461 protein-coding genes, 9 tRNA genes and 1 pseudogene are annotated in these 446722 nt (G+C 61.9%); 190 read left to right on the plus strand and 281 right to left on the minus strand.

Going from position 1 to position 446722, the window contains the following annotated elements; all coding sequences use genetic code 11:
* Positions 1-86: 86 nt before the first annotated feature.
* Positions 87-176: transfer RNA gene (locus LB547_RS03695), tRNA-Ser, on the minus strand.
* A 328-nt stretch (positions 177-504) separates the two neighbouring features.
* Between LB547_RS03695 and LB547_RS03700 the strand changes: the two genes are divergently transcribed.
* The 8 genes from LB547_RS03700 to LB547_RS03735 all read left to right on the plus strand — a co-directional run bounded on the left by LB547_RS03700 (position 505) and on the right by LB547_RS03735 (position 8903).
* Positions 505-1722, plus strand: a complete 1218-nt coding sequence (locus tag LB547_RS03700) for a septal ring lytic transglycosylase RlpA family protein (protein ID WP_140761998.1) — start codon at positions 505-507, stop codon at positions 1720-1722.
* A gap of 82 nt (positions 1723-1804) precedes the next feature.
* Complete coding sequence (locus LB547_RS03705) at positions 1805-2971, plus strand: D-alanyl-D-alanine carboxypeptidase family protein (RefSeq protein WP_140761996.1); 1167 nt, start codon at positions 1805-1807, stop codon at positions 2969-2971.
* 183 nt (positions 2972-3154) lie between these two features.
* Complete coding sequence (gene tmk, locus LB547_RS03710; RefSeq protein ID WP_140498585.1) at positions 3155-3829, plus strand: dTMP kinase; 675 nt, start codon at positions 3155-3157, stop codon at positions 3827-3829.
* A complete protein-coding gene (locus tag LB547_RS03715; protein ID WP_140761994.1) occupies positions 3826-4881 on the plus strand; it encodes a DNA polymerase III subunit delta' in 1056 nt (351 codons plus the stop codon). Before tmk ends, LB547_RS03715 begins: the two co-directional genes overlap by 4 nt.
* An 83-nt stretch (positions 4882-4964) precedes the next feature.
* Entirely contained in the window at positions 4965-6518 is a 1554-nt protein-coding gene (metG, locus tag LB547_RS03720) for a methionine--tRNA ligase (RefSeq protein ID WP_140761992.1), read from the plus strand.
* Positions 6518-7312 carry a TatD family hydrolase gene (locus LB547_RS03725; RefSeq protein WP_140761989.1) on the plus strand — a complete coding sequence of 265 codons (795 nt, stop codon included), beginning with the start codon at positions 6518-6520 and terminating at the stop codon, positions 7310-7312. The genes metG and LB547_RS03725 overlap by 1 nt, the downstream gene beginning before the upstream one ends.
* A 3-nt stretch (positions 7313-7315) precedes the next feature.
* On the plus strand, positions 7316-8137 hold the full coding sequence (locus LB547_RS03730) for an MBL fold metallo-hydrolase (RefSeq protein WP_140761986.1): 822 nt from the start codon (positions 7316-7318) through the stop codon (positions 8135-8137).
* Between the two features lie 280 nt (positions 8138-8417).
* Positions 8418-8903: a GlcG/HbpS family heme-binding protein gene (locus LB547_RS03735; RefSeq protein WP_140761983.1), complete on the plus strand. Its 486-nt coding sequence runs from the start codon at positions 8418-8420 to the stop codon at positions 8901-8903.
* Positions 8904-9280: 377 nt separating this feature from the next.
* On the opposite strand, the gene LB547_RS03740 is transcribed toward LB547_RS03735, so the two are convergent.
* A complete protein-coding gene (locus LB547_RS03740) occupies positions 9281-10048 on the minus strand; it encodes a putative nucleotide-diphospho-sugar transferase (RefSeq protein ID WP_210239466.1) in 768 nt (255 codons plus the stop codon).
* Between the two features lie 358 nt (positions 10049-10406).
* Entirely contained in the window at positions 10407-10667 is a 261-nt protein-coding gene (locus LB547_RS03745; protein WP_318013601.1) for a DUF1127 domain-containing protein, read from the minus strand.
* Positions 10668-10802: 135 nt separating this feature from the next.
* On the opposite strand from LB547_RS03745, the gene LB547_RS03750 reads away from it, so the two are divergent.
* A complete protein-coding gene (locus LB547_RS03750; protein ID WP_181177999.1) occupies positions 10803-12320 on the plus strand; it encodes a winged helix-turn-helix domain-containing tetratricopeptide repeat protein in 1518 nt (505 codons plus the stop codon).
* Positions 12321-12368: 48 nt separating this feature from the next.
* Here the strand turns inward: LB547_RS03750 and LB547_RS03755 are convergent, their stop codons facing one another.
* From LB547_RS03755 to LB547_RS03775, 5 genes are all read right to left on the minus strand, one after another.
* Positions 12369-12761 carry a GFA family protein gene (locus LB547_RS03755; RefSeq protein WP_140669888.1) on the minus strand — a complete coding sequence of 131 codons (393 nt, stop codon included), beginning with the start codon at positions 12759-12761 and terminating at the stop codon, positions 12369-12371.
* 78 nt (positions 12762-12839) lie between these two features.
* Positions 12840-13724, minus strand: coding sequence for an aldose 1-epimerase family protein (locus LB547_RS03760; RefSeq protein ID WP_140547595.1), 885 nt, complete (start codon positions 13722-13724; stop codon positions 12840-12842).
* Positions 13725-13929: 205 nt separating this feature from the next.
* Positions 13930-14646 carry a Bax inhibitor-1/YccA family protein gene (locus LB547_RS03765; protein WP_140498577.1) on the minus strand — a complete coding sequence of 239 codons (717 nt, stop codon included), beginning with the start codon at positions 14644-14646 and terminating at the stop codon, positions 13930-13932.
* Positions 14647-14669: 23 nt separating this feature from the next.
* Positions 14670-15440: an anti-sigma factor family protein gene (locus tag LB547_RS03770; protein WP_140498576.1), complete on the minus strand. Its 771-nt coding sequence runs from the start codon at positions 15438-15440 to the stop codon at positions 14670-14672.
* On the minus strand, positions 15437-15970 hold the full coding sequence (locus LB547_RS03775) for a sigma-70 family RNA polymerase sigma factor (protein ID WP_411969497.1): 534 nt from the start codon (positions 15968-15970) through the stop codon (positions 15437-15439). The genes LB547_RS03770 and LB547_RS03775 overlap by 4 nt, the downstream gene beginning before the upstream one ends.
* 192 nt (positions 15971-16162) lie before the next feature.
* Between LB547_RS03775 and LB547_RS03780 the strand changes: the two genes are divergently transcribed.
* Together LB547_RS03780 and mazG are read left to right on the plus strand one after the other, a co-directional pair.
* Positions 16163-17347 carry an aromatic amino acid transaminase gene (locus LB547_RS03780; protein ID WP_140761980.1) on the plus strand — a complete coding sequence of 395 codons (1185 nt, stop codon included), beginning with the start codon at positions 16163-16165 and terminating at the stop codon, positions 17345-17347.
* Positions 17348-17436: 89 nt separating this feature from the next.
* Positions 17437-18261 (plus strand): nucleoside triphosphate pyrophosphohydrolase, encoded by an 825-nt coding sequence (gene mazG, locus LB547_RS03785; protein WP_140761977.1) that lies wholly within the window; start codon positions 17437-17439, stop codon positions 18259-18261.
* Between the two features lie 6 nt (positions 18262-18267).
* On the opposite strand, the gene hflX is transcribed toward mazG, so the two are convergent.
* The 8 genes from hflX to dusB form a co-directional block, all read right to left on the minus strand.
* Positions 18268-19656: a GTPase HflX gene (hflX, locus tag LB547_RS03790; protein WP_140498572.1), complete on the minus strand. Its 1389-nt coding sequence runs from the start codon at positions 19654-19656 to the stop codon at positions 18268-18270.
* Positions 19657-19902: an RNA chaperone Hfq gene (hfq, locus tag LB547_RS03795; protein WP_006202172.1), complete on the minus strand. Its 246-nt coding sequence runs from the start codon at positions 19900-19902 to the stop codon at positions 19657-19659.
* 145 nt (positions 19903-20047) lie between these two features.
* Positions 20048-20911 carry a D-amino-acid transaminase gene (locus LB547_RS03800; RefSeq protein WP_140498570.1) on the minus strand — a complete coding sequence of 288 codons (864 nt, stop codon included), beginning with the start codon at positions 20909-20911 and terminating at the stop codon, positions 20048-20050.
* 184 nt (positions 20912-21095) lie between these two features.
* A complete protein-coding gene (locus LB547_RS03805) occupies positions 21096-22457 on the minus strand; it encodes a sigma-54-dependent transcriptional regulator (protein ID WP_140557244.1) in 1362 nt (453 codons plus the stop codon).
* Complete coding sequence (locus tag LB547_RS03810) at positions 22447-24732, minus strand: sensor histidine kinase NtrY-like (protein ID WP_181169983.1); 2286 nt, start codon at positions 24730-24732, stop codon at positions 22447-22449. Before LB547_RS03810 ends, LB547_RS03805 begins: the two co-directional genes overlap by 11 nt.
* A gap of 129 nt (positions 24733-24861) precedes the next feature.
* A complete protein-coding gene (ntrC, locus tag LB547_RS03815; RefSeq protein WP_140498568.1) occupies positions 24862-26322 on the minus strand; it encodes a nitrogen regulation protein NR(I) in 1461 nt (486 codons plus the stop codon).
* Positions 26319-27461, minus strand: a complete 1143-nt coding sequence (locus LB547_RS03820; protein ID WP_140525173.1) for a two-component system sensor histidine kinase NtrB — start codon at positions 27459-27461, stop codon at positions 26319-26321. The genes ntrC and LB547_RS03820 overlap by 4 nt, the downstream gene beginning before the upstream one ends.
* Positions 27458-28480: a tRNA dihydrouridine synthase DusB gene (dusB, locus tag LB547_RS03825; protein WP_140761974.1), complete on the minus strand. Its 1023-nt coding sequence runs from the start codon at positions 28478-28480 to the stop codon at positions 27458-27460. Before dusB ends, LB547_RS03820 begins: the two co-directional genes overlap by 4 nt.
* A 239-nt stretch (positions 28481-28719) precedes the next feature.
* Between dusB and LB547_RS03830 the strand changes: the two genes are divergently transcribed.
* Positions 28720-29949 carry a bifunctional 2-C-methyl-D-erythritol 4-phosphate cytidylyltransferase/2-C-methyl-D-erythritol 2,4-cyclodiphosphate synthase gene (locus tag LB547_RS03830; protein WP_140557250.1) on the plus strand — a complete coding sequence of 410 codons (1230 nt, stop codon included), beginning with the start codon at positions 28720-28722 and terminating at the stop codon, positions 29947-29949.
* Positions 29946-30452: a CinA family protein gene (locus LB547_RS03835; RefSeq protein ID WP_140557251.1), complete on the plus strand. Its 507-nt coding sequence runs from the start codon at positions 29946-29948 to the stop codon at positions 30450-30452. Before LB547_RS03830 ends, LB547_RS03835 begins: the two co-directional genes overlap by 4 nt.
* On the opposite strand, the gene LB547_RS03840 is transcribed toward LB547_RS03835, so the two are convergent.
* From LB547_RS03840 to eno, 10 genes are all read right to left on the minus strand, one after another.
* A complete protein-coding gene (locus tag LB547_RS03840; protein WP_140515423.1) occupies positions 30431-30886 on the minus strand; it encodes a type II toxin-antitoxin system RatA family toxin in 456 nt (151 codons plus the stop codon). The two genes, LB547_RS03835 and LB547_RS03840, sit on opposite strands and share 22 nt — an antisense overlap.
* 115 nt (positions 30887-31001) lie before the next feature.
* On the minus strand, positions 31002-31967 hold the full coding sequence (lipA, locus tag LB547_RS03845) for a lipoyl synthase (RefSeq protein WP_140761971.1): 966 nt from the start codon (positions 31965-31967) through the stop codon (positions 31002-31004).
* Positions 31968-32102: 135 nt separating this feature from the next.
* Positions 32103-32360, minus strand: coding sequence for a GlsB/YeaQ/YmgE family stress response membrane protein (locus LB547_RS03850; RefSeq protein ID WP_140498561.1), 258 nt, complete (start codon positions 32358-32360; stop codon positions 32103-32105).
* 99 nt (positions 32361-32459) lie between these two features.
* Positions 32460-33905 (minus strand): dihydrolipoyl dehydrogenase, encoded by a 1446-nt coding sequence (gene lpdA / locus LB547_RS03855; protein ID WP_140761968.1) that lies wholly within the window; start codon positions 33903-33905, stop codon positions 32460-32462.
* 15 nt (positions 33906-33920) lie between these two features.
* Positions 33921-34556 carry an SGNH/GDSL hydrolase family protein gene (locus LB547_RS03860; RefSeq protein ID WP_140515426.1) on the minus strand — a complete coding sequence of 212 codons (636 nt, stop codon included), beginning with the start codon at positions 34554-34556 and terminating at the stop codon, positions 33921-33923.
* A 123-nt stretch (positions 34557-34679) separates the two neighbouring features.
* Complete coding sequence (locus LB547_RS03865) at positions 34680-36074, minus strand: pyruvate dehydrogenase complex dihydrolipoamide acetyltransferase (RefSeq protein ID WP_140761964.1); 1395 nt, start codon at positions 36072-36074, stop codon at positions 34680-34682.
* Positions 36075-36092: 18 nt separating this feature from the next.
* Positions 36093-37484 carry a pyruvate dehydrogenase complex E1 component subunit beta gene (locus LB547_RS03870; RefSeq protein ID WP_140515428.1) on the minus strand — a complete coding sequence of 464 codons (1392 nt, stop codon included), beginning with the start codon at positions 37482-37484 and terminating at the stop codon, positions 36093-36095.
* Between the two features lie 15 nt (positions 37485-37499).
* Entirely contained in the window at positions 37500-38537 is a 1038-nt protein-coding gene (gene pdhA / locus LB547_RS03875) for a pyruvate dehydrogenase (acetyl-transferring) E1 component subunit alpha (protein ID WP_140501346.1), read from the minus strand.
* Between the two features lie 214 nt (positions 38538-38751).
* Positions 38752-39075 (minus strand): FtsB family cell division protein, encoded by a 324-nt coding sequence (locus LB547_RS03880; protein ID WP_140501344.1) that lies wholly within the window; start codon positions 39073-39075, stop codon positions 38752-38754.
* A gap of 157 nt (positions 39076-39232) precedes the next feature.
* Complete coding sequence (gene eno / locus LB547_RS03885; RefSeq protein ID WP_140761961.1) at positions 39233-40507, minus strand: phosphopyruvate hydratase; 1275 nt, start codon at positions 40505-40507, stop codon at positions 39233-39235.
* A 199-nt stretch (positions 40508-40706) separates the two neighbouring features.
* On the opposite strand from eno, the gene LB547_RS32275 reads away from it, so the two are divergent.
* Positions 40707-40829 carry a hypothetical protein gene (locus LB547_RS32275; RefSeq protein WP_263483006.1) on the plus strand — a complete coding sequence of 41 codons (123 nt, stop codon included), beginning with the start codon at positions 40707-40709 and terminating at the stop codon, positions 40827-40829.
* Positions 40830-40897: 68 nt separating this feature from the next.
* Here LB547_RS32275 and LB547_RS03890 read toward each other — a convergent pair whose 3' ends face one another.
* The 7 genes from LB547_RS03890 to LB547_RS03915 all read right to left on the minus strand — a co-directional run bounded on the left by LB547_RS03890 (position 40898) and on the right by LB547_RS03915 (position 47354).
* Positions 40898-41263, minus strand: coding sequence for a PRC-barrel domain-containing protein (locus LB547_RS03890; protein ID WP_140501340.1), 366 nt, complete (start codon positions 41261-41263; stop codon positions 40898-40900).
* A 172-nt stretch (positions 41264-41435) separates the two neighbouring features.
* The gene (gene kdsA, locus LB547_RS03895) at positions 41436-42281 is read right to left on the minus strand and encodes a 3-deoxy-8-phosphooctulonate synthase (protein WP_140525506.1); all 846 of its coding nucleotides are present in this window, start codon (positions 42279-42281) and stop codon (positions 41436-41438) included.
* Positions 42278-43168, minus strand: coding sequence for a VOC family protein (locus LB547_RS03900; RefSeq protein WP_140501350.1), 891 nt, complete (start codon positions 43166-43168; stop codon positions 42278-42280). The genes kdsA and LB547_RS03900 overlap by 4 nt, the downstream gene beginning before the upstream one ends.
* 48 nt (positions 43169-43216) lie before the next feature.
* On the minus strand, positions 43217-43507 hold the full coding sequence (locus LB547_RS03905) for a Dabb family protein (RefSeq protein WP_140501335.1): 291 nt from the start codon (positions 43505-43507) through the stop codon (positions 43217-43219).
* Between the two features lie 117 nt (positions 43508-43624).
* The gene (locus LB547_RS32280; protein WP_263483007.1) at positions 43625-43759 is read right to left on the minus strand and encodes a hypothetical protein; all 135 of its coding nucleotides are present in this window, start codon (positions 43757-43759) and stop codon (positions 43625-43627) included.
* 199 nt (positions 43760-43958) lie between these two features.
* Complete coding sequence (locus LB547_RS03910) at positions 43959-45935, minus strand: bifunctional 2',3'-cyclic-nucleotide 2'-phosphodiesterase/3'-nucleotidase (RefSeq protein WP_140761957.1); 1977 nt, start codon at positions 45933-45935, stop codon at positions 43959-43961.
* Between the two features lie 153 nt (positions 45936-46088).
* Positions 46089-47354, minus strand: coding sequence for an NAD(P)/FAD-dependent oxidoreductase (locus LB547_RS03915; protein WP_140525508.1), 1266 nt, complete (start codon positions 47352-47354; stop codon positions 46089-46091).
* 165 nt (positions 47355-47519) lie between these two features.
* On the opposite strand from LB547_RS03915, the gene LB547_RS03920 reads away from it, so the two are divergent.
* The 3 genes from LB547_RS03920 (at position 47520) to LB547_RS03930 (ending at position 49727) form a co-directional block, all read left to right on the plus strand.
* Entirely contained in the window at positions 47520-48170 is a 651-nt protein-coding gene (locus LB547_RS03920) for a 5-formyltetrahydrofolate cyclo-ligase (RefSeq protein WP_140761954.1), read from the plus strand.
* Between the two features lie 100 nt (positions 48171-48270).
* Entirely contained in the window at positions 48271-48900 is a 630-nt protein-coding gene (locus LB547_RS03925) for a hypothetical protein (protein WP_140761951.1), read from the plus strand.
* Positions 48900-49727, plus strand: a complete 828-nt coding sequence (locus LB547_RS03930) for a peptidoglycan-binding domain-containing protein (protein ID WP_140761948.1) — start codon at positions 48900-48902, stop codon at positions 49725-49727. The genes LB547_RS03925 and LB547_RS03930 overlap by 1 nt, the downstream gene beginning before the upstream one ends.
* A 79-nt stretch (positions 49728-49806) precedes the next feature.
* Here LB547_RS03930 and LB547_RS03935 read toward each other — a convergent pair whose 3' ends face one another.
* Positions 49807-50280: an Lrp/AsnC family transcriptional regulator gene (locus LB547_RS03935; RefSeq protein WP_140501327.1), complete on the minus strand. Its 474-nt coding sequence runs from the start codon at positions 50278-50280 to the stop codon at positions 49807-49809.
* 158 nt (positions 50281-50438) lie between these two features.
* Here LB547_RS03935 and ald point away from each other — a divergent pair, with 158 nt between their 5' ends.
* Entirely contained in the window at positions 50439-51554 is a 1116-nt protein-coding gene (ald, locus tag LB547_RS03940) for an alanine dehydrogenase (protein WP_140501325.1), read from the plus strand.
* Between the two features lie 376 nt (positions 51555-51930).
* Here ald and LB547_RS03945 read toward each other — a convergent pair whose 3' ends face one another.
* From LB547_RS03945 to LB547_RS03970, 6 genes are all read right to left on the minus strand, one after another.
* Complete coding sequence (locus LB547_RS03945) at positions 51931-52398, minus strand: DUF1203 domain-containing protein (RefSeq protein ID WP_140557270.1); 468 nt, start codon at positions 52396-52398, stop codon at positions 51931-51933.
* Positions 52399-52541: 143 nt separating this feature from the next.
* Positions 52542-53099 (minus strand): OmpA family protein, encoded by a 558-nt coding sequence (locus tag LB547_RS03950; RefSeq protein ID WP_140501321.1) that lies wholly within the window; start codon positions 53097-53099, stop codon positions 52542-52544.
* Positions 53100-53195: 96 nt separating this feature from the next.
* On the minus strand, positions 53196-53759 hold the full coding sequence (locus LB547_RS03955; protein ID WP_140761945.1) for a GNAT family N-acetyltransferase: 564 nt from the start codon (positions 53757-53759) through the stop codon (positions 53196-53198).
* A 2-nt stretch (positions 53760-53761) separates the two neighbouring features.
* Positions 53762-54613 (minus strand): 3-mercaptopyruvate sulfurtransferase, encoded by an 852-nt coding sequence (sseA, locus tag LB547_RS03960; RefSeq protein ID WP_140501318.1) that lies wholly within the window; start codon positions 54611-54613, stop codon positions 53762-53764.
* Between the two features lie 81 nt (positions 54614-54694).
* On the minus strand, positions 54695-55438 hold the full coding sequence (locus tag LB547_RS03965; protein ID WP_140515436.1) for an alanyl-tRNA editing protein: 744 nt from the start codon (positions 55436-55438) through the stop codon (positions 54695-54697).
* Positions 55438-56472, minus strand: coding sequence for a cysteine synthase A (locus LB547_RS03970; protein ID WP_140501314.1), 1035 nt, complete (start codon positions 56470-56472; stop codon positions 55438-55440). Before LB547_RS03970 ends, LB547_RS03965 begins: the two co-directional genes overlap by 1 nt.
* Positions 56473-56702: 230 nt before the next feature.
* Between LB547_RS03970 and LB547_RS03975 the strand changes: the two genes are divergently transcribed.
* A complete protein-coding gene (locus tag LB547_RS03975; RefSeq protein ID WP_140501312.1) occupies positions 56703-57524 on the plus strand; it encodes an SDR family oxidoreductase in 822 nt (273 codons plus the stop codon).
* A 93-nt stretch (positions 57525-57617) separates the two neighbouring features.
* The gene (locus LB547_RS03980; RefSeq protein WP_140761942.1) at positions 57618-58592 is read left to right on the plus strand and encodes an alpha/beta hydrolase; all 975 of its coding nucleotides are present in this window, start codon (positions 57618-57620) and stop codon (positions 58590-58592) included.
* A 108-nt stretch (positions 58593-58700) separates the two neighbouring features.
* Here the strand turns inward: LB547_RS03980 and LB547_RS03985 are convergent, their stop codons facing one another.
* A complete protein-coding gene (locus LB547_RS03985) occupies positions 58701-60116 on the minus strand; it encodes a DEAD/DEAH box helicase (RefSeq protein WP_140501308.1) in 1416 nt (471 codons plus the stop codon).
* 398 nt (positions 60117-60514) lie between these two features.
* On the opposite strand from LB547_RS03985, the gene LB547_RS03990 reads away from it, so the two are divergent.
* On the plus strand, positions 60515-62047 hold the full coding sequence (locus LB547_RS03990) for an acyl-CoA carboxylase subunit beta (protein ID WP_140761939.1): 1533 nt from the start codon (positions 60515-60517) through the stop codon (positions 62045-62047).
* Positions 62048-62064: 17 nt separating this feature from the next.
* Here the strand turns inward: LB547_RS03990 and LB547_RS03995 are convergent, their stop codons facing one another.
* Complete coding sequence (locus tag LB547_RS03995) at positions 62065-63594, minus strand: NAD(P)H-hydrate dehydratase (RefSeq protein WP_140761936.1); 1530 nt, start codon at positions 63592-63594, stop codon at positions 62065-62067.
* A 331-nt stretch (positions 63595-63925) separates the two neighbouring features.
* On the opposite strand from LB547_RS03995, the gene LB547_RS04000 reads away from it, so the two are divergent.
* Together LB547_RS04000 and glnA are read left to right on the plus strand one after the other, a co-directional pair.
* On the plus strand, positions 63926-64264 hold the full coding sequence (locus tag LB547_RS04000; RefSeq protein ID WP_006205430.1) for a P-II family nitrogen regulator: 339 nt from the start codon (positions 63926-63928) through the stop codon (positions 64262-64264).
* Positions 64265-64322: 58 nt separating this feature from the next.
* Complete coding sequence (glnA, locus tag LB547_RS04005; protein WP_140527990.1) at positions 64323-65732, plus strand: type I glutamate--ammonia ligase; 1410 nt, start codon at positions 64323-64325, stop codon at positions 65730-65732.
* An 851-nt stretch (positions 65733-66583) separates the two neighbouring features.
* On the opposite strand, the gene LB547_RS04010 is transcribed toward glnA, so the two are convergent.
* Positions 66584-67624, minus strand: a complete 1041-nt coding sequence (locus LB547_RS04010; protein WP_140501300.1) for a glutamine synthetase beta-grasp domain-containing protein — start codon at positions 67622-67624, stop codon at positions 66584-66586.
* A gap of 311 nt (positions 67625-67935) precedes the next feature.
* Here LB547_RS04010 and LB547_RS04015 point away from each other — a divergent pair, with 311 nt between their 5' ends.
* Positions 67936-68130 (plus strand): DUF2735 domain-containing protein, encoded by a 195-nt coding sequence (locus tag LB547_RS04015; RefSeq protein WP_140501298.1) that lies wholly within the window; start codon positions 67936-67938, stop codon positions 68128-68130.
* 77 nt (positions 68131-68207) lie between these two features.
* On the opposite strand, the gene LB547_RS04020 is transcribed toward LB547_RS04015, so the two are convergent.
* The 39 genes from LB547_RS04020 to rpsL form a co-directional block, all read right to left on the minus strand.
* Positions 68208-70097, minus strand: coding sequence for an MFS transporter (locus tag LB547_RS04020; protein ID WP_140525514.1), 1890 nt, complete (start codon positions 70095-70097; stop codon positions 68208-68210).
* Positions 70098-70269: 172 nt separating this feature from the next.
* A complete protein-coding gene (locus LB547_RS04025) occupies positions 70270-71061 on the minus strand; it encodes an ATP12 family chaperone protein (RefSeq protein ID WP_140564591.1) in 792 nt (263 codons plus the stop codon).
* A gap of 1 nt (position 71062) precedes the next feature.
* Positions 71063-71986, minus strand: coding sequence for a DMT family transporter (locus tag LB547_RS04030; RefSeq protein ID WP_140650858.1), 924 nt, complete (start codon positions 71984-71986; stop codon positions 71063-71065).
* Between the two features lie 2 nt (positions 71987-71988).
* A complete protein-coding gene (locus tag LB547_RS04035; protein WP_140515445.1) occupies positions 71989-72969 on the minus strand; it encodes an RluA family pseudouridine synthase in 981 nt (326 codons plus the stop codon).
* A 60-nt stretch (positions 72970-73029) separates the two neighbouring features.
* Positions 73030-73404, minus strand: a complete 375-nt coding sequence (gene crcB / locus LB547_RS04040) for a fluoride efflux transporter CrcB (RefSeq protein ID WP_140561136.1) — start codon at positions 73402-73404, stop codon at positions 73030-73032.
* Between the two features lie 67 nt (positions 73405-73471).
* Positions 73472-74302, minus strand: coding sequence for an aspartyl/asparaginyl beta-hydroxylase domain-containing protein (locus tag LB547_RS04045; RefSeq protein WP_140501286.1), 831 nt, complete (start codon positions 74300-74302; stop codon positions 73472-73474).
* 333 nt (positions 74303-74635) lie between these two features.
* Complete coding sequence (locus LB547_RS04050; protein WP_140632698.1) at positions 74636-75943, minus strand: replication-associated recombination protein A; 1308 nt, start codon at positions 75941-75943, stop codon at positions 74636-74638.
* Between the two features lie 45 nt (positions 75944-75988).
* Complete coding sequence (locus LB547_RS04055) at positions 75989-77479, minus strand: DegQ family serine endoprotease (RefSeq protein ID WP_140525519.1); 1491 nt, start codon at positions 77477-77479, stop codon at positions 75989-75991.
* A gap of 162 nt (positions 77480-77641) precedes the next feature.
* Positions 77642-78073, minus strand: coding sequence for a 50S ribosomal protein L17 (gene rplQ, locus LB547_RS04060; protein WP_140501279.1), 432 nt, complete (start codon positions 78071-78073; stop codon positions 77642-77644).
* Between the two features lie 43 nt (positions 78074-78116).
* The gene (locus LB547_RS04065) at positions 78117-79127 is read right to left on the minus strand and encodes a DNA-directed RNA polymerase subunit alpha (RefSeq protein ID WP_023682599.1); all 1011 of its coding nucleotides are present in this window, start codon (positions 79125-79127) and stop codon (positions 78117-78119) included.
* 101 nt (positions 79128-79228) lie between these two features.
* Positions 79229-79618: a 30S ribosomal protein S11 gene (gene rpsK / locus LB547_RS04070; protein ID WP_006205444.1), complete on the minus strand. Its 390-nt coding sequence runs from the start codon at positions 79616-79618 to the stop codon at positions 79229-79231.
* A 156-nt stretch (positions 79619-79774) separates the two neighbouring features.
* Positions 79775-80143: a 30S ribosomal protein S13 gene (gene rpsM / locus LB547_RS04075; RefSeq protein WP_006205445.1), complete on the minus strand. Its 369-nt coding sequence runs from the start codon at positions 80141-80143 to the stop codon at positions 79775-79777.
* A 191-nt stretch (positions 80144-80334) separates the two neighbouring features.
* Complete coding sequence (locus LB547_RS04080; protein WP_140501277.1) at positions 80335-80943, minus strand: adenylate kinase; 609 nt, start codon at positions 80941-80943, stop codon at positions 80335-80337.
* Positions 80940-82280, minus strand: a complete 1341-nt coding sequence (secY, locus tag LB547_RS04085; RefSeq protein ID WP_140501275.1) for a preprotein translocase subunit SecY — start codon at positions 82278-82280, stop codon at positions 80940-80942. Before secY ends, LB547_RS04080 begins: the two co-directional genes overlap by 4 nt.
* A gap of 190 nt (positions 82281-82470) precedes the next feature.
* The gene (gene rplO, locus LB547_RS04090; protein WP_140501273.1) at positions 82471-82944 is read right to left on the minus strand and encodes a 50S ribosomal protein L15; all 474 of its coding nucleotides are present in this window, start codon (positions 82942-82944) and stop codon (positions 82471-82473) included.
* A 22-nt stretch (positions 82945-82966) separates the two neighbouring features.
* Positions 82967-83164, minus strand: coding sequence for a 50S ribosomal protein L30 (gene rpmD, locus LB547_RS04095; RefSeq protein WP_006205449.1), 198 nt, complete (start codon positions 83162-83164; stop codon positions 82967-82969).
* A gap of 24 nt (positions 83165-83188) precedes the next feature.
* On the minus strand, positions 83189-83752 hold the full coding sequence (gene rpsE / locus LB547_RS04100) for a 30S ribosomal protein S5 (RefSeq protein WP_006333394.1): 564 nt from the start codon (positions 83750-83752) through the stop codon (positions 83189-83191).
* 147 nt (positions 83753-83899) lie between these two features.
* Positions 83900-84259 (minus strand): 50S ribosomal protein L18, encoded by a 360-nt coding sequence (gene rplR, locus LB547_RS04105; RefSeq protein ID WP_140501271.1) that lies wholly within the window; start codon positions 84257-84259, stop codon positions 83900-83902.
* Between the two features lie 139 nt (positions 84260-84398).
* Positions 84399-84932 (minus strand): 50S ribosomal protein L6, encoded by a 534-nt coding sequence (gene rplF, locus LB547_RS04110; RefSeq protein WP_140501269.1) that lies wholly within the window; start codon positions 84930-84932, stop codon positions 84399-84401.
* A 91-nt stretch (positions 84933-85023) separates the two neighbouring features.
* Complete coding sequence (gene rpsH / locus LB547_RS04115; RefSeq protein ID WP_006205453.1) at positions 85024-85422, minus strand: 30S ribosomal protein S8; 399 nt, start codon at positions 85420-85422, stop codon at positions 85024-85026.
* Between the two features lie 12 nt (positions 85423-85434).
* The gene (gene rpsN, locus LB547_RS04120; protein WP_013895695.1) at positions 85435-85740 is read right to left on the minus strand and encodes a 30S ribosomal protein S14; all 306 of its coding nucleotides are present in this window, start codon (positions 85738-85740) and stop codon (positions 85435-85437) included.
* A 27-nt stretch (positions 85741-85767) separates the two neighbouring features.
* Positions 85768-86346 carry a 50S ribosomal protein L5 gene (rplE, locus tag LB547_RS04125; protein ID WP_023717521.1) on the minus strand — a complete coding sequence of 193 codons (579 nt, stop codon included), beginning with the start codon at positions 86344-86346 and terminating at the stop codon, positions 85768-85770.
* Positions 86339-86653 carry a 50S ribosomal protein L24 gene (gene rplX / locus LB547_RS04130; RefSeq protein WP_006205456.1) on the minus strand — a complete coding sequence of 105 codons (315 nt, stop codon included), beginning with the start codon at positions 86651-86653 and terminating at the stop codon, positions 86339-86341. Before rplX ends, rplE begins: the two co-directional genes overlap by 8 nt.
* Positions 86654-86665: 12 nt before the next feature.
* Positions 86666-87034, minus strand: coding sequence for a 50S ribosomal protein L14 (rplN, locus tag LB547_RS04135; RefSeq protein WP_006205457.1), 369 nt, complete (start codon positions 87032-87034; stop codon positions 86666-86668).
* Positions 87035-87119: 85 nt separating this feature from the next.
* Positions 87120-87359, minus strand: a complete 240-nt coding sequence (gene rpsQ, locus LB547_RS04140) for a 30S ribosomal protein S17 (RefSeq protein ID WP_010909280.1) — start codon at positions 87357-87359, stop codon at positions 87120-87122.
* An 11-nt stretch (positions 87360-87370) separates the two neighbouring features.
* Positions 87371-87571, minus strand: a complete 201-nt coding sequence (rpmC, locus tag LB547_RS04145) for a 50S ribosomal protein L29 (protein WP_006205459.1) — start codon at positions 87569-87571, stop codon at positions 87371-87373.
* 13 nt (positions 87572-87584) lie between these two features.
* Entirely contained in the window at positions 87585-87998 is a 414-nt protein-coding gene (rplP, locus tag LB547_RS04150; RefSeq protein ID WP_027026963.1) for a 50S ribosomal protein L16, read from the minus strand.
* Positions 87999-88025: 27 nt separating this feature from the next.
* Positions 88026-88754, minus strand: a complete 729-nt coding sequence (rpsC, locus tag LB547_RS04155) for a 30S ribosomal protein S3 (protein ID WP_140501263.1) — start codon at positions 88752-88754, stop codon at positions 88026-88028.
* Positions 88754-89143, minus strand: coding sequence for a 50S ribosomal protein L22 (gene rplV, locus LB547_RS04160; protein ID WP_006205462.1), 390 nt, complete (start codon positions 89141-89143; stop codon positions 88754-88756). The genes rpsC and rplV overlap by 1 nt, the downstream gene beginning before the upstream one ends.
* Before the next feature lie 2 nt (positions 89144-89145).
* A complete protein-coding gene (rpsS, locus tag LB547_RS04165; RefSeq protein WP_006205463.1) occupies positions 89146-89424 on the minus strand; it encodes a 30S ribosomal protein S19 in 279 nt (92 codons plus the stop codon).
* A gap of 16 nt (positions 89425-89440) precedes the next feature.
* A complete protein-coding gene (rplB, locus tag LB547_RS04170) occupies positions 89441-90274 on the minus strand; it encodes a 50S ribosomal protein L2 (RefSeq protein ID WP_140501261.1) in 834 nt (277 codons plus the stop codon).
* Between the two features lie 22 nt (positions 90275-90296).
* A complete protein-coding gene (locus LB547_RS04175; RefSeq protein ID WP_006205465.1) occupies positions 90297-90590 on the minus strand; it encodes a 50S ribosomal protein L23 in 294 nt (97 codons plus the stop codon).
* Complete coding sequence (gene rplD / locus LB547_RS04180; RefSeq protein WP_140501259.1) at positions 90587-91207, minus strand: 50S ribosomal protein L4; 621 nt, start codon at positions 91205-91207, stop codon at positions 90587-90589. The genes LB547_RS04175 and rplD overlap by 4 nt, the downstream gene beginning before the upstream one ends.
* Complete coding sequence (rplC, locus tag LB547_RS04185) at positions 91207-91935, minus strand: 50S ribosomal protein L3 (RefSeq protein ID WP_140501257.1); 729 nt, start codon at positions 91933-91935, stop codon at positions 91207-91209. Before rplC ends, rplD begins: the two co-directional genes overlap by 1 nt.
* Before the next feature lie 61 nt (positions 91936-91996).
* Positions 91997-92305 (minus strand): 30S ribosomal protein S10, encoded by a 309-nt coding sequence (gene rpsJ, locus LB547_RS04190; protein WP_006205468.1) that lies wholly within the window; start codon positions 92303-92305, stop codon positions 91997-91999.
* A 66-nt stretch (positions 92306-92371) separates the two neighbouring features.
* Positions 92372-93547 carry an elongation factor Tu gene (gene tuf, locus LB547_RS04195; RefSeq protein ID WP_140515452.1) on the minus strand — a complete coding sequence of 392 codons (1176 nt, stop codon included), beginning with the start codon at positions 93545-93547 and terminating at the stop codon, positions 92372-92374.
* Between the two features lie 65 nt (positions 93548-93612).
* Complete coding sequence (gene fusA / locus LB547_RS04200; RefSeq protein ID WP_140764431.1) at positions 93613-95703, minus strand: elongation factor G; 2091 nt, start codon at positions 95701-95703, stop codon at positions 93613-93615.
* 29 nt (positions 95704-95732) lie between these two features.
* A complete protein-coding gene (gene rpsG, locus LB547_RS04205) occupies positions 95733-96203 on the minus strand; it encodes a 30S ribosomal protein S7 (RefSeq protein ID WP_008875664.1) in 471 nt (156 codons plus the stop codon).
* 63 nt (positions 96204-96266) lie between these two features.
* Positions 96267-96638, minus strand: coding sequence for a 30S ribosomal protein S12 (gene rpsL / locus LB547_RS04210; protein WP_006333356.1), 372 nt, complete (start codon positions 96636-96638; stop codon positions 96267-96269).
* A gap of 464 nt (positions 96639-97102) precedes the next feature.
* Between rpsL and LB547_RS04215 the strand changes: the two genes are divergently transcribed.
* Both LB547_RS04215 and LB547_RS04220 read left to right on the plus strand, forming a co-directional pair.
* Positions 97103-97384, plus strand: coding sequence for a transcriptional regulator (locus tag LB547_RS04215; RefSeq protein WP_140501636.1), 282 nt, complete (start codon positions 97103-97105; stop codon positions 97382-97384).
* A gap of 165 nt (positions 97385-97549) precedes the next feature.
* Complete coding sequence (locus LB547_RS04220; protein ID WP_140764434.1) at positions 97550-98476, plus strand: Gfo/Idh/MocA family protein; 927 nt, start codon at positions 97550-97552, stop codon at positions 98474-98476.
* Between the two features lie 49 nt (positions 98477-98525).
* On the opposite strand, the gene LB547_RS04225 is transcribed toward LB547_RS04220, so the two are convergent.
* The 12 genes from LB547_RS04225 to tuf (LB547_RS04280) form a co-directional block, all read right to left on the minus strand.
* A complete protein-coding gene (locus tag LB547_RS04225; RefSeq protein ID WP_140671687.1) occupies positions 98526-99191 on the minus strand; it encodes an O-methyltransferase in 666 nt (221 codons plus the stop codon).
* A gap of 85 nt (positions 99192-99276) precedes the next feature.
* Positions 99277-103473 (minus strand): DNA-directed RNA polymerase subunit beta', encoded by a 4197-nt coding sequence (gene rpoC / locus LB547_RS04230; RefSeq protein ID WP_140501630.1) that lies wholly within the window; start codon positions 103471-103473, stop codon positions 99277-99279.
* A gap of 135 nt (positions 103474-103608) precedes the next feature.
* Positions 103609-107745, minus strand: a complete 4137-nt coding sequence (gene rpoB / locus LB547_RS04235; RefSeq protein ID WP_140501628.1) for a DNA-directed RNA polymerase subunit beta — start codon at positions 107743-107745, stop codon at positions 103609-103611.
* A 266-nt stretch (positions 107746-108011) separates the two neighbouring features.
* Positions 108012-108389 (minus strand): 50S ribosomal protein L7/L12, encoded by a 378-nt coding sequence (gene rplL / locus LB547_RS04240; RefSeq protein ID WP_027146630.1) that lies wholly within the window; start codon positions 108387-108389, stop codon positions 108012-108014.
* A gap of 54 nt (positions 108390-108443) precedes the next feature.
* Positions 108444-108962, minus strand: a complete 519-nt coding sequence (gene rplJ, locus LB547_RS04245; RefSeq protein WP_140515456.1) for a 50S ribosomal protein L10 — start codon at positions 108960-108962, stop codon at positions 108444-108446.
* A 407-nt stretch (positions 108963-109369) separates the two neighbouring features.
* Positions 109370-110068, minus strand: a complete 699-nt coding sequence (gene rplA, locus LB547_RS04250; RefSeq protein ID WP_140501624.1) for a 50S ribosomal protein L1 — start codon at positions 110066-110068, stop codon at positions 109370-109372.
* Positions 110069-110072: 4 nt separating this feature from the next.
* Complete coding sequence (gene rplK / locus LB547_RS04255; RefSeq protein ID WP_140501622.1) at positions 110073-110501, minus strand: 50S ribosomal protein L11; 429 nt, start codon at positions 110499-110501, stop codon at positions 110073-110075.
* Positions 110502-110676: 175 nt separating this feature from the next.
* Positions 110677-111204 carry a transcription termination/antitermination protein NusG gene (gene nusG, locus LB547_RS04260; RefSeq protein ID WP_140501620.1) on the minus strand — a complete coding sequence of 176 codons (528 nt, stop codon included), beginning with the start codon at positions 111202-111204 and terminating at the stop codon, positions 110677-110679.
* Positions 111205-111231: 27 nt separating this feature from the next.
* A complete protein-coding gene (gene secE / locus LB547_RS04265) occupies positions 111232-111435 on the minus strand; it encodes a preprotein translocase subunit SecE (RefSeq protein WP_140764437.1) in 204 nt (67 codons plus the stop codon).
* Positions 111436-111835: 400 nt separating this feature from the next.
* Positions 111836-111911, minus strand: a tRNA-Trp gene (locus LB547_RS04270).
* Between the two features lie 211 nt (positions 111912-112122).
* Positions 112123-112605 carry a group II truncated hemoglobin gene (locus LB547_RS04275; protein ID WP_140558706.1) on the minus strand — a complete coding sequence of 161 codons (483 nt, stop codon included), beginning with the start codon at positions 112603-112605 and terminating at the stop codon, positions 112123-112125.
* 205 nt (positions 112606-112810) lie between these two features.
* A complete protein-coding gene (gene tuf, locus LB547_RS04280; RefSeq protein WP_140515452.1) occupies positions 112811-113986 on the minus strand; it encodes an elongation factor Tu in 1176 nt (391 codons plus the stop codon).
* A 293-nt stretch (positions 113987-114279) separates the two neighbouring features.
* Between tuf (LB547_RS04280) and LB547_RS04285 the strand changes: the two genes are divergently transcribed.
* Positions 114280-115167, plus strand: coding sequence for a DMT family transporter (locus tag LB547_RS04285; protein ID WP_140493546.1), 888 nt, complete (start codon positions 114280-114282; stop codon positions 115165-115167).
* A gap of 238 nt (positions 115168-115405) precedes the next feature.
* On the opposite strand, the gene LB547_RS04290 is transcribed toward LB547_RS04285, so the two are convergent.
* A complete protein-coding gene (locus tag LB547_RS04290) occupies positions 115406-115663 on the minus strand; it encodes a GlsB/YeaQ/YmgE family stress response membrane protein (RefSeq protein ID WP_140493554.1) in 258 nt (85 codons plus the stop codon).
* A gap of 129 nt (positions 115664-115792) precedes the next feature.
* Here LB547_RS04290 and LB547_RS04295 point away from each other — a divergent pair, with 129 nt between their 5' ends.
* On the plus strand, positions 115793-116251 hold the full coding sequence (locus LB547_RS04295; protein WP_140762152.1) for a YidB family protein: 459 nt from the start codon (positions 115793-115795) through the stop codon (positions 116249-116251).
* An 83-nt stretch (positions 116252-116334) separates the two neighbouring features.
* Here LB547_RS04295 and LB547_RS04300 read toward each other — a convergent pair.
* Positions 116335-116408, minus strand: a tRNA-Gly gene (locus LB547_RS04300).
* Positions 116409-116498: 90 nt separating this feature from the next.
* Positions 116499-116583, minus strand: a tRNA-Tyr gene (locus LB547_RS04305).
* Positions 116584-116780: 197 nt separating this feature from the next.
* Here LB547_RS04305 and LB547_RS04310 point away from each other — a divergent pair.
* Positions 116781-117626 carry a TrmH family RNA methyltransferase gene (locus tag LB547_RS04310; RefSeq protein ID WP_140517619.1) on the plus strand — a complete coding sequence of 282 codons (846 nt, stop codon included), beginning with the start codon at positions 116781-116783 and terminating at the stop codon, positions 117624-117626.
* 54 nt (positions 117627-117680) lie between these two features.
* Here the strand turns inward: LB547_RS04310 and LB547_RS04315 are convergent, their stop codons facing one another.
* The 3 genes from LB547_RS04315 to gcl all read right to left on the minus strand — a co-directional run bounded on the left by LB547_RS04315 (position 117681) and on the right by gcl (position 121365).
* Positions 117681-118568: a 2-hydroxy-3-oxopropionate reductase gene (locus tag LB547_RS04315; protein ID WP_140762156.1), complete on the minus strand. Its 888-nt coding sequence runs from the start codon at positions 118566-118568 to the stop codon at positions 117681-117683.
* Between the two features lie 196 nt (positions 118569-118764).
* Positions 118765-119562, minus strand: a complete 798-nt coding sequence (gene hyi / locus LB547_RS04320) for a hydroxypyruvate isomerase (RefSeq protein ID WP_140762160.1) — start codon at positions 119560-119562, stop codon at positions 118765-118767.
* 21 nt (positions 119563-119583) lie between these two features.
* Positions 119584-121365, minus strand: coding sequence for a glyoxylate carboligase (gcl, locus tag LB547_RS04325; RefSeq protein WP_140564609.1), 1782 nt, complete (start codon positions 121363-121365; stop codon positions 119584-119586).
* A gap of 214 nt (positions 121366-121579) precedes the next feature.
* On the opposite strand from gcl, the gene bhcR reads away from it, so the two are divergent.
* Positions 121580-122401, plus strand: a complete 822-nt coding sequence (bhcR, locus tag LB547_RS04330) for an HTH-type transcriptional regulator BhcR (RefSeq protein ID WP_140517623.1) — start codon at positions 121580-121582, stop codon at positions 122399-122401.
* Here the strand turns inward: bhcR and LB547_RS04335 are convergent, their stop codons facing one another.
* From LB547_RS04335 to LB547_RS04350, 4 genes are all read right to left on the minus strand, one after another.
* On the minus strand, positions 122402-122608 hold the full coding sequence (locus LB547_RS04335; protein ID WP_224655736.1) for a hypothetical protein: 207 nt from the start codon (positions 122606-122608) through the stop codon (positions 122402-122404).
* Positions 122609-122976: 368 nt separating this feature from the next.
* Positions 122977-123282 carry a BA14K family protein gene (locus LB547_RS04340; RefSeq protein ID WP_140525532.1) on the minus strand — a complete coding sequence of 102 codons (306 nt, stop codon included), beginning with the start codon at positions 123280-123282 and terminating at the stop codon, positions 122977-122979.
* A 218-nt stretch (positions 123283-123500) separates the two neighbouring features.
* A complete protein-coding gene (locus LB547_RS04345) occupies positions 123501-123710 on the minus strand; it encodes a hypothetical protein (RefSeq protein WP_140525533.1) in 210 nt (69 codons plus the stop codon).
* Between the two features lie 204 nt (positions 123711-123914).
* Entirely contained in the window at positions 123915-124085 is a 171-nt protein-coding gene (locus tag LB547_RS04350; protein WP_140493589.1) for a hypothetical protein, read from the minus strand.
* Between the two features lie 158 nt (positions 124086-124243).
* Here LB547_RS04350 and LB547_RS04355 point away from each other — a divergent pair.
* The 5 genes from LB547_RS04355 (at position 124244) to LB547_RS04375 (ending at position 128765) form a co-directional block, all read left to right on the plus strand.
* Positions 124244-124319, plus strand: a tRNA-Thr gene (locus tag LB547_RS04355).
* Positions 124320-124387: 68 nt separating this feature from the next.
* On the plus strand, positions 124388-125314 hold the full coding sequence (locus LB547_RS04360) for a hypothetical protein (RefSeq protein WP_140762167.1): 927 nt from the start codon (positions 124388-124390) through the stop codon (positions 125312-125314).
* Between the two features lie 416 nt (positions 125315-125730).
* Positions 125731-125988: a hypothetical protein gene (locus tag LB547_RS04365; RefSeq protein ID WP_140762170.1), complete on the plus strand. Its 258-nt coding sequence runs from the start codon at positions 125731-125733 to the stop codon at positions 125986-125988.
* Between the two features lie 101 nt (positions 125989-126089).
* Positions 126090-126884 (plus strand): hypothetical protein, encoded by a 795-nt coding sequence (locus LB547_RS04370; RefSeq protein WP_140762173.1) that lies wholly within the window; start codon positions 126090-126092, stop codon positions 126882-126884.
* A gap of 327 nt (positions 126885-127211) precedes the next feature.
* Positions 127212-128765 carry a DUF927 domain-containing protein gene (locus LB547_RS04375; RefSeq protein ID WP_181178005.1) on the plus strand — a complete coding sequence of 518 codons (1554 nt, stop codon included), beginning with the start codon at positions 127212-127214 and terminating at the stop codon, positions 128763-128765.
* Positions 128766-129024: 259 nt separating this feature from the next.
* On the opposite strand, the gene LB547_RS04380 is transcribed toward LB547_RS04375, so the two are convergent.
* A complete protein-coding gene (locus tag LB547_RS04380) occupies positions 129025-133125 on the minus strand; it encodes a hypothetical protein (RefSeq protein WP_140762180.1) in 4101 nt (1366 codons plus the stop codon).
* A 597-nt stretch (positions 133126-133722) separates the two neighbouring features.
* Here LB547_RS04380 and LB547_RS04385 point away from each other — a divergent pair.
* Positions 133723-134145 carry a hypothetical protein gene (locus LB547_RS04385; protein WP_224655738.1) on the plus strand — a complete coding sequence of 141 codons (423 nt, stop codon included), beginning with the start codon at positions 133723-133725 and terminating at the stop codon, positions 134143-134145.
* A 536-nt stretch (positions 134146-134681) separates the two neighbouring features.
* On the opposite strand, the gene LB547_RS04390 is transcribed toward LB547_RS04385, so the two are convergent.
* Together LB547_RS04390 and LB547_RS04400 are read right to left on the minus strand one after the other, a co-directional pair.
* A complete protein-coding gene (locus LB547_RS04390) occupies positions 134682-135161 on the minus strand; it encodes a hypothetical protein (protein WP_140762186.1) in 480 nt (159 codons plus the stop codon).
* A 1140-nt stretch (positions 135162-136301) separates the two neighbouring features.
* Complete coding sequence (locus LB547_RS04400) at positions 136302-136586, minus strand: hypothetical protein (RefSeq protein ID WP_140762190.1); 285 nt, start codon at positions 136584-136586, stop codon at positions 136302-136304.
* A gap of 336 nt (positions 136587-136922) precedes the next feature.
* On the opposite strand from LB547_RS04400, the gene LB547_RS04405 reads away from it, so the two are divergent.
* The 4 genes from LB547_RS04405 to LB547_RS04420 are packed head-to-tail and all read left to right on the plus strand — an operon-like array spanning position 136923 to position 142057.
* A complete protein-coding gene (locus tag LB547_RS04405; RefSeq protein WP_140762193.1) occupies positions 136923-138260 on the plus strand; it encodes a DNA cytosine methyltransferase in 1338 nt (445 codons plus the stop codon).
* Positions 138261-138308: 48 nt separating this feature from the next.
* Positions 138309-140300 carry an McrB family protein gene (locus tag LB547_RS04410; RefSeq protein ID WP_140762198.1) on the plus strand — a complete coding sequence of 664 codons (1992 nt, stop codon included), beginning with the start codon at positions 138309-138311 and terminating at the stop codon, positions 140298-140300.
* Entirely contained in the window at positions 140300-141622 is a 1323-nt protein-coding gene (locus LB547_RS04415) for an McrC family protein (protein ID WP_140762201.1), read from the plus strand. The genes LB547_RS04410 and LB547_RS04415 overlap by 1 nt, the downstream gene beginning before the upstream one ends.
* Positions 141623-141625: 3 nt before the next feature.
* The gene (locus LB547_RS04420; protein ID WP_140762205.1) at positions 141626-142057 is read left to right on the plus strand and encodes a very short patch repair endonuclease; all 432 of its coding nucleotides are present in this window, start codon (positions 141626-141628) and stop codon (positions 142055-142057) included.
* Between the two features lie 78 nt (positions 142058-142135).
* Here LB547_RS04420 and LB547_RS04425 read toward each other — a convergent pair whose 3' ends face one another.
* The 6 genes from LB547_RS04425 to LB547_RS04450 form a co-directional block, all read right to left on the minus strand.
* Positions 142136-144754 carry an AAA family ATPase gene (locus tag LB547_RS04425; protein WP_140762208.1) on the minus strand — a complete coding sequence of 873 codons (2619 nt, stop codon included), beginning with the start codon at positions 144752-144754 and terminating at the stop codon, positions 142136-142138.
* Positions 144755-145191: 437 nt separating this feature from the next.
* Positions 145192-146670, minus strand: a complete 1479-nt coding sequence (gene tnpC, locus LB547_RS04430) for an IS66 family transposase (RefSeq protein WP_140762402.1) — start codon at positions 146668-146670, stop codon at positions 145192-145194.
* A 109-nt stretch (positions 146671-146779) separates the two neighbouring features.
* Positions 146780-147106: an IS66 family insertion sequence element accessory protein TnpB gene (tnpB, locus tag LB547_RS04435; RefSeq protein WP_263483015.1), complete on the minus strand. Its 327-nt coding sequence runs from the start codon at positions 147104-147106 to the stop codon at positions 146780-146782.
* A 26-nt stretch (positions 147107-147132) separates the two neighbouring features.
* Positions 147133-147579, minus strand: coding sequence for an IS66-like element accessory protein TnpA (gene tnpA / locus LB547_RS04440; protein WP_140762215.1), 447 nt, complete (start codon positions 147577-147579; stop codon positions 147133-147135).
* Between the two features lie 198 nt (positions 147580-147777).
* Entirely contained in the window at positions 147778-150048 is a 2271-nt protein-coding gene (locus tag LB547_RS04445; protein WP_140762218.1) for a DUF262 domain-containing protein, read from the minus strand.
* Positions 150045-151832 carry a DUF262 domain-containing protein gene (locus tag LB547_RS04450; protein WP_140762222.1) on the minus strand — a complete coding sequence of 596 codons (1788 nt, stop codon included), beginning with the start codon at positions 151830-151832 and terminating at the stop codon, positions 150045-150047. Before LB547_RS04450 ends, LB547_RS04445 begins: the two co-directional genes overlap by 4 nt.
* A 521-nt stretch (positions 151833-152353) precedes the next feature.
* Between LB547_RS04450 and LB547_RS04455 the strand changes: the two genes are divergently transcribed.
* From LB547_RS04455 to LB547_RS04465, 3 genes are all read left to right on the plus strand, one after another.
* Positions 152354-153574, plus strand: a complete 1221-nt coding sequence (locus LB547_RS04455) for a phospholipase D family protein (RefSeq protein ID WP_140762226.1) — start codon at positions 152354-152356, stop codon at positions 153572-153574.
* Positions 153575-154650: 1076 nt separating this feature from the next.
* Positions 154651-155133, plus strand: a complete 483-nt coding sequence (locus LB547_RS04460; protein WP_140762230.1) for a hypothetical protein — start codon at positions 154651-154653, stop codon at positions 155131-155133.
* A gap of 832 nt (positions 155134-155965) precedes the next feature.
* Complete coding sequence (locus LB547_RS04465; protein WP_140762233.1) at positions 155966-156412, plus strand: MucR family transcriptional regulator; 447 nt, start codon at positions 155966-155968, stop codon at positions 156410-156412.
* Positions 156413-156481: 69 nt separating this feature from the next.
* Here the strand turns inward: LB547_RS04465 and LB547_RS04470 are convergent, their stop codons facing one another.
* The 3 genes from LB547_RS04470 to LB547_RS04480 all read right to left on the minus strand — a co-directional run bounded on the left by LB547_RS04470 (position 156482) and on the right by LB547_RS04480 (position 157916).
* A complete protein-coding gene (locus LB547_RS04470; protein ID WP_140762236.1) occupies positions 156482-156850 on the minus strand; it encodes a YybH family protein in 369 nt (122 codons plus the stop codon).
* Positions 156851-156852: 2 nt separating this feature from the next.
* A complete protein-coding gene (locus LB547_RS32610; protein ID WP_181178006.1) occupies positions 156853-157344 on the minus strand; it encodes a GFA family protein in 492 nt (163 codons plus the stop codon).
* A 278-nt stretch (positions 157345-157622) separates the two neighbouring features.
* Positions 157623-157916, minus strand: coding sequence for a hypothetical protein (locus tag LB547_RS04480; protein WP_140762239.1), 294 nt, complete (start codon positions 157914-157916; stop codon positions 157623-157625).
* An 8-nt stretch (positions 157917-157924) separates the two neighbouring features.
* Here LB547_RS04480 and LB547_RS04485 point away from each other — a divergent pair, with 8 nt between their 5' ends.
* From LB547_RS04485 to LB547_RS04495, 3 genes are all read left to right on the plus strand, one after another.
* Entirely contained in the window at positions 157925-158524 is a 600-nt protein-coding gene (locus LB547_RS04485) for a hypothetical protein (protein WP_140762243.1), read from the plus strand.
* Between the two features lie 104 nt (positions 158525-158628).
* The gene (locus tag LB547_RS04490; RefSeq protein WP_140762246.1) at positions 158629-158904 is read left to right on the plus strand and encodes a hypothetical protein; all 276 of its coding nucleotides are present in this window, start codon (positions 158629-158631) and stop codon (positions 158902-158904) included.
* Between the two features lie 991 nt (positions 158905-159895).
* Complete coding sequence (locus LB547_RS04495) at positions 159896-160078, plus strand: hypothetical protein (protein WP_181178007.1); 183 nt, start codon at positions 159896-159898, stop codon at positions 160076-160078.
* A 734-nt stretch (positions 160079-160812) separates the two neighbouring features.
* Here LB547_RS04495 and LB547_RS04500 read toward each other — a convergent pair.
* The gene (locus tag LB547_RS04500; RefSeq protein ID WP_347439602.1) at positions 160813-161124 is read right to left on the minus strand and encodes a hypothetical protein; all 312 of its coding nucleotides are present in this window, start codon (positions 161122-161124) and stop codon (positions 160813-160815) included.
* On the minus strand, positions 161121-161375 hold the full coding sequence (locus tag LB547_RS32615) for a hypothetical protein (protein ID WP_347439603.1): 255 nt from the start codon (positions 161373-161375) through the stop codon (positions 161121-161123). Before LB547_RS32615 ends, LB547_RS04500 begins: the two co-directional genes overlap by 4 nt.
* A gap of 196 nt (positions 161376-161571) precedes the next feature.
* Here LB547_RS32615 and LB547_RS04510 point away from each other — a divergent pair, with 196 nt between their 5' ends.
* Complete coding sequence (locus tag LB547_RS04510; protein ID WP_140762254.1) at positions 161572-161760, plus strand: DUF3606 domain-containing protein; 189 nt, start codon at positions 161572-161574, stop codon at positions 161758-161760.
* 2 nt (positions 161761-161762) lie between these two features.
* On the opposite strand, the gene LB547_RS32290 is transcribed toward LB547_RS04510, so the two are convergent.
* Complete coding sequence (locus tag LB547_RS32290) at positions 161763-161891, minus strand: hypothetical protein (protein ID WP_263483009.1); 129 nt, start codon at positions 161889-161891, stop codon at positions 161763-161765.
* A gap of 689 nt (positions 161892-162580) precedes the next feature.
* On the opposite strand from LB547_RS32290, the gene LB547_RS04515 reads away from it, so the two are divergent.
* The 4 genes from LB547_RS04515 (at position 162581) to LB547_RS04530 (ending at position 165414) form a co-directional block, all read left to right on the plus strand.
* Positions 162581-162802: a hypothetical protein gene (locus LB547_RS04515; RefSeq protein WP_140762258.1), complete on the plus strand. Its 222-nt coding sequence runs from the start codon at positions 162581-162583 to the stop codon at positions 162800-162802.
* Positions 162803-163044: 242 nt separating this feature from the next.
* Positions 163045-163692, plus strand: coding sequence for a thermonuclease family protein (locus LB547_RS04520; protein ID WP_224655740.1), 648 nt, complete (start codon positions 163045-163047; stop codon positions 163690-163692).
* A 107-nt stretch (positions 163693-163799) separates the two neighbouring features.
* The gene (locus LB547_RS04525) at positions 163800-164249 is read left to right on the plus strand and encodes a hypothetical protein (protein WP_140762262.1); all 450 of its coding nucleotides are present in this window, start codon (positions 163800-163802) and stop codon (positions 164247-164249) included.
* 472 nt (positions 164250-164721) lie between these two features.
* Complete coding sequence (locus LB547_RS04530) at positions 164722-165414, plus strand: hypothetical protein (protein WP_181178008.1); 693 nt, start codon at positions 164722-164724, stop codon at positions 165412-165414.
* 804 nt (positions 165415-166218) lie between these two features.
* On the opposite strand, the gene LB547_RS04535 is transcribed toward LB547_RS04530, so the two are convergent.
* Positions 166219-166605 (minus strand): DUF3768 domain-containing protein, encoded by a 387-nt coding sequence (locus LB547_RS04535; protein WP_224655741.1) that lies wholly within the window; start codon positions 166603-166605, stop codon positions 166219-166221.
* A 414-nt stretch (positions 166606-167019) separates the two neighbouring features.
* Positions 167020-167571, minus strand: coding sequence for a DUF805 domain-containing protein (locus tag LB547_RS04540; protein ID WP_181171723.1), 552 nt, complete (start codon positions 167569-167571; stop codon positions 167020-167022).
* Between the two features lie 187 nt (positions 167572-167758).
* On the opposite strand from LB547_RS04540, the gene LB547_RS04545 reads away from it, so the two are divergent.
* The gene (locus LB547_RS04545; RefSeq protein WP_140762268.1) at positions 167759-168025 is read left to right on the plus strand and encodes a helix-turn-helix domain-containing protein; all 267 of its coding nucleotides are present in this window, start codon (positions 167759-167761) and stop codon (positions 168023-168025) included.
* 86 nt (positions 168026-168111) lie between these two features.
* Here the strand turns inward: LB547_RS04545 and LB547_RS04550 are convergent, their stop codons facing one another.
* The 4 genes from LB547_RS04550 to LB547_RS04565 form a co-directional block, all read right to left on the minus strand.
* On the minus strand, positions 168112-168675 hold the full coding sequence (locus tag LB547_RS04550; RefSeq protein ID WP_140762271.1) for a hypothetical protein: 564 nt from the start codon (positions 168673-168675) through the stop codon (positions 168112-168114).
* A gap of 118 nt (positions 168676-168793) precedes the next feature.
* Complete coding sequence (locus LB547_RS04555; RefSeq protein WP_224655743.1) at positions 168794-169396, minus strand: hypothetical protein; 603 nt, start codon at positions 169394-169396, stop codon at positions 168794-168796.
* A gap of 10 nt (positions 169397-169406) precedes the next feature.
* Positions 169407-169982, minus strand: a complete 576-nt coding sequence (locus LB547_RS04560; protein WP_140762276.1) for a tyrosine-type recombinase/integrase — start codon at positions 169980-169982, stop codon at positions 169407-169409.
* A 973-nt stretch (positions 169983-170955) separates the two neighbouring features.
* Positions 170956-172911: a hypothetical protein gene (locus LB547_RS04565; protein WP_140762283.1), complete on the minus strand. Its 1956-nt coding sequence runs from the start codon at positions 172909-172911 to the stop codon at positions 170956-170958.
* 989 nt (positions 172912-173900) lie between these two features.
* On the opposite strand from LB547_RS04565, the gene LB547_RS04570 reads away from it, so the two are divergent.
* From LB547_RS04570 to LB547_RS04585, 3 genes and pseudogenes are all read left to right on the plus strand, one after another.
* Positions 173901-174791 carry a hypothetical protein gene (locus tag LB547_RS04570; RefSeq protein WP_140762286.1) on the plus strand — a complete coding sequence of 297 codons (891 nt, stop codon included), beginning with the start codon at positions 173901-173903 and terminating at the stop codon, positions 174789-174791.
* 11 nt (positions 174792-174802) lie between these two features.
* Entirely contained in the window at positions 174803-176239 is a 1437-nt protein-coding gene (locus LB547_RS04575) for a DUF2272 domain-containing protein (protein ID WP_140762289.1), read from the plus strand.
* 435 nt (positions 176240-176674) lie between these two features.
* Positions 176675-177083 (plus strand): annotated as a pseudogene (locus LB547_RS04585) (ISAs1 family transposase); the annotation flags it as partial.
* A gap of 322 nt (positions 177084-177405) precedes the next feature.
* On the opposite strand, the gene LB547_RS04590 reads toward LB547_RS04585, so the two are convergent.
* The 4 genes from LB547_RS04590 to LB547_RS04605 form a co-directional block, all read right to left on the minus strand.
* Entirely contained in the window at positions 177406-178686 is a 1281-nt protein-coding gene (locus LB547_RS04590; protein WP_140762302.1) for a tyrosine-type recombinase/integrase, read from the minus strand.
* A 351-nt stretch (positions 178687-179037) separates the two neighbouring features.
* Positions 179038-179607 carry a DUF2569 family protein gene (locus tag LB547_RS04595; RefSeq protein ID WP_140686220.1) on the minus strand — a complete coding sequence of 190 codons (570 nt, stop codon included), beginning with the start codon at positions 179605-179607 and terminating at the stop codon, positions 179038-179040.
* A gap of 56 nt (positions 179608-179663) precedes the next feature.
* Positions 179664-180014: a hypothetical protein gene (locus LB547_RS04600; RefSeq protein WP_181178009.1), complete on the minus strand. Its 351-nt coding sequence runs from the start codon at positions 180012-180014 to the stop codon at positions 179664-179666.
* A 214-nt stretch (positions 180015-180228) separates the two neighbouring features.
* Positions 180229-180843 carry a TetR/AcrR family transcriptional regulator gene (locus LB547_RS04605; RefSeq protein WP_140493601.1) on the minus strand — a complete coding sequence of 205 codons (615 nt, stop codon included), beginning with the start codon at positions 180841-180843 and terminating at the stop codon, positions 180229-180231.
* Positions 180844-180934: 91 nt separating this feature from the next.
* Between LB547_RS04605 and LB547_RS04610 the strand changes: the two genes are divergently transcribed.
* From LB547_RS04610 to LB547_RS04630, 5 genes are read left to right on the plus strand one after another with little or no spacing between them, the layout of a single operon-like run.
* On the plus strand, positions 180935-182026 hold the full coding sequence (locus LB547_RS04610; RefSeq protein ID WP_140762305.1) for a spermidine/putrescine ABC transporter substrate-binding protein: 1092 nt from the start codon (positions 180935-180937) through the stop codon (positions 182024-182026).
* Positions 182027-182035: 9 nt separating this feature from the next.
* On the plus strand, positions 182036-182875 hold the full coding sequence (locus tag LB547_RS04615) for an ABC transporter permease (RefSeq protein WP_140671700.1): 840 nt from the start codon (positions 182036-182038) through the stop codon (positions 182873-182875).
* A gap of 1 nt (position 182876) precedes the next feature.
* Positions 182877-183659 (plus strand): ABC transporter permease, encoded by a 783-nt coding sequence (locus LB547_RS04620; RefSeq protein ID WP_140762308.1) that lies wholly within the window; start codon positions 182877-182879, stop codon positions 183657-183659.
* Complete coding sequence (locus tag LB547_RS04625) at positions 183656-184720, plus strand: ABC transporter ATP-binding protein (RefSeq protein WP_140762311.1); 1065 nt, start codon at positions 183656-183658, stop codon at positions 184718-184720. The genes LB547_RS04620 and LB547_RS04625 overlap by 4 nt, the downstream gene beginning before the upstream one ends.
* Before the next feature lie 2 nt (positions 184721-184722).
* Positions 184723-185484 carry an MBL fold metallo-hydrolase gene (locus LB547_RS04630; protein WP_140762314.1) on the plus strand — a complete coding sequence of 254 codons (762 nt, stop codon included), beginning with the start codon at positions 184723-184725 and terminating at the stop codon, positions 185482-185484.
* 18 nt (positions 185485-185502) lie between these two features.
* Here the strand turns inward: LB547_RS04630 and LB547_RS04635 are convergent, their stop codons facing one another.
* On the minus strand, positions 185503-185667 hold the full coding sequence (locus LB547_RS04635) for a hypothetical protein (RefSeq protein WP_181168343.1): 165 nt from the start codon (positions 185665-185667) through the stop codon (positions 185503-185505).
* A gap of 318 nt (positions 185668-185985) precedes the next feature.
* Between LB547_RS04635 and LB547_RS04640 the strand changes: the two genes are divergently transcribed.
* Together LB547_RS04640 and LB547_RS04645 are read left to right on the plus strand one after the other, a co-directional pair.
* Complete coding sequence (locus LB547_RS04640; protein WP_140493621.1) at positions 185986-186759, plus strand: NAD kinase; 774 nt, start codon at positions 185986-185988, stop codon at positions 186757-186759.
* Between the two features lie 203 nt (positions 186760-186962).
* Complete coding sequence (locus LB547_RS04645; RefSeq protein ID WP_181165113.1) at positions 186963-188546, plus strand: DEAD/DEAH box helicase; 1584 nt, start codon at positions 186963-186965, stop codon at positions 188544-188546.
* A gap of 71 nt (positions 188547-188617) precedes the next feature.
* On the opposite strand, the gene LB547_RS04650 is transcribed toward LB547_RS04645, so the two are convergent.
* A complete protein-coding gene (locus LB547_RS04650) occupies positions 188618-189223 on the minus strand; it encodes a hypothetical protein (protein ID WP_140564732.1) in 606 nt (201 codons plus the stop codon).
* Between the two features lie 148 nt (positions 189224-189371).
* A complete protein-coding gene (locus tag LB547_RS32295; RefSeq protein WP_263483010.1) occupies positions 189372-189503 on the minus strand; it encodes a hypothetical protein in 132 nt (43 codons plus the stop codon).
* Positions 189504-189557: 54 nt separating this feature from the next.
* On the opposite strand from LB547_RS32295, the gene LB547_RS04655 reads away from it, so the two are divergent.
* Positions 189558-190142, plus strand: coding sequence for an HXXEE domain-containing protein (locus tag LB547_RS04655; protein WP_210241350.1), 585 nt, complete (start codon positions 189558-189560; stop codon positions 190140-190142).
* Positions 190143-190245: 103 nt separating this feature from the next.
* On the opposite strand, the gene LB547_RS04660 is transcribed toward LB547_RS04655, so the two are convergent.
* The 7 genes from LB547_RS04660 to LB547_RS04690 form a co-directional block, all read right to left on the minus strand.
* Positions 190246-190896, minus strand: a complete 651-nt coding sequence (locus LB547_RS04660; RefSeq protein WP_140493627.1) for an OmpA family protein — start codon at positions 190894-190896, stop codon at positions 190246-190248.
* 152 nt (positions 190897-191048) lie between these two features.
* Positions 191049-191417, minus strand: a complete 369-nt coding sequence (locus LB547_RS04665; protein ID WP_140584175.1) for a GFA family protein — start codon at positions 191415-191417, stop codon at positions 191049-191051.
* A 126-nt stretch (positions 191418-191543) separates the two neighbouring features.
* Positions 191544-191915, minus strand: a complete 372-nt coding sequence (locus LB547_RS04670; protein ID WP_140493631.1) for a hypothetical protein — start codon at positions 191913-191915, stop codon at positions 191544-191546.
* Positions 191916-192223: 308 nt separating this feature from the next.
* A complete protein-coding gene (locus LB547_RS04675) occupies positions 192224-192643 on the minus strand; it encodes a GFA family protein (protein WP_140584174.1) in 420 nt (139 codons plus the stop codon).
* Positions 192644-192680: 37 nt separating this feature from the next.
* Positions 192681-193812 (minus strand): peptide chain release factor 2 gene (prfB, locus tag LB547_RS04680; RefSeq protein ID WP_140493636.1). Its coding sequence is split into 2 segments (ribosomal slippage): positions 192681-193745 and positions 193747-193812, totalling 1131 coding nucleotides; the frame shifts between segments, so codons are not numbered across the junction.
* A gap of 124 nt (positions 193813-193936) precedes the next feature.
* A complete protein-coding gene (locus tag LB547_RS04685; RefSeq protein ID WP_140493638.1) occupies positions 193937-196393 on the minus strand; it encodes a penicillin-binding protein 1A in 2457 nt (818 codons plus the stop codon).
* Between the two features lie 213 nt (positions 196394-196606).
* Complete coding sequence (locus LB547_RS04690; protein WP_140762320.1) at positions 196607-197857, minus strand: N-acetylmuramoyl-L-alanine amidase; 1251 nt, start codon at positions 197855-197857, stop codon at positions 196607-196609.
* Between the two features lie 650 nt (positions 197858-198507).
* Here LB547_RS04690 and LB547_RS04695 point away from each other — a divergent pair.
* On the plus strand, positions 198508-201456 hold the full coding sequence (locus LB547_RS04695) for an Rne/Rng family ribonuclease (RefSeq protein WP_140584172.1): 2949 nt from the start codon (positions 198508-198510) through the stop codon (positions 201454-201456).
* 93 nt (positions 201457-201549) lie between these two features.
* Here LB547_RS04695 and LB547_RS04700 read toward each other — a convergent pair whose 3' ends face one another.
* On the minus strand, positions 201550-202479 hold the full coding sequence (locus LB547_RS04700) for a glutaminase (protein WP_140517635.1): 930 nt from the start codon (positions 202477-202479) through the stop codon (positions 201550-201552).
* 4 nt (positions 202480-202483) lie between these two features.
* A complete protein-coding gene (locus LB547_RS04705; protein ID WP_140631712.1) occupies positions 202484-203632 on the minus strand; it encodes a pyridoxal phosphate-dependent aminotransferase in 1149 nt (382 codons plus the stop codon).
* A gap of 146 nt (positions 203633-203778) precedes the next feature.
* On the opposite strand from LB547_RS04705, the gene LB547_RS04710 reads away from it, so the two are divergent.
* The 6 genes from LB547_RS04710 to aat all read left to right on the plus strand — a co-directional run bounded on the left by LB547_RS04710 (position 203779) and on the right by aat (position 209103).
* Positions 203779-205170, plus strand: a complete 1392-nt coding sequence (locus LB547_RS04710) for a M48 family metalloprotease (RefSeq protein ID WP_140493655.1) — start codon at positions 203779-203781, stop codon at positions 205168-205170.
* Positions 205171-205232: 62 nt separating this feature from the next.
* Positions 205233-206036 carry a DsbA family protein gene (locus tag LB547_RS04715; protein ID WP_140517637.1) on the plus strand — a complete coding sequence of 268 codons (804 nt, stop codon included), beginning with the start codon at positions 205233-205235 and terminating at the stop codon, positions 206034-206036.
* A 145-nt stretch (positions 206037-206181) separates the two neighbouring features.
* A complete protein-coding gene (gene aroQ, locus LB547_RS04720) occupies positions 206182-206616 on the plus strand; it encodes a type II 3-dehydroquinate dehydratase (protein ID WP_140517638.1) in 435 nt (144 codons plus the stop codon).
* Between the two features lie 26 nt (positions 206617-206642).
* On the plus strand, positions 206643-207104 hold the full coding sequence (accB, locus tag LB547_RS04725) for an acetyl-CoA carboxylase biotin carboxyl carrier protein (RefSeq protein ID WP_140493661.1): 462 nt from the start codon (positions 206643-206645) through the stop codon (positions 207102-207104).
* 10 nt (positions 207105-207114) lie between these two features.
* A complete protein-coding gene (gene accC / locus LB547_RS04730) occupies positions 207115-208458 on the plus strand; it encodes an acetyl-CoA carboxylase biotin carboxylase subunit (protein ID WP_140493663.1) in 1344 nt (447 codons plus the stop codon).
* A 27-nt stretch (positions 208459-208485) separates the two neighbouring features.
* Positions 208486-209103, plus strand: coding sequence for a leucyl/phenylalanyl-tRNA--protein transferase (aat, locus tag LB547_RS04735; protein ID WP_140517639.1), 618 nt, complete (start codon positions 208486-208488; stop codon positions 209101-209103).
* A gap of 12 nt (positions 209104-209115) precedes the next feature.
* On the opposite strand, the gene LB547_RS04740 is transcribed toward aat, so the two are convergent.
* The 3 genes from LB547_RS04740 to LB547_RS04750 all read right to left on the minus strand — a co-directional run bounded on the left by LB547_RS04740 (position 209116) and on the right by LB547_RS04750 (position 210644).
* Entirely contained in the window at positions 209116-209499 is a 384-nt protein-coding gene (locus tag LB547_RS04740) for a hypothetical protein (RefSeq protein WP_140762323.1), read from the minus strand.
* A gap of 74 nt (positions 209500-209573) precedes the next feature.
* Positions 209574-210131 carry a DUF2155 domain-containing protein gene (locus LB547_RS04745; protein ID WP_140762326.1) on the minus strand — a complete coding sequence of 186 codons (558 nt, stop codon included), beginning with the start codon at positions 210129-210131 and terminating at the stop codon, positions 209574-209576.
* Between the two features lie 114 nt (positions 210132-210245).
* The gene (locus tag LB547_RS04750; protein WP_140493670.1) at positions 210246-210644 is read right to left on the minus strand and encodes an NADH:ubiquinone oxidoreductase subunit NDUFA12; all 399 of its coding nucleotides are present in this window, start codon (positions 210642-210644) and stop codon (positions 210246-210248) included.
* A gap of 230 nt (positions 210645-210874) precedes the next feature.
* Here LB547_RS04750 and panB point away from each other — a divergent pair, with 230 nt between their 5' ends.
* Together panB and panC are read left to right on the plus strand one after the other, a co-directional pair.
* A complete protein-coding gene (gene panB / locus LB547_RS04755) occupies positions 210875-211717 on the plus strand; it encodes a 3-methyl-2-oxobutanoate hydroxymethyltransferase (RefSeq protein ID WP_140517641.1) in 843 nt (280 codons plus the stop codon).
* Positions 211714-212565: a pantoate--beta-alanine ligase gene (gene panC / locus LB547_RS04760; RefSeq protein ID WP_140762329.1), complete on the plus strand. Its 852-nt coding sequence runs from the start codon at positions 211714-211716 to the stop codon at positions 212563-212565. The genes panB and panC overlap by 4 nt, the downstream gene beginning before the upstream one ends.
* Before the next feature lie 57 nt (positions 212566-212622).
* On the opposite strand, the gene LB547_RS04765 is transcribed toward panC, so the two are convergent.
* Together LB547_RS04765 and gatB are read right to left on the minus strand one after the other, a co-directional pair.
* A complete protein-coding gene (locus tag LB547_RS04765; protein WP_140762332.1) occupies positions 212623-213117 on the minus strand; it encodes a GNAT family N-acetyltransferase in 495 nt (164 codons plus the stop codon).
* Between the two features lie 3 nt (positions 213118-213120).
* Complete coding sequence (gene gatB, locus LB547_RS04770; protein ID WP_140762335.1) at positions 213121-214620, minus strand: Asp-tRNA(Asn)/Glu-tRNA(Gln) amidotransferase subunit GatB; 1500 nt, start codon at positions 214618-214620, stop codon at positions 213121-213123.
* Positions 214621-214898: 278 nt separating this feature from the next.
* Between gatB and LB547_RS04775 the strand changes: the two genes are divergently transcribed.
* Positions 214899-215156 carry a YjhX family toxin gene (locus tag LB547_RS04775; RefSeq protein WP_140493680.1) on the plus strand — a complete coding sequence of 86 codons (258 nt, stop codon included), beginning with the start codon at positions 214899-214901 and terminating at the stop codon, positions 215154-215156.
* 45 nt (positions 215157-215201) lie between these two features.
* Here the strand turns inward: LB547_RS04775 and LB547_RS04780 are convergent, their stop codons facing one another.
* Together LB547_RS04780 and LB547_RS04785 are read right to left on the minus strand one after the other, a co-directional pair.
* Complete coding sequence (locus tag LB547_RS04780) at positions 215202-215633, minus strand: CBS domain-containing protein (RefSeq protein ID WP_140493682.1); 432 nt, start codon at positions 215631-215633, stop codon at positions 215202-215204.
* An 87-nt stretch (positions 215634-215720) separates the two neighbouring features.
* A complete protein-coding gene (locus LB547_RS04785) occupies positions 215721-216479 on the minus strand; it encodes a rhomboid family intramembrane serine protease (RefSeq protein ID WP_140522115.1) in 759 nt (252 codons plus the stop codon).
* A 401-nt stretch (positions 216480-216880) separates the two neighbouring features.
* Between LB547_RS04785 and LB547_RS04790 the strand changes: the two genes are divergently transcribed.
* From LB547_RS04790 to LB547_RS04800, 3 genes are all read left to right on the plus strand, one after another.
* Positions 216881-217513 carry a PAS domain-containing protein gene (locus LB547_RS04790; RefSeq protein ID WP_140493687.1) on the plus strand — a complete coding sequence of 211 codons (633 nt, stop codon included), beginning with the start codon at positions 216881-216883 and terminating at the stop codon, positions 217511-217513.
* A gap of 119 nt (positions 217514-217632) precedes the next feature.
* A complete protein-coding gene (locus LB547_RS04795; RefSeq protein ID WP_140762339.1) occupies positions 217633-218250 on the plus strand; it encodes a PilZ domain-containing protein in 618 nt (205 codons plus the stop codon).
* Between the two features lie 229 nt (positions 218251-218479).
* The gene (locus LB547_RS04800) at positions 218480-219088 is read left to right on the plus strand and encodes a transglutaminase-like cysteine peptidase (protein WP_140493691.1); all 609 of its coding nucleotides are present in this window, start codon (positions 218480-218482) and stop codon (positions 219086-219088) included.
* Between the two features lie 185 nt (positions 219089-219273).
* On the opposite strand, the gene LB547_RS04805 is transcribed toward LB547_RS04800, so the two are convergent.
* Both LB547_RS04805 and LB547_RS04810 read right to left on the minus strand, forming a co-directional pair.
* Positions 219274-219801: a gamma carbonic anhydrase family protein gene (locus LB547_RS04805; RefSeq protein ID WP_140493693.1), complete on the minus strand. Its 528-nt coding sequence runs from the start codon at positions 219799-219801 to the stop codon at positions 219274-219276.
* Positions 219802-219843: 42 nt separating this feature from the next.
* Positions 219844-220164 (minus strand): DUF6949 family protein, encoded by a 321-nt coding sequence (locus LB547_RS04810; protein ID WP_140493695.1) that lies wholly within the window; start codon positions 220162-220164, stop codon positions 219844-219846.
* A 102-nt stretch (positions 220165-220266) separates the two neighbouring features.
* Between LB547_RS04810 and LB547_RS04815 the strand changes: the two genes are divergently transcribed.
* Entirely contained in the window at positions 220267-220998 is a 732-nt protein-coding gene (locus tag LB547_RS04815; RefSeq protein ID WP_140493697.1) for a hypothetical protein, read from the plus strand.
* Between the two features lie 50 nt (positions 220999-221048).
* Here LB547_RS04815 and LB547_RS04820 read toward each other — a convergent pair whose 3' ends face one another.
* Together LB547_RS04820 and cysE are read right to left on the minus strand one after the other, a co-directional pair.
* Entirely contained in the window at positions 221049-221252 is a 204-nt protein-coding gene (locus LB547_RS04820; protein WP_019857879.1) for a DUF3126 family protein, read from the minus strand.
* A 148-nt stretch (positions 221253-221400) separates the two neighbouring features.
* A complete protein-coding gene (gene cysE, locus LB547_RS04825) occupies positions 221401-222249 on the minus strand; it encodes a serine O-acetyltransferase (RefSeq protein ID WP_140493699.1) in 849 nt (282 codons plus the stop codon).
* Between the two features lie 124 nt (positions 222250-222373).
* Here cysE and LB547_RS04830 point away from each other — a divergent pair, with 124 nt between their 5' ends.
* The gene (locus LB547_RS04830; protein ID WP_140762343.1) at positions 222374-222979 is read left to right on the plus strand and encodes a hypothetical protein; all 606 of its coding nucleotides are present in this window, start codon (positions 222374-222376) and stop codon (positions 222977-222979) included.
* A gap of 43 nt (positions 222980-223022) precedes the next feature.
* Here the strand turns inward: LB547_RS04830 and LB547_RS04835 are convergent, their stop codons facing one another.
* The 3 genes from LB547_RS04835 to LB547_RS04845 are packed head-to-tail and all read right to left on the minus strand — an operon-like array spanning position 223023 to position 224942.
* Positions 223023-223790, minus strand: coding sequence for an alpha/beta fold hydrolase (locus LB547_RS04835; protein WP_140558495.1), 768 nt, complete (start codon positions 223788-223790; stop codon positions 223023-223025).
* Positions 223791-223810: 20 nt separating this feature from the next.
* Positions 223811-224374, minus strand: a complete 564-nt coding sequence (locus LB547_RS04840; RefSeq protein ID WP_140522103.1) for a DUF192 domain-containing protein — start codon at positions 224372-224374, stop codon at positions 223811-223813.
* A gap of 22 nt (positions 224375-224396) precedes the next feature.
* Positions 224397-224942: a cold-shock protein gene (locus tag LB547_RS04845; RefSeq protein ID WP_181165163.1), complete on the minus strand. Its 546-nt coding sequence runs from the start codon at positions 224940-224942 to the stop codon at positions 224397-224399.
* A 268-nt stretch (positions 224943-225210) separates the two neighbouring features.
* Here LB547_RS04845 and gloA point away from each other — a divergent pair, with 268 nt between their 5' ends.
* Complete coding sequence (gloA, locus tag LB547_RS04850) at positions 225211-225651, plus strand: lactoylglutathione lyase (RefSeq protein ID WP_140762346.1); 441 nt, start codon at positions 225211-225213, stop codon at positions 225649-225651.
* A gap of 128 nt (positions 225652-225779) precedes the next feature.
* Positions 225780-226073 (plus strand): DUF2218 domain-containing protein, encoded by a 294-nt coding sequence (locus tag LB547_RS04855; RefSeq protein WP_140762349.1) that lies wholly within the window; start codon positions 225780-225782, stop codon positions 226071-226073.
* A gap of 31 nt (positions 226074-226104) precedes the next feature.
* Here the strand turns inward: LB547_RS04855 and LB547_RS04860 are convergent, their stop codons facing one another.
* Both LB547_RS04860 and ilvA read right to left on the minus strand, forming a co-directional pair.
* A complete protein-coding gene (locus LB547_RS04860) occupies positions 226105-226659 on the minus strand; it encodes a DUF1697 domain-containing protein (protein WP_140762352.1) in 555 nt (184 codons plus the stop codon).
* Positions 226656-227912 carry a threonine ammonia-lyase IlvA gene (gene ilvA, locus LB547_RS04865; RefSeq protein WP_140493713.1) on the minus strand — a complete coding sequence of 419 codons (1257 nt, stop codon included), beginning with the start codon at positions 227910-227912 and terminating at the stop codon, positions 226656-226658. Before ilvA ends, LB547_RS04860 begins: the two co-directional genes overlap by 4 nt.
* Positions 227913-228318: 406 nt before the next feature.
* Here ilvA and LB547_RS04870 point away from each other — a divergent pair, with 406 nt between their 5' ends.
* Together LB547_RS04870 and LB547_RS04875 are read left to right on the plus strand one after the other, a co-directional pair.
* A complete protein-coding gene (locus LB547_RS04870) occupies positions 228319-229392 on the plus strand; it encodes an alpha/beta hydrolase (RefSeq protein ID WP_140493715.1) in 1074 nt (357 codons plus the stop codon).
* A gap of 142 nt (positions 229393-229534) precedes the next feature.
* Complete coding sequence (locus LB547_RS04875; RefSeq protein ID WP_140584166.1) at positions 229535-230695, plus strand: alpha/beta hydrolase; 1161 nt, start codon at positions 229535-229537, stop codon at positions 230693-230695.
* 21 nt (positions 230696-230716) lie between these two features.
* On the opposite strand, the gene ade is transcribed toward LB547_RS04875, so the two are convergent.
* Positions 230717-232528, minus strand: a complete 1812-nt coding sequence (gene ade, locus LB547_RS04880; protein ID WP_140493720.1) for an adenine deaminase — start codon at positions 232526-232528, stop codon at positions 230717-230719.
* Positions 232529-232713: 185 nt separating this feature from the next.
* Between ade and LB547_RS04885 the strand changes: the two genes are divergently transcribed.
* Both LB547_RS04885 and LB547_RS04890 read left to right on the plus strand, forming a co-directional pair.
* Complete coding sequence (locus tag LB547_RS04885) at positions 232714-233379, plus strand: outer membrane protein (protein WP_140564643.1); 666 nt, start codon at positions 232714-232716, stop codon at positions 233377-233379.
* A gap of 659 nt (positions 233380-234038) precedes the next feature.
* Entirely contained in the window at positions 234039-234329 is a 291-nt protein-coding gene (locus LB547_RS04890; protein ID WP_140671726.1) for a hypothetical protein, read from the plus strand.
* Between the two features lie 183 nt (positions 234330-234512).
* Here LB547_RS04890 and LB547_RS04895 read toward each other — a convergent pair whose 3' ends face one another.
* Positions 234513-234749: a hypothetical protein gene (locus tag LB547_RS04895; protein WP_140517659.1), complete on the minus strand. Its 237-nt coding sequence runs from the start codon at positions 234747-234749 to the stop codon at positions 234513-234515.
* Positions 234750-235229: 480 nt separating this feature from the next.
* Between LB547_RS04895 and LB547_RS04900 the strand changes: the two genes are divergently transcribed.
* Positions 235230-235529 carry a DUF1236 domain-containing protein gene (locus LB547_RS04900; protein WP_140493726.1) on the plus strand — a complete coding sequence of 100 codons (300 nt, stop codon included), beginning with the start codon at positions 235230-235232 and terminating at the stop codon, positions 235527-235529.
* 173 nt (positions 235530-235702) lie between these two features.
* Here LB547_RS04900 and LB547_RS04905 read toward each other — a convergent pair.
* Both LB547_RS04905 and LB547_RS04910 read right to left on the minus strand, forming a co-directional pair.
* Positions 235703-235788, minus strand: a tRNA-Leu gene (locus LB547_RS04905).
* 134 nt (positions 235789-235922) lie between these two features.
* Complete coding sequence (locus LB547_RS04910) at positions 235923-236501, minus strand: NUDIX domain-containing protein (RefSeq protein ID WP_140522089.1); 579 nt, start codon at positions 236499-236501, stop codon at positions 235923-235925.
* Positions 236502-236654: 153 nt separating this feature from the next.
* Here LB547_RS04910 and LB547_RS04915 point away from each other — a divergent pair, with 153 nt between their 5' ends.
* The 3 genes from LB547_RS04915 to LB547_RS04925 all read left to right on the plus strand — a co-directional run bounded on the left by LB547_RS04915 (position 236655) and on the right by LB547_RS04925 (position 238438).
* Positions 236655-237758 (plus strand): NADH:flavin oxidoreductase/NADH oxidase, encoded by a 1104-nt coding sequence (locus LB547_RS04915; protein ID WP_140517661.1) that lies wholly within the window; start codon positions 236655-236657, stop codon positions 237756-237758.
* Positions 237759-237889: 131 nt separating this feature from the next.
* Positions 237890-238168, plus strand: coding sequence for a DUF982 domain-containing protein (locus LB547_RS04920; protein WP_140517662.1), 279 nt, complete (start codon positions 237890-237892; stop codon positions 238166-238168).
* A 30-nt stretch (positions 238169-238198) separates the two neighbouring features.
* Positions 238199-238438: a DUF2188 domain-containing protein gene (locus LB547_RS04925; RefSeq protein WP_140493732.1), complete on the plus strand. Its 240-nt coding sequence runs from the start codon at positions 238199-238201 to the stop codon at positions 238436-238438.
* Positions 238439-238546: 108 nt separating this feature from the next.
* Here LB547_RS04925 and LB547_RS04930 read toward each other — a convergent pair whose 3' ends face one another.
* Together LB547_RS04930 and wrbA are read right to left on the minus strand one after the other, a co-directional pair.
* Entirely contained in the window at positions 238547-238843 is a 297-nt protein-coding gene (locus tag LB547_RS04930; protein WP_140494988.1) for a hypothetical protein, read from the minus strand.
* Positions 238844-239014: 171 nt separating this feature from the next.
* On the minus strand, positions 239015-239614 hold the full coding sequence (gene wrbA / locus LB547_RS04935) for an NAD(P)H:quinone oxidoreductase type IV (protein ID WP_140517663.1): 600 nt from the start codon (positions 239612-239614) through the stop codon (positions 239015-239017).
* 174 nt (positions 239615-239788) lie between these two features.
* Between wrbA and LB547_RS04940 the strand changes: the two genes are divergently transcribed.
* The 8 genes from LB547_RS04940 (at position 239789) to LB547_RS04975 (ending at position 248034) form a co-directional block, all read left to right on the plus strand.
* The gene (locus LB547_RS04940; protein WP_140517664.1) at positions 239789-240532 is read left to right on the plus strand and encodes a competence/damage-inducible protein A; all 744 of its coding nucleotides are present in this window, start codon (positions 239789-239791) and stop codon (positions 240530-240532) included.
* A gap of 81 nt (positions 240533-240613) precedes the next feature.
* Complete coding sequence (locus LB547_RS04945; RefSeq protein ID WP_140493736.1) at positions 240614-241447, plus strand: universal stress protein; 834 nt, start codon at positions 240614-240616, stop codon at positions 241445-241447.
* 113 nt (positions 241448-241560) lie between these two features.
* Positions 241561-242061 (plus strand): xanthine phosphoribosyltransferase, encoded by a 501-nt coding sequence (gene gpt / locus LB547_RS04950; RefSeq protein WP_140493737.1) that lies wholly within the window; start codon positions 241561-241563, stop codon positions 242059-242061.
* Between the two features lie 209 nt (positions 242062-242270).
* Positions 242271-242759, plus strand: coding sequence for an NUDIX hydrolase (locus tag LB547_RS04955; protein ID WP_140517665.1), 489 nt, complete (start codon positions 242271-242273; stop codon positions 242757-242759).
* 107 nt (positions 242760-242866) lie between these two features.
* Entirely contained in the window at positions 242867-243178 is a 312-nt protein-coding gene (locus tag LB547_RS04960) for a PilZ domain-containing protein (protein ID WP_140493741.1), read from the plus strand.
* 666 nt (positions 243179-243844) lie between these two features.
* The gene (locus tag LB547_RS04965; RefSeq protein ID WP_140517666.1) at positions 243845-247612 is read left to right on the plus strand and encodes a vitamin B12-dependent ribonucleotide reductase; all 3768 of its coding nucleotides are present in this window, start codon (positions 243845-243847) and stop codon (positions 247610-247612) included.
* A 40-nt stretch (positions 247613-247652) separates the two neighbouring features.
* Complete coding sequence (locus LB547_RS04970; protein WP_140762355.1) at positions 247653-247823, plus strand: type II toxin-antitoxin system HicA family toxin; 171 nt, start codon at positions 247653-247655, stop codon at positions 247821-247823.
* 4 nt (positions 247824-247827) lie between these two features.
* Positions 247828-248034: a type II toxin-antitoxin system HicB family antitoxin gene (locus LB547_RS04975; RefSeq protein WP_140517668.1), complete on the plus strand. Its 207-nt coding sequence runs from the start codon at positions 247828-247830 to the stop codon at positions 248032-248034.
* A gap of 50 nt (positions 248035-248084) precedes the next feature.
* On the opposite strand, the gene LB547_RS04980 is transcribed toward LB547_RS04975, so the two are convergent.
* On the minus strand, positions 248085-248711 hold the full coding sequence (locus LB547_RS04980; RefSeq protein WP_140517669.1) for a hypothetical protein: 627 nt from the start codon (positions 248709-248711) through the stop codon (positions 248085-248087).
* Positions 248704-249225, minus strand: coding sequence for a hypothetical protein (locus tag LB547_RS04985; RefSeq protein ID WP_140517670.1), 522 nt, complete (start codon positions 249223-249225; stop codon positions 248704-248706). The genes LB547_RS04980 and LB547_RS04985 overlap by 8 nt, the downstream gene beginning before the upstream one ends.
* 206 nt (positions 249226-249431) lie before the next feature.
* Here LB547_RS04985 and LB547_RS04990 point away from each other — a divergent pair, with 206 nt between their 5' ends.
* Positions 249432-249770 (plus strand): hypothetical protein, encoded by a 339-nt coding sequence (locus tag LB547_RS04990; protein ID WP_224519152.1) that lies wholly within the window; start codon positions 249432-249434, stop codon positions 249768-249770.
* A 10-nt stretch (positions 249771-249780) separates the two neighbouring features.
* On the opposite strand, the gene LB547_RS04995 is transcribed toward LB547_RS04990, so the two are convergent.
* The 10 genes from LB547_RS04995 to LB547_RS05040 form a co-directional block, all read right to left on the minus strand.
* Positions 249781-250755 carry a DUF3592 domain-containing protein gene (locus LB547_RS04995; RefSeq protein ID WP_224655758.1) on the minus strand — a complete coding sequence of 325 codons (975 nt, stop codon included), beginning with the start codon at positions 250753-250755 and terminating at the stop codon, positions 249781-249783.
* A 173-nt stretch (positions 250756-250928) separates the two neighbouring features.
* Positions 250929-252011 (minus strand): GH25 family lysozyme, encoded by a 1083-nt coding sequence (locus LB547_RS05000; protein ID WP_140656016.1) that lies wholly within the window; start codon positions 252009-252011, stop codon positions 250929-250931.
* Between the two features lie 172 nt (positions 252012-252183).
* The gene (locus tag LB547_RS05005) at positions 252184-252966 is read right to left on the minus strand and encodes a phosphodiester glycosidase family protein (protein ID WP_140656018.1); all 783 of its coding nucleotides are present in this window, start codon (positions 252964-252966) and stop codon (positions 252184-252186) included.
* A 132-nt stretch (positions 252967-253098) separates the two neighbouring features.
* Positions 253099-253725: a transglutaminase-like cysteine peptidase gene (locus tag LB547_RS05010; RefSeq protein ID WP_140517673.1), complete on the minus strand. Its 627-nt coding sequence runs from the start codon at positions 253723-253725 to the stop codon at positions 253099-253101.
* 209 nt (positions 253726-253934) lie between these two features.
* Positions 253935-254807: an undecaprenyl-diphosphate phosphatase gene (locus LB547_RS05015; protein ID WP_140762358.1), complete on the minus strand. Its 873-nt coding sequence runs from the start codon at positions 254805-254807 to the stop codon at positions 253935-253937.
* A gap of 257 nt (positions 254808-255064) precedes the next feature.
* On the minus strand, positions 255065-255262 hold the full coding sequence (locus tag LB547_RS05020; RefSeq protein ID WP_140762361.1) for a hypothetical protein: 198 nt from the start codon (positions 255260-255262) through the stop codon (positions 255065-255067).
* A 268-nt stretch (positions 255263-255530) separates the two neighbouring features.
* Positions 255531-255926: a GFA family protein gene (locus LB547_RS05025; protein ID WP_140517705.1), complete on the minus strand. Its 396-nt coding sequence runs from the start codon at positions 255924-255926 to the stop codon at positions 255531-255533.
* A gap of 148 nt (positions 255927-256074) precedes the next feature.
* Positions 256075-257031 carry an alpha/beta fold hydrolase gene (locus LB547_RS05030; RefSeq protein WP_140561001.1) on the minus strand — a complete coding sequence of 319 codons (957 nt, stop codon included), beginning with the start codon at positions 257029-257031 and terminating at the stop codon, positions 256075-256077.
* Between the two features lie 206 nt (positions 257032-257237).
* Positions 257238-257486, minus strand: coding sequence for a ParB N-terminal domain-containing protein (locus LB547_RS05035; RefSeq protein ID WP_006206067.1), 249 nt, complete (start codon positions 257484-257486; stop codon positions 257238-257240).
* A 128-nt stretch (positions 257487-257614) separates the two neighbouring features.
* Positions 257615-258574, minus strand: a complete 960-nt coding sequence (locus tag LB547_RS05040; protein WP_140493763.1) for a LysR family transcriptional regulator — start codon at positions 258572-258574, stop codon at positions 257615-257617.
* Between the two features lie 135 nt (positions 258575-258709).
* Between LB547_RS05040 and LB547_RS05045 the strand changes: the two genes are divergently transcribed.
* The 9 genes from LB547_RS05045 (at position 258710) to LB547_RS05085 (ending at position 267335) form a co-directional block, all read left to right on the plus strand.
* Complete coding sequence (locus LB547_RS05045) at positions 258710-259492, plus strand: ABC transporter substrate-binding protein (RefSeq protein ID WP_140650685.1); 783 nt, start codon at positions 258710-258712, stop codon at positions 259490-259492.
* Between the two features lie 62 nt (positions 259493-259554).
* Positions 259555-260202 carry an amino acid ABC transporter permease gene (locus tag LB547_RS05050; protein WP_140517677.1) on the plus strand — a complete coding sequence of 216 codons (648 nt, stop codon included), beginning with the start codon at positions 259555-259557 and terminating at the stop codon, positions 260200-260202.
* 13 nt (positions 260203-260215) lie between these two features.
* Positions 260216-260875, plus strand: a complete 660-nt coding sequence (locus tag LB547_RS05055; protein ID WP_140650691.1) for an amino acid ABC transporter permease — start codon at positions 260216-260218, stop codon at positions 260873-260875.
* Positions 260872-261636 (plus strand): amino acid ABC transporter ATP-binding protein, encoded by a 765-nt coding sequence (locus LB547_RS05060; protein ID WP_140493771.1) that lies wholly within the window; start codon positions 260872-260874, stop codon positions 261634-261636. The genes LB547_RS05055 and LB547_RS05060 overlap by 4 nt, the downstream gene beginning before the upstream one ends.
* Positions 261637-261644: 8 nt before the next feature.
* The gene (locus LB547_RS05065; RefSeq protein WP_140493773.1) at positions 261645-263285 is read left to right on the plus strand and encodes a N,N-dimethylformamidase beta subunit family domain-containing protein; all 1641 of its coding nucleotides are present in this window, start codon (positions 261645-261647) and stop codon (positions 263283-263285) included.
* Position 263286: 1 nt separating this feature from the next.
* Positions 263287-264672 (plus strand): aspartate aminotransferase family protein, encoded by a 1386-nt coding sequence (locus tag LB547_RS05070; RefSeq protein WP_140517680.1) that lies wholly within the window; start codon positions 263287-263289, stop codon positions 264670-264672.
* Between the two features lie 4 nt (positions 264673-264676).
* Entirely contained in the window at positions 264677-265606 is a 930-nt protein-coding gene (locus tag LB547_RS05075) for a 3-keto-5-aminohexanoate cleavage protein (protein WP_140762364.1), read from the plus strand.
* 197 nt (positions 265607-265803) lie between these two features.
* Positions 265804-266310, plus strand: coding sequence for a GNAT family N-acetyltransferase (locus tag LB547_RS05080; protein WP_140762367.1), 507 nt, complete (start codon positions 265804-265806; stop codon positions 266308-266310).
* Positions 266307-267335, plus strand: a complete 1029-nt coding sequence (locus LB547_RS05085) for a histone deacetylase family protein (RefSeq protein ID WP_140560994.1) — start codon at positions 266307-266309, stop codon at positions 267333-267335. Before LB547_RS05080 ends, LB547_RS05085 begins: the two co-directional genes overlap by 4 nt.
* A 133-nt stretch (positions 267336-267468) precedes the next feature.
* Here the strand turns inward: LB547_RS05085 and LB547_RS05090 are convergent, their stop codons facing one another.
* Both LB547_RS05090 and LB547_RS05095 read right to left on the minus strand, forming a co-directional pair.
* Positions 267469-268536 carry an aldo/keto reductase gene (locus LB547_RS05090; protein ID WP_140517684.1) on the minus strand — a complete coding sequence of 356 codons (1068 nt, stop codon included), beginning with the start codon at positions 268534-268536 and terminating at the stop codon, positions 267469-267471.
* Positions 268537-268657: 121 nt separating this feature from the next.
* Positions 268658-269125: a hypothetical protein gene (locus LB547_RS05095; RefSeq protein ID WP_140494990.1), complete on the minus strand. Its 468-nt coding sequence runs from the start codon at positions 269123-269125 to the stop codon at positions 268658-268660.
* A gap of 385 nt (positions 269126-269510) precedes the next feature.
* Between LB547_RS05095 and LB547_RS05100 the strand changes: the two genes are divergently transcribed.
* Positions 269511-269675 (plus strand): hypothetical protein, encoded by a 165-nt coding sequence (locus LB547_RS05100; protein ID WP_140564678.1) that lies wholly within the window; start codon positions 269511-269513, stop codon positions 269673-269675.
* 58 nt (positions 269676-269733) lie between these two features.
* Here LB547_RS05100 and LB547_RS05105 read toward each other — a convergent pair whose 3' ends face one another.
* Complete coding sequence (locus LB547_RS05105; RefSeq protein ID WP_140656037.1) at positions 269734-270240, minus strand: DUF1993 family protein; 507 nt, start codon at positions 270238-270240, stop codon at positions 269734-269736.
* 142 nt (positions 270241-270382) lie between these two features.
* Here LB547_RS05105 and LB547_RS05110 point away from each other — a divergent pair, with 142 nt between their 5' ends.
* Positions 270383-271420, plus strand: coding sequence for a DUF1176 domain-containing protein (locus tag LB547_RS05110; protein ID WP_140656039.1), 1038 nt, complete (start codon positions 270383-270385; stop codon positions 271418-271420).
* Between the two features lie 16 nt (positions 271421-271436).
* Here the strand turns inward: LB547_RS05110 and LB547_RS05115 are convergent, their stop codons facing one another.
* From LB547_RS05115 to LB547_RS05145, 7 genes are all read right to left on the minus strand, one after another.
* Positions 271437-272279, minus strand: a complete 843-nt coding sequence (locus tag LB547_RS05115) for an alpha/beta hydrolase family protein (RefSeq protein ID WP_140564733.1) — start codon at positions 272277-272279, stop codon at positions 271437-271439.
* A gap of 254 nt (positions 272280-272533) precedes the next feature.
* Positions 272534-274144 carry an NTP transferase domain-containing protein gene (locus LB547_RS05120; protein ID WP_140762370.1) on the minus strand — a complete coding sequence of 537 codons (1611 nt, stop codon included), beginning with the start codon at positions 274142-274144 and terminating at the stop codon, positions 272534-272536.
* Positions 274141-274845: an XdhC family protein gene (locus tag LB547_RS05125; RefSeq protein WP_140560992.1), complete on the minus strand. Its 705-nt coding sequence runs from the start codon at positions 274843-274845 to the stop codon at positions 274141-274143. Before LB547_RS05125 ends, LB547_RS05120 begins: the two co-directional genes overlap by 4 nt.
* 6 nt (positions 274846-274851) lie before the next feature.
* The gene (locus LB547_RS05130; RefSeq protein ID WP_140548880.1) at positions 274852-275190 is read right to left on the minus strand and encodes an XdhC family protein; all 339 of its coding nucleotides are present in this window, start codon (positions 275188-275190) and stop codon (positions 274852-274854) included.
* Positions 275191-275247: 57 nt separating this feature from the next.
* Positions 275248-276492 carry a vWA domain-containing protein gene (locus tag LB547_RS05135; RefSeq protein WP_140762417.1) on the minus strand — a complete coding sequence of 415 codons (1245 nt, stop codon included), beginning with the start codon at positions 276490-276492 and terminating at the stop codon, positions 275248-275250.
* 11 nt (positions 276493-276503) lie between these two features.
* Positions 276504-277433, minus strand: a complete 930-nt coding sequence (locus tag LB547_RS05140; RefSeq protein ID WP_140493800.1) for an AAA family ATPase — start codon at positions 277431-277433, stop codon at positions 276504-276506.
* A complete protein-coding gene (locus LB547_RS05145; RefSeq protein ID WP_140762373.1) occupies positions 277430-277957 on the minus strand; it encodes a flavin reductase in 528 nt (175 codons plus the stop codon). Before LB547_RS05145 ends, LB547_RS05140 begins: the two co-directional genes overlap by 4 nt.
* A 180-nt stretch (positions 277958-278137) precedes the next feature.
* On the opposite strand from LB547_RS05145, the gene LB547_RS05150 reads away from it, so the two are divergent.
* Positions 278138-279211: a branched-chain amino acid ABC transporter substrate-binding protein gene (locus LB547_RS05150; RefSeq protein WP_140762376.1), complete on the plus strand. Its 1074-nt coding sequence runs from the start codon at positions 278138-278140 to the stop codon at positions 279209-279211.
* Positions 279211-280230 carry a P1 family peptidase gene (locus LB547_RS05155; RefSeq protein WP_140762379.1) on the plus strand — a complete coding sequence of 340 codons (1020 nt, stop codon included), beginning with the start codon at positions 279211-279213 and terminating at the stop codon, positions 280228-280230. Before LB547_RS05150 ends, LB547_RS05155 begins: the two co-directional genes overlap by 1 nt.
* An 11-nt stretch (positions 280231-280241) precedes the next feature.
* Here LB547_RS05155 and LB547_RS05160 read toward each other — a convergent pair whose 3' ends face one another.
* Positions 280242-280496: a DUF2171 domain-containing protein gene (locus LB547_RS05160; protein ID WP_140493808.1), complete on the minus strand. Its 255-nt coding sequence runs from the start codon at positions 280494-280496 to the stop codon at positions 280242-280244.
* 138 nt (positions 280497-280634) lie between these two features.
* On the opposite strand from LB547_RS05160, the gene LB547_RS05165 reads away from it, so the two are divergent.
* The 3 genes from LB547_RS05165 to purB are packed head-to-tail and all read left to right on the plus strand — an operon-like array spanning position 280635 to position 283248.
* A complete protein-coding gene (locus LB547_RS05165) occupies positions 280635-281360 on the plus strand; it encodes a DUF2259 domain-containing protein (protein ID WP_140493810.1) in 726 nt (241 codons plus the stop codon).
* The gene (locus LB547_RS05170) at positions 281357-281881 is read left to right on the plus strand and encodes a hypothetical protein (protein ID WP_224519150.1); all 525 of its coding nucleotides are present in this window, start codon (positions 281357-281359) and stop codon (positions 281879-281881) included. Before LB547_RS05165 ends, LB547_RS05170 begins: the two co-directional genes overlap by 4 nt.
* 59 nt (positions 281882-281940) lie before the next feature.
* Positions 281941-283248, plus strand: a complete 1308-nt coding sequence (gene purB, locus LB547_RS05175) for an adenylosuccinate lyase (RefSeq protein WP_140762381.1) — start codon at positions 281941-281943, stop codon at positions 283246-283248.
* Positions 283249-283306: 58 nt separating this feature from the next.
* Here purB and LB547_RS05180 read toward each other — a convergent pair whose 3' ends face one another.
* On the minus strand, positions 283307-284119 hold the full coding sequence (locus LB547_RS05180) for a VOC family protein (RefSeq protein ID WP_140493814.1): 813 nt from the start codon (positions 284117-284119) through the stop codon (positions 283307-283309).
* 244 nt (positions 284120-284363) lie between these two features.
* Between LB547_RS05180 and LB547_RS05185 the strand changes: the two genes are divergently transcribed.
* Positions 284364-284918, plus strand: coding sequence for an RBBP9/YdeN family alpha/beta hydrolase (locus LB547_RS05185; protein ID WP_140517696.1), 555 nt, complete (start codon positions 284364-284366; stop codon positions 284916-284918).
* Positions 284919-284941: 23 nt separating this feature from the next.
* On the opposite strand, the gene LB547_RS05190 is transcribed toward LB547_RS05185, so the two are convergent.
* Entirely contained in the window at positions 284942-285715 is a 774-nt protein-coding gene (locus LB547_RS05190; RefSeq protein WP_140671743.1) for an HpcH/HpaI aldolase family protein, read from the minus strand.
* A 163-nt stretch (positions 285716-285878) separates the two neighbouring features.
* On the minus strand, positions 285879-286199 hold the full coding sequence (locus LB547_RS05195) for a DUF1476 domain-containing protein (protein WP_140493820.1): 321 nt from the start codon (positions 286197-286199) through the stop codon (positions 285879-285881).
* A 275-nt stretch (positions 286200-286474) separates the two neighbouring features.
* Between LB547_RS05195 and purC the strand changes: the two genes are divergently transcribed.
* The 6 genes from purC (at position 286475) to LB547_RS05225 (ending at position 289730) form a co-directional block, all read left to right on the plus strand.
* Entirely contained in the window at positions 286475-287269 is a 795-nt protein-coding gene (gene purC / locus LB547_RS05200) for a phosphoribosylaminoimidazolesuccinocarboxamide synthase (protein WP_127282327.1), read from the plus strand.
* Positions 287270-287338: 69 nt separating this feature from the next.
* Complete coding sequence (gene purS, locus LB547_RS05205) at positions 287339-287578, plus strand: phosphoribosylformylglycinamidine synthase subunit PurS (protein WP_140625559.1); 240 nt, start codon at positions 287339-287341, stop codon at positions 287576-287578.
* A 19-nt stretch (positions 287579-287597) separates the two neighbouring features.
* Positions 287598-287858, plus strand: coding sequence for a hypothetical protein (locus LB547_RS05210; protein WP_140762384.1), 261 nt, complete (start codon positions 287598-287600; stop codon positions 287856-287858).
* A gap of 93 nt (positions 287859-287951) precedes the next feature.
* On the plus strand, positions 287952-288620 hold the full coding sequence (gene purQ / locus LB547_RS05215; RefSeq protein ID WP_140493824.1) for a phosphoribosylformylglycinamidine synthase subunit PurQ: 669 nt from the start codon (positions 287952-287954) through the stop codon (positions 288618-288620).
* Positions 288621-288661: 41 nt separating this feature from the next.
* The gene (locus tag LB547_RS05220) at positions 288662-289072 is read left to right on the plus strand and encodes a hypothetical protein (protein WP_140517698.1); all 411 of its coding nucleotides are present in this window, start codon (positions 288662-288664) and stop codon (positions 289070-289072) included.
* A 1-nt stretch (position 289073) separates the two neighbouring features.
* The gene (locus LB547_RS05225; RefSeq protein ID WP_140762387.1) at positions 289074-289730 is read left to right on the plus strand and encodes a Pr6Pr family membrane protein; all 657 of its coding nucleotides are present in this window, start codon (positions 289074-289076) and stop codon (positions 289728-289730) included.
* A gap of 18 nt (positions 289731-289748) precedes the next feature.
* On the opposite strand, the gene LB547_RS05230 is transcribed toward LB547_RS05225, so the two are convergent.
* Positions 289749-289994: a DUF1127 domain-containing protein gene (locus LB547_RS05230; protein WP_140762390.1), complete on the minus strand. Its 246-nt coding sequence runs from the start codon at positions 289992-289994 to the stop codon at positions 289749-289751.
* A 94-nt stretch (positions 289995-290088) separates the two neighbouring features.
* Here LB547_RS05230 and LB547_RS05235 point away from each other — a divergent pair, with 94 nt between their 5' ends.
* From LB547_RS05235 to LB547_RS05260, 6 genes are all read left to right on the plus strand, one after another.
* A complete protein-coding gene (locus LB547_RS05235) occupies positions 290089-291495 on the plus strand; it encodes a PLP-dependent aminotransferase family protein (protein WP_140762393.1) in 1407 nt (468 codons plus the stop codon).
* A 220-nt stretch (positions 291496-291715) separates the two neighbouring features.
* The gene (gene purL / locus LB547_RS05240; protein ID WP_140522054.1) at positions 291716-293947 is read left to right on the plus strand and encodes a phosphoribosylformylglycinamidine synthase subunit PurL; all 2232 of its coding nucleotides are present in this window, start codon (positions 291716-291718) and stop codon (positions 293945-293947) included.
* Positions 293948-293994: 47 nt separating this feature from the next.
* Complete coding sequence (locus LB547_RS05245) at positions 293995-294528, plus strand: hypothetical protein (protein ID WP_140666361.1); 534 nt, start codon at positions 293995-293997, stop codon at positions 294526-294528.
* A gap of 123 nt (positions 294529-294651) precedes the next feature.
* Positions 294652-294885, plus strand: coding sequence for a BolA/IbaG family iron-sulfur metabolism protein (locus tag LB547_RS05250; protein WP_140493839.1), 234 nt, complete (start codon positions 294652-294654; stop codon positions 294883-294885).
* Between the two features lie 153 nt (positions 294886-295038).
* Positions 295039-295374, plus strand: a complete 336-nt coding sequence (gene grxD, locus LB547_RS05255; RefSeq protein ID WP_013532137.1) for a Grx4 family monothiol glutaredoxin — start codon at positions 295039-295041, stop codon at positions 295372-295374.
* Positions 295375-295515: 141 nt separating this feature from the next.
* The gene (locus LB547_RS05260; protein WP_140631631.1) at positions 295516-296784 is read left to right on the plus strand and encodes a multidrug effflux MFS transporter; all 1269 of its coding nucleotides are present in this window, start codon (positions 295516-295518) and stop codon (positions 296782-296784) included.
* 46 nt (positions 296785-296830) lie between these two features.
* On the opposite strand, the gene LB547_RS05265 is transcribed toward LB547_RS05260, so the two are convergent.
* The 3 genes from LB547_RS05265 to rpsD all read right to left on the minus strand — a co-directional run bounded on the left by LB547_RS05265 (position 296831) and on the right by rpsD (position 299287).
* A complete protein-coding gene (locus LB547_RS05265) occupies positions 296831-297658 on the minus strand; it encodes an inositol monophosphatase family protein (RefSeq protein WP_140625563.1) in 828 nt (275 codons plus the stop codon).
* Positions 297648-298541 carry a tRNA 2-thiocytidine(32) synthetase TtcA gene (gene ttcA / locus LB547_RS05270; protein ID WP_140625564.1) on the minus strand — a complete coding sequence of 298 codons (894 nt, stop codon included), beginning with the start codon at positions 298539-298541 and terminating at the stop codon, positions 297648-297650. Before ttcA ends, LB547_RS05265 begins: the two co-directional genes overlap by 11 nt.
* A gap of 128 nt (positions 298542-298669) precedes the next feature.
* On the minus strand, positions 298670-299287 hold the full coding sequence (gene rpsD, locus LB547_RS05275) for a 30S ribosomal protein S4 (RefSeq protein ID WP_140493847.1): 618 nt from the start codon (positions 299285-299287) through the stop codon (positions 298670-298672).
* Positions 299288-299769: 482 nt separating this feature from the next.
* Here rpsD and LB547_RS05280 point away from each other — a divergent pair, with 482 nt between their 5' ends.
* Positions 299770-299976 (plus strand): hypothetical protein, encoded by a 207-nt coding sequence (locus LB547_RS05280; RefSeq protein ID WP_140522046.1) that lies wholly within the window; start codon positions 299770-299772, stop codon positions 299974-299976.
* Positions 299977-300145: 169 nt separating this feature from the next.
* Here the strand turns inward: LB547_RS05280 and LB547_RS05285 are convergent, their stop codons facing one another.
* Genes LB547_RS05285 through LB547_RS05295 form a run of 3 tightly spaced genes read right to left on the minus strand, consistent with a single transcriptional unit; the run spans position 300146 to position 302095 of the window.
* A complete protein-coding gene (locus LB547_RS05285; RefSeq protein ID WP_140493851.1) occupies positions 300146-300331 on the minus strand; it encodes a DUF3008 family protein in 186 nt (61 codons plus the stop codon).
* A gap of 59 nt (positions 300332-300390) precedes the next feature.
* A complete protein-coding gene (gene murI / locus LB547_RS05290; RefSeq protein WP_140762396.1) occupies positions 300391-301179 on the minus strand; it encodes a glutamate racemase in 789 nt (262 codons plus the stop codon).
* Complete coding sequence (locus LB547_RS05295) at positions 301172-302095, minus strand: RNA methyltransferase (protein ID WP_140493855.1); 924 nt, start codon at positions 302093-302095, stop codon at positions 301172-301174. Before LB547_RS05295 ends, murI begins: the two co-directional genes overlap by 8 nt.
* A 213-nt stretch (positions 302096-302308) precedes the next feature.
* Here LB547_RS05295 and LB547_RS05300 point away from each other — a divergent pair, with 213 nt between their 5' ends.
* Together LB547_RS05300 and LB547_RS05305 are read left to right on the plus strand one after the other, a co-directional pair.
* Positions 302309-303520 (plus strand): NADP-dependent isocitrate dehydrogenase, encoded by a 1212-nt coding sequence (locus tag LB547_RS05300; protein WP_140493857.1) that lies wholly within the window; start codon positions 302309-302311, stop codon positions 303518-303520.
* Positions 303521-303607: 87 nt separating this feature from the next.
* Positions 303608-304234, plus strand: a complete 627-nt coding sequence (locus tag LB547_RS05305; protein WP_140762399.1) for a glutathione S-transferase family protein — start codon at positions 303608-303610, stop codon at positions 304232-304234.
* Positions 304235-304384: 150 nt separating this feature from the next.
* Here LB547_RS05305 and alaS read toward each other — a convergent pair whose 3' ends face one another.
* Together alaS and recA are read right to left on the minus strand one after the other, a co-directional pair.
* Positions 304385-307051 carry an alanine--tRNA ligase gene (alaS, locus tag LB547_RS05310; protein WP_140666933.1) on the minus strand — a complete coding sequence of 889 codons (2667 nt, stop codon included), beginning with the start codon at positions 307049-307051 and terminating at the stop codon, positions 304385-304387.
* 303 nt (positions 307052-307354) lie between these two features.
* Positions 307355-308452: a recombinase RecA gene (recA, locus tag LB547_RS05315; protein ID WP_010909075.1), complete on the minus strand. Its 1098-nt coding sequence runs from the start codon at positions 308450-308452 to the stop codon at positions 307355-307357.
* A 282-nt stretch (positions 308453-308734) separates the two neighbouring features.
* On the opposite strand from recA, the gene LB547_RS05320 reads away from it, so the two are divergent.
* Both LB547_RS05320 and LB547_RS05325 read left to right on the plus strand, forming a co-directional pair.
* Positions 308735-309679 carry a carbohydrate kinase family protein gene (locus LB547_RS05320; RefSeq protein WP_140518330.1) on the plus strand — a complete coding sequence of 315 codons (945 nt, stop codon included), beginning with the start codon at positions 308735-308737 and terminating at the stop codon, positions 309677-309679.
* A 46-nt stretch (positions 309680-309725) separates the two neighbouring features.
* Positions 309726-310643, plus strand: coding sequence for a pseudouridine-5'-phosphate glycosidase (locus LB547_RS05325; RefSeq protein WP_140518331.1), 918 nt, complete (start codon positions 309726-309728; stop codon positions 310641-310643).
* A gap of 126 nt (positions 310644-310769) precedes the next feature.
* Here the strand turns inward: LB547_RS05325 and LB547_RS05330 are convergent, their stop codons facing one another.
* Positions 310770-311093, minus strand: a complete 324-nt coding sequence (locus LB547_RS05330) for a TfoX/Sxy family protein (protein WP_140560978.1) — start codon at positions 311091-311093, stop codon at positions 310770-310772.
* Between the two features lie 91 nt (positions 311094-311184).
* Here LB547_RS05330 and LB547_RS05335 point away from each other — a divergent pair, with 91 nt between their 5' ends.
* Entirely contained in the window at positions 311185-311682 is a 498-nt protein-coding gene (locus LB547_RS05335) for a GFA family protein (RefSeq protein ID WP_140560977.1), read from the plus strand.
* Between the two features lie 161 nt (positions 311683-311843).
* Here the strand turns inward: LB547_RS05335 and sufA are convergent, their stop codons facing one another.
* From sufA to LB547_RS05370, 7 genes are all read right to left on the minus strand, one after another.
* Positions 311844-312224, minus strand: coding sequence for a Fe-S cluster assembly scaffold SufA (gene sufA, locus LB547_RS05340; RefSeq protein ID WP_006206001.1), 381 nt, complete (start codon positions 312222-312224; stop codon positions 311844-311846).
* 101 nt (positions 312225-312325) lie between these two features.
* On the minus strand, positions 312326-312718 hold the full coding sequence (locus tag LB547_RS05345; protein ID WP_140493873.1) for an SUF system Fe-S cluster assembly protein: 393 nt from the start codon (positions 312716-312718) through the stop codon (positions 312326-312328).
* 5 nt (positions 312719-312723) lie between these two features.
* Positions 312724-313959: a cysteine desulfurase gene (locus LB547_RS05350; RefSeq protein ID WP_140494998.1), complete on the minus strand. Its 1236-nt coding sequence runs from the start codon at positions 313957-313959 to the stop codon at positions 312724-312726.
* Positions 313960-314142: 183 nt separating this feature from the next.
* On the minus strand, positions 314143-315411 hold the full coding sequence (gene sufD / locus LB547_RS05355; RefSeq protein WP_140671758.1) for a Fe-S cluster assembly protein SufD: 1269 nt from the start codon (positions 315409-315411) through the stop codon (positions 314143-314145).
* Between the two features lie 25 nt (positions 315412-315436).
* Positions 315437-316192, minus strand: coding sequence for a Fe-S cluster assembly ATPase SufC (gene sufC, locus LB547_RS05360; RefSeq protein ID WP_140556929.1), 756 nt, complete (start codon positions 316190-316192; stop codon positions 315437-315439).
* A 27-nt stretch (positions 316193-316219) separates the two neighbouring features.
* Positions 316220-317737, minus strand: a complete 1518-nt coding sequence (gene sufB / locus LB547_RS05365) for a Fe-S cluster assembly protein SufB (protein ID WP_140493879.1) — start codon at positions 317735-317737, stop codon at positions 316220-316222.
* 185 nt (positions 317738-317922) lie between these two features.
* Positions 317923-319086, minus strand: a complete 1164-nt coding sequence (locus LB547_RS05370) for a cysteine desulfurase family protein (protein WP_140564711.1) — start codon at positions 319084-319086, stop codon at positions 317923-317925.
* A gap of 241 nt (positions 319087-319327) precedes the next feature.
* Here LB547_RS05370 and LB547_RS05375 point away from each other — a divergent pair, with 241 nt between their 5' ends.
* Positions 319328-320002 carry an alpha/beta hydrolase gene (locus LB547_RS05375; protein ID WP_140493883.1) on the plus strand — a complete coding sequence of 225 codons (675 nt, stop codon included), beginning with the start codon at positions 319328-319330 and terminating at the stop codon, positions 320000-320002.
* Positions 320003-320018: 16 nt separating this feature from the next.
* Positions 320019-320669 (plus strand): FMN-binding negative transcriptional regulator, encoded by a 651-nt coding sequence (locus LB547_RS05380; protein ID WP_140764416.1) that lies wholly within the window; start codon positions 320019-320021, stop codon positions 320667-320669.
* 17 nt (positions 320670-320686) lie between these two features.
* On the opposite strand, the gene LB547_RS05385 is transcribed toward LB547_RS05380, so the two are convergent.
* From LB547_RS05385 to LB547_RS05400, 4 genes are read right to left on the minus strand one after another with little or no spacing between them, the layout of a single operon-like run.
* Positions 320687-321520: a phosphatase PAP2 family protein gene (locus LB547_RS05385; protein WP_140764419.1), complete on the minus strand. Its 834-nt coding sequence runs from the start codon at positions 321518-321520 to the stop codon at positions 320687-320689.
* Between the two features lie 25 nt (positions 321521-321545).
* Complete coding sequence (locus LB547_RS05390) at positions 321546-323195, minus strand: ArnT family glycosyltransferase (RefSeq protein WP_181178059.1); 1650 nt, start codon at positions 323193-323195, stop codon at positions 321546-321548.
* A 43-nt stretch (positions 323196-323238) separates the two neighbouring features.
* Entirely contained in the window at positions 323239-323571 is a 333-nt protein-coding gene (locus LB547_RS05395) for a lipid-A-disaccharide synthase N-terminal domain-containing protein (protein WP_140493889.1), read from the minus strand.
* On the minus strand, positions 323564-324298 hold the full coding sequence (locus LB547_RS05400; RefSeq protein WP_140515786.1) for a glycosyltransferase family 2 protein: 735 nt from the start codon (positions 324296-324298) through the stop codon (positions 323564-323566). Before LB547_RS05400 ends, LB547_RS05395 begins: the two co-directional genes overlap by 8 nt.
* Positions 324299-324598: 300 nt before the next feature.
* On the opposite strand from LB547_RS05400, the gene tyrS reads away from it, so the two are divergent.
* A complete protein-coding gene (gene tyrS / locus LB547_RS05405) occupies positions 324599-325852 on the plus strand; it encodes a tyrosine--tRNA ligase (RefSeq protein WP_140515784.1) in 1254 nt (417 codons plus the stop codon).
* Positions 325853-325859: 7 nt separating this feature from the next.
* On the opposite strand, the gene LB547_RS05410 is transcribed toward tyrS, so the two are convergent.
* Positions 325860-329249: a DUF3971 domain-containing protein gene (locus tag LB547_RS05410; protein ID WP_140764422.1), complete on the minus strand. Its 3390-nt coding sequence runs from the start codon at positions 329247-329249 to the stop codon at positions 325860-325862.
* 95 nt (positions 329250-329344) lie between these two features.
* Here LB547_RS05410 and LB547_RS05415 point away from each other — a divergent pair, with 95 nt between their 5' ends.
* Both LB547_RS05415 and LB547_RS05420 read left to right on the plus strand, forming a co-directional pair.
* Complete coding sequence (locus LB547_RS05415; RefSeq protein WP_140631601.1) at positions 329345-329812, plus strand: peroxiredoxin; 468 nt, start codon at positions 329345-329347, stop codon at positions 329810-329812.
* A gap of 159 nt (positions 329813-329971) precedes the next feature.
* On the plus strand, positions 329972-331276 hold the full coding sequence (locus LB547_RS05420; RefSeq protein ID WP_140631598.1) for a M23 family metallopeptidase: 1305 nt from the start codon (positions 329972-329974) through the stop codon (positions 331274-331276).
* Between the two features lie 36 nt (positions 331277-331312).
* Here LB547_RS05420 and LB547_RS05425 read toward each other — a convergent pair whose 3' ends face one another.
* Positions 331313-331462: a hypothetical protein gene (locus tag LB547_RS05425; RefSeq protein WP_181165117.1), complete on the minus strand. Its 150-nt coding sequence runs from the start codon at positions 331460-331462 to the stop codon at positions 331313-331315.
* A 167-nt stretch (positions 331463-331629) separates the two neighbouring features.
* Here LB547_RS05425 and LB547_RS05430 point away from each other — a divergent pair, with 167 nt between their 5' ends.
* From LB547_RS05430 to LB547_RS05475, 10 genes are all read left to right on the plus strand, one after another.
* Positions 331630-332793, plus strand: coding sequence for an ROK family transcriptional regulator (locus LB547_RS05430; RefSeq protein WP_140764425.1), 1164 nt, complete (start codon positions 331630-331632; stop codon positions 332791-332793).
* Entirely contained in the window at positions 332793-333557 is a 765-nt protein-coding gene (locus LB547_RS05435) for an ATP-binding cassette domain-containing protein (protein WP_140493903.1), read from the plus strand. Before LB547_RS05430 ends, LB547_RS05435 begins: the two co-directional genes overlap by 1 nt.
* Before the next feature lie 39 nt (positions 333558-333596).
* The gene (locus tag LB547_RS05440; protein ID WP_140515774.1) at positions 333597-334637 is read left to right on the plus strand and encodes a sugar ABC transporter substrate-binding protein; all 1041 of its coding nucleotides are present in this window, start codon (positions 333597-333599) and stop codon (positions 334635-334637) included.
* 105 nt (positions 334638-334742) lie between these two features.
* Complete coding sequence (locus LB547_RS05445; RefSeq protein ID WP_140556947.1) at positions 334743-335738, plus strand: ABC transporter permease; 996 nt, start codon at positions 334743-334745, stop codon at positions 335736-335738.
* The gene (locus LB547_RS05450) at positions 335735-336520 is read left to right on the plus strand and encodes an SDR family NAD(P)-dependent oxidoreductase (protein WP_140761511.1); all 786 of its coding nucleotides are present in this window, start codon (positions 335735-335737) and stop codon (positions 336518-336520) included. The genes LB547_RS05445 and LB547_RS05450 overlap by 4 nt, the downstream gene beginning before the upstream one ends.
* A gap of 156 nt (positions 336521-336676) precedes the next feature.
* Positions 336677-336880, plus strand: a complete 204-nt coding sequence (locus tag LB547_RS05455; RefSeq protein WP_140761514.1) for a CsbD family protein — start codon at positions 336677-336679, stop codon at positions 336878-336880.
* Positions 336881-337719: 839 nt separating this feature from the next.
* Positions 337720-337938: a hypothetical protein gene (locus LB547_RS05460; RefSeq protein ID WP_404927179.1), complete on the plus strand. Its 219-nt coding sequence runs from the start codon at positions 337720-337722 to the stop codon at positions 337936-337938.
* The gene (locus tag LB547_RS05465) at positions 337935-339341 is read left to right on the plus strand and encodes a 50S ribosomal protein L11 methyltransferase (RefSeq protein WP_140631590.1); all 1407 of its coding nucleotides are present in this window, start codon (positions 337935-337937) and stop codon (positions 339339-339341) included. Before LB547_RS05460 ends, LB547_RS05465 begins: the two co-directional genes overlap by 4 nt.
* 72 nt (positions 339342-339413) lie before the next feature.
* On the plus strand, positions 339414-341129 hold the full coding sequence (locus tag LB547_RS05470) for a sulfatase-like hydrolase/transferase (RefSeq protein ID WP_181177989.1): 1716 nt from the start codon (positions 339414-339416) through the stop codon (positions 341127-341129).
* A 24-nt stretch (positions 341130-341153) separates the two neighbouring features.
* Positions 341154-341339, plus strand: coding sequence for a hypothetical protein (locus tag LB547_RS05475; protein WP_140583413.1), 186 nt, complete (start codon positions 341154-341156; stop codon positions 341337-341339).
* A 115-nt stretch (positions 341340-341454) separates the two neighbouring features.
* Here LB547_RS05475 and LB547_RS05480 read toward each other — a convergent pair.
* Positions 341455-341531, minus strand: a tRNA-Asp gene (locus LB547_RS05480).
* Positions 341532-341747: 216 nt separating this feature from the next.
* Between LB547_RS05480 and LB547_RS05485 the strand changes: the two genes are divergently transcribed.
* Positions 341748-341823: transfer RNA gene (locus LB547_RS05485), tRNA-Val, on the plus strand.
* 25 nt (positions 341824-341848) lie between these two features.
* On the opposite strand, the gene rbsK is transcribed toward LB547_RS05485, so the two are convergent.
* From rbsK to LB547_RS05500, 3 genes are read right to left on the minus strand one after another with little or no spacing between them, the layout of a single operon-like run.
* Entirely contained in the window at positions 341849-342778 is a 930-nt protein-coding gene (rbsK, locus tag LB547_RS05490; protein ID WP_140761519.1) for a ribokinase, read from the minus strand.
* Between the two features lie 4 nt (positions 342779-342782).
* On the minus strand, positions 342783-343235 hold the full coding sequence (locus tag LB547_RS05495) for an RbsD/FucU family protein (RefSeq protein WP_140493920.1): 453 nt from the start codon (positions 343233-343235) through the stop codon (positions 342783-342785).
* Between the two features lie 27 nt (positions 343236-343262).
* Positions 343263-344312 carry an ABC transporter ATP-binding protein gene (locus LB547_RS05500; protein WP_140515762.1) on the minus strand — a complete coding sequence of 350 codons (1050 nt, stop codon included), beginning with the start codon at positions 344310-344312 and terminating at the stop codon, positions 343263-343265.
* Between the two features lie 289 nt (positions 344313-344601).
* On the opposite strand from LB547_RS05500, the gene LB547_RS05505 reads away from it, so the two are divergent.
* The 3 genes from LB547_RS05505 to LB547_RS05515 all read left to right on the plus strand — a co-directional run bounded on the left by LB547_RS05505 (position 344602) and on the right by LB547_RS05515 (position 348416).
* The gene (locus tag LB547_RS05505; RefSeq protein WP_140761521.1) at positions 344602-346266 is read left to right on the plus strand and encodes an ABC transporter substrate-binding protein; all 1665 of its coding nucleotides are present in this window, start codon (positions 344602-344604) and stop codon (positions 346264-346266) included.
* Between the two features lie 97 nt (positions 346267-346363).
* Positions 346364-347485 (plus strand): carbohydrate ABC transporter permease, encoded by a 1122-nt coding sequence (locus tag LB547_RS05510; protein ID WP_140521848.1) that lies wholly within the window; start codon positions 346364-346366, stop codon positions 347483-347485.
* Positions 347486-347498: 13 nt separating this feature from the next.
* Positions 347499-348416: a carbohydrate ABC transporter permease gene (locus LB547_RS05515; protein WP_140515758.1), complete on the plus strand. Its 918-nt coding sequence runs from the start codon at positions 347499-347501 to the stop codon at positions 348414-348416.
* Positions 348417-348461: 45 nt separating this feature from the next.
* Here LB547_RS05515 and LB547_RS05520 read toward each other — a convergent pair whose 3' ends face one another.
* Positions 348462-349205 (minus strand): creatininase family protein, encoded by a 744-nt coding sequence (locus LB547_RS05520; RefSeq protein ID WP_140761529.1) that lies wholly within the window; start codon positions 349203-349205, stop codon positions 348462-348464.
* A 4-nt stretch (positions 349206-349209) separates the two neighbouring features.
* Positions 349210-349755: an SIS domain-containing protein gene (locus LB547_RS05525; RefSeq protein WP_140761735.1), complete on the minus strand. Its 546-nt coding sequence runs from the start codon at positions 349753-349755 to the stop codon at positions 349210-349212.
* 208 nt (positions 349756-349963) lie between these two features.
* Here LB547_RS05525 and LB547_RS05530 point away from each other — a divergent pair, with 208 nt between their 5' ends.
* Positions 349964-350986, plus strand: coding sequence for an aldo/keto reductase (locus tag LB547_RS05530; RefSeq protein WP_140515754.1), 1023 nt, complete (start codon positions 349964-349966; stop codon positions 350984-350986).
* Between the two features lie 93 nt (positions 350987-351079).
* Here LB547_RS05530 and LB547_RS05535 read toward each other — a convergent pair whose 3' ends face one another.
* The 4 genes from LB547_RS05535 to clpP all read right to left on the minus strand — a co-directional run bounded on the left by LB547_RS05535 (position 351080) and on the right by clpP (position 356432).
* Positions 351080-351352 carry an HU family DNA-binding protein gene (locus LB547_RS05535; protein ID WP_006201846.1) on the minus strand — a complete coding sequence of 91 codons (273 nt, stop codon included), beginning with the start codon at positions 351350-351352 and terminating at the stop codon, positions 351080-351082.
* Between the two features lie 196 nt (positions 351353-351548).
* Positions 351549-353960 carry an endopeptidase La gene (gene lon / locus LB547_RS05540; protein WP_140493937.1) on the minus strand — a complete coding sequence of 804 codons (2412 nt, stop codon included), beginning with the start codon at positions 353958-353960 and terminating at the stop codon, positions 351549-351551.
* A gap of 272 nt (positions 353961-354232) precedes the next feature.
* Positions 354233-355507, minus strand: a complete 1275-nt coding sequence (gene clpX / locus LB547_RS05545) for an ATP-dependent Clp protease ATP-binding subunit ClpX (protein WP_140493939.1) — start codon at positions 355505-355507, stop codon at positions 354233-354235.
* A gap of 295 nt (positions 355508-355802) precedes the next feature.
* A complete protein-coding gene (clpP, locus tag LB547_RS05550) occupies positions 355803-356432 on the minus strand; it encodes an ATP-dependent Clp endopeptidase proteolytic subunit ClpP (RefSeq protein ID WP_027028064.1) in 630 nt (209 codons plus the stop codon).
* A gap of 337 nt (positions 356433-356769) precedes the next feature.
* On the opposite strand from clpP, the gene LB547_RS05555 reads away from it, so the two are divergent.
* Positions 356770-357360: a hypothetical protein gene (locus tag LB547_RS05555; RefSeq protein ID WP_140670015.1), complete on the plus strand. Its 591-nt coding sequence runs from the start codon at positions 356770-356772 to the stop codon at positions 357358-357360.
* A gap of 2 nt (positions 357361-357362) precedes the next feature.
* Here the strand turns inward: LB547_RS05555 and LB547_RS05560 are convergent, their stop codons facing one another.
* The gene (locus tag LB547_RS05560; protein WP_140624742.1) at positions 357363-358466 is read right to left on the minus strand and encodes an NAD(P)/FAD-dependent oxidoreductase; all 1104 of its coding nucleotides are present in this window, start codon (positions 358464-358466) and stop codon (positions 357363-357365) included.
* Positions 358467-358570: 104 nt separating this feature from the next.
* Between LB547_RS05560 and LB547_RS05565 the strand changes: the two genes are divergently transcribed.
* On the plus strand, positions 358571-359821 hold the full coding sequence (locus LB547_RS05565) for a cytochrome P450 (RefSeq protein WP_140761532.1): 1251 nt from the start codon (positions 358571-358573) through the stop codon (positions 359819-359821).
* A 35-nt stretch (positions 359822-359856) separates the two neighbouring features.
* Here LB547_RS05565 and LB547_RS05570 read toward each other — a convergent pair whose 3' ends face one another.
* The 6 genes from LB547_RS05570 to LB547_RS05595 all read right to left on the minus strand — a co-directional run bounded on the left by LB547_RS05570 (position 359857) and on the right by LB547_RS05595 (position 364284).
* Complete coding sequence (locus LB547_RS05570) at positions 359857-360204, minus strand: cupin domain-containing protein (protein WP_140761536.1); 348 nt, start codon at positions 360202-360204, stop codon at positions 359857-359859.
* Positions 360205-360289: 85 nt separating this feature from the next.
* On the minus strand, positions 360290-361570 hold the full coding sequence (locus LB547_RS05575) for an O-acetylhomoserine aminocarboxypropyltransferase (RefSeq protein ID WP_140493947.1): 1281 nt from the start codon (positions 361568-361570) through the stop codon (positions 360290-360292).
* Between the two features lie 158 nt (positions 361571-361728).
* A complete protein-coding gene (locus LB547_RS05580) occupies positions 361729-362250 on the minus strand; it encodes a CoA-binding protein (RefSeq protein ID WP_140761539.1) in 522 nt (173 codons plus the stop codon).
* Positions 362247-363029 (minus strand): AAA family ATPase, encoded by a 783-nt coding sequence (locus LB547_RS05585; RefSeq protein WP_140521833.1) that lies wholly within the window; start codon positions 363027-363029, stop codon positions 362247-362249. Before LB547_RS05585 ends, LB547_RS05580 begins: the two co-directional genes overlap by 4 nt.
* The gene (locus LB547_RS05590) at positions 363029-363451 is read right to left on the minus strand and encodes a VOC family protein (RefSeq protein ID WP_140761544.1); all 423 of its coding nucleotides are present in this window, start codon (positions 363449-363451) and stop codon (positions 363029-363031) included. The genes LB547_RS05585 and LB547_RS05590 overlap by 1 nt, the downstream gene beginning before the upstream one ends.
* An 11-nt stretch (positions 363452-363462) precedes the next feature.
* A complete protein-coding gene (locus tag LB547_RS05595; RefSeq protein WP_140761550.1) occupies positions 363463-364284 on the minus strand; it encodes an enoyl-CoA hydratase in 822 nt (273 codons plus the stop codon).
* Between the two features lie 152 nt (positions 364285-364436).
* Between LB547_RS05595 and LB547_RS05600 the strand changes: the two genes are divergently transcribed.
* The 4 genes from LB547_RS05600 (at position 364437) to rpsI (ending at position 366816) form a co-directional block, all read left to right on the plus strand.
* The gene (locus LB547_RS05600) at positions 364437-364883 is read left to right on the plus strand and encodes a PaaI family thioesterase (protein ID WP_140583446.1); all 447 of its coding nucleotides are present in this window, start codon (positions 364437-364439) and stop codon (positions 364881-364883) included.
* A 62-nt stretch (positions 364884-364945) separates the two neighbouring features.
* Positions 364946-365593: a LysE family translocator gene (locus LB547_RS05605; protein ID WP_140521827.1), complete on the plus strand. Its 648-nt coding sequence runs from the start codon at positions 364946-364948 to the stop codon at positions 365591-365593.
* 274 nt (positions 365594-365867) lie between these two features.
* Positions 365868-366332 (plus strand): 50S ribosomal protein L13, encoded by a 465-nt coding sequence (gene rplM, locus LB547_RS05610; protein WP_010915638.1) that lies wholly within the window; start codon positions 365868-365870, stop codon positions 366330-366332.
* A 1-nt stretch (position 366333) separates the two neighbouring features.
* Positions 366334-366816: a 30S ribosomal protein S9 gene (rpsI, locus tag LB547_RS05615; protein ID WP_140493960.1), complete on the plus strand. Its 483-nt coding sequence runs from the start codon at positions 366334-366336 to the stop codon at positions 366814-366816.
* Positions 366817-366876: 60 nt separating this feature from the next.
* Here the strand turns inward: rpsI and LB547_RS05620 are convergent, their stop codons facing one another.
* The 3 genes from LB547_RS05620 to LB547_RS05630 all read right to left on the minus strand — a co-directional run bounded on the left by LB547_RS05620 (position 366877) and on the right by LB547_RS05630 (position 370710).
* Positions 366877-368265, minus strand: coding sequence for an MFS transporter (locus tag LB547_RS05620; protein WP_224655769.1), 1389 nt, complete (start codon positions 368263-368265; stop codon positions 366877-366879).
* 81 nt (positions 368266-368346) lie between these two features.
* Complete coding sequence (locus tag LB547_RS05625) at positions 368347-369405, minus strand: glycerophosphodiester phosphodiesterase family protein (protein ID WP_140761559.1); 1059 nt, start codon at positions 369403-369405, stop codon at positions 368347-368349.
* A 96-nt stretch (positions 369406-369501) separates the two neighbouring features.
* Positions 369502-370710 carry an acyltransferase family protein gene (locus LB547_RS05630; protein WP_140761570.1) on the minus strand — a complete coding sequence of 403 codons (1209 nt, stop codon included), beginning with the start codon at positions 370708-370710 and terminating at the stop codon, positions 369502-369504.
* Between the two features lie 123 nt (positions 370711-370833).
* On the opposite strand from LB547_RS05630, the gene speB reads away from it, so the two are divergent.
* Genes speB through LB547_RS05645 form a run of 3 tightly spaced genes read left to right on the plus strand, consistent with a single transcriptional unit; the run spans position 370834 to position 373636 of the window.
* On the plus strand, positions 370834-371841 hold the full coding sequence (speB, locus tag LB547_RS05635; protein WP_140761583.1) for an agmatinase: 1008 nt from the start codon (positions 370834-370836) through the stop codon (positions 371839-371841).
* A gap of 29 nt (positions 371842-371870) precedes the next feature.
* The gene (argC, locus tag LB547_RS05640; protein WP_140761588.1) at positions 371871-372797 is read left to right on the plus strand and encodes an N-acetyl-gamma-glutamyl-phosphate reductase; all 927 of its coding nucleotides are present in this window, start codon (positions 371871-371873) and stop codon (positions 372795-372797) included.
* On the plus strand, positions 372794-373636 hold the full coding sequence (locus LB547_RS05645) for an aminoglycoside phosphotransferase family protein (protein WP_210241348.1): 843 nt from the start codon (positions 372794-372796) through the stop codon (positions 373634-373636). Before argC ends, LB547_RS05645 begins: the two co-directional genes overlap by 4 nt.
* Positions 373637-373718: 82 nt before the next feature.
* Here LB547_RS05645 and LB547_RS05650 read toward each other — a convergent pair whose 3' ends face one another.
* A complete protein-coding gene (locus LB547_RS05650) occupies positions 373719-374807 on the minus strand; it encodes a COX15/CtaA family protein (RefSeq protein ID WP_140673320.1) in 1089 nt (362 codons plus the stop codon).
* Between the two features lie 183 nt (positions 374808-374990).
* Here LB547_RS05650 and LB547_RS05655 point away from each other — a divergent pair, with 183 nt between their 5' ends.
* Entirely contained in the window at positions 374991-375206 is a 216-nt protein-coding gene (locus LB547_RS05655) for a DUF2842 domain-containing protein (RefSeq protein ID WP_140522178.1), read from the plus strand.
* 17 nt (positions 375207-375223) lie between these two features.
* On the opposite strand, the gene LB547_RS05660 is transcribed toward LB547_RS05655, so the two are convergent.
* Positions 375224-376282 (minus strand): polysaccharide deacetylase family protein, encoded by a 1059-nt coding sequence (locus LB547_RS05660; protein ID WP_224655780.1) that lies wholly within the window; start codon positions 376280-376282, stop codon positions 375224-375226.
* An 88-nt stretch (positions 376283-376370) separates the two neighbouring features.
* On the opposite strand from LB547_RS05660, the gene LB547_RS05665 reads away from it, so the two are divergent.
* Positions 376371-377597 (plus strand): GNAT family N-acetyltransferase, encoded by a 1227-nt coding sequence (locus tag LB547_RS05665; protein WP_140761594.1) that lies wholly within the window; start codon positions 376371-376373, stop codon positions 377595-377597.
* Between the two features lie 46 nt (positions 377598-377643).
* Here the strand turns inward: LB547_RS05665 and LB547_RS05670 are convergent, their stop codons facing one another.
* Positions 377644-379893, minus strand: coding sequence for a GumC family protein (locus LB547_RS05670; RefSeq protein WP_140761600.1), 2250 nt, complete (start codon positions 379891-379893; stop codon positions 377644-377646).
* 253 nt (positions 379894-380146) lie between these two features.
* Between LB547_RS05670 and LB547_RS05675 the strand changes: the two genes are divergently transcribed.
* From LB547_RS05675 to LB547_RS05695, 5 genes are all read left to right on the plus strand, one after another.
* Positions 380147-380710: a polysaccharide biosynthesis/export family protein gene (locus LB547_RS05675; RefSeq protein ID WP_140493982.1), complete on the plus strand. Its 564-nt coding sequence runs from the start codon at positions 380147-380149 to the stop codon at positions 380708-380710.
* Between the two features lie 9 nt (positions 380711-380719).
* Positions 380720-381850, plus strand: a complete 1131-nt coding sequence (locus tag LB547_RS05680; protein WP_140521809.1) for a glycosyltransferase family 4 protein — start codon at positions 380720-380722, stop codon at positions 381848-381850.
* 93 nt (positions 381851-381943) lie between these two features.
* On the plus strand, positions 381944-383479 hold the full coding sequence (locus tag LB547_RS05685) for an undecaprenyl-phosphate glucose phosphotransferase (protein WP_140493986.1): 1536 nt from the start codon (positions 381944-381946) through the stop codon (positions 383477-383479).
* Positions 383476-384765 carry an O-antigen ligase family protein gene (locus LB547_RS05690; protein ID WP_140583467.1) on the plus strand — a complete coding sequence of 430 codons (1290 nt, stop codon included), beginning with the start codon at positions 383476-383478 and terminating at the stop codon, positions 384763-384765. The genes LB547_RS05685 and LB547_RS05690 overlap by 4 nt, the downstream gene beginning before the upstream one ends.
* Positions 384766-384801: 36 nt before the next feature.
* Positions 384802-384878 (plus strand) — tRNA-Pro (locus tag LB547_RS05695).
* 46 nt (positions 384879-384924) lie between these two features.
* Here LB547_RS05695 and LB547_RS05700 read toward each other — a convergent pair.
* Positions 384925-385386, minus strand: a complete 462-nt coding sequence (locus LB547_RS05700; RefSeq protein WP_140761604.1) for a YbaK/EbsC family protein — start codon at positions 385384-385386, stop codon at positions 384925-384927.
* A 151-nt stretch (positions 385387-385537) separates the two neighbouring features.
* Positions 385538-385822 (minus strand): helix-turn-helix domain-containing protein, encoded by a 285-nt coding sequence (locus LB547_RS05705; protein WP_140493999.1) that lies wholly within the window; start codon positions 385820-385822, stop codon positions 385538-385540.
* Between the two features lie 285 nt (positions 385823-386107).
* Here LB547_RS05705 and LB547_RS05710 point away from each other — a divergent pair, with 285 nt between their 5' ends.
* Both LB547_RS05710 and LB547_RS05715 read left to right on the plus strand, forming a co-directional pair.
* A complete protein-coding gene (locus LB547_RS05710) occupies positions 386108-386719 on the plus strand; it encodes a hypothetical protein (RefSeq protein ID WP_140761611.1) in 612 nt (203 codons plus the stop codon).
* Positions 386720-386939: 220 nt separating this feature from the next.
* Entirely contained in the window at positions 386940-387125 is a 186-nt protein-coding gene (locus LB547_RS05715; RefSeq protein WP_140494001.1) for a hypothetical protein, read from the plus strand.
* A 283-nt stretch (positions 387126-387408) separates the two neighbouring features.
* Here the strand turns inward: LB547_RS05715 and LB547_RS05720 are convergent, their stop codons facing one another.
* From LB547_RS05720 to LB547_RS05750, 7 genes are all read right to left on the minus strand, one after another.
* A complete protein-coding gene (locus LB547_RS05720) occupies positions 387409-387711 on the minus strand; it encodes a hypothetical protein (RefSeq protein WP_140515713.1) in 303 nt (100 codons plus the stop codon).
* 100 nt (positions 387712-387811) lie between these two features.
* A complete protein-coding gene (locus tag LB547_RS05725; RefSeq protein ID WP_140494005.1) occupies positions 387812-388351 on the minus strand; it encodes a MerR family transcriptional regulator in 540 nt (179 codons plus the stop codon).
* 224 nt (positions 388352-388575) lie between these two features.
* Positions 388576-388899: an integration host factor subunit alpha gene (locus tag LB547_RS05730; RefSeq protein WP_140494007.1), complete on the minus strand. Its 324-nt coding sequence runs from the start codon at positions 388897-388899 to the stop codon at positions 388576-388578.
* Positions 388900-388999: 100 nt separating this feature from the next.
* Positions 389000-389971 carry a beta-ketoacyl-ACP synthase III gene (locus tag LB547_RS05735; RefSeq protein ID WP_140494008.1) on the minus strand — a complete coding sequence of 324 codons (972 nt, stop codon included), beginning with the start codon at positions 389969-389971 and terminating at the stop codon, positions 389000-389002.
* Between the two features lie 9 nt (positions 389972-389980).
* Positions 389981-391051, minus strand: a complete 1071-nt coding sequence (gene plsX, locus LB547_RS05740) for a phosphate acyltransferase PlsX (protein WP_140494009.1) — start codon at positions 391049-391051, stop codon at positions 389981-389983.
* A 119-nt stretch (positions 391052-391170) separates the two neighbouring features.
* Positions 391171-391719 carry a YceD family protein gene (locus tag LB547_RS05745; protein WP_140515709.1) on the minus strand — a complete coding sequence of 183 codons (549 nt, stop codon included), beginning with the start codon at positions 391717-391719 and terminating at the stop codon, positions 391171-391173.
* The gene (locus LB547_RS05750) at positions 391716-392264 is read right to left on the minus strand and encodes a ubiquinol-cytochrome C chaperone family protein (protein ID WP_140624653.1); all 549 of its coding nucleotides are present in this window, start codon (positions 392262-392264) and stop codon (positions 391716-391718) included. The genes LB547_RS05745 and LB547_RS05750 overlap by 4 nt, the downstream gene beginning before the upstream one ends.
* Before the next feature lie 114 nt (positions 392265-392378).
* Here LB547_RS05750 and LB547_RS05755 point away from each other — a divergent pair, with 114 nt between their 5' ends.
* Positions 392379-392894, plus strand: coding sequence for an outer membrane protein assembly factor BamE (locus LB547_RS05755; RefSeq protein WP_140494015.1), 516 nt, complete (start codon positions 392379-392381; stop codon positions 392892-392894).
* 243 nt (positions 392895-393137) lie between these two features.
* Here the strand turns inward: LB547_RS05755 and LB547_RS05760 are convergent, their stop codons facing one another.
* Together LB547_RS05760 and LB547_RS05765 are read right to left on the minus strand one after the other, a co-directional pair.
* Positions 393138-395279, minus strand: a complete 2142-nt coding sequence (locus LB547_RS05760; RefSeq protein WP_140521791.1) for a sodium-translocating pyrophosphatase — start codon at positions 395277-395279, stop codon at positions 393138-393140.
* 230 nt (positions 395280-395509) lie between these two features.
* On the minus strand, positions 395510-396010 hold the full coding sequence (locus tag LB547_RS05765; protein WP_140494019.1) for a DUF2165 family protein: 501 nt from the start codon (positions 396008-396010) through the stop codon (positions 395510-395512).
* Between LB547_RS05765 and LB547_RS05770 the strand changes: the two genes are divergently transcribed.
* Complete coding sequence (locus LB547_RS05770; protein ID WP_224655782.1) at positions 396009-396323, plus strand: hypothetical protein; 315 nt, start codon at positions 396009-396011, stop codon at positions 396321-396323. The two genes, LB547_RS05765 and LB547_RS05770, sit on opposite strands and share 2 nt — an antisense overlap.
* 25 nt (positions 396324-396348) lie before the next feature.
* Here LB547_RS05770 and LB547_RS05775 read toward each other — a convergent pair whose 3' ends face one another.
* From LB547_RS05775 to LB547_RS05795, 5 genes are all read right to left on the minus strand, one after another.
* Complete coding sequence (locus LB547_RS05775; protein ID WP_140494023.1) at positions 396349-397098, minus strand: ABC transporter permease; 750 nt, start codon at positions 397096-397098, stop codon at positions 396349-396351.
* Positions 397095-398033, minus strand: coding sequence for an ABC transporter ATP-binding protein (locus LB547_RS05780; RefSeq protein ID WP_140583723.1), 939 nt, complete (start codon positions 398031-398033; stop codon positions 397095-397097). The genes LB547_RS05775 and LB547_RS05780 overlap by 4 nt, the downstream gene beginning before the upstream one ends.
* Positions 398030-399193, minus strand: coding sequence for an ABC transporter permease (locus LB547_RS05785; protein ID WP_140556991.1), 1164 nt, complete (start codon positions 399191-399193; stop codon positions 398030-398032). The genes LB547_RS05780 and LB547_RS05785 overlap by 4 nt, the downstream gene beginning before the upstream one ends.
* Before the next feature lie 97 nt (positions 399194-399290).
* The gene (locus LB547_RS05790) at positions 399291-400202 is read right to left on the minus strand and encodes an ABC transporter substrate-binding protein (protein WP_140515701.1); all 912 of its coding nucleotides are present in this window, start codon (positions 400200-400202) and stop codon (positions 399291-399293) included.
* 79 nt (positions 400203-400281) lie between these two features.
* A complete protein-coding gene (locus LB547_RS05795; RefSeq protein ID WP_181169666.1) occupies positions 400282-400491 on the minus strand; it encodes a hypothetical protein in 210 nt (69 codons plus the stop codon).
* On the opposite strand from LB547_RS05795, the gene LB547_RS05800 reads away from it, so the two are divergent.
* Entirely contained in the window at positions 400408-400980 is a 573-nt protein-coding gene (locus LB547_RS05800; RefSeq protein WP_140494031.1) for an NADPH-dependent FMN reductase, read from the plus strand. The two genes, LB547_RS05795 and LB547_RS05800, sit on opposite strands and share 84 nt — an antisense overlap.
* A 14-nt stretch (positions 400981-400994) precedes the next feature.
* Here the strand turns inward: LB547_RS05800 and LB547_RS05805 are convergent, their stop codons facing one another.
* The 13 genes from LB547_RS05805 to LB547_RS05865 all read right to left on the minus strand — a co-directional run bounded on the left by LB547_RS05805 (position 400995) and on the right by LB547_RS05865 (position 413594).
* Positions 400995-402209, minus strand: coding sequence for an MFS transporter (locus LB547_RS05805; RefSeq protein ID WP_140494033.1), 1215 nt, complete (start codon positions 402207-402209; stop codon positions 400995-400997).
* The gene (gene nusB / locus LB547_RS05810; RefSeq protein ID WP_140494035.1) at positions 402206-402706 is read right to left on the minus strand and encodes a transcription antitermination factor NusB; all 501 of its coding nucleotides are present in this window, start codon (positions 402704-402706) and stop codon (positions 402206-402208) included. Before nusB ends, LB547_RS05805 begins: the two co-directional genes overlap by 4 nt.
* Positions 402703-403197, minus strand: coding sequence for a 6,7-dimethyl-8-ribityllumazine synthase (gene ribH, locus LB547_RS05815; RefSeq protein WP_140494037.1), 495 nt, complete (start codon positions 403195-403197; stop codon positions 402703-402705). Before ribH ends, nusB begins: the two co-directional genes overlap by 4 nt.
* 237 nt (positions 403198-403434) lie before the next feature.
* Positions 403435-404052: a riboflavin synthase gene (locus tag LB547_RS05820; protein WP_140515697.1), complete on the minus strand. Its 618-nt coding sequence runs from the start codon at positions 404050-404052 to the stop codon at positions 403435-403437.
* 11 nt (positions 404053-404063) lie between these two features.
* On the minus strand, positions 404064-405188 hold the full coding sequence (ribD, locus tag LB547_RS05825; RefSeq protein WP_140761618.1) for a bifunctional diaminohydroxyphosphoribosylaminopyrimidine deaminase/5-amino-6-(5-phosphoribosylamino)uracil reductase RibD: 1125 nt from the start codon (positions 405186-405188) through the stop codon (positions 404064-404066).
* Between the two features lie 2 nt (positions 405189-405190).
* Positions 405191-405670 carry a transcriptional regulator NrdR gene (gene nrdR, locus LB547_RS05830; RefSeq protein ID WP_010915593.1) on the minus strand — a complete coding sequence of 160 codons (480 nt, stop codon included), beginning with the start codon at positions 405668-405670 and terminating at the stop codon, positions 405191-405193.
* Positions 405671-405809: 139 nt separating this feature from the next.
* Entirely contained in the window at positions 405810-406394 is a 585-nt protein-coding gene (locus tag LB547_RS05835; RefSeq protein ID WP_140761621.1) for a hypothetical protein, read from the minus strand.
* An 81-nt stretch (positions 406395-406475) separates the two neighbouring features.
* Positions 406476-407789: a serine hydroxymethyltransferase gene (gene glyA / locus LB547_RS05840; protein WP_140494046.1), complete on the minus strand. Its 1314-nt coding sequence runs from the start codon at positions 407787-407789 to the stop codon at positions 406476-406478.
* Between the two features lie 181 nt (positions 407790-407970).
* Positions 407971-409611 (minus strand): Na+/H+ antiporter, encoded by a 1641-nt coding sequence (locus LB547_RS05845; protein WP_140515693.1) that lies wholly within the window; start codon positions 409609-409611, stop codon positions 407971-407973.
* A 163-nt stretch (positions 409612-409774) separates the two neighbouring features.
* Positions 409775-411028, minus strand: coding sequence for a L,D-transpeptidase family protein (locus LB547_RS05850; protein WP_140761624.1), 1254 nt, complete (start codon positions 411026-411028; stop codon positions 409775-409777).
* A gap of 350 nt (positions 411029-411378) precedes the next feature.
* Complete coding sequence (gene ldtR, locus LB547_RS05855; protein ID WP_013896002.1) at positions 411379-411894, minus strand: transcriptional regulator LdtR; 516 nt, start codon at positions 411892-411894, stop codon at positions 411379-411381.
* Between the two features lie 237 nt (positions 411895-412131).
* Positions 412132-412554 (minus strand): DUF6163 family protein, encoded by a 423-nt coding sequence (locus tag LB547_RS05860; protein WP_140515691.1) that lies wholly within the window; start codon positions 412552-412554, stop codon positions 412132-412134.
* Complete coding sequence (locus LB547_RS05865; protein WP_140761628.1) at positions 412551-413594, minus strand: enoyl-CoA hydratase/isomerase family protein; 1044 nt, start codon at positions 413592-413594, stop codon at positions 412551-412553. The genes LB547_RS05860 and LB547_RS05865 overlap by 4 nt, the downstream gene beginning before the upstream one ends.
* A gap of 220 nt (positions 413595-413814) precedes the next feature.
* Between LB547_RS05865 and LB547_RS05870 the strand changes: the two genes are divergently transcribed.
* The 3 genes from LB547_RS05870 to LB547_RS05880 all read left to right on the plus strand — a co-directional run bounded on the left by LB547_RS05870 (position 413815) and on the right by LB547_RS05880 (position 416634).
* Complete coding sequence (locus LB547_RS05870) at positions 413815-414645, plus strand: DUF2066 domain-containing protein (protein WP_140761631.1); 831 nt, start codon at positions 413815-413817, stop codon at positions 414643-414645.
* Between the two features lie 88 nt (positions 414646-414733).
* The gene (hemB, locus tag LB547_RS05875) at positions 414734-415765 is read left to right on the plus strand and encodes a porphobilinogen synthase (RefSeq protein WP_140631536.1); all 1032 of its coding nucleotides are present in this window, start codon (positions 414734-414736) and stop codon (positions 415763-415765) included.
* A gap of 221 nt (positions 415766-415986) precedes the next feature.
* Positions 415987-416634, plus strand: coding sequence for a dihydrofolate reductase family protein (locus LB547_RS05880; protein WP_140557014.1), 648 nt, complete (start codon positions 415987-415989; stop codon positions 416632-416634).
* 90 nt (positions 416635-416724) lie between these two features.
* Here the strand turns inward: LB547_RS05880 and ppk2 are convergent, their stop codons facing one another.
* Positions 416725-417645 (minus strand): polyphosphate kinase 2, encoded by a 921-nt coding sequence (gene ppk2 / locus LB547_RS05885; RefSeq protein WP_140560569.1) that lies wholly within the window; start codon positions 417643-417645, stop codon positions 416725-416727.
* Between the two features lie 239 nt (positions 417646-417884).
* Here ppk2 and LB547_RS05890 point away from each other — a divergent pair, with 239 nt between their 5' ends.
* Together LB547_RS05890 and LB547_RS05895 are read left to right on the plus strand one after the other, a co-directional pair.
* On the plus strand, positions 417885-418928 hold the full coding sequence (locus LB547_RS05890; protein WP_140515679.1) for an aldo/keto reductase: 1044 nt from the start codon (positions 417885-417887) through the stop codon (positions 418926-418928).
* Positions 418929-419008: 80 nt separating this feature from the next.
* Positions 419009-419155 carry a hypothetical protein gene (locus LB547_RS05895; protein ID WP_140494066.1) on the plus strand — a complete coding sequence of 49 codons (147 nt, stop codon included), beginning with the start codon at positions 419009-419011 and terminating at the stop codon, positions 419153-419155.
* A 27-nt stretch (positions 419156-419182) separates the two neighbouring features.
* On the opposite strand, the gene LB547_RS05900 is transcribed toward LB547_RS05895, so the two are convergent.
* Positions 419183-419416, minus strand: coding sequence for a DUF982 domain-containing protein (locus LB547_RS05900; protein ID WP_246670991.1), 234 nt, complete (start codon positions 419414-419416; stop codon positions 419183-419185).
* A 130-nt stretch (positions 419417-419546) separates the two neighbouring features.
* Positions 419547-420212 (minus strand): GntR family transcriptional regulator, encoded by a 666-nt coding sequence (locus LB547_RS05905; RefSeq protein ID WP_140494070.1) that lies wholly within the window; start codon positions 420210-420212, stop codon positions 419547-419549.
* Positions 420213-420330: 118 nt separating this feature from the next.
* Between LB547_RS05905 and LB547_RS05910 the strand changes: the two genes are divergently transcribed.
* Both LB547_RS05910 and LB547_RS05915 read left to right on the plus strand, forming a co-directional pair.
* Complete coding sequence (locus LB547_RS05910) at positions 420331-421584, plus strand: multidrug efflux MFS transporter (RefSeq protein WP_140521761.1); 1254 nt, start codon at positions 420331-420333, stop codon at positions 421582-421584.
* Positions 421585-421620: 36 nt separating this feature from the next.
* Positions 421621-421986, plus strand: a complete 366-nt coding sequence (locus tag LB547_RS05915; RefSeq protein ID WP_140521759.1) for a DUF423 domain-containing protein — start codon at positions 421621-421623, stop codon at positions 421984-421986.
* Between the two features lie 15 nt (positions 421987-422001).
* On the opposite strand, the gene LB547_RS05920 is transcribed toward LB547_RS05915, so the two are convergent.
* Positions 422002-422142, minus strand: coding sequence for a hypothetical protein (locus LB547_RS05920; protein WP_181167406.1), 141 nt, complete (start codon positions 422140-422142; stop codon positions 422002-422004).
* 73 nt (positions 422143-422215) lie between these two features.
* Entirely contained in the window at positions 422216-422359 is a 144-nt protein-coding gene (locus tag LB547_RS05925; protein WP_140761635.1) for a hypothetical protein, read from the minus strand.
* Positions 422360-422523: 164 nt separating this feature from the next.
* On the opposite strand from LB547_RS05925, the gene LB547_RS05930 reads away from it, so the two are divergent.
* Entirely contained in the window at positions 422524-423600 is a 1077-nt protein-coding gene (locus LB547_RS05930) for a substrate-binding domain-containing protein (RefSeq protein WP_140515671.1), read from the plus strand.
* An 18-nt stretch (positions 423601-423618) separates the two neighbouring features.
* Here the strand turns inward: LB547_RS05930 and LB547_RS05935 are convergent, their stop codons facing one another.
* Positions 423619-424797 (minus strand): OpgC family protein, encoded by a 1179-nt coding sequence (locus LB547_RS05935; RefSeq protein WP_140521757.1) that lies wholly within the window; start codon positions 424795-424797, stop codon positions 423619-423621.
* A gap of 201 nt (positions 424798-424998) precedes the next feature.
* On the opposite strand from LB547_RS05935, the gene LB547_RS05940 reads away from it, so the two are divergent.
* Positions 424999-425658 (plus strand): alpha/beta hydrolase, encoded by a 660-nt coding sequence (locus LB547_RS05940; protein WP_140515667.1) that lies wholly within the window; start codon positions 424999-425001, stop codon positions 425656-425658.
* A gap of 24 nt (positions 425659-425682) precedes the next feature.
* Here LB547_RS05940 and LB547_RS05945 read toward each other — a convergent pair whose 3' ends face one another.
* On the minus strand, positions 425683-426303 hold the full coding sequence (locus LB547_RS05945) for a TetR/AcrR family transcriptional regulator C-terminal domain-containing protein (protein WP_140494084.1): 621 nt from the start codon (positions 426301-426303) through the stop codon (positions 425683-425685).
* An 80-nt stretch (positions 426304-426383) separates the two neighbouring features.
* Between LB547_RS05945 and LB547_RS05950 the strand changes: the two genes are divergently transcribed.
* Entirely contained in the window at positions 426384-427574 is a 1191-nt protein-coding gene (locus LB547_RS05950; protein WP_140494086.1) for a TCR/Tet family MFS transporter, read from the plus strand.
* Between the two features lie 24 nt (positions 427575-427598).
* Here LB547_RS05950 and sthA read toward each other — a convergent pair whose 3' ends face one another.
* Complete coding sequence (sthA, locus tag LB547_RS05955) at positions 427599-428987, minus strand: Si-specific NAD(P)(+) transhydrogenase (RefSeq protein ID WP_140494088.1); 1389 nt, start codon at positions 428985-428987, stop codon at positions 427599-427601.
* A 201-nt stretch (positions 428988-429188) separates the two neighbouring features.
* Between sthA and LB547_RS05960 the strand changes: the two genes are divergently transcribed.
* From LB547_RS05960 to LB547_RS05970, 3 genes are all read left to right on the plus strand, one after another.
* Entirely contained in the window at positions 429189-429659 is a 471-nt protein-coding gene (locus tag LB547_RS05960) for an RDD family protein (RefSeq protein WP_140494090.1), read from the plus strand.
* A gap of 138 nt (positions 429660-429797) precedes the next feature.
* A complete protein-coding gene (locus LB547_RS05965) occupies positions 429798-430562 on the plus strand; it encodes an arginyltransferase (protein WP_140494092.1) in 765 nt (254 codons plus the stop codon).
* Between the two features lie 126 nt (positions 430563-430688).
* Positions 430689-431585, plus strand: a complete 897-nt coding sequence (locus tag LB547_RS05970) for a DMT family transporter (protein WP_140565175.1) — start codon at positions 430689-430691, stop codon at positions 431583-431585.
* On the opposite strand, the gene LB547_RS05975 is transcribed toward LB547_RS05970, so the two are convergent.
* A complete protein-coding gene (locus LB547_RS05975; protein WP_140515657.1) occupies positions 431573-432772 on the minus strand; it encodes an AI-2E family transporter in 1200 nt (399 codons plus the stop codon). The genes LB547_RS05970 and LB547_RS05975 overlap by 13 nt on opposite strands.
* A 243-nt stretch (positions 432773-433015) precedes the next feature.
* Positions 433016-435268 (minus strand): DNA topoisomerase IV subunit A, encoded by a 2253-nt coding sequence (gene parC / locus LB547_RS05980; RefSeq protein WP_140515655.1) that lies wholly within the window; start codon positions 435266-435268, stop codon positions 433016-433018.
* Positions 435269-435580: 312 nt separating this feature from the next.
* Between parC and LB547_RS05985 the strand changes: the two genes are divergently transcribed.
* On the plus strand, positions 435581-436771 hold the full coding sequence (locus LB547_RS05985; protein ID WP_140521751.1) for a hypothetical protein: 1191 nt from the start codon (positions 435581-435583) through the stop codon (positions 436769-436771).
* Positions 436772-436894: 123 nt separating this feature from the next.
* Here the strand turns inward: LB547_RS05985 and aspS are convergent, their stop codons facing one another.
* Positions 436895-438685, minus strand: coding sequence for an aspartate--tRNA ligase (gene aspS, locus LB547_RS05990; RefSeq protein WP_181165169.1), 1791 nt, complete (start codon positions 438683-438685; stop codon positions 436895-436897).
* A 179-nt stretch (positions 438686-438864) separates the two neighbouring features.
* Positions 438865-439731 (minus strand): LysR family transcriptional regulator, encoded by an 867-nt coding sequence (locus LB547_RS05995; protein ID WP_140624643.1) that lies wholly within the window; start codon positions 439729-439731, stop codon positions 438865-438867.
* Here LB547_RS05995 and LB547_RS06000 point away from each other — a divergent pair.
* The 3 genes from LB547_RS06000 to rnd all read left to right on the plus strand — a co-directional run bounded on the left by LB547_RS06000 (position 439731) and on the right by rnd (position 443306).
* Positions 439731-440735, plus strand: coding sequence for a DMT family transporter (locus LB547_RS06000; RefSeq protein ID WP_318012625.1), 1005 nt, complete (start codon positions 439731-439733; stop codon positions 440733-440735). The genes LB547_RS05995 and LB547_RS06000 overlap by 1 nt on opposite strands.
* Positions 440736-440834: 99 nt before the next feature.
* Complete coding sequence (locus LB547_RS06005) at positions 440835-442079, plus strand: MFS transporter (RefSeq protein ID WP_140494106.1); 1245 nt, start codon at positions 440835-440837, stop codon at positions 442077-442079.
* Between the two features lie 75 nt (positions 442080-442154).
* Complete coding sequence (gene rnd / locus LB547_RS06010) at positions 442155-443306, plus strand: ribonuclease D (protein WP_140631518.1); 1152 nt, start codon at positions 442155-442157, stop codon at positions 443304-443306.
* A gap of 30 nt (positions 443307-443336) precedes the next feature.
* On the opposite strand, the gene LB547_RS06015 is transcribed toward rnd, so the two are convergent.
* The 5 genes from LB547_RS06015 to LB547_RS06035 all read right to left on the minus strand — a co-directional run bounded on the left by LB547_RS06015 (position 443337) and on the right by LB547_RS06035 (position 446697).
* A complete protein-coding gene (locus LB547_RS06015; protein ID WP_140557035.1) occupies positions 443337-443756 on the minus strand; it encodes an MAPEG family protein in 420 nt (139 codons plus the stop codon).
* Between the two features lie 29 nt (positions 443757-443785).
* A complete protein-coding gene (locus tag LB547_RS06020; RefSeq protein WP_140494112.1) occupies positions 443786-444415 on the minus strand; it encodes a hypothetical protein in 630 nt (209 codons plus the stop codon).
* The gene (gene guaB, locus LB547_RS06025; RefSeq protein ID WP_140761638.1) at positions 444366-445868 is read right to left on the minus strand and encodes an IMP dehydrogenase; all 1503 of its coding nucleotides are present in this window, start codon (positions 445866-445868) and stop codon (positions 444366-444368) included. The genes LB547_RS06020 and guaB overlap by 50 nt, the downstream gene beginning before the upstream one ends.
* A gap of 137 nt (positions 445869-446005) precedes the next feature.
* Entirely contained in the window at positions 446006-446455 is a 450-nt protein-coding gene (locus LB547_RS06030) for a PIN domain-containing protein (protein WP_140521747.1), read from the minus strand.
* Positions 446452-446697: a type II toxin-antitoxin system Phd/YefM family antitoxin gene (locus tag LB547_RS06035; protein WP_140521745.1), complete on the minus strand. Its 246-nt coding sequence runs from the start codon at positions 446695-446697 to the stop codon at positions 446452-446454. Before LB547_RS06035 ends, LB547_RS06030 begins: the two co-directional genes overlap by 4 nt.
* Positions 446698-446722: the final 25 nt, after the last annotated feature.

Consider the following 446722-nt stretch of genomic DNA (forward strand, 5'->3'; position numbering starts at 1 on the left):
CTCCAAAACCCCTTCGGGCCAAAAGTGTTACCCATGTCTCCGGTATAAACCGTAACCTATGTGTCCGGAACGGACCCGGCGGTGTTTGGCGGAGGGAGTGGGATTCGAACCCACGGTGAACTTGCGCCCACGCCGGTTTTCAAGACCGGTGCCTTAAACCGCTCGGCCATCCCTCCAGCGACATCTCTTCGCCCAGCGTCACTCGATCAGATATTCGAGCCTGGCGGCGAATGAAGAGAGCCATCTTGCTGATGCTCTAGTGTGCCCGGCAAAGATCTGTCAACCGGCATGCGCGGACCGCATGTTTCCCGGCAGCCGACGCCGGGCAGGGTGGCGTCACAATCTTGCCCGGTTCCGGCCACAATCGATTAATAGCGTGATAAACAATTCCTGCGCACAAAGGACAGGGGTTCGAGGCGTCGTTGGTCTTAGTCAGGTAAGCTTTGGCTCCTGCGACGTTCAAGCCGCGGCGTTTTTGGTCGAGACTGTAGGGGACATCAGGAAATGCAAACTACGGCGCGCCCGCGTCTACGCCGTGCTTGCGCTTTCGCGCTATTCACCATGTCGGCAGCCTTGCTTGCCGCCTGCGCGTCGCAGCCTGAACCAAAAGGGATGGTCCACAAGAAGACCCGTTCCAAGGAATATTTCGCCGAAACCGAATATGGCGTGAAGGCCAGCCCTCGCGTCGCCTTCATGCGGCGTGGCGGCGGCCGCGACCAGCTTGGTAAACCCTACCAGGTTCGCGGCAAGTGGTACTATCCGAAGGAAGACAAGCACTATGCCAAGGTCGGCCTGGCGTCGTGGTACGGCGATGCCTTTCATGGACGGCTGACCGCCAACGGCGAAGTCTACGACATGAGCCATCTGACGGCGGCGCACCCGACCATGCCCCTGCCGAGCTACGCCCGCGTCACCAATCTCAAGACCGGCAGTTCGGTCATTGTGCGCGTCAATGATCGCGGTCCCTACCACCAGGGCCGCATCATCGATGTCTCGGAACGCGCCGCCCAGATGCTCGACTATGCCAATGTCGGCACGGCCGAGGTGAAGGTGGAATATGTTGGCCGCGCACCGCTCGACGGCAATGACGACCAGTATCTGATGGCCTCCTACCATCCAGGCAACAGGATACCGGATCCATCGGACGGCCTGCCGACCGGCGTCATGGTGGCCATGAACGGACCGTCGCCCAGCCTGCCGGTGGGTGCTGCCGCCGTGCCATTTCCGGGTCAGCTGACGAATTCCGATATGGTTCAGCAAGGGCAGGTGCCGGCACAATCGCCGGCGTTGGGTGACCTGGCGCTGCCCGACTTCGGTCCGATCGTGCCGGAGCGTCCGGATATCGGCCTGCCGCCGCAATCGCCGTTTTCGGTGGCCTCGCTCTCCTATGCCGACGAGCGCGTGCGGAGCGGCGATGTCTTTGCCGCACTTGACGACGACGGCATGTCGCCCGCCGACATCCTGCGCTCATGGAAGAGCGCCAATCCCCAGGCGCCATCGCCGGCCTATGTCGCGGCCGGCACCTTTGATGACGCCACGGAGGCAAAACGCGTGGCCGCGGCGCTCGAGCCCTTCGGCAGGATCGAGATCCAGCGGTCCGAATTCGACGGCAAGGACTGGTATGCGGTGAACCTCTATCCGGACGGCCATGGCGGCGTCGACGATCTGCTGCAGGCGGCCTGGTCGCACGGTGCGCCGGACGCTCTGGCCGTGCGCAACTGATCTATTTTCCGGCACGGTTGATCCTGCGGAAAAAACCCTGATAGCCTAGCCGCGCCAGAACCGGCAAACGGGTCGAGATTTCATGCAGTTGCGCGTCTTTCCGCCTTTGGCCGGATTTCTGGGATTGGCCCTGCTGCTGTTTTGTATCGCACCCGCCAGCGCGCAGCTTTTCGAGACCAAGGCAGCCCAGGCCTTCATGATCGACGCCGAGACTGGAACGGTGTTGTTTTCCAAGGACGCCGACAAGCCGATACAGCCGGCCTCGATGGCCAAGCTGATGACGATGGAAGTGGTGTTCAACGCCGTCAAGTCTGGACGCCTGACCCTCGACGACACGTTCGTGGTGAGTGAAAACGCCTGGCGCAAGGGCGGCGCCCCTTCGGGAACGTCGACGATGTTTGCCAAGCTCAAATCGGCGGTCCGGGTCGAGGACCTGATCCAGGGCGTGACGGTGCAGGCGGCCAATGACGGCTGTATCGTGCTGGCCGAAGGCATCGCCGGGTCCGAGGACAATTTTGCCGCGCAGATGACCGAACGCGCCCGCCAGATCGGCCTGGCCAAATCGACTTTCGTCAATTCGACCGGGCTGCCGGCGGAGGGCCAGCAGACGAGCGTGCGCGAACTGGCAATGCTGGCTTTGCATCTGTGGCGCGACTATCCGGATCTTTATCGCTACTACGGCCTGAAGGACTTTACCTGGAACAAGATTTCACAGAGGAATCGCAACCCGCTGCTGGCGATGGACATCGGCGCCGACGGCCTGGCGGTCGGCAGCAGTGAGGTGTCCGGTTTCGGCATAGTCGGCTCGGTCAGCCACAATGGCGCGCGGGTGATCGCGGCGATGAGCGGGCTCGCCAGCGACAAGGAACGCGCCGAGGAGGCGCGCAAGCTGCTCGAATGGGGTGCCCGTTCCTTCGAGAAGACGCAAATCTTCGCCAAGGACGAGGTGGTGGGCCAAGCTCAGGTTTTCGGCGGCATTAAAGCCGGCGTGACGCTGAAGGCGAAAGGGCCGATCGCCATCTTCCTGCCGGTAGCCAACCGCGACAAACTGACGGCGAGCATCGTCTATGACGGACCGGTTGCCGCACCTGTGGAGGAGGGGCAGCCGGTAGGCGTGCTGCGGGTCTGGATCGGCGATACGCTGAGCCAGGAGACGCCGCTGTTCGCCGCCGAATCGATCGGCATCGGCACGCTGCCGCAACGCGCCCTCGACGCCGTCAAGGAACTGGCCGTCGGCTGGCTCCGCTAAAGCTCGTCGCGCTGAACCGGATTCACGCGATGCGCTTTAGCGTCTTTGTTTATGCATGTCGTTCTCTCAAAGCCGAGCTCACTTTTGAGCGACTGCGATAACTCCGGCGGCATGGACGTTTCCCCGAACGCGGACTATCTAGAGCGCTAGAATCCATTCAAATAAGGGATAAAGGCCTTTCGATTGGCACGCGGATTTTTCATCACCTTCGAAGGCGGCGAAGGAGCAGGCAAGTCGACGCAGATCGAGCGGCTGGCGGGAAAGATGCGCGCCAAGAAATACGACGTCCTCGTCACCCGCGAGCCCGGCGGCTCGCCGGGCGCGGAAGCGGTCCGGCATGTGCTGCTTTCGGGCGCCGCCGAGCCGTTCGGGCCGAAGATGGAAGCGCTGCTTTTCGCCGCGGCGCGCTCCGACCATGTCGAGCAGGTCATCCGCCCGGCGGTCGAGCGCGGCTCCATTGTCCTATGCGACCGCTTCCTGGATTCCTCGCGCGTCTACCAGGGCGTCACCGGCGGCCTCGACCCGGTGTTCATGGAGACGCTGGAGCAGGTGGCCATCAATGGCATGATGCCCGACATGACGCTGATCTTCGACATCGATCCCACCGAAGGCCTGAGACGCGCAACAGTACGTCGCGGCGCCGGCGCCGGCCCCGACCGCTTCGAAAAGGAAACACTTGCCATTCACGAGGCGCGCCGCGAGGCATTCCTGGCGATCGCGGCGGCCGAGCCGGAGCGCTGCGTCGTGATCGACGCATCCGCCGCTCCCGATGCGGTAGAAAATGTCGTCACCGCCACGGTGTTCGCGGCACTGGAGGCGAGGGCGCCCATGCGCAACAGACAGACCGCACCCGCATGATCTTCGAACGCATCGCGCCGGAACAGCATGACACGCTGGACGGCGTCCCCGAACCGTCCGAAACGCCACGCCTAGTCGGGCACGGGCAGGCCGCCGCCATGCTCGCCGCCGCCTATCGCGCTGGAAAGCTGCCGCACGCGCTGATCTTCGCCGGAGCGCTCGGCATCGGCAAGGCGACGCTCGCCTTCCATCTGGCGCATCACCTCCTGAAGCATCCGGCCTTCGAGCAGGCGCCGGAGACGCTCGCCGTTCCCGATCCGGCGTCCTCGCTGTTTCGCCAGATCGCCACCGGCGCGCATCCCGGCGTGCTGCACCTGACGCGGCCGCTGAACGACAAGACCAAGAACTTCAAGACGGTCGTCACCGTCGACGAGATCCGCAAGGTCAATCGCTTCCTGTCGATGACTTCGCATGACGGCAGCTACCGGGTGGTGATCGTGGACCCGGCCGACGACATGAACACCAATGCAGCCAATGCCTTGCTGAAGAATCTTGAGGAGCCGCCGGCGCGAACGCTGTTCATCCTCATCGTCCATGCACCGGGCAGCCTGTTGCCGACGATCCGCTCGCGCTGCCAATTGGTGCGGCTGTCGCCGCTCGATATCGACGAACTGATGGCGGTGCTGGAAACCGCCGAGCCGCCGCCGCCGGGCGATCCGGCCGCGCGGACAGCCCTTGCCGCGCGGGCAGGGGGCAGCGCCCGCAATGCGATCCTCCTGACGCAGTATGGCGGGTTGGAGATCGCCGAAACGCTGGACGCCCTGGTGAGCGCCGGCAAGAGCGACATCGCCGGCGCCTATCGCCTTGCCGAAGTCGTGGCCGGGCGCGACCAGGCGATCCAGTTCGATATCTTCAACCGCCGCGCGCTCGATCTGTTGTCCGATGCGGCGAGCCGGGCGGCGCTGGCCGGCGATCTCGCACGAGCCAAAACGCTGTCGGACACTTGGCATGAGGCGCTGGACGCTATATCTGAGACTAATACCTACAATCTCGACAAGAAGCAGCACGCCTTGACCATGATCGACCGCCTGAAGTCTGCAATGCGAATGTGATGGTTCCCTCGGGATGGCAATCGCCACCCCGATGCGATATCCACCGCCACGCCTTCCATTCAGACATTCATGACGGTTCATTCATGTCACGCGATACATTCTACATCACGACCGCGATCTCTTACCCCAATGGCAAGCCGCATATCGGCCATGCCTACGAATTGATCGCCACCGATGCGCTGGCCCGCTTTCAGCGGCTCGACGGCAAGCAGGTCTTCTTTCTCACCGGCACCGACGAACACGGCATCAAGATGCTGCAGACGGCGAAGAAGGAAGACATTTCTGCGCGCGAACTGGCCGACCGCAATTCGGCTGAGTTCAAGCGCATGGCGACCGTGCTCAACGCCTCCAACGACGATTTCATCCGCACCACCGAAGAGCGGCACTACGCGGCCTCTCAGGCGATCTGGAAGGCGATGGCTGCCAATGGAGACATCTACAAGGGCGGCTATGCCGGCTGGTACTCGGTGCGTGACGAAGCTTATTACGGCGAGGAGGAAACCGAGGTTCGTCCCGACAATATCCGCTATGGCCCGCAAGGAACGCCGGTCGAATGGGTCGAGGAGGAAAGCTATTTCTTCCGGCTTTCGGCCTATCAGGACAAACTGCTGGCGCTCTACGAGGGCCAGCCGGATTTCATCGGCCCGGCCGAGCGGCGCAACGAAGTGATGAGCTTCGTCAGATCGGGACTGAAAGACCTGTCGATCTCGCGCACGACGTTCGACTGGGGCGTGCCGGTGCCCGGCGACGAAAAGCACGTGATGTATGTCTGGGTCGACGCGCTGACAAACTACATTACCGGCGTCGGCTATCCCGATGAAAACGCAGACAATTGGAAATTCTGGCCGGCCGATGCGCACATCATCGGCAAGGACATCGTGCGTTTCCACGCCGTCTACTGGCCGGCCTTCCTGATGTCGGCAGGCATTCCGCTGCCGAAGCGCGTCTTTGGCCACGGCTTCCTGTTCAACCGCGGCGAGAAGATGTCGAAATCGGTCGGCAACGTCATCGACCCCTTCACCATGATAGAGCATTACGGGCTCGACCAGGTGCGCTATTTCTTCCTGCGCGAGGTGCCGTTCGGCCAGGACGGCAGCTACAGCCACGAAGCGATCGTCAACCGCACCAATGCCGACCTTGCCAACGGCGTCGGCAATCTGGCGCAGCGCTCGCTGTCGATGATCGCCAAGAACTGCGGCGGCGTGGTGCCGACGCGCGGCGAGCTAACGGATGCCGACAAGGCAATCCTCGATCAGGCGGCGGCCGCTCTTGCCGCCGCGCGCAAGGCAATGGCCGAGCAGGGCATCCATCTGGCGCTGGCGTCGATCTTCGGCGTGGTGGCCGAAGCCGACCGGTATTTCGCCGGACAGGAACCCTGGGCACTGAAGAAGACCAACCCCGAGCGCATGCAAACGGTGCTGTGGACAACGGCCGAGGTGGTCCGGCGCGTGGCGATTCTGTGCCAACCCTTTATTCCAGGATCGGCCGCGAAGCTGCTTGACCTGCTGGCGGTGCCGGCAGACGAGCGCAATTTCGTGCATCTCCACGCCGACCATGCGCTTGTGCCGGGCAGAGCGTTGCCTGTGCCAGAAGGCGTGTTTCCGCGTTATGTCGATCAGCCGGAAGCGAACGGCTGATGCTCGTCGACAGCCACTGCCATCTGGATTTTCCGGACTTCGCCGAGGAACGGGCGGCCGTCGTCGCCCGTGCCCTGGCCGCCGGGATCGGCCGCATGGTAACCATTTCGACGCGCGTGAAGCGATTTCAGCAAATACTTGAAATCGCAGATGCTTTCGACGAAGTGTACTGCTCCGTCGGAACCCATCCGCACAATGCGGCCGAAGAGCTTGACGTGACGACGGCGGATCTCGTGCGCCTGTCCGCTCATCCAAAGGCGGTGGCGATCGGCGAGGCCGGGCTCGACTATTTCTATGACAAGGCGCCCCGCGATGCGCAGGCGCAGGGTTTGCGCAACCACATCGCCGCTGCTCGCGAGACGGGCCTGCCGCTGGTCATCCATTCGCGCGACGCCGACGACGACATGGCTCATATTCTTGAGGAAGAAACGGGGAAGGGCGCCTTCCCATTCGTCCTGCACTGTTTTTCGTCGGGACGCAGGCTGGCCGAGGTCGGCGTCTCGCTGGGCGGCTATGTTTCGTTTTCCGGCATCCTGACCTTCAAGAATTCGCCCGAAATACGCGCCATAGCCGCCGACCTGCCGCACGACCGGCTGCTGGTGGAGACCGATGCGCCATATCTCGCGCCGATCCCATTTCGCGGCAAGCGCAATGAACCCGCCTATGTCGCGCACACGGCCAGGGTTCTGGCCGAGACGATCGGCGTCAGCGAAGGTGAAATCGCAGCTTTGACGACCGATAATTTCTTCCGGCTGTTCGGCAAGATGTCGCGCCCCGCCGAGCAAAGCGCCTGAACGATGACAGACCGGCTGCGCCTCACCATTCTCGGCTGCGGCTCGTCACCGGGCACGCCGCGCATCACCGGCGACTGGGGCAATTGCGATCCGCAAAATCCGAAAAATCGGCGCATGCGCACGGCAGCCCTTGTGGAGCGGATTGCCGAGAGCGGCGCCCGCACCACCGTCGTCATCGACACAGGACCGGATTTCCGCCAGCAGATGCTGATGGCCTCGGTCAAGCGCATCGATGCCGTCGTCTACACCCATCCACATGCCGACCACATCCACGGCATCGACGACCTGCGCGGCTTCGTGCTCGACCAGCGGCAGCGGATCGATATCCATGCCGACCAGCCAACGATGCTGCGGCTGCGCCAGGCCTTCGGCTACTGTTTCGAGACGCCGCCAGGCAGTTCCTATCCGCCGATCGTCGACGCCCATATCATCGATCACGCAAAGCCCGTCGTGATCGAAGGCGAGGGCGGTGCCCTCACCCTCGAGCCGCTGCCGCAGGTCCATGGCGACATCATATCGCTCGGCTTCCGCATCGGCGGACTAGCCTATTGCCCCGACATCAGCGATTTTCCGGCTGCCACCGCCGAACGGCTGCGTAATCTCGATGTCCTGATCATCGACGCGCTGCAGTACAGGACGCACCCGAGCCATCTGTCGCTTGGCCAGGCGCTTGAGTGGATCGAGCGGCTGGCCCCGAAACAGGCTGTGCTGACCCATATGCATGGGCCGCTGGACTACGCTACCGTGATGGCTGAGACTCCGGCAAATGTCGAGCCGGCATTTGATGGCATGGCGCTTGAAATTCGTTATAGATCAGACAGATAGAATATTCTCTTCATAGCTGATGGCACTGATCGCCTGGCAGCGAGCCGCCGATACAGGTCCGATGTCGAGATCTTGCACCTGGGATCGCCACACGGCCGCCGCCAGTTCGCTGTCGCTTCAAGATTGCAAAATGCCAAAAGAGGATTGCATTGTCAGGCCGGTGGATGCTTGTCGATCTGCATTGCAGGCCTGACAGGCAGTCTATGTGATGGCTTCCTAAAATATACATTGAGAGCAAGAGGCGCTAACCTTTGCCCGTTAGTTGGAAAGGAGAGGCCCGATGATTCGCAAACTCATACTTACAGTGACGCTTCTTGCTCCTATCGCTGCCACAGCGCAGGAATTGCCAACCGCCCCTTACTTGCCGCTTGAGCGGGCAACCAAGGCAGCACAAGCCGCGCTGGAGGCCTGCGCTGCCGAAGGCAGCAATGTCAGCGTCGCCATCGTGGCGCGGAGCGGCGCGACGCAAGTGCTGCTCAAGGCCGATAATTCCTGCGCACACACCGCATCCAGCGCCGAAGGCAAGGCCTTCACCGCGGCAGCCTTGGGTCGCGACACTGCGGGGCTCGCCGAATTCATAGCCTCCAAGCCGGCAAATGACGGCATGCGTGACATGGATCCTCGCATGGTGATCCAGGCTGGCGGCTTGCCGGTCAAGTTCGGCGATGCCTTGGTGGCCGGCATTGGCGTCGGCGGTGCTCCTTCGGGCGATATCGACGCCAAATGCGCCGCCGCCGGGCTCAAGGCGATCGGCGCCGCCGAGTAAACTTGCCTAGGATGTGCCAACGCAGCCCGCCCAAGGCGGGCTGCTCCGTTGAACGGGGTTCAGTCTGTGAACCCTGTCTCCACACCGGAACCGGCGGACGTAAGATCGCATTCGACCGGCAACCGACGGCCGATCCTGAGACCCGAGCTGGAAGCTTAGTTCCATAATCTATCTTATGCGACTTTCGGCAAGGTAGGAATGTCGCTCCTGCTTGTGCGCAGCCAATCTCCCCACCTCAACTCTCCTGACACGGTTTTTGGTGCCCGTTCTGCTAAACTGGTGAATTGGAATGAACGCTTTGCAGATCACGGGCCACATGGCAGCCGCTTCGTCGCCGCCCGCGAGGGCATCGAAGCTGCAGCAATGGCTGTCGTCGGCTACCTGCGTAGCCGCTCTCTGTGTTCGTCAAGAATGCGCTCAATGGTCCGGACTCGGTCCTGCCGACGGTTGAGACCTCTGCGTGCTTTGCCGCGAGCGTGCCGCTCATAGATTTCCCGGCTCGCCTGGAGCTGCTCGATATACACCTTATCGGGCTTCCCATTCTCAAGGCGGTCGAACACCCAGCAGAACGGCGCCGGGAGCTGGCCTTCGCGATAGCGCGGGCTTGCCGAGGCCTGATCTTCGTCGAGGATTTCCTGCAGCACGACCTGATCCCAGACTTCCGGGTTTTCATCGCTGCGCTTCTTCCACAAGGCGAGGATCTCGCGAGCAGCCGGCGTATCGTTGATGAGGATGGTTCCAGCCATCAGCCGGCCACTTTCGCGATAGACCGCGATGTCGCAATCAAAACCGGCGAGCTCCGGCCAGGGATCATGATGGAAGACCGTGTCGACGTCCACATACAGCAGTGGTCCCTGAAGCCTCCTACGCATATTGACAAGGAATGTCGGCTTCAGGCTCGCGTTGCGCACCCAGGATCCAGCGTCGGCGAATGGCCGGGCTTGGACAGAAAGGCCAAGACGCCACGCTGACGCGGTCATGCGAGCGGCTTCTGTCTCATAGAAGGAGTTGATCGTAAAGAACGCCACGATTTCACCGGCCTTGTCCGGGTTGCCGGACGGCTGTGGGTTTATCGGGAAGGGAGCGAGCATTTCCCGGTGCCTGTGTTTGGTGGCCCGGAACAAATCAAGAATGTGGGTGAGCAACGCGAAGCCTAATTAGGATATGAATATTTAGACGCCAAGCATATAGCAATAAGTCCGAATAGCCTCGCAATGCGATAAAGTCATCGGTAGCGGCGCAGAAAACATTGGGCCACAACCATTTTGTTGACGAGGGGCGCCAGCTGGGCCGAGGCCGCGGTCTGGAACTCCTGTCCTTGCGCTCAACCAGATCATTTCGCCGGCCATGATGCAGCCGTAAGGATCCACCTGGTCGATGACCTCGGCGAGTTCGTGCTTTGGATCTGGCGACGCGCTGCTGGTTTGCCCCCGGCTTCTCGAGGCAACCTCCCTACCCCAGAACTTTCAATGAGCTCCGCTCGCTCTGGTTGCAGCATTCGGCCTACCGTTGCCAGAAGGGCTTTGCTAGCTCTGCCTCGACCTGTCGTCTCGTCAATCCGATGTCGTCGATCAGATGGGGATTGTCCTTCGACATTCGCTCAAGCTCCCAGCGAAAGCGTATCCGCTCGCGCCAGGTCCGATCGTCCCAGGCCGCGACAATGCTTCGCAGGGTCGCCAAGTACCGACGCGACGCTTCCGCCAGCACTACAGGCATTCTCGGCCGCACCGTCGGACACCGCGTCCATGCAAGAGTATCGTTCATGGCAACCTCCTATGGTTTGAGGGTGGGTCCTCGACTTGGGACCTCGACCTGAAAGAGGTTGAATTGTGCCGGATGCGAACAGTGCCGTAATTAAGCTCTCCCAAATAGTTCTCAAAATTTCCAAACGGGCTATAGATGCGCCTTATGCAGGGATCGCGCTTTGCCTTCGGTCCGTTCGTGCTTGATCCGGATGCGGGAACGCTGCTTCGGAACGATGATCCTGTTGCCGTCGGCTACCGCGGGCTGAAGCTGTTGGCGGCGCTCGTCGGGCGGCCTGGCGAAATCCTCGACAAGGCCAAGCTGATGGATGCGGCGTGGCCGGGTACGGCCGTCGAGGAAGGCAATCTCACCGTCCAGATCGCGCAGCTGCGCAAGCTGCTTGGTCCGTCCGCCGACGGCGGTGAATGGATCACCACTGTTCCGCGCGTCGGCTACCGCTTCACGGGGATCGTCGAACCCCTCGATGGCGCGAACCGAAAAGCTTTGCCGCTGCCCGACAAACCGTCGATAGCCGTGCTCCCCTTCGTCAATCTCAGCAACGACCCCGAACAGGAGCCCTTCGCCGACGGATTGACCGAAGACCTGATCACCGACCTGTCCAGGGCCTCGGGTCTGTTCGTCATCGCGCGCAATTCGACCTTCGCCTACAAGGGAAAGGCGGCGGACGTGCGCGAGATCGCCCGGGAGCTTGGCGTGCGCTACCTCCTGGAGGGCAGCGCAAGACGTGCCGCGGGGCGCGTGCGCATCAACGCCCAGCTGGTCGACGCGGCGAGCGGCGATCACCTGTGGGCGGAACGCTTCGATCGCGGCCTGGACGATATCTTTGCCGTTCAGGACGAGGTGACGGCCAAGATCGTGGAGGCGCTGCTTGGCCGGCTGCGCGCGCCGCCGCCGCGCAATCGGCCCAAGACTCTCGAGGCCTACGATCTGTGCGTGCGGGCGCGCAAGCTGATCGACGATTCGCCGCAGACCGCGCGGGAGGCGCATCTGATGCTGACGCGCGCGGTCGCGCTCGATCCGGACTATGCCGAGGCCTATCGCTGGCTTGCCATGAACCACTGGATGGGATGGGTGCATTGGGGCGAGCCGGTGGAACCCAACCGCCGTATTGCCCTGGAGCTGGCGCGCAAGGCGGTGGCGATCGATCCCAACGAGGCCGGCTGCCGATGGGTGCTCGGCAACCTGCTTGCCTATGAACGCAACTTCGCCGAGGCGGATGCCGAGTTCGCCAGAACGTTCGAGCTCGACCCCAACGAGGCCGATGCCTGGGCGACTTTGTCTGACATCTCCGTGCTGGCCGGGCGGGTCGAGGAAGGACTCGAACAGATCCGCAAGGCGTTCCGGCTCAACCCGTTTCCGGCAAGCTGGTACTATCTGACGCTCGGCGCGGCGCAATATGCGGCGCGCGACTACGAAGCCGCCGTCAAGACACTGCGCCGGGACGAGACTTACCGCACCAGCTCACGCCGCTTCCTGGCGGCCAGCCTCGCGCAGCTCGGCCGGCTCGACGAGGCGCGCGCGGAAGTCGAACTGTTCCTCGTCGGCAATCCGCATTTCACCACCAGCCATTGGGTCTGGACGGAGCCCTTCCGCGATCCGGCGATGCTCGACCATTTCGTCGATGGCTTCCGCAAGGCCGGCCTTCCGGATTGAAGCGCCGCCGGTCCCTTGGTCATGGCGCCTTCCCGCCGTTCGTGCCGCCTACTCTTCGAACCGACCCGTGGCGTCACGATCGCGCTCATATCGTCTCGTGAGCGGAAACGGCGGCAACCAGGTTTCGCGACGGACGATCCAGCTTTCGTATGTTGGCGTCAGTTGGTCCGGGGCATCCAGGGATCCCAGGTTCACTTCGATTTCGTCGGCGGTGCGACCAAAAATGGTCGAGCCGCAACGGGGACAGAAGAACCGCCCGGCGTAGTCACGGGTTTCGCCATCGATCGTCACCGCATCCTGAGGGAAAATCGCGGAAGCATGAAAAAGCGCCCCGTGATGCTTGCGGCAGTCGAGACAGTGACAAAGGCCCACCCGGTATGGGCGTCCAGTCGCCACAATTCGGACGTTGCCGCACAGGCAACCGCCGGTGAATTGGTCCATGCTGCATTCCTCCAAATCAAGCGAGCTGGATGTTTACGAACAACTCCACCATCCATGAACGCGACGCCAGCCTTTCAGCTAATGCGTCTGCGGTTGAAGTTCGATCCGATAGCCGAGCACGCGCCTTCCGGCCGGCTCGATCAGCATCACTCCTGGCTTGTCGGCGAATTCGCCATCGAAATCCACCGGGCTGGCGAGGCCGTGCCAGGGTTCGATGCAGAGGAATGGCGCGCCGCCCGGCTTTGACCAGACGCCCAATTCCCGGAATCCGTTCCAATGCATCTCGATCGCCGGACCACGATCGGCACCGTAACGCACAGCGGTGCTGGAAGGCTGGTCCAGGATCAAGGCATCCTCGTCAAACAGCCGATCCGACAAAGCGAGAATGTTGCCCTCGATGGGCGTCGGCTGCCTTGCCGCCAGCAGTAACCCGTCCTTGAGACGGCGGATCGGCGCATGCTCGGGCTTTGCAAAGGTCAGGCGGTAGGCCTCCTTGGGCAGGTCCGGCAGCAGCGGCCAGTTGAATGCCGGGTGCGCCCCGATCGACGCCGGTAGCGGCTCGTCGCCGGTGTTGGTGATCTCGAACGTGACGCCAAGCTGCCGGCCGTCGAGAGTGTAGGTTACCGCCAGACGGAAGGCGAAGGGGTAGTGCGTTCGGGTCTCCGCGTCGTCGGTGAGCACCAGCATGCAGGACCGAGAACCCCTCTCCGCCCAGGCAAACGACTTATCGCGGGCGAAGCCGTGCTGCGTCATCGGATACGTCTGGCCGCGATGGCGCAGTTGGTCGCCCTTCAGCCGGCCGACGATCGGAAACAACACCGGGGAATGACGGCGCCAGGCCGGTCCGGCCTGCCACACAAGCTCCAGCCCATCCGCATCCCGCAGCGAGACCAGTTCGGCCCCCTGCCCGACTATAACGGCCGAGATGTCGTCGCCATGAAGTGTCTGGCTGTCCTGTGCCATATGTTCTCGCGGTTTGTCTTTGCTTGGCCGGCAGGCTAGCAAATGGCCAGGCGTGAACTCAAGGCGGCGGTTTGCATTGCGTTTCACACAGTCACGATGAACGTGCGATGGCACAAGTGGGCCAGGCGCCGTCTCAAATGAAGAGTGGCCGGAGATTTCCCTCCGGCCAAGGCAAGATGCAAGGTGTTGCCTGCTACGGTTCGGACTATTCCCGCTCGCCGGTGAAGTTCAGCAACAGCTGGAAGATGTTGACGAAGTTGAGGTAGAGCGAGAAGGCGCCGAAAACGGCCAGCTTCTGCCGCGACTCCGCGTCGAAGTTCTCCGCATACTGTTCCTTGATCGACTGCGTGTCCCAGGCGGTCAGGCCGATGAACACGGCGATGCCGATCACCGAGATGGCGAACTGCAAAGCGGTCGAGCCGAGAAAGATGTTGACGATGCTGGCAATCACCACGCCGATCAGGCCCATGATCAGAAAGGACGAGAACTGGGTCAGGTCACGCCGGGTCGTGTAGCCGTAGAGGCTGGTGGCGCCGAACATGGTGGCGGCGATGAAGAAGGTGCGCGCGATGCTGGTTCCGGTGAAAACCAGGAAGACGGAGGCCAACGACAGACCCATGACCGCACAGAAGGCCCAGAACATCGCCTGCGCGCTTGCCGCCGACATCGTCTGCATCTTGAACGAGAACAGCAGGACGAAGGCGAGCGGCGCCAGCATCACCACCCATTTCAGCGGGCTGGAAAAGATTGGCACGTAGAGCGCGGGCGTCGACGACACCATGAACGCGACGAGGCCGGTGACCACGAGGCCGAGGCCCATATAGTTGTAGACGCGCAGCATGTGCTGGCGCAGGCCCTCGTCGTAGAGGGCGCCGCTTTGGGCGCCGGCGCCGACGCGGTATCCCAGATTGGGCGTGTTCATTTGCATTCTCCTTTGTGAACGGATCAGTAAAGCGTTCTGGCAAGCGTCTCGGCGGCGCGGTCGAGGTCCCGCACCTCGCCCTGCGCGACCACCGCATAAGCGACCTCGCCGATCTGGAAATAGGCCGAGGAAATGTCGCCCGAGGGCGCGACGGTCGGCTTGACCACGTCGAAGGTTCCCGGCCGTATCGCGAACAGCGACACCAGGCCCATCTCCTTGGTCTCGACCGCCATCTCGACGCTGGGGCCGAAGCGCGATGGATAGACCTGCACGTCGCGGACCTTCCAGTCCTTGGGCAAGGACGGCATGACGATGGCCGTCGCCGCGCGGATTTCGCCGGCATTGTAGTTTGGCGCCTCGGCCTGCGAAGACATGCTTTCGCGCACAAGGGTCGTCCTGTGCGCGCGCACCGCCTCGTCGACATAGGCGGGCGGCTGCGGCGAGGCGACGACCCTGGTCACAGACATCGGCCCGACGATGCCGTTAGCCAGCCAGCCGGCAGCGACGAAAGCGGCCACCGCCGCGGCACGTTGCAAGACGCCGAAGATGCGGCCCCGGGCAAGTCCCCTCTCCAGGCGCCGCGCGGCATCGGTCGTCACCGGCCTCGCCATGCCTGATCCGGCCAGCGCCACGCGCAGTTCGTCCCGCATCCTGAGATCCGACATCACACGCGCGGCCTCTTCCGGCCGGGCGGAGAGGAAGGCCTCGACTTCGATACGGCGCGAGACGTCGAGCTGATCATCGACATAGGCGTCGAGATCAGCGTCCGTCACGGGGTCGATAGTTCCTGTCATGACGGGCCTCCAACAATCCTGAGGTGATTTTTCGCCTTCGTCGGAGCCCCCTCCTCCATCTTCCGAAGCGCGGCGCGCGCCCTACCGATGCGCGACATCAGTGTTCCGAGTGGCACGCCGCTGGCATCGGCCGCCTGGCTGTAGGAAAGGCCCTCAATGGCGACGAGATGCAGGGCCGAGCGCTGTTCTTCGGGCAGGCTGAAAAAAGCATCGCGCACCTGGCCCAGGCGCACCGAATGCTCCTGCGGCGCCGGCGCGCTGCCATCCGCAAGGTATCCAGCCTGTTCGATGCGCGCTGCTTCAGAGCGTCGCGAGCGCATGCGGTCGACGAACGTGTTGTGGACGATGGACAGCAGCCAGGCGCGCAAATTTCCGCCCGAGCGGAAGGTGCCGCGCCGCTCATAGGCGCGCACAAGAGCGTCATGCACGAGATCCTCGGCATCGGCACCGTCGCGCGTCAGCGAGCGCGCGTAACGCCTGAGCGAACCGAGTTGTCCGACGATATCGAAGCGTGGCATCGACCGTTTCATGCCCTGTTTACGGAACATGTGGGGTTTTAATCCCGGCCCTGCAGATTTTTTCGCGAAACGCCGCAGATATGCAGCCGCGGAGGTGGCTCGCAGCGATGCCAGGCTATGCGATTCAGGCTGGCGCGAGTTAAAACCGCTGGTGCAAGGGGTTCGATTTGCGTATCACTCCGCCGCGCCAACGGAACCATGCAGATGTTTGAAAACCTTCAGCCGGCTGCCGCCGACAAGATCCTTGCCCTAATCGGCCTCTATCGTGCCGATCCTCGACCCGACAAGGTCGACCTCGGTGTCGGCGTCTACAAGGATCGCGACGGCAAGACGCCGGTCATGCGGGCCGTGCGCGAGGCGGAGAAGCGGTTGCTGCAGGGTCAGGACACCAAGACTTATCTCGGCCTCGCCGGCGACACCGGGTTCAATACCGTGATGGCCAGGCTCGCCTTCGGTGCGGACGCAGACATGACGCGGATCCGTGCCGCGCAGGCGCCGGGCGGCTCCGGCGCGTTGCGGCTGGTGGCCGAGCTTTTGAAGCGAATCCGCGCCGATGCGACGGTCTGGTTGTCCGATCCCACCTGGCCGAACCACATGCCAGTGATGCGCGCCGCCGGGCTGCAAATCCGTGAATATCCCTATTTCGACGCGACATCGGGCGCCGTTCGCTTCGACGACATGCTGGCAGCACTGCGCACGGCGAAGGGCGGCGACGTGGTGCTGCTGCATGGCTGCTGCCACAACCCGACCGGCGCCAATCTGGACATCGCGCAGTGGGCCGCTGTCACCGATCTCGTCGTCGAGCGCGGCCTGCTGCCGTTTGTCGACATTGCCTATCAGGGCTTTGGCGATGGCCTCGAGGCCGATGCCGGCGGACTGCGGCTGCTGGCCGAAAAAGTTCCGGAAATGGTCGTCGCGTCCAGCTGCTCGAAGAACTTCGCCGTCTACCGCGACCGTGTCGGCGCGGCGATGATCCTGGCCAGGGACAGCGCGCAGGCCGACGTGGCGCTGGGCCAGATGCTGTCGGCGGCTCGTGCCATGTATTCGATGCCGCCGGACCACGGCGCAGCGGCAGTGCGCATCGTGCTCGAGGACGCGGTCTTGCGCGCGGACTGGGAAGCCGAGCTCGAGGAGATGCGCCTGCGCATGCTCAGGCTTCGGGTGCAATTCGCCGAGGCGCTGCGCCGGCAGTCCAATTCCGACCGCTTCGATTTCGTCGCCAGCCATCGCGGCATGTTTTCCCGGCTTGGGCTCACGGAAGCGCAGGTCGAACGGCTGCGCGCGGAATATGGCGTCTACATGGTCGGCGACAGCCGCATCAATGTCGCCGGCCTGCCGGAAGACGGCATGGACAAGCTCGCCAAGGCGATCGTTTCCGTGCTCGACTGACCGGACTTGTTCGGCGCAACTGTGGACAAGCCCGCTTCGCTCGCCGACAGCATTGGCCGCGCGGCGGACCGCGCGATAGCATCCGCCGCATGAAGCCATCGAAAGACATTTCGCGCCTGATCGAAATCATGGCGGCGCTGCGTGCGCCAAAGACCGGCTGTCCCTGGGATATCGAACAGGATTTCTCGACCATCGCGCCTTACACGATCGAGGAGGCCTATGAGGTGGCCGACGCCATCGCGCGCGGCGATCTCGACGATCTGCGCGACGAACTCGGCGATCTCCTTTTGCAGGTCGTGTACCACGCGCGGATGGCTGAGGAAGCCGGCGAGTTCGCTTTCGGCGACGTGGTCCAGGCCATCACCACGAAGATGATCCGCCGCCATCCACACGTCTTCGGCGACGAACAGGCCCGCAGTGCCGGCATGGCCAAGGGCATGTGGGAGAAGATCAAGGCACAAGAGAAGGCCGAGAAGCGTAGCGCCCGTCTCGCGCGCGGACTCGACCCGGAAGACAACGGCAAGGGGTTTCTGGACAGCGTGCCGGTCGCCCTGCCCGCACTGACGCGGGCATTGAAGCTTCAGGAGAAGGCCGCCCGCGTCGGTTTCGACTGGAGCGAGGCAGCCCCCATCCTCGACAAGATCGAGGAAGAGATCCGCGAATTGCGCGAGGCGCTGGCCAAAGGCCAAACCGCGGAGATCAAGGATGAATTCGGCGATATGCTGTTTGCCGTCGTGAATCTCGGCCGTCACCTGAGGCTCGATTCGGAAGCAGCGCTAAGCGGCACCAACGAGAAATTCCGTTCGCGCTTCCACTATGTCGAGCAGGCCCTGGAGAATTCCGGCAGCTCGCTGGAAAAGGCTGATCTGGACGAAATGGAAGCGCTCTGGCAGGAAGCGAAGAGCGCGAAATAACTGGCGTTAGCCGTTATTCTTGCGACGCAATCTGCTTTCGATCTCTTCGCGGGCACTTTGCGTGGCCTTGAGGGAGATGGTGGCGCTGCCGTCGTCATTGTCGGTTCGCGAAACGACATCGCCATTGCGGTAAAGCCAGTCGACAAGGCCGAACTGCGCCGGCCCGATCGTCACCGTCAGATCTTCAAGCTCGCCGGACATGCGTGTCTCGATGATCGCGTTCAGCGCGTCGATGCCTTCGCCCGTGACAGCCGATATGGCGACGGGAGGCGCCTTGGCATCCGTACTCTCGGCAAGCAGCCGTGCGCGATTGCCTTCATCGAGCAGGTCGACCTTGTTCCAGACCTCGATGACCCGCTTGGTATCGCCGGCGTCGACGCCGAGATCGGCCAGGATGCGCTCGACGTCCTCGGCCTGGGCGGATGTGTCAGGATCGGAGATGTCGCGCAAATGGATGATGAGATCCGCCTCGACCACCTCTTCAAGCGTGGCGCGGAAAGCCGCGATGAGATGCGTCGGCAGGTCCGAGATGAAGCCGACCGTGTCCGAGAGGATGATCGGCGTGCCGTGCGGCAGCCGCACGCGGCGCAGCGTCGGATCGAGCGTGGCGAACAGCATGTCCTGCGCCAGCACCCCTGCCCCGGTCAGCTTGTTGAACAGCGTCGATTTTCCGGCATTGGTGTAGCCGACGATGGCCACCACCGGAAACGGCACCTTCTTGCGCTTGGCACGATGCAGGTCGCGGGTGCGGCGCACCGTCTCCAACTCATGCTTCAGCTTGACGATCTTGTCCTGCAGGACGCGCCGGTCCGATTCGATCTGGGTTTCGCCGGGGCCGCCGAGGAAGCCGGCGCCGCCGCGCTGGCGCTCGAGGTGGGTCCAGCTGCGCACCAGCCGGCCCTTCTGGTAGTTGAGATGGGCAAGCTCGACCTGCAGCGTGCCTTCCTTGGTGCGGGCGCGCTCGCCGAAGATCTCGAGGATCAGCCCGGTGCGGTCCAGCACCTTGGCGTTGAATTCCTTCTCGAGGTTGCGCTGCTGCACCGGCGTCAGCGGATGATCGACGATGACCACCTCCGCGTGCCCTTCCTTGACGATCTCCGCCAACTCCTCGACCTTGCCGCTGCCGAGCAAGGTCGCCGGACGTGGATCGTTGACGGTAACCACGGCCGTGTGGATCAGATCGAGATCGATGGCGCGGGCAAGACCGACCGCCTCGTCGTGACGGGCCTCGGCCGAGCGCGTCAGCCGCGGACGGTTGGTGTCGTCCTCGCCGCGCGGCTGGCGGGTAAGCACCGGCACGATGACAACTGCCCGGGTCGGACCCTCGGCCTCCGTCCCCGGCTGATGTGCTGATTTTCCGCGAACGCTGCGGTCCGGGTCCTTCTCACGTGCCAATCAGGCGCCCTGGCTTTCCTCGCCATCGAACATCTGAACCGGCTGGCTCGGCATGATCGTGGAAATGGCGTGCTTGTAGACGAGCTGGGAGTGGCCGTCGCGGCGCAGCAGGACGCAGAAATTGTCGAATGAAGTGACGACGCCGGTCAGCTTCACGCCGTTGATGAGAAAGATGGTGAGCGGGTTCTTGCTCTTGCGAACAGAGTTCAGGAACAGGTCCTGAAGGTTTTGCGATCGTTCCGCCATTGTTCTTGTCTTTCGCCGATCCCCTTCGGTTTGCAGGCCAATGCGCCAAATTAACCAGCACATGTCAAGCGCGCAAACACCGTCTTGTCGTCAGTAACGACAAGCAGAACGAGATATATTGATGTTCATTCCACCTGTGCGGTTATCAGGCTGGACTTTTTTCCGCAATGTCAAAAAAGGCTTGCCGCAACGAAAGTGTTATCGAGCCGGGGTGGCCGTTGGCGATCGGGTCGCCGTCTATGGCCACGACCGGCATGGCGATCGTGGTCGCGGAACTGATGAAAGCCTCCCTCGCCGCCTTGGCCTCGGCGACGGAAAAACCGCGTTCCTCGATCTTGAGTCCGAGCTTGGCCGCCACTTCAAACATGGTGGTGCGGGTTATGCCGCGCAGAATACCATGCTCGGCGGGCCTGGTGACCAGAACGCCGTCCCTGGTGACGATCCAGGCATTCGACGACCCGCCTTCCTTGACGTTGCCGTCCGTATCCACGAACCAGGCTTCCTGCGCGCCAGCTTCCTTGGCCTTCTGCTTGGCTAACACATTGGCTAGCAGGCCGGTGCTCTTGATGTCGACGCGATCCCAGCGATTCTCGGGCACGGTGATGACGGCGATACCGGTCTCGGCCCGCTTGGCTCCAGCAGCGGGATCCAGCTTCCTGGCGGTGATCACCAGCGACGGCCTGGTATCAGCCGAGGGGAAGGCGAAGTCGCGGCTGGCGACGCCGCGTGTGACCTGGACGTAAACCAGGCCGTTGACGACATGGTTGCGATTGACCACTTCGCGCATGATGAGCGGCAGGACGCCTGGGGTGACCGGCCAGCCGATCGACAGCTCGCTCAGCGAACGGTTCAGCCGGGCAAGGTGACGCGGCATGTCCACGATGAAGCCGCGCGCCACTTCGCAGACCTCGTAAACGCCGTCGGCGAACTGGTAGCCACGGTCTTCGATATGCACAGCGGCATCGGCATGAGCGGTGTAGCGCCCGTTCACATAGGCAATACGCGGCATTTGTCACCTCGGGGGATCTGCTTCGGCTTGTTTAGGCGATTCCGCCTCAACAGTGATGGATAATCGCGTGGGCCACTGAAGCAATTCCAGAAAGCGTGTAACGGTTTTCCGGCCGGAACTGCTTGAGCAAGGTATCGAACCGGGCCGGCAATGCATAAAACGCCGAACCGCTCAACCTCTCAGGTCAGACGCCGAGCGACTTCAGCTTGCGGTGCAGCGCGGAACGCTCCATGCCGATGAACTCGGCCGTTTTCGAAATGTTGCCGCCGAACCGGTTAATCTGGGCGATCAGATAGTCCTTCTCAAATTGTTCGCGCGCCTCGCGCAGCGGCAGCGCCATGATGTGCTGGTCCGACTGGTTCGGCGTGCGGGGCATGACATCGCCGATTTCGGATGGCAACAGGTCGGCGGTGATCGGCGCATCGACATCCTCGCCGCGCGCCAGGATCATCAGCCGTTCGACATTGTTGCGCAATTGGCGAACATTGCCTGGCCAATTGTGCGCCTGCAGCACCGCCATGGCGTCATCGCCGATGCGGCGCGGCTTGATGCCGGCCTGACGGGCGATCTGCTTCATGAAATTGTCAACGAGATAAGGAATGTCCTCGCGCCGCTCGGCAAGTCCCGGCACCGTCACCGGTACCACCGCAAGGCGATGGTAAAGATCCTCGCGGAAACGGCCATCGGCGATCATCGCCTCCAGGTTCTGCGACGTCGAGGAGATGATGCGGACATCGACCTTGACCCGTTTGGTGCCGCCGACGCGCTCGAACTGCTGTTCGACCAGCACACGCAGGATCTTGTTCTGCGTCTCGCGCGGCATGTCGGCCACCTCATCGATGTAGAGGATGCCGCGATGGGCTTCCTCCAGGGCGCCGACCTTGCGCTCGACGCCGTTCGATTCGGTGCCGAACAGTTCGATCTCCATGCGTTCGGGCGTGATGTTGGCGGCGCTCAGCGTCACGAAAGGCGCGCTCTTGCGTGCCGACAGCGTGTGGATGGCGCGCGCGGCCAGCTCCTTGCCAGATCCGGAGGGCCCAATGATCATGACGCGGCTGTTGGTCGGCGCGACGCGCTCGATGGTCTGGCGCAACTGGCTCATCGCCGACGACATGCCGATCAGGTCGAAGGTCTCGCCGCTGCGCAGCTTGAGATCGGAAACCTCGCGCCTCAGCTTGGAGGTTTCCAGCGCACGCTCGGCAATCAGAATCAGCCTGTCCGCCTTGAAGGGCTTCTCGATGAAGTCATAGGCGCCGCGTCTGATGGCGGAGACCGCGGTCTCGATGTTGCCATGGCCCGAAATCATTACCACCGGCAGGTTGGGGTGCATGGTCTTGATCTCGTCCAGCAAAGCCAGGCCGTCCAGGCGCGAACCCTGCAACCAGATGTCGAGGAAAATCAGCCGCGGCGCTCGGTCGGCGATGGCCGCCAGCGCGGTGTCGGCATCGGATGCCGTGCGGGTTTCGTGACCTTCGTCGCTCAGTATGCCTGCGACGAGTTCACGGATGTCTTCCTCGTCATCGACGATCAGAATATCAGACGCCATTACCGACCTTTTCAGTTTCTCTTTCGTGTTCCGTCCTGCTTTCGCCGCGCGCTGGCGCCACGGCCGCAGGTGGCAGGATGATGCTGATCATCGCGCCGCGCCCGCCATGGAAATCCGCAGGCGCATCGTGGAGCTCCAGCCTGCCGCCATGGTCCTCCACGATCTTCTTGACGATGGCGAGACCAAGGCCCGTGCCCTTCTCACGCGTGGTCATGTAGGGCTCCAGCAGCCGCTGACGATTCTCCCGCGGCAGGCCTTTGCCATTGTCGATGACGTCGATGCGAATCGCGCCATTCTGACGTCCGGCTTGAATCCGGATTATGCCGTGCGAACCGTCCTTCTGTTCCAGCCCGTCGATCGCTTCGGCAGCGTTCTTGATCACGTTGCCGAAAGCCTGCGCCAACAGGCGGCTGTCGAAAGTACCCTTGAGCGGTTCGTTGCCGAATATGCGCTCGAACGTGATATCGGAACGGCTCACCTCGACCAGGAAGGAGGCCTCGCGCAGGGATTCACGCAGGTCTATGGACTTCATCTCGGGCTTCGGCATGCGCGCGAAAGCGGAGAATTCGTCGACCATGCGACCGATATCCTCGACCTGCCGGATGATCGTGTCGGTGCACTGGTCGAACACCTCGCGGTCCTCGGTGATGACCTTGCCGTAGCGGCGCTTGATGCGCTCGGCTGAAAGCTGGATCGGCGTCAGCGGGTTCTTGATCTCATGGGCGATGCGGCGCGCCACGTCGGCCCAGGCAGAGGAGCGCTGCGCCTGGACCAGATCGGTGATGTCGTCAACCGTCACGACGTAGGATTTCTCCTCAGTGCCGTTATCGCCGGCCTCGATGGTGATCTGCACGTTGAAAGTCCGCTCCGTGCCGGCGCGGAAAAACGTCACCTGCTCGCGATAGACGGGCTTGCCCGACTGGCGGCCGATCTCGAAGACGCGGCCGACATGCGGCAGAATGGCGGAAAGGTTCTGCCCGAGTGCCGCACTGGCCGAAATGGCCAGCATGGACTCGGCCGAGCGGTTCACGATAGTAACGATGCCATAGGGATCGACGCCGATGACGCCGGCGGTGACACCGGCCAGCACCGCTTCCGAAAAGCGCCGTCGCTCGTCGATCAGATCCTTGGCCGACAGGATCTCGTTGCGCTGCGATTTCAATTCCTGCAGCATCTTGTTGAAAGTATTGCCGAGCGAGGCAACGTCGCCGTCGGACGGGCGCACCGGCACGGCGACGTCGAGATTGCCGGTCGCGACCTCGTCGGCAGCGCCGATGAGCTGACGAATCGGCCGCACCAGCCGGTCGGCCACGGCAATGCCGGTCCAGATTGCCGACAGGATGATAATCAAAGTCAACGACAGATAAGGCAACGCGAAAGCCACCTGCGAAGTGCGCCTGTTGTCTTCGAGATTGCGATATTCGTCGGTGTTCGATCTGACGATCTGGCGCGCCTTTATCACCTCGGGATCGACCAGCCGGATCGTGTAGAGGTAGAGCCCCTCGATCTCACGCAGCTTGACGATGGCGCCCATGATGTTGCGCGTGCGCGGCTCGATCAGAACCGGCTTGCCGTCGGTGGCGCTGGCGACCGCTCCCTCCGGCGGTTCCGGCATGGCGAAGTCGGCATCGGTCTTGGCGCTCATCACGAAGGAGCCGTCGGGCTTGATCAGCGCGGCATGCGCCAGCGAGCGGCCCACCGCCTCCTTGCTCATCAGATCGAGGAAGCCAGTTCGGTCGAGGCCGTAAAGCGTGCGCGACGCGTCGAGGTCATAGGCCATCGACAGCGTCGTGCCCTGCAGGTTGCGCGCGTTTTCCTGCACATAGGCATCGGCGATGGAAAGCGACGAATTGACGATCGTCTTGGTGCGAATCTCGAACCAGCGGTCGAGGCCGATATCGAGCGTGATCGATGCGATGATGGCCACCATGATGGCGGGGATGGCGGCGACGAGCGCGAACATGGCCACGATGCGCACATGCAGCCGCGAGGCTGCCTTGCCATGCCGGCGCGCCATGACGATGCGATGCACCTCCCGGCCGATCAGTGCGATCAGCAACAGGACGAAGATGGCGTTGAGCGCGATCAGCGCCCAGGTTGTCCTGGCATCGGGCGCAATCGGCGTCGCGCCGACCAGGATCGCGAACGAAATGGCCGCCATGACCAGCGCACCGACGACCGCCACCACGCCGGGCAGCGCCAGCAGCCGGCGCCCGTCACGCGTGCCGGGGTCGTTGAAAAGCGGTTCGTTCGGTGTCGGAGCCTGCGAAGCCATGTCGCCGTCTAGAGCCAGTGATTGCGTCGGATCTATGCAACGCATTGTGGCGATTATGCAACAAGTGTGGCCTGGACGGAAATCTTTCGCGGACAGTCCCCCGGAAAAGCGCTTCGGCTCTATCCCGGCTCAGGCTTGGCGCGACGATTTGTAGACGTTGACGCCGAGTTCGCGAATCTTCTTGCGCAGCGTGTTGCGGTTGAGCCCCAGCAGTTCCGCGGCTTTGATCTGGTTGCCGCGCGTCGCGGTCATCGAGGCCAGCACCAGCGGATACTCGACCTCCGAGAGAATGCGCTGGTAGAGGCCGGCAGGCGGCAATTCGCCGGCAAACGAGGTGAAATAGCGCTGCAGGAAATGCTCGACCGCCTGGCCGATGGACAGGTCGTCGGGAATGAGGTTGCCGCCGCCCGGCACCACGGGACGCTCGCCGGTCTTGAGTTCCGCCTCGATGATCTCGGAGGAAATCTCGTCCTGTGAATAGAGCGCGGCGAGCCTGCGGACCAGGTTTTCCAGTTCGCGCACATTCCCCGGCCAGGGATAGCGCTTCATCAATTCGATGCCGCCCGACGAGATACGCTTGGTCTGGAGACCCTCCATCTCGCCGAGCTTGAAGAAGTGCCGGACGAGGTCCGGCACGTCCTCGGAGCGCTCGCGCAGTGCCGGCAGCCTGAGGGGCACGACATTGAGGCGATAGAAAAGATCCTCGCGGAAGAGCCCCTGGTTGATCAGCGTGCGCAAATCCTTGTTGGTGGCGGCGACGATGCGCACGTCGGTCTTGATCGGCGTGCGGCCGCCGACCGTCGTGTATTCGCCTTGCTGGAGGACGCGCAGCAGGCGCGTCTGCGCTTCCATCGGCATGTCGCCGATCTCGTCAAGGAACAGCGTACCACCTTCGGCCTGTTCGAAGCGGCCGGTTGAGCGGTTCTGCGCACCGGTGAAGGCGCCCTTCTCATGGCCGAACAGTTCCGATTCGATCAGGTCGCGCGGGATGGCCGCCATGTTGATGGCAACGAAAGGGCCGCCACGGCGGCGTCCATATTCGTGCAGCGCACGCGCCACCAGCTCCTTGCCGGTGCCCGATTCGCCCGAAATCATCACCGTCAGGTCGGTCTGCATCATGCGCGCCAGCATGCGGTAGATGTCCTGCATGGCGGCCGAGCGGCCGACCAGCGGCATCGTCTCGGGCTGCTCTTCCGGCCGCGCGTCGATCTTCGGCCGCCGCGGCTCCGACAGCGCCCGGTTGACGATGTTGAGAAGCTCGGTGAGGTCGAACGGCTTCGGCAGATATTCGTAGGCGCCGGTCTCGGAGGCACGAATCGCCGTCATGAAGGTATTCTGGGCGCTCATGACGATGACGGGCAGCTCCGGCCGAGCTTTCTTGATGCGCGGCAGCATGTCGAATGCGTTCTCGTCCGGCATCACCACGTCGGTGATGACGAGATCGCCCTCGCCCGCCGCCACCCAGCGCCACAGCGTCGAGGCATTGGAGGTCACGCGCACCTCATGGCCGACACGCGAAAGGGCCTGGTTGAGGACCGTACGGATCGCCGCATCGTCGTCGGCGACGAGAATATTGCCGCGAACGGTCATTTGCGGTCTCCTTCAGCGTCTTCATCGGTGCCGAGCGCCGTTTCCTTCCAGGCCGGCATCAGGATGCGGAACATTGTCGCGCGCGGCGTCGATTCGCATTCGATGATGCCGCCATGCTCGCCGACGATCTTGGCCACCAGCGCGAGGCCCAGTCCCGAGCCGTTCGGCTTGGTGGTGATGAAGGGATCGAACAGGATCGGCAGGATATCCTCCGAGACGCCGGAACCGTTGTCTCGCACGCAGAACTCGAGCGGCAGCGACACGCGATCCTGAGTGCCTGGAACCGAAACGCGAATGCCCGGCCGGAAGGCCGTCGACAGGACGATTTCACCTTGGGGGTCGCCGCCGATCGCCTCGGCGGCGTTCTTGACCAGGTTTAGGAACACCTGGATGAGTTGGTCGCGGTTGGCGAAGACCGGAGGCAATGAAGGATCATAGTCCTCCAATATCTTGATTTTTTTCGCAAAACCGTTCTTGGCGATCGCCTTCACATGGTCGAGCACGACATGGATGTTGACGGGATAGCGGTCGATCGGCCGCTCGTCGGAAAACACCTCCATGCGATCGACCAGCGACACGATGCGATCGGTCTCGTCGGTGATCAGCCGCGTCAGCGCGCGATCTTCGTCTGAAGCGGACAGTTCAAGCAGCTGGGCAGCGCCCCTGATGCCGGAGAGCGGGTTCTTGATCTCGTGAGCCAGCATCGCCGCCAGACCGGTCACCGAGCGCGCCGCGCCGCGATGCGTCATCTGCCGGTCGATCTTGTCGGCCATCGACCGTTCCTGGAACATCACCACGACGGAGCCTGGAAACTCCGGCACCGGGGCAACATAGAGATCGACCACCTTCTCGATGCCGAGACGCGGAGACGACACGTCGACCCGGTACTCGTTGACGGGGGCCCGGCGCTCGCGCACCTGGTCGACCAGCGTCAGCAGCGGGCTGCCGAAGGGAATGAGCTTTGACAGCGTGTTGCGGGCGAGCATCGTCGCGCTCGAGCGGAAGAAGTCCTCCGCATCGGCGTTGGCGAAGGTGATGAACCCCTCCGAACTGATCATGATGACCGGACGGCGGATGGTGTTGAGCACGATCTGGGCAGCATCCGCCATTTCCGGGCCCTGGCTGACGGAGGCGTTCATGCGGCGCTCCGCATGGGTGTTTGCTCGGCGGCGGAAAACACCTCGCGAAGCAAGGTAATCGTCCGCGCGGGGTCGAAAGACGTGAGAATGGCCTTGCGCTTTTCGTCGGCAACGGCGCCGGCATGGCGGTCCAGATACCAGCCGAGGTGCTTGCGCGCCTGGCGCAGGCCGCTCTCGACGCCGTAGAGCGCAAGCATGTCCTCGTAATGGGCAATGATGTAGTCGGTCAGTTCCGCAGCGCTTTCCGGTAGCCGGGCAAGCTCGCCTGCCGCCGCGGCCGCGATGGTTCCGGCGGTCCAGGGCGCGCCGTAGTGGGCGCGGCCCACCATCACCGCATCGGCGCCGGATTGCTCCAGAACAGCGGCTGCTTGCGCAGGCGAAGACACATCGCCATTGGCGACGACCGGGATCGACACGGCAGCCTTGACGCAGGCTATTGCGCGCCAATCAGCCTTGCCCTGATAGAACTGGCAGCGCGTGCGGCCGTGCACTGTCACCATCTTGACGCCCGCCTGCTCGGCACGGCGCGCCAGGTCAGGCGCGTTGAGCGCCGTTTCGTCCCAGCCGAGCCGCATCTTCAGCGTCACCGGCACACCGACCGCGCCGACCACGGCGTCGACCAGCGACAGTGCATGATCGAGATCTTGCATCAGTGCCGAGCCGGCATAGCCGCCGGTCACCTTCTTGGCGGGGCAACCCATATTGATGTCGATGACGTCGGCGCCCTCGCCGACGGCGATGCGTGCGCCTTCCGCCATGTGTGCCGCCTCGCGGCCGGCAAGCTGCACCATATGGACGGGCAGGCCCGAATGACGTATGCGCAGGTCGCATCCGGCCCTGCCTTTGGCGAGCTCGCCGCTTGCCACCATTTCGGATACGACCAGGCCGGCGCCATGCGCATGGGCGCGTTGGCGGAACGGCTCGTCGGTAATTCCCGACATCGGCGCGAGGAACACGCGATTGCGGATACTCACGCCGCCGACGTCGAGAGGTGCGGCCAATTTGATCAGGTCAGGCATGCACAAAAACCAAGCATGTTCATTTGCTGCACATTCTCTAGCCATATCGGCCGCAATGTGCAACGCGGAATGACGCCACATTACGGCGCAATTGGGAAATGCCGAGCTCGGCTGCAGTCCCGAGCAAAGCGCCGCGCCCTGCACGAACACGCAATGGACCTTTTAGGGCTTCCTGTTCGGCCTACAATCTCTCCGAAAACCGATTACACTTTTGGGGATCGTGCGCTAAGCCAATCGGCATGACTGACGCGAGCGAAAATCAGGCTTTGGAGGCGAACGGCAAGGTCGCGGTGGTTATTGTTGCGGCCGGCCGCGGCGCGCGTGCCGGACAGGCCGATGGCCCGAAGCAATATCAGCAGATCGGCGGTCGCGCCGTAATCGCCCACGTCATCGATATTTTCCTGGCGCATCCGCGTATCGGCCCGCTCGTCGTGGCAATACACGCCGAGGATCACGAACTTTTTCGACATGCCGTCGGCGCACACTCCAATCGCGTCACGGCAATTGCGGGTGGCCCCACCAGGCAAGACTCGGTTCGACTCGGACTGCAGGCGTTGAGAAGCCACGCACCGGACAAGGTTCTCATCCACGACGCGGCGCGCCCCTTCGTCGACGCGGACCTGATCGACCGCACGATCGCAGCCATCGGCGAGCGCGAGGGTGCGCTCCCGGCGCTGCCCGTCGCCGATACGCTGAAACGCGAATCCGCCGCCGGGATGGTCGCCGAAACGGTTTCCCGGAGCGGGCTTCACGCGGCGCAAACGCCGCAGGGTTTCCCATTCCTGGCGATTATGGCCATGCATGAGGAAGCCTATAACAGCGGCAAAACCGACTTTACCGACGACGCCGCGATCGCCGAGTGGATGCAGATGCCGGTCAAACTCGTTCCCGGCTCACCGGACAACGTCAAACTCACCTGGGCACGGGACATCGCCATGGCGGACCAACGACTTTCCAGCGAGCGCATGCGCTTTCCCGATATTAGAACCGGCAATGGCTACGACGTCCACGCGTTCGAGCCCGGCGACCACGTCACGCTATGCGGCATCGCCATTCCGCATGACAAGAAACTGTCCGGCCATTCCGATGCCGATGTCGGGCTCCATGCCCTTACCGATGCGCTGCTGGCGACCTGCGGCGCCGGCGACATCGGCACGCATTTCCCACCCTCCGACCCGCAGTGGAAGGGTACTGCCTCCCGGATATTCGTAGAACATGCGGCAAAGCTGGTGCGCGCGCGCGGCGGCCGCATCGCCAATGCCGACATCACGCTGATCTGCGAGGCACCACGCGTCGGCCCACATCGCGAGGCGATGACGGCTGCCCTGTCGCAGATGCTGGCCATCTCTGCCGACCGCATCTCCATCAAGGCGACAACCAACGAGAAGCTCGGTTTCGTCGGCCGCGAGGAAGGCATTGCGGCGATCGCCACGGCGAGCGTGGTGTTTCCCGGCGAGGTGCCGGAATGAGCAACAGCGAACTGGCAAATGCATTGCTGCAAGCCTGCCAGAAGCGCGGCATCATGCTTGCGACGGCGGAAAGCTGCACCGGCGGCATGATCATCGCCGCGCTGACCGATATCGCCGGCTCTTCCGCCGTGGTCGATCGCGGCTTCATCACCTATTCCAATGAAGCCAAGATGGACATGCTCGGGGTTTCCGCCGCCACGCTGGAGGCTCATGGCGCGGTTTCACGCGTGACAGCGATCGAAATGGCAACCGGCGCGCTGGCGCGCTCCCGTGCCGGGCTCAGCCTCGCCGTTACCGGCATTGCCGGACCGGGCGGCGGCTCGCCGGAAAAACCGGTCGGCCTGGTCTGGTTCGGGATTGGCCTAAGCGGCCGGCCGGTGACGGCCGAGCGCGTGCTGTTCGCCGATGAAGGCCGTGATTTCATTCGCCAGGAGACCGTCAGCCATGCACTCAAGCTGGGATTGCACGCGCTTGGGCATGCTCACGCCGGTCTTGCACCGTAGATGACATCAGCACGCTTTTCGAAGGCTTCGGAGAACATGCGGAAGGCACGGTCGAACATCGTGCCCATCAGGGCGCCCAGAATGCGGCTCTTGAACTCGTAGTCGATGAAGAAGCAGACCGCGCAGCCGCCGTCGGCAGGGTCGAATCGCCAGACATTGGTCAGATATTTGAACGGACCGTCGATGTACTTGACGTCGATCGCACGCTCGTCGGGCTTTAGCAGCACCTGCGTCGTGAAGGTCTCGCGGATCGCCTTGTAGCCGATGCTCATATCGGCGACGAGGATAGTGCGCCCGTCACGCTCCTTGCGCGAGCGCACCGTCAGTGCCTCGCAAAGCGGCAGGAATTGCGGATAGGCTTCGATGTCGGCGACCAAGGCGAACATCTGTTCCGGCGTGTGGGAAACGCGGCGGGTGGCTTCGAATTTCGGCATGAACCCGGCTCTAAAGCGCGTCGCGTCGACACAGACTCATGCGACGCGCTTTAGAGTCTTTGTTTTCGTGCATGTCGTTCTCCCAAAACCCGAGGTCACTTTTGGGCGACATGCATCAGAGCGATTTCTGGAGCTGCGCTTCGCGCGCGGCGCGCAGCCTGGCGAAGTCGTCGCCGGCATGGTGCGAGGAGCGGGTCAGCGGGCTCGACGCCACCAGCAGGAAGCCCTTGGTCTTCCCGATCGTCTCGAAGGACTTGAACTCCTCCGGGGTGACGAAGCGGATCACCGGGTGGTGCTTTTTCGATGGCTGCAGATACTGGCCTATGGTCATGAAATCGACATTGGCTGAACGCAGATCGTCCATCAGCTGCAGGATTTCGTTTCGCTCCTCGCCCAGCCCAACCATGATGCCGGACTTGGTAAAGATCGAAGGGTCGAGCTCCTTGACCCGCTGCAAAAGCCTGATCGAATGGAAATAGCGGGCGCCTGGCCGGACCGTCAAGTGGTTCGACGGCACCGTTTCGAGATTGTGGTTGAAGACATCGGGCTTTGCCGCAACCACGACCTCCAGTGCGCCGTCCTTGCGCAGGAAGTCGGGCGTCAGGATCTCGATCGTGGTTGAAGGCGTCGCCGCCCGGATCGCACGGATGACCTCGGCGAAATGCTGCGCGCCGCCATCGGCGAGATCGTCGCGGTCGACAGAGGTGATGACGACGTGGCTGAGGCCCATCTGCTTGACCGCGTGGGCGACCCGTGCCGGCTCCTCCGGGTCGAGCGCGGTCGGGATGCCGGTGGCGACGTTGCAGAAGGCGCAGGCACGTGTGCAGATCTCGCCCATGATCATGAAGGTGGCGTGCTTCTTGTCCCAGCACTCGCCGATGTTCGGGCAGCCGGCCTCCTCGCAGACCGTCACCAGCTTGTGCGATTTCACGATCTCGCGGGTTTCGGCATAGCCTTTCGACACAGGCGCCTTGACGCGGATCCAGTCAGGCTTGCGCAGCACGTCCTGGTCGGGCTTGTGCGCCTTCTCCGGATGCCGCAGCCGCGGCGCATTGGCGATCGTGTCGAGGACGGTGACCATCGGAACCCTGGTTTTCTTTGCGATCGCCGCCGGCGATCGTCACTTACACGTCATCTAGGACTTTTCAGCACAAAGAAAAAGGCTGCGGCGGTACATGCCGCCACAACCGTTTTCGCATGGCGGAAACGATACCGACTAACGGCGCACCAGACGTCCGGCCCAGATCAGCAGGCAGGCGCCGATGAAACCGGTGATCAGGTAGGCGGTCCAACCGACGCCAAACACGCCGATGTTCAAGGCACGCAAGATCGCGTTCAGCACCACTGCGCCGGCAATGCCCAAGATGATGTTCATCAAGACGCCGGTATTGCTCTTCATGACCATTTCGGCAAACCAGCCCGCCAGGCCGCCGATGATGATGGCTGCGATCCAGCCCACGCCATTCACGTCCATATGCCTTCTCCTTGCTTGAGAAAAAACGCATCCGGAACCGAACTAACTTGCCGTCGAGCTCCTGCGGCTTTCGCATCTGAGTCTCGTGCGGCCAATCTATCATGCGTTCAGCGCACGGCCATAGGCGTCGAGTACGCTTTCCTTCATCATCTCCGACAGCGTCGGGTGCGGGAAGATCGTGTGCATCAGTTCTTCCTCGGTCGTCTCGAGGTTCATCGCAACGACAAAACCCTGGATCAGTTCGGTCACTTCGGCGCCCACCATGTGGGCGCCAAGCAGTTGGCCGGTGTTCTTGTCGAAGATGGTCTTGATGAAGCCCTGGTCCTCGCCGAGCGCGATGGCCTTGCCATTGGCGGCGAACTGGAAGCGGCCGACCCTGACGTCCTTGCACTCGGCCTTGGCTTTCGCTTCCGTCAGGCCGACCGAAGCGACCTGCGGATTGCAATAGGTGCAGCCAGGGATCTTCAGCTTGTCGGTGGCGTGCACGCCGGGGAAATTGGCGATCTTCTCGACGCAGACGACGCCTTCATGCTCGGCCTTGTGGGCGAGCATCGGCGGGCCGGCGACATCGCCGATGGCGTAGATGCCGGACACATTGGTCTTACCGTAGCCGTCGACGACGACGCAGCCGCGCTCCGTCTTCACGCCAAGCGTCTCCAGGCCGAGGCCCTCGATATTGCCTTGCACGCCGACGGCCGAGATCATGCGATCGGCCGTGATCTTCTCCACCTTGCCGTCCTTCATCTCGACATGCGCGGTGATCGAATTGGCGCCTTTCTCGACCTTGGTTACCTTGGCTTCGAGAATGATTTTCATGCCCTGCTTCTCGAACTGCTTCTGGGCGAATTTCGACACCTCGGCGTCCTCGACCGGCATCACGGCCGGCAGCAGTTCGACGACGGTCACGTCGGCGCCCATGGTGCGGTAGAACGAGGCGAATTCGATGCCGATGGCGCCCGAACCCATCACCAGCAGCGACTTCGGCATTTCCTTGGGCACCATGGCCTCGAAATAGGTCCAGATCAGCTTGCCGTCCGGCTCGATGCCCGGCAGCGCCCGCGGCCGGGCGCCGGTCGCCAGTATGATGTGCTTGGCGGTGTAGGTGCCCTCGCCCTTGACGCCTTTCGGCACAGGCGGCTGCGGCTCCATCGGCTTCTTGGCCGTCTTGGAGACGACGATCTCGCCCGGTTTTGTCAGCTTGGCCTCGCCCCAGATGACGTCGACCTTGTTCTTCTTCATCAGGAAGGCGACGCCGCCATTGAGCCGCAGCGAAACCTTGCGCGAGCGGTCGACGACGGCCGACGTGTCGACGCTGACCTTGCCGTCGAGCTTCAGTCCATAGTCCTTCAGATGATCCGAATAATGCATGATCTCGGCCGAACGCAGCAACGCCTTGGTCGGAATGCAGCCCCAGTTCAGGCAAATGCCGCCGAGATGCTCGCGCTCGACGATCGCCGTCTTGAAACCGAGCTGCGCGGAACGCACTGCCGTGACATAGCCGCCGGGACCGGAGCCGATGATGATGACGTCGTAGTTCTCAGCCACGGTTTTCTCCTTCAATCACAATTCCAGCATGACGCGCACGAGCGGCGTCAACGCCTCGCCGATGTTTCGCGTATTTTCGGCATCGAGATGGACGCCGTCGAGCGGCGTGGTCTTGGCCACAGTGCCGGCATCGAAGAAGCCGCAGCCAGCCTCATCGGCGAGCGCGGAATATTGCGGCGCAAGCTCTTTGGACGCATCGTCGCCGCCGGCAAACATCGCCTTGAACTCGGCATCTTCGGTGCGACTGACGAGAGGCGGCGAGACGATGAGGATCTGCGGCGGCGGCCAGTCGAACGGATAGTCGTGGCCGCGCACGATGTCGATCAGGCGCTGGATGCCTTGTTTGGCCGCAACGGGATTGCCGTGGATCCAGGGCTTCATGTCGTTGGCGCCGAGCATGATGACGATGACGTCGATCGGCGCATGCGTGGTCAGCACCGTCGGCAGCGTTCTTGCGCCATTGCGGTCGGCGCCTGCCAGGTGATCGTCGAACGCCGTTGTGCGGCCATTCAGCCCCTCGGCAATGACATGCACGCCGTCACCTAGTCCGGTCTGCAGCACGCTTGGCCAGCGATCCTCGAGCGCATGACGGCCACCCTCGGCATTGTAGCCCCAGGTCAGTGAGTCGCCGTAGCAAAGAACCGTCTTCATCTTGCTCAACCCGCCCTTGCGAGGGAGTATTCTTCCTCGGCGTTGGTGACGACGGCGAATTCCTGCGCCTCCAAGCCGCCGGCGAAGAGGCCGGTGAAGAATTTCCGCACCGCCTTGTTCTTCCTACACCAGCATGCCCATCGGGTTCTCGATCAGCTTCTTGAAGGCGACCAGCAGTTCGGCACCGAGTGCTCCGTCCACGGCGCGATGGTCGGTCGACAGCGTCACCGACATCACCGTGGCGATTTTGATCTCGCCGTTCTTGACCACCGCCCGCTCCTCGCCGGCACCCACCGCCAGGATCGTCGCATGCGGCGGGTTGATGACGGCGGCGAAATCCTTGATGCCGAACATGCCAAGGTTCGACACCGCCGTGGTGCCGCCTTGATATTCCTCCGGCTTCAGCTTGCGACTGCGCGCGCGGCTGGCCAGGTCCTTCATCTCGTTGGAGATCACCGACAGCGTCTTTTCGTCCGCCTTGCGGATAATCGGCGTGATCAGGCCGCCGGGGATCGAGACGGCGACGCCGACATCGGCATGCCTGTGCTTGACCATGGCGCTTTCGGTCCACGAGGCATTGGCATCCGGCACCGCCTTCAAGGCCATGGCCATCGCCTTGATCACCATGTCGTTGACCGACAGCTTGTAGGCGGGCGCCTCGCCCTTGTCGGTCTTCTTTACCGGTGCGGCCGCATTGAGCTGCGTGCGCAGCGAAAGCAGCGCATCGAGCTCGCAGTCGAGCGTCAGGTAGAAATGCGGGATGGTGGTCTTGGCCTCGACCAGCCGCCGCGCGATGGTCTTGCGCATGTTGTCGTGCGGGACGAGTTCATAGGAGCCTTCCTCGAACAGCTTCAGCACCTGATCGTCCGACATCGCCTTTACCGGCGCGGGAGCAGCGGCCGGCGCGCCAGCCGGAGCTTTGGCAGCGGGTGCCGCCTTGGCGCCGCCGCCGGCTATGGCGGCATCGACATCGGCCCTCACCACCCGGCCATGCGGGCCGGTGCCGGTCACGGCAGACACATCGACGCCCGCCTCTTTGGCAATACGGCGCGCGAGCGGCGAAGCAAAGGTGCGCCCTTCACCCTCCCCCTTGTGGGGAGGGTCGGCGGGCCTTCCGGCCGGGGTGGGGGTCGCGGCGGTGGGTTCACCCGCGGCGCGACCTCCCCCATCGGACGGAGAGGTGGGAGTCTCGGTCTTCGATGTCTCAGCCTTGGGAGGCTCCGCTTTCGCCGGTGCGGCATCGCCACCGCTTTTCGCGGCGGCACTTGCGTCCTCACCCTCGGCGGCAAGCACGGCGATCAGCGCATTGACCTTGACACCTTCGGTGCCGGCGGGAACGACCAGTTTCGCCACCGTGCCCTCATCGACGGCTTCGACTTCCATCGTCGCCTTGTCGGTCTCGATCTCGGCAATGACATCGCCGGGCGAAACCTTGTCGCCCTCCTTCACGAGCCACTTCGACAGATTGCCCTCTTCCATGGTGGGCGAGAGGGCCGGCATGGTGATGTTGATTGGCATTGTGTCCTCCCGCCCGGTTCAGCGATATGAGACGGCTTTGACGGCCTCGATGACTTCGCCGACATTCGGCAAAGCCAGCTTTTCGAGATTGGCCGCATAGGGCATCGGCACGTCCTTGCCGGCGATGGTGATGACCGGCGCGTCGAGGAAATCGAAGGCTCGCTGCGACACCTGGTTGGCGATATGGTCGCCAACCGAGTTCTGCGGGAAGCCTTCTTCCACCACGACCAGCCGGTTGGTCTTCTTCACCGAGGCGATGATGGTGTCGAAGTCGAGCGGACGGATGGTCCTGAGATCGATAATCTCCGCGTCGATGCCCATGCCGCGCAGTTCCGCTTCGGCCTTGACCGCATAGGTCATGCCAATGCCGAAGGAGACGATGGTGACGTCCTTGCCTGATTTGTGGATGCGCGCCTTGCCGATCGGCAGCACGAAGTCGTCCAGCTTCGGCACGTCGAAGGACTGGCCGTAGAGGATTTCGTTTTCGAGGAAGATGACCGGGTTCGGATCGCGGATCGCCGCCTTGAGCAGTCCCTTGGCGTCGGCGGCGGTATAAGGCATCACCACCTTCAGGCCTGGTATGTGGCTGTACCAGGCGGCGTAGCACTGAGAATGCTGGGCGGCGACGCGAGCCGCCGCGCCGTTCGGCCCGCGGAAGACGATCGGCGCGCCCATCTGTCCGCCGGACATGTAGAGCGTCTTGGCGGCCGAGTTGACGATCTGGTCGATCGCCTGCATGGCGAAGTTGAAGGTCATGAATTCGACGATCGGCTTCAGCCCAGCCATCGCCGCACCGACCCCGACGCCGGCAAAGCCGTGCTCGGTGATCGGCGTGTCGACGACGCGACGCGGTCCGAACTCCTGCAGCAGGCCTTGGGTGATCTTGTAGGCGCCCTGGTACTCGGCAACTTCCTCGCCCATGACGAAGACATCGCCGTCGCGGCGCATTTCCTCCGCCATCGCATCGCGCAGCGCTTCGCGCACCGTGGTCGAGACCATCTCGGTCCCGGCGGGTATGTCAGGATCGGCGGCGACTTCCGTCTTCGGCGCGGCCGCCACAGGCGCCGCTGCCTCGCTCTTGGCCGCAGCGGGTGCCGGTGTCGGCGCCTTTGCCTCAGTCTTGGCGGGCTCTTCACCGATGCCTTCGCCGGCCTTGTCGACGTCTTCGCCATCGACAGCCAGCACGGCGATCACCGCGTTGACCTTGACGCCTTCGGTGCCTGCGGGAACCACGATCTTGGCAAGCGTGCCCTCATCGACAGCTTCGACTTCCATCGTCGCCTTGTCGGTTTCGATCTCGGCGATGACGTCGCCGGCGACGACCTTGTCGCCCTCGTTCTTCAACCACTTGGAAAGATTGCCCTCTTCCATGGTCGGCGAAAGGGCGGGCATGAGAATTTCGATCGGCATGTCCTTGCCCTCCCGTTACAATACGATGTCGGTCCAGAGCTCGGACGGATCCGGCTCGGCGTCGTGCTGGGCAAACTCGGCGGCATCGGCGACGACGTCGCGAACCTCCTTGTCGATGGTCTTCAATTCGTCCTCGCTTGCCCACTTCTTCTGGATCAGCCGCGCTTTGACCTGCTCGATCGGGTCATGCTCGGAGCGCATCTTCTGCACTTCTTCCTTGGAGCGGTATTTCGCCGGGTCGGACATCGAATGGCCCCGATAGCGGTAGGTCTGCATTTCGAGGATCAGCGGCCCATTGCCGGCACGGCACCATTCGGTGGCGAGATCGCCGGCGGCCTTGACAGCACGCACGTCCATGCCGTCGACCTGGATGCCGGGAATCTTGAACGAGGCGCCGCGATTCGAGAAGTCGGTCTCCGCCGAGGAGCGCGATACCGAGGTGCCCATGGCATAGCGGTTGTTCTCGATGATGTAGATCACCGGCAGCTTCCACAGCGAAGCCATGTTGAAGCTTTCGTAGACCTGGCCCTGGTTGGCGGCCCCGTCGCCGAAATAGGTCAGCGTGACATTGTTGTTGCTGCGATAGCGGTTGGCAAAGGCCAGGCCCGTGCCGAGCGACACCTGGGCGCCGACGATGCCGTGGCCACCGTAGAAATGCTTCTCCTTGGAGAACATGTGCATGGAGCCGCCCTTGCCCTTCGACAGGCCGCCTCGGCGGCCGGTCAGTTCGGCCATGACGCCACGCGGCGACAGTTCCATCGCCAACATATGACCGTGGTCGCGGTAGGCCGTGATCATCTGGTCACCGTCGATCAGCGCCATCTTCATACCGGTGACGACCGCTTCCTGGCCGATGTAGAGATGGCAGAAGCCGCCGATGAAGCCCATCCCGTAAAGCTGGCCGGCCTTTTCCTCGAAACGGCGAATAAGCAGCATGTGCCGGTAGGCGGCAAGCTCCTCGTCCTTGGTGAATTCCACTGGTTTGGGCGCGGAAAGGCCCGATTTGCCGTCGGATTTCGATTTGGCAGGCGCTTTCCTGGCTGCGGTTGCCATGCATCACTCCCTGTTGGCGTCTCTTCGCGGACATTTCGAGCAAGATGAAATCTGCTCGAGCAAGATGAAATCTGCTCAGGGGAGATCAGCTCTCCCCACTGATTTTGGGGAGGCTAACACGTGAGAACGTGTTCCGCCATGTCGAAATTGCATAGCTGGCATGCGACTAAGCAATTAGAATCATTGAAAATATTGGTGATTAACCTGATATTGGTTACTTTGCCGAGACCGGCAACATGATGGTGATTTCGTCGGCCTGGGACAAATTCAGCGCCTTACGCGCCTGCTCGTCGAGCATGTCCTTCTCCAGCGTGCCGTCGTGCATCAGCTTGACGCGCCGTTCCAGCTCCATCCTGCGCGCCTTGATCGCATCGAGCTGGGCCTGCAGGGCAACAGTCTCGGCCTCCAGCTGGTATTTCGAATTGATGCCGAACTCGCCGTGATAGGCATGAAAGCCGAAATAGGCCAGGAACACCGCGCAGAGCGAGGGGATAATCAGCCGGCCGGTGTTTCTCTGTTTGTGCTGACGCGTCCACATCGTCCGTTCCCTCGCAGTCGCGAACTCGGGCGACCACGGTCTTTTTCGCTCCATTGTGCTTAACGGACGGTTACGGATGACGCGTCCACAGGCGCTCCAACGAAAAAGGGCGGGAATTCCCGCCCCTCACCGCCATCCCTGTGTCAGATGCTCCGGCTCAGCCCTTCAACATCGACTTGCCGGCGTAGCGCGCCTGCTTGCCGAGTTCTTCCTCGATGCGGATGAGCTGGTTGTATTTGGCCATGCGGTCGGAACGCGACAGCGATCCGGTCTTGATCTGCCCGCAATTGGTGGCGACGGCGAGGTCGGCGATGGTCGAATCCTCGGTCTCGCCCGAGCGATGCGACATGACGGCGGTGTAGCCGGCCTTGTGCGCGGTCTCGACGGCATCGAGCGTCTCGGTCAGCGATCCGATCTGGTTGACCTTGACCAGGATCGAATTGGCGACCCCCATGCGGATGCCATCGCGCAGGCGCGCCGTGTTGGTGACGAAGAGATCATCGCCGACGAGCTGCGTCTTCTTGCCGATCAGGTCGGTCAGATATTTCCAGCCTTCCCAGTCATCCTCGGCAAGGCCGTCCTCGATCGAAATGATCGGATAATCGGCGGCGAGCTTGGCCAGGTATTTCGCCTGCGCCTTCGGATCGCGTGTCTTCTTCTCGCCTTCATAGACGTAGTTGCCGTCCTTGAAGAATTCCGTCGCAGCGCAATCGAGGCCGAGCGCAATCTCCTCGCCCGGCTTGAAGCCGGCCCGCTCGATCGACTCCATGATGAAATCGAGCGCCACCGGCGCGCTCTTCAGGTTCGGGGCAAAGCCGCCTTCGTCGCCGACATTGGTGTTGTGGCCGGCGTCCTTCAGCTTCTTCCTCAGCGTGTGGAAGACCTCAGAACCCCAGCGCACGCCTTCGCGCAGCGTTGGCGCACCGACCGGCAGGATCATGAATTCCTGGAAATCGATCGGGTTGTCGGCATGGGCGCCGCCATTGATGATGTTCATCATGGGTACCGGCAGCAGATGCGCCTTGGTGCCGCCGACATAACGATAGAGCGGCAGGCCGGCGGCTTCGGCCGCGGCCTTGGCCACCGCCAGCGACACACCGAGAATAGCGTTGGCGCCGAGCCGGCTCTTGTTGGGCGTGCCGTCGAGTTCGATCATGGTCTGGTCGATGTGGATCTGGTTTTCGGCTTCCATGCCGCCGATTGCCTCGAACAGTTCGCCGTTGACCGCCTCGACGGCCCGCAGCACGCCCTTGCCGAGATAGCGGGCGCCGCCGTCGCGCAGTTCGACGGCTTCATGCGCGCCGGTGGAAGCTCCAGACGGCACGGCCGCCCGGCCCATCGAACCGTCTTCGAGCACGACATCGACCTCGACGGTCGGATTTCCACGGCTGTCCAGGATTTCACGCCCGACAATGTCGATGATGGCGGTCATTGCGATGTCCCCGATTGATCTGACGAAACGTCGCGCCCGTCTTAGCCAAAGCGGCGCAAAAGGCAATCGGGCCACCGCCAATTATTGCCGCCGGCGCGATTCACGAAGCGCAAATTCCTGTCATCATAAGTCATGCGCCATAGGATGGCCGCCGGTCTATGATGGCGGCTGCGCGGGGCGAAACAGGAGGAGTTTCGCCATGTCCGAGTTAAGCGGTATCGTGAGTTTGTTCCTGATCGCGGCGGCGTTCCTGACGTCCTGCGACAACCAGCAGCCTCCACAGGGCGCGGTGCAACTGTCGACCCTCCGCAGCGCGGAGTAAGCACGGCAGGCGATCATGTAAAAGGCCCCCGCTGGTTTGCGGGGGCCTTTTCACGTCAGGCTGGCCGGTCAATGCCAGTAAGGCTCGACCTTGTAGTAATTGTAGGAGGCGTCACGTGCGGCCTCGCCATCGGCGCCCGTCAGCTCGTTGATCGAATAGGCGGGAGCGGCTTTCAGCTGGTCCTTCGAGAATGGCACGACATAGCCGCCCCTATCCTCATCGTAATCCAAACTCGCCCACGGGATGGCGTGATATTTTTCACCCATGCCGAGAAAGCCGCCAAAACCGATCACAGCGAACATGATGCCGTTGGACAGCTTGTCGAGCATGACGTCCTCGATGCTGCCGATCTTCGTGCCTTCGGTGTTATAGACGGATGTGCCGATGACCCGCGAAGCAGCGATAGCCTCTGTGTGTCCTGCCTGGGTTGTCATGATGTGCTCCTCATTGTCGTTGCTCTGGACTTTCACAATGAGGGGCGAGATCGAAGGTTCCCGACTTTTCCGCCGGTCTGTTCGACTTTTTCCACCTGTATAAAGGTGACTTCTCACTGACGTGGCAGGCCGATATATGCCCTCCGCGGCGACGACCTTCAGCTGCGCCGGGTCAGCGGGCCTTCGCTACCCGATCGAACGCCATCAACCTTTCCAGAAGTGCCGGCATGTCCTTCAGCGGCACCATGTTCGGTCCGTCGGACGAGGTCGAATTATCCGGATCCTGGTGGGTCTCGATGAAGACGCCGGCAACGCCGACAGCGACAGCCGCGCGGGCCAAGGTCTCGACAAAGCGGCGTTCGCCGCCGGAGGAACCACCCTGCCCGCCCGGCTGCTGGACCGAATGGGTGGCGTCGAAAATCACAGGCGCGCCGATGTCGGCCATAATGGGCAGGGCCCGCATGTCCGAGACAAGCGTGTTGTAGCCGAACGAGGCGCCGCGCTCGGTGGTCAAGACATTGGGGTTGCCGGAGCCGGTGATCTTGGCCACCACGTTCTTCATGTCCCAGGGCGCGAGGAACTGTCCCTTCTTGACGTTGATCACCTTGCCCGTCCTTGCGGCGGCAACCAGCATGTCGGTCTGGCGCGACAGGAAGGCCGGGATCTGCAGCACGTCGACATGCGGCGCAACGATGGCGCACTGTTCCTCGGTGTGGACGTCGGTCAGTACCGGCAAGGAGAATTCCTTGCGCAACTCGTCGAAGACCGGGAGCGCCGCTTCCATGCCGGCACCGCGTGTAGCCGACAGGGAGGTGCGGTTGGCCTTGTCGTAGCTGGTCTTGTAGACGAGGCCGATGCCCAACCTGCCTGTCAATTCCTTCAGCGCGCCGGCCATGTCGAAGGCATGCTGGCGTGATTCGAACTGGCAGGGGCCGGCAATCAGCGACAGCGGTGCTGCGTTGTCGAAGACGACATTGCCGACGGTTACCGATGAATTGGGCGCCAAGGCGTTGCTCATTGTATCTCCCGAAAGATGAAGGCCGCGCCCTGCCCGGATGTCGGCTGCACGACGATATCACTGCCCGACATATCGTATCTGATGGAATTGGCTGCAAGCAGACCTGCCGCCACAGCGGCACGCCGAACCGAAAAGACGACTGCCGCGAAGCGGAGTTGCGTCGGCTTACCGGCGGGCACGCCAAAGCGTGCCGTGAAAGAGGCCGGGTCGAGTACAGCCAAGATAGCGTTAGGTAGACGAAAAATGGAGGCGCGCGCGTCAGCCGTCGGATCGTTTACTGCCACGGAAATCAGCCGGCGCTGCTCGGCGGGCTCGTCGCTGATCGCCACGATCTCGACAATTCCCGTGGCACCGTTGGCATGAGCCTGCAGCGCTGTGCGGTCCACTTCCGGCGCGTTGACGCGCTGGCAGGCGAACAGGAACGCATCGGTTGAACCCCCGGTCGACGCGAAGGCCAGTTTGAATGACGCCATGTCGCTTTTGCCGGCAGCGTCGGTGAACGCCCGCGAAAAGCCCAGCATGTCCCCGCCCGACAGGCTCGCATCGACAAAGCGTGCATGGTCCGCATCGGCGTCGTCCGTGGTCAGGACCACGGCGGAAAAACCTTCATTGCCATTGCGGTCACGATAGAGCCGGTCGCGCGCGACGAAGACATTGCCCTGGCCGGCGGCCTTCATCGCGGCCTGATCATCGCCTACAGCCAGCGGTTCCAGATAGGTGCCGTCCGCGAGGAAGACGCAGCAATTTTCCGTGCCGAATGGATGGATGCCTGTCGGCGCGACGATGAAGCCGAGGGCCGTTAGCCGCGCCCGCGCCACATCCAGGCTCGAGGTCGGCAGCACGAGGTGATCGAGCGGATGAGTGCCTGTGGGTGGTGTTTGGATCATGCCAGCGCGGTGTGCATCATTGCGCAAAAGGGTTCAAGGGCGCCCGAATCAGCTTCCGGCCACCACATCGGCGGAATAACGCAGTTCGCGCAATGGCTTGACCCTGCTGGTGGTCTGCGCATAGAGCGGATGCGCCTTGTAGGCGGCCAATGCGGCGGCATCCGTGAATTCGGCATAGACGACCACGTCGATCTCATCCGACAGCGGATCGACCTTGGTGTTCAGCGTCACCTCGAACAGGCTGGAATGGGGAATGCCGCCGAGCGCCAGCAGCCCAGAGCGCACTGCCTCCACATCCTCGCCACGCCGCGCGCTGAAGAAAACGATATGCCGGATCAACCCCGCCTCCTCGATCAAAAATCCGGGGTCTTTTGTGACGACGAAACCGTCAGGTCAACCGTTCAGGGTGCCGCGCGTCCTTGCGACGCGCCCGGGATGCATGAGACCTGAACGGGACTAGACCTTGCCGGTGACGTAACGCACCACGTGAGAGACATTCCTCACCGTCATATCGAGGTACCGGCCCTGGTTGTAGAGACCGTCCCAGATCAGGAAAAACGCAACGGCGGCGATGACGATGACATAACGCATGGCTAATCTATCGCATAAGCCCGGCTGTGCTCATAGACGTTCCGCCAGGCAAAGATGGGATCCGTGTCGACCCTCGTACGGTATGTGAGCTCTCGGCACCTGGAACTGCCAAATCAATGCCGGCGCGCCTTCGATCTCGTCGCCGGCGACTGGCCGGACATGATCCAGAAATGGCCCGCGTCCCAATTGCGAATGGCGGTCAGAGAAGGATGCGGTATTTCGCAAATCCTGCCTCGCCGGCGCCCGCCGGCTCGATTTTCAATGACTTCACTTCGGCGATGAGGTCCTTCGCCTTGGGCCCTGTCTCGAACACGACGCTGGTTCCGGGCAGTGGCGCGAACGACCAGTTGCCGTCCGCCGACGGGTTGATGGTGCCCTGCTTGACGATGTAGCGAACGATGACGTCGCGGTTGGTGTCTGGCGCTTCGTAGATAATTTTGGAAGCGTCGATGTCAGGAAAATTGCCGCCGCCTCCGGCCCGGTAGTTGTTCGTTGCAACGACAAATTTCTGATTGGGATCAATCGGTTTGCCGTCGAACATCAGGCCGACGATGCGATTGGCACTAGCATTGGCCAGCCCACCCTTGGGATCGTATTTCGGCGGCTGCGACAGATCTATTCTGTAGGTGACGCCGTCGATAACGTCGAAATTGTAGGACGGAAAGTCGGTGTTGATGAGCGCCTGGTCGGCCTTGCCAGGTTCGATCCGGTTGAAGATGCCGGCCGACATTTCCAGCCATTCCTTGACCTGCGCTCCGGTGATCTCAACGGCCCGCACGGTGTTGGGATAAAGGTAGAGGTCGGCGACGTTCTTGATGGCGATGTCGCCTGCCGGCACATCGGTGTAGTAGTCGGCGCCGTTGCGCCCGCCGGCCTTGAAGGGGGCTGCCGCCGACAGCAGCGGCACGTCCTTCCATTGTGTGTTTTTCAGGATGTCCTGGAGGTACCAGGTCTGCGCCTGGCTGACGACCTGAACCGACGGATCGTCGGCGACCAGCGCGAAATAGGAATAGAGCGGCGCTGCGGTCTTGCCGACGGGACGACGCACATAGGCGAGCGTTGCCTGGTGGTCCTGCTCAAGCGCGGCGATGATGCGGTTGTCGTCCGCGACAGTCGGCTTGTTCTCGTTGTCGACACGTTCGAAGATCGGCCGCGCTTCCGAGGTGGCGGAAACGATCTTCCATTTCGATCCGTCGCGCTCCAGCATCAGGTCGATCAGGCCCATATGCGAGCCCCAGAAGCCGCCCATGACGGCCGGCTTGCCCTGCAGCGTACCCTTTTGCGCATCGACGCCTTCGAGCGCCTGAAAATCCTTCTTGCCGGGGAACACCAGATGCTGGTGACCCGTGAACACCGCGTCGATGCCTTCAACGCCGGCGACAAAGAACGATGCGTTCTCCATCATATCGCCCTGCTTGATGTCGATGCCAGAATGCGAGAGCGCGATGATAATGTCGGCGCCCTCTTCCTTCATCTGCGGCACCCAGGCCTTGGCAGCCTCGACAATGTCGCGCGTTCTGACATTACCTTCGAGGTTCTTGAGATCCCAGACCATGATCTGCGGCGGCACGAAGCCGATGATGCCAATCCTGATCGGTTGCTCGGTGCGTGAACCGTCCCTGATCTTCTTGTCGAGGATGACGTAGGGCTTGAGGTAGAGCTTGTCGTCGCGCGGGTTCGCGGCAAGCTCGGTGCCGCGGATCAGGTTGGCGCAGACGAAGGGGAAATTGGCGCCGGCCAGAACCTTGTCCATGAAGGACAGGCCGTAGTTGAATTCGTGGTTGCCCAACGTCGAGCACTCGTAGCCGAGCAGGTTCATGCCTTTCATGATCGGATGCAGGTCACCGTCCTTCATGCCCTTTTCATAGGCGATGTAGTCGCCCATCGGATTGCCCTGCAGCAGGTCGCCATTGTCGATCAGCATCGAATTAACGGCTTGCTTGCGCACCGCGTCGATCAGGGAGGCCGTGCGCGACAGTCCCATCGTGTCATTCGCTTTGTCGGCGTAATAGTCATAGGGCAGCACATTCACATGGATGTCGGTGGTCTCCATGATCCGGAGATGCGCCTGGTTGGCCTGGGCGCGGGCGGAGAAAGGGTGAAGCGCAATCAGCGCGCCTGTGGCGGCGGCGCCCGCGAGGAGACCGCGGCGGGAGACGGAATGGACCGGCGACATGTTTTCTCCTTTTCGACGACACGAAAGACCCTGGCCGAAAGCGAACTTCGCGCTGAAACCTATTCGAGTCCATTTCAAGAAGTTGCGCGCATCGGAGTTGTCAGTCGATCAGCAACAGATGACGCGCGGATGAACGGGCGCAAGCGCGGAAGATCAGCCCTTGTCGTCGTCGCCCTGCGTGATCAGGCGGGCGCTGCGTTGGCCCGTGACGTAGATCCATAGCCAGCTCAGCGACACCGCGAGCCGGTTGCGGAAGCCGATCAGGAAATAGATGTGCGCCAGTCCCCACAGCCACCAGGCCGGCCAGCCGGTCAGCCTGATCCAGCCGAAATCGATCGCCGCGGCGCGCTTGCCGATCGTGGCCAGGTCCCCGGCATGCTTGTAGTGGAACGGCCTTACGCTCGTATCGCCGGCAAGCCTGGCCTTGATGGTCGCGGCAACATGGCGGCCCTCCTGCTTGGCGGAAGGCGCCACGCCGGGAACGGGCCGTCCATCGGGCCGCAGCACGAGAGCGGCGTCGCCGATGACGAAAATCTCGGGGCTGCCCGGCACGGTGAGATCGGGTTCAACCAGCACCCTTCCCGCCCGGTCGGCGGCGGCGCCCAGCCATTCGGCTGCCGGCGAAGCGGCAACGCCCGCCGCCCACAATATGGTCCTCGCCGGCAGATGCGTGTCGCCGAAGACGACGCCCTCGGCGTCGCAGCGCGTGACCGCCCGGCCGAGTTCGATCGTCACGCCGAGCCGCTTCAACGCCTTTCCGGCATAATCGGACAGTTTCGGTGCGAAATTGGCCAATATGCGGTCGCCAGCCTCGATCAGCACCACACGCGTCTCGCGCGTGTCGATGTTGCGGAATTCGCCGCGCAGTGTGTCGTGCGCCAGTTCGGCAATGGTGCCGGCAAGTTCGACACCGGTCGGACCGCCGCCGACGATCGCGATCGTCAGCAGCGCCTGGCGCCTGGCAGGATCGGTTTCCCGTTCGGCCTGCTCGAAGGCGAGCAGAATACGCCGTCGGATGGTGGTGGCGTCCTCCAGCGTCTTCAACCCTGGCGCGAACGGCTCCCATTCGTCGTGGCCGAAATAGGCATGTCGGGCGCCGGTGGCGAGCACCAGCGTGTCGTAGGCGACGGTGCTGCCGTCATCGAGCAGCACGCGCTTTCCGGCTCGGTCGATGCCGGTGACATTGGCGAGCAGCGTCGTCACGTCCTTGCGCTTGCGCAGCAGGTGGCGGATCGGCCAGGCGACCTCCGAGGTCGCCAGCGCCGTCGTTGCGACCTGGTAGAGCAGCGGCTGGAAAAGATGGTGATTGCGTTTGTCGATCATGGTGATGCGCACGGGCGCACCGGCGAGAGCGCGGGTGAATTCGAGGCCGCCGAACCCCGCCCCTACGACGACGACATGGTGATTGGCTTGATCCATCGCATTCACCCTGACCAGCAATATCGCATGCCTTTGATGTAGGAGCTTTTGTGCAATGCAACAACACGAAGGCCGTGCCCGAGACTCGTCGTTCCATGTCGTGAATGCACATGTCGCATCCCCCCGCCGGGTATAGCGTTATGGAAAACAGCGATGAGGTGAAGCATGGCCAACGATCACGACGACCAGGGTCCGGCGCAATATTCCTCGCCGCCATGCTTCATGCACGAACTCGATCCCGCGTTTCACGCGCCGATATCCGATTGGACCGACGTCAGACGATGGCGCAAGGCCGAACGGGAACGCCTGATCGCGGCGCGTCTCGCGGTTTCCGCCGATGCGCGAACGGCGATGTCGCAGAGCATCGCCGGAGCCCTCGACGCGGCGATCGGCGATATCGCCGGCCGCATGGTCAGCCTCTATTGGCCGTTTCGCGGCGAGCCGGACCTGCGGCCATGGATGGCCGCCATCAATGAACGAGGCGGGCGCACCGCGCTGCCCGTCGTCATCGAAAAGGCACAGCCGCTGATCTTCCGGGCCTATGTTCCGGGCGACCGGCTGGAGAAGGGCGTGTGGAACATTCCGATTCCGGCCGAGGGCGAACCGGTCTTGCCCGACATCGTCATCTCGCCGATCGTCGGCATCGATTCCGGCAATTATCGCCTGGGCTATGGCGGCGGGTTCTACGACCGAACGCTGGCGGCGATGCCGTTCAAGCCGCTGGTCATCGGCGTCGGCTACGAATTGCAGCGAATCCCGACCATCTATCCGCAGCCGCACGATATCCCGATGGGCGAGGTGGTGACGGAGATTTAGGCCGAGAGCTACTGGCTGGCTCTTGTGCCTTTTGATCGGCGAAGATTTGTTTTGCGCCCAGTCTCCGATCTTGATAGATTTGGACGTTGGGGAATATAAGATGTTTGGTACATCGGCGCCTTACGTCATTACGGTTTTGATGTCGGTAATTACGTGGGTTCTGTCTACGTATTACGAACACATAAGCACCACGCCGTATCTGCGCTATGAGACAAGTGAAAATGGTCGCGATGCTTCGCCGCCATACATAGTGTATCGTTTCACGAATGTGTCTCCAAAGACTAGAATATCTAATGTCACTTTGGGACTGGACTGTCCTGGCGACGATGAATGCTTTGGCACTCCGGGATCCGACATAAATACCTATGCGCAGATGTTGAAAGTGCCGCCGTGGGCTATGACCGAGGGTATCTTGCCAAATTCGCTCAGCATAGCTCAAAAGATCGACCTGCCAGCCGGTACAGCATTTGAAATACGAGCTGTGCTTAGGTCGAAAGATGTGGAACCAGTCCTCTATTTCCAAAACAAGAAGGAAGATCAAAAAATTGATTTAAAGCTGGTAAGAAGCTGGTCGCTGGACACGATTCTTGCCAACAATTTTTTGGAGGTCGTATCCGCTTTATGGATACTTTTCTGCGTTATGCTATTTATATCATACAAGAACGCAAGCACATCTGGAAGTAAAAAGGCGGCGCAGGATATCAACCTTAAAATAACTAGGGGGCGATAATGATTTTGCGGTTTGCTTTACTAACGCCTCTTTTGTTGGTGATTTTAAGTGACGTCGCATCGGCAAAAACGATTACTGTTTCGATTGCTGTGATGACGAATGGCAAACCGCCCGTTGGAGTGCCAGCTCACATATACAGGAAGACTGCCTCGACCTCGGAGGAGTTGATTACCGATACGGACGACGAGGGAAAGGTTGCCATACCGGAGACTGTTTGTTCCGCCGATGTACAATATCGAGTGGAAGCTTTGCTCCCCATACGCTTTCCACAAGGTCGTCTGCGTTGGGAATCTTGTCGGATAACCGGACAGATCGTGTTTCTGCTAACGCCCTCCGGAATTTCGAAGAACACAGAACGTTTTCTCAGTGGACAGATTCCCGATGGATGGGTTGTTCCCCAAGGCTACGAACCTGTTTTCGTAGAACTGAGAGAGGCGGTCGCTAGTGAGCAGTGGGGGGCTGCCGCGAAGCTCAGTTCGCAGCTCGCCAACCAATATCGATCGGCAGGCCGCAAGGACGAGGCGAACACTTTCGCCGAGATAGCGCTTGCAGGAACGGTGAGCTATGCCACCTCTCAGCTCCCCGACAGCGATGCCATTGATACGTTTTTGAAACCCAAGAACCCCGACGCAACATTTGACAGCGAAATCCGGTTGTCACCGTTTGCCAAGAAGGCAGTCGCCGAGTTTCAAAAGTCTCGTGGGCTACCTACCGACGGCATTGTCGGATGGCAAACGATGGGTCGCCTGCCCGGAGGCGCAGGCTACACATTACCTGACGTTGCGGTTGTTCCATTCGAGAATCTGGTCGTCAAGCCGAATACTTGAGGGATATGGATTGCTATTGAGGTGCGCCTCGCCTCTATCCTTTTGCTTCGGCATTGGAGTTGCTCAAGGTTCTACGCATTCAGGCCATTTCGGGCTTCAGGCCCATCGCCGTCCGGTCGACGATTTCGCGCAGGGCAAAAGACGAATTGATCTTCGTCACATGCGGCATCGCCGACAGCCACTCCTTGTGGATGCGTTCGTAGTCGGCAAGGTCCTTGGCCGCGATCCTGAGGATGTAGTCGTACTCGCCCGACATCAGGTGGCAGGACAGCACGTTCGGGCAGCGCTTGATCGCAGCCTCGAAATCCGACAGCGTCTTCTCGAACTGGCCCGACAGCGATATGTGCACGATCGCCGTCATCTGGTGACCAAGTGCTGCATTGGAAAGCCGGGCATGATAGCCGCGGATGGTTCCGGATTTCTCCAGATTGTCGAGCCGGCGCGAACAGGCCGACTGCGACAGGCCGACCCTTTCGGCAAGGGCGGCGTTCGGCATTCTGCCATCCTTCTGCAAGGTCTCCAGAATGGCGATATCAATCCTGTCGAGTGGCATTCTTCGTGATTCCTGCGAATTTTTGCGCATTCTACGCAACAATTATCGAATAGCGAGCCCTCCTGCAAGTGCATTCGCAAACACTTACGCAACGATTCGTGGTTGACTGCGTCAATACAGGGAACGAGCCCCGAAGGGCCGTGTCAGGAGAAAAGAAAATGCGCGTCGGCTGCCCCCGGGAAATCAAGAATCATGAATATCGCGTCGGACTTACGCCCGGCTCGGTCCGCGAATATGTCGCCCACGGACATGAGGTGCTGGTCGAGACCGGCGCCGGGGCCGGCATCGGAGCCGACGACAACGCCTATCGCGCTGCCGGCGCCACCATCGCCAAGACGGCGGCCGATGTGTTCGCCAAGTCGGATATGATCGTCAAGGTCAAGGAGCCGCAGCCTAACGAATGGGCCCAACTGCGCGATGGCCAGATCCTCTACACCTATCTTCACCTTGCTCCGGATCCGGAACAGACCAAGGGCCTGCTCGCTTCGGGCGTTACCGCCATCGCCTATGAAACGGTGACCGACGACCGGGGCGGCCTGCCGTTGCTGGCGCCGATGTCGGAAGTCGCCGGCCGCCTGTCGATCCAGGCCGGCGCCACGGCGCTGCAGAAGGCCAATGGCGGCCGCGGCGTGCTGCTCGGCGGCGTGCCCGGCGTGCTGCCCGGCAAGGTCACCGTGCTCGGCGGCGGCGTCGTCGGCCTGCACGCGGCCAGGATGGCGGCTGGCCTGGGCGCCGACGTCACCATCATCGACCGCTCGATCCCGCGCCTGCGCCAGCTCGACGACCTCTTTGCCGGCCGCGTCCACACCCGCTATTCGACCGTGGAGGCTCTGGAAGAAGAGTGCTTTTCCGCCGACATCGTCGTGGGCGCCGTGCTGATCCCGGGTGCTGCGGCGCCGAAGCTGGTCTCGCGCGAAATGCTTTCGGGCATGAAGAAGGGGTCGGTGCTGGTCGACGTCGCCATCGACCAGGGCGGCTGCTTCGAGACCTCGCACGCGACCACGCATGCCGAGCCGACCTACGAGGTCGACGGCGTCATCCACTACTGCGTCGCCAACATGCCGGGCGCCGTGCCGGTCACCTCAGCACATGCACTCAACAACGCGACTCTGCACTATGGCCTTCAGCTCGCTGACAAGGGCCTGAAGGCGCTGGTCGACGACCATCATCTGCGCAATGGACTCAACGTCCACAGAGGCAAGATCACCAACCGTGCGGTCGCCGAAGCGCTCGGCTACGAACTGGTCGAACCGAAGGCGGTTCTCGCGGCCTGATTCTCCTGAGAGGATACCTGCCTCCCGTCAGCCCGCCGGTCATTCCCGGCGGGTTTTTTCTTTCCGGATTGGCGGCTGTCAGGCCTGCACCCGGCTCGGACTTAAAACATGTGCCGCAACCTGCGTCTCGGCGCCAATTGCAAGTTTAACTGAGCCCTCCAGGCAAATAGTCGAAGCCCATATGCTTCTTTGCGCAGAAAATTTCTGTGGAAGGTTCAGGCAAACAAAAAAGCGGAGCCAAGGCCCCGCTTCCTCGATGTCGAGATTTGCCGCCGGTTCATCCGCGGTCGACAAATCGATCGACGGCTACCCGTGTACCGCAATGGTATGACAGGAGTACGACAGCGCTCCGCTATCGCACCGCCACATGCGCCCGTCAGACACGTTCGATCCGGCACTGGAAGCAATTGTTGCGCGCCGAGCGGACATGCACGTAGGCAATCTCGTCGCGTTCCAAGAGAGCCTCGGCGCGCGCGGCGATCGCATCGGTCGCAATGACGCCACCGCTGCCATAGACGATGCGGTCATCCCTGCCGTAGCCGCGCACGATATAGTCCGGGCTTTCGAGAATTTCGGGAAGTGCCTGAGATTCCGCGGCGCGCTCGCATTCCTGCGCGTGAAGGAAGATCGGTCCGGTCTCGGCATAGGGCTGAAGTTTGGGGAATGGCCGGTAGGCCAGGATGAGATAGTCGTCTCCGTCGGCGATGTTCTTCAGGCAATGCCGGCATGGCATGCCGTCGCCGTCGGAGACCTTACGCTCGGGCGTGTTTCCATAGGCATCGGGCCCGCCGCGCTGAAGCGCTCGTACATCTTGTGTCGGCAAGGCTTTGAACTGGATGGTCATGGCGAAAATCTCCGATGTCATTGATCGGAAATTATGCGCATCAGCCCCCGCCTCCCACCCGATTCCTGACAATCATTGGCCCTTGGTCGGCTTGTTCCAGCCGACCAAGGCAAGGCGAACTTCACCGGATTGTCGGAACTCCCTCAGCGAATGAAGTCGTCAAAGCGACGGAGGGTGACCCGCCGGTTCCGCCAGTTTTCGTTCTGCGTCTGCACCAGCAGGAATTCCTCGCCATAACCGACCGTCTCCAAAGCATAGGCCGGCACGCCGAACTCGCGCACCAGCGTGCGCTTCAGCGAGGCGGCGCGCTGTTCCGACAGGATCCGGTTCGATTGGAAGGAGCCGACGGCGTCGGTATGGCCCTCGATGAGGACGCGCGCCCCGGGGTTGCGGCGCAGGATACGCTGCAACGCATCGGCGATAGTGTCGATCTTGTCGTATTGCGAGCTGGAGATCGCGGCCGAGCCGAAAGCGAAATTGATCGACTGGATATCGATCGACCGGGCCATGCGGCGCAGGTCCGGCCGGCGCTTGAACTCACGGATGGTGACGCGCTCGTTCGGGCGCAGCTTCACGCGGGGTGCCGCCTCGAGCTTTCGTTCGATGGTTGCGGCCGAAGGCGTTGTCGCCTGCGCGGCGGCGAGACCGGGCATTGCGATTGCCGCGATCAGCGCGGCGGCGAGGGTACGGCGGGTCAGCATGTCTTTTCTCCTTCGGCCCGTATTATGTGCGGGCAAGATGGCAGAGACAGGCTGAAGCGCGGATGAACGAGAGGTTCAGCTTTTGTGAGGGCGTCGCTATGGCCGCATGACGCTGGCCGAGCGCTCGGCGAAGGGCAGAGGGTGAACGGTCTCCTTCTTCTGCGCCACCGGCGCGAAGCCGAGCTTCTGGTAGAGCGGCAAGGCAGCAGGATGGTCGAGCGTGCAGGTCTGCACCATCACCCGCTTCGGTCCATACGACCAAGCCGCGGCGATCGCCGATCCCAGGAACCAGCGGCCGATGCCTTGCCCGGTGGCGTGTTCCATCATGCCGAAATAGGCAAGCTCGACTTCTTCCGGCAGATGCGGCTTGAGGTCGAAAAAACCGGCGGGCGCGCCATCGAGATAGAGCACCCTGATGTCGCGATCCTCGCGGTGGATGCCGGCCGAAAGCTCGTCGTCATCCAGCCTCAGCACATTGACCCAGTGCCATTTACGCCCCACCCGATCCATCAGGTACCGGTAGAAATGCAGCGGAATGTCCTTAGTTTTCAGGAGTGCGACCTGGCGGTTGTAGGGCATGGGCGGCGACACGGCCGGTGGCGCATGCATCTCGAGGAACGTCACCGTGACTTCGATGTCCTTCAGCTCGCCGTTTTCCATCGTCATTCCTTGCCTGTCACGACTGGTGTGTCGGAGAGACCGCCCCATTCGGTCCATGAGCCGTCGTAAAGCCTGTTGTCGGTATGGCCAAGCGTTTCCAACGCAAGCGTGATCACCGCCGCCGTAACGCCGGAGCCGCAGGAAGTGACGATAGGCTTCGACAGATCGAGGCCGGCGTCCTCGACCACCTTGCGCAACCGCTCCTTCGGCAGAAGCACGCCGTTTTCCGACAGCGCCGAATAAGGCAAGTTGCGCGCGCCCGGCATATGGCCGGAACGGACGCCCGCGCGCGGCTCCGGCTCCGCGCCGGTGAAGCGCCCTGCCCCGCGCGCATCGGCAATCTGGCTTTCCCGGGTTCCGACGATGCGGCGCATATCGGCAAGGCTGGCGACCCGGCCGGCGTCGAAATCGGCGTGGAACACGCTGGGCGCGATTTTGGTCGGTTCGGCCGTCACCGGCCGGCCGGCCGCTTTCCAGCCATCGAAACCACCGTCAAGGATATACGTCTGGAAGACGCCCATCACCCGGAACATCCACCATGCCCGAGGTGCCGAGAAAAAGCCCGGGCCGTCATAGACGATGATCGTGTCATCTGCCGAAACGCCCATCGCGCCGACATACTGCGCGAAATGCTGCGGCGACGGCAGCGTATGCGGCAGCGCGGCGTCCGGATCGGAGACCGCGTCCTGATCCAGGAAGCGGGCGCCCGGAATGTGCCCAGCGTCATACTCGGCGCGCGCGTCGCGGTTTTGCGCCGGAAGATACCAGGATGCATCGACAATCGTCAGGCCAGGCTGGCCCAAACGCTCCTGCAACCAGTCAGCGTCGACGGTGAAAGGACTGTCTTCAGCCATTGTGGTTCTCCTGCCGCCATTGACCAGACGTTGTCTTGCCTTGCCGCATGATCTTGTCCGAAAACATCGTAGCTTTCGAGATCATGTTTGGGGCATCGGTCCAAACCGGATGCGGAAGCGCCGGTTTTCACGCCCCTTCTTCTCGATCTTGCCGATATGGATTTCGCCGATCTCGCCGGTGCTTTTGACATGGGTGCCACCACAGGGCTGACTGTCCACCGAAGCATTCTCGCCGATGCAGACCAGCCGGATTTTGCCGGTACCTAGCGGCGGACGGACATTCTTGGACTTCACCAGACCCGGATTGGCGGCCAGTTCCTCGTCGCTGATCAGCCTGGTAAAGATCGGATGATCGGCCCGCACCAGGCCCATCAGGCCAGCCGTCACGTCTTCCTTGCTGAAGCTGGCGTCGGGAATGTCGAAATCGACACGGCTGTCGTCTTCCGAAACCGCCGCGCCGGTGATCGGAAACGGGCAGACGACGGTGAGCAAATGGCAAGCGGCATGCATGCGCATCAAGAGATGACGTCGCTCCCAGTCGATTGCGAGCTTCAGGCGCTCGCCGACCGCAGGCGCGGCTTGTTCCGGCGCCGGCACGTGGATGATCTCGTCCTTTGTTTCCCCGGTGATGGTAGCGGCCAGGACGATGCGGCTGCCATCGGCGCGCTGGAGATGGCCGCTATCGCCCGGCTGCCCGCCCGAGGTGGCATAGAAGATGGTGCGGTCCAGAACGATGCCGCCGCGCTCGTTGACGGCGACCACCACGGCATCGGCCGTCCTGAGATAGGCGTCGTCGCGAAACAGCGCTTCGGTCTTGTGCGCCATCACACGACCTTTTCAAACGGCACGGAAATATCTGATTTCTCTTCCATCCAGCCGGGCACCGGCAGCTTCTTTTCGCGCAGGAATTCGGGATTGAACAGTTTCGATTGGTAGCGTGTGCCGTAGTCGCAAAGAATGGTCACGATGGTATGGCCGGGGCCGAGTTCACGCGCCAGTCGGATCGCGCCCGCTATGTTGATGCCGGTCGAACCGCCGACGCAAAGGCCTTCCTCCTGGACCAGGTCGAAGACGATCGGCAACGCATCCTCATCACGAATTTGGAACGAGAAGTCGGGCGTGAACCCATCGAGGTTGGCGGTGATGCGTCCCTGCCCGATGCCTTCGGTGATCGAACTGCCCTCGGATTTCAGCTCACCGCTGGTATAGAAACTGTAGAGCGCAGCGCCCAGCGGATCGGCGAGAGCGATCTTTACGTCCTTGCTTTTCGCCTTCAGTCCGAAAGCGACGCCGGCCAGCGTTCCGCCCGAGCCGACCGCCGAGACGAAGCCGTCGACCTTGCCGCCGGTCTGGCTCCAGATCTCCTGCGCCGTGGTGCGGATGTGCCCGTCGCGGTTGGCGACATTGTCGAACTGGTTGGCCCAGATAGCGCCGTTCGGCTCCGAACGCGCCATTTGCTCAGCCAGCCGCCCCGACAATTTCACGTAATTGTTGGGGTTCTTGTACGGCACGGCCGGAACCTCGATCAGCTCGGCGCCGAGCAGCTTGATCGTGTCCTTCTTCTCCTGGCTCTGCGTTTCGGGAATGACGATGACGGTGCGGTAGCCGAGCGCCTTGGCGACCAGCGTCAGCCCGATGCCCGTATTGCCGGCCGTGCCCTCGACAATGACGCCGCCCGGCCTGAGCAGCCCACGCTCTTCGGCATCGCGGATGATGAACAGGCCGGCGCGGTCCTTGACCGACTGTCCTGGATTCATGAATTCGGCCTTGCCCAGGATCTCGCAGCCGGTTTCTTCCGAAGCCCTGTTGAGGCGGATCAATGGCGTGTTGCCGATAGCGTCGATCACGGAGCGGGGCATTCGGGAGTCCTTGTGTAGCTGCGGCGAAACCCTAGAAACCCGAAGCTTTGGATTCAAGGCAAGAATTTGCCTGGTCCAGTCGCATTTTCTGCACTGCATTTGCGCCGGCCTCTCCCTGGTGCCGGGCGTATCCGCGCCGTTCATTTGGGACCGGCATCGAAAACCGCTCTTTTCATTCGATTTCTTCGCGGTTAGAGCAAAAGCCAAGAACAATTCGACGGGGGCGCAGCATGACACTTTATCGGGCCGACCCGAAGCATGGCGTCGCCTGGGTCACGGGAGGCAGCAGCGGCATCGGCCGTTCGCTGGCCAGGGATCTTGCGTCCCAGGGCTATGCGGTGGCCGTAACCGCACCCGATGGCGATCCGATCGACACGCTCATTGTCGAGACCGCGCAGATGCCGGGCAAGGTGAAGGCTTTTCCCTGCGATGTGACCGACGAGCCGCGCATGGCGAGAACCGTCGCTGCGATCGAAAACGAGCTTGGCCCCATCGTGCTCGCCGTCTTAAACGCGGGCAATTACATTTCCACGCCTGGCGAGGCTCTCGTCGTCAGCGATTTTCGCCGGTCTTTCGAGGTCAACTATTTCGGCATCATCAACGGGCTGGTGCCGGTCGTCGAACGCATGCGGGTGCGGGCGCGCGGCCATATCGTGCTGGTCGGCTCGGTCACCGCTTATTTCGGCTGGCCGACGACGGCCGCTTATGGCGGCACCAAAGCGGCGATCAACATCCTGGCCGAATCGCTGAAATACGATTTCGACAAGATGAACGTGCGCGTCCAGGTCATGAATCCGGGCTTCATAGACACACCGCTGACCGAGAAGAACATGCTGCCCATGCCGGGGCTGATGCCGGTCAGCCGAGCGACGCGGCGCATGGTGCGGGGTATCAAATCCGGCGGCTTCGAGGTCACATTCCCGCGCCGGACGAGCTGGCCCCTGAAGCTGCTCAGCCTGTTGCCGAGACCGGTGTACCGAGGCGTGATCAGCCTCATGACGAGCTGGAAGGCACGGCCGCTGAATTACGACCGCAAGCCGCCGAGCGAATAGAAGCCAGCGGATCGGCGGCTTCATCGCCGGGCCGGTCGTTGCCTGTTCCCCGCCACCGCCGTAGGTTTGTTGTTGTTGCGTTTGGAGTCTGCGATGGGGCGACGAATCGTGCTTGCTGTGCTGGGGTTAGTCGCCATTCTCGCACTGGCCTTCGTGCTCGGCCCGCGGGTTCCCGTCGACACCACGATCCGCTTCGATCCATCCGCAATCGGCGACGATCCGCAGGCCTACGTGGCCAGGACGGAAGCGGCGATATCCGGCATCCGTGACGGGCTGGAGAAAGAGATCATCTGGGCCAATCCGATGGTGCATGCCAGGACACGGCTGTCCATCGTCTATATCCACGGCTTTTCGGCGTCGAAGGGCGAGCTCCGCCCGCTGCCCGACGAGGTTGCCGACCAACTCGACGCCAATCTGTTCTTCACCCGCCTCACCGGCCACGGGCAGGATGGCGCGGCCATGATGCAAGGCAGCCTCAATGCCTGGATCAACGACTATGAGGAGGCGCTCGCGATCGGCCGGGCCATCGGCGACAAGGTGATCGTCATCTCTACCTCGACCGGCGGCTCGCTGGCGGCCTGGGCGGCAACACAGCCGGGCGCTTCGGACGGCGTGGCGGCGATCGCGTTCATCTCGCCGAATTTCGGCGTCAAGGCGTCGGGCGCCGGGATCCTGACCATGCGATGGGGCAAACAAATAGCCGAACTCGTCGCCGGCAAGGAGCGCAGCTTCATGCCGCGCAACGCGCTGCACGAGAAATTCTGGACCACCAGATATCCCCTTGCCGCGACGCTGCCGATGCAGGCGCTGACGGAACTTGCCTATGGCGCGCCGGTGGAGAAAGCGGTGGTCCCTGCCCTCTTCATCTTTTCGGATTCGGACAGCGTGGTGCGGCCTGACCGCACGCGTGAAATCGCCGGGCGTTGGGGCGCGCCGCACGAGCTGGTTCCGGTCGACGATACCGGCGATCCCGACAACCACGTCATCGCCGGCGACGCCCTGTCGCCATCGACCACGACCTTCCTTGCACAAAGAATTGCCGTCTGGATCGAGGCGGTCGCGAAGTAGCCCGAGCTTCCATACGGAAAGGGCGACCGCAGCCTCACCGCGGTCGCCCTTTATCTCACTGGTGACCAGCCGGGCACGCAAATGCCCGGCCAATACGAAGCGGCCTGCCTAAGCGGCCCGCGCCGCGGGCCGCTTGCCGCCGAAGCGGCGTTTATTGTTGCCCTTGAAGGGCTTGGCGCCTTCCGGTTTGCGGTCGCCAGCGAAGGCCGGCTTGTCACCGAAGCGCTTCTTGCCGGAGCCGTTGTTCTGGCCGCCCGGCCGCCTGCCGTCGCGACGGCCATTGCGCTCGTTGCGGTCATTGGCAGGCTCGAAGCGCTCGTTCTTCTCAGCCGGGTTGCGCTGCGGATCGGGGCTGCCGAGATGGTCGGCGACAACAGGCAGCTTGGCGCGGATGATGCGTTCGACCTGGCGCAGCTTGCTGTTCTCGGACGGATCGCAGAGCGTAATCGCAATGCCGTCCCGGCCGTTGCGGCCGGTGCGGCCGATGCGGTGGACATAGCTCTCCGCCTCATCAGGCAGGTCGAAATTCACGACATGACTGATGCCGGGCACGTCGATGCCGCGCGCGGCGATGTCGGTGGCCACCAGAATGCGCACCGAACCCTCGCGGAAATCGTTCAGTGCCTTCTGCCGCGCATTCTGCGACTTGTTGCCGTGGATGACAGCGGCCTTGAAGCCGTCGCGCTCGAGGTCCTTGGTTACCCGGTCGGCGCCGTGCTTGGTACGCGAAAAGATGATGACGGACTTCATCGCCTCGTCGGCGAGCATCGTCGACAGCACTTGGCGCTTCTGCTTGGTGCGGGCAAGGACGACGCTCTGCGCGATCTCGGCCGCCGCCGTGCTTTGCGGCGCGACTTCGACACGGATTGGGTTCTTCAGCAGGCCTTTCGCCAGTTCGGCGATTTCATTGGGCATAGTCGCGGAGAACAGCACCGTCTGACGGTCCGGCGCGGTCGCCTTGGCGATGCGCTTGACGTCATTGATGAAGCCCATGTCGAGCATGCGGTCGCCCTCGTCGAGCACCAGCCATTTGGTGTCGGCAAGCATGAGGTCGCCTTCGCGCACCAGATCGGTCAACCGGCCAGGCGTGGCGATCAGGATGTCGACACCAGGCGCAACCTTCTTCACCTGGCTGAAGCGCGAGACGCCGCCCAGCACGAGCGCGGTCGAGACATGCGCGCCCTTGGCGAGGATCTTGATGGTGTCCTCGATCTGCACGGCGAGCTCACGAGTCGGCGCCAGGATCAGCGCGCGTGCCGTCTTCGGCCGGCGCTTGGTGCCGAGCGCAATGATCTTCGACAGGATCGGCAGCGCGAAGGCCGCAGTTTTGCCGGAGCCAGTCTGGGCGATGCCGAAAATGTCACGGCCTTCCATCTGCGGCGGGATCGCCTGAGCCTGGATCGGCTTCGGATCGGTGAAGCCGGCGGCATGGGTGGCCTTGAGCAGCGCACCCGTGATTCCCAGTGCTGCGAAACCGGAGAGTTCTCCAGTGTCGTTGCCGGGCAAAGTGTTTTCGTTGGTCAAAATATTCTTCTTTCACGCGGCCTCTGGCCGCAAACATCAATGGCGGCAGGGCGCAACCTGCCGTCGAATCAATTGTCATGGAACGACAAGGCGGCGGACGTGTTCGTCCGCGCGGCTGCGCTGTCGTGCCCGCAGGCATCATGCCACGGGGCTTTTTCGCCACCTTGCTAACCAATCGGGGCCGATCAGCAGGAAAGAGGGAAAACAGACGCAACCAGTCTCATTCGAGGAGAAGGCCGGATCAGTCCGGCCCAAGCGCCTATGCCGTGCATATGGCTGAGTTCGCTCTGAAATGCAAGGGCATCATGTTGCAGCGCAACAAAACGCCTCGAAAAAGCGACGCTTGCGCTCGCCTGCGGGCATCATTACCACAAAGCAGTCCGCGCAGGAGATCGAGAATGAAGGACGTGCTGAAGGAACTCGAGCGTCGTCGCGAGATCGCCCGCATGGGCGGCGGTCAGGCTCGCATCGACGCGCAGCACAAGAAGGGCAAGCTCACCGCCCGCGAACGTATCGAGGTGTTTCTCGACGAGGGTTCGTTCGAGGAGTTCGACATGTATGTCGAGCACCGTTCGACCGACTTCGGCATGGAAAAGACCAAGATCGCCGGCGATGGCGTTGTCACCGGCTGGGGCACCGTCAACGGCCGTCCCGTCTACCTTTTCGCCAAGGATTTTACCGTGTTCGGTGGCTCGCTGTCGGAAGCGCATGCCGAAAAGGTCATCAAGGTGCAGGAGATGGCGCTGCGCAACCGCGCGCCGATCATCGGCCTCTACGATGCTGGCGGTGCCCGCATCCAGGAAGGCGTGGCTGCACTCGGCGGCTACGCCGAGATCTTTCAGCGCAATGTGCTGGCGTCGGGCGTCATTCCGCAGATTTCCGTGATCATGGGGCCTTGCGCTGGCGGCGACGTCTATTCGCCGGCCATGACCGACTTCATCTTCATGGTGCGCGACACCTCCTACATGTTCGTCACTGGACCGGACGTGGTGAAGACCGTCACCAACGAGACGGTGACCTCCGAGAGCCTCGGCGGCGCTTCCGTTCACACGACGAAATCCTCGATCGCCGACGGCGCCTATGACAACGACGTCGAAGCACTGCTGCAGATGCGCCGGCTGGTCGATTTGCTGCCGGCCTCGAACACATCGGAGATTCCCGAGATTGAATGCTACCAGTCGGTCACCGATCACGATCTGTCGCTCGACCGGCTGATCCCCGACAACGCCAACAAGCCTTACGATATCAAGGAGCTGATCCTGAAAGTCGCCGACGAGGGTGATTTCTTCGAGATCCAGCAAAGTTTCGCCAAGAACATCGTCACCGGCTTCGGACGTATTGAAGGCCGCACGGTCGGCTTCGTCGCCAACCAGCCCATGGTGCTGGCCGGCGTGCTCGATTCCGACGCCAGCCGCAAGGCGGCGCGCTTCGTGCGCTTCTGCGACTGTTTTTCGATTCCGATCGTCACCTTCGTCGACGTTCCGGGCTTCCTGCCGGGCACGGCGCAGGAATATGGCGGGCTGATCAAGCACGGCGCCAAACTGCTCTTCGCCTATGCCGAGGCGACCGTGCCGAAGATCACCGTCATCACCAGGAAGGCCTATGGCGGCGCCTATGACGTGATGGCTTCGAAACACCTGCGTGGCGATATGAACTATGCCTGGCCGACGGCGCAGATCGCCGTGATGGGCGCCAGGGGCGCGGTCGAGATCATCTATCGCAAGGACATCGGAGACGCCGAAAAGATCGCTGCCCATACAAAGACTTACGAAGACCGCTTCCTGTCACCCTTCGTCGCCGCCGAGCGCGGCTATGTCGACGAGGTGATCATGCCGCATTCGACCCGCCGCCGCATTGCCCGCGCGCTGCGGATGCTGCGCAACAAGGACATGCAGAACCCCTGGAAAAAGCACGACAACATTCCGCTGTGAGCTGAATGTCGAGCCGGTCAGCGCGCGCCGCGAGCCGCCACCAGTTCGTGCAACGCCGGCACCAGCGCCAGCGGCAAGTCCTCGGCGATCAGCCCCGGCCCGAACCGGCTGCCGGACTCGGCATGGATCCATACCGCCGCGCATGCCGCCTCGAAGGCCGGCATGCCTTGCGCCAGGAAGCCGGCCACGAGCCCCGAGAGCACGTCGCCCGAACCAGCGGTTGCCAACCATGGCGCGCCATTGGAGTTGATCGCAGCCCTGCCATCGGGAGCAGCGATTACGGTGTCGGCGCCCTTGTAGACGATCACGGCGTTGGCACGGGTGGCGGCCATACGGGCCCTGGTCAGTTTGGACGAAACGGCGCCGCCCGCAATGTCAGCAAACAGCCTGGCAAATTCCCCCTCATGCGGCGTCATCACCAGCGGCGGTGCGCCCGGCTTGCGCACGGCCTCGAACAGGACGTCCGGCGCCTCGCGAAACGAAGTGATCGCGTCGGCGTCGAACACCAGGCCGTCAACCCGGGCCGCAACGTTCCGCTGCTGGCCGGCGGCAAGCAGCGTAAGCGCAAAATTCCGCGTTCTTTCACCGACACCGAAGCCAGGCCCCAGCACAAAGGCGGAGGGCCGGCGTTCGCCGATGAAGGCGTCGATGTCGCCGCTGTCATTGGCCTTGCGCAGCATGATCGAGGTCAGATGCGCGGCATTGACCTGCATCGCGTTCGCCGGGGACAGGACGGTGACCGCCCCTGCCCCGCTTCGCGCCGCGGCAAGCGCCGCAAGCCGCGCCGCGCCGGTGGCGCTCGGGCCGCCGGAAAAGACGCCGACATGGCCGCGCTTGTACTTGTGCGTATCGACACCCGGAATCGGAAAAACGTCGAGCCAAAGCGCCGGCGTGTTCTCGAACGCCTGGGGTCGAATCCGCGCAATGACACCGTCGGTGATGCCGATATCGGCCAGCACGACCTCCCCGCACAGCTTGCGCCCGGGGAGCAGAAGATGGCCAGGCTTTTTGCGTGCGAAGGTGACGGTGACCCCAGCGCGAAAAGCCTGGCCGAGCACTTGGCCGCTGCCTCCGGAAACGCCTGATGGCAGATCGACCGCGACGACCGGCAAGGCCAGGCTTGCCACAATGCCAACCGTTCCCGCCGCTTCACCGGACAGCGGTTTGGACAGCCCTGCTCCGTAAAGAGCGTCGACGACGACAGCGCCGGCTTCGGCCGCGAAATTCGCCAGCGGCCGAGGTTTGACCGGGCATTCGCCGGCGGCGAGCGCGGCATCGCTGCCCGGCTTCGGCGTGCCCGACGCCCACACCATCGTGTCGACGCCAGCGGCTGCCAGGCAGCGGGCCACGACATAGCCATCGCCGCCATTGTTGCCGGGACCGCAAAGCACATGGACCCGCTTCGCCGCCGGATGGCGGCTGAAAATTTCAGCCGCGACGGCTTCGCCTGCACGGCGCATCAGGCCGATGCCGTCGATTGCGCCGGCGGCAATCGTCAACCGATCCGCCTCGCTCATCTCCTCGGGAGAAAGAAGTTCGTTGCTCATGGATTGCCGATCCGCATTCGATAAAGCATTGTCCAGTTTTCGGCTCGACGCAAACGCAGAGGAGTTGGCGCGGTCCCAGCCAAGCTGAGCAATGCCTACCAAATAAGCAATACGCCTAAATATCGGGCAGACATAAACACCGACGCCGCGTAGGCTGCAGCCATCCGTCGCGCGCTGGATGCAGTGAACGATGCGAATTTGCATCTTCGTGCGGCATGTTCTGGAATCGAATGACACCGCTTGAAATCCCGCCAATTGGCACAATTCGTGCTTGATGGAGGCGCAAGCGGGGCTAACAACCCGTTTTTTGGCAGTGGAGGCCACTTTTTACATGAAAAAGATCGAAGCGATCATCAAGCCATTCAAGCTGGACGAAGTGAAGGAAGCGCTTCAGGAGGCCGGACTGCAAGGCATCACCGTGACCGAGGCCAAGGGTTTTGGACGACAGAAGGGCCACACCGAGCTTTATCGCGGCGCTGAATATGTCGTCGACTTCCTGCCCAAGGTGAAGATCGAGGTCGTGCTCGGCGACGATGCCGTCGAAGGCGCCATCGAAGCCATCCGCAAGGCGGCCCAGACCGGGCGCATCGGCGACGGCAAGATCTTCGTCTCCAACATCGAGGAAGTCGTGCGCATCCGCACCGGCGAAACCGGCATGGATGCCGTCTGATACCTCGCCCATCTTCCGAAACGTCATTATTAAAAAACGTCACACAGGGATACATGACATGACGACAGCCAAAGACATCATGAAGCAGATCAAGGACAACGATGTGAAGTTCGTTGACCTGCGCTTCACCGACCCGAAGGGCAAGCTGCAGCACGTGACGATGGATGTCATCGAGGTCGAGGAAGACATGTTCGCCGATGGCGTGATGTTCGATGGTTCTTCGATCGCCGGCTGGAAGGCGATCAACGAGTCCGACATGGTGCTGATGCCCGATCCTGAAACGGTCCATATGGATCCGTTTTTCGCTCAGTCGACCATGGTCATCCTGTGCGACATCCTCGATCCGGTTTCGGGCGAATCCTATAACCGCGACCCGCGCGGCACTGCCAAGAAGGCCGAGGCCTACATGAAGTCGGAAGGCATCGGCGACACCATCTATGTCGGCCCGGAAGCCGAGTTCTTCGTCTTCGACGACGTCAAGTACAAAGCCGATCCCTATAACACCGGCTTCAGGCTCGATTCCACCGAACTGCCGTCCAATGACGACACCGACTACGAAACCGGCAATCTCGGCCACCGTCCGCGCGTCAAAGGCGGTTATTTCCCGGTGCCGCCGATCGATTCGGCGCAGGACATGCGCTCCGAGATGCTGACCGTGCTCGCCGAGATGGGCGTGCGGGTCGAGAAGCATCACCACGAGGTGGCTGCGGCCCAGCACGAACTCGGCATCAAGTTCGACACGCTGGTCCGCAACGCCGACAAGATGCTGATCTACAAATATGTCGTGCATCAGGTCGCCAATGCCTATGGCAAGACCGCCACCTTCATGCCGAAGCCGATCTTCGGCGACAACGGCTCGGGCATGCATGTCCACCAGTCGATCTGGAAAGGAGGCAAGCCGACCTTCGCCGGCAACGAGTATGCCGGCCTCTCGGAAAGCTGCCTGTTCTATATCGGCGGCATCATCAAGCACGCCAAGGCCATCAACGCCTTCACCAACCCGCTGACCAATTCCTACAAGCGCCTGGTGCCGGGCTACGAGGCGCCGGTGCTGCTCGCCTATTCGGCGCGCAACCGCTCGGCATCCTGCCGTATCCCGTTCGGCTCGTCGCCAAAGTCGAAGCGCGTCGAGGTCCGCTTCCCCGATCCGGGCGCGAACCCCTATCTCGCCTTTGCCGCCATGCTGATGGCCGGCCTCGACGGGATCAAGAACAAGATTCATCCCGGCCAGCCGATGGACAAGGATCTCTACGATTTGCCGCCGAAGGAGCTGAAGAAGATCCCGACCGTCTGCGGCTCGCTGCGTGAGGCGCTCCAGAGCCTCGACAAGGACCGCGGATTCCTGAAGGCCGGCGGCGTCTTCGACGACGACCAGATCGACAGCTACATCGAGTTGAAGATGGCCGAGGTGATGCGCTTCGAAATGACACCGCATCCCGTCGAATACGACATGTACTATTCGGTCTGATTTTTGATCTCCCTGGACCCGGCATAACCCGGATCCAGCGGCTTCAATTCAGCCTGCAAATGCGAGGCCGGAAGATGAACCTCTTCCGGCCTCTTTGTTTGCTCATATCGAGGCTTCCATTCAGCCAAATCCGCGGACACCGACGCGTTCGATCGGATGCTGCCCGATCCAGCGACTGGAAAGGCGCACCGGCTGCTGAGGTTCCGTCGGCTGGTCACGTCACACGTGTCGATTGCGCTGAGGCACAGACCGGCTTGAGCCAGCCAAGCTGTGCTGCCACGCGATCCGGCATGCGCTTTTTGCAAGTAAAGGGATAAGCCAGGAGCGAGCGGCACACTGCCTCAGGCTGCAATGCCCGCTCGTCCGGCGCCCCCGCCAATGCTGTCGTTCAAGAAACCCCGCCCCGTTCGAACAGCACCGCTTGGCGTATCCCCCAATGCCTGCGAATACGCATGTTGCGCCGCAGCCTGTCAATGTCGCCGGCCGGGCGTCGAGACGGTCGATTTTGGTGTATGAACAGGGGCTTATGAAAGGATCGGTCGACAGGCATTCTTGCCGGAATGGCCGGATTTCCGGGCTTTTTCGAGGATTTCGAAGCCTGCGGCCCGGCGCCAAGGTATGCTTTCGTCAGCCCAAAGCCGCCTTGTCGGGATGGGTTTGAGCCGCCCTTTTTAACCTGACTTTTTTTGGGGGAATTTGCTTTGCCAGGCCAGGAGCCAGGAAGACGAGGAGCGGCGAACGGAAACAGCGGCATGCGATAGTGCCCGCCATCGTCACACGAAAAAGCCCCGGCAACTCCCGCCGGGGCTCGCGTCATGGTTGTCGGGGATCTTGAGGCCCGACGTGAAATATCAAGCAGCGGCCGAAACCGATGCGCCGGTCGAAACCTGCGAGATCGTCTTCAGGACCTGGGAAGCGATCTGGTAGGGGTCGCCCTGCGAGTTCGGGCGGCGGTCTTCCAGATAACCCTTGTAGTCATTCTTGACGAACGAATGCGGCACGCGGATCGAGGCGCCGCGGTCGGCGATACCATAGCTGAACTTGTTCCAGGGGGCCGTCTCGTGCTTGCCGGTCAGACGCTTGTCGTTGTCCGGGCCGTACACGGCGATATGGTCCATCAGGTTCTTTTCGAACTGCGCCATCAGGGCCTCGAAATAACCCTTGCCGCCGACTTCGCGCATATATTTGGTCGAGAAGTTGCAATGCATGCCCGAGCCGTTCCAATCGGTGTCGCCGAGCGGCTTGCAGTGGAACTCAATATCTATGCCGTACTTTTCGGTGAGGCGCTGGAGCAGGTAGCGGGCCATCCACATCTGATCGGCGGCCTTCTTGGAGCCCTTGCCGAAAATCTGGAATTCCCACTGGCCTTTGGCCACTTCGGCGTTGATGCCTTCATGGTTGATACCCGCGGCAAGGCAGAGGTCGAGATGCTCTTCGACGATCTGGCGCGCGATGCTGCCGACGTTCGAATAGCCGACGCCGGTGTAGTACGGGCCCTGCGGGGCGGGATAACCGCTCTCGGGGAAACCGAGCGGACGGCCATCCTTGTAGAAGAAGTACTCCTGCTCGAAACCGAACCAGGCATCCTCGTCGTCGAGAATGGTCGCGCGGCTGTTGGACACGTGCGGCGTGACGCCATCGGGCATCATGACTTCGCACATGACGAGAACGCCGTTGGTGCGGGCCGGATCGGGATAAAGCGCGACCGGCTTCAACACGCAATCGGAGCTTCGGCCCTCGGCCTGCATGGTGGACGAGCCGTCGAAGCCCCACAGCGGCAGCTGGTCGAGCTTCGGGAACTCGGCATAATCCTTGATCTGGGTCTTGCCGCGAAGATTGGGGGCCGGGGTGTATCCGTCGAGCCAGATATACTCGAGCTTGTATTTGGTCATTCTAGAGCCTCTCGTTGTGCTTGACCACCGCACGCGGTGTCGACGCATGGCCGGAGCAAGCCGACCTGCCGACTGGTAAAAAGCAATTCATATGCCACTCTGGCATCGACCGGTGCGACAAAATGGTCGTAAGATTCCCGTGAATTCACTGCACCGCCCCAGCAATGCGCCGGGATCGATCAGACGCAGAGATTGCGCAAATAATAGGCAATAACTGATCTTTTCATAAGCATATTGCCTAAATGAATCGCAGAACCTATTTTGAGGAAAAGCTGAATCAACTGACTCTCGGAGAAGAAAGGAGACCGCCAATGGAAGTCACCCTCGCCCGTCCGTCGGCAAAGATCCTGATGTTCCCGCTTGCAGGCCGCGTATCTGCCTCAAATTTAGGCGCGAAGGCCAAGTTCGCGGCAGAGCTTGCCTCGCTGCGTAACACGCATGCCGATTTCGATGGCTGGTATCACGAGGCCGCTGTCGAGGAAGAAAACCAGCAGCCGAAGAGCTGAACGCATCTTCAGCCTCGATATGAAAACCCGGCGCGATCGCTCGCGCCGGGTTTTCTCATGCATGTGGATCCGACCCGTTACTGCTTGGTCTCCAGGTTCGTGCCCAGCGTATCCTTGACGAAGATCATGCCGATGACGAGCGACATCGCCGCGATTATCACGGGATACCAGAGGCCATAATAGATGTCGCCCCTGTAGGCACTGAGCGCGAACACCGTCGCCGGCAGCAACCCGCCGAACCAGCCATTGCCGATATGGTAGGGCAGCGACATGCCGGTGTAGCGGATGCGGGTCGGGAACATCTCGACCAGGATGGCCGCGATCGGACCGTAGACCATGGTCACGAACAGGACGAGGACGAACAGGATGGCGATCGTCATAGGCCAGTTCACGGCCGCAGGGTCGGCGAACATGGCGAAGGCACCGCCGCCGGGTATGTTGTAGACGGTGACCTCAGGCGCACCGGCAGCCTCGTCGGCGGTCAAAAGCTTGTCCTTGATAGCCTGATCGGTAGGAACCGTCGCCTTCTCGCCGGCGCGGATGGCGGCGGCGTCGAGCTTCAGTTCGGGATTGGCAGCGACAAACGCGTCGAGCTTCTGGTCCGGTATCTTGATCGCAGCACGCTTCAGCGGATATCCGCCGTCCTGCAGCGACATGTTGACGGCCTTGACGAAGGCGGCCTCCTTGGCCTTGGCCTGGTCGCCCGCGGCGACAGCATCGTAGGATGCCACCGTTTCATTGCCGATCTTGACCGAAGCAGCCGTACCGGGTGCCGCCGTGGAAACGACGTCATAGGGCACCGAGTTCTTGGTCAGGAACGAGGTCGCGATGTCGCAAGACGTCGTGAACTTGGCGGTGCCCACCGGATTGAACTGGAACCTGCAGTCGCCGGGTGCCGCGGTCACCGTCGCGCGGGTGCTCTGCTGTGCCTCGGCAAGGGCCGGATTGGCGGCCCAGGTCAATGCCTTGAACAGCGGGAAGGTGCAGACGATCGCCAGTGCGAGCCCGGCCATGATGATCGGTTTGCGGCCGATCTTGTCGGAGAGCCAGCCGAACACGACGAAGAAGATGGAGCCCAGCGCAAGCGCGATGGCGATCATGATGTTGACCGACTGTGCGTCCAGCTTCAACACGTTCTGGAGGAAGAACAGGGCGTAGAACTGGCCGTTATACCAGACCACGGCCTGGCCAGCCGTAAGGCCGAGCAGTGCCAGCAGCGCGATCTTGGCGTTCTTCCACTGGCCGAAGGCTTCCGAGAGCGGTGCCTTGGAACCCTTGCCCTCTTCCTTCATGCGCTGGAAGGTGGGGGATTCGGAAAGCGACAGCCGGATCCAGATGGAAATGCCGAGCAACAGGAACGACACGATGAAAGGAACGCGCCAGCCCCAGGCGGCATAGGTTTCCTTGCTCATGGAGCCCTGGACGATCAGGATGACGATCAGCGACAGGAACAGGCCGAGTGTGGCGGTCGTCTGGATCCACGACGTATAGTAGCCGCGCCGGTCGTCCGGCGCATGCTCGGCGACATAGGTGGCCGCGCCGCCATATTCGCCGCCCAGTGCCAAGCCCTGGAGCATGCGCAGGATGATCAGGATCACCGGAGCCGCGATGCCGAGGCTCGCATAACCAGGCAGCAAGCCCACCAGGAAGGTCGACAGGCCCATGATCGTCATGGTGACGAGGAAGGTATATTTGCGGCCGACAAGGTCGCCGATGCGGCCGAACAGCAAAGCGCCGAACGGACGGACGAGGAAGCCGGCGGCGAAAGCCAGCAGCGCGAAAATATTGCGCGTCGCTTCCGGAATGGTCGGGCTGAAAAAGGTCGAACCAATAAAAGCCGCCAGCGACCCGTAGAGATAAAAATCGTACCACTCGAAAACGGTGCCGAGCGAAGAAGCGAAGATGACCTTCTTCTCCTCTCGCGTCATGCCGCGGCTCTTTCCGCTGGCGGTCGATGCGATAGCCATTGAGATGCTCCTCCCGTGAGACCCTTGTGCTCGATGCAGCGCCCTTGCGTTCGCATTCTCTTCCGAACGCAGACTCGCGGCAGCAATCACGGGAAAAATGACAGAAAGCGCCTGCCAACGGCAGATGACTTTGGGATTATGACTTTGGTATTAGGTGCGGTGCGGTGGCCGGTCAGCCTTCGAGCGCCTCGATCAGACCGACGGCAGCCATCATGTCGCGCTTGCGGGCGGAGCGGCGCGCGACAGCTTCCGCATCCTGTCCCCAATGCTCGATCTGCCAATCCTCGTCGACATGGCCGGCAGTCCAGGCCGCCTCACCGCCGAGTTCGCCGAACTCCACGGCCAACGCCAGCAGCGCCGAACCGGTCAGCGAGGTCATGACGTGGATCGCTGCCAGGCGCAGCGGCTCGGTGCGCTGGGCAAGATGCACACCCAGCACAGCAATAGTTTCGCGCGGTTGCTCGACGTGAATGATGCCCTCGGCAAGGTTGAAGCGAGCGCCGAGTGCTGCCTGCGCCCAGTCGAGGACAGGATCCCACAGCTCGTTCTGCCGCTCGACCAAGCCTTGTGGTGCGTCGGCGCGATAACAGAGCAGATCCGACGAGGCAAAGCGCAGTATGTCCTCCACCACCGCCTGCGGATCGCTGGCGACGCCGTCGAGCGCGGTGTTGACGAGACGCATCACCGGCATCGACACCGGATCGATGGTCTCGCCCTGGGCGGCGAATTCATCGGCGACCAGCGATGCCGCCTTCTCGGTCGGCAGCGTCAGCAGCGCCTTGCCCGGCGTGCGCACCGGCTTGCCGTCGAGATGGACGGCAAAGCCAGCATCGACGCGCGCGACCGAAACGGTCTTGTAAAAACGCTTCGGCAGCGGCTTCTTCATCTGGATTTGGGCGCGGCGCACCGGATCGGGGTCGGAGAGCAGTTTCCCCGCCTCGAGATCGCTGAGGATATCGCGCATGTCAGCCTCCTTCGGCCGTCTGCTGGCGCGGCGGCCTGTTGACGATGACCAGACCGGCGGCAATGAGACCAAGTGCCAGAAAAATGCGTATGGTCAGCGGCTCGTTCAAGAACAGGGCGCCGCACAGCACGCCGAAGACCGGCGACAGGAACGTGAAACTCGACAGGCTGGAGGCGGGATAGCGCCGCAGCAGCCAGAACCACAACACATAGGTGAAGGCGACGATATAGAGCGCCTGGAAAAGCAGGGCCAACGTCGGCAACAGCGCGGGATCGCGCACGGAGGGGCCGGCCAGAGGCAACACCAGGACGCCGACGATCGCAGCGCCGGAGAGTTGATAGAGCAGCAGCTTTTCGGCGCTCGTGTTACCCAGCTTCGAGCGCTTGATCAGGATATTGGTCAAGGCCCAGACGAATCCGGAGCCAAGGCTCAGCAGATCGCCGAACAGCATGTCCCCGCCGCCGCCGAGCTTGTCGGAAAAGACCGCGGCGAGGCCGGCAAAGGCAAGCAGAAGGCCAAGGGATTTGCGCAGGCTGATCGGCTCGCCGAGCAGGAAATGCCCTCCCAGCAGCATCCAGAACGGCATGGTGTTGACCAGCAGCGTGTTGCGGGCGACCGTGGTGTGCTCCAGCCCGACATAAAGGCAGAGGAACTCGATGCCGAAGAGCACGCCCACTGCAATGCCCGCGAGCAATGTCCCGTCCCTCTTGAAAAGCGCAATGCCGCGCCAGCGGCACCAGAGGAAGACGCAGAGCCCGCCGATAACCGAGCGCGCGATCGACAGGAAAACCGGATCATAGCCGGCATAGGAGATCTTGGCGGCGACGTAATTCAGGCCCCAGGAGAACGTCAGGCCGACCATTATGGCGGCGGCCGCCATGTCGACCGTATCGCGACGGTCGAGCGCATCGGCAGCGCCGCTCATGGTCAATCCTCCGCACTGGCGTCGTCGAAGCCGATCAGGTTCCAGCTCTGGCGCATATGCGGCGGCATAGGTGCGGTGACGTCGATGAAACCCTGGTCCGGATGCGGGATGACGATGCGGCGCGCGTGCAGATGCAGGCGGTTCTGCATCCCGCCCGGAAAATCCCAATTGGTGTCGGCCTCGAAATATTTGGGATCGCCGATGATGGGACAACCGATATGGGCGGCATGAACGCGCAACTGATGGGTGCGGCCGGTATAGGGCTCCATCTCCAGCCAGGTCAGCGCCTGCGCCGCCTGCTCGATGATGCGATAGTAGGATACGGCATGGTCGGCGCCCTTTTCGCCGTGCTTGGCAATGCGCACCCGATCGCCATCCGGCGTGGCTTCCTTGATCAGCCAGGTCGATATCTTATCCTCGCGCTTGGGCGGCACGCCCTTGACCAAAGCCCAGTAGGTCTTCTTGGTCTCGCGGGCGCGAAACGCCTCGGAGAGCTTCATCGCCGCCAGCCTGGTGCGGGCGACGACCAGCACGCCAGACGTGTCGCGATCGAGCCGGTGCACCAGCCGCGGCTTCTCGCCCTTCTGGTTGCGCCAGGCTTCCAACATGTCGTCGACGTTACGGGTGACGCCCGAGCCGCCCTGCACCGCAAGGCCAGCCGGCTTGTTGAAGACGAAAACCTTCGGATCCTCATGGATCAGCATCTTTGCCAGGACTTCGGCATCGCCCTGGTTGCGGATCGAATGGCCGGTCAGCGGGCTGTCGCCCTTCTTGTCCACTTCCAGCGGTGGAATGCGCACCGTCTGGCCAGGCTCGACACGGGTGTCGGCCTTGACGCGGCCGCCGTCGACGCGGATCTGCCCGGACCGAAGCAGCTTCTGCAGATGACCAAAGCCAAGGCCCGGGAAATGGGTCTTGAACCAGCGGTCGAGCCGCATGCCCGCCTCGCCGGCCTCCACCGTGATCTGTTCAACGCCTGCCATATTGTTTTCGCTTACCCGTTTCCTGGCAGGCCCAGGCCTGCTCTCGGCGCGGCAATAGCATTAAGGCAGGCTTCTTGCGAGCCAAAGACCCAAAAACAGGGCAATGATGGCGCCAATCACGCTGGCCAGCGCATATCCAAACGCCGGCAAGGTGGCTCCCCGCTCCCACAAGGTCGCGAAATCGAGCGAAAAGGCGGAAAAGGTCGTGAAGCCGCCTAAGATGCCGGTGGCAACAAACAGCCTGACTTCGTTAGACCCGCCGCGGCGCGCCAGGGCGGCGATGAACAGGCCCATCGCGAACGAACCGACGATGTTGATCGCCATCGTGCCCCAGGGATAGTTGGGGCCGACAAGGCGCAGCGAGCCCATATTGGTCAGATGGCGAACGCCGGCGCCAATGCCGCCGCCGGCGGCCACGAGAAGCAGATTGAACATCGCCGTATACTGTCCCCGACTATTCATACCTATCCGGCGCGCCGGCTACGTTCGAAAACTTGCCAGCTCAGGTCGTTTCTGCTTTTTTCGGCTTGGTCGAGCCGATCATCTTCCAGTTCTTGTAGAACATCGAATTGATCCTCTCGACGCTCACCGAGACGATGGCGAGAAGGCCGGCGATGAGCCTGGGGACCGGGGACGGCCTGATAATGTCCATGAATACGCAGTAGCGACGACCGTCATACTCGTTGACCGAGCGATGCAGCAGCGTGTCGTCGAAAATGAACAGCGGATTGTCGTACCAGTAGTTCTTGACGTTGCCGCACTCGACGAAGATCTCTGACTTCATCGGAATGAGGTTGTAGAGGATGCGGAGGCTGAGCCGCAACGGTCCGAAGTGCCAGGAGGTCGATTCGCGCTTGCTGAAGACCGAGACGGCAATCGTCTTGATGTATTTGAAATCCTTGTTGAACTCGGCGACGTTGTCTATCCTGTGCTTGCCATACCATTGGTAGACATACATGCCGCGCCGGCCGGCGCCGAAATTGGCGTCGATGTCGGCGATGATTTCGGCCTTGCGCGCCTTGAAGACATCCAAGACCTCGTTGACTTCGCGCTGATAATCCTGAGGGAACTGCTCCAGCTTCCACACGCCCGGATTTCTGTAGCACAGGAGGTCGACCAGCAGGTTGAATGGCGAAAGCAGCCAGGTGAAGAGGCCATTGCCCAGGAAATAGCCGCTGAACAGGGACAGATTCTTGCGGTCGTTGCGCAGCACGTCGATCAGGCCGCAAACGACGAAAATCGTCGTTAGGATCGGAATGAAATAGAAGCCAAGGGCAAGGAGCGGGATGGCAATGGCGAATTTGCGAAGGGTCTTGCGAAGGGTTTTTGTCATTTTTCCACGCGCCGAGCGCGATCCTGTTGCGAATGAATAGTGCCAAAATCACGACAACGACCACCGCCCGGCCGTGCGCCTTGATAAGGTCTTTTGGGTTGCCGCACAACGGCCACGGCATCGTGGCCGGCTGACTGCCTTGCCGAGACCTCGAACTGTCGCGGGGTCAGGATGTCGACCGTTACCTGCTCTTCCTCCGGCCGGCTCGGAAGCTGCGGCATTGGCATCGATATAATCGTGGCCGCGAGCAGCGCGTGCAGAAGAACCGACGTGGAAATACCCCAGGTGAAACCTCGTTTCGGACCGCAACCGCCACCGGCCGTCGCAAGCCTGCTATTCCCGCTCTTTGCGCAGCTTTGCCCAGTAGTCGAGCCGTTTCCTGATATCGCGCTCGAAACCGCGTTCGGGTGGGTCGTAGAAGGTCTGGCGGCCCATCTTTTCCGGAAAATAGTCCTGGCCGGAAAACGCGTCCGGTTCGTCATGATCGTAGCGATAGCCGGCCCCGTAATCTTCGTCCTTCATCAACTTTGTCGGCGCGTTGAGGATGTGCTTGGGCGGTAGCAGCGAACCGTGCTCCTTGGCGGCGCGCGTGGCGGCTTTGAATGCGGTGTAGACCGCGTTGGATTTGGGCGCCGTGGCGAGATAGACGGTGGCCTCGGCGAAGGCGAGTTCGCCTTCGGGCGAACCCAGATAATCGTAGGCGTCCTTGGCCGCGTTGGCGATGACCAATGCCTGCGGATCGGCCAGCCCGATGTCCTCCATCGCCATGCGCACCAGCCGGCGGCCGAGATAGAGCGGATCCTCGCCGGCGTCGAACATGCGCGCGAGGTAGTAGAGCGCGGCATCGGGATCGGAGCCGCGCACGGATTTGTGCAGCGCCGAGATCAAATTGTAATGACCGTCCTGGCCCTTGTCGTAGATCGGCGCCCGACGCTGGATGATGCGCTGCAAGCCTTCGGGACCGAACACTTCGCCTGGTTTGGCGGCGCGCCAAACTTCTTCCGCCAGCGTCAGCGAGGCCCGGCCATCGCCGTCGCTCATGCGGATGAGCATCGCTCGCGCCTCATCATCGAGCGGCAGCGCCCTGCCCTCCGTCTCTTCGGCCCTGGCCAGAAGCTTTGCGATGCTTTCCTCGCCAAGCGAATGGAAAACCAGCACGCGCGCACGCGACAGCAGAGCTGCATTGAGCTCGAAGGACGGATTTTCGGTGGTAGCGCCGACGAGCACGACGGTGCCGTCTTCCATGACTGGAAGGAAGCCGTCCTGCTGGGCGCGGTTGAAGCGGTGGATCTCGTCGACGAACAGCAGGGTCTGGCGGCCATTGGCGCGGCGCAGCTTGGCCGCCTCGAACACTTTCTTCAGGTCGGCTACGCCGGAGAAAACCGCCGAAATCTGCTCGAAGGCAAGGCTGGTTTCACCGGCAAGCAGGCGCGCCACCGTGGTCTTGCCGGTGCCGGGCGGCCCCCAGAAAATCATGGAGCCGAGCGAACCGGAATTAATCAGCCGGGTCAGCGCACCATCGGGGCCGGTCAGATGCTCCTGGCCGACGACCTCGCCAAGGTTTTTCGGGCGCAGCCTGTCTGCCAGCGGCCGGCCTGGCGGCGCCTTTTCCGGTTCATCGACACTGAACAGATCGGCCATGCACTTCTTTTTGGGTTTGGAGCGCGATCTCTTCAGCGATCGAGCTCAGTAACGCAACACCTGGCGCAGTATCTGCCCGCCGCGCTCGACGGTAAAGCGCCACCAGCGCGTATCCTGCTGGGAAGCCTGCGCCAGCGTCGCCGCCGTATCGATTGTCGTGCCGTTGACCTCGCGCACGATGTCGCCCGGCTGGAAGCCGAAATCGGCGGCCGGCGAATCGCGATTGATGTCGACCACGGTGACGCCCTTGATGTCGGTGCGCAGGCCGAGCTTCTGAGCCAGCCGCGGCGATAATTCCGCAACCTTGGCGCCCGAGAAGGGGCTGCGGCCATGCAGCGTCACCTCCGAGGGTTTTGCACCCTCGGGCGCGCGTTCCAGCGCGATGTCCATCGCTGCCTGCTGGCCTTTGGTCAGCACCGCGAAATTGGCCTTTGTACCGATCGACAGCGTCGCCATGCGATAGTCCAGTGCCTCGATGCTCTCGACCGGCTTGCCGTTGATCTGCAGGACGACATCGCCAGGCTTCAATCCGGCCTTGCCGGCCGGTCCGGACGCGTCAACGGACGAGACCAGCGCGCCGGCAGGCTTTTCCATGCCGAGCGATTCAGCGATCTGCGGCGTCACCGCTTCGAACTCGGCCCCGATGTAAGGCCGCTCGAAGAAATCGAGACCGGCCTTGGCGGCATCGGCGAAAGCGCGCACCATATTGGCAGGAATGGCAAAGCCGATGCCGATCGAGCCGCCGCTGCGGCTGAAGATGGCGGTGTTGATGCCGACCAGCTGGCCGCCCATGTTGATCAGCGCGCCGCCGGAATTGCCGGGATTGATGGCAGCGTCCGTCTGGATGAAATAACCCGAATCCGAAACGCCTATATGGCTGCGGGCAAGTGCGGAAACGATGCCGCTGGTGGTGGTCTGCCCGACGCCGAAAGGATTGCCGATGGCCAGCACCAGGTCACCGACTTCGAGCGCATCGGAATCGCCGATGGCGATGACCGGGAATGGCTTGTCGGATTCGATCTTGAGCACGGCAAGATCGAGCGTCTCGTCCTTGAGCATCACCTTGCTGGTGAATTCGCGCCCGTCGGCGGTCGCGACCTTCACCTCGTCGGCATTCTTGATGACGTGGAAATTGGTGACGATGACGCCACTCGGATCGACAAGCACGCCCGAGCCCAGCGAGGACTGCGCGCGCGGCTGCGCGCGACCGAAGAATTCTTCGAAGAACGGATCGCCTTCGAAGGGCGAAACGACCTTGGCCGTTTGCGAGGCATAGACATTGACCACGGCCGGCGCCGTCTGCTTGACCAATGGCGCGAACGACAACTGCACTTCCTCACGGCCGAACGGCACGCGCTTGTCGGGGCCCGAGGTGGCGTTTTCGCCCTCGACGCCGTGCAGCAGGTCGGTGAGCACGTCGGAGAGGCCCGGATCGGCTTTGGGGGCATCCTCGGCCAATGCCTGCCGGACTGTCGGCGTGGTTGCGAACGCCATAAAGGCGCAGAGCAGAACCAGGGACAGTCTTTTAGCGCGCATTGCGAATCCTCCGTGCGAGTTGGGGCGCATTGTCCCGACGAATGTGCAAAATGAAAGGCTAAGGCGATTAAATCGAATTATTTTGACGCAGGAGCAGCCGAGGCGGCCAGAATATGAAAAAGGGGCCCGCAGGCCCCTTTAAATCATTTGAAAAGCGAAGCCTTAAGCGGCTGCGGCTTCCGCATCGGTGCCTTCGGCTTCGAGGCGGGCGCGGTCGCCGGCGCCCTTGGCCTCCGTGTCGCGGTCTACGAATTCGATGACCGCCATCGCGGCATTGTCACCGTGGCGGAAGCCCGCCTTCATGATGCGCAGATAGCCGCCGTTGCGGGTGGCGTAGCGCGGCGCGATGGTGTCGAACAGGCGCTTGACGACGCCTTCATTGCCGATCTGCGCGATCACCTGGCGGCGGGCGTGCAGGTCGCCGCGCTTGCCGAGCGTCACCAGCTTCTCGACGATCGGACGCAGGTCCTTCGCCTTGGGCAAGGTGGTGACGATCTGCTCGTGTTCGAGCAGCGACACGGCAAGGTTGGCAAACATCGACTTGCGATGGCTTATGCTGCGGGCGAACCGGCGGCCTTTAAATCCATGGCGCATGGCTCTTCTCCTTCATTCCGGGTTCGAGAAGCTCCTCGGAGCCTCAATATTGATCTTCGTAACGCTTGGCGAGGTCTTCGATGTTTTCCGGCGGCCAGTCCGGCACTTCCATACCGAGGTGCAGGCCCATCGCCGCCAGGACTTCCTTGATCTCGTTCAGCGACTTGCGGCCGAAGTTCGGGGTACGCAGCATCTCGGCTTCGGTCTTCTGGATGAGATCGCCGATGTAGACGATGTTGTCGTTCTTCAGGCAGTTGGCCGAACGCACCGAAAGCTCGAGTTCGTCGACCTTCTTGAGCAGCGCCGGGTTGAAGGCAAGCTCGGTGACGGCTTCGGTGGCGACTTCCTTCTGCGGCTCGTCGAAATTGACGAACAGGCCAAGCTGGTCCTGCAGGATGCGGGCGGCGAAAGCCACCGCGTCCTCGCCCGAGATCGAACCGTCGGTCTCGATGGTCATGGTCAGCTTGTCGTAGTCGAGAACCTGGCCCTCACGGGTGTTCTCGACCTTGTAGGAGACCTTCTTGACCGGCGAATAGAGGCTGTCGACCGGGATCAGGCCGATCGGCGCATCCTCGGCGCGGTTGCGGTCGGCCGGCACGTAACCCTTGCCGGTATCGACAGTGAATTCCATACGGATTTCAGCGCCCTCGTCCAGCGTGCAGATGACGTGATCCGGATTGAGGATCTCGACGTCGCCCACCGTCTGGATGTCGCCGGCGAGAACCGCACCCGGGCCCTGCTTGCGCACAACCATGCGCTTGGGGCCGTCGCCTTCCATGCGGATGGCGATTTCCTTGATGTTGAGGACGATGTCGGTCACGTCCTCGCGCACGCCGGCGATGGACGAGAATTCATGCAGGACGCCGTCGATCTGTACGGCGGTGACGGCCGCCCCGCGCAGCGAAGACAGAAGCACGCGGCGCAACGCATTGCCGAGGGTGAGGCCGAAGCCGCGTTCGAGCGGCTCGGCCACCAGCGTGGTCAGCGTCTTCTTCTTCGACGAGAACTCGATCTTGTTCGGCTTGATCAGTTCCTGCCAATTTTTCTGGATCATGATGCTTTCCTTCCGTTGACCCGCCACCATCCAATCGTGGCGGGCGACCTGGAAAACCGCGGAGGAACGCTTCTGGCGTTCACGCGGCGTTCGGTAATTCCTTAGACGCGACGCTTCTTGCGCGGACGGCAGCCATTGTGCGGGATCGGGGTCACATCACGGATCGAGGTGATGGTGAAACCAGCCGCCTGCAGGGCGCGCAGCGCCGATTCACGGCCGGAGCCGGGTCCGCAGACCTCGACCTCGAGCATGCGCATGCCGTGTTCCTGGGCCTTCTTGGCAACATCCTCGGCAGCCATCTGGGCGGCGAAGGGGGTCGACTTGCGCGAACCCTTGAAGCCCTGGGCTCCGGCCGACGACCAGGCGATCGAATTGCCCTGCGCGTCGGTAATGGTGATCATGGTGTTGTTGAAGGTCGAATTGACGTGGGCAACGCCCGACGAGATGTTCTTGCGTTCGCGACGGCGAACACGAGCGGCTTCCTTGGCCATGGTATTCCTTTCAGTTGATCTCTACACCGCCGTAATGCCAGCGGCTCCACCTTGGTAAGGGAGTGGGGAATAGGGCAGTAAGGGAGTAGGGAAAGTGCGACCCGATTGCCGGGCATTCCCTACTGCCTTACTCCCCTACTCCCTTACTGCCCTAAATTACTTCTTCTTGCCGGCGATCGACTTGGCCGGGCCCTTGCGGGTGCGTGCATTGGTGTGCGTGCGCTGGCCGCGAACCGGCAGCGAGCGACGGTGACGCAGGCCGCGGTAGCAGCCGAGGTCCATGAGCCGCTTGATGTTCATCGACACTTCGCGGCGCAGGTCGCCCTCGACCTGATAGTCGCGGTCGATCGTCTCGCGGATCTGCAGCACTTCCGCGTCGGTCAGTTGGTTGACGCGGCGCTCGGCCGGGATGCCGACCTTGTCGACGATTTCCTGGGCGAACTTCTTGCCGATGCCGTGAATGTACTGAAGCGCGATGACAACGCGCTTGTTGGTCGGAATGTTGACGCCGGCTATACGAGCCATGTTCTTCTCATCTCCATATAGGCCGGACGAGCCGGCGCTGTCTGCGTTGCCCCGCGTCCGGTGGAGGCCGGCCCTTGCGGGAGTTTCCTGGTCAAAAACGGCTGCCCTGCCCTTGCGGGCAAGCAAACTCCATGCCTGACAGGAAGACGGGCCGCCATACCCCAGCGGACCGCTTCAGTCAAGCACAATCGCTATTTGGCCGAGGCGGCCTCTTTCACCGTCGCCGCGAGCACGGCTTCGATCTCCGACGTCACGGCATCAATACCAGCCATGCCGTCCACGCTCTTCAGCCGGCGCTTGGCATAATAATAGCCGATCAGCGGAGCGGTCTTCTTGTAATATTCCCGCAGCCGCTCCTCGAACACCGCCGGATTGTCGTCCTTGCGCACCGGCTGACCGGCTGCCTTGGCCTCATCGGCTCGCTTGACGATGCGGCCGACCAGCGCCTTGTCGTCGACGACAAGCTCGATGACGGTGTCGAGCGCAATGCCACGTTCGTCAAGCATCGATTCAACCGCATCAGCCTGCACCAGCGTACGCGGGTAGCCGTCGAGGATGAAACCATTGGCGCAATCGGGCTGGTCAATGCGCTCGGCCACGATGGCGTTGACGATGGCATCCGAGACCAGCTCGCCGGCATCCATGACCGCCTTGGCGCGCTTGCCGACCTCGGTGCCGGCCTGGACCGCGGCGCGCAGCATGTCGCCCGTGGAAAGCTGGGGGATGCCGTGCCTCTCTACCAGTCTTTGTGCTTGTGTCCCCTTGCCCGCTCCTGGCGGCCCAAGCAAAATCAACCTCATCTGGCTTTCTTCCCCCCGCGCAGCTTCGACTTCTTGATCAGGCCTTCATACTGGTGCGCGATCAGGTGGCCCTGAATCTGCGCAACCGTGTCGAGCGTGACACTGACCACGATCAGAAGCGATGTGCCACCAAGGTAGAATGGTACGCCAGTCGCCGAGATCAGGAACTCCGGCAGCAGACAGACCAGCACCAGATAGATGGCACCGACGACAGTGATGCGGGTAAGAACGTAGTCGATATAGTCGGCGGTGCGCTCGCCCGGACGATAGCCGGGGATGAAGCCGGAGTGCTTCTTGAGCTGGTCGGCGGTGTCCTTCGGGTTAAAGACGATCGCGGTGTAGAAGAAGGCGAAGAACACGATCATCGCCGCGTAGAACAACATGTAGAGCGGCTGGCCATGGCCGAGCGAGGCCAGGATGGTGCTGGCCCAGGCCGGCATGTTCGTGGTCTGCGAGAAGCCGGCGACGGTGGCCGGCAGCAAGAGCAGCGACGAGGCGAAGATCGGCGGGATGACGCCCGACGTGTTGAGCTTGAGCGGCAGGTGGGAAGTGTCGCCCTGGAACATGCGATTGCCGACCTGACGCTTCGGATACTGGATCAGCAGACGCCGCTGGGCGCGCTCGAAGAAGACGATGAGCGCGATGACGACGATGGCCAGCACGATGATCGCCAGGATCAGGCCGGTCGACAGCGCTCCGGTGCGGCCGAGTTCCAGCGTGCCGGAAATGGCATGCGGCAGGCCGGCGACGATGCCGGAGAAGATGATCAGCGAAATGCCGTTGCCGATGCCGCGCGCGGTGATCTGCTCGCCGAGCCACATCAGGAACATGGTGCCGCCGACCAGCGTGACGACGGTCGAGATGCGGAAGAACATGCCGGGATCGCTGACGATGCCGTTGCCGCCTTCAAGCCCGACCGAAATACCATAGGCCTGCACCAGCGCCAGGAGCACCGTGCCGTAGCGCGTGTACTGGTTGATGACCTTGCGGCCCTGCTCGCCTTCCTTCTTCAGCGCTTCCAGCGACGGGATGACCGAGGTCATCAGCTGCATGATGATGGAAGCGGAAATGTAAGGCATGATGCCGAGCGCGAAGATCGCCATGCGTTGCACGGCGCCGCCGGCGAACATGTTGAACATGCCCAGCACGCCCTTGCTCTGCGAAGAGAAGGCCTGCGCGAAGGCATCGGGATTGATGCCGGGAAGCGGGATGTAGGTGCCGAGGCGGTAGACGAGCAGCGCGCCGACGGTGAACCAGATTCGTTTCTTCAGGTCCTCCGCTTTGGCGAAGGCTGAGAAATTCAGATTCGAGGCTAGTTGTTCAGCAGCCGAAGCCATGCCCGATTCTCCGCTTGGTCACGCTTGATGGCCCTAAGGTCAGGCGGCGCGTGTCACCGAAGCTCACGAGATAAGCTCCGGACTGTAAACATGCAAGCGGCCGCGTTGACGCGGCCGCCATATTGAACAGGTCGAAGCGTGATCGAAAGCAAAACCGGATCGGCCTTGCCGACCGCGCTTCAAATTGCTGTTACTCGGCGGCCGCCTCTTGCGGCAGCTTGACCGAACCGCCGGCCTTTTCGATCTTCTCGATCGCGGCCTTGGAGGCCCCGGCGACGTCAAAGGCGAGCTTCGCCTTGAGATCGCCGTCCGACAGCACGCGCACGCCGTCCTTCACGCGACGGATGACGCCGGCGGCTACCAGCGCCTCGGCCGTCACGGTCGCCTTCGCGTCGAGCTTCTTGGCGTCTACAGCGGCCTGGATACGGGCCAGCGAGACGACGGTGAAGCTCTTGGCGAAGATGTTGTTGAAGCCACGCTTCGGCAGGCGCCGATAGAGCGGCATCTGGCCACCCTCGAAACCGTTGACGGCGACGCCGGAGCGCGCCTTCTGGCCCTTGACGCCGCGACCGGCAGTCTTGCCGGAACCGGAGCCGATGCCGCGGCCGAGACGCTTCTTCGAATGCGTCGCGCCGTCCTTGTCACGCAGATCGTTGAGTTTCATCTTGCTTCTCCTGCGCCTGTGCTCAGCCCTCGTCCACGACGCGGACGAGATGCTGGACGGCAGCGATCATGCCGCGCACGGAAGGCGTATCTTCCAGCGTGCGCTGCTTGTGCATCTTGTTGAGGCCGAGGCCGACCAGCGTCGCGCGCTGTTCCTTCGGGCGGCGGATCGGCGAACCGATCTGCTCAACGGTGATGGTCTTGGTTGCTTTCTTGGCCATGGTCAAAATCCCTGGTCAGATCGACTATTCTTCAGCCGCGACGGCGGTGCCGCGGCGGGCCTGAAGGGTCGAATACTTGATGCCGCGCGCGGCAGCCACATCCTTGGGATGCATCTGGCTCTTCAGCGCGTCGAAAGTGGCGCGAACCATGTTGTAAGGGTTCGACGAACCCATCGACTTGGCGACCACGTCATGCATGCCGAGCGTCTCGAAGACGGCACGCATCGGGCCGCCGGCGATGATGCCGGTACCTTGCTTGGCGGCGCGCAGGAGAACACGGCCGGCGCCCCAGCGTCCCTCGACATCGTGGTGCAGCGTGCGGCCCGAGCGCAGCGGCACGAAGATCATGTCGCGCTTGGCCGATTCGGTTGCCTTGCGGATGGCTTCCGGCACTTCGCGCGCCTTGCCGTGACCGAAGCCGACGCGGCCCTTCTGGTCGCCGACGACGACGAGTGCTGCAAAACCGAAGCGGCGGCCGCCCTTGACGACCTTGGCGACACGGTTGATGTGGACGAGCTTGTCGACCATGCCGTCATCGCGTTCTTCACGATCGCGGCCGCGGCCGCCATCCCTACGTTCCTGTGCCATATCCTGTTCCTTGTTCTTTTCCGGAAGCACGGGTTGCTGAATGCCGACGCCTCATTGCGGGTCGCCGACGGTGAAAATCATCACTCCCTTGCATGATCCGTTTCGAAAAGTCTGCAACTTTCTGCCGACTTTCGGTCCGGATCAGGCTTAGAAGCTCAAGCCGCCTTCACGAGCCGCCTCGGCCAGCGCCTTGACGCGGCCGTGATAGATGTACGGGCCGCGGTCGAAGACGACTTCCTTGACTCCCGCCTTGGCGGCACGCTCGGCGATCAGCTTGCCAATCGCGGCAGCGGCAGCGGTATCTGCACCGGTCTTGAGCGAACCCTTGAGGTCCTTCTCGAGGGTCGAGGCGGCAGCGATGGTGTGGCCCTTGGCGTCGTCGATGACCTGGACGTAGATGTTCTTCGACGTGCGGTGAACCGACAGGCGCGGACGCTCGCCGGCGACCTTCTTGATCTGGCGGCGGACGCGCTGCGCGCGGCGCTGAGTGGCTTCCTTGGTACCCATGATGGTCTTCCTTGCCTTCAGAAAACGGGGGCCGCCCTGTGCGGTAGGCGAAAGCGCCTCCCGCGACCGCTCCCCGCGGCGTTACACTTCCTGGCTTGGCCCCTTCCGAAAAGTCTGCACCTTCCCGGGGCCAAACCCACTACTTCTTCTTGCCTTCCTTGCGGACGATCTTCTCGCCTGCGTAGCGGACGCCCTTGCCCTTGTAGGGCTCGGGACCACGGTATTCGCGGATTTCCGCAGCCACCTGGCCTACCTGCTGCTTGTCGATGCCGGCCACGGTGATTTCGGTCGGCTTCGGCACGGTGATGGTGATGCCTTGCGGCGTCTCGTAGACGACGTCGTGGCTGAAGCCGAGCGCCAGCTGCAGGTTCTTGCCCTGCAAGGCGGCGCGATAGCCGACGCCGGTGATCTCGAGCTTCTTCTCGAAGCCGTCCTTGACGCCCTGCAGGATGTTGACGATCTGCGTGCGCGACATGCCCCACTTGGAGCGGGCGGTCTTGGACTGGTCGCGCGGCTCGACAGCTATCTCGCTGCCTTCCATCTTGACCAGCACTTCGTCGTTGACCACGAACTTCAGCTCGCCCTTGGGGCCCTTCGCCGTCACGGTCTGGCCGTTGACGGTCGCGGTCACGCCCTGCGGCAGCGAAACGGGTTTCTTTCCAATACGAGACATTTTGTTGTCCTCGTCACTTCTCTTGTTTCAGGTCTCTGTCTTCGGAACGATCCGAAGACCGGATTCCATTTTTCGGGATCACGCTGCCGGATCAGAAGATCTGGCAGAGGATCTCGCCACCGACGTTCTGTTCGCGCGCTTCGTGGTCGGCCATCACGCCCTTCGGCGTCGAAAGGATGGCGATACCGAGGCCGTTGGCGACATGCGGGATCGACTTGGCCGAAACGTAAACGCGGCGGCCCGGCTTCGAGACGCGGGCGATTTCGCGCACGACCGGCGCTCCATCGAAATACTTCAGCTCGATCTCGATTTCGGACTTGCCGTTGTCGAAGTCGGTCTGGCTGTAGTCGCGGATATAGCCTTCAGCCTTCAGCACGTCGAGGACGCGGGTGCGCAGACGCGAGGCCGGCGTCGACACGCTCGACTTCTTGCGGCCATAGGCGTTGCGGATGCGGGTCAGCATATCGCCGAGAGGATCGCTCAATGACATGTTATGTCCTCCTTACCAGCTCGACTTGACCAGGCCCGGGATCTGGCCGTTATTGCCGAGATCACGAAGCGCGATGCGCGATACTTTGAGCTTGCGATAATAGGCACGCGGGCGGCCGGTGACTTCGCAGCGGTTGCGGATGCGGATCTTGGCCGAGTTGCGCGGCATGGCGGCAAGCTTGAGCTGAGCGCGGAAGCGCTCTTCCATCGGCTTGGACTGGTCCATGATGATCGCCTTCAGGGCAGCGCGCTTGGGACCGTACTGGTCGGCAAGCTTGCGGCGCCTGTTGTTCTTCTCGACTGAGCTGGTCTTTGCCATTTCAGATTTTTCCTTTTCTCGCTGCCGTTACTGGCGGAAGGGGAAGTTGAAGGCCTTGAGCAGTGCCCTGGCTTCGTCGTCCGTCTTCGCAGTCGTACAAACGATGACGTCCATGCCCCAGATCTGATCAACCTTGTCGTAGTTGATCTCCGGGAACACGATGTGTTCCTTGATGCCCATGGCGTAGTTGCCACGGCCATCGAAGCTCTTCGGATTCAGTCCGCGGAAGTCGCGGACGCGCGGCAGCGCGATGTTCACGAGGCGGTCGAGGAACTCGTACATGCGTTCCTTGCGCAGCGTGACCTTGGCGCCGATCGGCATCTTCTCGCGGACCTTGAAGCCTGCGATCGAATTGCGGGCGCGGGTGACGACGGCCTTCTGGCCGGCGATCATCGCCAGATCCTCGGCCGCGATCGAAGGCTTCTTCGAATCGCCGGTCGCTTCGCCAACGCCCATGTTCAGCACGATCTTGTCGATGCGCGGAACCTGCATCTCGTTGTCGTAGCCGAACTGCTCCTGCAAGGCCTTGCGGATGGTCTCGTTGTAGACCTGCTTGAGGCGCGGCGTGTTCTGGGCAGTCGCCTGCTTGGTTTGAGCCTTAGCCATTGATGACTTCTCCCGAGCGCTTGGCGACGCGCACCTTCTTGCCGTCCTTCTGGAAGATGAAGCCGACGCGGGTCGGCTTGCCATCCTTGGGGTCGGCCAGCGCGATGTTCGACAGCTGGATCGGCGCTTCCTTGGTGATGATCCCGCCCTCTTGGGACTGGGACTGCTTCTGGTGACGACGGATCATGTTGACGCCGCGCACCAGCGCGGTGTCGTCCTTCGGCTGAACCGACAGGACTTCGCCCGAACGGCCCTTGTCCTTGCCAGCCAGCACGACGACCTTGTCGCCTTTTCTAATCTTCTGCATTGGTCCGGCTCCTTACAGCACTTCAGGCGCGAGCGAGATGATCTTCATGTGGTTCTTGGCGCGGAGTTCGCGCGGAACCGGTCCGAAGATACGCGTGCCGATCGGCTCTTTCTTGTTGTCGACGAGAACGGCCGCGTTCTTGTCGAAACGGATCACGCTGCCGTCCGGGCGGCGGATGTCCTTGGCCGTGCGAACCACGACCGCTTTCATCACATCGCCCTTCTTCACGCGGCCGCGCGGGATGGCTTCCTTGATCGACACCACGATGATGTCGCCTACGGAAGCGTATTTCCGCTTCGAGCCGCCCAGCACCTTGATGCACATGACACGACGGGCGCCGGAATTATCCGCGACGTCGAGGTTTGTTTGCATCTGAATCATGACTGGCCGCCTTCTTCTTTTCTAACGGGACGGGTTCTTCACCCCTCCCCGGTCTGTCCAAAATTCGTTTGTTTACGCCCAGAGATCAGGCTTGGTCCGAAGACACGACGATCCAGCGCTTGTCCTTGGAAATCGGCTTCGATTCCTGGATGAACACCTGATCGCCAACCTTGTGGGCGTTGTTCTCGTCGTGCGCCTTGTACTTCTTGGTCATGCGCACGGTCTTCTTCATCACGGGATGCGTGAAGCGCCGTTCGACCTTGACGACAACCGTCTTCTCGTTCTTGTCGCTGACGACGGTGCCCTGCAGAATGCGCTTTGGCATGGTTTTCGTCCTTAAGCCTTCTTAGCCGCGGACTTTTCCGCAGCGATGGTCTTGATACGCGCAATGTCCTTGCGGACCTGCCTCACGCGCGCGGTCTTTTCGAGCTGGCCGGTCGCCTTCTGGAAGCGCAGGTTGAACTGCTCTTTCTTCAGGCTGGCCAGGTCGTCGGTCAGCTGGTCCTGGGTCTTGGTCCGGATGTCTTCGGCTTTCATGATCAGCCCGTCCTTATTCTGCGATGCGCTGTACGAAGCGCGTCCTGACCGAGAGCTTGGCCGCGCCGAGACGCAGTGCCTCACGGGCGGTTTCTTCGTTGACGCCGTCGATCTCGAACATGATCCGGCCCGGCTTGACGCGCGCCGCCCAGTAGTCGACCGCGCCCTTGCCCTTGCCCATGCGGACTTCGGTCGGCTTCGAGGTGACCGGCAGATCCGGGAAAATACGGATCCAGACACGGCCGGCGCGCTTCATCTCGCGGGTGATCGCGCGGCGGGCCGCTTCGATCTCGCGCGCGGTGACGCGGTTCGGCTCAAGCGCCTTCAGCCCGAAACCACCGAAATCCAGGTTGGTCCCGCCCTTGGCGGTACCGTGGATACGGCCCTTGAACTGCTTGCGGAACTTTGTGCGCTTTGGCTGCAGCATCGTTCTAACTCCAAATTCCTAAATGTCTCAGGCGTTTTCGCGACGACGACCGCGTTCGCGATCACCACCACCACCGCCATGCGCATGATCGCCCTCGGTCGCGCGGCGCTCCGAAGCCATCGGGTCGTGCTCGAGGATCTCGCCCTTGAACACCCACACCTTGACGCCGCAGATGCCGTACGCCGTATTCGCCTCGGCCGTGCCGTAGTCGACATCGGCGCGCAGCGTGTGCAGCGGCACGCGGCCTTCGCGGTACCATTCCATGCGCGCGATTTCGGCGCCGCCGAGACGGCCCGAGCAGTTGATGCGGATGCCTTCGGCACCGAGGCGCATCGCCGACTGCACGGCACGCTTCATGGCGCGGCGGAACGCGATGCGGCGCTCGAGCTGCTGGGCGATCGACTGGGCGACCAGGGTCGCGTCGATTTCCGGCTTGCGCACTTCCACGATGTTGAGGTGCGTCTCGGACTTGGTCATCTCCATCAGCTTCTTGCGAAGCTTCTCGATGTCGGCGCCCTTCTTGCCGATGATCAGACCCGGGCGCGCGGCATGGATGGTGACGCGGCACTTTTTGTGCGGACGCTCGATCACGACCTTCGAGATGGCAGCCTGCTTGAGCTCCTTCTCGAGGTACTTGCGGATCTTGATGTCCTCATGCAGCAGCTTGCCGTACTCGCCGGTGTTCGCGAACCAGCGCGAATCCCAGGTGCGGTTGATGCCGAGGCGAAGACCGATCGGATTGACTTTCTGGCCCATTATGCGGCCTCCCCTTTTTCTTCGACTTCACGAACGACGATCGTGAGGTGCGAGAACGGCTTCTCGATACGGCTGGCGCGACCACGGCCCCGGGCATGGAACCGCTTCATGACGATCGACTTGCCGACATAGGCTTCCGCCACGATCAGCGCATCGACGTCGAGGTCGTGGTTGTTTTCCGCGTTGGCGATCGCCGATTCCAGCGTCTTCTTGACCGTGCCGGAAATCCGCTTGGCCGAGAATTCCAGGTCGGAAAGCGCTGTCGCGACCTTCTTGCCGCGGATCAGCGCGGCAACCAGGTTCAGCTTCTGCGGGCTGATACGGATCGTGCGCAGTACGGCGCGCGCTTCGTTGTCAGCAAGCCTGCGCGGAGCTTTGGCCTTGCCCATGATTATTTCCTCTTCGCCTTCTTATCCGCGCCGTGACCGTAATAGGTCCGCGTCGGAGCGAATTCACCGAACTTGTGACCGACCATGTCCTCGTTCACCGAGACGGGAACATGCTTCTGGCCGTTGTAGACACCGAAGGTGAAGCCGACGAACTGCGGCAGGATGGTGGAGCGACGGCTCCACATCTTGATCACCTCATTGCGACCACCTTCACGAACCTTGTCCACCTTCTTGAGAAGGTAGCCGTCGATGAAGGGGCCTTTCCAAATAGAACGAGTCACTTGGCGTTACCTCTTCTTAGCTCTTGCGCTGATGGCGCGAGCGCAGGATGAACTTGTCGGTCGCCTTGTTGGACCGCGTCTTCTTGCCCTTGGTCGGCTTGCCCCACGGCGAGACCGGATGGCGGCCACCGGAGGTGCGGCCTTCACCACCGCCATGCGGGTGGTCGACCGGGTTCATGGTCACGCCGCGATTGTGCGGGCGCTTGCCACGCCAAACCGTGCGGCCGGCCTTGCCGTCGTTGATGTTGCCGTGGTCCGGGTTGGACACGGCACCGACGGTAGCCATGCAGGAGCCGTGAACGACACGCTGCTCGCCCGAGTTGAGGCGCAGGATCGCCATGCCCTGGTCGCGGCCGACGAGCTGGGCGTAACCGCCAGCCGAACGGGCGACCTGGGCGCCCTTGCCCGGCTTCAGCTCGATGTTGTGGACGATCGTGCCGACCGGCATCGAGGCCAGCGGCATCGCATTGCCCGGCTTCACGTCGACCGCTTCGCCAGCCACGATCTTGTCGCCTGCGGCAAGGCGCTGCGGAGCGATGATGTAGGACAGCTCGCCATCGTCATACTTGATCAGCGCGATGAAGGCGGTGCGGTTCGGATCGTATTCAATGCGCTCGACCGTGCCGACGACGTCGAACTTGCGGCGCTTGAAATCGATGATGCGGTACGAACGCTTGTGACCGCCGCCGATGAAGCGTGCAGTGATGCGGCCGTAATTGTTACGGCCGCCCGACTTGGTCAGGCCCTCGGTCAGACCCTTGACGGGCTTGCCCTTGTAGAGGCCCGAGCGGTCGACGATGACTAGCTGACGGGTGCTCGGCGTTATCGGGTTGAATTTTTTAAGTGCCATTGTCCTGTCCTCGCGGCCTTGCTCAGAGACCCGTCGCGACGTCGATCGACTGGCCGTCGGCCAGCGTCACTACCGCCTTCTTGACGTCGCTCTGGCGGCCGATCGTGCCGCGGAAGCGCTTGATCTTGCCCTTGCGGACAAGCGTGTTCACGGCCATCACCTTGACGCCGAACAGCGCTTCGACGGCGGCCTTGATTTCCGGCTTCGACGCCTTCTTGGCGACGTTGAAGACGACCTGGTTCTGCTCGGAAGCCATGGTCGACTTTTCGGTGATCGCCGGGCTGACGATTACGTCGTAGTGACGAAGGTCGGTCATTTAAAGCGCTCCTCGAGAGCCTCGACGGCGGCCTTCGAAAGGACCAGCGTGCCGCGGCGCAGAATGTCGTAGACGTTGATGCCCTGGATGGGCAGCACGTCGATGTTCGGGATGTTGGTCGCGGCCAGCTTGAAGTTCCGGTCGAGCTCGGCGCCACCGATCACCAGGGCGTTCGTCAGGCCCAGCGTCGCGAAATTCGCGATCAGCGCCTTGGTCTTCGCCTCGGTCAGCTTCAGCTCGTCGATGACGATGATCGACGCGCTCTTGGCCTTGGCCGAGAGAGCATGCTTGAGGCCGAGCGCGCGGACCTTCTTCGGCAGTTCGTGCTCGTGGCTGCGAACGACCGGGCCGTGAGCCTTGCCGCCGCCGCGGAACTGCGGAGCGCGTGCCGAATGGTGACGGGCGCGGCCCGTACCCTTCTGCTTGTACATCTTGGCGCCGGTGCGCGCGATCTCGGCGCGGCCCTTGGCCTTGTGCGTGCCCTGCTGCTTCTTGGCGAGTTGCCAGCGCACGACGCGCTGCAAAATGTCCTCGCGCGGATCAAGGCCGAAAATCTCCTCGGAGAGTTTCACCTTGCCGGCGTCCTTGCCGCCCAGCGTTGTGATCTTGAGATCCATTATTCCGCTCCCTCTGTGGCCGGAGCCTCATTCTTCGTGCCCATACCGGCAGCAACTGGGCGGATCGCGGCGGGCTTCGGCGCATTGGCCGGAAGCGCCACCTTGGCGGCGTCGCGAACCAGGATCCAGGCACCCTTCGACCCGGGAACCGCGCCGCGGATCAGGATCAGGCCGCGGTCGGCATCGGTCGAGACGATCTCGACGTTCTGCGTGGTGACGCGCGTGTCGCCCATGTGGCCGGCCATCTTCTTGCCCTTGAACACCTTGCCGGGGTCCTGGCGCTGGCCGGTCGAGCCGTGCGTCCGGTGCGAGACCGAGTTACCGTGGGTCGCGCGGCCACCACCCATATGGTGGCGCTTGATGACGCCCTGAAAACCCTTGCCGATCGTCGTGCCGGTGACGTCGACCTTCTGGCCGGCGACGAAATGCTCGACGGTGATCTCGGCGCCGACATCGATCATGTTGTCGGCAGAGACGCGGAACTCGGCAAGCTTGGCCTTCGGCTCGACGGAAGCGGTCGCGAAATGGCCGCGCATGGCCTTCGACGTGTTCTTCACCTTGGCAAGGCCAACGCCGAGCTGAACGGCGGTGTAGCCATTCTTCTCCTGCGTGCGCTGCGCCACGACCTGGCAGTTCTCCATCTGGAGAACGGTGACGGGAACATGTTCCCCGGCATCGTTGTAGATGCGGGTCATTCCCACCTTCTTTGCAATCACACCTGAACGCATCGGTTCAATTCCTTTAGAGTTCCGGGCCAGGGGCACCGCCCCTTACCGCGCTCTCATTCCCTTAGAGCTTGATCTCGACGTCGACACCGGCGGCCAGATCGAGCTTCATCAAAGCATCGACGGTCTGCGGGGTCGGATCGACGATATCGAGCAGACGCTTGTGCGTGCGCATCTCGAACTGCTCGCGGCTCTTCTTGTCGACGTGAGGCGACCGGTTGACCGTGAACTTTTCGATCCGCGTCGGCAGCGGAATGGGGCCGCGGACGTTGGCACCGGTGCGCTTGGCCGTCGACACGATTTCGCGCGTCGAGGCGTCGAGCACCCGGTGATCAAACGCCTTCAGGCGGATGCGGATATTCTGTCCGTTCATGCGTCACTTCCTTGTTCTGGCGCGGCGCGGGCCCCCGCGCCCGCGACAGATCGGTTTAAGTCCAAATTACTCTTTGATGGTGACGACGATGCCGGCACCGACGGTGCGGCCGCCTTCACGGATGGCGAAGCGCAGCTTCTCTTCCATGGCGATCGGCACGATCAGCTCGACGTCGACCGTGATGTTGTCGCCAGGCATCACCATCTCGGTGCCGGCCGGCAGCGACACGATGCCGGTCACGTCGGTGGTGCGGAAGTAGAACTGCGGACGGTAGTTGGTGAAGAACGGCGTGTGACGGCCACCCTCGTCCTTGGTCAGGATGTAGGCTTCGGCCACGAACTTCTTGTGCGGCTTCACCGAACCGGGCTTGGCCAGAACCTGGCCGCGCTCGACACCTTCACGGTCGACACCGCGCAGCAGCGCGCCGATGTTGTCGCCGGCCTGGCCCTGGTCGAGCAGCTTGCGGAACATCTCGACGCCCGTGCAGGTCGTCTTGGTGGTCGGACGAATGCCGATGATCTCCAGCTCCTCGCCGACCTTGACCACGCCGCGCTCGACGCGACCGGTCACGACCGTGCCGCGGCCCGAGATCGAGAACACGTCCTCGATCGGCATCAGGAACGGCTTGTCCAGCGGACGAACAGGCGTCGGGATGTAGGCGTCGACCTGAGCCATCAGCTCGCGGATCGCGTCCTCGCCGATCTTCTTGTCCGAATCTTCAAGAGCCGCCAGCGCCGAACCCTTGACGATCGGAATGTCGTCGCCGGGGAACTCGTTCTTGGTCAGCAATTCGCGAACCTCGAGCTCGACCAGCTCAAGCAGCTCGGCATCGTCGACCTGGTCGACCTTGTTCAAAAACACCACGATCGACGGCACGCCGACCTGGCGAGCCAAAAGGATGTGCTCGCGGGTCTGCGGCATCGGGCCGTCGGCGGCCGACACAACCAGGATCGCGCCGTCCATCTGCGCGGCACCCGTGATCATGTTCTTCACATAGTCGGCGTGGCCGGGGCAGTCGACATGGGCGTAGTGGCGGTTCTCCGTCTCGTACTCAACGTGAGCCGTCGAAATCGTGATGCCGCGCGCCTTCTCTTCCGGCGCCGCGTCAATCTGGTCATAGCGCTTGTATTCGCCAAAATACTTGGTGATCGCTGCCGTCAAAGACGTCTTGCCATGATCAACGTGGCCAATCGTGCCGATGTTCACATGCGGCTTGGTGCGCTCGAATTTACCTTTTGCCATGTGATGTCTCCATTCCTGCTCGCCCGTACGGGCTCTTAATTAAGTTGCCGCAGCACCCTGCCGGGTTACGCGTATTTCTTCTGGACTTCCTGGGCGACCGCGGTCGGGACCGGCTCGTAATGGTCGAACTGCATCGTGTATGCCGCACGGCCCTGGCTCATCGAGCGCAGATTGTCGACGTACTTGAACATGTTGGCGAGCGGCACCATCGCGTTGATGACGACTGCCACGCCGCGGGCTTCCTGGCCCTGGATCTGGCCACGACGGCCGTTGAGGTCGCCGATGACACCGCCGACATAATCTTCCGGCGTCACGACCTCGACCTTCATGATCGGCTCGAGCAGCTGCACGCCGAGCTTCGGCGAAGCTTCCATAAAGCAAGCGCGGGAAGCGATTTCGAATGCGAGCACCGAAGAGTCGACGTCGTGGAAAGCGCCGTCGATCAAGGTAGCCTTGACGCCGATCATCGGGAACCCGGCAAACGGGCCGGAACCCATCTTGCTCAGCAGGCCCTTCTCGACACCCGGGATGTATTCCTTCGGCACAGCGCCGCCGACGATCTTGGACTCGAACACGAAATCCTCGCCCTCGGGGTTCGGCTCGAAGACGATCTTCACGCGAGCGAACTGCCCGGTACCACCGGTCTGCTTCTTGTGCGTGTAGTCCTGCTCGTGCCTGCGGGTGATCGTCTCGCGATAAGCCACCTGCGGTGCACCGACATTGGCCTCGACCTTGAACTCGCGGCGCATGCGGTCGACGATGATGTCGAGGTGCAGCTCGCCCATGCCGGAAATGATGGTCTGGCCGCTTTCCTCGTCGGTCTTGACGCGGAAGGACGGATCCTCGGCAGCCAGGCGATGCAGAGCGAGGCCCATCTTTTCCTGGTCGTTCTTGGTCTTCGGCTCGATGGCGATCTGGATGACCGGATCGGGGAATTCCATACGCTCGAGGATGACCGGATGAAGCGGATCGCACAGCGTGTCGCCGGTGGTCGTGTCCTTGAGACCTGCGAGAGCGACGATGTCGCCGGCATAGGCCTCTTCAACGTCGGCACGGGAATTCGCATGCATCTGCAGCATGCGGCCGATGCGTTCTTTCTTGCCCTTCACGGTGTTGTCGACCGAGATGCCCTTGGTGAGCTTGCCCGAATAGATGCGGGCAAAGGTCAGCGAACCGACGAACGGGTCGTTCATGATCTTGAACGCCAGCATCGACAGCGGCTCGTCGTCGACGGCGTGACGCTCGATCTCGGCGTCGGTCTTGGCATCGACACCCTTGATCGCGGGCACATCGGCCGGCGACGGCAGGTATTCCACGACGGCGTCGAGCAGAGGCTGCACGCCCTTGTTCTTGAATGCCGAGCCGCAGAACATCGGGAAGAACTTGACCGCGATGGTGCCCTTGCGGATCAGCGCGCGGATCTCGTCATTCGACGGCATCTTGCCTTCGAGGTAGTTCTCAAGAGCCGTCTCGTCCATCTCGACGGCGGCCTCGATCATCTTCTCGCGGTATTCCTCGGCGCGGGCCTTGAGGTCGGCCGGGATCTCGACGACGTCCCAGGCAGCGCCCAGCGTCTCGTCGCGCCAGACCAGCGCGTTCATCTCGACCAGGTCGACGACGCCCTTGAATTCGGTCTCGGCGCCGATCGGCAGCTGCATGACGACAGCCTGCGCACCGAGGCGCGAGCCGATCATCTCGACCGAGCGGTAGAAGTCGGCGCCGGTCTTGTCCATCTTGTTGCAGAAGATCATGCGCGGCACGCGGTACTTGTCGGCCTGGCGCCAGACGGTTTCCGTCTGCGGCTCCACACCGGCATTGGCGTCGAGCAGCGCGATGGCGCCGTCAAGCACGCGCAGCGAACGCTCGACCTCGATGGTGAAGTCGACGTGTCCGGGCGTGTCGATGATGTTGAAGCGGTGCATCTTGCCGTCACGACCCTTCCAGAAGGTCGTGGTCGCGGCCGACGTAATCGTGATGCCGCGCTCCTGCTCCTGCTCCATCCAGTCCATGGTCGCGGCGCCGTCGTGCACTTCGCCGATCTTGTGCGACTTGCCCGTGTAATAGAGGACGCGCTCGGTGGTCGTCGTCTTGCCGGCGTCGATATGCGCCATGATACCGAAATTGCGGTAGTCTTCGATTTTATATTCGCGGGCCATCGTAACTGCCTCTCAGTCTCTTTCGCGCTTTACCAGCGGTAGTGCGCGAAGGCGCGGTTGGCTTCAGCCATCTTGTGGGTGTCTTCACGCTTCTTCACGGCGGTGCCGCGGTTGTTGGCCGCGTCCATCAGCTCGCCGGAGAGGCGGTCGACCATGGTGGTCTCGTTGCGGTTGCGGGCCGCGGCGATCAGCCAGCGGATGGCCAGCGCCTGACGGCGCTCGGGGCGCACGTCGACCGGAACCTGGTAGGTGGCGCCGCCGACGCGACGCGAACGCACTTCCACATGCGGCGCGACATTGTCGAGCGCCTGATGGAAGACGGTGACCGGCTCCTGCTTGGTCTTCGACTGGACCTGGTCGAGCGCGCCGTAGACGATGGTCTCGGCAACCGACTTCTTGCCGTCATACATGACGGCGTTCATGAACTTGGTGACGATCAGATCGCCGAACTTGGGGTCCGGATTGATCTCACGCTTTTCTGCACTGTGACGACGGGACATGGCTTTTGTCTCTCAATCTCTCATAGCCCGGCGCAGTCAAAAAAGCGCCGAAGCCGGAAAACCTTACTTCGGACGCTTGGCACCGTATTTCGAACGGCGCTGCTTGCGGTTCTTCACACCCTGCGTGTCGAGCACGCCGCGGATGATGTGGTAACGGACACCCGGAAGGTCCTTGACGCGGCCGCCGCGGATCATCACCACGGAGTGCTCCTGAAGGTTGTGACCTTCGCCGGGGATGTAACCGATCACCTCGAAACCATTGGTCAGGCGGATCTTGGCCACCTTGCGCAGCGCCGAGTTCGGCTTCTTCGGCGTCGTTGTGTAGACGCGCGTGCAGACGCCCCGCTTCTGCGGGTTCTGCTGCATGGCCGGGACCTTGTTGCGCTTCACCGGCGCAATGCGCGGCTTGCGGATCAGCTGGTTGACGGTAGGCATTAAACCCTCTTGTCTCTCAATTCCGTGTCTCGTGCCGGTCAAGGCTCGCTCAAAGCGTCATTTCCATACGCAAATTCGGGCCACAAACCGCGCCTTGCGGTCTTGCCCGAACAAATCGCAGAGGAAGCGGATACCGCTTCGTGCACGCCGGAAATGTCTTTTCGCTCGTAAAACGAACCCTGTTTGAGGCAAACTCCAAAGCGTGTCGCTTCGGAAGGGAGAGCCTCACATCGGTTCTGACTGGGCGGCTTCTACTCGCAAGCCCGCGTACCGTCAACCCCGGAGCGGCAAATATTGCATTGAAGCCGGGGCTTGGCAGCCATGCGTAAACCGCATGTAATTTTCTTTCGTCATTTTGCAGGGGCGAGGAAGAAAGTGACCGGGTTTTGGCTGTTGCGCGGCGCGGCTTCATGCGAAAAAGCCGCATGAACAGTCAAAGCCCCTCGCCGCGAAGGAATCGGCCCGTGAACGACAACGAGGAACGCCCGGTCACCATCATCACCGGCCGGGTGTGGAAGAGAAAAGGCGGCAAGCCGGAAGGCGTGCACGTCATGCTGGTTGCGCCCGATGACGATTCGGCGGTGCGCCGTGCGCTCGAATCGCTGGCGGCGGAGGGTTACGCCGAAGCCGAGCTCGACCAGATCGGCGACATGGAGGGCGAGCCCGACGAGGAGCCGCATCTTTCGGCCTTCCAGGGGGCGCTCGAAGGCGAAGTGTCGATCGTGACCTTCGATGTGCCGATCTGAAAGCGTGCCGGCCCTCGCCGTTCGAATCGGCGCTGGAGCCTTCCAACGAGTGAAAGGCCGGCGCTGCAGCTCCGGCAAAGACGGAGTTGACCTTTCGGCTTCGGCTTGCCCGGGGCAAGTGTTCTGATAAGAAGCGCTCACCATTATCCAACAGACGGAGCGGCCGTGTCCCAGCCCATCAAGATAGGCATTGTCGGCGTCGGCAAGATCGTCCGCGACCAGCACCTTCCGGCGCTCGCCAAGGACCGGGACTACCGGCTGATCGCCGCTGCCAGCCGGCATGGCAAGGTTGAAGACATCCATAATTTTCCCGATATCGAGACGATGCTTGGCGCCGTTCCCGAACTCGACGCCGTCTCACTCTGCATGCCGCCGCAATTCCGCTACGCTGCGGCGCGCACCGCGCTCGAGGCGAAGAAGCACGTGTTCCTGGAAAAGCCGCCCGGCGCCACGGTCAGCGAGGTCGAGGACCTGAAGGCGCTGGCGGCGAAACAGGCCGTGTCGCTGTTCGCCAGTTGGCATTCGCGCTATGCCCCGGCGGTGGAAGCGGCACGGACATTCTTGGCCTCGACGAAGATCAGATCAGCGGCGATCGTCTGGAAGGAAGACGTGCGCCGCTGGCACCCGAACCAGGACTGGATCTGGCAGCCTGGCGGCTTCGGCGTCTTCGATCCAGGCATCAACGCGCTGTCGATCGCGACCTACATCCTGCCCGCCATGTACATCACCTCGGCCGCGCTCGACTTCCCGGAGAACCGCGACGCGCCGATCGCCGCCCAGGTCGCCTTCCGCGCGGCGAACGGGTCGGCGGTGACGATGGATCTGGATTGGCTCCAGACCGGGCCGCAGAGCTGGGACATTCTCGCCGATACCGATGCCGGCAAGATGGTGCTCTCGGGCGGTGGCTCGAAACTCTCCATCGACGGCCGCGTCGTCCATGAAGAACCGGAATCGGAATATCCTGAACTCTACAGGCGTTTCGCCGAAATCGTGCGCGCCGGCACTTCCGATGTCGATCTCGCGCCCCTCCAGCATGTCGCCGACGCCTTCATGCTCGGCAAGCGCAATGTGGTCGAGGCGTTCTTCGACTGAATAGCGACTGTCGCCCGGATCGCGGATCCGGTCCGCCTATCGCAACAACTCAATCGACAATCGCTATGGCGAACCCGTCATAGCCCTTGGCGCCGACAGTCTGGATCGCGGTGCCGTCCAGGCGCTTGTCGCCGCCGATGAAGGAGAACGCCGCGCGTGCACCTTCGACGTTGGCGTCGCGACCATCCTCGTCGAGCACCGTGCCGTCGCGAATGACGTTGTCGCAGACGATGACCGTTCCCGAGCGCGACAGCCGCATGGCCCAGGAGAGATAGTTGGGGTTGTTAGGCTTGTCGGCGTCGATGAAAACGAGGTCGAACGGCCCGGCGTCTTCGGCCCCCAGCGCAGCGAGCGACTGCAGCGCCGGCCCGACCCGCAGATCGACCTGTTCGGAAACCCCTGCCCGCTCGAAATTCGAACGCGCGACCTTGGCGTGGTGCGGATCGAGTTCGAGCGTCACGATTTTTCCGCCGGCCGGCAATCCCCGCGCCATCCAGATGGTGGAATAACCGCCCAGCGTACCAATCTCGAGCACCTTTTTCGCGCCGCGAATGCGCACCAGCAGCGAGAGCAGCTTTCCTTGCGTCGCCGAGACGTCGATCGCCGGCAAGCCACCGTCGCGGTTGGCCGCCAGGACCGCGTCGAGAACGGGATCCGCCTCGAAGAGCGAGGAAACGATGTAGTTATCGACAGCCGTCCAGGTTTTCATGCTCATCTGCCTTCCTCGATTGTTCGTTGAAACGAAAAAGCCGCCGGGTTGCCCCGGCGGCCTTGTTGCCTGAGATTTCGTGCCGTCGCGCTTATTGCGCGGCGGTTGTCATGTCGGCCAGCATCGGCTCGGCGACTTCGACACCGGAGGCCTTGCGGCGCTCGTCGATGATCAGTTCGTCGCGCGAGGTGGCGATGCGGCGGATCTGGCTCATCGTGCCGCCGGTACCGGCCGGGATCAGCCGGCCGACGATGACGTTTTCCTTCAAGCCCTGCAGCATGTCGGTCTTGCCGGCAACCGCGGCTTCCGTCAGCACTCTGGTCGTCTCCTGGAAGGAGGCGGCCGAGATGAAGGACGGCGTCTGCAGCGAGGCCTTGGTGATGCCGAGCAGCACCGGCTGACCTTCGGCCGGCTTCTTGCCGTCCTCGATCAGGCGCTCGTTGACCTCTTCCAGTTCGATCACGTCGACGTGGTCGCCCGGAATATAGGTCGAGTCGCCCTGCGTGGTGATCTCGACCTTCTGCAGCATCTGGCGAACGATCACCTCGATGTGCTTGTCGTTGATCGACACGCCCTGCAGACGGTAGACCTCCTGGATCTCGTTGACGAGGTAGGACGCAAGCGCCTCCACGCCCTTGATCGCCAGGATGTCGTGCGGCGCCGGATTGCCGTCGAGGATGTAGTCGCCCTTCTCGATGACGTCGCCGTCCTGGAGATGGAACGGCTTGCCCTTCGGGATCAGGTATTCGACAGGCTCAAGCGTCGAGTCATGCGGCTCGATGATGATGCGGCGCTTGTTCTTGTAGTCGCGGCCGAAGCGGATCGTACCATCGATCTCTGCGATGATGGCGTGATCCTTCGGACGACGGGCCTCGAACAGCTCGGCAACACGCGGCAGACCGCCGGTGATGTCCTTGGTCTTGGCGCTTTCCATCGGGATACGCGCCAGGACGTCGCCGGGACGAACCTGAGCACCCGGCTCGACCGAGAGAATGGCCTCGACCGAGAGCAGGAAGCGGGCATCGCCGCCCTTCGACAGCTTGCCGACCTTGCCCTTGGCGTCCTGAACGACGATCGCCGGCTTCAGGTCGTTGCCGCGCGGCGTCGAACGCCAGTCGATGACCTCGCGCTTGGTGATGCCGGTCGACTCGTCCGCCGTTTCCTGGACGGAAATGCCGTCGACCAGATCCTCGAACGCCACCTTGCCCTCGATTTCGGTGAGGATGGGGCGGGTGTAAGGATCCCATTCGGCGATGCGCTGGCCGCGCTTCACCTTGTCGCCATCGTCCACGAAGATGCGCGAACCATAGGTGACGCGGTGCGTGGCGCGCTCCTTGCCGGCCTCGTCGAGGATCAGCACCGCCATGTTGCGGCCCATGACCATCTGCTGGCCGTCCGAGTTGCGCACCACGTTGCGGTTGCGGATCTCGACCTTGCCCTCATAGGAGGCTTCAAGGAACGAGCTATCCACCACCTGCGCCGTACCGCCCATGTGAAAGGTACGCATGGTGAGCTGGGTGCCCGGCTCGCCGATCGACTGCGCCGCGATGACGCCGACGGCCTCGCCCTGGTTGACCGGGGTGCCCCGGGCCAGATCGCGTCCGTAGCAGACTGCGCAGACGCCGACCCTGACTTCGCAAGTCAGCGCCGAGCGGATGCGGACCGACTGCACGCCGGCCTTCTCGATCTGCTCCACGTCGCGCTCGTCCATCAGCGTTCCGGCCTTGACCAACAATTCGCCGGTCACCGGATGGTTGATGTCGTCGAGCGCGGTGCGACCCAGCACGCGCTGGCCGACCGAAGCGACGACCTGACCGGCATCGACGATCGGCTGCATGGTGAGGCCCTTGTCGGTGCCGCAGTCCACGGAGTTGACGATGCAGTCCTGCGCCACGTCGACCAGACGACGGGTGAGATAGCCCGAGTTCGCCGTCTTCAGGGCGGTGTCCGCCAGACCCTTGCGGGCGCCGTGGGTCGAGTTGAAGTACTCGAGCACGGTCAGGCCTTCCTTGAAGTTCGAGATGATCGGCGTCTCGATGATTTCACCCGACGGCTTGGCCATCAGGCCGCGCATGCCGGCGAGCTGGCGCATCTGGGTGGGCGAGCCGCGCGCACCGGAGTGCGACATCATGTAGATCGAGTTCATCGGCTTCTGACGACCATTGTCCTCGAACTCGACCGCCTTGATGCGGGCCATCATTTCGTCGGCGACCTTTTCCGAGCACTTGGCCCAGGCGTCGACGACCTTGTTGTACTTCTCGCCCTGCGTGATCAGGCCGTCATTGTACTGCTGCTCGTATTCCTTGGCCAAGGCCTCGGTGTCCGACACCAGCTTGATCTTGGTATCCGGGATCAGCATGTCGTCCTTGCCGAACGAAATGCCGGCGCGGCAGGCATGGGCGAAACCGAGCGCCATGATGCGATCGCAGAAAATGACCGTCTCCTTCTGACCGCAATGGCGGTAGACGGTGTCGATCATCTTGGAGATGTTCTTCTTGGTCATCTCCTGGTTGGCGGTCTCGTAAGGCACGTTGACGTTCTTCGGCAGAAGCTCGCCGATGATCATGCGGCCAGGCGTGGTGTCGTAGATCTTCGACACGACCTTGCCCTCGGCGTCGACCGAACGGAAGCGGCCCTTGATCTTGGCGTGCAGGGTCACCGCCTTGGTCTCGAGCGCGTGCTGGAGTTCGCCCATGTCGGCAAACACCATGCCCTCGCCCGGCTCGTTCTGGTTGACGATCGAGAGGTAGTAGAGACCCAGAACCATGTCCTGCGACGGCACGATGATCGGCGCGCCGGAAGCCGGGTGCAGGATGTTGTTGGTCGACATCATCAGCACGCGGGCTTCCAACTGCGCTTCCAGCGACAGCGGCACGTGGACCGCCATCTGGTCGCCGTCGAAGTCGGCGTTGAAGGCCGTGCAGACCAGCGGATGCAGCTGGATCGCCTTGCCTTCGATCAGGATCGGCTCGAACGCCTGGATGCCGAGGCGGTGCAGCGTCGGCGCGCGGTTCAAGAGCACCGGATGCTCGCGGATGACCTCGTCGAGGATATCCCAGACTTCCGGACGCTCCTTCTCGACCAGCTTCTTCGCCTGCTTGACGGTCGAGGAGTAACCCTTCGCGTCGAGGCGGGCGTAGATGAAGGGCTTGAACAGTTCGAGCGCCATCTTCTTGGGCAGGCCGCACTGGTGCAGCTTGAGCTCCGGACCGGTGACGATGACCGAACGGCCGGAATAGTCGACGCGCTTGCCGAGCAGGTTCTGGCGGAACCGGCCCTGCTTGCCCTTGAGCATATCCGACAGCGACTTCAGCGGACGCTTGTTGGCGCCGGTGATGACGCGGCCACGGCGGCCGTTGTCGAACAGCGCGTCGACGGCTTCCTGCAGCATGCGCTTTTCATTGCGCACGATGATGCCGGGGGCACGCAACTCGATCAGCCGCTTCAGACGGTTGTTGCGGTTGATGACGCGTCGATAGAGATCGTTGAGGTCCGACGTCGCGAAACGTCCGCCGTCCAGCGGGACGAGCGGGCGCAGGTCCGGCGGAATCACCGGAACCACCTTCATGATCATCCATTCCGGACGGTTGCCGGACTCCATGAAGTTCTCGACGACCTTGAGCCGCTTCAGATACTTCTTCTGCTTCAGCTCGGACGTGGTCGAAGCCAGCTCCGAACGCAGGTCGCCGGCGATCTTCTCCAGGTCCATGCCGGCCAGAAGGTCATGAATGGCCTCGGCGCCGATCATGGCGGTGAAGCTATCCTCGCCATATTCGTCGACGGCGATCATGTACTCTTCCTCGCTGAGCAGCTGGTGCTCCTTCAGCGCGGTGAGGCCGGGTTCGGTGACGATGTAGTTCTCGAAGTAGAGGACGCGCTCGATGTCCTTCAGGGTCATGTCGAGCAGCGTGCCGATGCGCGAGGGCAGCGACTTCAGGAACCAGATATGGGCGACGGGTGCCGCCAGCTCGATATGGCCCATGCGCTCGCGGCGAACGCGCGACAGCGTGACTTCGACACCGCACTTTTCGCAGATGACGCCCTTGTACTTCATGCGCTTGTACTTGCCGCACAGGCACTCGTAGTCCTTGATCGGGCCAAAAATGCGCGCGCAGAACAGACCGTCACGCTCCGGCTTGAAGGTGCGGTAGTTGATGGTCTCCGGCTTCTTGATCTCGCCGAACGACCAGGACAGAATCTTCTCAGGGCTGGCGAGCGATATCCGGATGGAATCGAACACCTGCGCCGGCGCCTGGGGATTGAAGAGATTCATGACCTCTTGGTTCATGCCGTTCTCCTTTCGGGGTCCTCGAAACCCCCTTGCATCTGATGCGGGGCAAATGCCCGCTGAGTGGTCGGCCCACCGGCCGAAGAATTTGGTGCACCCGGTCGCGGGAGAGGCTCCCGCGACCGGGTGTCTTGTTTATTCCGCTGCGTCGGGCAGCCGAACCGGGGCTTCGTCGAGCTTGGTGTTCTCCAATTCGACGTTGAGGCCGAGCGACCGCATCTCCTTGACGAGAACGTTGAAGCTCTCGGGAATGCCGGCCTCGAAGGTGTCGTCACCGCGGACGATCGCCTCGTAGACCTTGGTGCGGCCAGCGACGTCGTCCGACTTCACCGTCAGCATTTCCTGCAGCGTATAGGCGGCGCCGTAGGCTTCCAGCGCCCAGACCTCCATTTCGCCGAAGCGCTGGCCGCCGAACTGCGCCTTGCCGCCCAGCGGCTGCTGGGTGACGAGCGAGTACGGACCTATCGAACGCGCGTGGATCTTGTCATCCACGAGGTGGTGAAGCTTGAGCATGTAGATGTAGCCCATCGTCACCTTGCGATCGAACGGCTCGCCGGTGCGTCCGTCATAGAGCTGCGACTGACCGCTGGTGTGCAGGCCCGCCTGCTCCAGCATGACGTTGATGTCGGCCTCGTGCGCGCCGTCGAACACCGGGGTTGCGATCGAGACGCCGCGGCGCATCTGCTCGCTCAGGCGAACGATGCTCTCGTCGTCATACTCGCGGACCGGCTCGTTGCGGTCGTTGGCGGGCATGAAGCTCTCCAGCGTCTTGCGCAGCGGCTTGATGTCGCCGGCAGACTTGTAGGCGTCGATCATCTCGCCGATCTTCCTGCCCATTCCGGCGCAAGCCCAGCCCAGATGCGTTTCCAGGATCTGGCCGACATTCATGCGGCTCGGCACACCCAGCGGGTTGAGCACGATATCGGCATGCGTGCCGTCCTCGAGGAAAGGCATGTCCTCGACCGGAACGATGCGCGACACGACACCCTTGTTGCCGTGACGGCCGGCCATCTTGTCACCCGGCTGCATCTTGCGCTTCACCGCCACGAAGACCTTGACCATCTTCATGACGCCCGGAGGCATTTCGTCGCCGCGCTGCACCTTCTCGACCTTGTCCATGAAGCGCTGTTCGAGTGCCTTCTTGGAATCGTCGTACTGGCCGCGCAGGGCTTCCAGTTCGCTCTGGAGCTTTTCGTTCTCCACGGCGAACTGCCACCACTGCGAACGCGGATACTCGTCGAGCGTGTCCTTCGACAGCGTCGAGCCCTTCTTGAAGCCCTTCGGTCCGGCGATCGCTTCCTTGCCGACGAGCACGTCGGAAAGGCGCGCGTAGACGTTGCGATCCAGGATCGCCTGCTCGTCGTCACGGTCCTTGGCGAGGCGTTCGATCTCCTCGCGCTCGATCGCCATGGCGCGCTCGTCCTTCTCCACACCGTGGCGATTGAACACGCGCACCTCGACGACGGTGCCGAAGGTGCCCGGAGGCATGCGCATCGAGGTGTCGCGCACATCGGATGCCTTTTCGCCGAAGATGGCGCGCAGAAGCTTTTCTTCCGGCGTCATCGGGCTTTCGCCCTTCGGCGTGATCTTGCCGACCAGGATATCGCCCGGCTGAACTTCGGCACCGATATAGACGATGCCGGCTTCATCGAGGTTCTTCAGCGCTTCTTCCGAGACGTTCGGAATGTCGCGCGTGATTTCCTCCGGTCCGAGCTTGGTGTCGCGCGCCATGACCTCGAACTCCTCGATGTGGATCGAGGTGAAGACGTCGTCGGCGACGATGCGCTCGGACAGGAGGATCGAGTCCTCGTAGTTGTAGCCGTTCCACGGCATGAACGCGACCAGCACGTTGCGGCCGAGAGCCAGATCGCCGAGCTCGGTCGAAGGACCGTCCGCGATGATGTCGCCCTTGTTGACCCGGTCGCCCATGCGCACCAGCGGACGCTGGTTGATGCAGGTGTTCTGGTTCGAACGCTGGAACTTCATCAGCCGGTAGATGTCGACGCCGGACTTGCCCGGATCGAGGTCTTCCGTGGCGCGGATGACGATACGCGTCGCGTCCACCTGGTCGACGATGCCGCCGCGGCGGGCGCCGATGGCGGCGCCCGAATCACGGGCGACAATCGGCTCCATGCCGGTGCCGACGAACGGCGCTTCGGCGCGCACCAGCGGCACGGCCTGGCGCTGCATGTTCGAGCCCATCAGCGCGCGGTTGGCGTCGTCGTTCTCAAGGAACGGGATCAGGGCCGCGGCCACCGACACCATCTGCTTGGGCGAAACGTCCATCAGGTCGACGTTTTCGCGCGGCGCCATCATCACTTCGCCGGCACTGCGGCAAATGACGAATTCGTCGACAAAGCGACCATCCTTGTCGAGCTCGGCATTGGCCTGCGCGACATGGTGCTTGGCCTCTTCCATCGCCGACAGATAGACGACGTCATTGGTCAGCTTGCCGTCGACGATCTTGCGGTACGGGCTCTCGATGAAGCCGTACTTGTTGACGCGCGCGAAGGTGGCGAGCGAGTTGATCAGGCCGATATTCGGGCCTTCCGGCGTCTCGATCGGGCAGATGCGGCCGTAATGCGTCGGGTGCACGTCGCGCACCTCGAAGCCGGCGCGCTCGCGGGTCAGACCACCCGGTCCAAGCGCGGAGAGACGGCGCTTGTGGGTGATCTCCGACAGCGGATTGGTCTGGTCCATGAACTGCGACAGCTGCGAGGAACCGAAGAACTCGCGCACGGCGGCAGCCGCCGGCTTGGCGTTGATCAGGTCCTGCGGCATGACCGTGTCGATCTCGATCGAGGACATACGCTCCTTGATCGCGCGCTCCATGCGCAGCAGGCCGACGCGGTACTGGTTTTCCATCAGCTCGCCGACCGAACGCACGCGGCGGTTGCCGAGATTGTCGATGTCGTCGATCTCGCCCTTGCCGTCACGCAGTTCGACCAGCGTCTTGACCACGGCCAGGATGTCGTCCTTGCGCAATACACGCACGGTGTCCTCGGCCTTGAGTTCGAGGCGCATGTTCATCTTGACGCGGCCAACGGCGGACAGGTCGTAGCGCTCGCTGTCGAAGAACAGCGAGTTGAACATGGCTTCAGCGGTTTCGAGCGTCGGCGGCTCGCCGGGGCGCATGACACGATAGATGTCGAACAGCGCGTCCTGGCGGCTCTCGTTCTTGTCGACGGCGAGCGTGTTGCGGATGTAGGCGCCGACATTGACGTGATCGATGTCGAGTATCTGGATCTCGTCCTCGCCGGTGCCAAGCAGCACCTTCAGCGTCTTGTCATCGATCTCGTCGCCGGCCTCGAGGAAGATCTCGCCGGTGGCGTAATTGACGATGTCCTCGGCGAGATAGTTGCCGAGCAGGTCCTCGTCGGTCGCCTTGATCGCCTTCAGGCCCTTTTCGCCGAGCTGGCGGGCCTGGCGGGCGGTGATCTTCTTGCCGGCCTCGACAACGACCTCACCCGTGTCGGCGTCGACCAGGTCGCCGACGGCCTTCAGGCCGCGGAAACGATCGACGTTGAACGGAATGCGCCAGTGATCGCCGGCGCGCTTGTAGGTGATCTTGTTGTAGAAGGTCGACAGGATCTCTTCGCCGTCCATTCCGAGCGCCATCAGCAGCGACGTCACCGGAATCTTGCGGCGACGGTCGATGCGGGCGTGCACGACGTCCTTGGAATCGAACTCGATGTCGAGCCACGAACCGCGATAGGGGATGACGCGCGCGGCAAACAGGAGCTTGCCCGACGAGTGCGACTTGCCCTTGTCATGGTCGAAGAAGACGCCCGGCGAGCGGTGCATCTGCGAGACGATGACGCGCTCGGTGCCGTTGACGATGAAGGTGCCGTTCGAGGTCATGAGCGGCATGTCGCCCATGTAGACGTCCTGCTCCTTGATGTCCTTGATCGACTTCGCGCCGGTATCCTCGTCGATATCGAACACGATCAGGCGCAGCGTCACCTTCAGCGGTGCGGCATAGGTGAGGTCGCGCTGACGGCATTCGTCAACGTCGAATTTCGGTCCTTCGAACTCGTACTTCACGAACTCCAGCATCGAGGAGCCGGAAAAATCGGAGATCGGGAAGACCGACTTGAAAACAGCCTGCAGTCCCTCGTCCGGACGTCCGCCCTTGGGCTCGTCCACCATCAGGAACTGGTCATAGGACGCCTTCTGAACCTCGATGAGGTTCGGCATCTCCGCAACTTCCGGGATCTTTCCGAAGAACTTGCGTACGCGTCTGCGGCCATTGAAAGTCTGGGTCTGGGCCATCGTCGCTCCTTAGCTCTAAACTCGGGGCGAGCCTCGCCGCGGCTCGCCTTGCATCCGAACCGCCTGGGCAGCGGCTCTCTGTCTGTTCTCCGGCCCCATTACCAAACTACTTGGCGGCGGCCGGCTAAAACGGGAGAAAACCCGTTTCCTGAGAGCCGGTTTTCGGCCCTCAGGAAAGAGGTTTTCGTGCATCTCGCGCTACGCAGCCTCCCCAGGTCACCCGAGGGAGTGGCGGACGGCGCGAGGCCGTCCGCCGATTGTTACGCTTACTTCAGCTCGACCTTGGCGCCGGCTGCTTCCAGCTGGGCCTTGAACTTGTCGGCGTCGGCCTTGGAAACGGCTTCCTTGACCGGCTTCGGAGCCGCTTCGACCAGGTCCTTGGCTTCCTTGAGGCCAAGGCCGGTGATGGCGCGGACTTCCTTGATGACGTTGATCTTCTGAGCGCCGGCATCGGTGAGGACGACGTCGAATTCCGTCTTTTCCTCGACCGGAGCAGCGGCAGCGGCAGCGCCGCCGGCAGCGGCAACAGCCACGGGAGCAGCAGCCGAAACGCCCCACTTTTCTTCCAGAAGCTTCGACAGCTCAGCCGCCTCAAGGACGGTCAGCTTCGAAAGGTCGTCTACGATCTTTGCGAGATCAGCCATTGTTGTATTCCTTCATAAGGTTCGAACGTGTGTTTGTGATAGCGAGGAACGGCCTCATGCCGCCTCGTCCTTCCGGGCGTAAGCGCCGATGACACGCGCGACCGAAGCCGCGGGCGCATTGACGATCTGGGCGATCCGGGTTGCCGGCGTGGCGATCATGCCAACCAGCCTGGCGCGCAGCTCGTCGAGCGACGGAAGTGTGGCGAGTGCCTTCACACCGTCGGCGTTGAGCGAGGTGGTGCCCATTGCGCCGCCGAGAATGACGAGCTTGTCATTCCCCTTGGCGAAATCGGACGCGACCTTCGGCGCCGCAATCGGATCCTCCGAATAGGCGACCAGCGTCTGTCCCTTGAACAGATCGATGATCGATGCGGAGTCCGTGCCCTGAAGAGCGATTTTGGCGAGACGGTTCTTCGCGACTTTAACGGTGCCACCGGCAGCGCGCATTTTCGACCGGAGGTCGTTCATTTGCGCGACGGTGATACCGGCATAGTGGGCCACGACCACTGAACCCGCGTTCGAGAACGCATCGTTCAGGCCCGTGACGAGTTCGCGTTTTTCCGCTCTGTCCACTGCCTATCTCCAGTTGACCCCCATCCTGCTAACGGGAACATTCCCATTCACGAGGACAGGCGTCGGGTTGCCTTTTGCCGGCCGGGCCATCCAGTAACGGATCTCCCGAACAGCGCTCGAGGATCCTGCCCCCTTTCGCCACATCGCCGGCAAGCCGGACGATGCGCAGACAAAAGGCAAACACGGTTCGAACCTTTCATTGGAGCGCTTGCTCCGTTGTCAGGTCTTCACCCGTCTCATGCAGGCCCACATGAATTAAGGCCCCCCTTTTCAATCAAGGCCGGGCCGCCTGCAATCTCGGACAGGATGTCCGGAAACCTTTCGGCTCCCGGTACCGGGCCCAGAACGATCCAGGCCCGGAATTCACTTACGGATCGGCCCGTTCAGCGGCCGATCCAAACGGTTAATCAGGACGCCGCGAGCGTCGAGACGTCGAGCTTGAGGCCCGGGCCCATCGTCGAGGTGACGGACACCTTCTTGACGTAGTTGCCCTTGGCACCAGCCGGCTTTGCCTTGGTCACCGCATCGGCGAAGGCGCGGACGTTTTCTTCCAGCGCCTTGACGTCGAACGAGACCTTGCCGACGCCGGCGTGAACGATGCCGGCCTTCTCGACGCGGAACTCCACAGCGCCGCCCTTCGATGCCTTGACGGCGGCCGCGACGTCGGTGGTGACCGTACCGACCTTCGGGTTCGGCATCATGCCGCGCGGGCCGAGCACTTTGCCCAGACGGCCGACGAGCGGCATCATGTCCGGCGTGGCGATGCAGCGATCGAAATCGATCGTGCCCTTCTGGACGATGTCGACCAGGTCCTCCGCGCCGACGATGTCGGCGCCGGCGGCCTTGGCTTCCTCGGCCTTGTCGCCACGGGCGAACACGGCGACGCGGACCGAGCGGCCGGTGCCGTTCGGCAGGTTGACCACGCCGCGGACCATCTGGTCGGCATGGCGAGGATCAACGCCGAGATTCATCGCGACTTCGATCGTCTCGTCAAACTTAACCGTCGAGCGATCCTTGAGCAGCTTCAGCGCGTCACCCAAGGTATAAGCCTTGTTGGGATCGATGCCTTCGCGGGTCTTCGATACACGCTTTGCAATCTTTGCCATGATCTCAGCCCACCACTTCCAGACCCATCGAGCGGGCGGAGCCCTCGACCATGCGCATGGCCGCCTCGACGTCGTTTGCGTTCAGATCCTTCATCTTCTGCTCGGCGATGGCGCGGACCTTGTCGCGGCCGATCGTGCCGGCCTTGACCTTGCCCGGCTCCTTGGAGCCCGACTTCAGGTTAGCGGCCTTCTTCAGGAAGTAGCTCACCGGCGGCGTCTTCATGACGAAGGTGAACGACTTGTCCTGGTAGTAGGTGATGACGACCGGAATCGGCGATCCCTTTTCCATTTCCTGGGTCTGCGCGTTGAACGCCTTGCAGAACTCCATGATGTTGATGCCGCGCTGACCAAGCGCCGGGCCGATCGGGGGCGACGGCGTAGCCGAGCCCGCGGCAACCTGGAGCTTGAGCTGGCCTGCAATTTTCTTAGCCATCTCTATTCCTGCCTTTGTCTATGCCGGCCCCTCGATCTGGGAAAACACCGGCTGTTGCAGTCTGGTGGTGCGGTTCCTGCGGCCGGCTAAAGCCGCATTTGCCTCCCACCGTTCTCAGGCCGCGCGTTGCCGCGCCGCCTCCCCTGACCACCGGAACGGCGCCAGGGATTTCGGATCAGCCTTTTTCGACTTGTCCGAATTCCAGATCGACAGGCACGGCGCGCCCGAAGATCGAAACTTCCACCTTGAGCCGCGCCCGCTCCTCGTCCACTTCCTGGACGAAGCCGTTGAAGGACGCGAAGGGGCCATCCGAGACGCGGATCGCCTCGCCGATCTCGAAAGTAACCGAGGGCTTCGGGCGCTCGACGCCTTCCTGCACCTGGTTCAGGATGCGCTGCGCCTCGGCCTCGGTGATCGGCACCGGCTTGGAGTCGCCCAAAAACCCGGTGACCTTCGGCGTGTTCTTGACCAGCGAGAACACGGCGTCGGTCAAGTTGGCCTTCAGGAGCACATAGCCCGGAAAGAACTTGCGCTCGGCGTCGACCTTGCGGCCGCGACGAACCTCGACGACCTTCTCGGTCGGCACGACGATCTGCTCGATATCGGCGGACAGGCCCTTCTGCTTGGCCTTGTTCTCGATGTCCTCGGCGACCTTCTTCTCAAAGTTCGAATAGGCGTGGACGATGTACCAGCGCGTAGTCATTTCACGACTTCTCCGTAATCGCCGGACTTAGCGTCCAATGCCCAGAATCTGTTCGACCGCGAGGCCCATGAGCTGATCGGCGGTGAAGAAAAAGATCATCGCGATCACAGCGAAAGCCAGAACCATCACCGTCGAGATCATCGTTTCGCGTCGCGACGGCCAAGTCACCTTGGCGGCCTCCGCGCGAACCTGCTGGAGAAAGACGAAAGGATTTGTGGTTTTCGAAGCCATATGCCGCTCTGTCTTCAAGACCCGTTGGCCGGGTCTCCTGGATGATCCCGCTGGCCGGGACGTGCCGCCTGGGTCCACTTTCGCGCCGAATCAGCGCAATCATTTCGCCCATGCAAATCAGACGCGTAAAGCCGGCTTCCCAGCTCCACGCGTCGCGTGTCTGTTTCGTCTACATAAAACCGATTCTTGATCCACGCAAGTGGCAAGTGTCCGCTTTATGACCAAACGCCGCCTCGGAACCATCCAGTCGTTCCGTCCCGGCTATGGCGCCCTTATGCCTCAATCAGCCTAATATGGCAAGCCGGTCGCCGATTTTCAAAGGGCAGCCCGCAGAAATATCGTTTCTGATCGCCATTTAGGAAATGGCTGAGTTTTTGTTTTGGCGTGCCATTTCTCGAAATGGCACGGGCAGCAGGGCTCGAACCTACGACCTGCGGTTTTGGAGACCGCCGCTCTACCAACTGAGCTATGCCCGTACACGTGCGCCTCGGCGCAGCAGGGGCTTCCTAAAAGCTTCCGCGCGCTCTGTAAAGAGCGGTTTGCAAGCAAACGCGCCTTCATCCCCTTTCCCGGAAATCGGGATGGTCGACGGCCAGCCCGCCGCCATCGATCTCCGGTTTCACGCTCGAGTGCGCCGGCATGCTGTTCGCGGAGATCTTGCCTGCCGGCCCGTGTATCCGTTGGACGCTATTTGGTGTCCGGGACCCGGTAAGGCCCGCCGGGCACGCCCCAGCCCCAGGCCGGCATCGGCTCGGTCTCCGGGTCGCACGTTTCGCCGAGATTGGAATTCATCCTGGCGAGCCGCGATCCCCACTCGACATAGCCCATGAAGGCGGAACGGAACTCCGGATCGTCAGGCAGCCCGACGGCATCCGCGGCATCGGCCAGCAGGTTGATCCAGCGGCGGCGCTGCTCCTCCGTCAAATGCTTGCCCAGGTGATGCATCACCATCTCGCGGTGGCCGCCGAATTTTTCGCTGTAGGTTTTCGGCCCGCCGAAAACCTCGCCGATAAAGGCCGCGACATGGGCGGGATGGTCGGGCGACATATGCTTGAACACCGGCCCGACGACCGGATCCCGCGCCACCTTGTCATAAAACGTCTGCGTCAGCCGGTTGAGCGCTTCGCTGCCGCCGGCCCATTCGTACAGTGTCGGAACATCCTGGCTCATACTTCACCTCCGCCCAGCGCCGCAGGCACCGACGATAGCGGAAAAATCGAGCAAGCCTCAACCTGGCTCGATGGCCAGTTCGATGACACGGCTACCGTTCGACCGCGTGTCGGCCCCGCCATGCCAGCGCTGATCTTCGGTCGCCGACAAAAAGGGCGGCCCGAGGACCGCCCTTCCTTCTCGATCCGGCTGATGCCGGTGTCGATTACTCTTTGATGGTGACGACGATGCCGGCACCGACGGTGCGGCCGCCTTCACGGATGGCGAAGCGCAGCTTCTCTTCCATGGCGATCGGCACGATCAGCTCGACGTCGACCGTGATGTTGTCGCCAGGCATCACCATCTCGGTGCCGGCCGGCAGCGACACGATGCCGGTCACGTCGGTGGTGCGGAAGTAGAACTGCGGACGGTAGTTGGTGAAGAACGGCGTGTGACGGCCACCCTCGTCCTTGGTCAGGATGTAGGCTTCGGCCACGAACTTCTTGTGCGGCTTCACCGAACCGGGCTTGGCCAGAACCTGGCCGCGCTCGACACCTTCACGGTCGACGCCGCGCAGCAGCGCGCCGATGTTGTCGCCCGCCTGGCCCTGGTCGAGCAGCTTGCGGAACATCTCGACGCCCGTGCAGGTCGTCTTGGTGGTCGGACGAATGCCGATGATCTCCAGCTCCTCGCCGACCTTGACCACGCCGCGCTCGACGCGACCGGTCACGACCGTGCCGCGGCCCGAGATCGAGAACACGTCCTCGATCGGCATCAGGAACGGCTTGTCGAGCGGACGAACCGGCGTCGGGATGTAGGCGTCGACCTGAGCCATCAGCTCGCGGATCGCGTCCTCGCCGATCTTCTTGTCCGAATCTTCCAGAGCCGCCAGCGCCGAACCCTTGACGATCGGAATGTCGTCGCCGGGGAACTCGTTCTTGGTCAGCAATTCGCGAACCTCGAGCTCGACCAGCTCAAGCAGCTCGGCGTCGTCGACCTGGTCGACCTTGTTCAAGAACACCACGATCGACGGCACGCCGACCTGGCGAGCCAAAAGGATGTGCTCGCGGGTCTGCGGCATCGGGCCGTCGGCGGCCGACACAACCAGGATCGCGCCGTCCATCTGCGCGGCACCGGTGATCATGTTCTTCACATAGTCGGCGTGGCCGGGGCAGTCGACGTGGGCGTAGTGGCGGTTCTCCGTCTCGTACTCGACGTGAGCCGTCGAAATCGTGATGCCGCGCGCCTTCTCTTCCGGCGCCGCGTCAATCTGGTCATAGCGCTTGTATTCGCCAAAATACTTGGTGATCGCTGCCGTCAAAGACGTCTTGCCATGATCAACGTGGCCAATCGTGCCGATGTTCACATGCGGCTTGGTGCGCTCGAATTTACCTTTTGCCATAGTCTCTTTCCTTGGACGGCCTGGACCTTCAGTTCAGTCGAATGCGGGGCGATTAGCGACAAAGGCCAAAAAACACAAGCGTCTTTTGCCCGGGCGCCTTCTCACTCGGCCCGAACCCGTGATCCGATTGCGGGGATATGGCGCTGATATAGGAACGTGTCGCGTGAAATGGAATGGCCTAAACCCCTGCGCAATCGCGCCGGCCTCCCGCGCCCCGCTCGTCGGTCGCTGTCGGATTTGTCGGCGCTTCATGGCCCATTGCGGCGGTGTTCCCGCTCTGATTTCCTGCACCGATGCATTTCATCCCGACAGCCGTTCGCGGCCCCCTGTTCATGATCGTCTCGACCGGGTCGTATCTCGTCAACGATACGATGATGAAGCTCGCTACGGCGGGCCTGCCGTCCTATGAAGTGCTGTTCCTGCGCGGCGCGGCGGCAGCGCTCTGGGGCTTTCCGCTGCTGTTTGCGCTTGGTTATGGCAAACAGATCCCGCTGATCTTCGACAAGCGCGTGCTGCACCGCAACCTGCTCGAACTGGCCGCCATCCTTTGTTACGTCGTGGCGCTCGCCAACATGCAGATTGCCGATTCCACCGCGCTCGGACAGGTCACGCCGCTGTTGATGCTGGTCGGCTCCTCTATCCTGTTCGGCGAGCGCATCGGCGGCCAGCGCATGGCGCTGATCGGTCTCGGCTTCATCGGCGCGCTGATGGTGGCGCAACCGACCATGCAGGGCATCTCGGTCTACGCCTTGCTGGCGCTCGGCAACGCGGCATTGTCGGCCGCGCGCGATCTCACCGGCAGGCGGGTTCCGGCCGAGGTGCCGGGAATGATCGTGGCGATTTCCGCCGTCGTCGTGGTGCTTATCGGCGCCGGTGCGGCACACCTGGTTTCAGAGCGCTGGATCATGCCCGGAGCACATCATTTGCTGCTCATGGCCGGAGCCGGGTTCTTCTTGATCTTCGGCCATTTCTTCATCTTCATGGCCTATCGCGTCGGGCCGACCAGCGCGGTGGCGCCGTTCTACTACTGCTTCACCGTCTGGGCGATGATTTCGGGCCTGCTGGTGTTCGGACAATTCCCCAACGCACTGGCGATCTGCGGCATCCTTCTGGTTGTGGGCAGCGGACTGGCCATCGTCTCGCTCGACCAGCGCAGGCGCCGGCTGACTGTCGTGGCCTAAGTCGGCTCCAGTTGCGGCCGATCATCGCCGGGGTCTCGCCGCAAAGCTCAACACGCTGCCCGCGAGATCCTCAAGAGGGTCGGATAGGACGCGCCAGACGGCGCTCCGCGGTGGCAAACACCGCCGATGATGGACAGACGACGGCGCATGACCCGAAAGGCGGGATCCGGTTTCGGGAAAGGTCATGGACAAGCGAACGGATAAAATCCCATCCCGAACCTTCGGAATGGGACTGGTGCTAAATAGTCCGCTTGCCGGCGAACTGGTGGTAAGCCCACAACACGACCACGGCGCCCACCACCGCGACGATCAGGCTGTAGATGTTGAGACCGGTCACGCCCGACGCGCCGAAAGCGCTGAAGATCAGGCCGCCGACAATGGCGCCGACAATGCCGAGCACGATATCCATGATCATGCCCTGGCCGCTCTTGTTGACGATCTTGCTGCCAAGAAAGCCGGCGATGACTCCCAGAATAATCCAGCTGATGATTGACATTTTTCCTCTCCAATCCCCTGCCGCGTCCATCATTTTCATATGATTGTCAAAAGCTCAAGCCAGCTTGAAATTCCGCCCGATTGCGTCATTGTGACGATGGGACGGGCTTGGTTGACAAGGAGATCCACGATGGGACTGTTTGACAATGCCGTTCCGGGCGGCAACATCACCAAACCCCTGATGATCGCGCTCGGCGCGCTGCTGGTCGGAAAGATGCTGAGCGGCAGGAGTGCCGAACAGCCGGAGCAACCCCAAGCTCCCGTACCGGCCGAGCCCAGTGAAACCACGGCCGGCGATGGCGGCCTGCTTGGCGGACTGGGCGGCCTGCTCGACAAATTGAAGAACTCCGGCCACGGCAACGTCGCTGATTCCTGGGTCGGCACCGGCCAGAACCAGCCGATCAACGCCAACGACCTGGGCAACGCGATCGGACCGCAGGTCATCCGCGAGATCGCGCAACGGACGGGACTCGACGAGCAGGAACTGCTCAAGCAATTGTCCGCAGCCCTGCCTGGCATCGTCGACAAGCTGACGCCGAACGGCCAGGTGCCGCAGCAACACCAGGTCGCGTCGGCCTTCAACAGCTGAAGCCAGTGGACAGCCATCCTCTGGAGCGCTGCGCGACTTGGCCGCGCAGTGTTTCAGCTGGCCGATGGCTGGGGTTGGAACTCTGGAGCGGGTAGCGGGAATCGAACCCGCATATTCAGCTTGGAAGGCTGCTGCTCTACCACTGAGCTATACCCGCGCCGTGCACTGAAGTATCGGATTCCGCGGAAAAGCGCCATGCGCTTTTCGCCTCCGATGCTTTCACGTTTCAGGGCTTCCGGGCCGGCAGTGGTGGAGAGGGTTGGATTCGAACCAACGTAGGCTAAGCCAACGGATTTACAGTCCGTCCCCTTTAACCACTCGGGCACCTCTCCAGTCTGCCGCCGGAGCCATGCAACGAGGCATTCTTGCCGATCCGGACCCGAGTATCACTTCTCCGAAATCAGCGAAGCGCCTTATGGCGGCAAGGCCAGTGGGTGTCAACCGCGTGGGAAGGGTTTTTCGATGTTGTTCGCCGGCTGCGGCGACGGGCCGTATCCCTGGCCGCCGGAGACCGCTATAGAAGCCGGCCATGAGCAACAAGACCGGCACCCCGAAAGACACCCACTACGCCAAGCTGCGTCGTGCACACCGCGACGAAAAGAGCGGCGGCGCGCCGGCGTTCCGGCCGCGCCAGCCCATGCCGCCGGGCGAGAACGCAGCCCACGGGCTGGTGCGACTCTATGGCCTGCATACGGTGCGCGCGGCACTCGACAATCCGCGCCGCAAGATCCGGAAAATGCTGGTGACGCGCAATGCCGCCGAGCGGCTGGGACTGGCCGACCTCGCGGCTCTGCCCTTCAAGGCGGAGCTGGTCGAACCCAGGGACATCGACAAGATCACGGGTTCGGATGCCGTGCACCAAGGCGCGTTGATCGAGGCCGAGCCGCTGAAGCCCAAGCGCCTCGACGCTCTCGGCAATACAAAGCTGGTGCTGGTGCTCGACCAGATCACCGATCCGCACAATGTCGGCGCCATCCTGCGCTCGGCGGTCGCCTTCGATGCCGGCGCGCTGATCACCACGGCGCGCCACAGCCCGCAGGAATCGGGCGTGCTGGCGAAATCCGCCTCGGGCGCGCTCGAACATATCGACCAGATCGAGGTCAAGAACCTGGCCGACGCGCTCGCGCAACTGCATGAGGCCGGCTTCCAGACAATCGGTCTCGATTCGGACGGCCCGGCCGAACTCGAAACGAGCTTTGCCGGCGACAAGCTTGCCCTGGTGCTGGGCGCGGAAGGCAAGGGCTTGCGCCAGAAGACGCGCGAGACGGTGACGACACTGGCCCGCCTCGACATGCCCGGCGCCATCCGCTCGCTCAACGTGTCGAACGCGGCGGCGGTAAGCCTTTATGCGGCACGGAAATTCCTGAGGCAGTAGGGCAGTACGGCAGTAGGGTTTCCAAATCGGCCGGAACGGGCGGCTCCTACTGCCCTACTGCCCTACCTCATGCCCGGCCATCCGCTCCAGCGCCCTGACCAGGGCCGAGTGATCCTCCCTGGCGCCGCCATTGGCGGTGCAGGAATTGAACAGTTGCTGGGTGGTCGACGTGTTGGGCAGGGAGACGCCGAGCGCCCTTGCGCCTTCCAGGGCGAGGTTGAGATCCTTCTGGTGCAGTTCGATGCGGAAACCCGGCGCGAAGGTGCGCCTGACCATGCGCTCACCATGGACTTCGAGGATGCGCGAGGCGGCCAACCCGCCCATCAGCGCCTGCCTGACCTTGGCGGGGTCGGCGCCGGCTTTTGAAGCAAAAACAAGCGCTTCGGCGACGGCTTCAATGGTCAGCGCGACGACGATCTGGTTGGCGACCTTGGTGGTCTGGCCGACGCCGTTCGGTCCGACCAGGGTGATGTTCTTGCCCATCTTCTCGAAAACGGGCCTGGCGCGCTCGAACGCCCTCTCCTCGCCGCCGACCATGATGGTGAGCGATGCGGCCTTGGCTCCCACCTCGCCGCCCGAGACCGGCGCATCGAGATAGTCGCAGCCCAGTTCGTTGATTTTTTTGCCGAAGACCTTGGTCTCGATCGGTGAGATCGAGCTCATGTCGATGGCCAATTTGCCTTTGGAAAGACCTGATGCGACGCCGTTGTCGCCGAACAGCACCTCGGCCACCTGCGGTGTGTCAGGCACCATGGTGATGATGATATCGGCGGCCTTCGCCACGGCGGCATGGCCGGTGACAGTTCTCAGTCCCTTGGCCACCAGTTCGGCCTGTGGCCTGGAGCGGTGGTCGCTGGCGATCACCGTGTAGCCGGCGTCCAGCAAATGTCCCGCCATCGGCGCGCCCATGATGCCAAGGCCGATGAAGCCGATGGTTTCCATTGTGGTTCTCCGTCTTGTTGAGGTTGCGTTCCTTCACGCCCCCTCTGGCCTGCCGGCCATCTCCCCCACAGGTGGGGAGATTGGCAGTTTCGGCGCTGGCCCCAACTTTCCCGGTTCAAAATTTAGCGAAGCCGCCGGTGACATCCGACCTCCGCCCAGAGGAGGGCGTGAAGGAACGCGAGTTCGATTTCGACGGCTAAGCCGCGGCACTTCCCTGCCCGGCCAGATCCCTTAACCAACCCAGCCCTTGCTCGGTCCCCGCCTTCGGCTTGTATTCCGCCCCGACCCAGCCGGAATAACCAATGCGGTCGATGTGCTCGTAGAGGAAGGGATAGTTGATCTCGCCCGTCCCCGGCTCGTGACGGCCGGGATTGTCCGCAAGCTGGATATGCGCGATGCGGCCGAGGTTTGCCTCGATGGTACGGGCGAGATCCCCCTCCATGATCTGCATGTGGTAGATGTCGTATTGCAGGAACAGGTTCTTCGAGCCGACGCGGTCGATCAGCGCCAGCGCCTGGTCGGAATAATTGAGGAAAAAGCCTGGAATGTCGCGCGTGTTGATCGGCTCGATCAGCAATTTGATACCGGCCTGCTCCAGTTTCTCCGCCGCGAAGGCGAGGTTCTCGGCAAAGACATCCTCGAGCACCTTGCGGTCGACACCGGCGGGCGCGATGCCGGCCAGGCAATTGACCTGTGAGCAGCCGAGCGCCTGCGCGTAGGTGATCGCCTTGGCGATGCCCTGGCGGAATTCCGGCACTCGGTCCGGCAAAACGGCGATACCGCGCTCGCCCTTGCCCCAATCGCCCGCCGGCAGGTTGAACAGCACCTGTGTCAGGCCGTTCTTCTTCAGCCGCGCGGCCACCACCTCGGGGGCATGGTCGTAGGGGCCTATATATTCGACGCCCTTGAAGCCGGCGCGGGCAGCGGCATCGAAGCGATCGAGGAAATCGTGCTCGCCAAAGAGCATCGAAAGATTGGCTGAAAAACGCGGCATTCTTTTTGTCCTTCTTCCGTCCTAGTCGAGCATGACGATCGCTGTCGGGGCATCTTCTTGATGTTCGGCAAGGTCTTCGAATTCGGTGATCTTGTCGATCTCGGTGCCCATCGAAATATTGGTGACGCGTTCGAGGATGAATTCGAGCACTACGGGAACCTGATGCTCCTTCATCAGCCGCTGCGCCTCCATGAAGGCACCGGCGAATTCTTCCGGTTTGCGCACCCTGACCGCCTTGCAGCCCATCGCCTCGGCAACAGCGACGTGGTCGACGCCGTAGCCGGCCTCGGGATCGTCCGATCGGTTGATGTTCTCGAAAGCAAGGCTGACCTCGTAATCCATCGAGAAGCCGCGCTGCGCCTGGCGGATCAGGCCGAGATAGGCATTGTTCACGACGACGTGGATGTAGGGCAGTTTGTGCTGCGCGCCGACCGCCAGTTCCTCGATCATGAACTGGAAGTCATAGTCGCCCGACAGCGCCACGATGGTGCGGTCGGGATCGGCGGCGCGCACGCCAAGGGCTGCCGGCAGTGTCCAGCCGAGCGGGCCGGCCTGGCCGCAATTGATCCAGTTGCGGGGCTTGTAGACATGCAGGAACTGCGCGCCGGCGATCTGCGACAGGCCGATCGTGGTGACGTAGGTGACGTCGCGCCCGAACGCCTTGTTCATCTCCTCATAGACGCGCTGCGGCTTGAGCGGCACCTGGTCGAAATGCGTCTTGCGCTTCATGGTCTTCTTGCGGTCCTGGCATTCCTTCGCCCAGCCCGACCAGTCGCGCAGTATTCCGGCCGTTTTCCACTCGGTGGCGACGTCGAGCAGCATCTTCAGCGCAGCCCCCGCATCCGAGACGACGCCGAGATCCGGGGCGAACACACGGCCGATCTGCGTCGGCTCGATGTCGACATGGATGAACTTTTTTCCCTTGGTGTAGACATCGACCGAACCGGTGTGGCGGTTGGCCCAGCGGTTGCCGATGCCGAAGACGAAGTCGGCTTCCAGCATCGTCGCGTTGCCATAGCGGTGCGAGGTCTGCAGGCCGCACATGCCGGCCATCAGCCGATGGTCGTCGGGGATCGCGCCCCAGCCCATCAGCGTCGGGATGACGGGCACGCCGGTAATCTCGGCGAATTCTATCAGCAGGTCCGACGCATCGGCATTGATGATGCCGCCGCCGGCGACGATCAGCGGCTTTTCGGCGGCGTTGAGCATCGCCAGAGCCTTTTCGGCCTGGGCGCGCGTCATCGCCGGCTTGAACGGCGCCAGCGGCTCGTAGGCGTCGATGTCGAACTCGATCTCGGCCAATTGGACGTCGACCGGCAGGTCGATCAGCACCGGTCCCGGGCGCGAAGACCTCATCAGGTGGAATGCCTTCTGCAGCGCCATCGGCACGAGATAAGGCTCCATGACGGTGACCGCCCATTTGGCGACGGGCGACGCGATAGCGGCGATGTCGACGGCCTGGAAATCCTCCTTGTTCAGCCGCGCCCGCGGCGCCTGGCCGGTGATGCAGAGGATCGGGATGGAATCGGCTGCGGCCGAGTAGAGCCCGGTGATCATGTCGGTGCCGGCTGGGCCAGACGTGCCGATGCAGAGCCCGATATTGCCTGCCTTGGCCCTGGTAAAACCTTCGGCCATGTGCGACGCGCCCTCGACATGACGGGCCAGCACATGGCGGATCGTGCCCCTCGCCTTCAGGGCCGAGTAGAGCGGATTGATCGCCGCGCCCGGCACACCGAAGGCGCAGGCGATGCCTTCCTTTTCGAGAACGAGAACCGCAGCATCGACAGCGCGCATCCTGGCCATTGTTCCGACCCTCCACAGGGTTGTGATTGTTGGATGACCGAGAATGTCAGCAAGCCGGCTATTTTTCAATTTTTTCAGAATATTTTTTCATTTCTAGGAAGCTGCCGTTGCCAATTGATTTCCTTTCTCTTTTTGTTTTCCAAAAAGTGGCAATGCAGAACGCGTGAAAAACTTTTTCATTGTCCGTTCGGGAAAATCGTGCATGATGGCGTAAATGGAAACCGCTGAAAAACGCCAGCGCGGCCGGCCGCGCGCCTTCAACGGCCCCTCGGAAGCGGCTTCGGTGCAGTCGTTGGACCGGGCCTTGCGCATCCTGGCCATCGTTGCCGAAGGAAGCGGCCTATCGCTGAGCGAGATATCCGCGCAAAGCGGTCTGGCCGCCTCTACCGCCTACCGCATGCTGACGACGCTCGAAAACCACGGCATGGTCGAGTTCGACAGTTCGGACCAGCTTTGGTCGATCGGCGTCGAGACCTATCGGATGGGCGCGGCGTTCCTGCGCCGCCGCAAGCTGGTCGACCGCGCGCGCATCGTCATGCAGGAGCTGATGGAGAAAACCGGCGAGACCGCCAATCTCGGCGTCGCCGAGGACGATTGCGTGGTGTTCGTCAGCCAGGTCGAGACGCACCAGGCAATTCGCGCCTTCTTCCGACCGGGGACGCGCAGCCCTTTTCATGCCTCCGGCATCGGCAAGGCGGTGCTGGCCCATCTCGAGCCGGAGCGCGTCGGAGCCATCCTGCGCAAGGCCGGCCTGCAGCGCTTTACCGACAGGACGCTGTCCGACATCCCTGCCCTCGCGCATGATCTCGCGACGATCAAGCTGCGCGGCTGGTCGGTCGATGACGAGGAACGGCATCCAGGCATGCGCTGCGTGGCATCAGCCATCTTCAACGAATTCGGCGAGCCGATCGGCGGAGTCTCGGTGTCGGGCCCGACGGTTCGGGTGACGCCTGAACGGCTGGCCGAGATCGGCCCGCTGGTGCACAGCGCCGCGGCCGAGGTCACAAAGATGATCGGCGGCGTGCAAACCGGATGATCAACCTGCTCCGGGCAGCGCGCTTCTGCTCGCAAGATCGAAGAAATCGAGCAGGATCGCCATGCCGACACCGCAGGCGGTGAAGACGAGGCCGGTGATGAAGATGCGGTTGGCGCGTTCATAGGCGCTCAGCCGCAGGCACTTTGTGTCGAGCAGAAGCGACAATGCCCGCATCTGCAAGGCGATGCCGGCCAGGATCGGCAGCACGGCGACGAGATGATAGGTCTGCCACGGGATCGGATTGGCGGCCCAATGCGTGATGAAGCCCAGGGAAAACGCCAGCAGGATGCCAACGGCCGTGACCGTGCCGTTGCGGAAAATGATTTCGACCTGTTCCTCTTTCGGGTCCTGCTCGTCCTAGGATCACCCTCCCCCATATCGCCCGCAGATTATCGCCCAGCAGATTAGGCCTTCGGGAAATGCCTGTACATTGCCGATCGCATCGACAAAAGCCGATGACCGAGGGTTCAGGCGTCTCCGTGAAAGTCGGCTAATCCAACAGGTGTGCCGCCATCCAAGCGTAGAAAAGGGGCTCGCCTGAGCCCCTCTTCTGGTGCTGAACGGTGCTCCTCCTCTCAGAGACGGCAGTAATGGCGATAGCCGTCGTAACCGATGTAGGTGTCGGAGTCCGGATCGTAGCTCGAATAGCGATCGAAGCAGCGGCGGACGTGCCACGAGCCGCCGCCCTCGTCGACGTAGACGGTGCGGGGCTGGGCAAGCAGGCTGCCCAGGACAAAACCGCCGACGCCGGCGGCAATGCCGATGCCGATGCCATGGTGGTGGTGATGCGAATGAGCCGCCGAGGGCTGGACGGTGCCGACCAGTGCGGTGGCGGCGACAGCGGTGGCGATGAGGCCGGAAACGAGTGCGCGCTTGAACATGACGATCTCCTTGCTTCGTTTGGAGAGGCGACTCATCCGCCTCTTGATCATCTGTCGTTCGGCACAAGAAAAAGGTTCAAATCTTTTTTGAACGTGAACCAAGGAGGTCATGCTGACGGCGGCCTGCAAGGGCCTGGCTAGACATTGATGACCGTCCCATTTCGCCCAACGAAAAAGGGCGGCCGAAGCCGCCCTTTCGGGAGAATTGGGTCCCTCCATCAAAGAAAGATGATCACCTTGCCGTGCTTGTGGTGATGATGGTTGTGGTGCTTCCACCAGAACTTCTTGAAGTGCTTCTTGTGATGGTTGTGGTGGTGATGATGATGGCCGTGCATGCCGTGGGCTGACGACGTGCCGACGGTGCCGACGAGCGCGCCGGTGGCGACGAAGATGGCAACGAGGCCTGAGACGAGAGTGCGCTTGAACATGATGATCTCCTGGATCTTTTGATCGAGGCGACCCATTCGCCTCTGACCATCAGTCGGGGCGGCGCGGGAAAAGGTTCGAAAGGTGGAGGAGATTTTTTTCGGCAAGGCCGGAGACGGGATGAATCGTGAGTAGTGAGCTATGAGCAGCAGGCTGACTACCCACTAATGACTACTGACTACTGACTACTGACTACTGACTACTATTCACCACCCCATGCCCGTGACATGGCGCAGCCAGAAGGCGAGCGCGATGAAGCCGATGATGGTGGTGACACCGGTCCAGTCGATGTTGGCGTTCTTGACGCTCCTGATAAGCTTCACCAGAAGCATCCAGGCTATGACGACGATCGGCAGGATGATGACAAATCTGATCATGCGGCAGCCTCGCCCAAGCGATTGCACCTGCCGTAGATATAGGAAGCGAATTGGCCGTTTTCAGGATGCCGTGCCTGTTGCCCGGCAGCGTTCATGAGCGCCTCAAAACCGACATTTGTCTTTACTGGCGCCGCAAATATGGCTAACCGGTGCCGCATGCCCTTGTAGCTCAGCTGGTAGAGCAGCGGTTTTGTAAACCGAAGGTCGGCGGTTCGATTCCGTCCGGGGGCACCAATAAAATCAATCACTTAGCTTATTTTATTGCCTGAGAAACCCTAATTCTTACTGCGCCGGGTAACGCTGTGGGTAAAGCCGGCTGGGCTTTTCATAATCGAGTATTGCCCACCGTCCCCGCCTTTGCGAAGGGTATTCGAGTCCGGCTCACGGGAGGCAGCAAATTGATTGATGGAGAATGGATTAGCCTCGGAACGGCGTTTCGGCAAATCTCCAAGGCGCTCAAAGATGTGGACGTGGCCGAATGTCGACTGCTTGAGGCTTTGGCCGATTCTAAAATTAACGCCGTCGCAGAGCTCTTTCGGGTCTTCTGGCTGGAAGGCGGCGACGACGATCGAAGTGATTTTGCTATTGTGGCTTCCGTTTGGAGAAAAGCGAAACTCGGATTCGGCAAGAATGACGTCGAGTTCGATGTAGGCCACGAACCTCCCGGCTACTACTACCTTTTTGATGGAGAGCTCAAATGGCACACCCCATCTACAACAGACGAATTGTGGCTGGAGCCGGGCGCGGACGCGCAAGGTTCGACTAAGGGATCGGACTTTGATGGTGAAATCGACCAACTCGATGATGAACCCAGGTCATACAAAGCGTTTGGGGTGCGTTTAAACGCTGATCAAGTCTTTAAGGAATTTCCGACGGCTCGCCCGAGACCCGTCAAAACGCACCAACCTGCTCTCGAACCTCCGGTCACGGTCAACACCAACCAGACCGAAGCAAAAATCGCTCCGGGTGCAGGCGACGCCCTGGCAAAAGACTCTCAGCATTCTTCCAAGATCGGAGCCCGTGTTGGAGCTCCCATGATACACGATTGGGTAGCTGCAGCGGCTTATGTGGCCGCCTACCATGTTGCTGAAGGATCCTGTCCGTCGACAATCGAATTGGAGATGTTCTTCAAGCTGGAAACGAAAAGCGTTCCTGATCGGAAGGATCTGAGAAAATTTATCACAACATTCGACAAGATGTATGAAAAACGAATGACGACGAAGAGCTAACGCGCGCATTTCCCCCCTCGCGTTTACCCTATTTCCCCCGTTTCCCCCCTCTCACGATCCTGCCGCTGGTCTACACCTCGTCGCAATCAACAACGAGGTGCACCATGACATCACCGGAGATCAGATATTTGAACGCAAGAGCGGTTTGCGCGCGGTATGGCGTGAGCCCGATGACCCTATGGCGATGGGCCCGAGACAAAGACCTCGCTTTCCCGTCCCCGATGTACATCCAAAGTCGCCGCTACTGGAAAGAGACTGCCCTCTCCGAATGGGACGTTCAACCTCATGCGCGACCAAGAAACGTGGCCGGGAGGGAAAGCGCCCCACCGTAAAGGTACTGAGGGTGAGCGATTTGATCGACGGATGAACCATCAGGAGCTCCCGGTGCACGCAATCAATCCCTAAGAGAGGACAACATGTTCAAACTGCAAGAAATAACCGCGACTTCATGCAGACCGCTCGAAACCACCCTTACGGCCGAGATGGTCTGCGTCCGCTTCGAGATCAGCGAAAAGACCCTATGGCGCTGGCAAAAAGATGCAGCGCTTGCCTTTCCCGAGCCGACGTACATGCAGGGCCACCGCTTCTGGCTCGAAAGCGACGTTGCCAATTGGGACACCAAACTTTGGGGCCAAACATTCTCGGTCAGTGAAGAGTACTCGTCGAAACGATAGCCACTCCATCTATCGGCTCAGCTTTTCGTCAAATCCGACGGCCGGCTCGCTGTAGCTTGTCCTGGGCGGTTCCCAGCTTCAATTAACATCAAGGTGAACACATGCAATCCCTCAACCAGTGGGAGGAGGACGCGCGATCTTTCGAAACGCGGTCATTCTCCAAGAACGAGGACCAAATACGCCTCGAACTGCTCCAGGCCTGCGCGAAATTTCGATCGCGAACCAAAGAACTTCAAAGGCTTCTGCGCCTCGGTCTGATCAGCCCGGAACCACGATCCACCTTGGCTTCCTCTCTGCACATGAGGGAGCTCCGCGCCGAAATTATCGGGGCTTTGATCGAGGCGGTTGAGAACATCCCTGACGATGACCTCAACGTCGTTACCGTCATCAACCGCCACTGGCTCTACAGCCCAGCAGCCCTCGACAAAACCAGCGCAGCAGCAATCAAGCGCGAGTTCCGAACCCATCTCGAAAGAGCCGGCATACTTGCCCAGAAAGGCCTCCTAGTCGGATTCCTCCACGGTGAGTTCGAGCCGACCAGCCGGAGATATCAACTCCACTACCACCTCGTGACGACACGCCAAAAGGCTCAGGCGATCCGACCCGCACTTAAGGGTCGCTGGGGTTACGAGCGCACGTTCACGGGAGCAGCTCCTATCGTGGCGCAACCAGTGAACGATAGGAGAAAGCAGCTGTCCTACCTCTTCAAAGCTTTCTGGCCGCAGAAAGCCGTCGTTGAAGTTAACGGCAAGAAAAAAAGAAGGCGAGACGGAAATAGAATCGTCCTCCCCTACCACAACCAAGCTCTTGCCTGGCTGCACAAACAAGAGCTGGCAGATGTCATGATCGCCAACAAGTGCACGTATCGATCAGGGGATTTCCTTCTCTCGCGATAGCTTGTGTATTTCTCGATCGGTCGAAAACGAGCGTGAATCATACAAACACATACTCAGGAGGTACATCGCACAGCATACTTATAGCCTTTTAACGACAACACTGCGTCAGCCTAAACGTCAATCAACAACCCCCTTCCGAATTTTATGCTTATCACCCCGTCGAGGTGGGAAGGTGGGAATTATACGAAAAATGAAAGGGAAGTCATGACTTTAGAATCGAACGGATCGGGTCCCACAAGCGAAAGAGCTGGCACTGCCAAACACAGCAGCGCGATGGAAGCGCCTTGCATTCTCGACCTAGTCGAGGACCAGAACAGAACCCATTGGGTGAACTACGGCACCGCCTCGCGCTCGACTTGGTTCTCGCTGGAGGAGCTTCTTGTCAACGAGAAGGCAGTTTTTGCCAAGCTGAGTGGCCCGGGTAGCACGCTGTTGATGACCAAATCCAAGAACAGTTTCAAGAAACTCATCGAGGATGCGTCGGATTACAGGCCGGCTAATGTCGCTGAGCATCCGGGCTGGTGCGGTAAGTCATTCGTCTTCGGTGACGGGACGATAGCTTCTCCGAAGGACCACGATGAGAAGATTATTGTCGCCTTCGAGATCAATCCGAAATTCGCTATGGCAGGCACCCTGGACGCTTGGTTGACAGGAGTCGGACGGGTGGTTGCAAACCAGCCGCTACCATTGGTCATGCTTGCCTACGCGTTCGTGCCTGCCCTTCTTCGCTTCATTCCAGCTGGGATTTTCAATCCGCAGATTGAGTTGGTTGGGGAGCCCGAGACTGGAAAGTCAACGCTCGCAGTTCTGGCGGCATCGGTTTGGGCTGGGGATCCGGACAGCGACACAGGTGGTGGTGAGACCTGGAACCGCACCTTAGGCAGTCTGGATCCATTGAAGGTCTCGCATTCCGACATGCTCTTGATGCTGGATGAGGTCAACATGGCTGGCGGCAACGCCCGCGAACAAGCCGATCTAATCCGAGCGGCCAGCTTTCGGTTCGCTTCCACTGGGACCAGGGAGCGGCTGGCTGGCCCCGTGATGTCTTCCGACGTCCGCATGGCCCTGCTGAGCACCAGCAATGAGGCGCTCAGTCAGTTGATCAAGGCGTCGAAGACGGTCCTAGGGGCCGTGAGCTCTCGGGTGGTGACGATCAACGTCAGCAAAGCGAGCGGAGTACTGGATACAGTTCCCGACCGCTACGAAGATGCGAGCGAAGCTGCAGCGGAACTTCGCAAAGATTGCGCTCGAAACTACGCCCATCCTGGGAGGATCTTTGCCGCCCGGCTGGTCGAAGCTGCAGCGGAGGACGAGGATAAGCTTCGAAGGCAAATTGCGAAATGGATGGCTGCATTCTTCGAGCAGCTCAGACAGCGTCGTGGAACTGACGGTACATCCGAGCGCGTCAAAACGGTCTTCGCGATGATCTTTGCGGCTGGCACGCTCGCCCGGAGATGGGGGCTGTTGCCTGAGGAATGGGGGGGCCTGACGAAAAGCCTGCTCAATGTGTTTGACCGGATGGAGGGGCGATCGGTGAAAACCGGAGGCACCGCATCCTCCGCCCTGGAGCGCGTGAAGAAATACGCTCGGGAGCAGGGCGACGCCATCGTACGGGTCAAGACCATGTCAGGTCCCGTGAGCTTCAAGAAATTTAGTGGATCGCCAGGGTACTTACTCCGCCGGGACGGAAAAAAGGCGGTGCTCATCCCGTCAGAACGGTTTCAGTTGGAGTTCGTGGACCACAAGGCCATGTTGCAGGAGTTGCGCAGGCTCGGCTTGGCCAAGACTGAAGGCGGCAAAAAGCCTAAGCTGACGGTCAAGACGCCTTCAGCAATCTGCGCAGAAGGGCGAGTCTACTGGATACTACTCGGCTCCGACTGAGAACGTTACCCTGCACATGGGCCTCGCAATCTTCTCAAGGGTGCGACGCTCCTCATCTGCCTTCCGACAGAAGTGGCTGCTCTGTCGGAAGGCGCTGCCGCAAATTGGCCGGCCTTCTATTCTCGCGGGGCCCGACATTTTGTCGGCTTTGCGCCTTGGTCGTTCGATTTGGTCTTGATCGATTGAGATCTAGAAGGTGAGCAGAACGGTACACCTATGGAAGGGTCGTAGCTTCGACCGGCATTCGCAACAGCTCTCCTCAAGTCGGCGCCATCTTCAACCAATAGTCTCGATGCCAGTTTGTGAAGAAGATGGGAATGGTCTCGCCCGATACCCGATCGACGGCCCGCGCGATCCCGCCATCGAGCCAGGTCGATCCATCGGATTGCGCTATACGGTGCGGCGTCCACCGGTCGCGAAGTGCTTTCGTAACGTCGGCGCGGCTCAACCGCGTACCAATCCCGTCGTGGTTGACCTTTGAGAGGATAAGAAGGTTGCCGGCATGGCGAGCGCCACTAGCCGACGTCTTGTCGGGGTGATGACCTTCGAGCATACGGATGCGATTTTCTGCATGTTGCGCATAAGATCCGACCGGCGCCAGTTCCTCGGGCGATCGGCGGGCAAGCTCGATTTGACAATGCGACGCATAATGATCCGTCTTCAGCTGCACGCGTTGGATATCCTCGGCGACCACTGGTTGTCGATTGCTTCCGTTGCTCCGTGACGTGTTGCGGATGCCGCCGCCGGAATATAGCTCGCCCGGGTTTGGATTGTTACGATTCGGATCGGGCTCCGATCCTGGATGCGGCCGCGAAGATTCGCCGGCTTTTTCCTCGGCGGATTTCTCGTCATAGCCGTCCTGCTCATCGCTGTCTGATTCCTGTGTCGCCCGAAAATCGCGGGTGCGGTGGCGAAGCGCGTCCTTCAGGACCGAACTCAGCCATCGGAGCCGGGGCGTCAGGAATACGATGTCTGCGATGGCCTTCATCAGCAGGTCGTCGAGATCGCCGTCGCGATCGAGCCAGATTTCGTTCGGCAGTACTACCCATTCGCGTGCCGCTCGATATTGGCGGCCACGCACCTTGAACTGGACGGTCAGACCGCTCGCGATCACTACCCGCTTGATTGCTAGCAACCGGCGTTGGAACTGCGGTTCGATTAGGCTCTGAGAAACGTCGAATTCCTGCAGCTGCTTCCGGAACAACTTGCCGGCGTTCGCGCCTGCCATTGCATAAACGGTCTTGAGATAACTCTCAGAAGCAAGTTCCTGGTCACGGCCAGCAGGGTTGACTGGCTCCGTTGCGAGCGACGAAAGCACCGGGATCTGCCAGTGCCGTAATTCATCGGCGATCGGATTTCGAACGTTAGGGACGCTGTGGATCGCCAGCCGCAATTTTGGATTGAGAGTGTCGCCCCGGATTGCCTCGGCGAGCTCGGGCAGGTCATCGACAACCGCGACACGACGTGCAATCGTGACGGTGAGCAGTTCGACCCCGCCATTATCTTCGACCGGGATGCAGCCCAATTCGGGCGGCCGAGTCAGCCATGTGTCGACGCCTTTCGGGTGATGAAGGTGCCGCATGATACAGCCGATCTGGGCGGTTTGAGTCTCCTGGGGCTGCGCATTGAGCCATTCGAAATAGGCGCGCGAAGTCTCCGGAGTCGGAATGCCGCGGATGACGCCGGCCCTGCGATAAAGCTCTTGGACGTTGTCGGCCAGGCCTTCACCGCTAATCTGGAGCTTCCATCCGCCCCAGAGTTCGCCGAGATTGCCCTTGAACGCAAGACGATCTGGAGCGACCAGGCCGTTCCCAAAGGGCAAGCACGGTATCTGGGAGACGTCCGATACGATCTCGGGATCATCGGCCTCGGTGATGACCGCCAGTCGCGGCAGAAGCGCACGCTCGTTGCCGGGGTCATTGCGCAACGCGTCGAGGACCATCTGCGCATTCGGGCTGCGCGCTGGCGGTATGACGGCATCAAGGTCGAGCGTCGGGCGATCAAGCACATCCTTCGGCTGAAGCACTAGCCGGGCGGTCTCACCGCTGTCTCGAACGAGCACTTTGACCGGCTTCACCTCGCCCGCGAGGCTGAGCCCGACCGCGCTCACGCGTACCGAGCGCAGCACTCCTGCTCTCCGCTTCGAACTGACCAGAACTGCGAGCGCAGATTCGAACTCGTGAAAAGCGGAGCGCTCACCCGCCTCCAGTGGGCGATTGGTCGGAAACGCCGCAAGCCGATCCGAATAGAAGGCCATAACCTCGGCTGAACTTGGTTCGTCGCGCAAGGTCAGCCGGGCGCTGCTGCCCTTGAGCTTCTTACAGAGCAAGCGCACCTCGCGTGTCGGTCTGGCGATATGGTCGCCGAACAATCTCGTGACCTTGGCTTCCGGCAAGCACAGGTCATCGAAGGCGCGCACCGTACCGTCGACCGCGGGCCAGATCGGCAGGTTCTTGACCGCGGGCCAGTCGTCACGGGCAAGCTCGTCTGGATTGGCGGCAAGCCAATTGAAGAAGCGCTTGCGGACCGCAGCCGATTTGTCCGCGAGATCGCCATCGCGCAGCAGGTTGCGTAGTACATAGCTTTCAAGATGCCAGCCTTCGAGCTTGAAGACCGGATGCCCGCGGAGATTAGGATGGATAGTGGGAGGAACATCGAGCTGAAGGGTGGATGGAATTGACGCGCCACGCTTCAGCCTCGTCAGAGGATGAACTATTCCCTCGCCGTCCGGTAGGTACGCGGTGGCGCCGCTGGGGCGAACGGCGACGGCGAAGCCACTCAAAAAAGGATGCAGCGCGTCGAGATGCGCTTTCGCGAAGGTCGGATCGCCCAGCGATCGAAGCCGTTCCGCCTCGCTGCGCCATGGGAAATGTTCGGCGTCAGAGGCCGCCAGGCGATCCAGCACATCTTGTCCGTCGTATCTTAGGTGATCGTTGCCCCATCCGGCACAGCTTCCGGCTGCAAGCAGCTGGACCAGCGCTGCAGGGGTCTTCGGATCGAGGATAGGCAATGAGGCGGGGGCGGCTTTAGCCAGTGCAGCTGACCATTCGCCCAATCTCCCTTTATAAACTGGAACGGCGAGCAGCGACCCTTTCTTGTGGCGGACAGGCTTCCCCTGCGCGTCGATTGCTGGGAATGCGCGAGCAGCCAACAGGCGGTTGGCAAAGGACAGCAGCCGTTCGCCGGAAAGGGTGCCAAGCAGTTCGAGTGCCTTGGCGCCGTGGCGCGGGATGAGCAGCTTGGCGAGGACGTCGGCAAAGAGCGCATCGGATCCCAAAATGATCGCATCGTTCCATGTTCCCGATTGCGCCGCGAGTTCGTGCCGTTCGGTGTCAGAGACAAACGCCCCTGAGTAGTGCACGGCGGTTCCGCTCGCTGAGGCGGTTTCATCTCCCGGATACGCAACGGGATAACGCAATCGTCCCGTACCCAGTCTGAGCTTGCCGGCCGCGTCCACGTCCCAGGCCACTTCGATCACGAGACCGCTGCGGGGAAACAGCCGCTTGCCTGCCGATCGGTATTCCGTCGACTGGAAAAACCGAGCTTTGCCGGGTGACCGTCCGGTCGATAGCGTGAGGCAAGCCTGCTCGCGTTCGAGCAGCCGCTCGCTATCTGCGAGAATCTCGCTGCACTCCCGAAAGTAGGTGACGAGCCCTGACTCCCGGCGCAGACGGCCGGCCCTGAACACGAAAGTATGCGAACCCAATTTGTGGTGCGAGAGGACCACCTCGTATCGCTCGAGCATCCCTGGCCGCATGACGCCCAGGAGCCGTTTGGGCAGCGTAGCCACGGCCTGATTGAACACCTGCTCGATCTGCGGGTCGGTCACAGCCGCGAATTCGATGGCCTCGCCGTGCGGCACCGAGAAGCGACGGCGGCGATAGGGAACTTCGATTTGGGTGCCGCGAGCTGGCGCGCCCGGATCATCGCGCGGTGGGACGCGTACACCGGGGTAAGGAGGTTTGTTGTCTCCGTCCTTGAACAGTGTTTGCAGGATCTGCTGGCCATCGGACCGCAGCGTAATCCTATTGCCGAGTGTGAAGCACGCCTTGAGCCCATGGTTCTTCACCCCGAACATGCCAACTTTGGCCGCGACTTCGTGGCCTGCGCCCTTGATGTAGCTCAACCGCTCCCATCCAGCCGCGTCGATTGGATCCCCGTTTCCGAGACAGACCAGTTGGTCGGTTTGGAACCGGATTTCGGTTCGCGATGACCGCGCGTCGAGTTCATTAACGATCAGCTCTACGAGGAGGTCATCGCCGCGTAACCCATTCAGGAACTGCCAGAACTCGGGCGCCTGGTCAGTCTTCAGAACGAACTCTTCCGCCTGGTCAGAATCAAGAAGGGGCTCGGGCGGCATCAGTTTGCTCCGAAGGTTTGAGAGAGCGAGCTTGAGTCCGCAACGGGTCGCGAATAACAGTTTCGGCACAGGCGTCCGAGGTCGTCGAACGTCGCGAAGGCTCTGCCGCGCTTAGTAAATGCTCGCCAGTGACGAAGGCGCGAGCGCTTTCTATTTCCGGTCCCACTGATTCCCCCCTGTAGAACGCCGGCGGGTCTGTACATAGCCTACTTTGAGGCCGCATGCAGCTACCAGTATCTCGTCATGGGTCAGTCTTCTTCGGCGAAAGACTGCTTTTGCCAAACTTTCTCTCGAAAGCGGAAGAGCAGCGAGCGGCCCATCTCACTAGGGGCAGCGATCACTTGAACCTGATAGTGTAAAATGGGTATTTCACACTGAAAGGGAGAGCCGACTGGCAGGGAAGTCCGCGTCTGTCACATTTCTTGTCATCCCAAGATCGAGATGACAAGCCAAATCAGCATGTTGCGCTCGCCTCACAGTAAGCTGCTGGTTAGGTGGTGCCTGGATTACACCGTTGGCCGCTGGACCCCTTTGTTCCCGGTGTAGTATGTATGGCGGATGGGGCCTCCGCCTGAACGATCTTTCACTAGCAAGCAAATGGGTGATGCGGCGGAAATGATCGTCGCGGCGGAACTCACCTTGGCGGGCGTTCCCGCGCTGAAGGTGCCTGATAACTGGCCGTCGTACGATGTGATCGCACAACCAGTCGACGATGCTCCCCAAAGGATATCCGTCAAAGCGCGAACCTTCAAGGCAGGCGCGGCCTACGTCCAATACCTCGCAACCGATGTGTTCGATTGGCTGGCAATTGTGATCTTGGCGAATGACGGCACTAACATGAGGTGGATTTACCTGGTTCCCCGTTCGGTCGTGGACAACGAGGCGCAACGAAACGCTCCGGAGACAAAGACAGCAAACATCCGCTATATTCCGATTAACCAGGTCGAACGAAGGTTTGGACAATACCGCGACAATTTCAAACTCAACTCGACTCCTTCCCTGGCGAGCGTTTCACTTTGAGCTTGGCTTGTCGGGACGCCTCATTTCGTACCTCCTAGTAGGCGATACGCAAGAGAGGGCGCCTTTGTGGCTGGCAACGAACTTGTCCGCGAACTTTGGCTAGCTAAATTGGGTCCAAAACGGGGTTTTCCGGAGTTCCAACGTCGACTTCCCCGTCTGATCTACGCGCATTGAGGCATCTGGCTCTATAGGATCGTGCATCCGACAGTTCTCGCTCCAAGTATGAAACACGTTGTCGGCGGTAATGACACTCGCCGCGATCTTGTTCTAGAGTTCCTTGACTTCGTTGACCAGTCTTCTCAATTGCTTCGCTTTTTTTCCAGGAGCCGATCGCTGGGCTGTCGACTTTGAGCTCGATCCTACCGCATTTTTCGCTTTGCGGCCGGTCTAAGATATACTGAGCCGACGCCGCACCCCGACGGCCAAACATCAAATTGGCGTGCAAAAGTCAGAAAATTTGCCCGATCTCGATGCGGGCGCCCTGATCCAGCTTCGAAGCAACTATCACAGGCCGCGCATGCAGGAGGAAGCAACTCCTAGCTACCCAACTCGTCTTTGAGGCGAACCCATTCGGATTTTAGGAGACGCCTAGCGATAACTACCATCTTTTGATCGTTAGAGGCGCGACTCTTTTCATCCGGGCTTCGCCAAATATCTTCCATTGCCTTCAGGAGGGCAGCCGTGTCGGGCTCATCGGGATTTAATAGCAATTCGATTTTGGTTGCTAGTGCAGCCAGCCTTCTTTCGTCTCCGGCAGAGCGGCCTTCGCCATTCGCAGTGGTCATAAGAATCGAGTGATGCTCGCACAGCGCGTCGACCACTTTGTCGATCCATTCTTGTCTAAAACGCGCAATACCATGCCGGCCGGCGTTTTTGGCGTTCATCAGCGCGGCATTCGCAGCGGTCAATGCGGCCGCTGCTTGTTTCTGACCTATAAAGAACTGGATCCCGGCCACGACAGCGGCAACAGATGCAGCGCCCCAAGCTGCAAGGGCCGATAGCGTTTCTGGGAGCATTGGTTTCCTCCACGTTCCAACTGCCCTGACTGCCGCAGCGGCGGCTAGGCGGATTGCTATGTGATAGACCGCGAGCCCTGGCTCGGCAACGTGCGAGTGCCGCTCTAAGAAGCCCGACCTCTCGGAGAGGAATTATTTAATTGTTTCCTATTTTTGCCGTGCCAGAACAGCCCGGAATAACGCTGAAAACTGCGGTTACAAAGTAGGTCTCGGGCGAATACTTCACAGCGCAAGCACCGGCTTTTTCCCGGAAAACATCTCAGTGTGAAACTGAAATTTCACGCTGAGAACCCCCTCTACAGTGGCTGCTGATATTCAAACTTGGTCTTTGAGGTGGAATCTGCAACATGAGGGTCAGTCAGGCTCCTAGTTCGCTTTCCGCTGAGGCGAATTCTCAATCATGAGCAGATCGAGTCCTCCATTGACGTGCAGTTCACCCCCGCAATGTCCTGAAGGTCGCCATACATCCCTGCCGTAGCCCCAACCACACAGCGAATTTGCTGCTCGCGCTTCGCCCACAACCTTGTCATATAGTCTTGCGCCGTTCTCGAGGTCCTTCAGCATATCAGTGAACTTCTCGAATGTTCATGTTTGGGCGGCTACGTCTTGGCGGCGCTCATAACTGCCGCTAAGAGATGCGTAGGCTCCGAGCGCTAAGCGAGAAAGCACGCCTGCCAGCGGAAAGACGTTGGATGGAACGCAAGTGAACGAAGAAACGCCTGTAGATGCCGCTGAGGATCCCATGTTCGAAATCTACTGTCAGGATACGTCTGCGTAAAATCGCGAGCGGCGACAACTGGGCCCCTGACGGTTACTAACCCAGGATCAGATCCACCCTTGGCAGAGTCGTCTCAGTGTGAAAATGGTGATTCACCCTGAGTCCCTCCACCTAATGCCGATTATGGTGTCCACAGCAGACGTTCGCACATTGTAGCAGCACGTTATTTGCACCGCCTTTCGTGATGATGCAGAAATGCAACCTCACCGCCATGCTCTCCGACCTGGCTTTCATCGCCTAGCTGCTGCTGGGCAGTCCGACGCTACGACCCCTGCTTGACATCTCCGAGAGAGGCACCCAACATCCCGGCTTCCAAGCTGGCTATGAGGGTTCGATTCCCCTCACCCGCCCCACCTTTTAGATCAACGGCTTAGAAGGTGTTTCTGCGATTCGAAGTCGAAAAACGCGGTTTTTGCCACAAAAAAATGCTGTCCCCTGTAACCCGCAGAAATCCGCCATTCTCCGAAGCGGTCTTTTTCTGCATGTGGCGAGTTTGTGGCGAGTTTTGCGAAAACCTTAAAGGGGCGAATCAGGCCGTCGTGTTTGCGGCGGGAGCGAGCGGCGACAATGACCGGGACATAAGCGGGAGCGGCGACAATGACCGGGACATAAGCGGGAGCGGTGACAATGTTGACCTCGGCGGCCATTTTGTTCTATGTTTGTTCACCAAGTGGCTACGCTTCGCAGTGACACCAGGGAGGCCTCCACACCGCAAAAGTGCGCACTCTTACTCATTTATTATCTTTAGTGATGACTGGTGCGTACCTTTGCGCTACCCTGTGGCAGAGCCGCTGGGATGACGCCTATGACAACTGTGAAGATTTCCGTCCTCCTTCCAAAGGATGAGTCGGAGAGGTTTGACGAGTACTGCCGGCAGGAAGGGTACAAGAAAAGTACGCTCGTAGCCCGGTTGATAAGGGAGCATCTGGATAAGCACGCTTTCCATTTGCAAATGGACTTTTTGAAGAACGGGGAGCGCGACCATGCCGGCAAAAAATAATAATCATAGGAAGCCGGCAGTTACAGCACCTATTTCGATCGAATTGTTCGCGGGGTGCGGTGGCTTGACTCTTGGCCTGCACAACGCCGGGTGGAAAGGGTTGTTCGCGGTCGAACGGGACCCGATGGCGGCTGAAACGCTCTTTAAAAATACCCTCGGCCCTGACGCTCTGTACCCGGCATTTGCAGACTGGCCGGAATGGCTGCCAACTCAGCACCTTGACCTTGTCACATTGCTCGATGACAAAGCGATGCGCAAGCGGTTAGCCTCTTTGAGAGGAAGCGTAAATCTCGTGGCAGGCGGGCCGCCTTGCCAGGGGTTCTCAGTGGGCGGGCGCCGTGACGGGCAGGACGAACGAAATTACCTGGTTTACCGCATGCTGGATTTTATCGAGATCGTTCAGCCCGACGCCGTATTGATCGAAAATGTGGAAGGCATGGGGCGCAGGTTTGTTTCCAAGCCGGGTCAAGCCAAGGCTTCCGTAGCCGACGACGCTATCGCGCGCCTGGAGAAAATGGGCTATGTGGCGGCATTCCGTGTTTTGGACGCAACCGCTTTCGGGGTGCCGCAAACGCGCAAGCGAATTGTGATTTTCGGCTTCCGCCAAGAAAGCTCCAGTATTACGGCAGCGAGCTTGGGAGAATTGATGACAGCCGAGCTGAGAACGGCTGCGGCTGCTATCAAATCCAAATACGGGCTGCCCTTGAATCGCCCCGTGACCGTTGCGGAGGCCATCCACGACCTTTCTGGTGACGATAGGGTAGAGTGCCCTGATTCGCTCAAGTTCGAGGCGGCCCCGTATGTTCCCGCCAAATCCCAATATGCGAAGCTGATGCGAAAGGGCGCACGCAGCGGGACGGTTCCCGATTCACATCGCTTTTCCAAGCACGGCCTAGGTATTCAGCGCTTGTACAAGCTCGCGCATAAAACCCAGCCCCCCGGCAGGCTTTCAAAGCAATTCCTGCTCGACAATGGCACGAAGAAAGACAAAAAGGTGTTGCTTGATCCCGATGCGCCGGTCTCGACCATTACAACTCATCCTGATGAATATATTCACTACCTGGAAGCGCGTAACATAACGGTGCGCGAGATGGCGCGCCTGCAATCGTTCCCTGACGATTTCAAATTTTATGGCCGCTACACTATCAATGGGCCACGCCGCCGTTTCGACGTTGCGCGTTGCTCACAGGTAGGCAACGCAGTTCCCCCGCTGATGGCCGAAGGCGTTGGCTTGGCCCTGAAAAGCATCTTGAGCATCCTGCGCTTCAGCGCGCCTGTTCCGGCAAGGCGCGAAACGCGCCGCGAACTGAGTGCAGCATAGCTTGGCTACAGTCGGAGGGGCACTGCGTTTGCCGGCTTTGGGGGAAATATGGGACTTTTGAATTTACTACGGTCGAAGACTCTTGCCGACTTTGAAAGCAGGAAAGCCGCTGCCCAGGCGCTGCTGCAAGACATTTTCTCGGAAGCGTTGTGGGGCATAGACCTGGAGTGCAGCGAGTACACCGCTGACAACAAGAACAACCTTTGGAACAACGAGCTGCGCAAGCCGATTCGACACCGGCTCGAGAGCAGCGGCCTCGGCATGGCGGATTACGCAAGCTGGCTTGGCGACATCCATTTCATCAACATCGGAATTTATAGGAAGAGTGTATTTCCTGCGCACAAAAGCAATATCGGGTGGCGCGTCGCCATTCTCGCCATGCCTGCTGCGCAGGTTGTTGCGACGGGTATTGCCTCTCATTACCAGGGTGGCCAGAAACATGGCCAGCTGGGGCTGGCCTCGAACCTGCTGTTCGATGCCGCCCGCGAGGGGCTGGCGGCGAGCGAGACGGGCGTATCATTGCCTGGCAGGAAGGTTAAGCCGGACGATTGGGACCGTGACGGCTTGATTGAAGACCCCGTCCTGAAGGTCGCCGGCATTGACCTCGCCACGATTCAAGGTGTGGACAACCTGATCCTGAAAGACGTGCGGACGACGACGGCCAAGAAGATCATCGCATCGTATATTGACATCGAGCCTCATGCTGCCGGTGTTACGGAACAAGCTTTGCTTGATAATTTGCGGGCACTCGAAAAGTCCGCTTCCGCCCTGGCAACAGGTGTTTACCCCTTCCGCTCTACCGACGAATTCGAGCCGGTCCGCTCACTAGCGCTCCAGGACCTTGCCGCCGCCAGCCTGCGCCTCCAACTGCGCCGGAAATCGTCAACGCGGTCTGTCGTTCGCATCTATCATGGCCCGCCCGGCACTGGAAAAACCTTGGCTGCTGTCCAGGAGGCCGTCAAACTTGCAGACGCTGCATTCAACGAAAAGGACGGGCCCGAGGCAGCGTTCGCGCGGTTCAACGAATTGGGAGGGCAAGTCGCCTTCATCACCTTCCATCCCGCGCTTCAATACGAGGACGTGATCGAGTCAATACGCCCGGTAGTGGGCGGCGCCGCGGCTGCTGGCGACAGCGATGCCGCTGACGAGGAAGACTCCACCGGCGATGAGGCCGGACCGGAGAAAGAGCCGGATGAAGGTGATCTCGCCTACCGGATTCATGAGGGCCTGTTCCTGCGCATGATCCGAAAGGCAGCCCAGGACCCGGGCAAGGAATTCGTCATCGTCATAGATGAAATCAACCGGGGCGACGTGAGCCGCATTTTGGGGCCGCTGCTTTCCGCGCTTGAAGCCGATAAGCGTGTCGGCGCTGAATTCCCGATCGGCGTTGAGTTGCAATACCCGAGGGCTGAGCAGCTGGAGAGCCGCCTGTATCTCCCGCCAAACATACACTTCCTGGGGACAATGAATTCTGCCGACCGCAATATCGCGCTGGTTGATCACGCCCTGAGGCGCAGGTTTGACTTCATCGCATGCCCGCCTGAGCCCGCGCTGCTTGGCAGCACGACAGGTTCTGAGCCTATCGATATGTCACGCCTGCTGACCACGCTCAACGCGCGCATCGAGCACTTGCTTGATGCCGATCACTGCATTGGCCACGGCTATTTCATGGGCTGTAAAAGCACTGCCGACCTTATCGAGGTCTTTGCGAGAAAGATTATCCCGCTGCTGACCGAATATTTCTACGGCAGTGCCGGCCTCATGCTGCTGGTATTGGGTGATGCCCCCGGCGAGCCGTACAACATTTTGCAGGTGATAGAGCCCGAAACTTCATTCGATAAGGTCTTCAATATCGACCGTGATGTCGCGTCAAAACTGGGCTATCGCGCACATGAAGTTGCGATTGGTTTCCGGCTGGATCCCCGCTTTTGGGACCCGGGCCGCGCGATATCCGGCCCGCAGGATGAGGCCTACGCCGCAAGAGCCATCACAAAGATTTACGAAGTTGCTGCGGCGGCTCCGCTTGCGGAAAATGGATAATGTCGGACGGGAAAAGCCGGCGCACCATCAAATGTGAAGAATGGGAACCCGTGCGCATAGGTGTTCCTGGCGCTCCACTGTCCTTTGTCGAGCTGGAACAGATATTCAAGAACTGGAAAGCTCGCACCGGCACCGACCCCGCCAGTTATTTTGACCTGCGTGGCAACACCCTTGTTCCGAAGAACTGGTCCGGGGTAGCGCCCGGTGATGATGTCCAGCTTGAGGTCGCGCCTATCGGGTCTTCCAGCCTTGGCTCGGAAGAGCGAGTCGCCCTGGACCGCAACATCTCATTGATGCTTCAGGCGAATCTCACCGGGGGTTCCATGGAACTCGCCGAAGGCGACGTAACACAGGCAGGTGAGCGCCTGCATGCGCTTCTGCTGGCCTTTTGCCGCCTTCTTGCCAAAGCCCGCCGCCGGCAGGTTATCCGCAAATACGCCCCCACCCGAATGACAACCCGGTGCCTCCGTGGCAGGACAGTCTTTCCAGCCCAGGCATTCGAGTCCATACGACGCCCGGGCCATTTCGTTTCCGAGTGGGTAGCCCTTGACGAAGACACACCGGAAAACCGGTTCATCAAGGCTGTGCTTGCTAAATTCCGCCCGCGTGTCTCAGGATCGGTTCGCTATAAGCTCGATGAACTGCTATGCGACTTTGACAATGTCTCACTCGTGTCGTCACCGGAGAGTGAATGGCGCCGCATTCGAGCTGACCGGCTTCCGCGCGAATATGTAGTGCTGCTGAAACTGGGCAAGGCTCTTCTTGACGGTGAAGCACCCGGACTTTTTTCCGGGCTGGCGAATGCTGCCACCGAGATTGTGTTTACAGCACGGGTCTATGAAGCTTTCCTTGCCTCAGTAATCACCCGCGTCGCCGAGTCACACGGGTACCGCGCCCAACGCCAGCCCAGGGGGCAGTATTTTGGCAAGTGGAGCGACGGTGCGCATTCCGGGCGCCGGGCTTTTGAACTGATACCGGATATCCAGCTTTGCCGCGACGGGGCGAACCCGGTTTCGGTTGTCATCGACACAAAGTGGAAACGCCTTGTCCCGACTTCGGCCCAGTATGGCATTAGCCTTGATGATATTTACCAGGTTGTCACATACGCTGCCCGCTTCGGCCATACTCACGCGATATTGGCGTATCCCTGGATAGGCACTGGCAACCCCTTAGGGGGCAGCGCCCACTACATTTCCCTTCCCATGACGGCTTCTTCAGGTCAGGTGCAGGTAATGATTATCTTTGTACCGATGCTGGAGGATCGCTTTGCTACTTGGCAAAGCCGGATCGGTTCGCTGCTGGATGGCTTTGAGGCAGCGTAAGCTATGCCAGACCCGCTTGCTCCCGAAAAGCGAAGCAAGATCATGCGCGCAATACGCGCGAAGAACACCAAGCCGGAGCGCGCGGTGAGAAAGCTCTTGAATGCGCTCGGATACAGGTTTCGCATTCATCCCCGCCATCTTCCGGGAAAACCCGATATCGCCTTCACCAAGCGCAAGAAGGCCATTTTCATTCACGGTTGCTTCTGGCACCAGCATCCCGACCCGGCATGCAGAGACGCCCAGGTGCCATCGTCGAACACGGGCTATTGGGTCCCGAAACTTTCGCGCACCAAAGAGCGAGACGCTGAGAATGAACACGCGCTTCGGCAGGAGGGGTGGGACCTGCTGATCCTTTGGGAATGCGAATTGCACGAGGGCGAGACTCTTGAGAAACGGCTTTTACAGTTCCTTGGCCCCCTGCGCTGGCCTGCGTGAGCATCAGTAAGAATGCGGCGCAACCGGGTCACGATCCCTGGCCCAGCATCAAAGCGAACGTCTATTTTTTCGGGCGGGTCAGGTCACGGCATTCTGCCTTGCCCTGATTGAGTCCGCCCAGTCGGCGAGGATTTTGATGTCGGCAAGGATATCGTCCGGTGGAGGAACGGCACCGTCTCGCGCGCGCGACGGGTCATGGGCCTCCACCAGGTCGCTGCATTTCTTGAAGTTCTTGCGGAAAGTTTCGACATCTGCGCCTTCAACGATCGTCACCTTCTTCAGATTCTTGGTGTCGATATAGTCCCTGTGCCGGTGGATGACCCCGGCAAATGCTACATCTTCCAGCCCCCGTTCCCACGTTGCCCGGAGCCGGTCGTAAATCTTCACTGCGGCGTCTCGATATCCTTCTTCATCGTTCGCGTCATAGAGCTTGCGCGCTTCCCTTGCCGCTTTTTCCAGCTTGTCGACCCGGTCGCCGATTCTGGCATGCTGCCAAGGCAACCCTTCGTTGACCATGCCTGTGCCCGCAGGCCCGCGCGACAGGCTGACAAGCTTCATGGGAAGGTGCTCGCGGGCGCCCTTGTCGTGCAGGTCGTTCACAAACACCATGTCGTGAGTGAAGACGACGATCTGGCGCGCCTTGGATTCCTCGACCAGCCGTTCCGCCACTTTCTCGCGCCAGCGATGATCGAGCGATGTCACGGGGTCATCAAATACGAGCGCGGATTTATGCGACGCCGTTGCCAGCTCGGTGAGGAAGGCAGCCAAGGCCACGCATGTTTGCTCACCCTCACTAAGGACCATGTGGACCTTGGCTTTCGGGTTGGCAAAAAGGCGCACCTGATAGTTAGGGGAGCCATACTGTCCGCCTGACCGCACAATTTCCACGCGTACTTTTTCCGCAGCGAGACGGACGATTTCCGACTGAAACTGGTCGCGCATCTTCGGGGTGATGACGTTATCGGCGATGTCATTCCCGAGCTTGGTGATGGCGTTGGTCGCCGTGTCCGCGATGCAGGCGCGCAGTATCCGCAGATCGTCCAGGCGCTTAATTTCTTTCTTGGCGGTTTCAAGCAGGTCAGGAACTGCCGCCCGGTCCTTCAGGGCGTCGCGTTCCAAGATCAGTTTGTTGCGGCCTTCCATGTCGGCAGCTTCGTCAAGCTCCACGGTATAGGCTTCAAGCGTGCCCGCCAGCGTCTCCAGTTCGGCTTTTGGCGAAGGCGCGAGCGCCGGCAGCACAAGCGCATCAGGAGAGGAAAGCGCGCGGAGGCATTTAAGGCGACGCAAATCCGCACTGGCGACGAAGCGCAGGACGCTGCGGGCGAGGCTCGCATGTTGAATCGCTATGCGCTGCCGTGCCTGCGCCATCACGCGCACATCCAGCTTGCGCGCCCTGAACGCGGCAAGAGCATCGGAGAATTCCTGCTCGGCGCTTGCCGCCTGCGACTCGGCATCAGCCTGGATGAATGCCTCGAAACCTCCCATGCGACTCTTGGCTTCGGCGCTGAGTGCCTGATGGCAAAGGACGCAGGCTTCGTCGCCCACTGGCGGGAAGGGCGAGCCGGGATATGCCGTTTGTTCAGAGTAGCGGCGCGCCGCCTCCCACAAGGTGCGCCACATTCCTGCGCCGACGCCGGGAATGGCAAGGCCGTCGAAGGCATCGCGCGCGGCGAGACTGGCCGCTGCCCGCTTAGCTCTGGCCGCGTCGGCCAGTGCCTTCAGCCTGATCAGCGGTTCGTCATCATAGGTGGTGGCGATCCTGTCGAGGGTCGCTATTAGTTGCCGCACGTTCCCGGCAAAGAGCCGCTGTTCGGCGGCGGCGTCCGCCGGGTTCTTCAGAAGGTCCTCATCGAGGCGCGCAAGCCTTGCGCTTTCGTCGGCATTCATCTCGCCGAGCTTCTCGAACGCCGCCAGGTTGGTGTTATGGCTGAGGATCGACATGATCGCCCCCACCGGCGTGGCGGTATTCCATGTCGGCTTATCAAACACCGGGTCACGCACAGCGGTGAGCTGCGTTTCTTCAGCGCTCAATTTCTGTTTGAGTGCCTGGCAAACACCCGCAAGGTCGTCGGGAATGTCCAGCCCGAAGGGCCTGAAAGCCACTTCATTCTTTTCTTGCACATGGACTGATCCGCAGTCTCGGTCAAAGACGCTGACTGCCGACAGCACCGCGTCCGGCTTGCCGTCATCCGTCCAACTGACAGGCGGCTCGGCCGATCCGTCCTTGAGGATCGTGAAGGTGCCTGTTGCCTTGCCGGCCGGCGGCGGGTTGTAGGCGTCGGGAATGATTTCGCCCGCCTTGCGGGCGCGGCAGGCCCGCTTGAGGACACGCCCGTAGCCGGATTTGCCGGACCCGTTCGGCCCGTAAACGATCGTCAGTCCCGTGGCCTCAAACGGCAAGGTCTGGCCCGGTGCAAGCTGGTTCACACCGGCAATGTCGCCGACGCTGGACAGAGCTATGGATTCGCCGCCGACCGGGGTTGCCGGCAGATGTGCCGCCTCGAGCACCGCCGCTTCCAACGTAACGCCTTCGGCCCCATGCTCCCTTTTGCACAACGCCAGTATGTCGGTAACAGTCGCCTCATCGGGTGTCCCGCCGGTCACGATCCGGCGCAGCGCATCCCTTTGCCAGAGGGGACGGTCCGCCGACCAGTCCAGTATGGCTTGGAGTACTGTCTTGTTTGCTTTCTTATTCATTCCGTTGCCCCCGGCGCGACTCTTTCCTCGTGTAGTTGATAGCGCCGAAAGCCCGCCAATATTGTTCAGTAACAGGCCGAATCCACGCCTCCGCAGGATAGCATGTAACCTGCGGCAATGCCCGGACAGGGGCCAGGGCGGGCGCTGCCCTCCCTCTCTGGGGCACGCCTTCTTTGATCGGGCAGTTGACGGCGGCTATTTGTGACAGTGTAGCCTCCGGCCTAGGCCTTGAGGTAACACCCTATTAGCCAGGTAGGCTTCACGCCGAGGATCCTTGTCCACGTCGCATCCGTCGCCTGCTGCCTCCGTGTGCGCCGATATGCTGGCCGCTGTCCGGTCGTTCCACGGAAACTGCGTGCGTTCCCGACAGCGGTCTTAGTGTAAAGTTGGGTTTGCACACTGAACGTCCCCCCGCAGCACCTGTGTAACCGCTGTTCTCAGGCCACGGCCTTGAGTGGTGCGGGGGTGTAGGCCCAGGGCAGCAGGTCGTCGATCTGGCTTTGCGGATGGCCGGCGACGATGCGGGTGATGAGGTCGGTGAGGTAGGCGTACGGGTCGAGGCCGTTGAGTTTCGCAGTTTCTACGAGCGAGGCGATCGTCGCCCAGTGCTCTCCACCGCCGTCGGAACCGGCGAAGAGCGCATTCTTCCGATTGAGGGCGATTGGCCTGATCGAGCGTTCGACGACGTTGGAGTCGATCTCGACGCGGCCGTCGTCGAGGAAGCGACCAAGCCCAGCCCAGCGCGACAGCGGGTAGCGGATTGCTTCGGCGAGCTTGCTCTTCTGGCTGACCAGCGCGAGTTTCCCGCGCAGCCACGGCTCGAGGGCGTCGATGATGGGTCGGCTTCTCTGCTGGCGAGCAGCGCAGCGCTCCTCCGCCGGGCGGCCTCGGATCTCGCTCTCGATCTTGTAGAGCTCGCCGATGCGCTGGAGCGCCTCTGTCGCGATCGGCGCGGGTCCGGACTGGGCCAGTTCGTAGAAGCGGCGACGGACATGGGCCCAGCAGAAGGCCAGACTGACGGCATTACGCTCGGCCAGCGCCCGGTATCCGGCGTAGCCGTCGACTTGGAGGATTCCGACGAAGTCGCGCAGATGCCGCAGTGGCTGCTCGGCCTTTCGGTCGGGCGCATAGAGATAGGCGACGCCGGGCGGATCGATCCCGCCCCAGGGGCGATCGTCGCGTGCATAGGCGAACAGTTGGCCCGTCTTGGTGCGGCCGCGCCCGGGATCGAGCACCGGCGCCGTGGTCTCGTCGGCGAAGAGCTTGCCGGACGCCTTCAGCCGCTCAAACAGCCGCTCGTGGATCGGCCGGAGCAGGAAGGCCGCCTTGCCAACCCAGTCGGCGAGCGTGGACCGATCCAGATTGATGCCCTGGCGCGCGTAGATCTGGGACTGGCGATACAGGGGAAGATGGTCGGCGTACTTGGCCACCAGCACATGAGCGACAGTCGCTTCGGTTGGGATGCCGCCCTCGACGAGCCGCGACGGAGCCGGCGCCTGCACTACAATCTCCTCGCAGCTCCGACAGGCATACTTCGGCCGGCGCGTGACGATCACGCGGAACTGCGCCGGCACGATGTCGAGGCGCTCGGAACGATCCTCGCCCATGACGTGCAGCATCCCCTTGCAGCACGGGCAGATATTGTCGGGGATGTCGATGACCTGCTCGATACGCGGCAGGTGCGCGGGCAGTGAACCGCGGTTGGCGCGGCGCTTCCTGGCGTGAGCCTCGCGCTTGGCAGGATCGGCGGCGTCCTGCGCCGCGAAGCCCTCGGCCTCGACCTGCTCGGCCTCTTCAAGACCCAGCAGCAGCTGGTCAACGGGCAGGCTCTCTGCCCTGCGGCCGAAGCGGTGACGTTGCAGCTCCTTGATGATCTGACGCAGCCGCTCGTTCTCGGCGCGCTCCACCGCGAGCATCGCCTGAAGCGCGATCGGATCGTTGGTCTGAGGCTCGGCCGGGTTGCTCACAAAGCCGATTCAATCATGTATTCCAATGCTTTGCCAGCGCCTCTAGCCGCCCATGGAATCAACTTGCCGCGACCGGCGCGCGCGTCTCGCGGGCGTCATGCACGCGCCGCCAATCCAACCCTTCCAGGAGCGCCTGCAATTGCGCCTCCGATAACCTCACCACGCCATCGGTGATGGCAGGCCAGCAGAACTTCCCGTCCTCCAGACGCTTCGCCAGCAGGCAAACGCCGGTGCCGTCGAAGTACACCAGCTTGACCCGGTCGGCGCGCTTGGCCCTGAAGACGTAGACCGCGCCAGAGAACGGATCGGCGCCCATCGTCTCGCGCACCAGCGCCGCCAGGCCCTCGGCCCCCTTGCGGAAGTCTACCGGCTTCGTCGCGACCATCACCTTGACCGCACCCGTCGGCCCGATCACGACGGCGCCTTCAGCGCACGGATCACCGCCGCCACCGTCCTGGTGTCGGCGCCACGACCGACCCGCATGGCGACACCGTCAATCTCCAGTTCGATCACGCCGGCTTCTCGCGCGGCCTTCCGCTTCCGCGTCGATCTCGCACGCTTCCCCGCCGGTTCGGGCTCCGGTGCCGCGACCACTGCTGGAACAAACAACGGCTCAGGTCCCGGCGCATTCGCCAACGGCACCCGCGCGGACCGGCGCCAGGCGAACAACTGCTGCGGGGACAATGCATATCGCCGGGCCACTGCGCTCACGGTCTCGCCGGCATCGTAGCTTTCCGCCACGATCCGCGCCTTCTCCTCCGGCAACCATTCGCGCCGTCGGCCGGCACCCGTGAACACCTCGAAACGTCGCGCCGGCTCAGAATCCTTGGACTTAAGCGTAAGCTCTGAAATCGTCATGTGTCGAAGCCCTCAAAGGCTCCGAACATCGCTGCTCACGACCACGCGCGAAAGGTGGTGCCGGAACAGCGCTCACGCACCTGTGGTCCCTTACGTCGGAAGAATCATCTCGATCACGCGCCCCACGTGATGAAACCGTATCGCCACCGCCTTCTCTTGGCGGCAACGAGTGAAAAGGAAGCAAGTGGCAGGCGCCGTCTAGAAACCAGCCTCAACAAGACCGCGTAGCAGTGCCGCGCCGAGCTCAACTCGATCACAAGCATCGAGGTTGACCCCTTCGCTTTCTATTTGAGGCACCTGCAACACACCGTCGGCGCCGACTCCATGCTGAGCGCAAATCCGGGAAAATGCCTCGACGTGTGACGTTAAGGGTGGAGGACGAAGAACCAAACCTTCGGCGACGCATCTAAGTTCGGTACCACTCTTAGTCAGACGCATCCACCGTGACTCCGTTTCATGGCCGGTGAACCAAGGATCTTCGATGCTATTTTCTACTCCACTCTCGCGATAAATTGCATAGAGATATGGGTCACGGTACCAACTGTTCAGTTGGCTCTTGTTCAGCATACAGACGCTGTAACCAAGAAGACCGTTCGAGCCGACGTAGATTCCCGAGCGACTTTCGCGCATAGCTGGATACTTCACGAAGTACCACCGCCACCCCAAACCAGGCGCGCCGGCCGCAGCATCGAGCCAGTCCTGCTGAATCTTGCCTAGGATGCTTCCCACATCAACTTCGGTGCTGGCGACCACGTCAAGCAGGTGCCCTAGAACGACCCGCGGAGCGGAGAGGTTCGGTCTGTTTGCCGCAGTCAACAATTCACGCCACGGAGCGAGATTTGAGCTCGAACCGAATTGAAACAGGCGGGTATTTATCTGTCGCGAGTAATCGCCAATCGCGAGCAGCGCGCCTGTGAGGGAAGGCAGACATTCAGTTGCGGCAAACAGCTTGTGGAACGCGCCGGCACGTTTGTCAAAGACCGCCTCGTCGAGCTCGAAAGCAGCAACACATCCGCGAAGCAGCTGATGGTCCTCAAGATGGAATAAGTTTAGTTCGAGACTTGGATTTTTTGACAGCAGTTCGTGTTTTAGCTTCTCGTCCGCGACTTGCGCCTGGTTGAAACCAGAGACGCCTTCCAGGGCACCGTCAATCACAATGGAATGAACATCGGCCAGAAGCTCGGGCATTTTCTCCAATCGAAGCTCGTTGCTCGAAGCCTCGATCAAATTTCTAAGGACCCGCAGGCGACGAGTGAAATCAGCCGTCCTGTGAATCCGGTGGAGAAGTACGGCGTAAAGTAAAATGGTCTGCGGCCAGCCGAACACGCGATTGCGACCGCGCGCCTGCCCATAAGTTTGGCAACACGCTGAAAAGAGGTCAACGTCAGTACCGCCCTGTGGACCGTATAACACGACTTTGCTCGGGGTGCCTGAGTCAAGTGTCGCCGGAGTAGTCGAGAAAAGGCCAGCAAAAATCGACTGGATTTCCACGCCCACCCAAGTGTCGAGGGCTTGGAACAAAAACTCGAGATTGGCTGCGGCCTTCGAGTTGCGCCTTCCATAGACATCTTCGGCGAGTGATGCGCTGTCGCCCTTTGCGAAGCGCCCCTCTCGCCACTCGGATACTTCCGCTATGAAGTGAAAATACCGCAAAAAACCATCGTCAATCGAAAAGTCGCGGCTCCGGTATCGCCACAGTAGATCGGACCAAACGCCGTCGATCTTGGACGCGAATTCATGGACCCGATCAGGGCACGATGTTTCCAGTATCTTCTCGAACAACGCTTTGAAATTTTCGAAGGGCGTCAGCGGCTTCCCGCGAGAATTCATCTTAATGTACAGATCGTCGCTCAAGCCTACCTGCTCGATCGGCAGCAAGTGAAAGGAGATTGCAGGTGCCTCACCATCGATGAGGCTCTCCCATGCCGCCAAGCAATCTTCATCTCGAAATCGCTCATGCATCGCATCCAGCATCACCAGCATCGACTGGATGGTCGGGTCGTGACGCCAAGTATGCAGGTACCAGAACTGATCGGCGATCCACGCGGACAAAACCTCTACTGTTGCTGGAGGCTCGCTCTCGACAAGCCGCTCACAGAACAGGCGTGCGCTGGCTCGTGTGACATATGAAAAGTTCTTCCAACCCTGCTCCTGGTTCAGGCGTTCCGCGCGAAACGCGAGATACCAGTGCAGAAGAAATAATGTTGTGAGCCGTTGCTGCCCATCAAGCGGTCGAAGCGTCCCATTCTCCACATCGCCGTACACGAAATCGAGGCATACGCTCTCGCCACATTTGACAGCACGATACAAAACATCAAGAAAGCTCGTGCGTATTCGCTCGACCGCAGTTCCTTCGCGCCCCTGCGCATAGTCGCGTTGGATGAGCGGAATTTCGATAGACTTGACGGCGGGTGAATCGGGCACGCTGTGGGTAAACAGCGAATTGTAGGAAGTTAGATAACTTCTCATGATTGCCGATCCTCCAATTTCAAATAGGGGAAAAGAATCCCCTGTTCGGGAGAAATCATTGCCCGGAGATAGCTCTCGCGATCTTGGACACTCCAAAAATGAATCTGTTGAGCATCAGCATCCGTATAGTATTTTAGGAATACCTGTCGGGTGCAGAGCGGAATGTATGCGCCATTTCTGTCGAGGTCCAGGATTTGCCGCCGTTTCACCTCGAACACGGAATTGCCAATAGCGCTGTTGTCGCCGCCTGACAGTAGTGCAAGATTGGTCACCGAATGAACCGAGTGAACCGACGGTTGAGCGTTGGTATCAGAGGGCGAAAAAATTGCCGTTACGTCTCGAACCAGTTCTTGAAAGCTGTTGCGGTCGAGCTGGTCGCCGGCGGCGTCAATCCTGCCAATAATTACTCTGCGTCGTTCCGGATCGACTGATGGTAGATCAGTGAGTGCGTCGCGGTGCAATCGCAGCCATTCCTTCCACTGCTCTGCCTTGGTAAGGCTCTCGGCATTCTGAGCGTGGATATGCTCCAGTGACCAAGCCGAATCCCGATGCTCTCGGAATGAATAGCGTTCAGTCGAATGCTTTAAGCGGCGTACAGTTTCAACGTTCATCAAAAGCAGGAGGCGTGCGCATTTTTCCTTGTGTGTGTCCGTTTCGTAGCTCAGGGCCGTCACGTCTGATGGGCTGAGGTCCAGTGTATCGCAAATACGGCTGTCGAGGATCGCAACAAAGTTGCCCTTACTTTGGTTGGCCGCAAGCGTTACAAGCTCTCCGAAAGATTGCCCAACAGCAACCAGGAAACCAATTTTGTGGTAATAATTGCGGTCTTCAAACCATCCGAGAATCGTCGCATGCAGGTCAACTACCTGATTCCATACCGCCTGGGGCGAGGTCGCTTCGATTTTCTCCCGAAGGTTGTCGAACGTGTAAAAGCGCGGCCGCTTCGGTCCAAGAGCGCCACCAGCAAGTGTATCGAGTAGAAGGCTGATACGTGTTGGGTATTCGTCTTCATCGGCGTCGGTGATGAATGCCCACACATCTGGTTGGCGCAAATCGCGCTCTATGCCGTCCCATTGCGCCGCTAATTCACGGGTGCGATCTGCATGTCCTGGCCCACCGCGGCTGCGTGAGAGCAACAGGGCTTTGACCAGTTCAGCGTCAGTGAGCGGGATGCGACCGACGTTCAGACGTGTAAACAGACTCGGTGAGTCCAGATCGAATGGCGCATCATACCAGATTACGCGAACGCTATCGAACAGATACCCGTAGAACTTGTTTGCAACGTGCTGGCGACGCGCGCCGTGTGCATCGAACCATTCTCGAATGCACTGGAATGCCGCATGAAGGTGGAAGAAATCGATATTGCTTTCGCTGCGAGCCTGATCCAACTCCTGCAAGTAGGTTTGGCTACCAGGGCGCGTTTCATATGCAATGGAGTACGCTGGTCCGGCATTCTGCAAGCCCTCGCGCTGCATAAAATGGAAGATCAGATAGAGCGTCGTAAGTCGCTGTTGACCGTCGACAAGTTCCCATTCCTCATTGCCGATTCGCTTCACCACAATGGGCTGCAGGTTGTACGCAACGCCATTGCTTTCCCAGATATCGTTGAGGAGCCGCCCAACTTCCTGTTTCCCCCAGCGGTAGCCACGCTGGTACTTGGCAACAAGAAACCGCCCGCAGATATCGCCGACCAGCTTCAGTTCGAGAATAGCTCCATTTTTGGAGTGGGTTCCGCTTTCCTCGAAAGCTGTTCGCGATGTTTGCTTCGTTTCAAGTACGGCCATTCAGTCCCCTCTCCGCCCTCGACAAAAATCTAGCGATAGCAAATCTCAAGGTCGGGAAAGTCGGACTCCTGGGCGTCCACAATTCCCCGTTGCATATCTTGAAAATCACGATCCACCGTGACGCGAACGGCGCTCGGCAAATGCCACCTATTCCGAGCGCAAGCGCCTCTACCGCGTCGATGCAGTCGCTGTCTGCCGATAAGATCAAGAGAGTTGATTGCCGCCCACTCATTGGTAGGTCGTGCGTGCTTGTCAGTCCAGTCCTTTTATTTCGAGTGGAAGGATTTGCAATCTGCGCGGCTGCGTACTCGTTGCGGACCCGACCACATCCGTCGGCTATCCGTGTGACCTTAAAGGAAGCGACGTTCGCAAGGATGGTGACGATGCTGCAACCCACAGGAACCGACCCCTTCCGCCTGTCGAGCCAGTAGATCTCTCCCTATGAGCATGTCGGAAACGGCCCCGGTTCATGACCTCTAAGCAAGAGCAGGCGCTTGTCAAAAGCCTAGGAGGGCGCGTCGGTGAAAGTCGAGTTTCTGACCGGAAATGCCATCGAACGAGCTATCGGGCGGCTCATCACAGAGCACAACGAGTTTCATTGGGCAATCGCCTGGGGCACCTCCACTTCGCTGACCAAGAAACTTCTGTCTCATTCATCCAAAATCAGTGCCGTGACCTTCGGCCTTGCGTTCGCTCAAACTGATCCCGACCTCGTCGATTCTCTCGTCGGGCTCGACGGATGCTACGTCGTCACAGAATTTCCGGGAGGGACCTACCACCCGAAAGTCTATGGCTTCCGCTCTCGAAGGCAGGCGGCAGCAATCGTCGGCAGCGCGAACTTTACCCGCGGCGGGCTCGGCCAGAACCATGAGGCGTCAGTGTTGATCACCGGTTCGGTTGACGACAAGGTTCTTGCTGACGTTTTCTCGTTCACGGAGCGTAGCGCTAAACTCGGAAAAAGCGTTACGAGAGAACTTGCGCTGCGGTATCGCGCCGGTTGGAAGCTCACAGCACGAAAACCTCGCCTCCCCCGCAACCCCATCAACGAGGTATCTCTTCCAAACCTCAAGGGCCTTACATCGCCCTTGGTCGAGTTGGACTGGGCGGGTTACGTCAGTGCCGTGAGGCGTTCCAGTTACCATGACATGGACGGGAGCCTGGAGCTGCTTCGGATTGCGCAGACCTGGCTATCGGCTGCCCGCTCATTTCACGAACTAAGTCTTTTAAAACGAAAGGCGTTAGGGGGTGTAATCGGGCAGTGGGAGAAGGCCGGCGATAGCGAACTCAATCGAGACTGGGGCTGGTTTGGTTCGATGAGTGGTGCAGGAGATTTTAAGAATCGACTCTCGGAAAACGATCGATCTCTGGCTCGAGCAATCGACAGCATCCCTCAAAAGGGAGATGTCACGAAAGAACAATTCAAGCGTTTTGTGCGTCTATTCATCAAGGCGTTTGCCAACTCGCATCGGGTCGGAGGGGTATCAACGGCGACGCGACTGTTGGCTATGAAACGACCTGATGTCTTCCTGTGCATCTCGAACCCGAACATCGACGCCGCTGCCACCGAAATGGGCTTCGCCAAATCGACCCTGACCCTGGACAATTACTGGGACCGTGTTGTGGAGGTGATCCGGGCATCGGATTGGTATAACACCGACAAACCGGAAACCGACGAGGGGCAACTCTGGGAGTGCCGCGCCGCAATGCTCGATGCCATCTTCTATCGACCCAAGATTCCATAGGGAGTGTCCTGAATTCTCTGATCAGCTGGGGATTTGAGAAGTTTGAAAACCGGGATTTCACTAAGCGCATGTCGCCCAAGGGGCTTTGCAAAGCGTTCATCAACTAGCGCTGTTCCGTCTTACCGACCACCGGGTTCCGAATTCGTCAAGCCCGACGAGCCAGGTGTTTAAGTTAAGGTTCCCTCGCCGGGATCGGGAATGATCTCTATATCTCCTGGCCCCCAGGCCATGTGACTGCGTCTGTCCACGGCGGGAGTTCGAATCACGGCCTTTTCTTGTCCCCAGTTCTCCCGGCACACAACACGGAAAGGCCCGTCCACGACATAGGAAAATATCTTACGAGACTGATCCTGTGCTGGTCGCCAAGCAATGATCCTCCCTCCGTGCCAGGCGCGCTCGGCTTGGGTCTCGTGCAAAAATATTCGGCCGCCAACAGCTTCGTTGGCGACTTGGTCGCTGACGACCCAATTTCCGGATTCGTACCTGGTCTCTTCCTTTAAATGTCGGTGGTTCAATCCGTGCGGACAGACAAAATGCAGTTCCAGGGGCACAGACTGGTCCTCCAAACTAACGTTCGAAATGTGCTACGCACCTTATACGGTGTCAAGGAATCCGCGGGAAAGCCAGGAAAACTCGTAGCCTCGGCTTTCCTAAGTTCGTCCGGCGACCTCGCATTGGGTCTTTAGGAGAATAGAGCGCGGGGGCGCCTGGCGCCGTGCTAGCCACCAACAATGATTTATCGGATCCTTGGAATCGATTGCGAACTCAACCCAGTGCATGACGAGACGTTGGCGTACGCTGCACAGCCCAGAAGGAGATGTCACTGTTCCAGCCGGACATCTCCACATCTTCGAAGCCGAAGAATGAAGTCGACCACCCACCCGCTGGAGAAATGATGTACGTCGATCTAGAGGTAAGCTTCGAAATGCGGCCGGATCCTAGAGTTTTCCCGATCCACAACAGCATTACCTGCCACACAGGACTCGGATATGGTTCATCTGCGAGATCATTGCTGATCAAAACAGACTGCGATCGTGTCGATGATTTGGCGCAACGCCATGTGTGGGAGAAGAAAGATGGTTGGCATCGTCAAAGGTGTAAAGGGCGACATTTTCGACGAATGGCGCAATGGCTACGACCTCCTCGTCCTGTTCTCGCACAACGGCTTCACTGGTCTGAATGGGCGCCTTCGGATCGATCACCCGTTCGCGCCAAGCGATCCGCAGCTACCATCACTTGGCGCTCACGATTCTTGGCACGGAACACTTCAGCCGCTCAATGATGGAAAGTGGTTCATCGCTTTCCGCGACGCTACCGAGGGGGAGTTCGGGCTTAGTGACGAAGATGTCGCTGCCTCCTTCGATGAAGTCTACCGGATCTGTAGGCGTCGAAATTTAAACCGGGTGCTCACTAACGGAGTGCGCGGGCCAAGCTGCCCACCCGTGCAAGCGGACGATGATGATCGCGTTCGCTTTCTTTACGATCTAGCGCGCAACCGCCGAGAGGTTGATACAACCTTCATAGATCTTGGGGACACATTCAACCGACATCGACCCTAGCAGGTTCGTGCACAAACATCTAAGCTTCCGCGGGAAATAGGCAAACCAGTAGCGGAATCACTTGGCGGCATTCCTGAGGATTCGAAAATACCTGGCTGACGCGCCAAATCGCGTTGTAATCGCCAGAGATTGATCGTCTCCGCATTGTTGCCTCGCTCAAATGAGGACAGCACTCGTCCCCTACACTCGTCACAACCCGCTACGTTACATTTCGGTCCAACGGTAACGACCGATGAGATCGTAGTAGTCGATCTTCCAGATGTTCTTAATCTCGCTGGCCGTATGACCGCGCAATCACACCTACCGTTCCGGCGTAGGGATAATCTGCACCAACCGCTCCACGTAGACTCCGTGCGTTCCCAACAACGGTCTCTTAGTGTGAAATTAGTCTTTCACACTGAGACGTTCTCGTGATTGCGGCTTCCTCGATCCTCGGATTGACGGCGCACGCTGGAAGCAAAATACCGGCGCAATACAAAGGCCGGGCTTGTCGGCCTTATCGTCCGTCCCAACTCTAGGGTGTCAAAGCTTCTCTTCTCATACTATCGGCGACAGAAGCGTTGAACGTCGGAAGGGCTAGCTTTCCCGAAAGAGTGTTCATCAGCAGAATTACTTGCACACATCCAGGGTTTTCCAATGTCAGTCGGGACTTGGCGCGTCTGCGGCATCGATTGACGACGCTACCAGGGTCGCCGAGCATAGAGGGACGGGCCGCAGCGGCCGTATACGGTCGGACCAATCTAGAAGCCGCAGAATGTTTTTGCCCTTGCACGAATTGCGAAGAGGAAAGATCCAAAGTAGATATACCGAAAAGCAATAGGAGTTCCAAACCTTGCCAGAGCAGATCAATGGCGCCACCGAGATTGTCGAATTGGCAGCTGATGTTGTTGCCGCATATGTCAGCAACAACCCGGTGCCAGTCGGCGAATTACCAAGCCTCATCGTGTCGGTTCACAGATCACTGTCTAACCTCGGCGTGCCTGCGACTACCGCTACCGAAGAGATCGTGCCCGCCGTCAATCCAAAGAAGTCCATCAGCCGGGACTTCATCATCTGCCTTGACGACGGCAAGAAATTCAAGTCACTGAAACGCCATCTCGCCGTGCTTGGCATGACGGCCGATGAATATCGCGCCAAGTGGAAGCTACCGGCCGACTATCCGATGGTGGCTCCGAACTATGCGGAGCAGCGGTCCGCTTTGGCGAAGGCCTCTGGTCTTGGGCGAAAGCCGGCACCTCAGAAGAAGGCTCCTGCGAAACGGAAGGCCAAAGCGGCCTGACGCGAACTAAATACTATTACCGGAAGGGTACAGCCGGCGTCACGATGTAGGTGGTCACCGGTTTGTCGCTCACTCGCCAACAGCGCTGCTATTGAGGCTGCACATACGGACCAACCAGCCTCCATCAGCCTGACGCTCAAAGACGCTGAGTGATGTTCCGTTTCCCATCGCTTCACCTTCTGAGTAGGCCGCAAGACACCAGGCGAGGTCGCCAGAGCTCCCCGCCTCCGTTACGGCAAGCGTCTTGTTGGTGCCTGCGGCTTGTGTCCATACGGCGTGCAGCGACTCTATCGCCGCGCGGCCGCGAGCCCGGGGCGCATAAGGCGAATGGACTTCCCCGTCAGGTGCGAATATGGCTGCGCAACCGGCGGCGTCCTTCGATCGGTATGCAGCGACATAGATGTCCAAAAATTCCTGCAATTCATCGCGGATCGACATCTCTAGAGTTCTCCTTCGTTGCCAAGCCTACGCGGCAGTTCCGGCCGTAACTCATCTCTGAGAAGTTCGATTAGCCTTCCAGCATCACTCTCAGTTAGCTTCGGCAACTCCTCACACACACGATACCAAGACAACTGAGTGTCCGTGTAGATATGCCTGGTGACCCTGGCCTCGTCCGGCCTGTCCAAGGTCCCCACCGTGATATTCGTCAACCAGTCATCCTTCCACCTGGATGCCTGCCATACGATCCGAGACCCGCAATGCCCACAAAACCCACGTTTCCCGTCATCTGACGAAGCATAGTATTTCGGTTCGTCCTTCAAATATCTGAGAGTGCCGGCCTTAACTAAGACCGTAATCTCGGCCGGTTGGCCTGTGCTGCGCTGGCAAATGGTGCAGTGGCAGATATAACCGTTGTGAAGATAGACCTCTGCCTCATATCGAACGCTGCCACAAAGGCATCCTCCAGTGACTTTCGTTGATTCGTGCCTCACCTGTTGCCTCCTGTGAATGGGTCCCTGTGTTTGGCCGCAAAAGTCAGAGTGGCGGTCGCGTTCTTAGAACATTAGCACTTCTTGATGAGCGGGCACCCACCTCAGAAACCTTGGATGTGGCAGGATCGGCGGTCGCCGAAAGCCCGCGCCTCGGCGGAGGACACGGGCCCGATCGGGGGGCCGATCTTCGGCAGGCGATGGGGGGCACCACCTGCCGCCCACATCAACTATTAGCAATAGCTAATGTTCCGTCCGGGCTGGATCAGGGCTGGTCTTTGTCATCCCCGGAACCGCTCGGTGTGCCAGGTGATCTTGCCATCGACCTTCATCGGCTTATGGATCATCAGCCGCTTCGGCAGGTGCTCGGGATGCACTTCAAGCAGGGTGATCGTCACCTGCGGGTTGCAGCGGCTGCAATCGAACTTCAGCGACAGCGGGTCGACGCCGCCGCCATAGACCATCATCAAGTCGGCTGAGCGGCAGTAGCGGACATTGCCGCAACTGCATTCTGCCTTGATGAGCATATTGTGCCGGGTCGCCTTGCCCAGCGTGTCGATCGGATCGTGCGCCATGCTGACAAATGAGGAACATATTCCTCACTCGTCAAGAGCCTCTTGACTCCGATGTTCTCTTTTCGTTCACTATCGGCAGGATAGCCACAAAAGCACTCGCGCGCGCTGGCTTCACTGCTGAGGAAGCAGCTTACGGTGCCTTCATTGTTGAAGGTCGGGACATCAACGGTCCGCCCGAAGATGGTTCTGACCATTCGGCGTCACGCGCCGCAAGTGCCTGGGGGCAAGCCCATGCGGCAGCATTGGAGGCCTGTTGTGAGGGCTGGCCGGAGAGCCGCATGCCCACATCGGTAGGGCTGGAGTTGCTGACCGACCCCGAAACGCAACTCGCCGATCGTTCGACAGCGCTGGCAATGCTTCGCGAACATCTCGAGCAAGATGGCAAGGATACGTTAAACGGGGATGACGCAATTTTGGCTTGGCGGGTTGCCGCCGAGGTCGTCGACCAGCTTTCGATGCGCGAGCTGATTTGTGACCTGTCAGTGGCTTTTACCGTCCTAGCCCTTGCGCATCGTCGCCCGGATGAACCGATCGAACCGAAGCGCCGAGCTGTGCGCGACGCCATCAATGCGCTAGAGGCAGCTACCGACAAGCCGTCCTTACACTGATGCCGAAACGCAATCGCGTCACGCCGGCGCCATCGGTTATCGACCGGGATTGGCCGCACCAGGTTGCCTTACCGGATGACATCTGCACTGACCGGAACCTGACCATGATCACGAAGTTCTGCCAGGACATCGGCGTCAAGCCACAGATAAGGCATGTGCAAGCGATATGGCCGAGCGGCAAATATGAAGACTATCGCATCCACTGCTTCGCCAATGCCGCCGCGGCGAAGGCGTTCCTTGACCATTTTGGCGGCGGCGTGTTCGATCCGAAAAGCGATCGAGAGGGTAAGAAGATCCGGGGTGTTTGGCGCCGCACTGGCGAATACAAGCGCATCCTCGATCTTGGGCCGCTGAGCGTTCCCGAGATCCTGCGCAACTAGGGCAAGACATGTGCAACCTCTAAATCCCACCACCATCCAAGAGGCCATACGCCAGTGGACGCATGGCCCTTCGGGCATAGATCCAGGCACCGTCCACTCAAGACGCGTATTTATTCAGCATCTCGATTAATGGATGGGGCAGCGCATCCAAAATGGGCCGCCAGGAAGGCCGCAGCTGGATGGAAAAGCAGTCACAGGCCACGCATCAGCAGGAAAGAAGCGACAAAGCCTCCCCCGATGCTAAATGTTGCAAGAAGCCAGGAACAAGAAGCCAACACGAGAGACCAACCTGCGTAGACGGCCATTCCGCTCTGGCGCTGGTCACGCCTTTTAAGCCGTGCCCGGTGTGCAGCCCCCATAATCCAAATGCCGACCGCCCCTCCTACCAAGAAAGGCAGTAGAGCCAGTACGATGAGCGGCGTTGGCGGATTGTGGTAAAGCCCGATGAACGCTTTGCCGACACGGTAAAGTTGGATTGGCAAGATGCCAAATCCAAGTCCAACAAACGCTCCAGCGGCTATGACGAGGACAAACCTTTCCGGCCACCTTTCCGCCAGCCATTGTCTGCCGCTACATTTCAGCCCGCGATACTCGAGCGCCAACGCCAAGACGATTCCGGTAATGCCGCAGAGTCCAATCCACCAATCCATTCGCTGGTTATAGCGGCTTGCCTATTACGCGGGCGTTAAGGCTCTTAAACTAGGCAGTTGAGTCCGCTCCGGGTCGGAATCTGCCGTGAGGTCATGGCCACTGCCGCCGCGCTCCCGGCCGAAACGCGTTAGGCCGGACACTTACACTACCGCCCGCCGAATGTGCTTTTCTCCAGCGGCGAAGTGCCTGACATGGAGTGAAGATGATCAACCCGCCTAAGCGTCAGGACGAATACCCAGACAGATCGATCGATTGCCAGGAGGTCTGCCCTTATCGGGGGTTCCCATCTATGATTGGATAACGGCCGCAATCAGTCAGCCAAGCAACGGTTGGCCAATTAATGAAGAGCGAGATCATGACCGAAGAGGGACAAAAGCCAACTCCTAGCGAAAATGTCGGAAAGAATCAGGGGAATCTGATCGCGTGGGCTGTGGTGTTCTGCCTGGGCTTGATTGTGGCGTGGCAATTGTTCGGATCTGCTGTTTTCTTTCTCTCAGTCATGACCGGCAACTTCGCTCCGTAAACTGTTCTAGATGATCAGTCGCACGGGCCGTAGGTGACGCGCTTCTTGTCCTTTTTGGCTACGGCCAAGCGATCAATTCCTCCAAATCGAACATTGAGCTGTTCGGCCTGTAGCTCTGTCGCGGGTCTTTTTGGAGAACACGCGATGAAGGCCCATTCCACGCGCCGCAACTTCGCTTGATGCTACATAGTCGGGAGCTCCAACATACCATCTCCAGGTAGTGTTCACCGGTGCTCGCCTGCATGTAAATTTCGACAAGTTCACCGGACCGTTGCTGCTATACTGGCAGTCAATGGTTGCCGGCATCATACCTTTCCGCGCCATTTCACTGGTTTGGGCGGTTACAGCACGCTCATTGAGCCAGCCATCGTTTCCGCCTGCTGAAGCTGTTAGGCAACCCGCCAGATACAGGCTCAAAAGCGAGATACCGAATGTCGCCTTCGTTGTGCAAGCCATGTTTTCGCTCCCTACCCTGGAGTGCTCAATGCTATCTGTGAAGTGGATCCGAAACAACGGCGCGCGCCCATACCCAATCATCCTCCCCGGTAATAGAGCAGCTTCGCATGCCGCAGCTTTTCCTCACCGTTGAGGAATTTGACCCGGCCGACAAGACCAGGCTTCAGCCATTCGGGCTTTTCCTTTTCAGGCCCTTCGGCACCGGCCCGCCGACCTTGCCCTGGACGCGATCCCGCAGGCGCTGGCGCTTGTCGGTCTGTACTGGCCCTTGTCGGCCATCAGCACCATAGCCGGCTTGCCGGCTTCACGCGCACGCGGATGATGTCCATCTCCTTTTCGTCGAAGCATTTGATCTTACGACAGTTCATCGTCGGGCCGCTGCGGTAGACGCTGGTCTTGCGCTTCGAGACGACTCCCTCAAGGTTCATCTCGCAGGCAAGGTGGTAAACGGCATCGCCGGCCCCTGGCGGCGCCTCGCTGAACTGGATGCGGCCGCCGGTCGGGATCATCGCATGCAGAATCTCGCGGCGATCCTCCACCGGCATGTCGCGCAGGTCGTGGCCGTCGAGATGGAGCAGATCGAAGGTCACGAGATAGAGGTCGCGTGACGGCGTGCGCTTGCTACGGCCGCTTGCAAGGCATGGAAGTCGGACAGGCCGGCCTCGTTGATGATGATGGTCTCGCCATTGAGGATAAAGGTCTCGGCCTCGATCGCGGCTGCGTCTTCGGCGAGGTAGCAATATCGGGCCGTCCAGTCGTGCCCTCTCTTGGTGAGCAGGCGGATGCCGCCGGCGTCCTTGATCACCTGTGTGCGGTAGCCGTCGAATTTGACCTCGTGCAACCAGCCGTCACCCTCGGGTGGGGTGTCGACAAGCTCCGGCTCATTGGCGGGATGAACTTCAAACGCATGAACTGACTCGCGAAGCCGCGATTCAATTAGTTTAGCTAAAATCGTTCCAAACCTGGAAACCGGCACTGGGGTGCAACAAAGATGCCAGCAGCACGTTGCCCATCGGCAGGAGCCAGGAGGAACCGCAATGGCAGACGATAAAAGCAAACGCGATTTCCGCGATCGAAACCGCGTTTCAGCCGATGAGAACTATGAAGTCCAGTACTTCGCCGAGCAGGCAGGCATCAGCGCCGAACAGGTGCGCGAATTGATCAGGTGTCACGGTAACGAGCGCGCCACGCTGGAAGTCGAAGCGAAAAAGCTACGCGGACAATGAAACTATCCGACCTCGGCCCGCCCAAGCCCGGGCACCTGCACGGTGGCGATCCGGTCCGCGAAAAAGACATCTTCTACACCTGCAAAATCTGCGGCCAGAAGGTCGATATGCGCGACCTGCGCCCAGGTCATGTGGCACGAGCAGCCAGACCACGAGCCGCTAGAGATCGACTAGATCAGGGCCACCATCTCTCGCGCAGATGTTCCGCTATCGCGGAACATCGAAGCTCAATTTCATGATATTCTATTTGTTGGCGGACCCCAACCGCCAGGCCGGCGTCTCACCAAGGCAGGTTACCCCACCCGCCCCCAGAGTAAAGCGCCGGCCACCTTGGCTCAGCACGACCCCAAGTACATCGTTGCACAAGCGGCAGCGCTATATCGAGCCTCTGTACTGGGTAGCCTCAACCCATAGTGCAATCGCGATCGCCGGCGAGCGCCCCTTTACTTCCATATCGCGGCCTCTATGACCGCCAGCCGCGATCCATACCGTCTTTGAACGCTGATAGATTTTAACGCCCCGTGCGCTTGCCCAAGCGCCCAATGCTGCGCCATTTCGACCGAAGAGATGGGTCGATGCTGTTCCTGTGTAAGAACGCTGCATGTCCATAGTCCCCTGCTCATACTGTCCCACGGAATGAATAATCAGGTTACTCCGTTACAGCTATGTGTCGGCGGAAGCGCGGTCAGGTATCTGTCATTAGAAGACCCGCCACTAAGAAGCAGTGACGGGCTTTGGCCGCGAGCGACTGTCGGTAGACGACGACCTGAGGTCGCCGCCATTGTTTGCCCTGCTGGCGAAATCGGTGCACGATGCTTGAATGGACGTCGAAAAGCTCGATCTGTTTCCCGGCGGCGAAGGTGAGTTGACGCTATGGGAACTTGCCGACACCAGACGCATGGCGCAGGCGGCCGTTGAGCTGTATGGGTCGAGCGCGGCGACTGCGGCAGCACACTGTGCGCTACATGCACTTTTTGACGGTCGCGAAAGTGACTACCGCTTCTGGTGCAAAGTATTCCACGGACTAGCAGCGAATGCTTAGGCCGCGACAGGCGCTTCTGGACTCCAAGCCAAAATAGCCGCATCCTCTCATCGGGGAGAGGGGTTTGGACAAATATCGACACGACAATCGGTCTGCGCAATGGCGCAAGGGGACCGGCGTCATGCTGCGGCGTGCGCGCGAATTGGCGGGCATTCCGAAGCGGCTGATCTTCGTGACCGTGGCTGCAACGGCAGGCTTCGTGGCGCAGTTCGTCATTCACCACAGCAACATGCCCGACCAATTTGCCGAACTGGTCGGGCTCGAGTCCGGCGCCGATCGCCGGCGTCGCTTCGGTCATCGATGGCGACACGATAGAGATCCACGGACGGCGCATACGCTTTAGCGGCATTGACGCGCCTGAGTCCGCACAACGATGCGACGATGCCAACGGCTTTCGCTACCAGTGCGGCGCGATCGCCGCGGCAGCACTCGACGGATTCCTGGCCGCATCGAGGCCGGTCACCTGCATTTTCGTGGCGTGGGACCGCTACAACCGCTTTGTAGCCAACTGCCGGCGTGCGGATGGCGCCGACGTCGCCGCATGGTTGGTCGAACAAGGCCAGGCTCTCGACTGGCCAAAATACAGCCATGGCGCGTATGCAGGGCAGCAAACAAAGGCTGAGGCGGCGAAGGTCGGTCTGTGGGCCGGATCGTTTCAGGCGCCATGGGACTGGCGCGCTGGCCATGGAGACAATGTTCGGCGGGCTGTGACCCAACCGCTAGGCATCATTAGTCATCAACAAGTAGCGCAAAGCTATTCCTGTCAGCCGCGGCGGAAATGCTCTCAAATCAGCTCGTGCGACGAGGCTCAATGGTATCTCGGCAATTGTCCGTGGGGCGGCAAGCTGGATCGCGATGGGGATGGCCTGGCGTGTGAGACGCTTTGTTAGTGAATAACAGTCGGCCGCGGAGATCCAGCGGACCGGACTATTTTTGGGTGTGAGGGGCTACTACGATGGGATTGGGTCAACGAGCCGCAGTTTCGGCTGCGGCAGTCTTGGCGCTTGCAAGCGCCTCATGTACGACCTCGCAACAAGCGCTCAGTAAGAATCCGAGTGCTGTCAGCGCTTCAGCTCTTTGCAGGACATTGGCATCAACAAAAGATGCCAGATTTCAGCAGGATCTCTACGCTGAACTGACGCGCCGATCGATGACCGTTAGCCAGTGCGCCGACATGATCAGGAAGCAAAACCAAGCTATAGCTGCGGGTATTGCTATCGTGGCGGTGGGTGCCGCCGTGGCCGTCTGTGCGAACAACGATTGCGGCGAAGGCGGGTACTCTAGGCCAAACTACTACCAGGGCGCGGATTGGGACGAATTCTACAACCCGTACCCCCAACTCGTTTGGGCGTGCCGCAGTATCTCCACTGGCCAGTTTGTCGACTACAGCAACTGCTACGGCAAAGCCCAGACAGATTGGCGTTGGCCTGCAAAATACGCGTACTGAAACGGATCCGCCGTCACGAGCTTGGAGGGAAGGAGGGATGGATTACTACATCTATGAGAATTGGACCCACGATCGAGGGCGCATCCATCGATCCGATTGTGGTTTCTGCAACGAGGGTCATGGCACACAGGCAGGGGCAGGCGATAGAAATGGCCGATGGCACGGACCATTTGACCGAGGCGCAGCATTCGCAAAAGCTACCCAACTCAATCGCGCTGATATGCGCGCATGCTCAATATGTGATCCGTAAGCAGTCGGCGGGCGGAGCCCCGAGCCATCAGTGTGGCGCCCGCCGGTGAGAAAATACTTTCGGCCGCGGGGTCGAGCAGGCGGATGTTCCAAACTGACGAACGGGGTAGTCTTCGACCGCCGGTTGATCTTCCGCACGAGATACTCAAACACGATGTCTGATATCCACATTGCCGAGACGCCAATTAGGAAGGCCGCGGCCAACGCACAGCGGAGGGGCGAAATGCCAGAAAACAACTCGTCTTTAAATAATAGGAAAGTCCCCCCTCTCCCTCGTAATTCAAGCATTTGGCAGTGGCTAGCAAAAAACTGGGAACCCATCACAGCAATCTGCGCGTTGCTTGTTGGTGTCGCTTCGGGCTGGCAGTCGTATCAAGGCATCAAGCTGGCTCGAGAGGGCATCGCAGTAGCCCATCAAGCGCAAATAGACCAAAGCATTTCGTCCAGAATCTCGCGGGCGCCATTCGTTATCTTTAAGTATGATGCAATTGCCGGAGAGCTCTCTATCGCTAACTTGGGTGAAGGAACCGCATATATCTATCAGTTCGACGCCTCGTTTGGCGGGAGAACAGCCACTCTGACAGCAGGACAAAACGCAATGGGAATGTCTAGCGATCTGTTCTCAATATTCACGGCTGCGGCTACCGCTTCCACTTTCAGTTTGACAATGGACTCGTCATCTCTACTCTCAACTCCAATAGGATTACTATCTAGTGGCGAACAGAGAGTAATCTTTAAAGCCAGATTCCACGGATCCCCCACAGGATCAACAAGCGAGTTTCCAAAGTTTGTTGCCAGCATTGATATGCGCATTTGCTCAACCGATTTAATTGGGGAGAAGCGATACAAAAATTTCAATGGGACAACGCCCCTTGCAACGGACTGCGCTCCTGCGCCAAATCTGCTCAACATGTAGGGCACGGGAGTGAGTACCTGGCTTGAGCTAGTGCCGCGAGATTTATCCACCAGCCTGTCACGAAGGCGGCGAATAGCTCTATTGCGAGAAGTCACGATCAATTCTGCACCTAGTGCCATGGCAGCCGAGACGGGAAATAAGGGCACCGGCCATGCCGGACTGGCCTTCTCCCACTGGGCGAAATTGCAGGTTAGAAACATACGCTGATAAGAGCAACGAATGTGGGCATGTAAGAATGACAACTTTCCCTTCCAACTGCCATAATGACCGTAAAGCTGTCACTCGCTGTAGGAGCCGATGTGCCCGATAGGCCGAACAGTTTTTTTTGCGAAGCCGTCTATCCGATGGCCTACGAAACCTTCGCCGACGTCGCTGAGGACCTTTCCCGCTTGTTGATGAGGTTTACAACAGCCGCCGATTGCACTCAGCGCTCGGCTATCTCAGCCCGCAACAGTTGAGGACCAACACGCCCGGCAGATGGTCAAAACTGCGGCTTGATCCTGTCCGGTCCCAAGGGCGCACTCCAGTCCTGGGAAAAGGTTTGATTGCACTACTCTTCAACCTCGGCCCATATGTAGCTATCGCACCCATCGAGCCTCACGACGTCGAAACGAGAGCTGATTAGCGGAAGCACGTTCCGCCGGTTTCGTTGATGTTCACACGCTTTCGACGCGACTAGCCGAACGGCCACCACTCATTAATGAGAGTTGCGCTCATGGGAAAACCTCTCGGCACTGTGCTAGCTTCAGCGATGCTTATCCAACTCTACTATCTGCGATTTATATTTTTCACTGCGAGGATGGGTCAGTACTCGTCGGCGCGCATGATCGTCATCACCCGGGAAGTGACGTTTCGGTCCGACGGGTCGGAGGAATGGTAACGGCGGCTTAGGTCATAGTAGTCGATCTTCCAGATGATCTTGATCTCACTGATTGTCATGACGGCGCAATCGTGCTCGCCATACGGATCGTTCTCTGGTGCGAAACCCTCGAACGCGGTGATGGCCGAAATGATGTTCCTGATCGCAGAGGGACCGAGGGCAGCTATTCCCGCGGTAATGACGATAGTCCCGCCGAGTCGCCGAATCCTAAGGTCGTCATTCAATAACCTGGTCTTGAGTACGCTCTCGTCGAACGCCCCGCGGATGTCGCTGGGTTCCCCGAACGGCATGTCTGGTTTCGGCTTCGTCATGGTCTTTCTCCTTTTGGATGCGAGTGATCCCTTTCTGGCCGGCCCCATTGCCGGTCAGTTCTGAATTCAAGTCATGTTTGGCGTCGGTAGTCGGCTCGGTGCGAGGCCTTCAGCCAGCGGCTCGTGTCGGTCGTGTATGCCCCAATGCGCTTTCACACACCTGGCGTCTGCGGTCCCCTCCGGTCCAGGATACAGGAAAATATTCCTAAATCCCAGCCAGAAATGCACTAAAGGTCGAGGAACCGGCGGTTCCGGAATGTGACGATCCCGCCGTGATGATCCTATTTGTGTTCGAGAGGAGAGCTTCGACCAGATCAACGGTGCACTGTCGATTCGGCTCGTTCAGTCCGGCAAATCGCAGTGTGAGAATCGGGATCTCACCCTAGGTCCCCCGCCCTATCCGCGAGCGATCCGTTACAAGGTCCCGGTCCCCTGGACGGGCTCGCCCAGCAGTTGGCGTTTTATCTTCTCAAACTGCGCGTCGGTTATTGCACCCTTGTCTCGCAGAGCTGCAAGCCGCTCAAGTTTTTCGATCGGTGGTTCGCCACCATTGTAATCGCTAGGCTTCACATCTTTGGCCCGGCGCGGCTTAGCGGTTAAATTTTGGTCCACGTCACTGGAATAGGGGACAGGCTCAGGCCCGAACCTGTTGGGTCCTTTCTGCGAAACAGCCGAGCCATAGAGTATTGCGATTAACGGGACCACGCACGGTATGACCATCCATGAAGCATAGCCGGCGTCATGGAGTCGTCTAACAAGCGCAGAAAAGTAAGGAATGACATGAAGCAGCGCGACCAGATTGACAATCAAGCCACCCGCTTTCAATTTCGAGTCCACAGAAAGAGCTAGGATCAAAATTATATTTACGGCGAGATAGAAAAACCAAAATCCTCGCCTGCTAAGACGTCCCGAGAATGTAAAGTATTTTTGAATCGCGTCTTGATAGAAAAAGACCATCTCTTCCATTGGTATGCCTCTCAAAGACGCCGCTACCGGCATCATCCACACTGTTGCGCTAAACGGGACCGAGTCCATGTTCATCCCGCCAAGATTCTGGACCCCACGATCGCCAGCGGCCTAAGCAATCTGTCAGTGGAATACGAGACTGCCAGTCCGTCGATTGTCAAGCCGTTTGTATTGCCTTCTTGCCACAATGAATGTGCGCAAGATCATTGGTTGGAATCTCCGCAAACTCCGGGCAGAGCAGGGTTTGTCCCAAGAGCGGTTGGCTTTGGCGGCAGAGATCGATCGATCGTATGTAGGCCGCATCGAGCGAGGCTCAGAGAACGTCACCATTGATACATTGGACGCGTTGGCCAGCGTCCTTGGTGTACCTGCTGCGGCTCTTCTGATTGAGCCTACCAAGGGGGCTCGGCAGCCTATGCCTCTCTCGGCGGGTCGAAAGCCGAAGAAGGGTTAGAGAAGCGGCCGGCGTACCTTCCGAGGAGGCTTGCTATCGGAACAACACTCCCCGCCCGCCTATTTCTTTTCCTCGTCCTGAGCGTCCTAATCCTTCTGCCGCCATCCTTGCTGGCACGCTTTCCAGATCACATAGTCGACCGTCGAGACACTGTCTCCAGACTGTTTCGACAACCGTCCGCACAATTCGTGGACCGTCTCGCCCGACTTTGCCGCGACCCGTTCCAACCAGACGTCGGGTTTCGCGACGTCGACACCCAGGTTTTTGGCCAGGTGATATTTCGTAATCCCACCGATATGCGGAAGGGTTTCACAGAATTCGATCACCGCGCCCGGTCCATTTTCCCATGCTGACTGAAACTCCTCGAAAAATTCCGATCGGTTCGACACCACCTGGTTGATGGACTTTTTCTTTCCAGGGTGACCAAACGTGTCCCCAACCTCCCCCGTCTCGATCAGAGCCGGTTTCAATCGTGACCAGATGTCTTGGGCAACCGTCCACCTCATTCCACTGTTGAGGATGACGTATGAGACCCTTAGGACGAAATCGGCAGCGTCGATCGGAGGTGATTTCGTCTCGACCTTTTTCATCGCGTCCGGATCGAGTTCGACCACCCGCTGCCGATAACCGAGATACTCATCAAGGGTCACCTACTGAGTTCCGTTCCCGGTCGGTGCGAACCGATCGTTGGTGATGACCTCTCAGTGTAAAAGTGACATTTCACACCGATGGAATGGCCATAGGATTTCTACTAGATTCTACTATCAACTACCCTCCCCTTTGAACGAGAATGATCTCGTCCGGATCAATCTGGTAAGGAACTCTCGGATCGCGAAGCGAGCACTGCGCTCGATGCAAAACCTTCATCGAGTCCGAGTCGAACAACCGGATCGTTCTCGCGGTCAATCGGTAGGCAACTGTCCAATGATCGTGACGACCAGAGAGACCGATAATGGCGACCTGGTTGCCACGCAAGCCGTTGCGCAATGCGGCCCAAAGATCATCGAACCGTCGGATTTTCGACGTTAGCATGGCCATGCTGATCGGAGCCTCAAGTACCTCTTGAAGGTAGTCGCACGCGGCCTCGACAAGAGCGTAGACCGTGGGAATCTCGATCCCCAACCCAACCGTCTCATGCGCCGTAACTCTATTTGTCGTCAGGTTTTCTGAAAGGACTTGGAAAAGGCCAATCGACTTTTCGCGTCCAAGCTCCGGGAACAGAAATCGGACGGCGTTCATCACGCAGTAGACGCCACACAGGCTATCCAGATCCCCTTGATTGAACGGCGCCAGGATCTTCACGGCGACCGGGATCCTGAAACTCCGCGCGCGCGAAATCGATCCACTAATCACTTCGTTTCGGTCAGACATCGTCGCTATCTCAAATCATGGATACGATGCGGCGTTGCGCATCGGTATCGCCGTCAATGTAGCTTTGGGTCATCGACAGAGATCGGTGGCCAGCGAGGAGCTGAACGTCGCGAAGACAGCCTCCCGCGCGGTGCGCCGATCGTGCCGCCGTCGTGATGAAGGTCCGCCGCCCGGAGTGGGATGAACACCCGTCGAAGTTCAGTTCGCGATAAAGTTCGACAAACCAATTGACGATGCTGTTGGGCTTCATCGCGCCACCGCGGCTTGAACGGATCACCGAGCCGTCGCAACCGCCCTCTTTTCTCAACAGTGTGAGTGCACCCTTCAGACCGGGATGAAGTGGAATTCGGCGTCCGGATTGGCGTTTCGCGATGCGGTCCTCGATCACCACCAGCTTACCGATCTTCCCCTGAGGGTCGAGGAGCATGGACCATTCAAGCCCGGCAATTTCGCAGGCCCTCAACCCGGCCTTACAGGAGAGGAGGATAATCACCCGATCGCGCATCGGGTGTGACGATTTCCGTGAATGCGCAAGCATCTTGCGCAACATTGAATCAGTAACGACCTTGGCTTGATGGCCCGACATTCGGGTTGTACTCCATGGATTAGACAACCCCAGATTATAGGACTTTACTCCTGTCATCAAGCCGAAAGGCGGTCTCGGGAGCCTTGTTTTCGGCCACCTATCTCTGAATTTCTTGAGAAATTGGTTGCCAGGTTTGGCGAATTCGACATGCTCACCCCGACCACCTCGGTTAAATCCAACAGGGCCCCGCCGTCGGAATTCTTTTCGCATTTTCGAGCTCATTGGCGTATTGCAGGCTCAAAATCGCGCGCTCAGTAATGGCCTATGGGGACCCGCAATCAATGGCTTGACCGTTCGCTGGGTTTGCAAGGTGTCGGCATACGCTCTGTCTACCCGGCTTCGTTTTCCTTGATATGTTATCCAATCCAAGGCGCCAAAAGGCGATCGGACTTCAAAAAAAGGACCTGGAAACCGATGCGCTCCGCGCCAATTCGAAGGGGCGCACATCTTAGGATGCGCGACTGTGCACTGTTTCATTCGTGTCCACCGACGGGAACGGCTACCGGCCACTGAATGCCGTTGTGTGCGCTACACTAGCAGTCTAAGATATGACTCTGGGCGTATGTCACAGGAAAGTAACAGAGGTTGCTCCACTTGCGTGGCATGTGGTTATTTGAGAGGCAGTAACGTGATGCCGTTCCTCAGGACCTCTTTTTGCAGGCAGGCTGTTGTAGCAGCTTTGATTAGTTTGCTCCCGACCGCACTTCACGCGCAATTCGATCCTCCACCGAGGCCACCTCCCATCCTTCCTTATCCTCAGCAACAGTATGTTCCTCAACCGTACCCGCAGCCGTACCCGCAGACACAGTACCCTCGACCTTATCCTCAGTCCTCACCGCAGCCGCAGTTCGGCTACAGGTGTATTACAAACTTCCTTTTCTGCGGGATGAGCCAACCGGGTCCTGTAGGCGGGCCCTGTTTTTGCAACACTTACCAAGGGCCAATTTCTGGATGGATTTCTCAATGAGGCTCCTTACGAAGGAGGCTGGTCCGTGAAAAGTAGTCGCGGTGACACACCAAGCACAAGAGATAGGTCTCGCTGCTGTTGATATGAGACCTCCTGTAGATCATCCATCCAGTCTTGAATAACTTTGGGTTCTACGCGCAGCCGCGCGGCGGCCTCATCCACACTCATCCCCTTGCGCACCAGAGCGTCTTTGAGTCCGACCGCCCAACGATCAACTTCGGATGGTTCCGATGCGCCTAATAACGTCGCGCTTGACCGCTCCAATAATGCAACCGCTCGATCCGATAGCAACCCCGCCGTTAGCGAGACGAACACAATTACGAAAGGACTTAAATTTGCCGAACCGGCTTGCTCGGCATGATCAGTAATCGCGATGAAACCAGCACGCAACAATATATATAGCACCAATGCACATATGAGACCAAGAATTGGACGGACAATTAAATCCCTGAAATCCGGATCTCTGCTAGAGATGCTAGTTGAGAATATTATCTTTAAAAATGCACCTAGAACTCCGCCAAAACACACCAGCAAAAGGGCCAAAAATTCTCCAGGACTTATAATTACGCTCTTAACTACACCCGGAGCAATGCTATCATAAAATCTATAGCTGGAAACCAAATCGAATACGCGCTGTCTCTCTGCCAAAATTGTATCATCTTGGGAAACGAAGAGAGGCGCGCCTGAAGGAAGATCTGCGCTGCCATCGGTCGGCCTCCCCGCTAGCGCCGGCGGCGCGGGCACAGTGGATTGTTGACTTTGCAACTCCCCAGGCTTGCTGTCCGCCGCGAACTGCCGCACCGGGGGCGCGGCCACGCTGGCTGGCTGGTCGGAGCTAGCACCTTCTGCTGCCGGTCGCGACATTGGCCGGACGCCAGTCTTTTGCGGGGGCTCGTCAATAGGCTGCCGCGGCGCCGCCTGAGTGTCGCCCGCTGGACGAGCGGCGGCCCCTTGCGGAGGGATGCTGACAGGCGGTTGCGATACTGCACGGTCGCCAGCGTTGCCCGATTGGTTTTGTGCGACTACATCTTCCACCGACGGACCGCCAAGGCAATGCAATTCCTCGACATCCCTATAACTTCTCACTCCATCAACCAAGGTCAGGCTATATCGACAATCCTCAAGATAGTTGCCCTGCGCTATAGCATAGAGGGGCTGGAGTCGAAGTGCCGACACCTGATTCAGGAAAGCGATAGCGGAGATATCCGAGGCGTACAGGTATTCAAACTCCGAGAATTTTTGCCCCCCAATGGTTGGATTATCCATGTAGCGCGCGAATTTATCCTCGATCTTTTTCAGCGAATCTCCGTCCAAACTCATTGCTACCGGGCTATAGCCGACACCTTCAGCCGAATTATCGTCATAGCTCAATTCCTTTTGCATTGCCTCAAATTTTTGTGGTATAAAGTCAAACGGAATTCTAGACAAAAACCATTCGCACCGCGGTACATACTGTCGATCTGGTGGCAACGTGGCAAATGCCGCGCACAATCTATTTATCCTGAAATTCAATTCCGTTTGGCCTTTGGTCAGATTAAGACCGGCCCTTGCGAGTATCTTGCGGTTGCTCGCCATTGAGTTAGTAACATTTTCTAAGCTCTTTTCCAAATTCGCGAGATATACCAATCGACCGGCCGTTATCTTCGGCTGCGCCAATGTCAAACGTCCTTGGAACTGCATCAAAGCAATTAATAATGCAACTACGCAAACTAGAACAAAGCTCATCATGCAGGACAATATCAGGCAAATCGCCGACTCCACTTTCGCATTAGCTTTTATCGGTACAGGGTATTCTTCCGCATGTTCGGCGCCTTCACCAATTGATCTAGCATTGGTGTCTTGCTTATCCGGAGTGCTGACCTTGTTTTTCTTGGCGCCTTCGTCCAACTCGGGCGCATTTCCGGAAGGCGAAGCGGCCGAGCTCACCTGGTTGCCGGAATCTTCTGAAACGAAAGTCGGCATCGTAGTTCCTGACCGAGATTGAGCGAGTCCGAACCAATGGCTTTCTGCAAGTCCTCACTACCGGCGTTTTCCATCACTATAGCATCATTTTCGAAAACCAAGATACTGCTCGTGCGCAGATTCTCTAACTCGATGGCAGAAGCTTCTCCTTCGCGGCAATGTTTCGTCGCGAATTTGGGGCGTCCGGTACCGTGCTCTTCACGCCGCTAATCTGCATGGCTCACCGAGAGCCGATCCAGCTTGGCTCTCTTTGCGAAGTAATTGCCGAACTTCGGCCCCGCCGATACCACAACGAAGAGCCGCGAAGATTTGCAGGTGACTGGGTGGGACTCACTTGAGCTCGCATGAGAAATTGCCGATGTCCCGATGTTCATAGCGGCGGCATGTCAAAGGCTTGCTGACCAAATTGAGGATCATCGCAAAGTACAGCCAGGGCGAACATATCCCTTGCAATTTCTGAAGCGCCGCTGCCGGCTATCAAAATCTTAGACCTGATCGTAGGGCCCACGTTGCAAATCCGATATGACTAACTTCCAATGGCAAGATGTTGCGTCAATCGTTGATCGAACTCCCAACCACTTGTCTGCCCATGAGCCGAGCACATGCTGATTTACGAGGGTCCATGGTCAAGTTCTCCGATATTGAACGAGGACCCCGCCCCTCAGCGCAAGGCCGGCCACTCGGCTGCGGGCTTGACTAGCGGCGGATCCCTGCGGATCGCTCCGAGCCTGTTGCACCAACAATGGGTCAGGCAATAGAAGAGCCTTTCCAGCCCGACTACGACTTATGCCAAACGGTACAAAACAGGCAGTCGCCGGGAGGCGACTTTAGCCAACAGGAACTATACCTTCCGGCGAATTATTAGCTTGGAACATCAGCATTCAAATGTCAGCTGCATAAGCAGCGCTTAAATCATTTTCACACCACACCGGCGATGCCACTTGACAACAGGAGGCTTATTGGTCGAATCATATCGCTGAGGGCCCAAAATGTTGGTGTTTGAGCAGTTATTTTGGTGTTCGTTGCGGCGCGTGTTGTGGCTGACACTTCTTGCCGCGAGCCAAACATCTTGTACACCGTCACTTGATCAAGGCCCTCACCGGCTCTTCACTTCGGCGGAAGAAGATGCCAATCTGCGTTCCCAGCTAGGCTTGCCCAATTTCAACAGATATTCTCGTCTTCTTCCCGGGGAACGAGTTTCATACCGTAACAATTACATTACCGCTCGAAAGTATGCAATCGACATAGCTTACTCCAATTACGAAGCGTCATTGACCAGGGAGCAACAGTCGGTCGGCGTTCTGGCCGCAGATGCCAACATCGTACTGAACTCGGCCGCGTCTTTAGCAGCGCCTGTGGGCACAAAGAATATTCTATCGGCGGCTGCGGCGGGTCTAACCGGTGCCAAGTCCGCCTACAGCGACGAGGTCCTCCAAAGAAGTACCATACAATTGCTGCAGACGCAGATGAGAGCGAACAGAGCCGTCGTTTGGTCTAACATTATCCGACGCCTAGGCGACAGTGACGCCGCATATCCCATGGCGCTGGCGCTTTCGGACCTTGAGGAATACTACCGGGCGGGAACTTTGCCCGGAGCATTGCTCAAGGCTCAAGCGACGATCAGTGCAGCAGAGCAGATCGCTCAAGATGACCAACAAGAGGCAATCGTCTTCAATCTGTCAACATCGACTGCCCAAGTCCTACTGAGAAATGCACTAACCCAAGGGGGAAAATACAATTTCGAGCTCGATCATAAACTGCAATCTGCTCTGAGAGCGTCGCATCCAGAGATTAAGGTGAAATTGGCGGTCATCGTCGGCGACGCTCGTTACAGCGCGCTGGCCGCAGAGTTGGCACGTGATGTTGGATTGATGCCTTAAAGGAATGTGATATGGCTCCTCCAGTCGTTGTTACCAATTTGAGCGAGGCTGACGCTCAGCAGATGAAAATCATACTCGAGGGCGGCGGAGCTTCTGTCTCCATTGTCCCCGGCGCGTCAGGGAAGTTTACGCTCGTTGCTACCTATGCAGACCCACAGCCGAAGACCTTCGACGGGTCGCAGCCACTCCCACCCCCCACGACCTCACAACCTTCCGATTCAGCTTCTGCAAGGAATGACTTCATAAGTCGAGTACTGCAGGTTTGCACGGGCGAATGGGATTTCTTTGGCCGGCAAGAATACGATGTAACTGGCAACGCCGTCGTTGTGGGGCACAAGGAGCTTGAGCCCATTTTTGCCAAACGGATAGGAAGGTACTTTTCCGAAGGGACAGGCACGACCGGTGTCGACGGCACGAACACTGATATGGCTTGGTCAGCCGCATTTATCTCCTGGGTGATGAAAACGTCTGGGGCGGCCGGCCGCTTCAGGTATTCGACCTTGCACTCAGTTTATATTTATCAAGCGATACGCGACAGGTTGAGGAGCACGGACGCAGGGTTCTGGGCTTATAGGCTCAATGAGTACAAACCAATCGTTGGAGATCTTTTATGCTGGGCTCGTCAATCCGGTATTGACTACGATAGCCAAGCTTCAGGCAATTACCATGGCCATTGCGATATTGTGGTCGCTGTTGAGGTTGATAAGGTCTGGGTAATTGGAGGTAATGTTGGCAACTCAGTAACAAAGAGATCTGTCGCGCTCGGACCCAATGGGTTCATGCCTTCAACGTCGATGGGCGGCGAGACCCTCTTTGCCATCATGCAATGCCGGATAGGAGTTGCGATCTTTCAATCCGCGCCTGCGGCAACGGTGACTACCGACGGTCAAGCCGCGTCGACTATTGCTGCCGGAAACACAAACGGCTCAATACCTTCCTCGACAGATCACATCGCTTGGGGCCGGGTCGTTACATCAGAGTTCAAACAAGCCATCATTGTGCTTTCAAAGCGCATTGGATGCGATCCCAGTCACTTGATGGCAGCGATGGCATTTGAATCAGGGGAGACGTTCGCGCCCGACAAACGAAACCCCTCAAGCGGTGCCACAGGCCTCATCCAATTCATGAGATCAACAGCTGAGGGACTGGGCACATCGCTGGAAGCTCTGGCGCAAATGTCTCAGGTTCAACAACTGGTGTATGTCGAGAAATATCTCGCCCCGTATGCAGGCCGGTTTGGCAGCCTGTCAGACATGTACATGGCAATCCTATATCCAGCGGCGATTGGAAAACCAGAGGCGAGTGTCTTATTTTCTTCTGGCACGAAGGCTTACTCGCAGAACTCCGGGTTGGACGTGAACGGCGATGGCTTTGTCACCAAAGGAGAGGCCGCCTCAAAGGTACAAGCGGAACTGGACAAAGGTTTGACGGCAGGACTTGTCGGGTGACCGTTGCTAGAGAGGACCAATAGCGCCGACGTTTGAGCCTGAAAGTAGCATTGAGCAAAAAATATCGTGCCGACACAGTCAGCCACTACCGGCGCCTTGCCCCCGCTTGTGGAGATGCAGCAACAAATAGTACACGGGCGGCGACGACATTGGCCGGCTGAGGAGAGAGTGCATGTTGTGGTGGAGAGCTATGAGCCGGGCGAGAGCGTGAGCGCGGCGGCGCGCCGCTAAATTTTGTGCCCGCAACAACTGTTTGCCTTAGCATCGGGCGGCAAGCCGGTCTTTGGCGGATGCGGGATCATCAAGACCCCATGTTTGTGTCGGCAGTCGTACATGCGGCGACGCCTCAGCCTGTAGTAAACGGCGGTGAGGCAGAGGTCCTCCGCCGATGCTGGTGTGATCGAACTCGAGATCGAAGGCGTCGCCATGGGGATTGGCCGCGGCGCCGAAATGGTTGCGGCTGTCACCGTCAGCCGCAAGGCCGGATGGCTCGGAGGCCAACGCCGCTTCCCAGGCGAACTACGCCTGCCAGCCGCGACAACCATCGTGCGCGTCAGCTCGCGCACTGGACTGAAGCCACGCTGACGACCGACGGGCCGGTTACGCCGTGTGCGGCCACTGGCTGGTCCAGAACGCTCTGTATCGGACCCTCGATGTCGTCTTCAACGACCATCAGTCGCGGCTTCGAAAGGGCCATGGCGCCCTCAACATGGCCATCGTCAGGCATTTCGCCATCAACCTCGTGCGAACCGTCAACGACAAACGCTCCATCAAGCTCAGGCGAAAAAAGGCCGGCCGGAGCACCGACCACCTCGCCTCATTCCTCGGTGAGCTTCGCCGTTAATCTAGATTCGGAGCCCTGCTCAAGCATGGGACTGATCGGCAAGGTGCGTAGCGAACCACGCTGGACAGCGTGGCTTCCTGTTTCTCCGCACTTGCCAGGACGCACTTGCTTTGGTGAATAGCGGACGAGCCCTGTTTTTAGACTAGGACACACGAGAGGCGGAGTAAACGCGAGCACTGAATCCAAGCAAGCCTCATTGTAGGAGCGCCAGTCCACTCGCTCCGCCGTCTGGCATGCCTAGAGAAGCCGGAGAGTAGAGCACGCGCGGATATCGGCAGACCTGTTGTCCTTACCTGAGGATGCAGCCCATAGATTTCCAGGTCTAGCAGGACTTCTTCAACATTGTTACGCTATTCGCGGTAATCGCTTGCACACGGTTCGCCCATTGTTCCAAAGCGTCGCGCTTTTCCTCTTGATACTCGTAGCGATTATAGATGGCGGCAACGCCGCTCACTTTGCCGGTTTTGTGGTTTAGGATTGCCTCGGTGACCTCCTGTTTGATTCCAAGCCTCGCGAGTTCCGTCGCGCAGGTACGGCGTAAATCGTGGAGATGCCATTCGGGCAAAGCCGGTTCGGCGCAATGCTTGTCCAGTGCCTTCTTGCCATTGCTAAAGCCGCTGAATGGCGTGGTAGCGGTCGTCGTGAAGACGTATTCCGAAGGCTTCCCGTCTGCATCTGTGATCCTAGGCAATGCCTCGATGATCGTCTTAGCCAGCGGTGCTATTGGTACGATATGGGGGCGGGAATTTTTAGTTCGCGATGCTTCAAGCGTGATCGCGGTCAGATCGTCAGAAATTTCGGACCATTCGAGTTCGGCGATCTCGTCCCGGCGTTGGCCGGTCAACAACAGCAGTTGGGTCATGGGACCAAACGGATAACCGCATTTCGCTGCCGCCTTCCAAACAATCTTGATTTCGTCGTGCGTTAGCACGCGGTCGCGGCTGATCGGTTTGCCCGGTGCTGTGGCAAGCTCAATGATGTTGCGGCCGATCGCTCGCGCTACTGGCTTCCAACGGAAGAATGCAGAAAGAACCGCGAAGGCGTTACGGCGAGCACCGGGCGTCAGCTTGTCCAGGAGTTTTTCAATGTCGCGGTAGTCAAGGGTCCTGATGTCGGCGACGTGGTTCCAATGGGGCTTGATATTGGTCGCGATGATGCGCTCGTATTCATCAGCGGTCGAGGCTTTGACTGCCCTGCCCTTAAAGCCTTTGGTGCGAGCGGTCTTGACGAAATCATCGAACCAAGCGGCCAACCCCGTCTTGTCAATCTTCTGTTGCCGAGGATCATTGCCGCGCTTTGCGTCGTTGCGAACGCGTTCAGCAATGATGCGGGCTTGGGTGACATTCAACGCTTGCGTCGACGAAATGAGGGTTCCAATGCGGTCGTCGGCGCTGCCCACTTCGTCATAGCGTCCGATGGTCACTTTGGACGCCTTCCCGTCGATCTTCGTCCGCACTGCCCAAGACAAAGCGCCGCTCGGCTGCACCACCAGATAGAGCCCAGATTGGGTGCTGTCAGGTATCTCTTGCCGTGCTGTCGCTGGCTTCAAATTGTTGATGAATGCAGCGGCTTTTTTGAACTGCCCAGGGATCGGGCTTGGCATCGGTTTTGCCTCCAGGGTAACACCAGGGGTAACCACTGACGTGTGATACTACGTTCGGCGCCGTTATGTAAACCGGTGCTCCGACGTAACCATCTATTTAAAATTCCTAGATTATGCCCTTTCGCGCGTGATGGACCGTTACCCCTTGGGGTGCTGTGGCATAAAATTTGTAAACCGAAGGTCGCGGGTTCGATCCCTGCCGGGGGCACCACCCTTCGCTCTTCAAGCTTCGGGTGGCAGGCCACCCAGCCCGTTATAAGAACACCAGATCTCGCAAAACGAAGGAGTGTCCTCCGAAGCCTGTCGCAGGAGGACTGCTCATGCGAAGAGGCGAAACCCAGCGGACTTTCGCTAGGAGGCTGTCGCAACCTGGCCGGCTGCCACTTCGCCGCAGAACGTGTTCTTCACCCTGACGGACTTGTAGACGTAGGCGACCCAAGCCCCGGTGAGGATGAACGACAGGACGGGTGTCGCCAGCGCATCTCCAGCAAGGATCTGGCTCACCGGGACGCCTAGAGTTGATGAGATCAAGATCGTGTCCAGGAGGAACACAACCGGTATCGCAATCCACTGAACCAGAAACAATTGTGGAAAGCGTCGGCTTCGCCGCAGCATCGAAATGAGCACAACCAGTTGAAGCGCCAGAAATGCCAGATTGAGGGCAACCTCGCTATACACCGCAACCAGTCCATTTGGCAGGGACATGAGTTGCCGGTAACCCTCGGCCGAATTGGCCAAGTCGGCGAGCGTGCGCAGCGGCGACAACACCTGACCGATCGCCAGCAGCATAAGCCAGCCACCGAATCCTATAAGAGCCGCCGGGCCCTGTGACGGCTTCACGGCTGAGCGAACCGCAAAGAAAACAGGCACGCCGATGATCAGCAGTACGATCGCCCAATGCCAGATTGAAAACGTCCTCATTTACCATCTCTCCCCTTCGTTTGCCCTTATAAGTTGTATCAGATTTTAAACTCAACTCAAGAGGTGAACTCGCGTACAATGAGGTCGATGCCGAAGCGGCGACTTTCTCCTGCCTGTTCCTGGCTCTCGAGCCGGTAACCCGGAACCAAACCCGACCGGAGGCGGTTAACAATCGAAGGGACCGCAAACTCTGTAGCGGAACAATGATCGAACTCTTGGACATGGAACTGGCCCAAGCCAGGCAGCGAATTGGCCGAGCTGAACTTGCCCTCAAGCGCGCGGAAGAAATGTTGGACCGAGACTGTGGCGTCGGCATCAATCTCGCGCTTTGCAGCAGGATAAGGTCGGCGCAGCGGCGCGTCACCGAAGCGCGAGAGCGCCTGACGAAGATCGATCCGACCGATCACTGATTTTACCTGCGTCACTGCGGCCGCGCGTCTGCTTTCCCTTCGGTCGATGCTTCGAAGGGATCGCTGGTTAGGCCAGCGGCTACGCTGTCAATCCCCGCAACATCAAGCCGCTAGGACGCGAGCCCTGCGGTGTAGACGGGCGCCGCCGTTGGCACTCATCGTCAGTCACACTGGCAGCGGAAGCTGGTTCATGCCGCGGTCGCTTCCATCCTCACATCCCGATCGCCGCCACCAAGATCCGGTTCTGCCGTCGGATCGCCGCGCGCAGTTCCGCTATCCTTGCCTCGTCGCGCTTCACGAACTCGATGAACATCATGTTCATGTTGTTGAAGACCAGCTCACCCACCGCCTGCCCGTCGATGTCGCGCCGCACCAGGCCGATCTCCTGCAGCCTTGCGATCAGGGCGCGGATCTGTTGCGTCAGAGCGCGGTCGAGCGCCGTGTAGGCCTGGCCGAACGGGCTGTCGGGCAGTTGCGTCGAGATCGCCATCGCCTGGCGCCACATTTCCTTGCTGAGATAGTGCAAGGAGTGCTCGATATAGATGCCGATCAGCGTGTCCAGCGCATCGCCGACATTGGCCGGTGGGCTGTCGACCACGCCTCGCCCGGCATTCAGCACCTCGTTGACCTCCATGGAGACGATGGCGCCGAGGATGTCGCCCTTATTCTGGTAGTAATTGTAAATCGTCCCGATCGACACTTCGGCCTGGGCCGCGATCGTTTCGATCTTGGCGCCTTCATAGCCTGCCTCGCGGAAAAGCTCGGCGGCCGCCTCGATGATGCGGCGGTGCCGGTCGGCCTTTTGCCTTGCCCTCAATCCACTCATGCCGGCTGTCTGCCACAGAAACAGAATTGACTCAATTTTAGAATTGGTTCAATTTTTTGCAAGAAGCCACAAAGGCAAGGGAGAACACTCGATGTCCGCACGATCCACAGCCAACAATCCGCTTTCAATCCTGAAGAGACATCTGGGCGCCGCTTGCGGCGCCACGGCGCTGGTGCTCTCAGCAGCCGGCGCCAGCCAGGCCGCCGATCTCAACGCCCTGATCTGGTGCGATCATGCCGACCCGGCGCTGCTGCAGCCCTTCGAAGAGGCCAACAACGTCAAGGTCAACATCAAGGAATTCGAGGGCACCGGCGCGGGGCTCGCCATCGTCGAACAGTCGCAACCCGGCGACTGGGACGTGATGGTGATCGACAGCATCGACGTGCCGCGCGGCGTGGAAAAAGGCCTGTTCGAGCCGCTGCCGGAGGACAAGCTGCCGTTGGGCGACCTCTTTCCGCAGGTGAAGATGGACAACTCCACCGTGGTCGGCGGCAAGCGCTACGGCATCACCGAAAAGTTCGGCTACAACACGATCGGCTTCAACAAGACCAAGGTCGACCCGGCCGACATGCAATCCTTGGCGTCGCTGACAAGCGACAAGTACAAGGGCAAGGTCGCCATCTACGATTATTACCTGCCGGTCATCGGCATGGCAGCACTCGCCATCGGCAAGAAAACGGCTGAACTCACCGAGGCCGATCTTCCCGCCCTCAAGGCCGAACTGCTCAAGATGAAGGCCAACGCCAAGCTGGTCGGCGAGGTGACCGCCAGCCAGACAGCGCTCGCCACCGGTGAAGTCGATATTCTGGTCGGCGGCGGCGAATGGGTGACGGCGGGCCTGGCCAAGGAGAACCCGGCGCTGGACTTCTCGATCCCCAAGGAGGGAGCGGTGCTGTGGTCGCAGTCGCTCGCCATGTTCAAGGACTCCAAGAACAAGGACGTGGCGCTGAAATTCATCCAGTACATCATGAGCCCGGAAGGCCAGGCCCGTCTTGCCACATCCTCCTGCTATTGGGGCATGCCGGCGAACAGCAAGGCGGCACTCACCGACGACCAGAAGAAGATCCTGCGCTTCGACGAGCAGCCCGAGTTCCTTGCCCGCGCCCAGGCCTATCCGGCGCCGAACGCCGACCTCGACAAGAAGATGCAGGACATGTGGACCGAGATGCTGCAGGCGCAGTAGACGGGCGTCGTGAGCAGCACCGCAAACAAGGCCCTGCCCTGGGCGCTGGTTACGCCGGCGCTCGGCTGGACCTTGCTGTTCTTCGTGTTGCCTTTCATCGCCATGGGGTTTTCCAGCCTGACGTCGCATGAGGGCGGCGGCTTCACATCGGCCAATTACAGCCAGTTCTTCACCAATCCTGCCTATTGGCAAGCGATGGTGAACTCGCTTCAGGTGACGGCGATCGTCACCGTGGTCTCGGTGCTGCTCGCCTATCCTTTCGCCTGGATCCTGGCCGAACAGGTGCCGGAACGCTGGCAGCGGCTGGCGCTGATGCTGGCCGTGCTGCCGTTCTGGACGTCCTATGTCGTGCGCTCCTATTCCTGGCTTCTGGTGCTGGCGCAGAACGGCGTCATCAACCGGACGCTGACCGGCATCGGCTTGACCAGCGAACCGCTGCAGCTCGCCAATACGCGCTTCGCCACCGTGACCGGCTTCGTGCATTTCTTCGTCATGCTTTTGACGCTGACGATCTTCGCCAATTTGAAGCAGCTCAGTCCGAGCTACCGCAAGGCCGCCGCTGATCTCGGCGCCGGGCCGGTGCGCACCTTCCTGCATGTCATCCTGCCGCTGACCTTGCCCGGCATCATGGTCGGCGCCTTCCTGACCTTCGTGCTGTGCATCGGCGACTACATCACGCCGCAGATCCTCGGCGGCAACAACGAGCTGGTCATGCCGCAGCTGGTGATGATGCAGATCGGCCGGCGCGGCGATTTTCCGCTGGCCTCGGCGCTCTCGATCATCCTGATGGCGGTCGTGACCATCGCCTATCTCGCCTGCGCCCGCTGGCTGAAGATCGAGCGGGCCTGAGATGCGCCTGATCGTCCGAACCGCTTCCTGTCTCTACGCGATCGCCATCTATTCCTTCATTTTCCTGCCGGTGGTCGTGCTCGTGCTGTTCTCGCTGCAGGCAACCTCCTTCCCCATCCCGCCCTTCACCGGCCCGTCGCTGCGCTGGTACCAGGCCGTCCTGTCCGATACGCGGCTGACCTCGGCGCTGGTGAACTCGCTGCTGGTGGCCGTCCTTTCGTCGCTCGCGGCCGTCACGCTCGGCTTCCTCAGCGCCTGGGCGTTCGCGCGCTTCGTGCTGCCGGGTTCGGCCCTGCTGCGAGGGTTGATCACGCTACCGCTTACCGTCAGCTATCTCATCATCGGCATGGGGCTGCTGGTGCTGTTCAACTGGGCCGGCGTGCCGAAATCGCTGATGGCCGCCGGCATCGGCCATGTCGTGATCAACCTGCCGCTCTGCTTCGCCATCGTCTACAGCCAGATGGGCGACCACCAGATCAACATCGAGCGCGCCGCGCGCGATCTCGGCGCGCCGGAATGGAAAGTGCTGCTCTTGATTACTGTGCCTGTCATGGCGCCGGCCATCTTCGCCGGCTTCTTCCTGTCGATGACCTTTTCCTGGGACGAATTCGTGATCTCCTTCCTGCTGACACGCTTCGAAACCACGCTGCCGGTCGAAATCTGGAACCTCTTACGCTCCGGCCTCAACCCCAAGACCAACGCAATCGGCTCGCTGGTGTTCGCCGTCTCCATCGTGCTGGTCGTGCTGTTCGAACTGACATTGCTGCGGAGAAAGTCGGCATGAGCGCGCCCCTGGTCGACATCCGCGGGATCTCGCACCGTTTCGGCCAGCTGGCGGTGCTGAAAGACGTATCGCTGCGGATAGAGCCCGGTAGCTACACCATCCTGCTCGGACCGTCGGGCTCCGGCAAGACGACGCTTTTGTCGATTTTGGGCGGCTTCGTCACACCGAGCGAAGGCAAGGTGTTCATCCGAGGCGAGGACTGCACCGCCGTTCCGCCGGCAAAGCGCCCGACAACGACGGTGTTCCAGGATTATGCGCTGTTTCCGCATATGAGCGTCGGCGGCAATGTCGGTTTTGGCCTGCGCATGCAAGGCGTCGATGGCGCGACACGCGCCGCGCGGGCGCGTGAGACGCTGGCGCTGGTCGGGCTGGATGCCGCCTTCGACAAGAAGCCGCACCAGCTCTCCGGCGGCCAGCGGCAGCGCGTAGCGCTGGCGCTGGCACTGGTGATCGAGCCCGCCGTGCTGCTGCTCGACGAGCCGCTCGGCGCGCTCGACCTCAAGCTGCGCCGGCAGATGCAGGACGAATTGAAAGCGATCCAGAAGCGCGTCGGCACCGCCTTCATCCATGTCACCCACGACCAGGAAGAAGCGATGGCGCTGGCCGACCACTGCGTGGTGATGAGTGACGGCCGCATCGAGGACGAAGGGCCGCCCGAACGCGTCTATGCGCGCCCAAAGACACGCTTTTCGGCGACTTTCATGGGCGAGAGCACCATTCTTCGCGGAACGGTGGCGGAGATGATGGACAGGACAAGCACTGTCGCGACACAGGTCGGGCCGGTCTCGGCGTCCGGAGCGTTGCCGGTGGGATCGGCGGTTGCCTTGGCCATCCGGCCGGAGCACCTTGCCCTGGGCGCGACCTCAGGCGCCACAAAGCTGGGCAAGGCGCAGGTCAGCGATGTCGTTTTCCAGGGCAGCTTCAAGCGCGTGCTCGCGGTCTCCGCTGAAGACGCCACGCTGCAATTCATCGCCAAACTGCCCGCGACGTCCGTCGTGCAGCCGGGCGACACGGTCTCGGTTTCCTGCGATACAGACAAGATCATCCTGCTGACGGATTGAACATGGGCATGCTTGCGGTCGTCGACGCACCTGACTGGTACGAGACCATCGGCATGGGCGACGGTGTCACGCTGATCCACGAGCCATGGATCAAACCGTTCTTCCGCTGTAATATGTGGCATGTGCGCGGTCGCGACCGCGACCTGCTGTTCGATACCGGGCTTGGCCATTTCAGCCTCAGGCGCCATGTGCCGCTGGTCAGCGAGCGCAAGCTCACCTGCGTCGCCAGCCACACGCATTTCGATCATATAGGCTGCCACCATGAATTTCCCGACCGCTGCGTGCACCGCGCCGAGGCGGAGATTCTGACCGATCCGCGCAACGAATGGACGGTGGCGGACCGCTACGCCAATGAAGAGATGTTCGATCGCCAGCCACAAGGTTGGGATACGGCGCGCTATCGCATCATGCCCGCCCCGGCGGACCGCCTGCTCGAACATGGCGATATCGTCGACCTCGGCGATCGCGCCTTCGAGGTGATCCACACGCCCGGCCATTCGCCAGGCGGTATCGCTCTGTACGAGAAGAAGACCCGCATCCTGCTTTCCGGCGACATCATCTATGACGGCCCGCTGATCGACGACGTCTACCATTCCGATATCGATGATTATTTGCAGACGCTGCTTGCCATGCGCGACCTCGACGTCTCGGTCGTGCATGGCGGCCATTTCCCGAGTTTCGGCAAGGTGCGCTATCGCCAGCTGATCGACGAGTATCTGGCACAGAAACGCCAGGCCGGCTGCCATCTGCAACCACGCTCCTAACAATCAGCTTGTTTTGATCTACAGCGCCCTTTGCGGACAAGGCATTCCGGCGGCATCGCCGCAGCGCGAGGCCGTGGGCAATGGCCTGAGGCTTGTTTCTTCCGAGTGGCGCACCAGTTCGGCGAAGACAAGCGCGAAGCTTCCCAGCACGACGGAGATGATGATCAGGCGTGTTACCAGCAATATGTTGGTCCCGGCTGGCGCGTGTCCCCGAAATCGGGATCGACTCTCGAAGGATTCACGCACGATCAAAGTGCCACAGCGTCTTTCGTATCCTGAAAGGCATAAGATCGCTGCGGGCGCCCCCACGCCACCCATGCCGGCTAACATGATCCATGCGGCTTTACGAGAGTTTAAGCCCGGCCTTAACCATCACATTGGCTCGTTCCCTGATATGATTCGCGACTGCCGGTTCGAACCGCACGTCTGCGGGCTCTCTTTGCACACAGGCCCGCCCATGCTACCCCGGCCCAGCCGCCAACCGGTCACCGTCGGGGAGCCATGAGCAAAGCCGCCAACAGCATCGCCTTCGTCTCGTCCGGCACGCCTGACGCCAAAGCGGCGCTGGAAAGCCTGTCGGCGCGCTATGGCCAGCATTCGGTCGCGGAAGCCGATGTCGTCGTGGCCCTGGGCGGCGACGGTTTCCTGCTGCAAACTTTGCGCGATACAATGGGAACCGGCAAAAAGGTCTACGGCATGAACCGTGGCACCATCGGCTTCCTGATGAACGAATATCGTTCCGGAGGTCTCGCCGAGCGCATCGCGGCCGCGGTCGCCGAAACGATCCGTCCGCTGGAGATGCAGGCCGTTACCTCGGATGGCGAAACCGTCTCGGCGCTGGCCATCAACGAAGTGGCGTTATGGCGCCAGTCCTATCAGACGGCCAAGATCCGCATCACCATAGATGACCAGGTACGGCTCGAGGAACTGAATTGCGACGGCGTGATGATCGCCACGCCGGCTGGCTCCACCGCCTACAATCTTTCGGCGCATGGGCCCATCCTGCCGCTCGACGCGCCGCTGCTGGCGCTTACCCCCGTCAGCCCGTTTCGCCCGCGCCGCTGGCGCGGCGCTTTGCTTTCCAACAAGGCAACCGTGCGCTTCGATATACTAGAGGCGGAAAAGCGGCCGGTGAACGCCGCCGCCGACCATACGGAGGTCAAGGCCGTAGCTTCCGTGACGGTGAGGGAATCTGCGACGGCGACCGCAACTTTGCTGTTCGATCCCAATCACTCCTGGAACGAACGCATACTGGCGGAACAGTTCCGTTATTGAGCCGATATTGAGCCGGCGCGCGGATAAGCGGCCGGATCAGACATAGTAATTAAGGTTACGACTTCACAATCGAGCCATTGCCGGCCGTTTGTGTTGACAAATCGCGGGCTTGCGCCTAGTTGCAGTGATGATCTTGCGGGCGCGCGGCGCCTGCCGCGACGGATGCCGTTGCGCTTCCCCGAACAGCCAAAGACAGCCAGAACTTGTCCTCAGACACCCAGACCGCTCAAGAAGCGTTGACTTTCGCGGACCTCGGCCTATCGCCGAAGGTCCTTTCCGCAGTCACCGACGCCGGCTACCTCAAGCCGACGCCGATCCAGGCCGGCGCCATTCCGCACGCGCTTCTGGGCAAGGATGTGCTTGGCATAGCACAGACCGGTACCGGCAAGACGGCCTCCTTCGTGCTGCCGATGCTGACACGACTGGAAAAGGGCCGCGCCCGCGCCCGCATGCCCCGCACGCTGATCCTGGAGCCGACCCGCGAGCTTGCGGCGCAGGTCGAGGAAAACTTCATCAAATACGGCAAGAACCACAAGCTCAACATCGCACTGCTGATCGGCGGCGTGTCGTTCGACGAACAGGACAAGAAACTGGAGCGTGGCGCCGACGTGCTCATCGCGACGCCCGGCCGCATGCTCGACCACCGCGAGCGCGGCAAGCTCTTGCTCAACGGCGTCGAGATCCTCGTCATCGACGAAGCCGATCGCATGCTCGACATGGGCTTCATTCCCGATATCGAGCGTATCTGCGAGATGATCCCCTTCACCCGGCAGACGCTGTTCTTCTCGGCGACGATGCCGCCCGAGATCACCAAGCTGACCGAAAAGTTCCTGCACGCGCCGGTGCGCGTCGAGGTTTCAAAGGCCGCCTCCGCCGCGACCAACATCATCCAGCGGCTGGTGAAGTCCGGTTCCAAACCCTGGGACAAGCGCGAGACGCTGCGCAACCTGATCAAGGCCGAGGATGCGGAGCTGAAGAACGCCATCATCTTCTGCAACCGCAAGATCGAGGTGTCGGAGCTGTTCCGCTCGCTGCTGAAATATGACTTCGACGCCGGCGCGCTGCATGGCGACATGGACCAGCGCGCGCGCATGCAGATGCTGGCCAATTTCCGCGACGGCAAGCTGCGGTATCTGGTCGCCTCCGACGTGGCCGCGCGCGGCCTCGACATTCCCGATGTCAGCCACGTCTTCAACTATGACGTCCCGATCCATGCCGAGGATTACGTCCACCGAATCGGCCGTACCGGCCGCGCCGGGCGCTCCGGAAAATCCTTCACCATCGCGACCAAGTCCGACACCAAGTACATCGACGCCATCGAACGGCTGATCGGCACCAAGATCGAGTGGCATGACGGTGACCTGTCGACGGTGGTGGCCAGCGAAGGCGAGGACGAAGCTCCGCGCCGTGGCCGCGGTGCACCGCGTCGTGCCGGCCGCAAGGACGACGACCGCAAGGACAGGGGCGAGCGCAAGAGAGGCGGACGCCAGGCCAAGCATGGCGAAGACGCGGCACCGGAAACCGTGCGCGAGGAACAGCCGGTCGCGGCCGAGGAAACGGTCGCCGACACTGGTGAGCGGCGCACGCGCAAGGACGCTATCCGCTCGGAAAATTCCGAGCGCAAGAGCTCCGCGGCGCGCAGCGAGCGACGTGCACCGGAACGTGGCGACACCAGGCCCCAGCGCGATGACCGTCGCCCTGCCCGCAACCGAGAAGACGAAAACGACGCCACCGTTGGCTTCGGCGACGACATGCCCGCCTTCATGCGCATCGTCGCCAAGGGCTGACCGACGAGTGGTTCCAAGACAAGACGGCCATCCGGCTTGCCCTCCCGGCAAGCTCCTGGCTGGGGTCGCCGTTACATCGGCCCGGGCATCATCTTGGTCGGTTTCTCCAACATCGGAAACTCGGCCTTGTTGCATTTCACGTTCGGGTTCGTCGGACTGAACATGCCGTTGGGATTATCACCCAGCCAGGCGTGAAGATCGTAGTGGACGAACTCCCTCGGGATGAGCGGATAGTGTCCCTCCATCGGACCCATGAAGGTTTGGCCAAACAGCTTCGGCGGCTCTTTGAGGTCCGGCGTCAGCGGCACCAGCCATTCCGCCCCGACCAGGCGCAGACCGTTTTTCGTCGGCTCGTAGATCAGCACATTGGGGCGCATCGGGTCGAGTTTTTGGCCGACACTTGGGACGTTGACGAAATGGATGCCCATGGCGCCTTTCGGGTAGTACATCGCTCCGGATATCTTTTCTCCGCTATAGTAGACGCAGCCGACCGTCGACAGATAAAGGTCGCGGACGGCGGCGGTGTAGTCCTCATATTTGGCGAGCGACTTTTTCAAGGCCTCGATGTCAGCTTTGTTGGCATCCTCGGCTCGAGCCGCCGCGACGCCCAACCATGCGCTTACAAGACCTGTTAAAGCGAAGACGCCGCAGCGCCCAAGGCTGGCTGTTCTTGTCATGCATTCCTCCCAGATTTTTTTGATCTGGCCGTGCAAGACCGAGGCTGAAAAAGAAAATGCTTATTGCGCGGCCAAGTGTACCGCCTCATCCCCTCCGGAACAGCGACGATGCTATTCCTTTCCATGGAAAGCGGTTATTTAGGACTGGCTAATTCTCTGGCACGCCAATCTCAATCTGAGCGCGGCGGTCGCGGCCGGTGAAGCTGTTGCCGTCATCGCCGAGCGACACCACCGTTGGCTTCGGCGACGACACGCCGGCCTTCATGCGCATCGTTGCCAAGGTCTGATATCGTCGTGTGTTGCAAGGACGCGCGGCCTCGCCGAAGATGGCGTGATGAAGCGTCTGGTGGAAGATTGGGTCTATGGTGGCGTGCTCGCCGGCCTCACCCTGTGCGTGGTGGCGATCGGGCTGGCCGCTCAATTGGAGACAGCCGAGCTCACCGTCTTCCTGCTGATTCCGATTTACATGCTCCATCAATACGAGGAGCATGCCGAAGACCGGTTCCGGCTTTTTGTCGACAAGATGCTCGGCGGCGGGGCGCCGCTGCTTACCCGCTTCGATGTCTTTGTGATCAACGTACCGGGTGTATGGGGCATCTACTCCCTGGTTTTCACCCTCACTGTCACGGTCAATGCCGGAATAGGGCTGATCGCCGCCTACACCACCCTGATCAACGCTTTGGTTCACATCGCGCAGGCCATCAGGATGCGCAGCTATAACCCCGGGCTCATCACCGCAATTGTCTTGTTCGTACCCGCATCCATCTGGTCGATCCTGACGCTTTCCGGTTCGGGAACGGGCTTCCATATCCTTGGACTTACGGTCGGGCTGCTCATTCATGGGCTGATCGTTGCCCATGTCGTCCGGCGGCAGCGCCTGACCCAACGAGCGACGGTCGATAAGCCGACCTCACCGTAACATCATGGAAGAACCCCGGGGGCCGCAGGCCTGGCCGTCGGTCGCATTTTGCAAACAAAAACGGCCCCTTGCGAGGCCGTTTTTGCATTCTGATCGATGCTGCTCAGGTGAGCGGCGAAAGCTGGATCTCGACGCGACGGTTTTGAGCGCGACCCTCGGCGGTGGCATTGGACGCTACCGGACGGGTCTTGCCGAATCCCGTGACGGCGAAGCGGCGCGAATCGACGCCCTGGCCAGCCAGGTAGTTGGCGACCGCCAGCGCGCGGCGCTGCGACAGATCGAAATTATGCTGGTCGCCGCCGGTCGAATCGGTATGGCCGAACACGTCGACCGTGGTCTGCTTGAACTTCTTCAGCACCAGCGCGACCGAATTCAGCACCTGGTAGAAGCCGGGCTTCACCGCATCCTGATCGACGTTGAAGGTGATATCGGACGGCATATTGAGGATGATCTGGTCGCCGGAGCGGGTGACGCTGACGCCTGTGCCCTCCAACTGCCGGCGCAGTTCGGCTTCGTTCTGGTCCATGGTGGCGCCGATGGCGCCGCCGGCCAGCGCCCCGATGCCGGCGCCGATCAGCGCGTTGCGACGATCATTGCCGCCCGCAAGCAGGCCAAGGCTGGCGCCGGCCAAGGCGCCGAGGCCGGCACCGGCCGCCGTGTTGGAAATTTTCTGGTCGCCGGTATACGGATCGGTGGTGGTGCAGGCGCTCACCAGCACAGCCGTCGCCACGACGACGAGCACGGTCTTCTTCATAGGATTGTCCCTCTCCAAGTCACGCCTTGCGGTGGCGCCAAATCAGCCCTTCGCGCGACTTGTACCATGAAATGCGGCGAAAAGCGGAACGGGAAAAACACCGGCAACGGCTTTTCCCCGGGGCACGATTTCCCGATTGGGCGTCCAGGAATCTACCAGAGATTCCGGCCGTCGATGGCCACCACTTCGACCTTGTCCAGATCGAAATCGTCGAACAACCGCGAGTTGACGCTGATCTTGGGATTGTCGAAATCCGGCTCTCCGCTCGACCAGTCCGGTGTTTCGGTGAAGGTCCCGCAGCCGCAGGTGTCGCAAAAACCGTGCTTAACGGTCTTCGATCCCCACTGATAGAAGGAAACATTCTTCTGCGGCGTGAGGAGCTTGAACTGCGCAGGAGTGTAGTAGGCCCAAAGCGAGCCGCGTTTCGAGCAGAACGAACAAGTGCACTGCGTCAGCGTCTGCGGTGCTTGCGAAACCTCGAATATCGTCGCCTTGCAGTGGCAGCTTCCCTTGATGGTCATGGACGTCACCTCTCCCTTGTCCGCCGCCCGCAGGCAACGCAACACAAAGGAGCGGTCCTGGCAACCGTCCGTCAGCAGGCCCCCGCCCATCGCGGTCCGGGCCGGTCGCCGCTGCGCCTCCCGGGCTTAGTAGGAGCGCGGCGGCACGAACAGGCAGATCGTCTTACCGGCGTCTAGACCCGCTTGATGCGCGCACCAGTGGAATTCGCCGTCCGGGCTGTCCTTCACACGCTTGTCGGTCATCGGGACAACTTCCCCCGTGCCGGCGATCACATAACCCTCGGGTTTTTCCAAAACCTCGCCCGTATGGGCCGTGCGGCAATCGTAGTTAGCGCAGCATGCGAATGGATAGCTCCAACCCAGCGGCTTCGCCGCTGTAGGCTTGGCGTCGTGGGCGAAGGCAGGCGCCATCGGCAACGCAATCGCTGCGATTGCAAGCAGGCAGAGCATGAGTCGGCCCACCGCGGCCCGAGCCGATTTTGATGGGGCAGCAGACATGGAAGCGCTCCTTTCGACGAGCATCAAGCGTTTCGCTTGCCCGTTCCTGAAACGTGTCTTCCCAGCGGCCGGATCGTCAGCAGGCATTTCTGCCGCGCCCGGCCATAGATGCTTTTGTCTCCCCTCGACCATGGATGGTGGGCCGATTTGTGAGTCGGCGCAAGAAACCACTGCATGCCGATGTCGCAGGCTGAATGCCGCGCATCGGCAACAGAAAACAGGCGCCGTCTCTCGATTGGATAGGCAGGCACAACCATGCCCAGCAGACGGGATCGCAGATAACGAGATTCAGCGAGAGAAGTTCCGGCCTATTCGCCAGCAGGTCCTGTGATCACGTGTTCGTCATACTGCGGCAGGCCGTCGCTGATCGTGTACCACGGCGCCTTGGAACCGACGAAGATATGCTCGGTCGGGCGGATGCTCGGGTTGTCGACGAGCGTTCCCATCGCGACATGGACGAAGGCGCCCTGGCGCACGACCGAATAGAGCAGCGAACCGCACCGCTTGCAGTGCGCGTCATGGCCGTTGTCGTCGCCGAAGACCAGCAACATGTCGTGGCCCTTGATCAGGACAAACTTGGCGCGTTCGATGCCCGCGAAGGGCTTGAAAGCCGAACCTGTCGTGCGCCGGCAGTTCGAGCAATGGCAATTCGCCGCGTACAGGAACTCGTCAGCGACCGCATAGTGCACCGCGCCGCAGAAGCACTTTCCAACAAGCTTGCGAGCCATCATCCAATCCAAATGTGTGGCACTGTAGGCGCCGACCCTAATCCAGGTCCGCCACCGCTTCCCCAGCACCACCCTCGATGCGTTGCGACAGCGAGGCTTCCATGAAGTCATCGAGGTCGCCATCGAGCACGCTCGACGGGCTGGTGCTTTCGACGCCAGTACGCAGATCCTTCACCAGCTGATAGGGCTGCAGCACGTAGGAGCGGATCTGGTGACCCCAGCCAATGTCGCTCTTCGATGCTTCGGTGGCGTTGGCGACGGCTTCGCGCTTCTTCAGCTCTTCCTCGTAAAGCCGCGAGCGCAGCATCTCCCAGGCCTTTGCCCGATTTTTGTGCTGCGAACGTTCGGCCTGGCAGGCGACCGCTATACCGGTGGCGAGATGGGTAATGCGCACCGCCGAATCGGTGGTGTTGACGTGCTGGCCGCCTGAACCGGACGAACGATAGGTGTCGATGCGCACGTCGGATTCGGAAACGTCGATCTCGATCGTATCGTCGATGACGGGATAGACCCAGACGCTGGCGAAGGACGTGTGCCGGCGCGCGTTGCTGTCATAAGGTGAAATGCGCACCAGCCGGTGGACGCCGGACTCCGTCTTCAGCCAGCCATAGGCATTGTGGCCCTTGATCAGCAGCGTCGCAGACTTGATGCCGGCCTCTTCGCCGTCATGCACTTCCAGCACCTCGACCTTGAAGCGGCGGCGCTCGGCCCAGCGCGTGTACATGCGCAGCAACATCGAGGCCCAGTCCTGGCTTTCGGTGCCGCCGGCGCCTGCGTGGATTTCGAGATAGGTGTCGTTGGCGTCGGCTTCGCCCGACAGCAGCGTCTCGACCTGGCGGGCCTTCGCCTCGCCTTGCATCGAACGGATCGCTGCCTCAGCCTCGGCAACGACGCTCTCGTCGCCCTCTTCCTCGCCGAGTTCGATCAGGCCGATATTGTCTTCCAGCGCCTGGGTCAGGCCCCTGACCGCCGCGATGCCTTCCTCGAGGCCCTGGCGCTCGCGCATCAGCTTCTGCGCTTCCAGCGGTTCGTTCCAGAGGCTGGCGTCCTCGGCGCGGACGTTGAGATATTCAAGCCGCTTTATGGCCTGATCCCAGTCAAAGATGCCTCCTCAGCAGGGTAATTGCCTGCCTGATCTCGTCGACAATATTCTGCGTTTCCGCGCGCATGGCCTGATGTTTTATCCTGTTGCTGAAAGTGACGCCTGGTCGGCGCGATACATAGGGACGGCGCCGCCGCCTGTAAAGCAAATTGGACCGGCCCAGGGCCGGCCCAATCCTGCATGCATACCCGTCAGTAGAGGCCGCCGCCGCCCGACTGGATGGCCTGGTTGGCCTGAGGCGACAGCGCGCCGCCGGAGGCATTGGACCCGTCGGCGCCCATGCCGATCACCCAATAGCTGTCGGCTGGCCCGGTGCCCGGCTTGAAGGCCTCGATGATGGTGCCGGGATCGCCCGAATTGGCCCGCATGCCGGTCTTGCGGTTGATGGCGACCAGATTCATGCCTTCGGGAACCTTGAAGTCGACATTGGGCGTGCCATCCAGCGCCACGCGCATGAAATCCTTGAAGATAGGAGCGGCGAGGCCGCCGCCGGTGGCGCCATGGCCAAGGCCGCGCGGCGTGTCGTAGCCCATATAGAGGCCGACGACGAGGTTCGGCGTGTAACCGATGAACCAGGCGTCCTTTTCGTCGTTGGTGGTGCCGGTCTTGCCGGCGATGTGGCGTCCGAGCTCGGCGATGGTGGCGCCGGTGCCGCGCTGGACGACGCCTTCCATCATCGAGGTGATCTGGTAGGCGGTCATCGGATCGAGAACCTGTTCGGAATTATCGACAAGCTCAGGTTCGGGCTGGTTCTGCCATTCGGCCGCGTTGCAGCCTTCGCAGCCGCGTTCGTCCTGCTTGAAGACGGTCTTGCCGTAGCGGTCCTGGATACGGTCGATCAATGTCGGCTTGATCGACTTGCCGCCATTGGCCATGATCGAATAGGCCGAAACCATGCGCATCACCGTCGTCTCGCCGGAGCCCAGCGCCATCGGCAAATACGGCGCCAGATGGTCATAGACGCCGAAACGCTCGGCATATTCGACGACCAGCTTCATGCCCATGTCGTTGGCGAGGCGCACAGTCATCAGGTTGCGCGACTTTTCGATGCCGGAGCGCAGGGTTGCCGGACCAGCGACCGTGCCGTCGTAGTTCTTCGGCGTCCAGGTCGTGTTGCCGCTCTGGATGGTAATCGGTCCGTCCATGATCACCGACGCCGGCGTATAGCCATTGTCGAGCGCCGCGGAATAGACGATCGGCTTGAACGAAGAGCCGGGCTGGCGCATGGCCTGGGTGGCGCGGTTGAACTCCGACTGCGCGTAGGAGAAGCCGCCGACCATGGCCAGCACGCGGCCGGTGTGTGGATCCATGGCGATCAGGCCGCCTTCCACTTCGGGGACCTGGCGCAGGCTGTAGGCGTCGTCGGAGCCTTCGTTCTTCTGGACGAAGACGACGTCGCCCGGCTTCAGCACATCGGCCGGCGACTTGGCCCTGACCGTCTTGCCGCCGACCACATGGCGCATGGCAAAGCCCATGTCTTCCTTGCTGACGGTGCCTTCGACGCGCTCCTTGACGATGTCGCCCGACGCCTGGCGTGCCGGCTGCAAGCCAATCGACAGGCCGGATGCCGAACTGTCGAGCACGACTGCGAGCTTCCATTCGGGAACGTCTTCCAGTCCCTTCACATTGCCCAGCGGCACACCCCAGTCGCCGGACACGTCGATCGTCTTCAGCGGCCCGCGGTAGCCGCGCAGCGTGTCGTATTTGATCAAGCCGTTCTGCATCGCCTTGCGGGCGATGAGCTGGATCTTCGGGTCGAGCGTGGTGCGGACGGACAGGCCGCCTTCATAGAGCGCGTTCTCGCCGTAGCGGGCGATGATCTGGCGGCGCACCTCCTCGGTGAAGTATTCGCCGGCGAACAGATAGGTGCCGTTGCGGCGCGGTGTGACGCCGAGGGGCTCCGCCTTGGCCTTGTCGCCTTCCTCGCGCGTGACGTAGCCGTTCTCCACCATCTGGTCGATGACCCAGTTGCGGCGCTCAAGCGCGCGGTCGGCATGCTTGAAGGGATGATAGTTGTTCGGCCCCTTGGGCAGCGAGGCCAGATAGGCGGCCTCGGCCACGGTCAGCTCATTCACCGACTTGTCGAAATAAGTGAGCGCCGCACCCGCCACGCCATAGGCGCCGAAACCGAAGAAGATTTCGTTGAGGTAGAGTTCGAGAATGCGGTCCTTGGAATAGGCCTGCTCGATGCGGAAGGCGAGGATCATCTCCTTGATCTTGCGCTCGTAGGTCTGGTCCGAGGTCAGCAGAAAATTCTTCGCCACCTGCTGCGTGATCGTCGAGGCGCCAACCTGACGCCTGCCCGAGCCGAAATTCTGCAGGTTGACGATGATAGCGCGGCCCAGGCCGGTCACGTCAATGCCGGGGTGGTTGTAGAAATTCTTGTCCTCGGCCGACAGGAAGGCCGCCTTGACGCGGTCGGGGATGGCCTGGATCGGCAAATACAGGCGCCGTTCGCGCGCGTACTCGGCCATCAGCGCGCCGTCCGAGGCATGGATTCGGGTGGTCACCGGCGGCTCGTACTTGGCCAGCACCTCATAGTCGGGCAGATCCTTGGACAAATGCCCGATATAGATGGCAACCCCCGCCGCGACCAGCAGGGCCAGCGTCGTGCCGATACCGAAGAAATAGCCAATGAGACGAATCATGCCCGCTCCAGTCCTTGGTTCGGGAATTTCCTAAACGAAGCCGCCTTCCGCGCAAGCATTCGAGCCGGTCCCAACCCGTAATCGAAAACCCATGTCGCTACCATGTGGGCAAAATACGGCAAGGCCGGATTTCGCGGCCGTGAGTCGGAAATAAAAGCGTCGGGTGTTGTCGCCGCGCAACGCTGCCTGTGGTTGCAGGCGTCGTCAGGCATTTCAGCCCCCGGTTCCCGTTCCGGCACGCGCGGAAGCGAACAGCGCGACGGCGTTGGTGATGCTTTGCGCCGCCTTGCCGCGCCAGTCGGCGTCGAGCAGTTGCGCCTCGTCCTTGGCATTCGAGAGATAGCCTAGTTCGACCAGCACGGAGGGGACGTCAGGCGCTTTCAGCACCTTGAATCCCGCGGAACGCTGCGGATTGTTGATGAGGCCGACGCTGGTCGACAACTGGCCGACCAGCGTGTGGGCGAAACTCATCGAAAAGGTGTGGGTCTCGCGGCGGATCAGGTCGATCAGGATATCGGTGACTTCCTTGTTGTCGTCCTTGATCACCATGCCGGCGAACTGGTCCGAGAGATTTTCACGGTCGGCAAGCGCCTGCGCTTCCGGATCCGAAGCCTTGTCGGAAACGGTATAGACGGTCGCGCCACGGATGCCCTTGAGGCTGATGGTGTCGGCATGAATGGAGATGAGCAGGTCGGCCTCATGCTGGCGAGCGATGCGCACGCGGTCGTCCAGCCGCAAATATTCGTCGGTGTCGCGCGTCATGAAGACATCGTATCTGCCGACGGCGGCGAGCTTGTCGCGCAGTTCCGTGGCGAAAGCCAGCGTGACGTTCTTTTCGACGGTGCCGTTCAGGCCCTCGGCACCGCCATCGACGCCGCCATGGCCCGGATCGATGACGACGGTGAAGCGATGGCCCGGATTGGAGACCGGCCCGGTGCCGACCCGCCCGCCCTTGTCGGTCGAAACCGTGGAACCGGTGGTCAGCGCCTGATTGGCAAGGGCAGTGTCGAACTCGCGTTCGGAGGCCGCCGACATGTCGATGGCGATGCGGTAGCCCGCGCCGTCCTCGTTCTTGAGAACATCGAGCTTGTCGACCGCGAACGGCCCCTTCCCGGTGAGAACCAGCCGCGACACGCCTGCCTCCAACTCACCCAGGCGCACGCCCTTGACCAGCCCGCGAGGCTTCAAATCCTTGGCATCGATGGCTAACTTCGTATTCGCCAGATCGATGACCAGACGATTGGGCCTGCGCAAAAGGAACCATTTGACGTCGGGCTCGCGGTCGAAATCCATGACGATGCGCATCTTGGTGGCATCGCCCGCCATCTTGTAACCGGTTGCCGTGAGCGGGGCATCGGCGGCGTTGGCGACCAACGAAATGGTCATCGACAGCAGGAGGCAGAAGATCGCGAGCAAACGGCCGCCGGCACGACTGCCCTTGTCTGTGAAGCCTGCCAGTCCCATCTCTTTGCAGTCGCTCCCGGTTTGGCGCCAAGGCGCCCGGTCATGTAGTCGAAGTGCCGGTTAGGCCGCGAACTCGATTAACGATTGGTATCCAGAGAAGGTTAACCAAGCCTTTTCACGCGAGGCCCGGACCCGTGCTTACGTGGCGGAACCGCTTTTGCCGGCGTCGGAAAACGGGGTTGCCTTCCAACCCGCCAAATCATAAAAGCGATAGTGGATCACTGCAATCCTGGAACCGCCCTCCTCCGCAGCTTCCCGCTACAGGTGAGACGAAAGGCGGCTCCTTTCGCTCCATGCGAGAAGGGTTCAGGTGATCGCGACGAATTTCGCAGGTGTGCGCCCGTGGCGGGGGAATCGCCTGCGTGAGGAAAACGGCCGGGTTTGTCCCGCGCCGGCTCTGTATGAGCAAACAAGCTGGTCCGGTTTCCGGGCTTTGGTTCAAAAGGTTCTGCTGGTGACGATGGCTTCAAGCGCAATCATGGAAAGGTCCGCATCAAACCGCGCCAATATGGCTGCGGGCGGCACCGCCATGGCGCGCAGGCACCGTCCGGCGGACATTCAGACATCCGGCACCCACATTCATCCAGACACACAGCAGCGGCCCTTGCGCCGCAAGCTGCGGCTGACGGCTGCCGGGGGGAAACGAAATAATGCCCAACAAAATGCTGATAGACGCCTCCCACCCGGAGGAAACACGCGTTGTCGTCGTACGCGGTAATCGTATCGAAGAATTCGACTTTGAATCACAGGACAAGAAGCAGCTCAAAGGAAACATCTATCTCGCCCGCGTAACGCGCGTCGAACCCTCCCTTCAGGCAGCCTTTGTCGAATATGGCGGCAACCGTCACGGTTTCCTCGCCTTCAGTGAAATACACCCCGACTACTACCAGATCCCCGTCGCCGACCGTCAGGCGCTGCTGCGCGCCGAAGCGCAGGAAGCCGAGGACGAGGACGATGAGGACGGCGAAGGCGACGACCGCCAGAGCCGCGATCGCGGCCGGCGCGGGCGCCGGCGCGGCGGCAAGGGCCGCGACCGCGCAGAACACAAGCGCGATGCGAGCGGGGCCGATGCCGACGAGGCAACCGAAACGGCCGGCGAGGCAGGCGACGCCGACAATGGCAATGACGCCGTCTCGGAGAACACTTCCCACGGTTCGGAAACCATCGAACATGCGGCCGATATCCCGGAACAGGCCGCGGATGCATCCAATCATGGCGAAGCCTCCCCCGAGCAGAGCGACGAATCGTCCGGACAGGACGAAGGCGAGACCCGCGAGGGCGGCCCGACGTCGATCGCCGCCTCCGTCGACGCCGACGTGATTTCCGAACCCGTCCCGCTGACGGAACAGGGCAGTGAATCCAGCGACGATGATCGCGGCATGCTGGAAGAGGTTCAGTCTTCGCATCCGGACGATCACGAGGTCGAATCGGTCGGCGCCGAGGATGCCCTGGAGGAAGCGCGCAACCGCCGTAAGCCGATGCGCCGCCAGTACAAGATCCAGGAAGTGATCAAGCGCCGCCAGATCCTGCTGGTGCAGGTTGTCAAGGAAGAGCGCGGCAACAAGGGCGCAGCGCTCACCACCTATCTGTCGCTTGCCGGCCGCTATTCCGTGCTGATGCCGAACACGGCGCGCGGCGGCGGAATTTCGCGCAAGATCACCAGTGCTGTGGACCGCAAGCGCCTCAAGGAAGTGGTCGCCGATCTCGAAGTGCCGCAAGGCATGGGCGTCATCCTGCGCACCGCAGGCGAGAGCCGCACCAAGGCCGAGATCAAGCGCGATTACGAATATCTGATGCGGCTTTGGGAGAACGTGCGCAATCTCACGCTCCAGTCCACGGCCCCTGCCCTCGTCTACGAGGAAGGCAGCCTGATCAAGCGTTCGGTGCGCGACCTCTATAACAAGGACATCGACGAGATCCTCGTCTCCGGCGAAGAGGGCTACCGCGAGGCCAAGGACTTCATGCGCATGCTGATGCCGAGCCACGCGAAGGTGGTTCAGCCGTTCCGCGATACGACGCCGATCTTCGTGCGCAATGGCATCGAGGCGCAGCTTGACCGCATGCTGCAGCCGCAAGTGACGCTGAAGAGCGGCGGCTACATCATCATCAACCAGACCGAGGCGCTGGTCGCCATCGACGTCAATTCGGGCCGCTCGACCAAGGAGCACTCGATCGAGGACACCGCGCTCCACACCAATCTGGAAGCGGCGGAGGAAGTCGCCCGCCAGCTCAGGCTGCGCGACCTTGCCGGCCTGATCGTCATCGACTTCATCGACATGGAGGAGAACCGCAACAACCGTGCCGTCGAGAAGCGGTTGAAGGATCATCTCAAGAACGACCGCGCGCGCATCCAGGTCGGCCGCATCTCGCATTTCGGCCTGATGGAGATGTCGCGCCAGCGCATCCGCGCCAGCGTGCTGGAATCGACCATGAAGCCTTGCCCGCATTGCGGCGGCACCGGCCATGTGCGCTCCGATTCGTCTGTCGCGCTGATGGTGGTCAGGGCGATCGAGGAGTTCCTGCTCAAGGATTCGCGCAGCCACATCACGGTTCGCACGCCCGCGGCGACCGCGCTCTATGTGCTCAACCACAAGCGCGGCACGCTGGTGGAACTGGAAAGCCGCTTCGGCCTGACCATCACGCTCGAGGCCGACGACACGGTCGGTTCGCAGCATTATGCGATCTTCCGCGGCGCGCTGGCCGAAAAGCCTGAAGGCTTCGTCGAGGCACGCACCCTGCCGGCCTATGTCGAACCGGAAGAGCCCGAGGATGAGACCATCGTCGAGGAGGAAGACGAAGCACCGGCCCAGGCCGAACAGCCGCGTCAGCCGCAGCAAGGTCAGCACCAGCAGAGGCCCGGCGAAGAGGGCGAAGGCCGCGACCGCAAGCGCCGCAAGCGTCGCAGACGCCGCGGCGGCAAGGATCGCGATCGAGAACATGGCCACACCGACGGTGCTTCCGTGTCGGCGCAGGCCGACGAGTTGTCCACATCGGAAAGCCCGGTGAGCCGTGACGAGGCGGAAGCCGGCGACGAGGCTCCGGTCCCCGCGGCCGGAACTGCCGAAACGGCGGAAGCATCCGACGAGGGCCAGGGCAAGAAGCGTCGCCGCGGCAAGCGCGGCGGCAAACGCAACCGGCGCGAGGACGGCGAAGGCGAGGCCGAGGCAAGCGCCGATGAAGCGACCGAACCTTCCGGGGTCGATGCTTCCGAAAGCGAGCCTGCGATCGAGCCGGTAACCGTCGTGGCTGCGGAAGAGCCGGTGGCTCCAGTGAGCGACGAGGCGACGACCGCCGAGAAGCCCAAGAAGCCGCGGCGCGCAGCCAAGCCGAAGAAGGCAGCCGCCGAGGCTGTCGCCGAGGAGCCGATCGCTGAACTGGCCGTTCCGGCACCCGCCGAGACGCCAGCCACGGCATCGGACGAGGCGGCGGCAGCGACCGCCGAGGAAACACCGAAGGCCCGTCCGTCACGACGCAAGCCGGCGGCCATCGATGCGCCGATCGTGCCGGTGGTTTCCTCGACCGTCGCCGAAGAGCCGGAAACCAAGACCGAAGAGAAGCCGAAGCGCGCCGGCTGGTGGCAGCGGAAAGGTTTCTTCTGAGATTTCAGCCCTTTGAACTGACTTCCTGAATAAAAAAAATCCCGCGCCGGTCGAAAGACGGCGCGGGATTTTCATATCCGGTTTGCCGGAACGTTACGGCGCGAAGATCGACCAGTTCATCATCCTGGCAAGCTTTTCCAGGGCGATCGAGCCCAGCTTGGAATTGCCGTTGGCGTTGAGGCCGGGCGACCAGACGGCGAGCGAGGCGACGCCGGGCACGATGCCCAATATGCCGCCGCCGACGCCGCTCTTGCCCGGAATGCCGACGCGGAAGGCAAAATCACCGGAGCCGTCATAGTGGCCGCAGGTCAGCATCATGGCGCCGATGCGGCGTGCCCGCTCGACCGACACCACGGAATGTCCGGTCGCCGGATTTTTGCCGCCATTGGCGAGGAACCGGCCGGCCATCGCCAGCTGCCGGCAGCTCATGGCGATGGCGCAATGGTGGAAATAGACGCCGAGCGCCAGCTCCGGCGCATGATGAAGATTCCCGAAGGATTTCATGTAGTTGGCGAGCGCGAAGTTGCGATAGCCGGTGGCGCGCTCCGACGCTGCCACCTCGCGGTCGATGATGATGGTCTCGTCGTCGGCGAGGAACTGGATGAAGCGCAGGATCTCGCCGATCGCCTCGCGCGGCTGGTGGCCGGCAAGCAGGATGTCGGAGATGACAATGGCGCCGGCATTGATGAAGGGATTGCGCGGAATGCCGTTCTCATGCTCGAGCTGCACGATCGAGTTGAACGGATTGCCCGAAGGCTCGCGCCCTACCCGCTTCCACAGCGCGTCGCCGACATTGCCCAGCGCCAGCGTCAAGGTGAACACTTTCGAGATGCTCTGGATCGAAAAGGGCTGGTCGGCGTCGCCCGCCATCAGCACACGGCCGTCATTGGTGACGGCTGCGATGCCGAATTTCTTGGGATCAACCTTGCCGAGTTGCGGGATATAGGTGGCGACCTCGCCGCGATCGGTGCGTTCGGCCATTTCGACCGCGACTTCGGCCAGGGCCTGCTCGAGTTCCGGCATGGATCTACCTCAGCCAGCGTTCGATGCGCGCCAATGCCTCGACCATGTCGTCATGGCTGCCGGCATAGGAGAAACGCATAGTGCGGTGCCCGGCCTGGGTGTCGAAATCACGGCCGGGCGTGGCCGCGACATGCGCCTCGGCCAGCATCTTGCGGGCGAAAGCCATGCTGTCGTTGCTGTGCCTGGTGACGTCGCAAAAGGCATAGAAGGCGCCATCCATCGGTGCTGCGAGCGGAAAACCGAGCTCCGGCAGACGCTTCATCAGGAGCTCGCGGTTCCAGGCATAGCGACCCTTGACCGCTTCTAGCTCCTCGGTAGCGGCAAAGGCCTCGATTGCGGCGACCTGCGACAGTTCCGGCGGCGAGATGTAGAGGCTCTGCGCAATGCGCTCGATGGGCCGCACCACCGCTTCCGGCAGCACCATCCAGCCGATGCGCCAGCCGGTCATGCAATAGTATTTCGAGAAGGAGTTGATCGCCGTGACACCGGCTCCAAAGGCGAGTGCCGTGGTGTCGGGCGCCGCATAGGCCAGCCGGTGGTAGATCTCGTCGGAGATGACGGCAATGCCGAGCGCCTCCGCCGTCCGGACCAGGTCCGCGAGATCATCGGCCGGAATGACCGCGCCGGTCGGGTTGGCGGGACTTGCGAACAGCACGCCCTTCAGCGGTTTTTCGCGATGCGCGGTCTCCAGGTGAGCGGCATGAAGATAGGCCGCGTCGCCGAGCTCGATCTCGATCACTTCGATGCCCAGCGCCGCCATGATGTTGCGATAGGCGGGGTAGCCGGGCGCTGCGATGGCGACGCGGTCACCGGGATCGAACATTGCCAGGAAGGCGAGATTGAAGGCGGCCGAGGATCCCGTGGTGACCGCGATCCGGTCGGGCGCGACATCAAGCCCGTAGTGATCCCCATAGTGTTCCGCGATCGCCTTGCGCAATCCAGCCAGGCCCAGCGCATCGGTATAGCCAATACGCCCGTCCTGCAAAGCCCTGGCCGCCGCGGCACGAACGCGGGCCGGAGCCGGATCGGACGGCTGGCCGACGGCCATGGAAATGACCGGCGCGCCCGTCGCTCTCAGCCGGTTCGCCTCGGCCAGCACATCCATGGCGTGGAAGGGTTCGACATTGCCACGGCGTGAGAGCGAAACGACCATTTTGACCTCGATCCGACGATTGAGCGCACCACGTCCTGGCGCATGCGCCGCACAAATGCCCGATTGGTGTGAGGATCACAAGTTGAGGAAGTTTTTCCGGTGCCGACTTTTCATCTTTCGCCCGCTCGTCTACCAGTGGACACGTCATGTTGAGCCGACCCAAATCGATGGTTGCCCGGGTAGCGCGCGTCGTTGCGACGCTTTCGCTTGGCGTCGCCGTCGCGGTGTCTGGTTCCATCAGCGCCTTGGCCCAGAACGTGCCGGTGGTGCGCGATGCCGAGATCGAGGCGCTGGTGCGCGACTACGCCCGCCCGATCTTCAAGGCCGCCGGTCTGGCGAATGACGGCATCGACATCGTCCTGGTCAACGACCAGAGCTTCAATGCCTTCGTCACCGGACGCAGGCTGTTCATCAACACGGGCGCCTTGATGGAAGCCGAAACGCCCAACGAGATCATCGGCGTCATCGCCCACGAGGCCGGCCATATCGCCGGCGGCCACCAGCAGAAACTGCGTGACCAGCTCGAGCGCGCCAAGACGATGGCCATCATCGCAACCTTGCTGGGCGCCGGCGCCATGGTCGCCGGGGCGACCACCAACAGCCGCGGACTTGCCGGCGCCGGCGTGGGCGTGGCGGCTGGCGGCGGCGAGATGGCGCAGCGCAGCATTCTCGCCTATCAGCGCACCGAGGAAATGACGGCCGACCGCTCGGCGATCACCTATCTCAACGCCACCGGCCAGTCCGGCATGGGCATGCTGAAGACGTTTCAGCGTTTCCAGACGGCCTTGTCGCTGTCGGGCGCGCAGGTCGATCCCTACCGGATCAGCCATCCAATGCCGCGCGATCGAATCTCCAACCTCGAAGTGCTGGTCAAGCAGAGCCCCTATCTCGACAAGGTCGATGCGCCGGCACTGCAATTGCGCCACGACATGATGCGGGTGAAGATCGCTGTCTACATGGAAGGCCAGGCCGCCGCGTCGCGGCTGATGCGAAAGATGCAGGGCAGCCTTGCCGCGCAGTATGGCGAGGCCCAATCGGCCTATCTTTTCGGCAACATCGCCACCGCACTCGCCAAGACCAACGCCTTGATCAAAGCCCAGCCCGGCAACGCCTATTTCCAGGAATTGCGCGGCGATATATTGATGAAGGCGAACAAGCCCAAGGAAGCTGCCGATGCCTACGCCAAGGCAGTCAGCCTCGACAAGGCGCGATCTGGATTGCTGCCGGTTTCGCTCGGCCAGGCGTTGATGGCGACGGGCACCCCAGACGCTCTGAAAAAGGCCGTGGTGCAGATCAACAACGGCTTGCGACGCGACAAGGAAAATTCCGTGGGATACCGCTATCTGGCGCAGGCCTATGGCGAATTGGGAGACATACCGGGCGCCGAGCTCGCCACGGCCGAGGGTCATTTCTATTCCGGTAACTACAAGGATGCGAAGATCTTCGCCATGCGAGCGCAGCAGCAACTCAAACGCGGCGAGCCGCGATGGATACGCGCCCAGGACATCATAAACTACAAGCCGTCGGGCAAGGTATAGTGAACCTTCCGGCCGTGCGCTGCGACGCAGCCAGACCGGAAAACAGGCAAAGGAACGGAACGATGAAAAAGGCACTGTTGCTGGGCACCACGGGAGTTGCGATAGCCCTTGCCATGCTGGCGTTCGGTTTCGTGGCCGGCAGCCCGCAAATCGCGGAAGCCGGTGCGGCGCAACCGCTTCAGACGGCAGCGGCCGATACCAAGATCGACCGCACCGAGGTCGAAGGCATCATCCGCGATTATCTCCTGAAGAATCCGGAAGTGCTGCTGGAAGTCCAGGATGCGCTCGAGGCCAAGCAGAAGGAAGAGCAGCGCATTGCCCATCTCGGCGTCATCAAGGGCGCCAAGGAGCAGATCTTCAACTCCTCCTTCGACGGCGTGGTCGGGAACCCGAACGGCAAGGTCACGATCGTCGAGTTCTACGACTACAATTGCGGCTTCTGCAAACGCGCCATCGAAGACATGCAGGCGCTGACCAAGGCCGATCCGGACCTGCGTTTCGTGCTCAAGGAGTTCCCGATCCTCGGCCCGGATTCGCAGAAGGCCAGCGTCGTTTCGATGGCCTTCCACCTGATGATGCCGCAGAAGTACGGCGAGTTCCACAATGCGCTGCTCGGCGGCCAGGGTCGCGCCACCGAGGCGGCGGCGATCAAGGTCGCGCTTTCGCTCGGCGCCGATGAAGCGACGCTGCGTGAAAAGATGAAGGACCCGTCCATCACCGAAGCCTTCTCCAAGACCTACGATCTCGCCAACAAGCTGGCGATCACCGGAACGCCGTCCTATGTCGTCGGCAACGAGGTCGTGTTCGGGGCGCTCGGACAGGAAGTCCTGGCGGAGAAGATCGAGGCGGCGAAAGCCGCGCTTTGATCGGCCGCGGGTTTTCTTCACGGGCGCATTTCCGCCTGTTGTGGACAGTGAAAGAACGCACTTGCGCTCTTTCCGCGGGCGTCTATGCCCATTATAGAGGGCCCAGCGCCGGTTTGACGCCGGTGCCGGAAAAGGTCGGCATTTTTTGAAAACGGTTTTCGTCCTGAACGGTCCCAATCTCAACGCGCTCGGCAAGCGCGAGCCAGGCATCTATGGCGGCAAGACGCTTGCCGCCATCGCGGAGGACTGCAGAGAGGCGGGCGCGGCGCTCGGGCTCGAAATCGATTTCCGCCAGTCGAACCACGAGGGCGACCTCGTCGACTGGATCCAGGAAGCCGGCGACAAGGCCGCCGGCATCGTCATCAATCCCGGCGCCTATAGCCACACCTCGATCGCGATTCACGACGCCATTCGTTCCGTGGCGCCGCTGCCGGTCGCCGAGGTCCATCTTTCCAATATCCATGCGCGGGAATCATTCCGCCACGTCTCCATGGTCGCGCCGGTCGCTGTCGGCATGATCTGTGGCTTTGGGCCGCTCGGCTACACGCTGGCGCTTCAGGCGCTGGCCGCACGCCTATGACCGGCCAACAAACAGAAGGCTCGAAAATGTCGATAAAGAAGACCGGTGTTGACCAGCAGCTGATCCGCGACCTGGCGGGCATACTGAACGACACCAATCTCACCGAGATCGAAGTCGAGCTGGGTGACCTGAAGGTGCGCGTATCGCGGCAGGCGCCGGCGGTTCACGCGATAGCCGCGCCGCAGCCGGCCTTTGCGCCGGCGCCAGCGGCCCAACCTGCCACCGCAGCCGTTCCGGCCGCGGCCGACGTGTCGAAAAACGCCGTGGCCTCCCCCATGGTCGGCACCGCCTACCTGGCGCCCTCGCCGGATGCCAAGCCGTTCATCGAGATCGGCCAGAACGTCAAGGAAGGGCAGACGCTGCTGATCATCGAAGCGATGAAGACGATGAACCAGATCCCGTCGCCGCGCGCCGGCACGGTGACGGCGATCCTGTTCGAGGACGCACAGCCGGTCGAATACGGCATGCCGCTCGTCGTGATCGAGTAGAGCGGCCCTAATGTTCCAGAAGATTCTCATCGCCAATCGCGGCGAAATCGCGCTTCGGGTGCTGCGTGCCTGCAAGGAGCTTGGCATCCAGACGGTGGTGGTGCATTCGACCGCCGACGCCGACGCCATGCATGTTCGGCTCGCCGACGAGAGCGTATGCATCGGGCCACCGCCATCGCGCGACAGCTATCTCAATATCCACCAGATCGTCGCCGCCTGCGAGATCACCGGCGCCGACGCCGTGCATCCCGGCTACGGTTTCCTGTCGGAGAACGCCAAGTTTTCCGACATATTGGCCGCGCATAACATTACCTTTATCGGTCCGACCGGCGACCATATCCGCATCATGGGCGACAAGATCGAAGCCAAGCGCACCGCCAAGCGCCTCGGCATCCCGGTGGTTCCCGGCTCCGATGGTGCGGTGACCGAGGAAAAGGAGGCCAAGCGCATCGCCGCAGAGATCGGCTATCCCGTGATCATCAAGGCGTCGGCCGGCGGCGGCGGACGCGGCATGAAAGTGGCGCATACCGAGGCCGACCTCGAAGTCGCCTTGCAGACGGCCCGCTCGGAAGCAGGCGCGGCCTTCGGCGATGACGCCGTCTATATTGAAAAGTACCTGCAAAAGCCGCGCCATATCGAGGTTCAGGTGTTCGGCGACGGCTTTGGCCGGGGCGTGCATTTCGGCGAGCGCGACTGCTCCTTGCAGCGTCGCCACCAGAAAGTCTGGGAAGAGGCCAACTCACCCGCGCTAAACGCCGAGGAACGCTCGCGCATCGGCGATATCTGCGCCAACGCCATCGCCGACCTCGGCTATTCCGGCGCCGGCACGATCGAGTTCCTCTACGAGAATGGCGAGTTCTATTTCATCGAGATGAACACGCGCCTGCAGGTAGAGCATCCGGTGACGGAGGCTATCACTGGCATCGATCTGGTGCATGAGCAGATCCGTGTCGCCTCGGGCGGCGGTCTTTCGGTCAAGCAGGAAGACATCCGCTTCCAGGGCCATGCCATCGAGTGCCGCATCAATGCAGAGGATCCGCGCACCTTCACGCCCTCGCCCGGCACGATCACCCATTTCCACACGCCAGGCGGCCTTGGCATCCGTGTCGATTCCGGCGTGTATTCAGGGTACAAGATCCCGCCTTACTACGACAGCCTGATCGGCAAGCTGATCGTGCACGGGCGCAACCGCGTCGAATGCATGATGCGGCTGCGCCGGGCACTGGACGAATTCGTCGTCGACGGAATCAAGACGACGTTGCCGCTGTTTCGCGACCTCGTCGGCAACGCCGACATCGCCAATGGCGACTATGACATCCACTGGCTGGAAAAATATCTGGCCAAAGGCGAATAGCCCCGGACTTGCCGCTATAATGAAGCGATGACTCGCCCCTACGCGCCAGGCTATCGTATCCCGACCGACCTTCTGCTCAAGGCCTACGCCTCGGGCGTCTTCCCGATGGCCGAAAGCGCCGCCGATCCGGAAGTGTTCTGGGTGCGGCCGGAGACGCGCGGCATCATTCCGCTCGACCGCTTCCACACGCCGAAAAGTCTGAAGAAGGCGCTTCGGCGAAACCTCTTCGACATCCGTTTCGACTTCGATTTCGAGGCGACGATCGATGGCTGCGCCGAAAGGCGCGAGGAGCGCCGTTCCACCTGGATCAACGCGCCGATCCGGGAGGCCTATGTGCAGTTGCATCGCATCGGCCATTGCCATTCTGTCGAGGCCTGGCGCGAGGAGCGGCTGGTCGGCGGCCTCTACGGTGTCTCCCTGGGGAGGGTGTTCTTCGGCGAAAGCATGTTTTCCCGGGAAACGGATGCTTCGAAGATCTGCCTTGTGCATCTCGTCGAACGCCTGCAGGCGCGCGGTTTCGCACTGCTCGACACGCAGTTCACCACCGAACACCTCAAGCGCTTCGGCGCAATCGACGTGCCGCGCGGCAAATACGAGAAGATGCTGGCCGACGCGCTGAAGGGTGAAGCGGTGTTTTTCCCCTGATGATCCAGCCCGTCAGCGGACCTTCGTTTCCAGCGGAGCCTGCGAATGGAACATCATCTTCCAGCCGTTGACGCGATGGACATAGCCGGTGCTGACCAGCGCCGCGTAGGCTTCGCCATTGCCCCTCACGGCATGCGCCTCATAGGCCAGGATGACGATGTCGCTGCCTGGTTCGACCACGCCCTTGAGATCGATCTCGAGATCACGCCATCGCTTGGGATCGGCGGCGGTTTCGGCGAGATCGGCATTGCTCATGGTCTGGGCCATCCGCGGAAATGCCACGAGGCACTCGGTGTCGGCATTGGCCGCGAAAAATGCCGAATCGCCTGTCCAGAAGCCCTTTTCGAGCTCAAGCAGTTCCTTGATGCTGGCGGTGATCCGCTTTCTGGCAGACATTGGAAAATCCTCCCGGCGCGCATCGTATGGCCGTCAGGGCCCCAACGCGTTGCCGTCAGGGCGGTTCCGAAGGATCAGTTGGTGCTGGTCGTAGGCGGTTCCGTTGCTTCCGGCTCGGTCGCAGCCGGAGCGGCCGTGGCATTCGGCTGGGCCGTATCGGGCTTGGCCGCCTCGGTCTTGGCCGAATCGGGCGCTGGCACATCCGACTTCTGCTTGCAGGCTTTCAGCCAGACGTCATAGACGGCATGCTCCACGGCATTGAGACCAGGGCTTTCGGCAAACATCCAACCGGTGAAGATGCGGCGGATCTTGCGGTCGAGCGTGATCTCGTCGACTTCGACAAAGGAATCGGTCTTCGGTTCCTCGTTCTGCGGCCGGGAGTAGCAGACGCGCGGCGTCACCTGCAAAGCACCGAACTGTACCGTCTCGTCGATATAGACGTCGAAGGTGATGATGCGGCCGGTGATCTTGTCGATGCCGGCGAATTCGGCGACCGGGTTGGTGATTCGGTCCGATCCCGGCGCCGGCGCGGGTGCGGCCGGCGTTGGCGAAGCGGCAAGTGCCGCGGTGCTAACGGTGAGCCCGGCGGCTACCATCAGTGCGCCCATCGATGTCAGGCTGAAAATGCTCATGCAGGGATACCGGTGGTTAGCGCCCGGGTGATTCTCTATCACAAAGGCTAGTCGCCGTTTTCTGATCAGCAAGCAGCTAAACACCAATTGTGGCGATAAAGGACCGACGCCCGCTTATGATCCGGGCGTCCAGGCGTCGTAGTCGCCGGTGACCTGCGGGCGGTGCTGGTTGGTCAGCACCGAGCCCTTCGGACGATAGGCTGAGGGCGAGCCGGTCAGGTTCGGTTGATGTGGCTTCTGCCAGTCGCGCGGCTTGTAATCGTCGCTCGGCGGCGCGACGTCGACGCGGTGATGAATCCAGCCGTGCCAGCCGGGCGGGATAGAAGAAGCCTCGGAATAATCGCGATAGATGACCCAGCGGCGCGTGCGTCCTTCGGAATCGACACCGCCTTCGTAGTAGACGTTGCCCACCTCGTCCTGCCCGACCTTCCTGCCGTGCCGCCAAGTGTGCAGGCGCGTGCCAAGCGTCTGGCCGTTCCACCAGGTGAAAAACTGCGTAAGGAAAGTCTTCATCTTCAAACCCTCGCGCCGATGGCGTCCGTTTCCTGCTTATGGCGTCAGCCCTTCGTGAAGGCAAGGGGCTTGCCGCCAAGAGGGCGCAAATGGCGCGCCGGTAAGGCAACACAAGCCTGTGATGCATTGCCGGCGCCGTATGGTGCTTGCCAAGCACCCTCAGCCTTTCTAAAGCTCTGCGCGCGCCCCGTGCGGGTATCCGGCCGACCGTTGGCCGAGGGAGGTGACGATTGGCCAGGAAATCGCCGACCGCCGACATTCGCATCGGTGCCGACGCCATTCGCCGCCGAAAGCGTGACGTGCCGATCGTCTGTCTCACCGCCTATACCTACCCCATCGCCCGCCTGCTCGACGAGCATGTCGATCTGCTGCTCGTCGGCGACAGCGTCGCAATGGTCCTGCATGGCCACAAAACGACGCTGGGCGCCTCGCTGGAGATGATGATCGCGCATGGGCAAGCGGTGATGCGCGGCTCGGCCAGGGCTTGCGTCGTCGTCGACATGCCAGCCGGCAGCTATGAGGATTCGGCTGCCCAAGCGGTTGCCTCGGCGCGGCGTATCGTTGGCGAAACCGGCTGCCAGGCTGTGAAACTCGAGGGCGGCGTCGGTATGGCCCGGCAGATCGCCGCGGTCGTCGATGCCGGCATCGCGGTCATGGGCCATATCGGCCTGCTGCCGCAATCCGTCGAGAAGGATGGCGGCTACAGGATCAAGGGCCGGACCGACGAGAATGCGGCAGCGCTGTTTGCCGATGCGCGCGCCGTCGAAGAAGCCGGCGCCTTTTCGATGGTCATCGAGGGCACGGTCGAAGCGGTCGCGGCCGAAATCACCCGCCGCATCGCCATTCCGACTATCGGCATCGGCGCGAGTGGCGTTTGCGACGGCCAGATCCTGGTCATAGACGACATGGTCGGGCTCACCGTCGACCGCGTGCCGAAATTCGTCAAGGAGTACGCCGATTTGCGCAGCGTGGTCTCGCAGGCGGCCGCACGTTACGCCAGCGAGGTACGAGACCGGACATTCCCCGGTTCCGAAAATGTGTTTTCGGCCACCTTGGGCAAGGACAACCGATGAGCCGGCCCCTCGTCGTCGACACGGTCGCCGGCCTTCGCGCGCGGATCCGCGACTGGCGGCGCGACGGCCTTCGCGTCGCCATGGTGCCGACAATGGGCGCCTTGCACGAAGGGCACCTGTCGCTGGTCAGGATCGCGCTTGAAAGAGCCGAGCGCTGCATCGTCTCGATCTTTGTCAACCCGACGCAGTTCGCGCCGAGCGAGGATCTCGACAAATATCCACGTCAGCTCGCCCGCGATCTCGACCAGCTGGCTTTGGCCGGAGCCGATCTTGCCTACACGCCTGGGGTTGGTGAGATGTATCCTGCCGGCTTTGCCACCAAAATCTCGGTCGGCGGTCCCTCCGCCGGGCTCGAATCGGATTTTCGACCGACTTTTTTCGAAGGCGTCGCCACCGTCGTGGCGAAGCTGTTCCTGCAGGCGTCGCCCGACGTCGCGGTCTTTGGCGAAAAGGATTATCAGCAATTGTGCGTCGTCAGGCAGCTCTGCCGCGACCTCGACCTGCCCGTTGAAATCATCGGCGCGCCGACGATCCGCGACGCGCATGGCCTCGCCATGTCATCGCGTAACGCCTATCTCGGCGAGGCCGAACTCCAGATCGCCCGCCGGCTCAACGTGATCCTGCGCAAGGCAGCCGCGGCGCTGGCGGCCGGCGCCGACCAGAACGGCGCGACAGGCGAAGCCAGCCGCGCCCTACTCGCGGCCGGCTTCCACAAGATCGATTATGTCGAAGCTCGCGAGAGCCGGACGCTGACGCCGTGGCGCCGCAGGCACGAGGGCCGCCTGCTCGCCGCCGCCTGGCTGGGCAAGACCAGGCTGATCGACAATGTGGACGTCTCCACCACTTAGGCTGCGGCTCGACCGCTGAATTCGACCGCCGGATTGCGCACCCGAAAAGGTCCGCCGCTATGCGGCAAGCGGCCTTTCATAGACGAGGGCCGGGATAGCGGATTGGGCCGAACCGCAATTGTCGGTGCGGCCGGTCTGGACGAAGCCGTTCGCCTGGTAGAAGGCAATTGCGCGCGTGTTCTTCTCTTCCACTTCCAGCCGGATGGCGCGGGCCTCAGGGAAGCTTTCGATGATCTCGTCGAGAAGCATGCCGCCGATGCCCCGGCCCTGCAGGCGGGGCTGCACGTAAAGCTGCTTCAGCATGACCACGCCGCCGCCATCGAGCGCTTCGGCAAATGCCATGCCGCCAATGCGCTGGCCATCGTCGGCGACGAGGAACTCGCTGTTTGGCTTCGCCAGCCGCGCCTTGAGCGAGGCGATCGAATGCCACGCATCGGTGATCTCTGTCACCCGTTCGGCGCCATAGATGGCGTCGTAAGTCGCATGCCAAGTCTCGACCAGCAGCGCCCGGATGGCGGCGAGGTCGCGATCCCCGGCGGTGCGCACGAACATAGCCTACTCGATGCCCAGCTTGGCCTTGACCAGGTCATTGACGGCCTGTGGGTTGGCCTTGCCGCCGGTCGCCTTCATCACCTGGCCGACGAACCAGCCGGCCATGGTCGGCTTGGCGCGCGCCTGCTCGACCTTGTCCGGGTTGGCCGCGATCACCTCGTCCACCGCTTTTTCGATAGCGCCGGTGTCGGTAACCTGTTTCATGCCGCGGCTCTCGACCAGTTGGCGCGGGTCGCCGCCCTCGTTCCAGACGATCTCGAACAGGTCCTTGGCAATCTTGCCGGAGATGGTGCCGTCCTTGATCAGATCGATGATGGCACCGAGCTGATCCGGCGAAACCGGAGCATTTTCAATGTCCTTTCCAGCTTTGTTCAATTGCCCAAGCAGGTCGTTGATAACCCAGTTGGCGGCGAGCTTGCCGTCGCGGCCGGCGGCCACCTTCTCGAAATAGTCGGCGATCGGCTTTTCCGACACCAGGATCGAGGCATCGTAAGTCGAGAGGCCGAGCGAGGAGATCAATCGCGCCTTCTTGTCGTCGGGCAGTTCCGGCAGTTCCTTGGCCAGCGCTTCGACATAGGCCTGGTCGAATTCCAGCGGCAACAGGTCGGGATCTGGAAAATAGCGGTAGTCGTGCGCCTCTTCCTTGGTGCGCATCGAACGGGTTTCGCCCTTGACGGCGTCGAACAGCCGCGTTTCCTGGTCAATCGTGCCGCCATCCTCGATGATAGCGATCTGCCGGCGCGCCTCGAAATCGATCGCCTGGCCTATGAAGCGGATCGAATTGACGTTCTTGATCTCGCAGCGCGTGCCGAATTCGCCGCCCGGCCGGCGCACCGAAACGTTGACGTCCGCGCGCATGGAGCCTTCGTCCATGTTGCCGTCGCAGGTGCCGAGATAGCGCACGATGGTGCGCAGTTTGGTGACATAGGCCTTGGCTTCGTCGGCCGAACGCATGTCCGGTTTCGACACGATTTCCATCAGCGCCACGCCGGAGCGGTTGAGATCGACATAGGACATGGTCGGATGCTGGTCGTGCATCGACTTGCCGGCATCCTGCTCCAGATGCAGGCGCTCGATGCCGACCTCGATGTCCTCGAACTCGCCCTGGCGGTCGGGCCCTACGGAGACCATCACCGTGCCCTCGCCGACGATCGGCTGCTTGAACTGCGAGATCTGGTAGCCCTGCGGCAGGTCCGGGTAGAAGTAGTTCTTCCGGTCGAAGACGGACTTGTGGTTGATCTGCGCCTTCAGCCCGAGGCCGGTCCGGATCGCCTGCTTGACGCATTCCTCGTTGATGACGGGCAGCATGCCGGGCATTGCGGCATCGACCAGGCTGACATTGGCGTTAGGGGCGGCACCGAACGACGTCGAAGCGCCGGAAAACAGCTTTGCTTCCGATGTCACCTGCGCATGGACCTCGAGCCCGATGATGATTTCCCAGTCGCCGGTGGCGCCGGGGATCAGGCGTTTCGCGTCGGGCGTGCGGGTATCGATGATGCTCATGGTGGCCTGCGTAGTAGAACGATGGAAACGTGCGTTTTGCACATCCTGATTTGCAACTTCGCTAGTGCAAACCGCCTCGCGAGACAAGCGTAAAGCCGCTCGCTGGCCTTTTCCGCCGCTTTCGCCTATAGGCCATCCATCCCAATGGAGAGTGGATGTCCACTTACGCTCAGTCCCGGTAAGGCCCTGACCTCGCAGCGAGGCAGGGCAGAAAACCTGAAACCCCGTGCCGCGAAGCTTCGCGGCGGCGGCTTTTGTGTTTTCCCGGAAACTCTCCCATGGATATTTCGCGTATTGAACAACGCGTTCTGCACCTGCTCGCGCAGGGCGGACGCATCGAGATCGAAAAAAGTGAGAAGAAGCGGATCGCGTCCGTCAAATGCCTGACCCGCGACGGCTGGCACTACCCCGGCGTCGATCTCGACCTGTTTCGGAAGCTGAAGCGCAAGAAGGCGGTTTCGTCGTCGGACGGCGGCCCCTACCGCATCACGCGGCGCGGGCTCCAACTCGTCCGCTCCGAACTCGACAACAGGTAGCCTATCGCCCGCCGGCCGTTTGCGCGGCCGGCGGTTGCTTGCCGCTCAGGCGGTAGCAATATAGGCGCGGATTTCCTCAGCCTCGCGCTCGACATCCTCGATACGACGCTTGACCACGTCGCCGATCGAAACGATGCCGTCGAGCATGCCGTCCTTTTCCACCGGAAGATGGCGGAAGCGGCCCCGGGTCATGATCTCCATCACCTCGTTGACGGTGTGATTCTCGTTGCAGATCTTCACTTTCGGCGTCATCGCGGAACGAACGGCTATGTCGAGCGCGGCAGCGCCTTCCCTGGCGACGACGCGCACGATGTCGCGCTCGGACAGGATGCCGACGATCTTGCGGTCTCCATTGGTGATGACCAACGCCCCGATCCTGTGTTCGGCAAGGATGCGGATGGCTTCGCTCAGTTTTTCGTTCGGCCCGAGCGTCAACACGTCGTGGCCTTTTTGCTCGAGAATGGCCTTAACCGTCATGGCGTCCTCCTCTACTTTGCCAACCGGTTCCTGCCCTGACCGGCTTTCACGTAAGAGTGAACATCGTGCGCCGCGATCGGTTGCATTTCAAGTGCGGTGGTCGGTCGTCTCCCAATCGAGCGGCTGCCAACGCCTGTCGAACCAGCGCAAGCCGAAGAAGCCGGCGACAAAGCCGCCAATATGAGCCTCCCAGGCGATCTGGCTGTCGACGCCGGGGGCGAAGCCGACAAGGCCGGTGACAAGATTGATCATCATCCAAACGGCAAGGAAGATCATCACGCCACGCGAGCGCAGCACCATTGCGATCGGCAGCACGGGGCCGGCGAAAGCGGCTTTGCCCGCCGAACGATCCGTACGGAAGCCAAAGCGTGCCGCCGCTCCCATCATGCCCGATATCGCACCGGAAGCCCCGACCAGCGGCGCTTCGCCATATGGATGCATGGCCCAGAAAAGCGCCACTGAAGCCAGTCCCGTCGCGGCGAAGAACAACGCGAACCAGAACGCTCCGAGCCGATTGGCCAACGGCGAGCCAAAGGCAGCGAGCCAGACCATATTGATGGCGATATGCGCAAATCCACCATGCATGAAGGCATAGGTGAAGGGCCGCGTGAACAGGAACCAGTCGAAGCCGTATTGGCCGGTGTAGAGGACAGGGATGAAGGCCCCATCGTAAAGCAGTGTCATTTGCTGAGCATCACTCAGCACGTATTGCTGCAACAGGTAGATGGCCACGCAAATGGCGATCACCGCCAGCACGATCGGCGGCAGGTTGAAGATCGGCTCGCGACGCGGCTCGGGCTCGCGATCCGCCTGTTCTATTTCCGGTGGGCTTACAGGTTCACTCATGCGCACTAGCACTCGGTCCAGGATTCGTCGTTGCGAGCATCTAGACCACTGCCCGCCGGACCACAAAGGGCGAATCGCCGAGCGCGAATCAAAAGTGCCGAATCAAAAGAAAGCCGTCCAAGGTTTCCCTTGAACGGCTGTCGAGTCCCCTGTTCCCCCGAACTCTTGACTGAAGTGCTGCCGATCGTCGCGAAACGACCGCTTCTGGAGTGGTTTTTGTGTGCCACGCGGCTCGACCGGGCGCAACGTAAACCACTTGTTAACCTTAACGGCCCCGACCCGTGAACAAGTGTTAACGACGCTGGCACGCTTCCTGCTCCGCAACGCATGTAGGTCATCGGAGGGCGCCCTTCTGTTCACCGATGGGACATCAGACGACAGAATGCGCGGAGCTGCTTAGCATGAACCAGAACGGATCGATCACGCTGTTCCAGTATTGGAACCGCTTGCGTGATGGACGCCCTGCCCCGAAGCGCTCGGAAGTGGAGCCGGCCGATATCAAGTCGCTGCTGGCCGACACCTTCATCCTGGAAAGGGACACGCGTGGGCAAGCGGTGTTCCGGCTGGCCGGCACAAGGCTCTGCGCCTCCTATGGCCGCGAACTCAAGGGGTTCTCCTTTCCCTCGCTATGGCGCGAGAAGGACCAGCGGCTGGTCTCGAAGCTGATCCATGGCGTGTTCGACCAGAAATCCGTCGTGCTGATCATGTTCGAGGGCTTCAGCCGCAACGGCCGTTCCAACAAGTTCGAACTGCTTGCCTTGCCGCTGGATGGCGGCGTCGAAAACCCGCGTTGCCTTGGCGTGATCAGCGCTGTGGAGAAGCCGTTCTGGCTGGGCGCCGACCCGCTCACGGACGCGTTGATCGATTCGATCCGTGTCATCGATCCCGAAAAAGAGTTGCTGGCGAGCCGGCCGGCGATCGACGTTCCCTCGCTTGTTCCCGCCGAACTGGAGGCGCCCGAAACCATCTCCGCGCTCGGCCGAGCGCGCCGCATCCGCCACCTCGTCGTCTTCGATGGCGGGCGCGAGGAATAGTTGACGATCCTACAGCCCCGCCTGCCCGTTTTTCCCCTTTGTTAACCCGCTTTGCTGTAGTTCTGGGATGAAGTCCCTGGCATCGGCGCGCGGGGATGCCAAACGGGGTGTAGGCAGTCATGAGGTCAGCGGCGGTCGACTACGCGCCGTCCCAAGCTGAGAGACGTAACTTTCAGCGCGTCCGGGTCAAGATATACGGGCGCTTCATGCTGGAAGACCGCACCGAACATCCTTGCCAGGTCGTCGATATGTCGCCGGGTAACGTCGCGTTTCGCACGGACCGCATCGGCATGCCCGGTGAAAGGGTCATCGCCTATGTCGACCATATCGGCCGCATAGAAGGCGTCGTCACCCGCACCTTGCAGGACGGTTTCGCAATGACGGTTATTGCGTCGGACCGCAAGAAGGACAAGCTCGCCGCGCAATTGACGTGGCTCGCCAACAAGCACGAGCTCGATCTGCCGGAAGACCGCCGCCACGAGCGCGTCGCCCCCCGCAACCCGACCAGCATCCTGCAGCTCACCGACGGCCGTCAGTACCAGTGCCGCATCATCGACCTGTCGCTCTCCGGCGCCGCGATCGAGATCGACGTCAAGCCGGCGATCGGCGTCCAGGTCATGCTCGGCACCATGCGCGGACAGATCGTGCGTCATTTCGAGGATGGCGTCGCCATCGAATTCGCCGTCATCCAGCGGCCTGAGACGCTCGATTCGGAATTCAACACGCCGCGCGCCTGAAGGCCGAACAGCGTTAAGATCAAAACCGGCCTTCGCGGCCGGTTTTTTTGTATTTCACGACAGCGCAATTCGAGTCACTTCAGTCCCCGAAACGTTAAACGATTGACCATTCAAAAGTTTCAAATTTGATACTTATTCTAGGGGCGTTTTACTCAATGTCTACTGCGCGCTTTTGCGTCGAATAAATCCACCTGTGGCAATGTCTCCCTCGAACGGGGAGACAAAAACAATGAAGAAAACGAGGGGCAAGCTGTTGCTGATGGCGATGGCGATGCAGCTTTCCGCTTGGGGATCAGCATATGCCGCGGGACCGGCCTATATGCACACCGGCGGCCGCACCACACAGCCTGTCGGCCACTATGAATTCTGCCAGCGCATGCCGGGCGAATGCAGCGAGCGGACACCCAAGGGGGCGCCGGTCGAACTGACCCGCAAGCTGTGGGCGACGATCCTCAGCATCAACAATTCGGTCAATACCCGCGTCAAGCCGCGCACCGACATGGAAAACAACGGCGTCGAGGAATATTGGGCCTATCCCGACAACGGCTATGGCGATTGCGAGGACTACGCGCTGGAAAAGCGCCGCGAGCTGATGGACGCCGGCGTTCCGGCCGGCAACCTGTTGATGACGGTCGCGCGCCAGCCGAACGGTGACGGCCACGCGGTGCTGACCGTGCGCACCAGCCTCGGCGAGTTCATCCTCGACAATCTGGAAACCAAGGTCCTGTCCTGGACGGACACCGACTACACCTACCTCAAGCGACAGTCGGATACCAATTCCGGCGTCTGGGTGACGATCAACGACGGCCGCGCCGACGCGGTCGCCAGCGTCCGCTGAAGGCGTCGATCCATGGCGATCAACGCGCAGCGTTAGGGGACCGGCACGCGTGAACCAGAGACCAGGCGCTACGCATCAAGGCGATGCGCCTAAGGAGAAACCCGGTCGAGTCCCCACCCTCCCCGTCCCAACGACCGGGTCTAAGGAGCCGGCCCCGTCCCCGGGCCGGCTCCGCCATTTCTGGCTTAGACCTTCTCCAAACCCGCTTTGAAGCGCCTGCCGTTGGCGACATAGTGCGCGGCCGAGGCCCGCAACCTTGCAATCGCAGCCTCGTCCAGAACCCTGATCGCCTTGGCCGGCGAGCCGACGATCAGCGAATTGTCCGGGAATTCCTTGCCTTCGGTGACCAGCGCGCCGGCGCCGACCAGCGAATTCTTGCCGATCCTGGCGCCGTTGAGCACGATTGCGCCCATGCCGATCAGGCTGTTATCGCCGATGGTGCAGCCATGCAGCATGGCGCGGTGGCCGATCGTGCAGCCTTCGCCAATGGTCAGCGGGAAGCCGGGATCGGTGTGCATGACCGTGTGCTCCTGCACGTTGGTGTCGGCGCCGATCACGACAGGCTCATTGTCGCCGCGAATGACGACGCCGAACCAGAAGCCGGCATTGCGGCCGATGCTGATGTCGCCGATCAGCGTCGCATCGGGCGCGATCCAGTTTGAGCCCGCATCCGCGAAGTTCGGTTCGGTGCCATCGATCGCATAAAGCGGCATTTCTGGTCTCCGATTCGTCTCAAGCCTAGAAGTCGAACGACCCTAGGTTGGCACCTCCCAACACGCAACGGCCACAAGAACGATGCCGAGCGCCAGCGTCCAGGCGACCGCCGTGCAGCCACAGGAAATCAGCGCCACCGACGAAATGCGACCGTCGCGGCGGGCGTCCAAGGCATCGTTGACCAGCATGAACGGCCCGGCGCACGCGGTGGCGGCGAGCGAACGCAGTACGTGCGCGGAGGACACATAAGGCTCGGTGAACGCGACCTTGCGCCCGGCAACCAACTCCATCGCCGATCCGACCAGCCCGCAAGCCGTCAACCCGACAAGAAAAGCGAACGCAGTTAGCTCAACCGGGCCCATCTTTACCTTCCGTTTACCATGAAATCGCACAGTCGCTGGAAGGACTGCAAGAGCCGTGCCGTGCGATGCGTGCCGTCACGGGACAGGAATCCGGGGACAGAGATGAAGCAGGCAGCGATCGCCGACGACCCCGAATTCACCGTGGTCGATTCCACGTTGATGAAGCGGGTATTCTACGCCTTCGCAGCACTCGCCCTGCTGTCGGTCGCAATCAGCCTGGGCGGCAAATGGTTCGGCCATTCGATCGCCATGGCCGGCTACACGGATGATGCGACGATGCGCAAGGTGGTGGTCGGCAACAATGTCATCGCCGTGCCTGCCAATTTTATCCGTTTCGAACAGGCGCGGCGCGACGGCATCGCCTCGCGGCTCGATCTCTACCTGCGCTATCCCCAGATGGATGGCTACAGCGAGGCCGCCCGCGGCGATTTCAACCACACGGGGCCAGCCAAAAGCATCGTCTTCCTGTCCTTCGAACCGCAAATGATGTCTCGCGACATGAGCGGACGTTTCGGGCCGATCTACAGCGCGCTGATCGTGCAGCCCGGCACGGCAGGTCCGGGCGGCACGACGATTTACGGTTTCAACGCGAAATCAGGTTACCTCAACGAGGTGCTCGTTGTCGGCAACCGGCCCGGCAAGGACCCATTCGTGGCCCGCTGCCTGAGCGGGCCGGCAGCAGAACAATCGCTGGCGCCTTGCGAGCGCGACATCCATGTCGGCGAGGATCTCAGCCTCACCTATCGCTTCCCGAAGGAATTTCTGGGGGATTGGCAGGCGCTTGACGCGGCAATCACCGCCGAGGCCAGGCGTGTCCTGAAGGCCGGACATTGACGGGAAAGGCCGGTCGCGTTTGCGTCCGGCATCGCCATGGGATGCTGGGATCAGCCCAGATCGATGTCGAGGATCGCCATCGAGAAATTGTAGTCGCCGTCATCCTCGTCCTTGAAGACGATGCCGAGGAACTCGTCGCCGACATAGACTTCGGCCGAATCCTCCTTGCGCGGCCGTGCCTTGACCTCGAGCTTGGGGTTCTGGAAGACGCGCTTGAAATAGGCGTCCAGCTTTCTGATTTCGTCAGGCTTCAACAGTCTTCTCCGATCATCGGGCTTGCTCGTTTGAACGGCGCTTCTGACACGTCGACGATGGCCATGTAAAGGCAAGCTCGCCGCATTGCACGGCAATCGAAGCCGCCGGCGCGAGCAGTGCGAAACTCCGCGACGCCCCTCAGTAAAACTAGATGTCGAAGCTGACGACCTGGTCCATCGTCTGCGACGGCAGAAGCTGGTCCATCTGGCGCGACGGCTGGTCGCAGCCGGTCTCGCCGACGACGCGAGCCGGCACGCCTGCAACCGTCTTGTTATGCGGCACCGGCGACAGCACCACCGAACCGGCGGCGATCTTGGAGCAATGGCCGATTTCGATGTTGCCGAGAATCTTGGCGCCGGCACCGATCAAGACGCCACGACGAATCTTGGGGTGGCGATCTCCGCCGGCCTTGCCGGTGCCGCCGAGCGTGACACCGTGCAGGATCGACACGTCGTCCTCGATGACCGCTGTCTCGCCGACGACCAGACCGGTGGCGTGGTCGATGAAGATGCCCTTGCCGATGCGGGCCGCCGGATTGATATCGGTCTGGAAGACCGAGGACGAACGGCTTTGCAGATAGAGCGCGAAATCCTTGCGCCCCTGGTTCCACAGCCAATGCGCCAGCCTGTGGGTCTGGATGGCGTGAAACCCCTTGAAGTAGAGAACCGGCATGATGAAGCGGTCGCAGGCCGGATCGCGGTCGTAATAGGCCTGGATATCGACACGCACGGTGGTCGGCCAATCCTTGTCGTCGGCCAGCATCGATTTGAAGGTCTGGCGGATGAGATCGGAGCCAATGTCCTGGTGCGCCAACCGCTCGGCCAGCCGGTGGATGACCGCCTCCTCCAGGCTCTCCTGATTGAGGATGGTCGAATAGAGGAAGGCGGCGAGCAGCGGGTCGCGATTGACCGCGTCCATCGCTTCGTCCCGGATCGAGCGCCAGATCGGATCGACCGGCTGCAACGCGCTGTGTCGGGAAATGCTGATGCTGTTCATCGACGTCGTCCTGCCGCCTTGCCTAATGTCGGGCCGCACATATAAGCCAGATCATAGCACGATTGAACTCAATTTTCCTTAGTGCTCTGTCAAATGGATTTGGTTAGCGGGAATTCAAGCCGGCATGGAAAATGAACTCTTGCTCGACAATGCCCTCAAACGCGAGCTTTCCGCTCTCTATGAGAGACAGGACCGCCATTACCACAACCTTACCCATATCGAGGCGATGCTGGCGCTCGCCGGCGAGTACCAGAAGCTGCTCGACGATCCCGAGGCCGTCGAGGCGGCGATCTGGTTCCACGACGCCGTCTATAACAGCCAGGCTAAGGACAACGAGGCACAAAGCGCAGCACTCGCGGAAAAAAAGCTCGCGGGCCGCATCGACGCCCAGCGCCTCTGCCGCATCAGCGCCATGATCCTTGCCACCGCAACACACCAGTTGCCGGGCTTCGAAGACACGGCCGCGATGCATGACGCCGCTCTTTTCCTGGACATGGACCTGTCGATCCTCGGCGCAGCGCCGGATGCATTCGATGCTTATGAGCGCGCGATCCGCGCCGAATATCAATGGGTGGAGGAGCCGATCTGGCGGGCCGGACGCGGCGCGGTGCTGAACAGCTTCCTGACACGCCCGCACATCTTCCACAGCGAGGAATTCCGTCGGCGCTTCGAGCAGCAGGCCAGGCTGAATCTCACCCGATCGCTCGAAGCGCTGCAAAAACCAGCGTGACATCTGGCTTGTGCATCAGGTTTTATCGGGCTCTTGCGCCGGGTCAAAGCGGATTTTCGGCGTAGAATTCCAGCACACGCCGCTTGAAGGTCTTGTCGCCGACGGCCAGCATATGGTCACGGCCTTCGATGTGGAAAGCCTTGGCGTTGGGCATCAGTGCGGCAAGTTCGTCGGGCGAGCCGCCAATGTCATCGGTGGTGCCGACGGCGATCAGCGTCGGCTGGGCGATCCGGGCAATTTCATCCTCGCTCAGCAACTCGCGGGAGGTGGCGATGCAGGCCGCGAGCGCCCGGCGGTCGCTGCGAGTCTGGTCGGCGAAGGCGCGAAACGAACGGCCGCGGGGATGAGTGGTCTTGGCCGGATCGTCGGCAAGAAGGGCTGCCGCGATCGGATCCCAATCGCCGACGCCGTCGATCATGCCGATGCCGAGACCGCCGAAGACCAGCGTCGCCACCTTGTCGGGATCCGACAGCGCCAGGAATGCCGCTATCCTCGCGCCCATCGAATAGCCCATGACATGGGCGCGCCCGATGCCGAGATGATCGAGCAAAGCAGCCGCGTCCGAGGCCATCCGGGCCGGGGTGTAATCTGCCTCTTCGTAGCTTTTCGATGACGAGCCGTGGCCGCGATTGTCCAGCGCAATGGCGCGGTAGCCGTCATCGTTCAGCGTCTTGAACCAGCCGGGCGAAACCCAGTTGACGTAATGGCTGGAGGCAAAGCCATGGATCATCAGCACAGGATCGCCCCGGCCCGATTCCGGCTGGCGGTCGAGGAAGGCGATATCGAACCCGTCATGGGAAAAAAACTGCATCGGCTATACTGCCCGCGTCCTCAACCGCCACCGCCGTTCGGCGCATCGCCATTGTCCGATGGCGGCACCTCGGGGCCTGATATGGTGCCAACGGCCGGATGGCGCACCAGGTCGCCATAATCGATACCGTTCCTGGCGGCGGTGCCCGCCTTGAGCTCAAGCACGAAGCGCACCGGCACGCCGGGCGAAATCAGCGCCTGGGATTGCGGCTCGCCGTGCTTGACCGCCCGGATCTTGCCATCCTGGCCGATAAAAACCAGGTCAAGCGGCATCGGCGTGTTCTGCATCCAGAAGTTGACCTGCTGCTGCATGTCGAAGACGAACAACATGCCGTGATCGTCCGCCATGTCCTGGCGATACATCAAGCCGGCCTCGCGTTCAGCATCGGTGTCGGCGATTTCGATGGAAAAGGAGCGATCTCCGCCTTTCGTCGCCACGACCAGCGGCGTCGGGTCCACCGGCAGGGTCATCACCCGGCTGTCGGCCGCCGTCGGTGCAGGCAAATAGAAATAGGCGCCCGCGGCGACGATGACGGCAGCCAGGACGCACATTGCGCCCGCCGTCAGCCAGTTCCTATGTGTCATGCGAAAATCCTCGGCAACCGCCCTAATGCGCGACCGGCAAGGTTCCCATATCGGGGTGGATTTCGGCAGCCATAAGGCCTTTGTCGCCGCGCCCGAAGCGGACAAGCACGACCTGCCCCGGCCGAAGCTCGGTGATGCCGTAGCGACGCAAGGTTTCCATATGGACGAAGATGTCCTCGGTGCCCTCGCCCCGGGTCAGGAAACCAAACCCCTTGGTGCGGTTGAACCACTTCACCAAGGCACGTTCCAGCCCGCTTTCGGGTGTCACCGAGACATGGGTGCGCTGTTCCTGCATTTCCGCGGGATGGACCGCTGTGGTGACATCCATCGAGAGAACCCGGAAAGCCTGCAATCCGCGCTCGCCCTGCTTGACGAGGCAGACAACGCGCGCTCCCTCCAGAGCAGTCTGGAAACCATCCCGTCTAAGGCATGTCACATGGAGGAGGATGTCGCCTGAAACGCCGTCATCCGGGAGGATGAAGCCATAGCCCTTGGCTACATCGAACCACTTGATGGCGCCGGATATTTCGGTCAGATCGACGGCATCGCCGCCTTCGTCGCGCTTCATGGCGTCGCCAAGGGTTTCGGACCGCCCCGTCAAAGAGGCTTTTTCCCCCATAAGAATGCCCCCTTTTTTCAAGAACACCGCAACTGATTCTTGACACCAGATTAACACTGCGGCTTCCGGTGAGTGCAAGACCTGACGTGCCTTTTTTCACGGTTCATTATGCGAATACCGGATTTGTTCTTTGGCGGCGCCGGCAGCCGCCTGGGATTTGCCCTTTGGACGGCCCACCCCTATGTTGCGCCGCAACCCAACAAGTCGAGGAAATCACATGCGCTATCTGCACACCATGGTTCGCGTCGCCGACATCGATGCTTCGCTCGATTTCTACTGCAACAAGCTCGGCCTGAAGGAAGTGCGCCGCTACGAGAACGAGCAGGGCCGCTATACGCTGATCTTCCTGGCCGCGCCGGAAGACGAGCAAAGCGGCATCGACGAGAAAGCACCGCTGGTCGAGCTCACCTACAATTGGGACCCGGAAGACTACAAGGGCGGCCGCAATTTCGGCCACCTCGCCTATGAAGTCGACGACATCTACGCCACATGCCAGCGGCTGATGGACAACGGCGTCACCATCAACCGGCCGCCGCGCGACGGCAACATGGCTTTCGTCAAGTCGCCGGACGGAATCTCGATCGAACTTCTGCAGAAAGGTCCGGCGAGGGCAAAGGCCGAACCGTGGGCGTCGATGCCGAATACCGGAAGCTGGTGATCGATCACTTTTCGAGCGGTCGGCAGCCGGCCTATGGCGGCGGGCGAGGTTGCGCCTATCTATGCGGCGATAGCGCCCGCCTCGAAAGCGGGCGCCGTTTCGTGCGTTTCACCCTCGGAGATCCCTTCATGACGATCAGCCATGCCGATGTCACCACCGCACATGCAAGCCGTTATCTGCAGCAATTGTGCAAACATTGGGCGCACAAATTCCCCGTGGAATTCGATCCCAATCATGGCGCCATCGACCTTTCGCTCGGCCGCACCATCATGAATGCCGACGGAGCTGCGCTGCACATCACCGTGTCGAGCGACGACCCCGGCTCTATCGAGCGCCTTGAAAGCGTCATCGCCGACCACATCAAACGCTTTGCGTTTCGCGAGGAGCTGACGTTCGACTGGAAACGCGCCGAGGCGGCGTAGGCTCTTCTCTGCGCATTACGGCAGGCATTAATCAGCCGCCGCCGGGCTTGCCAGCCATCTCCAGCAGCGCCAGCACCGAGCGCCAGTTGCGCGCAGTGCCAGGTACCTTCAGTACGCGTGGGATCAGATTGGCAAACACCGATTTGCCCAGTCCGCCGGGTGCATGCAGGTAAAGCACGTCGCCCTTGATCTCGAACCGCTCCGGACCCGTACATTTTTCGGCCAGCCCAGCCGCCTCCTCGGCGGTAGGCGCGCGCTCCAGCGCATACGCGTGCAGCTTGGTTGGCTCCTCGGCAATCTCCGGATAGGGATTTTCCCTGACCAGCCGTTCGACCCAGCCGAGATCGCGCACCATGATGCGCGAATGAAAACCCCATTTCTCCTCGAAAGCCGCTTCGATCTGTTTGGTCAGCGTGGCGGCGTCACCTTCCTTGGCCCGGAACACCGCATTGCCGCTCTGCACGTAGGTAGCGACATCGCAAAACCCGAGATCCTCCAAGAACGCCCGCAACTCGGCCATCCTGACGATGCGGTTGCCGCCGACATTAATGCCTGAAAACAGGGCGATGAAGACGTTTCCGCTCATATGATGAACCCGGCCAATGTCTCGTTGTCGGTGATATCCTGATACTGGACGCCTTCGGCCTCGAAATTCGCTTTCAGCAGGTCGAAATTGCGGCGATCCTTGGTTTCGATGCCGATCAGAACCGAGCCGAAATTGCGTGCCGACTTCTTCAGATATTCGAACCGGGCGATGTCGTCGTCCGGCCCCAGCATTTCAAGGAAGTCGCGCAGCGCGCCCGGCCGCTGCGGAAAGCGGATGATGAAGTATTTCTTCAGGCCCTCGAAGCGCAGTGCCCGTTCCTTGACGTCCGGCAGCCGTTCGAAATCGAAATTGCCGCCCGAAACCACGGCCACGATGGTCTTGCCGCGGATTTCCTTCCTGGAAAAATCCTTCAGCGCATCGATAGCCAGCGCGCCGGCCGGCTCCAGCACCACGCCCTCGACATTGAGCATCTCGATCATGGTCGCGCAGAGCCGGTTTTCCGGGATCAGCCGCACCGTGTCGGCGGCGAAGTCCTTGAGGTGCCGCAGGGGCTCACGGCCGATTTCGGCGACCGCCGCGCCGTCGACGAAATTATCAACCTTGGCGAGTTTGAGCCGTTTTCCCGCCGCAAGGCTCTCGCGCAGGCTTGGCGCCCCTGCCGGTTCGCAAAAGACGAAGCGCGCCTCACGCCCCTGATCGGCGAAGTAGTGCGTCACCCCCGCGGCCAGACCTCCGCCGCCGACCGGCAGCATGACGATGTCGGGCATGCCCGCGCCGGGCATCTGGTGGGCGATCTCATAGGCGACCGTCGCCTGTCCCTCGATGATGTCCTTGTGGTCGAAGGGCGGCACCATATGAGCGCCGGCGCTTTCGGTGAATTCGATGGCGGCGCGATAGCAATCGTCGAAGAAATCGCCGACGAGCCTGATCTCGACGAAGTCGCCGCCGAACAGCCGCGTCTTGTCGATCTTCTGCTGCGGCGTCGTTACCGGCATGAATACAACGCCCTTTTTACCGAAATGACGGCAGACGAAGGCGAAACCCTGCGCATGATTGCCGGCGGAAGCGCAGACGAACAGTTCGGCCTGATTGCCTTCGCCAAGTGCCTTGCGGAAGAAGTTGAAGGCGCCGCGGATCTTATAGGAGCGCACCGGGCTCAGGTCCTCGCGCTTCAAAAGCACCCGCGCGCCGGTCTTCTTCGACAGATAGTCGTTCTCCTGCAGCGGCGTTTCCGGAAAGATCCGGCGGATCGCGGAAGCAGCGGTGGCAACACGGGAAGAGAAGCTGGTCATCGGAAAGCCACCTTGAACGCATGTCGTTTGGGAACGTCTATCATCGATTGGCTGCGGAACGCCCTTTTGTCGCGAGCCTTGCCGCCAAGCAACCCGATTCCGTCTATTGCACAGGCGACCCCGTGAAACCATTGCCCGTCACTCATGTTCCCAAGCGGTCGGCGTTTAGTGACATATTTGCCGTTAGTTGGAGGTGATTGTTCATGTAATTCTTAAAATCCATGCGGGTGCCAAGGCCCGTCGGGGCTCGCCCTGATGCAGTCTGGCTTTCGTGCAACACTGCGGCGGCGGTCGCGAGACGCCGACCGCTTTTCGGCTGGGCACGACTTACTTCCGCCGCACTTGCGCTGTCGGGGGAGACTTGCGGAGGCGATTGGCCTTTTCGGGCCGGAGTGGAATTTCAGACGTGCCGTTGAAGACGATTTTTGCCATTGGCCTAGCCTTGCTTGTCGCGGGCTGCGCGGGACAGCAGACCCAGGAACTGCTCGGCAGCGCCATCGTGGCAGCGCCGGTGACCGAGATCGCCGGCAATCACAGCATCTTCATCGCCACCACGCGCAAGAAATCCGACGATCCGAACAAGGTCTTCGACGGCGAGCGATCGGCCACGCTGAACTACGCCCGCGTCAACGTCACCGTGCCCGGCATCCACCAGACCGGGCAGATCGAACGCCGCTCGCGCGGCAAGTCGAACGATCCGGCCAAGTATTTCATGGCCTCCGAGGTCGTCGGCTACGACACCCAGCCGAAATTCGCCAATGCGCTAAGTGCTGACATCGCGGCGCGCGGCGACCGCGTCATGGTCTTCGTCCATGGCTACAACACCGGCTTTGACGACGCCGTTTACCGCCTGACCCAGATCGTCCACGATTCCGGCTATCCCGGCACACCCGTGCTGTTTTCCTGGGCATCCGGCGCCAAGACCACCGACTATGTCTACGACAAGGAAAGCGCCAGCGCCGCGCGCGACCAGCTCGAGGTGACGTTGCGCATGCTGGCGCAGACCGGCGCGCGGCGCATCGACATCGTCGCCCATTCAATGGGAACCTGGGTGACCATGGAGACGCTGCGCCAGCTCGCCATCACCGGCGACCGTGATCTCGGCGGCAAGCTCGGCGACGTCGTGCTCGCATCGCCCGACATCGATGTCGACGTGTTCAAGAGCCAGATGCGCCGCTATGGCAAACCCAACAAGCCGTTCATCCTGTTGTTGTCCGATGATGACCGCGCGCTCCGGCTCTCCGGTCTGATTGCCGGCGCGCGGCCGCGCGTCGGCGACTACAAGGACGCCGCCGACCTTGCATCCTACGGCGTAACGGTCGTCGACCTCTCCAAGATCAAGGGAGCGGACAGTTTCAACCATACGAAATTCGCCGACAATCCCGCGCTGGTGAAGATGATCGGCCAACGGCTGCGCGAAGACGATGGATTTGCCAGCGACCGCGACGTGACCGACCGCATCAGCCTGCTCGGCCAATAGATGCATCGCCGCGGGTTCGCGTGGCCCGCTCGGCCTTGCGACAGAGTCGACCAACTTTGAACTGGACCGCGCCGGCCTCTGGCCTTATCGAAATATCCAGCGACGTCACGCGTTTGACGTCCTCCTTTGCGGGAGCCGGCGTGTGACGGTGCATTCGAAGAGTTTCGTCGTCATTGCGTTCACGCTGCTGGTCGCAGGCTGCGCCGGCCGAAACACGCACGATCTGCTGAACAGGACGACGGTTGCCGTACCCGCGTCCGACATCGCGGCCACCCACGAGATATTCGTCGCCACCACCCGCCAGAAGGCGACCAAGGACCCGCGGCAGGTGTTCGACGGCGATCGCTCCTTGACCACCAGCTTCGCCCGGGTCGACGTCACCGTGCCGAAAAGTCACAAGGTCGGCATGATCGAGCGTGTCCGGGGGTCTGCCAACAGCAATCCAGCCAAGGATTTCACCGCCAAGGATGTCGCGTTCTATGCGGATGCGCCGCAATTCGCCAAAGCGGTCGGTGCCGACATCGCCATGCGCGGCGACCGTGCGCTGGTTTTCGTGCACGGGTTCAACAATGGTTTCGACGACGGTATCTACCGGCTGACGCAGATCGCGCACGACACGAAATATCCGGGCACGCCGGTGCTGTTTTCCTGGGCTTCGAGCGGCAAGACGACGGGCTACATCTACGACAAGGAGAGCGCCAACGCGGCGCGTGACGACCTCGAGGCAACGCTCAGGATGCTGGCCAAGACGCGGGCTAAGAGCATCGACATCGTCGCCCATTCGATGGGAACATGGGTGACCATGGAGGCGCTGCGCCAGCTTGCCATCACCGGCGACCGCGATCTCGACGGCAAGCTTGGTTATGTCATCCTGGCCTCGCCCGACATCGACGTCGACGTGTTCAAGAAACAGATGATCCGCTACGGCAAGCCGGACAAACCGTTCGCCATCCTGCTTTCCGCGGACGACCGGGCGCTCAAACTGTCTTCCCTGATTTCGGGCGACAAGCCCCGCGTCGGCGACTATGGCGACGCGGCCGATCTGGCCAGCTATGGCGTGTCTGTGGTCGATCTCAGCCAGACCAAGGGTGGCGACCGGCTGAACCACGCCAAATTCGCCGACAATCCGATCCTGGTTCAGTTGCTCGGCGACCGGCTGCGGGCCCCGGCCGGCCTGGCGTCGGACGAACCTCCAGTGCAGCTCAACAATCTCGGCCAAGGCCTCGGCAAGGCCGTCGGCTCGGTTGCCGAGATCGTCATCACCACGCCGTTCAAGGTGCTGACGATCGCCACCGGCGGATGAGCGAAGCGACCGCAACTGCTCTTATACGAAGAGGTCGACCTTCTGGAAGGTCGTCACGTCGATCAGGCCGACATCGGAAATCCTGAGCTCCGGAATGACGACCAGCGCCAGCAGCGAGTGCTGCATGTAGGCGTTGTTCAGCGAGCAGCCCATCTGGCGCATGGCCTCGGTCAGTTTGTCGGCCTTGGCCGCGACGATTTCGGCCCGCTCGTCCGACATCAGCCCGGCGATCGGCATTTCGACCAGTGCCAGTTCCTTACCCTTGGAAAACAGCACGACGCCGCCACCGACCTCGCCCAGTCGGTTGACCGCCAGCGCCATATCCCGCTTGTTGGTGCCGACGACGATGATGTGGTGGGCATCATGCGCCACGCTCGACGCCATCGCGCAATCGCCGATGTAACCGAAGCCGGAGACAAAGGCATTGGTGACGCCGCCGGTACCCCTGTGGCGCTCGACCAGCGCGATCTGGCAGACGTCGTTGCGGCGATCCATGGCGACCAGCCCGTCCTCGACGGCGAGATCCGCTTCCAGCGCCCGCGTCGGTGCCTGATTTTCGATGACCCCGATGACCCGGACCCGGACTTCGTTCGCGCCGTTGGGTGCCGTGATGTCGAAATCGTGGGCCTTCAGCTTCTTGCCGAGCTTGACGGTGTTCTTCGCCGCCTTGGGATAGTCGTAGACCGGAATGTCGATGTCGAGCTTGCCGGCCTTGGCCAGCCTGACGCCACGCGCATAGACCTCGTCGATGGTCATTTCGGCGAGATCCGAGACGATTAAAAGGTCAGCCAGCCGCCCCGGCGCGATCGATCCGATCTCGCGCTCCAGCCGGAAATGCTGAGCGGTGTTGAGCGTCGCCATCTGGATCGCGGTCACCGGTTTCAAGCCCTGGCTGATGGCGTGGCGGACCACGCGGTCCATATGCCCCTGGTGAACCAAGGTGCCGGAATGGCTGTCGTCGGTGCACAGGATGAAATTGCGCGGATCGATGCCGCCCTCGGTAACCGCCTTGATCTGCGAGGCGACGTCGTACCAGGCCGAGCCCAGCCGAAGCATCGCCTTCATACCCTGGCGCACGCGGGCGATGGCATCTTCGGCGCGCGTGCCCTCATGGTCGTCCTCCGGGCCGCCGGCGACATAGCCATGGAACGGCAGGCCGAGATCGCGCGAGGCATAGTGCCCGCCGACGGTCTTGCCGGCTTTCACGGTCGCGGCGATCTCGCCCGACATCACAGGATCGTTGGCGGCTACGCCAGGGAAATTCATCACCTCGCCCAGCCCGATGATATTTTCCCAGCCCATCGCCTCGGCGACGTCGGCGACCGTCAGTTCGGCGCCGGCATGTTCGAGCCCGGGGGCCGAGGGCACGCAGGACGGCATCTGGACATGCACGTTGATCGGCATGGCGACGGCCTCGTCATGCATCAGCCGCACGCCGGGCAGGCCGAGCACATTGGCGATCTCGTGCGGATCGATAAACATCGAAGTCGTGCCATGCGGGATCACCGCGCGGCAGAATTCGGTCACCGTCACCATGCCGCTCTCGACATGCATGTGCGCGTCGCAAAGGCCGGGCACCAGATAGCGCCCGCCGGCATCGACCACCTTGGTGCCCTGCCCGATGGCATGGCCGGCGTTCGGACCGCAATAGGCGAAGCGGCCGCCGGCAATAGCGATGTCGGTGCCGGCTACGATCTCGCCGGAGTGAACATTGACCCAGCGCCCGTTGCGGATGACGAGATCGGCGGGTTTCCTGCCCATGGCGACATCGACCAGATGCGTTGCCATTTCAGTCCATGGTCTGGGTTTGCTGCCCGACGGCGTGTTCGCCATGAAGCGACTCCTGTTTGCCCGACTGTGCCAAGCCGCCACGGTTTTGACCAGCCTCACACTTTCTCCCGATTGTTCCAAGACCGACGGAGAGCGTAAATCGGCCGCACAGAAATGCGATTCCGTTTTGCCGCAAATCGGGTTACCGTGCCTGCCAGGATCTTCCAGCTCTTCGTTCGGGCAGTTCGATGCGTCGCCTAATGCTTGCAACTGTCGGTTTTCTTGCCGCTCTGGCCGCACCGGCTTTCGCAGCCGAACCTGTGGCCGATGTGCCGATGACCGCGCCCGGTTTCGACTGGACCGGCTACTATGCCGGCCTGCAAGGCGGTTATGGCTGGGGCAGTTCCGATATCTCGGGAACCGAGGGCGAGCCGTTTGCCGCCTCGCCAGACCTCGACGGCGGTTTCGTCGGTGGCCATGTCGCCGGTCTGTGGCAATTCGACCAGGCTGTGCTCGGCGCCGAAGCAGAGCTTAACTATTCCTCGGCAAAGGGCGCCGAAGAACTGGGTGCGGGAAATCTGCTCGGCACGGATGTCAAGTGGTTCGGTTCCATCAATGCCAAGGCCGGCTATGCGATGGATCGGTTCCTGATCTACGGCATCGGCGGCGTCGCCTTTGCCGGCATCGAAACCTCCCAAGATGCCGGTACCTCGTTCGACAACACGCGAACCAGCATAGGCTGGACGGTTGGGGCCGGCGTCGACTATGCGCTGACCGACAGGTTCGTCGTCGGGGCGCAGTATCGCTACTATGATTTCAGCAAGGAGCATTTTGATGCGCCGGACGATTTTCTCGATCGCGACCAGAATGTGAAGCTGAATACGGTCGGCATCAATCTGAGCTACAAGTTCTGAGCCCCATCACCGCGCCCGGTCACCGGGCAGGATCATGCTCGATCTCGCATGGTCCGTGACGGCAATTCTAAGGCAATTCCAAGGACTGAGGGGCCGGCGTCCCCAGTGGGCGGGGGGATGGGTTGGGCCTGGTAGACGCCGGCCTCGACGGATCAGATCCGCCGCGCAGACACCGTATCATTGCCTGCGGCGCGCGGAATTGCGTGATCGCACCAGTATCACCATGCCCGCTTGTCTGAACGTCACCGGCGCAGCACTTGATGCCGCGTGCCGTTTATGATCCTGCCCTCGCACGCAGGCGCGCGTCCGCCATCGCAGTACCCGCGCCCGATCGCGCAGTGAACACTCAAAGAATTGCATCGAGAAAAGAGCCATCGAACCGCAAGTGCGGACGAAGGTCCAAGAACATCAGCAAGACCTTGGTCCGAATACCTACAGCAGAGGTCCGATCAGCTCTCCTGCAAGGAACGTACTCGCATTCCTTCCATTTGTTGAACGGGTGCAGCAATGGTCCTTCATGTGCCCACGAGAGCAGGGTTACAATCATTTGCACCCTCAACCCCCTGCTCAGTTCGCAGGCAGAAAGCTCAAATCGAGATCTCGTGCGGCTTGAGCTGTCGTGAAACTACCCCCGAGGGATCTGGAATGGAGAAACACTTATGAAAGCGATTTTTCTGACAAGTGCCATGGCGCTCGTTTTCGTTGCAATGCCGGTTGTCGCTTCGGCGGCAGAAGCCGACGTCGTCATCAAAACCCATCGCCATCATCACCGCCACGTGGCAGTGATCAACGATCAGGGCCAGCGCCTCCATCATCGGCGCCATGGCACGGTGGCCTTCTATGACCAAGGTCGCCGGCATCATCGCCGCGACACCGTCGTCATAACGGGCTCAACTGAACGCCGTCACCACCGGCATCACCCAGTGGTGATCTACGACAGCAACGACTAATATTGTGCAATCCGGCCCGGCTGATCGCCAACCCTGCCGGGCCGTGCCCGCGAGCGGCGGACCGACAACAAGGGAAGTGGAGGCTGAGGAAGCCAGGCGGGTCTTCCCTGTTGAAAATGAGTGCTTAATCGCAGCCCGGGTATGAGAGGCCGGTCGTGCTCTCCAGCTTGAGCTTCTGGTCCCTCAAGAGGGCGCCAGTAAAAAATAAACGCCGGCGACCAGTGTCGATGTCAAACAAATCGCCATTGCCACGACCACCTTGGTCGCGAACCGCTCGGCTCTCGCGCAAAGCGCGTCAGCAAAATCGTCGCTCTGGATACTTTTCAAGAGCGGCTTGGTGTCGACGCCAGCCATGTGATTGTCGTTGTCGGGGATTGTGACACGGTCACGGCCATCAGTTTTGATGGAACCAGGGGTCATGCTTTGCCTCACGAAGCGTCGGATTGACATCAGCCACCGTTCGACGGAGCTGCCGGATTCGCCGATGCGGACGGCACTTTGGCTTTGGGAGCGTCAATCTTGACGCCAAATATTTTTTCCGCCTGCCAGAACAATGGCCACGGCAGCGCTGCCGCCAGAATTTACCACAGCGGGGCCGGCTGCCATGATCGGCCTCCAGTTGAAGATCATTAGCAAACGCAACGCACGCTTCCTACCGGCGGTTCCACTGCTGGGGCTTGGGTCCTATTGAACATGCGACCAAAGTCAGATCGTGGCGCGCAAAAGGCCCAAACCCACGGTTGTTTGGAACCCACGCGTCTAAGAGCGATTGCCTGACAGGCCATTGAACGATGGTTCCCCTGATCGATGGCCAGCATTGGGAGCCCTTGCCAACCCTGGCAATCCTTCGGGCGCCACCGCGCTTCGCGTCAAGCCCAACGAGAGAGAAAGGAAGCAACAATGAGAACCGATCTTACAACCGTCGTAGCGGGATTCCTGCTGCTTGCCGGCATCGGTGCCGCCGCCGCACAGGATGTGGTCATTCAGCCGCAGGACGAAACCGTCATACAAGAATACGTAAAGAAACAGCCTCTGGCCTCAGTCAAGATTCCCGGCGTCGAGCTCAATGTCGGGACCGCCCTGCCCGACACGGTCGAGCTTCATGAAATTCCCAACGTCAAATATCGCTACGTCGTCGTGGACAATCACACCGTCGTCGTGGATCCCGGCACACGCAAGATCGTAAAGATTATCCAGTGAGCGCTTGAACGCCACGATCCGTCGTTTCAGGTCGGCGGATCGTGGCAACGTTCGCCGAGGGCCCATAGCCGACGGCGCGCCTCGGCGCACGGTCGCCGAGCCGCCGCTAAGAGACCCGGGTGGCACCCGTTGGTGTCGGCTAGGCTCTGCAGAGCATTGAAGTAGAGTTAAGGTGGTGCGGACGACGGGAATCGAACCCGTACGATCAGAGATCGAGGGATTTTAAGTCCCTTGCGTCTACCAATTCCGCCACGTCCGCGCGCCTTTCGTTTCAACTACCTAGGCGATCTCGTCAATTAGGGCCATGCAGTCCCAAAAAAGCGTTGTGCAAAACACGTTCGTTTTCATTCGCCCCGCACCGATTCTTCGTCCCGCAGGGGCGACCGGTATCGGTCAAACAGCGATCGGATGGAGCTTCAGATGCTGGATCAGGATGATGGTCTTGGCGTCGATGATGCGGCCATCGGCAATGCCGGCCAGAGCCTCGTCGAGCGGCATTTCCAGCACCTCGATGTCCTCGCCTTCGTCCGCTGCGCCGCCACCGGCCGAAATGCGGTCGGCGGGCGAATAGAGGGCGGTGAAGAACCAGAGCCGCTCGGTGACGCTGCCCGGGCTCATATAGGGCGAAAACAGCCGCTCCACATGGTTCAGCCGATAGCCGAGCTCTTCCTCCGCCTCCTTGCGGATGCAGGTCTCCGGATCGTTTTCGTCGAGCAGTCCCGCGCAGGCCTCGACCAGCGGTTCGCGGTGGCCGGTGACATAGGCGGGATAGCGGAACTGGCGCACCAGGAGCACGGTTGAACGCTGGGGATCATAGGGCAGGATCACCGCGCCATCGCCGCGATCGTAAGTCTGGCGGATTTGTGTCTCCCATTGTCCGTCGCGGCGACGGTAGTCGAGGACGGTCTTCTTCAGAATCGCCCAGTCGTCGGATAGGATTTCTTCAGAACGGATGCGGATACGATCTTCCATCGGCTGCCTCCACGTTGCCCGGGAGGCGTAGCCGCGAATCGGCGTTCACGCAATCGGGGCAGCGGTTGGTCCAGTAAGCATTTCACTCTCTCGTGTGTGGCATGGCGGCGATCGATCGCCTAAATAGCGCATCCTATTCCCGGAGTTTCGTTCATGACCACATCGCTTTTCCAGCCGATCACGCTCGATGGCTTGAGCTTTCCCAACCGCATCGCCGTTGCGCCGATGTGCCAGTATTCGGCCGAGGACGGCTCGGCGAGCGACTGGCATCTCCACCACTGGATGAACCTGGCAATGTCCGGCGCCGGCATGGTGACGGTCGAGATGACCGATGTCGAGCGGCGGGGCCGCATCAGCCATGGCTGCCTCGGCCTCTATTCCGAAGACAATGAAGCCGCTGCGCGCCGCGCCCTGGACGCAGCAAGGCGCGTGGCCGCACCCGGCACCAAATTCGGCACTCAGCTTGCCCATGCCGGCCGCAAGGCCTCGAACCGCAAGCCCTGGGAGGGCGGCGGACCGCTGCAGCCGAACGAGGATCCCTGGCAGACCGTCTCGGCTTCGGCAATCGCCTACGATACCGGCTGGAACGTGCCGCGAGCGCTGGAGGAAGAGGAGATCCTCCAGCTCATCGAGCGGTTCGCCGAGGCGGCGAGGCGGGCCGAACGCGCGGGCTTCGACTTCATCGAGCTGCACGCGGCGCACGGCTACCTGATCTTCCAGTTCCTGTCGCCGCTCTCCAACCAACGCACGGACAGCTGGGGCGGCTCGCTGGAAAACCGCATGCGTCTTGTCGTCGAGATCGCCAAGGCGGTGAAAAAGGCAGCGCCAAAACTGATGCTGGGCGCCCGGCTGTCGGTCAAGGATTGGGTCGATGGCGGTTTCGACGTCGAGGATGCGATCGAAGTGGCGAAAGCGCTGAAGGCCGAAGGCGTCGCTTATCTCTGTTGCTCGAGCGGCGGCAATTCGCCCTTGCAGAAACTGCCCTCCGGCCCCGGCTATCAGGTACATCTGGCGGAAGCCGTGCGCAGGGGCGCCGGCATCCCTACCCGCGCGGTCGGTCTGATCGACGATCCCAAGCAGGCAGAGGCGATCATCGCCGAAGGCCGCGCCGACATGGTTGCGCTGGCGCGCGCCTTCCTCGCCGACCCGCGCTGGGGGTGGCGAGCGGCCGCCACGTTCAGCGAGACGATCCATCCCGCGCCGCAGCTCGCGCGCTCGGTGACGACGATGCAGCACTGGATGAAGGCGGCGGACTGAGCGACCCTTCCGAGAAGGGCGGAACGCGTCGTCGGACGACCGCCGCAATAGAGCTTCCAAGGAGGTTTGGGACGTTTGGGCGCAGGCTGAGGACACGGTTGCAACCAAATTGACTGCTTTGCGTTGCGGCCATGATGGACAACAAGCCTTTTGAAACACCGGTCGTGGTCGAACTCGGCCATGTCGGCAAATATCGCCACATCCGCAGTACCCAGGAGGCGGCGGAGTGCCTGATGACGGTTTGGCCGCTCAATCGCGGCCCCCGTCATCGTGATGCTCTCGACACTTGCCTCAAAGTGCTGGAAGGTTATCGTTCGACAGCGGATGCGCGCCGGGCCCTTATCGAAGCCGCCAAGGAATCGGAAGTGCTGGTGCCAGACGACAAGCTGTCCGACGACCGCCTGCATTGAGCGGACGGACCTTTAAACCGGAGGTTATTGATGGCGAAGCTGACTTACAAGATCGTCGAGCATGACGGCGGCTGGGCCTACAAGGTCGGAGCGACCTTCTCGGAGACGTTTCCCACGCATCAGGACGCGTTGCGGGCCGCCGAGATCGCTTCAGCCGAGCAGCAGGTCGCGGGGTCGACGGACGGCATCCAGTACGAGGATGCCGACGGCAAATGGCATGAGGAACTGGCTGATGGACGCGACCGGCCGCAGACCGAGGTTTCCGACTGATCTTTCAGCCCAAAGCCCGATCGCCCCAAAGGCCGGCCGCCCCGGAGCGCCGACCGCGGACGTCGGGAGAGAAAACGCCCTACGGTCAGCAGGGAAACTTACGGCTGATTATTTGCCGCAGTACTGGTCATTGACGTTGCCTTGAGCATTGGCGTCCGGACCTGGAGTGTTGTGAGCACATGGGCCCATCCCACCGGTATTGCCTTGGGTGCTCAACCCGGAGCCGTATGCGTTGATGCTCCCGGTGGTGCTCTGGTCGATGGCTGATGAATCCTCATTGCCGAACAGCGACCAATTGTTCCACCAACTGTCATGGTTGTAATACCTGCCGTCCGTCGACTGCGCCATCGCCGATGTGGCAAGACCGGCCGTCAGAACGAATGCCGCGAAAAGTTTTTTGTACATTGGATCACTCCGTTTTGTCTTCGTCGCCTTGGGTGCGACACGGGGCAAACCAGTCATCAGCCGAATGGTTCCTTGAATTCCTTGTGAAGCGTCGGTGAAGCGACGATCCACGGCGTGGACCACAAGCATCGCCAGCAGGAGCAACGCCGGCAGGCACCGGCGGCACAACGATCAGCCGTGCAGCTTCGCGGCGATTTCGGCGACGCGCCCGCCCTGGAACTTCGCGCCTTCGAGTTCCTGCGCCGAAGGCTGGCGCGAACCGTCGCTGTCGCTTGTGGTGGTCATGCCGTAGGGCGCCCCCCCACGCACGACATCGTTGCCCATCTGAGCCTGATAGGCATAGGACAGGGGAACGATGATCATGCCGTGGTGCTGAAGCATGGCCTGGGTGCTGATCAGCGCCAGTTCCGCGCCGCCGTGCTGGGTCGCGGTCGAAGACATCACCGAGCCGATCTTGTTGATCAGCGCGCCCTTGACCCATAGCGGGCCGGTCTGGTCGAAGAAGTTCTTCAGTTGCGCGCACATCATTCCGTAACGCGTCGAGGCGCCGACGATGATCGCGTCATAGTCGCTCAGTTCCAGCGGGCTGGCGATCGCCGCTTCCTGGTCGAGCTTGTAGTGGGCGGCCTTGGCGACCGCTTCGGGCACGAGTTCGGCGACGCGCTTGATGGTCACCTCGGCACCGGCTTCGCGCGCGCCTTCGGCTGCGGCCTTGGCCATCTGCTCCATGTGACCCCAGCTCGAATAGTAGAGAACAAGTACTTTCGCCATTTGCGTCTCCTTGACGTGATGATCCTCGCCCGCCCCAGCCACGCCAGGGTACTTAGGGCGCCAATATTCGGGGAATACCGCGTATGCGGGCACAGTTTGTTCACCGGTCGGATGGCATTGCCGCTGGCCGCGTGCCGCGCTATTTCAGGCGACCCGTTTTTGCCGGAGCCATCGATGTCCGAAATCGTTACCGCCGCCATGCTCGTCATCGGCGATGAGATCCTGTCCGGCCGCACCAAGGACAGGAATATCGGCCATCTGGCTGACATCATGACGGCCATCGGCATCGACCTGAAGGAGGTGCGCATCGTTCCCGATGAGGAAGACGAGATTGTCGCCGCGGTAAATGCGGTGCGGGCCCGCTATACCTATGTGTTCACAACCGGCGGCATCGGCCCGACCCATGACGACATCACAGCCGATTCGATTGCCAAGGCCTTCGGCGTGCCGTGCGAATACGATGCCAAGGCCTATGCCCTGCTGGAAGCAAGCTATGCCGCTCGCGGCATCGAATACACCGAGGCCCGCAAGCGCATGGCCCGAATGCCGCGCGGCGCCGACCATATCGACAATCCGGTGTCGGTCGCGCCCGGATTCCGCATCGGAAATGTCCACGTGATGGCGGGCGTGCCCTCGATCTTCCAGGCCATGCTCGACAATGTCGTGCCGACGCTGAAAGCCGGCACGAAAATGCTGTCGGCAGCGGTGCATTGCCCGTTCGGCGAAGGTCTCGTCGGCGGGCCGCTGGGCGAGATCCAGAAAGCGCATCCGGACACGATCATCGGCTCCTATCCGAAATACGGCGACGGCAAGTTCTGGACCGAACTGGTGGTCCGTGCCCGCAGCCAGCAGGCCCTGGACGCCGCGCGCGCCGATGTCGAGGCGATGGTGGCCGGCTTTGCCAGCAGCGCGAGCTGATCCGGTCCAGGCCGGAACCAAGCACAACGCGGCGACGTTTCCTTGCCGCGGGCGGATCGCTCGCAAAATGAGGGGATCACCATGCGCTTCAAGACCATCGTCGCCATTCTGCAGAACGAGCAGGACGCGGAGCGCGTGCTCGACTTCGCCATTCCGCTTGCCGGCCGCTTCCAGAGCCATCTGATCGGCATCCACGCCGAAGCGCTTCCGGTGCCCTACACGTCGGCCACCGGCTTTCCCGACACCGAGTTCCTGCAGGTTTCGGCCGACATGAACCGCGAACGGGCCGAAAAGCTGCGGGCCGCGTTTCTCAGGCATATCGAGAATTCCGGCCTGTCCTTCGAATGGCACAGCCTGGAGAGTTTTTCCGGCGACAGCGCCCTGACCGGCATTTCAAGCGTGCGTGCCGCCGACCTGATCATCGCCGCGCAGCGCGAGACGGGCGGCGATGCGAGCGCCGACGTCGACACACTGGTCTACGACGCCGGACGGCCGGTGCTGGTAGTGCCGCACCTGGGTCCGCTGATCACCACCTTCAAGCGTGTGCTGCTTGCCTGGAACGGCAGCAAGGAGGCCGCACGCGCCGCCTTCGATGCGCTGCCCTTCATCATCGAGGCCGACAAAACCGACATTCTGGTCATCGATCCGCCGGACACGCTCGATGAACGCCCCGAGGCCGCCGGAGCGGAAATCGCTTCCGCCTTGTCGCGTCATGGCGCCAGCGTGAGTGTCTCGGTGCAGAGATCGGGCGGCACCTCGGTCGACGAGGTGATCCAGACCAGGATCGCGGAGACCGGCGCCGATTTGCTGGTGCTTGGCGCCTACAGCCACTCGTGGCTGCGCCAGCTCCTGTTCGGCGGAGTGACGCGCTCCGTGCTGCGCACCGCGCCGGTGGCGGCTTTCCTGTCGCGGTAAGTTCACAGTGTCGTTTGCGGCCGCTCTTGCCAAGCGCGAGGTTTTCCAGTTACTTCCGCGCGCATTCCCCTGTTTTCTGCGCGCGACCGCGCGTGCTGCGGAGTGCGCGAAAGATGTCCCTTCCCGAAAAAGCCTTTCCGGTCTCCTGGGACCAGTTCCACCGCGATGCGCGCGCGCTCGCCTGGCGGCTTGCCGGCACCAACAAGGCGCAATGGAAAGCGATCGTCTGCATCACGCGCGGCGGCCTCGTGCCGGCGGCGATCATCTCGCGGGAGCTTGGCATACGCGTTATCGAGACGGTCTGCGTCGCCTCCTATCATGACTACAGCAGCCAGGGTCAGCTGCAGGTGCTGAAGGAGGTCACACCGGCCCTGCTTGCCGACGACGGCGCGGGCGTGCTGATTATCGACGACCTGACCGACACCGGCAAGACGGCTGGCATCGTGCGCGCCATGATGCCGAAGGCGCATTTCGCCACCGTCTACGCCAAACCGAAGGGGCGGCCGCTGGTCGATACTTTCGTCACCGAGGTCAGTCAGGATACCTGGATCTATTTTCCCTGGGACATGGGCTTCACCTACCAGAAGCCGATCGCCGACGATCACGCCGGCTGATTCGCGGCAAGCAACCTGCTGCAAATCGAGCCGCAGGGAAGTCTCATCCACTAGGCAAAGGGTCTCGCGAGGCTGGCTGGCGCGCGGAAATCGGCGTCTATTGGCGAAAATCGGCCATCCTGATGAAAGTTTTTACTTTTATTGCCGATAATTAGCCGTAAGATTCGTGAGACGGCAAACGATTCTGGAGGCTGGGGCTAGCTTCTCCGATGCTGACGAGGCCAACGACGCACAACCATCTGGCCGAAAGGGTCCGGCGACTCTTCGGCACCGCGCCGTGCCGTCTGCAGGTAGCCGCCCTGCCCTGGCGCGAAACCGGAAACAGCGTCGAGATCATGCTGATTACCAGCCGCGATACCGGCCGCTGGGTGCTTCCGAAGGGCTGGCCTGAAGCCAGGGAGCCGCTTTGCGAAGCCGCGGCGCGCGAGGCTGTCGAGGAAGCCGGACTGCGCGGGACGATCTCGCATCTCGAGGCCGGCCGCTACTTCTACGCCAAGGCCCTGGCCTCCGGCGAGGAAGTGCCATGCGAGGTATTGGTGTTCCCGCTGCATGTCGACAAGGTCGCCGACCATTGGAAGGAAAAACGCTCCCGCACCCGCAAATGGGTCAATTCGAGCGAAGCGGTGCGCATGGTCAACGAACCGGATCTTTGCCAGATCATCGCCTATTTCTGCGCCGACCCGCGTCGGTTTGCCTGAACCGGGACCGGCCGCGCCACCAAGCAGCTCGGGCGGGGGCGCCTGCGGCGTGAATGCTTTTCTAATGAAGACGTAATAGGATCTGATCCGATCCTGGCGTTTTACCGATGACAAATCCCGCAAATCCCAATCCAGAGAGATCCGACGAGCACAAGCGCGAGCATCGCCAGCGCGTGCTCAAGGGCGGCACGATCATCACGGGCATCTCGAATTCGGAAGTTGGCTGCACGCTGCGCAATCAAAATGAAGGTGGCGCCGAACTCAAGGTTCCGCCCGAAGCAACGATTCCGGATCATTTCCTTCTCTATGTGCCCGTCGACGGCATCGGCTATCGATGCGAGGTCCGCTGGCGCCGCAACGGCCGGATCGGGGTGCACTTCACCGGAACCGAGCCGAAGCCCAGGACGCATTACGGCTGATCCGCGACGCCGGATGCGCCAGATGGTCTGTGCCTGGATCACGCCCCGGAGCCGTCGCGAAGCCTGACAAGCGCGTCTTTGTCCCCTCGGCCGGGGGCTACCGCGGCAGCTCCATTCTATCCCCGTTATCCACATGTGTGACACACAAGATGTTGAGGTCACAAAAGCTACGCAAACGAATCCTTGACGGCGCAAAACGAGTCGCCTTTTATAGGCCATGCGCTCCTGTTGAGAGCGCGACCGGAAAGTTCTGAGCCCGGTCTTTTTCCCGGATTATGTGCGTTTTTCCCCACATTTCCGCCTGTTTACGAGGCTGGCGGAAGCGTTGGGATTGTGGGGGCGTGGGCGATAAAAGGGAGAATTGTCGGACTGGAATAAATTGTCTGTTAACACTATATTTAGTGTTTGCAGGCAGGTTCGACGCTAGATAATGTGAATTTCCCTCGAGTGAGGGAATCGGAAAAAATCAGTTTTGAGGGACCCGCGGGTTCGTCGGTGAGTTGGACAGGCGCTTCGCAAGAAGTTTGACCAGCAAGGCGGACGAAGACCGCGAAAATGGAGAGCCGGCCGTTTTCGAACGCCGGCAGACGGCGGACATGCGCGTTTCGCATTGGGAGCAGAAATCTCCCGACGAAAGCGCTATATATAGACAAAAGGGACCGGACAATGCGCATCGAGCGTCGTTTCACCAGACAGGGACAATCGGCTTACGCGGAGATCGAATTCCGCAAGGCGCTCTCCGAGATCAAGAATCCGGATGGCTCGGTGGTGTTCCGCTTGGACAATATCGACGTGCCGGCGCAATTCTCCCAGGTCGCCGCCGACATCCTGGCGCAGAAATATTTCCGCAAGGCCGGCGTCCCCGCGCGGCTGAAGAAGGTCGAGGAGAACGATGTTCCCTCCTTCCTGTGGCGCTCCGTCGCCGACGAGGCCGAACTTGCCAAGCTGCCGGAAGCCGAGCGCTACGGGTCCGAGATCGACGCCCGCCAGGTCTTCGACCGGTTGGCCGGCACCTGGACCTATTGGGGCTGGAAGGGCGGCTATTTCAAGTCGGAGGAAGACGCGCGCGCCTTCCGCGACGAGCTTGCCTACATGCTTGCCACCCAGCGCGTGGCGCCGAACTCGCCGCAATGGTTCAACACCGGCCTGCACTGGGCCTATGGCATAGACGGCCCGAGCCAGGGCCACTTCTATGTCGACCCGTTCACCGGCAAGCTGACCAAGTCGAAATCCTCCTACGAGCACCCGCAGCCGCATGCCTGCTTCATCCAGGGCGTGCAGGACGACCTCGTCAATGAGGGCGGCATCATGGATCTGTGGGTGCGCGAGGCGCGCCTGTTCAAATACGGCTCGGGCACCGGCTCCAATTTCTCGCTGCTGCGCGGCGAGGGCGAAAAGCTGTCCGGCGGCGGCCGTTCGTCCGGCCTGATGAGCTTCCTCAAGATCGGCGACCGCGCTGCGGGCGCCATCAAGTCGGGGGGCACGACGCGCCGCGCCGCCAAGATGGTCATCGTCGACGCCGATCACCCCGACATCGAGGAATTCATCGACTGGAAGGTCAATGAAGAGCAGAAGGTCGCCTCGCTGGTGACCGGCTCCAAGATCGTCAAGAAGCATCTCGAAGCGATCATGAAGGCCTGCGTCAACTGCGAAGGCCATGACGACGACTGCTTCGACCCCGCTGTCAACACCGCACTGAAGCGCGAGATCAAGGCGGCCAAAAAGGACGCGGTGCCGGAGAACTATATCTACCGCGTCATCCAGTTCGCCAAGCAGGGCTACACCTCGATGTCGTTCAAGACCTACGACACCGACTGGGATTCCGACGCCTACCTCACCGTGTCGGGCCAGAACTCCAACAATTCGGTGTCGCTGAAGGACAATTTCCTGCGCGCCGTCGAGGATGATGCCGACTGGCATCTCACCGCCCGCAAGGACGGCAAGGTGCTGAAGACGCTGAAGGCCAGGGATCTCTGGGAAAAGATCGGCTACGCCGCCTGGGCATCCGCCGATCCGGGCCTGCACTTCAACACGACGATGAACGACTGGCACACCTGCGCATCCGCCGGTGCGATCCGGGCCTCCAACCCGTGTTCGGAATACATGTTCCTCGACGACACGGCCTGCAATCTCGCCTCGATCAATCTGCTCCCCTACCGCAATGCCGACGGCACGATCGACATCGCTGCCTATGAGCATACGGTGCGGCTATGGACCATCGTGCTGGAAATCTCGGTCATGATGGCGCAGTTCCCGTCAAAGGAGATCGCCAAGCTCTCCTACGACTACCGCACGCTGGGCCTCGGCTATGCCAACATCGGCGGCCTGTTGATGACCTCGGGCATTCCCTACGATTCCGATGAGGGCCGCGCCATCTGCGCCGCGCTCACCGCAGTCATGACCGGCACCGCCTACGCCACCTCGGCCGAGATGGCGTCCGAGCTCGGCGCCTTCCCCGATTACGACCGCAATGCGCAGAACATGCTGCGCGTCATGCGCAATCATCGCCGCGCCGCCTATGGCGACAAGGACGGCTACGAGAAGCTGGCCGTCAACCCGGTGCCGCTGGTCGCTCCCGACCTCAAGCAGCAGGAGTTGGCGACGCACGCCAAGGCTGCTTGGGACCGCGCCATCGAACTCGGCGAGGAGCACGGCTATCGCAACGCGCAGGCGACCGTCATCGCGCCGACCGGCACGATCGGACTGGTCATGGATTGCGACACAACAGGCATCGAACCCGACTTCGCGCTGGTGAAGTTCAAGAAGCTTGCCGGCGGCGGCTATTTCAAGATCATCAACCGCGCCGTGCCGGAAGCGCTGCGCACGCTGGGCTATTCGGAAAGCCAGATCGCCGAGATCGAGGCTTACGCCGTCGGCCATGGCAATCTCAACCAGGCGCCCGGCATCAACCCCGGCTCGCTCAAGGCCAAGGGCTTCACCGACGACAAGATCGCGGCGCTCAACGCGGCGCTGAAGTCGGCCTTCGACATCAAGTTCGTCTTCAACCAGTGGACGCTCGGCGCCGACTGGGTGAAGGAGACCTTTGGCTTCACCGACGAGCAGCTCAACGACTTCTCGTTCGAGATGCTGCCGGCACTGGGCTTCTCCAGGAAGGACATCGAAGCCGCCAACATCCATGTCTGCGGTGCGATGACGCTCGAGGGAGCGCCCTTCCTCAAGGCCGAACACCTCCCCGTGTTCGATTGCGCCAGCCCCTGCGGCAAGATCGGCAAGCGCTCGCTGTCGATCAACAGCCACATCCAGATGATGGCGGCGGCACAGCCTTTCATTTCCGGCGCCATTTCCAAGACCATCAACATGCCGAATGACGCCACGGTGGAGGACGCCAAGAACGCCTACATGCTGTCGTGGAAGCTGGCGCTGAAGGCCAACGCGCTCTACCGCGACGGCTCGAAGCTCTCGCAGCCGCTCAATGCCTCGCTGCTCGCCGATGGCGAGGAGGACGAGGACGAGGCGATCGAACAGCTGGTCGCCGCGCCTGCCGCGCAGCGTGCGGTGCAGGTCACCGAAAAGATCGTCGAGCGCGTCGTCGAGCGTCTCTACCGCGACCGCGAGAAACTCCCGAACCGCCGCAAGGGGTATACGCAGAAGGCGGTCGTCGGCGGCCACAAGGTCTACCTGCGCACCGGCGAGTTCGACGACGGTCGTCTCGGCGAGATCTTCATCGACATGCACAAGGAAGGCGCTGCCTTCCGGGCGATGATGAACAATTTTGCCATCGCCATCTCGCTCGGCCTGCAATATGGCGTGCCGCTGGAGGAATTTGTCGAAGCCTTCACCTTCACCAAGTTCGAGCCGGCCGGCATGGTGCAGGGCAATGACGCGATCAAGAACGCGACGTCGATCCTCGACTACGTGTTCCGCGAACTTGCGGTCTCTTATCTCAACCGCCACGACCTCGCCCATGTCGACCAGTCGGATTTTGACAAGACGGCACTTGGCCGCGGCATCACCGAAGGCAAGGCCACGCCGTTCTCCAAGGGCCTTTATCGCGGTGCCTCGCCGGTCAAGCTGGTGTCGGGCGCCGAGCCTAAGGGATTTGGCGGGTCTGGCCCGGCCACGGCCCCTGCCCGCGTGGCGCCGACGGCCTTCTCTGGCTCCAACGTGCTGGCGCTGAAGCCGGCGAGCGACGAGGCCATCGCCTACAAGCGCGACTATGAGGAACGCGCCAGGGAACTGGTCGAGGACATCGCCGAGGAGGAAGCCGAGGCTTCGGGTGCCGAGGGGCTGTTCTCCAACGCCGCCGCGCACGAAGCCGCGGAAGCCAAGGCGCTCGCCGCCACCCGGCGCCAGCAATCGCTGATGCAGGGCTACACCGGCAACGAATGCTCGGAATGCCACAACTTCACCATGGTGCGGAACGGCACCTGCGAGAAGTGCGATACGTGTGGAAGCACGAGCGGGTGCAGCTGAGAGCTGATGCCGCCTCGGCTTACTTACAGTCCGCGAAGTCATTCGCTTGCTGGAGACCGATGGCTGGTATCTGGTTGCAACCAAGGGCAGCCATCGCCAATATAAGCACAAGATAAAAGCCGGCCGCGTCACCGTGGCCGGCAAGTCGTCTGAAGAGGTTGCACCAGGGACATTGAACAGCATCCTCAAGCAGTCCGGGTTAAAGGAGTGACGACATGCGTTACGCTGTGGTGATTGAAAAAGCAGGAGATAATTTTTCTGCTTATGTGCCGGACCTGCCCGGCTGTATCGCGACCGGCGCGACGGTGCCTGAGGTGGAAACCGAGATTCGCGACGCAATACGCTTTCATATCGAGGGCTTGCGTGCCGATGGGTTGGATGTGCCCGAAAGTGTCAGCCTGGCAGAATATGTAGAGGCATAGAAGGCGCCGCTGCGATCCTTCCAATCCAGATCAGCCTCTGACCTCAGCACCTATTCCGCCGGCAACACTCGCAGCGTCTGCTCATCAAACAGCGGCTCGTCCTGGCCAATCCGGACAAACAGCAGCTTTTGCGCCGCACCCGCCGGTATCTCGAAATACTGGATGCCATCGGGCATCTCGCCCCAGTCGCCGCAGGGCGGTTCGGGGACCTCGTTGGGGTCGGCAAGTGCCTTCAGCTCTTTCGCGTAGGCGGCGTCGGGGCTGAATGTATAGCGTTTGACACCGGCGGGCACGGTTCCTTCCGTGTAGGGGGCGAGCACGCAGCGTGCGCCGACGGCGTTGTCGGTCTTTTCCAGGAACAGCCGCTGCAACGCGGCTTCGGCAGTTTCGCCGGGCTTGATGTCGAATACCTCAACCAGAGGATCGGCCGCGCCGCCATCGCTGTATTTGACGGCGAGCGCCTCGCCTGCGAACTCAAAGTGGATCTGGCGGAAACCGAAATCGCAGCGCTGCACCCAGGCGGCGAGCCCGACGGTTTTGTCGGTCAGCCTTTCCCAGGCGCATTTGTCGATGGGCGGGCGCGACGGCGCCGGTTCATCCGCTCGTGCCACGGCCGATATTGCCACGGACGCAAACAGGGCGCTGCCCCAGACGATCGATATCATGGCGCTATTCATCGCTGCATCCTGTCAAAGTGAAGACATCCCACGCCGAGCCACCGGGGTTGGCGTTGGCGAAGTCGACCCAATCGGTGAAAGCCACGCCGAAATCCGGCAGCAGCAGCCCTTTCGGCGCCGGCGTCGCTTCGCGCGAGTTCAACTGCTCGGCGCCGCCTCCGGTCAAGGCATAGACTTGGCCCTCCCATATCCTGCACAGGCCGCTGCCGTCCTGCAGCCCCGCTTCGCGGTCATCGTCGGTGCAGGGATGGCGGATGGTGCCGAGCGGCAACGAATTCCTGCCGTTGGTCCAGGTGATATCGGCCGGGAGGCGGATATCGGTCTTGGGCACGGCCAGCGAAAACACCTGCGCCGTCAGTGCCGCCGGCTCATTGGCGAGCGGCCGGAATTGCATGACCGCACCGGAGCGCTGCTCCCGATAGGTGGCATGGCTCAGCAAGCATTCCCCGGCGTTCGCCACCTGCATCGAACTGAGCAGACCCGCGAAGACGAAGGCCAGTTTACGGGTGATCATCAAATGTCCCTGGGAAAGCGTTGTGAAAGCCAAATGCTGGCCGCATACCGTCCCGCACAGTCGCATCATCCACGCAAAAGCATAAGCGAAATCCGGAACGGCTGCATTGTCGGCTCCTTGGACGAAAACTTATCTCTCGCAACCCAACAGCCTGTATGGTCGAGCGCACTGATCGAGGGGTGGTGATGCGACGTTTGGTGATTACGATGGCAATGTCCGCATTCGCGACTGGTGCTGCGCTGGCGGCGTCGCCCTATGTCGGGACTTGGTCCAGCGACCGACTGAACTGCCACGCGGCCGCCGACATCCAACGCCAGACCGTCTACTCCGTAGACCGAGCGGCCCTGTCGCTGCCCGAGTTCGGCTGCGAGCACGCGTCATTTCGCAAGTCGCCGACCGGCTGGGTGGTACATGCTAGCCGGTGCTACGGATCGTACCCGTCACTGGAGGAGCCCTTCACTCGTGTCATCCATATCGAGAGGCATGGCGCCACGATGCGGTTCACCTGGCCTGGCTTCGACAGCGGACTTCTTGTGCATTGCTGAGGCGTTCGCGTCAGACCAGCCCGACCAGAAAAGCAGCGCTGCCGAGAAAGCCAACCGAACAGACCCACAGCACCCACAATCCGAGCACCCTGCATTCGAGCACCGCCGAAGCAGGGTTGGCGGGGTCATAGTGCACGTCCACCTTGGTGCCCTCGACATAGCACCGCGCCTGAGCCCCGACGAGGCCTGGCAACGAAGCCGTCACGCTGGCGCCGAAAGCGATGCGATCGGCACTGTATCGCTGGCCGGCGACGCCATAGCTGTAGACGATGCGGGATTTGAAAACAGTACGCCAGGGCCGATAGCTCCCGGTCCGCTCGCGGATTTTGATCGCCTGCAGGCCCGACGCGTCGATGCGGCCGACGGCGACCGGCCATTTTGCCGCCTGCTCGGCCATCGATTTCTGGACGAAGCCCATGCGCAGGACAAACAGGCCCATGAACAGCAACAGAGCCGCCGCACCGACATACTGCGGCTTGGGCAAATACGGGCCGATCGCCTCCAGGACACCGCCGACGGAAAACACCAACACCAGGGCGCCGACCACCAGCCCGGCGGAAAGCTGCACCATGAATTTGAAGGCGCCCTCCGGCATGGTGCGCTCGATCACGGCCTTGGCCGGATCGACAGGGTTATAGAAGACGGTCACGGCTGCGCCGCGGGGAAATCGCGCAAGGGTTTCGGCGACTTCGAAATTCCCCAGATTTTCCTGCACGCTGTAGTGCGAACTCTGAAATGTCTTCTTATCCACCTTGTACTCGAAGGTGATCGCCGGAAAATTGCGGATCTCGGTGGAATCGCTGCTGTCAGACCCGGAGCCGGAGCTTCGGACCTCGCGCGCTTCGACGCGCGAGGAGATGATCTTTCCCGGCGCCGGCAACCAGCGGCTGACCGCTTTGACCTCTCGCCATTTCAGGAAAGTGACGATCGACAGCCCGCCGGCGACCGCGCAGGCAAAGCCGACCAACAGAAATTTGAGTTCCAACTCATCTCCCCCGGAGTTCAGGAGCCCGCACATAGACATCATGACGACGGCAATGTCTTGCTTATTCGCTGAAACGGCCGAAGCCTCCGCGGATGCTCATCATCGTCTCCCATTTGCTGGCCAAACCGGCGGAGACCTGGGAGAGCGAAGCACGCCAAGCCTGATGGCTTGTTTCAATCCGCGTCGGCCACCATCTGCCGGCCGCCGGCCCAGGCGCGCCATTGGCGCTCGTCGCCGTGGAAGACGTTGAGGTCGATGCGGCCGGTGACGCCATGCGATAGGCCGGAGCCGGAATATTGCCAGAACAGCCATTTGCGGCCGGGATAGACCTTTGAGGGGTGCTGCGCCACGGCGCGCAGCCAGAACGAATAATCGAGGAATTCGCCGCGAAGATTGTCGCGGTAGAAATCGGGCGCGGTGTAGATGATGGGCCGCTGGCCGTAATGGCGTTCAAGCTTGTCCATGAACACCTGCATCTTCTCCAGCACCTTTTCGCGCGACGGCCGCCGCTTGCAGCTGGATTCGCCATTCCATTCGACATCGATCACCGGCGGCAAAGCGCCCTCGACCCTGGGCACGTTGCGGATGAACCAGTCGGCCTGCTCGCCGGCGGTGCGGCACCAGTAGAAGAAATGATAGGCGCCGCGCTTCAGCCCTGCGGCGTCGGCGTTGCGCCAATTCCTGGTGAACATCGGATCGAGATGGTCGCCGCCGTCGGTCGCCTTGATGTAGGCGAAGTTGGCGCCTTGGGCGCGCAGCTTCTCCCAGTTGACGTTGCCTTGCCAGCGCGACACGTCGACGCCATGCACGGCAAGGTGGCGGGGCGAGGAGCGGCCGAAATTGATCGGCTTGGCATCGCGAAAGCCGTAGCGCGTGACAGGCCCGGCCAGCATCGGCGGTGCCGCCCGTGACAAGAGCTTCGGCGGCGATACAAGCGCCGCCGGCTCGACGACCGGCGGCTCGACGCTGTCCGGCAGGTCGGGCGCCGGAAACGCCACCGTCTCTTCCTCCGCCAGGCCATAGGGCCGGACATTCTCGTCCACCGGCGTGGCTTCCGCCACCCTCCGTTCGGCTGCCATTCTCCGTTCGGCCTTGGTCACTGGGGCGGATGCGATCGGCGCGCTTGGTCGCACCACCGAGTTGGTGATCTCGTTCGACGGCTTCTGGATGTCCAGCGCGTCCATGCCGGATGTCGACGAGCAGCCGGCAAGGCACAGCGTTGCGATCACGAAACTGACGGCGCCTGGTAACCGCATCTGGACCTGTACTCAAACACAACAGACCGAAGGCAACGGCCGACGGACAAACCAGGTCTAGTTATGAACGAGAAATTACCAATAAAGATTGAATCAAGTTTTTAAGCATGTTCGGCACGGTTGCGGGTGTGGGCCGTGCGCGACGACAAGCGCAATCTACGCCTGCCCCATCCTATCGCCTGAAGACGCCGATCATCGGCCCCAGGTTCCAGTAGTCGTCATTGCGGCCGATGGCCGGCGCGAGCAGGCTCGATATCGACCCGTCGAGGAACAGCGCATTGTCGCAGCCGAGCCCGTCGCGAAACAGGCGTGCGAATGCATGGAATGTCACCGTGCCATTCGAAATGGCGAAGACAACGACGCCGTCCTTTCGCACCCCGACACCGTCGCGCGTCTTGCGCGAGGTGCTGTCGGCCCGGAATTTCTGGTGCAACTTGCCGTTGATCACCAGCATCGGCCCGGACTGCGTGGCATAATCGGTGGGCGGACGCTTCTCTAGGAAATCCCTTGTCGCGCGGACCGCGGCCTTGCCGTCGCTGATGTAGAAAATACCATTGGGCTGGAGCGAAAAATTGCCGCTTCCCGACCCGACCTTCGCCGAGGCCAGTTCCTGCCCGCGCTCGACATACAGGCCGACCGGCGCGAGGTTTGGATGGTACATTCCGGCATTGATGGCGAACAGCATCGTGCGCCCGGCCCGCCGCTGGGCATCGTCGAGATTGTGCAGCGAGTGATAGGGCTTGCCGGCCGGATCCTTCCAGAACAATTCGATCCGATATTGCCTGGGATCGACCTCGCAGACCAGGTAGCTGGTGGCCTCGAAGACGAGGTCGCGGCACGGCGGCAACGAGGCGAACCATTGGCCGACCCCCATGATCGCCGCCGCCGACGGCAGCGCGATCTTGATCAGCGCGAGCAGTAATGGCGCGGATTGGAGGACAGTCAAAAGATCCATGCGCGCACCGGATTGCCGGTTCCAACGAGCCGCCGCCAGCATTCGCCGGCACGACGCAAGAACGGTCCCAAGCGGGAATGGATCAAACGGCCAAGGTCGAAGTGCGGCTGCCGACGCAAGACATCGGCGACATCATTGAACAGAGCTGACGAGCCGCTCGTCGCCGCCAAGGATGGAAACCCAGCGACCGCTGTTGTCGCTCGCCTGTCTCTTCAGATAGCGATAGCCTGTCTGGTTCCAGAGGCGAACCTTGTCGCTGAGATTGTCGAGGACGAAATCGCCCTTGTCGGTGCGCACCGTAAGCACGGCGTGGCCTTCGCCGTCCGGCTTGCGCACCACCGTCATCAGCAGATTGGCGATTGCAATGCCGGCGGCCTGGAGCTCGCGCTGCTTTTCAAGCGCGTAGTCTTCGCAGTCGCCAAACCCGTTATCGGGGTAGGCCCACCACTCATCCTTGCCGTAATTGTCCATGTCGCTCATCGGCTTGACGCGGGTGTTGACCGAGAGATTTACGGCGGAAATTTCCCGCAACAGCTGGCCGGTCATGCTCTCCGGAGCGTTGGCGGGCGAGCGGATGGAGCATTCGGCAGAATGGACCTTGCAAAAATCATAGTGCCCGATCGGCTGGGAGGTTTGCCCGCCGATAGTCATGGAAAGCGGTCCCGCATTCGCCAAACCCGCGGCCGAACAAAAAGCCGTCAGCGCCAACGCAAACCCCAAACCCCTCGCCTTGCGGCGCCAACCCACCGAGGATGCCATACGGCCCCACCCATCTATTTTTGTTAACAGAACGTTAAAGATGGATTTTGCCTGGAGTCAATGAAGGCGGCCGATCACATCTTTGGCGATCGACGCATGCCCGACCGGGGTTGCGCCGAAGCAACACCGGCTCGCACATTCCTGGAGTTGCCTTTTAGTCCCTTGTTTGACGCCGGCGGAAAACCGCTGCGCGCTTTCCCGGGATTGCTTCAGGCAAGCCATCCCATCGCCAGGCCCAGCAGCAAGGCGATGCCGAGCACGCCGCGATAAATGACGAAAGGCCAGGCTGAGAAGCGTTCCAGCACGCGCATCAGGCCCCATATGGCGAAGAAGGCGGATAGCGAGGCGACGACCAGGCCGACCGCGAGGATCGACCAGCCATGGGCATCGAGATGGGCCTTGTGCAGTTCCCAGAGCTCCTTGAGACCGGCGAGTGCGATGGCCGGCAGCCCAAGCAGGAATGAAAAGCGCGCCGCTTCTTCCCGCTTGAAGCCGAGCCCCAGTGCTGCCGTCAAGGTCGAACCGGACCGCGAGACGCCCGGGATCAATGCGCCGATTTGGGCGATGCCAACGAGCAGCGCATCGGCCATGGAAGCCTGGCCCATGGTGCGCGCATGGCGGGCACGGAGTTCGGCCAGCGCCAGCAGGAGTGCCATCACGATGCAGGCCCAGCTGATCACCCCGAGGCCGCGCAGCGGCGAATTGCAGGCGTTGAGAAGGCCAGACAGAGCCACGCCGGCGATGACGATCGGGATCGTCGCCAGCACGATCCAGAGCGCCAGCCGGAAATGTCGGTCGGCCAAATCGCGCCGTTTCAAGGCACTGACCGAACCGGACAGGATGTCCCTGACATCGTTCCAGAAGTAGCTGATCACCGCGGCGAGGGCCGCAAGCTGCATGGCGGCGGAGAAAGCGGAGCCGGGATCTTGCCAGCCCAGCACCGCCGGGACGACGCGCATGTGGGCGGTCGAGGAAATCGGCAGCAGTTCGGTGATGCCTTGCACCAAGCCGAGAAATGCGACCTTGGCGTAGCCCAGGCCAACAAAGCCCATGTCCATGCCTTGCATGCAGCTGTCGGCCATGTCGAATTCCATGTCAGAGAGATCGGAGTTGCGCGGGGAACGACTGGGGCGATCGGCCCCTGGGCAAGCCATACCGCCATGGGACGGAAAATCAATTTACGGATTTGTGAACTGGCACCCGGGAATGGGCGTCAGCGAGTGCGGAAGGCGCGTTCGAATATCAACACCGCGCCGCCTCGGCGCGTTGGCAGCACCAGGCAGTGGCCAGACCGGCCCGGCGGGTCGGTCCGCAAAAACTGGAGGAAATCACGATGCGATCAGGGGCACAGCCAGAGTTTCTGGCACGCCCTGGCGATCACGTGCGCCGGCGGGACAACCGGCTCCTCGACGGAAGGCCGACGCGCCCGTTCGAGCAGCATGCGCACCTGTTCCGGGCGCACACGATCGCGCTTCATCACAAGCAGGACCATCGGATCGCTCAAAAGCTCGTCCAGGGTACTGATGCTGTCGTTCATCCGTCGTCTCCTCGAATGCCGGCCCGCACCGGTTAAATAGGGAGACAATGATGGCTCGCCAATGACGCTTTGCCGGCTTTCGCGTGACTGTTTCGGTTATTTCGTGACTGTTTCGATTAATTTTGGTCACGGTAACGTAACTTTACCCTTCTGTTGGCCCGAAGGGTGGATGCGGCAATGCCGCACTTCATCCAGCACGGCTCAACCGTCTCGGCGCTCGAGCGCAGATCCATTTTCTTTCCTAAGGCGAGAAGGGAGGCCAGAGGCCTCAGGCAGGCGGCGCGCCTTCGTGCTGCGGCAAGCCGTCATCGAGCGCCACCCAGGGCTGCTTGGAGGCGGTCCAGATGTGCATCTGCGGTTTGAAGACGGATGGATCGTCGAGTGACCCGGTGGTGACGCCTATAATGCCGGCGGCATCGCGCCGCGAAAACATCGTCGTACCGCAGCTTGGGCAAAACCCGCGTTTAATATCCGGCGAGCTGTTCGCGGTCGCCAACGGCCCTTCGACCGTCACATCGTCGATGCGAAACAGCACACGCGCATTGAAGGCGGCGCCGATCGCCTTTTGACAAAGCCGACAATGGCAGATGCGTTCGTTGACGGGCTCGACGTCGGCGCGATAACGCACCGCCCCGCACAGGCATCCGCCCTGATAGTTAGCCATTGCCGTATCCATTCCCGAGAAGATTTGATGCGAGACTATCGAGGCCGGATATCGGGTCAATTCAAAAGCATTGATACGATCCCATCGACTGCAGCGATAAAACTGCCGGCCGCCTCGAGGGAGACCGCCGGCAGCCAATGCCGGCAAGCTATTCGGTTTCGCCGACCACCTCGTCCCAGCTCTTCACCTTGGTCTCGCCGTTGAGGAACGGCAGCGCGGCGGCCGTCAGCTCTGGAGCGAAGAAGACGTCGTAGTGGGTGCGATTGGGCAGGATCGCCAGGCGGTTCCGCGACAGGTTTTCACGCATCCAGCCCGCGTCCTTCAAACCGCCGCCGAGCATCTGGTAGAACTTGATCTCGTGCTCGGGCTTGTACATGTCGCTGTCGCCGTAGGCCAGCATGACCGGCATCTTCAGCTTGGGAACATCGGCCGAGTAGTCGTAGTTCTGGCGCATGAAGTTGCCGAGCGTGTCGAGCAGCTTCGGGAACTCCTCGGGATGCGGCGCCACGGCGACGTAGGATTTGTACATCGGCGTGTCCTTCATGAAATCGGCCGCTGCCGCGCTCACTTGCGCCTGCTGCGGGCGCATCTCGTCATAGAAACCGTCGGCGGCATAGCCGGTCGAGACCAGCACAAGCCGGCGCACCGTTTCGGGGTGCTGGACGGCCATCCGGAAGGCGACGCCGCCGCCCAGAGAATAACCCATGACGTCGACCTCGCCGTAACCAAGCCGTTTGACGATATCAGCCATGTCGTCGCCCATCGCCTCCAGCGTGAACGGCCGGTCGCCAAGCGCGGTGCGGCCATGGCCTTGCAGGTCGACGGTGATGACAGTGCGATGTTCGGCAAGCTTCGGCAGAATGGGGGCGAACATGTCCGCTGTGCCGAGACCGCCATGCAGCAGAAGCAGCGGCTCGCCTTTGCCGTGGACGGCATAATAGTAATTCAGGCCGTTGATCGGCAGCAGGCCGGATTTTTCAGGCTTCGGCGGTGTCTTCGCTTCGGTCGTCATGGCAGATTTTACCTCGTTTGCGTTGGCGATGCCCGGACAGGCGAGAAGCGCCGCGGCCGAAGCAAGAATGGCGAAAAGCAGGGCTTTGGACATATCAATCTCCTCCAGTCTGTCCGTGTGTCGGTGCGTTCTTGAGCTGGCTGGTGCATCGGCCCCAACCCGCGCGAAAACCGATCGAGAATATTGGTCTGACCGGCTTCCGTCCCAAGGACGAACCAGCGAAATGCAAACCGACATCATCAAGGAGAAATTCTGGGGCTTTCCCGTGGATGAGGACCAACGGCGAAATCGAGGACGCGTCAGTGGCGCTTGGCTTGCACCAGATAGGCATCGATCTCGGTCTCGCCGAGCCACTTGGCCGCTTCCAGCCGATGCAGGCCTTCTACCAGGATATGACGCTTGCCGTCGTGACGGACCTGGATCGGCATCTTCATGCCATTTTCCAGAATGTCCTCGGCGAGATGACGGACCGTCTCGGGATGCAGCGTCTTCTTACGCGCCGTCGGCACGTAGATGTCGTCGACCTTGACCTTCTGCACTCTGAGCATGTCGACCCCCCGGGCGGAACGCCGCCTTGTCCTGAGATAGTCGCTTTGTTGACGAGGGCCAAGGGCGTGGCGACGAATAGGGCGGAGGCAACCGGGTTTGTCTGCCGCCGCGCAGTCGATATTGCGTATCAGCCTTTGTAGATACGGTCCTCGAGCGGCGTCTCGGCAATCAGCGCCTGCAGCCCTGACAGCAACGCCTTCTCGGCGCGGTTCATCGCCTTGTCCGGATTGACCAGCAGGAAGATATCGATGGCCGGCGGCGCATCATAGGGCGGCAGCCGCCACAGCGCGCCGTCGGCCACATCGCGCCGCGCCACATGCAGCGGCAGCGGGCCGATGCCGAGCCCGGCGACGATCATGCGCCGCACCTCCTCCAGGCTCGACGAAACGCCCACGACATCGGCGTTCAGCCGTGCTTCGCTACGCAACAGTGCGACCGGCCGCAGCGCATCCGAAATATGGTCGGTCTGGAACGATACTGACGGCTCGTCGCGGAGATCGGCGAGCGTCAGTCCGGTTTGCCCATAGAGCCTGTGCCGCGGCCCGCAAAAGAAGCCGAAGAACTCGCGATAGACCATGTCGTATTGCAGCGCCGGATCGCGCTGGCTGACCAGGCAGACGCCAAACGAAGCACGGCGCTCCCTCACCTGCTTGGCCACTTCGGTGCTTGCCGCGACCGAAATGGTGATGCTGGCGCGCGGATAGTTGCGGTGGAATTCCGACAGCGCCCGATCGAACAGCGGCGAGACCACATGGCTGGCGGTCGCGATCATGACGTGGCCGGTGACATCGTCGCTGATGCCGCGCATCAAGAGCGGCAGCTGCGATATGGTGCCGAACACCTCGATGCTCTGCTCGTAGAGAAGCCGTCCAACCTCGGTGAGCTCGAAGCGCGTCGCATCGCGTTCGACCAGCCGCCGGCCGACCCGGTCTTCCAGCCGCCGCAGCGCATTGCTGACGCTTGGCTGCTTGAGGTTCAGCCTCTCGGCGGCACGCGTTATGCTCTTCACCTCCGCGATGACGACGAATGTCCGCAAAAGGTTCCAGTCCAGATCCCAGACCAGCCGTTCGGGGCGCGGCAATGCCATTCCTGATATCTATGCTCCCTATTTCCATTATCTATTTGCGCAATGCTACCGCAAAGGCAATCATTGCCGTCAGGAGTGCGCCCCAACGCCTCCCAAGAACAAGCCTTCGCGCTCCATCCAGAGGACAGGTTTCAAATGAACAAGGTATTTTCCGGCATTGCCGTCGCGGCGCTGCTGTTTGCGTCTTCCTTCGCTAACGTGTCGGCCAGGGCCGATGACCTCGAGAAGGTCAAGGCGGCGGGCGAATTGAAGATTTCCATGAGCGGGCAGTATCCCCCCTTCAACTTCGTCAACGACCAGAACGAGGTCGTCGGCTTCGACGCCGATATCGGCAAGGCCGTCGCCGAGCGCATCGGCGTCAAGGGCACCATCATCACGACCGCCTGGGACGGCATCATCGCCGGCCTGCTCGCCAACAAATACGACACCGTGGTCGGCTCGATGACGATCACGCCGGAGCGTGAGAAGGTGGTCGATTTCGTCGGCCCCTACTACCACGCCGGCCGTGCGGTTTTCGTCAACCAGGATTCCAAGGTGCAGAGCCTCGACGATCTCAAAGGTAAGACCCTTGGCGTGACGCTCGGCGAAACGCATGAGAAATGGGCGCGCCAACAGGGCGGCTGGGACATCCGCACCTATAAGGGGCTGCCGGAATTGCTGCTTGAGCTGAAGGCGGGCCGCGTCGACGCCATCGTCGTCGACAACATTCCGGTCATGGTCGCCGTCAAGGAGACCGGCGAGAAGGTACGCAAGCTCGACACGCCGGGTATCGAAGGCGGCAGCGTCGCCATCGGCATCGCCATCCGCAAGGACAATCCCGAGCTCAAGGCCGCCATGCAGAAGGCGCTGGACGGCATGATGGCCGATGGTACCTACGAGAAGATATCGATGCACTGGGTAGGCAGCGACATCCGCTAACTTCGCCAGGCTTCGGCGGTCCAGGCCGCCTGAAGCCGAAAGCCACTGCGCCGGGCCATTCCATGGATTTCTCCTTGATGCAGCGCGTCTTCCCGTTCTTCGTGGAAGCCGCCTTGGTGACGCTGGAACTGACAGCGCTGGCCCTGGTTCTGGGGCTGGCCGTGGCAGCACTGGCCGCGACCGCAAGAATGTCGAGATCGGCGGTCCTGCGGGCCATCGGCACGCTCTATGTGAGCCTGTTCCGTGGCACACCGTGCCTGATCCAGCTCTTCGTGCTCTATTTCGGCGGTCCGCAGATCGGCATCAATCTGGATCCGTTCGCGGCCGGCGTGATCGGCCTCGGCCTCAACATCGGCGCCTATATGGCGGAGTCAATCCGAGGCGCGGTGGTGGCGGTCGACCGGGGCCAGACGGAGGCGGCCCGCACAATCGGATTCGGCCGGTTCCAGACCTTGCGCAAGGTCGTGCTGCCGCAAGCCGCCCGGCTGATGATCCGCCCGCTTGGCGTCAACACGGTCGCGCTGTTGAAAGGCTCGGCCCTGGTGTCCACCATCTCGGTCGTGGAATTGACCTACACCGCCCAGCGCTTCATCGGCTCCACCTACAAGCCGTTCGAGATCTTCGGCGTCGCGGCCCTGCTCTACATGGTCATGGTCTATGCCGTCGCCCGTATCGTCGACATGCTCGACAAGCGCTTCGCAATCATCTGAGGGGCGGAAAACAATGCAAGGCCTGGATTTCACCGTCGTCGCGCCCTACTGGGATCTTCTGCTGACCGGCGCCTGGTGGACATCAGTGCTGACGGTCTCGGCTGGAGCGCTTAGCTTCGCCGGCGGCATCTTCTTTGCGGTTGTCGTACTCTACGCGCCGGCAATCCTGGCCTACCCCGTGCGCGCCTTCATGTGGGTGTTCATGGGCACGCCGCTGCTGTTGCAGCTCTTCCTGATCTATTTTGGCCTGGTGCAGGTCGGCATCGACATCCCTGCCCTCGTGGCCGGCATTGTCGGCCTTGGACTGCATTTTGCCGTCTACAATGCCGATGTCATCCGCGCGGGCATCGTGGCCGTCGATGTCGGCCAGACGGAAGGTGCACGCAGCATCGGCTTCGGCAAGTGGCAGACGCTGCGCCATGTCGTGATACCGCAGGCCATCCGCAACACGGCGCCGCCGATCGGCAGCAATTTGATCGCGCTGTTGAAGGAATCCTCCATCGTCTCGGTCATCGGCATTGCCGAGCTGGTTCACTCGGCGCAACTGGCGATCAGCGAAACGTTTCGCCCTTTCGAATTCTACATCACTGCCGCCGCGCTCTACTACATTCTCAACCTCGCGCTCGAAGCGGCCCTGCATAGGTTCGAAAGACATGTGGAGGTTTCCCGATGAGCACGCAGCGGCCGATGGTCGAGGTCCGCGGCGCACGCAAATCGTTTGGCGCCGTCGAGGTCCTCAGAGGTATCGACCTATCGGTCGAACGTGGGCAGATCGTCGCAATCATCGGCCCGAGCGGCTCCGGCAAGAGCACGCTGCTGCGTTCCATCAACCATCTCGAGGGTTTGAACAGCGGTGAGGTCTGGCTGGACGGCCTGCAGGTCAACCAGAAGCTGCATGGCCAGGCGTTCGAAAGGCACATCAACAAGGTGCGCCAGCAGATGGGCATGGTGTTCCAGCACTTTAACCTGTTCCCGCATTTGACCGTGATCGAGAACATCACGATGGGGCCGGTGATCCTGAAAAGCATGCCGAAAGCCGAAGCTCGTGCGCTGGCGCTTGGTCTTTTGTCCAAGGTCGGGCTCTCCGACAAGATCGACGCCTATCCCTCGCGTCTTTCGGGCGGGCAGAAGCAGCGCGTCGCGATTGCCCGCGCGCTGGCCATGCAGCCCAAGGTGATGCTGTTCGACGAGGCCACCTCGGCGCTCGATCCGGAGCTGGTCGACGAGGTCAACGCGGTGATGAAGCAGCTTGCCGCCGAGCACATGACCATGCTCATCGTAACGCACGAAATGCGCTTTGCCGGCGAAGTGGCCGACAGGGTGCTGTTCATGGATGGCGGCGTGGTGGTGGAAGAAGGCCCGCCGGGCGACATCTTCCGCGCCCCGCAAAAAGAACGCACCCGCACCTTCCTCAAGAAATACCTTTCCGCCTGAGTACGACGATGACCAGATTGACCACTGAATTCCCCGATTTCGGACTGACGCCGGAGCAGCGCCGGCACGCAGTGCGCGGCCACTATTATGAGTGGCCGGGCATGGATGGCGAGCGCGGCGAAATCTGGTGCTACAGCGACCGCTTTTCCTACCGCGCCGGCGAGACAGTGACGCTGCATGTCAGTTCGACGGCTCCGTCCTTCAGCATGACGATCGTCCGCGACGGCGGCACCGAGACAAAGGTGTTCGAGAAGTCCGGCATTGCGGCGCGTTGGCAGGAAAGTCCAGACCAGTGCTCGGCCGAAGGCTGCGGCTGGGAAGCCTCGTTCGAATTCAGCGTCGGCAGCGACTGGCCGTCCGGCGCTTACCGGGTGACGCTGACTGCTGAAGGCCGCGACGGCAAGCCGATCCAATCCCATCATCTTTTCATCGTCGCGCCCCTGCCCGGCAAGAAGCCAGGCCGTGTGCTGCAGGTGGCGGCGACAGGCACCTGGCTCGCCTACAACACCTGGGGCGGCTCCAATCACTACCAGGGCATCACCGGGCCGGACCGTAACGAATATTCTCCGATCGTCTCGACGCAGCGCCCCTGGTGCCGCGGCTTCGTCGTGCTGCCCAAGGAGGCGCCGCGTGTGCCATTGGAAGTCGCGGTGCCGCCGAAGACAGTGCCGCGCTATCCACACATGGAATGGGCGCTCGCCACCGGCCATTCGAAGAAATACGCATCGTCGGGCTGGGCGAGCTATGACAGCCACTTCTTCCGCTTCGCCGAACGGGCGGGCTACGCCGTCGATCTCGCCAGCCAGCACGATCTGCATTTCTCGCCCGACATTCTCGATGGCTACGACTGCGCCGTCTTTGTCGGCCATGACGAGTACTGGACCTGGGAAATGCGCGATGCGGTCGACAGCTACGTCGAACGTGGCGGCCATGCGGCGCGCTTCGCCGGCAACTTCATGTGGCAGACGCGGCTGGAGGATGAAGGCCGGCGGCAGGTCTGCTACAAATACCGCGCCCGAGCCGAGGACCCCGCCTATCGCGGCGGCGACGTCACCCGCGCCACCAATTCCTGGGAGGCGCCCGAGATCGGCCGGCCGGGTTCGGCGACCTTCGGGCTCAACGCCACACGCGGCCTCTATGCCGGATGGGGCGGCTGCGCGCCACGCGGCGTGCGCGGCTTTCCCGTGTATCGGCCCGAGCACTGGGCCTTTGCCGGAACCGGCATCTACTATGGCGACCTGCTTGGCGCCGACAGCCATGTCTATGGCTATGAGGTCGACGGGCTGGATTTCGAAATCCGCGGCGGCCTTCCCTACCCGACCGCGACCAGCGGCGCACCGGACGGCTTGCAGGTTCTCGCCGTCGGCATGGCCAGCCAGGTCGAGGAAAGCGCCGATATCCCGATCGAGGATCAGTTTCTCACCGACGAGGATGGTCGCTTCAGCGCCGAGACGCTGTTCGGCGATCGGAGCGACGCCAATCTGGAAAAAGTCAAACGCGGCAACGGCATGATCGTCAATTTCCCGCGCGGCAAGGGCGAGGTCTTCCACGCCGGAAGCTGCGAATGGGTCGCCGGCCTGCTGAGGCAGGACCCGATGGTCGAACGCGTTACCCAAAATGTCCTCGATCGTTATCTCGGAAAGTCCTGACATGTCGAAAGCCCAGACCGCCGCCCCGGACACCGAAGCCCGGCGCCAATCGCATCTGTTCTATCTCTCCAGCCTGCGCCGGCCGCTGATCGACCGTGCCGAGGGCATCTATATGTGGACGCAGGACGGCCGCCGCTTCATCGACGGATCAAGCGGCCCGATGGTCGCCAATATCGGTCATTCCAACCGCAATGTGCTCGACGCCATGAAGCGGCAGATGGACCGCGCCACCTTCGCCTACCGGCTGCATTTCGAGAACGAACCGGCAGAAGAGCTGGCGCGTGAGCTGGCCGGCAAGCTGCCCGAAGGCATGGACCGCATCTTCTTCGTCTCAGGCGGCTCGGAAGCGACCGAATCGTGCATTAAGCTGGCGCGGCAGTGGGCGGTGGCTACCGGCCAAGCCAGCCGCTGGAAGGTGATCACGCGCTTCCCCTCCTATCACGGCGGCACGCTGGGTTCACTGTCGATCACCGGCGACTACGCGCTGGCCGAGACCTTCACGCCAATGATGCGGGTGATGCCGACCGTGCCGGCACCGGCGGCCTGGCGCGACCGCGACAATCTCTCGATGGAACAGCGCGGTCTCCGCTATGCCGACATGCTGGAGGAGAAGATCCTGGCCGAGGAGCCGGAGAGCGTGGTCGCCTTCATCATGGAACCGATCGGCGGCGCGGCGACAGCGGCGCTTGTCGCGCCGGACAGTTATTATGGGCGCATCCGCGAAATCTGCGACCGCTACGGCATCCTGCTCATCCATGACGAAGTGATGAGCGGCGCCGGCCGCACGGGAAAATTCCTCGGCGGCGACCATTGGAACTGCAAGCCGGACATCGTCGCGCTATCAAAAGGCCTGGGATCGGGTTACGCGCCGCTCGGCGCGCTGGCGGCGCCGATGCGGCTGGTGCAGCCGCTGCTCGCCTCCGGCGGCTTCCAGCACGGCCATACCTATGCCGGCAATCCGCTCGCCTGCGCCGCAGGGCTGGCCGTGCTCGGCGAAATGGGCCGCCTCGACCTGATCGCCAATGCCGCCGCCATGGGCGATGTGCTGATGGACGGATTGCGAGAGCTAGCCAAGCGCTTCCCGTTCATCGCCGACGTGCGCGGCAAGGGCCTGCTCACCGGCGCCGAGATGCTTGCCGATCCCGAAACGCTGCGGCCGATCGACCAGAGCAGGAAGGCGACGCAGCGCCTGCTCGACCTCGCCTATGAGCGCGGGCTGATCATCTATGGCCGCAAGGTCAAGGGCGGTGTCGACGGCGACAATTTCATGGTCGCACCACCGATGATCGTCACCAGCGAGCAGGTCGGCGAGATCATCTCCATCATCGGCGACTCGCTCGAAGTTCTGGCTGCCGAACTCGACCTTCCGGTCGAAGGCCGGGGATAAAACAATGGCGCCGAGAAAGGTCATCATCACCTGCGCCGTCACCGGCTCGGTGCATACACCGTCCATGTCGCCTTATCTGCCGGTAACGCCGGACCAGATCGCGGCGGATGCCATCGCCGCGGCCGAGGCCGGCGCCTCGATCCTGCACTTGCATGCCCGCGACCCAAAAAACGGACGGCCTACGGCCGATCCGGACGTGTTCATGCAGTTCCTGCCGCGCATCAAGCAGGCGACGTCGGCGGTGATCAACATCACAACCGGCGGCTCCTCCCTGATGACGCTGGACCAGCGGCTGGCGGCACCTTTGCGGGCCGAGCCCGAAATGTGTTCGCTCAACATGGGCTCGATGAATTTCGCGCTGTTCCCGATGCTCGACAAGCCAAGGGAATGGCAACACGAATGGGAACCGAAGCTGCTGGAAGCCACACGCGACACGATCTTCAAGAATACCTTCGCCGATATGGAGGGCGTTCTCGAGAGACTGGGCAAGGGCTGCGGCACGCGTTTCGAATTCGAGTGCTACGATGTCGGCCATCTCTATTCGCTCGCGCATTTCCGCGACCGTGGGCTGGTGTCGGGGCCGCTGTTCATCCAATTCGTGCTGGGCATTCTTGGCGGCATCGGCGCCGACCCGGACAATCTCATCCACATGAAGCGCATCGCCGACAAGCTGTTCGGCGACAGCTACCAGTTCTCGGTGCTGGCCGCAGGCCGCCACCAGATGCCGCTGATCTCGATCGCCGCGGCGATGGGCGGCAATGTCCGTGTCGGGCTCGAAGACAGTCTCTACGACGGCCGCCAGCTGGCGAAATCCAATGCCGATCAGGTGCGCCGTATCCGTGGCATTCTCAATGGACTGTCGCTGGAGGTTGCCACCCCGGCCGAAGCACGCGACATGCTGGCGCTGAAGGGTGGCGACAGGGTAGCGTTTTAATGCGACTGGCTTGAGATGATAGCGCTCCGTCACACCCCCTTCTGGCCTGCCGGCCATCTCCGAGATCGGATGTGTTTTCCGCCTTTGCTAATTTTCGATGTTGCAGAATGGGCGGCAGCGCCAAAGCTGCCAATGTCCCCCCTTGCGGGGGAGATGTCCGGCAGGACAGAGGGGGGTGCCTTGGCTCCCTGCCTGCCATGACAACCCCGGAAAAAATCCTCCTCCGCCCCGGACGAATCGAAGACGTCGAAACCATCCATGCCGCAATTCTGAAGCTCGGCACCCATATCGGCGCGCCCGAAGAAATCGTCTCAACGCCAGACGATCTCAGGACCTGGGGCTTTGGCGAAAGACCTGCCTTCTCGACCCTGATCGCCGAAGTCGATGGCGAATTCGCCGGACTGTGCCTCTATTTCCCGATCTTCTCGACCTGGATGGGGCGGCCCGGCGTCTATGTGCAGGACCTCTATGTCGAGGACCGGTTTCGCGGTCGCAGGATCGGCGAGCGCCTGCTGCGGCGCGTCGCGACCGAGTGCCGCAAGCAAGGCGGCGCTTATCTCAGATTGTCCGTCGATACCGACAATGAGAGCGCAAAGGCCTTTTATGAAAGGCTGGGCATCGCCTGGTCGAGCTACGAGCAGACGCAGAAGATCATCGGCGACGCTTTCTTCGCCTTTGCCGACGCGCCGGAGGAAAAAGAATGAAAGCCTTCTACGCGCAGGAGCAGAAGCGCCACGACCCCAAGGCTTTCCTTTCCAGCGGCGCCCCGCAGCCCAATCCCGAAAAGCCGGAGCGCGTCGAGAGATTGTTAGCAGGCGCAAAATCGGCCGGCTGCACGATCGAGCGGCCGCGCAATCACGGACTTGGTCCGGTCGCGGCGGTGCACACGCCCGAATATCTCGATTTCCTGGAGCATATCTACACGCGTTGGCAACGCATCGAGGGTGCCTCGGCTGAAGTGATCCCCAACATTCACCCGATCGCGCGCAACGGCTCCTATCCGGCCTCCGCGGTCGGCCAGGCTGGGTACCACATGGCCGACACGGCCTGCCCGATCTCTGGCGAGACCTGGCAAAGTGCGCTGTGGAGCGCCTGGAGCGCGGTCGAGGCGGCGGAAGCGGTGATGGCGGGCGCGCCGGCCACCTATGCGCTTTGCCGCCCCCCCGGTCACCATGCGTTCGCCGACGTCGCCGGCGGCTTCTGCTTCATCAACAATTCGGCCGTCGCAGCACAGGTACTGCGCCGCCAAGCGGCACGGGTTGCGATCCTCGATGTCGATCTGCATCACGGCAACGGCACGCAAGGCATCTTCTATGCGCGGCCCGACGTGCTCACCGTGTCGCTGCATGCCGACCCGGTGCGCTTCTATCCGTTCTTCTGGGGACATGCCGACGAGCGCGGCGAAGGCCCCGGTCTCGGCTATAATTTCAACCTGCCCTTGCCACGCAAATCCGCCGACGCGGCGTTTCTGGAAGCGCTTCAGGTGGCGTTCCAGCGTATCCGCGCCTTCGCGCCCGACGCGCTGGTCGTGGCGCTCGGGCTCGACGCGTTCGAGGGTGATCCGTTCGGCGGGCTTTCGGTGACGACGCCAGGTTTCTCGCGCATCGGCGAAGCCATCGCCAAGCTCGGCCTGCCGACGGCAATCGTCCAGGAAGGCGGCTATCTCTGCGACGAACTCTGTGACAACCTCACCGCTTTCCTGACGGGGTTCGGCACCAAGGCACGCTGACAGGTCGAGCTGCGCCTGAGACCTCCATCGGTCAGAGCGAGAGCGGGAAATTTTCCACGCAATGTTTCGATCGGAAAATCCACCATCGTCTCCATCCCGCTGTTATTCCCAGACAATTCAACTTCCGAGTCGATCAAGGACAGGGATTGCCGACCCGCTGATGAATGGCGTCCACTGCCTTCTGCATCTCTTCAGTCCAGACAACCTCCACTGAAGACAGCGCCATTTCCAGCTGCGAAATGGTCGTGGCACCAATGATGTTCGAGGTGACAAAGGGCCGGCTCGATACATAGGCGTTGGCGAACAGCGCCGGCTCCAGGCCGAAGGAGCGCGCCAGCTCGTTGTATTCAAGCTGCGCCTCGGCGGCATTGGGCGTCTCGTAACGCTGGCCGCGGTTGAAGAGCTGCGAGCGCGACCCCTGCGGGCGCGCACCATGGTCGTATTTGCCCGAGAGATAGCCCTGCGCGAGCGGCGAATAGGCAAGCAGCGAGACCTCTTCGCGATCGCAGACTTCGGCGAGGTTCACCTCGAAGGTCCGGTTGACCAGATTATAGGCGTTCTGGATCGAGGCGACCCGTGGACCAATAGCTTTGTCAGCCTCTGCAATGAAGCGCATGACGCCCCAGGAACTCTCGTTGGACAGGCCGAAATGGCGGATCTTTCCGGCCTTCACCAGGTCATCGAAGACGGCAAGCGTCTCCGCGATCGGCGTTTCTCCGGTCGGCGCCCCGACGGAATCAGCGCGGCGCGCCACGGCCCCGACGCGCGTCGGATTGGCGCCCCAGGGTATGTCCCGCTCCGGCCAGTGGATCTGGTAGAGATCGACATAGTCCGTGCCGAGCCTGGCCAGGGACTTGTCGACGGCATCGAAGATATCGGCGCGCACCAGCTGCGACGGCCTGTCGCCGCGAAACCAGCTGTTTGCGGTGCGACCGACGACCTTGGAGGCGAGTATCACCTTGTCGCGGTTGCCCTTTGCCTTCATCCAGCTGCCGATGATCTTCTCGGTCCGCCCTTGCGTCTCCGCCTTGGGCGGGATCGGGTAGAGCTCGGCAGTGTCGATGAAATTCACCCCGCGCGAAAAGGCCAGGTCCATCTGGGCGTGGCCGTCGGCTTCGGTGTTCTGCTGGCCCCAGGTCATCGAACCGAGGCAGATCTGGGTGACAAGAAGATCGGTCCGACCGAGACGGCGTTTGTGCATGGAAGTGTGCTCCGGCGGGAAAAGCTTGCGCGGCTGCGCGGGGAAGGAATTTTCATCCTACAAGAAAGCAGAGGCGCTCTCCAAGCCTCGGCAAACCGACTTTTGCGTGAACCAGACTGCGCTAGCGGCGAGCCCCTGCCAGGGCGCGCCGCTTGGCCTCGTCGATCAGCATGTTAGCCACCTGCATGCGGATCATGGCGCGCTGGCGCAGGTGCGGCGCGACGCGATCGGGATGGTTCGAAAAGGCGAAGCTGCGGCGCATGCGGCCAAAATCGGCGACAGCCTTAGGCGTGTCCAATCCCAATTCCACGGCAATCGATTCGGGATCGATCGGCGGCAGTTTTTCTTCGGGCCTTGTCTCTTCGCCCGCAAGTGCCAGCTTCGCATGATCGAGCAGGGCCGCGAATTCTGCGGCGAGATCCGCGCCTGCCTCGCGATATTCCGTGGCAAATCCGCTGCCAGAAACCTTGATGCGGCCCGAATGGAGCTCGTCGGCGACGGAAAGATAGTCAAACGGAATCGACGGGCGAGTGGCGGCCTCTTCGCCTCCCCCGTCCTTGTCGGAGGCAACGAAGAGATCATCGAGCAACGAAGCGAAATCCCGCTTGGCGCTGGTAACGATGTCAGCCTCCCCAGTCTCACGGTGTGTCCGAGACATCCACCTTAGGGTCCGCTCGTTAAAAATGCATGCCGCCGATTTTAACAATTGAAGGTTTACGGGGCTGGACCACGCCCGGTCAGTCACAAAAAGCCGGACTGCGGTCGGTGCAGTCCGGAATTCGCCAGAAGCGGCGAGGAAAAACCGGCCATGTGCCAGCAACAGGGATACGATTCGCGATCTGCGAAAGTTTCAGGCGATGCAGGATCATGGCAGAAAATTTTGCTGAGCATGGCAGGCATGCAAATGCTGCACTGCACAATTGTCACGAATCCCCTATACTCGGACGCTGGGAGGTCCAACAGGGGCCTGGATTATGGGGTTCTTCACTGAAATGTTCGCACGGCCACGGCCGCAGGAACATCTGCGTTATCGTGCCGCGCTCGCGCTGCTGCATTCCATGAGCAATGCGGACCGCGCCGACATCGGCATCAAGCCCGCCGATTTCCCGCGCGTCGCCCGCGAAATGTCCGTCCGCTAGTTCGGCCAGCCAGGGATATTCCGGCTCCGGCCGGGCACCCCCTTGAAGGCGTGATCCGTCAACGCGAGCCCAGGAACGTTGCCTTGCCCAGCGGCACACCATTATGGCGAAGAATGTCGTAGGCGGTGGTGAGGTGGAAATAGAAGTTGGGCATGGCCAGATGCAGGAGGTACTGCAGACCGGCCATCGAAACCTCGCGCCCGCCGAGCCTGACCTCGACAATTCGCTCGTCCGAACTTTCCAGATCGGCCGCGGAGAACGTCGCCAGATGGTCAAGCGTCTTGGCGATGCGCGCCTGCAATTCGGCAAAGCTCGCCTCGTTGTCCTCGTATTTGGGAACCTCCCGGCCGGCGAGCCGCGATGGGGCTCCCTTGGCATGGTCGGTGGCGATCTGCACCTGCCTGGTCAACGCGAACATGTCGGGCGCCAGCCGCGCCGTCAAGAACACCTGCGGGTCGATCTTGCGCTCGCCGGCGTTCTGTTCGGCCGTGGACAGCACGCTGGACAGCGCTTTCAACCGGGCCGAAAACACAGCCACCGATACTTCATACATGGATAGGGTCACGCAATTATCTCCCGGGGCAGTTGAAGCGCCGCGAGCGCGAACTAGCGCCTTCCCGGGCGATTCTTCAAGCGATACCCGCAAGGCGTCACCACGTCGCCGCAATCACCGTGGTAGAATCTCCGTTACCGCGTGGAGATTGCCGATGAGACACGCTTTTCTCGCAGCGACTGCCTTGTTCTCCCTTGCCTCGATCGCCCAGTCGGCACCTGCCGACGAGGCGCCCTACGTCGATGACAGGTCGAGCGCCGAGGCAGTTGTCCGCTCGCTCTACAGTGCCATCAACCGGCATGAATTCGCACGTGCCTGGGGTTATTATGGCGATACCAAGCCGGCCAAGGACTTCGACAGCTTCGTCAAGGGCTATGACGGTACCGACAAGGTGGATGTCAGGACCGGCGCCGTATCCAATGAGGGCGCGGCAGGCAGCATCTACTACAGCGTGCCGGTCGCCATCCAGGCAACCGACAAGAAGGGCGAGGCGAAGGTCTTTGCCGGCTGCTACACACTGCGCCAGGTCAATGCCCAGATTCAGGCGCCGCCATTCCAGCCGATCTTCATCGACAGCGGAGCGCTGAAGCCGTCGAGCGCGGATTTCGAGGAGGCTGTGCCGGCTAGCTGTGGCGACGGCCCGCCACCGCCGAAGAGGGATGCAGCGCTGGAGCAGGCCAAGAAGGCTTTCCTGGCCAGCTATAGCGACCAATGCGACAAGGATCTCGCGGCCAAGGAGCCGGAGATTTTTTCCATCAAATACAGGGACAAGGATGCGGCGGCCGGCGATCCCGACAAGGAAACGCGCCTGTTCCATTTTTCCTGCTCGGCGGCCGCCTACAATGAAAGCTCGATCTACTACATGACCGACGAGGCGAACGGTGTCAGGCAATTGCAGTTCACCGAACCGGAGATGGACATCCGCTACGTGAACAACGACAGCGAAGGCATGGTCGAATCCATGCACATCGTCGGCTTCCGGACCACTGGCTGGGCGACCAATTCCAGCTACGACCAGGACGCCCACACGATCACCACCTTCAACAAGTGGCGCGGCGCCGGCGATGCCTCGTCAGCAGGCACCTATCTGTTCCGCAACGGCGATTTTTCGCTCGTCCAGTACGACGTCGACGCCTCCTATGACGGCGAGGAAAACCCGCAGACGGTTGTCGACTACAACACCGCTCCCTGAGCCGTGCGGCGTCCGATCAGGGCGCCTTCGACAGCATCCAGTTCAACGCGCCGCGCCAGTCGACCATGCGGATGGGGGTGCCGTGCGTGCCCGTCTCGAAGCGCACGAAGCGGGTCGGATAGGCTTTCGACTTGGCGATGATGGACCGGAAGAAGGCTTCCTGGTTTGCCACGGGAAAGACCACGTCATGGCTGCCCTGACCGAAGAAAACCGGCACGTGGCGCCTGAAGGCAGGGCTGGAGAAGAAACTCTCGTCCCACAGCGAGCCAAGCAGCAAAAGCCCACCGATTTGCCTGCCCGTGTCCGTGCGGGCGGCAAGCTTCCAGCACAATGCGCCGCCCATCGAGCCGCAGGCGACGACGATCTTCGCGCCCGGCGACTGTTGCGCATAGTGATCGATCAGCGCCGCGACCTGTGCCGCGCCCTTGTCGCCGAAATCGGGGAAGTCAGGGCTGAGATAAAGGCCGCCATTGCCTGCCATCAGGTTTTTGATGCGGTTGAAATTGCCGCCGAAAGTGAAGTCATCGACACCTTGCTTGCGGCTGCCGCCCTGCCCGTGCAGGTAGAGCACGATGACGGAAGCCCCTTGCGTCTTGCCTACGGCGATGTGCCGGACGTCGCCGGCATCGGTTTTCAACAGCAAATCCTGCTGCACCTTGCGCACACCGGTATCGGTATACTGTGCATGCACGCGCTTTTCCGGCACCTCGTCGCGCTGGTTGATGTCGCGCATCTCGCGGTAGTCGATCACCGTGTAGGCGCCGTCTGACGAGAGCGTCGCGGGATAGGCGAACAGATCGTCCTTGAAGGGTTTTAGTTGGAGAGCAGAGGCCTGGGCAGCAGAAAACAGGAAAAATATCGAAATCAGAAAGGCAGAGAGCGTGAGCACCCCCCTCTGGCCTGCCGGCCATCTCCCCCTCAAGGGGGGAGATTGGCAGTTTCGGCGGGGGCGCCCTTCTGCCGGCCGTCGAGATTGGCGAAAGCCGAAATGATGTCCAATCTCCCCCCTTGAGGGGGAGATGGCCGGCAGGCCAGAGGGGGGTAGAAGCGTTGACATTAACGAAATGAAACCGGAAGCCATACCGCAGGCTTGCGTAATTCGGCCCGGGTTTGTCAATCCTGCAGCACGCCGCCGGCGCCTTCCAGCGCCTCGCGAGTGTCGACATCGACGGACGCGCCCTCGCCGATCTCTACATCGACGACGTCAAGTCCTCCGGCCTCGACCAGATGGCGTGCGCCGGTATCACCTTCGAGATGGGCGACAGCCGGGAACAGCGAGCGCGGCAGAAGTACCGGGTTGCCGCGTTTGCCAAGGTGCGAGGCGCGGACGACCAAATTGCCTCCCGCCCCGCGAAACGCATCGATCAGCCGGTCGAGATCGCCGGTCGAGACACCCGGCATGTCTCCGAGAACGATCATCGCACCGGCGGCATCTCCCGGCAGATAGGCCATACCGGCTTTCAGGGAGGTGGAGAGCCCATCGGCAAAATCGGGATTGTCGGCGAAAGTCACGTCCAGGCCCGATAACGCGCCGCGCACCCGCTCACGCTGGTGGCCGGTAACGACGATCGTGCCCGAAGCTTTCGAGGCGAGCGCACGCTCTGCTGTACGGCGGACCAACGGTTGGCCGTCGAAAAGCGCCATAAGTTTGTTCGGCCCGCCCATGCGGCTCGAACGGCCTGCCGCCAAAAGCACGATCCCGACCTTGAGCCGGCTTACGGCCGGCAGCGGTTCGCGCGGCTGCGGACGTGTCGGGATTTCCATCAGCAGGCCGCCGACGCCCATACCGGCGATGTCGATCGCCGTTACGTCGAGGCCGGCGATCAGCCGGTCGAGCACCCAGTCGAAGCCGTTCTCCTTGGGGCTGCGGGCGCAGCCCGGCGCGCCGATGATCTGCTTGCCGGCGAGCCTGCCGAGCACCAGCAGATTGCCGGGGTCGACCGGCATGCCGGCGCGGATGACAGTACCGCCCGCTTCCTCGATCGCGGCCGGAACGACGTCGGCGAAATCGCTCATGGCCGAAGCGCCGAAGATCACCACCATGTCGTTATCGCGCGCCAGCGAGGCGGCCGCCTCGGCAACCGGCGCAACCTCGTGCGGCGTGCGGCGCTCGGCCGTCAGCCGCCCGCCCGAACGCGCCAGCCGTGCCTCGGTGACGCGCAGCGTCTTGTCGAGCACACTCGGCTTGACACCCGGCAAGACGGTCTGGATGACACCGACACGAATGGGCCGATAGGCATTGACGGCAAAGATCTCGCCGCCGGCGCAGATTTCCAGTACGGCATCGACCAGCGCCGACCCGACGGCGAAGGGAATGATCTTCACGGTTGCCACCATCTGGCCCTTTTCGACCGGCGCATGCTGGCCAAGCGTGGCGATGGTGATGGTTGGATCGACGGCATTGATGGCGTCGATCATCGCGCTGTTGACGGTGAAGACGCCAGCGGCTTGGGCATGGAGGTTGACCCGCCCGGTCGCGGCAGGCTTGGCCTCTACGTTGCGGTGGCGCATACCGGTCGCGATCCGTTCGGCGGCGGCGTCTTCGCCCAGATCGCCGGGAGAAAGCACGGCCGCGACGACTTCGCTGATGCCCGCCGCTTTCAGCACCCCGACATCCTCTGCACTCAGCCGATGCGCTTTGCGGAAACGTCGCTCGCCGACCGTCGTCGCGTGCGCAAGCACGGCGCCTTCGGCCTGTTCGATAGGAACCGGGCCGAATTTCACGCTGCGGCTTCCCTGGCTTCAAGGCCGCGCGAGCGAAACGCGTGAATGACCTGCGCCAGCACGGCGACGGCGATCTCGGCGGGGCTGGCCGCGCCGATATCGAGACCGATCGGCGCCTGGATGCGACCGATCTGCTCGGAACTGGCGCCCAGCGCCAACAGGCGCTCGACACGCTTGGCATGGGTTTTCCTGCTGCCGAGTGCCCCGACATAGAAGCACCTGGCGTCGAGCGCCGCCTTCAGCGCGAAATCGTCGATCTTGGGATCGTGGGTGACGGCGGCGACCGCCGTATAGCTGTCGAGTGGCTGTCGTTGCAGCACCTCCTCAGGCCATTCGGCGTGCAACGCGACGTCGGGAAAGCGGTCCGACGTGGCAAAAGCCGTGCGCGGATCGATGATCTCGACTGGATAGCCGGCGATCCTGGCCATCGGCGCCAGCGCCTGGCTGATGTGCACGGCGCCGATCACCACCAGGCGCGGATGCGGCAGATGCGCGTTGAGAAAAAAGGTGCGCCCTTCCGCTTCGACCGAGCCGGAATTCCCGGTGCGGAACGCCTTGCTGATCGCGGCACCGAGATCGCCGGCGACCGGATCGCCTTCGCGCACGATACGGTCGCGGCCGTCACCAAGATCGGTGACCAGGATCGCGGCGCGGCGGGCGCGGCGCTCGGCGTTGAGTGTTTTCAGCGCATAGGGATCCATTGAAGATCAGCCTAGCCTTTCCACATATACTTTGATGCGGCCGCCGCAGGAAAGGCCCACCTGCCAGGCGGTCTCGTCGGCGACGCCGAATTCCAGCATTCTGGGCTTGCCGGTGCCGATGACGTCCATGGCCTCCGTCACCACGGCGCCTTCGACACAGCCGCCCGAAACCGAGCCGTGGAAATTGCCGTCGGCGTCGATGACCAGATGGCTGCCGGCCGGGCGTGGCGCGGAACCCCAGGTCTCGACAACGGTCGCGATGGCGACATCCTTGCCGTCCTTCATCCAGCCTTCCGCGATGATCAGCGGGTCACGGGCCTCGTCGAGATAAATGCTGTCGCTCATCGTTGCTTCTCTCAGGGTCTGTTTTTCCCGGAAATATGTGTCTTCAGCAGCATATGGCTACGCGGCGCGCCTCGCGCCACCCTCCATCCATCGCCGCGGATCGACGGCATATCCAGGCTTCCGGTCCAGCGAAGCGCAGAGATCGGCAAGCGCGTCGAGATTGTGCACGGCACGGAATTCATCGACATGCGGCAGCATCGCCCTGACGCCGCGGGCGCGCGCCTGGAAACCGTCGAAGCGCAGCAAGGGGTTCAGCCAGATCAGCCGCCGGCAGGATTTGTGCAGACGCTCCATTTCCTCCGACAGGCCGTCGACCTCGTCTCGCTCCAGCCCGTCGGTGATCAAAAGCACCACCGCGCCCTGTCCTAGCACGCGCCGCGACCACATCAGGTTGAACTCGGCCAGCGTGTCGCCGATGCGCGTGCCGCCCGACCAGTCCTTGACCGCGGTGGAACAGTCGGCCAGGGCGGCGTCGGGATCGCGATGGCGCATCTGTCGGCTCAGATTGGTGAGCCTGGTGCCGAAAACGAAAGTGTGCACGCGCCGGCGCTTTTCCGTCAGAGCATGCAGGAAATGCAGGAAGATGCGCGTGTACTGGCTCATCGAACCGGAAATGTCGGCAAGCACGACCAACGGCGGATACACTTCGCGGAGCGAGCGGAATTTCGGCAGGATCAGTTCGCCCCCAGTGCGTGCGGCCGAGCGCATCATGGCACGCGGATCGATGCGGCGACCGTGCGAATCGGCCTTGAAACGGCGCGTCCGCACCATATCGAAGGGCAACCGCAGTTCGGCGATCGCTTTCCTGGCGTCGGCCATCTCGGCGGCATTCATCTGAGCGAAATCCTTGGCCCTCAGCACCTCGTTGCCGGAGAAAGTAAAGCGCGCGTCGACCTCGATCTCGGGGATTTCCTGCGCCGGCTGGTTCCTGCTGTGGCCTGCGAACATGGCCTGGCTGACACGGCTTTCGGCCGCGCGTGGCTTCTGCTTCTCCCTGGTATCGGGCGCCACCGGCGAAAGCATCGCCAGCATCTTTTCGATCAGCTCACGCGACTTCCAGAATAGCCGGAAGGCCTCGTCAAAGATGGCATGGTCCTCATGCCGCGACACCAGCACGGCATGCAGCGTCCAGTAGAAATCGTCGCGCGCGCCGATGCCGGTGGCAAGTACCGCCTCGATGGCATCCTTGACCGAGGCCGGACCGACGCGCATGCCTGATTTGCGCAAGACACGGGCGAAATAGACGATGTTGTCGGCGATGTGACCGTCGACAGTCGCCTCCCTGGGTTCCGCGCGAGGCATGGCCATGAGCCCTACTCCGCCGCCGAAAGCTCGGCCTTCACCTCGTCGAGGATACGCCGGCCTTCGCCCTCGCCGATGCGGGCAATGTCGTCCTGGTATTTCAGCAGCACGCCGATCGTGTCGGAGACGGTTTCCGGGTCGAGCGCGACCTTGTCGAGTTCGGTCAACGCGCCGGCCCAGTCGATGGTCTCGGCAACGCCCGGCATCTTGAACAATTCGATCTGGCGGAGCTTCTGAATGAAGGAGACCACCTCGGCCGAAAGCCGGCTGTTCGCCTGCGGCACCTTGCGGCGCACAATCTCCAACTCCCGCTCGGCGCTGGGATAATCGACCCAGTGATAGAGGCAGCGCCGCTTCAGCGCGTCATGGATTTCGCGGGTGCGGTTGGTGGTGATGATGACGATCGGCGGCTCCTCCGCCCTGATCGTGCCGAGTTCGGGCACCGTCACCTGGAAATCGGAAAGGATCTCGAGCAGGAACGCCTCGAACGCCTCGTCGGTACGGTCGAGCTCGTCAATCAGGAAAACCGGGGCGGCGCCGGCCTTGCCGGTCAGCGCATCGAGCACCGGACGGCGTATCAGGTATTTTTCCGAGAAAACGTTGCGCTCCATGTCGGAGCGGTCAACCTTGCCGGCCGCCTCCTCCATGCGGATCTCGATCATCTGCGCGGCATAATTCCACTCATAGACGGCGGACGAGACGTCGAGACCCTCATAGCATTGCAGACGGATCAGCCGGCGGCCGAGCGCCTCTGCCAACACCTTGGCGATCTCGGTTTTGCCGACGCCGGCCTCGCCCTCGAGGAACAGCGGCCGCTTCATGCGCAGCGACAGGAAAAGCACGGTGGCCAACGACCGGTCCGCCACATAGTCCGCGCCGGTCAGGAGATCGAGCGTCTCGTCGATCGTCCGCGGCACGGGGCGCGGTTTTAGCTCGGTCATTCCTTCTCCGTGGACGCCTCTGCCCCGCTTTCCAAAACGTGGTAGCCGCGGGCGTGATAGATCAGCGGCCGCAAATTATCGCCCATGCGCAGGCCTGTCACCTTGCCAAAAAGCACACGATGGGTGGCCAGGTCCTTGGTGTCGATCAGTTCGCAGTCGAACACGGCGAGCGCGCCCTTCAAGGTCGGCGCGCCGGTGGAGATCACATCCCACTCGCCGAGCGCGAAACGTTCCTCGACCGGCAGGCCGATGATGCCGGAAAAGCCGATCGACAGCGGCTCCTGGTGCGAGGCAAGCGTGTTCAAGGCAAACCTGCCGTTTTTCACGAACGGCTCGTTCTTGGGATTTTCACGGTTCAGGCAGACCAAAATGGTCGGCGGCGTATCGGAAACCGAACAGGCGGCGATGACCGTCGCGCCACGCTTGCCGGCCGGCCCGTCGGTGGTCACCACATGGACGTGACCGGCAAAATGGCTCATCGCGTCGCGATAGGCCTGCGGCCCAATGTCGTTCTTCTTCAACACCGGAGATTTTCCATAGCCTGAACCCTATCGCTATATATGGCTAGATATGACAAGCCACAAGCGAAGTGCTTGGCCCATATCCCGAAATTCGCGTGTTGCGCCAAGACCGGGCAGCCTTTAGGTCTTGGCGGGAGTGGCGCCGGGACCATCCGGGCTCGCTTGGAGGAAGTCTTCGACAGGATGCGACCCGGGGCAACGATATCTGCCGCGCTGGCCTGGCTGCTGCTAACCGGCGCCGCCAACGCCCAGACGCTGCTCGTCGGTGTTGCCGCGCCGCTCTCCGGATCCTCGGCGATCCTTGGCAGACAGATCGAGGCGGGCGCCGAGGTGGCGGCCCAGGCGAACGGCATCGAGCTCAAGACCATCGACGATGCCTGCACGGCCGAGGGGGGTGCCACGGCAGCCCGGGAATTCGCGGCCGCCAAGGTCAATGTGGTGGTTGGATTTCTCTGTACGGAAGCGATCGAGGCGGCGATGCCGATCCTGAAGGACGCAGGCATCGCCGTCATCACCGTTGGCGTGCGAACCGAAAGCCTGACTGACCGTCGTCCCAAGACCGGCTGGCCGGTCTACCGGCTCGGACCGAGGGGCGACGAGGAGCGTAGTGCCGTCGCCACCACCCTTACCCGGCTTTGGCAGAACGAACTGTTCGCCGTCATCGATGACGGCACCATCTACGGCCGTGAGATCGCCGAGACGTTGCGGGCGGCGGCCGAACAGGCGGCGCTGAAGCCGGTGTTCGTCGATACGTTCCGGCCGCAACTCGACAACCAGATTGGCCTGATTGGCCGGCTGAAGAAGGCCGGCGCAACCCATGTCTTTGCCGGTGGCGACGGCGACGACATCGCCATCATGGGTCGCGACGCAGCGCAACTCGACGCCGGCATCGTGTTCGCCGGCGGTGAGAACCTGCGCACTCCGCCCGGCGCAGTGCCCTATGCCACGGGAACGCTGATGATCGCTCCCCCGGAATGGGCCGATGTCGCCGATCCCAAGGTGCTGGAAGCGTTCGCCGCGCAAAAGATCGTGCCGGACGGCTACACGCTGCCGGCCTACGCGGCGGTAGAAACCGCCAAGGCGGCGATGGCGGAAGCCGCAAGCTCCGGCAGGCCGCTTGCCGAAGCGCTCACCGGGCATGATTTCACCACGGCGATCGGGCCGGTGCGCTTTGATGCAAAGGGCGACCTCAGCCGGAATCCGTACCGCGTCTTCCGGTTCGATGGCGCCCGCTTCGTACCGCTGGAAAGCAACTGATGTTTCGCACCGGCCCGCGCAACCTGATCACCGATGTCGCCGGTCTCAGCGTCGGCAATGCCTCCGATGCCCGACTGAAATCCGGTGTGACGACCGTCCTTTGCGACGAACCGGCTGTAGCCGGCGTCCAGATCCTGGGCGGTGCGCCGGGTACGCGCGAGACGGACCTGCTCGAACCCCACAATTCGGTTGAGACGGTCCATGCCGTGGTGCTGTCGGGCGGGTCGGCTTTCGGCCTCGACGCAGCGTCCGGCGTACAGGCAGCACTGCGCGAGCGTGGCATCGGCTTCGAGGTCGGCGGCTTTCGCGTGCCGATCGTGCCAGCGGCGATCCTGTTCGACCTGCGCAATGGCGGCGACAAGGACTGGGGCCGCTATCCGCCATACCGCGACCTCGGCTACGAGACGGTGCAGGCCGCCGGTTCGGATTTCCAGATCGGCACGACCGGCGCCGGCACCGGCGCGCTGACCTCCGGTCTCAAGGGCGGGCTTGGCTCGGCTTCGACGCTGCTTGACAATGGCGTCACCATCGGCGCACTGGCGGCGGTCAATCCGATCGGCTCGGTGACCATCAGCCGAAGCCGCCATTTCTGGGCGGCTCCGTTCGAGATCGGCGATGAATTCGGCGGGCTTGGCTATCCCTCGCCAATGCCGGACGACGCCAAAAGCATCCTCTTGAAGTTTCGCGACAAGACGTTCACGGGCAAGGCGGATGCCGGCGGCAACACCACCATCGCCGTTATCGCCACCGATGCCGTTCTCACCAAGGCCGCCGCAAAGCGCCTGGCCATGTCAGCGCATGACGGTTTCGTGCGGGCCATATGGCCGACGCACACGCCGGCCGATGGCGATCTGGTCTTCGCGCTGGCGACCGGCAGGAGCGGTATCCGGCTCGAAGCCGACGCGGCAATCGACCTTTATGCCGCGGCAGGCGCCACGATGGCGCGCGCCATCACGCGCGGCGTTTTCGCCGCGACGCCCGCCGAGGGCGATCTGTTTCCGGTCTGGTCTTCGCGCTGACTTATACGCGATCAGGTGGGGTCGGACTTTTCTTCCTCGAAAGTGACCGCGACGTCGGAATTCGCCGACAGCCAGACCTTCTTTCCCTCGACCTCCGCGACAAGGCTCAGGGGAATGAAATGATGGTGCCCCTTATGCGTGCCCATACCGCTGTCGGACTTGGTCAGCTTGATCCGCTGCCCCTCGACTTTGTCGACCGTGCCGACATGAACGCCATCGGCACCGATCACTTCCATATGCTCACGAATTTTGCTGGTGTCGGTCATGGTGGTTCTCCATTGGGACTGCCGACAATAACAGACGAGGCCGCGATTGGATGCATGGCGCTTGCTTTATCGGGCAGCGCGACGCCGGTATCTTGTCGTGATAGGGAATGGCGATATCGTTGGCCGGCGGAAAACCTCATGCAAAACCTTCTTCTGTTTGCCGTTTGCCTGCTTGCGCAGTTTTGCGCAGTCGTCGCCGCCCGGGCCGGGGATGTCGCCGAGCTTGAAATCCTGGGCTTCACCAAGGACGGCGGCATCTTCGCGTTCGAAGAATATGGCGTGCAGGATGGATCGGGATTTCCCTACGCCAATCGCTATTATATCGACACCAGCAACGACAGCTTTCTCCAGGGAACGCCTATTCGCGTCCGGCTCGACGACGAGAACGCCACGTTGACGGCGGCTCGTATTCAGGCCCGCGAGAAGGGCGAAGCGGTCGTCAGCCAGGCGGAGTTGGCCGCGAACAAGGGCATCACCGCAGGCTTCAACCCGGTAACGGAGATGTCCGCCGACCCGCATCGGATGGCGGTCAATCCGCGTCCGATCTTCTCGCCAGTCGACCAGCCGCTCGAGTTCCGGCTGGACGAGATCGGCATGAACGAGACTAAGGGCTGCGAGAGCCAGGGTGAGATCAATGGCTTTCGGCTGCTGCGCGTCGAGGCGCAAGCCGGCGGTACGACGAAGCTGTTGCACGAGGACAAATCGATCCCCAAGAGCCGGGGTTGCCCGAACGGCTACCGCATCGGAGCCGTGCAGACATTTTCGATGGACAATCCCAGCGCCTATGCGGTGCTGATCGCGGTGCGCCAATATGGCTTCGAAGGCCCGGACTATCGCTGGATCGCGGTGACCGGCCGCCTGTGACACCGCTCGTCCACCCCGCCAGGCGTCATCGCGCCCTGGGCCGCCTCCGCGGCGCCATACCAACGCCGGGCACGGCGCTGCTCGGCGCGCTGCTTTGGGCCGCCACGATGGGCGCCAGCGCGCTCCTCAACCTGTTGCTGGAAAGTTGGGTGACGCCAGATAAAATCCGCACCGTGACGCTGCTGTTTGCAGGCGGCGGCGCTCTGGCCTTTCCTGTTGGCCTGTTCGCGGCACGGCTGGTCTCGCGCGGAAGGAGCTGGGAAGTCGCCTTCGCGGCGGCATTCGTGGGTCTCGCCGCCGCGACGATCGGCCTGACCGCCGGGCTGTATGCCTTGCAATACCGGTCCTACTATGCCGCATGGCATGCACCCACCTTCACCCTCACCTGGGGGCTTCAGTTCGTCTTCACGATGGCGGTGGCGCTCTACCAGTTCGTGGTGCTGGGCATCAGGCTCTATTTCCCGATCGGGTTCCTCGCCTTGTTTGCCGCCAGCCTCTGGTTTGCGCGGCGGCGGCGTTGAGCATTTTGTCCGCCTCTGTTAGGACGCGGGCAAATTTCTCGACACGTCAGGACTGACCGATGATCCCTCGCTACTCCCGGCCGGAAATGGTGGCCATATGGTCGCCCGAAACCCGGTTCCGCATCTGGTTCGAGATCGAGGCTCATGCCTGCGACGCGCTGGCCGAACTCGGCGTCATCCCGAAACAGGCGGCGAGGACCATCTGGGAAAAAGGCAATGCCGCGAAGTTCGACGTCGATGCGATCGACGAGATCGAGCGCGTCACCAAGCACGACGTCATCGCTTTTCTCACCCATCTCGCCGAATTCGTCGGACCCGACGCCCGCTTCATCCATCAGGGCATGACATCCTCGGACGTTCTCGACACGTGTTTCGCGGTGCAGCTCACGCGTGCCAGCGACATGCTGCTGGCCGACATCGACGCGCTGCTTGCGGCGCTGAAACGCCGCGCCTTCGAGCACAAGGATACCGTCACCATCGGCCGCAGCCACGGCATCCATGCCGAGCCGACCACCTTCGGCGTCAAGCTGGCGCAAGCCTATGCCGAATTTTCGCGCTGCCGCGAGCGGCTCGTGCATGCTCGCGAGGACATAGCCACCTGCGCCATTTCGGGAGCGGTCGGCACCTTCGCCAATATCGAGCCTTATGTCGAAGAGCATGTCGCGGCAAAGCTCGGGTTGAAGCCGGAGCCGGTATCGACGCAGGTGATCCCGCGCGACCGCCATGCCATGTTCTTTGCCACGCTCGGCGTCATCGCATCGTCGGTGGAGCGGCTGGCGATCGAGATCCGGCATCTGCAGCGCACCGAGGTGCTGGAAGCCGAAGAGTATTTTTCGCCTGGCCAGAAAGGTTCGTCGGCGATGCCGCACAAGCGCAACCCGGTGTTGACCGAGAACCTAACCGGCCTTGCCCGCATGGTGCGCTCCTTCGCGCTGCCGGCGATGGAGAATGTGGCGCTCTGGCACGAGCGCGACATTTCGCATTCCTCCGTCGAGCGCATGATCGGGCCGGATGCGACGGTGACGCTGGATTTCGCGCTGGCGCGGCTGACCAGCGTCATCGACAAACTGCTCGTCTATCCCGACAACATGCTGAAGAACATGAACAAGTTCCGCGGCCTGGTGCATTCACAGCGCGTGCTGCTGGCATTGACGCAAGCCGGCGTCTCCCGTGAGGATGCCTACCGGCTGGTGCAGCGCAATGCCATGAAGGTGTGGGAGCAAGGCGCTGATTTTCTTGAAGAACTACTGGCCGACAATGACGTCACCGCCGTCTTGCCGGAAGCCGAGATCCGCGAGAAATTCGACCTGGGCTACCACACCAAGCATGTCGACACGATCTTCCGGCGGGTGTTCGGAGAGGCCTGAGGGGCTTTCCTTCTCCCCGTCGCTACGAGGAGAAGGTACCGCAGGACGTAACTGCCGATCACGCTTTGCCGGGAACGGTCCTGATCACCGTGCCCCACGGATCTTCGCGGGTCGTTTCACTGGCCACGTTGTCGGACCGCATCTCGACCCAGGCAAGGCCTGACCGGGTCGGATCGCGGCGGCCGGCGCCGGCGCTCTGCCACGCATTGGCGCCGATATGATGATGGTAGTGGCCTGACGACAGGAACACAGCCTGGCCGCCATACTTCGCCACCGTGTCGAAGCCGAATTCCTGGTTCCACCAGGCTTCCGCCTCTTCCGGCCGGCCGACGCGCAGGTGGACGTGGCCGACAATGCTGTTTTCAGGCGCTCCCTGCCAGCCCGCGTCGCCCGCCGGCACTTCGGCGACGACCGAAGGAATGTTCAGCCGTTCGGTCGCCATCGCGATCTTGTCGCCGTTCCACGTCCAGTCCTGCGGACGGCGATCGGCATAGATCTCGATCCCGTTGCCCTCGGGATCGGTGAGGTACAGCGCTTCGCTGACCAGATGGTCCGAAGCGCCCTCTATGGCGATCTTGTCTGATATGGCGTGGTTGATCCAGCGGCCGAGATCGGCACGGCTGGGCAGCAGGAAAGCCGTGTGGAACAGGCCGGCGCTGCGCGGATCGTCAGGCTTGGCCGAGGCGTCCGGCTCCAGCACCAACAGCGGACGGTTGGCGGCGCCCAGGGTGATCGCGCCATCGGCGCGGCTCAATTCCTGCAAGCCGACAACAGCGCGATAGTAGGCCGCTAGGCTTTCGGCGTCGCGCGCCTTCAGCCCGACCCGGGCAACGCTCACCGGCGTGGTGGCGGCAAAGGGCAGTTCGCTCATGATTGTCTCCGTTGCGGCGACGCTTTGGCATAAACCCCGAGGTCAGGAGCCCGGCGCCGGCGATCATTGTACATCGTGTCAGCACCAAATGCGGTCCTTCACGGCTGTTTCTTTCCAGAGGACAAATCGGCGATCGTGATCGTTCACACAAGACAGCGAAAAGCGAACATGGTGTTCACCATTGCAAGCAGGAGCGCACCCATCGGCGGTTGCATGAGGCAATCACGCTCGCTATCTCAGCGCCATGAAAGTCAAAGACGCAGATATTCTCATCATCCCGGGCTACACTAACTCCGGACCCGAGCACTGGCAGACCCGCTGGCAGTCAAAGCTGTCGACCGCGCGGCGCGTCGAGCAGGCGGAATGGTCGAAGCCCGTGCGCGATGACTGGACGGCGAGCGTGGCAAAAGCGGTCAATGAAGCCGAGAAGCCCGTCGTCCTCGTCGCGCATTCCCTTGGCGTTGCCGCGGCGGTGCAAGCCGTCCCGCAGTTTCGCAAGCCGGTCGCCGGCGCATTCTTCGTGGCGCCGCCCGATGTCGCCAATCCGGAGGTACGGCCAAGGCACCTGATGACGTTCGGCCCCTACTCGCGCGAGCCGTTGCCCTTCCCGTCCATGGTGATTGCCAGCCGCAACGATCCGTTCTGCGCCTTCCACGTCGCCGAGGACATTGCCGGCGCCTGGGGATCTCTGTTCATCGATGCCGGTGAAGCCGGTCACCTCAACACCGATTCAGGCTTCGGCCCATGGCCCGAAGGTTCGATGACCTTCGCCAAATTTCTAACCGAACTGAAGGCCTGACGACCCCGACCGGATCGCGGCTCTCAGCCGCCGATCGAATCCTTGATGCCTTTCAACAGCGTCTTCGCCCCTAGCGAAATCAGCGCGTGCTCGGACCCTGTGGCCAGCAGGCGGTAGCCCATCGCCACGACGCGGCCGGCGATGGCCGGTTCGATGACGTAGATCGCCGCATGCTTGCCGGCCTTGCGGGTACGCTCGGCGATCGAACCCACCGTTTCCATCATGCTTTCGAGCGTCGAATCGACGGTCGCGCCGTTCGACCAGGCAATGGAGAAGTCCGATGGCCCCAGGAAAATGCCATCGATACCGGGTGTATCGAGGATGCCGTCCAGTGCATCGAGCGCCGCCCGCGTCTCGACCATGGCGAAGGCCATGGTGCGCTGGTTGCTGTCGCGCAGCCATTCGGCATGATCACCCTTGCCATGGCGTGGGAAGGCATAGGTCGGGCCCCAGGAGCGTTCGCCCACCGGCGGGTATTTCATCGCCGCAGCGAACAGTTTTGCATCCGCCACCGAGTTGACCATCGGCGCGATCACCGCCTCGGCGCCGAAATCGAGCGCCCGGCTGGCCATGTCGAAACGGCCGACGGGAATACGCACCAATGCCGGCTTGCCGGTGGCAAGCACGGGCGCCAGGCCGCGCAACACGCTGTCTTCATGATGGCCGCCATGCTGCATGTCGAGCGTGACCGCATCGAAGCCCTGCCTGGCAAGGATTTCGACGGTCAGCGCGTCCGGCACGCCTGACCATGCGGTGACCAGCGTTTCATCGGCCGCAAGGCGGGATTTCAGGGACATCGGCTGTTTCCTCGCTAAGGATCGCAGTTTCAGCCGGAAACGACGGGAAACGCAAAGAAAAACCGCCCGGCTGGGCCGGGCGGTCGATTGGTCCAGTCATTCTTTTGCCGCAGGTTCCGTCGCAAAATTGTGGGACATTTTTGCGGAACCTGCTTCGGCCGGATCAGGTGTTCTTGATCTGCTCGATGGCCTGCGCCATCAATTCGTCCATGGTGCGGCGGATCTGATGGTCCGACTGGCTGACGCCGGCAGCGTCGAAATCCTTGCGGATCTTGCGGAAGACGTCGTGATCGCCGGCTTCCTCGATATCGGAAACAACCACTTCCTTGGCGTAGGCATCGGCCTCGGCGCCGGATTTCCCGAGCTTTTCCGCGGCCCACAGGCCGAGAGCCTTGTTGCGGCGCGCCGACGCCTTGAACCGAAGCTCCTCGTCGAACACGAATTTGCGCTCAAAACCCTCTTCGCGATCCTTCATGTTGCTCATGGCGTCCCTCCGATGGAAATCGATTCGCTGGCATTGATGAATATGTGATGGCGAAGCACAAACCAAAAGGCTGGCGGCCGGTCAATACGCTTCGTGGCTTGCTGCGCTGCGGCATTTCGGTCCCGAAAGCAGTTGATTGAAAGGATTTGCCGATTGAGCAAACAAGGCGATTACGATAGACACCGGCATTGAACGCCACCGTCGCCACACTAATTTAGGCAGACGGACAGGAACTGGTCGCTTGCCGCCTGCCCGCAAATCCAGAGAAAAATCAAATGAAAAATCGCCGCCGCATTTATGAAGGCAAGGCCAAGATACTTTATGAAGGCCCTGAGCCCGGGACGCTGATCCAGTTCTTCAAGGATGACGCCACCGCGTTCAACAAGAAAAAACACGAAGTCGTCGATGGCAAGGGCGTGCTTAACAATCGCATTTCCGAGCACATCTTCAATCATCTCAACCGGATGGGTATTCCGACCCACTTCATCCGCCGGCTCAACATGCGCGAGCAGCTGATCAAGGAGGTCGAGATCATCCCGCTCGAAGTGGTGGTGCGCAATGTCGCCGCCGGTTCGCTGTCCAAGCGCCTTGGCATCGAGGAAGGCACGGTCCTGCCCCGCTCGATCATCGAATTCTATTACAAGGCCGATGCGCTCGACGACCCGATGGTCTCTGAAGAGCACATCACGGCCTTCGGCTGGGCGAGCCCGCAGGAAATCGACGACGTCATGGCGCTGGCCATTCGCGTCAACGACTTCCTGTCCGGCCTGTTCATGGGCGTCGGCATCCAGCTCGTCGATTTCAAGATCGAATGCGGACGCCTGTTCGAGGGCGACATGATGCGCATCGTCGTCGCCGACGAGATCTCGCCCGATTCCTGCCGGCTGTGGGACGTGGCGACGCAGGACAAGCTCGACAAGGACCGTTTCCGCCGCGACATGGGCGGCCTCGTGGAGGCCTACCAGGAAGTCGCCCGCCGTCTCGGTATCATGAACGAGAACGAGCCGCCGCGTCCAACCGGACCGGTGCTCGTCGCGTCGAGCGAGCCGCCGAAGGGCATGAAGCACTAATTGCCAGCAACGGGCTTGCCGGAAACGGCAGGTCCGGCGCAGACCGATACCGATCATTCAGGAGCATCGATGAAAGCCCGTATCACCGTAACCCTCAAGAACGGCGTGCTGGACCCGCAAGGCAAGGCGATCGAGCATGCGCTGTCGGGGCTAGGTTTTGACGGTATCGGCTCGGTGCGGCAAGGCAAGGTGTTCGACGTCGAGCTCGCCGGGACCGACAAGGCCAAGGCCGAGGCCGATCTCAGGGCCATGTGCGACAGACTGCTGGCGAACACGGTGATTGAGAACTATAGTGTGACGCTTACCTGAGGTTGTGCCGGATGCGCGGATGTCCGAAGTCACCGACGAGTTGATGTACGAACTGCTGAAGAAAATTCATTCGCGAATGGATCGACTTGAGAATGGTCTCGGCGAGGTTAAGCACGAGATCGTTGCGATCGGATTGCAGGCATTGAGCACGCAAACAGACATCAACAATATCTACGCAATAACAAGCCGTATCGATCAACGTCTGGAGCGAATCGAGCAGCGCCTCGAATTGCGCGAACTGGCCGAAAAGCCACAAACGCCCTATGATCCAAGACCATGAGAGATTGCCTTCATGGTTCGTCGAAATAGCTGACTAAATGGCGTTCCTCACGAGACAGATCAGATTGACCCAAACGATCAGGGTGCCAACAAAATGAAATCAGCCGTCGTCCTCTTGCCTGGCCTTAACCGCGACCGCGACATGATCGCGGCGCTGACCAAGATTTCCGGCAAGGCGCCAGCCACCGTCTGGCAAACCGACACCGAAATCCCGGATGTCGACCTGATCGCCATTCCCGGCGGCTTCTCCTTCGGCGACTATCTGCGCTGCGGCGCGATCGCGGCGCGCATGCCGGTGATGCGGGCGGTTGCTGAAAAGGCGGCCAAGGGCGTCATGGTCATCGGCGTCTGCAATGGTTTCCAGATCCTGGTCGAGGCCGGCCTGCTGCCGGGAGCGCTCATGCGCAACTCCTCGCTCAAATTCGTCTGCCGGCAGGTGAAGCTCGAGATCGCCAACGCCAACACCATGTTCACCCGCCGCTACCAGCCGGGCCAGATCATCCGTTCGCCGGTGGCGCATCACGACGGCAACTACTTCGCCGATGCCGAGACGCTTGCACGCCTGGAAGGCGAAGGCCAGGTGGTGTTCCGCTATGCGGACGGCACCAACCCCAACGGCTCGATCAACGACATCGCCGGCATCATCAGCAGCCAGGGCAATGTGCTGGGCCTGATGCCTCATCCCGAGAACCTGATCGAAGCGGCACATGGCGGCAATGACGGCCGGGCGTTGTTCGAAGGCGCGCTCGGCATCGCCGCCTGATATCTTCCGAAATTCTTTCAGAACCTGGGGGCGGCCTGACGATGAGACTGACGATTGCTCGCTTTGCTCTCCTGGCTGCCGCCGGCCTTGCGCTGGCATCCTGCCAGTCGGGTCCGAAGAGCGCTCCGCCGCCTTCCGGCAAGAGCGCGGCGCTGCTGGCCATGGAACAGGTGGCGATCTCCGCCCACAAATGCTGGATCGCCAGCAAGGACCCGGCCTTCAAATCCTACCAGATGGCCAATGAGCTGAATTCGTTCAGCGGCACGCCGCGCTTCCTGCTGGTGCCGGCCAAGCATTATGGCGGCAAGCCGCTGCTGGTGGTGCAGGCGCAAGGCAATTCGAGCCGTGTAGACGTGTTCGGTCCGCTGATGGCCGAGCCGCTCGGCGCGCGCATCGGCTCCGACATCGCCCGCTGGCAGGCCGGCAATCCGGCCTGCGCCGCCGCCGCGTAAGATGGGCCGGCTGCTGCAGGTCGCGGGTCTGGTCGCAGGGCTGGCCGGTCTTTTCCTGCAGTTCTCGATCACCGTTCCGGCCTCGATGGAAGCCGGCCGCGGCCTGATCGGTTCGGTCGTCTTCTACTTCAGCTTCTTTACCATCCTGACCAACATCGGTGCGGTGCTCGTCCATGCGTCGCTGCTGTCGCCCGCCGGCCATGCCTGGTTTCCGGCCTTTGCCGGAGCGCGGATGCGGGCAGGCGTCGCCGTCGCCATCACCGTGGTCTTCATGGTCTACGCCACCGTACTGGCACGCCTCTGGCAGCCGCAGGGCCTGTTCCTGCTGTGCGACGTGCTGCTGCACTATGTGACGCCTGCACTGTTCGTGCTGTGGTGGCTGGCCGCCGGTGCCGACGGCAAGACGCGATGGCAAGACGTTTCCTGGTGGATGCTTTATCCGCTCGCCTATCTGGCCTATGCGCTGGCGCGGGCGTCCATAACAGGCGAAGTGCCCTACCCGTTCCTCGATGTCGCCAGGAACGGCATCGCCAGCGTCGCCATCGCCTCGCTGGCCATCACCGCCCTTTTCCTGGCGCTATGCGTTGGCGCCGTGCTTGCGGACCGCGGCCTGTCGCGGATCAGGACGCCAGTTGTGCAGCCACGCAAGCAGGATTGAACATTGCATCGCGCCTGTTCATTCCCAGAATGGCCTGATCCCTTCGCAATGGGCGTCGCAGCGGGAAATGCCGATGTCCTTCAACTGGTCGTCGGTCATGTCCAGCAAGCCGAGCCGGCTGCGCCTGCGCTCCAGCAGGCCGTCGATCCAGCGAGCCAGCGATTTGACGATACGCACGAGGCGGCTGACAAAGCCGCCGCGGCCCACAGGTCGCGCGGCGAACAATCCTGCGCTTGCCTGGCTGATTGTCTCGATTGTATCCATCTTCGCTCTACCAAAGTTTCAAATTGCACTCATTTACTCCGCATAATGCATGTGAATTGACTCATCCTTTGGCGCAATATACAAAATTGTCACCATGACAAATTGGCTTCCCGACCTCACCGCCAGTTCCGGCCCGCTTTATCAGCGCCTTGCTGACAGCATTGAGTCAGATATCGACCGCGGCGTGATCGACGCCGGGGCAAAGCTGCCACCGCAGCGGGATCTCGCCTATGACATCGGCGCAACCGTCGGCACCGTCGGCAGGGCCTATCAATTGCTGCGCGAGCGCGGGCTGGTCAGCGGCGAGGTCGGGCGCGGCACCTATGTCCTCGGCCGGCAGAACGCGAGGCCCGACTTCATAGCGCCGGACGCGCAAGGCACGCGCGACATCGATGCGCCGCGCGGTAAGCTGCGCTTCGACAGCACCGCGGCGCCCGATGTCGGCCAGGGCGCCATCGTCACCGAAGTGCTGTCGCGCACGGCTTTGGATCATGCGCATGAGATTTCGAGCTACACGCGGGATTTTCCCGAGCGCTGGTTCGAGGCCGGCGCCAGTTGGCTGTCGCGCAATTCGTTTCGACCGAGCGCCGATACGATCGTGCCGACGCTCGGCACCCATGCCGCGGTCATGGCGGCGATCGCCGCACTGACCACGCCCGGCGATTACGTCGCCTTCGAGCACCTGACCTATTCGCAGATTTCGCGCAGCGCCGGCCTGATCGGTCGTCGCACGGCGCTGGTGGCATCGGACCATCAGGGTCTCGACCCCGACGATTTCGAGCGTGTCTGCGCGCAAAAGCATCCGAAGATGATCTTTCTGATGCCTACGGTGCAGAATCCGACGCTGGCGATCCTGCCGGCAGCGCGACGTGAGGCAATCGCGCGGATCGCGCGTGAATACAATGTCGTTCTTATAGAGGACGATCTTTACGGCGGCCTGACCGAAGATCCGACGCCAATGCTGGCCGACTATGCACCCGAGCGCACCATCGTCGCAGGCGGCCTGTCGAAATCGGTAGCGGCTGGCGTTCGCGGCGGCTGGCTTTCCTGCCCGCCTGTTTATCGCCATCGCATCCGCGTTGCCCACAAGATGATGACCGGCGGCATGCCTTTCCTGCTGGCCGAGGTGAATGCCCGGCTGGTGCTGTCGGGCCAGGCCGCGGACATACGCAAACGGGCCATCGCCGAAATCAACGCCCGCACCGCCATCGTGCGCGAGACTTTGGCCGGCTTCGAATTCAAGTCGCGGGACAATATACCCTTTGTCTGGCTGACCTTGCCCGACCCCTGGCTTTCCGGCACGTTCAAGAACGCCTGCCTCGAGCACGGCGTGCTGATCGACGACGAGGACGAGTTCAAGGCGGGCCGTTCCGAGCAGGTCTTCCACGCTGTGCGCTTCGGCATTTCGCAGCCGAGGCAGCGCAAGGACATCGCGGACGGCGTTGCGGCGATCCGGAGGCTCCTCGACGAAGGCCGCGCCGGCTACGACAGCTTTTCCTGATCCGCATCGCCTTGGAGCGCCGGCGGTTCAGGACGACGGCATGCCTCCAGGCAAGACCGAGGCGCATCGGTTGAGTCCGTCCGGTGGGACGCGCGTTCAAGGCGCCGTGGCTTTCTCCGGATTCAGCCACTTTTCGTCGGTCCATGGGTGTATCGGCCGCAAAGCTTGCGATAAGAGGAGACTCAAAATCCCAAGCTCCCACGGATAAAAACCGCCGCCCATGACCATTTCCAATTCCGTGCCGATCACGCCCGAGCTCATTGCCGCGCACGGGCTGAAGCCAGACGAATACCAGCGCATCCTCGACCTCGTCGGGCGCGAGCCGAGCTTCACCGAACTTGGCATCTTCTCGGCGATGTGGAACGAGCATTGCTCGTATAAATCCTCGAAGAAATGGCTGCGCACGCTGCCGACGACCGGCCCGCGGGTCATCCAGGGGCCCGGCGAGAATGCCGGCGTGGTCGATATCGGCGACGGCGACTGCGTCGTCTTCAAGATGGAGAGCCACAACCACCCCTCCTTTATCGAACCCTACCAAGGGGCGGCGACAGGCGTCGGCGGCATATTGCGCGACGTCTTCACCATGGGCGCGCGGCCGATCGCGGCGATGAACGCCTTGCGCTTCGGCGCTCCCGATCATCCCAAGACCAGGCACCTGGTGGCGGGAGTGGTTTCCGGCGTCGGCGGCTACGGCAATTCCTTCGGCGTGCCGACGGTCGGCGGCGAGGTCAATTTCGACGCCCGCTACAACGGCAATATCCTGGTCAACGCTTTTGCCGCGGGTCTTGCCAAGACGGACGCGATTTTCCTGTCGGAGGCCAAGGGCGTCGGCCTGCCGGTCGTCTATCTCGGCGCCAAGACCGGTCGCGACGGCGTCGGCGGCGCCACCATGGCCTCGGCCGAATTCGACGACAAGATCGACGAGAAGCGCCCGACCGTGCAGGTCGGCGATCCCTTCACCGAAAAGTGCCTGCTTGAAGCATGTCTCGAACTGATGGCGTCCGGTGCGGTCATCGCTATCCAGGACATGGGTGCTGCCGGCCTTACCTGCTCGGCGGTCGAGATGGGCGCCAAGGGGGATCTCGGCATCGAGCTCGAGCTCGACAAGGTTCCGGTGCGCGAGGAGCGCATGAGCGCCTACGAGATGATGCTGTCGGAAAGCCAGGAGCGCATGCTGATGGTGCTGCGCCCCGAAAAGGAAAAGGAGGCCGAGGCGATCTTCCACAAATGGGGGCTCGACTTCGCCATTGTCGGCAAGACGACCGACGATCTGCGCTTTCGCGTCCTGCATCAGGGTGATCAGGTTGCGGACCTGCCGATCAAGGATCTCGGCGACAAGGCACCGGAATATGACCGTCCGTGGGTCGAGCCGAAGAAGCCGGCGCCGCTTGCGGCCAATGACATTCCGCAGGCCGATGTCGCCGACGCACTGCTGAAGCTGCTCGGCGGCCCTGACCTGTCGTCGCGCCGCTGGGTGTGGGAACAGTACGACACGCTGATCCAGGGCAATTCGCTGCAGCTTCCCGGTGGCGATGCCGGCGTGGTGCGGGTCGAAGGCCATCCGACCAAAGCGCTGGCTTTCTCGTCGGACGTGACGCCGCGCTATTGCGAGGCCGATCCCTATGAGGGCGGCAAGCAGGCGGTGGCCGAATGCTGGCGCAACCTGACCGCCACCGGCGCGCTGCCGCTGGCCGCCACCGACAATCTCAATTTCGGCAATCCGGAACGGCCGGAGATCATGGGTCAGTTGGTCGGCGCGGTGAAGGGCATTGGCGATGCCTGCCGCGCGCTCGGCTTCCCGATCGTTTCCGGCAATGTCTCGCTCTACAACGAAACCAATGGCCAGGGCATCCTGCCGACGCCGACCATCGGCGGCGTCGGGCTGATCGCCGACTGGTCGAAGATGGTGCGGGCCGGCTTCGCTGCGCAAGGCCAGATGATCCTGCTGGTCGGCGCGCCGGCCTCATGGGGCACGCATCTCGGCCAATCGGTCTACTTGCGCGACATCCACGGCCGCAGCGACGGCCCGCCGCCGCCGGTCGACCTCGACCATGAAAAGCGTGTCGGCGACCATGTGCGCGCCCTCATCGCGTCCGGCATCGTCACCGCGGCTCACGACGTTTCCGACGGCGGCATTGCGGTCGCGCTGGCCGAGATGGCGATGGCATCAGGCATCGGCGCGACGGTCCCCGGACTGGCCGGCACCGATCCTATTCCGGTCTGGTTCGGCGAGGACCAGGGCCGCTATCTCCTCACGCTGTCAATCGATCCAGACAGTGAGGACTGGGACGCGATCCGCAAACAGCAAGGCGAACTCGGTATTTTCGCGCCCTGGATCGGCTCGACCGGCGGCAACACGCTGAAACTCGGCGAGGCACGGGCGATCCCGCTCGGCGAATTGACCGCCGCGCACGAAGGCTGGTTCCCGCGCTTCATGGATCAGACCATTTGAGCAGAGCGTGATCCCGAAAAGTGGGAAACGATTTTTTCGGAAAAATCATGCTCAACCACAGGAAACTGGCCGTCCGGGCACTGCTTGCAGTCGTCTTCTGGCCATCGCTGTTCTTCTTCTGGTTTCTCGGCCCGTTCGTCTTTTTCCTGCTGTCGACGACATCGAGCGAGGTCTGCGCCCGGTTGGATACACGCGCGGAGTTCCTCGCCGCGGCCAACGACACGCTTCCGATGCTTGGCCTGCAAAACCTTTTCTATGCAGTTCCGCTTGTCTGCCTGGTGCTTTGGAGCCGGCTTCTGCCGGACCGGGCACGGACAAGGCACATCTTCACCTGCATAAAACTTTTCGCCGTCGCGGCCGCATTGGGGGCACTGTGGGAGTATGGCTCCTCGCTGGCCTGCGATGGCTACGGCCAGCCGTTCTTCTCGCCCGTCTGGCGGATGACCGCCTACCTGCCGATTGCCAACCTGGCGATCAACCTTCCCCTCTATGTGCTGACCTTCAGCCTTGGGCGGACCTTCTCGACGCCCGAGGACGAGCCCGCAGACGACGCCGGCGGTCAGAGCGAGAACGCGTCGTGAGCCACAATCGCGCTGGGGCTGGACGGAACGGCTTCAATCCCGGCCGGAAAGGCTTTAGGTTCACCCCGACTCTCATCGCACGGGCAGCCACGCCGCAGCCCGCCCTAAAAACAGGAATTTGCCATGGCAATGGATGCCCGCGACATTGAAAAACTGATCAAGGAGGGGATCCCGGACGCCAGGGTGACCATCCGTGACCTTGCCGGCGACGGCGATCACTATGCGGCCGAAGTGGTCGCCGAGAGCTTTCGCGGAAAAAGCCGCGTGCAGCAGCACCAGATGGTCTATGACGCGCTGAAGGGCAATATGGGCGGCGTGCTGCACGCGCTGGCGCTGCAGACCAGCGTGCCGGACTAGGGGCTTCCAGCGCCAAAGTCGCTTGGCCCAAAACGCCGCATCTTTTGCGCCATTCAGGCCACCACGCGGCTAAAGTCTTGTTTCGGGCAACCTATGGGTTTATCTGATGGAAAAGCTTCGAGCCTGACTCCCACAGGCGGGAAAGGATATTCCATGAGCGGCATCAACGACTACATCGACAACGAGGTGAAGGGCAACGACGTCGTGCTTTTCATGAAGGGCACGCCCGGTTTCCCGCAATGCGGATTTTCCGGCCAGGTTGTCCAGATCCTCGACTATATCGGCGCCGACTACAAAGGCGTGAACGTGCTGGATTCGGCCGAGCTGCGCCAGGGCATCAAGGAATACTCCAACTGGCCGACGATCCCTCAGCTCTACGTCAAGGGCGAATTCGTCGGTGGCTGCGACATCGTGCGCGAAATGTTCCAGGCGGGCGAGTTGCAGACATTCCTTGTCGAGAAGGGCGTGAGCGTCAAAGGCGCCGCCTGATTTCGGTTGGGCATGTCGCCGTCGACATGCCCTGAGCACCGGGGCAGCCCCGCCTCGGCAATTTTGCGTCCGGGACCCGGACCAGGACGAGCCAATGCGCCGGGCCACCGGCGCGTTTTCGTTTGAGAGATCGGACTTGCCGTGGACCAGCAGACGTCAGCACCGCAATCGGCAAGCAAATTGCCCATTCCGCGCTGGGAGTTCATCGCGCTGTGCGCAGCGCTGATGGCGCTCAATTCGTTGGCCATCGACATCATGCTGCCGGCGCTGCAGCAGATCGGCGCCTCGCTTGGCGTCGAGAACGAAAACCACCGGCAATATGTCATCACCGCCTATATTCTGGGTTTTGGCGGCGGACAGCTGTTTTTCGGACCGCTCTCGGACCGATTCGGGCGCCGTGCGCCGCTTGTCGCCGGCCTGATCATTTATGTGGCGGCGGCCGCCGCGGCCGCCATATCGCCAAGCTTTGAAACGCTTCTACTTTGCCGGGCCGTGCAAGGCATCGGTGCGGCCGCGACCCGCGTCATCGCCGTCTCGATCGTGCGCGACACGTTCGATGGCCGGCGCATGGCCGAGGTGATGTCGCTGATCTTCATGGTGTTCATGGCGATCCCGGTGATTGCTCCCGGCATCGGCCAGTTCATCATGCTGTTCGCGACCTGGCATTTGATCTTCGTCACCATGGCCGTCGGCGCGCTTGTCGTCTCGGCCTGGTCGCTGCTGCGCCTGCCCGAGACGCTACATCCGGAATATCGCCGGCCATTGACCGTCAATGCCATTGTCGGCGGGTTCCGCATCGTGCTGACCAACCGCGTCGCGATCTGCTATGCCTTCGCCAGTACGTTCATCTTCGGCGCCATGTTCGGCTTCATCGCCTCGGCGCAGCAGATTTATGTCGACATATTCAATGTCGGCGAATTGTTTCCGGTCATCTTCGCCGGCGTTGCCGGCGTGCTCGCCTTCTCCAACTACCTGAATTCGCGTCTTGTCGGCCGCGTCGGCATGCGCCGCCTGTCGCAGAGCGCGCTGCTGTTGTTTCTGGTCATCAGCCTGGCCTGGCTGGTGGTTTCGCTGGAAATGAAGATGCCGCTCTGGCTGTTCGTCACCTTCTTTGCCTGCGCCATGCTCCCTTTCGGCGCGCTCGGCGCGAATTTCAACGCGCTCGCCATGGAGCCGCTCGGCCAACTGGCCGGCACGGCCTCGTCCATCCTGGGCTTCATGCAGACGTTTCTCGGCGGCATTCTCGGCACGCTGATCGGCCAGGCTTTCAACGGCACGGTGACGCCGTTGGCCGCCGGCTTCTGCAGCGTCTCGGTCGCAGCCCTGCTGATGATCTTCATCGCCGAACGCGGCAAGATGTTCCAGCCGCAGAATCAACCCGTCTCGGGGCACATTGCCGATCTGCATTGAATTGTCGCCTTTGCGGCGCTCGGCTGGTAATCGAATTGGCAGCCGGCTATTGCGTCCAGAGTTCGCTGCGCAACTCGCGCCAGCTTTCCCGGTCGGGTGCGACAAGCAGGCCGCCGCCGACATGCGACGGTAGGTAGGCACTGGCGTCGAAACGCGCGGCGTGGCCGCCGGCCTCGGTATGGATCAGGACACCGGGCAGATGGTCCCACGGCATCAGCTTGTTGTAGACGACGAAATGGGCATGGCCGCTGGCCAGCAGGCGATATTCATGCGCGGCGCAGCGATAGGCGAATTGCGACAGGATTTTCGTCTGGTTGCGCGCCAGCCGCGACCGCTCTGGTTCGGCCATGTACTGCCAGGAGACGGAGCCGGTCATTCCCGAGATCGGCACGGGCGCCGCGACACGCACTTTTTCCAGGTTGCCATGCGCGTGCCTGATATGACTGCCGGCGCCCCTGGCGCCGATCAGCCAGTCCTTGCCGACCGGATCGTGGATGATGCCTGCGACGGTCTCACCCCGGACCACGACACCCAGCATGACGCCGAACAACGGCACGCCGGAAGCGAAATTGAAAGTGCCGTCCACCGGGTCGATGGTGAAAGCCAGATCGGCATCGCCAAGACCGTCGAGCAGCGCCGGATTGTCGGAACAGGCTTCCTCGCCGACGATCATGGCCGTTGGGTAGCGCTCACGCAGCTTGGCGGTGATCAGCCGCTCGGCACTGACGTCGGCTTCCGTCACCAAGTCGGCGGCCGACGTCTTCTGGCGGACGTCGCCGCCGCCCAACCGGCGAAAGCGCGGCATGATTTCGGCTTCGGCTGCTTCGGCCAGGGTGCTGGCCAGCCAGTCGATCGCGGTATCGTCAAATGTCATCGGAAATGTCTTGCCTGCTGGAGAGCGTTTCATCGAGGGCGGCGAAATCGAATAGTTTCCTGTCGAGCAGATGCGACGGCCTGGTGTTGGACAACGCACGCAGCATCGTGTCCTTGCGGCCGGGCATGCGCTTTTCGATATCGTCAAGCATGGCCTTCATCGCGTTGCGCTGGAGACCTTCCTGGCTGCCGCAGAGATCGCAAGGGATGATCGGGAACCGCATCGCCGCGGCGAACTTTTCCAGATCGGTTTCGGCGCAGTAGGCAAGCGGCCGCAGCACCATGACGTCGCCCTCGTCGTTGAGCAGCTTGGGCGGCATGGCGGCGAGACGGCCGCCGTGGAACAGGTTCATGAAGAAGGTTTCGAGAATGTCCTCGCGATGATGGCCGAGCACCAGCGCCGAGCACCCCTCCTCTCGGGCTACGCGATAGAGATGACCACGCCGCAGGCGTGAACAGAGCGAGCAATAGGTGCTGCCCTGCGGCAGCTTGTCGGTGACGACGGAGTAGGTGTCCTGGTATTCGATGCGGTGTGCAATGCCGTGGGCATTGAGGTAATCGGGCAGGATGTGCTTGGGAAAGTTCGGCTGGCCCTGGTCGAGATTGCAGGCCAGCAGCTCCACCGGCAGCAGGCCGCGCCATTTGAGGTCCAGCAGCATGGCAAGCAGGCCGTAGGAATCCTTGCCGCCCGACAGGGCCACCAGCCAGCGCTCGCCTGGCCTGACCATCGAAAAATCCTCGATCGCCTGGCGGGTCAGCCGCAGCAGCCGCTTGCGCAATTTGTTGAACTCGACCGAAGACGGCACATCGGCGAACAGCGGATGAAAACCGCCTTCGATGTCGGCGGCCTGCTCAAGCGATTGAGCGTCTGGCAGCATGTTCATGGCGTCGGTTCCAAATCCTGGAGCAACGAACGTTCGGAGCTTCGTTGCCGCCCGGATTAGCGGACATGGCCGACAAAGAAAAGGCCGCCTCGATGGGCGGCCCCTCCGGTCTCGCAAAAAGCCTTCGCTTAACGCGAATAGAATTCGACGACGAGGTTCGGTTCCATCTGGACGGCGAACGGAACGTCCGCCAGGCCCGGGATGCGCGAGAAGGTCGCGGTCATCTTGTTGTGATCGGCTTCGATGTAGTCCGGCACGTCGCGTTCGGCGAGGCCGACCGATTCCAGGACGATCACCAGCTGCTTCGACTTTTCGCGCACTTCGACGACGTCGCCCGGCTTGCAGCGGTACGAGCCGATGTTGACGCGCTTGCCGTTGACGTTGACATGGCCGTGGTTGACGAACTGGCGGGCGGCGAAAATGGTCGGCACGAACTTGGCGCGATAGACGACCGCGTCCAGACGCGACTCGAGCAGGCCGATCAGGTTCTCCGAGGTGTCGCCCTTGCGGCGGTCGGCCTCCTCATAGACCTTGCGGAACTGCTTTTCCGAAACGTCGCCATAGTGGCCCTTCAGCTTCTGCTTGGCGCGCAGCTGCAAGCCGAAATCGGAAAGCTTGCCCTTGCGGCGCTGGCCGTGCTGGCCGGGGCCGTATTCACGCTTGTTGACCGGGGACTTCGGGCGGCCCCAGATGTTTTCGCCGAGACGGCGGTCGATCTTGTACTTCGCGGATTCGCGCTTGCTCATCGCATTCCCTTTCAAAACAACATAACCCGGAGCCTCATGGTCCGGGTGAAGGAAACGCGCCCTCCTCTGGCCTCCGTTTTCGAGACCTGACAGGGTTTTTCCACGCAACGCGGCGAAAAACCCACGGGACACGTCAGTTCAAACAAGACCTTGGAAAACAGACTGGCTTCCGTCGAGGTCTTGCGCATGCAAAACAAACCACCGGGCGTTGCGGCCCGGTGTTGGGAGCGCTGTTAAACAGAGATTTAACCGCTGTCAAGGTTCCAACTGGCGCCGCCCCGCGACCATCTACGATTTTCAGTGTTGTTGTTCAATGCGGTGTCGCATCCGGCGGGAGGTTGTCGCGCCCGCGGTATTAGAACAATTCCCGGAAAGCGCTAGCGGTTTCTACCCGGGATTGTGTAAAAAACCGGAGCGGGGCGGCGATTCCCCGAAGCTGAACCGCTCCAGGAAGGGACTTGAGCAGAGGAGCCTGAATTCGGATGAAGAAGTTCTTTCTAAGCCTGACTGGTGCGACGGTGTTGGCCGGATCGATGGCCGTCATTACTCCTGAGCCGGCGATGGCAAGGCATTGGCAAGGCCACCGGCCTCATCAGGTATGCCGGATTGTGGTCAGGAAGCGCGTCGTCTGGAGCCATGGTCACCGCCATGTCATTCGCCAAAAAGTGCGACGTTGCCACTGGCGCTAACAGCTGCCACTGGCGCTAACAGCTGCCACTGGCGCTAACAGCCGCCCCTGGCGCTGATTACGTCGGCCATTGACCCGACAATAACATCAAGGCCTGCGACCCCGTCGCTGGCCTATTTCTTGCCATTGGACGAACCCTTCAAGAAGGTCGTTGCCAAATAGCGCTTCCCTCAGTGCTTCTTTTTCTCCGGCAGATCCTTGCGCTTGGTTTCGGCGAATTCCTCGAGCTGCTTTTCGCTCATGGATTCGTACATCCCTTTGGAAGCGCCTTTGAGCTCGCTCTTCTTGGTCTCGCCGCGCTTGGCCGACAATGCGGCGCCGGCGGCCTTCTGCTGGGCTTTCGAGGTGGCAGGCATGGTTTTTCTCCCTTCATTGCCTGGGAGAAAACGAAACGGCCTCGCCAATGTTCCGGAAATCAGGCGACCGCCAGTCCAAAGCCCTGCATCAAACGGCTGGTGGCAAAATCCGCCTTGCCGGACGTGAAGACCGCGATGTCCGGCTCACCATGCGGCAACGGCCCATTGACCGGCGACAGCAGCGACATCGCCCGCCGGGCGATCGCTTCGGCAGGATCGATCCAGTCGACCGGCCAGGGTGCGGTCTTGCGCATGCGGTTGACCAGAAAAGGATAGTGCGTACAGGCGAGCACGGCGATGTCGGTGCGCATGCCGTTGCGCTCGATGAAACACGGGGAGATCTCGGCGCGCACGGCTTCCTCGTCGACGAACCCTTCGCGCATATAGGCTTCGGCCAGCCCCGCCAGGCGGTCGCTACCGACCAGCCGGACATGGCACTTCTGCGCCCATTTGCTGATCAGGTCGCGCGTGTATTGCCGTTTCACCGTGCCCGGCGTCGCCAGCACGGAGACGAGGCCGGAGCGGGTACGCTCCGCCGCCGGCTTGATCGCAGGCACGGTGCCGACAAAGGGATGGCCGGGAAATCTCTCGCGCAACGCATCGATCACCAGCGTCGAGGCGGTGTTGCAGGCGATGACCGAGATGGCCGGGGCGAACCGGTCGAGCAATTTGCCGAACAGGTCGAGAATATGGACCCGCAGCGCCGGTTCCTCCCAGGCGCCAAAGGGGAAGGCGGCATCGTCGGCGATGTAGACGAAGCGGCGGTCGGGCATCAGCACGCGCGCCTCGCGCAGCACAGTCAGCCCGCCAATGCCGGAATCGAACATCAGGATCGGCTGATCAGTCATTGTCGGTTCCCTTGCCGCCGAGCGGCGGCGCGGCGTTGTCGTCGTCATCGGCCACCTGACGATCCGCATTGGTCTTGCGGCCGGGACCGCCGGCGCGCGCCGCTGCCGGAAGCCGCCTTGGATCATCTCCCGGAGAGCCGTCGCCGCGCGGCATCGCCGGCGAGAACCTGTCCAGCGACGAGATGATGCCGCGCAGCACCTTGAGCTCCGGCTCGGCAAATCCCGCCCGGGTCAATACGGCGCGCAGATTGTCAACCATCTTCGGCTTCTTCGGCGCCGGCCGGAAATAGCCGCGCGCTTCGAGTGCGCCTTCGAGATAGGCGAACAGGCCGTGCAGTTCTTCCTTGCTGGCCGGCTTCATGTCCGGACCCGTAAAGTTGGTCTTGGTCTCGTCCTCGAGGCCGGATTTCATCCACTCGTAGGACATGAGAAGCGCGGCCTGGGCGATGTTGAGCGAGGAAAAATCGGGATCGACCGGAAAAGTGACGATCTCGTCGGCGAGGCCAACCTCGTCATTATAGAGGCCGAAACGCTCGCGGCCGAACAGGATGCCGGTTCGCTGACCCATGCCATGGCGAGCCCGGAGCACCCTGCCCGCCTCGACCGGCCCGCGCACGGGCTTGAAGCCGTCGCGTTGCCTTGCGGTGGTCGCGAAAACGAAATTCAGGTCGGCCATCGCCGTGGCGAGATCGTCGAAAACCTTGACGGCGTCGATGACATGGTCGGCGCGGCTGGCCGCCGCCCGCGCCTTCTCGTTCGGCCAGCCGTCGCGCGGGTTGACGAGGCGAAGTTCGACCAGGCCGAAATTGGCCATGGCGCGCGCAACCATGCCGATATTCTCGCCGAGCTGCGGCTCCACGAGGATGATGGCGGGGCTGGCGACTGAAGCGGTATCGGAATCTTTGGTGACGGGCATGATTGTCAATGAACTGCTGTTTGCGGCATTTCAGCGTCCCCTGCCATATTCGGCCGCGAAAATGAACCATTCGCAAATGGCGGGGCGATCGCTTCGCTTTCGTGACCGATCGTCGTTTGCGCGGCCAAAAACGCTTTGATATAGGGGCGCATCCCCGGCCGAACGCCACGCGGGCAAGGCCGTCCCATTTCCCAGCAACGAGGCATTCTTTCCATGGCGAAGATCAAGGTGGCGAACCCGGTCGTCGAACTCGACGGCGACGAGATGACCCGCATCATCTGGCAGTTCATCAAGGACAAGCTGATCCACCCTTATCTCGACCTCAAGCTTGAATATTACGACCTCGGCATCGAGCATCGCGACGCCACCAACGACCAGGTGACCGTCGATTCGGCCAACGCCATCAAAAAATACGGCGTCGGCGTGAAATGCGCGACCATCACGCCCGACGAGCAGCGCGTCGAGGAATTCAAGCTGAAGAAGATGTGGAAGTCGCCGAACGGCACCATCCGCAACATTCTCGGCGGCACCATCTTCCGCGAGCCGATCATCATGAAGAACGTGCCGCGGCTGGTGCCCGGCTGGACCAAGCCGATCATCGTCGGCCGCCACGCCTATGGCGACCAGTACCGCGCCACCGATTTCCGTTTTCCCGGCAAGGGCAAGCTCACGATCAAGTTCGTCGGCGAGGATGGCCAGGTGATCGAGCACGACGTGTTCGATGCGCCCGGCGCCGGCGTCGCCATGGCCATGTACAATCTCGACGAGTCGATCCGCGAATTCGCCCGCGCCTCGCTGAACTATGGCCTGCTGCGCAACTACCCGGTCTATCTCTCGACCAAGAATACCATCCTCAAGGCCTATGACGGCCGCTTCAAGGATATTTTCCAGGAGGTCTACGAGGCTGAGTTCGAGGCCGAGTTCAAGTCCAAGAAGCTGTGGTACGAGCACCGCCTGATCGACGACATGGTGGCCTCCAGCCTGAAATGGTCGGGCGGCTATGTCTGGGCCTGCAAGAACTATGACGGCGACGTACAGTCCGACACGGTGGCGCAGGGGTTCGGCTCGCTTGGCCTGATGACGTCGGTGCTGATGACGCCGGACGGCAAGACGGTGGAAGCGGAAGCCGCGCACGGCACCGTGACGCGCCACTATCGCCAGCACCAGAAGGGCGAGGAAACCTCGACCAATTCGATCGCCTCGATCTTCGCCTGGACCCGGGGCCTCGCCCATCGCGCCAAGCTCGACGACAATGCTGAATTGAAACGCTTCGCGGAGACACTCGAAAAGGTCTGCATCCAGACCGTCGAATCCGGCTTCATGACCAAGGACCTGTCGCTGCTGATCGGCCCCGACCAGCCCTGGCTTTCGACCACTGGTTTCCTGGACAAGATCGACGAGAATTTGCAGAAGGCGATGGCGTAAGCACCCGCGGGTTCAACATGCCGAAGGCTCCGGAAGGAGCCTTCGCTTTTTTGGGCCAACGAAAATCGAAAGCAAAGGACTGGCAACATGGCCAAACCGGTCCTCTACGGCGCCGACTACAGCGTTTACGTGCGCATAGCGCGCATGGCGCTGGAGGAGAAGGGCGTCGACTACGAGCTTGTGCCGGTCGATGTGTTCGCCGCCGAGGGCATCCCCGGCTGGTATTTCGAGCACCACCCGTTCGGCCGCATCCCGGCCTTCGAGCATGACGGTTTTCGCCTGTTCGAGGCCAGCGCGATCACGCGCTATGTTGATGAAGCTTTCGACGGACCGCCCTTGCAGCCGAACGATCCGCGCGGCCGCGCGCGGATGAACCAGATCATCGGCATGCTCGACGCTTATGGCTATCGGGCCATGGTCTGGGACGTCGCCGTGGAGCGGCTGGAGAAGGCGTCGCCTGACGAAGCGCTGATTGTCAGCGGATTACGACAAGCAGGAACGGTCCTTCAGGTGCTCTCATCATTGAGATCCCCGGGGCCGTGGTTGCTCGGCAATCAACTGACGCTCGCCGACCTGCATGCGGCACCGATCGTCGGCTATTTCGTCAAGGTGGCGGAAGGGCGCAAACTGCTGGCTCGCTTTGCCGACATACAGGACTGGTGGGATTGTATTGCTAAACAGGCAAGCTTTGCCAGGACTGAAAAGGCCGGCTGATCTGCGACAGCGCAGCGCAGCGATATTCGATTCAGGTCAACGATTTCGCGGATAACCGATCATTGATGTCGCGCCGCCCATCATGAGGGGCCGCGCGACCTCGAAGGGAAGCAACCGGCCTGGAGCGTTGCCCCCCAATTCTGCAATGAATCACGCCGCCTCCAGCGCCGCCCTCACCGCAGCAATCGCGTCGTCGGCCTTCGAGGCATCGGGGCCACCGGCCTGCGCCATGTCGGGCCGGCCGCCGCCGCCCTGCCCGCCGAGTACCGCGGAGGCGACGCGCACCAGGTCGACGGCGCTGAAGCGGCCGACGAGATCATCGGTGACAGCGACCACGACGCTCGCCTTGTTGTCCTCGCCCGCACCGACAAACACGACCACGCCGGAGCCGAGCGAGCTTTTGCCGGCATCGGCGAGCGGCTTCAGATCCTTCGGCGAGACACCGGAAACCGACTTGCCGAGGAAGCCGACGCCCGCGACGGTCTCGTTGGCGGCCGGCGCGTCAGCGGGCGACCCGCCGCCCAGCGCCAGCTTCTTGCGCGCTTCGGTGAGCTCCTTCTCGAGCTTCTTGCGCTCTTCGAGCAGGGCTTCAACACGCGCCGGCACGTCGGCCGGCGAGATTTTCAGTGTTGCCGCGGCCGCCTTCAGCCGCCGGTCCTGTTCGTCGAGATGCTTGCGCGCGGCCTCGCCCGTCAGCGCCTCGATGCGGCGCACGCCTGCGGCGACGGCGCTGTCGGACACGACGCGCACCAGGCCGATGTCACCGGTTGCCCTGACATGCGTGCCGCCGCAAAGCTCGACCGAATAGGGGCGGTTGGCCTTGGCGCCATGTAGGCCCGTGCCCATAGACACGACGCGCACCTCATCGCCGTATTTCTCGCCGAACAGCGCCATGGCGCCTTCGGCAATGGCATCGTCGACCGACATCAGGCGCGTGATCACCGGGCTGTTCTGCACCACGATCTCATTGGCCATGCGCTCGACCTCCTCGAGTTCCGAGGGCGAGATGGGCTTGTTGTGCGAGATGTCGAAGCGCAGGCGCTCGGGCGCGACCAGCGAGCCCTTCTGTGCCACATGGGTGCCCAGCACCTCGCGCAGCGCCTCATGGATCAGATGCGTCGCGGAATGGTTCGCGCGCAGCCTGGAGCGCCTCGCATGGTCAACCTTCAGCTCGACGGCGGCACCCGTCCTGGCAGTGCCGCTGACCACCTTGCCGAGATGCACGAACAGCCCGTCGGCCTTCTTCTGCGTATCGGAAATCTCGATCGAGAAGCCTTCGCCTGAAATGGTTCCGGTGTCGCCCATCTGGCCGCCGGATTCGGCATAGAACGGCGTCTGGTTGACGACCACGGCTACCGCTTCGCCCTTGCCGGCGCTGTCGACGGTCTTGCCGTCGCGGACAACCGCCTGGATGATGCCTTCCGCCTGCTCGGTCTCGTAGCCGAGGAATTCGGTGGCACCGGCTTTTTCGCGCACCGGGAACCAGACCGCTTCCGTCGCCGCCTCGCCGGAACCTGCCCAGTGCTTACGCGCCTCGGCCTTCTGCTGCTCCATCGCATTGGTGAAGCCGGCAAGATCGACCGAGATGTTGCGCTGGCGCAGCGCATCCTGCGTCAGGTCGAGCGGGAAGCCATAGGTGTCGTAAAGCTTGAAGGCCGTCTCGCCGTCCAGCATGTCGCCGGCGCCGAGCTTTTCCGTCGCCTCCGACAGCAAACCGAGGCCACGCACCAGTGTCTTGCGGAACCTGGTCTCCTCAAGCTTCAGCGTCTCGGTGATCAGCTGTTCGCCGCGCACCAGTTCCGGATAGGCCTGACCCATCTCGCGAACCAGCGCCGGCACCAGCTTCCACACCAGCGGCTCGTTCGCACCGAGCAGCTGTGCATGGCGCATGGCGCGGCGCATGATGCGGCGCAGCACATAGCCGCGGCCTTCATTCGATGGCAGCACGCCGTCTGCGACCAGGAACGACGACGAGCGCAGGTGATCGGCTATGACGCGATAGGATGCGACGGTCTCGGCGTCGGGACCGCGACCGAGCGCGGACGACGCCGCATCGATCAAGTGCCGAAACAGATCGGTCTCAAAGACGCTTTCCACGCCTTGCAGGATGGAGGCCATGCGCTCCAGGCCCATGCCGGTGTCGATCGACGGGCGCGGCAGGTCGATCCGCTCGTCCTTCGTCACCTGCTCGTACTGCATGAACACCAGGTTCCAGAATTCCAGGAACCGGTCGCCATCCTCCTCCGGGGTGCCGGGCGGGCCGCCCCAGATGTGCTCGCCACGGTCGATGAAGATTTCCGAGCATGGCCCGCATGGCCCGGTGTCGCCCATCGCCCAGAAATTGTCGGAGGTCGGGATGCGGATGATGCGATCATCGGAAAAGCCGGCGATCTTCTTCCAGAAGCCGGCCGCCTCGTCGTCGGTGTGGTAGACGGTGACGAGCAGCTTGTCCTTCTTAAGCCCGAACTCCCTGGTAATGAGGTTCCAGGCCAACTCGATGGCGCGCTCCTTGAAATAGTCGCCGAAGGAGAAATTGCCGAGCATCTCGAAGAAGGTCAGGTGGCGCGCGGTGTAGCCGACATTGTCGAGGTCGTTGTGCTTGCCGCCGGCGCGAACGCTTTTCTGGGCGGTCGTGGCACGCGAATAGGGCCGCTTCTCCAGGCCGGTGAAGACGTTCTTGAACTGCACCATGCCGGCATTGGTGAACATCAGCGTCGGATCGTTGCGCGGCACAAGCGGGCTCGACGCCACGACTTCGTGACCCTCCTTGCGGAAATAGTCGAGAAATGTCGACCGGATCTCGTTCACGCCACTCATGAATGCTGCCTTTTCGAGAGAGCCGCCGGCCGGACCGGCGGAAAATGGGCTCTGCTTTAGAAGATGGAGCTGGCCTTTTAGCCGCCGCTTGGCACCCTGTCCAGAAACACGCAAGCTGGCCAATTCGCGGTTCGCCAGCCGCTCAAAACGCGAACCGCCGGCACGGGGCCGGCGGTTCGAAACGCAATACTACAGAACTCGATTACATAAGCTCAAGTTGATGAACCGGGATTATGGCCGAACTCGGGCCGTAAACCGAACGCTAGATCGCGCCAGCGAACGCTAGATCGTGCCGACGAGCGCTTACATCGCGCCGGCTTCATCCTCGAAGCCATCATCGCCACCTTCGGAGCCGCCATTCTCGAGGAATTTTTCGGCGATCAGTCCGGCGTTCTGCCTGAGCGCAAGTTCGATCTCGCGCGCCGTATCGGGATTGTCGCGCAGGAACAGCTTCGCGTTCTCGCGGCCCTGGCCGAGACGCTGCGAATTGTAGGAGAACCAGGCGCCCGATTTCTCGACCACGCCGGCCTTGACGCCGAGATCGACCAGTTCGCCGGTCTTCGACACACCTTCGCCGTACATGATGTCGAACTCGACCACCTTGAAGGGCGGCGCCAGCTTGTTCTTGACCACCTTGACGCGGGTCTGGTTGCCGACGACCTCGTCGCGGTCCTTGACCGAGCCGATGCGGCGGATATCGAGACGCACCGAGGCGTAGAATTTGAGCGCATTGCCGCCGGTGGTGGTTTCAGGCGAGCCGAACATGACGCCGATCTTCATACGGATCTGGTTGATGAAGATGACCATGGTGTTGGAGCGCGAGATCGAGGCGGTCAGCTTGCGCAGCGCCTGGCTCATCAGGCGGGCCTGCAGGCCGGGCAACGAATCGCCCATCTCGCCCTCGATTTCGGCGCGTGGCGTCAGCGCCGCGACCGAATCGACCACCAGCACATCGATGGCGCCGGAGCGCACCAGCGTATCGCAGATTTCAAGCGCCTGCTCGCCAGTGTCAGGCTGCGAGATCAGGAGGTTTTCGAGATCGACGCCGAGCTTGCGGGCATAGACCGGATCGAGCGCGTGCTCGGCATCGACGAAGGCGCAGATGCCGCCCTTCTTCTGGGCTTCCGCCACCGTGTGCAGCGCCAGCGTCGTCTTGCCCGAGCTTTCCGGCCCGTAGATCTCGATGATGCGGCCGCGCGGCAGGCCGCCGACGCCAAGCGCGATGTCGAGGCCAAGCGAGCCGGTCGGCACGGTTTCGATCTCGACGACCTGCTCGTTCGCGCCGAGCCGCATGATCGAGCCCTTGCCGAAAGCCCGCTCGATTTGCGACAGCGCCGCATCCAGAGCCTTTGATTTGTCCACTGCCTTATCCTCTACAAGCCGCAAGCTGTTCTGAGCCATGATACATCACCCCGTAGTCGTCAATGAAGGCCGGACAATCCGTAATCCTTGGTTATTTGTACCTTTTTTGTTCTCATTTGGCAAGAGGGATCAAGCATTTGAAAAATAAGCAACATCCTGATTTGTTCTTTTTTTGTCTCACGATTCGGCTCCAACATGGTCCGAATATTGGGCCAGGCTGGTTCGCCATGCCGGCCTCACGAATCGCTGGTTGTTGCCTGCGAAGCTCCGTCGCACAGCATGGCGCTTGTGCGTGACCGCCAACAAAGGTCATATCGGCGCATGGTGAGATCTCCAAGAGTCCTGGCGGTGGGCGGCGCCCATATCGACAGGCGCGGCCAGGTGTCCGGCGCTTACGTGCCGGCTGCCTCCAACCCGGGCACGATGCGCGAGGACGTTGGCGGCGGCGTCTTCAACGCATTGCGCAGCACGGTGCGGCGAGGCGTCTCGGGCTCGTTGCTGTCGGTGCGCGGCGGTGATGCCGCCGCCGACACGGTTTCGCGCGCCATCGCCGAAGCAGGCATTGCCGACCTGTCCGCGGTGTTCCTCGACCGCACGACGCCGAGCTATACGGCGCTGATCGACCGCGAGGGCGAACTGCTCGTCGGCTTTGCCGACATGGCGCTTTATGAACTGGCATTTGCAAAGCAGATCCGCCGCTCCAGGGTGAGGGAGGAGATCGCCGCCGCAGATGCCGTCCTGTGCGACGCCAATCTGCCATCGGCGGCTCTGGAGCGGCTGGTGTCGCTTGCCGCCGGCAAGCCCGTGTTCGCCATTGCCATTTCACCGGCCAAGGTCGTGCGCTTGACACCGGTGCTCGGCGGCCTGGCCGTCGCCTTCATGAACAGGCGCGAGGCGGTGGCGCTTGCCGGACTTGACGATGCCGCCTCTCAAAAAACTATCCTCGACGGGCTGAGAAGCGCCGGCCTCGACAGCGCGGTGGTCACGGCGGGCGGCGGCCCGGTGCTGGGTTTCGACCGCGACGGCAGCTTTGCCGTCGTCCCGCCCCCTCCAAGAAAGGTCGTGGACGTCACCGGCGCCGGCGATGCGCTTGCCGGCGCGACGGTCGCCGCCCTACTGCGCGGCATGCCCTTGCGCGCGGCGTTGCGCGAGGGCGTCGCCGCCGCGACGCTGGCTATTGAAAGCGCGAGCGCCGTTCCCGATTTCACCACGGCGACTTTCGCGCAAGCGCTGGCTCTTGTGCCCGAAGAGCAGAAAATGGCATGAGACCGGCATCCGAAAGGATGCGCCGCACTTCGGATTGGAGATCCAGATGACCCCAGACACCGCCCGCGCCTTCATCGATGTCCACGCGCCGGTGGCGCAAGCCTTGGCCGCCGGGAAGCCCGTGGTGGCGCTGGAAAGCACCATCATAACCCACGGCATGCCCTACCCCGACAATGGCGCCATGGCGGCCGACGTGGAAAGGATCATTGCGGACGGCGGCGCGGTGCCGGCGACGATCGCCGTGGTGGCGGGCCGCATCAAGATCGGCCTCTCCGACGGAGAACGCGAATCGCTCGCCATGACCGGCGACGCCATGAAGCTCTCGCGCGCAGATCTCGGCTTCGCCGTCGCGCAAGGGCGCACCGGCGGCACCACGGTTGCCGCCACAATGATCGCCGCGCATATGGTTGGGATAAAGGTGTTCGCCACCGGCGGCATCGGCGGCGTGCACAAGGGCGCCGAAAAAAGCTTCGACATTTCCGCCGACCTCGATGAGCTGGCGCGCACGCCCGTCATCGTCGTCTCGGCTGGGGCCAAGGCCATCCTCGACATCGAAAAGACGCTGGAGGTGCTGGAGACCCGCGGCGTGCCCGTGATCGGCCATGGCTGCGAGACCATGCCGGCCTTCTGGTCGCGGCAGTCGCCGTTCCGCGCGCCGCTGACCTTGCACGCGCCGGAAGAGATCGCGCATTTTTACAAGACGCGACAGGCGCTGGGCCTGAGCGGCGGCATGCTGATCGCCAATCCGGTGCCGGAGGATCACGAAATCCCGGCCGGCGAGATGGCCGGCTACATCGAGGCCGCCCAGAAGGCCGCCGAGGCGCTCAACGTTACCGGCAAGGCGGTGACGCCGTTCCTGCTCTCCAAAATCCTCGAACTCACCGGCGGCCGGAGCCTGAAGACCAACATCGCGCTGGTCGAAAACAATGCTCGGCTGGCAGCGCGAATTGCCGGGGCGCTGTAGGACGCCGGAAATACGAGCGGCGGCACCACGGCTACTCGCGACCACCGAGTTCCGTCACGCCCTCCTCTGTCCTGCTGGACGTCTCCGAAAAAGTCTGCACTGCCTCATCGCCCCGAGGTCCTAGCGTTATTTTCCCGCCCGCCGCCCCGCCTCATAGGCCCGCCGCGCCCAGACCGCTATCTCGTCGGGGTCGTCGAAGGCACTATCGGGAATGCTCCAATAGGGCATCGCCACCAGCTTGCCGTGCCGGGACCCGGTGTAGGTCCACTGCGTGCAGCCGGCGGCCTCGAAATCGGGCGCGCTTTGCTCGTCCGCTTTCAGCATCAATTCGCCGCGCAGCACGATGGCGACGATGACGCCGTCGGCATAGATGCCCTTGCCGCCGAACAGTTTCCGGATGCTGACCGGGCCCAGGCTCTGGAAGAGTTCTTCTATGCGTTCATTGTCCATGCGCGGATCATGTCACCGCGATTCGGCCTTGTCATCGGCGCAACCAAAACCATGCTGACAGATTGAAAGGGGATCGATCGGAGTTCCCGCCATGCCTGTCCTGCTCAAGGGGTCCTGCCGCTGCAATGCCGTTCGTTTCGAGGTGGAAAGCCACACGCCCGTGCCGTTCATGCTGTGCTACTGCTCGATCTGCCGCAAGCAGCAGGGCGGTGGCGGTTTTGCCATCAATCTCGGCGCCGACTACGAGACGATGACCATCCGGGGCAAGAGGAGCCTCGGCGTCTATCGGGCCGAGATCGAGGACGACGAACATCCGCATTGCGAGATCTCGACCGGAGAGCGCAATTTCTGCCGCAAATGCGGATCGGCGCTGTGGCTCTACGACCCGACCTGGCCGGAACTCGTCCATCCCTTCGCCTCGGCGATCGACAGCGACCTGCCGAAACCGCCAAGCAAGGTGCATCTGATGCTGAAATACAAGGCCAACTGGGTCGAGCCCGATGTCGGGCCGAGCGACAAGGTGTTCGACGTCTATCCCGAGGAATCGATCGCCGACTGGCATAAGCGGACCGGGACGTGGGTGGAGTGAGTGTCTTCGCTGCGTTCTAAGGGAGGTGAGGAGTGGTCTGCGCAGCAGGCGGGAAGCCAATTGCGCGGCTTTTCGAATGACGAACGCCGGCAGCGGGGCTATCGCTGCCCCTCATCCGGCCCTGGGGGACACCTTCTCCCCGTAAACGGGACGAAGGAAGGTCAGGCGGAGGCGCGTGCTTCTGCCAGCGCCTTGAGGTCGGCCGGCTTCAGTTCGACGGATTCGCCGCAGCCGCAGGCCGAGCTCTGGTTCGGGTTGCGGAAGGTGAAGCCGGTGCGCAGCGTCGTCTGCTCGAAATCCATCTCGGTGCCGAACAGGAAAAGTGCTGCTTCCGGCGCGACATAGACATGGGCGCCGTCGCGCTCGATGTGGTCGTCCTTGGTATTGGGTTCGGTCACCAGGTCGACCGTGTATTCCATGCCGGCGCAACCGCCCTTCTTGATACCGAGGCGAATGCCATGCGCATTCTCACGCGTGGCAACGATCTCGCGCACCCGGTCGGCGGCCTTTTCGGTCATCGTGATGACGGCAAAGCGTCCCATCTTTTTCCTTCTCCATTCCATGCAGGTTCAAGGCCTGCCGAATGATTCCTCACCTAAAATGGTGAAGTTTTGCCACTGGCGCAAGTGTGCCGGACTCGACGTCAGTACCAGCCCACCGCCACCTGCGCCTCTTCCGACATGCGATCGGGCGACCAGGGCGGGTCGAATGTCATGTTGACCTCGACGCCCGACACGCCTTCGACGGCGCCGACGGCGTTCTCAACCCAGCCCGGCATCTCGCCGGCCACCGGGCAGCCGGGCGCGGTCAGCGTCATGTCGATCTTGACTGAGCGGTCGTCCTCGATGTCGATCTTGTAGACGAGGCCAAGCTCGTAGATATCGGCCGGGATTTCCGGGTCGTAGACCGTCTTCAGCGCCGAAACGATGTCGTCGGTCAGCCGCGCCAGTTCGTCGGCGGGAATGGCGGACGCGGAAACCACCGCATTGGCGGCCGCGTCGGGAACAGCATCGGTGGCTGTGCTGGCATCTTCCATTATCGTCACCCGAAAAACTTGCGTGCTTTTTCCAGCGCATCAGCCAAAGCATCGACTTCGGCTCGCGTATTATACATGCCGAACGACGCCCTGCATGTGGAGGTTACGCCGAAGCGTTTCAACAGGGGCTGGGCGCAATGGGTGCCCGCGCGCACAGCCACGCCTTGCCGGTCGATCACCATCGACACGTCATGGGCATGAATGCCTTGCAGCTCGAACGAGATGATGGCCCCCTTGCCGGGCGCATCGCCGAAGATGCGCAGCGAGTTGATGGCGCGCAGCCGCTCGTGCGCATAGTCCTTCAAATCGGCCTCGTGCGCGGCGATGCGCTCGCGGCCGATCTTTTCCATGTAATCGAGCGCGGCGCCCAGCCCGATCGCCTGGACGATCGGCGGCGTACCGGCCTCGAAGCGGTGTGGCGGGTCGTTGTAGGTGACGATGTCTTCGGTCACCTCCTCGATCATCTCGCCGCCACCCATGAACGGACGCATGCGCTGCAAGATGTCCTTCTTGCCGTAGAGTACACCGATGCCCGAGGGACCGTAGACCTTGTGGCCGGTGAAGACGAAGAAATCGCAGTCGAGGTCCTGCACGTCGATGGGCATATGGACGGCGCTCTGGCTGCCGTCGACGAGCACGGGAATGCCGCGCGAATGCGCGATGCGCACGATCTCCTTGATCGGCGTCACCGTGCCCAGCGCGTTCGACATCTGCGTGATGGCGACCAGCTTCGTCCGGTCTGTCAGCCGCTTCTCGAATTCCTCGATGTGGAAGACGCCGAGATCGTCGACCGGCACCCAGACCAGTTTGGCGCCCTGCCGCTCGCGGATGAAATGCCATGGCACGATGTTGGAGTGGTGCTCCATGATCGACAGCACGATCTCGTCGCCCTCGCCGATATTGGGCATGCCATAGCCATAGGCGACCGTGTTGATCGCCGATGTCGTGTTCGAGGTGAAGACGATATTGTCGGTGCTCGGCGCATTGAGGAAGCGGCGAACCGTCTCCCGCGCCTTCTCATAGGCGTCGGTCGCTGCATTGGACAGGAAGTGCAGGCCGCGATGGACGTTGGCGTATTCCTGGGCATAGGCGTGCTGGACCGCGTCGAGCACCGCCTGCGGCTTCTGCGCCGAGGCGCCATTGTCGAGATAGACGAGAGGTTTGCCGTAGACTTCGCGTGACAGAATCGGGAAATCGCGGCGGATCGCCTCGACGTCGTAGGTTTCGACTTTCTGGTCCATCATAAGCTCTCTTGAGGCACCGCCTCATTCCGTGCAACGCCTCTCATCCGTCTCGGCGCTTCGCGCCGATCCACCTTCTCCCACAAGGGGAGAAGGTCAGGCGCTCTTCCTTCTCCCCTTGTGGGAGAAGGTGGCCGCGAAGCGGCCGGATCAGGGGTGTTCGCCGGAGCGAGCCCTATCCACTCATCCATGCGCCGCAAACCAGCCGTCGAGCCTGGTCTCCAGGGCCTCGACGATCACCTCGTCGTCCAGTTCCTCGATCACCTCGGCGATGAAGGCCTTCACCAGCAGACCACGGGCGCTCTTCTCGTCGATGCCGCGCGCCATCAGGTAAAACAGATGGTTGTGGTCGATCTCGGTGACGGTGGCGCCATGACCGCAGACCACGTCGTCGGCGAAGATTTCGAGTTCCGGCTTGGTCGAGAACTCGCCGTCGTCCGACAGAAGCAGCGTGTTGCAAGCCATTTTGGCGTTGGTCTTCTGCGCGTATTGATGGACGTTGATGCGGCCCTGGAAGACGCCACGGGCCTTGCCGGTCACGACATTGCGGATCACTTCCGTCGACGTGGTGTGCGGCACCGCATGATCGAGCACCATGGTGGTGTCCGTGTGGGCGTCGCCGGCCAGCAGGTTGATGCCGCGCAATTGGAAGTCAGCGCCCTCGCCCGTCGTCTTCACCACGACCTCCTGGCGCACGAGCTTGCCGCCGGCGTTCATGACGAACAGCGTCAGCTTCGCATTCTTGCCGATATGAGCCTTGAACTGCGCCAGATGCGTTGCCGTGTCCGGCTGCTCCTGGATGATCAGCCACGTCACCTCGGCGCCTTCGCCGAGCACGAGCTGGCTGACCGAGCTGACAAGGGCCGCGCCCTCGCCGGCCTGGCGTTCGACGATCACAGCCTTGGCGTCGGCGCCGGCGCGCACGGCCAGGCGTATATGCGTCTGGCCGCCGGCCTGCAGGTTTTGCAATTCGATCGGCTTTTCCACTTGGGTGCCATCGGCGATGTCGACGAAATAACCGTCGGCGACGAAAGCCGTGTTCAACGCCCCGATGGCATCGTCGCTGCCGTAGGGATCGAGCCCAGGCGCGATGCTGCCGTCGGTCAGTTTCTCCGACAGGCACTGGACGCTGACGCCTTCGATTGCGGGCGTTTTGGCGCTCGACACGCCGTTGAGAAGCGGCAACACGGTGGAACCTTCAACGACTGGCGCGATGGCTTTGACCACGGCCGTCGGGTCGAAGTCCGGCACCGCATTCAGCAGCCGGCGCAGGTCGGTGTAGTGCCAGGATTCGATGCGCCGGGTCGGCAGTCCGTGCTTCACCGCCTCGATGGCGTCGTCGCGCTTCAACATCACCGCGCCGTCGCCCGGCAGCAGCGACAACCGTTCGCCGAAAGCGTCGATCAACGCTGTTTCGGCCGGTGTCCGCTGGGGTTGTGTGTGCATGTTCATCAGTTTGACCTTGCCTTCTGGCATCTCACGCGGCTTCACCGATCACGCCGGCATAGCCATTGGCCTCGAGGTCGAGCGCCAGCGACTTGTCGCCGGACTTGATGACCTGGCCCTTGTAGAGCACGTGCACGGTGTCGGGCACGATGTGTTCGAGCAGCCGCTGATAGTGCGTGATGACGACAATGGCGCGCTCGGGCGAGCGCAACGCGTTGACGCCATCGGAAACGATCTTGAGCGCATCGATGTCGAGCCCGGAATCGGTCTCGTCAAGCACGCAGAGCTTTGGCTCCAAAAGCTTCATCTGCAGGATCTCGGCGCGCTTCTTCTCACCGCCGGAGAAGCCGACATTGAGCGGCCGCTTCAGCATGTTCATGTCCATGTTGAGCGAGCCGGCGGCTTCCTTCACCCGCTTCAGGAATTCGGGGATCTTCAGCGGCTCCTCGCCGCGCGCCTTGCGCTGCTCGTTCATGGCAACCTTCAGGAACTCCATAGTCGCCACGCCCGGTATCTCCATCGGATACTGGAAGGCCAGGAAAATCCCCGACGTCGCGCGCTCGGCCGGATCCATTTCGAGGATCGATTGGCCGTTGTAGAGGATATCGCCCTCGGTGACCTCGTAGTCCTCGCGGCCGGCGAGAATGTAGGACAGCGTCGACTTGCCCGAGCCATTCGGCCCCATGATGGCCGCGACCTCGCCGGCTCTCACCGAGAGGTTCAGGCCGCGGATGATTTCGGTGCCGTCATCGACGATGCGGGCATGCAGGTTCTTGATCTCAAGCATTCTTTTGTTTCCTGAATATCTGTCCGGTCAGCCGACCGAGCCCTCGAGCGAAATCCCGATCAACTTCTGTGCCTCGACGGCGAATTCCATCGGCAGCTGCTGGATGACGTCCTTGACGAAGCCATTCACGATCAGCGCGATCGCTTCCTCCTCCGGAATGCCGCGCTGCATGACGTAGAACTTCTGGTCCTCGGAAATCTTCGACGTCGTCGCCTCATGCTCGAACTGAGCCGTCGCGTTCTTGGCTTCCATGTAGGGAACCGTGTGGGCGCCGCACTGGTCGCCGATCAGCAGCGAGTCGCAGTTGGTGAAGTTGCGCGCGTTGGTCGCCTTGCGGTGCGCCGAAACCTGGCCGCGATAGGTGTTCTGCGAAAAGCCGGCGGCGATGCCCTTGGAGATGATGCGGCTCGACGTGTTCTTGCCGAGATGGATCATCTTGGTGCCGCTGTCGACCTGCTGGTAGCCGTTCGACACGGCGATCGAATAGAACTCGCCGCTGGAATCGTCGCCGCGCAGGATGCAGCTCGGGTATTTCCACGTGATCGCCGAGCCGGTCTCGACCTGCGTCCACGAGATCTTCGAGCGGTGGCCACGGCAATCGCCGCGCTTGGTAACGAAGTTATAGATGCCGCCCTTGCCCTCGGCGTCGCCGGGGTACCAGTTCTGCACCGTCGAATATTTGATCTCGGCATCGTCTAGCGCCACCAGTTCGACGACTGCGGCATGGAGCTGGTTCTCGTCGCGCTGCGGCGCCGTGCAGCCTTCGAGATAGGAGACGTAGGCCCCCTCCTCGGCGATGATCAGCGTGCGCTCGAACTGGCCGGTGTTCTTCTCGTTCATGCGGAAATAGGTCGACAGTTCCATTGGGCAGCGAACGCCCTTGGGCACGAAGACAAACGAGCCGTCGGTGAAGACGGCCGAATTCAGCGTCGCATAAAAATTATCCGACGTCGGCACGACCGAGCCGAGATATTTCTTCACCAGTTCCGGATGCTCGCGGATGGCTTCCGAGATCGAGCAGAAGATGACGCCCGCCTGCGCCAGTTCCTTCTTGAACGTGGTGACGACGGATACCGAATCGAACACGGCGTCGACGGCGACGCGGCCGGACTTGTAGACGTTGTCGCTGGCTTCCTCGAGCTCGGACGCATCGGTCTTCTGCACGCCGGCCAGGATCTCCTGCTCCTTCAGCGGAATGCCGAGTTTCTCGTAGACCTTCAAGATCTCCGGATCGACGTCGCTGAGCGAGCTCGGTCCGGGCGTGCTCTTCGGCGCCGCGTAGTAATAGATGTCCTGGAAATCGATCTTGGGATAGTTGACGCGCGCCCAGGTCGGCTCTTCCAGCGTCAGCCAGCGCCGATAGGCTTCCAGACGCCATTCCAGCATCCAGGACGGTTCGTCCTTCTTCGCCGAAATGAAACGGATGATGTCTTCGCTCAGGCCCTTGGGGGCCTTGTCGACAGCGATTTCGGTCTGGAACCCGTATTTGTATTGGTCGACGTCGATCTTTCGGACCCGATCGATCGTGTCCTGCACAGCAGGCATATGCGTTCTCCATCCACGCCGGGGTCAAGGCCCGACAGTTTTCAAACTATGGCACCGCCGGATAAGCACCCAAGGAGCACCCGCGGCGGCGTAAGTTTCATATAGTGCGCCTCGGCCGGAAATTCACCCGGCCAGCATGAAACGCACGGCTCTACCAGGCCGAAAGGCCCAAATTCGTCCAACCGCTACGCGGCCTTCTCCTTGCCCACCCGACGTGCGGCGATTTCTGCCAACGCCAGGCGGAACGCCTCGACCTCCTGCGCGCCGGTCGCCGCGCCGATCGACACGCGCAACGCACCCAGACTGTCACCGTGACCCATGGCCTTCAGCACATGGCTCGGGCCGACTTTACCCGACGAGCAGGCGGAACCCGCCGACAGCGCCACACCGGCCAGGTCGAAGGCGATCTGTACAGTCTCGGCCTTGACGCCGGGAATAGCGAAGAATGTCGTGTTGGCAAGCCTCGGCGCGCCAGTTCCGAAGATTTCCACGTCCGGTATCAACATTTTAACGATGGCCTCGATCTCGTCGCGACGCCGACGCAGGGCATCGATGGCCTCCAATCCGATGAGAGCCTCCCGCGCCGCCGCGCCAAATCCCGCAATGCCGGGCAGGTTCTCGGTGCCGCCGCGATGGCCCTTTTCCTGGCCACCGCCGTTGATGAGCGGCTTCGGCATCATCAGATCGGCAGCGGCGACGATGGCGCCGACGCCCTTGGGGCCGCCAATCTTGTGCGACGACAGTATCAGATAGTCGGCGTAACCCGCCGAAATGTCGATCGAAATGCGCCCTGCCGCCTGAACCGCGTCTACGACGAGGACACCGTCGACCGCCTTTACGATTTCGGCGATACGATCGACCGGCTGGATGACACCAGTCTCATTGTTGGCGGCATGGATTGCCACCAGCGGCAGGCCGGCGGCCTTATCGTGCGCGGCAAGCGCGTTTGCCATTGCTTCGAGGTCGACAATTCCATTGGCGTCGACGCCGATCCGCGTCACCTGCGAGGCCGGGAAGGACCCGCCGTTCAACAGGCAGGGGTGGTCGGCTTCGCAGACATAGAGATGGCTCATGCGGATGGTCCCGCGCCCCATCCGCCAATCGGGCGTCAGCAGCGTCGAGGCGGCTTCCGTGGCGCCTGACGTGAACACGACATGCCCAGCCTTGGCCTTCACCAATTCCGCCACATCACGCCTTGCAGTTTCGATCAGGCGACGCGCCGCACGCCCTTCGGCATGGACCGATGATGGGTTGGCGGCCACATCGAGCGCCGCGACCATAGCCTCGCGTGCCGCTGCAAGCAGGGGCGCACTGGCATTGTAGTCGAGATAGGCGCGCATTCCGGCCATTTTCTTCCAGTTGGTCCCGTCAGAAGCCATTCCACCGAGATATCGCGTTATTTCCTTGAAATTCCAAGGCAAGCCGTCCTATTTACGCGGCTTGCGGCGCGGGCAGCCGGACGATTGCGTTCCGGCCACCCAGTTTTGAACAATTCTAAACTAGCTTCTATGAAGACGCTCGCCCTGCGTCAAGGCCAGAGGAAGGTTCTCCGGGCGCCGCGCATTCTTATTACCCAAGTTGGAGTATTTCATGCCTGAGGTCATTTTCACCGGTCCGGCCGGCCGTCTGGAGGGTCGATACCAGCCCTCGAAGGAAAAGAGCGCGCCGATTGCCATTGTCTTGCATCCGCACCCGCAATTCGGCGGGACGATGAACAACAAAATCGTCTACGACCTCTTCTACATGTTCCAGAAGCGCGACTTCACCACGCTGCGCTTCAATTTCCGCGGCATCGGGCGCAGCCAAGGCGAATTCGATCACGGTACCGGCGAATTGTCGGATGCGGCCGCCGCACTCGACTGGGTGCAGTCGCTGCATCCGGATTCCAAGAGTTGCTGGGTTGCCGGCTATTCGTTCGGCTCGTGGATCGGCATGCAGCTTTTGATGCGCCGGCCCGAGATCGAAGGCTTCATCTCGGTCGCGCCGCAACCCAACACCTACGACTTTTCCTTCCTGGCTCCCTGCCCCTCCTCGGGGCTCATCATCCATGGCGACGCTGACAAGGTGGCGCCGCCGAAGGACGTGCAAGGCCTGGTCGACAAGCTGCACACGCAAAAGGGCATCACCATCACGCAGAAGACATTGCCCGGCGCCAATCATTTCTTCGCCAACGATGCCGAACTGCTGATCGAGGAATGCGCGGATTATCTCGATCGCCGGCTGGCCGGCGAATTGTCGGATCCGCGCCCGAAGCGGCTGCGCTAAAGGACGGATGATCGCGATGTACCAGCCTCCTCATTTCCAGGAAACACGGCCGGAGGTGCTGCACGGGCTGATCCGGGCACATCCGCTCGGCCTCTTGGTTTCCAGCGGACCCGAAGGGCCGGTCGCCGACGCCATTCCGTTCCTGATCGACGCCGATGTCGGGCCAAATGGCAGGCTGCGCGCACATCTGGCCAAAGCCAATCCGCAATGGCGGCTTATCGCCGACAATCCGGCCTCGACGGTGCTGATCGTCTTCCAGGGCACCGACGCCTATGTGACGCCGTCCTGGTACGAGACCAAGCGCGAGACCGGCAAGGTGGTGCCGACCTGGAACTATGCCATCGTGCAGGTGCGCGGCATCGCGAAGGTGATCGACGATCAGGACTGGCTGGCGCGGCAGATCGCCGACCTGACGGCTTCGCAGGAAGGCACGCGTGAGGCGCCATGGGCGGTAACGGATGCGCCTGCCCCGTTCATCCAGTCGCAGATCAAGGGCATCATCGGGCTGGAGATCGATATCGCCGAAATCCATGGCAAATGGAAGGTCAGCCAGAACCGTCCCGTCGCGGATCGCGCAGGCGTTGCGCACGGGCTTGAAAGCGAGACAGCAAATTCGTCCGACATGGTGAACCTGGTAAGGTCCTATGGCGGACTGAACGGCGACTAAATCCCAGGCTCGATGGATCAGACGGCCGTTCGGCTTGTTCGACCGATCAGCCGAAACGTCTGCTTGCGCACCGGCAATCCCGATCGTGTCGGGCTGAAGATGAAGCCGAGCCGGGCAAAGACCAGTCCGCAAACCAGCGCGAAGGCAAAGCCAAGACCAAAGCCGGCGACGGTATCACTCGGATAATGCGCGCCGACGAAGACCCGCGTCGAGGCGATGCAGGCCGTGATCGGCAAGGCGATGTACCAGCGCCGCGGGAACAAAAGCAGCAGGATGCCGAACACGGCCCCCATGGTCGTGGCGTGACCGGACGGGAAACCGGCAAAGCGCGCATCGAAGGCGAAGGGACGCAGCGAGAGCACGCCGAGATCCTGAAAATAGAGCGGACGCGCCCGGCCGACCGCATATTTCAGGACATTGACCAGCAGGCCGGACAGACCGACGGCGCTCAGTGCAAGGAACGCCAGGCAGGTCCAGCTGTAGACGAGCATCAATGACCGCCGCGACAGGCTTCGCCAGTCCGTCAGATTGGCCCCTATGAGCAAGAGTGCCGGCGGGATGAGATACCAGCCGCCCAGGCCGAACTGTGTCAGGAACTCGGCGAGCCGGCCGAAGCCCGCCGACCACCGGCCGTGCAGCAGTCCCGCCGGCGTGTCGAGGCCGACGAACGCCGCTGCCGTGAGCAAAATCCAGGCCGAGATCCAGAGCGGCCATAGGACCTTGGGATACGAGGCGGAACGAGCGGCGAAGCGCCCTCTCACGATCCGCAGCGTGTCGCGGAAATTGCCAACGGACCGACGCACCACCGCAGCGGGCGCAACGGATACGGAAGGGCGCGGTTTCACCAGCATTGAAAACCGGATCCCATTGTCGAACTCATTGGGCGATACGGTAGAGGCCGAGCGACATTTTGTCTCCCGATGAAAAGTTGAGCCCGTCGATCGTCGTAAGACGGCTCGCCGCCTTGCCTTGCCCCGCCAGCGATCCATTGAGTTTCTGCTCATCCTCGACCGGCGCCAGTCCCAGCGCGCAGGCGGGGTCGGCAAGCAGATGCTTTGCCACGCCATCGATGTCGGTCAGCACCGTTTTCGTACCCACCAGGAACACAAGACTCGGCTCGTGATACCGCGCCGATGCCAGCACCGAGGTGTCGCAAGGCTTGTAGACGCGCACAGCCTGGTCGATCGCCGGGCTCAGCCATATCGGCTTCAAGGACGGGGCGATGACACCAAACAGCAACCCGTAGGCGATGCCCGCACAGGCGGCGACGGCGCCGATACGGGCAAGCGGCACTTGCAGCTGTCGCGAGAAGGCCAGGTAGCCGGCGCCGAGCGTTGATGCGGCCGCCGGAATGCTCCACCACGAGAAAGTGTGGGTGAGATAGATCGGGGCGCCTACACAGACCGCGGCCAGGCCGAGGCTGACCACGACCAGGCCGAAGGCAGTCGACCACCACAACCATTGCTGCCAGCGCCGGAGCGGCGCATTGGCTTCCTGCGGCTGCAATGTCAAAAGCCAGCCGATCAGCAGCGCCATGCCGGGATAGGCCGGCAGCACGTAGTGCGGCAGCTTGGTCGGAATCAGTTCGAATACCAGCCAGAAGGGGATGTACCAGGCGAGGCAGAAGCGCAGCCTGACATCGTCGCGCAGCCGGTTGAGGGCTTGCAGGCCGGCGCCGACGGCGATCAGGCCGAACGGCCACATGAACAGCGAATAGGTCAACATGTAGAAGCCGGGCGGCAGGCCGTGCGATTCCTCGCCCTGGGCGACCTTGCCGAGCATATCCTTGCCGACGGCCTGCTGGAGGAAGGCGCCGTGGCTTTTCCAGGTGATCAGGGCGAGCCAGGGCAACACGATCAGCACGACGAGCAGCAGGCCGCGCCCCACCTTGAGCTTCGACAGCCAGCGCCCGTCGCGTTCGAATGCAAACAAGACAGCGATGGTGAGCGCCGACAGCAGTGGGGCGATCGGCCCCTTGATGAGGATCGCGGCCCCTTGCGCCAGCCAGAATACCCACCACAGATGGCCGGCGACGGGCTCGTTGCGGCGCGATGCCAGGTAAATCTGCGCCAGCGCGCCCTGCGCCGCCACGCAGCAGGCCAGCAGCATCGCATCGGTCTTGGCGTCGCGGCCCTCGAAGGCGGTGGCGAAGATCGCCGCCATCACCAGGCCGGCGGCGATGCCGGCACTGGCTCCGAAAAGCCTGGTGCCCGTCCAGGCGATGCCGAGAACGGCCAGGGCGATGCCCAGCGTCGACACCAGGCGGTAGACCCATATTGGTGCGGCGGCGCCCTTGCCGCTTAGAGCCACGGCCGCGGATTGCAGCCAATAGATGCCGATCGGCTTCTGGTAGCGCGAAGCGTCCTGAAAGCGGATGTCGACATAATCGCCGCTCTCGACCATCTGCTTGGTGGCCTGGACGAAGCGCGGCTCGTCACGGTCCAGCGGCGGCATGGACGCAAGTCCCGACACCGTCATCACCAGGCTGAACAGGAAAAGAAGGATGTAGTTCCTGTTCAGCGCCATATTCCAGCCTCTCCGACCATTCTTCCCTGATGCGCAAAGCCGCTCAATCGACCTTCGTCATCGCCGCCTTGCGTTCATTGGCGATCAGCCAGAGATTTCTGATGTAGATGAACAAGCCCATGCCCTGGCCGGCGATGAACACCGGGTCCTGCCGCTTGATCGCATAAATCAGCAACAGACCTCCGCCGAACAGCGAGAAGAACCAGAAGGCGATCGGCACGACGCTTCGCTTGGCCTTTTCCGATGCGAGCCACTGCACGACGAAGCGCATGGTGAAAAAGAACTGGGCGACGAAGCCGAGCAGGATCCACGCGTTGAACTGTTCGATGAAGACCCGGTGGATCCAGGTCACCAGTTCCTGAAGCACGTTAACCATGCGTGATTTCCTCTACTTTTGGCATCCGGCGACGCCTGCGGCGCAGCCACCAGACGCCGCAGAGATCGAGCACGCCCTGCAGGCCACGGTCGAAAATTCCGTAGTTCGACTTGCCGTGGCGGCGGGAGCGGTCGACGACGTCGCAATGCACGACATGGTATCCTTCCTGGATGACCAGCGCCGGAACGAAACGATGGGTGCCGTCGAAGAACGGCAGCTTGCGCAGGATCTCGGTGTGGACCGCCTTCAGGCCGCAGCCTGTGTCGCGCGTCTCGTCATGCAGGATGGCGTTTCTCAGCCAGTTGGCGAACCGCGATGCCAGTTGCTTGACCTTGCTGTCGCGGCGCTTCAGGCGTTGCCCTTGCGCGGCGCCGTAGCCGGGCCCGGCCCGCCGCAAGGCGTCGACCAGCATGGGAATGTACTGAGGATCGTTCTGGCCATCGCCGTCGATCGTGGCGACGATGCTTCCGCGCGCCGCCCAGGCGCCGGAGCGTACCGAGAGGCTCTGGCCGGCGGATTTCTCGTGCCGCAATTCCCTGACGGGAAACGGGCGAAGTGCTGCCTGCCTGGCGAGAACGGCTGCGGTTTCGTCGGTCGAGCCGTCGTTGACGATGATCAGTTCGAAGTCGCGCCCGGTCATCGCCGCCTCGATTTCATCGATCAGCAGCGGCAGGTTTGCCGCCTCGTTCCTGCAAGGAATGACGATGGATATCAATGCGTCCGGCATGTCGCGTGGGGCTCTGTCGTCGGATATGGCATTGGGTGGATGCCGTGCGGTGCCGCTTGAGGTCGTGGGCTGCAAGGACCTTTTGGCGCGCGCCTCATTACGCCAGCACAAACAATGAAGCAAGCATCCGCGCCGAGAGGCGGCTTGCGGCGTTTCAACAACAAGTGATTGCCAAGCCCCTGGTCGAAGCGCGATCGGGCGCAAAACCGGAATCCACTTTTGCTGATCGCGCTTGGGTGCTAAACGCGCGCTTTCACATACGCCCGCGCCGGACGGGCGGACGCTTTCGGGAAAGAAAAGATGCCTGCCTTCAAATCCGATTTCCTGCGCACGATGAGCGAGCGCGGCTTCATCCACCAGACCTCGGATGATGCCGGGCTGGACGATCTCTTCGCCAAAGAGACGGTGACGGCCTATATCGGCTTCGACGCGACCGCCAAGAGCCTGCACGCCGGCTCGCTGATCCAGATCATGATGTTGCACTGGCTGCAGCAGACCGGCCATCGGCCGATCGCCCTGATGGGCGGCGGCACCTCGATGATCGGCGACCCTTCCTTCAAGGACGAGGCGCGCAAGCTTCTGACACCGCGCGACATCGATGACAATCTCGCCGGCATCCGCCGCAATTTCATGCCGTATCTCAAATTCGGCAGCGGCCCGAATGACGCGATCATGGTCAACAACGCCGACTGGCTGATGGAGATCAACTACGTCAATTTCCTGCGCGACGTCGGCCGTCACTTTTCGGTCAACCGCATGCTGGCGTTCGATTCCGTCAAGCTGCGGCTCGACCGCGAGCAGTCGTTGTCCTTCCTCGAATTCAACTACATGATCCTGCAGGCCTACGACTTCGTCGAGCTCTACAAGCGCCTCGGCTGCCGTCTGCAGATGGGCGGCTCCGACCAGTGGGGCAACATCATCAACGGCATCGATCTCGGTCGCCGCATGGAGGACGCGCAGCTTTATGCGCTGACGACGCCGCTGCTCACCACCTCGTCGGGCGCCAAGATGGGCAAGTCCGCCACGGGCGCGGTCTGGCTCGATGCCGAGATGCTCTCGCCCTACGAATTCTGGCAGTATTGGCGCAACACCGAGGACGCCGATGTCGGCCGTTTCCTGAAGCTCTACACGACGCTGCCGTTGGACGAGGTGGCGCGCCTGGAGAAGCTCGGTGGGTCCGAGATCAACGAGGCGAAAAAGATCCTCGCCACGGAGATCACCGCGTTGCTCCATGGTCGCGGCGCCGCCGAACAGGCCAGCGAAACCGCACGCAAGACCTTCGAGGAAGGTGCCCTCGCCGAGACGCTGCCGAGCGTCGAGGTTGAAAACGCCAAGCTCGAAGCCGGCGTCGGCATCCTGGCGCTGCTGGTGACCGCCGGGCTGGCGGCGTCCAACGGCGAAGCGCGGCGGCATGTGCAAGGCGGTGCGGTGCGGCTCAACGACCAGCCGGTCAGCGATGACCGCCGCACGGTGACGCTTCAGGATTTGAGTCCGGAAAACGTAGTAAAGCTTTCACTCGGCAGGAAAAAACACATTCTGGTGCGGCCGGTTTGAGGCCCCTTCACCGGTACTCGAAGATCGACCTGAATATCCCCGGCGCGATCACCGAGAGCGGGTTGATGTCGAGCAGCGGCTTGTTGGCGTTGCCCTTGAGCCGGTAGGTCACGCCGATCAGGCCGCGGTCGCGGCCATTGCCCAAAAGCGCGCCGACGATGGGCAGTTCGCCGAAGATGCGGTTGAGGCCGTAGACCGGCATGAAGGTGCCGGTCATGTCCATGTTGTTGTTCTGGTCATAGAGCGTGCCCTGGAACGTCGTGCCGATGCGGGGACCGCGCAGCACGCCATTGGCCAGCCTGAGATAGCCGCTGCCCTTCTCTATCTCGGCGTAGCCGCGTTCGAACTGTACCCGCGAGGTATCGAGCTTGCCCTTGACCGCCTGATTGAGGCTGCGGCTATCGCCTGCCGGGGTGGTCGAGACGATGGACGCGAGCTTCGGTTCGTTGACGACGAAGAAGTTCGTCGTGTCCACCTTGCCCTTCATCGGCCCGTCGCCCGCTCCTGACAAGGCCAGGGCAATCGCCCCACCTTCCATGTGCTCGTAGATGTTGAGGAATCTCAGTATCGCACCGGCGTCCGCCGACTGTACGTTAAGCGACCGCCGGCCGGCGCTGCTCGTGTTGCTGATGGCTATGGCGGCTCCCGAACTTGCAGTGGCGCTGACCTTCAGCCCGTTCACCTTCGAACCGGCCGCGCTGTAGTCGAGCTTGAGGTTGGACAGTTGCTCGTCGTGGAAACCGGTCAGCCGATCGACGTCGGCGCTGACGGAAATCGCGTCGGCGCCCGTCGTCTTGGTCGCGGTGTCGACGTCGGAGGTGAACTGCTTGATCAGCGAGCGGGCATCCAGGGCATTGCCGCTGATATTGACTGCATAGCCCCTGCCCGATCGCTTGACGGACACCGCCACGTCGTCGCCGCGGTTCAGGGCGACTTTGCTGAACTTTGCCGAGGACAGGGCCCCGTTGACCAGCACGATGTTGCCGTCGACGGAGAATGTCTTGCCGTCGAGGTCGAAGTCGGACAGCGTCGTGGTGTCGCCGGACGTGGTCATGACGAATGTAGCACTTGCGGGAATCCCTGCCCCCTTGCTCCATCCGGCCCAGGGAATGTCGAGCCTGGCATTGGTCAGGTCGGCCGAGACGTTCTGGTTGCCCTCCCCGCTTTTGTCGATCGCGACCTTCACTGTTCCGCCCAACAACGGGGCCAGCCCCGGCATGGCGGCGGCGCGGATCTTGTCGTCGAGCACCAGGGCCACCTTGCGGCTGCGTGCCGGTCCGCCATCCTCCAGCGGCTCGATCAGGTCGAGTTCGGCCGGAATGCCGTTCAGGGATGCCTTGGCGGAAATCACAGCCTTTTCAGGGTCGACCGTGACGGAACCATCGGCATCCGTCACGGTCTGGCCTTCGAACGGCTTGGCCAAGGAAAGCCCGCTGTAGTCGAGCGATACCAGCCAATCGAGCTTCGAGCTGTCGACGCCGGATTGCAGCGGAATATCGGCCCTGACATGGCCGGTGACGCTGCCGGACAGGTCTTCGGGCAGGAAGCCGACATGGCGCATGGCATTGATCGGCTCGTAGGAGGCAAGTTCAGCGACCGCGGACGCTTCGCCGGCAACGTCGATGTCGAGCGCGCCGACGACCGGCGGGCGGTTGGCCGCCTTGACGGTCAGCGTGCCGTTGCTGGCCGCCACGGTGCGGCCGCTGGGCATGAAGACGGTGCCAGAGGACAGGGAGATATCGACGTCATTGCCGTGGAAGGCGACGACACCGACGGCATCGCGTATCGGCGGAATGCGGCCAGCCGTGTCGAAACGCGATCCTTCGATCTGGAAGCGGCCGAACACCTCGTCGGCGGAAAGCGGCACGCCATTGCCGAGGCGATCAGGCACCACCTGGAATTGAAGATTGGCATCGACGACGCGGCCGCCGAACAGATTGTCCAATACCCAGAGCCGCGCGTTGCGCGCCGAAAACCATGGCCAAAGCTGCTTGACGTGCGAGACCGGCATGTCATGCACGTTGAGCGCCAGATTGATGCCTGGAGCCTTGCCATCAACGAACTGCACGGCCGCGGTTCCAAGGACCTCGCTGGAAGCGGCCGACCGGACTGCGATCTGATCGGCTACCAATTTATGGCTTTTGGTCTGGTAGACGCCGGCGATGCGGGCAAGGAAGGTGAGCGCTGGCTCCGGCGATTCCGAAGGCGCCAGTGTCGAGCCGTCACTGGTCAGATCGTATCGGTAGGCCGGCTCCTCTCCGGCGGCGCCGGTCGCGGGCCTGGGCCCGATCGAGCCGGCGAAATCGAAGGTCGAGCGGCCGGTCTTCAGCAACAGCCTGTCCACCTGGATCTTGTTGCTGCCGCGGACGAGCGTGGCGCCGAGATCGACATCGGCCGACAGCAGGCCACGCGTGCCGAGATCAAGCACCGATCCCCTGGACGACAGGGCAGCCGTCAGCCGCGACGCGGTGTCGTCGGCCCCCTGCGACCCTTTGAGCGTCACGCTGAGCGCCCCCAACTTGCCGCCGGACGCCATTGCGCCGCTTTCGCCGCCGTCTTCGGCGATGCCGACGGTGGCATCCAGCGACATCACGCGCCGGGTCACGGCATCGCGGCTGGCGGATGCGGCGACGGTCACCGCCTTGCCGTCGACATTTGCCTGCGAGGAGAACTCCATGCCGCCTGTCCCCGACTGCAGGACGACCGCGTCGGCGACTGTGATCAACCTGACCGCCTCGGTGTCGGGCAAGACGAATGCCACATTGTGAAGATCGATACGGTGCAGCGATTCCTCGCGCACCGCATCGAGAGCGTGATTGATGTTGGCAAAGAGCGCATCGGACAGTTTTTCGGGATCGATCAGCCCGTCCCGATTGCGCAGTTCGGCCGTCCAGTCGCCGCCCGACGGCATCGCCGCGGTAACGATGCGCGCATCGGAAATCCTGGCGCTGGTCAGCCGCACCTCGCCTCGAAGCAGCGGCAGCAGGCGGATGCCGAAACGCACCCTGCCCGCATCGGCCATGGGTTTACCGTCGCTGGCCTTCAGGCTGACGTCGCTCACCTGGAGCGCGACGAAGCTCGAACTGTCGAGGGTGATGCGGGCGGGCCCGACCGCAACATCGACATCGACGCCCGCAAGCTTCTCGATGGCGGCCTCCGCCTCGACGCGCAGCCGGTCGGCCCCTATTCCGGAGACACCGATGAGATAGACAGCCACCCCCGCCAGCAGCACCAGCGCAACGGCGCCGGCAAACAGCCGCGATAGGATACGAAAGCCGCGGCCGATCGCCGCCTGGCCGAGCGGCGGAACGCGGCAAGCCGATGGCAAGGCGCCCAGGTCGGTGATTTCATCCCGCCTGAACCTGATCTTCTCGTGCTGCGGTTGCTCCTGATCCACGCAATTTTCCGTTCTACGAACTCGCTCGTGGACGAATCCCCGCTCGACACTATATCGGTGTGGCTTCGCGCGTAACCTCAAACAAGGGCATGGATATGGCTGACCTCAATGTGGGCGATCCCGCGCCGCAATTCGAGTTGCCGCGGGACGGCGGTGGTTCGCTCAGCCTGGCCGGCTTTGCCGGCAGACCTGTCGTCCTCTACTTCTACCCACAGGACGACACCAGCGGCTGCACCGCCGAAGCGATCAGCTTTACGCAGCTGAAGCCGGAGTTCGAGAAGGCCGGCGCCGTCGTGATCGGCCTGTCGCCCGACAGCGCCAGGAAGCACGACAAGTTCAAGTCGAAATACGATCTTACCATCGACCTTGCCTCCGACGAGGAGCGCAAGGTGATCGAGGCCTACCACCTTTGGGTCGAAAAATCGATGTATGGCCGCAAATACATGGGTGTCGAGCGCGCGACGTTCCTGATCGGCCGCGACGGGCGCATCGCCAGGATCTGGCGCAAGGTCCGCGTCAAGGGCCATGCCGAGGAGGTGCTGGAAGCTGTGCGGGCGATTTAAGGGGGCGCCTCCGCGCCCTTGTTTTCAGAAAGCGACGCGAAGCAACCCCATGCTCGCTTTGCGGGCAATTCTTGCCGGCGTCTTGCTTCGGCAAAGCTTTGTTAACCTTAATAATGTGTAGTCGGGCTGTCGTGGTGTCGTAAACGAAAGCTTGGTCCCGTGAACGCAACCGGTCAGTCCGCGATCTTTGGCAGGCGCAAGGAACCGCATACAGTCATCATCGCCCGCGGCAGCGAGATCAGGCACTTCACGATCCGGCCCTGGCTGGTTGTATTTCTCGGTTCGGCGCTGGCGGCGATCGCCATCGGTTACCTGCTGGCCACCTCCTATCTCGTGCTGCGCGACGACCTGATCGGCGCCACCACCGCGCGCCAGGCCCGCATGCAGCAGGCTTACGAAGACCGCATCTCGGCGCTTCGCGCCCAGGTCGACCGCATCACCAGCCGGCAGTTGCTTGACCAGCAATTGATGGAAACCAAGGTGAGCGAGCTTTTGGAGCGCCAGACGCAGCTCAGTCAGCGCCACGGCCGCCTCGGCCCGCTGCTCGACCGCGCCGAAAATGAAGTCGGCGCAGCGACGGCCGAAGATCCGGCAGCGCCGGCAAAGCCTGACAAACACGCCGAAGTGACCGGCAGCATCGCCCAGCCTGCTCAAAGCTACGCGCTGGCCAGCCTCGGCGCCGCCACTGGCACCGCCGACACCAGGCCGTTCTCCCTGTGGGCGACCCGCTCCGATCCGCTGCCGAACGATTCGGCCGCCGATCGTGCCGACAAACTGTTCATTTCGATCAACAAGTCGTTGAAATCCATCGAGAACGACCAGCTCACGCGCATCAGCATACTTGCTGATAACGCCTACAAGAATGCCGACGCCATAACCCAGGCGCTCGAGGCGGCCGGGCTGCCGGTCGACAGTGATTTCGGCAAGAACGAAAGCGATGTCGGCGGACCGCTGATCCCGCTCGACAGCTCGATGTTTTTCGACAGCAAGGTCAAGGAACTGGACGAGGCGCTGGACACGCTCGATCAACTCAAGAAGGAAGCACGCCGGCTGCCGCTCGCCAATCCCGCACCCGGTCATTCCGTCACCAGCCCGTTCGGCGTGCGCACCGACCCGATCCTCGGCACGGCCGCCCTGCATTCGGGAATGGACTTCAGGGCGCCGATCGGCATGGCGGCCAAGGTCACCGCGCCAGGCGTGGTCACCAAGGCCGGCTGGAATGGCGGCTATGGCCGCATGGTCGAAGTCGATCACGGCAACGGGTTTGCCACGCGCTATGGACATCTCAGCGAAATCGACGTGACCGTGGGCGAAAAAGTGGATGCCGGCGCTGTCATCGGCAAGACCGGCAGCAGCGGTCGCTCGACCGGCCCGCATCTGCATTACGAAGTCCGCCACAATGGCGAAGCGATCGATCCTTTGCGTTTCCTCACGGTCGGCAAGAAGGTCGCGCAGTATCTCTAACGCACGGGCCCAGGCCGCCGCCATCCCGCGCCGTCCTCATTGCTTTTTCGCATCCTTGTCGCCGTTCAGGGCTTTTCCCTTTCGGGGCGACCGCAAATTGTCGAAGCCCATATAGTGGTCGGTATCAGATGTGTTCCATCTGCCGCCCAGGCAGATGATGGCAATGGCCGCGGCAAAGATCAGCAAGACATAAATCTTATCCATGTCCCGCTATCTAGGGCGCGGTGATCAGCCGGACACCGGCCGGCTTTTCCGCCGTAGCGGACGCGTCCCTCAAATGCGGTGCATTTTTGAATTCCATTTGACTGAATAAATATTTGGTGCCAACCTTGCCTCAACCGGGGACGCAAGGCATGGCATTGCGAGGGACCAATCAGGAGTTCGGGCGGCCGTACAACCGACGCATCGTGCTCGAATCGATCCGCCGGTACGGCCCCATCGCCAGGGGCGATATCGCCAGGCATGTCGGCCTCACCGTTCAAACCGTATCGACCATCGTTCGCGAACTGGAGGAGCAGGGTTACGTCCTGTCCGTACGCGAGGAGCCGAAGGGCCGTGGCCTGCCACCGGCGACGCTGCGCATCAATCCCGAGGGCGGCTATGCCGTCGGCATCCACCTGACGCCGCTGGGGATCGACGCGGCGCTGATCAATCTCAGCGGTGACGTGATCGACAGCTTGCACCGCGAGGCCCCCAACGCGACGCCCGATCATGCGTTCGACCAGGTCCGCGCCATGGTCCGCGACCTGACCGGAACGCGCGCCGAGGGCCGTGTCATCGGCATCGGCATGGCGCTTCCCGGCCCGTTCGGCGTGGACACTATGAGCTTCATCGGGCCGACCACAATGGCCGGCTGGAAGGACGTGGCACTGCGCGAGCGGCTAACGGCGGCGACGGGATTGCCGGCCTTTTTCGACGGCGACATGGCAGCGGCCGCGATGGGCGAGCGCCTCTACGGCATCGGCGCCCAGCATTCCGAATATTACTATCTCTATTTCGGCGTCGGCCTTGGCAGCGCCATGATGCATGACGGCAGCGTGCTGCGCGGCGCCTGGGGCAATGCCGGCGAGATCGGCCATATTCCCGTCGTTCCCAATGGCGAGCTTTGCCCGTGCGGCAATCGCGGTTGCCTCGAACGTTATGTCTCGCTCGAAGCGCGAGGGCGCTGGAAGGGCAGCGATGCCGATTGGGTCGCCGAGGTCGGCCCGATCTTCCGCAACGCCATAGCCATCATCGAGAACCTTTTCGATCCCGAGACGGTCGTGCTCGGGGGGCTGGCGGCGCCGGACCTGCTCGAACGCCTGGCGAGATCGGCTGCGCCTCTGCACAATTCGGTTTCGGCCCGCAAGGACCGCAAGACGCCGCGCATCGTCGTCGCCGGCGGCGGCCAGCATGCCGTGCTGCGCGGCGCGGCCGCATTGGCCGTCTCTGGCGTGTTGTCGCCACGCTTCGGCCAGATGTTCACCGCCGGGCGCGAACGCGGCCGCGACATCCTGACGGCCAAGGAGGTTGCCTGATGAGCGAACCCCTGCTGGTGCTCGACAACGTCACCAAGAACTATGGCGCGATCCAGGCGCTGAAGGGTATCAGCTTCTCGATCGGCAAGGGCGAGGTGGTTGCGTTGCTGGGCGATAACGGCGCCGGGAAGTCGACGCTGGTCAAGATCATCGCCGGCGGGCTGGAGCCCACCTCCGGCCGCATGCTGTTCGAAGGCAAGGAGTTCCTTGCCAAATCCCCCGCCGAGGCCAAGGCGGCGGGCATCGAGACCGTCTATCAGGACCTGTCGCTGTGCACGAATGTCGACGTGGTGGCCAATTTCTTCATGGGCCGTGAGATCACGCGCAAGGTGCTCGGCATTCCAGTGCTCGACGAGCGGGCGATGGAGGCCGTGGTCGGCAAGGCGCTTGCCAGCGCCGGCACCCGTATTCCGTCATTGCGCACCAATGTCGAGCATCTTTCGGGCGGCCAGCGGCAAGCCATCGAGCTCAACCGCTTCGTGCACTGGGGCGGCAAGCTGGTGCTGCTCGACGAGCCGTTCGCAGCGCTTGGCGTCGAACAGACGCGGCGCGGCCTCGACATGATCCGCCAGGTGGCGAACCAGGGCATCGGCGTCGTCATCATCACCCACATCATGCAGCAGGCCTTCCAGGTCGCAGACCGGATCGTGGTGATCCGGCAAGGCGTCGTGGCCGGCGATGTCGCACGCAACAAAACAAGTCCCGATGCGGTGATCAACATGATCACCGGGGAGACGCTTGCCGGTGCCGGACCGGCGGGCTGAGGGACAAAAGAGGGGTCCGGCACTAGAGGAGCCAACGACATGAAACGAATACTTCTTTCTGTCCTCGGTATCCTGGCACTGGCAGTTGCCACGCTCACGCCGGCATTCGCCCAGTCCAAGGGTACCGTCTACTACATGGTGCCGACCTTGCTCGACGAGTTCCAGACCGGCTCGGTGAGCGCGCTGGAATTGTTCCTGAAACAGGTCGGCTACGAGATGAAGACGCTGAACGCCGACAACAAGACCGACGCACAGCAATCGCAGATGAACGACGTCATCGCGCTGAAACCGAAGGCGATCATCCTGGCCGCCGTCGACTTCAACGCGCTGAAGCCGTCGATCGAGGCCGCGCGCGCGGCCGGCATACCTGTCGTGGAATTCGATCGCCAGATCACCTCCACTCCGTCCGACTTCACCTCGGTAGCCGGCACTGTCGAGATCGGCCACGTCGCCGCCGAACAGGCCGAAGCGCTGCTGAAGGCCAAGAACGGCGCTGTGAAGGGCAAGATCCTGCAGGTGCTCGGCGACCCCGGCGATCCCTACACGCTCGACATCCAAAAGGGCTTTGAAGAGAAGATGAAGGCGTTCCCGGACGTCAAGATCATCTCGCTGCCGGCCATGCAATGGGAGGCCAGCAACGCCGGCACCATCGTCGCCGACCAGATGCTTGCCAACCCCGACATCGACCTGATCTTCAGCCACGCCGCGCATCTTTCGGTCGCCGCCGTCGCCTCGCTCGAGGCCGCCGGCAAGAAGCCGGGCGACGTCATGCTGATGAGTTCGAACGGCGCGCCGGTCGGCCTCGACCTGATCCGCAAGGGCTGGCTCAACGTCGAAGTCGAACAGCCGCTCTACGCGCAGGCCGCGGCCGTCGCCATGTTCATGGACAAGGTCGTCAACAAGCAGGAAATCAAGCCCGGCGACTATGACGTGCTTGGGCTGAAATCAGTGGTGACCAAGGAGGCCTGGGGCCCGAACATCAAGATCCCGGGTGCCGCGATCACCAAGGAGAACGTTGACAATCCAGCCTTCTGGGGCAACCAGAAGCCGCCGACGGACACCGTTAAGCCCGTCGAATAAACCTTCCCCAGAACGGCTCCGGGCCACCCGCCCGGAGCCGCCCTGCCCGGCAGAATTGCCCGGCATAGAGCCGCCGCGGCATTCGAACCCAAACCGGATCAGCCCATGAGCCCCCGCACCCGTCAAATCCTCGAGTTCGTCCTCGATAATCTCGTCTGGTTCATGCTGGTCTTCGTGCTGGTGGTGTTCTCCCTTTTCATTCCCAACTATTTCCAGCTCGGTATTTTCGCCAACATCATCGAAGCCTCCAGCGTGCTAGGCGTGATGTCGATCGGCCTGGCGTTGGTCATCATCGCCGGGCACATGGACCTGTCGGTCGAATCGGTGGCCGCGCTCAGCGCCATGGTGGTCGGCATCCTGTTCTGCTCTTCGGGCATCGGCTTCGGCGTACAGTTGCATCCGGACTGGCTGATGGTGCCGGTCTCGCTGCTGCTGGCGCTTGCCGTCGGCGGCGTCATCGGCGCTTTCAACGGATTCCTGGTCGTCAAGGTCAAGATGAGCGCCTTCATCATCACGCTGGCCTCCTACATCTGGGTGCGCGGCCTGGTGCTGGTCATTTCGGGCGGCCGCTCGGCGCAGGATCTGGCGCCTGCCATCCGCTGGTTCGGCATCCAGCGGCTGATCGGTCTGCCGCTCACCGCCTGGATCGCGATCGCCTGCTTCGTCGTCTTCTCGCTGATTATGGCCAAGACGCCTTTCGGCAGGCATCTGGTGATGATCGGCGGCAACGAGACGGCGACCTTCCGCGCCGGCATCCGCGTCAACCGCAACCTGATCATCGCGTTCGTACTTGCCGGCGCCATAGCCGGCCTTGCCGGCTGGCTGCTCGCCATCCGCACATCGGGCGCCACCGCCAATCTCGGCGTCGGCCTGCTGTTCAACGCCTTTGCCGCCGTCGTCATCGGCGGCGTCAGCCTGAAAGGCGGCGTCGGCACCTTACCCGGCGTCTATGCCGGCGTGCTGCTTTTGTCGGCCATCAACACGGCGATCAATCTGATGGGCCTGCCCGCCAACTTCACCCAGGTCATTCACGGCTTGCTGGTGCTGGCGGCGGTCCTGCTCGACGCCTTCAAGCAAACCATTCGCCAGAGGCTCGCATGACCGTAGGGCCAGAGACCGGAAGACTGTCGGGCAAGGTGGCGCTGATCGTCGGCGCCGCGCGCGGCATCGGCAAGGGCATCGCCCAACGTTTCGCCGAAGAAGGCGCCAGGCTTGTACTTGCCGACACCGAGATCGAGGTGGGGCGAGCGACCGCCAGTGAACTTGACGCCGCCTTCATCGGCACGGACATCTCGCTTTTGGCCGATGTCGAGGCCGCCGTCGCGCTGGCGCTCGCGCGCCATGGCCGCCTCGACATCATCGTCCAGAACGCCGGCATTTATCCCTGGCAATTGCTGGAGAACACCAGCCCGGACGACTGGGATCGCGTCATGGCGGTCAATCTGCGCGGCAGTTTCAATGCCGCTCGCGCCGCACTGGTGCCGATGAAGGCGCAGCGCCGCGGGCGCATGCTGTTCACCTCCTCGATCACCGGACCGCACGTCACCAGTCCCGGCCACGGCCACTATTCCGCGACCAAGGCAGGCATAAACGGGCTGATCCGTTCGGCGGCGCTCGAATTCGCCGGCTACGGCATAACCGTCAACGGCGTCGAACCCGGCAACATTCTCACCGAGGGAATGGAGCTTCACCGGGGTGCTGCCTTCATCAAGAACATGGAAGACGCCATTCCGCTCGGCCGGCTGGGCAGCCCGCGCGACGTCGCCAATGCCTTCCTGTTCCTGGCCTCCGACGATGCCAGCTACATCACCGGCACCACGATTGTCGTCGATGGCGGGCAATTGCTGCCGGAGGGGAGCGACTTCAGGCTGGCGCCGTCGTGAACAACGCGTGAGGGAAACAAGAAGCCGGCGCACATCATCACTGATGCCAAGCGCAGCCGCAGCGTTCCCGCTGGCGGTGACCGGCGGGGATTTGGCCCACCGGAACCTCATGGCGATACACCCGTTCTTCCATGTGTGATTCAGGAGATAGCCACAATGGATTGGAACCGCGTCGAAGGAAACTGGAAGCAGGTCAAGGGTAAAGTCAAGGAGCAGTGGGGCAAGCTCACTGATGATGATCTCGACCGCATCGCTGGCAAACGCGATCAGCTTGAGGGCCTTATCCAGGAACGCTACGGCATCGAGAAGGATCGCGTACGCCGAGACGTCGACGACTGGTATAGTCGGCAGGGCTGGTAGATAGCAGAGCTGCCAGGGGAGGCGTCTTCCCGAGAGCCGTTATGCCTACGGTCGACGGGCTCCCCGCCTCTCCCGGCCGTCCGCATGATGGCGCGCGGCGCACAAGAAGCACAACGTCTACACCTTCAAGATCTGCGGCCAGAAAGCCGATATGCGCTATCTACGCTAGGGATGAACAGCCGAACCACAAGCCCCTTGAGATCGGCTGGAACTCGCGCATGTCGCGCAGATGTTCCGTTATCGCGGAATATCGAACCAGAAGGTTTTCTGGCATTATACTTCTTGGCGGACCCCAACCCGCCTGGCCGGCGTCCTGCAAGTCGGGTTTACCCCACCCGCCCCCAAAAAAGGGCGCCGGCCACCTTGGCTCGGCACGGCGCCAAGTACATCGTTATTCAAGCAGCCCCACGCCATGATGTTGCAGGTCAAGGAGCGACGCAATCGACGCCAAGCGGCAACAACCGAGAAGCCGACCTCCCACTGATGCCAAACGTAATCGTGTTAACCCCCGGCGCCATCACTCATCGAACGGGCACGTGCCGTCGATATGGTAGAGCGGCAAATATGAGGACTATCGCCTTCACTTCGCCGACCCGCCGCGACGAAGGCGTTCGTTGACCATTTTGGCGGAGACATGTTCGATCGCAAAAATCCGAAATGTTTGGCGCCGTACAGCGACAGAGTGGCTCACTAGCGACACGCTGTCGCGGCCATTTCCGTCACCACAAGTTTCTCGAAGTGTGAAAGATTTGCGACAAATGTCTGGTCAAACGCGTTGGATCGCATTAAAGGCGCATTAAACAGCAACCGCGCGCAGAGCCGATGGGGAGTATGGGCCTTTGTACAAGATGAGACTGACAGCTTCACTTGGGATGCTATATTTATTGAGTCTGACGGTGTCGGCTCACGCATATCTCGACCCGGGCACCGGGAGCATGCTGCTGCAGGGCTTGATTGCAGGTGTCGCGGCGGGCACCACCGTGTTAACCATCTATTACAATCGCCTCAAACTGCTGTTGGCGCGCATTTTCGGTAAGAATCGTACAGACCGGAAATGAAAGGTTCAGGACTAGTTTTTGAGGACGGATCGTTCCGAGATCCTTCCGGGTCGGTCTTTGTTTCCGATGGCCGGGTTTTCCGCACAGTGACCGACCAGGGCAAAGCGAGCTATGAGGCCGCCCGGGATGCGGGCATCCTGCTACGTTACGCCGAGCTGGATAAAATAGTCCGAACCAGTGAGGTTGCCCCCGCAGATTGGCCCGAGGTCGTAGGAAAACCAGCTTACGTGTTGGAACACGGAGCGATACCATTCTTGAGCTATCCCTACGAATGGTCTTTCGGTGCGTTGAAGGCAGCAGCACTGCATCATCTTGACCTGCAAATACAACTATTGGCCGAGAATTTTGTCCTTTCTGACGCAAGCGCCTACAATGTGCAGTTCGTTGGCTCCAAGCCCATCTTCATCGATATCCTCTCTGTTAGGCCATATCGGGACGGGGAGTATTGGACGGGTCACAGACAATTCTGCGAGCAGTTTCTTAATCCGCTGCTTCTCCGAGCTGTGAAGGGAATCGCCCACAATTCATGGTTCAGGGGTGCGCTGGAGGGCATTTCCACCCGCGATTTTGCTCGCTTGCTCACATTTTCTGAGCGATTTTCGTGGAACATGCTGACCCACGTCACGCTGCAAAGTCGCCTTGAACAGAGCTCCGTGAATGATCCCAGCAACGCTGTCAAAAGGGTTAGCCGAAGCAGAAAGCTACCGCGGGCGGGGTATCACGGCATTTTATCCCAATTGCGCCGGTGGATCGCACGCCTAGAGCCGGCCGACACCGGCAAGACTGTGTGGGGCGCATACGCGAGTATGAACACCTACTCCAGTCAAGAGGCCTCGACAAAGCGGCAAATGATCCACGATTTCGCGGCATCCGGCCAAGTCGCCACCGCAATCGATCTGGGCTGCAATACTGGCGACTTTTCGGTCGCCGCCTTGGAGGGTGGCGCGAAAGCGGTAGTTGGCTTCGACTTCGATCAGACCGCAGTCGACATCGGATTTTCGCGGGCCGCGTCAGCTAAAATGAACTTTCTTCCGTTGTGGCTGGATGCTGCGAACCCCAGCCCTGATCAAGGATGGGCTCAGAAGGAACGAAAGGGTTTCTCGTCCAGATTCAGAGCTGATGCGGTTCTTGCTCTCGCTTTTGAGCACCATCTTGCCATTGGCAGAAACGTGCCTTTGCACCAGGCCGTCAAATGGATTGTTGACGTTGCTCCCACCGGCATAATCGAGTTCGTCCCTAAGGATGATCCAACAATTCGACACATGCTTGCTCTTCGAGAGGATATCTTCCCCGATTATAACCCTTCTTCGTTCGAATGCGCACTCACGTCCGTTTCCCGCATTGCGAAGAAACAAACAGTGTCAGCCACCGGCCGTACACTTTATCAATTCGATAGGCGATGAATTAAAAAGAGATGGTACTTCATCGGGTATTTTCGAATGGGCATTAATTCCAATCGCATTGTTAGAATTTCGATGGCATTTCTCGCCTTACTGTTTCCAATATTAGTTCTTTTCGTATTTTTTCCATTGGAACTTTATGCGAAAAACGCCAAGGAATTGGGGTATGATATTTGGCTTCCCACTATTTTCATTTATGGTGGCGCATTTATTTTGATATTTGTATCCACGCTAACCTTGTTCGGAATTCGGGATTTCGTAAAAAAGGCGTATTTGCTTCTAGGGGCCTTCGTATTACTCGCCGACGTTTTTGCCCCCGTTCAGCTGAGTCGCTTAGATGGCGCATCATTCGCAAGCCCGGAGCCCATCTCCATCACTGCGGTAGAAGTTGCCATCTTGGTCGCGCTGTTGGCGGTGGGTGCAGTTACGACTCTAGGCACGCTGGTTCGGGTTTTTGCCATCCTATCGATCGCGTTAATTGCCGGATTGGCCACTGTTGCTGCGGGCCTGCCAGTGCCACCGGCTGAAACCGAAAACTCTCCTAAATCCGGCTTGTCTATAAATGGCCGCTCGGACCTTCCAAATATATATCACTTTCATCTCGATGAGATGCAGTCAGATTTTGCACTTGCCGCGATCGAAGAGATGAATGACCGGAGCATTTTTCGCGGGTTTACGTTTATGCGCCGGAATATTTCAAATTATCCGTATACGTTGTCGTCGGTTGCGAGCTATCTGACCGGCACCATATTTCGGAATGGAAGCTTTCCCGCCTGGAGGGCGGCCTTCGATCAAGGATTGCTGAAAGATCTTCGGACGGATGGTTACGCAGTTGATGTTGTGGGGCTTCCGGAGATATTGCAGACAAATGTTGCAAATGTATTCTTCACGCCAGAGCAGATCACCAAGTACCAATACTCGCTCAAACACCCGCAAATTGTCGAATTTTCTGGATTATTGTTTGCAAAATTGTTTCCAAATTTCTTGACAAATGAGGCCTTGGGGTGGGGACACTCGGCCGGCGAGCGGATTAGCGCGGTATTTGAGCGCAAAGCGGAAAGCTACATCCCGAAGACCGTAGAACAAGGCGTCCATCCATTTCAGGCTGTTGTGGGGATGAAATATCTGATCGCGAATGAACAGCGGTTTGCCGCGCGCGGCAGATACACATTGTTCCAAGCGATCCTTCCTCATGGCCCCTACGTGCTCGATGCAAATTGCATGGTCGATCCCGAACGTGCGGCTGTGGGGATCCAGGCTGCCTACAAGTCTCAGGCCACTTGCGCCATGAAGCTTGTTGTGGAGTTCTTGCAAGAGCTCAAGCGACTGGGCCGCTATGACGACGCCATTATCGTCATACAATCCGACCACGGGTCCGGGTGGGCAGGCTTTTTGAATGGACTCGGTGGCTCAGAGATGAGTCCGCCGTATCACTCCGGCATCACCGCATTTGGAGGCACCACCGCAGCATTTGAAAGCAGGTCGATGGCAACCCTCATGATTAAGCCATCTCAATCGGACTCTGATTTTGCGGTATCTGACGGAGAATCGCAGTTGATCGACGTCTATCCCACAATAATGGACGCGATCGGGCACCAGCCTAACAGACCTCACGATGGCCTGAGTTTGTTGCCCTGCCTAACGGGATCCTGTGAAAGCATCCGCGTGCGCCCGCAAAAATTCTTTGTCTATCCGCACGATGGGGGCATTTCTCCGCTGCTAGCCAATACCGTAGTGTTCACGGCCGGACATGCAGTCTTCACACAAACCGAGACTATACCGGTGCCGTAGCGGTTGAACCGCTTGAATATCGCGATGCGTCCCCCCTCGGCCCGCCCGGTTCATGGACGTTGGGCGTTCCGGTGCGGTCGAGGCCAACGCCGCGCCAGCGGCGCTTCGATCGAGGCGATCTCGGCCAAGATGGCCAATTCAATCGACCAGAACAAGGCGCTCCAGAAGATGTACATGCCGGTCAATCTGGTAGCCGTCTGCGCAGCCTGACGTAGGGGCAGGAAACTGCTCGGCCAGGAACGGAATGAATACGAAAAGTTGAAACTCTCCGGAAAATGAGAGTTGAAACTTTTTCAAGGGGCGGTAGCTAACCCCTTGAAACTAATGGCGCGAGTGACGGGGCTCGAACCCGCGACCTCCGGCGTGACAGGCCGGCACTCTAACCAACTGAGCTACACCCGCGCATTGACGAGCACGTGTCAGCCGCGTTCGTCGTTGGGCGCTGGATAAGGGGTTCGCCACCGGGTGTCAAGCGCACGAAACCATCATAACATCAAACTGGAGAAGGTTTTTTGACAGCCGGCGTGTTGTTCGCAAATACGGCCCGCAACGACGGCGTCCCACGCTCATTTGGCCTTGCGAAGCTGGCCCCGACCGCTTAAAGGTCCGGCCCGGAGCGGGCGATTAGCTCAGTTGGTAGAGCGCTTCGTTTACACCGAAGATGTCGGCGGTTCGAGCCCGTCATCGCCCACCATTCAGGCGCCTTTCATTCAAACGCCTCAGCCCCTTGCCAGCAGCGCCTCGACCTCGTGCAAGTCCGGCATGGACGGCGCGGTGCCTGGCTTCGTCACCGAAATGCCCGCAACGGCGCAAGCAAAGCGCACGGCTTGCAGGGGCTCCATCCCACGCGACAGCGCGACGGCCAGGCCGCCATTGAAGGCATCGCCGGCTCCCGTGGTCTCGACCACCGGGCCGGCGCTGACGGCGGCGACATGTTCGGACCGATCCCTCGTGTGCAGCAATGCGCCTTTCTCTCCCAACGTGACGATGACGGCGCCGGCGCCCTTTTCGAGCAGCTTGCCGGCGGCTGCGCGGGCGTCATCGACCGAGGCGACCTTCGTGCCGGTCAACTCCTCCGTCTCGGTCTCGTTGGGCGTGAGGTAGTCGCAGAGCGAATAGATGCGGTCGGGGAGCCTGGCCGCCGGAGCCGGGTTGAGGATGGTCGTCACCCCTGCCCCGCGCGCGATCTCCAACGCCCGCAGCGCCGCCTCGATGGGCTGTTCGAGTTGCGTCACGAAGACGCCGGCACCACGAATCAGGGCGGCATTGGCCTCGATGTCGTCGGGCGAGATCAGCATCGCCGCGCCGGGGCTGACGATGATGGCGTTGTTGCCGGTGCCCTCCTCGACGAAAATATAGGCAGCGCCCGTATAGCTGTCGGGCGTATCGATCACGGCATTCTTCACGCCGGCGTCCTTCCAGGTGCGCTTGGCCATGTCGGCGAAGGCATCGACGCCGAGGCGCGTGAGGAAGGTTGCATCGGCGCCGAGCTTACCGGCCGCAACCGCCTGGTTCGAACCCTTGCCGCCGGGACCGAGGGTGAAGGACGTTCCAAGGATCGTCTCGCCCATGCGCGGCTGCCGCGCGGCGCGATAGGCCGTGTCGGCGACGAAGACTCCGAGGATGACGATCGGCTTGCCGGCCAGCATGCCGCTACTCCGCATCCGGCGGGACCACGCCCTTGCGGAAGGCAAAACAGCCGTAGAACCGGCGCTCGCCGGTCTGGATGACGCAGTAAGCCTGCTTGGCGCGCTCGTAGAAAGCGTAGCGCTCGACCGGCAGCATCGGCCATGGCTTGCCCTCGGCGGCGTCGATCTCCTTTTGCACTTCCTGCTGAACGGGCGGGATCTCGTCCGGCTTGCCGACGATCTCCATGCGCGCGGCTGAATCGTCGACGAACGTATCCAGCGGGTAGAGCGACAGCACCGCCTTCACGACTTGCGCCGCCGGCGCGTCGATGCGCAGCAGCCGCCCGAGCGCCGTCTGGCGCGCCACCGAATCGGAGGGGAAGTTGGTGTCGGCGACAATCAGGTCGTCGCCGTGTCCCATCGCCCGCAATGCCTGGAGCACGTCGGCATTGAGGAGCGGATTGATCCCTTTGAGCATGATATTCCTCGTGAAATGAGTTTGAGATCAGAGACGCTTGCCGGTCTCGGCATCGAACAGATGGATGTGGTCGAGCCGCGGCCTGAGCTTGAGCGTATCGCCGGGCTTGAAGTCGTGGCGTTCGCGGAACAGCGCCACCATCTCGCCGTCCCCGAAACGCAGGAAGACCAGGGTTTCCGAGCCAGTCGGCTCGACCACCGAAATCTTGGCAGGCACGCCATCGGCATGAATCTCGAGATGCTCCGGCCGCACGCCATAGACGACGGCGCGCCCTTCCTCCGCAGCGCTGCCGGGCGCGACCGGGAACAGAGCGCCGGCGATGTCGACACCGCCCTTGCGCGCGACGCCCTTGAGCAGGTTCATCGACGGAGAGCCAATGAAGCCGGCGACAAACAAGTTGGCAGGCCGGTCGAACAGTTCCAGCGGTGCGCCGACCTGTTCAATGCGGCCGTCGCGCATCACCACGATCTTGTCGGCCATGGTCATGGCTTCGATCTGGTCATGCGTGACATAGATGGTGGTGGTCTTCAGCCGCTGGTGCAGTTCCTTGATCTCGGTGCGCATCTGCACACGCAGCTTGGCGTCGAGATTTGAGAGCGGCTCGTCAAACAGGAACACCTGCGGGTTGCGCACGATGGCGCGGCCCATGGCGACGCGCTGGCGCTGGCCGCCGGAAAGCTGCCGGGGATAGCGTTTCAGATAAGGGTTGAGGTCGAGGATGTCGGCGGCGCGCTTGACCCGCTCGGCAACCACGGCCGGATCGGTTTTGCGCAGCTTGAGCGCAAAGGCCATGTTCTGCTCGACTGTCTTGTGCGGATAGAGCGCATAGTTCTGGAACACCATGGCGATGTCGCGCTTGGCCGGCGGCAAGTGGTTGACCACACGGTCGCCGATGGCGATCGTGCCGCCGGAGACGGTCTCCAGCCCCGCCACCATTCTCAGCAGCGTGGACTTGCCGCAACCCGAAGGACCGACCAGCACCACGAATTGGCCGTCAGATATATCGACGCTGACTTCGTGCAGAACCTTGACGGTTCCAAACGCCTTGGCCACTTTGCTGATCGCGACTTGAGCCATATCTCCCCCATCGGCTCCATTGCCGTATGCGCAGAAGCTAACCAACGCGACCTGCCAGGGCAAGCCGGTCTCTTCCCGACAAAAACCCGGTCTCGTTGACACGGCGTTTGGTTGCGAGAATAGTGACGGGCGCTGGTCCGAATACCGGTTGCCCGAACCAAAAAAACGGAACTTCAATCGAGCAGGTGGGGTCCTGCATCGTTCGTTTCCGAACCGGGAGAATCGTTTGGCGCTCCAGCGCCTGAGAAATTTGGCCGCATTCACAACAGATATTCTGGGAGGAACATCGATGAAAACAGGTCTCTACGAAACGCTGGTCCGCGCGGGGGCAACCCGACGCGACATATTGAAGGGCGCGGCCTCGATGGCCGCGATCGCTGCCGCATCCGGCGCCGGGCTCGGCGCCCTCACGCGCCCGGCCTCCGCCGCCAGTGAGCTGCGCTCGAAAATCCTGCAGATCCCCGGCGTGGGCAAGGGTCAGCCGACCGACGCCGACTTCCAGAAGGTCGGCGAGCTCTGTCTCGAGGCGACCAAGGCCAATGTCAAGGAAGGCGAATTCGCCGGCGTCGAGCTTACCTTCATGGGTCTCAACAACCAGAACCTGCACAATGTGCTATTCCGCGGCTTCCTGAAGCCCTGGGAAACCTATACCGGCGCCAAGATCAACTGGATCGATCTGGCGCAGGCCGACTACAATGCCCGCCTGCAGCAGTCGATCGCCACCGGCACGGTCGACTTCGACATCATCGAGATGGGCGCGCCGTTCGAGGGCGACGTCTGCGGCAAGGGCCTCACGTCCGAGATGCCCGACTGGGTCAAGACCCAGATCGATTTCGACGACCTCGTCAATTATCTGAAGCCGCCTGTCGGCACCTGGAACGGCAAGCAGTACCGCGTGACCGTCGACGGCGACGCGCATAATTTCAATTACCGCACCGATGTGTTTTCCGATGCCGACCTCGCCAAGGCCTGGAAGGGCGGCGGCGGCGGCGGTGAATGGGGCGTGCCGAAGACCTGGCAGCAGGTCCAGGCGGTCACCAAGTTCCTCAAGGGCAAGCAGGTCAAGGGTCAGGACGTCTACGGCTATCTCGACGCGCCGAAACCCTGGGGCGGATTCGGCTTCTATTTCCTCGGCAGCCGCGCCACCGCCTACGCCAAGCACCCCGACGACAAGGCCTGGCTGTTCGACGCCGACACGATGAAGCCGCGCATCAACAATCCGGCCTGGGTGCGCGCCATACAGGACGTGATCGACGCGCTGCCTTCGGAGCCTGCCGACCAGATCAACGCCGATCCAAACACCACCGCCTTCCAGCAGTTCCTGGCCGGCACCGGCTCGATGGTCACCTGGTGGGGCGATGTCGGCTCGAACGTCAAGACCAACGACTCCTCCGTCGTGGGCGACGTCACCGGCTTCTCGATCCTGCCCGGCTCCGACGATGTCTACAACTCCAAGACCGGGCAGTGGGACAAACTCGCCAGCGGACCGAACTATGCGCCGAACTGCGCCTATCTCGGCTGGGGCGTATACGTCATGGCCCGCGTCGATAGCGACGAGAAGAAGAAGAAGGCGGCATGGTCCGCCGCCGCCCATCTCGGCGGCAAGGACCTGTCGATCTGGACGGCGATGTACCCGTCCGGCTTCCAGCCCTACCGCAACTCACATTTCGACATTCCGGAGTGGGTGGCGGCGGGCTATGACGAAGCCTTCATCACCTCCTATCTCAAGTCGGAATCGGACAGCTACAACCACCCGAACGCGGCGATCGAGCCACGCATTCCCGGCATCTTCCAATACTATTCAGCCGCCGAGGACATTCTGGCCAACACCTTCGCCGGCAAGATGAAGGCGCAGGAGGGCGCAGACGCCATTGCCGCGGCCTGGGAGAAGCTGACCGACCAGATCGGCCGCGACAACCAGATCAAGCTCTACAAGGCCTCGCTCGGCCTGTAGGCAGGCGTTATGATGGATCACGGCCCGGCGGAACATCGTCGCCGGGCCGTATCTTGGCCGGCTTCGGCCGGTCATTTGCGCAAAAGAGGCAAGAGGCGTGGCTGACCAGACTTCGACCACGAATGCGTGGCCGGCAAATTCCGTACCGACCGATCTGATCCCGCCCGGCCGCAAACGGCTTGGTTGGGCCCTGATGGCCGTCGCGACGCTCGGGCTTCTGGCAACGATCCTGGTGCAAATCCTCTACAAGAGCGAGGTCGACACGATCGGCTTCGAGACATGGCGGCCCGTGGTCTACGCCTATGTGCTGTGGGGCGTGGCGCTCGGCGTCGGCCAGGTGCTGACGCGCGGCGAAGACGGCCAGCGGGCGCTGTTCCTGCTGCCGGCGCTGCTGTTCACCATCGCCATGGTGATCTTCCCGACCCTGTTCGGCTTCTACATCGCGCTGACCGACTGGAACCTGAGTTCATTCTCGGGCCGCAAGTTCAACGGGCTCGACAATTTCTGGCAGATGCTCGGCGATCCCTATTATCGCAACGCGCTGTTCAACATGGTGCTCTATGTGCTGGCGGTGCTGGTCGAATATGTCATCGCCTTCGGCCTGGCGCTGCTGCTCAACGCGCAGATCCGGGCGCGCAAATTCTTCCGCGTCGTCTTCCTGATGCCGCTGATGCTGTCACCGGTCGCGGTCTCGTGGATGATCGGCAAATCGCTGATGGAGTACCGGTTCGGGCCGGCGGCGACACTGGCCCGCCACCTCGGCTGGGACAACCCCGCCTTCTTCTCCAACCCGATCACCGCCCGTATCTCGATCATGATGCTCGACGCCTGGACCTTCATCCCCTTCATGATGATCATGCTGCTTGCCGGCTTGCAGGCGATGTCGCGCGAGGTGCTGGAGGCCGCCCGCGTCGACGGCGCCACGGCCTGGCAAACCTTCTGGCAGGTCACCTTCCCGCTGATGCTGCCGGTGTCGGTGACCGCCGTCGTGTTGCGCATCATCTTCAAGCTGAAACTGGCAGACATCATCATCACGGTCACCTCGGGTGGTCCGGGCGGCGCCACCGATTCCGTGTCGAGCTTTATTTATCGCGAGTACCGGGACCGTTCCAATGTCGGCTACGGCACGATGCTGGCGATGGCCTATCTCGTCATCATCGTGGTGTTCGTGACCTGGCTGCTGAAGGTCGCCAACCGCTTCGTGCGCAATGTGAACTAGTGCGGCAGGGATCATGAGCGTTCAGACCACCGACTATACCGTCTCCGAAATCCGCTCGCCGGCGAGCTTCATCACCAGCCGCGTCTTCATCTATGGCGCGCTTGTGTTCTGGGCCTTCATCTGCCTCTTTCCGATCTACTGGACGATCACGACCTCGTTCAAGTCGGCGGTAGACGTGACCCAGGGGCATCTGATCCCCTTCGTCGACTTCCAGCCGGACTGGAAGGGCTGGCGATCGCTTGGCCTGTCGCCGGATTCGATCTTCCAGACGTCGACCGTCCGCGACGAATTCTTCAAGCGCTTCATGAATTCGGTCATCACTTCGGTCGGCGCGTCGAGCCTCGCCATCGTCATCGGCAGCCTCGCCGCCTACGGCCTCACGCGCTACCGCTATCACTTCGCCTGGTTCAAAAACGAGGACATTTCCTTCTTCTTCCTGTCGCAGCTCATCCTGCCGCCAGTCGTGCTCGCACTGCCGTTCCTGGTGCTTTACCGCGAAGTCGGACTGCTCGACACGCGCATCGGGCTGATCCTGCTCTACACGCTGATGGTGCTGCCGATCGTCATCTGGATCATGCGCGACCAGTTCAATTCCATCCCGGTCGAGCTTGAGGAAGCGGCCCTCGTCGACGGGTTGTCGATCTGGGGCGCGTTCTTTCGCATCGTCATGCCGATCGCCCTGCCCGGCATGGTCGCCGCTTTCATCCTGGCGATGGTGCTGTGCTGGAACGAGTATTTCTTCGCCGCCCTTTTGACCTCGACCGACGCCAAGACAATTCCGGTCATGGTGGCGAGCCAGACCGGTTCGCAAGGCATCAACTGGTGGTCGATGGCAGCGCTTGCCACGGCGGCAATCGCGCCCCTGGCCGTCATCGGCATCGCGCTGGAGCGCTACCTGATCATGGGTATGACCGCGGGAGCGGTGAAATAGGCGGCGCCGTCCTTACCTTCTCCACAAGGGAGAAGGAGAACCGCGCTAGCCCCTCAGGATCGTGCGCAGGTGATCCATGATCATGGCAACGCCCTCTGCTCCGAGCGCAGCCGAGGCATCCGGAGCGCTGGCCGTATACCAGCTCGTATTGTCGGCGAAATGGCCGGCATCGACAGCCTCAGGGCATAGCGCCAGCATCAGCGAGGTCTCGCCGATGCCGGCATGATCGAACGGGTACTTGCCGTTCATCTCGGCCGGCATCAGCGGATGCACCTGCACCCAGTTGAAAAAATTGCTGCCCTCGGCATGCTCGGCATAGTAGGCGGCCATCACCTCGGAGCCCCACCAGCCTTCACCTCGTTCCTTCTCAAGGAAGCGGAAGATCGCCTGACGTCCGGCGGCCTTGAAGGCGAGATCGGTCGGCATGCCGGCGGCGAAATTCTCGGTCTGGTGGTGGATTATGGCGTGGATGTTGCGAAAACCGATGCGGAGCAGGCTGTAGAACAGTTCCTCCGCGAAGGGCGCCAGTTGATTGCCGCCAACCTGCACCGAGCCTGTGCCCTCCGGCGGCGCCACGGCGTAGCTCGCTGCGCCGTAGTAGAAGGGCGGCAGGATGACGATCTCCCGCTCCTTCTCAAACAGCTCCAGCGTCTTGACGACCGCCAGCGTGTCCATGCCCACCGCCATGTGCTCGCCATGGTATTCGAGCACGCCGAGCGGCAGCGCGACCGGCCAGTTCTGGGCGATCGCCTTGCGGATCTGGTGCGGCAGCATCAGCTCATAGCGCATCGCACTACTCCATGTTGGTGTGACGGGCCCGCATCGCTTCCGGCGAGGCCGCGGTCAACCCCCTGAGCTTCATCACCATGACCTCGAACAGCAGGAACAGCGCGCCTTCGAACACCGATCCCATCGGCAGGACCGATGTTTTTTGCGGACCCTGGTCGTCGGCCATGGTCTGCGCCGGCACGAGCAGGGTGAAGTCGGCCAAGCGTGCTGCACTGCCGCCCGGCTGGGCGGTCAGAAGCAGAACCGTCGCGCCGGCCTGGCGCGCCACCTGCATCAGGGTCAGCACGGTCGCGGTTTCTCCAGGCCCGGAAGTGACCAGGAAGACATCGCCCTGCGCCACGGGCGGCGTGGTCATGTCGCCGACCACCGACACCGGCAGGCCCAGATGATGGAGCCGCATGGCGAAGCCCTTGACCTGCAAGGCCTCGCGGCCGCAGCCGTAGACGACGATCTGCCGTGCTCCTGCAAGCATCTCGCAGGCGGCAGCGATCCGGCCGTCGTCGACGCGCGCCAGCACAGTGCCGAGCTCGTCCAGAGCGGTCCTGAACATCTGCGAGCCCCCATCGCTCACGACGGTGCCGTCCAACGATCCGAGGTCGAAGAAGAGTGGAAATTCCCGGTCACGTCTCTCCCCGAACAGCTTGTTTTTATTCATGCTATCACCGCCAAAATCCGTGTCCAACGCCCCTGCGCGCTTTTGCTGTGCCACGAGCGTGATAGTGTCATGTCAGACAAATCAATGAGGCAAACGGCAGGATATGAAGACACGGCATTTCGACCGCATCGGCAATGGCGGCATCAGCTTCACCGAACTCGGCTTCGGCACGGCGCCGCTCGGCAACCTCTACCGCGCCGTCTCCGACGAGGACGCCAATGCGACGCTGGAGGCTGCATGGGCGACCGGCTGCCGCTATTACGACACCGCGCCGCTCTATGGGCTTGGCTTGTCGGAGACGCGGCTCAACCCCTTCCTGCGCGGCAAGAAGCGCGACGACTACGTGCTGTCGAGCAAGGTCGGCCGCATCATGCGCGCCTGTCCGCCGCAAGAGCGCACCGGCATCGGCAAGTTCTTCGACACGCCGTCGCGCAAGGAGGTCTACGACTACAGCTATGACGGCGTGATGCGCTCCTTCGAAGCGTCCCTGGAACGGCTCGGCGTCGACCGCATCGACATTCTGTTCGTGCACGACGTCGACATCTTCACCCATGGCAGCAAGGAAGCGTCCGACCAGCGCATAGAGGAGTTTATGCGCTCCGGCTATTACGGGCTGCTTGCCTTGCGCGACCAGGGCGTCATCAAGGCCTTCGGTGGCGGCATCAACGAATGGCAGGTTGCCCAGACATTGGCCGAGCGCGGTGATTTCGATCTGTTCCTGCTCGCCGGCCGCTATACGCTGCTCGAGCAGGAGGCGCTGACATCCTTCCTGCCGCTCTGCCAGAAGCGCGGCATCGGCATCGTTTTGGGCGGCCCCTACAATTCCGGAATCCTGGCCACGGGGCCGAAGCCGGGTGCCTTCTACAACTACACCGAAGCGCCGCGGGACGTGCTCGACCGGGTGGCGCGCATCGAGGCGGTCTGCCGACGGCATGACGTGCGCTTGATCGAAGCAGCGCTGCAGTTCCCGTTGCTGCATCCGTCCGTCGTGTCGGTGATCCCCGGTGGCCAGCGGCCAAGCGAGGTCGAAAGCAATCGGTCACTGCTCGATGCGAGACTGCCGGCGGCACTCTGGGCCGACCTGAAGAAGGACGGCCTGATGCGGGCGGACGCGCCGACCGGGTAGCTCGCAATCGCGAACCTATCGACCAGTAGGAGCGCAAAAGAAAAGCCGGGGCTTGCCCGGCTTTTCTGATATTTTGAAATTTAAAAAAGGCGCTTAATTGACGGCGTCCTTGAGACCCTTGCCGGCCGAGAACTTCGGCACGGTGCGCGCCGGGATCTTTACTTCGGCGCCGGTCTGAGGGTTGCGGCCGGTCGAGGCTGCGCGCTTTGACACGGTGAAATTGCCAAAGCCGACAAGCCGGACATCGCCGCCCTTCTTCAGTTCGCCGGTGATGACGGAGAATACCGCATCGACAGCCGACTGCGCGTCACCCTTCGAAATGCTCGCGGCGTCGGCAACAGCGGACACCAGTTCGTTCTTGTTCATAAAAATTCCCTTCCATGAGAACACCGGAACTCTCGACTCATCCGGCAGGAAACGGACTTTAGAAAGAAGCGCTCCCGCAACCAAGTCGAAAAGCCGGGAAAGAGCGGAAAAAAGCCCGGAATTCCGGGGTTTTTCACATGAAAAAGCCGGGCGCGAGGCCCGGCTTTCTGTTTGTGCGCTGCAACTTTAGCAAGAACTAATGCGCAAGCGACTTTCCGGCGTCATCCGCAGTGTCCGTCGCGGCGGGAGGATTGACCGGTTCGACCCATTCGATTGGCTCCGGCATACGCACCAACGCGTGGCGCAACGCCTCGCCGACCCGCGAGACCGGGATGATTTCCATACCGTTCTTCACGTTGTCAGGAATATCCGCCAGATCCTTGGCGTTGTCTTCCGGGATCAGCACTTTCTTGATGCCGCCGCGCAGTGCGGCAAGCAACTTCTCCTTCAGACCGCCGATCGGCAGCACCCTGCCGCGCAGCGTGATCTCGCCGGTCATGGCGACATCGGCCCTGACCGGAATGCCGGTCAGCACGGAGACGATCGCGGTCGCCATCGCCACACCGGCCGACGGCCCATCCTTGGGCGTGGCACCCTCCGGCACGTGGACGTGGATGTCGCGCTTGTCGAACAGCGGCGGCTCGATGCCGAAATCGAGAGCGCGCGAGCGGACATAGGAGGCCGCCGCCGAAATCGATTCCTTCATCACGTCGCGCAGATTGCCGGTCACCGTCATGCGGCCCTTGCCGGGCATCATGACGCCTTCAACCGTCAGCAGCTCGCCGCCGACTTCCGTCCAGGCAAGTCCGGTGATGACGCCGACCTGGTCGTCTGCCTCGACCTGACCGAAGCGGAAGCGCGGAACACCGAGATAATCGGCGAGATTGTCCGCCGTGATGTTCACAGTCTTCTTCTTCGTCTTCAGGATCTCGGTCACCGCCTTGCGCCCGAGCTTCATCAGCTCGCGCTCCAGGCTCCTGACGCCCGCCTCACGGGTGTAGGTCTGGATGATGGCGCGGATCGCGTCCTCACTGACGGAGAACTCCTTCGGCTGTAGCGCGTGATCGCGCACCACCTTGGGCAGCAAATGCCGCTTGGCGATCTCGATCTTCTCGTCCTCGGTGTAGCCGGCGATACGGATGATTTCCATGCGGTCCATCAAGGGCGCAGGGATGTTCAGCGTGTTCGCCGTCGTCACGAACATCACACTCGACAGGTCGTACTCGACCTCCAGGTAGTGATCCATGAACGTCGAGTTCTGCTCGGGATCGAGCACCTCGAGTAGCGCCGACGACGGATCGCCGCGGAAATCCTGGCCCATCTTGTCGATCTCGTCGAGCAGGAAGAGCGGATTGGATTTCTTCGCCTTCTTCATCGACTGGATGACCTTGCCGGGCATCGAGCCGATATAGGTGCGGCGGTGACCGCGGATCTCGGCCTCGTCACGCACGCCGCCCAGCGCCATGCGGATGAACTCGCGGCCGGTCGCCTTGGCGATCGACTTGCCGAGCGAGGTCTTGCCGACGCCGGGAGGGCCGACGAGGCACAGGATGGGCCCCTTGAGCTTCTTCTGGCGGCTTTGCACGGCGAGATACTCGACGATACGGTCCTTGACCTTGTCGAGACCGAAATGGTCGGTGTCGAGCACGTTCTGCGCGAACGCCAGGTCCTGCTTGACCTTGGAGTTCTTGCCCCACGGGATCGACAGGATCCAGTCGAGATAATTGCGCACCACGGTGGATTCCGCCGACATAGGCGACATCGTCCTCAGCTTCTTCAATTCGGCTTCCGCCTTTTCGCGGGCCTCCTTGGAGAGCTTGGTCTTCTTGATGCGGGCCTCGATCTCGGCGGCCTCGTCGCGGCCGTCCTCGCCTTCGCCGAGCTCCTTCTGGATCGCCTTCATCTGCTCGTTGAGGTAGTATTCGCGCTGCGTCTTCTCCATCTGGCGCTTGACGCGCGAGCGGATGCGCTTCTCCACCTGCAGGACGGATATCTCGGCTTCCATGAAGCCCATCGCCTTTTCCAGCCGCTCCTTGACCGAGAGCGTGGCCAGCATCTCCTGCTTTTCGGGGATCTTGATGGCGAGGTGCGAAGCGACCGTGTCGGCGAGCTTGGAATAGTCGTCGATCTGGCTGGCGGCACCAACCACCTCGGGCGAGATCTTCTTGTTGAGCTTTACGTAGTTCTCGAAGTCGGTGACGACCGAACGAGCCAGCGCCTCGACCTCAACCTCTTCCTCTTCCGGCTCGACCAGCGCGGTGGCGCGGGCCTCATGGAAGTCGGGACGGTCGGTGAACGCGGTGATTTTCGCGCGCGAGGCGCCTTCGACCAGCACCTTGACGGTGCCGTCGGGCAGCTTCAGCAATTGCAGCACGTTGGCGAGCGTGCCGATATCAAAGATGGCATCGGGCTCCGGATCGTCATCGGCGGCATTCATCTGGGTGGCGAGCAGGATCTGCTTTTCCTGACCCATCACCTCTTCCAGCGCCTTGATCGACTTTTCACGCCCGACAAAGAGCGGAACGATCATGTGCGGGAACACCACGATGTCGCGCAGTGGGAGGACTGCGAAGACGCCGTCGCTGGGAGCCTTGGTTATTTTGGCCATTGTCCAACCTTTCATGTCGCGGCCGCCAATCGGCCAACCGCGAATCTTATATTAACGACCGGGGATCGTTCCGCCTACCACCGTTGTGACGGGAGTTTTACAGCACAGAAATCGGGCACCTCGGCCTTCCCATGTTAGGTGGATGCAGGAGGGCCAAAGATCAAGAGTTAACATCGCCGGCTTTCCATTCCATCACGAAGGTCGCACGCCCCTCATGGCAAAACGGCGCCCCGAGGGCGCCGTTCCACAAAAATATGGGCTCAAGTGGCATGTCAGGCGCTGACATTGCCCTTCTTTTCCTTCTGTTCGGAATAGATGTAGAGCGGCCGGGCGCTGCCGGTCACCACTTCTTCCGAAATCACCACTTCGCGCACGCCTTCGAGCGCCGGCAGTTCGAACATGGTGTCGAGCAGGATCGCTTCCATGATGGAGCGCAGGCCACGCGCGCCGGTCTTGCGCTCGATGGCGCGCTTGGCGATCGCAGACAATGCGTTCTCGTGGAAGGTCAGGTCGACATTCTCCATCTCGAACAGCCGCTGGTATTGCTTGACCAGTGCGTTCTTCGGTTCGGTCAGGATCTGGATCAGCGCCGGCTCGTCGAGGTCTTCCAGCGTCGCCAGGACCGGCAGACGGCCGACAAACTCGGGAATGAGGCCGAACTTCAAGAGATCCTCTGGCTCCACAAGGCGGAAGACATCGCCGGTGCGGCGATCCTCGGGCGATGCCACGGTGGCGCCGAAGCCGATCGAGGTCTTGCGGCCACGATCCGATATGATTTTGTCCAACCCGGCGAAGGCGCCGCCGCAGATAAACAGGATGTTGGCGGTGTCGACCTGCAGGAACTCCTGTTGTGGATGTTTCCTGCCGCCCTGTGGCGGTACCGAGGCGACAGTGCCTTCCATGATCTTCAACAGCGCCTGCTGCACGCCCTCGCCCGACACGTCGCGGGTGATGGAGGGGTTATCGGACTTGCGCGAGATCTTGTCGATCTCGTCGATGTAGACGATGCCGCGCTGGGCGCGTTCGACATTGTAGTCGGCCGACTGCAACAGCTTCAGGATGATGTTCTCGACGTCCTCGCCGACATAGCCGGCCTCGGTCAGCGTCGTGGCATCGGCCATGGTGAAGGGCACGTCGATGATGCGGGCCAGCGTCTGCGCCAGCAGCGTCTTGCCGCAACCGGTCGGGCCGATCAACAGGATGTTGGACTTGGCCAGTTCGACATCGTTGTTCTTGCCGGCATGGGCGAGGCGCTTGTAGTGATTGTGGACGGCCACCGAAAGCACGCGCTTGGCGTACGGCTGGCCGATAACGTAGTCGTCGAGAACCTTGAGGATCTCCTGCGGGGTCGGCACACCCTCGCGCGACTTCACCATCGAGGTCTTGTTCTCCTCGCGGATGATGTCCATGCACAGCTCGACGCATTCGTCGCAGATGAAGACCGTCGGGCCGGCGATCAGCTTGCGCACCTCATGCTGGCTTTTGCCGCAAAACGAGCAATAAAGCGTGTTCTTGGAATCGCCGCTGTTGTTGCCGACTTTGCTCATTTTCATGTCCTTTCATGGCCGCCCGCCGATGGTCTGGCTGAAAGGGCGCATACTCTATTTATCGCGGGAATCCGCCGCCGCCAGTATCCCGGCTCCCGCAACGTATTCCGTACGAAACACAAATCAGAAAACGTGGCAATGATTCGCAGCAACCCCACACAAAGCTAAGCCGTCGAAAATCAACATAGCCTTAACGTAGGCAATCCCGATCGTCGAGGGAACAGCCAATTGTGGCCGAAATGCCGCAAGACGCGCCAAAAGCGCGTGATGCCGCCATCCAACTGCCAATATGCCGTTATGCCAGCGCCCCTTCGGCCGCTTCGCGCGACGAAATGACCTTGTCGATCAGGCCGAAGTCCTTGGCCTCGTCCGCGGTCATGAAATGGTCACGGTCGAGCGTCTTTTCAATCTCGTCGTAGCTCTTGCCGGTGTGCTTGACGTACACCTCGTTGAGGCGGCGCTTCAGTTTGATGATGTCCTGGGCATGACGCTCGATGTCGGACGCCTGGCCCTGGAAGCCGCCGGACGGCTGGTGAACCATGATGCGGGCGTTCGGCGTGGCGAAGCGCATGTCCTTGTGGCCGGCGGTCAGGAGCAGCGAGCCCATGGAGGCCGCCTGGCCGATGCACAGCGTCGACACGGCCGGCTTGATGAATTGCATGGTGTCGTAGATGGCCATGCCCGAGGTGACGACGCCACCGGGCGAATTGATGTAGAGGTTGATTTCCTTCTTCGGATTCTCGGCTTCCAGGAACAGAAGCTGCGCGCAGACCAGCGTCGCCATGCCGTCCTCGACCGGACCGGTGATGAAAATGATGCGCTCCTTGAGGAGGCGCGAGAAAATGTCGTAGGCCCGCTCGCCGCGATTGGTCTGTTCGACCACCATCGGAACGAGGTTCATGTAGGTTTCGACGGGGTTCTTCATTCGTTATCTCTTGTCTCGCGGTGGGATTCCGGCGCCGGACATGCTGGCAACTCGGGCAGAATCGGTTCTGGATCGTTATTGTGTAAATAGGATGCCGGCTCATCCTTGTGCAAGGCCGACCCCTCCTAGCCATCTGGGTAAGTCGAATCAAGCTTTCCAGGCGAGATTCGCAGCGGCGGGCGCTTCCGCAGGCTCGCGACGGCACCTGCGGCCGAAGACAGGTAGCAGTTTCTTAACGCATCACTTAACGAAATGCGCCGAAACTGCTTTTCTCGCGGACCGCTTCCCCTACAATTCAACGTTGAACTTGTGTCCACGGTTCAACAGGGGGAATGTCATGTCCAGGAAAACCGCATGCTTCGCCATGGCCGGGCTGACCATGCTTGGCTCGATTTCGCAGACGGCCGCGGGCGGCCGCGCCGTCGAATGCTATGAGCCGGTCCAAACGCCTGATGTCTATGATACCGTGTATGAGGACGTGATGATCAGTCCGCCCAGCCAGCAGGTCGATTATGAAGCGCCGATCTACGGCACGCGCGAGCGCGTGGTGATGACGGTTCCGGCACAGGTGACCTATGAGGTGGTGCCCGCAATCACCCGCACCGTCTACCACACAGTCAAGGTCGACGATGGCGGCTATTCCTGGGAATGGCGCGTCATCCACGGCCGCAAGGTGCTGTGCAAGGTCCGGCACGGGGCGCGCTATGAACGCGTCGCCGAAACGGTGGTGATCCGGCCGGAGCGCACGAGGCGCACCGTCATCCCGGCGCAATATGACAGGATCGCCGAGGAGGTGCTGGTGCGACCGGAGCAAAGGCGCGTCGTCGACATTCCCGCCGCCTACCAGACCGTCGCGCGGCGCGTGCTGGTGCGCGAAGGCTCATCCGGCTGGCGGCGCGTGCATATTCCCAGGCATTGCCAGGACTGAATTCAGGCGATTTCGGCTCGCAACCAACGTTTCAGGCCGGCAATATCGCCATCATCGACAGCCGCCGCCACGCGCCGGCCGACCGCCGCGCCGAACTTGTAGCCATGGCCCGAGCAGGCCGAGACGATCAGGCATTTGCCCGTCTCATGCGCCAGGAATTTCTCATCGTCCGTGAATGTATAGGCGCAGGTGACCACTTCGGTCACCTCATACTCCTCGATGCGGGCGATCGGCGGCGAAAACAGGTTGCGAATCGCCTCGCCCTCGCCCGGCACCGGCTGCCGGTTCCAGTCGGCGTCGCTGGTCGGCACCCTGTGCAGGCCTGAACCGAATTTCATGCCGGCACCTCGGGTCAGCGGGATCATGTAACCGTCGGTCTTGCCACCTACATCGAGGACTACGGGCGCAACTTCCCAGACGGCCTTGAGGTCCGTCGGCGGTTCGACATAGGCGAGCGCGGTTCGGTACGTCTTCAGTTCGCCGCCGAGTTCGGGGAACAATTTCAGCACCCAGGCGCCCGCAGCAACGACGATGCGGTCGGCCTGCATCGTCTCGCCGGACGCGAGCACGATATGCCCTGCCTCGGAGTCGACCGCCGTCACCTTGCTGTTCTCGTAGACGTTGGCGCGGTTGGCGCGCAGCCACTTGGCCAGGCCGGACGCGATCTTGCGGCAATGCAGCGCGCCGCCTTCCGGCGAAAAATAGGCGTAGCGGAACGAGCCCGGCTCCAGGAAAGGCCAGCGTTCGACCGCGGCATCAGGTTCCAGCAGGTCGAACGGATAGTTTCCCTCCTCCAGCCCTTCCCGGTATTCCTCGGCTTCGTCGCCCGGCTCGCGCGAGACGCAGAGGAAGCCCCTGGAATCGAGATGGTTCTCCCCGAGGTCGGCCCACATCTCGTCCCAGGCTTCATAGGCCTCGCCGATCAGCCGGCCGTAGCCGGTCCCGGCCCGGTAGGCACGGCGAATGATGCGGTGATGGTCGCCGGATGCCGCCAGCGGATTGGGGATCGGCCCCTGCTCGACGATGGAAACGCTCTGGCCGGCCTTGACCAGCGCCCATGCGGTGGAGAGACCGGCGATGCCCGCGCCGACAACGATCACATTCATCAAATCAGACTTTCCGCAGCCGTTGCGGCTGGCTCAACGCATTGGATTGCGGGCGCCAACATACGGTCTGGAACCAGGCTGGCAAGCCGCGCTATTGGTCTGGCATGACCAAATCGACGCCATCCTACCTCGCCTTTGATCCAGCGACCCGTCATCTGAGGCTTGACCCGCACGAGTGGGCTTTCTTCCAGGATCCGTACGTGGCCTATGCGTTCCTGCACGATGCATCGAACGTCTTTTTCTGGGAAGAATTCGGGTTCTGGTGCTTTGGCGGCTTCGACGATGTCAACAAGCTGTTGCGCGACCGCCGCTTCGGCCGCCATAACCCGGCGGGCATTCCCGACAGTCGTGGCATCGACCGGGATAGAACACATCTCAAGGCATTCGACGGCATCGAAGCCAATTCCATGCTGGAACTGGAGCCGCCGGTGCACACGCGGCTTCGAACACTGGTCAACCGCGCCTTCGTCTCGCGCCAGGTCGAGCGGCTGCGGCCGCGTGTGGAGGCACTCGCCAACGAACTGATCGATCGTTTCGAGCCGGGCAAGCAAGTCGACCTGCTGCCCGCCTTCGCTTCTCCCCTGCCCATCACCATCATCGCCGAGATGCTCGGCGTGCCGGTCGAAATGGGACCGCAACTGCTCGACTGGTCACATCGAATGGTCGCCATGTACGTGCATGGCCGCACTCGCGAGATCGAGGAGACGGCCAATCGCGCGGCGCAGGATTTCGCCGATTTCCTGCGCGGCACCATCGCCGAACGGCGCAAAAATCCCGGCGACGACCTGCTGTCGCTGCTGATCTCGGCGCAGGAGGGCGGCCAAAAATTGTCGGAAGACGAAATGGTGTCCTCGGCGATCCTGCTGCTCAATGCCGGCCACGAAGCGACCGTGCACCAGACCGGCAATGCGGTGCGCTCGATCTTGGCGCAAGGCGGCGACCCGCGCCGTTTCTTCACCTCAGCCGAGGCAACAGCGGCCGCTGTCGAGGAATGCCTGCGCTTCGACGCGCCGCTGCACATGTTCACCCGCTACGCCTACCAGGAGATCGAAATCGCTCCCGGGATCGTCGTGCAGCCCGGCCAGACGATCGGTCTGCTGCTTGGCATGGCCAACCATGACCCTCATGCCTTTGCCGAGCCGCGGGCCTTCCGGCCGGATCGTGCCGACCAGAAGAACGTGTCGTTCGGCGCCGGCATCCATTTCTGCATCGGCGCGCCCCTGGCCAGGCTCGAATTGCAGGTGTCGCTGAAAACCTTGTTCGAGCGGCACCCAAAGCTCCGTCTTGCCCAAAGCCCAAGCTTCCGTGACACGTATCATTTCCATGGGCTGGAAGCGCTCACCGTCGGCTTCTGAAGGAGCGCAGGCCTGAGCTGTGAGCTGCGCGCAGCTCACAGCCTGATCACATACTCCTTGCGGGTGGTTTCAAGCACTTCCCAGCTTCCCTTGAAGCCAGGTCGCAGCACGAAGCTGTCGCCGGCCCTGACGGTGCGCGCTTCGCCACCCTCCTCTTCGATCACCGAAACGCCGGTAAGGATGTGACAGAATTCCCATTCGTCGTAGACGATGCGCCACTTGCCCGGAGTCGATTCCCAGATACCGGCATAAAGACCGCCTTCGCGCTCCTCGACGTTCCAGGTGCGGAATTTCGGATCGCCTGAGATCAGGCGATCGGGCGCCGGCGCGCCTTCTTCGGCGTCGACAGAATCCGTCGATATCGTCAGGTAATGCTCGGACAGGATTTGCCTCCATGAGAACCGGCCTCGGGCCGGCTCGCCTTACCCCGGCGTTTTGCGCCGACCCTCCTACGAGGGGGAGGCTAGATCAAACTTTGGCGAGTGCCTGTTCGAGATCGGCGACGATGTCGGTGACGTCCTCGATGCCGATGGACAGCCGCACCGTGTCCGGTCCCGCACCCGCCTTGACCTTCTGCTCGTCGGACAGCTGTCGGTGCGTGGTCGACGCCGGATGGATGACCAAGGACTTGGTGTCGCCGACATTGGCCAAGTGCGAGAACAACTCCAACGCTTCGACGAATTTGACGCCGGCCTCGTAACCGCCCTTGAGGCCGAAGGTGAAGACCGCGCCGGCGCCTTGCGGCGAGTATTTCTTTTGCAGGGCGTTGTTCTTGTCGCTGGGAAGGCCGGGATAGTTGACCCAGGCCACCTTGGGATGGTTGGACAGCCAGCCCGCGACGGTGATCGCATTGTCGCAATGGCGCTGCATGCGCAGCGGCAAGGTTTCGAGGCCTGTCAAAATGAGAAAGGCGTTGAACGGCGAAATCGCCGGGCCGAGATCGCGCAGGCCAAGCACGCGCGCGGCGATGGCGAAGGCGAAATTGCCGAAGGTTTCGTGCAGCACCAGGCCGCCATATTCGGGGCGCGGTTCCGACAGCATCGGGTACTTCCCTGATTTCGACCAGTCGAACGTGCCGCCATCAACGATGGCGCCGCCGATCGAGTTGCCGTGACCGCCAATGAACTTGGTCAGCGAATGGACTACAATGTCGGCGCCGTGCTCGATCGGCCGGATCAGGTAGGGCGAGGCCAGGGTGTTGTCGACGATCAGCGGCAGGCCATGCTTGCGCGCGATGTCGCCGATCTTCTCTATGTCGACGAAGGTGCCGCCGGGATTGGCCAGACTCTCGATGAAGATCGCCTTGGTCTTGTCATCGATCTGGCTCTCGAAGGTTGACGGATCGTTCGCTTCGGCCCAGCGCACCTCCCAGCCAAAGTTCTTGAAGGCATGGCCGAACTGGTTGATCGAACCGCCATAGAGCTTGTTGGCGGCGACGAAATTGTCGCCCGGCTGCAACAGATTGTGGAACACGATTACCTGGGCGGCGTGGCCGGACGCGACCGCCAGGGCGGCCGTGCCGCCCTCGAGCGCCGCTATGCGTTCTTCGAGCACCGCCTGCGTCGGGTTCATGATGCGGGTGTAGATGTTGCCGAAGGCCTTCAGCCCGAACAGCGAGGCGGCATGATCGGCGTCGTCGAAAACAAAGGAGGTCGTCTGGTAGATCGGCGTGGCGCGTGCGCCGGTGGCCGGATCGGGTTTGGCGCCGGCATGGACGGCGAGCGTGTTGAAACCGGGCGTGCGGGTCACTGAAACCTCCCTCGAACAAAACTTCTGAAATTCGCCGGCCATTCTTGGCCAAGCTCGACCACGAATGCAAAGAAGAAAATACCCTTCGGCGTGTCATCTTCGACCAAATAGCAGGAAAATACGGCTCCTGCCGGAATAATTTTGCGCCTTCCCCTTGTCTATTTTTGCCGCACGCCGAAACTCTGGAACCCCGACCGCATCAGCGGCTTCTTCGACGACAGCACACCGGAATTGACCCCGGTCCAGCCGATCTCGCCGGACAGCTTGCCGTATTCGATCTTGGGGCAGCGGTTCATCACCACCTTGATGCCGGCGGCTTCGGCGCGCGCGGCGGCTTCGTCGTGGCGCACGCCGAGTTGCATCCAGATCACTTTCGGCAGGAGATCGAGCTTCAGTACCTGGTCGACAACGCCGGCCACCGCCGCCGAGGCGCGAAAGATGTCGACCATGTCGATGGGCTGGGCAATCTCGGCAAGGCTGCCATAGACCGTACGGCCGAGTATCTCCTTGCCAGCATGGCCCGGATTGATGGGGAACACCTCAAACCCCTTGGCCAGCAGGTATTTCAACACGAAATAGCTTGGACGAACGTCGTTGGCGGACGCGCCGACCATGGCGATGGTCTTCACCGAATTGAGGATGCCGGCGATGTAGGCGTTGTCATAGCTATCGTGATTCATGGCTCGTCCTCATACAACGCCTCGGCGAGAAAGCCATCAGGATCACTGCTGAAATCGCGCATCATGCGGAAGTGGTCCGTATCACGAAAATCGGTCGAATCTAGCCCGAACCGGCTGATGCGGAACAGCCGCGCGCCTGGACAGGCCATCAGCAGCGGCGAATGCGTCGCCATGATCACTTGCGCAGTGCCCGACCGATCCATGCGCCGCAGCATCTTGAGAAGTTCGATCTGGCGCGATGGAGACAGCGCACTTTCGGGCTCGTCGAGGATGTAGATGCCTTGCCTGCGGCAACGTTCCTCGAAGAAGCGGATGAACCCTTCGCCATGCGACCAGGACAGAAAGTCGGGCGGAGGTGGCTTGAACGGATCTTCCAGGGCCACCTGGTCAAGATAGCGAGCCACCGAGTAGAAGGATTCGGCGCGAAAGAACCAGCCGGCGGTGACTTTTGGCAACCAATGGCCACGGAAGGTATCTGCCAGCGCGGCACCACTCCTGTCGATGGCGCCGGAATGGTCGACAGGCCGGTAGCCCTTGCCGCCTCCGGCTTCGTCGTAACCGGCGAGCGCGCCGATCGCCTCGAGCAATGTCGATTTGCCGGTGCCGTTCTCACCGACGATGATGGTAATTGGTGTGGTGAATTCGAGTTCGAAGGCGTGACCGCGAAACAGCGGCAGGTTCCACGGGTATTTTTCCCAATCGGTCACCCGCTCGGAATCGAGCAGAATGCGCTTGAGATAGGGCGCCTTGAGCCGCGTCAACTGCCTGCGGTGAGCCATCAATCGGGCAGCGAGATCGTACCGTCTTCCGCGATCGGAAAGGCCGGGTTGTGCGCCACTTCCCAGACATGTCCGTCGGCATCGGCGAAATAGCCGTACCAGCCGCCCCAGAAGGCACGGCTTGCCGGCTTGACGATGCGGCCGCCGGCCTCTTCAGCCATCGCAAGCACCGCGTCCACTTCGGCATCGGAGCGGGTGTTGTAGGCGAGATAGACGGCGGAAGGCGCCTTGGCGAAGGTGATGCCGGAATCCTCCTCGGCGCTGGCGCGCGGGAACAGGCCGAGTATAACACCACCCATCTGGAAGAAGGCGACGCCATCGGTGATGCCCGCATGGCGCTTCAGGCCCATCGTCTCGTAGAAGCGCACCGCACGATCGAGATCGTCGGTGGCGATGGTGATGATGGAGATGCGCGGCTCCATGACTTTCGTCCTTATTCGTCGGTCCATTCCGGCTCGCGTTTGCCGATGAAGGCGCCGATGCCCTCCTGGGCGTCACGCGCCAGCATGTTCTCGACCATGACCCGGCCGGTATAGCCATAGGCATCCGCCAGCCCCATCTCGGCCTGCGCATAAAACGCTTCCTTGCCGGTCTTCAGCACCGAAGATGATTTTGAAGCAATGGTTTGCGCGTATTTGTTGACAATCTGATTCAGGTACTCGCGCGGCGCGACGCGGTTGACCAGGCCGAACTCCTTGGCGGTCGCGGCATCGATGGTTTCGCCAGTCAGGAGCATTTCCATGGCGTGCTTGCGCGAGACGTTGCGAGACAACGCCACCATCGGCGTCGAGCAGAACAGGCCGATGTTGACGCCCGGCGTGCAGAAGGTCGCCTCATGCGAGGCGATGGCGAGGTCGCAACTGGCGACAAGCTGCAGGCCGGCGGCGGTGGCAAGGCCATCCACTTCGGCGATCACCGGCTTGGGGTGGCGCACGATCGCCTGCATCAGCGTAGCGCAGGCGGCAAACGTCTCTTCGAAGAAGGCCTTGCCGCGATCGGCGTCGGCGCGGCGCGCTGTCATCTCCTTCAGATCGTGGCCGGCGCAGAATACCTTTCCGGCCGCCGACAGCACTATGACGCGAACGGCCTTGTCGGCCCTGGCACGGTCCAGTTCCTCCGTCAGCGCCGCCATCACCGCCAGGGAAAGCGCGTTCGCGGGGGGATTGGCAAGCGTCAGGCGCAGCACGCCCTCGTCGCGGCTAGCCGCAACCGGCCCTTCAACTGCGACAGGCTTGATGGCAAGGATTTCGGCCATGGCTAAGGTCTCCGCGATTCCATTCCGCTGGCAGCGTATCTAATATCGGCTGGGGTTTCATCAACACCGTATCGCTTGCGCCAGTAGGATGAAGGTGTTGCCAGAAACGCGCCGCTTCGCCCATACAGGCTTGGCGCAGAATGAGGACCGAAATGCCCGCCCAGACCAAGCTCGAGCCGGTGCTGACAGCAGCCCAGGTCAATGCGCTGATGGAGACCGTGTTTCCGCAGCTTAACGAAAAGGGCCCGGCCTTTGAGGCAACCGACGTGTTTCCCGGCGGCTGCACCGTGCGGCTTAATGCCGGCGAACGGCATTTGCGTCCCGGCGGTACGGTGTCCGGCCCCGCCTTGTTCACGCTGGCCGACATTGGCGGCTATGTCTGCGTGCTCAGCCATGCCGGGCCGGATGCGCTCTCGGTCACCACCAATCTCAACATCAATTTCGTCCGCAAGGCCGAAGCGGGACCGATCGATGGCCATTGCCGCATCCTGAAGCTCGGAAAGAACCTGATGGTCTTCGACATCGACATCGTCGCCGGCCCGGAGGGGCAGACAGTGGCGCACGCCACCGGAACCTATTCGATCCCGCCGAAACGCTGACACGGAGAAGGCCGATCCGGCATCCTGGCCGGAACTCCCGATCGACACGTCCGTTTTGCGGCATGCCCGATCTGGCCACATACCTTGCCTTTCTCGGCGCCGTGCTTGCCTACCAGCTTTCCGGCGTCGGGCCCGATATGATGCTTGTGATCAGTCGCGGCGTCGGACAGGGCTGGCGCCACGCGCTGGCGGCCGCGACAGGCTGCGTATCGGCCGGCGTCGTACAGATTCCATTACTTGCGATGGGACTTGCCACGCTGATCACATCCTCGCCGCCTCTTTACAGCTTTCTCCAAATCGTCGGCGCCATCTATCTGATCGCCATCGGGGTCAAATTCCTGTTGGCGCGCCGGCAGGATGAAAGTCGTACCTCTGCCTTTGCCAACACCGGTGGCACTGCTGCCGCTTTCCGGCAGGGCATGATCTGCAATCTCACCAATCCGACGACGCTTGCCTTCATGTTAGCGATGCTGCCGCAATTCGTTCACCCTTGGGCCGGTCCAGCGGCGTTGCAGTTCGTCATTCTCGGCACGACTATGAAGATGATGGGAATGGTTGTCCTCGGCGCCATCGCGCTGACCTCCGGCGCGGTCGGCGGCTGGCTGTCGCGCCGAAGCAGCTTCGTCGTGTGGCAGGGAAGGCTAGCCGGAGCCATTATGGTCGCCGTCGGCATCAGACTCCTGCTTGCAGTGACGAGTGGCCGGCGGTGAGCGAAATACCAGCCGCTTTGGCGGTAGGCCGTGTTGTAAAATAATACCACATAGTTTAGCCCTTGAAATTTAACGGTTTTTCGTTTTCGTTGACTCCCAATGATGCTTGACGAGGGCTACCCTTCTCCCCTATAAGCCCTCACGAAGCAGCGGCCCGCAAAGGCCGCCGTTTTGTTATTGGCGGCGGGCAAGCGCTTTTCGCCAATCCAAGCAACAAGAAACGCCTTCCTTATCGTTTGTGGATTGGGGAAGGTCCGAACCGAAAGCAGAAAACATGACAACCTTTTCGCAGAAGCCTGCGGATGTGGTGAAAAAGTGGATCCTGATCGACGCCGAAGGTCTCGTCGTCGGCCGTCTCGCCACCGTTATCGCCAATCATCTTCGCGGCAAGCACAAGCCGACCTTCACCCCGCATGTCGACGACGGCGACAATGTCATCGTCATCAATGCCGACAAGGTGGTGTTCACCGGCAAGAAGTTCACCGACAAGGTCTATTATTGGCACACCGGGCACCCCGGCGGCATCAAGGAGCGCACCGCGCGCCAACTGCTTGAAGGCCGTTTCCCCGAGCGTGTCGTCGAGAAGGCCGTTGAGCGCATGGTTCCGCGTGGCCCGCTCGGCCGTCGCCAGATGAAGAACCTGCGCGTCTATGCAGGTGCCGAGCATCCGCATGTCGCCCAGCAGCCAGAAGTCCTCGACGTGGCCAAGCTGAATTCCAAGAACAAGAAGGTCGCATAAGATGGCTGAGCTTTCCTCGCTCGCAGAACTGGGCGCCGCCACCGGCAACACCAATACGCAGGCCGCGGCACCCGTCCATGTCCAGAAGCTCGACAAGTCGGGCCGCGCCTATGCCACCGGCAAGCGCAAGAACGCCATCGCGCGTGTTTGGGTGAAGCCAGGTTCGGGCAAGATCGTCGTCAACGACAAGGAATTCGCGACCTATTTCGCGCGTCCGGTCCTGCAGATGATCCTCAACCAGCCGATCATCGCCGCCAACCGCTCGGGCCAGTACGACATCGTCGCCACGGTCATCGGCGGCGGCCTTTCGGGCCAGGCCGGCGCTGTGCGTCACGGCATCTCCAAGGCGCTGACCTATTACGAGCCAGCGCTGCGTGCCGTGCTCAAAAAGGGCGGCTTCCTGACCCGCGACAGCCGCGTCGTCGAGCGCAAGAAGTACGGCAAGGCGAAGGCCCGTCGTTCGTTCCAGTTCTCGAAGCGCTAGGCGCAGGCAGCTTCACAATCGAAAGGCCGCCTCCGGGCGGCCTTTTTGCGTTGCGCATCACTATTGAGCGGAATGGTCGGCGTCGCGGATGAACAGGAACGCGCAAAATGCCGAGCCGGCCACCGCGAGCGCCGAGGCCAGGAATGCCAGTTGCATGCCCTCGATCGTGCCCAGCGCCAAGGCGGATCCGAACAGCGCCACCCCGATCGCGCCACCCGACTGGCGCACGGTATTGAGCACGCCCGATGCCGTTCCCGACATCTCCGGCGGAACGGAAGACAATAGCGCGGTGGTCATGGCCGGTACGGCAAGCCCAATGCCGACCGGCAGGAACAGCAGGCGCCACAGCAGCGACAGGTAGGACGTATCGGCCTGTATCAGCGCCATCAGTCCGAAACCGGCTGCTCCGACGAACAGGCCAATCGCCATAGGCAATCGTGCGCCGTGGTTTGCGGCAATGCGCCCGGCAGCAATGTTCGACACGGTGACGGCCGCCATGAACGGCAGGAAGGCGAGCCCCGTCATTTCGGGAGAAAAATGCCTTTCCTGCTGGAAATACAGGCTGAGCATGAAGATCGTGCCATAGAGCGTCAGGTTGACCGCCAGTCCCACGAGGCTCGTCACAGCCGGCACGCGGCTGGCAAAAAGACCGAGCGGAAACATCGGCGCCCTCTTCCGGCTCTCGACCAGCAGGAACAGGCTTGCGGCCACCACCGCCAATACCAGTCCGCCGATGACGGGCATCGAGGTCCAGCCCGACGAACCGGTTTCGATAAAGGCGCCGGTCAGCGAAAACAGCGCCAGCACGACAAGTCCCTGCCCCACCCAGTCGATCGGCGGCCGCTCGGCCTTGAGCGGCGTTTCCTGCAGAAACCGATAAGCCATCCAGATGGCGAGAGCGCCAATAGGCAGGTTGACCAGAAAGATGCTGGCCCAGCCAAGCGACGCGACCATGAAGCCGCCGAGCACCGGCCCTGCCGACAGCGCGATGCCGCCCGCCGCCGTCCACAGCCCAACGGCGCGTGCCCGGCGCGCCTTGTCGGACGCGTAGGCGCGATTGAGGAGTGCCAGCGAACACGGCATCAGCAAGGCGGCACCCGCGCCTTGTGCAGCGCGCGCCGCAATCAGCAACCAGGCACTCTGAGCCAGGCCGCAAGCCAGCGAAGCAATGCTGAACAGCGCCATGCCGCCAACGAAAACGCGGCGAGCGCCGACCCTGTCGCCGAGGGCGCCGCCGGCGAGCAGCAGCGAGGCGAAGGCAAGCGTGTAGGCGTCGACGACCCATTGCAGGCCGCCGACCCCCATCGACAGCCCAGTACCGATCCTGTTCAGCGCGACGTTGACGATGGAGACATCAAGCTGCACGACGACGAAGCCGAGGCTGGTCGCAGCAACGGTGGCGGCATAGGCGGCAGGGCGCTTGAGAACGATGGTATCGGGCATGCCCATGGATAACGGGTTTCCCCTGACACCGATGCGTCAGCAGGCGCCGGCCTGCGACAACCAGGCCGGAACTTCAGCCGCGGCAAATCAATTGATGCTGGCGGTCGCGGCAGGTTCGACGCGTTCGCCCGTCCCCGCATAGGGCACGCGAAACCCATTTGCCGCCAGCCAGCCTATCGCCGCCGTCGGCTCATCGGTCTGGATGATGGTGGCGCCGCGATCGGCCCAGAAGCCCCAGGCTTCACGCGGCAGGCTGGCCTGAACCGCCAGTTCATCGCCCCGGCCGCCGGCAAGGAAGCCGCCCGGCTTGTTGACGATGGCGTAGGTGTCGGCCCAGATGTGCCAGTCGCCCCTCACCGCGGCCGCGCGCATGCGCGTGCTGAACAGCGGCCCGCCAGTCTCGGTCAATGTCTCCGCGCCGGCGCGCCAGTTGATCAGCTCGATCGCGCGCGGCGCAAAAGCATGGTCGACCGTCGCGGCGAAACCGGCGTCATGCACTGCGTCGTCGGCGATGATCGGCATGAACTGGAAGCCGCTGCCGACCGCTTCCATGGCAGCCTTCACCGTAGCGATCCTGGTCTGGCTCCACAGGTTTTCCTTGACGATGACCTGGTCGGCCATGCCGAGATCGCGCGCCACCGCGACCATGCCCGACAGGTCCCCAACCTCGAGCTTGTTGTCGAGATTGATGAGGATCTTGTCCCGGGTCGCCAGCAGCACCTCGCGCAGCGTCGAGACTGTCTCGTCGGTGACGGCGCCCGTGCCTTCGATCACCAGCCGGCAACTCTTCAGTTCGGCCTGCGTGTACTTGACCACCTCACCCTTGCAGGTCGTGGTGCGATCAAGCCAGCTGTCATGCATGACGACAAACTCGCCGTCCTTCGAGCGCCGGATGTCGACCTCGACGATCTCGGCGCCGATCGCGATCGAGCCTTCGACGGCGGCGAGCGAATTTTCCGCATAGAGCATCTTGCCGGCCTGCATGCTACCGGCGCGATGCGCGGCCACCATGACGTGGTCGCGCCATCGGTTGGCATGTTCGAAGCGGTCGAGGATCTGCCTCGCACGGGTTTCGCCCGCCATTGACTGGCTGGCGGAAGCCGCCAGCGTGACGGAAAACAGAAGGCTCGGCCAGAAGGTCCGCATCGAGAATCGCTCCATTCCGGATCGAACCGGGAATAGGCGATGCCCGTGACGTCTAGGTGAACGAAGCCGGCTAGCGGTTGCCAGCGATATGTCGCCTCAGATGCGTTTCGACAGTCGGCGGAACCAGGCCATCGCAGGCATCTCGACGAAACGCCAGGTAATCCAGGAGACACCTATCGTGGCAAGGAGCATGACGAGGATCGCAACGTCCCCCGCCCAGCCGGCGCCGAAGCCGGTCGCCGGCTCTCCGCGCAAGACGATGTCGCCGACAAGACCGAGGCCGAGCTTGCGCTCGACCAGGCCGGCGACGTTGATCATGCGCGCCTGGACGAAGATGTGGACCATGTAGATCGAGTAGGACAGCGCGCCGAGCGTCAGCATGAAAGGGGTTCTCAGGAAGACACTGATCCAGCCGCCCTCATGGGCAAAGAGGAACAGCGCCAGCGCGAACACCAGCGGTGCTGCTATCCCGGCATCATTGTCGCCCGCCAGTGCAACGAAAAGCACAATGACAGCCGCCATGACGATTTCTGCAAGGGTCCAGCTCAGCAGCGGGCCGGTCCGGGCAAGCGCCTGTCGCGCGCCTGCAATGGAATCATGCTGGAACCAGGCAAGCAAGGCGCCGAGTGAGAAGCCGTACAGGCAGCGTATGAAGCCGAAATCGAAGGACACATCCATATGGTGGGTCGAGAAGCCAAGCAGGAACAGCGGCGCGGTGATGGCGGCGGCGACGAACCACACCCAGGCGCGTGCGCCTGCGGTGAAGACCACTCCCGCGAACAACAGATAGGCGAAGAACTCCGCCGAAATGCTCCAGCTTGGCGCATTCCAGGTCAATTGGTCCTCGAAGCCGACCCCCTGGAGCAGCAGCAGGTTGGCAAGCAGGCTCTCGAAGCTGAAGCCGCCGGTGAAGGGAGCGGCACCGGCGCCATGCACCCGCGTCAGCATCAGCCGCAGCAGCTCGAAGCCGGCAAAGGCGGCGAGCATGAGAAGGTGCAGCGGATAGATGCGGCCGAAGCGCACCAGCGCAAAGCGTGCGACCTCCCGCGGCTGGTTCAGCCGCCAGCCATAGGAGCTGGCGATGACGAAACCGGAGAGAACGAAGAAGAAGTCGACAAACAGATAGGACGAACCGACAAAGGCGCTTTGCGAGATCGTCGAAGCGGTCGGGAAGTGGAACAGCGCAACCAGCAGGGCGCAGATGCCGCGCCACGAATCGAGAACCAGGAACCGCTCACCCGCCACCGTGCCGGCCTGGATCGACACCGCGCCGTGGGGAGAATCAAGAAACGCGGTCTGTGTCATGATGATACAATCCTGTCTCGCGGCGGCACCGCGGCCGCGCCGTTTCGTTTCCCCAAGCTGTGACTGGCATGTTGCGTGCCGGTTCTGTAGTTGTTGCACCCCGATGAAAACCAAGGATCCGTAATGGCGAACAAGAACATCGACCATGCCTTCACAGCCCGCTCAAAGACGGGCGCTTCACTGGAGCCGACCTATGCCGGCGCGCTGTCGTTCATGCGACGCAGATACACGAAGGATGTGAAGGGCGCGGACGCTGTGGTTTGGGGCATCCCTTTCGATGCCGCCGTCACCAATCGGCCCGGCGCGCGTTTCGGGCCGCAGGCGATCCGCCGCGCCTCGGCAATCCTCGACAACGATCCGCAATATCCCTTTTCGCGCGATCTGTTCGAGCACCTCGCGGTGGTCGACTATGGCGATTGTCTGCTTGATACCGGCAACCACCAGAAGACGCCGGGGACGATCGAACGCGAGGCGGCCAAGATCCTGAAGTCAGGTGCTTTCCTGCTGTCGCTGGGCGGCGACCATTTCGTCACCTGGCCCCTGCTCAAGGCACATGCCGCAATCCATGGCCCGCTCGCTCTGGTGCAGTTCGATGCGCACCAGGATACCTGGGAGGATGACGGCAAACGCATCGACCATGGATCCTTCGTCGGCCGCGCGGTCAAGGAAGGCATTATCGATCCCGACCGCTCGATCCAGATCGGCATCCGCACCCACGCGCCTGACACGTTCGGCATCAAGATCCTCTACGGTCACGAGATCGAGGAGATGCGTGCATCCGACATAGCCTACGCCATCGTCGACAGGACGGGCGGCAAGAAGACCTATCTCACTTTTGATATCGACTGCCTTGATCCCGCCTATGCACCCGGCACCGGCACGCCGGTCGCCGGCGGGCCGTCCTCTGCAAAAATCCTGTCGACGCTGCGCCAGCTCAACCAGATCGATGTTGTCGGGGCCGATGTCGTGGAGGTTGCGCCGGCCTACGATCACGCCGATATAACGGCGATTGCCGGCTCGATGATCGCCATGCAGTATCTCGGCCTGCTGGCCGAGCGGAAAGCACGGCTCGAAGAGCTGAACAACGGCAGCCACAACGGTGCCGCGGTGAACCAAGGCAACGGCATATAGTTTTCGATATCAGGGAATTTGATCAGCCAATGAAACCGAAAATCTTCATCGACGGCGAGCACGGCACCACCGGCCTCCAAATCCGGGCGCTGCTTGCCGAGCGCGGCGACCTGGAGATCATTTCAATTCCCGCCGAGCGCCGCAAGGAAACGGCGGCGCGAGCCGAATTCCTCAATGCCGCCGACGTTGCGATCCTGTGCCTGCCGGACGATGCGGCGAAGGAGAGCGTGTCGCTGATCTCCAACGAGACCACCAGGGTCATCGATGCTTCGACCGCGCATCGCGTCGCGCAAGGCTGGGAATATGGCTTTGCCGAGATGGACAAGGAGCAGGCGAAGAAGATCGGGGCGGCGAAACGCGTCGCCAATCCCGGCTGCTGGCCGCAGGGACCGATCGCGACGCTGCGGCCGCTGGTCGCCGCCGGCCTGTTGCCTGCGGATTTCCCGGTCACCGTCAACGGCATCTCGGGTTATTCGGGCGGCGGCCGCCCGATGATCGAGGACTATGTCGCCAAGGGCGAGGACGCCTCTGAATTCCTGCCCTACGGGCTCACCCTTCAGCACAAGCACGTGCCGGAGCTCAGGGCCTATGCGAAACTGTCGCACGATCCGATCATGCAGCCAGCGGTGGGCAATTTCGCGCAAGGCATGATCACGGTGGTGCCGCTGCAGCTCGGTGGCCTCGACCATGTGCCGACCGGTGCGGAACTCCATGCAGCCATCGCCGACCATTTCGCCGCCATCAAGGGCGGCGTGGTCGAAGTGGCGCCCTATGCGCATCTGGAGCGCATTCCGGAGATCGATCCGGAAATCTACAATGGCACCAACCGCATGAAGCTCTACGTCTTTGCCAATGACAAGCGCGCGCAGGCCCTGCTGCTCGCCGTTTACGACAATCTCGGCAAAGGGGCATCGGGGGCTGCCGTACAGAACATGGACCTGATGCTCGGCCTCTGATGGCGGCACCGGCATTTCCGGACCGCTGGAAGATCAGCGCGCCCGAGCTCATCGCCGAGACCTTTTCGAGCCGCATCTGGAAGGTGCGGCGCGAGGATGGCTCGCCGGCGATCGTCAAGGCGCTGAAGCCATTCGATGACGTCGCAGACGAGTTGCGCGGCGAGCATTTCCTTGCCTGGCGGCGCGGCAAAGGCGCCGTGCGGCTGCTGGGCCGCGACGGGCACTCCATGCTGCTCGAATATGCCGGGGAGACCATGCTGTCGCATGTTCTTGCCGAGCAGGGAGATTTGGCCGCCACGGAAATCGCGGCGGAGGTGATGGCAAAGCTGTTTTCGCCATCGGATCACCCCGCTCCGCCCGACCTGCAGCCGCTTCGGGAACGATTTTCCAGCCTGTTCAAGAAAGCGGAGGCCGACCGTGTCGTTGGCCGGAACAGCCTTTATGTCGAAGCGGCGGAAATCGCCGACCGGCTGCTGGGTGGTCCGCATGATGTCAGGCCGCTGCATGGCGACCTCCATCACGACAACATCATGCACGGAGCACGGGGCTGGCTGGCGATAGATCCGAAGGGCGTTCTCGGCGACCCGGGATACGATGCCGCGAACATGTTCTACAATCCTCTTGATCGCGACGACCTTTGTCTCGATCCCCCACGGATTGCCGGGATGGCTGAAGTCTTTGCGCGAACGCTGAGCCAGACGCCGGCGGCAATACTGGATCACGCCATCGCCTATGGCTGCCTGTCGGCTTCGTGGCACCATGAGGACGACAACGCGATCGAGGAGAACCGCGAACTGTCGGTCGCAGCAGCGATCCGAACGGTACGGCTCGGCTTCTGATCCGTGCCGCCTTGCGTCAGGCGGAATTCGACGGCGACAAGACGATGGCGCAGTCGAACGTTCTGGATGTGACCGGAGAGACTCAGCGTCCGAGGGCGATCTCGTGGGGCAAGGGATATGCGCCCTTGGTGCCGCGCCAATGCGCGGCGGCGAACCCCAGCACGATCAACGCGAATCCCTGGTGGATCAGCGCCATGTGCAGCGGCACATGCATCAACAGCGTGCCGATGCCGACGGAGGCCTGCACCAGCACCAGGGCAAACAACAGCGTCGCGCGACGAGCATGCGTTGAACCGGGCAGACGGCGACGCGTGGCGATCATGTGCCACAGGGCGACGACGAACACCGTGTAGGCGCCGATCCGGTGCACGAACTGCACCGTCTTGGGGCTTTCGAAGAAATTGCGCCATGCCGGCTCCAGGATCAGCAGATCGCCGGGAATGATCTTGCCGTCCATCAGCGGCCAGGTGTTGTAGCTCAGGCCAGCGTGGAGCCCGGCGACCAGACCGCCGAGATAGATCTGGATCAGCGCCAGAAGCACTACGAGACCAGCCAGTTTCTGGGTCGAACGATCGGCCGCAGGTTCCGAATGCGGCGCCAAGCCGCGCGCGACGACCATGGTCGCCGTGAAGATCAGCGCGGCAAGCGTCAAATGGGTGGCGAGCCGGTACTGGCTGACCGAGACGCGGTCGACCAGACCGGAGGCAACCATCCACCAGCCGATGGCGCCCTGCAGACCGCCGAGAAGCAGGATGCCGACCAGCTTCGGCCCCAGTCCGCGCTCGATGCGGCGCGCCGCCCAGAAGAACAGCAGCGGCAAGGCAAAAACCAGACCGACGCTGCGCGCCAGGAGACGATGCGCCCACTCCCACCAGAAGATCGACTTGAATGCCTCGATGCTCATGCCCTTGTTGAGCTCGGCATATTGCGGGATCTGCTGATAGCGCTGGAATTCCTCTTGCCATTCGGCGTCGTTGAGCGGCGGGATGACGCCGTGGATCGGCTGCCACTCGGTGATCGACAGGCCGGACTCGGTGAGCCTTGTGGCGCCGCCGACCAGCACCAGCGCGAACAGCACCAGAAGCACGACGTAGAGCCAGCCGCGCACCAGCGCGCGGTTGTGCAGATCGCGGTCACGCGCCTCGTAAGGCGCGGCAGTAATGGCGGCCATGGATTTATCCCGGCAGGTTGAAGTCGCGGATTGGTGGACCATCGCATTCCCGCATGCAAGACCGGGCGGCGCGGCACGCCGTCGCGCCGCGTCTGTCGGGTTGCACAGCTTCGCGTCAAGGCCTATGGCGAAGCCGACACATTGAGCTGGGCCGCACTTTACCCCGGCTCCTGGAGGCCAACCATGCCCGTGCGCCTGAAAAAGCTGATCGGAATGTTCCTGCTGGTGGCGCTTGTCATCATCTATGCGCTGGTCGCATCGATCTTCGCGGTCGCCCGGCTGTCCGAGGCGGGCCCGTGGACGCATTTCCTGTTCTTCCTGCTAAGCGGCCTGCTCTGGGTGCTGCCGGCGATGGGCATCATCAAATGGCTGATGCTGGAGCCTCGGCCCAAGCGCTGAACCGTTGCCGGCCGGCCTCAGATGGTGACCACCATCTTTCCGGCATTGGCGAGCGGCGTCGTCACGCCAGACAGCATGGTGCGGATGTGGGCGAGGTTCTGATAACGGCCGTTGACCGAGATGCGCGGCAATGCGTGCAGGAAGCCGGCGTGTTCGGCGCGCAGCACGCCATGACGGGTGGTCACGGCCGAGGTGTAGCCGGCATCGCGGACAAAGCCCACTTCGCGGCAGCCGACGGCGCTGGCATAGCCGTAGGGATAGGCGAAATGGCGCGGCTCCTCGCCCAGCTCGGCTCGCAGGATGGACTTCACCCCGACGATTTCGTGCCGCGCGTCGGCTTCTGAAAGCCGCTTCAGATTGCTGTGGTTGATCGTATGAGCACCGATCGTTACGAGCGGATGCGCTGCGATCGCGCGGATCTCCGACCAAGTCATCAGCGTGTCGACGCGCGGCCGGCCGGCGCCGACGCCGTTCGCATGCGCCAGTTCGCGCAGCACGGCGCGCAGGTCCTCTTCGCGAACCTCGCTGGTGAGATAGGTGTGCAGCCGTGCGATGGCCTGGAGCTTTTTGGCCGGGCTGGTGCAGTCGATCGTCGTTTGCCCGTCGGACGTCGTCAGGGTCAGGCGATCGCCCGCGTTGACGAGATCCTCGACCACGTCCCACCACAGATCCGCAGTGCCGTTGATCAGCCCCGGAGCCACATAGATGGTGATCGGCGCGCCGTGCTTTTCCAGCACCGGCAAGGCTTCGGTCATGTTGTCGCGATAGGCGTCGTCGGCGGTGATGGCGGCGAACTGGCCGCCCTTGCGGCGCGCCGCGATACGCTCCACCGCCTCGTCCATCGAGACGAAGGCGTAGCCATCCGCCTTCAGGCCGGCGATCACGGCGTCGAGGAAGCCGGGCGCAATGTTGAGATGACGGTTGACGCTGTCGGGCTTTTCGGGCTTTGCCGTAACGCGGTGCAGCATGAGGATGGCGCCAATACCGCCGACCAGCGGTTTGGCCAGCGGTGCGAGGCCGGTATAGCGGGCGACGTTGAGCGCCAGCTTTCGGATTGCCTCCCCGCCGTCGATCATTCCTTCACCTTTTGCGCCTAGGCTGAACCAAGCACGGATACGCCTGAGCGCCCCCAAATCGGCAGCAATACGCCCTAAGGATTGAGGTATGGTTGACGCGGCCGCGTCATTTGACGGCAATCGCCTGGCGGCAATCGAAGCCCCGCCCAGTGTGCCGCCAATAGGGCCGGCTGGGCTGTCGGTTTCCACCGCTTCCGCCGACGGGATCGCGGCCTATGCCGCGTTCTGCCGCTCCGCCGTGTTCGCGCCGGCGCAGAGCGCGGTTTGGATCCGCAACTGGGCCGCGCAGGTCGAGCCGGACCCGGTCGTGGCGATGCTGAATTGCGAAGGCAGACCGGTTTTCGCACTGGCGCTGGAGGTCGTCGGCCATGGGCCATTCCGTGTTGCGCGCTTCATGGGCGGCCGCCACGCCAATGGCAATTTCGTCGCCGCCGACCCGCAATGGCTTGCCAGGGCAGACAGTGCGGCTATTCGTTCGACCCTGGCGGCCATAGCCGAGGCTCGCCCCGACATCGATCTCGTCGCCTTAGAACGCCTGCTGCCCGACCTCGATGGCGTAGCCAACCCACTCGCCTCGTTCGATTATTTCGACAGCCCGAACCTGTCGCTCGCCGTCGACCTGGTCGGCGGTTTCGACGCACTGCTCTCTCGCGCAAACGGAAAGCGCAAACGCAAGAAGCACCGCTCGCAGACGCGCAAGTTCGAGGCCATCGGCAGCCATCGGCGCATCGAGGCGCGGACCGTGGACGAGGTCGGCCGGTTGCTCGACGGCTTTTTCGAGATGAAGGAATCCCGCTTCCGCAGGATGGGCATCGCCAACGTCTTCGGCGACGATCAAGTGCGCGCGTTCTTCCGTGCTCTGTTCACCGAGGCGCTTGCCGAGGATAAGCCCTCCTTCGTGCTGCACGGGCTCGAGGTCGCCGGCAAGCTTCGCGCTGTGACCGGATCGAGCCGCTCGGGCAAACGGCTGATCTGCGAGTTCGGCGCGATCGCCGAGGATGACCTCGCCCACACCAGCCCCGGCGACTTCCTGTTCTTCGACAATATCCAGGAAGCCTGCAAGGCGGGTTTCGACGTCTATGATTTCTCGGTCGGCGACGAGCCGTACAAGCGTTTATGGTGCGATATCGAAACGCAGCACTTCGAGGTGCTGGTTCCGCTGACGTCGAAAGGCCGCGCACTGGCGCTGGGGCTGCGGCAAAGCGCCAGGCTGAAAGCCGTCGTCAAGAACAGTCCGACGATCTGGAAGCTGACCAAGCTGCTGCGTCGCAAGGCCGCTGGCCAGGCGCCGGCGCCCGCCGAGGACGGTAGCTAACCCGCCCACCTTCCAACGTGATGACCACAAGCGCCGCTCATCGGACTCAAGCCGCCGAGCGCCTTCCTGGCACCGGGGTGCCCGGCGGTTCGTGGCCGAGCGGGGTCACCAGCGTCAACTCCGGATAGCCATTCTCGATAAGCTTGACGGCGGCCTGCGTCACCTCATCATCCGGCTCCAGCATGGAGAGGAACACCTCGGTCGCATCGCCACCCAGACGGCTGATGCCTTGGGCGTCGGCGGGACCGCATTCGACCACCACCAGGTCATAGGCGGTGGTCAGCGATTGCATGATGATCGGCAGCCGGTCGGCGGCGCGCATGGCGCGAACCGGATCGGCGGTGCCGACAGGAATGACATGGCAGTCGGAATAGAGGTCGGGGTGGATGACTTCGCTGAACTGCGCCTGCGACGCGAGCAGATTGGTGATGCCCGGGAACAGTCCGCTGTCGAGCATCGGTCGCGAGGCGGCGCCGGAAGCCGTGAGGTCGAGCAGCAGCACGCGCAGGCCGGCGTCGGAGACCTCACGCGCCACCAGGATCGCGGACGCGGCCGCCTCGTCACCTTCGGGCGACACGAAGATGGCGCGCGCGGCGCCGCTTGCGATCAGCTTTTCCGCCGCTTTTTCAACGTCGATCTCGCCCAGCACCGAACGTGGCCTGGTTTTGGCGACCGGGACGGCCTCGGCAACAGGGACGGTTTCGGCGACCGGTGCGCCGGCGGCGGGTTCGACCTCCATGGCAGGTTCCGCCGGCGAGGGCAGATCCGGCTCCACCATCATCTCCGGTTCCACCGCTTTCTCAGCGTGGTGCTCAGGCCCGGACTCTGGAATGATCGTCGGTTCCCTGGCCGCGACCGGCATCGCCACCTCGTCGATCGGCTCGAAGCGAGCGCCGCTGGCCGGGCGCATGGCGCGGCCGGAAAAGAATTCGCGCAGCAGCGTGAACACCGACATGAGCAAAAGCGAGGCGGCAAAAGCAGCACCGACGATCGGCCCGATCTTGGGGAAGTAGGCCTCGGAAGGCACTACGGCCTTCGAGATGACACGCGCGTCGACCGGCACGTAATTGCGATCCTGGCGCGAAGCCGCCTCGCGGTAGTTGGTCAGGTAAAGTTCGAGCTGCTGGCGCTTGGCGGCAGCGTCACGCTGCAGCGCATCGAGACCGACCTGCTGTTCGCCTGCCTCCGCGGAAGCCGCCTTCAGCGTGTTGACGTCGGCGACGAGCTGGCTCTCACGTGACTTGGCGGCATCGGCCTGCATCGCCAGGCCCTTCATCACCTTTTGAGCTTCACTGCGGATCTGCGCGTCGAGATCGGCTAGCTGCGATTTTGCCGCGCGGATGCGCGGATGATTGTCGAGCAGCGTCGTCGACAGGTCGGCGATGTTGGCGCGCAGTTCGACCTGCCGTTCGCGCAAGCGCTGGATCAGATCGGATGACAGCACCTCGGGCAGCGAATCCAGCGAGCCGCCATTCTGCAGCGCCTTGCGCACGCTGTCGGCGGTGCCCTCGGCGGCGGCGCGGTTGGCCCGCACCCGCGACAATTCGGTCGACAGTTCGGCCAGTTGTTGGGTGGCGAGCACAGAATTGTTGCCGCCCACCAGAAGGTCCGACTGGGCGCGATAGGCGGCGACCTTGGCCTCGGCATCCCTGACCTGCTTCTGCAGATCGGCGATCTCGGGAGCCAGGAAGTCCGCCGCGGCGGTGTTGGATTCGAGCTTGGCCGCGCCCTGCCCGGCAATGTAGGCGGCGGCAATGGCATCGGGGATAGCAGCCGCGAGCTTGGGATCTTCCGAGGAGAACTCGATGGCGATGATACGCGTCTTTTCGACGCCATAGACGTTGAGCTTCTCGCGCATCTTCTTCAGGACGCGTTCGTCGACCGGAATATCCATGGGATCGTTCTTCAACCCCACCAGGATCAGCAGGCGGTTGAGAGGCGACATATCGACAGTTTCGTCGAATTCGTGCAATCGCGACAGATCAAGCTTCTGCGCTACCTGCTTGAGGATTTCGTTGGACGAAATGATCTGGACCTGGGTGGCGACGCCTTGCTCATCGAGGATAGGCTTGTCGCTGTCATTGCTGCCGGCCGGGCGCGTGTAGACGGATTCACGCGTATCGATCTGAACCTGCGTCTGGGCCTTGTAGTGCTTGGTTGCCAGCGAAGCGAGCGCAAACGCCAACCCGGTAACCACCAGGGAGACGACCAATATTCGCAGCCAGTTCCTCGCCAGGCTGGCGAAGAGCTGCCTGAGATCGACGTCAACGTCTGCGGCCGTGGACTGAACGGACATGCATCCTACTCCGATACGGATCGCATGCACCGTAAACAACTATGGTAACTCAGCCGTTAAGATCACAGGAAGCTTCCGTCAGGACTTACTGGCAGGCGCCAAGCAAAACCGTCAAAGTTATAAAACTCCTGCCGATCGATGCCGTATCGATCGCGCCCTTTACCGGCCATTAACCCTAACAGGACGATAACGGACGCGCTCTCAGATGTTTGCTGCGACGCCGCAGCGGCCAGTCGAAGGTATGTGTCCTGTCATGAAAAGCACTGCTTCCCTCTTTCGCGCGCTGCTTGCCGTGTCGATGCTTGCTGGCTGCTCCAGCTACCGGCCGACGCCGGCCGCCTTCCACGAGGTGCTCGATCAACCCTATCGCCTGGGCGCCGGTGACCGCGTCCGCGTCACCGTGTTCGAGCAGGACGGGCTGACCAACACCTATAGTGTCGACCAGTCCGGATATCTCTCCTTCCCGCTGGTCGGTGCCGTGCCGGCGCGCGGCCACACCGCCCAGCAGATGGAAAAGGAAATCGCCGACAAACTGCGCCAAGGCTATCTGCGCGATCCCGATGTTTCCGTCGAGATCGACCGCTACAGGCCTATCTTCGTCATGGGCGAAGTGGGCGCCGCCGGCCAGTATTCCTATGTGCCCGGCCTCACCGTTCAGAAAGCCGTCGCCATTGCCGGCGGCTTCACGCCGCGCGCCAACCAGGAAAGCGTCGACATCACCCGAGATATCAACGGCAAGGTGATGACCGGCCGGGTTGTCACGTCAGACCCGCTGCTGCCCGGAGATACTGTCTATGTGCGTGAACGTCTGTTCTGACGAACACACGTGGCGGACAAACTCAGGATCGTCCATTGCTTTCGTTCACCTGTCGGCGGGATCTTTCGGCATGTGCGGGACCTCGCGGAAGCTCAGGTCGCCGCCGGCCATTCGGTCGGCATCGTGTGCGATTCGACCACAGGCGGGGAATACGAGGAGCGCCTGTTCGAGCGGATGAAGGCCATGCTGGCGCTCGGCATCCATCGCACGCCGATGCAGCGCCATGTCGGACTGGGGGATCTCGCCTCGGCCTGGCGCACCTACGGAATCATCAAGGAATTGCGGCCGGACGTGCTGCACGGGCACGGCGCCAAGGGTGGCGCCTATGCCCGTCTGTTCGGCTCATTGTTGCGGGTATCAAGGTCTCGCGTAGCCCGCCTTTATTCGCCGCATGGCGGTTCTCTCCACTATGACGAGAGCACGTTCACGGGAAAGCTGTTCTTCGCGCTCGAGCGATCCATGGCTCACTTCACCGACTGTCTGCTGTTCGTCTCGGACTATGAGCGACGCACCTATCGCAGGAAGATCGGCGAGGCGCCCATTCCGAACGCGCTGGTCTACAATGGCCTGCGCGCGGCCGAGTTCGATCCTGTTCCGGAGAAGCCCGGAATGGTGGACCTGCTCTACATCGGCATGATGCGTGACCTCAAGGGACCCGACATCTTCATCGACGCGCTGGCCCTTGCCGGGACACGGCTCGGACGCCCGCTGGGCGCCGTCATGGTGGGCGACGGCGACAACCTGCCTCGCTATCGCGCGCAAGTGAAGCGGCTCGGGCTCGACGGCAACGTGCGTTTCCTGCCGCCGATGCCTGCCAGGGATGCCTTTGCGCTGGCCGCGCTGGTCGTCGTTCCCTCGCGCGCCGAAGCATTGCCCTATGTCGTGCTGGAGACGCTGGCTGCGGGAAAACCGATGATCGCCACGGCCGTTGGCGGCATACCGGAGATCTTCGGTGCCGATTCCCCTGCCCTGATCAGGCCTGATCCGCTGCAGCTTTCCGACAAGATGGCCGAAGCGCTGGCCGATCCCGCCGCCTATCGAAAACTGATGCCCGATCGCGCCGATCTGGAGGCACGCTTCGGAGCCGATGTCATGGCCGCCGAGATCGAGAAAGCGTATTTCGCGGCGCTGGCCAAATAAACCACAAGCCCAAGCCCTTCCAAAGCCACGCGTTGTTTCAAGGGTTTCTTAGCTCTCTTTTGCTATTGCCTGGGGGAAGCTTGCGGAAATCCCATGAACGAGATCGATCCCGTGCACCGCTTTTCGGCAGAGGCTGTGCGCAAACTCGACACCCCGACCGATGGCGGCATGCCGGGCGGCATGAATGATGTCGCCCGTCAGGTCGCCTCGCAATACCGGCGCGATACGATGTCGCCGATCATGGTCAGCGGCGTCCTGCGGATGGTCGAGTTCGCAGTGCTGTTCCTTTCCGGCCTCGGCGTCTATTTCTACTTTGTCGGCTTCTTCAACTATTTCGCCTGGCAATATCCGCTGACGATCGCCGCCGCGTCGTTCCTTGCAGTGGTGCTGCTCGACGTCACCGATTGCTACCAGATCGTCTCACTCATGCGGCCGATCGCCAATTTTGGCCGTTTGCTGCTGGTCTGGGCCGGCACGTTCGCCCTCATGGCGCTGACGGCATTCGTGATGAAGATATCTGAAAACTATTCACGATTGCTGTTCGGCACTTGGTTCGCCGTCGGTTTCATTCTCATCTTCGGCCTGCGGCTGGTGATGTCGAAGCTGATCCGGCGCTGGGCGCGCGACGGCCACATGGAGCGGCGCGCCGTCATCGTCGGCGGCGGCAAGGCAGCGGAGGTCCTGATCCGCTCGGTCGAGAGGCAGCCCTACAACGACATCCGCATTTGCGGCATTTTCGACGATCGCAGCGACAAACGCTCGCCGCCTATCGTCGCCGGCTATCCCAAGCTCGGCACAATCTCGGAGCTGATCGAATTCGCCCGCATCGCCCGCATCGACATGCTGATCGTGTCGCTGCCGCTGACCGCCGAATCGCGCGTGCTGCAATTGCTGAAGAAACTGTGGGTGCTGCCGGTCGACATCCGGCTGTCGGCGCATTCGAACGCGCTGCAGTTTCGTCCACGCGCCTATTCCTACATCGGCTCGGTGCCGATGCTCGACATCTTCGACAAGCCGATCAACGACTGGGATTCGGTGGCCAAGCGCGCCTTCGACATCGTTTTCAGCCTGATCGGCATCGTCGTGTTCTCACCGGTGATGCTGGCGACCGCTATCGCCATCAAGCTCGACAGCAAGGGACCGGTGCTGTTTCGCCAGAAGCGGCATGGTTTCAACAATGAGGTGATCGAAGTCTACAAATTCCGCTCGATGTATGCCGACCGGTCGGACCCGACCGCCAGACAGACGGTCACCAAGAACGACCCGCGCGTTACCCGCGTCGGCCGCTTCATCCGCAAGACCTCGATCGACGAGCTGCCGCAGTTCTTCAATTCGCTGCTGGGTTCGCTGTCGCTGGTCGGCCCGCGGCCGCACGCGATTGCCGCGCAGTCGCACAACCTGCTCTACAACGAAGTGGTCGACGGCTATTTCGCGCGCCACAAGGTCAAGCCCGGCGTTACCGGCTGGGCGCAGATCAATGGCTGGCGCGGCGAGATGGACACCAACGAGAAGATCCGCATGCGGACGGAATACGACCTCTATTATATCGAGAACTGGTCGATGCTGTTCGACCTGCGGATCCTGTTCCTGACGCCGATTCGGCTGCTCAACACGGAAAACGCCTATTGAGCGCGGTCACCCATGACCTGCCGCGCGCGGCGGTCAATGCGAAGCTGATCGCGCTGATTTCCTCGGGCGCGGTCGGGCTCGGCATCCTGCTTTCCGGCTTCGTCATCAGCGAGCCGGCTCCTTACGAGATCTACATGGCCGGCCTGATCGCCATCTGGGCGCTTTTCGGTTTGAGGATTTCGCACGCGGCCGCGCCGCTGCTGGTGCTTCTGGTGACGATGAATATCGGCGGCATGATCGCCATGACGCAGATGTCAGACCTCGCCAACACGCCGCTCTACCTTGCAGTGTCGCTGTTTCTCGCCTTCAGCGCGGTCTTCTTCGCATCGGTCACCGCCACGCAGCCGAGCCTCTACCGGCTGATCTTCATTGCCTATGTCGTATCCGCGGTGATGACTTCGCTGCTCGGCATAGCAGGGTATTTCCATGCCTTCCCGGGCGCGGAGATGTTCACCAAATACGACCGCGCCGCAGGCGCCTTCCAGGACCCGAACGTGTTCGGGCCGTTCCTGGTTCTGCCCGGCATCTATCTGCTCTATCTGCTGCTGACCGGGCCGGTCTCGCGCATGCCGCTGCTGGCGGTGCCGCTGCTCATCATCACATCAGGCATCTTCTTCTCCTTCTCGCGCGGCGCCTGGGGCATGTTTGCCGTCTCTGCCGTTCTGCTTACCGGCTGCCTGTTCCTGCAGAGCAACAGCGGCATGTTCCGGCTGCGCGTGGTGGTGATGACCATCGCGGCATTGTCGCTGCTGACGATCGCCATGATCGTCATCCTGCAGCTGCCGGGCGTGGCGGAAATGTTCTCCAACCGTGCCCATCTCGAACAGAGCTACGACACCGCCCGCCTCGGCCGCTTCGCCCGCTATGCAATCGGCTTCCAAATGGCGATGGAGCACCCGTTCGGCATCGGGCCTCTGGTGTTCGGCACCATCTTCGGCGAGGACACCCACGACATCTGGCTGAAGATGCTGATGGATTATGGCTGGCTCGGCTTCGTATCGTTCCTGACGCTTGTCCTCTGGACGATATGTGCCGGATTCCGCATCCTGCTGCGCGACCGGCCATGGCAGCCCTATCTCCTGTGCGCCTATGTCGCCTTCATCGGCAATGTCGGGCTCGGCACCTTCATCGACATCGACCATTGGCGCCACGTCTATCTGCTGCTCGGATTGGTCTGGGGCGCGATCGCGCTGGAACACCGTCATCAGCGGCAATTACGGCTGGCGATGCCGGGCTCAACAGCCATCGCATTCACACCAGCGCGACAAGCGCCGAATTTCGGTTGACCCGAGCGGGGTTATCACGATACATCGCGACCGGTCCGGAGTGTAGCGCAGCCCGGTAGCGCACTTGACTGGGGGTCAAGGGGTCGTCGGTTCGAATCCGGCCACTCCGACCATCTTAAACAAGGACTTACCCCCAAAGTCCGTCTCATCGATCGCCATCTACCCCTGGCAGACATCGACCCATTCGGCGCCGGTGAGATCAGCCATGCGTTGCGGTGCGATCAGCACCGCCGCGTTGGTGGCGCCGGCGGCGGGCACCACCTCTTCGAAACCGCGCAGCGACACGTCGCAATAGACCGGCAGCGGCGCCGGCAGGCCGAACGGGCAGACACCGCCGACCGGATGGCTGGTTGCCTCGATAACCTCAGCGGCCTCCAGCATGCGCGGCTTACTGCCGAACCGATCCTTGAACTTGCGATTGTCCAGCCTGGCGGTGCCGCTGGTCACGACCAGCATGGTGCGTTCGCCGACGCGAAGGCAGATCGTCTTTGCGATCTGCGCCGGCAACACGCCGTGCGCCTGCGCAGCCAATGCTACGGTTGCCGAACTCGCGTCAGTCACGATCACGTCGATGTCAGGCGCCTTGCTGGCAAAGAAGGCACGAACGGATTCCAGGCTCATCGAAACCCCGCGGATCGAAATGACGAAGCAGCAAGCTAGGCCGGCGCGTCCATAAACACGTGCCAAGGGTAAGCAGGCAAGCCTTCAGTCACGGCAAACAGAAAACCCGCCAAGGTCCCCGGCGGGTTTTCGAACATGCATGGCACTGGCGCTACAGCGCGGGGCGGTCTTGCGCGGCCCGCGCCTGCACGGCCGTGCCGAGCAGCGCCTCCTGAGGAAGCCGAAGCGCCGACGCAATACGGCGCAGTTGCGACGGATCGGCCGTCCTGCCGTTCTCGATATCCTCGATTTCGTCGACCGACAGACCGGTTGTCAGGGAAAGCTCCTCGACACTGTATCCCCTGGTTTCCCGAATCGTTCTGAGGGCGCTATGGCCTTGCCCGGCTTCGCTGGCAACCAGTTCCGGGAGGGGTTCGCGCTTTGCACTGTATGGCATTGGCAACTCCGTTGGCTGAAAGAGTTTGATGAAAATGGTGTTGCCTGAGACGGCGAGAACATGCCCGCTTGCGGGTGATTTGCCAAGTCACAAACTGGCCGTCACAGCATCGTGAACCATGCCTGGCGGACGCCGCTCGCAACCGCTCTCGATCAAGTTCTTTTGAACACCTGATCACCTCGTCCCTCGATGATTTTTACGACCCCGTTCGTTGGTTCAATTGCGCCGGCGCGAAACCCAAGACGTTGCCGGCGCGGCTGTCATTTTCCTGAAAGGATCGATGCGATGAAATTGCGGACAATCACGATCGTGCTCGGCACGCTTTCCAGCCTTGGCCTTGCTGCAACCAGCGCGCCGGCGGCAGACACGGTGCGGGTGCGCGGCGTCGTGGCCAGTTCCGACCAATCCCAGCTGACGGTGAAAAACCGCCAGGGTGGCATGGATAAGATCAAGCTCGCTGCCGGATGGAAGATATCGGGCGTCGCGGGCGCGTCGGTAAAGGACATCAAGCTCGGCGATTTCCTCGGCATAGCATCCGTGTCGAAGGCCGATGGCGGCAGCGGCGCGCTCGAGGTCGTGGTGTTTCCCGCAGCCTTGAAAGGCACGGGCGAAGGCGACCGCGCCTGGGACCTCAAGCCCAACAGCCGCATGACCAACGGCACCGTCGCCGACGTGACCGACGTGAATGGCCGCGCGGTGACGCTGACCTATGACAACGGCCAGACAAAGAAGATCTCAATCCCCGACAAGACGCCGGTCGTCACCTTCGCGCCGGCCACGCCGGGCGATCTCAAGCCCGGCGCGCCCGTCGTGGTCACCGCGACGCGCGGCGCCGACGGCACGCTGAGTGCCAACCGCGTCGTGGTCGGCAACAATGGCGTGGTCCCGCCCATGTAAGCCGGTTGCGTCTGCGGCCCCGTACCGAAATTTCTCCCGCTCATCGGCGCTGTGGGCTCAGCCTGTCGGCGGAGCCCACAGCCTGCGCCGCCAGACACATTCCAGAAACAAAATTCTATATTCGGGAAATACTGACGAAAGAAATCGGGAGCGTAATCCCGCTCGCGGCGAACAGGCTGTTGGCCTGATTCAGATTGCCTGCGAAAAAAGGAAGATATCCATGAAGAAGTCCCTCCTCTCGGCCCTCGGGCTTGCAGTTGCACTTGCATTCACCATGCCAATACTCGGCGCGACCAGCGCTGATGCGGCGCCGATGCACAAGCATCACCGTCATCATCGCAAGCACCATCGTAGCCACCACTACCATCATCACCACCACCACAAGGTTATGGGCAAGAAGGCCTGAGCTTAACCGACTGCCAATGAGAAGACCGGCTTTGGCTTCTTGTTCGAAGCCGGTCTTCTCCTGGTTTCCTCCGGATATGCGCCGTATCAGCGCGATCTCGCAGCGCTACAACGAGCGCCTGCTCTGACGAAAAAACCCCTGTTCGTGCTGCAGACCGACAAGCTGGGGCTATGGCCCTTTTTTCGTGGCACCCACAGGCGCCGCTGTCCTAAACCGGGTGCACTTCCGGGCAACATGAACCGCCCGCGCACCGATCCAGCGGAACCGAGGAATGAAATAAAGGTCAGCGCCGGCTGAACAGCAGACTGGCGACCAGACCAAGCACCACAAAGCCGATCGCCGCGGCCGTCGCCGGATGCTCGCGGGCGGATTTCTCGATCGCCCTGCCCCGCTCGCGGATCGCCGGCAACGCATCGTGCAGACGTTCCGCAAGGTCGGAATACGTGTCAAGCGCCGCGTCGCGACCGTCTTCGTAATAGGCGCCGCCCCGCCTGGACGCAGCCTTCTTCAGGGCCGCCAATTCCCTGGAGAGTGCAGCGACCCGCCTGTCGAGATCGACGTCCGAGAGGGTCGAGAATAATGCCATGATGCGTTTCCTTGTCTGCTCAAGCCTTGTCTTGCTCAAGAAAACGTAACGCATCACCCAAAGGCGGGTTCCCGTTCTTCAGGCGCCGGCCGGTTGCCCGTCAGCGCACTTGGTCGAGGAGGCGCTTGCATTCGAGGAGGTCGAACAACGCTTCCTGCAACAGCGCGCGATTGTCCCGCGACAGTTTCGAAGCGTCCGGCTGGACCGGGCCTTCCTCGTCGCTCTTGCCAAGACCGAAGAAACGGCGGCTGGGCTTGACCCTCGGCTGGCCAACCAGTTCGTCATCTCCGCCGCGCGGCTGCGCTGCCGCCGTCAACGGCACCTGGTCGGCCTGCTTTCGTTGCGAGATCGCCTCGACGGCGGCCATATCGCCATTGCCGATGGCAACCAGGAAATGGTTGCCATTTTCGCGCAACAGCTTCTGCACGCCCTTGATGGTGTAGCCCTGGTCGTAGAGCATATGGCGAATGCCCTTGATCAGTTCGACATCCTGCGGCCGGTAGTAGCGGCGGCCGCCGCCGCGTTTCATCGGCTTGATCTGGTTGAAACGCGTTTCCCAGAAGCGCAGCACGTGCTGCGGCAGATCGAGGTCTTCGGCGACCTCGCTGATGGTGCGAAAGGCGTCAGGGCTCTTGTCCATGGGCGAAATCCTCACACTGGAGCATGATCCCGGGACATGGGAACCGGCGTTCGAACGAGATTCCCTCGACAGGAGGGGAGCTCATTCCGGCTGCGCGTAACGATCACGCGGAACACCAATCCGGCCATGTTGCCGAATCGGGTCTCATTTCAGCGGTTTGTGAGGCAATATTCAAGCCCGGCATCATCGCAAGGCCTGTTTTCAACCGTGCATTTGCAGCGAGCCTACTTGCCGCCCTTTGCCTTGCCGCTCTGGTGGGAGCGCAAGATGCGGTTCTTCAGCACGTTCGACGACTTGAAGGTCATCACCCGGCGCGGCAGGATCGGCACCTCTTCGCCGGTCTTGGGATTGCGCCCGATGCGCTCGTTCTTGGAGCGGACGTGGAACGTCGCGAAAGACGACAGTTTCACCGTCTCGCCACGGACGATCGCCTCGCAGATCTCGTCCAGCACCGCCTCGACGAGTTCGGCCGATTCAGTGCGCGACAAACCTACCTTGCGGTAAACGGCTTCGGCAAGGTCGGCGCGCGTAAGTGTCTTTCCCCCCATGCGACCGTCCCATCAGCTCAAACATAAAATCGATACAACAGCCGCAGAGCCTAAGTAATTGATCCGGCAAGGTCAAGGACCGAACCGGACCGTTCGGCACTTACCAGCGAAGCAGAACCGCGCCCCAGGTGAAGCCGCCGCCCATCGCTTCCAGAAGCACAAGGTCGCCCTTTTTGATGCGGCCATCGGCAACAGCCACGGAAAGCGCCAGCGGCACGGAAGCAGCCGAGGTGTTACCGTGCAGATTGACCGTCACCACCACCTTTTCCTCAGCTATCCCGAGCTTCCTGGCGGAAGCGTCAATGATCCGTTTATTGGCCTGATGCGGCACGAACCAGTCGAGGTCGTCGGCGGTGATGCCGGCCTGCGAAAACGTCGCCTCGATGACGTCGGTGATCATGCCTACCGCATGTTTGAAGACCTCGCGGCCTTCCATCCTGAGGTAGCCCACCGTTCCCGTCGTCGAAGGCCCGCCGTCGACAAAGAGCTTGTCCTTGTGCGCGCCGTCGGAGCGCAGGCTCATCGCTAGCACGCCGCGGTCGGCAATACTGCCGCCCCCTTCACCGGCTTCAAGAACCAGGGCGCCGGCGCCGTCGCCGAACAGTACGCAGGTCGAGCGATCGGTCCAGTCGAGGATGCGCGAAAAGGTTTCCGAGCCGATCACCAGCACGCGCTTGGCCAAGCCGCCGCGAATATAGAGGTCGGCCGTGGTTACCGCATAGACGAAGCCCGAGCATACCGCCTGCAGGTCGAAGGCAAAGCCGTGATGCATGCCGAGCCGGTTCTGGATCTCGACGGCCGTGGCCGGAAAAGTATTGTTGGGCGTCGAGGTCGCCAGCACGATCAGGTCGATGTCTCCGGGCGTCAGGCCGGCATCGGCGAGCGCTGCGCGCGCCGCCGCCTCACCCAGCGAAGCGGTGGTCTCGTCGTCGGCCGCGATATGGCGCTGGCGGATGCCGGTGCGCTGGGCGATCCACTCGTCCGAGGTTTCGACCATGCCTTCAAAGTCGGCATTCTTCATGATGCGGCGGGGCAGCGCGGCGCCCATGCCGCGCACGACTGATCTGATCAAAGTTCTTTCCTATTCCTTTGCGTCGCTGACGACGTCGGATTTCCTAGATGTCTGGGCATGCGGATTGCGCGCATGGAACAAGTCCAGGTCGGCCTCGATGCGGTCGAGCAGATTGTTGCGCACCATATCGTAGCCGAGTTCGATGGCGGCGGCGAAACCATCCGAATCGGCGCCGCCGTGGCTTTTCACCACAATGCCGTTCAGCCCCAGGAAAACGCCGCCATTGGAGCGGCCGACATCCATCTTTTCGCGCAGGCGATCGAACGCGCCCTTGGCGAAGATATAGCCGATCCTGGCCATCAGCGTACGGCTCATCGCCGCCCGCAGGTAGCCGCCAATCTGGCGCACCGTGCCTTCCGCCGTCTTCAGGGCGATGTTGCCGGCGAAGCCTTCGGTGACGACGACGTCGACCACGCCCTTGCCGATATCGTCGCCCTCGACGAAACCGTGATAGTTCATCGAGGCCATATTGGCTTCACGCAGCATGCGCCCAGCCTCCTTGACCTCTTCCTGGCCCTTGATCTCCTCGACGCCGACATTGAGCAGGCCGACACTGGGCCGCGAGACGCCGAAGACCGATCGGGCCATGCCGGTTCCAAGGATGGCAAAATCAATGAGCTGGTGCGCATCCGCGCCAATGGTGGCGCCGACGTCGAGGACCACGCTTTCGCCGCGCAGCGTCGGCCAAAGTGCCGCGATCGCCGGGCGGTCGATGGTGGCCATGGTGCGCAGGCAGAATTTCGACATCGCCATCAGCGCGCCGGTGTTGCCGGCCGAGACGCAGGCGTCCGCCGTACCCGACTTGACCGCCTCGACAGCCTTCCACATCGACGATTTCCAGCGGCCATGGCGCAGCGCCTGGCTCGGCTTGTCGTCCATCCTGACGGCCACCTCGCAGTGGAAGAATTCGCTCACACCGGCCAGCTTGGGAAATTTGGCCAGTTCGGGTCGTACGGCCTCCTCCCGCCCGTAGATGACGAAGCGGACGTCGGGACGGCGGGTCGCGACCGTCATGAGCGCCGGAATGACCACGGCTGGTCCGTGATCGCCGCCCATGGCATCGATGGAAATCCTGATCACGCGGTATTCATCTCACGGTTTTGCTTAGGCGGCGGATCGTTTTAGTGATCGCGAAGGTTCGGCGAAAATAGCGGTTTTGGACATTCGCACAACCGACTTTTCCGTCGCGGGTGAGGTTTTCAGGATTTTCCCAACAGCGACCGCAGTTTCTGCTGAAATTCATTCTCCACCGGTTCGGCCTCGCGGCCGGCATCAAGCGACGCACCCGGCTTGCGCGGATAAGGATCGATGGCCAGTCCGAAGAACTGCTCGGCGAGTGCCCCGACATCGATCGTGTCGCCTGAAAAAGTTTCGGGACTGTCAGGTCCATCCGCGTCGAGCAGGATCTCGCCGCCGCCTTCGAATCCCTGTCGTCCAAGCTTGGAATCCTCGGGCAGGAACAGAGCCTCGAATGATTCGTCGATATGCGCCCCGACCGGATCGAGCGTGACGATACAGGCCTGGGTGATGTCGGCCTCGACCCGGCCGCTGACCTTCACGCCATTGCGTTTCCACGGCGTCACCAGGAATTCGGCACGGTAGGCTTCGACCGAGAGCAAGCTGTGCTCTTCGGCGAGTGTCGCGCGCTGGGTGGCGTCGGCCTCGATGACCACCGGCAAGCCCTTCTGCGGCAGGCGGGCGACGTTGGCAAAAAACGATACCGGACTTTGCGGATCGGCGTGCTTCATCGATCTGCCTCCTGGGCGAGCGGAAAGGTCACCGTGCCGGAGACGATCGCCCGGCACGGCTGCGTGGCCAGCCGGTTGCGGGCATCGGCGACATAGTCGGACAGTCGTGACGCTTCCGCCCAGGCCGCGGCGTCGGGCCGGACATTGCGTGCAAGGGCGGCGGTGAGCCCATCATGATCATTGCGCTCCAATGCGTCGTCATAGGCGGCGGTGCGGCCATAAAACATCTTCGCCAGCTTTTTCATGCGCTTGGGCACTCCGACATCGCCAATGCCGAGTTCCCGCAGCGAATGGTCGACGTCGAGGAAAAACTCGTCGATCAGCACCTGCGCGATCTCCTGCGCCACGCCGTCTTCCCCACGCAGCCGGTGCTGGACCAGGAACATGTGCAGCGACAGCATCTCGAAACGCCCAAGCGGCGTGTCCGGCACACTCCAGTGGGAATAAAATACGGTCTGCCGCGCGGCCGCCACGATTTGTGCGTAAAGCGCGTCGGTGATGGCGCGGTTGGCGTGGCGTTCGCGACCAAAAAGGCGCTGGAACATGGGGATGGTCTCCGGGGACCGTTTGTTGAATTGGCCTTGTTGCATCGGCAAGCAAGCTGGTTTACCGGTTTTGCGGCCCAGCGCAAGTTGCGGCGATATAATGGAGAATTGTTGTTGCGCGCGCTGAATTTCAAGTCGACCTTCTCTTCCAGGCCCGCTGGCGCGATCTCGCTGCTGGCCATCATTGCGGCGCTTTCGGCCTGCAACAGTTCCAAGATGATCGGTGATCTGAACCCCAGCGAAACGCTGACGCAGGGGTATGTCATCGATCAGCAGGCGATCGATTCGGTGCCGGTCGGCTCAAGCCGCGAGCAGGTGCTGCTGGCGCTCGGCACGCCCTCGACGACGGCGACCTTCGACAATGAAGCCTTTTACTACATCTCGCAGACTCGCAAGCGCTATGTCGCCTTCGACAAGCCCCGGCTGATCGATCAGCATGTGCTGGCGGTTTATTTCGGGGCCGATGGGCGGGTCACCCAGATCGCCAATTACGGCCTGAAGGACGGCAAGATCTTCGACTTCATCTCGCGCACCACGCCGACTGGCGGCAAGGACCAGAACTTCCTCAGCCAGATCATCAACGGCGCCAGCAAGCTGGCGCCCGGCATTCCCGGCGGCGGCACTCCCTGATCTCAGACCCGCCTCCCCTTGGGGATGGCAGCACCATCTCAGGCGACCAAAAACCCGTGGGAGCGATCCCACGGGTTTTTGTTATCATGGGGCGGGAGAGGCCGGCTCGTGGGCGATGGGCAGACAGCGACGGCAGGACGCGGACGCAGCCGTTGAAATTCGTTTTCCGCGTTCCAAAACCGCCGTCAAATAAAAACCCGCGGGGATTGCTCCCCGCGGGTTTTCAATGTCGAGCTTTGCCGCTCAGCCGTGCGCCAGCACCGCCAGCAGCAGGAGCGCCACGATATTGGTGATCTTGATCGCCGGGTTGACCGCCGGGCCGGCCGTGTCCTTGTAGGGATCGCCGACCGTATCGCCGGTCACCGAGGCCTTGTGCGCCTCGGAACCCTTCAGGTGCTTGATGCCGTCCTTGTCGGTGAATCCGTCCTCGAACGACTTCTTGGCGTTGTCCCAGGCGCCGCCGCCCGAAGTCATCGAGATGGCGACGAACAAGCCGTTGACGATGACGCCGAGCAGAGAGGCGCCGAGAGCCGCAAAGGCCGACGCTTTCGAGCCCGAGATCAGCAGCACGCCGAAATAGACGACGAGCGGCGCCAACACCGGCAGCAGCGACGGGATGATCATTTCCCGGATCGCCGCCTTGGTCAGAAGATCTACCGCGCGCGCATAGTTCGGCTTGGACGTGCCGGCCATGATGCCCGGGTCGTCACGGAACTGCTTGCGCACCTCCTCGACGATGGCGCCCGCCGCGCGGCCGACGGCCGTCATGGCGATGCCACCGAACAGATACGGGATCAAGCCGCCGAAGATCAGGCCGGCGACGACGTAGGGGTTGGAAAGATCGAAGGAGACCTCGCCCATGCCCTGGAAGTAGGGATATTTGTCGCCATTGGCGGCAAAGAATTTCAGGTCGTTCGAATAGGCCGCGAACAGCACCAGTGCGCCGAGGCCCGCCGAACCGATGGCATAGCCCTTGGTCACCGCCTTGGTGGTGTTGCCGACCGCGTCGAGCGCGTCGGTGGAGTGGCGCACTTCCTTGGGCAGGCCGGCCATTTCGGCGATGCCGCCGGCATTGTCGGTGACCGGGCCAAAGGCATCGAGCGCGACGATCATGCCGGCAAGGCCGAGCATGGTGGTGACGGCGATCGCCGTGCCGTAAAGGCCGGCGAGCTGATAGGTCGAGATGATGCCGCCGACGATGACGATGGCCGGCAGTGCCGTCGATTCCAGAGAGACCGCAAGGCCCTGGATGACGTTGGTGCCGTGCCCGGTCACCGACGCCTGGGCGATCGAGTTGACCGGACGCTTGTTGGTGCCGGTGTAGTACTCGGTGATCACGACGATGAGACCGGTCACCACGAGGCCGATCAGGCCGCAGATGAACAGGTTCTTGCCGGTGATGACCATGCCGGCGACAGTGCCGACCTCGCCCCAGCCAAGCGTGGCCGAGGTGGCGACGCCCAAGCCCACGATGGACAACAGGCCGGTGACGATCAGCCCCTTGTAGAGCGCGCCCATGATCGAACCGTTGGAGCCGAGCTTGACGAAGAAAGTACCGACGATCGAGGTCAGGATGCAGGCGCCGCAGATAGCGAGCGGATAGAGCATCGCGGCACTCAGAACCGCGGTGCCGCCAAAGAAGATGGCGCCCAGCACCATGGTGGCGACGACTGTCACCGCATAGGTCTCGAACAGGTCGGCCGCCATACCGGCGCAGTCGCCGACATTGTCGCCGACATTGTCGGCAATGGTGGCGGGGTTGCGCGGATCATCCTCGGGAATACCAGCTTCGACCTTGCCGACCAGATCGCCGCCGACATCGGCACCCTTGGTGAAGATGCCGCCGCCGAGACGGGCGAAGATCGAGATCAGCGAGGCGCCGAAGCCGAGCGAAACCAGCGAGTCGATGACGATACGGTCATTGGGCTGAAGCCCCATGAAATGGGTGAGGATCAGGTAGTAGATCGACACGCCAAGCAGGGCAAGGCCGGCAACAAGCATGCCGGTGATGGCGCCCGACTTGAATGCGATGTCGAGGCCGGCGGCAAGGCTGTTGGAAGCGGCCTGTGCCGTGCGAACATTGGCCCGCACCGAAACATGCATGCCGATGAAGCCGGCCGCGCCCGAAAGCACGGCCCCGATCAGGAAGCCGATCGCGGCGGTGATGGACAGCAGCCACCAGGCGAGCAGCAGCACGACCACGCCGACGATGGCGATGGTGGTGTACTGGCGCGCCAGATAGGCTTGCGCGCCCTCACGGATGGCGGCGGAGATTTCCTGCATGCGTGCATTGCCCTGGTCCGACGCGAGGACCGAACGTGTCGCCCAGATGGCGTAAAGGACAGAAAGCAGGCCGCAGGCGATGACGGCGGAAATTATGGTCATGCCGGGTTTTCCTCGATTGCTGGCCCAAAAGAACCCCTCCCTGGGCCGTTGAGACAAAGACGGAATCCCGTGCGCGGAATCCCCCTCTTCGCAGCGGTGTATGCGAAACAGGGCCGCGAACGTCAAGATATTGTTCGGTTTTTGCCCGGCTTTCGCCCAAAAGAGCCAGACGGCGGCAGGTGTCGCCATGCCGCTGCTGCTTTATATCGATTGAAATCACGGATCAGCACTCAGGTTTGGCGCAGATCACCGTCTGGCTGGATGACGAAGATCAGCACCGCCAGCATGGTCATGTAGAACATGAATGCCTTCTGCTGGCCGTTCCAGATGCTCGATTGCCACATGGCGAACCACTCGCCGCCCACCACCATAAATCCAAGATACCAGATCAGGAATCCCATCGTCGCGGCGATAACGGCGAATTTCTTGGCATCGTTGAAAACCTCTCCGCTGGCATTGCGCGCTTGCCACAGGTTCCAGGCCGCGATCAGGTAGAGCAGACAGGTCAGCGCCTCGCCGGCGATGATGAGCCAGTAGCCCGTCGTCCATAGCGAGGGGTTGGTGATCGAGCGATACATCAGCGCGTTGCCGGGAAAGGTCGTGTCCATGCTCAGCACGTGCTGGACAAAGGCGAAGTTTGAGCCGTAATCGGTGACGTTGCCGAAAGCGACAAGAAAGGCGAAAGCCGCCAGACAGAGACACATGACGATCTTGGAGAAGCGCAAGGTCATGGCAAGAACTCCTGCTGAAGGATCGGGGCATCGGCCCAATCAATCGCCGAGTCCCGAAGATCGCGCAACTGGCAGGCGGGTGTTGATTACGCTCACGGCCAGCGCAAGACATTATGCCGGCAAGCAAGTCATCGCCGAACCCATCGAGGCGCTCCAGCTCGGCAGCGATTGCGCCGCGGGTGATCTTGTCTCGCTCGTGAAAGCCGGCACACAACACGACTTTGCCGTCATCTGCCGCCGCTGGATCTGCAAAGAGCAAGGCATCGAACTCGAACTGACGCTCGACCACCCTGCCCGTTCAAGTGGACGTTGAAAGATCGGAGCACCGGGACAGAAGCCTACTCGGCCTGACGCCCCATGCGCCGCGCGGCATAGCGTTCGACCGCCGACAATCCGTCATAGATCAGCACGGCCAAGGCGGCGACGATCAGGCCGCCCTGCAAGATGAAAGCGAGATTGTTGGACAAGAGCCCGGCAATGATCACCTCGCCCAATGTCTTCGCTGCAACCGTCGAGCCAATGGTGGCGGTGGCCAGGCTGATAACCACCGACAGCCTTATGCCGCCGAGGATGACCGGCGCGCTGAGCGGCAATTCGACCTTCAGCAGCCTTTGCCAACCGGTCATGCCGGCACCGCGCGCCGCTTCCATGACATTGCCGGGCAACGTCGTCAGGCCGGTCAGCGCGTTCTCGAAGATCGGCAGCAGACCATAGAGGAACAATGCGATCAGCGTCGGCTTCTCGCCGAACCCGACCGCCGGCACGGCAAGCGCCAGCACCGCCACCGGCGGGAAAGTCTGGCCGATATTGACCAGGCTGCGTGACAGCGGCAGGAATTCGGCGCCGGCAGGCCTGGTGACCAGGATGGCGAGCGCGACCGCCACGATGGTGGCGGCGAGCGTGGCGATCAGCACGGTGCGCAGGTGCAGCAGCATCAGCGTCAGCAGGCTACCCTGATTGTAGATCACCGGCGCGCCGTTCTCGGTCAGCGGCTTGAGCAGCGGCTCGAACCAGCCGGGACTGGTGACGAAAGCGACCAGCAGCACCACCAGCGCAAGCCTGAGCAGCAACGGCAGCCAGGCTTTCATGCCGGCCTCGCCGCACGCTTCACCAAGCCGTCGACGGTAACGCGACCGAGCGGCTTGCCGTCGGCATCCTTGACCGGCAGCGCCGGGCGGCCGGACCAGAGAAGTTCGGCCAGCGCGTCGCGCTGGCTGGCGTCGCCAGGAATCGCCTCACCTTCCGCCGCGCCCTTTTCGACTGCGTCGCGCACGCGGCCGAGCGACAGCAGCCGGAACGGTTTTTCGCTGGCGCCGACCAGGGTCTCGACGAAGCCGCTGGCCGGCCTCGCCAGGATCTCCGCCGGCCTGGCATATTGTACCAGCTTGCCGGCATCCATGACGGCGATCTTGTCGCCCATATGCACGGCCTCTTCCATGTCGTGGGTGACGAGGATGATGGTGGTGCCGAAGCGCCTCTGGATTGCAAGCAGGTCTTCCTGCGCCTTGGTGCGGATGATCGGGTCAAGCGCGCCGAACGGCTCGTCCATTAACAGCACATTGGGTTCGGCCGCGAGCGCGCGGGCGACGCCGACGCGCTGTTGCTGGCCGCCGGAGAGCTCGTGCGGATAGCGCGGCCCGTAGGCCTGCGGGTCGAGCTGGTAGAGCGTCATCAGTTCGTCGACGCGCGCCTTGATGCGATCCTTGTCCCAGCCAAGCAGCGCCGGCACGGTGGCGATGTTCTGCGCCACCGTGCGGTGCGGGAACAGGCCATGGCCCTGGATGGCGTAGCCGATGCTGCGCCGCAGCTCGTAGCCGGGCACCGAGCGGTTGTCGGCGCCGTCGAGCTTGATGACGCCGGAAGTCGGCTCGACCAGCCGGTTTATCATGCGAAGCAGCGTCGTCTTGCCGGAGCCCGAGGTGCCGACGATGACGCAAAGCGTGCGGGGCTCGATGATCATCGAGACTTCATCGACCACCGTGGTCGCATCGTAGCGCTTGGTAATGCCTTCGATCTCGATCATGCGGGGTCCGCCCTGCGCTTGGTTGAGGTCATTTCGATCACCGCGTCGAGAATGATGGCAGCAGCGAAGGCGAGCGCAACCGTCGGCACGGCGCCAAGCAGCACCAGGTCCATCGCGGTCTGGCCGACGCCCTGGAACACGAACACGCCGAAGCCGCCGCCGCCGATCAGGGCGGCGATGGTGGCGAGGCCGATGTTCTGCACAAGCACGATGCGGATACCGGTGAGGATCACTGGGAAGGCCAGCGGAAACTCGACGCCGAACAGGCGTTGGCGATCGGTCATGCCCATGCCGCGCGCCGCGTCATTGGCGGCACGCGGCACACCGGCAAGGCCGACCACGGTATTGGCGACGACCGGCAGCAGCGAATAGAGGAACAGCGCCACGAACGCAGGTGCCGTTCCGATGCCGCGGATACCGAGCGCGGCCGCTCCCGGCACATGCGCCGCCACCCAGCCGAGCGGTGCGATCAGCAGGCCGAACAGCGCGATCGAGGGAATGGTCTGGACGATGTTGAGCACGTTGAGCACGCCGGCGCGCAGGCGCTCGACGCGATGGCACAGGATGCCAAGCGGCAGGCCCAGTATCACCGCCGCCGCCAGCGAACCAAGCGCCAGCGTGACATGTTTGGCGCCCTCGGCCCAGAAACTGTCGGCACGGTTGAAATATTCCTTGAGGATCGAAAGGCTGTCCCAGGATCCCGATATGAGCAGCAGCCCGATGGCGAGCGCGGCAACGACAAGCACGCCGACACGTGACCAGGGAGACAGGTTCATTCTCGTCAGCACGTCGGCCAGCAGGAGGGTAAAGGCAAAGATCAGCAGCCAAAACCCGGAGGCCGGCGAAACGCGCGCGAAGGTATTGCCTGCCGGGGTCAGGAATGTCCCGGTGACGCCGATCAACAGCGCGAGAGCCGCCAGCGTGATCACGCTGGCGGCAAGGCGCAGGACGAGCGGCGTTTTCAGCAGCGCGACAAGCGCGGCTGCGACAACGATGGCCAAAAGCAGCGGGCCGGCCATTGCCGGAAGTGCCTCTACGATCGAGCGCGCCTGGCCGGGCACGATGCGATTGGCGCGGAACGTGGCGAAGGGTGCTACGAAAGCCGCATAGGCAGCGATCGCAGCGATGACCACGCCGAGCTTGTCGAAGCGGAGGGTCATGGGGCGCATCTGCGCAGAGCGGCGTCACCAGAACGCAATGCAGTTGCAGAATTGTGAACTCTGCGCAAGGCCAGCATCACGGTCAGCCAAGCGCTGTCTACTTCAAGAACCCGTTCTTTTTCAAAAAGTCTTCCGCCACACCCTTGACCGGCTCACCGCCGACCTGGACGCGGCCGTTGAGTTCCTGCAGCGTGATGAGGTCGAGCTTGGCGAAGACCGGCTTCAACAACGTCTCGATCTCGGGATGCTCCTTCAGCACCGCCTCGCGGATGATCGGCGCCGGCTGGTAGACCGGCTGCACGCCCTTGTCGTCATCGAGCACGACCAGCCCGGAGGGCGCGATGCCGCCGTCAGTGCCGTAGACCATGGCGGCGTTGGCGCCATTGGTCTGGTTGGCTGCCGCCGCGATGGTCGCGGCCGTGTCGCCGCCGGAGAGCGTGATCAACTGGTCAGGCTTCAACGTGAAGCCGTAGGTGGTCTGGAACGCCGGCAGGGCCGCGGCTGAATTGACGAACTCGGCCGAGGCCGCGAGCACCACCTTGCCGCCGCCGGCGACATATTTGCCGAAGTCGGACAGGGTGGCGAGCTTGTTGGTTTCGGCCACCTCCTTGCGCAGTGCGATCGCCCAGGTGTTGTTGGCCGGCGACGGCGACAGCCAGACGATCTTGTTGGCGTCGTAATCGAGCTTCTTGGCCGTCTCATACGCCTTGGCGGCGTCCTTCCAAACCGGGTCGTCGGTCTTCTCGAAGAAGAAGGCGGCATTGCCGGTGTATTCGGGATAGATGTCGATCTCGCCGGCGGTGATCGCCTTGCGCACCACCGGCGTGCCGCCGAGCTGGATGCGGTCAGTGGTCTTGATGTTGTTAGCGTTGAGGACGAGCTGGATGATATTGCCTAGCACGCCGCCCTCGGTGTCGATCTTTGAGGACACAACCACCTGAGCATTCGCCGATGCCGCCGTGATGCCGAGCGCGAGCGCCGCGCCAGCCAGAAGCTTGATTGAAAACATTGTGAAAATCCCTTGCTGTGAACCGGAATTCGGTGCCGCATATGAGCACGGCTCCAACGTCTCGTCGGGGCACACGGTTTCATAACAAGTGGTACAGACGCAATATTTTTGTTCGGAAGGCCAATTGCGACGCGACGCTGGCGATCTGCTGCCATCTGGCGGATAATGCGGTGAGGGTGCGGGCGGCAAACACGGAGAGCGTGTCATGGCCATACACAAAGTCGGTTACCTCATCGGCAGTCTTGCCCGGGAATCCATCAACCGCAAGCTCGCGAAGGCGCTCGTTCAACTTGCCCCTCCCGAACTCGACATGACCGAAATCGCGTTCAAGGATCTGCCACTGTACAGCTACGACTATGACGCCGACTTCCCACCGGCAGCCCGGGATTTCAAAAAGGCGATCGCCTCCGTCCAGGCCGTATTGTTCGTCACCCCGGAGTACAACCGCTCGATCCCTGGTGGATTGAAGAACGCAATCGACTGGGCCAGTCGGCCCTACGGCAAGAATTCGTTCGCGCGCAAACCGTCGGCTGTGATCGGAACATCGCCGGGCGCCATCGCGACCGCCGTCGCCCAACAAAGCCTTCGAAGCGTTCTGAGTTTCTGCAATTCGCCCCAGATGAACGCGCCTGAAGCCTACATACAGTTCACGCCGGGGCTGATCACCGACGACGGCGAGGTGACGGTCGAATCCACTGAGGACTTCCTGCGCAACTACATGGCTGAGTTTCACATGTTCATAGCGCGAGTGCTTCAGGTTCTGCCGCCGGACGCATAGATTCAAATTGGGCGTCAAGCCAGACGCAAGCTCGCAATCCTCAGCGCGCCGAGCGCGACGAAGCATAGCACGGTGACGGGAAAGATCATCCAGTTCAGCATGGTCCAGCCCCAGGCATTGTAGACCATGCCCGACATCAGCGAGGCGCAGGCCACGGAGCCGAACAGGACGAAGTCGTGGAACCCCTGCACCTTGCCCTTTTCGGAAGGCCGGTAGCTGGCCGCGACCATGGCCGTGGCGCCGATGAAGCCGAAATTCCAGCCGAGGCCGAGCAGGATCAGCGCCGTCCAGAATTGCCATAGCGCCAAGCCGGACAGCGCGACGACCGCACAGCCGATCAGCAGCAGGAGGCCGACCGCGACAATGCGTTCAGCACCGAAGCGATGGATCAGCGATCCGGTGAAGAAGCTCGGCCCGAACATTGCCATGACATGCCACGAAATGCCGAGCGTCGCATCGTCCTCCGACAGGCCGCAGCCGACCATGGCGAGCGGCGCGCCGGTCATGACGAAGCTCATCAGGGCATAGCTGCCGACCGCGCAGAAGAGTGCCGCGACGAAACGCGGCTGCGTGACGATCTCGGCCAAGGGCCGGGCATCGCTGCCGGCAATTTCCGTTCCGCCGGCGGCGGCCCTCGCCGGCAGGCGCAGCAATGACAGGATCGCCGCGCCGACGGCGGCTAGCACCAGGATGGATGCGAACGAACCGGCAAACATCACCGGTGCGAACAACTCGCGGGTGAAGATGACGATCTGCGGTCCCAGAATGGCGGTGATGATGCCGCCCGCCAGCACGAAGGAGATGGCGCGCGCCTTGAACTGCGGCGGCGCATTGTCGGCGGCGGCAAAGCGGAACTGCTGGACGAAGGCGCCACCGACACCGATCACTGTCAGGCCGAAGGCAAACAGCCAAAAACTGCCATGGAAGAGTGCCAGCGTCGCGACCAGACCGCCAAGCGCGGTGACGATCGTACCGGTCATGAAGCCGCCGCGCTGGCCCATGGCGCGGATGATGGCCGCCGCCGGCAGCGCACCGAGTGCCACGCCGAGATTGAAGCCGGTGATCGGCGCCGTCGCCAGCGACTTGTCCGGGCCGAGCAGATATTGACCGGCAAGCGCGCCCATGGAGATGGCGATGGGCGCTGCCGAACCGATGATCGCTTGCGAGGCGGCGAGGATCAACGCGGTGCGCCGCGCCTCCCTGGCCGCCTCGATGGCGACCGCCGTCATGAAGCGTCCTTGCCGCGTCCCTCGCCACGCACCCGACGGGAGACGCGATCGAGCACGGCGTTGACCAGCTTCGGCTCGTCTTCCTCGTAGAAAGCCTTGGCGATATCGACGTATTCGGAAACGATCACCGCCACCGGCACGTCTTCGCGCTTCATCAGTTCGTAGACACCGGCGCGCAGGATTGCGCGCAGTGTCGAATCGAGGCGCGACAGCGGCCAGTCATCGGTCAGCGCCTGGCGGATAACCGGATCGATGGTTTTCTGGTCCTCGACGACACCGGTGAGGATGGCGCGGAACCATTGGGCATCCGCCTCGCGGTAAAGCGCGCCATCGACTTCCTTGCCAAGGCGAAACGCTTCGTATTCGGCAGTGATCTCGAAGACGCCGCTGCCGGCGACATCCATCTGATAGAGGGCCTGCACGGCGGCAAGCCGCGCCGCGCCGCGCTTGTTGGCGTGGCGCACCGTGGGCTGTCCGGGCGAAGCGGGGTCGCTCACGATCGCGCTCCCAGTCGTTCCTTGAGCGCGATCATGGTCAGCGCCGCGCGCGCGGCAAAGCCACCCTTGTCGCCCTCCGAACGCTTGGCTCGCGTCCAGGCCTGCGCGTCGTTTTCCGTGGTCAGGATGCCGTTGCCGATACAGACCGAGTCCTGCACGGACAGGTCCATCAGTGCGCGGCTGGATTCATTGGCGACGATATCGAAGTGATAGGTGTCCCCGCGGACGACGGTGCCAAGCGCGACGAAGCCGTCATAGTTCATGCCGCCTTCCGCCGCGCCGTCCAGCGCGAAGGTAATGACGGCGGGAATTTCGAGCGAACCTGGAACGGTGACGACGTCGTAGGTCGCACCCGCTTCGTCAAGCGCGCTCGTCGCGCCTTCGAGCAGCGCGTCGGCAAGATCGTCGTGGAAGCGTGCCTCGATAACGAGAAGGTGGGCCTTCTTCTTCGGGCGAATGAACGCTTTGCCGTGTTGGGATGTGCCAGCCATAAATGTCTCCGGGATCGCCGGTGACTTAGGCCGAAGCCGGATTGATCGCAAGCACAAGATTGCCTCATTGGGACGGGGTACCGAGATCGGACAGTCTGTAGCGAGGCTTTGAGCCCAGGCAACAATGGCGTGGGCCACTACTCGGCCAGCATCTACATCGGCCACCCCAGCCGCGCTTGCACTTTGGAATTCCTGTTTTCCATCACCGCTAGTTCCTCATGAACAGCTCGGCGATGCTCAAAGCCCCTCTTTCGCCGCTTCCGCCAGGCGGGCCGCATAGCGGGCCATGGTGTCTATCTCGAGATTGACGCGGTCGCCGACCTGGCGCTCACCCCAGGTGGTGACGGTCAGCGAATGGTGGATCAGAAGCACGTCGAAGCGGGTGCCTTCCACCTTGTTGACGGTGAGCGAGGTACCGTCGAGCGCGACGGAGCCTTTCGGCGCGATGAACTTCGCCAGCCCGCGCGGCGCTTCCAGCGTGAAGCGAACGGCGTCGCCTTCATCCTTGCGCTCGACGATCTCGGCCGTACCGTCGACATGGCCCGACACGATGTGGCCGCCAAGCTCGTCGCCGATCTTCAACGCCCGCTCCAGATTGATCCGCGTGCCTGATTTCCAGCCCATCGCCGTCGTCAGCCGGAGCGCCTCCTCCCAGGCCTCGACTTCGAACCAGCGCGCGTTCGAGCCGCTGTCGGGCAAGGCCGTCACGGTAAGGCAAACGCCGCCGCATGATATCGAGGCGCCGATGGCGATGGTTTCGGGATCATAGGCGGTGTCGATACGCAATCCCACGCCTTCCCGCAGCGGCTTGACGGCCGCGACGGTGCCTATGTCGGTAACAATGCCGGTAAACATCGGTGTTGATCCTAAAAGTCTCTTATCCACTCGGCGTAGCTGTCCTCGCCGAACCGCATCTCGCGCAGTTTGCGAAATCCCGCCGGGACATGGTTGGCATCGATGGGCGATGCAATGCCCCCCTTGCCAATCGCCTCCGGTCCTCGGAACAGCACGATGCGGTCAACCAGGCCTTCCGACAGGAAGGCGCTGGCCACCTTGGCTCCACCTTCGACCAGCACGCTGGCCATACCGAGCGCGGCAAGATCCTCGAGCAGTTCCGGCAGCGCCACGCCGCCTTCATGCGTCTCGGTGCCGATGAAACGCACGCCGGCGCGTTCGAGCGTTGCCCGCCGCAGAGGATCGGCTTCCAGGCAAGCCGCGACGTAGAGCGGCACCCGGTCGACACCGGACACCAGTTTCGAAGTCTCAGGCAGCCTGATCTGCCTGTCGAGCACAATGCGCGCCGGCGACCGGTTCTCCAGTCCGGGCAAGCGCACCGTCAGCGCCGGGTCGTCCTCCAGCGCCGTGCCAATGCCGATCAGGATGGCATCAGCCTCGGCGCGCATCAAATAGACTTCGCGGCGCGCAATGTCGCCTGTGATCGACACCTGCCCAGCCCCCTCCATGCCGATCTTGCCGTCGCTGGAAAGCGCTAGCTTGAGAGTCACTTCCGGCCGTTTCCTAAGCGATCGAATGAGATAGCCGGCCATCTGCTCGGCGGCCTCCGTCGCCAGGACATTCTCCACAACATCGACGCCTGCGGTGCGCAGGATCGCGTAGCCTTGGCCTGACACGCGCGGATCGGGGTCGCTGGCGGCGCCAACGACGCGCGCGATGCCGGCATTGACCAGAGCGTTGGCGCAAGGCGGCGTGCGTCCGTGATGCGCGCAAGGCTCCAGCGTGACGTAGGCGGTGGCGCCGCGCGCCAGTTCGCCCGCTTCGGCGAGCGCCTCGGTCTCGGCATGCGGGCGGCCGCCGACAGCGGTGACGCCGGTGCCGACAATCATCGGGCCCAAGCCATCGTCGCGCACGATGAGTGTACCAACGGAAGGATTGGTTGAGGTCCGGCCCGCATTCCTGCGCGACAGTCTGAGTGCGGCTGCCATGAAACGGCGGTCAAGGGCTGCCTGTCCGGCCTCGCTGCGTTCCGCCATGCTCAGCCAGCGTCCTCTTCGCTCTTGTCCTCGTCGCCTTTCAATTCCCCCAGCAGCTCATGGAAATCCTTGGCCTCGCGGAAATTGCGGTAGACCGAGGCGAAGCGGACGTAGGCGACGTCGTCGAGCGACTTCAGCGCTTCCATGACCAGCCGTCCAACCTCGCCCGAGGCCACTTCGGTCTCGCCGGAGCTTTCCAGCTGGCGCACGATGCCGGTCACGGCACGATCGATGCGCTCGGGATCGACATTGCGCTTGCGCACCGCGATCTCGACGGAGCGCAAGAGCTTGTCGCGGTCGAAAGGCACTTTTCGCCCCGACTTCTTGACCACGACGAGGTCGCGCAACTGCACGCGCTCGAAGGTGGTGAAACGGCCGCCGCAATCGGGGCAGACGCGACGCCTGCGGATCGCCGCGCCATCCTCGGCGGGGCGCGAATCCTTCACCTGCGTATCTTCGGACTGGCAATAGGGACAGCGCATTGAGAGCCTTGGGTTCACGAATCTGGTGAGGCGAAAAGGCTTAGAGCCTTTTGCCACGATGGCAAGGCACGCAGACCCTTTCGCGTCAGAGATAGCGAGCCGCGAGGCAGATTGCCAGCACCCGCCTTCGCGCGCTTGGCTAGGGTGCAACGTCCTTGGTCGGAAAGCCGCATGATGTGCCGAGGTTGCGGTAGGCTTTAGTGAAGCCGTCCATCGGAATGCTGGCGAAAGCCTCTTTGCCGAAAGCGACATCGAGCGAGGTGACTTTGCGCATGGCTCGCAAGAGCGCGAGACTGGTCTTGGGCTGGTTGTCGACCGTCCAGCTGGGACGGCCGTTCACGGCATCGTTCGAATAGACGGTGGCGGAAACTTTGACGCCAGGATCACTAAAAGTCGCGGCGATCTTCTTGCCAGTGGGCAGGTTCCGGTTGTCGACAATAAGCATGATGGCCGGGTAGGCGTCCGGCGGCATGGCGTCGCCGTTCGAGATCGACAGCGTCAGCGTGCCCGAATTGCCGCTGGCATCGAAAAAGGCAGTCGAAGCGGCGCAGGTCTTGCGCGCATCCTGCCCGGTGTCGAGCGTATCGACGATGGTTGTCCATCTGCCGAAGGTAGCGGTGGCGGGCACTTCAGGGGCGGTCTGCGCAAGGGCAGTCCCGGGCAATGTCAGGGAAACGGCCAGCAAGCCATGGGCGCCAAGGATGGCGGGACGGAAATTACGCATCGTCTGGTCTCCAGTTCGGCGCGTCGACCGATCGGGGGTCGGCGCGCCGCTGGCGGATAAGAGATGACGCGTGGCGCGAGGTCAACCGAGATAAGGGTAGAGCGGGAATCGATCGGTCAGCGCCACGACCTTGGCCTTGACCGCGGCCTCGACCGAGGCATTGCCCTCATCGGAATTGGCGGCCTTGAGGCCATCCAGCACCTCGGCGATCAGCTTGCCTATTTCGCGGAACTCGGCCTGGCCGAAGCCGCGCGTTGTGCCGGCGGGCGTGCCGAGCCGCACGCCGGAGGTGACGAAGGGCTTTTCCGGGTCGAAGGGGATGCCGTTCTTGTTGCAAGTGATGTTGGCGCGCCCAAGCGCTGCCTCGGCGCGCTTGCCGGTGGCATTCTTGGGGCGCAGGTCGACCAGCATCAGGTGGTTGTCGGTGCCGCCCGACACGATGTCGAGGCCAGTCTCCTGTAGGCTGGACGCCAGCGCCTTGGCGTTGGCGGCGACGCTCTCGGCATAGAGCTTGAAGCTCGGCTTCAGCGCCTCGCCGAAGGCAACCGCCTTGGCGGCGATGACATGCATCAGCGGTCCGCCCTGCAGGCCGGGGAACACTGCCGAGTTCATCTTCTTGGCGATCTCCTCGTCGTTGCACAGGATCATGCCGCCGCGCGGGCCGCGCAGCGACTTGTGCGTGGTGGTCGTCACCACATGGGCATGCGGCAGCGGCGAGGGATGCACGCCGCCGGCGACGAGGCCGGCGATGTGGGCCATATCAACCATGAGGTAGGCGCCGACCGCATCGGCGATCTCGCGAAAGCGCTTCCAGTCCCAGATGCGCGAATAGGCGGTGCCGCCGGCCAGGATCAGCTTCGGCTTCGTCTCATGCGCCGTCTTCTCGATGGCGTCCATGTCGAGCAGGTGGTCGTCCTTACGCACGCCGTAGGACACGACCTTGAACCATTTGCCGCTCATGTTGACTGGCGAGCCGTGCGTCAAATGCCCGCCGGAATTGAGGTCGAGGCCCATGAAGGTGTCCCCCGGCTGCAAGAGAGCCAGGAACACCGCCTGGTTCATCTGGCTGCCGGAATTGGGCTGCACATTGGCGAAGTTGCAGCCGAATAGTTTTTTCGCGCGCTCGATCGCCAGCTCCTCGGCGACATCCACGAACTGGCAGCCGCCATAGTAGCGCTTGCCCGGATAACCCTCGGCGTATTTGTTGGTCATGATCGAACCCTGCGCTTCGAGCACGGCGCGCGAGACGATGTTCTCAGACGCGATCAGTTCGATCTCGTGGCGCTGGCGTCCGAGTTCGTTGCGGATCGCGCCGAAAATTTCCGGATCGGCATCTTCCAGCGTGGTTTCGAAGAAGGATTCGAATTTGTTCGACGCTGCCGCTGCTGTTGCCATGGCCTGAATTCCTTAGGTCCGGAGGTCGGTTTTGTCTTGCGCATGCCGTTGTCCCAAACCCCTGCACATTTTTGTGTGACAGGATTGGGTTCGCCGCGCCATTAACACAGTTGTTTTCGCCTCGCCACGTTTGCGGCGCGAAATTTGCTGGCCGGATTGCGGCAAGCAGAGCGGCGAACCGTTATTTCCTGTCGCGCCGCTGCTTCAGAAGAGCCTCGGTCAAGGTGATCTCGGAAAACAGCGCCCGCATCGTATGGTCATTGATCTCGCGGCTGAGAAACATGGCGCGTAGCGCGGCGCGCTCGGCTTCTATGCCGGCCGCCCTGAGTTCAAGCTCCAGACGGCTCGCCTCGCGCGCCTCGGCACGCGCTTCGTCGGCCTCGTCGGAGGCGGCGATGCGGCGCCGGTAGCCGGCGACGATGCTGTCGGCAACGGCGAGCCGTGCCTCGACGGCCCCGCCCTCGCCTGCCTCATTGGCGATGCTCTCGATCCTGGCGATCGCCGCATTGGCTGCGCCGACCCGCGCCCGGCGCTCCTCGGCCGCTGCCGGGTCCTCGCCCGGTTCGACCAGCCCGCGAGCGATCTTCGGCAGCGCGAGGCTGGCGATGGCCAGCGAGCAGATGATGACCCCGGCGGCGAGGAAGATCACCACGTCGCGGGCCGGGAACGGCGAGCCGTCCTGCAAGGTGAGCGGCAGCGACAGGATACCGGCCAACGTGATCGCTCCGCGCACGCCGGCGACCGATCCGGCGAGCCGCACGCGCAGGCCGAACGGCTCGGCCTTTCGCTTGCCGAGCCGCGCCGCCATGGCGCCCGCCATGTCGCCGATCCATATCCACAGGAAACGCAGGCCGATCAGGCAAAGGGTCAGCAGCAGGACTGTCAGCACCGGCTCGATGATCCAGTGCCGGCTGGACAACTCCGGCGGCACCTTACGGATGATATCGGGAAATTGCAGGCCAAGCAGGATGAAGAGCGCGCCGTTGAAGACGAAGGACAGCGTCGACCACAGCGACATCGTCTGCATGCGCGCCGAGACACCGAGAAAGCGGAACATGCCGGAAACTCCGGTCAACAGGCCGGCGGTGACCGCCGCCAGGATGCCCGAGGCGCCGATATGCTCGGCGCCGAGATAGGAGACGAAAGGCACCAGGATCATGACCAGAACCTGCGCCTCCGCCGGCACGCCGCCGATGCGGTTGAGCAGTTGCAGCGCCTTGGCGGCAACGAACAGCGCCGCCATGCCGGCGAGGATGCCGGCAGCCACGGCATAGAGAAAGCTCAGCGAGGCCGCGGCGAAGGAAAAGCTGCCGGTCAATGCCGCCGCCACGGCAAAGCGGAACATGACCAGGCCCGAGGCGTCGTTGAGCAGCGACTCGCCTTCCAATATATGCATCAGCCGCGCCGGAACGATGTTCCTGTCGACTATGGAAGACACCGCCACCGCGTCAGTCGGCGACAGCACCGCGGCGAGCGCGAAAGCGACGACGAGCGGGATGCTGGGCACCAGCCAATGCAGGGCGTAGCCAAATCCGACGATGGTGAAGAAGACCAGTCCGATGGCAAGGTCGAGGATGGGGCCACGCAAGGCGACAAGCTCGCGCTTGGGCGCAGCAAAGGCATCGGCGAACAGAAGCGGCGGAATGAATACGAGCAGGAACAGTTCCGGATCGATCTCGACATGCAGCCCGCGCGCCGGCCAGGCCAGCGCAGCACCCATGGCGATCTGCAGCACCGGCAGCGGCAGCCGCACCAGCCGCACCAATGCACCGGAAAGCGCCACCAGGACGAGCACTACGAGGATGAAGACGGCAACTTGCATGGTCCGATTCCCGGCAGTTTTGCCGACCATGCGCAACCGCCCGCGCTTCGTCCAGCCGGAGCGCGCCTACGCAGAGTTGGAGGTCAGCGGCGGTGTGAATGGCCTGGCGGCGACGACAGAAAAGGCCGCTCAAGAGCGGCCTTTTCCCTGAATAATCAATTGCTTAGAGCGACGAAGTGATCTGTAGCTCGTTGTTTCCGTCGAGGCCATACATGTCGTCGCGGAACTGGACGACGCCGGGGCCCGTCGACCAGGCCGAGAGATAGAGGAAATGCACCGGCACCGGGTTGGTGACCTGGACCGGCGTGTTTTCGCCGGTCTTGATCGCAGCCTCGAAATGCTGACGGTCCCAGCCGGGCGTGTCGCGAAGGATCCAAGTGACGAGGTCGCGCACGTTTTGCACGCGTACGCAACCCGAGGAATCGAAGCGCATCATCTTGCCGAACAGGCTCTGCTGCGGCGTATCGTGCATGTAGACGCCGTCCGGGCTCGGGAAATTGATCTTCACCGACGCCATGGCGTTGTCCGAACCGGGATCCTGGCGGAAACGGTACTTGGCCGCGTCGTCGGTCGACCAGTCCACATTCATCGGATCGACTTCGCTGCCATCTGGCGCAAACAGGCGAATATGGCTGTTCTTGAGATAATCGGGGTCCTTGCGCATCAATGGGATGATGTCCTTGCGCACGATCGACACCGGCGCGTTCCAATATGGATTGACGATGATCTCGTTGATCTTGGAATTGACGATCGGTGTCTGGCGATCGATCTTGCCGACGATCGCGGTATGGCGAAGCACGACGCGATCGTTCTCGACCGCCTCGACCTGCGCTGCCGGAATATCGACCAGCACATAACGGCTGCCAAGCGTGCCCGCCTTCTCCTTCAATCGCTGGAGATTGGTTTGCAACTGGCCGAGCCGGATCTGCGCCGAAACGTTCATCGCCGCGTAGGTATATTTGCCCAGCGCTCCGTCGGCCGGCAGGCCGTGGCGCAATTGGAAGCGCTTGACCGCCGAGTCGACATAGGAATCGAAGGCCGTCGAGATGCCGGCGCTCTGCGACAGGTCGCCGGCGACCATCAGGCGCTTGCGCAGCGGCACGACATCGGGATCGTCGACGCCGAGCTGCAGTTTCTTGGTCGCGGGAACCTCGACCCAGCCGCCCTGCCCGACAATGTTCTGGTACTGCGCCACAGCCTGCTCGGTGAAGGCCACGGTCTGCGGGCTGAAGATCGGCAGCGTCGAGGCCACCTTGCCGCCTGCGCTGGCGCGGGCGTCGAACTGATCGTCCCAGTTGCCGCGCGCCGAGGACTTCAGGATGTCCCCGATCACATCCTGCGCGCTGGCGCGGCCGGCAACAACGGCGGCTGCGAGCGCGGAGGCTCCGGAAAGGAAGAAACGGCGGCTGGTTCTCATGGACGTTCCAGACATTTGTAGCAGTTCGAACACTTGCTGCGTTGATCATCGGGCGATCTCGCCCGCACTCTAAAATTGGCAATCTTAACAATTAGCCAACCATGGTCCGCATCACCTCGGTGTAAAAACGCGCAAGGCTACCGCGGCTGCGGGTGAACTCATGGTCTTCACCACAGCATCACTGCCATCTTCGGTTCCATTGGAATATGGCGGCAACGTGGCCTTGGCCCGCAATTTGCTTCGGCCAGCGCAACGAAAAGAAAAGACCGATGCTTTTCGGCACCGGCCCTGACTGGAGGTCGCTGTTGCGGCCGCGCTTCTGTGGCGCGGCTTCTGATTGGGGATGTGGCTTACATCCGGTAAGCGATGGTGTCGTTCCAGAAGCGGTCGAGGCGCTGGAGGGCGCGGTTCATCTGCTTGAATTCGTCGGTGTTGATGCCGCCGACCTGCTCGATCGAGCCGACATGGCGCTCATAGAGACCGGCGACCACGTCCGCCACCTCGTTGCCCTTCGGCGTCAGCGAGACGCGGACCGAACGACGGTCGATGCGCGAGCGCTGGTGGTTGATGAAGCCGAGATCGACAAGCTTCTTGAGATTGTAGGAGACGTTCGAGCCGAGATAGTAGCCCCGCGAGCGCAACTCGCCGGCAGTCAGCTCCGAATTGCCGATGTTGAAGAGCAGCAGCGCCTGGATGGCGTTGATGTCGGAACGGCCATTGCGGTCGAACTCGTCCTTGATCACGTCGAGCAGACGGCGGTGCAGGCGCTCGACCAGTTGGAGCGATTCCATGTAAAGGGAACGGATTGCCTCGCGGCGATCGTCGGAAACGTTGGCGGTCTTTGCCGCCGGACGCGAATTGATCATTGTCTTTGCCTCTCGTTTGTCGCCCTGGTGATTTTTTGTTTTTCACCTTGATCGCGACACTATCGAATACTCATAAAATTCGACTTAAACGCCAAGGCTAACAAGAGCTTACCGGTAATAGGTTTCGCAAGACGCTTAACGAACGGTCACTCGAGCAAGGATAATTAACCTAAAGATTTAGCCAATGATTTCAGGGCGAAATCCGATCCGCCGGATCGCCGGCGGCGCGTGCCGGCTTCAGGTCCGGGGCGTCCGCTTCTGCAGATAGATGACGAGGCGGAAAACGACATAGAGCAGCGCCACCCCCGCATGCGAGACGACGATGAGCGGGCGGCGGCCGAAGAGTTCGGGAAAGCCGGCATACATGACGATCTCCGTCGCGGCGCAGATGAACCAGATCACCGGCCCCCAGGAAGCCAGCATCCATAGGCCGGCTGCGGCAAAGGGAAAAAACACGGCGAGCATCACCGCTGTCACCTGCCAGTGGACCGGCATCAGGTCGAAGCGCCACAGCGAGCCGGGATAGAAGCCGATAAGCCTGATCCAGTACAGGATACCGAACAGCAGGCAGTATCCTGATATGATTCGCTGGAACCAGGCGAAGATAACCTCCACCCCTGAAGGCTGAAGCACGACGCGTCTGGACGTCACCTCACTCATAGCGCGAGTTCCCGTTCACCGAGCGAGGCAAAATAGGCATCGACATCCGCGTCGTCGACCGCATCGAGGGTTGCCGGCAGCCATTGCGGCTTGGAACCCTTTTCGATGATGGTGGCGCGTATGCCTTCGTAGAAATCGTGGCCCGCGAGCATCCGGTTGAGGATGCGGAACTCCATCTTCATGCATTGATCCATCGGCAGCGTCAGGCCGGCAGTGATCTGGCGCCAGGCGACACGAAGGCTGGTCGGCGAGCGCGTCAGGATCGTCGCCAGCGTCCTTGCCGCAAACTCATCGCTCCCTGCCGCCTGCTCCAGGCTGCCGATGATATCGGCAAGCGACGCCTGCGCGAAGTGGTGGGCGATCGCCTCCAGCACCTGCCTGTCCGTCTCGCGCTTCGCCGGGATGAAGAAGCCGCGCAGCACCGATTCGGGATCGCCGGTGGCGGCGAGCTGGTCGAGAAAGCCAACCTGGTCCTGCGCCTTGATCGTATGCGTGGCCAGCCCGGACCACAACGCGTCGCCATAGCGGATACGATTGCCGGTCAGCGCCAGGTACATGCCGAAGGAACCGCCAAGATCGGGCAGCAGATGGCTGGCGCCGACATCCGGGAAAAAGCCGATTCCCACCTCCGGCATGGCGAACTGCGCATTTTCCGTCATCACCCGATGCGATCCATGAAAGGAGATGCCGACGCCGCCACCCATGACGATGCCGTCGATCAGCGCCACATAAGGTTTTTTGAAACGCGCGATTTGGGCATTCAGCCGATACTCGTCGGTGAAGAACTCGACGGGCGGCTTGCCGGCCCGGCCGGCCTCGTAGATGTGGAGAATGTCGCCGCCGGCCGAAAACGCCCTGCCCTCGGCCTTGACGACGACGACATCGACGCTCCAGTCCCGCTCCCAAGCGTGCAATGCCTTGGCGAGCGCGTTGACCATCCCGTGCGTGACCGCATTGAGTGCCCGCGGCCGCGTCAACGTGACGATGCCGGCCCGGCCCAGATGTTCGAAGCGGATCTCGTCGCCTCCGCCAAAATCCATCGTGAAAGAATCCCTCCCCCGCTCCGCCGGGACTGAAGTGCTAAAGCGTGGCCCATGGCCGCGTCAATGCCGGCATGCCGGCAGCGCGTCTTGGCCGGCATGCCGGCAGCGCGTCTTGGCTCGTGCCGGAGCCTAGTGCTAAAAGAGCCGTTGTGGCCGCAACGCCGGGAACCGCACGGCGACTGCGCAGCTGTAGCGGGTTTCCAACGGGGTGTTGCTCATGGCTGGATTTGCGCGCCTCGTGCCGATGACGATCGGGCTGATCATCATTTGCCTGGCTTTGCAACCGACCCTGGCGGCAAGCCTCGCTGATCTTTATCAGTCACAGACCATCGTCAACGGTCGGTACGAGAAGAACCGTCAGGCCGGCTTCAAACGTTGCCTCGACGCGGTTCTGGTCCGGGTTTCCGGCGACCAGCGTCTGCCGGCGAAACCGGAGATGGCGGCGCTGGGCGACAAGGCCGGCAGCTTCGTGGCGGGCTTTCGCTACCGCGATCGCATGGAAGGCATTCCAAACCATGACGATCAGGGCACGTATGATCGGCCTCACAATCTTTACTGCCAGTACAGCCCGGCGATGATCGATCCGGTGCTGGCTTCGCTCGGCAGCAGGCCATGGCTGACCGAAAGGCCACGGCTGGCGGTGTTCTTGTCGACCGAGCGCGGCGTCAAGCATTTCGCGCTCGATGCCGATGACGAGCGCGGCGTGCTGATGCGCGAGTCGTTCGGCAATGCCGCCGCGCCGATCGCCATGCAGGTAACCTTCCCCACGGCAGCGCTGCTGTCGAAGGCGGGGCTGGACGACAGGATCATGCGCGACGCCGACATGGCGAAGCTGGACACGGTTGCGAAAATGGCCGGCGCCGACCAAGCGCTTTCCGGCAGCATCGTCTGGAGCGACAAGGAGTTGGGCTGGATCGCCGACTGGCGGCTGGCGAAGGCCGGCAAGACCTACGCCTGGCAAGTGCGCGGCGTCGGCTTCGACGAGGCGTTCCGTGTCGGCATGCGCGGTGCGGCGCAGATCCTTTCGGGCAACGGGAAACCCGAATAAGGACCCGACCGGATTGCTGGCACAAACGTGTCGCATTGGTCAGCACCACGGGTGCGTGATAAAAGCCGGCCAAACGAGAGTTTTGGCGATGAACAGATTCACCCCCGCAAAACCTGCCGGCGCGCGCAGCGTCGACGACATCACCGGCAGCCGCCGCTTGCGACGCATGCGCAAGGCCGACTGGTCGCGGCGCCTGGTGCAGGAGAACAGGCTTTCCGTCGACGACCTGATCTGGCCGATCTTCGTCGTCGACGGCAGACAAGTGCGCGAGCCGATCGCCGCCATGCCGGGCGTCTTCCGCCTGTCGATCGACCTTGCCGTCAAGGAGGCCGAACGCGCGGCGAAGCTCGGCATCCCCGCGCTTGCCACCTTTCCCAATGTGGACATTTCGCTGCGCGACGAGACCGGCTCGCATATCCTCGATCCCGACAACGTCATCAACCGCGCCACGCGCGCGATCAAGGACGCGGTGCCTGAGATCGGCGTCATCACCGACGCCGCGCTCGACCCGTTCACCAGCCATGGTCATGACGGCATTCTGCGCGACGGTCTCATCGTCAATGACGAGACGGTGGAACAGGTGACCGCGGCGGCCGTCATACAAGCAGCGGCCGGCGCCGACATCATCGCGCCGTCCGACATGATGGACGGCCGCATCGGCGCCATCCGCGACGCGCTCGACGCAAACGGTTTCCAGGACGTGGCGATCATGTCATATGCAACGAAATTCGCCTCCGCCTTCTACGGGCCGTACCGCGAGGCGGTCGGCACGGCCGGCCTGCTCAAGGGCGACAAGAAGACCTATTACATCGACCACGCCAATTCAGACGAAGCGGTGCGCGAGGCCGAGCAGGACCTGGCCGAAGGCGCCGACATGCTGATGGTCAAGCCCGGCCTGCCCTATCTCGATATCATCCGCAGGCTGAAGGACGAATTTGCGGTGCCAACCTTCGCCTACCAGGTGTCGGGCGAATATTCGATGATCAAGGCGGCGGGCGCCAATGGCTGGATCGACGGCGAAAAGGCTATGCTGGAATCGCTTCTTGCGTTCAAACGCGCCGGCTGCGACGGCATTTTGACCTATTTCGCCCCTGAGGTGGCGGAGATGCTGAGAGCATAGTTTCCTCCCAGCGCCTTCAAATCATATGCTCTTCATGGAACTCACCGGCGAATGAGCCGGTATGGCGGCTGTCTCGGCAGCCGCCACTTTCACTCTGGACATCGCATGGGCGAAGTACGGATATGCATCTTCTCGATCGCTGAAAATACTACTTGCAATTTGCAATCGGTTTGCTAGAAAGTAACTGCTTGCAAAATACAACTGGTCTGAGGAGGCTTTCCATGTCCAGACTTCGCGTCAACGCATTCACCTTGTCGCTCGACGGTTACGGCGCCGGTCCCGACCAGGATTTGAAAAACCCGCTCGGGGTCGGCGGGGAAGCCCTGCACAAATGGATGATCGGTACCCGCACCTTCCGCAAGATGGTGCTCGGAGACGACGGCGGCACAACCGACACCAACGAGGCGTTCGCGGCGCGCAGCTTCGAGAATGTCGGCGCCTGGATCCTCGGCCGCAACATGTTCGGGCCGATCCGCGGCGAATGGCCTGACGAAAACTGGAAGGGCTGGTGGGGCGACAGCCCGCCCTATCATGTGCCGGTCTTCGTGCTGACCCACCATGCGCGCGAGCCGATCGTCATGGAGGGCGGCACGACCTTTTACTTCATTACGGATGGCATCCATTCGGCGCTCGAGCAGGCAAGGGCAGCGGCCAATGGCAGCGATGTGCGGGTCGGCGGCGGCGTCGCCACCATCCGGCAGTACCTCCAGGAGAGGCTCATCGACGAGATGCATCTGGCGATCTCGCCGGTGCTGCTCGGCTCCGGCGAGCACCTCTTCGCCGGGATTGATATGCCGAAGCTCGGCTACGCGTGCAGCGAACAAGTAGCGACGCCGCTTGCCACGCATGTCGTCATCAAGCGGACTTAGGAATTAGTTGTCTGCGACAGTGGGAATTGGCAACCCTTGGTGCAGATCCTTTCTCCCCGTCACTATACGGGGAGAAGGACAAACTCTCGTTCAATACTTCTCGGGCACGTAGAGCTCGCGCGGCAGCACCTGGCGCTCGTATTCGGGATTGAAGACCCGCTCGGGCAGCGTGATCTCCTCGTGCGGCACCTCTTCATAGGGAACCTGCTGCAAGAGGTGGTCGATGCAGTTCAGCCGGGCGCGCTTCTTGTCGTTGCCCTCGACGATGAACCAGGGCGCCTCCGGAATGTTGGTACGGGCGAAGGTCTCTTCCTTGGCCTTGGTGTACTGTTCCCAGCGCACCCGCGACTGCAGGTCCATCGGCGACAGCTTCCACTGCTTCATCGGATCGTGGATGCGCATCAGGAAGCGCATCTGTTGTTCCTCGTCGGTGATCGAGAACCAGTATTTGACCAGCGTGATGCCCGAACGGACCAGCATGCGCTCGAACTCCGGCACGTCACGGAAGAATTCCTCCACCTGATCGGCCCCGGCGAAACCCATCACCCGCTCGACGCCGGAGCGGTTGTACCAGGAGCGGTCGAACAGAACGATCTCGCCGCCGGCCGGCAGGTGCGGCACATAACGCTGGAAATACCATTGCGACGTCTCTCGCTCGGTCGGTGCCGGAAGCGCCACGACGCGGCAGATCCGCGGGTTGAGCCGCTGGGTGATGCGCTTGATGACGCCGCCCTTGCCAGCCGAATCGCGGCCTTCGAAGATCACCACAAGCTTCTTCTTGTGGTAGGCGACCCAGGATTGCAGCTTGATCAGCTCGGATTGCAGCCCGATCAGGTCGCGAAAATACTGCATGCGGTCGATAGAAGGCGGATGCGCGTTCTTGTAGATCCTGGCGATCTCCAGCGACAGCGCCGGTTCCGACATCTCCAGTTCATAGTCCTCGTCGAGCGTGTCGGCGAGTTCGGCTTCCAGCCAGTCCCGGGCGCCGGACTTGGGTATGGATTCATTCATCGGTGTTCCTCCATCTGCAAGCTGCCGCCTCCGGCAACGACCGGGCGCACTGGTCGCGTCCTGACGGCGGCGCGCAACGCCCTGATCGACTGAGTATAGGCCGGCAATGACGGTTTTATTGCAGGGGCACGCCACGGCCGCTCATCGGTGTGCTGGGGCCGGAGGGCGACAAGCCGCACGGATTGTCCTACAAATCCAGCAACCTGATCGGGCCATTCTTCTCAATCGCGAGGACTGACATGGAATACCGCACTCTCGGCCGTTCCGGCCTGAAGGTTTCGGCGCTGACGATGGGCACCATGACCTTTGGCGGCGCCGGCCCGTTCGCGGCTGTGGGCAACAGCGATCTCGCCGAGGCGAAGCGCATGATCGATCTGTGCATTGATGCCGGCATCAATCTCATCGACACGGCCAATGTCTATTCGGACGGCCTGTCGGAGGAGATCATCGGCGAGGCACTCGGCGGCAAGCGCAGGAACGACGTGCTGATCGCCTCCAAGGCGCGCATGCGCATCGGCGACGGTCCCAATGACGAAGGCCTGTCGCGCCATCATTTGATCCGCGAATGCGAGAAAAGCCTTAAGCGGCTCAAGACCGACGTCATCGATATCTATTTCCTGCACGAATGGGACGGCGTGACGCCACTCGAAGAGACCATCGCCGCGCTCGACACGCTGGTCGGCCAGGGGAAGATCCGCTATATCGGCTGCTCCAACTATTCCGGCTGGCAGGTGATGAAGGCGCTCTCCATCAGTGACACCCGCCATCAGCCGCGCTTCGTCACCCAGCAGATCCACTACACGCTCGAAGCACGCGAAGCCGAATACGAGCTGCTGCCGATCTCGGTCGACCAGGGATTGGGCGTGCTGGTGTGGAGCCCACTGGCGGGAGGCCTGCTGTCGGGCAAGTATCACCGTGACAGCCCGACCGCGCGCCAGGTCGCCGGCTGGTCCGAACCGCCAATCCGCGACGAGGACCGGCTGTGGCGGATCGTCGATGTGCTGGTCGAAATCGGTAAGGCCCGCGGTGTGTCCGCCGCACAGGTGGCGCTTGCCTGGCTGCTTGGCCGGCCGGCTATCAGCTCGCTTGTGATCGGCGGGCGCAACGAGGCCCAGTTCAGGGACAATATCGCGGCGGCCAGCCTGACGCTGGCCGGCGAGGAACGTGATCGCCTCGACGCGGTCAGCCGCCCGCCCCTGCTCTATCCCTATTGGCATCAGCAGCTGACGGCAAAGGAGCGTTTCGGCGCCGCCGACCTTGTGATCGACCGAAGCAGCTTATAGGAACCCTGGTGCCGGCTCCGAGACGTCGGAAGGCGAACGACGCGTAGTCAGCCCACAAGAACAGCAAAAAAGGAGCCGCTATGGCACGAGCACCAAATTACGATCAGGAACGCAAAGAACGCGATCGCCAGAAGGCGGCCAAGAAGGCCGAAAAGCTGGCGGCCAAGGCTGCGGCGCGGGAGCGTCAGAAACCCGAGACTGACGCCGAGATTGAAACAGAGGAATGACGGCGCGCGGCGGCAATCCGGCCTGGATCAGGCCGGCGCCTTGTCGCTGACGAAGACGTCCACTTCACGCGCCGCCGCGATAAAGGCGCGCCTTGCGTTCATGGCCGGCTTGTCGCCGGCCAGCGCATCGTGGCAGGCCTGCAGCGCCGCGCGATGCTTGGGGGTGCGCTTGCCGGGCCAGCTGTTCATGAGATAGTCGGAAGCCTCGCGGGCCGAGCGTAAGAGCTGTGTACTTCCCGCCGTGACTGATTTGACGGTCACGGGTACTTCAAATCGGTTGTTTTCCATCGCCCGGTCCTACGCCATCGGCGTCCGCGAAGCGAGGCCGAAAGTGGGGCTCGGGGCCGGTGGTCCTTTTTTCGGCGGCGAGTGGCCTGCCCTGCAGGCCGCATTATGCCGCCACGACGGCAAATCCCCTGGCGCGAAGGCCGCGGCGATCATTGGCCAGCGACGTCAACAGACGGTCGCGACTGCCCACGATATGCTGCGAGAGCAAGCGCGCGGCTTCCTGTGCATCGCCGCTCCGCACGGCGGCCAGGATGGCATGATGTTCGGCCCACGCGCGGCCAAGGGCCGCTCCATCGCGTACCTCCAGCCAACGGGCGCGCGAAAGCCTGGTCATCGCGTCGCGGACGGCCCGAAACAGGAATTCATTGCCGGACAGTCGCGCCAGCTCGATGTGGAAATCCATGCCGACGCGATGCCATTCCTCGCGCGGAGTGTCGTCGTCGCAGGAGACGAGCATAGCCTCGATGACATCGACGGCACTTCTGTCGGCAAGCCCGCATGTCAGCCGCAAGGCCGCGACCTCGACCGCTTCGCGGTAGACCGCGATCTGCTCGAGTTCGGCCAGGTTGATGGGCGAGACCGTCCAGCCGCGCCCGTCCCTGCCGACCAGCCCTTCGGTTTCGAGCCGCAGCAGCGCAGCCCTGACCGGCGTGCGCGAGGCGCCGAAGCGGCTTTCGATCCAGCGCTCGGTGAGTTTCTCACCCGGGCCGATCTCAAGTCCAAGGATCATCTCGCGGAGCTGCCGTTCGACGTTGTGCATCTGCGACATCGTTGTTGCCTTTTCACGTGCCCGCATTGACAGCGGTCGGGCTGTGGGTCCATGACGGATACCGACTTGGTATCCCAAAATGGTATCCACAACAATCCCTGGCACACGCAGGCACGGCATGACGCAGAACGATACGGAACAGGGCGGCTACAATATCCACTGGCGGCGCAATCTCGCCGTCTGCTTCGCGGGTTCGTTCAGCACGCTCATCGCCATGACCCTGCTCTTGCCGTTCCTGCCGCTCTATGTCGAGCAACTGGGCGTCGAGGGCCATGCGGCGATCGTGCAATGGTCGGGCATCGCCTATGGGGCGACCTTCTTCGCGGCGGCGCTCGTTGCGCCGTTATGGGGACGGCTCGGCGACCGCTACGGCCGCAAGCTGATGCTGGTGCGCGCCTCCTTCGGCATGGCGATCTGCATGTCGCTGACCGGAATGGTCGAGACGGTCTGGCAATTGGTGCTGCTGCGCCTGCTGATCGGCTTTGCCGGCGGCTATTCCTCCGGCTCGACCATATTGGTGGCCATGCAGACGCCGAAGGACCGCTCCGGCTGGGCGCTCGGTGTCTTGTCCGCTGGCATCACGGCAGGTTCGCTGGTCGGCCCCTTGCTCGGCGGCGCGCTGCCGCCGGTAATCGGCATCCGCGCGACCTTTCTGTTGTCCGGCGGCGTCATCTTCCTTGCCTTTCTGGCGACGACATTCCTGATCAAGGAGAACCAGCGCCCGCAAGCAAGCAAAGCCGCGACGGCGGCAAAGCCGAAGAGCGGCTGGTCGCAAATTGCCGACAAGCGTCCGGTCGTGGCCATGCTGACGACCGGCATGCTGCTGGCCTTCGCCACCATGTCGATCGAGCCGATCATCACCGTCTATGTGCAGCAGCTGATCGAGGACCAGAGCCGGGTGACGCTCGTTGCCGGCGTGGTGATGTCGGCGGCCGCCCTTGGCGCAATCCTGTCGGCGTCATGGCTTGGCAGGCTCGCCGACCGCGTCGGTCACTGGAACGTCGTCGTCGGCGCGCTGGCCGTGTCGGCGCTGCTGCTCATTCCGCAGGCCTTCGTCACCGACGGCTGGCAACTGATCGGGCTGCGCTTCCTGATGGGCCTGGCGCTCGGCGGTTTGCTGCCTTGCATCACCAGCGTCATCCGCCACAACATTCCCGACGGCGTCGGCGGCAACGTGCTCGGTCTTTCGATCTCGGCCCAATATGTCGGCCAGGTCGCCGGACCGCTTGCCGGCGGTTTCGTCGGCGGCCATTTCGGCATGCGGGCGGTGTTTCTCGGCACGTCGGTGCTGATGGCGCTCGGCGCGGTCTACAACTGGATTGTCCAGGCGCGGCGGACGCGGAATATGTTGATGGAAGCGGGCAAGCCCTGACGAACTGCCCAGCCGATCAACCGAAGGAGCGTCGACATGAACCTGACCGAAACGACCGGCAGCCGTCTGCTTGTGCTCGCCGCCGGCATCGTGGGCGCGGCCGGCGTGGCGCTGTCGGCGGCCGCCGCACATCTCGGCGGCGCCTTCACCGGTACGGCGGCATCGTTCCTGCTGATGCACGCACCGGTGTTTCTCGCCGTCGGTCTCCTCGACGCGAATCGCCCGCTGCGGTTAGCCAGCCTGGTGCTGCTCGTCGGGCTCGTGCTTTTCACGGGCGATCTTCTCGCCCGCGATTTTCTCGGATCGAGGCTGTTTCCGATGTCGGCGCCGATCGGAGGCACCCTGCTCATCGCAGGCTGGCTGACCATAGCTGTCTCCGCCGTGGTGCGTCGGCGACCCTGAGATGCGCGGCCGGTTTCAATCCCGGCGACGTTCAAGTCGGATCCAAAGATCGCGGTTGCGCGCCGAGAGCGTCGCGCGGCGCGGCGCCTCTGGCCGCTCCGCGGCCGTGCCGATGCCCCAATAATTGCGATAAATGTCGTCGAACAGATGCTTCATGGGATGCATGGCTCTTCTCCTCTTGATTTGAATTGAATCGATCCAATAGGCCGACGCAAAAAATTCACGCCAGTCAGCTCCGCTTGCGCGCCACCAGGAAGCGCAGATCGCGAATCCACGGGCTTGTTCCGCCGCGGCGCTTGGACTTGTTGGCGGCCGACCCGATGCTCCAGTCGTTGCGGTAGATGTCTTCGAACAGACAGTTAACAGGATGCATGGCGCACCTCCCATCCAGGTTTAATCCAGCAGGCAGATCTTAGTTGGATCGATTCAAAGATAGGCCTATGGAAGCCGCCGGTCAAGCAAAATTTGAATCGATCCAACGAAAGTGCTAGATGCAAGTCGGGAACGTGCTAAATGCATATCAGGAGGCACGCGCAAATGGCGTCACTCACCGCAGGCAATCGACGACCCGTCCGGCTGGCCGACATCGCCAAGGCGGCCGGTGTTTCGCATGGTACCGCCTCCAATGTCTTCAGCCGCCCTGAGATCGTGCGCGAAGAAGTCCGCGAACGGGTCCGTGCGGCGGCCGAGGCGATGGGCTATGCCGGCCCCGATCCCAAGGGCCGCCTGCTGCGGGCCGGCAAGGTCAACGCCATCGGCGTGGCCACCGCGGAGCCCCTTTCCTATTTCTTCGAGGATCCCTTCGCGCGCGTGATGATGGCCGGTATCTCGCAGGCCTGCGATGCGACCGGGGCCGGTATCTCGTTAGTCTCGGCCGCCAACAACGAACAGCTTGCCTGGAATATCCAGAGCGCCCTGGTCGACGGCTTCATCGTCTTCTGTATCGAAGGCGGCTCGCGCCTTGTCGAATTGGCCCGCGAGCGCAAACTGCCCTTCGTGGCGCTGGACCTGGATTCGGAGGATGGATCCGTCGCGGCGATCGGCGTCGACAACATCGCCGGCGCCAGCCTGGCGGCGCGCCATCTGACGGAACTCGGGCATCGCCGCTTTGCCGTGCTGGCGCTGCCTTTCGCCGACGGCAGGACAGGCATCATTTCGCCCGAGGAGCTTCGCGCCGCGGCCTATGCGGGGACACGCGATCGCCTCACCGGCTACTTCCGGGAGCTTTCGCGGGTTGGCATCGATACATCCAAAGTGCCCGTCTACGAAACCGCCAACGATGCCGCCACCACAAAGGCGGGGCTGGAAACGATCTTTGCTTCCGGCGAACCACCCACGGCCATCCTGGCGATGTCGGACAGGATGGCCTTGGCAACGCTTGAATGGCTGAGCGCGCGCGGGCTGAATGTCCCCGATGATGTTTCGGTCATCGGTTTCGACGGCGTTCCCGAAGCAGAGTTGTCCGAGCCACCGTTGACCACGGTCGCACAGCCGATCGCCGAGATGGGCCGGCTTGCCGTCAAGGCAATCCTGGAAAGCGACGGCAAGGTCAGCCGGCAGTTGCTGCCGGTCGAACTGATCGTGCGCGCCTCCTCGGCTCCACCGCGCCGCTGAAACCGGGCTCGCTGACCCTCAGTGGTTGGCTCTTGCTACGGCCGAGATACCGAAAGACGGCTGGACGGGCTTGGCGTCCTTTTGCGTCGTCCTGGCTTTCCCCGAACCGCCGATGGTCGACAACCATTCGAGATAGAAAGCGAGCGCGAACTGCATGGCAATGCCGGCGGCGAGCAACAGGCTGTCATAAGCGAGGCCGCCGGGATTGATCAGTTTCATCACCTGGGCAACCATGGCGATCAGCGTGCCGGCGATGAACACCGGAAGCGAACGCTTGCCGAGTATCGCCAGCGGATGGTCGGGGCCGGTGCGGAACAGGTTCGAGACCGCAGGCAGTGCCACCACCAGATAGCTGACCGCCAGGATGTGCAGCAGCCGCGGGAGCGACAGGAATGTCTTGTCGAAGCCGGTCAGCACCACCGGCAGGTCGAACCAGGTCACCTGGCCCCAAAGCGGACTATGCACCCATGCCAACGCGGCCAGCACATAGGCCGCGGCGGCACCGATCAGCCAGCGGTTGGCTGGAATGACGCCGCCGCGCCTGACATGCAGCATGGCGGCAAGGCCGATATTGAACAGGAATTGCCAAGACAGCGGGTTGAGGAACCAGAGGCCGGGCTCGGGATAGTTCGGCGGGGCGATCTGCCAGATGCCGGCAACAAGCCATAGCAAGCCGGACACTGTCAGCGCTGCAAGCGGCCTGTAGCTGATGAACAGCAAGAAGGCCGGCGCCAGCAAAAGCAGCACCGCGTAGACCGGCAGGATGTTGTTGTAGCCGAGTTGGTGGCCGAGCGTGACGATGCCGACCAGCACCTCGGGCGTGTCCTTCATCAGCGGTTCGATGTTGATCAGCTTCAGCAGTTCCGGCCGCCGGCCGAACACCGCCGCGGCACAGAACAATGCCATCACCGCCATCGTGGTGACGATATGGGCGATATAGAGCACGCCTGCCCGCCGCCACATTTTCAGCGTCGCGAGCAGCCGGCCTCCCGGGCGGAACTTCGTGCCATAGGCAAGCGCGACCGAAATGCCCGATATCAGCACGAAAGCCTCGGCCGCATCCGAAAAGCCGAAATTCTTGTAGGTCAGGGTCTCAAAAGCCGTGCCCGGCACATGGTCGACGAAGATCGTCAGCAGCGCGAGCGCACGCAGCACATCGATGCGCGTATCGCGCTCGGTTGGAACTGGGGTGGTCATCGACAAAAGGCCTCAAAGCTGGTTGTTCATGCCCAGCAATGCGACCCCCGGCGCACCGCTTCGATTCCTCCGCGATGGAGTATATCGGCGCAGAAACGGACTGAAATGCGCCCGGTTCAATCAACTTTCGCGGAGCATGAAAATATTGCGTTTTGAAGCCGGCAAATTGAGTGAAACGAAATGTAATCAAAAGGATACGGCATGAGCGATACAAGCGTCGAAAACAGCCTGCCGCGGCTGGATCTGGCCTTTCCCTATCGCTTCTTCGGATCCGGCGGGGCCAGCGACGAATGCCTGTTCCTGCTGCATGGATCAGGTGTCGACGAGACGACCCTGGTGCCGCTGGCGAGGCAGATCGCACCGCATGCCTGCCTGGTCGCCGTGCGTGGCCGCATCGTCCAGGACGACGGCTTCCGCTGGTTCGAGCGGATCACGCCGACCAGCTTCGAGCAGGCCAGCATCCGCCGCGAGACGGCCGCTTTCGCACGCTTCATGGCCGAGGCCATGAAGCGGCACCGGATCGATCCGAAGCGCGCGGCTTTCCTCGGCTATTCCAACGGCGCCAATCTGGTTTCCAGCCTGATGCTGCTCCATCCCGGCCTTGTCGGACGGGCGGCACTGCTGCGGCCGATGCCGGTGCTGGACGAGACGCCGGCAACCGATCTGACCGGCATCAAGGCGCTGATTGTCGCCGGCGCCGCCGACCTGACCTACGGACCCTTCGCGCCGGCCCTGGTAACGCTGCTCAGCCAGCGCGGCGCCGAGGTCGACGCGCGTATCGTCGCTTCGGGCCATGAAATCGGCGACCCCGATGCCGCGATCGTGCGGCAATGGCTTGCTCCGCCCGCTCCTGCCGCCTGACGGGCAAGACGCGGATCGCCGCGCTCAGCCTCCTTCAGCGATGCCGGCCTGCGCCCCGGCAATCAGCAAGTCGAGGCCGCTTTCGAACAGCGCCTCGTGACCGCCCGCACGATAATCGGCCAGGGCCTGGCTGAGCAGCGGGTAACCGCTTGCCTTGGCATCGAGCGCTGCACCTCGACCCGGGCCGGCCGGATATTCTGCCTGTTCCTCGAGGACGCAGCCCACCGTGTAGCGCCCGACGATCATCAGCAACCGCATGGCCATGACGGAAGGCATGCCGGCCTCGCGCAGAAAAGTGAGCAACCGTTCGACATGTTCGAGATCGCCCGGATCGGCCTCGGTACCGGCATGGACGCGCGCACCGTCGCGATAGGCCATCAAGGCGCCGCGGAAGCTGCGGGCGTTGTTGCGTACGAATTCCTGCCAGCTCTCGCCCGGCAGCGGTACCTGATGTCCATGGCCGCGCCGCAGGATCTCCTCGTTCATTGCGTCGAGCAGGGCGCGCTTGTTCCTGAAATGCCAGTAGAGTGCCGGCTGCTGGACCTTGAGCCGCTGCGCCAGCAGCCGGGTCGAAAGCGCATCGATGCCGACGTCGTTCAACAGCTCGAGCGCCTGCGCCACGATCAGCGCCTTGTCCAGCTTCATATGCACCTCGCTTGCCCAGCCAATTTATCGGTGATAAACGCTACCTTATCACCGATAAACTTTAGGAAAGAAGCATCTCGATGAAAAGGGCCTATCTCGTCGTGCTGACGGCAATGGCGCTGGACGCGGCCGGCATCGGGCTGATCATGCCGGTGCTGCCGGGGCTGTTGCGCGAGGTTGGCCATGTCGAGGACATTGGCTGGATTTTCGGCGCGTTCCTCGCCGCCTATGCCGCAATGCAGGTGCTGTTTTCGCCCCTGCTCGGCGCGTTGTCCGACCGCTACGGCCGCCGGCCGGTGCTGCTTCTGTCGCTTGCCGGGTCGATGCTGGATTATCTGTTCATGACCTTCGCGCCGTCGCTGCCGCTGCTGTTCGTCGGCCGACTGATCGCCGGCCTAACGGGCGCCAGCATGGCGGTGGCCTCCGCCTATATGGTCGACATCAGCAGCGAAGAGCGGCGCGCCCGCGCCTTCGGCCATCTGAGCGCCGCTTTTGGCGTCGGGTTCATCGCCGGTCCGGCGCTCGGCGGCCTGCTCGGCGATGTCTGGCTGCGCGCGCCGTTCCTGGCGGCGACAGGGTTCACCGGCATCAATCTGGTGCTGGCCTTCCTTCTGCTGCCGGAGCCGGAGCGGGTCGGCGGCACAGGCGAGCCGCTGTCGTTCAACCCGCTGGCGCCGCTGCGTTGGGCCCTGACTTTTCCGGCCCTCCTGCCGCTGCTCGGCGCCTTTGCCGTGCTCGGCCTTGTCGGCGAAGTCGGCGGCACCGTCTGGGTTCTCTACGTGCAGGACAAATTCCGCTGGAGCCTTTTCACTGTGGGCATCTCGCTGGCATTGTTCGGCCTCTTCCATGCCGGAGCCCAGGGTTTCGTCGCGGGACCGATCGCCGAGCGCTGGGGCGAAAGGCGAGCGCTCATGGTCGCCATCCTTGCCGACAGCACGGCCTATGTGTCGATCGCGCTGGCCTGGCAAGGCTGGATGGCGTTCGCGCTGTTGCCGCTTTTCTGTCTCGGCGGCATCGGAGCCCCGGCGCTGCAATCGTTGCTGACGTCACGTGTCGCGGCAGATCACCAGGGGCGATTGCAAGGTGTGCTCACCAGCATGACGAGCCTGGTCTCGGTGCTCGGACCACTCGTCATCGCCATGCTCTATTTTCGCACTCGAATGGTCTTCCCAGGCATGGTGTGGGTCGCGGGCGCGACGCTCTATGTCCTCTGCCTGCCCCTGCTGCTCGCAACCGGATCGCCCACGGCCAAACGGGAGGCGGCGGAGTGAGGATAATAGTGGCCGGCGACAGGGTTATCCCTGCCCCATCCTGTTCCAGGCGTCCAGCCCGGCGATCTTATAGGCCTCGGCCAGCGTGGGATAGTTGAATGTATTGTTGACAAAGAAGTCGACCGTGCCACCCAGATTGATCACCGCCTGGCCGATGTGAATCAGTTCGGTGGCGCCCTCGCCGACGATATGCGCGCCGAGCAAGCGGCGTGTCTCGATCGAGAACAGAAGCTTCAGGAAGCCGGTGTTGACGCCCATGATGTGGCCCCGCGAGGTCTCGCGGAAACGGGCCACGCCAACCTCGTAGGCGGCGCCGCTCTCGCGCACCTGTTCCTCGGATTGGCCGACGGTGGAGATCTCGGGCACCGCGTAAATGCCATAAGGAAAGGTTTCCGGCGGCGGCGGCAATGTCACGCCGAAAGCATGGCACGCGGCTACCCGGCCCTGCTCCATCGAGGTGGAGGCCAGGCTCGGAAAGCCGATCACGTCGCCGGCGGCGTAAATGTTGGGCACGCTGGTCTGGAAGGTGTGCGGATCGACCTTGATGCGTCCCCTGGAGTCAGCCTCGATGCCGACCGCATCGAGGCCGAGGCTACCGACATTGCCGGTGCGGCCCGCGGCGTAGAGCACGATCTCGGAACGTATGGTGCGCCCGTCGGCCAGCGTGACCTCTGCATGGTCGGGCCTGGAGGCAATCTCCTTCACGGCGCTTCCCAGCCGGATGGTCATGCCGCGGTCGCGCATCTGGTGGATGAAGTCGTCGACGATCTCGCGGTCGACGAAATCGAGGATCGTGTTGCGCGGCTCGACCAGCGTCACCGGCACGTCGAGTGCCGAAAAGATCGTCGCGTATTCGACGCCGATGACCCCGGCGCCGATGACCGTCAGCGTGCGCGGCAAGCGGTCGAGCTCGAGCATTTCGTCACTGTCGAACACGCGGCTCTTGTCGAACGGCACGTCGCCCGGCCGGTGCGGCCTGGTGCCGACGGCGATCAGCGCATTGGCGAAGCCGACCTCGCTGTAGTCGCCATTGTCCGATGTCAGGCTGACCCTGTTGGGCCCGAGAAATTTCACCGCGGCGCGGGAGCTCTTGACCGTGTTGCGCATGAACTGGTGCTGCAGCACCTCGACCTCGTGGTCGAGCGTCTTGTGCAGGCGCTCGACCAAGTCTCCGACCGAGATGTCCTGCTTAACCCGATAGCCGCGCCCATAGAAGCCGCGCTCACGCCAGCCCGAGAGATTGAGCACGGTTTCGCGCAGCGTCTTCGACGGAATGGTGCCCGTGTGCACGGAAACGCCGCCCAGGCGCCGCCCCCTGTCGACGACCAGTACCGATTTGCCGAGTTTGGCCGATTGTACAGCGGCACGACGTCCGGAAGGGCCGCTGCCAATGACCAGCATGTCGTAATCCATCCTGCCCGTCCCTGCCCCTTGGCGCTTTTGGTGCGCCGCAACAAGCTAACGCCATGTCAGGCGCGAATTCAACCGGCCCGCCGGCCGCTTCCCCCGCCTTGCGCACCGGGAAAGGCTCGATCTTGATTCCGCCATCAGCCTTTACCATTTTCCCAGCAGGTGGGGCGCAGGCTAAGCAGGCCCCTGTTACGAGGAAATGACATGAACGCTCGCGTTCTCGACGGTGAAATCATCAATACCAGGCTCGACGACGTGAGGGCCTATGAAGGGGTACGCACGCGGCGTGTCCTGGCGGTCATGATCGACTATGTCATTGTCGCGCTGCTCACCATCCCTGTCGCCATCCTGGTGTTCTTCCTCGGGCTTTTGACCCTCGGCCTTGGCTGGATGCTGTTTGGCGTCCTGGTCCCGGCCGTCGCGATTCTCTACATCTGGAACACGCTTGGCAGCGCCGACCAGGCGACCACGGGCATGAAGATGATGGGCATCCGGCTCGATCGGCTCGACGGCAGGCCGATCGACGGGCTCACGGCAGTGGTCCATTCGGTGCTGTTCTGGGCCGGCAACGTCATCCTGTCGCCGCTGGTGCTGCTGGTGACGCTGTTTTCCGATCGCAAGCGCACGCTGCACGACCTGCTGCTCGGCACGGTGGTCAGCCGCACCGGCCGCTGAGGCGCATTTTCGCAAGCATCGCCGCGGCGTCGGCACAAATGTGAAGGCGTCCGCATGGCCACGCCTTCACAATCCTGTTGAATTTTTCGCTTTCCGCGCCAAAGGTAGAGCGATTCGAAGGAGTGTTTCCGAGACTCGATGACGCAGCACCCGACCCAGTCGCCGCAGTTCTTCCTGACCGCGCCGTCGCCGTGCCCCTATCTCGACGGCCAGTTCGAGCGCAAGGTGTTCACGCATCTGGTCGGCGACAAGGCGTCAGAGATGAATGATCTCCTGACCCAAGGCGGGTTCCGCCGCTCCCAGAACATCGCCTACAGGCCGGCCTGCGAAACCTGCCGCGCCTGCGTCTCCGTGCGCATCCTGGCGCAGGAATTCGTCGCCAGCCGCAACATGAAGCGCGTGCTGCAGCACAATTCCGATCTCGTCGGCGCCATGCACAATGCCGAGCCCTCGACCGAACAATATTCGCTGTTCCGCAGCTATCTCGATGCCCGCCACCGCCGCGGCGGCATGTCGGACATGACGGTTCTGGACTACGCCATGATGGTCGAGGACACCCATGTCGACACCAAGGTCATCGAATATCGCCGGCGCGGGCCCGATACTTTCATCACCGGCAAGGGACAGGGCGAGCTGATCGCGGTGGCGCTCACCGACAAGATGGCCGACGGCCTGTCGATGGTGTATTCCTACTTCAATCCCGACTTCGAGGAGCGGTCTCTCGGCACGTTCATGATCCTCGATCACATCGCTCGCGCCAGGGCGATGGGGCTGCCCCATGTCTACCTGGGATACTGGGTCAACGGCTCGCGCAAGATGAATTATAAGATGCGCTTCATGCCGCAGGAGCATCTCGGCCCGAAGGGCTGGGAGCGCTACACCAACGAAGCGGTCTCACGCTGAGTTTTTCCAAGATCCACGTTTAACTGTTTCAACGCAGGGGATGCTGGTCTTTCAGCCGCTTGGCGGGAGAGTGCGTCATTGCGCCGATCGGCTGTCCCATCTGTATTTCATTACGAAAGTTTGCAAATGACGTCCCACAGCGACCACCAGAAGGGCCTTCTGATAACCGCCATTGGCGGCCTGACGCTGACCCTCGACATTCCGCTGATCCGCCTCGCCGATGGCGGCGCATGGACGATCCTGCTCTTGCGCGGGGCCGCCACCTTCATCGCCGCAATGATCATCTGGGCTGTCTGGCGGGCGCTCAGCCGAAACGCGCCTCAGCTCATTCCAGGCTGGTCGGGACTGGCGGCCGCGATATGCTACGGGCTGACCTCGATCACCTTCGTCACCGCCGTCTTCTACACCTCGACCGCCGACCTGGTGTTCATCCTGGCCTTCAACACAGTGTTCGCCGCGCTCTTGTCCTGGTTGTTTCTCCAGGAAAAGCCGCGGGCGGTGACGCTCGCGGCGATGCTGGTCATGATCCTCGGCGTGCTGGTAATCGTCGGCGGATCTGTCGGCACCGGACACCTGTTCGGCAATTTCATGGCGCTGTGTTCGGCCTTCTTCATTTCCGTGGCCATCACCATTTCGCGGGCCAGCGGCAAGGACATGGGCTTCACGGCGCTCGTCGGGGTGGTTCCGTCGCTCGTGCTGGCGGCCTTCATGGTGTCAGGTGAAGGCATCCATGTGAGCGCGCCCTGGTGGATCATCTTTAATGGCGCCGTGATCATGCCGATTTCGTTCTTCTGCCTGGCGGCCGGCCCCAAATACATCTCCGGACCGGAAGTGGCGATGTTCTACCTTCTGGAGACCGTGCTGGCACCGGTGTGGGTATGGCTGATCTTTTCCGAAACGCCGTCACGCAACAGCCTGATCGGCGGCGCGATCCTGATCGTCACATTGGTGGTCCATTCGGTGTGGCAGTTGCATGACGGACGCAGGCGCCGCGCCGCCCTTGCGGTGCGTCATCCGGCCTGAATCTTCTTCGCCTCGCCGTCGATCTCGATCAGCGACGGCGAGCCTTCCTGTTCAGGGGAAGCAGGCATCTCGTCCATCATTTCCACCTCGCGCAGCCATTCGCGCCAGATCGCCACCAGCAGTGCCATCAGCACCGGGCCGATGAACAGGCCGAGAAAGCCCATCGTCTTGACGCCGCCGATCAGGCCGAAAAAGGTCGGCAGGAAGGGCAGTTTTATCGGCCCGCCGACGAGCTTCGGTCGCAAGGTCTTGTCGACGATGAACAGTTCGACCGTCCCCCAGATGAACAAAGCCAGGCCGGCCACCGGTGAGCCGCTGGCGGCGAGATAGATCGAAACCAGCGTGAAGGAGAGCGGTGCCCCGCCGGGAATCAGCGCCATGACGCCGGTCAGGGCGCCAAGCGTCACCGGCGACGGCACGCCGGCCAGCCAGTAGGCGATGCCGAGCACCAATCCCTCGCCGATGGCGATGACGGTCATGCCGGTCACGGTCGAGGAAATGGTCGCCGGCACGACCCGCGAGATGCGCTCCCACCTCGTCGGCAGTATGCGCTCGCCCAGGCGATCGACCTGGCCCGCGAAATGCTCGCCGTCGCGATAGGCGAAGAACAGCGCGATCATCATGAACAAAAGCGTCAAAAGCAGGCCGAAGGCGCTGCCGCCAGCGGCAAGGACGCCGCGATAGATGCTGCCGATATTGGCGCCGCTGACCAGTTGGATCAGTTCGCCGATGCCGCCGGGATGGCCGAGATTGGTCGTCCATTGCTGGTTCAGCCATTCTCCTACGATAGGCAGCGTGGCGATCCAGTGCGGTGTCGGGGCGCCGTGCCGGTTGGTCTCGATCGCCCAGCCGACCCATTCGCGCACCTCGTTGATGGCGTAGGTGCCCGCGAGCGCGATCGGTATGACCAGGAAGGCAAGGATGAACAATATGGCGAAGGTGGCGGCGATGGTGCGGTTGCCGCCGACACCGGCCAAAAGCCGCCGGTAAAGCGGCCAGCTTGCGAAGGCGATGACCAGCGCGGCCAGCACCGGGAACAGGAAGCCGTGGAAGAAATAGACGCCGGCGGCAACGATCAGCACCAGCAGCCAGCGCGCCGCCGAGAGCGGTGGGATGACGGCGGCTCTGAGCGGCGTCGACAGACCGAACAGGCGCTGCCCCGGTTTCTGGATTTTCGCTTCCTTCAAACGCTCGTCTCTCCCCGGCCATCCCGCGGCTTATGCTCTGACATAGTGCAGCAATCGTGACGATAGTTCAAAAGGTGATGGTGAAGCTGCGGATCTCCCCCTCGAGGGGGAGATGGCCGGCAGGCCAGAGGGGGTAGCCGCGCGTAAGGCGCTAGCATTCTTTGTTCAAAGCAATGAGGTTGCGTCCAGTCGAACCGACCCCCTCTGTCGACTTCGGCGGCATCTCCCCCTCGAGGGGGGAGATTACCCAAATTTCCCGGTCCTCGGGAAACCCTTCGGCACCATGCGGCCAGCCGACGCGCGGGCGCCGATCCATTCGGCCAATTCCTCGCGCGACCTTGTAAAGGTGCGGTCGGCCGAATCCTGCCAGGAAAGACCGGTCTCCAGCGTAAATGGCTTGAGATCAAGAAGCCCGCCATCCTTGTATTTCTGCAGCCGCACGCCCTTGCCGCGGCTCATTTCCGGAATGTCGGACAGCGGAAACACCAGCATCTTTCGGTTCTCGCCGACGATAGCCAGATGATCGCCGCCGACCGGCACGCAGCGCTTGGCTTCGTCGGGCGCCTTGACGTTCATCACCTGCTTGCCCTTGCGGGTGTTGGCGACGACCTCTTCCTCCGGCACGATGAAACCGTTGGCGTCATGCGAGACCAGCAGCAGCTTGCGCTTCGGATCGTGGACGAAGGCGGTGACGATGTCCTGGTCATTGTCCATGTCGACGATGATGCGGATCGGCTCGCCATGGCCGCGCCCGCCTGGCAGCCGATCGGCGCCGATGGTGTAAAATTTGCCGCCGGTGGTGAACACCAGGATCTTGTCGGTCGTCTGCGCATGGAAGGCGAGTTTCAGGCTGTCGCCTTCCTTGAACGCAAGCTGCGAATGATCGGTCAGATGACCCTTCATCGCACGCAGCCAGCCCTTTTCCGAGACCACCACGGTGACCGGCTCGCGCTCGATCATGGCATGTGCGATGTCGGTCAGGTCATGCTCGGGCGCATCGGCGAACTGGGTGCGGCGCTTACCGAGCTCGGTCTCGGGGCCGAATTTGTCCCGCAGGCTCGCAACCTCCCACTTGATCGTCCCCCATTGCTTGGCTTCGGACGCAAGCAGCGCCTCGATCTGCTTCTTTTCGGCAGTGAGGCCGTCGAATTCCTTGCGGATCTCGAATTCTTCCAGCTTGCGCAGGGCGCGCAGGCGCATGTTGAGAATGGCTTCGGCCTGGGTGTCGGTGAGCGACCAGCGGGCCATCATGACCTGCTTGGGCTCATCCTCCTCGCGGATGATCTTGATCACCTCGTCGATATTGAGATAGGCGATCAGGTAGCCGGCAAGGATCTCCAGCCGTCTTTCGATCTCGCCGAGGCGATGTTTCGAGCGGCGGATCAGCACGTCGCGGCGATGCTCGAGCCATTCCTGCAGCACGCCCTTCAGCGACAGGACATTGGGCACCTTGCCGCGCGACAGCACGTTCATGTTGAGCGGGAAACGGCTTTCAAGCTCGGTGAGCTTGAACAGCGATTCCATCAGGATGCCGGGATCGACGGAACGGCTCTTGGGCACCAGCACGACGCGGATGTCCTCGGCGCTCTCGTCCCTGATGTCCTCGAGCAGCGGCAATTTGCGCGCCATCAGGAGCTCGGCGATCTTCTCGATCAGCCGCGCCTTCTGCACGCCATAGGGGATTTCGGCGACGACGATGCTCCAGGTGCCCCTGCCCTGGTCTTCCTGGCTCCATTTTGCCCGCACGCGAAAGCCGCCGCGGCCGCTTTCATAGGCTTCGAGGATGGAGGCTCGGCTGTCGACGATGATGCCGCCGGTCGGGAAATCCGGGCCCTGGACGAAATCCATCAGCTTGGCCACCGGCGCGTCCCGATGCTCGATCAGGTGAAGGGCGGCGTCACAAAGTTCGGCCGCGTTGTGCGGTGGGATCGATGTCGCCATGCCGACCGCGATGCCGGACGAGCCGTTGGCCAGCAGGTTGGGGAAGGCGCCCGGGAGCACCACCGGCTCCTCGTCCTCCTCATTGTAGGTCGGCCGGTAGTCGACGGCATCCTCGGTGATGCCCGCGAGCAGCTCGGTCGCCACATCGGTCATGCGCGCTTCGGTGTAGCGCATGGCGGCGGCGTTATCGCCGTCGATGTTGCCGAAATTGCCCTGGCCGTCGACCAAGGGGTAGCGCATCGAAAAATCCTGCGCCAATCGCACCAGCGCGTCGTAGATCGACTGGTCGCCATGCGGGTGGAACTTGCCCATCACCTCGCCGACGATACGGGCGCATTTGGCGAAGCCCTGGTCGGGGTTGAGGCGCAGCAGGCGCATGGCATGCATGATGCGGCGATGGACGGGCTTCAGCCCGTCGCGGACATCGGGCAGCGCCCGGTGCATGATGGTCGACAGCGCATAGGCAAGATAGCGCTCTTCCAGCGCCTTCTTCAGGTCGACCGGTTCGATATGATCGCCGCCACCATTGTCAGGCGGCAAAAGCCTTTTTCCCATGGGCTGGAACTAGCCGAGCGGGTGATTCGCGGCAAGAGGGCAAGCCTTGAAGTGGGTGCATGCCCTGCCCTGCAACACGAAGTCCCAGGCAAGCCCGCCAGCCAACATCAATCCGTTACATGCCGTCTCTATTGCGAAGCGCGACGACGCTCGGCGGCCCGGTCTCCAGCATGTTCGGATCGGGTTTGCCTTTCGCCGCGATTTTTGACCATTGTGGCGGGATGCGCCTTTTTCCCGTCCAGTTCGTCACTGAAGGGTGATGGCGCCAAAAATTGAAAAATAATTTTCAGGACACTCTCAGGGGCATTCGCGATGACAATCAAACGCTCGACTCTCAGGAAACTCGCCTTTTCGACCTTCTTGCTCACATTGCCGCTGAACGCGGCGCTCGCCCAGGACACCGCGGTCGCCGACCGGCTGAAGAGGGCGCTTGCCGCGCAGGGCGTCGATATTTCCTGGACCGGCGTGACCGGCGACAACGCCAGCATGGTGTTGCAGGGCGTATCCATCAAACCGGGCGCGGAAAAAGAAGCCCTTGCGATCGGCGACGTCAAACTCGAAGGCGTGACCGAAGCCAATGGCGGCTATGATATCGCAACCGTGTCGACCTCGGCATTCGAACATAGCAAGGACGGCGTCACCCTCAATTTAAGCCCCCTCGTCATCCACGACATGATGGTTCCGGCCAGCGGCGCCAGCGGCCCGCTGGGCTCGCTGATGATGTACAAGTCCGCCGAACTCTCGAACATGAGGGTCAAGATCGCCGACAAGACCGCTTTCTCGATGGACGGGCTTGCCATCGAAATCACGCCGCCGGCCGACGGCCAAGCGATGAAATTCACCGGCACCACCGAGAAGTTCAATGCCGACCTGACGCTGGTCGAGGATCCCAAGTCGAAGGAAGTCATCAACGCACTCGGCTACCAGAACATTGCGGGCAATTTCGAGATGGCCGGCACCTGGCAGCCCACTGACGGCAAGATGGAGCTGTCGAAATACAACATTTCGGTCGAGAATGCCGGCACGCTCGGCATGACCTTCGATCTCGGCGGCTACACGCTCGACTTCATCAAGTCGCTGCAGGAAATGCAGAAGAAGATGGCCGCGCAGCCCGAAGGGGCCGACAACTCGGCGCAAGGCATGGCCATGCTCGGCCTGTTGCAGCAGCTTTCCTTCAACAGCGCCTCGATCCGTTTCGACGACGATTCGCTGACGGGCAAGGTGCTGGACTATGTCGGCAAGCAGCAAGGCATGTCGGGCAAGGATATCGCCAACCAGGCCAAGGCGATCGTGCCGTTCGGCATGGCGCAGCTCAACAATCCCGAGCTGACGGCGCAGGTAACGGCGGCGGTCGGCAAATATCTCGACGATCCGAAGAGCCTCGAAATCTCGGCTAAGCCGCCGGCGTCGGTGCCGTTCGCACTGATCATGGCGGGCGCCATGTCCAATCCGACCGACCTGCCGAAGACGCTCGGCGTCACCGTCAAGGCCAACGAAGACTGATCGAAGCGACCTCGACTTGCTTCAAGATACGAAAAGCCCGGCAGCGATGCCGGGCTTTTGTCTGCGATTCTCAATCGAACGAGTCACTTCGGAGGCTTCTTTAAAGCGCCGTCCGAAGCGCCATCATGCCTCTTTCTTGATCGGTGCGACACGCAGCGACAAGTCGCGAAGCTGCTGCGGCGTGGCTTCCGACGGCGCATTCATCAACAGGTCGTAAGCCTGCTGGTTCATCGGGAACATGGTGATCTCGCGCAGGTTCTTGGCGCCCACCAGCAACATCACGACACGGTCGATGCCGAATGCCGCTCCGCCGTGCGGCGGGGCGCCGTACTGAAACGCACGGTAAAGGCCGCCAAAGCGCTCCTCGACGGTCTGGCGATCCAGTCCGACCATCTCGAAGGCCCTGACCATGGTTTCGGGCAAATGGTTGCGGATGCCGCCCGAGGCAATCTCGAAGCCGTTGCACACGGCGTCGTACTGGAATGCCTTGATGCCGAGCGGCTCCTGGTTGTTGAGGGCGTCGATGCCGCCTTGCGGCATCGAAAACGGATTGTGGGCGAAATCGATCTTCTTCTCGTCCTCGTTCCACTCGAAGAACGGAAAGTCGACGATCCAGCACAGCTCGAAACGGTCGCGGTCGACCAGGTTCAGTTCCTCGCCGGCGCGGGTGCGCGCAGCACCCGCGAAGGAGACGAATTTCTTGGGATCGCCGGCGACGAAGAAGGCGGCATCGCCATCGGCAAGGGCCAGTTGAAGACGGATCGCCTCGGTGCGCTCCTCGCCGATGTTCTTGGCAAGCGGACCCGCGCCTTCGAGTTTCTCGCCTTCCTTGCGCCAGAAGATGTAGCCCAATCCGGGCTGCCCCTCGCCTTGCGCCCAGCTGTTCATGCGGTCGCAGAAGGCACGGCTGCCCCCGGTCTTGGCCGGAATGGCCCAGACCTCGGCCTTGGGATCGTTGGCCAGGATGTTGGCGAAGACCTTGAAGCCGGAATCACGAAAATGGTCAGAGACCGCCTGCATCTCGATCGGGTTGCGCAGATCCGGCTTGTCGGTACCGTATTTGCGCATCGCAACATCATAGGGAATGCGCGGCCAGTCCTTCGTGACGGGCTTGCCGTTGGCAAAGGCCTCGAAGACCGATGTCATCACCGGCGCCATGGTGGAAAGCACGTCATCCTGCTCGACAAAGCTCATTTCGAGGTCAAGCTGGTAGAATTCGCCGGGCAGGCGGTCGGCGCGCGGATCCTCGTCGCGGAAGCAGGGCGCGATCTGGAAATAACGATCGAAACCCGAGACCATGATCAGCTGCTTGTATTGCTGCGGCGCCTGCGGCAGCGCATAGAAAGTGCCGGGGTGAATGCGCGACGGCACCAGGAAGTCGCGCGCGCCTTCGGGCGACGATGCGGTGAGGATCGGCGTCGAGAATTCGGTGAAGCCGACCTCGCCCATGCGCTTGCGCATCTCGGCGATGATCTTCGTGCGCGCCACGATGTTCCTGTGCAGCGTCTCGCGGCGCAGGTCGAGGAAGCGGTATTTCAGCCTGATGTCCTCGGGATAGTCCGGCTCGCCGAAGACCGGCAGCGGCAATTCCTTGGCCGCCGAAAGCACTTCGATCTCGCGCGCGAAAATCTCGATCTCGCCGGTCGGCAGGTTGGCATTGGTGGTTTCAGGCAGGCGCGCCTTGACCTCGCCGTCGACGCGGATCACCCATTCGCCGCGCACTGTTTCGGCGATCTTGAAGGCCGGCGAATCGGGATCGGCGACGATTTGGGTCAGGCCATAGTGGTCGCGCAGGTCGATGAACAGCAGGCCGCCATGGTCGCGCACGCGATGCACCCAGCCCGACAGGCGAACGGAAGCGCCGACGTCGCTCTTTCTCAACTGGGCACAGGTATGGCTGCGGTAACGGTGCATTGTCATGGGCAAAAGTCCGGGATGTTGGGTTGCCGGCCGAAGCATCGCGGCCCGGCCTGAAAAATTTGCGCGAAAAGCGCATGGGAGGCCCGGTTTGTCAAGGCGAGTGGGCGGAGGGCCAGGGCAACGAACCCGGGTTGACGGGTTCTTTCGGAGCATTCGCCGGCGCGCAGGTCGCCCTATGAACCAAGGCTTGACAGCCGCAGGCGATGCGCGAGGTGATCGACGACCAATGCGGCGCTTGCGGAAGACGTTGTGGCCCGATGAAGGCGGATCTCCGCCCCGGGCAGCGGCGGCACATAAGGGCCAGGATGGACATCGCGCAGGCCGGGCGCGAGCATGCTGCCCTTGACCACGGTAACCGCAAGGCCCTGCTCGACGATCGCCTCCGTCGCGGCAAGGCTCGGGCTGACATAGGCCAGTCGCCACGGCCGGCCCGCTCTGTCGAGCGCGTCAGTCGCCCATGCGCGAAACAAGCAATCAGGGTCCGACAACGCGACGGGCAGCGGATCGAGTTCTTCGACAGAGTGGGTCCTCGCCGCCGCCCATATCGCTCTTTCGCGGCATATCAGATCGCCCTCGGCCACACCTTCCGGATGCATGGCGATGACCGCGTCAAATGATGAGCCGAGCCGTTTCAGCAGCCGCGCCGTGAGGCCGATCTCCATTTCGACCTGCATGAGCGGAAATCGCACGGCGATATCGGCGAGGAGGCGTGGCAGGATCTTGGTGCCGTAGTCCTCCATGACGCCTATCCGGATGCGTCCCGCTACCCGTTGGTTGGAGACACGGGCAATCGCCTGCTCGTTAAGTGCAAGAATGCGGCGTGCGTCGATCAGAAACCCCTCGCCGGCGGCCGTAAGCTCGACATGGGCCGTCGATCGACGGAACAGCGAAATGTCGAGGCGCTCTTCAAGGCGCTTCACCTGCAAGCTGACGGTGGCTTGCGTTCGATTGAGCTGCTCGGCGGCTCGCGTGAAAGAGAGCCGCTCGGCAACGACGACGAAAGTCCGCAACAATTCCGGATCGAGACTCCGACTGCTCATTGCGCAAGCTTATCAAGCTCATTGCATTTATTCGATTCCTTTTACCCGGTTTGCCCGATACCGCTGGACTCCGAACTGGCAGAGGGGAAGCGATGGAAACTGGAGGCGTGCTCGCGGCGATTCTCTCCAGCGCCTTTGGCGGCACCGCTGTCGGTGCAACGCGCTATCTCGCGCGTTCGCTGGATCCGCTCACCATCGGCGCGATCCGGTTCGGGGGTGGTTTTCTAGTGCTCGCCGCCGTAGCGCTTCTGCGGCGGGACAAGTGGCCTGCGAAAAGCGATTGGCCGGGCGCCGCCGCATTGGGCCTGCTGTTCTTCGGCCTATTCCCGGTGCTCTTCAACGGAGCCCTTGTCTACACGACGGCGGCGCGAGGAGCTCTGGCGCTTTCGACGCTGCCTGTGCTCACAATGCTCGCAGGCGCGGTTCTAGGGATCGAACCGCCGACGACGCGCAAGATCGTCGGCGTCCTGGTCGCGATGGCCGGAGTGGCTGTCGCGCTTGGCAGCAGCCTGACGACAGCTCCCCAGGGCGCCTGGCGCGGAGACCTCCTGATGATCGCGGCGGCATTCTGCATGGCGCTCTACAATGTCTGGTCGCGACCTTTTCTCACCCGCTGCGCGCCGACATCATTCGCCGCGTTTGGCATGGCCGTCGGCACGGCCTGCCTGTTGGCGCTGTCGACTTTGACTGGAGGCCTGACGCGACTTGCCGCGCTTGAGGCGTCGCAATGGGTTGCCAGCGGATACCTGGCCGTAATTTGCGGCGCCCTGATCTTCTTCCTCTGGGCGTTCGCGCTTGAACGTGCGCCGCCAACGCTGGTTGCCGTTTCAGTTGCCGTGAACCCCGTGACGGCATCGATCTTCGGCGCCGTCTTTCTCGGTGAGCAAATCAATGCAAACCTAATTGTCGGGCTCATCGCTGTCCTCGCGGGAATAGCCATCGCGTCGGGAGCAGCCGGGCGGTTCGCCGTGGGACGTCGAGGAGGCAGGCGCCGACTTCCTTGAACAGAAAGGCGGACACATCCTGTTGGCGCGGGGAATTGCCGCTGGTATTGACGGAAGCGATGGTTCAAGAAGGGATCACAGACATGTGATCGCCTCTTAATGTCCTCCATCCGTCCGCTGATCCCGCTCCTCATCGCCGCAGGCATCCTGCTCGGCGGCAATGGGCTGCAAAGCACGCTGATCGCGCTGCGCGGCGCGCAGGAAGGTTTTTCGGCTTCCGACATCGGCCTGATGGGCACGTTCTATTTCGCCGGCTTTCTGCTCGGCTGCCTGGCCGTCACCCGCATCCTGAAGGCGGTCGGCCATGTCAGGACCTTCTCGGCGCTGGCCGCGGCCGCCTCGGCCGGCACATTGCTCCTGGTTCTGGTCATCGACCCGGTGATGTGGTGCGCGGTGCGTTTTGCCGGCGGTTTCTGCTTCGCCGGCCTGTTCACGGTGATGGAGGCCTGGCTCAACTCCGGGGTCAGCAACAAGGACCGCGCCCGCGTGCTTGCCATCTACCGCATGGTCGACATCGGCTCGGTCACCGGCGCGCAGTTCCTCATCCCGATCTTCGGAGCAGGCGGCTTCGCCATATTCGCCATCATGTCGATGATGATCACGCTGTCGCTGGTGCCGGTATCGCTGGGCGATCGCTCCAACCCGACGCCGCCGGAAGACGTCAAGCTCGACCTGGCGCGGGTCTGGCGCATCTCGCCGCTCGGCTGTTTCGGCTGCATCGCCGTCGGCGTCACCAACAGCGCGTTCCGCACGCTGTCGCCGGTCTATGCCGAGCAGATCGGCATGTCTGTCGCCGATGTCGTCACCTTCGTCAGCGTCGGTATCTTCGGCGGCGCACTCATCCAATACCCGCTAGGCTATCTCTCCGATCGCTGGGACCGGCGCTCGGTGCTGCTGGCGACGACATGCTGCGCCATGCTGGCAGCGCTGGCGCTTGCGTTCGTGGCGGGAGCCGACCCGTTTCTCAACTTCCTCATCATCTTCATCTTCGGCTGTTTCGCCATGCCGCTCTACTCGCTGTCGGCGGCGCACTCCAACGACCGCGCCGGCGCGGGCGAGTTCGTTCTGATCAACGCCGCCTTGATGCTGTTTTATTCCTTCGGCGCCATTGGCGGCCCTTTCGCCGCATCGACGGCGATGCAGTATTTTGGCCCAAGCGCGCTGTTCGTGTTCAGCGCGCTGGTCTATGCAATCTTCATCGCCGTCATCCTCTATCGGATGCGGGCACGATCGGGCGTGCCGGCTGGCAAGCGCAGCCGCTTCACCGCGCTGTTGCGCACCTCGACGGTTTTCGCCCGGCTGGCGAGAAGAAACGGCGATCCGGACGGGCCGGACGGGCCGTGATGCGAGCGCCAACGCTTGACGAAAGCCTTCCCGGCTGAAATCTAGGAAGACCCTACTCCTGCCAAAAGCGATTTGATGCACGTCATCACCACCCAAAAAGAACTCGAGACCGTTCTCGCCGCTTTCGAAAAATCGGATTTCGTCACCGTCGACACCGAATTCATCCGGGAAACGACCTTCTGGCCGATCCTGTGCCTGATCCAGATGGCGGCGCCCGGAATAACGGCGCTGATCGATCCGCTGTCGCCAGACATCGACCTGAAGCCGTTTTTCAGGCTGATGGCCAATGAATCTGTCGTCAAAGTCTTCCATGCCGCGCGGCAGGACATCGAAATCATCGTCCATCTGGGCGATCTCGTTCCCCATCCGGTGTTCGATACCCAGGTTGCGGCGATGGTCTGCGGGTTCGGCGACAGCGTTTCCTACGATCAGCTCGTGCAGCGCGTCACCGGCGCGCGGCTCGACAAGTCCTCGCGCTTCACCGACTGGCGCCACCGGCCGCTGTCCGAAAAGCAGCTCGACTATGCGCTTGCCGACGTCACCCATCTTATCGAGGTCTACCAGCATCTCAGCGCCGAACTGGAGCGGGAGAACCGCGCCCACTGGCTGAACGAGGAGATGGACGTCCTGACCTCGCGCGAAACCTACGATCCGCACCCCGAGGATGCCTGGAAGCGGCTGAAGATGCGGCTGCGCAAGCCGCAGGAGCTGGCGATCGTGCAGGCCGTGGCGGCATGGCGCGAGCGCGAGGCGCGCGAACGCGACGTACCCCGCGGCCGCGTGCTCAAGGACGACGCCATCTACGAGGTGGCGCAGCAGGCGCCGCGCGACGCGGCCGCGCTGGCCAAGCTGCGCACGATACCGAAGGGCTGGGAGCGCTCCTCGACTGCGACGGCGCTGCTTGGCGCGGTCAACACCGCACTAGCTCTGCCCAAGGAGCAATTGCCGAAGCTGCCGAAGAGTTTTCAGCCGCCCGAAGGCTCGAGCGCCGCGGCGGAACTGTTGAAGGTGCTGCTCAGGATCGTGGCCGAAAAGCAAGGCGTCGCATCGAAGGTCCTGGCTTCCAGCGACGACATCGACCGCATCGCCGCCGAAGGCGAAGCCGCCGACGTGCCGGCGCTGCAGGGCTGGCGCCGCGCCGTGTTCGGCGAGGCGGCGCTGAAGCTGGTGCGCGGCGAGATCGGCATCAAGTTCGACAAGCGCAAAATAGCGGTGTTCGATTTGTAGGCGGAGCGCCCCAACGAAGGGGAGTACTGCTCAAACCACCCGGAGCAGGTGCAGCGCGAACCAGATCCAGCCCAGCAAAAGAATCACTGCCCCCAGGGAGAAAGACCGGCTGCGCAGGAGCAGATTGTTGCTGGTCAGGTGAACCCAGGCATGAAAATAGCGGGTCGCGACAAAGATCCACATCAGGGCCAAGGTCAGATAGTTGACGCCGTTGGTCAGGTGCAGCATCAGGCACAGCACATAAAAAAGCACCGGCAGTTCGAACTGGTTGCTGAGGTTGCTGGCAACCGTCACGCAGGAGGCCGGCTCGGTGGAGCGCGCCTTGTACTGGCTGACTTTGGCTTCGCCCGATTGGATGGCGACATACCTGCGCCGGGCCATGGCGCTATAGACGATGTAGACCAGCAACACGTGCGCCAGAATAGGCCAGAAAATCGATGTCTGGTTCATGAACCCTCCCCGCCCGGTGCCGGGTCAGATCAATTCTGTTTCTGACCTGCCAGCCAGAAGACGGCGATGACGATCACCGGAATTGCGAGCAGCGCGAATTTGGTGACGATCAGCGCCGAGGCGAGACCCAGGGAATCGGGATTGGCCGACAGGAAATCCGACAGAAGGCGGGCCACGGCGATGTTCTGGGCGTAGTTGGCGATCGTGTAGGGCAGCACCAGGATCAGTGCGAAGATCGATTGCATCTGGCCCGGAAGCACGCGGAAATTCCTCAACCGCCTTCCCGTTGCCAGGATCAGGCTGACCAGCGTCACCGACAACAGCGCGGGGAACAGAAGATCGAAGGTCAGATAGTGCCAGACCAGGATGATCTCGCCGCCGCGCCGGCCGAGCGCCGTCAGCCAGGCCATGCCTTCATCCGGCGTGAAGCCAAAAACGCGCATGTCGAGCGACGGCAAACCGCCACTCAACTGGCGGAAATAGAAGAACTCCATTAGCGTCATGGCGATGAAAACCGCCACCGATGCGGTGCAAAGGGCGGCAGCGTGGCGCGATAGCCGCAAGATGGTCGCGGCCAGATTGCGCCAGAACGTGTACTGGTCGGGCCGATCAGGCTCCGCCGGGATAGTTGGGGCTTTCGCGGGTGATCGTGACGTCATGGGCGTGGCTTTCACGAAGTCCGGCGTTGGATATGCGCACAAAGGTGGCGCGTTCGCGGAAATCGGCAAGGTCGCGGCCACCAACATAACCCATAGCGGCTTTCAGGCCGCCTGCAAGCTGGTGCAGCACGCCAGACACAGGTCCTTTGTAGGGGACCTGCCCCTCGATGCCTTCCGGCACCAGTTTCAGCGTGTCGCGAACCTCCGCCTGGAAGTATCGGTCGGCCGAGCCGCGCGCCATGGCGCCGACCGAACCCATGCCGCGATAGGCCTTGAAGGAGCGGCCCTGGTGCAGATAGACCTCGCCCGGGCTTTCGTCGGTGCCGGCAAGCAGCGAGCCGATCATGGCGGCACTGGCGCCGGCGGCAAGCGCCTTGGCCAGATCGCCGGAATATTTGATGCCGCCATCGGCGATCACCGAGGCGCCCGATTTGTGCGCAGTTTCCACCGCCGACATGATGGCCGACAGCTGCGGCACGCCGACGCCGGCGACGATGCGGGTGGTGCAGATGGAGCCGGGGCCGATGCCGATCTTGACGGCATCGGCGCCGGCATCGATCAGCGCCTGGGTGCCCTCGGCGGTGGCGACGTTGCCGGCCAGGATGCGCACCGAATTGGAGAGTTTTTTCGCCCGCGTGACGGCATCGAGGACACGCTGCGAATGGCCATGCGCGGTGTCGATGACCAGAAGGTCGACGCCCGCCTCGATCAGGCGCTCGGCGCGCTCGAAACCGTCGTCGCCGACGCTGGTGGCGGCCGCGGCGCGCAGACGCCCCTGCGCGTCCTTGGTGGCGTGCGGGTTGAGCTGCGATTTCTCGATGTCCTTGACGGTGATCAGCCCCACGCAATTGCCCTGCTTGTCGACGACGACGAGCTTTTCGATGCGGTGCTGATGCAGAAGCCGCTTGGCCTCGTCCTGGTCGACATTCTCCTTGACCGTGATCAGGTTCTCACGGGTCATCAATTCGTAGACCTTCTGCGCCGGATCGGAGGCGAAGCGCACGTCGCGATTGGTCAGGATGCCGACCAGCCGGCCGCTCTTGTGGCCGCCGGAGCCGCCATTCTCGACCACCGGAATACCCGAGATCGAGTAGGTGCGCATCAGCGACAACGCGTCGGCCAGCGTCGCGTCGGGACCGATGGTGACCGGGTTGACCACCATGCCGGATTCGAATTTCTTCACCTGCCGCACCTGCTCGGCCTGCTCGGCCGGCGAGAAATTGCGGTGGATGACGCCGATGCCGCCGGCCTGCGCCATGGCGATGGCAAGCCTTGCCTCCGTGACGGTATCCATGGCCGCCGACAGGATCGGCACGTTGAGGTCGATGTCGCCGGCAATCCGGGTGCGGATGTCGGTCTGGCCGGGCATGACTTCGGAATGGCCGGGCTGCAAAAGCACGTCGTCAAAGGTCAGCGCCAGCGCGCCGGTGGACGTTTCGATGATTTTTGCCATGGCCAGCCCTTTGAATGCGGGAAAAGCGCTGGACCGGGATGGACAGCGCGACTCTCTTCTTCCCTTTCAGGATTGGCGGTGGCTGGTACCACGTCCCGGCACGGAAGAAAAGCCGATCGTTGCGGACGCTTCAGCTTCTATTGCGAACCAAGGAAAGCATCCAGCAAAGCGTGACGCGGCGATGCAAAGGGGTTGACGACGGTTACACCGCCCCAGGTGAAGCCGTCCTGCAGGTCTTCCGACAGAAGCAGCCGGCAACCCGTTTGGGATGCAGCCGAAAGAATGACGGCATCCCAGATGCCGAAGCGATGGTCCGCCGCAAGATCGACAGCCATCGTCATCACCTCCGGCGTCGTCCCAGCAACCGGGAACGCGTCGCGCCAGCTAAGCAGCGCATCCCGAGCCTCCTGGCGCGACCTTCCGGCTTTGCGGACGAGGACATTGAACAGTTCACCCAGCACCTGGACCGGAACAATGGCAGCGTCTTGTGGAACCTTGCGCAGCAGTTCGAGAACGTGGTCGCGTTTGGCTACGTTGTTAACGCCCTCTGCGTAGGCAAGAATGTTGGTGTCGAGCGCGACCCTCACAGGTCATCCTCGTAGAGCTCATCGCGGGTCCAGCGTCCTGCATCGGCAACCGGCTGCCGTTCAAGTCGCGACAGCAATGCCGCGCGCGAGCGGGAGGCCACACCCTCGTGCCTCTCCGCAGGCACGATCCGTGCCACCGGCCGACCATGGCTTGTCACGACGTAGCTCTGGCCCTCGCGTACCTCACGCAGGATGCGAGAAAATCTGCGATTGGCATCGGCTGCCGAAACGGCCTCTTCCATGATCATAACGTCCTGTAGTTATTTT

The organism is Mesorhizobium sp. B264B1B (assembly GCF_020165765.1).
Taxonomy (GTDB): domain Bacteria; phylum Pseudomonadota; class Alphaproteobacteria; order Rhizobiales; family Rhizobiaceae; genus Mesorhizobium.

Bases quoted from the DNA above. Each gene is read 5' to 3' on its own strand.
- LB547_RS03700 (WP_140761998.1), top strand. From the start codon at position 505: ATGCAAACTACGGCGCGCCCGCGTCTACGCCGTGCTTGCGCTTTCGCG.
- LB547_RS03705 (WP_140761996.1), top strand. From the start codon at position 1,805: ATGCAGTTGCGCGTCTTTCCGCCTTTGGCCGGATTTCTGGGATTGGCC.
- LB547_RS03715 (WP_140761994.1), top strand. From the start codon at position 3,826: ATGATCTTCGAACGCATCGCGCCGGAACAGCATGACACGCTGGACGGC.
- metG (WP_140761992.1), top strand. From the start codon at position 4,965: ATGTCACGCGATACATTCTACATCACGACCGCGATCTCTTACCCCAAT.
- LB547_RS03725 (WP_140761989.1), top strand. From the start codon at position 6,518: ATGCTCGTCGACAGCCACTGCCATCTGGATTTTCCGGACTTCGCCGAG.
- LB547_RS03730 (WP_140761986.1), top strand. From the start codon at position 7,316: ATGACAGACCGGCTGCGCCTCACCATTCTCGGCTGCGGCTCGTCACCG.
- LB547_RS03735 (WP_140761983.1), top strand. From the start codon at position 8,418: ATGATTCGCAAACTCATACTTACAGTGACGCTTCTTGCTCCTATCGCT.
- LB547_RS03745 (WP_318013601.1), bottom strand. From the start codon at position 10,667: ATGAACGATACTCTTGCATGGACGCGGTGTCCGACGGTGCGGCCGAGA.
- LB547_RS03750 (WP_181177999.1), top strand. From the start codon at position 10,803: ATGCGCCTTATGCAGGGATCGCGCTTTGCCTTCGGTCCGTTCGTGCTT.
- LB547_RS03755 (WP_140669888.1), bottom strand. From the start codon at position 12,761: ATGGACCAATTCACCGGCGGTTGCCTGTGCGGCAACGTCCGAATTGTG.
- LB547_RS03760 (WP_140547595.1), bottom strand. From the start codon at position 13,724: ATGGCACAGGACAGCCAGACACTTCATGGCGACGACATCTCGGCCGTT.
- LB547_RS03765 (WP_140498577.1), bottom strand. From the start codon at position 14,646: ATGAACACGCCCAATCTGGGATACCGCGTCGGCGCCGGCGCCCAAAGC.
- LB547_RS03770 (WP_140498576.1), bottom strand. From the start codon at position 15,440: ATGACAGGAACTATCGACCCCGTGACGGACGCTGATCTCGACGCCTAT.
- LB547_RS03775 (WP_411969497.1), bottom strand. From the start codon at position 15,970: ATGAAACGGTCGATGCCACGCTTCGATATCGTCGGACAACTCGGTTCG.
- LB547_RS03780 (WP_140761980.1), top strand. From the start codon at position 16,163: ATGTTTGAAAACCTTCAGCCGGCTGCCGCCGACAAGATCCTTGCCCTA.
- mazG (WP_140761977.1), top strand. From the start codon at position 17,437: ATGAAGCCATCGAAAGACATTTCGCGCCTGATCGAAATCATGGCGGCG.
- hfq (WP_006202172.1), bottom strand. From the start codon at position 19,902: ATGGCGGAACGATCGCAAAACCTTCAGGACCTGTTCCTGAACTCTGTT.
- LB547_RS03800 (WP_140498570.1), bottom strand. From the start codon at position 20,911: ATGCCGCGTATTGCCTATGTGAACGGGCGCTACACCGCTCATGCCGAT.
- LB547_RS03805 (WP_140557244.1), bottom strand. From the start codon at position 22,457: ATGGCGTCTGATATTCTGATCGTCGATGACGAGGAAGACATCCGTGAA.
- LB547_RS03810 (WP_181169983.1), bottom strand. From the start codon at position 24,732: ATGGCTTCGCAGGCTCCGACACCGAACGAACCGCTTTTCAACGACCCC.
- ntrC (WP_140498568.1), bottom strand. From the start codon at position 26,322: ATGACCGTTCGCGGCAATATTCTCGTCGCCGACGACGATGCGGCGATC.
- LB547_RS03820 (WP_140525173.1), bottom strand. From the start codon at position 27,461: ATGAACGCCTCCGTCAGCCAGGGCCCGGAAATGGCGGATGCTGCCCAG.
- dusB (WP_140761974.1), bottom strand. From the start codon at position 28,480: ATGCCTGACCTGATCAAATTGGCCGCACCTCTCGACGTCGGCGGCGTG.
- LB547_RS03830 (WP_140557250.1), top strand. From the start codon at position 28,720: ATGACTGACGCGAGCGAAAATCAGGCTTTGGAGGCGAACGGCAAGGTC.
- LB547_RS03835 (WP_140557251.1), top strand. From the start codon at position 29,946: ATGAGCAACAGCGAACTGGCAAATGCATTGCTGCAAGCCTGCCAGAAG.
- LB547_RS03840 (WP_140515423.1), bottom strand. From the start codon at position 30,886: ATGCCGAAATTCGAAGCCACCCGCCGCGTTTCCCACACGCCGGAACAG.
- lipA (WP_140761971.1), bottom strand. From the start codon at position 31,967: ATGGTCACCGTCCTCGACACGATCGCCAATGCGCCGCGGCTGCGGCAT.
- LB547_RS03850 (WP_140498561.1), bottom strand. From the start codon at position 32,360: ATGGACGTGAATGGCGTGGGCTGGATCGCAGCCATCATCATCGGCGGC.
- LB547_RS03860 (WP_140515426.1), bottom strand. From the start codon at position 34,556: ATGAAGACGGTTCTTTGCTACGGCGACTCACTGACCTGGGGCTACAAT.
- LB547_RS03865 (WP_140761964.1), bottom strand. From the start codon at position 36,074: ATGCCAATCAACATCACCATGCCGGCCCTCTCGCCCACCATGGAAGAG.
- LB547_RS03870 (WP_140515428.1), bottom strand. From the start codon at position 37,484: ATGCCGATCGAAATTCTCATGCCCGCCCTTTCGCCGACCATGGAAGAG.
- pdhA (WP_140501346.1), bottom strand. From the start codon at position 38,537: ATGGCAACCGCAGCCAGGAAAGCGCCTGCCAAATCGAAATCCGACGGC.
- LB547_RS03880 (WP_140501344.1), bottom strand. From the start codon at position 39,075: ATGTGGACGCGTCAGCACAAACAGAGAAACACCGGCCGGCTGATTATC.
- eno (WP_140761961.1), bottom strand. From the start codon at position 40,507: ATGACCGCCATCATCGACATTGTCGGGCGTGAAATCCTGGACAGCCGT.
- LB547_RS32275 (WP_263483006.1), top strand. From the start codon at position 40,707: ATGTCCGAGTTAAGCGGTATCGTGAGTTTGTTCCTGATCGCGGCGGCG.
- LB547_RS03890 (WP_140501340.1), bottom strand. From the start codon at position 41,263: ATGACAACCCAGGCAGGACACACAGAGGCTATCGCTGCTTCGCGGGTC.
- kdsA (WP_140525506.1), bottom strand. From the start codon at position 42,281: ATGAGCAACGCCTTGGCGCCCAATTCATCGGTAACCGTCGGCAATGTC.
- LB547_RS03900 (WP_140501350.1), bottom strand. From the start codon at position 43,168: ATGATCCAAACACCACCCACAGGCACTCATCCGCTCGATCACCTCGTG.
- LB547_RS32280 (WP_263483007.1), bottom strand. From the start codon at position 43,759: ATGCGTTATGTCATCGTCATCGCCGCCGTTGCGTTTTTCCTGATCTGG.
- LB547_RS03910 (WP_140761957.1), bottom strand. From the start codon at position 45,935: ATGTCGCCGGTCCATTCCGTCTCCCGCCGCGGTCTCCTCGCGGGCGCC.
- LB547_RS03915 (WP_140525508.1), bottom strand. From the start codon at position 47,354: ATGGATCAAGCCAATCACCATGTCGTCGTCGTAGGGGCGGGGTTCGGC.
- LB547_RS03920 (WP_140761954.1), top strand. From the start codon at position 47,520: ATGGCCAACGATCACGACGACCAGGGTCCGGCGCAATATTCCTCGCCG.
- LB547_RS03925 (WP_140761951.1), top strand. From the start codon at position 48,271: ATGTTTGGTACATCGGCGCCTTACGTCATTACGGTTTTGATGTCGGTA.
- LB547_RS03930 (WP_140761948.1), top strand. From the start codon at position 48,900: ATGATTTTGCGGTTTGCTTTACTAACGCCTCTTTTGTTGGTGATTTTA.
- LB547_RS03935 (WP_140501327.1), bottom strand. From the start codon at position 50,280: ATGCCACTCGACAGGATTGATATCGCCATTCTGGAGACCTTGCAGAAG.
- ald (WP_140501325.1), top strand. From the start codon at position 50,439: ATGCGCGTCGGCTGCCCCCGGGAAATCAAGAATCATGAATATCGCGTC.
- LB547_RS03945 (WP_140557270.1), bottom strand. From the start codon at position 52,398: ATGACCATCCAGTTCAAAGCCTTGCCGACACAAGATGTACGAGCGCTT.
- LB547_RS03950 (WP_140501321.1), bottom strand. From the start codon at position 53,099: ATGCTGACCCGCCGTACCCTCGCCGCCGCGCTGATCGCGGCAATCGCA.
- LB547_RS03955 (WP_140761945.1), bottom strand. From the start codon at position 53,759: ATGGAAAACGGCGAGCTGAAGGACATCGAAGTCACGGTGACGTTCCTC.
- sseA (WP_140501318.1), bottom strand. From the start codon at position 54,613: ATGGCTGAAGACAGTCCTTTCACCGTCGACGCTGACTGGTTGCAGGAG.
- LB547_RS03965 (WP_140515436.1), bottom strand. From the start codon at position 55,438: ATGGCGCACAAGACCGAAGCGCTGTTTCGCGACGACGCCTATCTCAGG.
- LB547_RS03970 (WP_140501314.1), bottom strand. From the start codon at position 56,472: ATGCCCCGCTCCGTGATCGACGCTATCGGCAACACGCCATTGATCCGC.
- LB547_RS03975 (WP_140501312.1), top strand. From the start codon at position 56,703: ATGACACTTTATCGGGCCGACCCGAAGCATGGCGTCGCCTGGGTCACG.
- LB547_RS03980 (WP_140761942.1), top strand. From the start codon at position 57,618: ATGGGGCGACGAATCGTGCTTGCTGTGCTGGGGTTAGTCGCCATTCTC.
- LB547_RS03990 (WP_140761939.1), top strand. From the start codon at position 60,515: ATGAAGGACGTGCTGAAGGAACTCGAGCGTCGTCGCGAGATCGCCCGC.
- LB547_RS03995 (WP_140761936.1), bottom strand. From the start codon at position 63,594: ATGAGCAACGAACTTCTTTCTCCCGAGGAGATGAGCGAGGCGGATCGG.
- LB547_RS04000 (WP_006205430.1), top strand. From the start codon at position 63,926: ATGAAAAAGATCGAAGCGATCATCAAGCCATTCAAGCTGGACGAAGTG.
- glnA (WP_140527990.1), top strand. From the start codon at position 64,323: ATGACGACAGCCAAAGACATCATGAAGCAGATCAAGGACAACGATGTG.
- LB547_RS04010 (WP_140501300.1), bottom strand. From the start codon at position 67,624: ATGACCAAATACAAGCTCGAGTATATCTGGCTCGACGGATACACCCCG.
- LB547_RS04015 (WP_140501298.1), top strand. From the start codon at position 67,936: ATGGAAGTCACCCTCGCCCGTCCGTCGGCAAAGATCCTGATGTTCCCG.
- LB547_RS04020 (WP_140525514.1), bottom strand. From the start codon at position 70,097: ATGGCTATCGCATCGACCGCCAGCGGAAAGAGCCGCGGCATGACGCGA.
- LB547_RS04025 (WP_140564591.1), bottom strand. From the start codon at position 71,061: ATGCGCGATATCCTCAGCGATCTCGAGGCGGGGAAACTGCTCTCCGAC.
- LB547_RS04030 (WP_140650858.1), bottom strand. From the start codon at position 71,986: ATGAGCGGCGCTGCCGATGCGCTCGACCGTCGCGATACGGTCGACATG.
- LB547_RS04035 (WP_140515445.1), bottom strand. From the start codon at position 72,969: ATGGCAGGCGTTGAACAGATCACGGTGGAGGCCGGCGAGGCGGGCATG.
- crcB (WP_140561136.1), bottom strand. From the start codon at position 73,404: ATGTTCAATCTGCTTCTCGTGGCCGCCGGCGGCGGCATTGGCGCCGGC.
- LB547_RS04045 (WP_140501286.1), bottom strand. From the start codon at position 74,302: ATGACAAAAACCCTTCGCAAGACCCTTCGCAAATTCGCCATTGCCATC.
- LB547_RS04050 (WP_140632698.1), bottom strand. From the start codon at position 75,943: ATGGCCGATCTGTTCAGTGTCGATGAACCGGAAAAGGCGCCGCCAGGC.
- LB547_RS04055 (WP_140525519.1), bottom strand. From the start codon at position 77,479: ATGCGCGCTAAAAGACTGTCCCTGGTTCTGCTCTGCGCCTTTATGGCG.
- rplQ (WP_140501279.1), bottom strand. From the start codon at position 78,073: ATGCGCCATGGATTTAAAGGCCGCCGGTTCGCCCGCAGCATAAGCCAT.
- LB547_RS04065 (WP_023682599.1), bottom strand. From the start codon at position 79,127: ATGATCCAGAAAAATTGGCAGGAACTGATCAAGCCGAACAAGATCGAG.
- rpsK (WP_006205444.1), bottom strand. From the start codon at position 79,618: ATGGCCAAGGAAGCCGCTCGTGTTCGCCGTCGCGAACGCAAGAACATC.
- rpsM (WP_006205445.1), bottom strand. From the start codon at position 80,143: ATGGCTCGTATAGCCGGCGTCAACATTCCGACCAACAAGCGCGTTGTC.
- LB547_RS04080 (WP_140501277.1), bottom strand. From the start codon at position 80,943: ATGAGGTTGATTTTGCTTGGGCCGCCAGGAGCGGGCAAGGGGACACAA.
- secY (WP_140501275.1), bottom strand. From the start codon at position 82,280: ATGGCTTCGGCTGCTGAACAACTAGCCTCGAATCTGAATTTCTCAGCC.
- rplO (WP_140501273.1), bottom strand. From the start codon at position 82,944: ATGAAACTCAACGATCTGCGTGACAAGGACGGCGCGACGCATTCGAAG.
- rpmD (WP_006205449.1), bottom strand. From the start codon at position 83,164: ATGGCCAAGAAAGCAACCAAGACCATCACCGTTGAGCAGATCGGTTCG.
- rpsE (WP_006333394.1), bottom strand. From the start codon at position 83,752: ATGGCACAGGAACGTAGGGATGGCGGCCGCGGCCGCGATCGTGAAGAA.
- rplR (WP_140501271.1), bottom strand. From the start codon at position 84,259: ATGGGTACCAAGGAAGCCACTCAGCGCCGCGCGCAGCGCGTCCGCCGC.
- rplF (WP_140501269.1), bottom strand. From the start codon at position 84,932: ATGTCTCGTATTGGAAAGAAACCCGTTTCGCTGCCGCAGGGCGTGACC.
- rpsH (WP_006205453.1), bottom strand. From the start codon at position 85,422: ATGTCATTGAGCGATCCTCTCGGCGATATGCTGACCCGCATCCGCAAC.
- rpsN (WP_013895695.1), bottom strand. From the start codon at position 85,740: ATGGCAAAGACCAGCTCAGTCGAGAAGAACAACAGGCGCCGCAAGCTT.
- rplE (WP_023717521.1), bottom strand. From the start codon at position 86,346: ATGGCTAAGGCTCAAACCAAGCAGGCGACTGCCCAGAACACGCCGCGC.
- rplX (WP_006205456.1), bottom strand. From the start codon at position 86,653: ATGCAGAAGATTAGAAAAGGCGACAAGGTCGTCGTGCTGGCTGGCAAG.
- rplN (WP_006205457.1), bottom strand. From the start codon at position 87,034: ATGATTCAGATGCAAACAAACCTCGACGTCGCGGATAATTCCGGCGCC.
- rpsQ (WP_010909280.1), bottom strand. From the start codon at position 87,359: ATGCCAAAGCGCATTCTGCAGGGCACCGTCGTCAGCGACAAGAACGAG.
- rpmC (WP_006205459.1), bottom strand. From the start codon at position 87,571: ATGAAAGCCGAAGACATCCGGACCAAGACCCAGGACCAGCTGACCGAC.
- rplP (WP_027026963.1), bottom strand. From the start codon at position 87,998: ATGCTGCAGCCAAAGCGCACAAAGTTCCGCAAGCAGTTCAAGGGCCGT.
- rpsC (WP_140501263.1), bottom strand. From the start codon at position 88,754: ATGGGCCAGAAAGTCAATCCGATCGGTCTTCGCCTCGGCATCAACCGC.
- rplV (WP_006205462.1), bottom strand. From the start codon at position 89,143: ATGGGCAAGGCCAAAGCTCCGCGCAGGCTTGCTGACAACGAAGCGCGC.
- rplB (WP_140501261.1), bottom strand. From the start codon at position 90,274: ATGGCACTTAAAAAATTCAACCCGATAACGCCGAGCACCCGTCAGCTA.
- LB547_RS04175 (WP_006205465.1), bottom strand. From the start codon at position 90,590: ATGACCGACCTTCGTCACTACGACGTAATCGTCAGCCCGGCGATCACC.
- rplD (WP_140501259.1), bottom strand. From the start codon at position 91,207: ATGGATCTCAAGATCACAACGCTGGGCGGCAAGGACGCCGGCAAGGTG.
- rplC (WP_140501257.1), bottom strand. From the start codon at position 91,935: ATGCGTTCAGGTGTGATTGCAAAGAAGGTGGGAATGACCCGCATCTAC.
- rpsJ (WP_006205468.1), bottom strand. From the start codon at position 92,305: ATGAACGGACAGAATATCCGCATCCGCCTGAAGGCGTTTGATCACCGG.
- tuf (WP_140515452.1), bottom strand. From the start codon at position 93,547: ATGGCAAAAGGTAAATTCGAGCGCACCAAGCCGCATGTGAACATCGGC.
- fusA (WP_140764431.1), bottom strand. From the start codon at position 95,703: ATGGCCCGCGAATATAAAATCGAAGACTACCGCAATTTCGGTATCATG.
- rpsG (WP_008875664.1), bottom strand. From the start codon at position 96,203: ATGTCCCGTCGTCACAGTGCAGAAAAGCGTGAGATCAATCCGGACCCC.
- rpsL (WP_006333356.1), bottom strand. From the start codon at position 96,638: ATGCCTACCGTCAACCAGCTGATCCGCAAGCCGCGCATTGCGCCGGTG.
- LB547_RS04225 (WP_140671687.1), bottom strand. From the start codon at position 99,191: ATGAGCATGAAAACCTGGACGGCTGTCGATAACTACATCGTTTCCTCG.
- rpoC (WP_140501630.1), bottom strand. From the start codon at position 103,473: ATGAACCAAGAGGTCATGAATCTCTTCAATCCCCAGGCGCCGGCGCAG.
- rpoB (WP_140501628.1), bottom strand. From the start codon at position 107,745: ATGGCCCAGACCCAGACTTTCAATGGCCGCAGACGCGTACGCAAGTTC.
- rplL (WP_027146630.1), bottom strand. From the start codon at position 108,389: ATGGCTGATCTCGCAAAGATCGTAGACGACCTTTCGAAGCTGACCGTC.
- rplA (WP_140501624.1), bottom strand. From the start codon at position 110,068: ATGGCAAAGATTGCAAAGCGTGTATCGAAGACCCGCGAAGGCATCGAT.
- rplK (WP_140501622.1), bottom strand. From the start codon at position 110,501: ATGGCTAAGAAAATTGCAGGCCAGCTCAAGCTCCAGGTTGCCGCGGGC.
- nusG (WP_140501620.1), bottom strand. From the start codon at position 111,204: ATGACTACGCGCTGGTACATCGTCCACGCCTATTCGAACTTTGAGAAG.
- secE (WP_140764437.1), bottom strand. From the start codon at position 111,435: ATGGCTTCGAAAACCACAAATCCTTTCGTCTTTCTCCAGCAGGTTCGC.
- LB547_RS04275 (WP_140558706.1), bottom strand. From the start codon at position 112,605: ATGAGCCAGGATGTTCCGACACTGTACGAATGGGCCGGCGGCAGCGAA.
- tuf (WP_140515452.1), bottom strand. From the start codon at position 113,986: ATGGCAAAAGGTAAATTCGAGCGCACCAAGCCGCATGTGAACATCGGC.
- LB547_RS04285 (WP_140493546.1), top strand. From the start codon at position 114,280: ATGCATTTCATCCCGACAGCCGTTCGCGGCCCCCTGTTCATGATCGTC.
- LB547_RS04290 (WP_140493554.1), bottom strand. From the start codon at position 115,663: ATGTCAATCATCAGCTGGATTATTCTGGGAGTCATCGCCGGCTTTCTT.
- LB547_RS04295 (WP_140762152.1), top strand. From the start codon at position 115,793: ATGGGACTGTTTGACAATGCCGTTCCGGGCGGCAACATCACCAAACCC.
- LB547_RS04310 (WP_140517619.1), top strand. From the start codon at position 116,781: ATGAGCAACAAGACCGGCACCCCGAAAGACACCCACTACGCCAAGCTG.
- LB547_RS04315 (WP_140762156.1), bottom strand. From the start codon at position 118,568: ATGGAAACCATCGGCTTCATCGGCCTTGGCATCATGGGCGCGCCGATG.
- hyi (WP_140762160.1), bottom strand. From the start codon at position 119,562: ATGCCGCGTTTTTCAGCCAATCTTTCGATGCTCTTTGGCGAGCACGAT.
- gcl (WP_140564609.1), bottom strand. From the start codon at position 121,365: ATGGCCAGGATGCGCGCTGTCGATGCTGCGGTTCTCGTTCTCGAAAAG.
- bhcR (WP_140517623.1), top strand. From the start codon at position 121,580: ATGGAAACCGCTGAAAAACGCCAGCGCGGCCGGCCGCGCGCCTTCAAC.
- LB547_RS04340 (WP_140525532.1), bottom strand. From the start codon at position 123,282: ATGTTCAAGCGCGCACTCGTTTCCGGCCTCATCGCCACCGCTGTCGCC.
- LB547_RS04345 (WP_140525533.1), bottom strand. From the start codon at position 123,710: ATGTTCAAGCGCACTCTCGTCTCAGGCCTCGTTGCCATCTTCGTCGCC.
- LB547_RS04350 (WP_140493589.1), bottom strand. From the start codon at position 124,085: ATGATCAGATTTGTCATCATCCTGCCGATCGTCGTCATAGCCTGGATG.
- LB547_RS04365 (WP_140762170.1), top strand. From the start codon at position 125,731: ATGTTCAAACTGCAAGAAATAACCGCGACTTCATGCAGACCGCTCGAA.
- LB547_RS04370 (WP_140762173.1), top strand. From the start codon at position 126,090: ATGCAATCCCTCAACCAGTGGGAGGAGGACGCGCGATCTTTCGAAACG.
- LB547_RS04380 (WP_140762180.1), bottom strand. From the start codon at position 133,125: ATGCCGCCCGAGCCCCTTCTTGATTCTGACCAGGCGGAAGAGTTCGTT.
- LB547_RS04385 (WP_224655738.1), top strand. From the start codon at position 133,723: ATGGGTGATGCGGCGGAAATGATCGTCGCGGCGGAACTCACCTTGGCG.
- LB547_RS04390 (WP_140762186.1), bottom strand. From the start codon at position 135,161: ATGCTCCCAGAAACGCTATCGGCCCTTGCAGCTTGGGGCGCTGCATCT.
- LB547_RS04400 (WP_140762190.1), bottom strand. From the start codon at position 136,586: ATGGCCGCCGAGGTCAACATTGTCACCGCTCCCGCTTATGTCCCGGTC.
- LB547_RS04405 (WP_140762193.1), top strand. From the start codon at position 136,923: ATGCCGGCAAAAAATAATAATCATAGGAAGCCGGCAGTTACAGCACCT.
- LB547_RS04410 (WP_140762198.1), top strand. From the start codon at position 138,309: ATGGGACTTTTGAATTTACTACGGTCGAAGACTCTTGCCGACTTTGAA.
- LB547_RS04415 (WP_140762201.1), top strand. From the start codon at position 140,300: ATGTCGGACGGGAAAAGCCGGCGCACCATCAAATGTGAAGAATGGGAA.
- LB547_RS04420 (WP_140762205.1), top strand. From the start codon at position 141,626: ATGCCAGACCCGCTTGCTCCCGAAAAGCGAAGCAAGATCATGCGCGCA.
- LB547_RS04425 (WP_140762208.1), bottom strand. From the start codon at position 144,754: ATGAATAAGAAAGCAAACAAGACAGTACTCCAAGCCATACTGGACTGG.
- tnpC (WP_140762402.1), bottom strand. From the start codon at position 146,670: ATGCTCGCGGTGGAGCGCGCCGAGAACGAGCGGCTGCGTCAGATCATC.
- tnpB (WP_263483015.1), bottom strand. From the start codon at position 147,106: ATGGTCGCGACGAAGCCGGTAGACTTCCGCAAGGGGGCCGAGGGCCTG.
- tnpA (WP_140762215.1), bottom strand. From the start codon at position 147,579: ATGACGATTTCAGAGCTTACGCTTAAGTCCAAGGATTCTGAGCCGGCG.
- LB547_RS04445 (WP_140762218.1), bottom strand. From the start codon at position 150,048: ATGAGAAGTTATCTAACTTCCTACAATTCGCTGTTTACCCACAGCGTG.
- LB547_RS04450 (WP_140762222.1), bottom strand. From the start codon at position 151,832: ATGGCCGTACTTGAAACGAAGCAAACATCGCGAACAGCTTTCGAGGAA.
- LB547_RS04460 (WP_140762230.1), top strand. From the start codon at position 154,651: ATGGTTGGCATCGTCAAAGGTGTAAAGGGCGACATTTTCGACGAATGG.
- LB547_RS04470 (WP_140762236.1), bottom strand. From the start codon at position 156,850: ATGTCGATCCGCGATGAATTGCAGGAATTTTTGGACATCTATGTCGCT.
- LB547_RS04480 (WP_140762239.1), bottom strand. From the start codon at position 157,916: ATGGCGCACGATCCGATCGACACGCTGGGCAAGGCGACCCGGCACAAT.
- LB547_RS04485 (WP_140762243.1), top strand. From the start codon at position 157,925: ATGAGGAACATATTCCTCACTCGTCAAGAGCCTCTTGACTCCGATGTT.
- LB547_RS04490 (WP_140762246.1), top strand. From the start codon at position 158,629: ATGATCACGAAGTTCTGCCAGGACATCGGCGTCAAGCCACAGATAAGG.
- LB547_RS04495 (WP_181178007.1), top strand. From the start codon at position 159,896: ATGAAGAGCGAGATCATGACCGAAGAGGGACAAAAGCCAACTCCTAGC.
- LB547_RS04510 (WP_140762254.1), top strand. From the start codon at position 161,572: ATGGCAGACGATAAAAGCAAACGCGATTTCCGCGATCGAAACCGCGTT.
- LB547_RS32290 (WP_263483009.1), bottom strand. From the start codon at position 161,891: ATGACCTGGGCGCAGGTCGCGCATATCGACCTTCTGGCCGCAGATTTT.
- LB547_RS04515 (WP_140762258.1), top strand. From the start codon at position 162,581: ATGGACGTCGAAAAGCTCGATCTGTTTCCCGGCGGCGAAGGTGAGTTG.
- LB547_RS04530 (WP_181178008.1), top strand. From the start codon at position 164,722: ATGCCAGAAAACAACTCGTCTTTAAATAATAGGAAAGTCCCCCCTCTC.
- LB547_RS04535 (WP_224655741.1), bottom strand. From the start codon at position 166,605: ATGACGAAGCCGAAACCAGACATGCCGTTCGGGGAACCCAGCGACATC.
- LB547_RS04540 (WP_181171723.1), bottom strand. From the start codon at position 167,571: ATGGAAGAGATGGTCTTTTTCTATCAAGACGCGATTCAAAAATACTTT.
- LB547_RS04545 (WP_140762268.1), top strand. From the start codon at position 167,759: ATGAATGTGCGCAAGATCATTGGTTGGAATCTCCGCAAACTCCGGGCA.
- LB547_RS04555 (WP_224655743.1), bottom strand. From the start codon at position 169,396: ATGTCTGACCGAAACGAAGTGATTAGTGGATCGATTTCGCGCGCGCGG.
- LB547_RS04560 (WP_140762276.1), bottom strand. From the start codon at position 169,982: ATGTCGGGCCATCAAGCCAAGGTCGTTACTGATTCAATGTTGCGCAAG.
- LB547_RS04565 (WP_140762283.1), bottom strand. From the start codon at position 172,911: ATGCCGACTTTCGTTTCAGAAGATTCCGGCAACCAGGTGAGCTCGGCC.
- LB547_RS04570 (WP_140762286.1), top strand. From the start codon at position 173,901: ATGTTGGTGTTTGAGCAGTTATTTTGGTGTTCGTTGCGGCGCGTGTTG.
- LB547_RS04575 (WP_140762289.1), top strand. From the start codon at position 174,803: ATGGCTCCTCCAGTCGTTGTTACCAATTTGAGCGAGGCTGACGCTCAG.
- LB547_RS04590 (WP_140762302.1), bottom strand. From the start codon at position 178,686: ATGCCAAGCCCGATCCCTGGGCAGTTCAAAAAAGCCGCTGCATTCATC.
- LB547_RS04595 (WP_140686220.1), bottom strand. From the start codon at position 179,607: ATGAGGACGTTTTCAATCTGGCATTGGGCGATCGTACTGCTGATCATC.
- LB547_RS04605 (WP_140493601.1), bottom strand. From the start codon at position 180,843: ATGAGTGGATTGAGGGCAAGGCAAAAGGCCGACCGGCACCGCCGCATC.
- LB547_RS04610 (WP_140762305.1), top strand. From the start codon at position 180,935: ATGTCCGCACGATCCACAGCCAACAATCCGCTTTCAATCCTGAAGAGA.
- LB547_RS04620 (WP_140762308.1), top strand. From the start codon at position 182,877: ATGCGCCTGATCGTCCGAACCGCTTCCTGTCTCTACGCGATCGCCATC.
- LB547_RS04625 (WP_140762311.1), top strand. From the start codon at position 183,656: ATGAGCGCGCCCCTGGTCGACATCCGCGGGATCTCGCACCGTTTCGGC.
- LB547_RS04630 (WP_140762314.1), top strand. From the start codon at position 184,723: ATGGGCATGCTTGCGGTCGTCGACGCACCTGACTGGTACGAGACCATC.
- LB547_RS04640 (WP_140493621.1), top strand. From the start codon at position 185,986: ATGAGCAAAGCCGCCAACAGCATCGCCTTCGTCTCGTCCGGCACGCCT.
- LB547_RS04650 (WP_140564732.1), bottom strand. From the start codon at position 189,223: ATGACAAGAACAGCCAGCCTTGGGCGCTGCGGCGTCTTCGCTTTAACA.
- LB547_RS04655 (WP_210241350.1), top strand. From the start codon at position 189,558: ATGAAGCGTCTGGTGGAAGATTGGGTCTATGGTGGCGTGCTCGCCGGC.
- LB547_RS04660 (WP_140493627.1), bottom strand. From the start codon at position 190,896: ATGAAGAAGACCGTGCTCGTCGTCGTGGCGACGGCTGTGCTGGTGAGC.
- LB547_RS04665 (WP_140584175.1), bottom strand. From the start codon at position 191,417: ATGACCATCAAGGGAAGCTGCCACTGCAAGGCGACGATATTCGAGGTT.
- LB547_RS04670 (WP_140493631.1), bottom strand. From the start codon at position 191,915: ATGTCTGCTGCCCCATCAAAATCGGCTCGGGCCGCGGTGGGCCGACTC.
- LB547_RS04675 (WP_140584174.1), bottom strand. From the start codon at position 192,643: ATGGCTCGCAAGCTTGTTGGAAAGTGCTTCTGCGGCGCGGTGCACTAT.
- LB547_RS04685 (WP_140493638.1), bottom strand. From the start codon at position 196,393: ATGATTCGTCTCATTGGCTATTTCTTCGGTATCGGCACGACGCTGGCC.
- LB547_RS04690 (WP_140762320.1), bottom strand. From the start codon at position 197,857: ATGGGACTGGCAGGCTTCACAGACAAGGGCAGTCGTGCCGGCGGCCGT.
- LB547_RS04695 (WP_140584172.1), top strand. From the start codon at position 198,508: ATGCCCAACAAAATGCTGATAGACGCCTCCCACCCGGAGGAAACACGC.
- LB547_RS04700 (WP_140517635.1), bottom strand. From the start codon at position 202,479: ATGCCGGAACTCGAGCAGGCCCTGGCCGAAGTCGCGGTCGAAATGGCC.
- LB547_RS04705 (WP_140631712.1), bottom strand. From the start codon at position 203,632: ATGGTCGTTTCGCTCTCACGCCGTGGCAATGTCGAACCCTTCCACGCC.
- LB547_RS04710 (WP_140493655.1), top strand. From the start codon at position 203,779: ATGTTGAGCCGACCCAAATCGATGGTTGCCCGGGTAGCGCGCGTCGTT.
- LB547_RS04715 (WP_140517637.1), top strand. From the start codon at position 205,233: ATGAAAAAGGCACTGTTGCTGGGCACCACGGGAGTTGCGATAGCCCTT.
- accB (WP_140493661.1), top strand. From the start codon at position 206,643: ATGTCGATAAAGAAGACCGGTGTTGACCAGCAGCTGATCCGCGACCTG.
- accC (WP_140493663.1), top strand. From the start codon at position 207,115: ATGTTCCAGAAGATTCTCATCGCCAATCGCGGCGAAATCGCGCTTCGG.
- aat (WP_140517639.1), top strand. From the start codon at position 208,486: ATGACTCGCCCCTACGCGCCAGGCTATCGTATCCCGACCGACCTTCTG.
- LB547_RS04740 (WP_140762323.1), bottom strand. From the start codon at position 209,499: ATGTCTGCCAGAAAGCGGATCACCGCCAGCATCAAGGAACTGCTTGAG.
- LB547_RS04745 (WP_140762326.1), bottom strand. From the start codon at position 210,131: ATGAGCATTTTCAGCCTGACATCGATGGGCGCACTGATGGTAGCCGCC.
- LB547_RS04750 (WP_140493670.1), bottom strand. From the start codon at position 210,644: ATGAAGACTTTCCTTACGCAGTTTTTCACCTGGTGGAACGGCCAGACG.
- panC (WP_140762329.1), top strand. From the start codon at position 211,714: ATGAGCCGGCCCCTCGTCGTCGACACGGTCGCCGGCCTTCGCGCGCGG.
- LB547_RS04765 (WP_140762332.1), bottom strand. From the start codon at position 213,117: ATGTTCGTGCGCACCGCCGGGGATCGCGACCTCGCCGCCATCCGGGCG.
- gatB (WP_140762335.1), bottom strand. From the start codon at position 214,620: ATGAGCATCATCGATACCCGCACGCCCGACGCGAAACGCCTGATCCCC.
- LB547_RS04775 (WP_140493680.1), top strand. From the start codon at position 214,899: ATGGATATTTCGCGTATTGAACAACGCGTTCTGCACCTGCTCGCGCAG.
- LB547_RS04780 (WP_140493682.1), bottom strand. From the start codon at position 215,633: ATGACGGTTAAGGCCATTCTCGAGCAAAAAGGCCACGACGTGTTGACG.
- LB547_RS04785 (WP_140522115.1), bottom strand. From the start codon at position 216,479: ATGAGTGAACCTGTAAGCCCACCGGAAATAGAACAGGCGGATCGCGAG.
- LB547_RS04790 (WP_140493687.1), top strand. From the start codon at position 216,881: ATGAACCAGAACGGATCGATCACGCTGTTCCAGTATTGGAACCGCTTG.
- LB547_RS04795 (WP_140762339.1), top strand. From the start codon at position 217,633: ATGAGGTCAGCGGCGGTCGACTACGCGCCGTCCCAAGCTGAGAGACGT.
- LB547_RS04800 (WP_140493691.1), top strand. From the start codon at position 218,480: ATGAAGAAAACGAGGGGCAAGCTGTTGCTGATGGCGATGGCGATGCAG.
- LB547_RS04805 (WP_140493693.1), bottom strand. From the start codon at position 219,801: ATGCCGCTTTATGCGATCGATGGCACCGAACCGAACTTCGCGGATGCG.
- LB547_RS04810 (WP_140493695.1), bottom strand. From the start codon at position 220,164: ATGGGCCCGGTTGAGCTAACTGCGTTCGCTTTTCTTGTCGGGTTGACG.
- LB547_RS04815 (WP_140493697.1), top strand. From the start codon at position 220,267: ATGAAGCAGGCAGCGATCGCCGACGACCCCGAATTCACCGTGGTCGAT.
- cysE (WP_140493699.1), bottom strand. From the start codon at position 222,249: ATGAACAGCATCAGCATTTCCCGACACAGCGCGTTGCAGCCGGTCGAT.
- LB547_RS04830 (WP_140762343.1), top strand. From the start codon at position 222,374: ATGGAAAATGAACTCTTGCTCGACAATGCCCTCAAACGCGAGCTTTCC.
- LB547_RS04835 (WP_140558495.1), bottom strand. From the start codon at position 223,790: ATGCAGTTTTTTTCCCATGACGGGTTCGATATCGCCTTCCTCGACCGC.
- LB547_RS04840 (WP_140522103.1), bottom strand. From the start codon at position 224,374: ATGACACATAGGAACTGGCTGACGGCGGGCGCAATGTGCGTCCTGGCT.
- LB547_RS04845 (WP_181165163.1), bottom strand. From the start codon at position 224,942: ATGAAGCGCGACGAAGGCGGCGATGCCGTCGATCTGACCGAAATATCC.
- gloA (WP_140762346.1), top strand. From the start codon at position 225,211: ATGCGCTATCTGCACACCATGGTTCGCGTCGCCGACATCGATGCTTCG.
- LB547_RS04855 (WP_140762349.1), top strand. From the start codon at position 225,780: ATGACGATCAGCCATGCCGATGTCACCACCGCACATGCAAGCCGTTAT.
- LB547_RS04860 (WP_140762352.1), bottom strand. From the start codon at position 226,659: ATGAGCGGAAACGTCTTCATCGCCCTGTTTTCAGGCATTAATGTCGGC.
- ilvA (WP_140493713.1), bottom strand. From the start codon at position 227,912: ATGACCAGCTTCTCTTCCCGTGTTGCCACCGCTGCTTCCGCGATCCGC.
- ade (WP_140493720.1), bottom strand. From the start codon at position 232,528: ATGGCGAACACGCCGTCGGGCAGCAAACCCAGACCATGGACTGAAATG.
- LB547_RS04885 (WP_140564643.1), top strand. From the start codon at position 232,714: ATGCGTCGCCTAATGCTTGCAACTGTCGGTTTTCTTGCCGCTCTGGCC.
- LB547_RS04890 (WP_140671726.1), top strand. From the start codon at position 234,039: ATGAAAGCGATTTTTCTGACAAGTGCCATGGCGCTCGTTTTCGTTGCA.
- LB547_RS04895 (WP_140517659.1), bottom strand. From the start codon at position 234,749: ATGACCCCTGGTTCCATCAAAACTGATGGCCGTGACCGTGTCACAATC.
- LB547_RS04900 (WP_140493726.1), top strand. From the start codon at position 235,230: ATGAGAACCGATCTTACAACCGTCGTAGCGGGATTCCTGCTGCTTGCC.
- LB547_RS04910 (WP_140522089.1), bottom strand. From the start codon at position 236,501: ATGGAAGATCGTATCCGCATCCGTTCTGAAGAAATCCTATCCGACGAC.
- LB547_RS04915 (WP_140517661.1), top strand. From the start codon at position 236,655: ATGACCACATCGCTTTTCCAGCCGATCACGCTCGATGGCTTGAGCTTT.
- LB547_RS04920 (WP_140517662.1), top strand. From the start codon at position 237,890: ATGATGGACAACAAGCCTTTTGAAACACCGGTCGTGGTCGAACTCGGC.
- LB547_RS04925 (WP_140493732.1), top strand. From the start codon at position 238,199: ATGGCGAAGCTGACTTACAAGATCGTCGAGCATGACGGCGGCTGGGCC.
- LB547_RS04930 (WP_140494988.1), bottom strand. From the start codon at position 238,843: ATGTACAAAAAACTTTTCGCGGCATTCGTTCTGACGGCCGGTCTTGCC.
- wrbA (WP_140517663.1), bottom strand. From the start codon at position 239,614: ATGGCGAAAGTACTTGTTCTCTACTATTCGAGCTGGGGTCACATGGAG.
- LB547_RS04940 (WP_140517664.1), top strand. From the start codon at position 239,789: ATGTCCGAAATCGTTACCGCCGCCATGCTCGTCATCGGCGATGAGATC.
- LB547_RS04945 (WP_140493736.1), top strand. From the start codon at position 240,614: ATGCGCTTCAAGACCATCGTCGCCATTCTGCAGAACGAGCAGGACGCG.
- gpt (WP_140493737.1), top strand. From the start codon at position 241,561: ATGTCCCTTCCCGAAAAAGCCTTTCCGGTCTCCTGGGACCAGTTCCAC.
- LB547_RS04955 (WP_140517665.1), top strand. From the start codon at position 242,271: ATGCTGACGAGGCCAACGACGCACAACCATCTGGCCGAAAGGGTCCGG.
- LB547_RS04960 (WP_140493741.1), top strand. From the start codon at position 242,867: ATGACAAATCCCGCAAATCCCAATCCAGAGAGATCCGACGAGCACAAG.
- LB547_RS04965 (WP_140517666.1), top strand. From the start codon at position 243,845: ATGCGCATCGAGCGTCGTTTCACCAGACAGGGACAATCGGCTTACGCG.
- LB547_RS04975 (WP_140517668.1), top strand. From the start codon at position 247,828: ATGCGTTACGCTGTGGTGATTGAAAAAGCAGGAGATAATTTTTCTGCT.
- LB547_RS04980 (WP_140517669.1), bottom strand. From the start codon at position 248,711: ATGAATAGCGCCATGATATCGATCGTCTGGGGCAGCGCCCTGTTTGCG.
- LB547_RS04985 (WP_140517670.1), bottom strand. From the start codon at position 249,225: ATGATCACCCGTAAACTGGCCTTCGTCTTCGCGGGTCTGCTCAGTTCG.
- LB547_RS04990 (WP_224519152.1), top strand. From the start codon at position 249,432: ATGGCAATGTCCGCATTCGCGACTGGTGCTGCGCTGGCGGCGTCGCCC.
- LB547_RS05000 (WP_140656016.1), bottom strand. From the start codon at position 252,011: ATGCGGTTACCAGGCGCCGTCAGTTTCGTGATCGCAACGCTGTGCCTT.
- LB547_RS05005 (WP_140656018.1), bottom strand. From the start codon at position 252,966: ATGGATCTTTTGACTGTCCTCCAATCCGCGCCATTACTGCTCGCGCTG.
- LB547_RS05010 (WP_140517673.1), bottom strand. From the start codon at position 253,725: ATGGCATCCTCGGTGGGTTGGCGCCGCAAGGCGAGGGGTTTGGGGTTT.
- LB547_RS05015 (WP_140762358.1), bottom strand. From the start codon at position 254,807: ATGGCCGACAGCTGCATGCAAGGCATGGACATGGGCTTTGTTGGCCTG.
- LB547_RS05020 (WP_140762361.1), bottom strand. From the start codon at position 255,262: ATGAACGACAGCATCAGTACCCTGGACGAGCTTTTGAGCGATCCGATG.
- LB547_RS05025 (WP_140517705.1), bottom strand. From the start codon at position 255,926: ATGGCTAACTATCAGGGCGGATGCCTGTGCGGGGCGGTGCGTTATCGC.
- LB547_RS05030 (WP_140561001.1), bottom strand. From the start codon at position 257,031: ATGTCCAAAGCCCTGCTTTTCGCCATTCTTGCTTCGGCCGCGGCGCTT.
- LB547_RS05035 (WP_006206067.1), bottom strand. From the start codon at position 257,486: ATGCTCAGAGTGCAGAAGGTCAAGGTCGACGACATCTACGTGCCGACG.
- LB547_RS05040 (WP_140493763.1), bottom strand. From the start codon at position 258,574: ATGGCATTGCCGCGCCCCGAACGGCTGGTCTGGGATCTGGACTGGAAC.
- LB547_RS05045 (WP_140650685.1), top strand. From the start codon at position 258,710: ATGAACAAGGTATTTTCCGGCATTGCCGTCGCGGCGCTGCTGTTTGCG.
- LB547_RS05050 (WP_140517677.1), top strand. From the start codon at position 259,555: ATGGATTTCTCCTTGATGCAGCGCGTCTTCCCGTTCTTCGTGGAAGCC.
- LB547_RS05055 (WP_140650691.1), top strand. From the start codon at position 260,216: ATGCAAGGCCTGGATTTCACCGTCGTCGCGCCCTACTGGGATCTTCTG.
- LB547_RS05060 (WP_140493771.1), top strand. From the start codon at position 260,872: ATGAGCACGCAGCGGCCGATGGTCGAGGTCCGCGGCGCACGCAAATCG.
- LB547_RS05065 (WP_140493773.1), top strand. From the start codon at position 261,645: ATGACCAGATTGACCACTGAATTCCCCGATTTCGGACTGACGCCGGAG.
- LB547_RS05070 (WP_140517680.1), top strand. From the start codon at position 263,287: ATGTCGAAAGCCCAGACCGCCGCCCCGGACACCGAAGCCCGGCGCCAA.
- LB547_RS05075 (WP_140762364.1), top strand. From the start codon at position 264,677: ATGGCGCCGAGAAAGGTCATCATCACCTGCGCCGTCACCGGCTCGGTG.
- LB547_RS05080 (WP_140762367.1), top strand. From the start codon at position 265,804: ATGACAACCCCGGAAAAAATCCTCCTCCGCCCCGGACGAATCGAAGAC.
- LB547_RS05085 (WP_140560994.1), top strand. From the start codon at position 266,307: ATGAAAGCCTTCTACGCGCAGGAGCAGAAGCGCCACGACCCCAAGGCT.
- LB547_RS05090 (WP_140517684.1), bottom strand. From the start codon at position 268,536: ATGCACAAACGCCGTCTCGGTCGGACCGATCTTCTTGTCACCCAGATC.
- LB547_RS05100 (WP_140564678.1), top strand. From the start codon at position 269,511: ATGGGGTTCTTCACTGAAATGTTCGCACGGCCACGGCCGCAGGAACAT.
- LB547_RS05110 (WP_140656039.1), top strand. From the start codon at position 270,383: ATGAGACACGCTTTTCTCGCAGCGACTGCCTTGTTCTCCCTTGCCTCG.
- LB547_RS05125 (WP_140560992.1), bottom strand. From the start codon at position 274,845: ATGGATCCCTATGCGCTGAAAACACTCAACGCCGAGCGCCGCGCCCGC.
- LB547_RS05130 (WP_140548880.1), bottom strand. From the start codon at position 275,190: ATGAGCGACAGCATTTATCTCGACGAGGCCCGTGACCCGCTGATCATC.
- LB547_RS05135 (WP_140762417.1), bottom strand. From the start codon at position 276,492: ATGCCTCGCGCGGAACCCAGGGAGGCGACTGTCGACGGTCACATCGCC.
- LB547_RS05140 (WP_140493800.1), bottom strand. From the start codon at position 277,433: ATGACCGAGCTAAAACCGCGCCCCGTGCCGCGGACGATCGACGAGACG.
- LB547_RS05150 (WP_140762376.1), top strand. From the start codon at position 278,138: ATGCGACCCGGGGCAACGATATCTGCCGCGCTGGCCTGGCTGCTGCTA.
- LB547_RS05155 (WP_140762379.1), top strand. From the start codon at position 279,211: ATGTTTCGCACCGGCCCGCGCAACCTGATCACCGATGTCGCCGGTCTC.
- LB547_RS05160 (WP_140493808.1), bottom strand. From the start codon at position 280,496: ATGACCGACACCAGCAAAATTCGTGAGCATATGGAAGTGATCGGTGCC.
- LB547_RS05165 (WP_140493810.1), top strand. From the start codon at position 280,635: ATGCAAAACCTTCTTCTGTTTGCCGTTTGCCTGCTTGCGCAGTTTTGC.
- purB (WP_140762381.1), top strand. From the start codon at position 281,941: ATGATCCCTCGCTACTCCCGGCCGGAAATGGTGGCCATATGGTCGCCC.
- LB547_RS05180 (WP_140493814.1), bottom strand. From the start codon at position 284,119: ATGAGCGAACTGCCCTTTGCCGCCACCACGCCGGTGAGCGTTGCCCGG.
- LB547_RS05185 (WP_140517696.1), top strand. From the start codon at position 284,364: ATGAAAGTCAAAGACGCAGATATTCTCATCATCCCGGGCTACACTAAC.
- LB547_RS05190 (WP_140671743.1), bottom strand. From the start codon at position 285,715: ATGTCCCTGAAATCCCGCCTTGCGGCCGATGAAACGCTGGTCACCGCA.
- LB547_RS05195 (WP_140493820.1), bottom strand. From the start codon at position 286,199: ATGAGCAACATGAAGGATCGCGAAGAGGGTTTTGAGCGCAAATTCGTG.
- purC (WP_127282327.1), top strand. From the start codon at position 286,475: ATGAAAAATCGCCGCCGCATTTATGAAGGCAAGGCCAAGATACTTTAT.
- purS (WP_140625559.1), top strand. From the start codon at position 287,339: ATGAAAGCCCGTATCACCGTAACCCTCAAGAACGGCGTGCTGGACCCG.
- LB547_RS05210 (WP_140762384.1), top strand. From the start codon at position 287,598: ATGTCCGAAGTCACCGACGAGTTGATGTACGAACTGCTGAAGAAAATT.
- purQ (WP_140493824.1), top strand. From the start codon at position 287,952: ATGAAATCAGCCGTCGTCCTCTTGCCTGGCCTTAACCGCGACCGCGAC.
- LB547_RS05220 (WP_140517698.1), top strand. From the start codon at position 288,662: ATGAGACTGACGATTGCTCGCTTTGCTCTCCTGGCTGCCGCCGGCCTT.
- LB547_RS05225 (WP_140762387.1), top strand. From the start codon at position 289,074: ATGGGCCGGCTGCTGCAGGTCGCGGGTCTGGTCGCAGGGCTGGCCGGT.
- LB547_RS05230 (WP_140762390.1), bottom strand. From the start codon at position 289,994: ATGGATACAATCGAGACAATCAGCCAGGCAAGCGCAGGATTGTTCGCC.
- LB547_RS05235 (WP_140762393.1), top strand. From the start codon at position 290,089: ATGACAAATTGGCTTCCCGACCTCACCGCCAGTTCCGGCCCGCTTTAT.
- purL (WP_140522054.1), top strand. From the start codon at position 291,716: ATGACCATTTCCAATTCCGTGCCGATCACGCCCGAGCTCATTGCCGCG.
- LB547_RS05245 (WP_140666361.1), top strand. From the start codon at position 293,995: ATGCTCAACCACAGGAAACTGGCCGTCCGGGCACTGCTTGCAGTCGTC.
- LB547_RS05250 (WP_140493839.1), top strand. From the start codon at position 294,652: ATGGCAATGGATGCCCGCGACATTGAAAAACTGATCAAGGAGGGGATC.
- grxD (WP_013532137.1), top strand. From the start codon at position 295,039: ATGAGCGGCATCAACGACTACATCGACAACGAGGTGAAGGGCAACGAC.
- LB547_RS05265 (WP_140625563.1), bottom strand. From the start codon at position 297,658: ATGACATTTGACGATACCGCGATCGACTGGCTGGCCAGCACCCTGGCC.
- ttcA (WP_140625564.1), bottom strand. From the start codon at position 298,541: ATGAACATGCTGCCAGACGCTCAATCGCTTGAGCAGGCCGCCGACATC.
- rpsD (WP_140493847.1), bottom strand. From the start codon at position 299,287: ATGAGCAAGCGCGAATCCGCGAAGTACAAGATCGACCGCCGTCTCGGC.
- LB547_RS05280 (WP_140522046.1), top strand. From the start codon at position 299,770: ATGAAGAAGTTCTTTCTAAGCCTGACTGGTGCGACGGTGTTGGCCGGA.
- LB547_RS05285 (WP_140493851.1), bottom strand. From the start codon at position 300,331: ATGCCTGCCACCTCGAAAGCCCAGCAGAAGGCCGCCGGCGCCGCATTG.
- murI (WP_140762396.1), bottom strand. From the start codon at position 301,179: ATGACTGATCAGCCGATCCTGATGTTCGATTCCGGCATTGGCGGGCTG.
- LB547_RS05295 (WP_140493855.1), bottom strand. From the start codon at position 302,095: ATGCCCGTCACCAAAGATTCCGATACCGCTTCAGTCGCCAGCCCCGCC.
- LB547_RS05300 (WP_140493857.1), top strand. From the start codon at position 302,309: ATGGCGAAGATCAAGGTGGCGAACCCGGTCGTCGAACTCGACGGCGAC.
- LB547_RS05305 (WP_140762399.1), top strand. From the start codon at position 303,608: ATGGCCAAACCGGTCCTCTACGGCGCCGACTACAGCGTTTACGTGCGC.
- alaS (WP_140666933.1), bottom strand. From the start codon at position 307,051: ATGAGTGGCGTGAACGAGATCCGGTCGACATTTCTCGACTATTTCCGC.
- recA (WP_010909075.1), bottom strand. From the start codon at position 308,452: ATGGCTCAGAACAGCTTGCGGCTTGTAGAGGATAAGGCAGTGGACAAA.
- LB547_RS05320 (WP_140518330.1), top strand. From the start codon at position 308,735: ATGGTGAGATCTCCAAGAGTCCTGGCGGTGGGCGGCGCCCATATCGAC.
- LB547_RS05325 (WP_140518331.1), top strand. From the start codon at position 309,726: ATGACCCCAGACACCGCCCGCGCCTTCATCGATGTCCACGCGCCGGTG.
- LB547_RS05330 (WP_140560978.1), bottom strand. From the start codon at position 311,093: ATGGACAATGAACGCATAGAAGAACTCTTCCAGAGCCTGGGCCCGGTC.
- LB547_RS05335 (WP_140560977.1), top strand. From the start codon at position 311,185: ATGCCTGTCCTGCTCAAGGGGTCCTGCCGCTGCAATGCCGTTCGTTTC.
- sufA (WP_006206001.1), bottom strand. From the start codon at position 312,224: ATGGGACGCTTTGCCGTCATCACGATGACCGAAAAGGCCGCCGACCGG.
- LB547_RS05345 (WP_140493873.1), bottom strand. From the start codon at position 312,718: ATGGAAGATGCCAGCACAGCCACCGATGCTGTTCCCGACGCGGCCGCC.
- LB547_RS05350 (WP_140494998.1), bottom strand. From the start codon at position 313,959: ATGGACCAGAAAGTCGAAACCTACGACGTCGAGGCGATCCGCCGCGAT.
- sufD (WP_140671758.1), bottom strand. From the start codon at position 315,411: ATGAACATGCACACACAACCCCAGCGGACACCGGCCGAAACAGCGTTG.
- sufC (WP_140556929.1), bottom strand. From the start codon at position 316,192: ATGCTTGAGATCAAGAACCTGCATGCCCGCATCGTCGATGACGGCACC.
- sufB (WP_140493879.1), bottom strand. From the start codon at position 317,737: ATGCCTGCTGTGCAGGACACGATCGATCGGGTCCGAAAGATCGACGTC.
- LB547_RS05370 (WP_140564711.1), bottom strand. From the start codon at position 319,086: ATGGCCGGAATGCGCGCCTATCTCGACTACAATGCCAGTGCGCCCCTG.
- LB547_RS05375 (WP_140493883.1), top strand. From the start codon at position 319,328: ATGCCTGAGGTCATTTTCACCGGTCCGGCCGGCCGTCTGGAGGGTCGA.
- LB547_RS05380 (WP_140764416.1), top strand. From the start codon at position 320,019: ATGTACCAGCCTCCTCATTTCCAGGAAACACGGCCGGAGGTGCTGCAC.
- LB547_RS05385 (WP_140764419.1), bottom strand. From the start codon at position 321,520: ATGCTGGTGAAACCGCGCCCTTCCGTATCCGTTGCGCCCGCTGCGGTG.
- LB547_RS05390 (WP_181178059.1), bottom strand. From the start codon at position 323,195: ATGGCGCTGAACAGGAACTACATCCTTCTTTTCCTGTTCAGCCTGGTG.
- LB547_RS05395 (WP_140493889.1), bottom strand. From the start codon at position 323,571: ATGGTTAACGTGCTTCAGGAACTGGTGACCTGGATCCACCGGGTCTTC.
- LB547_RS05400 (WP_140515786.1), bottom strand. From the start codon at position 324,298: ATGCCGGACGCATTGATATCCATCGTCATTCCTTGCAGGAACGAGGCG.
- tyrS (WP_140515784.1), top strand. From the start codon at position 324,599: ATGCCTGCCTTCAAATCCGATTTCCTGCGCACGATGAGCGAGCGCGGC.
- LB547_RS05415 (WP_140631601.1), top strand. From the start codon at position 329,345: ATGGCTGACCTCAATGTGGGCGATCCCGCGCCGCAATTCGAGTTGCCG.
- LB547_RS05430 (WP_140764425.1), top strand. From the start codon at position 331,630: ATGGCATTGCGAGGGACCAATCAGGAGTTCGGGCGGCCGTACAACCGA.
- LB547_RS05435 (WP_140493903.1), top strand. From the start codon at position 332,793: ATGAGCGAACCCCTGCTGGTGCTCGACAACGTCACCAAGAACTATGGC.
- LB547_RS05440 (WP_140515774.1), top strand. From the start codon at position 333,597: ATGAAACGAATACTTCTTTCTGTCCTCGGTATCCTGGCACTGGCAGTT.
- LB547_RS05445 (WP_140556947.1), top strand. From the start codon at position 334,743: ATGAGCCCCCGCACCCGTCAAATCCTCGAGTTCGTCCTCGATAATCTC.
- LB547_RS05450 (WP_140761511.1), top strand. From the start codon at position 335,735: ATGACCGTAGGGCCAGAGACCGGAAGACTGTCGGGCAAGGTGGCGCTG.
- LB547_RS05455 (WP_140761514.1), top strand. From the start codon at position 336,677: ATGGATTGGAACCGCGTCGAAGGAAACTGGAAGCAGGTCAAGGGTAAA.
- LB547_RS05465 (WP_140631590.1), top strand. From the start codon at position 337,935: ATGAAAGGTTCAGGACTAGTTTTTGAGGACGGATCGTTCCGAGATCCT.
- LB547_RS05470 (WP_181177989.1), top strand. From the start codon at position 339,414: ATGGCATTTCTCGCCTTACTGTTTCCAATATTAGTTCTTTTCGTATTT.
- LB547_RS05475 (WP_140583413.1), top strand. From the start codon at position 341,154: ATGCGTCCCCCCTCGGCCCGCCCGGTTCATGGACGTTGGGCGTTCCGG.
- rbsK (WP_140761519.1), bottom strand. From the start codon at position 342,778: ATGCTGGCCGGCAAGCCGATCGTCATCCTCGGAGTCTTCGTCGCCGAC.
- LB547_RS05495 (WP_140493920.1), bottom strand. From the start codon at position 343,235: ATGCTCAAAGGGATCAATCCGCTCCTCAATGCCGACGTGCTCCAGGCA.
- LB547_RS05500 (WP_140515762.1), bottom strand. From the start codon at position 344,312: ATGGCTCAAGTCGCGATCAGCAAAGTGGCCAAGGCGTTTGGAACCGTC.
- LB547_RS05505 (WP_140761521.1), top strand. From the start codon at position 344,602: ATGAAAACAGGTCTCTACGAAACGCTGGTCCGCGCGGGGGCAACCCGA.
- LB547_RS05515 (WP_140515758.1), top strand. From the start codon at position 347,499: ATGAGCGTTCAGACCACCGACTATACCGTCTCCGAAATCCGCTCGCCG.
- LB547_RS05520 (WP_140761529.1), bottom strand. From the start codon at position 349,205: ATGCGCTATGAGCTGATGCTGCCGCACCAGATCCGCAAGGCGATCGCC.
- LB547_RS05525 (WP_140761735.1), bottom strand. From the start codon at position 349,755: ATGTTCAGGACCGCTCTGGACGAGCTCGGCACTGTGCTGGCGCGCGTC.
- LB547_RS05530 (WP_140515754.1), top strand. From the start codon at position 349,964: ATGAAGACACGGCATTTCGACCGCATCGGCAATGGCGGCATCAGCTTC.
- LB547_RS05535 (WP_006201846.1), bottom strand. From the start codon at position 351,352: ATGAACAAGAACGAACTGGTGTCCGCTGTTGCCGACGCCGCGAGCATT.
- lon (WP_140493937.1), bottom strand. From the start codon at position 353,960: ATGGCCAAAATAACCAAGGCTCCCAGCGACGGCGTCTTCGCAGTCCTC.
- clpX (WP_140493939.1), bottom strand. From the start codon at position 355,507: ATGAGCAAAGTCGGCAACAACAGCGGCGATTCCAAGAACACGCTTTAT.
- clpP (WP_027028064.1), bottom strand. From the start codon at position 356,432: ATGAAGAACCCCGTCGAAACCTACATGAACCTCGTTCCGATGGTGGTC.
- LB547_RS05555 (WP_140670015.1), top strand. From the start codon at position 356,770: ATGTCCAGGAAAACCGCATGCTTCGCCATGGCCGGGCTGACCATGCTT.
- LB547_RS05560 (WP_140624742.1), bottom strand. From the start codon at position 358,466: ATGAATGTGATCGTTGTCGGCGCGGGCATCGCCGGTCTCTCCACCGCA.
- LB547_RS05565 (WP_140761532.1), top strand. From the start codon at position 358,571: ATGACCAAATCGACGCCATCCTACCTCGCCTTTGATCCAGCGACCCGT.
- LB547_RS05580 (WP_140761539.1), bottom strand. From the start codon at position 362,250: ATGAATCACGATAGCTATGACAACGCCTACATCGCCGGCATCCTCAAT.
- LB547_RS05585 (WP_140521833.1), bottom strand. From the start codon at position 363,029: ATGGCTCACCGCAGGCAGTTGACGCGGCTCAAGGCGCCCTATCTCAAG.
- LB547_RS05590 (WP_140761544.1), bottom strand. From the start codon at position 363,451: ATGGAGCCGCGCATCTCCATCATCACCATCGCCACCGACGATCTCGAT.
- LB547_RS05595 (WP_140761550.1), bottom strand. From the start codon at position 364,284: ATGGCCGAAATCCTTGCCATCAAGCCTGTCGCAGTTGAAGGGCCGGTT.
- LB547_RS05600 (WP_140583446.1), top strand. From the start codon at position 364,437: ATGCCCGCCCAGACCAAGCTCGAGCCGGTGCTGACAGCAGCCCAGGTC.
- LB547_RS05605 (WP_140521827.1), top strand. From the start codon at position 364,946: ATGCCCGATCTGGCCACATACCTTGCCTTTCTCGGCGCCGTGCTTGCC.
- rplM (WP_010915638.1), top strand. From the start codon at position 365,868: ATGACAACCTTTTCGCAGAAGCCTGCGGATGTGGTGAAAAAGTGGATC.
- rpsI (WP_140493960.1), top strand. From the start codon at position 366,334: ATGGCTGAGCTTTCCTCGCTCGCAGAACTGGGCGCCGCCACCGGCAAC.
- LB547_RS05620 (WP_224655769.1), bottom strand. From the start codon at position 368,265: ATGGGCATGCCCGATACCATCGTTCTCAAGCGCCCTGCCGCCTATGCC.
- LB547_RS05625 (WP_140761559.1), bottom strand. From the start codon at position 369,405: ATGCGGACCTTCTGGCCGAGCCTTCTGTTTTCCGTCACGCTGGCGGCT.
- LB547_RS05630 (WP_140761570.1), bottom strand. From the start codon at position 370,710: ATGACACAGACCGCGTTTCTTGATTCTCCCCACGGCGCGGTGTCGATC.
- speB (WP_140761583.1), top strand. From the start codon at position 370,834: ATGGCGAACAAGAACATCGACCATGCCTTCACAGCCCGCTCAAAGACG.
- argC (WP_140761588.1), top strand. From the start codon at position 371,871: ATGAAACCGAAAATCTTCATCGACGGCGAGCACGGCACCACCGGCCTC.
- LB547_RS05650 (WP_140673320.1), bottom strand. From the start codon at position 374,807: ATGGCCGCCATTACTGCCGCGCCTTACGAGGCGCGTGACCGCGATCTG.
- LB547_RS05655 (WP_140522178.1), top strand. From the start codon at position 374,991: ATGCCCGTGCGCCTGAAAAAGCTGATCGGAATGTTCCTGCTGGTGGCG.
- LB547_RS05660 (WP_224655780.1), bottom strand. From the start codon at position 376,282: ATGATCGACGGCGGGGAGGCAATCCGAAAGCTGGCGCTCAACGTCGCC.
- LB547_RS05665 (WP_140761594.1), top strand. From the start codon at position 376,371: ATGGTTGACGCGGCCGCGTCATTTGACGGCAATCGCCTGGCGGCAATC.
- LB547_RS05670 (WP_140761600.1), bottom strand. From the start codon at position 379,893: ATGTCCGTTCAGTCCACGGCCGCAGACGTTGACGTCGATCTCAGGCAG.
- LB547_RS05675 (WP_140493982.1), top strand. From the start codon at position 380,147: ATGAAAAGCACTGCTTCCCTCTTTCGCGCGCTGCTTGCCGTGTCGATG.
- LB547_RS05685 (WP_140493986.1), top strand. From the start codon at position 381,944: ATGAACGAGATCGATCCCGTGCACCGCTTTTCGGCAGAGGCTGTGCGC.
- LB547_RS05700 (WP_140761604.1), bottom strand. From the start codon at position 385,386: ATGAGCCTGGAATCCGTTCGTGCCTTCTTTGCCAGCAAGGCGCCTGAC.
- LB547_RS05705 (WP_140493999.1), bottom strand. From the start codon at position 385,822: ATGCCATACAGTGCAAAGCGCGAACCCCTCCCGGAACTGGTTGCCAGC.
- LB547_RS05710 (WP_140761611.1), top strand. From the start codon at position 386,108: ATGAAATTGCGGACAATCACGATCGTGCTCGGCACGCTTTCCAGCCTT.
- LB547_RS05715 (WP_140494001.1), top strand. From the start codon at position 386,940: ATGAAGAAGTCCCTCCTCTCGGCCCTCGGGCTTGCAGTTGCACTTGCA.
- LB547_RS05720 (WP_140515713.1), bottom strand. From the start codon at position 387,711: ATGGCATTATTCTCGACCCTCTCGGACGTCGATCTCGACAGGCGGGTC.
- LB547_RS05725 (WP_140494005.1), bottom strand. From the start codon at position 388,351: ATGGACAAGAGCCCTGACGCCTTTCGCACCATCAGCGAGGTCGCCGAA.
- LB547_RS05730 (WP_140494007.1), bottom strand. From the start codon at position 388,899: ATGGGGGGAAAGACACTTACGCGCGCCGACCTTGCCGAAGCCGTTTAC.
- LB547_RS05745 (WP_140515709.1), bottom strand. From the start codon at position 391,719: ATGAAGCACGCCGATCCGCAAAGTCCGGTATCGTTTTTTGCCAACGTC.
- LB547_RS05750 (WP_140624653.1), bottom strand. From the start codon at position 392,264: ATGTTCCAGCGCCTTTTTGGTCGCGAACGCCACGCCAACCGCGCCATC.
- LB547_RS05760 (WP_140521791.1), bottom strand. From the start codon at position 395,279: ATGACCATAATTTCCGCCGTCATCGCCTGCGGCCTGCTTTCTGTCCTT.
- LB547_RS05770 (WP_224655782.1), top strand. From the start codon at position 396,009: ATGGCAAGAACTCCTGCTGAAGGATCGGGGCATCGGCCCAATCAATCG.
- LB547_RS05765 (WP_140494019.1), bottom strand. From the start codon at position 396,010: ATGACCTTGCGCTTCTCCAAGATCGTCATGTGTCTCTGTCTGGCGGCT.
- LB547_RS05775 (WP_140494023.1), bottom strand. From the start codon at position 397,098: ATGAAAGCCTGGCTGCCGTTGCTGCTCAGGCTTGCGCTGGTGGTGCTG.
- LB547_RS05780 (WP_140583723.1), bottom strand. From the start codon at position 398,033: ATGATCGAGATCGAAGGCATTACCAAGCGCTACGATGCGACCACGGTG.
- LB547_RS05785 (WP_140556991.1), bottom strand. From the start codon at position 399,193: ATGACCCTCCGCTTCGACAAGCTCGGCGTGGTCATCGCTGCGATCGCT.
- LB547_RS05790 (WP_140515701.1), bottom strand. From the start codon at position 400,202: ATGTTTTCAATCAAGCTTCTGGCTGGCGCGGCGCTCGCGCTCGGCATC.
- LB547_RS05800 (WP_140494031.1), top strand. From the start codon at position 400,408: ATGGCCATACACAAAGTCGGTTACCTCATCGGCAGTCTTGCCCGGGAA.
- LB547_RS05805 (WP_140494033.1), bottom strand. From the start codon at position 402,209: ATGACGGCGGTCGCCATCGAGGCGGCCAGGGAGGCGCGGCGCACCGCG.
- ribH (WP_140494037.1), bottom strand. From the start codon at position 403,197: ATGGCTGGCACATCCCAACACGGCAAAGCGTTCATTCGCCCGAAGAAG.
- LB547_RS05820 (WP_140515697.1), bottom strand. From the start codon at position 404,052: ATGTTTACCGGCATTGTTACCGACATAGGCACCGTCGCGGCCGTCAAG.
- ribD (WP_140761618.1), bottom strand. From the start codon at position 405,188: ATGGCGGAACGCAGCGAGGCCGGACAGGCAGCCCTTGACCGCCGTTTC.
- nrdR (WP_010915593.1), bottom strand. From the start codon at position 405,670: ATGCGCTGTCCCTATTGCCAGTCCGAAGATACGCAGGTGAAGGATTCG.
- LB547_RS05835 (WP_140761621.1), bottom strand. From the start codon at position 406,394: ATGCGTAATTTCCGTCCCGCCATCCTTGGCGCCCATGGCTTGCTGGCC.
- glyA (WP_140494046.1), bottom strand. From the start codon at position 407,789: ATGGCAACAGCAGCGGCAGCGTCGAACAAATTCGAATCCTTCTTCGAA.
- LB547_RS05845 (WP_140515693.1), bottom strand. From the start codon at position 409,611: ATGCAAGTTGCCGTCTTCATCCTCGTAGTGCTCGTCCTGGTGGCGCTT.
- LB547_RS05850 (WP_140761624.1), bottom strand. From the start codon at position 411,028: ATGAGAACCAGCCGCCGTTTCTTCCTTTCCGGAGCCTCCGCGCTCGCA.
- ldtR (WP_013896002.1), bottom strand. From the start codon at position 411,894: ATGATCAATTCGCGTCCGGCGGCAAAGACCGCCAACGTTTCCGACGAT.
- LB547_RS05860 (WP_140515691.1), bottom strand. From the start codon at position 412,554: ATGAGTGAGGTGACGTCCAGACGCGTCGTGCTTCAGCCTTCAGGGGTG.
- LB547_RS05865 (WP_140761628.1), bottom strand. From the start codon at position 413,594: ATGGATTTTGGCGGAGGCGACGAGATCCGCTTCGAACATCTGGGCCGG.
- LB547_RS05870 (WP_140761631.1), top strand. From the start codon at position 413,815: ATGGCTGGATTTGCGCGCCTCGTGCCGATGACGATCGGGCTGATCATC.
- hemB (WP_140631536.1), top strand. From the start codon at position 414,734: ATGAACAGATTCACCCCCGCAAAACCTGCCGGCGCGCGCAGCGTCGAC.
- LB547_RS05880 (WP_140557014.1), top strand. From the start codon at position 415,987: ATGTCCAGACTTCGCGTCAACGCATTCACCTTGTCGCTCGACGGTTAC.
- ppk2 (WP_140560569.1), bottom strand. From the start codon at position 417,645: ATGAATGAATCCATACCCAAGTCCGGCGCCCGGGACTGGCTGGAAGCC.
- LB547_RS05890 (WP_140515679.1), top strand. From the start codon at position 417,885: ATGGAATACCGCACTCTCGGCCGTTCCGGCCTGAAGGTTTCGGCGCTG.
- LB547_RS05895 (WP_140494066.1), top strand. From the start codon at position 419,009: ATGGCACGAGCACCAAATTACGATCAGGAACGCAAAGAACGCGATCGC.
- LB547_RS05905 (WP_140494070.1), bottom strand. From the start codon at position 420,212: ATGTCGCAGATGCACAACGTCGAACGGCAGCTCCGCGAGATGATCCTT.
- LB547_RS05910 (WP_140521761.1), top strand. From the start codon at position 420,331: ATGACGCAGAACGATACGGAACAGGGCGGCTACAATATCCACTGGCGG.
- LB547_RS05915 (WP_140521759.1), top strand. From the start codon at position 421,621: ATGAACCTGACCGAAACGACCGGCAGCCGTCTGCTTGTGCTCGCCGCC.
- LB547_RS05920 (WP_181167406.1), bottom strand. From the start codon at position 422,142: ATGAAGCATCTGTTCGACGACATTTATCGCAATTATTGGGGCATCGGC.
- LB547_RS05925 (WP_140761635.1), bottom strand. From the start codon at position 422,359: ATGCATCCTGTTAACTGTCTGTTCGAAGACATCTACCGCAACGACTGG.
- LB547_RS05930 (WP_140515671.1), top strand. From the start codon at position 422,524: ATGGCGTCACTCACCGCAGGCAATCGACGACCCGTCCGGCTGGCCGAC.
- LB547_RS05935 (WP_140521757.1), bottom strand. From the start codon at position 424,797: ATGACCACCCCAGTTCCAACCGAGCGCGATACGCGCATCGATGTGCTG.
- LB547_RS05940 (WP_140515667.1), top strand. From the start codon at position 424,999: ATGAGCGATACAAGCGTCGAAAACAGCCTGCCGCGGCTGGATCTGGCC.
- LB547_RS05945 (WP_140494084.1), bottom strand. From the start codon at position 426,303: ATGAAGCTGGACAAGGCGCTGATCGTGGCGCAGGCGCTCGAGCTGTTG.
- LB547_RS05950 (WP_140494086.1), top strand. From the start codon at position 426,384: ATGAAAAGGGCCTATCTCGTCGTGCTGACGGCAATGGCGCTGGACGCG.
- sthA (WP_140494088.1), bottom strand. From the start codon at position 428,987: ATGGATTACGACATGCTGGTCATTGGCAGCGGCCCTTCCGGACGTCGT.
- LB547_RS05960 (WP_140494090.1), top strand. From the start codon at position 429,189: ATGAACGCTCGCGTTCTCGACGGTGAAATCATCAATACCAGGCTCGAC.
- LB547_RS05965 (WP_140494092.1), top strand. From the start codon at position 429,798: ATGACGCAGCACCCGACCCAGTCGCCGCAGTTCTTCCTGACCGCGCCG.
- LB547_RS05970 (WP_140565175.1), top strand. From the start codon at position 430,689: ATGACGTCCCACAGCGACCACCAGAAGGGCCTTCTGATAACCGCCATT.
- parC (WP_140515655.1), bottom strand. From the start codon at position 435,268: ATGGGAAAAAGGCTTTTGCCGCCTGACAATGGTGGCGGCGATCATATC.
- LB547_RS05985 (WP_140521751.1), top strand. From the start codon at position 435,581: ATGACAATCAAACGCTCGACTCTCAGGAAACTCGCCTTTTCGACCTTC.
- aspS (WP_181165169.1), bottom strand. From the start codon at position 438,685: ATGCACCGTTACCGCAGCCATACCTGTGCCCAGTTGAGAAAGAGCGAC.
- LB547_RS05995 (WP_140624643.1), bottom strand. From the start codon at position 439,731: ATGAGCAGTCGGAGTCTCGATCCGGAATTGTTGCGGACTTTCGTCGTC.
- LB547_RS06005 (WP_140494106.1), top strand. From the start codon at position 440,835: ATGTCCTCCATCCGTCCGCTGATCCCGCTCCTCATCGCCGCAGGCATC.
- rnd (WP_140631518.1), top strand. From the start codon at position 442,155: ATGCACGTCATCACCACCCAAAAAGAACTCGAGACCGTTCTCGCCGCT.
- LB547_RS06015 (WP_140557035.1), bottom strand. From the start codon at position 443,756: ATGAACCAGACATCGATTTTCTGGCCTATTCTGGCGCACGTGTTGCTG.
- LB547_RS06020 (WP_140494112.1), bottom strand. From the start codon at position 444,415: ATGACGTCACGATCACCCGCGAAAGCCCCAACTATCCCGGCGGAGCCT.
- guaB (WP_140761638.1), bottom strand. From the start codon at position 445,868: ATGGCAAAAATCATCGAAACGTCCACCGGCGCGCTGGCGCTGACCTTT.
- LB547_RS06035 (WP_140521745.1), bottom strand. From the start codon at position 446,697: ATGGAAGAGGCCGTTTCGGCAGCCGATGCCAATCGCAGATTTTCTCGC.